This is a genomic window from Cupriavidus plantarum (assembly GCF_905397285.1).
GTDB classification, from domain to species: domain Bacteria; phylum Pseudomonadota; class Gammaproteobacteria; order Burkholderiales; family Burkholderiaceae; genus Cupriavidus; species Cupriavidus plantarum.
This window is the reverse complement of sequence record NZ_CAJPUX010000002.1, coordinates 287038-746861: the sequence shown is the minus strand read 5'-3', so window position 1 is coordinate 746861 and position 459824 is coordinate 287038. Positions and strand designations below refer to the sequence as shown.

409 protein-coding genes, 2 tRNA genes, 4 pseudogenes and 1 riboswitch (2 of these 416 only partly in view) are annotated in these 459824 nt (G+C 66.4%); of the genes and pseudogenes, 192 read left to right on the top strand and 223 right to left on the bottom strand.

Annotation, left to right across the window (positions count from 1 at the left end):
• Nucleotides 1-447, top strand: partial view of an alpha/beta fold hydrolase gene (locus KHP16_RS12095; protein WP_211960257.1) — the end only. It extends 558 nt beyond the left edge of the window; only the last 447 of its 1005 coding nucleotides appear in the window; its start codon lies beyond the left edge, outside the window; it ends in the stop codon at nt 445-447.
• Between the two features lie 63 nt (nt 448-510).
• Nucleotides 511-696, top strand: coding sequence for a hypothetical protein (locus KHP16_RS12090; protein ID WP_179593778.1), 186 nt, complete (start codon nt 511-513; stop codon nt 694-696).
• Nucleotides 697-724: 28 nt separating this feature from the next.
• Here KHP16_RS12090 and KHP16_RS12085 read toward each other — a convergent pair whose 3' ends face one another.
• The 3 genes from KHP16_RS12085 to KHP16_RS28360 form a co-directional block, all read right to left on the bottom strand.
• On the bottom strand, nt 725-2704 hold the full coding sequence (locus KHP16_RS12085; protein WP_211960256.1) for a S9 family peptidase: 1980 nt from the start codon (nt 2702-2704) through the stop codon (nt 725-727).
• Nucleotides 2705-2835: 131 nt separating this feature from the next.
• Nucleotides 2836-3060, bottom strand: coding sequence for a hypothetical protein (locus KHP16_RS12080; protein WP_211960255.1), 225 nt, complete (start codon nt 3058-3060; stop codon nt 2836-2838).
• A gap of 103 nt (nt 3061-3163) precedes the next feature.
• Nucleotides 3164-3727 (bottom strand): hypothetical protein, encoded by a 564-nt coding sequence (locus tag KHP16_RS28360; protein ID WP_244835767.1) that lies wholly within the window; start codon nt 3725-3727, stop codon nt 3164-3166.
• On the opposite strand from KHP16_RS28360, the gene KHP16_RS12070 reads away from it, so the two are divergent.
• The 3 genes from KHP16_RS12070 to KHP16_RS12060 all read left to right on the top strand — a co-directional run bounded on the left by KHP16_RS12070 (nt 3704) and on the right by KHP16_RS12060 (nt 6560).
• The gene (locus tag KHP16_RS12070; RefSeq protein WP_244835766.1) at nt 3704-4951 is read left to right on the top strand and encodes an SDR family oxidoreductase; all 1248 of its coding nucleotides are present in this window, start codon (nt 3704-3706) and stop codon (nt 4949-4951) included. The two genes, KHP16_RS28360 and KHP16_RS12070, sit on opposite strands and share 24 nt — an antisense overlap.
• The gene (locus KHP16_RS12065) at nt 4933-5400 is read left to right on the top strand and encodes a DUF2269 family protein (RefSeq protein WP_211960254.1); all 468 of its coding nucleotides are present in this window, start codon (nt 4933-4935) and stop codon (nt 5398-5400) included. Before KHP16_RS12070 ends, KHP16_RS12065 begins: the two co-directional genes overlap by 19 nt.
• 254 nt (nt 5401-5654) lie before the next feature.
• The gene (locus tag KHP16_RS12060) at nt 5655-6560 is read left to right on the top strand and encodes a manganese catalase family protein (RefSeq protein WP_211960253.1); all 906 of its coding nucleotides are present in this window, start codon (nt 5655-5657) and stop codon (nt 6558-6560) included.
• Nucleotides 6561-6732: 172 nt separating this feature from the next.
• On the opposite strand, the gene KHP16_RS12055 is transcribed toward KHP16_RS12060, so the two are convergent.
• Both KHP16_RS12055 and KHP16_RS12050 read right to left on the bottom strand, forming a co-directional pair.
• Nucleotides 6733-7038 (bottom strand): hypothetical protein, encoded by a 306-nt coding sequence (locus KHP16_RS12055; protein WP_244214567.1) that lies wholly within the window; start codon nt 7036-7038, stop codon nt 6733-6735.
• Between the two features lie 59 nt (nt 7039-7097).
• Nucleotides 7098-8765, bottom strand: coding sequence for a M30 family zinc metallopeptidase (locus tag KHP16_RS12050; RefSeq protein WP_342344361.1), 1668 nt, complete (start codon nt 8763-8765; stop codon nt 7098-7100).
• Nucleotides 8766-8948: 183 nt separating this feature from the next.
• Here KHP16_RS12050 and KHP16_RS12045 point away from each other — a divergent pair, with 183 nt between their 5' ends.
• Entirely contained in the window at nt 8949-9170 is a 222-nt protein-coding gene (locus tag KHP16_RS12045) for a hypothetical protein (protein ID WP_147306189.1), read from the top strand.
• 86 nt (nt 9171-9256) lie between these two features.
• On the opposite strand, the gene KHP16_RS12040 is transcribed toward KHP16_RS12045, so the two are convergent.
• Nucleotides 9257-10465, bottom strand: coding sequence for a sensor histidine kinase (locus KHP16_RS12040; RefSeq protein ID WP_211960252.1), 1209 nt, complete (start codon nt 10463-10465; stop codon nt 9257-9259).
• Nucleotides 10466-10588: 123 nt separating this feature from the next.
• Between KHP16_RS12040 and KHP16_RS12035 the strand changes: the two genes are divergently transcribed.
• Together KHP16_RS12035 and KHP16_RS12030 are read left to right on the top strand one after the other, a co-directional pair.
• On the top strand, nt 10589-11524 hold the full coding sequence (locus KHP16_RS12035) for an MBL fold metallo-hydrolase (RefSeq protein ID WP_211960251.1): 936 nt from the start codon (nt 10589-10591) through the stop codon (nt 11522-11524).
• The gene (locus KHP16_RS12030) at nt 11517-13832 is read left to right on the top strand and encodes an FdhF/YdeP family oxidoreductase (RefSeq protein ID WP_211960250.1); all 2316 of its coding nucleotides are present in this window, start codon (nt 11517-11519) and stop codon (nt 13830-13832) included. Before KHP16_RS12035 ends, KHP16_RS12030 begins: the two co-directional genes overlap by 8 nt.
• 21 nt (nt 13833-13853) lie before the next feature.
• Here the strand turns inward: KHP16_RS12030 and KHP16_RS12025 are convergent, their stop codons facing one another.
• Nucleotides 13854-14396 (bottom strand): cupin domain-containing protein, encoded by a 543-nt coding sequence (locus tag KHP16_RS12025; RefSeq protein ID WP_211960249.1) that lies wholly within the window; start codon nt 14394-14396, stop codon nt 13854-13856.
• Nucleotides 14397-14437: 41 nt separating this feature from the next.
• Entirely contained in the window at nt 14438-16273 is a 1836-nt protein-coding gene (locus KHP16_RS12020; RefSeq protein WP_109583136.1) for a putative bifunctional diguanylate cyclase/phosphodiesterase, read from the bottom strand.
• A 309-nt stretch (nt 16274-16582) separates the two neighbouring features.
• On the opposite strand from KHP16_RS12020, the gene KHP16_RS12015 reads away from it, so the two are divergent.
• From KHP16_RS12015 to KHP16_RS11995, 5 genes are all read left to right on the top strand, one after another.
• Complete coding sequence (locus KHP16_RS12015; protein WP_211960248.1) at nt 16583-17542, top strand: alpha/beta fold hydrolase; 960 nt, start codon at nt 16583-16585, stop codon at nt 17540-17542.
• A gap of 77 nt (nt 17543-17619) precedes the next feature.
• The gene (locus tag KHP16_RS12010; protein WP_109583138.1) at nt 17620-20064 is read left to right on the top strand and encodes a DUF3772 domain-containing protein; all 2445 of its coding nucleotides are present in this window, start codon (nt 17620-17622) and stop codon (nt 20062-20064) included.
• A gap of 123 nt (nt 20065-20187) precedes the next feature.
• Nucleotides 20188-22407, top strand: coding sequence for a VTT domain-containing protein (locus KHP16_RS12005; protein ID WP_211960247.1), 2220 nt, complete (start codon nt 20188-20190; stop codon nt 22405-22407).
• Nucleotide 22408: 1 nt separating this feature from the next.
• Nucleotides 22409-23215 (top strand): endonuclease/exonuclease/phosphatase family protein, encoded by an 807-nt coding sequence (locus KHP16_RS12000; RefSeq protein WP_211960246.1) that lies wholly within the window; start codon nt 22409-22411, stop codon nt 23213-23215.
• A 270-nt stretch (nt 23216-23485) separates the two neighbouring features.
• Nucleotides 23486-23905, top strand: coding sequence for a hypothetical protein (locus KHP16_RS11995; protein WP_109583141.1), 420 nt, complete (start codon nt 23486-23488; stop codon nt 23903-23905).
• A 42-nt stretch (nt 23906-23947) separates the two neighbouring features.
• On the opposite strand, the gene KHP16_RS11990 is transcribed toward KHP16_RS11995, so the two are convergent.
• The 4 genes from KHP16_RS11990 to cls all read right to left on the bottom strand — a co-directional run bounded on the left by KHP16_RS11990 (nt 23948) and on the right by cls (nt 27292).
• Complete coding sequence (locus KHP16_RS11990; protein ID WP_211960245.1) at nt 23948-24136, bottom strand: hypothetical protein; 189 nt, start codon at nt 24134-24136, stop codon at nt 23948-23950.
• An 87-nt stretch (nt 24137-24223) separates the two neighbouring features.
• Nucleotides 24224-24721, bottom strand: a complete 498-nt coding sequence (locus KHP16_RS11985; protein ID WP_115953108.1) for a hypothetical protein — start codon at nt 24719-24721, stop codon at nt 24224-24226.
• A 277-nt stretch (nt 24722-24998) separates the two neighbouring features.
• Complete coding sequence (locus KHP16_RS11980; protein WP_211960244.1) at nt 24999-25760, bottom strand: TetR/AcrR family transcriptional regulator; 762 nt, start codon at nt 25758-25760, stop codon at nt 24999-25001.
• Nucleotides 25761-25858: 98 nt separating this feature from the next.
• The gene (gene cls / locus KHP16_RS11975; protein WP_109583145.1) at nt 25859-27292 is read right to left on the bottom strand and encodes a cardiolipin synthase; all 1434 of its coding nucleotides are present in this window, start codon (nt 27290-27292) and stop codon (nt 25859-25861) included.
• 235 nt (nt 27293-27527) lie between these two features.
• On the opposite strand from cls, the gene KHP16_RS28355 reads away from it, so the two are divergent.
• Complete coding sequence (locus KHP16_RS28355) at nt 27528-28328, top strand: response regulator transcription factor (protein WP_109583146.1); 801 nt, start codon at nt 27528-27530, stop codon at nt 28326-28328.
• A 47-nt stretch (nt 28329-28375) separates the two neighbouring features.
• On the opposite strand, the pseudogene KHP16_RS11970 reads toward KHP16_RS28355, so the two are convergent.
• Nucleotides 28376-29065, bottom strand: a pseudogene (locus KHP16_RS11970) (EAL domain-containing protein); the annotation flags it as partial.
• 424 nt (nt 29066-29489) lie between these two features.
• On the opposite strand from KHP16_RS11970, the gene KHP16_RS11965 reads away from it, so the two are divergent.
• From KHP16_RS11965 to KHP16_RS11945, 5 genes are all read left to right on the top strand, one after another.
• The gene (locus KHP16_RS11965) at nt 29490-30086 is read left to right on the top strand and encodes an HAD domain-containing protein (RefSeq protein WP_211960243.1); all 597 of its coding nucleotides are present in this window, start codon (nt 29490-29492) and stop codon (nt 30084-30086) included.
• Nucleotides 30087-30298: 212 nt separating this feature from the next.
• Complete coding sequence (locus KHP16_RS11960; RefSeq protein ID WP_211960242.1) at nt 30299-31888, top strand: class I adenylate-forming enzyme family protein; 1590 nt, start codon at nt 30299-30301, stop codon at nt 31886-31888.
• The gene (locus tag KHP16_RS11955; RefSeq protein ID WP_211960241.1) at nt 31885-32697 is read left to right on the top strand and encodes an IclR family transcriptional regulator; all 813 of its coding nucleotides are present in this window, start codon (nt 31885-31887) and stop codon (nt 32695-32697) included. The genes KHP16_RS11960 and KHP16_RS11955 overlap by 4 nt, the downstream gene beginning before the upstream one ends.
• Nucleotides 32698-32777: 80 nt before the next feature.
• Nucleotides 32778-33143: a 5-carboxymethyl-2-hydroxymuconate Delta-isomerase gene (locus KHP16_RS11950; protein ID WP_109583150.1), complete on the top strand. Its 366-nt coding sequence runs from the start codon at nt 32778-32780 to the stop codon at nt 33141-33143.
• 71 nt (nt 33144-33214) lie between these two features.
• On the top strand, nt 33215-36172 hold the full coding sequence (locus KHP16_RS11945) for a chemotaxis protein CheB (protein WP_211960240.1): 2958 nt from the start codon (nt 33215-33217) through the stop codon (nt 36170-36172).
• Here the strand turns inward: KHP16_RS11945 and KHP16_RS11940 are convergent.
• From KHP16_RS11940 to KHP16_RS11930, 3 genes are read right to left on the bottom strand one after another with little or no spacing between them, the layout of a single operon-like run.
• Entirely contained in the window at nt 36159-37157 is a 999-nt protein-coding gene (locus KHP16_RS11940; protein WP_115953113.1) for a Bug family tripartite tricarboxylate transporter substrate binding protein, read from the bottom strand. The two genes, KHP16_RS11945 and KHP16_RS11940, sit on opposite strands and share 14 nt — an antisense overlap.
• Nucleotides 37158-37181: 24 nt before the next feature.
• Nucleotides 37182-38156 carry a tripartite tricarboxylate transporter substrate binding protein gene (locus KHP16_RS11935; protein WP_211960239.1) on the bottom strand — a complete coding sequence of 325 codons (975 nt, stop codon included), beginning with the start codon at nt 38154-38156 and terminating at the stop codon, nt 37182-37184.
• A 56-nt stretch (nt 38157-38212) separates the two neighbouring features.
• Nucleotides 38213-38992 carry a GntR family transcriptional regulator gene (locus tag KHP16_RS11930; protein ID WP_211960238.1) on the bottom strand — a complete coding sequence of 260 codons (780 nt, stop codon included), beginning with the start codon at nt 38990-38992 and terminating at the stop codon, nt 38213-38215.
• A 102-nt stretch (nt 38993-39094) separates the two neighbouring features.
• On the opposite strand from KHP16_RS11930, the gene KHP16_RS11925 reads away from it, so the two are divergent.
• Entirely contained in the window at nt 39095-39943 is an 849-nt protein-coding gene (locus tag KHP16_RS11925) for an amidohydrolase family protein (RefSeq protein ID WP_244835765.1), read from the top strand.
• A gap of 45 nt (nt 39944-39988) precedes the next feature.
• On the opposite strand, the gene KHP16_RS11920 is transcribed toward KHP16_RS11925, so the two are convergent.
• Together KHP16_RS11920 and KHP16_RS11915 are read right to left on the bottom strand one after the other, a co-directional pair.
• On the bottom strand, nt 39989-41485 hold the full coding sequence (locus KHP16_RS11920) for a M81 family metallopeptidase (RefSeq protein ID WP_211960237.1): 1497 nt from the start codon (nt 41483-41485) through the stop codon (nt 39989-39991).
• A 25-nt stretch (nt 41486-41510) separates the two neighbouring features.
• Nucleotides 41511-42830: an MFS transporter gene (locus tag KHP16_RS11915; protein ID WP_211960236.1), complete on the bottom strand. Its 1320-nt coding sequence runs from the start codon at nt 42828-42830 to the stop codon at nt 41511-41513.
• Nucleotides 42831-42991: 161 nt separating this feature from the next.
• Between KHP16_RS11915 and KHP16_RS11910 the strand changes: the two genes are divergently transcribed.
• Nucleotides 42992-43954, top strand: a complete 963-nt coding sequence (locus tag KHP16_RS11910) for a LysR family transcriptional regulator (protein ID WP_179593794.1) — start codon at nt 42992-42994, stop codon at nt 43952-43954.
• Nucleotides 43955-43976: 22 nt separating this feature from the next.
• Here KHP16_RS11910 and KHP16_RS11905 read toward each other — a convergent pair whose 3' ends face one another.
• Entirely contained in the window at nt 43977-44849 is an 873-nt protein-coding gene (locus tag KHP16_RS11905; protein WP_211960235.1) for an SDR family oxidoreductase, read from the bottom strand.
• Between the two features lie 115 nt (nt 44850-44964).
• On the opposite strand from KHP16_RS11905, the gene KHP16_RS11900 reads away from it, so the two are divergent.
• Entirely contained in the window at nt 44965-45894 is a 930-nt protein-coding gene (locus tag KHP16_RS11900; protein ID WP_109583717.1) for a LysR family transcriptional regulator, read from the top strand.
• On the opposite strand, the gene KHP16_RS11895 is transcribed toward KHP16_RS11900, so the two are convergent.
• Complete coding sequence (locus KHP16_RS11895) at nt 45884-46798, bottom strand: LysR family transcriptional regulator (RefSeq protein WP_109583158.1); 915 nt, start codon at nt 46796-46798, stop codon at nt 45884-45886. The two genes, KHP16_RS11900 and KHP16_RS11895, sit on opposite strands and share 11 nt — an antisense overlap.
• 196 nt (nt 46799-46994) lie before the next feature.
• Between KHP16_RS11895 and KHP16_RS11890 the strand changes: the two genes are divergently transcribed.
• Nucleotides 46995-48338, top strand: a complete 1344-nt coding sequence (locus KHP16_RS11890; protein ID WP_211960234.1) for a nucleobase:cation symporter-2 family protein — start codon at nt 46995-46997, stop codon at nt 48336-48338.
• On the top strand, nt 48316-48858 hold the full coding sequence (locus KHP16_RS11885; protein WP_211960233.1) for a nucleoside deaminase: 543 nt from the start codon (nt 48316-48318) through the stop codon (nt 48856-48858). The genes KHP16_RS11890 and KHP16_RS11885 overlap by 23 nt, the downstream gene beginning before the upstream one ends.
• Before the next feature lie 5 nt (nt 48859-48863).
• Here KHP16_RS11885 and KHP16_RS11880 read toward each other — a convergent pair whose 3' ends face one another.
• From KHP16_RS11880 to KHP16_RS11865, 4 genes are all read right to left on the bottom strand, one after another.
• Nucleotides 48864-49826: an AraC family transcriptional regulator gene (locus KHP16_RS11880; protein WP_211960232.1), complete on the bottom strand. Its 963-nt coding sequence runs from the start codon at nt 49824-49826 to the stop codon at nt 48864-48866.
• 121 nt (nt 49827-49947) lie between these two features.
• On the bottom strand, nt 49948-50895 hold the full coding sequence (locus KHP16_RS11875; protein ID WP_244835764.1) for a LysR substrate-binding domain-containing protein: 948 nt from the start codon (nt 50893-50895) through the stop codon (nt 49948-49950).
• A 52-nt stretch (nt 50896-50947) separates the two neighbouring features.
• Nucleotides 50948-53038 (bottom strand): 2Fe-2S iron-sulfur cluster-binding protein, encoded by a 2091-nt coding sequence (locus KHP16_RS11870; protein WP_211960231.1) that lies wholly within the window; start codon nt 53036-53038, stop codon nt 50948-50950.
• A gap of 25 nt (nt 53039-53063) precedes the next feature.
• A complete protein-coding gene (locus KHP16_RS11865) occupies nt 53064-53681 on the bottom strand; it encodes a glutathione S-transferase family protein (protein WP_211960230.1) in 618 nt (205 codons plus the stop codon).
• A gap of 179 nt (nt 53682-53860) precedes the next feature.
• Between KHP16_RS11865 and KHP16_RS11860 the strand changes: the two genes are divergently transcribed.
• Nucleotides 53861-54802 carry a LysR family transcriptional regulator gene (locus tag KHP16_RS11860; RefSeq protein ID WP_115953125.1) on the top strand — a complete coding sequence of 314 codons (942 nt, stop codon included), beginning with the start codon at nt 53861-53863 and terminating at the stop codon, nt 54800-54802.
• On the opposite strand, the gene KHP16_RS11855 is transcribed toward KHP16_RS11860, so the two are convergent.
• From KHP16_RS11855 to KHP16_RS11845, 3 genes are read right to left on the bottom strand one after another with little or no spacing between them, the layout of a single operon-like run.
• Complete coding sequence (locus KHP16_RS11855) at nt 54786-55574, bottom strand: enoyl-CoA hydratase (RefSeq protein WP_211960229.1); 789 nt, start codon at nt 55572-55574, stop codon at nt 54786-54788. The genes KHP16_RS11860 and KHP16_RS11855 overlap by 17 nt on opposite strands.
• Before the next feature lie 26 nt (nt 55575-55600).
• Nucleotides 55601-56578, bottom strand: coding sequence for a Bug family tripartite tricarboxylate transporter substrate binding protein (locus tag KHP16_RS11850; RefSeq protein ID WP_109583167.1), 978 nt, complete (start codon nt 56576-56578; stop codon nt 55601-55603).
• Between the two features lie 41 nt (nt 56579-56619).
• Nucleotides 56620-57834, bottom strand: a complete 1215-nt coding sequence (locus KHP16_RS11845; protein WP_211960228.1) for a CaiB/BaiF CoA transferase family protein — start codon at nt 57832-57834, stop codon at nt 56620-56622.
• A gap of 251 nt (nt 57835-58085) precedes the next feature.
• Between KHP16_RS11845 and KHP16_RS11840 the strand changes: the two genes are divergently transcribed.
• Nucleotides 58086-58295 carry a hypothetical protein gene (locus KHP16_RS11840; protein WP_115953128.1) on the top strand — a complete coding sequence of 70 codons (210 nt, stop codon included), beginning with the start codon at nt 58086-58088 and terminating at the stop codon, nt 58293-58295.
• Here KHP16_RS11840 and KHP16_RS11835 read toward each other — a convergent pair.
• From KHP16_RS11835 to KHP16_RS11825, 3 genes are all read right to left on the bottom strand, one after another.
• Nucleotides 58289-58723 carry an acyl-CoA thioesterase gene (locus KHP16_RS11835; protein WP_211960227.1) on the bottom strand — a complete coding sequence of 145 codons (435 nt, stop codon included), beginning with the start codon at nt 58721-58723 and terminating at the stop codon, nt 58289-58291. The genes KHP16_RS11840 and KHP16_RS11835 overlap by 7 nt on opposite strands.
• A 65-nt stretch (nt 58724-58788) precedes the next feature.
• Complete coding sequence (locus tag KHP16_RS11830; RefSeq protein ID WP_211960226.1) at nt 58789-60297, bottom strand: hypothetical protein; 1509 nt, start codon at nt 60295-60297, stop codon at nt 58789-58791.
• Between the two features lie 113 nt (nt 60298-60410).
• On the bottom strand, nt 60411-61991 hold the full coding sequence (locus KHP16_RS11825; protein ID WP_179593804.1) for a methyl-accepting chemotaxis protein: 1581 nt from the start codon (nt 61989-61991) through the stop codon (nt 60411-60413).
• 332 nt (nt 61992-62323) lie between these two features.
• On the opposite strand from KHP16_RS11825, the gene KHP16_RS11820 reads away from it, so the two are divergent.
• Nucleotides 62324-62728 carry a DUF302 domain-containing protein gene (locus KHP16_RS11820; RefSeq protein ID WP_244835763.1) on the top strand — a complete coding sequence of 135 codons (405 nt, stop codon included), beginning with the start codon at nt 62324-62326 and terminating at the stop codon, nt 62726-62728.
• A 75-nt stretch (nt 62729-62803) separates the two neighbouring features.
• Here KHP16_RS11820 and KHP16_RS11815 read toward each other — a convergent pair whose 3' ends face one another.
• Nucleotides 62804-64258, bottom strand: coding sequence for a tannase/feruloyl esterase family alpha/beta hydrolase (locus tag KHP16_RS11815; protein ID WP_211960225.1), 1455 nt, complete (start codon nt 64256-64258; stop codon nt 62804-62806).
• A gap of 666 nt (nt 64259-64924) precedes the next feature.
• Here KHP16_RS11815 and KHP16_RS11810 point away from each other — a divergent pair.
• Nucleotides 64925-65104: pseudogene (locus KHP16_RS11810) on the top strand (helix-turn-helix domain-containing protein); the annotation flags it as partial.
• Nucleotides 65105-65185: 81 nt separating this feature from the next.
• On the top strand, nt 65186-66550 hold the full coding sequence (gene hglS / locus KHP16_RS11805) for a 2-oxoadipate dioxygenase/decarboxylase HglS (RefSeq protein WP_211960224.1): 1365 nt from the start codon (nt 65186-65188) through the stop codon (nt 66548-66550).
• A 13-nt stretch (nt 66551-66563) separates the two neighbouring features.
• Here the strand turns inward: hglS and garD are convergent, their stop codons facing one another.
• Entirely contained in the window at nt 66564-68165 is a 1602-nt protein-coding gene (garD, locus tag KHP16_RS11800) for a galactarate dehydratase (protein ID WP_109583174.1), read from the bottom strand.
• An 18-nt stretch (nt 68166-68183) separates the two neighbouring features.
• Nucleotides 68184-69554 (bottom strand): MFS transporter, encoded by a 1371-nt coding sequence (locus tag KHP16_RS11795; RefSeq protein ID WP_109583175.1) that lies wholly within the window; start codon nt 69552-69554, stop codon nt 68184-68186.
• A gap of 336 nt (nt 69555-69890) precedes the next feature.
• Between KHP16_RS11795 and kdgD the strand changes: the two genes are divergently transcribed.
• The gene (kdgD, locus tag KHP16_RS11790; RefSeq protein WP_109583176.1) at nt 69891-70805 is read left to right on the top strand and encodes a 5-dehydro-4-deoxyglucarate dehydratase; all 915 of its coding nucleotides are present in this window, start codon (nt 69891-69893) and stop codon (nt 70803-70805) included.
• An 82-nt stretch (nt 70806-70887) separates the two neighbouring features.
• Here the strand turns inward: kdgD and KHP16_RS11785 are convergent, their stop codons facing one another.
• Nucleotides 70888-71688, bottom strand: a complete 801-nt coding sequence (locus KHP16_RS11785; RefSeq protein ID WP_121491529.1) for an SDR family NAD(P)-dependent oxidoreductase — start codon at nt 71686-71688, stop codon at nt 70888-70890.
• Nucleotides 71689-71824: 136 nt separating this feature from the next.
• On the opposite strand from KHP16_RS11785, the gene KHP16_RS11780 reads away from it, so the two are divergent.
• The gene (locus KHP16_RS11780) at nt 71825-72778 is read left to right on the top strand and encodes a GlxA family transcriptional regulator (RefSeq protein WP_211960223.1); all 954 of its coding nucleotides are present in this window, start codon (nt 71825-71827) and stop codon (nt 72776-72778) included.
• A gap of 99 nt (nt 72779-72877) precedes the next feature.
• Here KHP16_RS11780 and KHP16_RS11775 read toward each other — a convergent pair whose 3' ends face one another.
• Complete coding sequence (locus KHP16_RS11775) at nt 72878-73339, bottom strand: HU family DNA-binding protein (protein WP_109583179.1); 462 nt, start codon at nt 73337-73339, stop codon at nt 72878-72880.
• 474 nt (nt 73340-73813) lie between these two features.
• Here KHP16_RS11775 and KHP16_RS11770 point away from each other — a divergent pair, with 474 nt between their 5' ends.
• Complete coding sequence (locus KHP16_RS11770) at nt 73814-74578, top strand: SDR family oxidoreductase (protein ID WP_121491530.1); 765 nt, start codon at nt 73814-73816, stop codon at nt 74576-74578.
• Between the two features lie 45 nt (nt 74579-74623).
• Here the strand turns inward: KHP16_RS11770 and KHP16_RS11765 are convergent, their stop codons facing one another.
• The 3 genes from KHP16_RS11765 to KHP16_RS11755 form a co-directional block, all read right to left on the bottom strand.
• Nucleotides 74624-75058, bottom strand: a complete 435-nt coding sequence (locus tag KHP16_RS11765; protein WP_109583722.1) for a CreA family protein — start codon at nt 75056-75058, stop codon at nt 74624-74626.
• A 98-nt stretch (nt 75059-75156) separates the two neighbouring features.
• Complete coding sequence (locus KHP16_RS11760; RefSeq protein ID WP_109583181.1) at nt 75157-75645, bottom strand: acyl-CoA thioesterase; 489 nt, start codon at nt 75643-75645, stop codon at nt 75157-75159.
• A 144-nt stretch (nt 75646-75789) separates the two neighbouring features.
• Nucleotides 75790-76071, bottom strand: coding sequence for an HU family DNA-binding protein (locus KHP16_RS11755; protein WP_109583182.1), 282 nt, complete (start codon nt 76069-76071; stop codon nt 75790-75792).
• 474 nt (nt 76072-76545) lie between these two features.
• On the opposite strand from KHP16_RS11755, the gene KHP16_RS11750 reads away from it, so the two are divergent.
• Together KHP16_RS11750 and KHP16_RS11745 are read left to right on the top strand one after the other, a co-directional pair.
• Nucleotides 76546-77748, top strand: a complete 1203-nt coding sequence (locus tag KHP16_RS11750) for an ammonium transporter (RefSeq protein WP_211960222.1) — start codon at nt 76546-76548, stop codon at nt 77746-77748.
• A 196-nt stretch (nt 77749-77944) separates the two neighbouring features.
• Nucleotides 77945-78808, top strand: coding sequence for a mechanosensitive ion channel family protein (locus KHP16_RS11745; RefSeq protein WP_109583184.1), 864 nt, complete (start codon nt 77945-77947; stop codon nt 78806-78808).
• Between the two features lie 21 nt (nt 78809-78829).
• On the opposite strand, the gene KHP16_RS11740 is transcribed toward KHP16_RS11745, so the two are convergent.
• Entirely contained in the window at nt 78830-80059 is a 1230-nt protein-coding gene (locus KHP16_RS11740) for a Bcr/CflA family multidrug efflux MFS transporter (RefSeq protein ID WP_179593812.1), read from the bottom strand.
• 335 nt (nt 80060-80394) lie between these two features.
• On the opposite strand from KHP16_RS11740, the gene KHP16_RS11735 reads away from it, so the two are divergent.
• Nucleotides 80395-80985 carry a hypothetical protein gene (locus KHP16_RS11735; RefSeq protein ID WP_109583186.1) on the top strand — a complete coding sequence of 197 codons (591 nt, stop codon included), beginning with the start codon at nt 80395-80397 and terminating at the stop codon, nt 80983-80985.
• Between the two features lie 100 nt (nt 80986-81085).
• Here KHP16_RS11735 and mdoH read toward each other — a convergent pair whose 3' ends face one another.
• Nucleotides 81086-83695 carry a glucans biosynthesis glucosyltransferase MdoH gene (gene mdoH / locus KHP16_RS11730; RefSeq protein ID WP_115953135.1) on the bottom strand — a complete coding sequence of 870 codons (2610 nt, stop codon included), beginning with the start codon at nt 83693-83695 and terminating at the stop codon, nt 81086-81088.
• Nucleotides 83668-85227, bottom strand: coding sequence for a glucan biosynthesis protein G (locus tag KHP16_RS11725; RefSeq protein WP_244835815.1), 1560 nt, complete (start codon nt 85225-85227; stop codon nt 83668-83670). Before KHP16_RS11725 ends, mdoH begins: the two co-directional genes overlap by 28 nt.
• A 419-nt stretch (nt 85228-85646) precedes the next feature.
• Between KHP16_RS11725 and KHP16_RS11720 the strand changes: the two genes are divergently transcribed.
• Complete coding sequence (locus KHP16_RS11720; protein WP_109583188.1) at nt 85647-86048, top strand: RT0821/Lpp0805 family surface protein; 402 nt, start codon at nt 85647-85649, stop codon at nt 86046-86048.
• Between the two features lie 68 nt (nt 86049-86116).
• Here the strand turns inward: KHP16_RS11720 and KHP16_RS11715 are convergent, their stop codons facing one another.
• Together KHP16_RS11715 and ribB are read right to left on the bottom strand one after the other, a co-directional pair.
• Entirely contained in the window at nt 86117-86611 is a 495-nt protein-coding gene (locus KHP16_RS11715; RefSeq protein WP_244835762.1) for a surface-adhesin E family protein, read from the bottom strand.
• Nucleotides 86612-86725: 114 nt separating this feature from the next.
• On the bottom strand, nt 86726-87403 hold the full coding sequence (gene ribB, locus KHP16_RS11710) for a 3,4-dihydroxy-2-butanone-4-phosphate synthase (RefSeq protein ID WP_211960221.1): 678 nt from the start codon (nt 87401-87403) through the stop codon (nt 86726-86728).
• A gap of 126 nt (nt 87404-87529) precedes the next feature.
• Nucleotides 87530-87690: riboswitch (FMN riboswitch) on the bottom strand.
• A gap of 181 nt (nt 87691-87871) precedes the next feature.
• On the opposite strand from ribB, the gene KHP16_RS11705 reads away from it, so the two are divergent.
• The 3 genes from KHP16_RS11705 (at nt 87872) to KHP16_RS11695 (ending at nt 90985) form a co-directional block, all read left to right on the top strand.
• A complete protein-coding gene (locus KHP16_RS11705; RefSeq protein WP_121491534.1) occupies nt 87872-89185 on the top strand; it encodes a hemolysin family protein in 1314 nt (437 codons plus the stop codon).
• Nucleotides 89186-89461: 276 nt separating this feature from the next.
• Nucleotides 89462-90718, top strand: coding sequence for an EAL domain-containing protein (locus KHP16_RS11700; RefSeq protein ID WP_211960220.1), 1257 nt, complete (start codon nt 89462-89464; stop codon nt 90716-90718).
• Nucleotides 90719-90853: 135 nt separating this feature from the next.
• The gene (locus tag KHP16_RS11695) at nt 90854-90985 is read left to right on the top strand and encodes an entericidin A/B family lipoprotein (protein ID WP_109583193.1); all 132 of its coding nucleotides are present in this window, start codon (nt 90854-90856) and stop codon (nt 90983-90985) included.
• 106 nt (nt 90986-91091) lie between these two features.
• Here the strand turns inward: KHP16_RS11695 and KHP16_RS11690 are convergent, their stop codons facing one another.
• Genes KHP16_RS11690 through KHP16_RS11680 form a run of 3 tightly spaced genes read right to left on the bottom strand, consistent with a single transcriptional unit; the run spans nt 91092 to nt 94003 of the window.
• A complete protein-coding gene (locus tag KHP16_RS11690; protein WP_373561941.1) occupies nt 91092-91724 on the bottom strand; it encodes a bifunctional 4-hydroxy-2-oxoglutarate aldolase/2-dehydro-3-deoxy-phosphogluconate aldolase in 633 nt (210 codons plus the stop codon).
• A 42-nt stretch (nt 91725-91766) separates the two neighbouring features.
• Nucleotides 91767-92702 carry a sugar kinase gene (locus KHP16_RS11685; protein ID WP_109583195.1) on the bottom strand — a complete coding sequence of 312 codons (936 nt, stop codon included), beginning with the start codon at nt 92700-92702 and terminating at the stop codon, nt 91767-91769.
• A 14-nt stretch (nt 92703-92716) separates the two neighbouring features.
• Entirely contained in the window at nt 92717-94003 is a 1287-nt protein-coding gene (locus tag KHP16_RS11680) for an amino acid deaminase (RefSeq protein WP_211960219.1), read from the bottom strand.
• Between the two features lie 125 nt (nt 94004-94128).
• On the opposite strand from KHP16_RS11680, the gene KHP16_RS11675 reads away from it, so the two are divergent.
• From KHP16_RS11675 to KHP16_RS11660, 4 genes are all read left to right on the top strand, one after another.
• Entirely contained in the window at nt 94129-95016 is an 888-nt protein-coding gene (locus tag KHP16_RS11675) for a MurR/RpiR family transcriptional regulator (RefSeq protein WP_121491536.1), read from the top strand.
• Between the two features lies 1 nt (nt 95017).
• The gene (locus KHP16_RS11670; protein WP_211960218.1) at nt 95018-96490 is read left to right on the top strand and encodes an N-acyl-D-amino-acid deacylase family protein; all 1473 of its coding nucleotides are present in this window, start codon (nt 95018-95020) and stop codon (nt 96488-96490) included.
• Nucleotides 96491-96524: 34 nt separating this feature from the next.
• On the top strand, nt 96525-96908 hold the full coding sequence (locus KHP16_RS11665; RefSeq protein WP_109583199.1) for a RidA family protein: 384 nt from the start codon (nt 96525-96527) through the stop codon (nt 96906-96908).
• An 81-nt stretch (nt 96909-96989) separates the two neighbouring features.
• Nucleotides 96990-98342, top strand: a complete 1353-nt coding sequence (locus KHP16_RS11660; RefSeq protein WP_109583200.1) for a GntP family permease — start codon at nt 96990-96992, stop codon at nt 98340-98342.
• 157 nt (nt 98343-98499) lie between these two features.
• Here KHP16_RS11660 and KHP16_RS11655 read toward each other — a convergent pair whose 3' ends face one another.
• The 4 genes from KHP16_RS11655 to KHP16_RS11640 all read right to left on the bottom strand — a co-directional run bounded on the left by KHP16_RS11655 (nt 98500) and on the right by KHP16_RS11640 (nt 102583).
• Entirely contained in the window at nt 98500-99471 is a 972-nt protein-coding gene (locus KHP16_RS11655) for a helix-turn-helix domain-containing protein (RefSeq protein WP_109583201.1), read from the bottom strand.
• A gap of 197 nt (nt 99472-99668) precedes the next feature.
• Complete coding sequence (locus KHP16_RS11650) at nt 99669-100310, bottom strand: response regulator transcription factor (protein WP_109583202.1); 642 nt, start codon at nt 100308-100310, stop codon at nt 99669-99671.
• Entirely contained in the window at nt 100307-102100 is a 1794-nt protein-coding gene (locus KHP16_RS11645) for a PAS domain-containing sensor histidine kinase (protein ID WP_109583203.1), read from the bottom strand. The genes KHP16_RS11650 and KHP16_RS11645 overlap by 4 nt, the downstream gene beginning before the upstream one ends.
• 108 nt (nt 102101-102208) lie before the next feature.
• Nucleotides 102209-102583, bottom strand: a complete 375-nt coding sequence (locus tag KHP16_RS11640) for a response regulator transcription factor (protein ID WP_109583204.1) — start codon at nt 102581-102583, stop codon at nt 102209-102211.
• Between the two features lie 601 nt (nt 102584-103184).
• Here KHP16_RS11640 and KHP16_RS11635 point away from each other — a divergent pair.
• From KHP16_RS11635 to KHP16_RS11565, 15 genes are all read left to right on the top strand, one after another.
• Nucleotides 103185-103508 (top strand): hypothetical protein, encoded by a 324-nt coding sequence (locus KHP16_RS11635; protein WP_211960217.1) that lies wholly within the window; start codon nt 103185-103187, stop codon nt 103506-103508.
• A 280-nt stretch (nt 103509-103788) separates the two neighbouring features.
• Entirely contained in the window at nt 103789-105054 is a 1266-nt protein-coding gene (locus KHP16_RS11630) for a PQQ-dependent sugar dehydrogenase (RefSeq protein ID WP_115953142.1), read from the top strand.
• On the top strand, nt 105051-105386 hold the full coding sequence (locus KHP16_RS11625) for a c-type cytochrome (protein WP_109583207.1): 336 nt from the start codon (nt 105051-105053) through the stop codon (nt 105384-105386). Before KHP16_RS11630 ends, KHP16_RS11625 begins: the two co-directional genes overlap by 4 nt.
• Nucleotides 105387-105747: 361 nt before the next feature.
• Nucleotides 105748-106638: an RNA polymerase sigma-70 factor gene (locus KHP16_RS11620; protein WP_109583208.1), complete on the top strand. Its 891-nt coding sequence runs from the start codon at nt 105748-105750 to the stop codon at nt 106636-106638.
• Between the two features lie 202 nt (nt 106639-106840).
• On the top strand, nt 106841-107323 hold the full coding sequence (locus KHP16_RS11615) for a carboxymuconolactone decarboxylase family protein (RefSeq protein ID WP_109583209.1): 483 nt from the start codon (nt 106841-106843) through the stop codon (nt 107321-107323).
• A 103-nt stretch (nt 107324-107426) separates the two neighbouring features.
• Nucleotides 107427-107795: a cupin domain-containing protein gene (locus tag KHP16_RS11610; protein WP_109583724.1), complete on the top strand. Its 369-nt coding sequence runs from the start codon at nt 107427-107429 to the stop codon at nt 107793-107795.
• 74 nt (nt 107796-107869) lie between these two features.
• Nucleotides 107870-108889, top strand: coding sequence for a LysR family transcriptional regulator (locus KHP16_RS11605; RefSeq protein ID WP_211960216.1), 1020 nt, complete (start codon nt 107870-107872; stop codon nt 108887-108889).
• 107 nt (nt 108890-108996) lie between these two features.
• Nucleotides 108997-109749, top strand: coding sequence for an SDR family oxidoreductase (locus KHP16_RS11600; protein WP_211960215.1), 753 nt, complete (start codon nt 108997-108999; stop codon nt 109747-109749).
• Between the two features lie 35 nt (nt 109750-109784).
• The gene (locus KHP16_RS11595) at nt 109785-110279 is read left to right on the top strand and encodes an Ohr family peroxiredoxin (RefSeq protein WP_109583212.1); all 495 of its coding nucleotides are present in this window, start codon (nt 109785-109787) and stop codon (nt 110277-110279) included.
• 101 nt (nt 110280-110380) lie between these two features.
• Nucleotides 110381-111358 carry an aldo/keto reductase gene (locus tag KHP16_RS11590; RefSeq protein WP_211960214.1) on the top strand — a complete coding sequence of 326 codons (978 nt, stop codon included), beginning with the start codon at nt 110381-110383 and terminating at the stop codon, nt 111356-111358.
• Nucleotides 111359-111379: 21 nt separating this feature from the next.
• Entirely contained in the window at nt 111380-112804 is a 1425-nt protein-coding gene (locus KHP16_RS11585) for an NTP/NDP exchange transporter (protein ID WP_211960213.1), read from the top strand.
• Nucleotides 112805-112903: 99 nt separating this feature from the next.
• Nucleotides 112904-114010 (top strand): S-(hydroxymethyl)glutathione dehydrogenase/class III alcohol dehydrogenase, encoded by a 1107-nt coding sequence (locus tag KHP16_RS11580; RefSeq protein WP_211960212.1) that lies wholly within the window; start codon nt 112904-112906, stop codon nt 114008-114010.
• Nucleotides 114011-114020: 10 nt separating this feature from the next.
• Nucleotides 114021-114881, top strand: a complete 861-nt coding sequence (gene fghA, locus KHP16_RS11575; protein ID WP_109583216.1) for an S-formylglutathione hydrolase — start codon at nt 114021-114023, stop codon at nt 114879-114881.
• A gap of 11 nt (nt 114882-114892) precedes the next feature.
• On the top strand, nt 114893-115759 hold the full coding sequence (locus tag KHP16_RS11570) for a LysR family transcriptional regulator (protein WP_183084761.1): 867 nt from the start codon (nt 114893-114895) through the stop codon (nt 115757-115759).
• Nucleotides 115760-115818: 59 nt separating this feature from the next.
• The gene (locus KHP16_RS11565) at nt 115819-116727 is read left to right on the top strand and encodes a LysR family transcriptional regulator (RefSeq protein ID WP_115953147.1); all 909 of its coding nucleotides are present in this window, start codon (nt 115819-115821) and stop codon (nt 116725-116727) included.
• A gap of 9 nt (nt 116728-116736) precedes the next feature.
• Here KHP16_RS11565 and KHP16_RS11560 read toward each other — a convergent pair whose 3' ends face one another.
• A complete protein-coding gene (locus tag KHP16_RS11560) occupies nt 116737-117717 on the bottom strand; it encodes a zinc-binding alcohol dehydrogenase family protein (protein ID WP_211960211.1) in 981 nt (326 codons plus the stop codon).
• A 174-nt stretch (nt 117718-117891) separates the two neighbouring features.
• Between KHP16_RS11560 and KHP16_RS11555 the strand changes: the two genes are divergently transcribed.
• The 3 genes from KHP16_RS11555 to KHP16_RS11545 are packed head-to-tail and all read left to right on the top strand — an operon-like array spanning nt 117892 to nt 120198.
• A complete protein-coding gene (locus KHP16_RS11555) occupies nt 117892-118662 on the top strand; it encodes an SDR family oxidoreductase (protein WP_109583219.1) in 771 nt (256 codons plus the stop codon).
• Nucleotides 118663-118681: 19 nt separating this feature from the next.
• A complete protein-coding gene (locus tag KHP16_RS11550) occupies nt 118682-119653 on the top strand; it encodes a cupin domain-containing protein (protein ID WP_211960210.1) in 972 nt (323 codons plus the stop codon).
• A 56-nt stretch (nt 119654-119709) separates the two neighbouring features.
• The gene (locus tag KHP16_RS11545; protein WP_109583221.1) at nt 119710-120198 is read left to right on the top strand and encodes a DUF417 family protein; all 489 of its coding nucleotides are present in this window, start codon (nt 119710-119712) and stop codon (nt 120196-120198) included.
• A 152-nt stretch (nt 120199-120350) separates the two neighbouring features.
• Here KHP16_RS11545 and KHP16_RS11540 read toward each other — a convergent pair whose 3' ends face one another.
• The 4 genes from KHP16_RS11540 to KHP16_RS11525 form a co-directional block, all read right to left on the bottom strand.
• Nucleotides 120351-120875, bottom strand: coding sequence for a carboxymuconolactone decarboxylase family protein (locus tag KHP16_RS11540; protein WP_115953150.1), 525 nt, complete (start codon nt 120873-120875; stop codon nt 120351-120353).
• A gap of 37 nt (nt 120876-120912) precedes the next feature.
• Entirely contained in the window at nt 120913-122238 is a 1326-nt protein-coding gene (locus KHP16_RS11535) for a type II toxin-antitoxin system HipA family toxin (protein WP_211960209.1), read from the bottom strand.
• Nucleotides 122235-122525: a helix-turn-helix domain-containing protein gene (locus KHP16_RS11530; protein ID WP_211960208.1), complete on the bottom strand. Its 291-nt coding sequence runs from the start codon at nt 122523-122525 to the stop codon at nt 122235-122237. Before KHP16_RS11530 ends, KHP16_RS11535 begins: the two co-directional genes overlap by 4 nt.
• A gap of 193 nt (nt 122526-122718) precedes the next feature.
• Nucleotides 122719-123723 carry a zinc-dependent alcohol dehydrogenase family protein gene (locus KHP16_RS11525; RefSeq protein WP_211960207.1) on the bottom strand — a complete coding sequence of 335 codons (1005 nt, stop codon included), beginning with the start codon at nt 123721-123723 and terminating at the stop codon, nt 122719-122721.
• A gap of 173 nt (nt 123724-123896) precedes the next feature.
• Here KHP16_RS11525 and KHP16_RS11520 point away from each other — a divergent pair, with 173 nt between their 5' ends.
• Complete coding sequence (locus KHP16_RS11520) at nt 123897-124145, top strand: hypothetical protein (protein WP_109583224.1); 249 nt, start codon at nt 123897-123899, stop codon at nt 124143-124145.
• 13 nt (nt 124146-124158) lie between these two features.
• Here the strand turns inward: KHP16_RS11520 and msuE are convergent, their stop codons facing one another.
• From msuE to kbl, 8 genes are all read right to left on the bottom strand, one after another.
• The gene (msuE, locus tag KHP16_RS11515; RefSeq protein WP_109583225.1) at nt 124159-124725 is read right to left on the bottom strand and encodes an FMN reductase; all 567 of its coding nucleotides are present in this window, start codon (nt 124723-124725) and stop codon (nt 124159-124161) included.
• 116 nt (nt 124726-124841) lie between these two features.
• Nucleotides 124842-126263: an efflux transporter outer membrane subunit gene (locus KHP16_RS11510; protein ID WP_109583727.1), complete on the bottom strand. Its 1422-nt coding sequence runs from the start codon at nt 126261-126263 to the stop codon at nt 124842-124844.
• Nucleotides 126264-126295: 32 nt separating this feature from the next.
• Nucleotides 126296-127264 carry an efflux RND transporter periplasmic adaptor subunit gene (locus KHP16_RS11505; RefSeq protein ID WP_167468428.1) on the bottom strand — a complete coding sequence of 323 codons (969 nt, stop codon included), beginning with the start codon at nt 127262-127264 and terminating at the stop codon, nt 126296-126298.
• Nucleotides 127261-127485 (bottom strand): DUF1656 domain-containing protein, encoded by a 225-nt coding sequence (locus tag KHP16_RS11500; protein ID WP_109583226.1) that lies wholly within the window; start codon nt 127483-127485, stop codon nt 127261-127263. The genes KHP16_RS11505 and KHP16_RS11500 overlap by 4 nt, the downstream gene beginning before the upstream one ends.
• The gene (locus KHP16_RS11495; RefSeq protein ID WP_121491551.1) at nt 127482-129614 is read right to left on the bottom strand and encodes an FUSC family protein; all 2133 of its coding nucleotides are present in this window, start codon (nt 129612-129614) and stop codon (nt 127482-127484) included. Before KHP16_RS11495 ends, KHP16_RS11500 begins: the two co-directional genes overlap by 4 nt.
• A gap of 5 nt (nt 129615-129619) precedes the next feature.
• Nucleotides 129620-130084, bottom strand: coding sequence for a MarR family winged helix-turn-helix transcriptional regulator (locus KHP16_RS11490; protein ID WP_109583228.1), 465 nt, complete (start codon nt 130082-130084; stop codon nt 129620-129622).
• A 219-nt stretch (nt 130085-130303) separates the two neighbouring features.
• Nucleotides 130304-131248: an L-threonine 3-dehydrogenase gene (locus tag KHP16_RS11485; RefSeq protein ID WP_109583229.1), complete on the bottom strand. Its 945-nt coding sequence runs from the start codon at nt 131246-131248 to the stop codon at nt 130304-130306.
• Nucleotides 131248-132471, bottom strand: a complete 1224-nt coding sequence (kbl, locus tag KHP16_RS11480; protein WP_211960206.1) for a glycine C-acetyltransferase — start codon at nt 132469-132471, stop codon at nt 131248-131250. The genes KHP16_RS11485 and kbl overlap by 1 nt, the downstream gene beginning before the upstream one ends.
• Before the next feature lie 98 nt (nt 132472-132569).
• Between kbl and KHP16_RS11475 the strand changes: the two genes are divergently transcribed.
• On the top strand, nt 132570-133175 hold the full coding sequence (locus KHP16_RS11475) for a helix-turn-helix domain-containing protein (protein WP_375153804.1): 606 nt from the start codon (nt 132570-132572) through the stop codon (nt 133173-133175).
• A gap of 13 nt (nt 133176-133188) precedes the next feature.
• Here the strand turns inward: KHP16_RS11475 and KHP16_RS11470 are convergent, their stop codons facing one another.
• The 3 genes from KHP16_RS11470 to KHP16_RS11460 are packed head-to-tail and all read right to left on the bottom strand — an operon-like array spanning nt 133189 to nt 135578.
• Nucleotides 133189-133824, bottom strand: coding sequence for a flavin reductase family protein (locus tag KHP16_RS11470; RefSeq protein ID WP_115953157.1), 636 nt, complete (start codon nt 133822-133824; stop codon nt 133189-133191).
• 1 nt (nt 133825) lies between these two features.
• Nucleotides 133826-134590, bottom strand: a complete 765-nt coding sequence (locus KHP16_RS11465) for a GntR family transcriptional regulator (protein ID WP_244214572.1) — start codon at nt 134588-134590, stop codon at nt 133826-133828.
• A 31-nt stretch (nt 134591-134621) separates the two neighbouring features.
• Nucleotides 134622-135578 carry a polysaccharide deacetylase family protein gene (locus tag KHP16_RS11460; RefSeq protein ID WP_109583232.1) on the bottom strand — a complete coding sequence of 319 codons (957 nt, stop codon included), beginning with the start codon at nt 135576-135578 and terminating at the stop codon, nt 134622-134624.
• A 328-nt stretch (nt 135579-135906) separates the two neighbouring features.
• Here KHP16_RS11460 and KHP16_RS11455 point away from each other — a divergent pair, with 328 nt between their 5' ends.
• The 7 genes from KHP16_RS11455 to KHP16_RS11425 all read left to right on the top strand — a co-directional run bounded on the left by KHP16_RS11455 (nt 135907) and on the right by KHP16_RS11425 (nt 145478).
• The gene (locus tag KHP16_RS11455) at nt 135907-137064 is read left to right on the top strand and encodes an ABC transporter substrate-binding protein (RefSeq protein WP_211960555.1); all 1158 of its coding nucleotides are present in this window, start codon (nt 135907-135909) and stop codon (nt 137062-137064) included.
• A 30-nt stretch (nt 137065-137094) separates the two neighbouring features.
• Nucleotides 137095-137973 carry a branched-chain amino acid ABC transporter permease gene (locus KHP16_RS11450; RefSeq protein ID WP_115953158.1) on the top strand — a complete coding sequence of 293 codons (879 nt, stop codon included), beginning with the start codon at nt 137095-137097 and terminating at the stop codon, nt 137971-137973.
• Nucleotides 137974-138035: 62 nt separating this feature from the next.
• Nucleotides 138036-140630, top strand: a complete 2595-nt coding sequence (locus tag KHP16_RS11445) for a branched-chain amino acid ABC transporter ATP-binding protein/permease (RefSeq protein ID WP_211960205.1) — start codon at nt 138036-138038, stop codon at nt 140628-140630.
• Nucleotides 140627-142225 (top strand): gamma-glutamyltransferase, encoded by a 1599-nt coding sequence (gene ggt, locus KHP16_RS11440; RefSeq protein WP_244835761.1) that lies wholly within the window; start codon nt 140627-140629, stop codon nt 142223-142225. Before KHP16_RS11445 ends, ggt begins: the two co-directional genes overlap by 4 nt.
• 276 nt (nt 142226-142501) lie before the next feature.
• Nucleotides 142502-142720: a hypothetical protein gene (locus tag KHP16_RS11435; protein WP_109583236.1), complete on the top strand. Its 219-nt coding sequence runs from the start codon at nt 142502-142504 to the stop codon at nt 142718-142720.
• Nucleotides 142721-142744: 24 nt separating this feature from the next.
• Entirely contained in the window at nt 142745-144241 is a 1497-nt protein-coding gene (locus KHP16_RS11430; RefSeq protein WP_415831101.1) for an MFS transporter, read from the top strand.
• A gap of 118 nt (nt 144242-144359) precedes the next feature.
• A complete protein-coding gene (locus KHP16_RS11425) occupies nt 144360-145478 on the top strand; it encodes a PDDEXK nuclease domain-containing protein (RefSeq protein ID WP_211960204.1) in 1119 nt (372 codons plus the stop codon).
• Here the strand turns inward: KHP16_RS11425 and KHP16_RS11420 are convergent.
• Complete coding sequence (locus KHP16_RS11420) at nt 145475-146194, bottom strand: SDR family NAD(P)-dependent oxidoreductase (protein WP_211960203.1); 720 nt, start codon at nt 146192-146194, stop codon at nt 145475-145477. The two genes, KHP16_RS11425 and KHP16_RS11420, sit on opposite strands and share 4 nt — an antisense overlap.
• Before the next feature lie 247 nt (nt 146195-146441).
• Here KHP16_RS11420 and KHP16_RS11415 point away from each other — a divergent pair, with 247 nt between their 5' ends.
• The gene (locus KHP16_RS11415; RefSeq protein ID WP_109583732.1) at nt 146442-147272 is read left to right on the top strand and encodes an EamA family transporter; all 831 of its coding nucleotides are present in this window, start codon (nt 146442-146444) and stop codon (nt 147270-147272) included.
• Between the two features lie 17 nt (nt 147273-147289).
• Here KHP16_RS11415 and KHP16_RS11410 read toward each other — a convergent pair whose 3' ends face one another.
• Nucleotides 147290-147856, bottom strand: coding sequence for a GNAT family N-acetyltransferase (locus KHP16_RS11410; protein WP_211960202.1), 567 nt, complete (start codon nt 147854-147856; stop codon nt 147290-147292).
• 90 nt (nt 147857-147946) lie between these two features.
• Between KHP16_RS11410 and KHP16_RS11405 the strand changes: the two genes are divergently transcribed.
• From KHP16_RS11405 to KHP16_RS11380, 6 genes are all read left to right on the top strand, one after another.
• The gene (locus tag KHP16_RS11405; RefSeq protein ID WP_115953163.1) at nt 147947-148510 is read left to right on the top strand and encodes a winged helix-turn-helix transcriptional regulator; all 564 of its coding nucleotides are present in this window, start codon (nt 147947-147949) and stop codon (nt 148508-148510) included.
• A 304-nt stretch (nt 148511-148814) separates the two neighbouring features.
• Nucleotides 148815-150134: an MFS transporter gene (locus KHP16_RS11400; RefSeq protein WP_211960201.1), complete on the top strand. Its 1320-nt coding sequence runs from the start codon at nt 148815-148817 to the stop codon at nt 150132-150134.
• Nucleotides 150135-150183: 49 nt separating this feature from the next.
• Entirely contained in the window at nt 150184-152754 is a 2571-nt protein-coding gene (nirB, locus tag KHP16_RS11395) for a nitrite reductase large subunit NirB (protein WP_109583241.1), read from the top strand.
• 36 nt (nt 152755-152790) lie between these two features.
• Complete coding sequence (gene nirD / locus KHP16_RS11390; protein WP_109583734.1) at nt 152791-153183, top strand: nitrite reductase small subunit NirD; 393 nt, start codon at nt 152791-152793, stop codon at nt 153181-153183.
• The gene (locus KHP16_RS11385; protein WP_121491557.1) at nt 153180-154433 is read left to right on the top strand and encodes an NAD(P)/FAD-dependent oxidoreductase; all 1254 of its coding nucleotides are present in this window, start codon (nt 153180-153182) and stop codon (nt 154431-154433) included. Before nirD ends, KHP16_RS11385 begins: the two co-directional genes overlap by 4 nt.
• Nucleotides 154434-154461: 28 nt before the next feature.
• Entirely contained in the window at nt 154462-157224 is a 2763-nt protein-coding gene (locus tag KHP16_RS11380) for a nitrate reductase (protein ID WP_211960200.1), read from the top strand.
• Here the strand turns inward: KHP16_RS11380 and KHP16_RS11375 are convergent.
• The 14 genes from KHP16_RS11375 to KHP16_RS11310 are packed head-to-tail and all read right to left on the bottom strand — an operon-like array spanning nt 157165 to nt 171191.
• On the bottom strand, nt 157165-157878 hold the full coding sequence (locus tag KHP16_RS11375) for a lytic transglycosylase domain-containing protein (protein ID WP_115953167.1): 714 nt from the start codon (nt 157876-157878) through the stop codon (nt 157165-157167). The genes KHP16_RS11380 and KHP16_RS11375 overlap by 60 nt on opposite strands.
• Nucleotides 157879-157902: 24 nt before the next feature.
• Nucleotides 157903-159951, bottom strand: a complete 2049-nt coding sequence (locus KHP16_RS28350; protein ID WP_244835759.1) for a glycoside hydrolase family 19 protein — start codon at nt 159949-159951, stop codon at nt 157903-157905.
• 13 nt (nt 159952-159964) lie between these two features.
• Nucleotides 159965-160459: a type II secretion system protein gene (locus KHP16_RS11365; RefSeq protein WP_109583246.1), complete on the bottom strand. Its 495-nt coding sequence runs from the start codon at nt 160457-160459 to the stop codon at nt 159965-159967.
• Nucleotides 160446-160829, bottom strand: a complete 384-nt coding sequence (locus KHP16_RS11360; RefSeq protein ID WP_415831103.1) for a prepilin-type N-terminal cleavage/methylation domain-containing protein — start codon at nt 160827-160829, stop codon at nt 160446-160448. Before KHP16_RS11360 ends, KHP16_RS11365 begins: the two co-directional genes overlap by 14 nt.
• Before the next feature lie 8 nt (nt 160830-160837).
• A complete protein-coding gene (locus tag KHP16_RS11355; protein WP_109583247.1) occupies nt 160838-161302 on the bottom strand; it encodes a type II secretion system protein in 465 nt (154 codons plus the stop codon).
• 12 nt (nt 161303-161314) lie between these two features.
• Complete coding sequence (locus KHP16_RS11350; RefSeq protein ID WP_211960198.1) at nt 161315-163213, bottom strand: type II secretion system protein GspD; 1899 nt, start codon at nt 163211-163213, stop codon at nt 161315-161317.
• Nucleotides 163210-163728 carry a hypothetical protein gene (locus tag KHP16_RS11345; RefSeq protein ID WP_211960197.1) on the bottom strand — a complete coding sequence of 173 codons (519 nt, stop codon included), beginning with the start codon at nt 163726-163728 and terminating at the stop codon, nt 163210-163212. The genes KHP16_RS11350 and KHP16_RS11345 overlap by 4 nt, the downstream gene beginning before the upstream one ends.
• Complete coding sequence (locus tag KHP16_RS11340; protein ID WP_115953171.1) at nt 163725-164243, bottom strand: hypothetical protein; 519 nt, start codon at nt 164241-164243, stop codon at nt 163725-163727. Before KHP16_RS11340 ends, KHP16_RS11345 begins: the two co-directional genes overlap by 4 nt.
• Entirely contained in the window at nt 164240-164827 is a 588-nt protein-coding gene (locus KHP16_RS11335; RefSeq protein WP_109583251.1) for a hypothetical protein, read from the bottom strand. The genes KHP16_RS11340 and KHP16_RS11335 overlap by 4 nt, the downstream gene beginning before the upstream one ends.
• On the bottom strand, nt 164824-165723 hold the full coding sequence (locus KHP16_RS11330; RefSeq protein ID WP_211960196.1) for a hypothetical protein: 900 nt from the start codon (nt 165721-165723) through the stop codon (nt 164824-164826). Before KHP16_RS11330 ends, KHP16_RS11335 begins: the two co-directional genes overlap by 4 nt.
• Before the next feature lie 14 nt (nt 165724-165737).
• Nucleotides 165738-167399: a GspE/PulE family protein gene (locus KHP16_RS11325; protein WP_121491563.1), complete on the bottom strand. Its 1662-nt coding sequence runs from the start codon at nt 167397-167399 to the stop codon at nt 165738-165740.
• Nucleotides 167400-167402: 3 nt separating this feature from the next.
• On the bottom strand, nt 167403-168611 hold the full coding sequence (locus KHP16_RS11320; RefSeq protein ID WP_109583254.1) for a type II secretion system F family protein: 1209 nt from the start codon (nt 168609-168611) through the stop codon (nt 167403-167405).
• An 11-nt stretch (nt 168612-168622) separates the two neighbouring features.
• Complete coding sequence (gspG, locus tag KHP16_RS11315; RefSeq protein ID WP_109583255.1) at nt 168623-169075, bottom strand: type II secretion system major pseudopilin GspG; 453 nt, start codon at nt 169073-169075, stop codon at nt 168623-168625.
• Nucleotides 169076-169109: 34 nt separating this feature from the next.
• Nucleotides 169110-171191 carry a glycosyl hydrolase family 18 protein gene (locus KHP16_RS11310; RefSeq protein ID WP_244835758.1) on the bottom strand — a complete coding sequence of 694 codons (2082 nt, stop codon included), beginning with the start codon at nt 171189-171191 and terminating at the stop codon, nt 169110-169112.
• Between the two features lie 333 nt (nt 171192-171524).
• On the opposite strand from KHP16_RS11310, the gene KHP16_RS11305 reads away from it, so the two are divergent.
• Genes KHP16_RS11305 through KHP16_RS11295 form a run of 3 tightly spaced genes read left to right on the top strand, consistent with a single transcriptional unit; the run spans nt 171525 to nt 174229 of the window.
• The gene (locus KHP16_RS11305; RefSeq protein ID WP_115953175.1) at nt 171525-172184 is read left to right on the top strand and encodes a helix-turn-helix transcriptional regulator; all 660 of its coding nucleotides are present in this window, start codon (nt 171525-171527) and stop codon (nt 172182-172184) included.
• Nucleotides 172174-173241, top strand: a complete 1068-nt coding sequence (locus KHP16_RS11300; protein WP_211960195.1) for an ornithine cyclodeaminase family protein — start codon at nt 172174-172176, stop codon at nt 173239-173241. The genes KHP16_RS11305 and KHP16_RS11300 overlap by 11 nt, the downstream gene beginning before the upstream one ends.
• A gap of 19 nt (nt 173242-173260) precedes the next feature.
• Nucleotides 173261-174229, top strand: coding sequence for a threo-3-hydroxy-L-aspartate ammonia-lyase (locus tag KHP16_RS11295; RefSeq protein ID WP_109583258.1), 969 nt, complete (start codon nt 173261-173263; stop codon nt 174227-174229).
• Nucleotides 174230-174250: 21 nt separating this feature from the next.
• Here KHP16_RS11295 and mdtD (KHP16_RS11290) read toward each other — a convergent pair whose 3' ends face one another.
• On the bottom strand, nt 174251-175720 hold the full coding sequence (gene mdtD / locus KHP16_RS11290) for a multidrug transporter subunit MdtD (protein WP_258308011.1): 1470 nt from the start codon (nt 175718-175720) through the stop codon (nt 174251-174253).
• Nucleotides 175721-176004: 284 nt separating this feature from the next.
• On the opposite strand from mdtD (KHP16_RS11290), the gene KHP16_RS11285 reads away from it, so the two are divergent.
• The 5 genes from KHP16_RS11285 (at nt 176005) to KHP16_RS11265 (ending at nt 181012) form a co-directional block, all read left to right on the top strand.
• A complete protein-coding gene (locus KHP16_RS11285) occupies nt 176005-176361 on the top strand; it encodes a hypothetical protein (protein WP_109583260.1) in 357 nt (118 codons plus the stop codon).
• A gap of 177 nt (nt 176362-176538) precedes the next feature.
• Entirely contained in the window at nt 176539-176721 is a 183-nt protein-coding gene (locus KHP16_RS11280; RefSeq protein ID WP_121491568.1) for a YjfB family protein, read from the top strand.
• A gap of 338 nt (nt 176722-177059) precedes the next feature.
• Nucleotides 177060-178886 carry a putative bifunctional diguanylate cyclase/phosphodiesterase gene (locus KHP16_RS11275; RefSeq protein ID WP_109583262.1) on the top strand — a complete coding sequence of 609 codons (1827 nt, stop codon included), beginning with the start codon at nt 177060-177062 and terminating at the stop codon, nt 178884-178886.
• A complete protein-coding gene (locus KHP16_RS11270; protein WP_109583263.1) occupies nt 178883-180316 on the top strand; it encodes an HDOD domain-containing protein in 1434 nt (477 codons plus the stop codon). The genes KHP16_RS11275 and KHP16_RS11270 overlap by 4 nt, the downstream gene beginning before the upstream one ends.
• Nucleotides 180317-180505: 189 nt before the next feature.
• A complete protein-coding gene (locus KHP16_RS11265) occupies nt 180506-181012 on the top strand; it encodes a hypothetical protein (RefSeq protein WP_109583737.1) in 507 nt (168 codons plus the stop codon).
• Between the two features lie 10 nt (nt 181013-181022).
• Here the strand turns inward: KHP16_RS11265 and KHP16_RS11260 are convergent, their stop codons facing one another.
• Together KHP16_RS11260 and KHP16_RS11255 are read right to left on the bottom strand one after the other, a co-directional pair.
• Nucleotides 181023-181193: a hypothetical protein gene (locus KHP16_RS11260; protein WP_167468429.1), complete on the bottom strand. Its 171-nt coding sequence runs from the start codon at nt 181191-181193 to the stop codon at nt 181023-181025.
• A gap of 115 nt (nt 181194-181308) precedes the next feature.
• Nucleotides 181309-181779 carry an Lrp/AsnC family transcriptional regulator gene (locus KHP16_RS11255; protein WP_109583264.1) on the bottom strand — a complete coding sequence of 157 codons (471 nt, stop codon included), beginning with the start codon at nt 181777-181779 and terminating at the stop codon, nt 181309-181311.
• A 155-nt stretch (nt 181780-181934) separates the two neighbouring features.
• On the opposite strand from KHP16_RS11255, the gene KHP16_RS11250 reads away from it, so the two are divergent.
• The gene (locus tag KHP16_RS11250; protein WP_244835757.1) at nt 181935-182255 is read left to right on the top strand and encodes an AsnC family transcriptional regulator; all 321 of its coding nucleotides are present in this window, start codon (nt 181935-181937) and stop codon (nt 182253-182255) included.
• Between the two features lie 24 nt (nt 182256-182279).
• Here the strand turns inward: KHP16_RS11250 and KHP16_RS11245 are convergent, their stop codons facing one another.
• Nucleotides 182280-183197 carry a LysR family transcriptional regulator gene (locus tag KHP16_RS11245; RefSeq protein WP_109583265.1) on the bottom strand — a complete coding sequence of 306 codons (918 nt, stop codon included), beginning with the start codon at nt 183195-183197 and terminating at the stop codon, nt 182280-182282.
• Nucleotides 183198-183319: 122 nt separating this feature from the next.
• Here KHP16_RS11245 and metE point away from each other — a divergent pair, with 122 nt between their 5' ends.
• Together metE and KHP16_RS11235 are read left to right on the top strand one after the other, a co-directional pair.
• Complete coding sequence (gene metE, locus KHP16_RS11240; protein WP_211960194.1) at nt 183320-185611, top strand: 5-methyltetrahydropteroyltriglutamate--homocysteine S-methyltransferase; 2292 nt, start codon at nt 183320-183322, stop codon at nt 185609-185611.
• A 137-nt stretch (nt 185612-185748) separates the two neighbouring features.
• Entirely contained in the window at nt 185749-187875 is a 2127-nt protein-coding gene (locus KHP16_RS11235) for a TonB-dependent receptor family protein (protein ID WP_211960193.1), read from the top strand.
• An 80-nt stretch (nt 187876-187955) separates the two neighbouring features.
• Here the strand turns inward: KHP16_RS11235 and KHP16_RS11230 are convergent, their stop codons facing one another.
• The 14 genes from KHP16_RS11230 to KHP16_RS11165 all read right to left on the bottom strand — a co-directional run bounded on the left by KHP16_RS11230 (nt 187956) and on the right by KHP16_RS11165 (nt 202477).
• Nucleotides 187956-189374 carry a DUF1254 domain-containing protein gene (locus tag KHP16_RS11230; RefSeq protein ID WP_121491571.1) on the bottom strand — a complete coding sequence of 473 codons (1419 nt, stop codon included), beginning with the start codon at nt 189372-189374 and terminating at the stop codon, nt 187956-187958.
• 243 nt (nt 189375-189617) lie between these two features.
• Nucleotides 189618-189694, bottom strand: a tRNA-Arg gene (locus KHP16_RS11225).
• Nucleotides 189695-189780: 86 nt separating this feature from the next.
• Nucleotides 189781-190572 (bottom strand): hypothetical protein, encoded by a 792-nt coding sequence (locus KHP16_RS11220; RefSeq protein WP_211960192.1) that lies wholly within the window; start codon nt 190570-190572, stop codon nt 189781-189783.
• Between the two features lie 315 nt (nt 190573-190887).
• Nucleotides 190888-190974 (bottom strand) — tRNA-Leu (locus KHP16_RS11215).
• Nucleotides 190975-191067: 93 nt separating this feature from the next.
• Nucleotides 191068-192348, bottom strand: coding sequence for an amidohydrolase family protein (locus tag KHP16_RS11210; protein ID WP_109583270.1), 1281 nt, complete (start codon nt 192346-192348; stop codon nt 191068-191070).
• Nucleotides 192349-192382: 34 nt separating this feature from the next.
• Entirely contained in the window at nt 192383-193345 is a 963-nt protein-coding gene (locus tag KHP16_RS11205) for an ABC transporter permease (RefSeq protein WP_179593836.1), read from the bottom strand.
• Nucleotides 193345-194448 carry an ABC transporter permease gene (locus KHP16_RS11200; RefSeq protein WP_211960191.1) on the bottom strand — a complete coding sequence of 368 codons (1104 nt, stop codon included), beginning with the start codon at nt 194446-194448 and terminating at the stop codon, nt 193345-193347. Before KHP16_RS11200 ends, KHP16_RS11205 begins: the two co-directional genes overlap by 1 nt.
• Nucleotides 194438-196009 (bottom strand): ABC transporter ATP-binding protein, encoded by a 1572-nt coding sequence (locus KHP16_RS11195; RefSeq protein ID WP_211960190.1) that lies wholly within the window; start codon nt 196007-196009, stop codon nt 194438-194440. The genes KHP16_RS11200 and KHP16_RS11195 overlap by 11 nt, the downstream gene beginning before the upstream one ends.
• A 65-nt stretch (nt 196010-196074) precedes the next feature.
• Nucleotides 196075-197040, bottom strand: a complete 966-nt coding sequence (locus KHP16_RS11190; RefSeq protein ID WP_375153806.1) for a BMP family protein — start codon at nt 197038-197040, stop codon at nt 196075-196077.
• A gap of 134 nt (nt 197041-197174) precedes the next feature.
• The gene (locus KHP16_RS11185) at nt 197175-197831 is read right to left on the bottom strand and encodes a TetR/AcrR family transcriptional regulator (RefSeq protein WP_109583274.1); all 657 of its coding nucleotides are present in this window, start codon (nt 197829-197831) and stop codon (nt 197175-197177) included.
• Nucleotides 197832-197869: 38 nt separating this feature from the next.
• The gene (gene upp, locus KHP16_RS11180) at nt 197870-198565 is read right to left on the bottom strand and encodes a uracil phosphoribosyltransferase (RefSeq protein ID WP_109583275.1); all 696 of its coding nucleotides are present in this window, start codon (nt 198563-198565) and stop codon (nt 197870-197872) included.
• Between the two features lie 47 nt (nt 198566-198612).
• Entirely contained in the window at nt 198613-199914 is a 1302-nt protein-coding gene (locus KHP16_RS11175) for a URC4/urg3 family protein (protein WP_211960189.1), read from the bottom strand.
• Complete coding sequence (locus tag KHP16_RS11170) at nt 199911-201149, bottom strand: GTP cyclohydrolase II (protein ID WP_109583277.1); 1239 nt, start codon at nt 201147-201149, stop codon at nt 199911-199913. Before KHP16_RS11170 ends, KHP16_RS11175 begins: the two co-directional genes overlap by 4 nt.
• 185 nt (nt 201150-201334) lie before the next feature.
• Complete coding sequence (locus KHP16_RS11165) at nt 201335-202477, bottom strand: acyltransferase family protein (protein WP_211960188.1); 1143 nt, start codon at nt 202475-202477, stop codon at nt 201335-201337.
• A gap of 230 nt (nt 202478-202707) precedes the next feature.
• On the opposite strand from KHP16_RS11165, the gene KHP16_RS11160 reads away from it, so the two are divergent.
• Entirely contained in the window at nt 202708-203313 is a 606-nt protein-coding gene (locus tag KHP16_RS11160; RefSeq protein ID WP_167468430.1) for a DUF1120 domain-containing protein, read from the top strand.
• A gap of 31 nt (nt 203314-203344) precedes the next feature.
• Here the strand turns inward: KHP16_RS11160 and KHP16_RS11155 are convergent, their stop codons facing one another.
• Nucleotides 203345-204259, bottom strand: a complete 915-nt coding sequence (locus KHP16_RS11155) for a hypothetical protein (RefSeq protein WP_211960187.1) — start codon at nt 204257-204259, stop codon at nt 203345-203347.
• Nucleotides 204260-204566: 307 nt separating this feature from the next.
• On the opposite strand from KHP16_RS11155, the gene KHP16_RS11150 reads away from it, so the two are divergent.
• From KHP16_RS11150 to KHP16_RS11120, 7 genes are read left to right on the top strand one after another with little or no spacing between them, the layout of a single operon-like run.
• Nucleotides 204567-206306: a glycosyltransferase family 39 protein gene (locus KHP16_RS11150; RefSeq protein WP_211960186.1), complete on the top strand. Its 1740-nt coding sequence runs from the start codon at nt 204567-204569 to the stop codon at nt 206304-206306.
• A complete protein-coding gene (locus KHP16_RS11145; RefSeq protein ID WP_109583282.1) occupies nt 206303-206674 on the top strand; it encodes a DMT family transporter in 372 nt (123 codons plus the stop codon). Before KHP16_RS11150 ends, KHP16_RS11145 begins: the two co-directional genes overlap by 4 nt.
• 16 nt (nt 206675-206690) lie before the next feature.
• Nucleotides 206691-207863 (top strand): DegT/DnrJ/EryC1/StrS family aminotransferase, encoded by a 1173-nt coding sequence (locus tag KHP16_RS11140; protein ID WP_109583283.1) that lies wholly within the window; start codon nt 206691-206693, stop codon nt 207861-207863.
• The gene (locus KHP16_RS11135; RefSeq protein ID WP_244214577.1) at nt 207842-208876 is read left to right on the top strand and encodes a glycosyltransferase; all 1035 of its coding nucleotides are present in this window, start codon (nt 207842-207844) and stop codon (nt 208874-208876) included. The genes KHP16_RS11140 and KHP16_RS11135 overlap by 22 nt, the downstream gene beginning before the upstream one ends.
• Nucleotides 208864-209814, top strand: coding sequence for a formyltransferase (locus KHP16_RS11130; protein ID WP_109583284.1), 951 nt, complete (start codon nt 208864-208866; stop codon nt 209812-209814). Before KHP16_RS11135 ends, KHP16_RS11130 begins: the two co-directional genes overlap by 13 nt.
• Complete coding sequence (locus KHP16_RS11125) at nt 209811-210863, top strand: bifunctional UDP-4-keto-pentose/UDP-xylose synthase (RefSeq protein WP_109583285.1); 1053 nt, start codon at nt 209811-209813, stop codon at nt 210861-210863. The genes KHP16_RS11130 and KHP16_RS11125 overlap by 4 nt, the downstream gene beginning before the upstream one ends.
• A 1-nt stretch (nt 210864) precedes the next feature.
• Nucleotides 210865-211758 carry a polysaccharide deacetylase family protein gene (locus KHP16_RS11120; protein WP_211960185.1) on the top strand — a complete coding sequence of 298 codons (894 nt, stop codon included), beginning with the start codon at nt 210865-210867 and terminating at the stop codon, nt 211756-211758.
• Between the two features lie 12 nt (nt 211759-211770).
• Here KHP16_RS11120 and KHP16_RS11115 read toward each other — a convergent pair whose 3' ends face one another.
• Nucleotides 211771-213870 (bottom strand): heavy metal translocating P-type ATPase, encoded by a 2100-nt coding sequence (locus tag KHP16_RS11115; RefSeq protein WP_244835755.1) that lies wholly within the window; start codon nt 213868-213870, stop codon nt 211771-211773.
• A gap of 153 nt (nt 213871-214023) precedes the next feature.
• On the opposite strand from KHP16_RS11115, the gene KHP16_RS28345 reads away from it, so the two are divergent.
• Nucleotides 214024-214233, top strand: coding sequence for a hypothetical protein (locus KHP16_RS28345; protein WP_244835754.1), 210 nt, complete (start codon nt 214024-214026; stop codon nt 214231-214233).
• A gap of 11 nt (nt 214234-214244) precedes the next feature.
• Here the strand turns inward: KHP16_RS28345 and KHP16_RS11110 are convergent, their stop codons facing one another.
• Together KHP16_RS11110 and KHP16_RS11105 are read right to left on the bottom strand one after the other, a co-directional pair.
• Nucleotides 214245-215678: a heavy metal sensor histidine kinase gene (locus tag KHP16_RS11110; protein WP_109583288.1), complete on the bottom strand. Its 1434-nt coding sequence runs from the start codon at nt 215676-215678 to the stop codon at nt 214245-214247.
• A gap of 17 nt (nt 215679-215695) precedes the next feature.
• Entirely contained in the window at nt 215696-216373 is a 678-nt protein-coding gene (locus tag KHP16_RS11105; RefSeq protein ID WP_109583289.1) for a heavy metal response regulator transcription factor, read from the bottom strand.
• 224 nt (nt 216374-216597) lie between these two features.
• On the opposite strand from KHP16_RS11105, the gene KHP16_RS11100 reads away from it, so the two are divergent.
• From KHP16_RS11100 to KHP16_RS11085, 4 genes are all read left to right on the top strand, one after another.
• Nucleotides 216598-217107 carry a hypothetical protein gene (locus KHP16_RS11100; protein WP_244835753.1) on the top strand — a complete coding sequence of 170 codons (510 nt, stop codon included), beginning with the start codon at nt 216598-216600 and terminating at the stop codon, nt 217105-217107.
• A gap of 161 nt (nt 217108-217268) precedes the next feature.
• The gene (locus tag KHP16_RS11095; RefSeq protein WP_211960183.1) at nt 217269-217850 is read left to right on the top strand and encodes a hypothetical protein; all 582 of its coding nucleotides are present in this window, start codon (nt 217269-217271) and stop codon (nt 217848-217850) included.
• On the top strand, nt 217840-219210 hold the full coding sequence (locus KHP16_RS11090; protein ID WP_211960182.1) for a TolC family protein: 1371 nt from the start codon (nt 217840-217842) through the stop codon (nt 219208-219210). The genes KHP16_RS11095 and KHP16_RS11090 overlap by 11 nt, the downstream gene beginning before the upstream one ends.
• A gap of 2 nt (nt 219211-219212) precedes the next feature.
• Nucleotides 219213-220502, top strand: a complete 1290-nt coding sequence (locus tag KHP16_RS11085; protein ID WP_109583741.1) for a multicopper oxidase family protein — start codon at nt 219213-219215, stop codon at nt 220500-220502.
• Here KHP16_RS11085 and KHP16_RS11080 read toward each other — a convergent pair.
• Nucleotides 220499-220822: an H-NS family nucleoid-associated regulatory protein gene (locus tag KHP16_RS11080; protein WP_211960181.1), complete on the bottom strand. Its 324-nt coding sequence runs from the start codon at nt 220820-220822 to the stop codon at nt 220499-220501. The genes KHP16_RS11085 and KHP16_RS11080 overlap by 4 nt on opposite strands.
• 339 nt (nt 220823-221161) lie before the next feature.
• On the opposite strand from KHP16_RS11080, the gene KHP16_RS11075 reads away from it, so the two are divergent.
• Nucleotides 221162-221410 (top strand): copper resistance protein CopQ, encoded by a 249-nt coding sequence (locus tag KHP16_RS11075; RefSeq protein ID WP_179593844.1) that lies wholly within the window; start codon nt 221162-221164, stop codon nt 221408-221410.
• Here the strand turns inward: KHP16_RS11075 and KHP16_RS11070 are convergent.
• The gene (locus KHP16_RS11070; protein ID WP_211960180.1) at nt 221394-223553 is read right to left on the bottom strand and encodes a putative bifunctional diguanylate cyclase/phosphodiesterase; all 2160 of its coding nucleotides are present in this window, start codon (nt 223551-223553) and stop codon (nt 221394-221396) included. The two genes, KHP16_RS11075 and KHP16_RS11070, sit on opposite strands and share 17 nt — an antisense overlap.
• Nucleotides 223554-223837: 284 nt before the next feature.
• Between KHP16_RS11070 and KHP16_RS11065 the strand changes: the two genes are divergently transcribed.
• Nucleotides 223838-224020: a glycine zipper 2TM domain-containing protein gene (locus KHP16_RS11065; protein WP_109583294.1), complete on the top strand. Its 183-nt coding sequence runs from the start codon at nt 223838-223840 to the stop codon at nt 224018-224020.
• A 237-nt stretch (nt 224021-224257) separates the two neighbouring features.
• On the opposite strand, the gene KHP16_RS11060 is transcribed toward KHP16_RS11065, so the two are convergent.
• From KHP16_RS11060 to KHP16_RS11050, 3 genes are read right to left on the bottom strand one after another with little or no spacing between them, the layout of a single operon-like run.
• A complete protein-coding gene (locus KHP16_RS11060) occupies nt 224258-225430 on the bottom strand; it encodes an acyl-CoA dehydrogenase family protein (protein ID WP_109583295.1) in 1173 nt (390 codons plus the stop codon).
• A 4-nt stretch (nt 225431-225434) separates the two neighbouring features.
• A complete protein-coding gene (locus KHP16_RS11055) occupies nt 225435-226427 on the bottom strand; it encodes a Bug family tripartite tricarboxylate transporter substrate binding protein (protein ID WP_109583296.1) in 993 nt (330 codons plus the stop codon).
• A 56-nt stretch (nt 226428-226483) separates the two neighbouring features.
• Nucleotides 226484-226876, bottom strand: coding sequence for a cupin domain-containing protein (locus tag KHP16_RS11050; RefSeq protein ID WP_109583297.1), 393 nt, complete (start codon nt 226874-226876; stop codon nt 226484-226486).
• A gap of 192 nt (nt 226877-227068) precedes the next feature.
• Between KHP16_RS11050 and KHP16_RS11045 the strand changes: the two genes are divergently transcribed.
• Complete coding sequence (locus tag KHP16_RS11045; RefSeq protein WP_211960179.1) at nt 227069-228028, top strand: alpha/beta hydrolase; 960 nt, start codon at nt 227069-227071, stop codon at nt 228026-228028.
• 28 nt (nt 228029-228056) lie between these two features.
• Nucleotides 228057-228818 (top strand): IclR family transcriptional regulator, encoded by a 762-nt coding sequence (locus KHP16_RS11040; protein WP_109583299.1) that lies wholly within the window; start codon nt 228057-228059, stop codon nt 228816-228818.
• Nucleotides 228819-228824: 6 nt separating this feature from the next.
• Here KHP16_RS11040 and fahA read toward each other — a convergent pair whose 3' ends face one another.
• The 3 genes from fahA to KHP16_RS11025 all read right to left on the bottom strand — a co-directional run bounded on the left by fahA (nt 228825) and on the right by KHP16_RS11025 (nt 232139).
• Entirely contained in the window at nt 228825-230081 is a 1257-nt protein-coding gene (gene fahA / locus KHP16_RS11035) for a fumarylacetoacetase (protein WP_211960178.1), read from the bottom strand.
• A gap of 19 nt (nt 230082-230100) precedes the next feature.
• Nucleotides 230101-231402, bottom strand: a complete 1302-nt coding sequence (gene hmgA / locus KHP16_RS11030; protein WP_109583301.1) for a homogentisate 1,2-dioxygenase — start codon at nt 231400-231402, stop codon at nt 230101-230103.
• A 347-nt stretch (nt 231403-231749) separates the two neighbouring features.
• Nucleotides 231750-232139 (bottom strand): helix-turn-helix domain-containing protein, encoded by a 390-nt coding sequence (locus KHP16_RS11025; protein ID WP_109583302.1) that lies wholly within the window; start codon nt 232137-232139, stop codon nt 231750-231752.
• Between the two features lie 281 nt (nt 232140-232420).
• Between KHP16_RS11025 and KHP16_RS11020 the strand changes: the two genes are divergently transcribed.
• Together KHP16_RS11020 and KHP16_RS11015 are read left to right on the top strand one after the other, a co-directional pair.
• Nucleotides 232421-233062 (top strand): TetR/AcrR family transcriptional regulator, encoded by a 642-nt coding sequence (locus KHP16_RS11020; RefSeq protein ID WP_211960177.1) that lies wholly within the window; start codon nt 232421-232423, stop codon nt 233060-233062.
• A gap of 141 nt (nt 233063-233203) precedes the next feature.
• On the top strand, nt 233204-234139 hold the full coding sequence (locus tag KHP16_RS11015) for an alpha/beta fold hydrolase (protein ID WP_109583304.1): 936 nt from the start codon (nt 233204-233206) through the stop codon (nt 234137-234139).
• 17 nt (nt 234140-234156) lie between these two features.
• Here the strand turns inward: KHP16_RS11015 and KHP16_RS11010 are convergent, their stop codons facing one another.
• The 5 genes from KHP16_RS11010 to oxlT (KHP16_RS10990) form a co-directional block, all read right to left on the bottom strand.
• The gene (locus KHP16_RS11010) at nt 234157-235173 is read right to left on the bottom strand and encodes a zinc-binding alcohol dehydrogenase family protein (protein ID WP_121491583.1); all 1017 of its coding nucleotides are present in this window, start codon (nt 235171-235173) and stop codon (nt 234157-234159) included.
• A gap of 175 nt (nt 235174-235348) precedes the next feature.
• Nucleotides 235349-236668 (bottom strand): oxalate/formate MFS antiporter, encoded by a 1320-nt coding sequence (gene oxlT / locus KHP16_RS11005; protein WP_109583306.1) that lies wholly within the window; start codon nt 236666-236668, stop codon nt 235349-235351.
• Nucleotides 236669-237202: 534 nt separating this feature from the next.
• The gene (locus KHP16_RS11000; protein ID WP_109583307.1) at nt 237203-237424 is read right to left on the bottom strand and encodes a hypothetical protein; all 222 of its coding nucleotides are present in this window, start codon (nt 237422-237424) and stop codon (nt 237203-237205) included.
• A 297-nt stretch (nt 237425-237721) separates the two neighbouring features.
• Nucleotides 237722-238633 (bottom strand): LysR family transcriptional regulator, encoded by a 912-nt coding sequence (locus KHP16_RS10995; RefSeq protein ID WP_109583308.1) that lies wholly within the window; start codon nt 238631-238633, stop codon nt 237722-237724.
• 122 nt (nt 238634-238755) lie between these two features.
• The gene (gene oxlT, locus KHP16_RS10990; protein ID WP_109583309.1) at nt 238756-240099 is read right to left on the bottom strand and encodes an oxalate/formate MFS antiporter; all 1344 of its coding nucleotides are present in this window, start codon (nt 240097-240099) and stop codon (nt 238756-238758) included.
• Nucleotides 240100-240318: 219 nt separating this feature from the next.
• On the opposite strand from oxlT (KHP16_RS10990), the gene KHP16_RS10985 reads away from it, so the two are divergent.
• Both KHP16_RS10985 and KHP16_RS10980 read left to right on the top strand, forming a co-directional pair.
• Nucleotides 240319-241257 carry a LysR family transcriptional regulator gene (locus tag KHP16_RS10985; RefSeq protein ID WP_109583310.1) on the top strand — a complete coding sequence of 313 codons (939 nt, stop codon included), beginning with the start codon at nt 240319-240321 and terminating at the stop codon, nt 241255-241257.
• 203 nt (nt 241258-241460) lie between these two features.
• Nucleotides 241461-241694, top strand: a complete 234-nt coding sequence (locus KHP16_RS10980) for an HAD family hydrolase (RefSeq protein ID WP_244214644.1) — start codon at nt 241461-241463, stop codon at nt 241692-241694.
• 97 nt (nt 241695-241791) lie between these two features.
• Here KHP16_RS10980 and KHP16_RS10975 read toward each other — a convergent pair whose 3' ends face one another.
• From KHP16_RS10975 to KHP16_RS10945, 7 genes are all read right to left on the bottom strand, one after another.
• On the bottom strand, nt 241792-242232 hold the full coding sequence (locus KHP16_RS10975; RefSeq protein WP_115953200.1) for a PAS domain-containing protein: 441 nt from the start codon (nt 242230-242232) through the stop codon (nt 241792-241794).
• Nucleotides 242233-242300: 68 nt separating this feature from the next.
• Nucleotides 242301-243551 carry a formyl-CoA transferase gene (gene frc, locus KHP16_RS10970; RefSeq protein WP_109583313.1) on the bottom strand — a complete coding sequence of 417 codons (1251 nt, stop codon included), beginning with the start codon at nt 243549-243551 and terminating at the stop codon, nt 242301-242303.
• Between the two features lie 60 nt (nt 243552-243611).
• On the bottom strand, nt 243612-245345 hold the full coding sequence (oxc, locus tag KHP16_RS10965; protein ID WP_211960176.1) for an oxalyl-CoA decarboxylase: 1734 nt from the start codon (nt 245343-245345) through the stop codon (nt 243612-243614).
• Between the two features lie 137 nt (nt 245346-245482).
• Nucleotides 245483-246265: a fumarylacetoacetate hydrolase family protein gene (locus tag KHP16_RS10960; protein ID WP_211960175.1), complete on the bottom strand. Its 783-nt coding sequence runs from the start codon at nt 246263-246265 to the stop codon at nt 245483-245485.
• A 111-nt stretch (nt 246266-246376) separates the two neighbouring features.
• Complete coding sequence (frc, locus tag KHP16_RS10955) at nt 246377-247612, bottom strand: formyl-CoA transferase (RefSeq protein WP_109583316.1); 1236 nt, start codon at nt 247610-247612, stop codon at nt 246377-246379.
• A 196-nt stretch (nt 247613-247808) separates the two neighbouring features.
• Nucleotides 247809-248543, bottom strand: coding sequence for a GntR family transcriptional regulator (locus KHP16_RS10950; RefSeq protein ID WP_109583317.1), 735 nt, complete (start codon nt 248541-248543; stop codon nt 247809-247811).
• Nucleotides 248544-248736: 193 nt separating this feature from the next.
• The gene (locus KHP16_RS10945) at nt 248737-249768 is read right to left on the bottom strand and encodes a 2-dehydropantoate 2-reductase (protein WP_109583318.1); all 1032 of its coding nucleotides are present in this window, start codon (nt 249766-249768) and stop codon (nt 248737-248739) included.
• Between the two features lie 257 nt (nt 249769-250025).
• Here KHP16_RS10945 and KHP16_RS10940 point away from each other — a divergent pair, with 257 nt between their 5' ends.
• From KHP16_RS10940 to egtD, 5 genes and pseudogenes are all read left to right on the top strand, one after another.
• Nucleotides 250026-250766 (top strand): TerC family protein, encoded by a 741-nt coding sequence (locus KHP16_RS10940; RefSeq protein ID WP_109583319.1) that lies wholly within the window; start codon nt 250026-250028, stop codon nt 250764-250766.
• Nucleotides 250767-250837: 71 nt separating this feature from the next.
• Nucleotides 250838-251521 (top strand): GntR family transcriptional regulator, encoded by a 684-nt coding sequence (locus KHP16_RS10935; RefSeq protein ID WP_109583320.1) that lies wholly within the window; start codon nt 250838-250840, stop codon nt 251519-251521.
• Between the two features lie 256 nt (nt 251522-251777).
• Entirely contained in the window at nt 251778-252155 is a 378-nt protein-coding gene (locus KHP16_RS10930) for a DUF427 domain-containing protein (protein WP_211960174.1), read from the top strand.
• Between the two features lie 28 nt (nt 252156-252183).
• Nucleotides 252184-253380, top strand: a pseudogene (gene egtB / locus KHP16_RS28685) (ergothioneine biosynthesis protein EgtB); the annotation flags it as partial.
• Entirely contained in the window at nt 253363-254340 is a 978-nt protein-coding gene (gene egtD / locus KHP16_RS28680) for an L-histidine N(alpha)-methyltransferase (RefSeq protein ID WP_407935119.1), read from the top strand. The pseudogene egtB and the gene egtD, both read left to right, overlap by 18 nt.
• 16 nt (nt 254341-254356) lie before the next feature.
• Here egtD and KHP16_RS10920 read toward each other — a convergent pair whose 3' ends face one another.
• Together KHP16_RS10920 and KHP16_RS10915 are read right to left on the bottom strand one after the other, a co-directional pair.
• On the bottom strand, nt 254357-254884 hold the full coding sequence (locus KHP16_RS10920) for a DsbA family protein (RefSeq protein ID WP_211960172.1): 528 nt from the start codon (nt 254882-254884) through the stop codon (nt 254357-254359).
• Complete coding sequence (locus KHP16_RS10915; protein ID WP_211960171.1) at nt 254881-255381, bottom strand: redoxin domain-containing protein; 501 nt, start codon at nt 255379-255381, stop codon at nt 254881-254883. Before KHP16_RS10915 ends, KHP16_RS10920 begins: the two co-directional genes overlap by 4 nt.
• A 203-nt stretch (nt 255382-255584) precedes the next feature.
• On the opposite strand from KHP16_RS10915, the gene KHP16_RS10910 reads away from it, so the two are divergent.
• Together KHP16_RS10910 and KHP16_RS10905 are read left to right on the top strand one after the other, a co-directional pair.
• Nucleotides 255585-257714: a hydantoinase/oxoprolinase family protein gene (locus KHP16_RS10910; RefSeq protein WP_211960170.1), complete on the top strand. Its 2130-nt coding sequence runs from the start codon at nt 255585-255587 to the stop codon at nt 257712-257714.
• A gap of 3 nt (nt 257715-257717) precedes the next feature.
• Nucleotides 257718-259349: a hydantoinase B/oxoprolinase family protein gene (locus KHP16_RS10905; RefSeq protein ID WP_121491589.1), complete on the top strand. Its 1632-nt coding sequence runs from the start codon at nt 257718-257720 to the stop codon at nt 259347-259349.
• Nucleotides 259350-259403: 54 nt separating this feature from the next.
• Here the strand turns inward: KHP16_RS10905 and KHP16_RS10900 are convergent, their stop codons facing one another.
• Nucleotides 259404-260357, bottom strand: coding sequence for a LysR family transcriptional regulator (locus tag KHP16_RS10900; RefSeq protein ID WP_211960169.1), 954 nt, complete (start codon nt 260355-260357; stop codon nt 259404-259406).
• A gap of 266 nt (nt 260358-260623) precedes the next feature.
• Here KHP16_RS10900 and KHP16_RS10895 point away from each other — a divergent pair, with 266 nt between their 5' ends.
• On the top strand, nt 260624-261634 hold the full coding sequence (locus KHP16_RS10895; protein WP_211960168.1) for a Bug family tripartite tricarboxylate transporter substrate binding protein: 1011 nt from the start codon (nt 260624-260626) through the stop codon (nt 261632-261634).
• Nucleotides 261635-261799: 165 nt separating this feature from the next.
• Here the strand turns inward: KHP16_RS10895 and KHP16_RS10890 are convergent, their stop codons facing one another.
• The gene (locus KHP16_RS10890; protein WP_109583329.1) at nt 261800-261985 is read right to left on the bottom strand and encodes a hypothetical protein; all 186 of its coding nucleotides are present in this window, start codon (nt 261983-261985) and stop codon (nt 261800-261802) included.
• Between the two features lie 330 nt (nt 261986-262315).
• On the opposite strand from KHP16_RS10890, the gene KHP16_RS10885 reads away from it, so the two are divergent.
• The gene (locus tag KHP16_RS10885; protein ID WP_109583330.1) at nt 262316-263569 is read left to right on the top strand and encodes a right-handed parallel beta-helix repeat-containing protein; all 1254 of its coding nucleotides are present in this window, start codon (nt 262316-262318) and stop codon (nt 263567-263569) included.
• A 56-nt stretch (nt 263570-263625) separates the two neighbouring features.
• On the opposite strand, the gene rfbA is transcribed toward KHP16_RS10885, so the two are convergent.
• The 11 genes and pseudogenes from rfbA to KHP16_RS10830 all read right to left on the bottom strand — a co-directional run bounded on the left by rfbA (nt 263626) and on the right by KHP16_RS10830 (nt 277577).
• The gene (rfbA, locus tag KHP16_RS10880) at nt 263626-264513 is read right to left on the bottom strand and encodes a glucose-1-phosphate thymidylyltransferase RfbA (protein WP_109583331.1); all 888 of its coding nucleotides are present in this window, start codon (nt 264511-264513) and stop codon (nt 263626-263628) included.
• The gene (locus KHP16_RS10875) at nt 264510-265799 is read right to left on the bottom strand and encodes an oligosaccharide flippase family protein (protein ID WP_211960167.1); all 1290 of its coding nucleotides are present in this window, start codon (nt 265797-265799) and stop codon (nt 264510-264512) included. Before KHP16_RS10875 ends, rfbA begins: the two co-directional genes overlap by 4 nt.
• A 16-nt stretch (nt 265800-265815) precedes the next feature.
• Nucleotides 265816-267150: an oligosaccharide repeat unit polymerase gene (locus KHP16_RS10870; RefSeq protein WP_244214579.1), complete on the bottom strand. Its 1335-nt coding sequence runs from the start codon at nt 267148-267150 to the stop codon at nt 265816-265818.
• Nucleotides 267151-267221: 71 nt separating this feature from the next.
• Entirely contained in the window at nt 267222-268454 is a 1233-nt protein-coding gene (locus tag KHP16_RS10865) for a glycosyltransferase family 4 protein (RefSeq protein WP_109583332.1), read from the bottom strand.
• Nucleotides 268436-269545, bottom strand: a complete 1110-nt coding sequence (locus KHP16_RS10860) for a glycosyltransferase family 4 protein (RefSeq protein WP_211960166.1) — start codon at nt 269543-269545, stop codon at nt 268436-268438. The genes KHP16_RS10865 and KHP16_RS10860 overlap by 19 nt, the downstream gene beginning before the upstream one ends.
• A gap of 9 nt (nt 269546-269554) precedes the next feature.
• The gene (locus KHP16_RS10855) at nt 269555-270592 is read right to left on the bottom strand and encodes a glycosyltransferase family 2 protein (protein WP_211960165.1); all 1038 of its coding nucleotides are present in this window, start codon (nt 270590-270592) and stop codon (nt 269555-269557) included.
• A 28-nt stretch (nt 270593-270620) separates the two neighbouring features.
• Nucleotides 270621-271634, bottom strand: coding sequence for a glycosyltransferase (locus KHP16_RS10850; protein WP_109583334.1), 1014 nt, complete (start codon nt 271632-271634; stop codon nt 270621-270623).
• Between the two features lie 84 nt (nt 271635-271718).
• Nucleotides 271719-273935 (bottom strand): GNVR domain-containing protein, encoded by a 2217-nt coding sequence (locus KHP16_RS10845; RefSeq protein WP_109583335.1) that lies wholly within the window; start codon nt 273933-273935, stop codon nt 271719-271721.
• 43 nt (nt 273936-273978) lie between these two features.
• Complete coding sequence (locus KHP16_RS10840) at nt 273979-275091, bottom strand: polysaccharide biosynthesis/export family protein (protein WP_244835752.1); 1113 nt, start codon at nt 275089-275091, stop codon at nt 273979-273981.
• A gap of 85 nt (nt 275092-275176) precedes the next feature.
• Nucleotides 275177-275770, bottom strand: a pseudogene (locus KHP16_RS10835) (sugar transferase); the annotation flags it as partial.
• Nucleotides 275771-276056: 286 nt separating this feature from the next.
• Complete coding sequence (locus tag KHP16_RS10830; RefSeq protein WP_211960163.1) at nt 276057-277577, bottom strand: mannose-1-phosphate guanylyltransferase/mannose-6-phosphate isomerase; 1521 nt, start codon at nt 277575-277577, stop codon at nt 276057-276059.
• A gap of 533 nt (nt 277578-278110) precedes the next feature.
• Here KHP16_RS10830 and KHP16_RS10825 point away from each other — a divergent pair.
• The 5 genes from KHP16_RS10825 to rfbC are packed head-to-tail and all read left to right on the top strand — an operon-like array spanning nt 278111 to nt 282582.
• On the top strand, nt 278111-279187 hold the full coding sequence (locus tag KHP16_RS10825; RefSeq protein WP_211960162.1) for a GlxA family transcriptional regulator: 1077 nt from the start codon (nt 278111-278113) through the stop codon (nt 279185-279187).
• Between the two features lie 2 nt (nt 279188-279189).
• Nucleotides 279190-279993: a 2OG-Fe(II) oxygenase gene (locus tag KHP16_RS10820; protein WP_115953217.1), complete on the top strand. Its 804-nt coding sequence runs from the start codon at nt 279190-279192 to the stop codon at nt 279991-279993.
• 17 nt (nt 279994-280010) lie between these two features.
• On the top strand, nt 280011-281078 hold the full coding sequence (gene rfbB / locus KHP16_RS10815) for a dTDP-glucose 4,6-dehydratase (protein ID WP_109583341.1): 1068 nt from the start codon (nt 280011-280013) through the stop codon (nt 281076-281078).
• On the top strand, nt 281068-282027 hold the full coding sequence (gene rfbD / locus KHP16_RS10810; protein ID WP_211960161.1) for a dTDP-4-dehydrorhamnose reductase: 960 nt from the start codon (nt 281068-281070) through the stop codon (nt 282025-282027). The genes rfbB and rfbD overlap by 11 nt, the downstream gene beginning before the upstream one ends.
• A 3-nt stretch (nt 282028-282030) precedes the next feature.
• Nucleotides 282031-282582, top strand: coding sequence for a dTDP-4-dehydrorhamnose 3,5-epimerase (gene rfbC, locus KHP16_RS10805; RefSeq protein WP_211960160.1), 552 nt, complete (start codon nt 282031-282033; stop codon nt 282580-282582).
• Nucleotides 282583-282615: 33 nt separating this feature from the next.
• On the opposite strand, the gene KHP16_RS10800 is transcribed toward rfbC, so the two are convergent.
• Complete coding sequence (locus KHP16_RS10800) at nt 282616-283500, bottom strand: LysR family transcriptional regulator (protein WP_115953220.1); 885 nt, start codon at nt 283498-283500, stop codon at nt 282616-282618.
• 150 nt (nt 283501-283650) lie between these two features.
• On the opposite strand from KHP16_RS10800, the gene KHP16_RS10795 reads away from it, so the two are divergent.
• The 4 genes from KHP16_RS10795 (at nt 283651) to KHP16_RS10780 (ending at nt 288181) form a co-directional block, all read left to right on the top strand.
• A complete protein-coding gene (locus tag KHP16_RS10795; RefSeq protein ID WP_167468431.1) occupies nt 283651-284634 on the top strand; it encodes a tripartite tricarboxylate transporter substrate-binding protein in 984 nt (327 codons plus the stop codon).
• Between the two features lie 56 nt (nt 284635-284690).
• On the top strand, nt 284691-285923 hold the full coding sequence (locus tag KHP16_RS10790) for a CaiB/BaiF CoA transferase family protein (RefSeq protein ID WP_211960159.1): 1233 nt from the start codon (nt 284691-284693) through the stop codon (nt 285921-285923).
• Nucleotides 285924-285958: 35 nt separating this feature from the next.
• Nucleotides 285959-287044 carry a TauD/TfdA family dioxygenase gene (locus tag KHP16_RS10785; RefSeq protein ID WP_115953222.1) on the top strand — a complete coding sequence of 362 codons (1086 nt, stop codon included), beginning with the start codon at nt 285959-285961 and terminating at the stop codon, nt 287042-287044.
• A gap of 186 nt (nt 287045-287230) precedes the next feature.
• Nucleotides 287231-288181: a Bug family tripartite tricarboxylate transporter substrate binding protein gene (locus tag KHP16_RS10780; RefSeq protein ID WP_179594047.1), complete on the top strand. Its 951-nt coding sequence runs from the start codon at nt 287231-287233 to the stop codon at nt 288179-288181.
• 6 nt (nt 288182-288187) lie between these two features.
• On the opposite strand, the gene KHP16_RS10775 is transcribed toward KHP16_RS10780, so the two are convergent.
• Nucleotides 288188-288961, bottom strand: a complete 774-nt coding sequence (locus KHP16_RS10775; protein WP_211960158.1) for an MOSC domain-containing protein — start codon at nt 288959-288961, stop codon at nt 288188-288190.
• Between the two features lie 377 nt (nt 288962-289338).
• On the opposite strand from KHP16_RS10775, the gene KHP16_RS10770 reads away from it, so the two are divergent.
• The 4 genes from KHP16_RS10770 to KHP16_RS10755 all read left to right on the top strand — a co-directional run bounded on the left by KHP16_RS10770 (nt 289339) and on the right by KHP16_RS10755 (nt 293549).
• On the top strand, nt 289339-289683 hold the full coding sequence (locus KHP16_RS10770; protein WP_121491602.1) for a DUF485 domain-containing protein: 345 nt from the start codon (nt 289339-289341) through the stop codon (nt 289681-289683).
• Between the two features lie 11 nt (nt 289684-289694).
• Nucleotides 289695-291440: a solute symporter family protein gene (locus KHP16_RS10765; protein ID WP_121491603.1), complete on the top strand. Its 1746-nt coding sequence runs from the start codon at nt 289695-289697 to the stop codon at nt 291438-291440.
• Nucleotides 291441-291482: 42 nt separating this feature from the next.
• A complete protein-coding gene (locus KHP16_RS10760) occupies nt 291483-292538 on the top strand; it encodes a carbon-nitrogen hydrolase family protein (protein ID WP_109583351.1) in 1056 nt (351 codons plus the stop codon).
• Between the two features lie 111 nt (nt 292539-292649).
• Complete coding sequence (locus KHP16_RS10755; protein WP_115953226.1) at nt 292650-293549, top strand: LysR family transcriptional regulator; 900 nt, start codon at nt 292650-292652, stop codon at nt 293547-293549.
• A 13-nt stretch (nt 293550-293562) separates the two neighbouring features.
• Here KHP16_RS10755 and KHP16_RS10750 read toward each other — a convergent pair whose 3' ends face one another.
• From KHP16_RS10750 to KHP16_RS10735, 4 genes are all read right to left on the bottom strand, one after another.
• Nucleotides 293563-295689: a TonB-dependent receptor family protein gene (locus KHP16_RS10750; protein WP_179594048.1), complete on the bottom strand. Its 2127-nt coding sequence runs from the start codon at nt 295687-295689 to the stop codon at nt 293563-293565.
• Nucleotides 295690-295985: 296 nt separating this feature from the next.
• Nucleotides 295986-296912, bottom strand: coding sequence for a Bug family tripartite tricarboxylate transporter substrate binding protein (locus KHP16_RS10745; protein WP_244214645.1), 927 nt, complete (start codon nt 296910-296912; stop codon nt 295986-295988).
• Nucleotides 296913-297028: 116 nt separating this feature from the next.
• Nucleotides 297029-297838 carry an SDR family oxidoreductase gene (locus KHP16_RS10740; RefSeq protein WP_109583355.1) on the bottom strand — a complete coding sequence of 270 codons (810 nt, stop codon included), beginning with the start codon at nt 297836-297838 and terminating at the stop codon, nt 297029-297031.
• Nucleotides 297839-297884: 46 nt separating this feature from the next.
• Nucleotides 297885-298730 carry an IclR family transcriptional regulator gene (locus tag KHP16_RS10735; RefSeq protein ID WP_179593863.1) on the bottom strand — a complete coding sequence of 282 codons (846 nt, stop codon included), beginning with the start codon at nt 298728-298730 and terminating at the stop codon, nt 297885-297887.
• A gap of 400 nt (nt 298731-299130) precedes the next feature.
• Between KHP16_RS10735 and KHP16_RS10730 the strand changes: the two genes are divergently transcribed.
• From KHP16_RS10730 to KHP16_RS10695, 8 genes are all read left to right on the top strand, one after another.
• Nucleotides 299131-299994, top strand: coding sequence for a branched-chain amino acid ABC transporter permease (locus tag KHP16_RS10730; protein ID WP_109583357.1), 864 nt, complete (start codon nt 299131-299133; stop codon nt 299992-299994).
• Between the two features lie 10 nt (nt 299995-300004).
• Complete coding sequence (locus tag KHP16_RS10725; RefSeq protein ID WP_115953230.1) at nt 300005-301060, top strand: branched-chain amino acid ABC transporter permease; 1056 nt, start codon at nt 300005-300007, stop codon at nt 301058-301060.
• Entirely contained in the window at nt 301053-301844 is a 792-nt protein-coding gene (locus KHP16_RS10720; RefSeq protein WP_211960156.1) for an ABC transporter ATP-binding protein, read from the top strand. Before KHP16_RS10725 ends, KHP16_RS10720 begins: the two co-directional genes overlap by 8 nt.
• Nucleotides 301831-302538, top strand: a complete 708-nt coding sequence (locus tag KHP16_RS10715; protein WP_211960155.1) for an ABC transporter ATP-binding protein — start codon at nt 301831-301833, stop codon at nt 302536-302538. The genes KHP16_RS10720 and KHP16_RS10715 overlap by 14 nt, the downstream gene beginning before the upstream one ends.
• 34 nt (nt 302539-302572) lie before the next feature.
• Entirely contained in the window at nt 302573-303724 is a 1152-nt protein-coding gene (locus tag KHP16_RS10710) for an ABC transporter substrate-binding protein (protein WP_121491608.1), read from the top strand.
• 186 nt (nt 303725-303910) lie between these two features.
• Complete coding sequence (locus KHP16_RS10705; protein ID WP_115953234.1) at nt 303911-305545, top strand: methyl-accepting chemotaxis protein; 1635 nt, start codon at nt 303911-303913, stop codon at nt 305543-305545.
• Nucleotides 305546-305667: 122 nt separating this feature from the next.
• Nucleotides 305668-308289, top strand: coding sequence for an autotransporter family protein (locus KHP16_RS10700; protein ID WP_211960154.1), 2622 nt, complete (start codon nt 305668-305670; stop codon nt 308287-308289).
• Nucleotides 308290-308402: 113 nt separating this feature from the next.
• Nucleotides 308403-309443, top strand: a complete 1041-nt coding sequence (locus KHP16_RS10695; protein ID WP_211960153.1) for a sensor domain-containing diguanylate cyclase — start codon at nt 308403-308405, stop codon at nt 309441-309443.
• Between the two features lie 21 nt (nt 309444-309464).
• On the opposite strand, the gene KHP16_RS10690 is transcribed toward KHP16_RS10695, so the two are convergent.
• The 4 genes from KHP16_RS10690 to KHP16_RS10675 form a co-directional block, all read right to left on the bottom strand.
• Nucleotides 309465-311006 (bottom strand): tripartite tricarboxylate transporter permease, encoded by a 1542-nt coding sequence (locus tag KHP16_RS10690; RefSeq protein WP_109583365.1) that lies wholly within the window; start codon nt 311004-311006, stop codon nt 309465-309467.
• A 5-nt stretch (nt 311007-311011) separates the two neighbouring features.
• Nucleotides 311012-311533, bottom strand: a complete 522-nt coding sequence (locus KHP16_RS10685) for a tripartite tricarboxylate transporter TctB family protein (protein WP_179593865.1) — start codon at nt 311531-311533, stop codon at nt 311012-311014.
• Between the two features lie 206 nt (nt 311534-311739).
• Nucleotides 311740-312672 (bottom strand): anti-sigma factor family protein, encoded by a 933-nt coding sequence (locus KHP16_RS10680; RefSeq protein WP_211960152.1) that lies wholly within the window; start codon nt 312670-312672, stop codon nt 311740-311742.
• Nucleotides 312669-313250, bottom strand: a complete 582-nt coding sequence (locus KHP16_RS10675) for an RNA polymerase sigma factor (protein ID WP_211960151.1) — start codon at nt 313248-313250, stop codon at nt 312669-312671. The genes KHP16_RS10680 and KHP16_RS10675 overlap by 4 nt, the downstream gene beginning before the upstream one ends.
• Before the next feature lie 291 nt (nt 313251-313541).
• On the opposite strand from KHP16_RS10675, the gene KHP16_RS10670 reads away from it, so the two are divergent.
• Both KHP16_RS10670 and KHP16_RS10665 read left to right on the top strand, forming a co-directional pair.
• Nucleotides 313542-314171: a cytochrome b gene (locus KHP16_RS10670; protein WP_211960150.1), complete on the top strand. Its 630-nt coding sequence runs from the start codon at nt 313542-313544 to the stop codon at nt 314169-314171.
• 14 nt (nt 314172-314185) lie between these two features.
• Nucleotides 314186-315670, top strand: coding sequence for a glycosyltransferase family 2 protein (locus KHP16_RS10665; protein ID WP_211960149.1), 1485 nt, complete (start codon nt 314186-314188; stop codon nt 315668-315670).
• Between the two features lie 22 nt (nt 315671-315692).
• Here the strand turns inward: KHP16_RS10665 and KHP16_RS10660 are convergent, their stop codons facing one another.
• From KHP16_RS10660 to KHP16_RS10650, 3 genes are all read right to left on the bottom strand, one after another.
• Complete coding sequence (locus KHP16_RS10660; RefSeq protein WP_211960148.1) at nt 315693-316796, bottom strand: alkene reductase; 1104 nt, start codon at nt 316794-316796, stop codon at nt 315693-315695.
• Between the two features lie 140 nt (nt 316797-316936).
• Nucleotides 316937-317617, bottom strand: a complete 681-nt coding sequence (locus KHP16_RS10655; RefSeq protein WP_244214646.1) for an ABC transporter substrate-binding protein — start codon at nt 317615-317617, stop codon at nt 316937-316939.
• 164 nt (nt 317618-317781) lie between these two features.
• Entirely contained in the window at nt 317782-318648 is an 867-nt protein-coding gene (locus KHP16_RS10650; protein ID WP_211960147.1) for a metal-dependent hydrolase, read from the bottom strand.
• Between the two features lie 237 nt (nt 318649-318885).
• Between KHP16_RS10650 and KHP16_RS10645 the strand changes: the two genes are divergently transcribed.
• The 4 genes from KHP16_RS10645 (at nt 318886) to KHP16_RS10630 (ending at nt 321949) form a co-directional block, all read left to right on the top strand.
• The gene (locus tag KHP16_RS10645) at nt 318886-319677 is read left to right on the top strand and encodes an alpha/beta fold hydrolase (protein ID WP_211960146.1); all 792 of its coding nucleotides are present in this window, start codon (nt 318886-318888) and stop codon (nt 319675-319677) included.
• A 2-nt stretch (nt 319678-319679) separates the two neighbouring features.
• Nucleotides 319680-320072 (top strand): Cif family virulence factor, encoded by a 393-nt coding sequence (locus tag KHP16_RS10640; RefSeq protein WP_109583375.1) that lies wholly within the window; start codon nt 319680-319682, stop codon nt 320070-320072.
• Nucleotides 320073-320111: 39 nt separating this feature from the next.
• Nucleotides 320112-321071, top strand: coding sequence for a Bug family tripartite tricarboxylate transporter substrate binding protein (locus KHP16_RS10635; RefSeq protein WP_167468433.1), 960 nt, complete (start codon nt 320112-320114; stop codon nt 321069-321071).
• 89 nt (nt 321072-321160) lie between these two features.
• A complete protein-coding gene (locus tag KHP16_RS10630) occupies nt 321161-321949 on the top strand; it encodes an IclR family transcriptional regulator domain-containing protein (RefSeq protein WP_109583377.1) in 789 nt (262 codons plus the stop codon).
• 44 nt (nt 321950-321993) lie between these two features.
• Here KHP16_RS10630 and KHP16_RS10625 read toward each other — a convergent pair whose 3' ends face one another.
• Together KHP16_RS10625 and KHP16_RS10620 are read right to left on the bottom strand one after the other, a co-directional pair.
• Nucleotides 321994-322860 carry an IclR family transcriptional regulator gene (locus KHP16_RS10625; RefSeq protein ID WP_109583746.1) on the bottom strand — a complete coding sequence of 289 codons (867 nt, stop codon included), beginning with the start codon at nt 322858-322860 and terminating at the stop codon, nt 321994-321996.
• A gap of 33 nt (nt 322861-322893) precedes the next feature.
• Nucleotides 322894-324465, bottom strand: coding sequence for a class I adenylate-forming enzyme family protein (locus KHP16_RS10620; protein WP_211960145.1), 1572 nt, complete (start codon nt 324463-324465; stop codon nt 322894-322896).
• Nucleotides 324466-324660: 195 nt separating this feature from the next.
• Between KHP16_RS10620 and KHP16_RS10615 the strand changes: the two genes are divergently transcribed.
• On the top strand, nt 324661-325398 hold the full coding sequence (locus KHP16_RS10615; RefSeq protein WP_109583379.1) for an SDR family oxidoreductase: 738 nt from the start codon (nt 324661-324663) through the stop codon (nt 325396-325398).
• Here the strand turns inward: KHP16_RS10615 and KHP16_RS10610 are convergent, their stop codons facing one another.
• Together KHP16_RS10610 and KHP16_RS10605 are read right to left on the bottom strand one after the other, a co-directional pair.
• The gene (locus KHP16_RS10610; protein WP_115953243.1) at nt 325399-326796 is read right to left on the bottom strand and encodes a heavy metal sensor histidine kinase; all 1398 of its coding nucleotides are present in this window, start codon (nt 326794-326796) and stop codon (nt 325399-325401) included. It abuts the gene before it with no gap.
• Nucleotides 326793-327467, bottom strand: coding sequence for a heavy metal response regulator transcription factor (locus KHP16_RS10605; RefSeq protein ID WP_109583381.1), 675 nt, complete (start codon nt 327465-327467; stop codon nt 326793-326795). Before KHP16_RS10605 ends, KHP16_RS10610 begins: the two co-directional genes overlap by 4 nt.
• Nucleotides 327468-327662: 195 nt before the next feature.
• On the opposite strand from KHP16_RS10605, the gene KHP16_RS10600 reads away from it, so the two are divergent.
• The 4 genes from KHP16_RS10600 to KHP16_RS10585 all read left to right on the top strand — a co-directional run bounded on the left by KHP16_RS10600 (nt 327663) and on the right by KHP16_RS10585 (nt 334451).
• Nucleotides 327663-330848 carry an efflux RND transporter permease subunit gene (locus KHP16_RS10600; protein WP_211960144.1) on the top strand — a complete coding sequence of 1062 codons (3186 nt, stop codon included), beginning with the start codon at nt 327663-327665 and terminating at the stop codon, nt 330846-330848.
• The gene (locus KHP16_RS10595; protein ID WP_211960143.1) at nt 330845-332062 is read left to right on the top strand and encodes an efflux RND transporter periplasmic adaptor subunit; all 1218 of its coding nucleotides are present in this window, start codon (nt 330845-330847) and stop codon (nt 332060-332062) included. Before KHP16_RS10600 ends, KHP16_RS10595 begins: the two co-directional genes overlap by 4 nt.
• Nucleotide 332063: 1 nt before the next feature.
• Nucleotides 332064-333662 carry a TolC family protein gene (locus KHP16_RS10590; RefSeq protein WP_211960142.1) on the top strand — a complete coding sequence of 533 codons (1599 nt, stop codon included), beginning with the start codon at nt 332064-332066 and terminating at the stop codon, nt 333660-333662.
• 90 nt (nt 333663-333752) lie between these two features.
• Complete coding sequence (locus KHP16_RS10585) at nt 333753-334451, top strand: CGNR zinc finger domain-containing protein (RefSeq protein WP_211960141.1); 699 nt, start codon at nt 333753-333755, stop codon at nt 334449-334451.
• Nucleotides 334452-334469: 18 nt separating this feature from the next.
• Here the strand turns inward: KHP16_RS10585 and KHP16_RS10580 are convergent, their stop codons facing one another.
• A complete protein-coding gene (locus KHP16_RS10580) occupies nt 334470-335453 on the bottom strand; it encodes a GlxA family transcriptional regulator (protein WP_115953247.1) in 984 nt (327 codons plus the stop codon).
• A gap of 137 nt (nt 335454-335590) precedes the next feature.
• On the opposite strand from KHP16_RS10580, the gene KHP16_RS10575 reads away from it, so the two are divergent.
• Nucleotides 335591-336232 (top strand): HD domain-containing protein, encoded by a 642-nt coding sequence (locus KHP16_RS10575; protein WP_109583387.1) that lies wholly within the window; start codon nt 335591-335593, stop codon nt 336230-336232.
• Between the two features lies 1 nt (nt 336233).
• Here the strand turns inward: KHP16_RS10575 and KHP16_RS10570 are convergent, their stop codons facing one another.
• The 12 genes from KHP16_RS10570 to KHP16_RS10515 form a co-directional block, all read right to left on the bottom strand.
• On the bottom strand, nt 336234-336656 hold the full coding sequence (locus KHP16_RS10570) for a response regulator (protein ID WP_147306191.1): 423 nt from the start codon (nt 336654-336656) through the stop codon (nt 336234-336236).
• 119 nt (nt 336657-336775) lie between these two features.
• Nucleotides 336776-337783, bottom strand: coding sequence for a D-2-hydroxyacid dehydrogenase (locus tag KHP16_RS10565; RefSeq protein WP_244835751.1), 1008 nt, complete (start codon nt 337781-337783; stop codon nt 336776-336778).
• Nucleotides 337784-337812: 29 nt separating this feature from the next.
• A complete protein-coding gene (locus tag KHP16_RS10560; RefSeq protein ID WP_244214583.1) occupies nt 337813-338814 on the bottom strand; it encodes a Bug family tripartite tricarboxylate transporter substrate binding protein in 1002 nt (333 codons plus the stop codon).
• 35 nt (nt 338815-338849) lie between these two features.
• Nucleotides 338850-339755: an amidohydrolase family protein gene (locus KHP16_RS10555; RefSeq protein WP_115953249.1), complete on the bottom strand. Its 906-nt coding sequence runs from the start codon at nt 339753-339755 to the stop codon at nt 338850-338852.
• Nucleotides 339756-339777: 22 nt separating this feature from the next.
• Nucleotides 339778-340755 carry a Bug family tripartite tricarboxylate transporter substrate binding protein gene (locus tag KHP16_RS10550; RefSeq protein WP_244835750.1) on the bottom strand — a complete coding sequence of 326 codons (978 nt, stop codon included), beginning with the start codon at nt 340753-340755 and terminating at the stop codon, nt 339778-339780.
• 55 nt (nt 340756-340810) lie between these two features.
• Entirely contained in the window at nt 340811-341599 is a 789-nt protein-coding gene (locus KHP16_RS10545) for a class II aldolase/adducin family protein (protein ID WP_109583391.1), read from the bottom strand.
• A 25-nt stretch (nt 341600-341624) separates the two neighbouring features.
• Entirely contained in the window at nt 341625-342809 is a 1185-nt protein-coding gene (gene tcuB / locus KHP16_RS10540; protein ID WP_179593876.1) for a tricarballylate utilization 4Fe-4S protein TcuB, read from the bottom strand.
• A complete protein-coding gene (gene tcuA / locus KHP16_RS10535) occupies nt 342796-344214 on the bottom strand; it encodes an FAD-dependent tricarballylate dehydrogenase TcuA (protein WP_109583393.1) in 1419 nt (472 codons plus the stop codon). The genes tcuB and tcuA overlap by 14 nt, the downstream gene beginning before the upstream one ends.
• 145 nt (nt 344215-344359) lie before the next feature.
• Nucleotides 344360-345301, bottom strand: a complete 942-nt coding sequence (locus KHP16_RS10530; protein WP_121491623.1) for a LysR family transcriptional regulator — start codon at nt 345299-345301, stop codon at nt 344360-344362.
• Between the two features lie 49 nt (nt 345302-345350).
• Nucleotides 345351-346064 carry a 4-carboxy-4-hydroxy-2-oxoadipate aldolase/oxaloacetate decarboxylase gene (locus KHP16_RS10525; protein ID WP_109583395.1) on the bottom strand — a complete coding sequence of 238 codons (714 nt, stop codon included), beginning with the start codon at nt 346062-346064 and terminating at the stop codon, nt 345351-345353.
• Nucleotides 346061-346795 carry a PIG-L deacetylase family protein gene (locus KHP16_RS10520; RefSeq protein WP_280528131.1) on the bottom strand — a complete coding sequence of 245 codons (735 nt, stop codon included), beginning with the start codon at nt 346793-346795 and terminating at the stop codon, nt 346061-346063. The genes KHP16_RS10525 and KHP16_RS10520 overlap by 4 nt, the downstream gene beginning before the upstream one ends.
• 19 nt (nt 346796-346814) lie before the next feature.
• Nucleotides 346815-347774: a Bug family tripartite tricarboxylate transporter substrate binding protein gene (locus tag KHP16_RS10515; RefSeq protein ID WP_244835749.1), complete on the bottom strand. Its 960-nt coding sequence runs from the start codon at nt 347772-347774 to the stop codon at nt 346815-346817.
• 169 nt (nt 347775-347943) lie between these two features.
• On the opposite strand from KHP16_RS10515, the gene KHP16_RS10510 reads away from it, so the two are divergent.
• A complete protein-coding gene (locus KHP16_RS10510; RefSeq protein WP_211960139.1) occupies nt 347944-348828 on the top strand; it encodes a LysR family transcriptional regulator in 885 nt (294 codons plus the stop codon).
• Here the strand turns inward: KHP16_RS10510 and KHP16_RS10505 are convergent.
• Both KHP16_RS10505 and KHP16_RS10500 read right to left on the bottom strand, forming a co-directional pair.
• Nucleotides 348825-350939 carry an acetate--CoA ligase family protein gene (locus KHP16_RS10505; protein WP_211960138.1) on the bottom strand — a complete coding sequence of 705 codons (2115 nt, stop codon included), beginning with the start codon at nt 350937-350939 and terminating at the stop codon, nt 348825-348827. The two genes, KHP16_RS10510 and KHP16_RS10505, sit on opposite strands and share 4 nt — an antisense overlap.
• 22 nt (nt 350940-350961) lie before the next feature.
• A complete protein-coding gene (locus KHP16_RS10500; RefSeq protein WP_211960137.1) occupies nt 350962-352317 on the bottom strand; it encodes an MmgE/PrpD family protein in 1356 nt (451 codons plus the stop codon).
• A gap of 238 nt (nt 352318-352555) precedes the next feature.
• Between KHP16_RS10500 and KHP16_RS10495 the strand changes: the two genes are divergently transcribed.
• The 4 genes from KHP16_RS10495 (at nt 352556) to KHP16_RS10480 (ending at nt 357423) form a co-directional block, all read left to right on the top strand.
• On the top strand, nt 352556-353467 hold the full coding sequence (locus KHP16_RS10495; RefSeq protein ID WP_211960136.1) for a LysR family transcriptional regulator: 912 nt from the start codon (nt 352556-352558) through the stop codon (nt 353465-353467).
• 120 nt (nt 353468-353587) lie between these two features.
• Complete coding sequence (locus tag KHP16_RS10490; protein ID WP_115953253.1) at nt 353588-354562, top strand: Bug family tripartite tricarboxylate transporter substrate binding protein; 975 nt, start codon at nt 353588-353590, stop codon at nt 354560-354562.
• 148 nt (nt 354563-354710) lie between these two features.
• Nucleotides 354711-355919: a GGDEF domain-containing protein gene (locus KHP16_RS10485; protein ID WP_179593881.1), complete on the top strand. Its 1209-nt coding sequence runs from the start codon at nt 354711-354713 to the stop codon at nt 355917-355919.
• Nucleotides 355920-356199: 280 nt separating this feature from the next.
• The gene (locus KHP16_RS10480) at nt 356200-357423 is read left to right on the top strand and encodes a collagen-like triple helix repeat-containing protein (RefSeq protein WP_211960135.1); all 1224 of its coding nucleotides are present in this window, start codon (nt 356200-356202) and stop codon (nt 357421-357423) included.
• Between the two features lie 42 nt (nt 357424-357465).
• Here KHP16_RS10480 and alaC read toward each other — a convergent pair whose 3' ends face one another.
• The 5 genes from alaC to KHP16_RS10455 form a co-directional block, all read right to left on the bottom strand.
• Entirely contained in the window at nt 357466-358686 is a 1221-nt protein-coding gene (alaC, locus tag KHP16_RS10475; protein WP_109583403.1) for an alanine transaminase, read from the bottom strand.
• A 129-nt stretch (nt 358687-358815) separates the two neighbouring features.
• Nucleotides 358816-359205: a hypothetical protein gene (locus tag KHP16_RS10470; protein WP_109583404.1), complete on the bottom strand. Its 390-nt coding sequence runs from the start codon at nt 359203-359205 to the stop codon at nt 358816-358818.
• Between the two features lie 62 nt (nt 359206-359267).
• Complete coding sequence (locus tag KHP16_RS10465) at nt 359268-360080, bottom strand: siderophore-interacting protein (RefSeq protein ID WP_211960134.1); 813 nt, start codon at nt 360078-360080, stop codon at nt 359268-359270.
• Nucleotides 360081-360130: 50 nt separating this feature from the next.
• Nucleotides 360131-360775, bottom strand: a complete 645-nt coding sequence (locus tag KHP16_RS10460; RefSeq protein WP_407935118.1) for a PadR family transcriptional regulator — start codon at nt 360773-360775, stop codon at nt 360131-360133.
• A 95-nt stretch (nt 360776-360870) separates the two neighbouring features.
• Complete coding sequence (locus tag KHP16_RS10455; RefSeq protein ID WP_109583407.1) at nt 360871-362127, bottom strand: glutamate carboxypeptidase; 1257 nt, start codon at nt 362125-362127, stop codon at nt 360871-360873.
• A gap of 311 nt (nt 362128-362438) precedes the next feature.
• Here KHP16_RS10455 and KHP16_RS10450 point away from each other — a divergent pair, with 311 nt between their 5' ends.
• On the top strand, nt 362439-363353 hold the full coding sequence (locus KHP16_RS10450; RefSeq protein ID WP_109583408.1) for a LysR family transcriptional regulator: 915 nt from the start codon (nt 362439-362441) through the stop codon (nt 363351-363353).
• Nucleotides 363354-363372: 19 nt separating this feature from the next.
• On the opposite strand, the gene KHP16_RS28340 is transcribed toward KHP16_RS10450, so the two are convergent.
• The gene (locus KHP16_RS28340) at nt 363373-363573 is read right to left on the bottom strand and encodes a hypothetical protein (RefSeq protein ID WP_244835822.1); all 201 of its coding nucleotides are present in this window, start codon (nt 363571-363573) and stop codon (nt 363373-363375) included.
• Nucleotides 363574-363993: 420 nt separating this feature from the next.
• Here KHP16_RS28340 and KHP16_RS10440 point away from each other — a divergent pair, with 420 nt between their 5' ends.
• On the top strand, nt 363994-364641 hold the full coding sequence (locus tag KHP16_RS10440; RefSeq protein ID WP_244835747.1) for a helix-turn-helix transcriptional regulator: 648 nt from the start codon (nt 363994-363996) through the stop codon (nt 364639-364641).
• A 69-nt stretch (nt 364642-364710) separates the two neighbouring features.
• On the opposite strand, the gene KHP16_RS10435 is transcribed toward KHP16_RS10440, so the two are convergent.
• The 5 genes from KHP16_RS10435 to KHP16_RS10415 all read right to left on the bottom strand — a co-directional run bounded on the left by KHP16_RS10435 (nt 364711) and on the right by KHP16_RS10415 (nt 369494).
• Complete coding sequence (locus KHP16_RS10435; protein WP_211960131.1) at nt 364711-365676, bottom strand: tripartite tricarboxylate transporter substrate binding protein; 966 nt, start codon at nt 365674-365676, stop codon at nt 364711-364713.
• A gap of 31 nt (nt 365677-365707) precedes the next feature.
• Nucleotides 365708-366778, bottom strand: a complete 1071-nt coding sequence (locus KHP16_RS10430; protein ID WP_211960130.1) for a cyclase family protein — start codon at nt 366776-366778, stop codon at nt 365708-365710.
• Between the two features lie 9 nt (nt 366779-366787).
• Entirely contained in the window at nt 366788-367720 is a 933-nt protein-coding gene (locus KHP16_RS10425; protein WP_211960129.1) for a hydroxyacid dehydrogenase, read from the bottom strand.
• Nucleotides 367717-368415, bottom strand: a complete 699-nt coding sequence (locus tag KHP16_RS10420; RefSeq protein WP_179593890.1) for an RraA family protein — start codon at nt 368413-368415, stop codon at nt 367717-367719. The genes KHP16_RS10425 and KHP16_RS10420 overlap by 4 nt, the downstream gene beginning before the upstream one ends.
• Before the next feature lie 104 nt (nt 368416-368519).
• Nucleotides 368520-369494, bottom strand: coding sequence for a Bug family tripartite tricarboxylate transporter substrate binding protein (locus KHP16_RS10415; RefSeq protein WP_415831097.1), 975 nt, complete (start codon nt 369492-369494; stop codon nt 368520-368522).
• A 94-nt stretch (nt 369495-369588) separates the two neighbouring features.
• On the opposite strand from KHP16_RS10415, the gene KHP16_RS10410 reads away from it, so the two are divergent.
• On the top strand, nt 369589-370344 hold the full coding sequence (locus KHP16_RS10410) for an IclR family transcriptional regulator (RefSeq protein ID WP_109583416.1): 756 nt from the start codon (nt 369589-369591) through the stop codon (nt 370342-370344).
• Between the two features lie 127 nt (nt 370345-370471).
• Here the strand turns inward: KHP16_RS10410 and KHP16_RS10405 are convergent, their stop codons facing one another.
• The 8 genes from KHP16_RS10405 to KHP16_RS10370 form a co-directional block, all read right to left on the bottom strand.
• Nucleotides 370472-370942 carry a DUF6941 family protein gene (locus KHP16_RS10405; RefSeq protein WP_211960127.1) on the bottom strand — a complete coding sequence of 157 codons (471 nt, stop codon included), beginning with the start codon at nt 370940-370942 and terminating at the stop codon, nt 370472-370474.
• On the bottom strand, nt 370902-371360 hold the full coding sequence (locus tag KHP16_RS10400) for a helix-turn-helix domain-containing protein (protein WP_211960126.1): 459 nt from the start codon (nt 371358-371360) through the stop codon (nt 370902-370904). Before KHP16_RS10400 ends, KHP16_RS10405 begins: the two co-directional genes overlap by 41 nt.
• 240 nt (nt 371361-371600) lie before the next feature.
• On the bottom strand, nt 371601-371822 hold the full coding sequence (locus KHP16_RS10395; protein WP_115953273.1) for a DUF3820 family protein: 222 nt from the start codon (nt 371820-371822) through the stop codon (nt 371601-371603).
• A gap of 135 nt (nt 371823-371957) precedes the next feature.
• Entirely contained in the window at nt 371958-373172 is a 1215-nt protein-coding gene (locus KHP16_RS10390) for an MFS transporter (RefSeq protein ID WP_244835746.1), read from the bottom strand.
• A 134-nt stretch (nt 373173-373306) separates the two neighbouring features.
• Nucleotides 373307-374854 (bottom strand): methyl-accepting chemotaxis protein, encoded by a 1548-nt coding sequence (locus KHP16_RS10385; protein ID WP_179593895.1) that lies wholly within the window; start codon nt 374852-374854, stop codon nt 373307-373309.
• Nucleotides 374855-374980: 126 nt separating this feature from the next.
• Nucleotides 374981-375490, bottom strand: coding sequence for a hypothetical protein (locus KHP16_RS10380; RefSeq protein WP_109583422.1), 510 nt, complete (start codon nt 375488-375490; stop codon nt 374981-374983).
• Between the two features lie 2 nt (nt 375491-375492).
• On the bottom strand, nt 375493-375843 hold the full coding sequence (locus KHP16_RS10375; RefSeq protein WP_109583423.1) for a DUF6152 family protein: 351 nt from the start codon (nt 375841-375843) through the stop codon (nt 375493-375495).
• 60 nt (nt 375844-375903) lie between these two features.
• Nucleotides 375904-377334, bottom strand: coding sequence for a tetratricopeptide repeat protein (locus KHP16_RS10370; protein WP_244835745.1), 1431 nt, complete (start codon nt 377332-377334; stop codon nt 375904-375906).
• 170 nt (nt 377335-377504) lie between these two features.
• Here KHP16_RS10370 and KHP16_RS10365 point away from each other — a divergent pair, with 170 nt between their 5' ends.
• On the top strand, nt 377505-378713 hold the full coding sequence (locus KHP16_RS10365; RefSeq protein WP_244835744.1) for a DSD1 family PLP-dependent enzyme: 1209 nt from the start codon (nt 377505-377507) through the stop codon (nt 378711-378713).
• 39 nt (nt 378714-378752) lie between these two features.
• Here KHP16_RS10365 and KHP16_RS10360 read toward each other — a convergent pair whose 3' ends face one another.
• A complete protein-coding gene (locus KHP16_RS10360; RefSeq protein WP_109583424.1) occupies nt 378753-379241 on the bottom strand; it encodes a hypothetical protein in 489 nt (162 codons plus the stop codon).
• Between the two features lie 480 nt (nt 379242-379721).
• On the opposite strand from KHP16_RS10360, the gene KHP16_RS10355 reads away from it, so the two are divergent.
• From KHP16_RS10355 to KHP16_RS10335, 5 genes are all read left to right on the top strand, one after another.
• Nucleotides 379722-379904 (top strand): hypothetical protein, encoded by a 183-nt coding sequence (locus KHP16_RS10355; RefSeq protein WP_109583425.1) that lies wholly within the window; start codon nt 379722-379724, stop codon nt 379902-379904.
• A gap of 82 nt (nt 379905-379986) precedes the next feature.
• The gene (locus tag KHP16_RS10350) at nt 379987-382134 is read left to right on the top strand and encodes a phosphocholine-specific phospholipase C (protein ID WP_211960124.1); all 2148 of its coding nucleotides are present in this window, start codon (nt 379987-379989) and stop codon (nt 382132-382134) included.
• Nucleotides 382135-382264: 130 nt separating this feature from the next.
• On the top strand, nt 382265-383188 hold the full coding sequence (locus tag KHP16_RS10345) for a LysR substrate-binding domain-containing protein (protein ID WP_109583427.1): 924 nt from the start codon (nt 382265-382267) through the stop codon (nt 383186-383188).
• A 4-nt stretch (nt 383189-383192) separates the two neighbouring features.
• Nucleotides 383193-384221 (top strand): M14 family zinc carboxypeptidase, encoded by a 1029-nt coding sequence (locus KHP16_RS10340; RefSeq protein WP_211960123.1) that lies wholly within the window; start codon nt 383193-383195, stop codon nt 384219-384221.
• Nucleotides 384218-385039 carry an alpha/beta fold hydrolase gene (locus KHP16_RS10335; protein WP_211960122.1) on the top strand — a complete coding sequence of 274 codons (822 nt, stop codon included), beginning with the start codon at nt 384218-384220 and terminating at the stop codon, nt 385037-385039. The genes KHP16_RS10340 and KHP16_RS10335 overlap by 4 nt, the downstream gene beginning before the upstream one ends.
• Nucleotides 385040-385146: 107 nt before the next feature.
• Here the strand turns inward: KHP16_RS10335 and KHP16_RS10330 are convergent, their stop codons facing one another.
• Both KHP16_RS10330 and KHP16_RS10325 read right to left on the bottom strand, forming a co-directional pair.
• Entirely contained in the window at nt 385147-385764 is a 618-nt protein-coding gene (locus tag KHP16_RS10330) for a TetR/AcrR family transcriptional regulator (RefSeq protein ID WP_109583430.1), read from the bottom strand.
• Nucleotides 385765-386174: 410 nt separating this feature from the next.
• Nucleotides 386175-386660, bottom strand: a complete 486-nt coding sequence (locus tag KHP16_RS10325; protein ID WP_211960121.1) for a copper resistance protein CopQ — start codon at nt 386658-386660, stop codon at nt 386175-386177.
• A 296-nt stretch (nt 386661-386956) separates the two neighbouring features.
• On the opposite strand from KHP16_RS10325, the gene KHP16_RS10320 reads away from it, so the two are divergent.
• Nucleotides 386957-387865 (top strand): alpha/beta hydrolase, encoded by a 909-nt coding sequence (locus KHP16_RS10320; protein WP_211960120.1) that lies wholly within the window; start codon nt 386957-386959, stop codon nt 387863-387865.
• A gap of 4 nt (nt 387866-387869) precedes the next feature.
• Here the strand turns inward: KHP16_RS10320 and KHP16_RS10315 are convergent, their stop codons facing one another.
• Entirely contained in the window at nt 387870-389093 is a 1224-nt protein-coding gene (locus KHP16_RS10315; RefSeq protein ID WP_121491643.1) for a methyl-accepting chemotaxis protein, read from the bottom strand.
• A 209-nt stretch (nt 389094-389302) separates the two neighbouring features.
• Between KHP16_RS10315 and ltaE the strand changes: the two genes are divergently transcribed.
• Nucleotides 389303-390334 carry a low-specificity L-threonine aldolase gene (ltaE, locus tag KHP16_RS10310; protein ID WP_109583434.1) on the top strand — a complete coding sequence of 344 codons (1032 nt, stop codon included), beginning with the start codon at nt 389303-389305 and terminating at the stop codon, nt 390332-390334.
• Between the two features lie 55 nt (nt 390335-390389).
• Here ltaE and KHP16_RS10305 read toward each other — a convergent pair whose 3' ends face one another.
• The 6 genes from KHP16_RS10305 to KHP16_RS10280 form a co-directional block, all read right to left on the bottom strand.
• On the bottom strand, nt 390390-390962 hold the full coding sequence (locus tag KHP16_RS10305) for a vWA domain-containing protein (protein WP_115953283.1): 573 nt from the start codon (nt 390960-390962) through the stop codon (nt 390390-390392).
• Nucleotides 390963-391036: 74 nt separating this feature from the next.
• A complete protein-coding gene (locus KHP16_RS10300; RefSeq protein ID WP_211960119.1) occupies nt 391037-392209 on the bottom strand; it encodes an ATP-binding protein in 1173 nt (390 codons plus the stop codon).
• On the bottom strand, nt 392206-396021 hold the full coding sequence (cobN, locus tag KHP16_RS10295) for a cobaltochelatase subunit CobN (protein ID WP_211960118.1): 3816 nt from the start codon (nt 396019-396021) through the stop codon (nt 392206-392208). The genes KHP16_RS10300 and cobN overlap by 4 nt, the downstream gene beginning before the upstream one ends.
• A gap of 3 nt (nt 396022-396024) precedes the next feature.
• Nucleotides 396025-397104 carry a cobalamin biosynthesis protein CobW gene (gene cobW / locus KHP16_RS10290; protein ID WP_211960117.1) on the bottom strand — a complete coding sequence of 360 codons (1080 nt, stop codon included), beginning with the start codon at nt 397102-397104 and terminating at the stop codon, nt 396025-396027.
• A 62-nt stretch (nt 397105-397166) separates the two neighbouring features.
• Nucleotides 397167-398834: a M30 family zinc metallopeptidase gene (locus KHP16_RS10285; protein WP_211960116.1), complete on the bottom strand. Its 1668-nt coding sequence runs from the start codon at nt 398832-398834 to the stop codon at nt 397167-397169.
• 140 nt (nt 398835-398974) lie between these two features.
• Nucleotides 398975-402865, bottom strand: a complete 3891-nt coding sequence (locus tag KHP16_RS10280; RefSeq protein ID WP_415831105.1) for a cobaltochelatase subunit CobN — start codon at nt 402863-402865, stop codon at nt 398975-398977.
• Nucleotides 402866-403702: 837 nt separating this feature from the next.
• Between KHP16_RS10280 and KHP16_RS10275 the strand changes: the two genes are divergently transcribed.
• The 3 genes from KHP16_RS10275 (at nt 403703) to KHP16_RS10265 (ending at nt 405253) form a co-directional block, all read left to right on the top strand.
• Nucleotides 403703-403987: a hypothetical protein gene (locus KHP16_RS10275; RefSeq protein ID WP_115953289.1), complete on the top strand. Its 285-nt coding sequence runs from the start codon at nt 403703-403705 to the stop codon at nt 403985-403987.
• 199 nt (nt 403988-404186) lie between these two features.
• Nucleotides 404187-404885: an alpha/beta hydrolase gene (locus KHP16_RS10270; protein WP_115953290.1), complete on the top strand. Its 699-nt coding sequence runs from the start codon at nt 404187-404189 to the stop codon at nt 404883-404885.
• Nucleotides 404882-405253 (top strand): hypothetical protein, encoded by a 372-nt coding sequence (locus KHP16_RS10265; protein WP_121491829.1) that lies wholly within the window; start codon nt 404882-404884, stop codon nt 405251-405253. The genes KHP16_RS10270 and KHP16_RS10265 overlap by 4 nt, the downstream gene beginning before the upstream one ends.
• Here the strand turns inward: KHP16_RS10265 and mdtD (KHP16_RS10260) are convergent.
• On the bottom strand, nt 405243-406610 hold the full coding sequence (gene mdtD, locus KHP16_RS10260) for a multidrug transporter subunit MdtD (RefSeq protein ID WP_115953291.1): 1368 nt from the start codon (nt 406608-406610) through the stop codon (nt 405243-405245). The genes KHP16_RS10265 and mdtD (KHP16_RS10260) overlap by 11 nt on opposite strands.
• Nucleotides 406611-406772: 162 nt before the next feature.
• Here mdtD (KHP16_RS10260) and KHP16_RS10255 point away from each other — a divergent pair, with 162 nt between their 5' ends.
• On the top strand, nt 406773-407630 hold the full coding sequence (locus tag KHP16_RS10255; protein WP_109583444.1) for a LysR family transcriptional regulator: 858 nt from the start codon (nt 406773-406775) through the stop codon (nt 407628-407630).
• A gap of 15 nt (nt 407631-407645) precedes the next feature.
• Here KHP16_RS10255 and KHP16_RS10250 read toward each other — a convergent pair whose 3' ends face one another.
• Entirely contained in the window at nt 407646-408779 is a 1134-nt protein-coding gene (locus KHP16_RS10250; RefSeq protein WP_244835743.1) for an AGE family epimerase/isomerase, read from the bottom strand.
• A 186-nt stretch (nt 408780-408965) separates the two neighbouring features.
• Between KHP16_RS10250 and KHP16_RS10245 the strand changes: the two genes are divergently transcribed.
• The 4 genes from KHP16_RS10245 (at nt 408966) to KHP16_RS10230 (ending at nt 411986) form a co-directional block, all read left to right on the top strand.
• Nucleotides 408966-409238, top strand: coding sequence for a hypothetical protein (locus KHP16_RS10245; protein ID WP_244835742.1), 273 nt, complete (start codon nt 408966-408968; stop codon nt 409236-409238).
• A gap of 160 nt (nt 409239-409398) precedes the next feature.
• Complete coding sequence (locus tag KHP16_RS10240; RefSeq protein ID WP_115953292.1) at nt 409399-409677, top strand: hypothetical protein; 279 nt, start codon at nt 409399-409401, stop codon at nt 409675-409677.
• A 121-nt stretch (nt 409678-409798) separates the two neighbouring features.
• Nucleotides 409799-410809 carry a ferritin-like domain-containing protein gene (locus tag KHP16_RS10235; protein WP_373561943.1) on the top strand — a complete coding sequence of 337 codons (1011 nt, stop codon included), beginning with the start codon at nt 409799-409801 and terminating at the stop codon, nt 410807-410809.
• A gap of 34 nt (nt 410810-410843) precedes the next feature.
• Complete coding sequence (locus KHP16_RS10230; protein ID WP_109583446.1) at nt 410844-411986, top strand: glycosyltransferase; 1143 nt, start codon at nt 410844-410846, stop codon at nt 411984-411986.
• Nucleotides 411987-412008: 22 nt separating this feature from the next.
• Here the strand turns inward: KHP16_RS10230 and hpnA are convergent, their stop codons facing one another.
• Entirely contained in the window at nt 412009-412953 is a 945-nt protein-coding gene (hpnA, locus tag KHP16_RS10225) for a hopanoid-associated sugar epimerase (RefSeq protein WP_211960114.1), read from the bottom strand.
• A gap of 220 nt (nt 412954-413173) precedes the next feature.
• On the opposite strand from hpnA, the gene ispH reads away from it, so the two are divergent.
• The gene (gene ispH / locus KHP16_RS10220; protein WP_109583448.1) at nt 413174-414184 is read left to right on the top strand and encodes a 4-hydroxy-3-methylbut-2-enyl diphosphate reductase; all 1011 of its coding nucleotides are present in this window, start codon (nt 413174-413176) and stop codon (nt 414182-414184) included.
• Nucleotides 414185-414204: 20 nt separating this feature from the next.
• Nucleotides 414205-415374 carry an adenosyl-hopene transferase HpnH gene (gene hpnH / locus KHP16_RS10215; protein ID WP_109583449.1) on the top strand — a complete coding sequence of 390 codons (1170 nt, stop codon included), beginning with the start codon at nt 414205-414207 and terminating at the stop codon, nt 415372-415374.
• Nucleotides 415375-415543: 169 nt separating this feature from the next.
• On the opposite strand, the gene KHP16_RS10210 is transcribed toward hpnH, so the two are convergent.
• A complete protein-coding gene (locus KHP16_RS10210; protein WP_211960113.1) occupies nt 415544-416185 on the bottom strand; it encodes an MlaC/ttg2D family ABC transporter substrate-binding protein in 642 nt (213 codons plus the stop codon).
• Between the two features lie 205 nt (nt 416186-416390).
• Between KHP16_RS10210 and hpnN the strand changes: the two genes are divergently transcribed.
• The 7 genes from hpnN to KHP16_RS10175 all read left to right on the top strand — a co-directional run bounded on the left by hpnN (nt 416391) and on the right by KHP16_RS10175 (nt 425090).
• Nucleotides 416391-419111: a hopanoid transporter HpnN gene (gene hpnN, locus KHP16_RS10205; RefSeq protein WP_211960112.1), complete on the top strand. Its 2721-nt coding sequence runs from the start codon at nt 416391-416393 to the stop codon at nt 419109-419111.
• 167 nt (nt 419112-419278) lie between these two features.
• On the top strand, nt 419279-420124 hold the full coding sequence (locus KHP16_RS10200; protein ID WP_109583756.1) for an MlaA family lipoprotein: 846 nt from the start codon (nt 419279-419281) through the stop codon (nt 420122-420124).
• Nucleotides 420125-420342: 218 nt separating this feature from the next.
• Nucleotides 420343-421422: a type IV pilus assembly protein PilM gene (gene pilM, locus KHP16_RS10195; RefSeq protein WP_244214594.1), complete on the top strand. Its 1080-nt coding sequence runs from the start codon at nt 420343-420345 to the stop codon at nt 421420-421422.
• Entirely contained in the window at nt 421419-422141 is a 723-nt protein-coding gene (locus tag KHP16_RS10190; protein ID WP_109583453.1) for a PilN domain-containing protein, read from the top strand. Before pilM ends, KHP16_RS10190 begins: the two co-directional genes overlap by 4 nt.
• Nucleotides 422138-422794 (top strand): type IV pilus inner membrane component PilO, encoded by a 657-nt coding sequence (locus KHP16_RS10185; RefSeq protein WP_109583454.1) that lies wholly within the window; start codon nt 422138-422140, stop codon nt 422792-422794. Before KHP16_RS10190 ends, KHP16_RS10185 begins: the two co-directional genes overlap by 4 nt.
• Nucleotides 422791-423336, top strand: coding sequence for a pilus assembly protein PilP (locus KHP16_RS10180; RefSeq protein ID WP_109583455.1), 546 nt, complete (start codon nt 422791-422793; stop codon nt 423334-423336). Before KHP16_RS10185 ends, KHP16_RS10180 begins: the two co-directional genes overlap by 4 nt.
• The gene (locus tag KHP16_RS10175; RefSeq protein WP_109583456.1) at nt 423333-425090 is read left to right on the top strand and encodes a type IV pilus secretin PilQ; all 1758 of its coding nucleotides are present in this window, start codon (nt 423333-423335) and stop codon (nt 425088-425090) included. The genes KHP16_RS10180 and KHP16_RS10175 overlap by 4 nt, the downstream gene beginning before the upstream one ends.
• Before the next feature lie 121 nt (nt 425091-425211).
• Here the strand turns inward: KHP16_RS10175 and KHP16_RS10170 are convergent, their stop codons facing one another.
• From KHP16_RS10170 to KHP16_RS10135, 8 genes are all read right to left on the bottom strand, one after another.
• On the bottom strand, nt 425212-425685 hold the full coding sequence (locus tag KHP16_RS10170; protein WP_109583457.1) for a pilin: 474 nt from the start codon (nt 425683-425685) through the stop codon (nt 425212-425214).
• Nucleotides 425686-425814: 129 nt separating this feature from the next.
• Nucleotides 425815-426288 (bottom strand): pilin, encoded by a 474-nt coding sequence (locus tag KHP16_RS10165; protein ID WP_109583458.1) that lies wholly within the window; start codon nt 426286-426288, stop codon nt 425815-425817.
• A gap of 125 nt (nt 426289-426413) precedes the next feature.
• Nucleotides 426414-426923: a type IV pilin protein gene (locus KHP16_RS10160; RefSeq protein WP_280528130.1), complete on the bottom strand. Its 510-nt coding sequence runs from the start codon at nt 426921-426923 to the stop codon at nt 426414-426416.
• Nucleotides 426920-430183 (bottom strand): pilus assembly protein, encoded by a 3264-nt coding sequence (locus KHP16_RS10155; RefSeq protein ID WP_244835741.1) that lies wholly within the window; start codon nt 430181-430183, stop codon nt 426920-426922. Before KHP16_RS10155 ends, KHP16_RS10160 begins: the two co-directional genes overlap by 4 nt.
• Nucleotides 430183-430689, bottom strand: a complete 507-nt coding sequence (locus KHP16_RS10150) for a pilus assembly PilX family protein (protein WP_121491654.1) — start codon at nt 430687-430689, stop codon at nt 430183-430185. Before KHP16_RS10150 ends, KHP16_RS10155 begins: the two co-directional genes overlap by 1 nt.
• A gap of 28 nt (nt 430690-430717) precedes the next feature.
• Entirely contained in the window at nt 430718-431479 is a 762-nt protein-coding gene (locus KHP16_RS10145) for a PilW family protein (RefSeq protein ID WP_167468439.1), read from the bottom strand.
• On the bottom strand, nt 431476-431952 hold the full coding sequence (locus tag KHP16_RS10140; RefSeq protein WP_181366168.1) for a hypothetical protein: 477 nt from the start codon (nt 431950-431952) through the stop codon (nt 431476-431478). The genes KHP16_RS10145 and KHP16_RS10140 overlap by 4 nt, the downstream gene beginning before the upstream one ends.
• On the bottom strand, nt 431949-432500 hold the full coding sequence (locus KHP16_RS10135; protein WP_167468441.1) for a GspH/FimT family pseudopilin: 552 nt from the start codon (nt 432498-432500) through the stop codon (nt 431949-431951). Before KHP16_RS10135 ends, KHP16_RS10140 begins: the two co-directional genes overlap by 4 nt.
• Nucleotides 432501-432692: 192 nt before the next feature.
• Between KHP16_RS10135 and KHP16_RS10130 the strand changes: the two genes are divergently transcribed.
• A complete protein-coding gene (locus KHP16_RS10130) occupies nt 432693-433349 on the top strand; it encodes a hypothetical protein (RefSeq protein ID WP_147306197.1) in 657 nt (218 codons plus the stop codon).
• Here KHP16_RS10130 and KHP16_RS10125 read toward each other — a convergent pair.
• Nucleotides 433346-433693: a transposase gene (locus tag KHP16_RS10125; protein ID WP_167468442.1), complete on the bottom strand. Its 348-nt coding sequence runs from the start codon at nt 433691-433693 to the stop codon at nt 433346-433348. The genes KHP16_RS10130 and KHP16_RS10125 overlap by 4 nt on opposite strands.
• A 280-nt stretch (nt 433694-433973) precedes the next feature.
• On the opposite strand from KHP16_RS10125, the gene KHP16_RS10120 reads away from it, so the two are divergent.
• Together KHP16_RS10120 and KHP16_RS10115 are read left to right on the top strand one after the other, a co-directional pair.
• Nucleotides 433974-434717 carry a response regulator transcription factor gene (locus KHP16_RS10120; protein ID WP_167468443.1) on the top strand — a complete coding sequence of 248 codons (744 nt, stop codon included), beginning with the start codon at nt 433974-433976 and terminating at the stop codon, nt 434715-434717.
• Nucleotides 434714-436510 (top strand): sensor histidine kinase, encoded by a 1797-nt coding sequence (locus KHP16_RS10115; RefSeq protein ID WP_211960111.1) that lies wholly within the window; start codon nt 434714-434716, stop codon nt 436508-436510. The genes KHP16_RS10120 and KHP16_RS10115 overlap by 4 nt, the downstream gene beginning before the upstream one ends.
• 212 nt (nt 436511-436722) lie before the next feature.
• On the opposite strand, the gene KHP16_RS10110 is transcribed toward KHP16_RS10115, so the two are convergent.
• The 9 genes from KHP16_RS10110 to KHP16_RS10070 all read right to left on the bottom strand — a co-directional run bounded on the left by KHP16_RS10110 (nt 436723) and on the right by KHP16_RS10070 (nt 452426).
• A complete protein-coding gene (locus KHP16_RS10110; RefSeq protein ID WP_211960110.1) occupies nt 436723-438438 on the bottom strand; it encodes a PAS domain-containing sensor histidine kinase in 1716 nt (571 codons plus the stop codon).
• On the bottom strand, nt 438431-439129 hold the full coding sequence (locus KHP16_RS10105; protein ID WP_109583467.1) for a response regulator transcription factor: 699 nt from the start codon (nt 439127-439129) through the stop codon (nt 438431-438433). Before KHP16_RS10105 ends, KHP16_RS10110 begins: the two co-directional genes overlap by 8 nt.
• A gap of 332 nt (nt 439130-439461) precedes the next feature.
• Nucleotides 439462-440832, bottom strand: coding sequence for an exopolysaccharide Pel transporter PelG (gene pelG / locus KHP16_RS10100; RefSeq protein ID WP_109583468.1), 1371 nt, complete (start codon nt 440830-440832; stop codon nt 439462-439464).
• 1 nt (nt 440833) lies between these two features.
• Nucleotides 440834-442423, bottom strand: a complete 1590-nt coding sequence (gene pelF / locus KHP16_RS10095) for a GT4 family glycosyltransferase PelF (RefSeq protein ID WP_211960109.1) — start codon at nt 442421-442423, stop codon at nt 440834-440836.
• A complete protein-coding gene (locus KHP16_RS10090) occupies nt 442420-443421 on the bottom strand; it encodes a tetratricopeptide repeat protein (protein WP_211960108.1) in 1002 nt (333 codons plus the stop codon). The genes pelF and KHP16_RS10090 overlap by 4 nt, the downstream gene beginning before the upstream one ends.
• Nucleotides 443414-444844: a PelD GGDEF domain-containing protein gene (locus KHP16_RS10085; RefSeq protein WP_109583759.1), complete on the bottom strand. Its 1431-nt coding sequence runs from the start codon at nt 444842-444844 to the stop codon at nt 443414-443416. Before KHP16_RS10085 ends, KHP16_RS10090 begins: the two co-directional genes overlap by 8 nt.
• Before the next feature lie 28 nt (nt 444845-444872).
• Complete coding sequence (locus KHP16_RS10080; protein ID WP_109583471.1) at nt 444873-445418, bottom strand: penicillin-binding protein activator LpoB; 546 nt, start codon at nt 445416-445418, stop codon at nt 444873-444875.
• 38 nt (nt 445419-445456) lie between these two features.
• On the bottom strand, nt 445457-449668 hold the full coding sequence (locus tag KHP16_RS10075) for a tetratricopeptide repeat protein (protein ID WP_211960107.1): 4212 nt from the start codon (nt 449666-449668) through the stop codon (nt 445457-445459).
• Entirely contained in the window at nt 449631-452426 is a 2796-nt protein-coding gene (locus tag KHP16_RS10070) for a bifunctional glycoside hydrolase 114/ polysaccharide deacetylase family protein (protein ID WP_244835740.1), read from the bottom strand. The genes KHP16_RS10075 and KHP16_RS10070 overlap by 38 nt, the downstream gene beginning before the upstream one ends.
• A gap of 1014 nt (nt 452427-453440) precedes the next feature.
• Here KHP16_RS10070 and KHP16_RS10065 point away from each other — a divergent pair.
• The 4 genes from KHP16_RS10065 (at nt 453441) to KHP16_RS10050 (ending at nt 457480) form a co-directional block, all read left to right on the top strand.
• On the top strand, nt 453441-453644 hold the full coding sequence (locus tag KHP16_RS10065; RefSeq protein WP_039009350.1) for a cold-shock protein: 204 nt from the start codon (nt 453441-453443) through the stop codon (nt 453642-453644).
• A gap of 192 nt (nt 453645-453836) precedes the next feature.
• Nucleotides 453837-454688, top strand: a complete 852-nt coding sequence (gene hpnD / locus KHP16_RS10060) for a presqualene diphosphate synthase HpnD (RefSeq protein ID WP_115953308.1) — start codon at nt 453837-453839, stop codon at nt 454686-454688.
• 114 nt (nt 454689-454802) lie between these two features.
• The gene (shc, locus tag KHP16_RS10055; RefSeq protein ID WP_115953309.1) at nt 454803-456815 is read left to right on the top strand and encodes a squalene--hopene cyclase; all 2013 of its coding nucleotides are present in this window, start codon (nt 454803-454805) and stop codon (nt 456813-456815) included.
• Nucleotides 456816-456817: 2 nt separating this feature from the next.
• Complete coding sequence (locus KHP16_RS10050) at nt 456818-457480, top strand: phosphorylase (protein WP_280528129.1); 663 nt, start codon at nt 456818-456820, stop codon at nt 457478-457480.
• 16 nt (nt 457481-457496) lie between these two features.
• Here KHP16_RS10050 and KHP16_RS10045 read toward each other — a convergent pair whose 3' ends face one another.
• Entirely contained in the window at nt 457497-458750 is a 1254-nt protein-coding gene (locus KHP16_RS10045) for an Hsp70 family protein (protein WP_109583476.1), read from the bottom strand.
• 255 nt (nt 458751-459005) lie between these two features.
• Between KHP16_RS10045 and KHP16_RS10040 the strand changes: the two genes are divergently transcribed.
• A protein-coding gene (locus KHP16_RS10040) for a Bug family tripartite tricarboxylate transporter substrate binding protein (protein ID WP_115953311.1) crosses the window boundary here: on the top strand, nt 459006-459824 show its 5' portion. Its footprint extends 180 nt past the window's final position; only the first 819 of its 999 coding nucleotides appear in the window; its start codon is at nt 459006-459008; its stop codon lies off the right edge, out of view.

Genomic DNA, 459824 nt, shown 5'->3' with positions numbered 1-459824 from the left:
GCGGCCGTGCCGGGGGTAGGCGACGTGCTGCAACACACGGCGCTGCCGATTCTCGCGCGCTCCGGGCTCAAGCGCGCGTTGCGCAGGATGTTCGCCCCCGCGCCCGTGCCAGCGGATTTCCTGCGCACAGTGCCCCGCGAACTGCTCGTGCGGCCCAGGCAGCTGCGCGCGGCGGCGGAAGACACGGCGTTCATGATTCCCGCCGTCACCCAGATGCGGCGCGAGTACGCGCGGCTGCGCGTGCCGCTTACCCTCTTTACCGGTAAGGACGACCGCATCGTCGATCCCGCCGCGCATACGGTGCGGCTCTACGACGAGTTGCCGCGCAGCCAGTTGAGGGTGGCATCAGGCGGCCATATGGTCCATTACGCGGCGCCCGGCGAGATCGCGGATGCCGTGGAAGCCCTCTCCGTGGCAAGTGCGCCGAAACGGCTGACGGTCGTCTAGCGGTCAGGCACGCTCGTTGCGGCAGGGGAAAGACGCCCTATCGCAACCGCAACGGAGCCCATCATGAACGACGCCACGAACAGCAAGCCCAGCGACCCCGAAGCAACCCCGGAGGACGCGATGCAGGACAAGGCCGTGCAGAAGCCCGCGGTGCCCGTGCAGCGAGACAGCGCCGCGCGGGAAGCGGATCGGGCACGGCTGCAGCAGGAAAGCAGCCAGAGCCAGCAACGCCACGACCATTGCCGCTGATCGCAGTGACCCGGCATGTCCCGTCACATCACGAACGGGTGGGCAATTCCCGCTCGATCCAATGCGTGAGCCACTGCACGATCCGCTTGCCGACATCCACGCGCACCGACGGCTTGCCCGTCTCGAGGAAGTGATGCGATTCGCCGGGGTATAGCACCAGCTCCGCGGGCGCTTCCGACGTCGTCATGACGCGCACAAAGAAGTCCTCCGACTGCGTCACCGGACAGCGCTGATCGTCCTTCCCGTGCAGCATCAGCGTCGGCGTTACCACGTGACTGGTGTAGCGCCTGGGCGAAGCTCTGCTATAAGGCTCGCGATTCTCGTCGTCCGCGCCCTCTAACGGCCTGCCGACCATCTCGTATTCGTCGGCATAGTAGCCGCTGTCCGAGCTGCCATAGTGCGCCTCGATATCCGCCACCGGCGCCATGACCACCGCCGCGCGGAAGCACCGCGCGTGCGTAACCGCCCACGCCGAGGCATAGCCGCCATAGGATTTCCCGGCGATGGCCCGGCGCCCGTCGCACACACCCTCTTCCTCGAGCGTCGATGCGGCGGCAAGATGCTGCGGCAGATCGAGTTCGCCCCAACGCTCGCGCAGCCGGTTCGAAAACTCTCGCCCGTAACTGCTCGACCCCACTGCGTTGAGGGCGAGGATGGTCCATCCCGCGTCCGCGAGCGACTGCCAATAGGGATGCGAGGCGTACGAAAGCAACACGTAGCTCGCTGGCCCGCCGTGTACGTCGATGAGCAGCGGACCGGGACGATCGTCGCCCGGCGGGCGAATGACCCATCCATCCACGGCCTCCATGCCGCCATCGCCGTCGGGGACCGAGAACTGGCGGTAAGCGACTCTCGGCGCGCGCCGATCCCGCCACCATGCATTGAGTGCCGTCAGCGCGCGCGGCGCGGATTCACGTTCGTAGAGGTAGAGCTGGTTGAGCTTTGATACGGATTCCGCAAAAGCGGCCACCGCGTCATCGTGAAGCCGCTTGAAGCCAGATATATGCCCATCCGCGGCCGCCACCGTGTCGTACGCCCCATCCTCCAGCGCGATATGCGCCACCTCCTGTATGCCTCTGCGCGCCGCCAGCAACAGCACCCCGCGTCCATCGCGGTCCCAGCTGATGCTCTGACCATCGACGACCTCGAGCGCGTCGCCGCCCACGCAGCGAACCTCTTCCGACGCGACGTCGTACAGCCACAGGCGCACCTGCGCGTCGCCTTCGTGCCTGCTGCCCGTGAACACGACATATTGTCCTTCCTGCGCGCACTGTGGCGCGCACTTAGGGGTCTGGGCCATGCCGATGTCTTGCGTGATCTGCCGCGCCTCCTTCGTAGACACGTCGATCGACCAGATGTCGGTGCGATGCGCGAGGCGCCCTTCGCGTGTGCGGCCAATGTAGATCTGCCGCCCATCCGGCGACCACTCCGCCGCGCGGACCTCGAACGGCCCGGACGTGAGCTGACGCGCGTTGCCTGTGGCGGCGTCCATGACGAACAGGTGCGTCACCTCGCCCAGCGTATATCCCATGCCATCGAGCTTGTAAGGCAGCCTCGATACGATCTCGATCTGACCCGTCGTCGCGGGTGCGTTGTCCCCGCTCAGGGACACGGGCGCGTTCGGTAGCACTGCGATGACAGCGAGCGACCCGCCATCCGGGGACCATGTGATATCGACCACACCCTGCTGGAAATTGCCCACCTGTGTTGCTTCACCGCCTTCGGCAGGCAACAGGTAGACCTGGATGCCGCCGGCCCTGTTCGACAGAAACGCGATGGTCTTGCCGTCCGGCGACCATTTCGGCGAATTGTCGCGAGATAGTCCGGCCGTCATGCGCCGTGGCGATCCGCCGTCGGCATCGACGATCCAGATCGCGGATTGGTAACTGTCGTTCGCCTCGTCGGCATTTTCTACCGTGTAGGCGATGCGCCGTTCCGTGGGATGCGCATCGAGTTCGCGGATGCGCTCGTAACGCAGGAGATCTTCAACACGTGGGCCAGAGGGCACGATCCGCTCCAAATGAGAAAGAGCGGCGCGCGCGAGTTCGCACGGCCGCTCTCGATTGACGGCGGTTTGGCGCGACAACGGATCCGCGCAGATACGCGGAGTGGGCCTCGTGGACCCGCCCCGCGCAACCGTTACTCGCGTTCCTCGCGACGTTCCTGCTGGCTGCCTCCCTGCTGGCGCTGGTCGCTGTTCTGCTGATTCTGCTGGCCGCTTTGCTGGCCGCCCTGATTCTGCTGGCCGCTCTGCTGGCCACCTTGATTCTGCTGCCCGCCTTGCTGACCGCTCTGCTGGCCGCCCTGGTTCTGCTGGCCGCCCTGGTTCTGCTGCTGATTGCCCTGATTCTGTTGCTGTGCCATGTCTGTCTCCGGTATGGGTCTCGGACAACGTGTCCAATGTTCTCCGTCGCAACGGGCATGCCAGCCCGTGGCATGGACAGTGCATCCCGCATGCAACGACGCTTCATCCATCGCGTTGCCGCCCGCCCATGAAAAATTTCCATACCTTGACCGCCGATAACGCGAGGCCGAACCCCACGTACACCGCGAGCAGCGCGCGCGGCGCCAGCTTGCGCTCGAAGCCCGGCGTCAGGCGCTCGGGCGTCAGCCGCAGATCGACGACGGCCGCGACCGCCGCGAAGGCGACGCCCGCGCCGATGGCGTGGAGCAGGCTCTCGCGCGGGTTGCGCCATGCGAGGTACCCCTCGTATCCCGCGGCCCACATTACCGACATCGCATGATGGATCACGTAACCCATCACCGTGTGCGCCACCGTCAGGTCATGCCGGCGGAAGGCGCGGTCGGCCCAGAGCCAGTGGCTGACGGCGTTGATCGGCGCCACGGCGCTGGCGCAGTCGCGCACGCCGGCAAGCGCGAGGATGCCCGTCGACACGAGGCTCGCGCTCGCACCGGAGATCGCCGCGCGCCGCAGGATGACGGCGGCCCCGCTCCGCGCGTGCTCGTGCTGGGGGCAAGCGGGTTCCTGGGCCGTCGGGTGGTACGAATGCTCGGAGATCGGGACGTGCATGTGATTGCGGGGGTGAGGCGGCCGGATGTCGCCGATGTCGCGGGCGCAAGCGAATACCGTGCCGTGGACCTCGCATGCTTGCAGGAAGCCCCCGCATGGTCGGGGATCCTGTCGGGGGTGGACGCCGTGGTGAACCTCGTGGGCATCTTTCGCGAAACGCCCGAGGCGACGTTCGACGTGGTCCAGCGCGTGGCGCCGATCGCGCTGTTCGCCGCGTGCCGGCATGCAGGCATCGCGCGCGTGGTGCAGTTGTCGGCCCTCGGCGCCGACGATGCCGCGCGCACGCCGTTCCTGCGCACGAAGCACGCCGCGGATCAGGCGCTGCTGTCGGGCGGACTCGAAGGCATCGTGCTCCAGCCCTCGCTGGTCTATGGCGACGACGGGCAGAGTTCGGGCCTGTTCCGCACGCTTGCCGCGATGCCGGTCGCGGTGCTGCCCGATGGCGGCCGGTCGCCGGTGCAGCCCATCCATGTGGACGACGTGGCGGCCGCCGTGGCATCCGCTCTGCTGCGGCCGATGCGTGGGGCAACCCGCCGATGCGCGCTGGTCGGCCCCGCGCCGATGCCGTTTCGCGATTATCTGGCGACGCTCCGCCGCGCCATGGGCTTCCGGTCGCACACGCGCGTCATTCCCGTGCCCCTGGCGCTGGCGCGCGGCGCCGCGGCCGTCGCCGAGCGTCTGCCGGGCGCGCTGATCAGCCGCGACGCGGTCGACATGCTCGCGCGCGGCAATGCCGCCCCGGCCGTGGAAACCAAGGCCCTGCTCGGCCGTGCGCCGCGCGCGGCGGACACCTTTATCGACGCTGACCGGGGACCCGCCCTCGGCATTGCGGCGCTGATAGGCTGGGTCGCGCCGCTGCTGCGCTGGAGCGTGGCGTTCCTGTGGATCGTCACCGCGGCCGTGTCGCTGGGCCTGTACCCCATCGCGGACAGCCTTGCGCTGCTCGAACGCGCCGGCGTGCCGGCGGCGCTGCGGCCGTTCGCGCTGTATGGTGCCGCCCTGCTGGACCTGCTGCTGGGCGTGCTGACCGTGTTGCCGCGCCGCCCACGCTGGCTATGGCTCGCGCAGATCGCGCTGATACTCGGCTACACCGCCATCATCAGCGTCCGTCTGCCAGAGTTCTGGCTGCATCCATATGGCCCGCTGACCAAGAACATTCCGCTGCTGGCCCTTCTGTTGCTGCTCGATCAACTGGAACGCAATCGATGGACTACGTCACGCTGAAATGGATCCATGTCGTCTCCAGCACGCTGCTGTTCGGCACGGGGATCGGCAGCGCCTTCTATCTGGTCGGCGCCGTGGCCACGCGCAATGTCAGGACCGTGGCCGCTACCGCGCGCATGGTCGTCGTTGCCGACACGCTGTTCACCGCAACGACGGCCATCCTGCAACCCGTCACGGGTTACATGCTGATGCGATCGGCCGGCTTCGACTGGAGCATGGCATGGCTACGGTGGTCGATCTGGCTATACGTACTCGCCATCGCGTGCTGGCTGCCCGTCGTGTGGATCCAGATCCGGCTGCGCGATGTGCTGGCTTCGGTATCCACGGACGCATTCCCACGGTCGTTCTGGCCGCTGTTCTGGAGCTGGTTCGTGCTCGGCTTTCCGGCGCTGTTCGCCTTCCTGGCCATCTTCTACCTGATGATCGCCAAACCTTTGCAACTTCCGTAGGAGGCCTTGCAAAAGCGGAAGCACTACGAGCGCGCGACAGCCGTTCCGGCTCCCATGAAATTCCTAGATGCCCGCTGCATGCATTACACGACTTCTGTTCTCTCGCGATCCATTGGCAATCGCGCATACGATTCGGCCGAATCCCGCATGAGCGCTGGCACTCCGGCATATCGAATTGACGCGGACCACCGCCCCGGCACACTCGTTGCAGATGGGGGGCTGGTACTCACCAACAGGGAAGAAAGGAGATTCGTATGTTCGTTCACAACAAGCGTCTGCAGTACACCGTCCGCGTGGCACAGCCGAATCCCGGTCTCGCCAATCTGCTGCTCGAGCAGTTCGGCGGTCCACAGGGCGAGCTCGCTGCAGCGTGCCGATACTTCACGCAGGCGCTGGCCGAGGAAGATCCGGGCCGCAAGGACATGCTGTTCGATATCGCGACCGAAGAACTGAGCCACCTGGAAGTCATCGGCTCGCTGATCGCGATGCTGAACCGCGGCGCGAAGGGCGATCTCGCGGAAGGCGTACAGCAGGAGGCCGAGCTGTATCGCTCGCTGCAGGGCGCGGGCAACGACAGCCACGTGACGCAGCTGCTGTATGGCGGCGGCCCCGCGCTGATCAACTCCGCAGGCGTTCCGTGGACGGCGGCCTACATCGACACGATCGGCGAGCCGACTGCCGACCTGCGCTCGAACATCGCCGCGGAAGCGCGCGCCAAGATCGTCTACGAACGCCTGATGAACGTCACGGACGACCCCGGTGTCCAGGAAGCCCTGGGCTTTCTGATGACCCGCGAAGTCGCGCACCAGAAGTCGTTCGAGAAGGCGCTGTACTCGATCACGCCCAACTTCCCGCCGGGCAAGGCCCCGGGCATCCCGCGCTTCGCAAGCATCTACTACAACATGTCGGAGGGCGACGACGTGCGCGGACCGTGGAATGCTGACAGCAACTTCGCCTACGTCGCCGAACCGGAACCGGCCGTCGACGGCGGCGACGGCACGGCCTCGGTGGAACTCCCGCCGGAACAGGAAGCCACGGTAGAAGCCTTCGCCCTCCGCGGCGCCTCGGACCCCGATAGCGACCCCACGACGGGCGTCGACCTCGGCAAGGCCGATGACGACACCGACGCCAGCGGCGCATCGGATCCGCTCGTACGGTAAGCGCACCCTCGTCCGTCGGTTCGCGTCTCGACATCGAAGCGCTTGCCGGCGGGCTTTATCATCCCTCCTCCGCTAGCGGCGAATGCACCCCCGATCAGAAATCACCGCTGCCAGAGGTGGTCGGTCGCCTGCGCGCGGTGTTGGGGCCGGCGTTGACCTCGAATCCGTAGCGCTACGGCTGCGCAGGTTTCGCCTTGCCGTTGACGCGCAGGGAGGGTAGCCACACGTTGGGCCCGGGTGCGCGCGCCACGGTGCCTGTTACCGTGGCCTGACGCCCTTCGAGCGCGCGGGCTTCGGGGATGGGGAGGCCGATGAGTTCCCACGTCTCCTGCGATGTCTGCATCATGACGATCGGGAACGGTTCGTTGCCCTTGATCTGGATATTGCCGGTCAGCGTTTTCTCGCCGGCATCCGCTGTGACGGCGCACGCGGTCAGGCTGATGGCCATCAGCGCGGGCACGAGTTTCGTGGTGAGCATGGACATGAGCGAAGGAGAAAGGGAACGGCGTCCGCCGCCCCCTTTTCTGGTTGCCTGGCTTACTGAATGACGACCGACAGCGTCGAACCGGCGGGGACCTTCACCGTTTCGCTGTAGGTGCCGGACACCGCCTTGCGCACGACCGGCAGGCTCGCGTACGGCTGCAGGGTCGTCGGGACCGATTGCGTCAGGGTGCGGGTCGCGAGCCGCGTCTGCGGATCGATCACCGGCAGCGTGAAGCCACCTTCCGCGCGCGCCGGGAAGCCAAAGCCGGACGGGCTGGGGGACTTCATCAGCGAGGCGGACGTCGCGCCGAAACGGCGCAGTTGCTCGCCGAGGCTGGACGTGGGGGCGATCGCGCGGATCGACGCGTCGAGGACCGTGACCGAGTCCGTGCTGCTCACGTTCGTCAGCAGGTGCTTGTAGAACGCCAGGCCAAGCTGACGGTCGAGGAAGCCACCGAGCGAGCCGGACACCGAATAGCTGTCGCAAGCAGCGCCGAACGGGTCCCAGTTCAGCAGGCTGCAGTTATACGACCCGGCCTTGTAGCCGACGTAGTCCCGGAACCGGACGTCACGAATCGCGTTATAGGTCGGATCGATCGACTGGCTCGCGAAGTCTTCCATCATCATCGCGGTGCCCTCTTCCAGCCACGTGGCGAAGGCATAAGACGGCCCCGTCACCACCGCGCGGCGATAGAAGTTCTGCATGTGCATGCCCTCGTGCGCCATCGTCAGCAGCATCGACTGCAGGCCGGCGGCGCCGCCGAGGTACAGCGTCTCCGCATCGAGATACAGCGACACCGACTGGTTGCTGTAGGCGCTGGCCGCGGTCGTCAACGCATTGCGCGCGTAGAAGTAACCCACCATGCCGAACGGATGACCGTCGTTGTCGAAGTTCAGGACGACGATATCGATCGGCTGCGACACGGCGCCGCTGATGAGGTCGGAGTATGCGTGCGGCCCCCAGACCGGACCGCCCGTCTGCTTCAGCAGATCGTAGATCTTGCCCGTCGGCACGAAGCCCGCATACAGCTGGTTCACGATCGACGTACTGACCTTGCTCGGATCGCTCTCGGTCGTTTCCACCCAGAAGTTCACGACGGTGCCGTCGGCGGTCGTATCCGTGCGGATCAGCGTGGTCTGTCGCACGCTGTTGTCCTCGTGGTAGAAATTGCGCGTATCGCCCACGGTGTAGGCGGCGGCGCGCAGCGGCGGCGTCGTGCCGAACGACGAGCCGTTGACACCGGTGCCGCGGGTACCCGCGAGCGCTGCCCAGCCATCACGGTTGAAATCCGAGATGCGGCGCTTGATCGCGCTCTTGCCATCGTCGAACGCGATCGCGCTGGCGGCCACCGTCGGCACATGCGAGGCGGTCAGCGCGATGGTCGGCATCGTCTGCGGCGTGGCGGTCTGGTTCGTGAAGACCAGCGTCACGTCCTGTCCCGTCAGCCCCGAGATGCTGATCGGCATATCCACGGCCGAAGCGGTCGCATTGAGGTTCTGCCACACGCCGACGCCGCTACCGGCATACGTGTTGGCGTCCACGGCGGCGCAGCCCGAGCAGGCGGGCGATACGACGCTAGTTGGCTTGGTCACCGGGTTGACCGGCGCGCCGGTATCGGGCGTGCCCGGCGATTGCGTAGTCCCCGTGGTTGCCGCGGTGCTCTGCGCCGCCGGGCCATCTCCACCGCCTCCGCAGGCAGCCAGCACGGCCGCTGTCAGCACTGCCAAGGCAACAGCCCCCGGAAAAGACAAAGTGCGCTGTTGGCGCATGTATTTCTCCTCATGTTGTATGGCCGCGTTCCGTCAATGCGCGGCATCCTTGTTATCGGCAGAAATACGAAATGCATGAGGACTGGTGCGGATCTTGCAATTTCCTCCTCGATGATGACCGTAGAGGAGCTATCCATGACTGCAAATACGACAACGGACCGGGACGAACGCGACACCAAACTGGATAACGGCGAGGAGACGCAAGAGATCAAGGTCTCGGGCGAGGGGAACGGGCTCGTTGACGACGAGACCTCGGGCGGCGCGGCCATCCTGCAGCCCGACACGCCGCCCGCCGATCGCAAGACGGCCAACGAAATCAACGGGAAAGAGGGGGACGAGGACGCAGCGAGCCAGTAAAGCCGGTTGTAAAACTTTCGGCGAGACATTGCGGCCGCGAAGCAGGAATTGCATCGCGGCATCGCGGCCCGCCCTCGGGCCACTGACTAGGTCGGCGACTTCCCGACCATGATGGTCCACGCCGTGCCGTTTGCCGGGGAGCTCCGCACGTCGAGGCGGCCCTTGATGTGCGCCAGCATGTTGCGGACGGTACGAAGGCCGATGTTTTCCTTGAGCGCCGGTGTCGAGAGCCCCTTGCCGTTGTCCGCGACCGTGACGGTAAAACCTTCCACGGGCAAGCGCGAAAGGGAAAGCGTGATTTCACCGGGGCGGTTGTCGAACGCATGCTCGACGGCGTTCGCCACGAGTTCGTTGACGATGGTCCCGATGGTCGTGCACGCGTCCAGATCGGCAACGATCCCGAACTGGAGCGCGATCTTCAGCGTAATGTCGTTGTGCTCGAGATCGTAGAAGTCGTCGAAGCTCGTCGACATCGCCGTCAGATACCTGCCGAGATCCGCGCGCTCGGCCTGCTCGCTCAGGCCGAGCAGATGGTCGTACAGCGCCGCCATGGCGAGGACCCGCCGCTCGACGTTGCGCAACTGCTTGCGGTTCTCATCGGCGACCTGGAGCCCCACGCGCTGAACCATGGCGATGATCATCTGGAGGTTGTTGCGAATGCGGTGCTGCTGCTCCCGGAGCAATACCGCCTTGGCATCGCGCTCCGCGGCGAGCGTCCGCTGCACGCGCTGCTTCTCGATGCTTTCGGCAAGCAGGCTCGCCACGGACGCCAGGTAGGAAAGCGTGATGGCGCTGACGTCCACCTGCTCGGGATAGTCGACCTCCAGCACCCCATAAGCGCCCTGCTCGTTGAGCAACGGCACATTCACCGAGGTGACGATGCCCTTCTCCTTGAGCAAGGCCGGCAGCGTCTCCGGCGGCCGCCGCCTGACATCGGGATCGACCACCGGCGCCGATTCCCGGATCGCCTCCCCCGGCGGATTTCCGCCGGCGGCCTTGCCCGCCGACCTGCCGACATCCTCGGGCGAGAGCCCGAACTGGCTCGTGACGACCAACGAGTTATCGCTCGCATCGAGCTCCAGCACCTTGGCCATCGGCGCACCGGCGCCCTCAGCGGCAATACGCGCGCCAAGGTCCAGCAACTGCTGCAGCGTGACATCGCTGCGCATGGCTCCGACAAGCCGTGTAAATAGCCTGTGCAAGTCGAGCACATCCTGCACGCGGACGGTTTCATCCGGCCCTGCAACGATGTCCTTCACCGCCGCCGTCAGCGTTGTGGCTCTCGCGCCGGTCATATGGCCTCCTCTCGGCAGCATGCAAGACAACATGAGCCGCAGGCATCAATCGTGCCGTGCCGCGCGCCGATCGCGTGGCATGCATGATGCGTGATGGCGCCAACTCAATCCTCCGGTGCAGCCATGGCACGCATTCATCATCTCAACTGCATCTCGACCTGTCCGCTCGGCGGCTGGCTGATGGATGGCATCTCGCGCTCCGCCTTCGAACGCGGCAGGCTGACCTGCCACTGCCTTCTTGTCGAACTGCACAACTGTCTGGTGCTCGTGGACACGGGGCTCGGCCGCCGCGACGTGGCCGACCCCGCGTCGCGTCTGAGCAAGTTCTTCCTTGGGCTGGTCAAGCCGGAGTTCCGCGACGAGATGACGGCATACCGTCAGGTCGTCGCGCTGGGATTCGACCCACGCGACGTCCGCCATATCGTGCTCACGCACCTCGACTTCGACCATGCCGGGGGGCTCGACGACTTCCCATGGGCGCAGGTGCACATGATGGCCGTGGAGCACGACTACGCGATGCAGCAGCGCACATGGATGGACCGCCAGCGCTTTCGCCCGCAGCAATGGTCCACGCGCGACAGCTGGCACACCTACACCCCGATCGGCGGCGACCACTGGTTCGGCTTCCAACATGTCAAACCGTTGCAGGATTTGTCGTCGGACATTGCCATGATCCCGCTCCCGGGGCACACCTTCGGGCATGCGGGTGTCGCGGTGCGCCGCGACGCGGCCGATTGGCTGCTGATGGCCGGCGACGCCTACTTCTACCACGAGGAGATGCGCATCGACGCGCCGCACTGCACGCCGGGCCTGCGCTTCTATCAATGGATGCTCGAGAAGGACCGCCTCGCCCGGTTCGACTCCCAGCGTCGGCTGCGCCATCTCGCGCATGAGCCGAACGGCGTACGGGTCTGCTGCGCGCACGACCTGATCGAGTTCGAGGCCCTGGCGGGCCGTCCCGCCTCGGTCACGGCGACGCCGCCCGCGCACCCCCCCGCGTCCACCATGCCCGCGGCCGCGCCCCTGACAATGCACACACAAGGCAATCTCCATGGATGACACACGACGCAAGGATGTACCGGGCGTGGGCCGCTACGGTGGCCCCGCCGGCGGCTGGGGCGCATTGCAGGCCGTCGCGCGCGCGATTCGCGGGCAGATGGGCACGGGTCGAAACGCCATCATGCTGATGCGCGTCAATCAGCCGGATGGGTTCGACTGCCCTGGCTGCGCCTGGCCGGACCCGCGCCATGGCTCGTCGTTCGAGTTCTGCGAGAACGGCGCCAAGGCCGTGGCATGGGAAGCGACCTCGCACCGCACCACGCCGGGCTTCTTCGCGGCGCACACCGTCACCGAGCTGTTCCGGATGACCGATCACGACCTCGAGGACGAGGGCCGCCTCACGCATCCCATGGCCTACGACGCGGCGACGGACCGTTACGTGCCGATCGAATGGGAAGACGCGATGTCTCGCATCGGTGAAGCCCTGCGCGCATTGCCGCACCCCGACGCGGCCGAGTTCTATACGTCGGGACGCGCCTCCAACGAAGCGGCATTCCTGTACCAGCTGTTCGCGCGCGAGTTCGGCACCAACAATTTCCCCGACTGCTCGAACATGTGCCACGAGGCAACGAGCGTCGGCATGCCGGAGTCCATCGGCGTCGGGAAGGGAACGGTCACGCTCGAAGACTTCGACCATTGCGACGCGATCTTCTGCTTCGGGCACAACCCCGGGACCAATCACCCGCGCATGCTCGCGACACTGCGCGCGGCGTCGCGCCGCGGCGCGCAGATCATCGTCGTGAATCCGCTGCGCGAACGCGGGCTGGAACGCTTCACCTCGCCGCAAAGTCCGGCCGAGATGTCGCTCGGCCTCTCTACACCGATCGCGACACAGTACGTCCAGCCTCGCATCGGCGGCGATGCCGCGGTCATCAAGGGCATGATGAAGGCGCTGCTCGAAGCCGACCGCGAGGCGCGCGCCGGCCTGCTCCCGCCGGTGATCGACCAGGCATTCATCGACGGGCACACCACGGGCTATGACGGCCTGTTGGCGAACCTCGACGACACCGCGTGGCCCGACATCGAAGCCGCGTCCGGCCTGACCCAGCAGAGCATCGAGGAGATCGCGCGCATCTACGCCGACGCCAAGGCGGCCATCTTCTGCTACGGCATGGGCATCACGCAGCATCGGCAGGGCACGGCGAACGTCCATCAGCTCTGCAACCTGCTGCTGATGCGGGGAAACATCGGCCGCGCGGGCGCTGGCATCTGTCCACTGCGGGGCCACTCGAACGTGCAGGGCGACCGCACGGTCGGCATCACCGAAATCCCCTCCGATGCTTTCCTCGATCGCATGGAAGCAACCTTCGGCACGGCCATGCCACGGCGCAAGGGCCATAACGCGGTGGAGACGATGCAGGCCATGCTCGCGGGCGAGTCGCGCGCGCTGATTGCGCTCGGCGGCAATCTGCCCGTTGCGATGCCCGATCCCGAGCTCTGCCATGCCGCCATGCGCAAGCTGGACCTTTCGGTGCATATCGCGACGAAGCTCAATCGCTCGCATCTGCTGGTCGGCAAGCAGAGCTTTCTGCTGCCATGCCTTGGCAGGACGGAGATCGACATGCAGGAGACGGGGCCGCAATCGGTGACCGTCGAGGACTCGATGTCGATGGTTCATGCCTCGCGCGGCACGCTGCAGCCCGCGTCGGATATGCTGCGGTCCGAACCCTGGATCGTGGCGGCCATGGCGAAGGCGACGCTGCCCGGGTCGAAGGTGGACTGGGACGCGTCGACCGCCGACTACAACCGCATCCGCGACCTGATCGAACGCGTCTTCCCGGACTTCAAGGATTACAACGCGCGCGTCAGCGAACCGCTCGGGTTCCGCCTGCCCAATGCCGCGTCCGCGCGCCGATGGAACACCAACAGCAAGCGCGCCAACTTCATCACGATGGAAGGGCTCGGAGAAATGCCCGCGCGTGACCACTCGGGCGCGCTGATGCTCGCGACGATCCGCAGCCACGATCAATACAACACCACGATCTACGGCTACAACGACCGTTACCGCGGCATCACGGATCGCCGCGACGTCATCTTCGTCAACCCGTCGGACCTCGAGGCGCTCGGCCTCGCCCATGGCGACAAGGTCGACGTGGAAGCCGTATCCGATCGCGTGGGCGTGCCGGGCAACCGCGTCCTGCGCAATGTCACGGCGGTCGCCTACGAGATTTCACGCGGTTCGGTCGCGGCGTACTACCCCGAGGCGAACCACCTCGTCGCGCTCGAGAACTTCGACCCGCGCAGCGGCACACCGTCATACAAGTCGGTACCGGTATTCCTGCGCGCTTGCCGCGCGCCGCACCAGTAAACGCAGCAGACGCGGGGGCGCTCAGGGCCGGCTCGCCAGCCGGGCAATGTCCCCTGCATGGGCCGGGTAGGCCTGCTCCAGCGCCGCGATCCGCGCCGCGTCCGCGAGCTCGAACTCGGAGAACTCGAAGCCGGGCGCCACGGTGCATCCCACCAGCGCGAACCCCTCGCCTTCGTCCTCGCCCTCGTCTTCACCCTCGCGGGCGCGCTCCGCCGCGAACCATCGTCCCGCAGGCACGATCGCCTGAAACGACGTACCCGAATGCAGGAGCGGATTGCCAAGCCGGTGCGTCGTCATGACGCCATCGTCGCCGAGCACATGCACGTGGATCGGTGTGCCCGCATAGAAGTGCCAGGCCTCGTCCGCGCGAATGCGATGCCACGCGGAATACGCATTGCCCGAAAGCATGTAGTAGATGCCCGTGGAAGCAGACCGCTCCACGCCGTCGGGCCGCGTGACACGCAGCGTGTCACGCCACGTCTCGCGATAGAACCCGCCTTCGGGATGCGGCATCAAGCCGAGTTCGCGAACCAGCCGCGCCTGCAGATCGAATGTCGTCGTCATGAACGATTGCCCTGGAATGCCCTGGAATGTCGTTCGCGATACTACCCTGCCGCAACCGTGCCCGCATCGGCACTCATGCCGCCCCGGCCGGGGCCGTCTGGCCCCGACGGCGGATACGGCGCCGACAGCATCGCGCGCACGTCGAACGGCGGCGCTTCCAGCCGCCGCAGGAGCTCGTCGAACGCCACAGGGCGGCTGAACAGATAGCCCTGCCCGATATCGCAGCCGAAGTCCTTCAGCACCGCCACCTGCCACGGGTGCTCGACCCCTTCCGCCACCACGCGCAGGCCCAGCATCTGCGCCATGCCGATCATCGCGAGCACCAGCTGCTTGTCGCTGTGCGACGCCTGCATGTCGTGGATGAACGACCGATCGATCTTGAGCTCGCTCACGGGCAGATGCTTGAGCGACGACAGGTTGCTGTAGCCCGTGCCGAAGTCGTCGACCGAAATCGCCACGCCCGCGGCGCCCAGTTCGCGCACGAATTCCGCCATGCCTTCCTTGTTGAGGAACAGCGAATTCTCGGTCAGTTCGATCTTGAAGCGCCGGCAGTCCAGTCCATGTTCATGGATGGTGCGCAGCACCGACTTCTCCTTGTGCCAGCGCAGCTGCATCGGCGAGAAGTTCACGGCGATGCGAAAGTCGCACGCGAGCTGGAGCGCTTCCAGCCGCGATGCGTACCGGCAGGTCTCGTGCAGCACCCAGTCGCCGATCGCGCCGATCATGCCCGTTTCTTCGGCAATCGGCACGAACTCGGCCGGAGATACCGCCTTCATGCCATCGCGGTTCCAGCGCAGCAACACCTCCGCCCCGACGATCACGCCAGTGGTCAGCGAAACCTGCGGCTGCCACACCAGCGAAAACTCCTCGCGTTCGAGCGCGCGGTGTAGCGCGTTCGAGATATCGAGGCGGTTGAGCATGCGGTCGTGCAGCTTGGGCGAATAGAAGTGGCAGGCGCCGATGCCGTCTTCCTTCGCGCGATACATCGCCGCATCGGCATTCATGACGAGCGCTTCCGCGGTCACGCCATCGGCCGGGTAGCGGCTCACGCCGATACTGGCGGAGACGTAGCTCTGGATGCCATCGAGCGCGATGGGCTCGGCAAGTTCGTCGAAGATGCGGCGCGCGGTGGCATTGACCGTGTCCACGTCGCCGGTGTCGTGCAGGATGAAGGTGAACTCGTCCCCGCCCAGCCGCGCGACCATGTCCGTCTGGCGCACGAGCTTGCTGAAGCGTTCGGCCACGACCTTGAGCAGCCGGTCCCCAAAGGAATGACCGAGCGTGTCGTTGACGTCCTTGAAGCGATTCAGGTCGAGGAACAGCAGCGAAAACTCGGTGCCGCGATGGGAGGACTGGCCGATCGCCTGATTGAGCCGCTCCTGGAACAACTGGCGGTTCGGCAGTCCCGTCAGGCTGTCGTAATAGGCGAGATGCAGATATTGGGCGCGCAGGCTCTCGCGCTCGGCCTCGAGCTGCTCCACGAGGACCTCGCGCTCCTGCCGGTAGATCTCGGCGCGCCGCACGAGTTCTGCGAGCACGCTCTGCACGGAGATCACGCCGAGGTAGGTGCCATCGGGCTCGATCACGGGCAGGTGGGCCTGCACGGCCACGCGCATGCGATGCAGCGCGCGGACGGCATCGTCGTTGGGCCGCAGCGCCTCGCCCTGCCGGCGCGTCAGCAGATCGCCAAAGCGGCGCGACGGAAACAGCGTGGCCTGCCGGTCGGTCACCAGACCGGCGAAGCCGCCGTTCTCGGCGAAAACCGCAAACGCCCGCATGCCCTCGACATCGGCTTCGGCCAGGTCTCGATATCGCTCGTCGACGCGTACGCGACGGGCAGAGGGATCGAGACAATCCCTGACTTGCAACGTTTGCATAAAGACCCAACACGAAATTCGACCATCGCGGCGTGTTTCTAACAGAAATGCGCCGAATCAGCCACCCTGCCGAAGCATGGCACGCATTGGCTACGGCCGCGTCGCCTTGCGCCCGCCTGGCGTGCATTTCCCTTCGGCACGATTCCTGCTCGAATCGAACGACTGTTGGTGTTGTAAGCATGACGACGTCATGTGTGGCCCTTAAGGCTGCCATTACGATAGCGCCTGCCCGCTGCCCTGATCCTTCCCGCGACCCTGCCCGGTCCGACGGTGGTGGAACTCCTTCGATATCGCCCCATCGCCCAGCTTATGCGCGCGCATCTTCGTGTCTTCGTCCTGTGCGCGCTACTGTGGTGCACCGGTATCGCCGCCGGTATCGCGCAAGCGGCGCCGGTTGCCTACCGATCGGTCACCGTGGACGGCATCGGCATCGCCTACCGCGAGGCCGGCTCGCCGGACCGTCCCACGCTGCTGCTGCTCCACGGCCTGCCTTCGTCGTCGCGCATGTACGACGGCCTGCTGCGCGCGCTGGGCGACACCTATCACCTCGTTGCGCCCGACTATCCCGGCTTTGGTAACAGCGCGGCGCCGCCCGCGACGCAGCTTCGGTACTCCTACGATCGGCTCGCCAGCGTCATGCTGGGGTTTGCGGACGCGCTCAAGCTGGACCGCTACGTCCTCTTCATGCAGGGCGACGGCGCGCCGGTGGGCATGCGCATGGCCCTTGCCCGGCCCAACGCGGTGCTTGGCACGATCTTCCAGAACGGCAACGTCTACGCGGAGGGGCTCGCGCCCGCGTGGGAGGCGCGCCAGCGATACTGGACCAACCGCGGCGCGCACGAGCAGGACGTGCGCGCGGCCCTCCTGTCGTTCGCGGCTGTACGCGGCCGGCACGTCGGCAGCGATCCCGACGCGGAGGCCTACAACCCGGACCTGTGGATCGACGAACTCGCCTTTCTGCGCCGGCCGGGCACGATCGACATCCAGACCGATCTCGCGTTCGACTACCGCGACAACCTCTACCGCTACGCGCAGTGGCAGACGTGGCTGCGCCAGCGGCAGCCGCCCACGCTCGTGCTGTGGGGCCGCTACGATACGACGTTCACCGAGGCCGGCGCGCGCGCGTTCCGGCGCGATCTCCCCACCGCGTCCATCCGCATTCTGGATGGTGGGCATTTCCTCATGGATACGCGTTTCGACGACGTGGCCGTGCTCACGCGCAAGTTCATGGCGGAGCAGATCGCGGCGCGCGGCGTCCTGGCCAAGTGATGCAACCGCATTGCGTATAATCCCCCCGTTCGTGGGGAGCAATCTGCTCTCCGCCCAGACATCCACGCGATTCCGCAATGAGCAAATTCTCAAAGTTTGCGCTGAACCTCGTGCTGATTGCTCTGTGTCATCTTGCGCCCGCCCTAGCGACGGCGGCCGAAGGTGGAACGGATGCCAGTGCGCCGCAAGCGCAAGTGCTGTCCCAAGGCGACATCGTCGCTGAACTCAAACGCCTGCAGACCTCGCAGGACCGCATCAAGCAACAGGCCTCGGCGCCCGACGGCAAGACCAAGCTCGGCGGGCTCGACGACGCCTTGCAGGACCTCAATGCGGACGTCGACAAGCTTGGCGCCGCCATCAAGCCGCAGATCGCCGAACTGCAGGCGCAGCTCGACGTGCTCGGCCCGCCGCCCGCCGCCGGCACCACGCCAGAAGCGGCGGCGGTCGCGCGCAAACGTGCCGACCTCAACGCCCGCAAGGCGCAGCTCGACGCCGCCCTGAAGCAGACCGACGAATCGCGCGACAACATCGCGCACCTCAACGACCAGCTCGACAAGCTCAAGCGCAGCCGCCTCAAGGACCAGCTCGCATTGCGGTCGGAGAGCGTGCTCAATCCGCATTTCTGGGCCCCGCTGTTCAATCCTGCCGAAGAGGACCGCCGCCGCTTCGATGCGTTTCTCGACCAGGTCGTGCCGATGGGCCAGCTCGCGTTCCAGCCGGGCGCACGCACGGGCACCGTGCTGCTGCTCCTGTTCGCCGGCCTGTTGTGGACCGTTGGCCGCCGGCTGATCGAACGCGGTGTCGCATGGTATTGCCTGACCTTCCTGCCCGCCACGCGGCTGCGGCGTAGCGCGCTGGCGCTCGCCACGGCGCTGACCACGGTGGTGACGACGGCCATCGCCGTGCATCTCGTCTACATCGCTTTCACGCGCCTGTACGAGCCGCCGCCCGATCTCGAGGGGCTGCTCAGCGAGATGGCCAAGCTCATGATGACCAGCGCGCTGATCGCCGGGCTGGGCCGCGCGCTGCTCTGCACGCGGCATCCGTCGTGGCGCCTGCCCGCGCTGGCCGACGCCGTGGCCAGCGCGATGCGCCCCTTTCCGTCGATCCTTGCCGGTCTGCTGCTGGTGGCCGGTACGCTGGAGCAACTGAACCGCACGGTCGACACCAGCGTGCCGTTCACGCTGCTGGGTCGCGGGCTGGTGTCGCTCGTCGTGGTCGTCGTCATCGGCGCCGCGCTGCTGCGCGCCAACCGCGTGCGCACGGAACTCGCCGCTGCCGGAGAACAACCGGAGGCACGCGCGACGCTCGCGGGCCTGATCCATGCGGCCGTGACGCTGGCCACCGTCATCTCGCTCGGCGCGCTGCTCGTCGGCTATATCACCGTTGCGCGCTTCCTCACTTACGAACTGGTGTGGTTCGATATCGTGCTGTGCAGCTTCTACCTGCTGACGCAGCTCACGCGCGATATCTGCGAGAGCCTGTTCTCGCCGCAGTATGCGAGCGGGCGCGTGATCAAGCAGCTGTTCGGCGTGGGCGATCATCACCTCGAGCAGACCTCCACGGTGCTGTCCGGCATCGGGGTGAGCCTGCTGCTCATCATCGCGGCCATCGCGCTGATGACGGGGGGTTTCGGCACGACGCCTTCCGAACTCGTCGATAGCGTGCTGCGCGTGCTCGGTGGCGAGCGGCTGCGCAGCCTCAACATCATGCCGGACCGCATCCTCAACGCCATCATCGCGTTGACGGTGGGGGTGTGGCTGCTGCGGTCGGTCCGCCGTTGGCTCGATGCCGAAATGCTGCCCAAGCTCGGCATGGATCCGGGCCTGCGCGCGTCCCTGATCACGCTGTTCAGCAATGTTGGCTATGTCCTGCTGGTGTTGCTCGTGCTGTCGCTGCTTGGCGTGCGCTGGGAAAACCTGGCATGGATCGTCAGCGCGCTGTCCGTGGGCATCGGCTTCGGCCTGCAGGAGATCGTCAAGAACTTCGTGTCGGGCCTGATCCTGTTGACCGAGCGGCCGGTCAAGGTCGGCGACATGGTGAGCATCGGCGGCGTCGAGGGCGATATCCGCCGGATCAACGTGCGCGCCACGGAGATCCAGCTCGGCGACCGCTCGACGATGATCGTCCCGAACTCGCAGCTGATCTCGCAGAACGTGCGGAACGTGACGATGAGCAACAGCACGCAGGGGGTGGCGACGCTGCAGCTGACCTTCCCGCTGAATACGGACCCCGAACAGGTTCGGGACCTGCTGCTGGATGCCTATCGCGACAACGAAAGCATCCTCGATGTCCCGGCGCCGTCGGTGACGTTCAACCAGCTGGCGCCGAACGGCATCACCCTGAGCGTCACGGGCTATGTGAGCAGCCCACGGGTGACGGGCAACACGAAGAGCGACCTGCTTTTCGAGATCCTCAAACGCCTGCGCGCGGCCAATATCTCGCTCTCGATGCCGCAGACCCTCCGCGTGGAGAACTTCCCCATGCCGGGCAACGAATCGATCGAACGCGCGGCGAGTTGACCGGTAGAAGTTTTTACAAAGGACGGTAAAGCGCACAACCGGGCCGCCACCCGCGAACCGTTCCCGCCACACAGCCATGCGGGTTTCCACCCGGGTCCGGATATTGCGCTGCGAGCGGTTGCCATGAGAACCGCCCCTGCCCCCATCCTCAAACCTGGCCACAACTGCTGGCGCCAGGAACACAGCGACCGCTTCGCCATGCTCGTCGATGGCGAAGCGTACTTTTCCGCGCTTCGGGAAGCGCTGCTGCACGCCCGTCACACGGTGTTCATTCTCGGCTGGGACATCGACAGCCGCATGGAGCTCGAGCCCGGGGGCAGCAACGACGGCTATCCCGCCGCGCTCAAGGATTTTCTGAACGAGCTTGCGCGGCGCCGCCCGGGCCTGCGGGTGTACGTGCTCAGCTGGGACTTCTCGATGGTGTTCGCGCTCGAACGCGAATGGCTTCCCGCGGCGCAGGCCCACTGGCAGGCCCATAGACGCCTGTCGTTCCAGCTGGACGGCAACCACCCGCCCGGCGCGTCGCACCATCAGAAGGTGGTCGTGATCGACCATCAGGTGGCATTCGCCGGCGGCCTCGACCTCACCATCCGCCGCTGGGACCGCCATCACCACATGGCCGACGACCCGCTGCGCAAGGATCCCGACGGCAAGCCATACGCGCCGTTCCATGACGTCCAGTGCGTCTTCGACGGCGACGCCGCGGCCGCCATGGGCGACCTCGCGGCCGAACGCTGGCGCAATGCCACCGGCCGCCGACCCCGCACGCCCGGTGAGGCCGACCGCCGCCTGGAAGACGCGTGGCCGCTCAGCGTGACGCCCGACATCACTGACGTGCACCTAGGCATCAGCCGCACCGAACCACCGCGCGACGACAGCCCCGGCGTGTCGGAAATCCGCGCACTGCACCTCGACGCCATTGCCTCGGCAAAGGACAACCTCTATCTCGAGAACCAGTACTTCAGCTCGACCCTCATCGCCGACGCGCTCGGCGAGCGCCTCCAGGAGGCGGGCGGCCCAGATATCGCATTGGTCTCGCGCCGGGTGGAAAGCGGCTGGCTGGAGGAACACAGCATGGGCGTGCTGCGCGCAAGGCTCTATCGCAAGCTGCGCGCCGCCGACACGGACGGCAGGTTCGCGCTGTTCTGCCCGCAGGTGCCGGGCCTCGGCGACGACTGCGTCAACGTCCACAGCAAGGTGATGGTCGTCGACGACACCCTGCTGACCATCGGCTCCGCGAACCTCAGCAACCGCTCGTTCGGCCTCGACACCGAATGCAACATCGTGCTCGAAGCCGCGGGCGACGCACGCATCGCCACCGCCATCCGCGCCATGCGAGACCGCCTGCTATGCGAGCACCTCGCCGTGACGCCGCGCGAATTCGACCTCGCCTTCAGCCAGACAGGGCGGCTGCTTGCCACCTGCGCGCTGCTGCATCGCCCGGAAGGCCGCACGCTGGAGCCGTTCGCGCCCGAGGTGCCCGAAGACATCGATGCGGTCTCCCCCTCCGCCGACCTGCTCGACCCGATCGAACCCATCGACAGCGAGCACGTGGTGGAGCAGTTCGTCAGCCACGAAGCCCGCCCGCGCGTAGTGGGCCGCGTCGGCATGCTCGTGCTGCTGCTCGTGGTGCTGGCGGGCCTCGCGTTCGCATGGCGCTATACGCCCCTGCGCGAATGGGCCGACTTCCGCGCCGTGCTCGCGCTGGTACAGCGCGTCGACGACATGCCGCTGGCCCCGCTCGCAATGATGGCCGCATACGTGATCGGCGGCCTCGTGCTGATGCCCGTGACGGTATTGATCGTCGTGACCGTCGTCGTCTTCGGCCCGCTTTATGGCGGCGCGCTCGCGTTATGCGGCACCGTGCTGAGCGCGGCCACCGGCTACGGCATCGGCCGCATGCTCGGCCGCAATGCGGTGCGCAGGTTCGGGGGCAACCGTTTGAATCGGCTGAGCCAGCAGGTCGGCGAGCACGGCATTCTCGCGATGGTCGTCATGCGCCTCGTCCCCGTCGCGCCGTTCACGCTCGTCAACCTCGTCGTCGGCGCCTCTCGCATCCGCCTGCGCGACTGCCTGCTCGGGACGATGATCGGCATGACGCCAGGCATCCTGATCTCGGCCTCGCTGGTCGACCGCATCGCCGCGGCCGCGCGCAATCCGGGTCCGCTCACGTTTGCGCTCGTGCTCGCCGTGCTGCTGCTCCCCGCGTCGGTGCTGCTGTTGCTGCGCCGTCGCAAGCGCCGCCGTGAAGCGCATGCGCGCGCGGCGGGCACCAGCGATCCCTCCAAGCGCCACCGGCCGCCCACGCCACCGTCCACCAGGCAGCGCATGGGCAGCGTATGACATGAACGCGCCCGACCGGCCAGATCGACAAGGCGCGCGGCAAACGACGACGACGCCGCCACCCCATGCGCATACGACGGTCGCCAGCTACAACATTCACGGCGGCGTCGGCACGGACGGACACTTCGTGCCGAATCGCATCGCGGGTGTGCTCGGGGAACTGTCCGCGGACATCGTCGCGCTGCAGGAGGTAGAAACGCGCGCCACGGGCTTCGACATGCTGCAGTTTCTGTCGAAACATGGCGGCCATCACGCGATTCCCGGCCCCACCCTCGTGCGGGCGGACGGCGACTACGGCAATGCCCTGCTCACGCGCTATCCCCCGCTGCGCGTGCGCCATATCGACCTCAGCGTGAAAGGACGCGAGCCGCGCGGCGCGATCGACGCGTTGCTGTCGTGCCGCGGCGAACACGATGGACTCGATGCCCTGGGCCCCGACGAACGCTTCACGCTTCGCGTGATTGCGACCCACCTCGGCCTGCGTCCGAGCGAACGCCGCTGGCAGGTGCAACGGCTGCTGACCGCGCTCGCGGAAATGCCCGCGCAGCCGACGCTACTGCTCGGCGACGTGAACGAATGGTTTCTGTGGGGCCGGCCGTTGCGCTGGCTGCATGCGTACTTCGACCGCACGCCGAACGTGTCGACGTTCCCATCGCGCTGGCCGATGCTCGCGCTCGATCGCATCTGGACATCGCCCCGCGCGCACCTCGTCTCCGTCGAACGCCATGCCACGCCGCTCGCCCGCGTGGCTTCCGATCATCTGCCATTGCGCGCCGTGCTGCACCTGATTGCCGCGCCACGCAGCTAGCGCCGCACGGACGCGTCCTACATCGCCTGCATTGACGCGCCCCGCGCCGCAATACGGGTATTTCGCTAGGCGGTCACGCTTTATCGGCCATGGGGTGCTTGCCTATACTGCCTTACGCAACGTGCGCGTCGCGAGTGGCCTGATGCGCGCGTGTGAAGGACGATCCAAGAAGAAAGATAGGGGACAGGTGGCGGCGTGTGCGGTTTGCGCGCGGCCGGGAGGTAACACATCGAGACTTGCCTGCCCTCGACAAAGAAAAGTGGAGACGGGATGACCAGCGAACAATTCCTTGCCACCCAGGAAACCCGCAAACTGGGCTTGCGCGCCTTGCGCGCGGCATTGCTCCAGGTGCATAAGGAAGTCATCGGCTACGACCGTAGCCAGTACGAACGCGTGCACGGTCCGATACCAGCCGGCCAGTTCGTCCAGCTCGTCACGGAAGAATCGTTCTTCCGCTGGCTCGATCCGCTCTCGCGGCTGATCATCGAGATCGATGAGGAACTCGAGGGCGTCGAGCATCACGACGACACGTGCCGCGCGGTAGCCGGCGCGGCGCAGAAACTGTTCAGCGATCGGGGCGACGCGGGCTTCCGCAAGCGCTATCAGGAAGCGCTGCAGGACGAGACGGCGGTGACCGTGGCGCACGGACGCCTGATGTCCGTGATCGGCCAGCTGCGTCAGTTACCCTGATCGCGAGCCCTTAAACTTGCGCGCGTGCCTTGCGCGCGTGCCTCACGCGCCCGGCTTCCGCTTCTCGTGCTCCGGCCGCGGGTCGACCGCGATCGGATCGCTTGCGGGAAACGTGTCTTCCAGCGCTTCATCGAGTTCCTGCTCGATCTTCTCGTCCTCGGTGTGCGCTTCCTCGTGGCGGCGCTTGCCGTCAGGATCGGCAGGCTTGGCTGGCTTGTTGGCATTGGTCATGACGAACGATCTCCCGCGATCAGGCATCCGTGATGCCGATGGTAATGCCATGGCGCAAACTCTGCCATGGAAGTGCGCGGCGCACGGTCAGCGACGGCCGCCGCCGCCGCGCGATGCGCCATAGCCGCCGCGCCCGCCGCCATAGCCCCCGCGATAGCCGCCACCGTAGCCGCCGTGATAGCCACCACCATAGCCGCCGCGGTAGCCGCCGTAGTACCCGCCGCGATAGCCGCGATAGCCCCCGTAATAGCCGCGTCCATAGCCACCCCATCCAAATCGCACGCTGCCGTAGTACGCGCCGTAGCCGTAGCGTGGCCCATACCAGTAGTAGGACGGGTAGTAAGCCGGATACACGGGGTACGACGCATAGGGATAGCCGCCGTAGTAGGTGTAGCTGGTGCCGTAGCTACCGTAATACCCCGAAGGGTACGCGGTCGTATCCGTCGCCGTGCCCGACGACACGTACCCCGGAGAGCTCCCGTAGTAGCTGTTGTAGCCGTAGTAATCCGGATAGGCGACGCAACCGCCGAGCATCAACGCGCCGCCGGCAGCCGTGACCCGCCACCATCCACGCATGTTTCGCATCGTCGCCTCCCGTTGTGGAATGGTCCCCGATGCGCGTCCGCCATGGACCCATCGAGGGCGCCGGTGCCGCGCACCGACAAACGTTAGACACGCAAGTTTCGCGAATATCCGATTCTCGGATGAGATTTATCTCACTACAGTCTCGCCTGTATCCGCGCCGTTTCATCGCGGGTACCCATGGAGCCGGGGTATTTCTACCCCTCCCCCGGTTTCCCCCTGCCAGCCACGCCGGCACCTCGCCGGCGTGGCTTTTTTTTCGGCCGCGCACGGCCCTGGCTCAGAGCCCCTGCTCCACCATCTCCAGCAGACGCTGCGACAGCGCATCGATCTCTTCCGCCGGCCGGCCATGCAAGGGGCCATCCAGCGCGAGCATGGCCAGGCCATGCACGGCGGCCCAGGCCAGATACTCCGCGCCGGGGCGCCTCCCGCTGGACAGCAGCCCCGCCGTGACGAGCCCGTCGAGCGCGGCGGATAGCAGCTGGAACGGGTTGAGCCCGCTGTTGCCCGCCTTGGCCGGATCGGCTTCCTCCTCTACCTGCCGCGCCTGCTCGCGAACCGAGAACGCGGTGCGGAACAGGCCGGTCTCCCGCTGCGCATAGCGCAGATAGCCGCGACCCACCGCGCGCAGCATTGCCCGCGCGCGCGTGGCCGCATCGGCCGCGTCGGCCGCGTCGCCCGCGTCGACCTCCTCGTCCTCTGGCGACACCGTCGCGCGCTCCGCCTCCATGGCGGCTTCCATCTCCATCGCCAGCTGCGACAGCGCGGCCGCGCGCACGGCTTCGAGCAGGTCCTGCCGGTTGGCGAAATGCCGGTACGCGGCATTAGGTACCACGCCCGCCCGACGGGTGGCCTCGCGCAACACGATGGCCTCCGGGCCGCCGGCCCTGGCGAGATCGATGCCCGCATCGAGCAGCGCGCGGCGGAGGTCGCCATGCCGGTAGGTGGTGCGAGCGGGGGTGCGGGCGGGGGTGGGCGTGGAGTCAGGCTGCGTGGTGGGCGCCGGCGGCGGCTCGGCCACCGTCGGGGTGTTGCGGGTCATGTCGACTCCCATGCGAGTGCCGTTTGTGACGGTTACGTGAATAGTAGACAGTGTACACAAGGGATGCCAGAAGCATCCGGCAACCGGGCACAGCGGACTCAGAGAATGGGCGCAAACAGCTTGGCCACGTGCATGGCCACCCGCATCAGCGCGGGGGAGCCAAGAAATTCCTCGCGGCCCACGGGCCGGGCCTGCGCAAAGTCGGCGTCGAGCATACGCGCGACGTCCGCGGCAAACCCCGCGTCCGCGGTCATCACCATCATCTCGAAGTTGAGCCGGAACGAGCGGTTGTCGAGATTGGCCGTGCCCACGGCCGCGGCCTCGTCGTCGACGAGGATGACCTTCTGATGCAGGAAGCCCGGCTGATAGCGGTAGATCTTCACGCCCGCGCAAATGGCCTGGTACGCGTAGATCGTGGATGCCGCGAACACCACGAGGTGGTCCGGGCGCGCGGGAATCAGGATGCGTACGTCCACGCCGCGCAGCACCGCGAGCCGCAGCATCGCGAACACGGCCTCGTCGGGGACGAAGTACGGGGACGTGATCCACACCCGCTTGCGCGCCGACTGGATCGCCTCCACGAAGAACAGCGAGCACGTTTCCTGATTGTCCGCGGGCCCGCTCGGCACAACCTGGCAAACCATGTTGCCGGCCGCCTGCTCCGGCGGCTGGAGCAGGTGCGGCACCTCGCGCGCGGCCCAGTACCAGTCCTCCGCGAATGCCATTTGCAAGCCGAGCACCGCCGCGCCGCGAATCTCGATATGCGTGTCGCGCCACGGCGCGAGCGGCGGGCGCGTGCCGAGGTATTCGTTGCCGACGTTATGCCCGCCGACGTACGCGCACGCGCCGTCGACGACCACGAGCTTGCGGTGGTTCCGAAAGTTCAGCTGGAAGCGATTGACGAAACCGGGATGCGTGGAGAACGCGCGCGCTTCCACACCGGCCTGCTGCAATTCGCGCACGTACGGACGGCCGAGCGCATGGCAGCCGATGCTGTCGTAGAGAAAATAGACCTTGACGCCAGCCGCGGCGCGCGCGCAGAGGCGCCGGTGGAGTTCGCGCCCCAGCGCGTCGTCATGGACGATGAAGAACTGGACCAGCACGACCTCGCGCGCGGCATCGATCGCCGCGAAGATCGCCGCGAACGTATCGGACCCGTTGATGAGCAGCCTGACGGCGTTGCCCGACACGCAAGGCATGCCCGTCAGGCGCGGCAGCGCGCGGAGGCACAGCGCCTCCGGTTCGCGCACGATGCGCGCGCCGAACGCGTCGCGCTCGCGCACGCTCATGCCGTGACGGATCTCGCGCAACCGGTCGTTGTTGAAACGTCGCGCGTTGACATATCCCGCGAACTGGCTGCGCCCGAAGATCAGGTACGGAATCAGCGTGAAGTACGGCATCATGACGAGCGACCCTGCCCACGCGATCGCGCCCGGCGCGGTCCGCACCGTCATGACCGCATGCAGTGCCGCGACCACGCCCACGACGTGGAAGCCGGCGACGATCGCTGCAACGATGCTGGGACTCAACATAGGGGGCACATAGGCGGAACATGGACCGCTATTCTGGCATAGGAAAAGCGTCGATTCCCACACGCCCGCCGACCGCTTCCATCGAATGTTGCGAATTCGAAGAAGTACGACGTACTGATTTTGATGTAGGAAATTTCAGATTTAACTGATTGCTGGCGCCTCCTGCGGTCGATAGTCTCCCTCGAAATCTTCTTACCCGCGTCCCAGTTCTTGTTGTCTTTCAAGAGATTTCCGCATGACCGCCTCCCCCCATATCGCATGGCTCTCCAGCGGTGCGCCCCACCCGGAAGCCATCGTGGCCCTGCTGTCGATGGCCGGTTTCCGCTGCAGCGTCTTTCAAACGGGCCGCGACCTGATTCACGGCATCAGCCACGACACGTATGAGATGCTGTTGATCGATCGCGAACTGCCGGACATTCCCGCCATCGACGTCATCCGCGCGGTGCGTGCCGCTCGCGCGCGGGACGTTCCCATCATGATGCTGTCCGAAGTCTCGAGCGACGATGCCCTTGTCGAGGCGCTCGATGCGGGCGCGGACGACTACCTCGTGCAGCCTTTGTCGGAACGCGTGCTGCTGGCGCGCATCGCGGCCTTACGCCGCCGCGTGCTGACCGCCAGCGGCCGACTCGGCATGAGCGTGCGCGCGGGCCCGTACGAGCTCAACAGCGCGGGTCGCTATGCCCTGCTGCGCGGCAAGCGCATCGCGATGACGCCGAAGGAGTTCGATCTGGCCACGCTGATGTTCGCGAATGCCGGCTGCATGCTGAGCAACAACCGTATCGAGCGCGTGGTCTGGGGGCGCGAGCTGTCCCCGCTGTCGCGCGCGTTGGCGCAACTGGTCTCGCGCATGCGGCGCACGTTGTCGCTGGGCCCCGAGAACGGCGTGACCGTGAGCGTGGTCTATGCGCAGGGTTATCGGCTCGACGTGCTGGACAACACGCGGGCCGACGAGCTGGCCGTGCCCGCGGTGCCCGCCGCCCCACGCGATCCGTCGCAGGTCATGGCCCGCCACGTACAGCAGCTGATGTCCGTCTGACCCGCGGAAAGCGGCCGCGCGCCGCCCGTGGCATCGGGGCCGCCGAGGTAGTAACCCTGCGCGGCGACGATGCCGAGCTTCCGCACCGCGGCCAGCGCGGCCGCATCCTCGATCCCTTCCGCGATGGCCACGCCGCCGATGGCCCGCATCATCCGCAGCACCGCGCGCAGGATTTCCTTTCGCCGCGGACATGCATCGATCCCGCGCACGAGCGATTTGTCGATCTTGACGAACTGCGGGCTCAACGCCACGAGCAGGTCAAGGTTCGCATGGCCCGTTCCGAAATCGTCGAGCGCGTACCGCAGGCCGCGTTCGGTCAGCGTCTCCATCGCGCGCGCGAACGATTCCATGTCTCCCGTTGCGGTCTGCTCCGTGAGTTCGATGACGATGCGCTCGGGCGCGACAGGTTCTCCGGCCACGGTCAGCAGGTCCATCATGCCCTCCCCCGCACCGCACAATAATGTCCGTAATGTCTGCGCGCTGAAGTTGAGAAACAACTGGCCCGGCAGTGCGAGCGCGCTCCATGCCGACAGCGCGACACGCGCGGCTTCGCACTCGAGCGCGAAGGCGGCGCCGATCTCGCGCGCGTGGCGGAACAGCGCATCGGGTTGGGCCAGCGGCGAACCGGCGGGGCCGCGGATGAGCGCTTCGTAGCCGAGGACGGCATCGCCATGAAGCCGAACGATGGGCTGGAACACCGCGTGGAGCGGTGGGAAACCTGCGGCGTTGCGTTGCATGGCGGTCCGGTATTCGACGAAAAATCTGGCACGCCATTTCATGACCGTGACATGACCCCGGTATGACAAACTCGGAAAAGCCTCCAACAATTCGCCGCGTATATCGATATGCGTATCGCGGCGATTCGCAGCCCGATTGCGCCCTCCGTAAAGACCCTGACACAAACGCGTCAACCGATGGCGGCGCCGGACCGTTTCGGGTGTCATTGGGCGGGCATCCGCACTCCCATCCGCACGTCGAAGGGCGCCCCACATCGCAGATGTGTCGGAGCGAAACAAATGACATTGCGGGGTAACCGGGATTTACGTCTTCCATTACCAAGTTACAGAACTGTTGCACTTGGAAGCGCGCCACGGCGCGCCGGACGCGGGAATGCCGGTTAGGCTTGACTCATCGCAACACGAATGACCACACAGGGAAATCATGTCTGAACGCCTCATCATGCTGGACGTCCCCGGCGTCTTGTACTCGGCCCGCTCGGCGGCTCGCCTGGGCGGCACGCCCAACACCGGTACGTTGCGCGACGTGAGGTTCTTCGATCCGATCGCGCTCGGCTTCCTGCGCCGTCTGTTCGGCATCGCCGGCGCCCGGGTCGTGGTCTCCGACGGCTGGCGTCGTGGTACGCCCGCCGCGATCCTCCAGCAGCTCGATCTGCAGATCGAAGGCATGACCCCTCGCGTCGAAGGCGGCCATGGCGCCGAGATCGATGCCTATTTCACCGAGCGCGCCGAGCCCTCCGCCTGGGTCATCCTTTCGACCGCCGCACCGGAATCGATGTCCGCGGCGCAGCGCGATCGGCTGGTGAGCGTGGATCCGGCGGAAGGCCTGACCGTCGAAAACTTCCGCCAGGCGCTGGACATCCTTGGCGTCGCCTGCCCGTCCACGGTCACGCCCGACTCGCGCGTGGACGCGGACCTGCGCGCCAAGCTGCGTCACCTGCAGCAACTGGCCCGCGTGGCCCCGTCGCGTTTCACGCCGGCCACGACGGACGTGGCGCCCGGTATTGCCGTGACGCACTGATCCTCCCTTTTTGATGGCCCGCCAGCGGCGGGGCCACCACGGGCGACGGAGATTCCGTCGCCCGTTTTTCTTCGCGCCTGAATCCGCGCACGCATTCTGCACAGCAGAATATCGGTTCCACAATGCAGTTGACAGGCTCGGCCATCGATGGGACGATCCCGCCCAACGATGCCGGGCGGACGCACGCCTGGCACAGCAACATGGAGACCTGCATGCGCAGCCACGCATCCCCTTCCGCCGTGCCCGCCCCGGGCGCCGCCCAGCCGTCCGTTCCACCCTTCCGCCCCCCTTTCCGACGCCTGCACGAAGCCTTCCTGCCGTGGGCCGCCAGCGATCCCGACCGCATCGCCATCATGGATGCGCATCGGGCGCTGCGTTACCGCGAACTCGATGCCGCGGTGCAGCAGACCGCGCGCACGCTCGCGGGGCTGGGCGTGCAGGGCGGCGACCGCGTGGTCGTCGTGACCGAGAACAGCGTGGGCTGTGCGGTCATCCTGCTCGCGCTGAGCCAGCTCGATGCCTGGTCGGTGCCCGTCAACGCGCGCCTCTCCCCGCGCGAGGTCGGCAATATCGTCGAGCATGCCGATGCGCGACTGACCCTCTACCTCGACAGCGACTTTGCCGAAGCGCGCGAGCATGGCCTGGCGCGCAACGCGCAGTGGGCCGAATGGCCGCACGTGGGCCGCCTGCTCATCGGCCCGCTCAACGCCGGCGCCGCGCGCGAGCCCGTCGCGGACGATGCCGCGGAACAGGTGGCCGCGCTGATCTATACGACCGGTACGACCGGCGCATCCAAGGCCGTGATGCTCACGCACGCGAACCTCATGTTCATCGGCTATTCCAACCGCATGCAGGCGCGCGTGCAGCCTGGCGACCGTATCTATGGCGTGCTGCCGATCTCGCACGTGTACGGCCTGTCCGTGCTGCTGGTGGGTCCCATGTCGAACGGCGCCACCGTTCATTACGAGCCCCGTTTCCGTCCCGACCAGCTCGCGCGCATGCTGCGCGACGAGTCGCTCACCGTGCTGCACGGCGTGCCCGCGATGTATGCCAAGACGATCGAGCGGAGCCGCGCCAATGGCCAGTCGCTGCGCACGCCGTCGTTGCGCATCGCGCAGTGCGGCGGCGCGCCGCTGACCGCGACGCTCAAGGCCGCGTTCGAGGAGACCTTCGGCATTCCGCTGCAGAACGGTTACGGCATGACGGAGACCTCGCCGACGGTGTGCCAGACGCGCGTCGAATCGCCTCGTAGCGATTGCTCGGTAGGCCCCGCGGTGCCGCATGTCGAACTGCGGCTCGGCAACGTGCAGGCCGACGGCAGTGGCGAACTGCTCGTGCGCGGACCCAACGTGATGAAGGGCTACTACCGCCGCCCCGACCTGACCGCCGCGGCAATCGACGCGGACGGTTGGCTCCATACCGGCGACCTGGCGCGCATCGACGCCGATGGCGCGGTGTCGATCGTCGGCCGCGCCAAGGAAATCATCATCCATTCCGGCTTCAACGTGTATCCCGAGGAAGTCGAGCAATCGCTCAATGCGTATCCGGCCGTGCTGCAATCGGCCGTGGTGGGCCGCGCGGTGGAAGGCAACGAGGAAGTCATCGCCTTCCTCGAAGTGCGCGCGGGCATGACGCTCGACGAGGCGGAGTTGCGGGCGTTCCTCCGTGAGCGGTTGTCGCCGTACAAGATGCCCGCGGAGTACCGCGTCATGCAGCAACTGCCGGCGGCGCCGTCGGGCAAGATCCTGAAGGCTGAACTGCGCAAGCTGCTCGGCGACACCACCGCGAGGACGCCAGCATGAACGCGATCGACAGGAACGTGGCTCGTCCCCGCGACGGCTCGCGCAAGGAAGACCGCCATTTCGTGACCGCGCTCGCGCGTGGGCTGGACGTACTGGCGTGCTTCCGCGCGTTCGACGTCGAGCTCGGCAACGCGGAACTCGCGCAGCGCTGCGGCCTGCCGAAGTCCACGATCTCCCGGCTCACGCATACGCTCACCGAACTTGGCTACCTGCAGGCGCTGACCGATCCCGTGCGGTATCGGCTCGGCAGTTCCGCGCTCGGCATGGCGCCCGTCGCGCGCGAAGGCACCGATGTGCTGGCCGTGGTCCGGCCGTACATGCAGGAACTCGCCGATCTGTCGCAGGGCGTGGCATCGCTGATCGTGCGCGACAGGGGACGCATGCTGATCTACGAGAACTGCCATGCAGAGTCGTATCTGACGCTGCGCGTGAACGTCGGCAGCCGCGTGTCGGGACTGACCACGGCCGCCGGACGCGCGTATCTGATGGCGCTGACGCCAGCCGAACAGCGGCAGGCACTGGCCGCGTTTCGCGCGGACGATCGCGCGAGCGCCGCGCAGGCGGATGACGTGCTCGCGCGCGCGCGGGAAGAGAAACAGCGGCTGGGCTGCACGACGTCGTTCGGCGAATGGCTGCCCGACATCAACTCCATTGCCCTGGCCTTTCGGCCGGGACCGTCGCTGCCGCCGATGACGCTGAGCTGCAGCGGTCCGAACGCGATCGTGCCGCCCGCCCATCTGCTGGATGCGGTGCGGCCGCAGCTGCACGATCGCATTGGCCGCATCGAAGCCGCGCTGGGTACGCGTTAGGGCAATGCGCAATTTGTGATACAGGCGGTGGGCGCGGGTATGATGCGCCGATCCCCACTCTTCGCACCACGGAAGCCGTCATGCCGCACCTCGTCATCGAACTCACCGAGAACACCCGCCTGAACTGCTCGCAGGAAGAACTGCTCGACGAAGCCAACGCGGCGCTGCTGGCCAGCGGGCAGTTCCAGGAGCCGGACATCAAGTCGCGCTGCATCACGCTCGGCGTGTTCCGCCAGGGCACCGACGTCGCCGACCGCGCATTCGTGCACGCGACCCTCTCCGTGCTCGACGGCCGCGATCAGCCGACGCGGCGCCAGCTTGGCCAGATCGTCTGCGACGCGCTAGCCGAAGCGGTGCGCGCGGGCGAGGGCCAGAGCGTGCAGATCAGCGTGAACGTTGTGGAAATGGAGCGCGCGATCTACGCCAAGACGGTGATCGGCGCGTGACCGCCCGCCCCTGACGACCTCGATCCGAAGCGCTATCCTGAAGGGAAGCGCTATCCCACGCGGGGAGGACAATGGACAGCTTCAACGGTTCACACGCTGTCGCGCCAGCAACGCCGATCGTCGCGATCGGCTCGTCGGCTGGAGGCATCACGGTGCTGCAGACGCTTCTCGGTACCCTGCCCGCCCCGTTGCATTTCGCGGTCGTCGTGTTGCAACATTTGCCCATCGGCGAATCCAGCCAGTTTCCCAAGCTGCTTGCCCGGTGGACGTCGGCGCCCGTCGTCGTGGCGTCGGAGGGTGTCGTTCCCGAGACCGGGGTGGTCTATGTCCCGTCACCCGACACCACGCTGACGATCGAGGCCGGAGTGTTTCGCACGCAGCCAGCCAGCGCAACGGGGAGCAGCTATCGCCCCGGCATCGACTCCATCGATACGTTCCTGGAGAGCCTCGCCCGGTGCAATGGGGGCGCGTGCGTGGCGGTTATCTTGTCCGGCACAGGCTCCGATGGCACGGCTGGCGCATTCTGTGTACGGCAGGCGGGCGGCGCCGTCATCGTGCAAGACCCCATGACCGCGCTGCATGATGGCATGCCCAACGCCGTGATCCGCCGCGACCTGCACGATCACATGCTGCCGCCCCAGGCCATCGGCAGGCAGATGGCGGTGTGCAGTGCGGCCGGCTATCGCCGGCCAACCAAGACGCGGGAGCCGACGCAGGACTACGACCGCTCGCTTGCTCGCATCATCTTCGAGGTTCGCCAGCACGCGGGGCTCGACCTCACGAGCTACAAGCCGTCGCCCCTGCTATGGCGGGTGCAGCAGCGCATGGACAGGCGGCACGTGCGGGACCTCGCCGACTACGCGTCGATGATCGCCGACGACCCCACCGAACTCGAATCGCTGATCGCGGCGCTGCCCATCCACGTGACGGAGTTCTTCAGGGATCGCGAGGCGTGGGCCGCCCTGACTGAAGACGTCCTGACCCCGCTGCTGCTGGACCGCGGGTGCCGCGCAGCGCTGCGCACCTGGTCGGCTGGATGTGCGAGTGGAGAGGAAGCGTATTCCCTCGTCATCGCGATGGAAGATGTCAGGCGCAGGCACAAGGTCTGCAAGGACTATCGATGTTTCGCGACCGACGCCTCCGCGGAGATACTGCGGCGCGCAAGTCTCGGAGTATTCAAGCCCGATGCCATGAATGGCCTGTCTGCCGAGCAACAGGACGAGTACTTCATTCGCGCGGATAACCGATATCGCGTCAAGCACCATCTGCGCGAACGCATGGTGTTCGCCTCGCAAAACCTGCTATCCGACGCGCCGCTGGCGGGCATCGATGTGGTGGTCTGCAGAAATCTGCTCATCTACCTTGAGCGCCCCGCCGCGATGCAGGCGTTATCCGCCCTCCACAGCAGCCTGCGAATGGGCGGTTACCTTTTCCTCGGCAAGAGCGAGTATTACGACTTGCGGGAACACGGCTTTCGCAGCGTCGCCCCCCACACCAACATCTTCCAGAAGACGGGCGAGTTCACGCGCGGCAGCGCGCGGGCGCTCTACGCTCACGCCCGCCGCAATCGGCCGACCGAACCCGTGTACCGGCGCCAGTCGTGTGACGATCAGTTCGTCTTTCCGAGTGTGCTGCTCAGCCGGGAAGGCGAGATTCTCCGCATCCATGGCGCGGCAGGCGCGATGCTTCGCATGCCGCCTGGCGAACCGACGCACAGCTTCCTGGCGCTGGTCCCGCGCGAGTGGACCATCAAACTGCGCATCGCCATGCAAGATGCATTCGAGCAAGACAAGCAATGCGTCGTCAGCGGCCTGCGGCATCCCGATCATGACGGCACCTTCCGCATCCGATTGACGCCCTTGCGCGCGTCGGAAGGCAAAGCACCGAATCGCCTGCTGGTTTCGTTTCTCGGCGGCGAGGCCGAAGACGCCGCGGATACCGAGACATCGCCGCTTCACGCGGACGCCGAAGCGCTGGCGATCTCTCAGAGCGATCTGGCCGCGTCCAGAGAGCAACTGCAGTCGCTCAATGAAGAACTGCTGGCATCGAACGCACTGCTCAACACCAGCAACGACGACCTGCACGCCGCGGTTGCGGAGCTGCATCTGAAAGTGCTGGAGCTGGAGATGCAGAGCAACGTGCTGTCCGCGGGTGAGGTCATGGCGCTCTTCGTCGATAGCGGCCTGCGGGTCAGGTGGGCCACGAAGTCGTTGAGCAAGCTATTCCCCCTCATACCGGAAGACAGCGGCCGGGCGATCGCCGACCTCGTGCCGAGGTTCGCGGACCCGCGGTTCTATCCGGACCTCCGCGACGTCCTTGCCGCCATCCAGACCAAGGAGGCGGTAGTGCGCAGCGAGGAAGGCCGCTGGTATGTCAGGCGCATGTTCCCGTATGCATCGAAAGATGGCGGAATCGAAGGTGTCGCGGTGACCTTCGGGGACATTACCGAACGCCGCAACGTCGAAGATGCCCTGAGAGCCAGCGAAAGAATGCTAAGGCGTAGCACCGCGTGGATTCAGGGCGAAAAGGAGGCGTTCAAGGCGGCGATGAACGGTGCGCCGTTGAAACAGTCGCTGAATATCCTTCTGAAGACGATCGCGAGCCAATCGGACGACGGCCGCCGTTGCGCCTTCTACATCGCCAGCGACGACGGGCTGCATCACGTCGTCGGCATGTCAGGCGAGTACGCGCGCTGCGTGGAGGGCTTCGAGATCTCCCCCGAATCGCTGGCTTGCGGACTCGCCGTCGCCAGCGGCAAGGCCGTCATCACACCCGATGTTCGGGAGGATCCGCGCTGGGAAGGCTGGCGATGGCTTGCCGAGAGGTTTGGCTACCGCGCGTGCTGGTCGTTCCCGGTGGAGACGTCCGGGGGAAAGCTGGTGGGTTCCCTTGCCATCTACCATCAGGCGCCCACCGCCCCGGACCTGCTCGATATCGAGCTCGCGACCGCATTGACGCACGCGGCCGCCATCATCATTTCACGCGACGACCAGTTTGGCGCCTCATCCGTGGCGCCTAGTCCGGCTTGATGCCGGCGCGCGCCACGATCGGCTTCCACCGCTGCTGCTCCGCCGCGATAAAGCGCGCGAATTCCTCCGGCGTCGAGCCCGCGACGAGTGCCGCGTCGGCGCTAAGGCGCTCCACCGAGGCAGGGCTCTTTACCGCCTTGATGGTGGCCTCCGCCAGCTTGGCGGCGGCCGGCTGCGGCAACGACGCCGGCGCCAGCAGCCCATACCACTGCGTCATCTCGAATCCGGGGTAGCCCTGCTCCGCTACCGTGGGCACATCCGGCAACTGTGGAATCCGCTGGGCAGTGCCTGTCGCGATGCAACGCACCTTGCCCGTCTTGATGAACTGCAGGATGGCGGGCGCGCCGATGGCCGCGGCGTCCAGACGCCCGGACAACAGGTCGGTAATCTGCGGGCCGCTTCCACGATACGGCACGTGCGTGATGAAGGTGCCCGTGGTCGCCTTGAGGTATTCGAAGGCCAGATGACCGGCACTGCCGTTGCCGGCCGAACCGTAGTTCAGCTTGCCCGGTTTGCTCTTGGCCAACGCCACGAATTCCTTGAGGTTCTTCGCGGGCACATCGGGATGCACGACGTACAGGCTCGGCACCTTGGACAGCAGCGAAATCGGCTTGAAGTCCTTGATCGGGTCGTAAGGCAGCTTCCCGAAGATGTACGGGTTGACCGCGAGGGTGCCGATATGCCCGAGGATGAGCGTATGGTTGTCGTCGGCCCGCGCGACTTCGCCCATGGCGATATTGCCCGCGCCACCCGGCTTGTTCTCGACGAAGACCGACACGCCAAGCAATCTGGTGAGCTCCGCCGCGGTCGATCGCGCGACGATCTCCGAACTGCCGCCGGGCGCGAACGGCACGACCAGCCGGATGGTCTTCGACGGCCAGTCCTGCGCGCGCGCCAGCGTGGGCGCGAGCGCCCCCACGCCGAGCGCGGCCATCAGTCCAAGCAGGTGCCGGCGATCGGCGTCATGGGTGCGATGGGTGGACATGGGTCTCCTCCTGTTCTAATGGGGTTATTCCGGTTTGACGTTGCCGTCCTTGATGACTTTCGCCCAGAGCTTCGTCTGCGCATCGATGAAGCTGACGGCATCGGCCGGGGACCCCGTTGCCACCTCGCCGCCCAGTTCGGCGACGCGATGACGGATCTCCGGGCTCGCCATGACTTTCTGCAGCGCGCCCGACAGGCGGCTCACCACGGCTTCGGGCGTGGCCGCGGGCAGGAACGCCGCATTCCACTCATAGACCTCGTAGCCGGCGACGCCCGCTTCCTGCATGGTTGGCACATCGGGCAGCGCCGAGGTGCGCGTATGGCTGGTGACCGCCAGAGGCCGCAGCTTGCCCGCCTTGATGTGCTGGAGGCTCGAGGCCACGTTGGCGAAGAACAGCGGCACCTGCCCGGCGATGACGTCGGTCATGGCGGGGCCGCCGCCCTTGTACGGTACGTGGAGCAGGTCGACACCGCCGCGCTGCTCGAACAGCACGCCGGACAGATGTTGCGCGGACCCATTGCCCGACGACGCGAAGGCAACCGTGCCCGGCTTCTGCCGCGCCAGCGCCAGCACGTCCTTGACGCTGGCTGCCGGGAACGCGGGGTTGGCGACCAGCACGTTCGGATAGCGCGCGAGGACGCCCACCGCGCGGAACGCCTTGGCGGGGTCGTAAGGCAGCTTCGGATAGAGGCTCGGATTCACGGCGTAGGACGACGCATCGACCATCAGCGTGTAACCGTCTGGGGCCGCCTTGGCGACGTACGACGCACCGATCTGTCCGCCCGCGCCGGGGCGGTTTTCAACGATCACGGTCTGGCCGAGCTCGCGTCCGAGCGCGGGCGCGATGAGCCGCGCCATCAGGTCGGCGCCGCCACCGGGCGGATACGTGACAACGATGGTGACGGGCCGCGCGGGCCATGGCGCCGCGGCATCGGCAGCGTACGAGTGCGAGGTATGCACGGCCAGACTGGCCAGCGCGAGGGTCATCAGGTAACGCATGAGGGTTCTCCGTCGGAAATGGGTGATCGCGTGGGATGTGGAGTCGGCGCGTGAAATCACCGAATCTCGGCCGCGTAACGGAAGGCGTAGGCATCGCCCCGCGTCAGCCGGTATTCCACGCATTGGCCTTGAATATCGAATGCCTGTCGCGTGACCAGCGCGCAGGGATGGGATGCGGGGAGTGCGAGCTGCTCCGCTTCGCCGGCTTCCAGCGGGCGGAAGGTCACCTCGTCCATCGCCCGATGTACGGTGATGCCGCAATGCTGGCTCAGCATCGGATAGAGCAATTCGCCCCACTCGGCCGTGGGAATGTCCTGCAGCGCCGCACAGCCCGGCAGCGGCAGCCAGATCGATTCGAGCAGCCGCGGATGGTCCGCCACCCAGCGCCGGCGCGAAATCGCCAATCCGCGGGCGCCTGTGCCGAGCGCGAATCGCGCGGCCATCGTCTTGTCGAGGCGCACGCTCCGGCAGGACAGGATTTCCGAGCGCGGCACCGTGGGAGTGGCGGTGGCGGTGGCCTCGCCATCGGACTCCGCACGAAAGCGGAAAAAGCGCATCATGCTCGCGCCCGGCAGACCGCCCGACAGCCCGTTACGCACGAACGTCCCCTTCCCCTGCACCCGCTCGAGCAGTCCCTGCTGGACGAGCACCGCGATCGCCTGCCGGATTGTGCCGAGCGCGGTGCCGAAACGGCTCGCCAGCGCGCTCTCGGCCGGAATGGCGCTGCCAGGCGGCCATTCCCCCGCGAGAATGCCGTCCTGCAGTTGCCTGGCAATCTGCCCATACCGGCTCATGCCCGCGGCGGCGGCAGATTGAACGATGGGATTGTCGGGCATTGGGTGGCGTGCTAGATTCAAGTCCTATAGAGGACTAGAGTATCAGGGCCGCGCGCGCGGTGCCATATCGGGGGTAACCCGTACAGAGGAGAATCGAGCCATATGATGACGAGCCAGCCGCTGGTGGATTGCCACTTCCATGTATTCGATGCCGGGGTCGCCGTCGCATCGGCGCGCTATCGCCCGTCCTATGCGGCACCGCTGACGGATTGGCTCGCCATGGCCGGCGTCGTCGGAGGCGCGCACGGCGATCCGTACGGCGTGGTGGTGCAGACGAGCTTCCTCGGCACCGACAACTCGATGATGCTGGCCGCATTGGGGCGCATGCCGGCGCGGCTGCGTGGCGTGGCGGTGGTCGATCCGTCCGTGCCGGACGCCGGGCTGACCGCCCTCGATGCCGCGGGGGTGCGGGGGATCCGTCTGAACCTGTATGGCGACGAGGGGTGGCGCCGTATCGAGACGGCGCCATGGCGCGGGCTCTTTTCACGCATTGCCGCGCTGGGCTGGCACATCGAGCTCCATACCGACAACGGGGATGGCGCGACGATTCTGTCGGCGCTCGATGCGGCGATTGGCGACGCACCGGCCCCGATCGTGCTCGATCACTTCGGCCGCCCCGGCGCGGGCGGCGTCGCCGATGCGGTGTTCGACACCGCGCGCGCCGTGCGCGAGCGGCGACCGCTGTGGGTCAAGATCAGCGCCCCTTACCGCCTGGGCGACGGCCTCACCAGCCCGGGCGCGTGGCAGGCGCTGACGACACGCTGGGCCGAGGTCGCCGGCGCGGATCGTCTGCTGTGGGGAAGCGACTGGCCGTGGACCAACCACGAAGGCCCGGCGCGTGCGGACGAATGCCGCGCCACGATGGCATGGCTCGCTACACGCCCCGACCTCGAGGACCGGCTGCGCTGGCGCAACGCCGCCGCTCTCTACGGTTTCGACATACCGGGCTGAGCGCACCGGCGTATCACCGCAAAGCGGCGGCAGAGGACGGGCGCGTCAGCCGGCGAAGGGTTTGCCCATGGGCTTCAGCCGGATGCCCGGCGTCAGACGCGTCCACGGCAGATCGGCGGGGTCGGCCGTCATCGGGCCGGGAGCCTTCGCCACGAGCACTGCATGGGCGATGCCCTGGAAGTCCGCGCGAAAATGGACCGAGCTCTTGTTCACGAGGATTTTCATCGCCTCGGGCTCGACGCCGCCGACGCGATAGAGATTCCGGTCGAGCATCTGTGCCTTGCCGCTGCTGACCACGACCTGCACGCCATCGATACTCAGCAGCGCCACGGGCCCGACATCGGCGAGCATGCCGTGCATCATCGGTCCACCGAAACGGCAGACGCCGTCCGACAGCTTCAGCACTTCGAAACGCGCCTGCAGTGGCTCGTCGCCGGGGACGCCCGACACGCCGCCGAGCGCCACGTCGATCGTGGCGCCGACGCCCGCGCGATGCGCCGCGGCCGCGGCCGCCGGGTCCCATATCAACCCGATGGCAGCGCCCCGCGCGCCGTTGCGCAACAGCGCACGCAGCATGCCCATCGTATTGGAGTCGCCGCCGGCGCCGGGGTTGTCCTGCGTATCGGCGATGACCACCGGGCGCGTGGCGCCCTCCGCCATGCGCATGGCCTCGCGGACCGCCTCGTCGGGCGAGAGGAACGGCACCTCCCATGCGGACTCCTCGGCCAGCATCTTGTCGTAGAGCGCCTGCACGGCGGCTTCCGCCGCGGCGGCATCCTCCGCGTATCCCCAGATCACGGGTCCGCACTCGGGGAAGTCCGCGGCCGGAAAGCCGGGGGCGAACGACAGCGAGACCACTCCATCGGACTCCAGCCCGGCAAGCGCGGCGTACAACCCGCGCGCCGGTTCCAGCATCGTGCACATGCCGTTGATCGGAATGAGGAACGGCAGCCTGCGCGCGGCGGCCCGCCAGCGACGCGGGCCCGTCAACAGCCCCTGCAATAGCTCTGCCGCGCGCACGCCGGTTTCCGCCATATCGACATGCGGATACGTGCGGTACGCCACCAGCGCGTCGGCGGCATCGAGCATGCGTTGCGTGACGTTGGCGTGGAGGTCGAGCGATGCCACCAGCGGGACATCGGGGCCGATCGCGGCGCGCACGCGCGCGAGCAGCTCGCCTTCGCCATCGTCGGCGTGCTCGGCGACCATCGCGCCATGCAGGTCGAGATACACGGCATCGAAACCGCCGTTGCGGGCCGCTTCGACGATCTCTCCGGCGATGCGCTCGAAAGCGTCCTCGGTGACGTGCGCCGACGGGCTCGCGCCGGCCCAGATCACAGGGCTCAGCGTCCAGCCGTTGCGCTCCGCGGCCTGGATGAAACCGCCGGCCGGGATATTCACATCGCGCAGCGCCAGCACATCGCCGCCGCGAACCATCGCGGGAAAGCCCTCCCCGCGCTCGAAGCTCGCATAGGTGGCCTTGGATGGCGCAAAGGTATTGGTTTCGTGCTGGAAACCGGCAATCAGGATTCGGGGTGCCAAAGGGCTCTCCATGTTCAGGGTCATCTTAGATTGCGGCCGGGCTGCCCTGGGGCGTGGGCATGCGGCTGGCCACGAGCGTCACCGCGCCGGCCACGAGCAGGGCCACCATCACGAGCAGGCCGGCCTGCATGCTGCCTGTGGTCGTGCGCACCCAGCCGATGATGGTCGGGCTCAGGAAGCCGCCGATCAGGCCGATGGTATTGATCAGCGCGATGCCGCCCGCGGCCGCATCGCCTTTGAGGTACTGAGAAGGAATGGCCCAGAACACCGTGTAGGCCGTCCACATCATCGCCGTGGCGATGGTCATGCAGAGCAGCGACACCCCGAGGTTGCCGCTGAAGAGCGTGGCCACCGCCAGCGCGGCAGCGCCGATGAACGCGGGCACCGCGCTATGCAGCCGGCGTTCACCGCGCCGGTCCGAACGCCGGCCGATGACGATCATCGCGATGGCGGCCGCGATGTAAGGGATCATCGAATAGAGACCGATCTGCATGGTGTCCGTGACGCCGTCCGCCTTGAGGATGCTGGGGAGCCAGAAGCTCACGGCGTAGATACCGCAAATCATGGTGAAGTAGGCAAAGGCCAGCAGGTAGACACGCGGGTCGCGCGCGACCTCGCCGAACGAATGGTGGCCGCCCGCAGGCGAGCGCAGCTCGCTGGCGATCATGCGCTTTTCTTCGTCGGTGAGCCACCTGGCATCGGCGGGGCGGTCCGCCAGCACGCGCAATGCCAATACGCCGAGCAGCACGCAAGGCAGGCCTTCGACGAGGAACATCCATTGCCAGCCGGCCAGGCCGTGCGCGCCGGAGAGCGCCGTCATCAGCCAGGTCGACAGCGGTGAACCGAAGATGCCACCGAGCGGACCCGCCAGCATCACGACGGCCATCACGCGCGCCATGCGCTGCTGCCCGTACCAGTACGTGAGATAGAAGATCATGCCGGGCGCGAAGCCGGCTTCGAACACGCCCAGCAGAAAGCGCATGACGTAGAACGTGGTCTCGTCGCGCACGAACATCATGCCGGCCGACGTCAGGCCCCAGAGCACCAGAATACGGCTGATCGTCTTGCGCGCGCCAATCCGGGGCAGAAGCAGGTTACTCGGGATTTCGAACAGCACGTAACCGAAGAAAAAGATGCCGGCGCCAAGGCCGTACACCGCGTCGGAGAGGCCCAGGTCGCTCTGCATCTGCAGCTTGGCGAAGCCGATGTTGACGCGGTCCAGATAGGCAAACGTGTAGCAAAGCAGCAGGAATGGCAGCAGGCGCCAGTTCAGTTTTCGGTACAGGGCCTGTTGCGCGGCGCTATCGCGCCCCGGCGTGTTGCGCGGAGGCAGTGTGGGGGTCATGCAGATTTCTCCCGTGATCGCTCGTGGATGCGATGAACGTTGTGCTGGTGCGCTCTTTTAGTTTTCGAGCATCGTGCGGCAGTTGAAATGGCATGGCAAGAGCAACTGAAGTCGGCTATCGTTGCTCATCCGGCAACACTCAACTTCACGCGGATGTCGATATGCGAGAACTGAACCAGCGCAGGCTGCGCTATTTCCACGAGGTGCTGACGCACGGGTCCATCCGCGGCGCGGCGGACAGCATCAACACGTCGCCTTCCGTCATTGCGCGCCAGATACGCCTGCTGGAAGACGAAGTGGGCGCCGCCCTGTTCGACCGCCACGCGCGCGGCGTGCAGCCCACCGAAGTCGCGCAGCATCTGCTGGAGTACTGGCAAGGCTGCCGTGCGCAACACGAGCTGTTCGAGGACCGCCTGCAGGCATTGCGAGGCTTGCAGCACGGCCAGGTGCGCATCGCGACCAGCGAAGGCTATGTCGATAGCCTGATGGATGAAGTGCTGACCGATTTCTGCGCGCAATACCCGCGGCTCGATGTCACGGTGGACACGCTGCCCGTCAACAACGTGCTGCAGGAGGTCGCGGACAGCCGGGCGCATATCGGCCTGGCGTACAACCCACCCTCGCATGCGGATGTGCGCTGGGTCGCCACGTCATCGCAGCCGGTCGTGCTCCTCGTCCATGCCAACCATCCGCTCGCGTTGCGCGGCACGAAAGTCGATGTGCACGAACTGAACGATTTTCCGCTGGCGATGATGCCGCCGGCCTTCGGGCTCGGACAGATCGTCCAGATGCTGTCGTACGCCGAGAACATCCAGATCCGCCCGACGCTGACGACCAACTCGCTCGCCGTGTTGCGGCACTTCGTCAAGCGCCATCACGGCATCACGCTGATGGGCGCGTTTGCCGCCTATCACGAACTGGGCTCGGGTGAGCTGGTCACCTTGCCCATCGCGCATCCGCTGTTCGAATCGGCCAAGGCGCAGTTGCTGGTCAAAACGGGCAGGCCCCTGGGCGTGGCGGCGAACGCGCTGCTCGAACGCATCCGGCGCGACATGCCGATGTTCGCGGTGCCAGCGCCCCGCCGACGGGCAAAATCGTCGGGGCGCAGGCACCCTCGCGGGTAGCCACGCGCGCGGCAACACGCGACTACGCGGCGGCGCGGGCGAGCGCCGTGGCGAACTGTCGGTACGCGCGCAAGGGACGGCCGAGGATACGCGTCAATCGCTCGACATCTTCCGCTTCCGGAATCATGCCGTCGCTTACGTAGCGTTCCGCCATCAAGCGCATTTCGTACGCCATCCACCGGGGCAGGAAGTTGGCGAGGTTGGCTTCGAAAGCCGTGGGATCGTCCCCGCCGTAAGCGATGGCGCGGCCGGTGATGTCCGACCATATCGCGGCCAGCCCGGCACCGGTCAGCGTGTCGGGGCCCACCAGATTGAAGGCGTCATTGGGCAGATCTTCCGGCCCGTCATGCCGGCGGATCAGTTCGAGCGCCGCCACCTCGGCGATGTCTCCAGTGTCGACCATGGCGACGCCCCTGCCGCCGATGGGCATGGGATACACACGGTGCTGCAGGATGACGTCCCTGACCATGTGTTCGTTGTCCATGAAGTATGCCGGCCGCAGCATGGTCGCGCTGAAGCCGGCGTGTTCGATCAACCGTTCCACCGCCAGTTTCACGGCGAAGTGCGGCACGTTCGCAAAGCGCTCCGCGTGCATGACCGACAGATACACGACCCGGCGGACGCCCGACTCGCGGGCCACATTGAGGGCGGTGAACGCCTGCGTGAATTCGTCGCCGGCCACGGCATTGAGCAGGAACAGCGTCCGCACGCCGACGAACGCTTTGCGCAATGCGGCGATGTCGAGCATATCGCCCTGAACGATATCGACGACTGGCGGGAGGTCCGCCTTGGATGGGTCCCGGACGAGCGCGCGCACATCGGCGCCGCGCTGCACGAGTTGACCTGCGACCTGGCGTCCGACACGCCCCGTTGCGCCGGTGATGAGGATGGTCATGCTGTTCTCCTGAAAAGGTTGGCTGAGAAAATCGCACTTGCCAGGAAACAGTAATCGATCCATATTCGGTCCGGTAGCCATCAAAACTGAACACCTCGTCCCAATAATGGAACACATCGATCTTCTCGCGCTAGCCGATTTCAATCTCGTCGCCCGCCACGAAAGCCTGGGCGCCGCGGCGCGCGCGACCGGACGGCCCAAGGCCACACTGTCCCGGAAGATTGCCGAACTGGAGGACAGCCTCTCGCTGCGGCTCTTCGAACGCGGTCCGCGGGGCCTCACGCTCACGCAGGAAGGACACGCGCTATACGCGCGCACGGGGACGCTGCTCGCGGAAATCGCGGAGAGCGCGTCGGCGATCGCTTCCGGTAGCGAACGGCCTCGCGGCCGCCTGCGCATCACGGCGCCGGCGCTGTTCTCCCAGATCGCGATGGGAAAGCTCATCTCGACATTCGCGCGGAAGTATCCCGAGGTGCGGCTGGAAGTCACGACGGAGGATCGCAGCGTTGACATGCTCGCGGAGGGCTATGACGTCGCGATTCGCGTGAACCCGGACCGCGATGAAGACCTCATTGGCCGCATCTTCGTTCGCGACCGACTGGTGGTCGTCGCGGCGCCGGGCCTGCATCGTCCACGCAAGGCCGACCGGCCCGTTCCGGCCATCGTCCGGCAGGAGAGCGAGCAGCGGTCCGGCTGGGCGCTCACCACCCGCGCCGGACAGGTACGGCTTCCGATAACGCCCGTGGCAGTGCTGTCATCGCTGTTCCTGATACGCGATGCGGTACGGCTCGGCATGGGCGCCGCGTGCCTGCCGTTGTCGATGGTAAGCGCGGACCTTGCGTCGGGCGCGCTCTCTCGCTGGGGCGACATCGACGGAACGGAGGTCACGCTATGGGCGCTTTATCCGTCGCGGAGGCATCTGAGCATCCGCGTGTCCGCGTTCCTCGATCACCTGAAGGAGGCCTTTCCCTCGGGTACGCCCGAGGAGCTGGCGGCGTACATCCGTACTAGCTCGCCAATCGCGCCTATGACGCCTATCGCGTAGTACGCTGCCCGCCCGCGCCGACTTCGAAGACCATGTGCCGTTGCAGCCGATGGTGAAGCCATCTGTGCGCGCGACCGCGGCTCGCTGCCCGGCGCCATACGAGGTCGACGCCGACAAGCCAGTCCGTGTGCGGATACGCCGCCAGCTGCAGCTCGACGAGATCGCCTCGCGCCAGTTCATCGCGAATCAGTTGCCGCGGCAGTGTCGCCCAGCCGAGACCGTTGCTGACCATCTCCATCAGCGCGAGGTAGCTTTCCGCCTGCCAGGTACGCGCCGCGCGAAGGTACTCGGTCGTGGGCAGCTTGTTCGCGTGTGCGGTGAATGCGAGGCGGCGATAGGCATGCAGATCCTCGAACGACACGCGTTCGAGAGCGGCCAGCGGGTGCGCGGGATGCGTAACATGGACCATGATGAGCTTGCCGAGCTGCACGAAATCGAGCTCGGGTGAATAGCCCGGCTGCGCGAACGCAATGCCAACCTCGGCGTCGCCTTTCAGCACCAGTTCACTCACGTCCCCCGACATCGGATTGCGAATGGTCAGGTCAACGTAGGGAAACTCGCGCTCGAAATCCATCAGGACTGGCATGACCGTGTTGTAGGGGATCTCGATCGCCAGCGTCAGCTCGGCCGGATTCGCGCCCGCCAGGCTCGCAGCATGCGCTTCGAGCGACCGGCAGCGCTCGAGGACGGCGGTCGCCTCCCCCAGCAACGTACGGCCCGCCTCCGTAACGGTCGGGATCTTGTTGGTGCGATCGAACAACGTAACGCCGAGGTCGATCTCCAGATTGGAAATGGCGCTGCTGATCGTCGATTGCGTCTTTCCCAGCCGTCGCGCCGCCGCGGAAAACGATCCCGTTTCCACCACGACGACGAACACCTGCACCTGCTCCAGCGAAAACCGCATAGTCCTGTTCCATCGAGAAAATCGATGGCTCTTGATTTGGTTTTATGACGTCTCCGATGGATCATGCACTAGCGAAGTCAGGGCATGCAATCAGGCGGGGTCTGAGCGATGCGGCGCCCTGTCTTCGTGCATGTCACGCACATATCTGGGGCAGCGGGAATTCCTCTGCCCACTTCATCAGCGAGGGAGAGGGCGAATGAGCAAGAGCACCGCGGTGAACCCGGTGGACGAGGTGCTGCCGGCGAGGCAGTTGGCAAGTTATGGCTTGCAGCATGTGCTGATGATGTATGCGGGCGCTGTCGCGGTGCCGCTGATTCTCGGCAGTGCGCTGGGCCTGTCCCCGGTGCAGGTAGTCACCCTGATCAACGCGAATCTGCTGACGTCCGGCATCGCGACGATCCTCCAATGCCTCGGCATATGGAGGTTCGGCGCGCGCCTGCCGCTGATCCAGGGCTGCTCGTTCATCGCATTGGCGCCGATGATCATGATCGGACAGCAGTACGGACTCGCCGTCGTGTTCGGTTCCGTCATCGCCGCGGGCGCGGCGACGATTGCGCTGGCGCCGGTGTTCAGCCGGCTGCTCCGCTTTTTCCCGCCGGTGGTCATCGGCAGCCTGATCACGATCATCGGTGTGTCGCTGATGCCCGCCGCCGCCATCTGGCTCGGCGGCGGCGACCCGGGGGCGCCTGAATTCGGCAGCGTGTCGAACCTCTTGCTGGGTGCCGCCACGATCGTCGTCACGCTCGTGATCAACGCGCGCTTCCGCGGCATCGTGGGGAATCTCTCGGTGCTGCTCGGGCTGGTGGCGGGAACGATCATCGCCACCGCGTTCGGGCTCACCGATTTCTCTCATGTCGGCAGCGCCGCCTGGTTCGAGATCAGCGCGCCGTTCGCTTTCGGCATGCCGGAGTTCCGCATCGCACCCGCGCTCATCATGGTGCTGGCGATGCTGATCATCATGGCGGAAACCACGGGCAACTGCCTGGCCATCGGCAAGATCGTCGGCAAGCCGGCGAACCAGCAAACGCTCGGTAACGCGTTTCGCGCCGACGGTCTCTCCACGATGCTTGGCGGCATCTTCAACAGCTTTCCGTACAACGCCTTCACGCAGAACACTGGCCTTATCGCGCTGTCCGGCGTCAAGAGCCGCTATGTCGTGGCGACCGCCGGCGTCATCATGGTGTTGATGGGGTTGTTCCCCAAGCTCGGCGCACTGATTGCATCCGTCCCGCGCCCCGTCCTCGGTGGCTGCGCCATCGTGATGTTCGGCATGACGACCGTTGCCGGCATTCAGGAGTTGTCGCGGGTGAAGTTCGACGGCACACGCAACGCGATCGTTGTCGCCGTTTCGATCAGCGTCGGCGTGTTGCCCATGTCCTTTCCCGCGTTATTCGCGCACGTCGGCGGCACGTGGAAGCTGGTGCTGGACAGCGGCATCTTCCTCGGCGGCATGACCGCGATCCTCCTCAACGTGCTGCTGAATGGCAAGCCGAACACCCACCTTCTGGAAGAATCCCATGAGTATCCCGCCGCTAAATAAAACGTTCAACGCCGAAACGTCCGAAGCCGAAACGTCCCAGGGCATCCGCGCGCGCGATCTGGATCTGCTGCGGCAGTCGATTGCCGAGTCGTACCGGTCGAGGGAACGCGGCCGCCATCCATTTGCGGCGCTCGTGGCCGACGAAGCCGGAAACATCGTATCGGCGGCAGGCAACAACTCGATGCCGCCCGAAGGGGATCCCACCCAGCATGCCGAACTCGTCGCCGCCGCGGCCGCCGCGCGCGTGCTGCCGCCGGGAGCGCTGGCCCGATGCACGCTCTACACGAGCGCGGAACCATGCTGCATGTGCGCGGGCGCGATCTACTGGACGGGTATTGGTCGCGTGGTCTATGCCCTGTCCGAGCACACCCTCCTCGGCCTCACCGGCGACCATCCCGAAAATCCGACGTTCTCGTTGCCATGCCGAGAGGTCTTCGCGCGCGGCCAGCGGCGAGTGGACGTCGCGGGTCCGATGCTCGAAGAGGAAGCCGCCCGCGCGCACGAGGGCTTCTGGAAGTGACGAGGCTAGCGCGCCGCGTCGGGCATGAAGGATGCCGCACGCGGGTTGTGTGCATCGCGGTCGATGGCGGCGTCCATCACGCGCGCGCGCCACCGTCCCGGCGTGGTGCCCGTGGATTTGCGGAACACGTTGGTGAAATGCGCCTGGGAGTGGAAGCCCGTATCGACCGCGATGGCCGCCAGCGCGAGCTGGCCTTCGGATAGCAGCCGCTTGGCGATGTCGAGCCGGGCTTCAATCAGGTAGGTATGGGGCGTCATGCCCGTCGCCAGCAGGAATTGCGCGGCGAAGTGCATGCGGCTGAGTCCCACGTGGTCCGCCATGGCCTGCAGCGAGATGGCCTCGGTGGCATTGGCGCTGATGAAGTCCAGCGCCTTGCGCAGGCGCCATGCCTGAAGCCCTGACGGCCTGCCCGGCGCGCGCGTCGATTGCAATTGCGCGCGCACGAGATACGCCACCACGGTCCGGCACGCGTGGTCGACGAACAGTGCGGTCGAGGGATCCTGCAGGCTCGCCGCTTCGGCCAGCGCGCCGACGAAGCGTCCGAGCACGGGATCCGCGCGAAAGCACGGATCCTCGAGCGCGAATCCCTCCGGTACGTGCTGTCCGCAGCGATGCAGCGTGTCATGCATCGTGCCCGCGGGGACATACAGAATCACCGACTCCATCGGCCGCTCGACGCGGCACCGTACCCGCTCGCCGGGCGGCGTCACCTGCGAGGCGCCGAAATGCCCGCCGCGCGTGAAGGCGCCCACGCCACCCATGTAGCAATCCACCATCGTGTCGGACAAGAGGATCTCGATGGTGTAGTGACCCTCCAATCGCGGGGACGTCAGCATGCGCGGTTCGCGACGGCGATCGCTCCATCTTCCCCATGCGCAGACGGGCGCCGCGCCCGCGGGGAACAGATACGTGTCTCCCCGCCACTGCACCTCCGCGTCGGCGTCGGCGTCGGTGTCCGGAAGGGTCAAAGCTGGCGCGTCGGTATCCATAGGCTGGGCTTATAGGGTGGTGCTCCCAGCCATTTTCGTAAGGGCTTAGCCGCAACGCAATATCGCTTCGCGGGGTGGTCGATAAGCTGCGCTTATGAGCTCAGGCGGCCATCTTCGCGGCAAGCGCGGACGACTCCTGCGCGAGTTGCACGCGCATCTGGCGGATGACGCCCTTGGCGTGTTCGGAGAGCGGCGCGCCCGCGCGAAAAGCGATGACGCTGTTCAGCACAACGTCGATCGAGAGCGGCCGGATGGTCAGCCCTCTGTCCATATAGTCCGCGGCGACGAGCGGATGCGATACGCCGACACCCACGCCGGCCAGTGCGAGTTCGCAGACCGTGTGCGAGTTGGGCGTCTCCACGAGCGGCTTGAGAAAGACGCCGCTCTCGCCGAACTGGTTCTCCAGCGAGATGCGCGTCGGGTCCGCCGAGTTGAGCGCGATAAAGGGCTGCCGCTCCAGATCCTTGGGTGTCACCGTGCGCCGGCGCGCAAGCGGATGGCCATCGCGCATGACGACGACCGCGCGCAAGTGAGCGAACGGTGAATGCTCCAGCCCGGCCATCGAGAGGCCGGCCGCCATCAGGCCAAACTCGACCTTGCCGGCGGATACCGTCTCGTGGACCTCGTGCGTGTTCATCACCTGCAGCGATACCTGCACGCCGCGCTTGTCGGCCTCGAAGGCGGCGATCGCGCGCGAGATGAAGCCGAGGCCGAATGCGGGATTGATGGCGACCGTCAGGCGCCCGAGCCCGTACGAGCGCAAGCTGCGTATGCGGTGTTCGATGTATTCATAGCCGGCGAAGAACCGGTCCACATCGCTCATGAGCGCGCTGGCGGCGGAGGTGGGCTCGAGCCGCCCGCGCGTCCGCGCGAACAGGCTGACCGCGGCAGCAGTCTCGAGCTTGCGGATCGCCTGGCTGACGGCCGGCTGCGAGACGCCCAGCAACACCGCCGCCTTGCTCATGCTGCCCGACGTCATGACAGCACGAAAGATCTCGATCTCGCGAATGCCCATGTCTCTCAGCTCCCGCCGTGTTTGCGCGGGCATTAGCTTACCTGATTGGCTTACCTGATTGGCCTAGCTGCCTGGATTACGTACCTTAGAGATCCAGCAGCAGGCGTGCGCCCCCGCCGGACGATGGGTCGGCGGGCACGGCGCAGCAGATGAGCGCTTCGTCGTCCTCCGTGCGATAGCCGGGCGCGACCGCATAGGCCACGGCGCCCTCGACGATCTTCGTGCGGCACGTGCCGCAGGTGCCCCCTCGGCAACTGAACTCGGGACTCAGGCCCCGCGACTCGGCGAGATCGAGCAGCGAGCCGCCGCCGGGACTCCAGCGCGCCTCCTTGCCGGATCGGACGAATGCCACGGGCGTGGGCGTTTGCGCGGCGGTCCGCACCGGCCCCGCGACGATCGCGCCGGCGCCGGCGTCCTGTCGCCGGGTCAGGCCAGACGGACCGAAGGCTTCGGCATGAATCCGTGCGTCGGCCACATTGAGATCGCGCAATCCATCGTAGGTGGCCTGCATGAAGCCCGGCGGGCCGCACAGATAGAAATCGTAGTCGTCGAACGGCAGCGTGCGGCGCAGCAGCGCTACGTCGATACGCCCGGCGATATCGTAGTCCTTGCCTTCCTCGGCATCGGCTACCTCCGACAGCACGCGCACGCAGCGCACCTTCCCGCCGGACGCCTCGACAAGGCCACGCAGCTCCTCGGTGAACGCCCGCTCGCCGAGCGATCGCGCGGCGTGGAACATCCACGCCTCGCGGATCCTGCGCTTGCGCAGTCCCTCGTAGACCACGTGCCGCAGCATGGCGAGCAGCGGCGTGACCCCGACGCCCGCTGCGAGGAACACGGCAGGCCGGCGCTCGGCCGCATCGACGACGAACTGTCCGGCAGGCGCGCGTGCCTCGATCACGCTGCCGACGCGCATCGTGTCGTGGAGGTATGTCGAGACGACGCCCTCTCGCTTCACGCTGATCCGGTACCGGCCGTCCGATGGCGCGACCGAAATCGTGTAAGTGCGGATAACGGGCTTGCCACAGGCAGGCGGCGTGACGCGGATGGGCAGATGCTGTCCGGCCATGTGCGGAATCATGCCGGCCGCATCGTCGGGTTCGAGGTGAAAAGAACGGATCGTGGAAGATTCGTCCACGATATCGACGACACGGAACGGCCGCCATGCGTTGGCCAGCGCGGCCGCTTTCAGCCGCTCCGCGGCCTGGTCCCAGCTTCCAGTCATCAGCGAATTCGGCGACCATCCATTCGCCAGAAACGTCCACCGCACCGGCAAGGCGTCGGGCCGATACACGATGTGTTGCGGCGTGAAGTGCCATAGCCGCTCGGCACCCTGGAAGGCGCCGATCTCGGGGTCGTCGAGCGTGACCGACGCCGTGCCGCTCAATTGCAGCATGTCGCCCGTCTCGAAATCGACAAAGGTGACGCTCGCGCGCGGGTTGACGAGAAAGTTGCCGAGCGTGGCGAAGAACAGATTGCCCGCGAAATCCGGCACCGTGAGCACACCGTCTTCGCCTACGCGCACGAAGCCCGCCTTGCCGCCACGGCTCGAAACATCCACCTGCCTCGCGCCGCCCCGCTCGCCATCTACGTACGACGCGACGAAGAGCATGTCCGCCGCGCGGATCAGTGCGCGCTCGCGCTCGCCCAGCGCGGCCAATCGCTCGACAGGCGCCGTCGATGGCGTAGACGGGTCTCGCGCGAATGCCGGCTTTCGCAACTGAATGTACTGGGGGCAGTTGCCGAAGCTCTGGGCCACCGTCACCTCGAACCCCTTGTCGGTCCGGTTGGCCACCGTGCCATTCATGCGGTTGCGCCGGCGCGTGTGGAACTCCACCCCCAGCAATCCGACGCTGGCACCGTCAGCGAGCCCCGCGCTCGCGGGATCGCGCGGATCGGTGATCACGTCGACGTGCAGCGACGTCGGCGCCGGCGATTGCATGAAGCCGGACCGACCGGCGATCACGGTGGCCCAGGGAAGACCGTCGGCATCCACGGCTCCCATCACCAGAAACGGTAGTCCCGCGAAGAACTCACGGTGCTGGTCCGGCATGTAGTCGCGAATCACGCGACGCCCGACGTCGCGCATGCGCTCGGCGACGCCGAGTTGCCGTTGCATCGAAAGCTCACCCGCATGCCAGGGCGAAGCCGCCTCGCTACCGTTTTCCGTTGCCATCGTATGCCTCCGTCGGCTGTTGTCTTCACTGGTTGGCAGTGAGCCCCGCGGGCGTTCTGACGAACGGGAAGAACCCCGGGAGCGCTTCGATCCGCTGCAGCCAGGCATTCACGTTTCGATAGGCAGACAGATCGACATTGCCTTCCGGGGCGCGCGCGATGTATCCATACAGCGCGACATCGGCGATCGTCGGGCGGTCGAGCGCGAGGAACGCGTTGCCTTCCAGTTCCGCGTCGATCAGCTTGAGTATCGCGTGCGCGCGCCCGATCACTTCCTCGGCGTTGTAGCGCGCGCCGAATACGGTGATCAGCCGCGCGGCGGCGGGACCATAGGCGATCTCGCCGGCCGCGATGGATAGCCACCGTTGCACGGCCGCCGCCTGCACGGGCGCCTCGGGCAGCCAGTCCGTCTTGCCGAGCTTCTTGGCAAGATAGACCAGAATCGCATTCGAATCCGCAATGACATCGCTGCCATCGACGAGGACCGGTACCTGACCGAAGCGGTTCAGCTTGAGGTATTCGGGCGACTTGTGCGCGCCGGCGGCGAGGTCGACCTCGATGGGCTCGTACTCGACGCCCAGCAGGGACAGCAGAAGGCGCACGCGGTGCGAATGACCGGACAGATGGTGGTAATAGAGCTTCATGGCAGGCGATCTCCGAGAGGGGGGTGCAGGTGCAAGACTATTGCGCGGCGCCCCGCCGGGTATTGCAACTTCGCACGAACGCCATCGGGATGTGCGGACGACGAAATCTGCTATCTTTTGCACCCACCCACAAGGACGGCCTGCATACGAGGCCGACCGACATACAGGGACGACCTGCCTTGCGCTACGAACTAACGGATCTTCGGCTATTCCAGGCCATCGCCGAAGCGCATAGCCTGGCCGGCGGCGCGAACGCCACGCATATCACCGCCTCGGCCGCGAGCTACCGGTTGAAGAACCTCGAGCATGCGCTCGGCATCCCATTGTTCGTGCGCGGACCGCGGGGCATGGATCTGACGCCCGCGGGAGACATGCTGCTCGCGCACGTGCGCGAGTTGCTGCAGGGCATCGAACGCATGCATGCAGAGGTGGGGCAGTTCGCCAGCGGGCTGAAGGGACATATCCGGCTGCTGGCCAACAGCAGTTCGCTCAATGGCTTCATCATCCCGAGCGTGAGCCGCTTTCTCGCGGCGCATCCGGAGGTGAATATCGACCTGGAGGAGCGCGCGAGCCAGGCCATCGTCGCGGCCGTCACCGCGCATGAAGCCGATATCGGCATCCTCGCCAACGAACTCACGGACGACGCGAGCGCCACTGGCGTACGCGCGGTGCGCTATGCGGTGGACGAGCTCGTGCTCGCCATGCATGCCGGCCACCCGCTGGCGCGCGAGACCAGCGTCCGCTTTGGGGCGGCGCTGGCGTTCGACTTCGTCTGCATGAGCCGCAACAGCAGCAACTTCCTGTTCCTCAAGGACATGGCGCAGCGAGCCGGCCGGCAGCCCAACGTCCGGTTGCATGCGCATGGATTCGAAGCCGTGCTGTCGCTGGCGGAAGCCGGCGTGGGCATCGCGCTCGTGCCACGCAGCGTGGCCGCCGGGGCGATAGCGGACGGACGCGTCGTGGGCGTCGCGCTCGACGAGCCCTGGGCCGTGCGAGAGCTGAATCTCGTGACGCGCGCCGACGGCAAGCTCCCGGGCTTCGCCGCGGCGTTCGTGCAGTTTCTGCTGAGCGATCCGCGCGTGGCGATCACGCGCGAACCGTCGCCTACCGTTTCCGGTTGATAAAGCCCGCCATGTGCTGCTGAGGCTCGCCCGTCTCGAACGCCTTGCCGAACTCGCTTACGCTGTCCTCGATGGCATCGTCGAGCGGCGCCTCTTCCCACGCGCGGAGCAGCCGCTTCTGTTGCCGCACCACCTCCGGCCCGAAGCTGGCCAGCAACTCGGCGATCCGCGCGACTTCCGCGTCCAGCGCCGTCAGCGGCACGACGCGGCTGACGAGTCCGGCCGCAAGCGATTCCGCAGCGTCGGCGATCTCCCCCGTCAGCAGATACCACGCCGTGCGGGCGTTGCCGATGAGGCGGGGCATCAGCGCCGCATGGATGACCGACGGGATGCCAACCTTGACCTCGGGCATGCCAAGCCTGGCATCGTCCGCGGCAATGCGGATGTCGCACGCCAACGCCAGTTCGAGGCCGCCGCCCAGACACCAGCCCGGCATGCGCGCGATGACCGGCACGGGGAAATGGCGCAGCGCATTGCAGAGGTCTCGCAGTCCGCTGATGAACGCCTCCGCGGTGTCACGCTGCAGCGCGGCCATCTCGTTGATATCGGCACCCCCGATGAAGCCCTTGTCGCCGGTGCCGCGCACGATCAGCACGCGCACGTCGCCACGATCTGCCAGCGCCTGTACGGCCTGCGTGAGGTCGGCGATGACGGGCGTGCCGAGGATGTTCAGTGACTTGGCCTGCCGGATGGTGATTGTCGCGATGCCACGCGCTCCCACTTCCACGGCGGCGTGTTCATTCGACAAAGAGGTGGACAGATTCTCGCTCATCGCACGTTCTCCTTAGCACGTTCTCCCTACTGCAGCTTCTCGAAGCGGATATCCTCGACGACCTTCTTCCAGTGCTGATTCTGCGTGCGGATGAGGTCGGCAAAGGCCTTGCGCGTCGTCCATGCCGGAATGGCGCCCTGCTTCTCGATGGCCGCGACGACCTCGGGTTCGGCGAGCACCTGCTTCACCGCCGCGTTGATCTGATCGAGAATCGGCGCCGGCGTGCCGGCCGGCGCGCCGAGGCCGAACCACGACGGGTTGTTCATCGCCGGCAGCCCAGCCTCGGCATACGTCGGTACGTTCGGCAGCATCTTCAGGCGCGTGGGGGCCGCCACGGCGAGCGGACGAAGCTTGCCGCCCTCGATCAAGCCGGACGACGACGGGATGTTGTCGAACACCACCTGGATCTGGCCCGCCATGGCATCGTTCAGCGCCGGGCCCAGCCCCTTGTACGGCACGTGCAGCATGCGCGTACCCGTGACATTCATGAACAGTTCGCCGTTCATGTGGCTCAGGCCGCCATTGCCGGACGAGCCGAACGAATACTTGCCCGGCTGCGCCTTCAGCAGCTTGATGAACGCGGCGAGGTCCTGCGCCGGAAACCCCGGGTTCACGACGAGCACGTTCGGTACGTCGGCGAGGTTGCTGATGGGCTCGAAGTCCTTGACCGGGTCGTACGCGGTCTTCTGATACACGTTGGGGTTCACCGCGTGCGAGCTTTCCACTTCCATGACCAGCGTGTAGCCGTCGGGGGGCTGCTTGGCCGCGAACGCGCTGCCTACGGCACCGCCGGCGCCCGGCCGGTTCTCGATCACGACCGGCTGCTTCAGTACCGCGCCCAGGCGCGTGCCGACCACGCGCGCGATGATGTCCGTGGTGCCGCCCGCCGCGTAAGGCACGATCAGCCTGATGGGCTTGTCAGGCCATGCCGCCGCGTGGGCCACGCCGAATGGGCCCACGCAGGCGAGCGCGGCTGCGAGGCAAATGGAATGCTGGCACTTCATTGTCGTCTCCGTTGTTGGATGCTTTCGTTTATATCTGCTGGTCACACGCTGTGCGTGTGCTCGCCGAGTAGCGGCGGCGGCTGCAGGGGATTCGGGTTGGCCGGCAACATGGGGTTGCGCACCATCGGGATGGCGCCCATGACCGGATGCCGGGCGGTCTGCTGCATCTGGCGGTGGCGCACCTGCGGATGCGCGAACACCTCTTCCATCGTGTTGATGGGTCCCCATGGCACACCCGCGGCGTCGAACGCGCGCGTCCATTCCTCGCGCGTGCGGGCGGGAAAGACGTCAGTCAGCACCGCCCGCAGCGCCACGATGTTTTCGATGCGGCCAGAGTTGGTGAGGTAGCGCGGATCCGCCATCAGGTCGCCACGCCCCGCCACGTCGCAGAAGCGCGCGAACTGGGCATCGTTGCCGATCGCGAGGATCAGGTGGCCATCCGCGCAGCGAAACACCTCGTACGGGGCGCAGTTGGGATGCGCGTTGCCGCTGCGTTGCGGGTTGTTTCCGGAAACGAGATAGTTCGCGCCCTGATTGGCATTGAGCGCGACGGCCACATCGAGCAGCGCGATGTCGAGGTGCTGCCCCTCCCCCGTATGCTGACGCTGATACAGCGCGGCCAGCACGGCCGAAGTCGCGTACATGCCGGTGCTGACGTCCACCACGGCCACGCCCGTACGCAACGGGCCCGCGCCGGGTGTGCCGTCCGGCTGGCCGGTGTAGCTCATGAGCCCGCCCATGCCCTGAAAGACATAGTCGTAGCCGGGCTTGTCGGCCATCGGGCCATCCTGCCCGAAGCCGGTGATGGACAGGTAAATCAGCCGGGGATTGACCGCCTTGAGCGAGACGTAGTCGAGCCCATAGCGCTTGAGGGTGCCCGCCTTGTAGTTTTCCACCAGCACGTCGGCGTCTCGTGCCAGCTCGAGCAGCCGGGCGGCGCCTTCGGGCTTGCCGTAGTCGATGGCGACGGAGCGTTTGCCGCGATTGCAGCTGATGAAGTAGGCGGACATGCGAGCGTCGCTGCCGTCCTCCGCAGCGTGCTCGCCCGCCACGTGCTCGCCCGCCACGTGCTCGCCGACCACGTGCTCGCCGACCATATACGGCGGCCCCCAGCCACGCGTGTCGTCGCCCCGCTCCGGATGCTCGACCTTCACCACGTCCGCGCCCAGATCCGCGAGGTTCTGCGTGCACCATGGCCCCGCCAGAATGCGCGACAGGTCCAGAACCCGAATGCCCGCCAATGCCCGATGCAACATCGCCACTCCGTCGTCGTGAATTACGTGGAGCGGAGTGTATGGACGCGGGCGGTGAAAATCGATTCGAAAGTTTTCAAGGCTGCGTTCGAACCCGCTTGATCGGCCCTTGCCCTTCGTCCGAGGGTCCGTGAAAGAACGAGAAGCGCCCCGTGCAAAAAGTGCAACGGCCGCGCGCGCGCCGCCGCTACGTACGGCCTCGCGGCAGGTATGACTTTTGCCCATCTCAGGCGACTATCACCACGGGAGCCACGATGACCTCGACCCAAGACAATCAGGCCAAGCCTCGCCCAAGCGATCCGCATCAGGAGCAGTGGGACAAGGATCGCCGGGATACCCCGGGGCCGGGCGGCGCGAAGCCGCTGCCGACATCAAAGGAAGTGCAGAAGGACCTCGACAACTCCACCCACGACCGCGGCCGGGGATTGCCGCGGGACAAGTCGGACGTGCCGGCGGATCAGTGAGGGGTGACGCGTAGCGCGGCGAGTACCGCGCGCGCGTTGTCGGGAATCGGGACCGGCCGGCCCGAGTCCCGCTCCACATACACGTGGACGAAGTGGCCGGCCGCGCAGATCGCTTCGTCGCCTTCGCGGAAGACCGCGACTTCGTAGCGCACGCTGGAATTGCCGAGCTTTGCCACGCGAATGCCGATCTCGAGGCGATCGGGGAAAGCGACCGAGCGGAAGTAGGAGCAGCCGGTATCGACCACGAGGCCCACCACGCGCCCACCGTGGATATCGAGCACGCCACGCTCGATCAGATACTGGTTCACCGCGGTATCGAAGTAGCTGTAGTACGTGACGTTGTTGACGTGCCCGTACACGTCGTTATCCATCCAGCGCGTCGGCACCGAGGCCAGATGCGCGTAGTCCGCGCGCGTTGCGTCACGCATGGATGGCTCCTTTGAATGCTGCGTACGGCATCGTGTCGTCTCCCTCCGTTGAATGTTTTCGGGGGTCAATATAACGCAATGGCCGCCCACGCGATCGCCGTCATGATGCCGAACGCCGCCACCGCATAGGGCACCAGGAACCGGTACACCGACCGCTCCAGTCCCTTGCCCTCGGACAGATTCGCGGCGATCGTCATGCGGACGGGCGAGAAGAACCCGAGCGACATGCCGGATACGTGCTGCACCGCCGCCACCGCCGCGATGCTGAGGCTGGCCTGCACCGCTAACGCCTGCAGCGACGGCAGGAACAGCGCGTTGGGCGGGCTGCCGCTGTTCGCGAGAATGCCGAACGCGCCCGACACGAGGGGTACCAGCAACACCGCGTTCTCGTGAAGGCTCGTCATCAGCGCGGATGCAATGGCGCCCGAGATGCCCGCGCCGGTCGTTACCTCCGCCATCATCGCGAAGATCAGCGCCGTCAGGATGGCCTGATGGCCGGTGCGCCACGCGCCGTGCGCTTCATGGCCGAGCAGGTGACCCTGCCGCGCCAGCCACGCCGTAACGATCGCGCCGGCGATCAGCCAGATGCCCGCATGCAGGAACGGGCGGAACGGCGGCAGGTCGGCAAAGGGGGCGAACGATGCCAACGCGCCCAGCGCGTTGCGCAGGTCCGGCTGCAGACGCGCGAGGGCAAGACCCGAGATGAGCACGACGAACGGCAGAACCTTGCGCACCGCCAGCAGGAACGCTTCGGCGCCGGGGCGTTGCGTGACGACGAAGTACACGGCGATCAGCAGACCGTACGACGCGAGCAGCGCGGTCTCCGGGCCGATGGCGGCATTGGCGGCCGCCAGCAGCAGCATGCCGGCGGCGATCCATAGCGCCTCCCCGATGCAGTCTCCCACCGAGCCTTCGATGCCGGCGGCCTTCGCCGCCCGCCAGAACATCGTCAGCCAGACGGGCATCAGCAATGCGACGGGAATGGTCGAGCACAGCCCCAGCGTGGTCGGCGTCATGCGTGCATAGGCGGCGGCCAGTACCGTGCCGCTGCTCATGCCGCCCCAGGGGATCATCGTCTGGCTCAGCAGCGCGAAGACCATCAGGTATCGCGGCGCGACGCCGAAATGCCTCAGCATGCCAACCGTGCCGAGCATGCCGACGCCGAACCCCGTGGCGGACTCGGCGAAGGGGCCAACGAGGAAGCTTGCGAAGAACAGTTGGCGGCGTTTTTGATGGGGTGTGACGGGAGTTGTGGGGGGTCGGGGGCTTGCGGTGGCGGGGGTGGGCGCTTCCGATCCTTCGGACCGTGGCACGACCTTCGCGCCGTAACGCGATGCCACCTGCCAGAAAAGCAGGCCCCCGAAGACGTACGGCGCAATGGTGCCGCCGATCCACGCGCCGCGCGCGAGCGAGACCGCGAGTTCATGCACACCGAACGGTGCGACACCGGACAGCATCGCCACGGGAACCGAGGCGAGCAGGCCGATCATGGCGGCCCCCGCCACGGAAACACGCCCGCTCACGATCGCGGCCACCACCAGCAATGCGGGGACTGCCCAGACCAGATGCGCCATCGGGGTCAACGAGTACGATGAAGTCCGGTATTGGAGAGCATCGCTCCGCTCGCCGTCAACCGTACCTAACCCCTATGGCGAGCGTCCGCGCCATCCTCCGCGATGGGCGGCGGTCAGGCCGCCAGCAGGCGCGGCGCCGCCCCGGCGCCACCGGCCACCTTGAACGCCGCGGTCGTCAGATCCAGTTGATGGGCCTGATCCTCGAGCGAGGCGGCCGCCGCCGCGGCTTCTTCCACGAGCGCCGCGTTTTGCTGCGTCGCCTCGTCCATCATCGTCACCGCGCGATTCACCTGTTCGATGCCGCTGCTCTGCTCGCTCGATGCCGCCGCAATCTCGCCCATGATGTCCGTCACCCGGCGAATCGCGCGTACCACGTCCTCCATCGTGCTTGCCGCCTGCCCCGCCAGCCCGCTGCCCGTCTCCACATGCGCAAGCGAGGTCTCGATCATCGACTTGATCTCGCGCGCCGCATTGGCGCTGCGTTGGGCCAGGCTACGCACCTCGCCCGCCACCACCGCGAACCCGCGCCCCTGCTCGCCCGCGCGCGCTGCTTCCACCGCCGCATTGAGCGCGAGGATGTTGGTCTGGAACGCGATGCCGTCGATCACACCGATGACCTCGGCGACGGTCTTCGCGGCGCTGCTGATATCGGCCATCGTCGTCATTACCTGCCCGACGACCGCACCACCCTGATTGGCCACATCGACCGCATTCACGGCCAGTTGGCTGGCCTGCCTGGCATTGTCCGCGTTCTGTCGCACCGTCGACGTCATCTGCTCCATGCTCGCGGCGGTCTCCTGCAGCGACGCAGCCTGCGCACCGGTCCGCGCCGACAGGTCCGCATTGCCGGCGGCGATCTGCCGCGCCGCGGCCGTGATCGACTCGGAGCCCTGACGCACGCGCCCCACCGTTTCCGCGAGGCGGTCCTGCATGCGCGCGAGTCCTTCCAGCAGCCGGCCCATTTCGTCACGCCGCACTACCGCCACGGCGTGCGTCAGATCGCCACTGGCGATACGATCGAACTGCGCGAGCGCCCCATCGAGCGGCGCGATGATCGCGCGCAGTAGCGACACCGCGCAGACCAGCGCGACGACCATCGAGACGAGAATCGCCGCGACCATGCCATTGCGAAACGCGCGATACGCCTGCCGGGACGCATCGTAATTCCGCTTGGCGCGATCCATCTGGTACTGGGCGAGCTTGCCGCCCGTCTCGTTGGCATCGCGAAACAGTTTCGACACCTTGCCTTTCATGATGTCGTCGGCCCGCGCGCGATCGTTCGCGCGCAGCGCCGTGATGATCGCGCCCAGTCCATCGCGCCACGCCGCGTCGCGCTTGGCGCCCACCTCCTGCGCGAGGCGGCTCTCTTCCTCGTCGCGCGGCAGGGCCAGATACTGCTTCCATGCGTCGTCGGCACGTTTGGCCAGCTCTTCGGTCCGATCGAGCAGCTTGGAGGCATCCGCCGCATCGGGATACAGCATCGCGCGATCGAGCGCGGTGCGCGCGCGCGTCATGCTGAGGTCCGCTTCCGCGAGCGCGAGCGCGGAAGCGAGCTGGTTGGCATAGGTGGATTCATGCGCGCGCGTCGCGGATTGCAGGCCGAGCAGGCCAGCGATGCCCACGCCGAGCGCGAGCAGGAAGAGGATGGACACCGTCGCGATCAGACGGGCCCGGATGGTCAGGATCTTGGGCATGATGGGCGGCAAAAAACGGTTGAACACCGGGGTGACTCCGCTTGGCTAACGGTGCGGTGCACCATTCCTTGAGGGCGGTGACATGCCTTGTTCCACCCGGCCTTCTGTCCGCTCAACCTGTCATGGAAATGACTTGGATCGCCTCACGGATCCATCGCCACGAACTGGCGCATACTTGTCGTTCGCGAGCCCCGATCATGACCGCTACCTCCGCAAGCCCCCGAAGCGCCGCCGCCGTCCGCCGCGCGTCCCGCACCCTCCTGCGGACCGCCGTCATGGTGGCCGCCCTGTGTTCCACGCAAACGATGACCGCCCAAGCTCAGACCCCGGCCATGCAACACCCTTCCCGCACCCAATCCCTGACCAGCCAGCACGACTTCGCCACCACGGTATCGCGCCTGAAGGACACACTCTCCGCGCGCGGGCTGACGCTGTTCGCGGAAATCGACCAGCGCGCCGCAGCGGCGCAGGCCGGCACCACCCTGAGGCCGACCCGGCTGTTCCTGTTCGGCAATCCGAAGGGCGGCACGCCAGCGATGCAGGCCAATCCGCATGCCGCGGTCGAATTGCCGCTGCGCGCGGTGGTCTGGCAGGATGAACAAGGGGCGGTATATATCGACTATCAGGACGCGGCCGGGGTGCTGGCCGGCGACTACGGACTGCCCGCCAACATCGTCGCGCCGCTGGCGACGGTCAGGGCGCTGCTGGAGGGCGTGGCGGGGAACGCGGAGAAGTGAGGGTTCCCCGCCGCTTCCCCACCGCTTCCCCCGCCGTTTCCCCGCCGTTTCCCGTGGGTAGACGGCCTCGCCCGGTCACCCGCAGGTGAAGCTGGCCGCGTCGTCCGTGCTGCCGCTGCCCTTGTAGATCGCCTTGCGCGGATACGGGCACAGCGGCCGCGTTCTCGTCGCCGCGCCACTGGTCACCTTCGACGCGACGATGGTGTCGGGCGCGACGCCCTTCTCGACCCAGTTGTCCAACGCCTTCAGCACGTCATGCGTGGCATCGACGGTGGGCGGTGCGATGCCGCCATTGCCGAACACGGTCGCGCCGCTGCCGCCGGAACAATGGCCCATCGTCGGCACCAGGAACAGGCGGAAGAAGCTGTCCATCTCCTGCCGAGAGCCCTGCCGCGTCTGCACCGCGTTGTAATAGGCAATGGTGTCCTGCGGATTGACCACCGGGTCCGCCCATCCCTGATAGACGATCGCCTTGCCGCCCCGCGCCTTGAACGCGGCGATATCGGTATTGCGCTGGTCCACCAGCTTGCCGACCTTGGCATCGGCATAGGTCACGTCGCGATCGTAGTCGAAGGTCCACCAGTCCCACTGCGGGTTCTCGAACACCCACAGCCGCCAGAAATCGGCGCGCGTCGGCTCTGAAACGCCCCAGTAGCTGGACCACCCGGATTCGCTGCCGACCGTCAGTCCCGGATACAGCTGCTCGCCCGTGCGCGGATTCTTTGGGCCGGCATAGATTTTCTTGACCACGTCGATCTGCGGCTGCGTCAGGCAGGTGGGACTGTCCGCGCCGGTGCAGAGCAGGCTGTCCACGTTGAATTGCGCCGTCGTGCACGCACGCGGATCTTCCATCGCGCCATCGGTCACGCCATCGAGGCTGTCGCATGCCGCCACCGCGGCGCTGGTGATCATCGCCATCTTGGACGCGGGCAGGATCAGCGACGTATTGTTGCCGGGCGTGCGATTGCTCAGGAAGCGGTGCATGAACTCGACGTTGAGGCGGATGCGATTGTTCCCGGGCGCGCCGGCGATGACGCCGTCGAAGTCCTGCGGATATTGCTGGATTTCCGCATAGCCCTGATGACCGCCCGTGGAGCAACCGTAGTAGTACGCGCGCGATGGCGCCTTCGATTGCAGCGACGCAATCAGCGACTTGCCGGGCCCGGTGATCGCATGAATCGATCGCGTGCCCCAGTCGGCGATCTTCTCCGGATGCCCGACGCCCCAGAACATCTCGTTCGGGTCGGTCGACTGATGCCCCGTATCGCCACCGATGACCGCGTAACCCTGCCGCATCGCGTAGGCCATGTCGCCATAGCTGAGCGCGGGACTGTAGCCCCCGTTACCGGTCGTCACGAGCTTGCCGTTCCACGACCCATCGGTGGGTACCCACACTTCGAAATTGATCAACGAGTCCGACGTCGGCGTCGCCTTGCCTTGCACCCGGCAAAACGCCGGCAACCCCGCGAGCGCCGCGCTCGCGCCGGGCGGCGTGAATCCACCGGCGCCGACCGCCGTCGCACTGGTCACCGACGCGCCGTCCAGCTTTACCTGGCTGAGCGACGCGGTATCGCACGTCGCCGCCGTATTCGCAGGCGGCGGCGCGGTGGTCGCGGGTGGCGGTGACGATGACGATGACGAAGCATCGTCACCGCCGCACGCATGCATCCATCCCGTACAAGCCAGCGCAAGCACAGGCCACGCAACGCGAACCCGAAGCGTCCGGTCTCGACTCATTTGCCTCCTCCTTGTATTCAAGGCCAGTCATTACGCTGGCGAGGGCAGTATAGGAGTCCGAAATTTCCGGAATAAATTGATTATTTGGATGTATTGATCGAGATTTCGGGACGATTTCAGGCCGAAGGGCAGATCCCCTTCCCTTCCGCGTCGACCTCGCTATACTGTATATCCATACAGTATTCACAGCCCCTCGACCCCATGCTGCCCCAACCCGCCAACTGCCCCCTATGCGCAACCGCCGCGGAGCGCCTCCGATCCGCGGCGCTGCGGGGATACAAGTACACATGCCCGAAATGCGGCACCTTCGGCATCGAATCCGGGGCGCTCGGCCTGAACGCCATGCCCCTGTCCGCCCCTCAAGACCTCGCCCGGCTCCGCGCCTATGGGCACCTGCCCTGTGTCCAGCGCGACAAGCAGGGCGTGCGTATTGGGCCGGGAAAGGCGTAGTTTGCACCTCCTCGGGACATCGCTCGGCTTCGGAATGAACTGAATGTCAGCCAGAGCGTCTTCGCGTTTTACCTGAACACCAGCACGTCCACGGTCGCGCAATGGGAGCGTGGCGACAAGAGGCCCAGCGGCATCGCCGCGCGACTGTTGCAGATCGTCCAGAAGCACGGACTGGCTGTCATTGCCTGAATTTGCGCCACACGCCTCGCGTCCGTAGTATCGTGATGCCGCGAAAAATATCCGGCTGAATTTCTTCATTCTGTTCACACGATGACCAACACATTTGTCAACGCGGACGACATCCGCGCGCGTTTTTCCGCCGCGATGTCCGAGATGTATCGCGCCGAGGTTCCTCAATATAGTGAGTTGCTCGCGCTGGTTGCCGACGTCAATCGCAGGACTTCGGAGGCCAACCCCGACCGGCGCGATGCCGCGGCGGAAGAGTCGGCGCGTCTGGCCGTCGAGCGGCATGGCGCCATTCGCGTTGGCACGCCGCAGGAACTCGCCACCCTCCGCCGCATCTTCGCCGTCATGGGCATGCAGCCGGTCGGTTACTACGATCTCTCCGTTGCCGGCGTCCCGGTCCACTCCACCGCCTTCCGCCCCACCGAGTTCTCGGCGCTCCAGAAGAATCCGTTCCGGGTGTTCACGTCCCTGCTCCGTCTGGAGCTCATCGACGACGCGTCGCTTCGCGAAGAAGCGCGGCGCATTCTGGCGGACCGCAATATCTTCACCGCGCGCGCCCTCGCGCTGGTCGATCGTTTCGAATCCCAGGGCGGCCTGACCGAGGCCGAGGCGAGCGAGTTCGTCAGCGAAGTGCTCGAGACCTTCCGGTGGCACAGCCACGCGACCGTGAGCGCGGACACGTACAAGAAGCTTCACGATGCGCACCGACTGATCGCGGACGTCGTCTGCTTCAAGAGCACGCACATCAACCATCTGACGCCCCGAACGCTCGACATCGACGCCGCGCAGCAGGATATGCTGCGTCGCGGCCTGCAGGCGAAGGACGTCATCGAAGGCCCGCCGACGCGCAAGCACCCTATTCTCCTCCGCCAGACGAGCTTCAAGGCGCTCGAGGAATCCGTGCACTTCCTCAACGAGACGTCCGCGGGCACGCATACCGCGCGCTTCGGGGAGATCGAACAACGGGGGATGGCGCTGACAAAGAAAGGCCGCGCGCTGTACGACGAATTGCTCGCCAAAACGCGCGCGTCACAAGCGGGCGGCACACAAGCGGGCGGCAATTATGCGGACAGGCTCGCCGCCGCCTTCGAAGCCTTCCCCGACGACCTGCCGACCATCCATGCGCAAGGCCTGGCCTACTTCCAGTACCGCATCGCGGACGAGGCCGCCCTCGCCAGGGAGCGCGCATGGGATCTCGATGGATGGGTCCAGAAGGGCATCGTCGAAGCGACGCCCATTACCTACGAAGACTTCCTGCCGGTAAGCGCCGCGGGCATCTTCCAGTCGAACCTCGGCGGCACGACGCAGAAGACCTACTCTGCCTCTTCCTCGAAGGCGTCCTTCGAAGCGGATCTGCAATGCGAGGTGCTGGACGAACTGTCGCTGTACCAGTCGACGCAGGATGCGTCGGTGTCCCGGCTGAGGGAGCGGTTCACCGCCGCAAACTAGGGAGCCACCCGCCTCAGGTCACTGGCGCCGGATTGAACAGCGCCAGCGAGTTGTAGAGCTTGTGGTGTTCCGCCCAGGTCTTCTTGCGCCCGCTGGCGACGTCGATCATCAGGTGGAACAGTTCCCAACCCACATCCTCGATCGTCGCCTCACCCGTCGCGATGCGGCCGGCGTTCACGTCCATCAGGTCGTGCCAGCGTCGGGCGAGGTCGTTGCGGGTGGCGACCTTGATCACGGGGACTTCGGCCAGGCCGTACGGCGTGCCGCGACCCGTGGTGAAGACGTGGAGGTTCATGCCGGCCGCCAGCTGCAGCGTGCCGCAGATGAAGTCGCTCGCGGGCGTGGCTGCGTAGATCAGGCCCTTCTGCTTGAGCTTTTCGCCGGGTGACAGCACGCCGGTAATCGGCGCGCTGCCCGACTTCACGATCGAGCCCATCGCCTTCTCGACGATATTCGACAGACCGCCCTTCTTGTTGCCCGGCGATGTGTTCGCGCTGCGGTCCACCCGGCCGCGGTCGAGGTATTTGTCGTACCAGTCCATCTCGCGGATCATCGCTTCGGCAACTTCAGGCGTGGCCGCGCGCGCGGTCAGCTGGTCGATGCCATCGCGGACCTCGGTCACTTCCGAGAACATCACCGCCGCGCCGGCGCGGACCAGCAGATCGGTGGCAAAACCCACTGCCGGATTCGCCGTCACGCCGGAGAACGCATCGCTGCCGCCGCACTGCACGCCGACCACGAGGTCCGATACCGGGCACGTCTCGCGACGGCGCTGATTCAGCTTCTCGAGGTGCGTCTCGGCCATCGTCATGATCGAGTCGATCATCGAGCCGAAGCCCACATGCTGATCGTCCTGCAGGCAGACGACCCCCACCTGCACCTCGCCGGCGCCGGTCTGGATGGGAATCGTGCCCGGCGGCATCAGGCGCTCCGGCTGCAGCTTCTCGCAGCCGAGGCTCACCATCATCGCGGTGCCGCCGAAGTTCGGGTTCAGCGCGATATTGCGCAGCGTGCGAATGGGCACCACCGCGTCGGGCGCGTCGATCGCCACGCCGCAGCCATAGGTATGCTCGAGCCCGATCACGTCATCGACGTTCGGATACTTCGGCAGCAATTCGTCCTTGATGCGGCGCACCGCGTGCTCCACCACACCGGACACGCATTGCACGGTCGTCGTGATCGCGAGGATATTGCGTGTGCCCACCGAGCCATCCGGATTGCGGAAGCCTTCGAACGTGTAGCCTTCCAGCGGCGGCAGCGGCTCGGGCAATCGCGTGCCGATGGGCAGATCGGTCAGGCCGGGCGCGACGGGCATGTCCATCACGCGTTCCCAGACCCAGCTGCCGCGCGGCAGGTCCTTCTGCGCGTAACCGATGACCACGTTGTAGCGGATGATCGCATCGCCCTGCTTCAGGTCCTTCAGCGCCACCTTGTGGCCCTGCGGCACGCGCTCGCGCAGCGTGAGGCCATCGGCGAACACCGCGCCTTCGGCCAGGCCGCCGTCATTGGCGACGATCGCGACGTTGTCGTTCTCGTGGATACGGATATAGAGCGGCGGAAGCGCCGGCTTCTGTTCGATGTTCTGTTCAAGCGTCTGTGGGGACGTGACCGACATGATGGTTCTTCCTTCTGCTTAATTGGGGTGCTTCAGTTCCACCCGGCGGATGTCCTTGACGATCACCAGATAGCTGAGCACTGTCACCAGCGCGTTGACCCCCACGAACACGAGGGCGCCGTTGAACGAACCCGTGACGCTGAGAATATAGCCAATCACGATCGGCGTCACGATGCCCGCGATATTGCCGAACGTATTGAAGATGCTGCCCGCGAGGCCGATGACTTCCTTCGGCGCGGTATCCGCGACCACGGCCCAGCCCAGCGCGCCAATGCCCTTGCCGAAGAACGCCAGCGCCATGATGCCGACCACCAGCCATTCGGTATCGACGTAGTTACACGCGATCATGCTCACCGACAGCAGCATGCCCGCCACGATCGGCACCTTGCGCGCCACCGTCAGCGTATAGCCTCGGCGCAGCAGCGTGTCCGAGATGACGCCGCCCAGCACACCGCCAAGGAAACCGCAGATCGCGGGTAGCGAGGCCACGAAACCGGCCTTCAGGATCGACATGCCGCGCGCCTGCACCAGATACACGGGGAACCATGTCAGGAAGAAGTACGTGAGCACGTTGATGCAATACTGGCCGAGGTACACACCCGCCAGCATGCGGTTGGACAGCAACTGGCGCGCATAGAACCAGCCGGCCGGCGCGGCCTTCTTGTCGTCCTTTCCGTCGCTGCCGCTCATATGGATAAGGCCGCCGCCCTGCTCGATATGGTCGAGCTCCGCGCGATTGATCGACGGGTGCGTGGCGGGGCTATGCATGACCTTGAGCCACACGAGTGCCAGCAGCATGCCGAGTCCGCCCATCCACAGATAGACGTGATGCCAGCCAATCTCGTGCGTCAGCCACGCCATCAGCGGCGTGAACACGACCGCGGCAAAGTACTGGGCCGCGTTGAAGATCGCCGAGGCGGTGCCGCGCTCGGCCGTCGGGAACCAGCTCGCCACGACCTTGGCATTGGCGGGAAAAGCCGGCGACTCGGCCAGGCCCACGGCGAAACGCAGCACGAACAGCACGACCATCGCCGACGCGAAGGTCGCGAAAATGCCAAGCCAGCCCTGCAGCAACGTGAAGAACGACCATGCGAAAATGCTGGCCGCGTAGATCTTGCGCGCGCCGAAACGGTCGAGCAGCCAGCCGCCGGGCAACTGCGCGAGTACGTAGGCCCAGCTGAACGCGGAGAAGATAAAGCCCATCTGGACGGCATCGAAGCCAAACTCCTGGCGCATGGCCGGGCCGGTGATGGAAAGCGTGGCGCGGTCGGCGTAATTGACCGTGGTCACCACAAAGATCAGCAGAAGAATCCAGTAACGGACGTTGGTGCGGCGGGCGCCTGAATCGGCGTGCGCGGCGGGAACAGTATTGGCGGGGTGAAAGCTCATCGGGTCTCCTCGGCGACGACGCCCTGTGATCAACATAACAGTCGTCGTACGACGTCGATTATAGAGACGTGGTTCCTGCACCAGTATCTCGCGTTTACCCTATGATGCGGTGCACACGATCGCCAGCCGCGCACCAATCTTGGGATATCCCGCTAAGCGTTGTGCCACTTGGGATTCCTTTCAATTCGCTTGCGCCTGCCGCCATGGCTCGCTCTCGGTGCTTTCCCTGAGAGCCGCGATTCGCGCTTGCGTCCAAGGTAGCTTAGTTGTACGATGACTTATCTCGACGCACCACCACCACCCTTTTTTCGCCATGTGGCGATCAGGAACAGCGACATGACTACACCGCAAGAACTCAAGCAGATTATTTCCGAAGGCCTGCTCTCGTTCCCCGTGACCGACTTCGACGCGCAAGGCAACTTCCGCGCCGACACGTACGCCCAGCGTCTGGAATGGCTCGCGCCGTACGGCGCCTCGGCCCTGTTTGCGGCGGGCGGCACCGGCGAGTTCTTCTCGCTGACGCAGCAGGACTACACGAACGTGATTCGCACCGCGGTGGAAACCTGCCGTGGCAAGGTGCCGATCCTGGCCGGTGCCGGCGGCCCGACCCGCGTGGCCATCGAATACGCGAAGGAAGCGGAGCGCCTGGGCGCGCACGGCATCCTGCTGATGCCCCACTACCTGACGGAAGCGAGCGAAGACGGTATTGCCAACCACATCGAGGAAGTGTGCAAGGCAACCAAGTGCGGCGTCATCGTCTACAACCGCGCGAACTCGCGTATCGGCGCGGACCTGCTGGCCAAGGTCGTGGACAAGTGCCCGAACCTGATCGGCTTCAAGGACGGCGTGGGCGACATCGAAGCGATGGTGCGCGTGCGCCGCAAGCTCGGTGACCGCCTGGCCTACCTCGGCGGCCTGCCCACCGCGGAAGTCTACGCCGCCGCCTACAAGGCGCTGGGCGTGCCCGTCTATTCGTCGGCCGTGTTCAACTTCATCCCGAAGACCGCGATGGAGTTCTACCGCGCGATCGCCGCGGACGATCATGAGACCGTCGGCAAGCTGATCGACTCGTTCTTCCTGCCGTACCTCGACATCCGTAACCGCAAGCATGGTTACGCCGTGTCGATCGTGAAGGCCGGCGCCAAGCTGGTCGGCCACGACGCCGGCCCGGTGCGCGCACCGCTGACGGACCTGACCGGCGCGGAACTGGAGCAACTGGACGCGCTGATCAAGAAGCTCGGACCCCAGTAAGGCGCAACCTACCCCGGGGAACGCAAAAAGCCGTGGCACATTGCCACGGCTTTTTTATTGCCGAGCGCGTGGATGGAATCTGTTATTGCACGCCAAACCGCGCGGCAGGCTTGCTGTGCGACAGGTTGGGCGCCAGCGCCGCGCGCGCGGCCTCGAACCTGTCCCAGTCCGCCACCTCCGGCAGCGACGGCACCGTGTACACCTCGCCCTGATCGAAGCCGGCCAGCGCCGCGTCCACCAGGTCGTCGCCGCTCATGACCCACTCCTGCGGCAGCGCGTCCACCGAGTGGCCCGCCACGTCCCAGAACTCCGTGCGCGTCGCGCCGGGCAGCACGGCCTGCACGCGCACGCCCTTGCCGGCGAGCTCATGCTGCAGGGATTGCGTGAAGGCCAGCACGAAGGCCTTGGAGCCGCCATACACGCCGTTCAGCAGCGTCGGCGCTACCGCCACGATCGAGGCGATGTTGATGATAGTACCGGCGCCACGGGCCACGAAGGCCGGCACCACGGCATAGGTCAGACGCGTCACCGCGGTCACGTTGATGTCGATCATCGCCTGCATGGCGTCCACGTCCGCCTGCAGCAGCGGCGCGGCGGCGCCCACCCCCGCGTTGTTGACGAGCACCGTGATGGCCGGATCGTCGCGCAGCAGCTGTTCCACGCGCTTCATGCCTTCCACCTTGCCCAGGTCTGCGACGACGATCTGCGCCTTGCGCCCCGTATCGCGCTCGATGCGCGCGGCCAGTTGCTCGAGGCGCGCCTGATTGCGCGCCACGAGGATCAGGTCGTGGCCACGGCGCGCGAGGCGGTCCGCGTAAATGGCGCCGATGCCCGACGATGCCCCCGTGATGACTGCCTTGCCTGCGTTCTGTTGGCTGCTCATGATGTTTGCTCCGAATTGATGGTCGCGCCTGGTTGCGCTGGGTCCGTGTATGGAGCAAAGATTAGTGCCATAATGCGATGACTCAAATGTCACAGAAACCACCTTTTCTGCCATCGTTGCTTTTTTGGGGGCCGCCATGCTCAAGATCGCCATCGCGCTGTACCCGGGATTCCAGGTGCTGAACCTTGCGGTTTCCACCGTGCTCGAGTTCGCCAACAAGGAACTGCCGGAACCGCTGTACGCCGTGCACCTTCTGTCCGAGCACGGCGGCCCCGTGATGTGCTCGGGCGGGTTCACGGTGACGACCGAACCGTTCGACCGCCGCCGCTATGACACCGTGCTCGTGGTCGGCGACAACGACGTCCGCCCGTCGCCGCCCGCACTCGTGGCGTTTCTCCGCCGCGCGGCCAGACACGCGCGCCGTATCGGCGCGACGTGCACGGGGGCGTTCAACCTCGCCGAGGCGGGCGTGCTGTCGGGCAGGCGCGCGACCACGCACTGGTACCACGCGGACATGCTGCGCGAGCGGTATCCCGATATCGAGGTGGAGGACGACCGCATTTTCATCACCGACGGAACGGTATGGACGTCGGCGGGCATGACGGCATGCATCGACCTCGCGCTGGCGATCGTCGAGCGCGACTGCGGCCCCGAGGTGGCGCGCGACGTCGCCAAGAAGCTTGTGGTCTACCACCGCCGCACGGGCGGTCAGTCACAGTTTTCGAAGATGCTGGAGTTGCAGCCGCGTTCGGACCGCATCCAGGCCGCGCTCGACTACGCGCGGTCGAACCTGCAGGAGGAGTTGTCCGTGGATCAGCTCGCGGAGGCCGCGCATCTGAGTCCGCGGCAGTTCGCGCGGGCGTTCCGCGAGGAAACCGGCGAAACGCCCGCGAAGGCCGTCGAGCATCTGCGCGTGGAGGCCGCCCGCGTGATGATGGAATCGGGCCGGCATTCGATCGACGTGATTGCGCGGGAGACGGGCTTCGGCGATCGCGAGCGCATGCGGCGCTCGTTCCTGCGCGCCTACGGTCAGCCGCCGCAGGCGATTCGCCGCATGGTGCGCGGCACGGCCCCCGGCGAAGCGGCATGACAACGAGGGCCCAAAAAAACAAGGCCCTCCACAAGGGAGGGCCTTCGGCAAGACTGACGCCTTAACAGCCGGCGTCAGATACCAGGCGCGCTGTCGCGATCAGGCCGCCGCGTCCTTCAGCTTCTTCAGCGGGCGAACCTTGACCTTCACGCTGGCGGGCTTGGCCGGGAACCAGCGCTCTTCGCCGGTGAACGGGTCCTTGCCGAAGCGCTTCTTCTTGGCCGGCACTTGCTGCGCCGTCACCTTCAGCAGGCCCGGCAGCGTGAATTCGCCAGCGCCCTTCTTGTTCAGCGCGCTAACGATCGTGTTTTCCAGATGGGCCAACACCGTCTTCACGGCCTTCGGCTCCAGCTGGGTCTGCGCCACCAGGTGAGCGACCAGGCTCGACTTGTTGAAGGTGTCCTTCAGCGGCTTTGCGACGGGCGCAGCAGCAGGAGCGGCCTTCTTTGCCGGAGCGGCCTTCTTGGCAGCAGTCTTGGGCGCCGCAGCCTTCTTGGCAGCGGTCTTGGTTGCAGCGGGCTTCGCTGCAGTCTTCGCGGTCGGTTTCGCTTTGGTCGCCATATCCAATAAACAAGAGTTGAACAAAACGTCCGGCACCAATCTCAACGTCCCGTTGCAAGGCTTCCGTACTTGGATACGTTCCACCTTGCAACGAATCGACACGCTGTCGATCCCGGGTGCCGGTACGCACTGAATCATAGCGGAAACCGCCGCGAGTCAAGGAGTTTTCGTAAGCGAGATACGTGAAACCAAGTAAAAACCCCGTGTTTTGTCGCTGGTTTGCGTCAGCGCAAGCGCGTTGGTGGGGGACGTCCCCCCACTTTCGCGTGTCCGGCGCACCGTCGCGGCGTGTACAACCGAGGGCGAACATACGCTCGCGCGGCGCGCCATGCATCGCGCGAATTGCCCGTAGAAAGTTTGCTGATAAGCGTGCCGGGGCGCATGGTTTGCAGTGGACTGCGCGCGTGGAGCGTCTCCATAATGGGTGCGGAACGTGAAAAACGTGAACCGCAAAACTTAGACAGAGGAGACGTCATGTCACTGTTCGATCTGACCGGCAAGGTGGCGATCATCACCGGTTCCTCGCGCGGCATCGGCCGCGCGATCGCGGAGCAGATGGCCGTGCAGGGGGCCAAAGTGGTGATTTCTTCGCGCAAGCTCGAGGCCTGCGAGGACGTGGCCGCGGCCATCAATGCGCGGCATGGCGAGGGCACGGCGATTGCGGTGGCGGCGAGCATTTCGTCGAAGACCGATCTGCAGCGGCTCGTCGATGAAACGAACCGCGTGTTCGGGCGGATCGACGTGCTGGTTTGCAATGCGGCGTCAAACCCCTACTACGGTCCGATGAGCGGCGTCAGCGACGAACAGTTCCGCAAGGTGCTCGACAACAACGTCATTGCCAATCACTGGCTGATTCAGATGGTTGCGCCGCAGATGATCGCGCGGCGCGATGGGTCGATCGTGATCGTGTCGTCGATCGGCGGCCTGCGCGGGTCGCCCACGATCGGCGTCTACAACGTGTCGAAGGCCGCGGACTTTCAGCTCGCGCGCAATCTCGCGGTCGAGTTCGGGCCGCACAACGTGCGGGTGAACTGCATCGCGCCGGGGCTGATCAAGACGGATTTCGCGCGCGCGCTGTGGGAAGATCCGGTGCGCTACCGCCAGTCGACGGAGGGCGCCCCGCTGCGCCGCATCGGCGAGCCGATCGAAATCGCCGGCGCGGCATGCTTCCTCGCGTCGGCGGCGAGTTCGTTCATGACGGGGCAGGCCGTCGTCGTGGACGGAGGCGTGACGATCTGACGCGCCCCCTCACTGTCGCCCTTACTGTCGCCCTTACTCCCCCACTTATTTCACCGGGATCGCGGTCTCTGCCGGGACGGGGACCGCGGTTACCGCGTTCTGCGGGCTGCCGCTGACGATGCGGTCCGAGTAGGTGAGGTAGACCAGCGTGTTGCGCTTGCGGTCCACCGCGCGGACGACATGGAGGGTCTTGAACAGGACCGACATGCGTTCGGAGAAGACGTCCTCCTGCGCGCGCAGGGGGCCCTTGAAGGAAATCGGCCCGACCTGGCGGCAGGCGATCGACGCTTCGGGCGGGTCTTCGGCCATGCCGAGCGAGCCCTTGATGCCGCCCGTGCGGGCGCGGGACACGTAGCAAGTCACCCCCTGCACCTGCGGGTCGTCATAGGCCTCGATGACGACCTTGTCCGACCCCGTCACACGGAAGTTCGTGCTGACGCTGCCGATCTCCTCGGCGCCGGCAGGCCACGACATGGCCATCGCATACGCGATGCCCGCGACGATCGCACCCCTCGCCGCACCCTTCGTCACCCCCGCCACCACCCCACTCCATCGTCCGTTCTGCATACAGGCTCCGCTCATCCGACCGAACGCTGCTTGATATCGACGTGGCGCTTTTCCATTTCCTGCCGCAGCGCGCGACGCTGCTGCGCGGCCTCGAAGCGCTGGCGTTCTTCCTCGTCGCGCGGCTGCAGCGACGGGACCTCCGCCGGCTGGCCGTTGTCGTCCACCGCGACCATCGTGAAGTAGCAGCTATTGGTATGGCGCACGAGCTTCGTGCGGATATTCTCGGTAATCACCTTGATCCCGATTTCCATCGAGCTCCGCCCCGTGTAATTCACCGAGGCCAGGAAGGTCACGAGTTCGCCCACATGAATGGGCTGGCGGAACATCACCTGGTCCACCGATAGCGTGACCACGTAGCGGCCCGCATAACGGCTCGCGCACGCATACGCAACCATATCCAGGTATTTGAGGATGGTGCCCCCGTGCACGTTGCCGGAGAAGTTGGCCATGTCCGGCGTCATCAGCACGGTCATGGAAAGCTGGTGGGACAGATCGTTCATCGCGGGTATTCCATAATCAGCCAGAAGCAAGCATGGCTCGCGCGCGCAGTGTAACCCGGCGCAGCGTCGCGATAAACGAATGGGAAGCAGAAAAAAGAAAAGCGGCCCGGAAGGCCGCCTTGCGACTTGTCGAACGCGAACGGCTTACTTCTTCTTGTTCACGGCGTCCTTGAAGCCTTGGCCGGCCGAGAACTTCACGGTCTTGGCGGCCGGAATCTTGATGGTTTCGCCGGTACGCGGGTTGCGGCCGGTACGGGCGGCGCGCTTGCCGGAGCTGAAGCTGCCGAAACCCACGAGCGTCACCGAATCACCCTTTGCAACTGCCTTCTTGATACTGTCCAGCGCTGCGTTCAACGCGCGCTCGGCGGCGGCGTTGCTCAGTTCTGCATCCGCGGCGATGGCCGATACCAGTTCACCTTTATTCATGGCTGATTTCCCTTGTTGGTCGTCGTCACCGGTGTATCCGCCAGGCGGCAAATCACCGATCGGCGCAGTCTAATCTGCCCTTCGCGCCAAACGCAATCCCAAGTGGCACCAATGCAACGGAAATCGCCGCAAATCGTTCCCTGACAACGCTTAGCGGGGGTTTTACCCCTCTATTCGAGCGATCGAGGTCCGTCGCCGGGGCCGTCCCTCCGCCACTCCACCGCAGGCGTGACGGAGGCCCGATCATGGTGCATCGCACCGATTTGCGGCATGTTAACGCACCGAAATGCGGCGCGTCGGGGTCGCTCGAACCGCCCTTGCGGAGCGTTGTCGTGCGCCCTCGGCGTGGCGATTCGGCTTCGCTACGCCATCCCGGTGCACACCGCACCGCGTTCGGGCGCGTTTCGCCCCGTTTTCGCCCATCGTGGAATGCTTCTTGCGTCCTCGCGCTCCCATTTTGCGCATGAGGTCACAATGGAAAACTGGAAGTCTGGCACGGATGCCCTGTTCATCCTGCTCGGGGCGATCATGGTGCTGGCCATGCACGCCGGATTTGCGTTCCTCGAACTGGGAACGGTCCGAAAGAAAAACCAGGTCAATGCACTCGTGAAAATCCTCGTTGATTTTGCTGTTTCGACGATTGCTTACTTTTTTATTGGTTATACGGTCGCGTATGGCGTTCAGTTTATGTCGAGCGCGGAGGTTCTCGCGCAAAAAAACGGCTATGAATTGGTGAAATTCTTCTTTCTCGCGACGTTTGCGGCGGCGATTCCCGCAATTATTTCCGGCGGTATCGCGGAGCGTTCGCGATTCAGCCCGCAGCTCGTGGCCACGTTCATCCTGGTCGGATTCGTCTATCCGTTCTTCGAGGGCATCGTGTGGAACCAGCATTTCGGCGTGCAGGACTGGATCGCGCGCGTCGCGGGTGCCCCGTTCCACGACTTCGCGGGTTCGGTGGTCGTGCATGCGGTGGGCGGCTGGATCGCGCTGCCCGCCATCCTGCTGCTTGGCGCGCGCCGTGGACGCTATCAGAAGGACGGGCGCATCAGCGCGCATCCGCCCTCCAACATTCCTTTCCTCGCGCTCGGCGCGTGGGTGCTGGCGGTGGGCTGGTTCGGCTTCAACGTCATGAGCGCGCAGAGTGTCGACAAGATCAGCGGCCTCGTGGCGATCAACTCGCTGATGGCGATGGCGGGGGGTACGCTGTCGGCGTGGTGGGCGGGCCGAAACGATCCCGGCTTTGCCTACAACGGTCCGCTGGCGGGACTCGTCGCGGTCTGCGCGGGGTCCGACCTCATGCATCCGCTGGGCGCGCTCGTGACGGGGGCGATTGCGGGCGTGCTGTTCGTGCATCTGTTTACGCTCGCGCAGAACAAATGGCATATCGATGATGTGCTTGGCGTCTGGCCGCTGCATGGACTTTGTGGCGCCTGGGGTGGCATTGCAGCGGGGATTTTCGGGTCGCGCGCGCTGGGCGGTCTGGGCGGCGTGTCGGTCGTCGCGCAGCTGATCGGCACCGCGATGGGCATCGCGATCGCGCTCGTGGGCGGCACCGCCGTCTATGGCGCGCTGAAGAAGTTCGTCGGCATCCGGCTGGATCCCGAAGCCGAGTTCAGCGGGGCTGACCTGACGCTGCATCGGATCTCGGCGACGCCGGAGCGGGAAACCAATTGGTGATCCGCGGTGGGGTCCGGATTCAAGCAAGCCACCTTCGGGTGGCTTTTTTCATGCCGTCCTGCGGATTATTTACTTGAACTTCCGCATTTGCGGGGCCAATAATGCCTTGCCCGCTTGTCGCATTTCTGCCAATTTGCGGCGCCGCGCGGGCCCTCCGTTCCAGCTTTCCCAGCCTTCCATCAACTGGAGAATGCCCATGGATTCCGAATCGCTGCTCAGTTTCCGCGACGTCGTCATCGGCTATGCCACTGTCTTCGGTGTCAAGATCCTCGCCGCACTCGCCTTCTGGATCGTCGGCCGCTGGCTGATCCATTTCGTTGTCCGCATGTTGCAGAAGGCGCTGGGGCGTCAGCAGGTGGACCCCACCCTGTTGCGTTATATCGGCTCGATCGTCACGGTCACGCTGAACATCGTGCTGGTCATCGGCATCCTCGGCTACTTCGGCATCCAGACCACCACGTTCGCGGCGTTGATCGCCGCCGCGGGTGTCGCCATCGGCATGGCGTGGTCGGGCCTGATGTCCAACTTCGCGGCGGGGGCGTTTCTGATCGTCCTCCGGCCGTTCAAGGTTGGAGATTTCGTGACCATTGGGGGCGTGACCGGGACGGTGCGGGAGGTGGGTTTGTTCGCCACCACGCTCGACACGCCCGACAACGTGTTGACGGTGGTCGGCAACAACAAGATCTTTACCGACACGATCCAGAACTTCTCGGCCAACGCGTTCCGCCGGGTCGAGCTCAAGGCGCAGCTTGCGGGATCGACCGATGCCGCGGCGGCGGTGCTGCTGCTCAAGGCGCGCGTTGCCGCCATCCCCAACGTGCTCGACGACCCGCCGGTCGACGTGGAGATCCTGGAGTTCACGCTGGTGGGACCGGTCCTGGCGGTACGCCCGTACTGCCATAACGACCACTACTGGCAGGTGTACTTCGACACGAACCGCGTGATTCGGGAGAGCTTCGGCGAGGCGGGATACGCGGCCCCGATGCCGGCGCAACTGGTCGTCATGCAGAGCGCGCCGGCCATGCCGATGGCGGCGCAGTCGGCCAACCAGGCGGCTTGATGGGAGGCTCGGGTGACCGCGTCACCCGGTCTTCAGTCCCGCATGTCCATACCACCGCATCCCCATGGCCGCCACCCCGCAAACCGCCATGACAACAGCCAGCGGTAACGCTGTTCCATCGTGCCAGAAGCTGACCGCTGCCCCGGCCAGCGTGCCAAGGCCGTATTGCAGCGTGCCCATCAGCGCGGATGCGGTCCCCGCGCGATGTCCCTGATGGGACAGGGCCAATGCCGACGCGTTTGGCAGGATGCAGCCCATGCCGGACAGGCACACAAAGAAGCAGACCAGCAGCAGAGGCAGTGTTGCGAACCCCATCGACGCCGCCACCGCGAGCACCACGCCGGCGAGGCACGGCGCGAACAGGGCCACGCGCAGCACGCCGTCCAGCGACCGCGCGCGGACGAGCCTTGCGTTGACCTGAGCCATGAAGATCAGCCCGAACGCATTCGCGCCAAACACGAAGCCATAGTACGAAGGATCGATCCCATGGAGTTCGATCAACACGAACGGCGAACCGGCGATGTACGCGAACATGCCCGCCTGGGAGCAGCCCGCGGCCAGCGTATAGCCAACGAATTCGCGCGCGCGAAGCAGTTCGGCATAGCTGCGCAGCACGGACCCCGGATGCAGCGGCTGCACGCGCCGCGGATCGAGCGACTCCTCCATGCGGCGATGCACGAGCCAGAGGATCAGCAGCGCGGCCCCGCAATGCACCCAGAAAATCGCCCGCCAGCCCATCGCCGCGAGTACCGCCCCGCCGATGATCGGCGCGAGAATCGGCGCCAGGCCCATCACGAGCATCAGCGATGAAAACGCCCTCGCCGACTCGCGCGCTTCGAGCCGGTCGCGAATGACCGCGCGCGACACCACAATGCCCGCGCAGCCGCCAAGCGCCTCGAGGCAGCGCCACCACATCAGCGATTCCACGCTACCCGCGAGCGCGCACCCCGCCGCCGCCACGGCGTACAGGATCAGTCCGACATACAACGGCGGCTTGCGCCCGAAGCGATCGCTGATCGGTCCGTAAAACGCCTGTCCGATGGCCAGCCCGATCAGAAACGCGCCTAGGGTCAGCTGCACGCGGCTGATATCGACATGCAAATCCGCAGCGAGCGCCGGAAAGCTCGGGAGGTACATGTCGATGGACAGCGGCGCCAGCGCGGTGAGCGACGCGCAGATCAACAGCCAGAGAGGAAAGCGGGGAGACGTGGCCGCGGTGCCCGCAGGGCCCGCGTTCGTAGGTGCCGTCATGAAAATTCCGAAAGCGATGCGGTGAAGCAGAAGGTCCTGCAAAGGCTGCCGGCTGGTGCGCCGCGAAGGCTCGCCAGGGCAGACGGCGATTGTTACATAACCGTGCGTGCCGGAGCGTGTGCCGTGACGCTCGTCAAGTCATGGCTTTCCCCGTATCCACGATTCTGTCGCAAACCGTGCAATGGTCCGAATGCCATACGTGGCGCGGCTTTCACGTGGGCGAGGTGGAGGGTACAATGCCTGCCTGTCGGCGCGCGTGACGTGCCGACCGCGCAGCCAGACGCATCGCGGACGACGGATCATCACGGGAACCGTCCCCGGCAACGTTATCCTGCATGACCAGACAAAATTCGCCGTTGATTGCCACGCTGAGCCTGGCCGCTTTCGCGACCTGGCTGCCGCCTTTGCCCGTGCAGGCGGCACCAGTGCGAGGCGGTCCACCGCTCGCGCAACCCGCCCCGCCGCCGACGCCACCGGCCGTCGACGAAGCGGACGCACTGTCGCGCATGCTGAAAGGCGCCGCTACCGGCCAGAACACCGGCGCGGCCGGCGTGCCCGAATTCCTGCGCAATACCAACCGCCCCGACAGCATCCTCGCGCGCGCGTGCAGGCAACTGAACGACGTGCTGCCGATGGACATCGATGCCGAGACGCGCCTGCGTCGCTGCCAGTCGGTGCCGGGCAAGCACGTACTGTTTCAGCTCGAGCTCACGAACTATCGCGGGCCAATGCTCGACCTTGCCAGTTTCGAGGTCAATTACGCGGCACCGCTGCAGCGGAACATCTGCGCAAACCGGGACGTGGAAATTCTCACCAAGCTTGGGGTAAGCATGATGTTCCGCTACATGACGCGGAACGATCGCGGCGAGCGCCGCGTCGGGGACGTGTATATCAACGCGCCGATCTGTGTCTCCGCCCTGCGGTAGCGATGCAGCGCCACCACGAAACAAGGCCCCGTGTGTCAGACGGGGCCTTGTCGTTTCTGGCGCGCGAGTTTGTGGCGCCCGAGTTTGTGGCGCCCGAACGTCAGGCCGGTCGCGGCCGCAGCGGTAGCACGTTGGCCGCGCGGCGCATCAGCACGCGCGTTTCCTTCCACGCGGCATCCGCTAGCGGCGACGCCCACACCAGTTCATGCAGCTTCGACAGCGCGAACGGATCGCCGAGCAGCAGATGTTTCTGCGTCGCGCTCAGCGAGCCCGGCCCATGCGTCAGCGCGTGCTGCACCAGCGAGGCATGCTGCATGCGCGTCGGCTCGGGCTGCACGCGGCGCGCGCTCGACGTCGCGCACATCAGCGCATTGGTCACCGGATCCACCACCGCATCGACGAAACCCGGCACCTCATGCGCGGACTCCACATGCTGCTGCGTCTCGACGACTTCTCGCGGCACCTGGGTTTCTTCCGGGATCATGAACAGTCCGGCGCGACGGGCGGCCCGGCCCAGCGACACGCGGGACAGGAACACGGACAGCGGAATCGACAGCGCGAGCGAACCGACGATCGGCAGCAGCCACCAGATAAAACCCGGGCTCAGCCAATACACGCCACCGCCCCAGACGAGGCCTAGCAGCGTGTGCCCGCCATGGCGGCGGAACGCTTCGCCCCACGTGGTTTCCGCATCTTCCCGCGGCGGCGATTTCCACGAGATGCCCCAGCCGCTGTAGGCCGCGACCACGAACTTCGTATGGAACAGCATGCGCGTGGGCGCCAGCAGCGCGGACAGCGTGACCTCGATCAACATGCTCAGGACCAGCCGAACCGGCCCGCCGTAGTTGCGCGCGTCCTTCATCAGCAGCAGCACGCTGAGAATCTTCGGCAGGAACAGCAGCGTTGCCGTCGCCGAGAACAGCGCGAGCGCCTTCTCCGGATGCCACTCGGGCCAGGTCGGGAAGAACTGGTACGGCTGCGAGAAATACGTCGGCGGCACCAGCGCGTGCTTGGCGAGCATCGCCGTCGAGAGCAGCAGGAACAGGAACCACAGCGGCGCTGACAGGTAAGCCATGATGCCGGTCAGGAACACCGCGCGGTGCACGGCGTGAAAGCCCTGCTTCATCCACAACCGGAAATTCATCAGGTTGCCCTGGCACCAGCGGCGGTCGCGCTTGACCTCGTCGAGCAGGTTCGGCGGCATTTCCTCGAACGAGCCCGGCAGATCGTAGGCAATCCACACGCCCCACCCCGCGCGCCGCATCAGGGCGGCTTCGACGAAGTCATGGGACAGGATTTCGCCAGAGAGCGGTCCCTTGCCCGGCAGCGGCGCCAGCGCGCAATGCTCCATGAAGGGCTTGATGCGGATGATCGCGTTATGGCCCCAGTAATGGGACTCGCCAAGCTGCCAGTAATGGAGACCGGCCGTGAACAGCGGACCGTACACGCGCGTGGAGAACTGCTGCACGCGCGCATAGAGCGTGTCGCGTCCCACCGCGATCGGGGCGGTCTGGATGATGCCCGCGCCCGGATTCGCTTCCATCAAACGCAGCAGCGTGGCCAGGCAATCGCCGCTCATCACGCTGTCCGCGTCGAGCACGATCATGTAGCGGTACTTGCTGCCCCAGCGGCGGCAGAAATCGGCCACGTTGCCGGTCTTGCGCTTCACGCGGTGACGGCGCCAGCGATAGAAGATGCGGCCGAAGCCGCCGACCGCGCGGCAGATTTCCATCCACGCATCGTGTTCGGCGGTGCGCAGGTCGGGATTGCCGCTATCGGACAGCACGAAGAAGTCGAACGGCGCGATCTGCCCGGTGCGCTCGAGCGATTCGTACGTGGCCCGCAAACCCGCGAACACACGCGTCACGTCCTCGTTGCAAATCGGCATGATCACCGCCGTGCGTGCCTGGGGATCGATCGCCGCATCGCTCGCCGCCGAGCGCGAGATCAGATGCTTGTCGCCGCCCTTGGCCAGCACGAGGAAACCCATCATCGCGGTCCAGAAGCCCGCGGACACCCAGGAGAACAGCACCGCGAACAGCACGAGGATCGCCACTTCGAGCGGATCCGCGCCCTTGTACGGCAGCACGTTGGTCATGGCATAGGTTGCCGCCGCGGTTTGCGCGACCACGAGGCCGAGCAGGAACCAGCGGCGATGCGAACCCGCGGGATGCCACTTGCCTTCGGCGTCGGGGCCGTCGTGCAGCGTGTCCCACGTCTCGGGCACGGGCGGACGGCCCGTCATGCGGCGCCACGTGTTGCGGATCCATCCGCTCACGACATGCGGCGGCCACTGGCGCGGCACCATCGACGCGCGCTCAGGGTCGGGCCCCGTGTTCACATGCACGGTGCCGTCGCCGCGGCGCTGCAGCAGCGGCTCGCCGTCGATCTGCGGGTTGCCGTAGGCCATGCCGAAGCGGCGGCCCACGGAGGCATAGGTGGCGCCGCCCGGCGTCGTCGCGTCGGGGGACGCGGGACGCGGGCCTTCCTTCGAAGGCTCGCGCAGGCCAGCCAGGCGGGTTTGCAATTCAATCATGGCCGAGGGCGTCTCGCTGCCGTCGGCGGGCACGCACGTCACCGGGGTCGGTTGCGCGTCGGCGAGCAGTTCGCTGCGCAGTTCAGGCGAGGCGGGCAGGCGATCGACATATCGCTCGCATGCTGCCGCCAGGGCCGGTCGCTGCTTTAGCCGGGGGGTAAGATGTAGCTCCATGTCTCGGAAAGAGTCGTATTGCCGTTGCGAAGATAGCCGCGCAACTCAACCGGCTTGTTCTCGTCCTTGCGGCGCAGGAACATCGTCATGCGCCATCCGCCCGTTGCCTCGTTCCGTACCACCGACGTCTTGAGCAGTTCACCATTGGCATCGGCCGAGATCACGGGCTCCAGCTTCGTCTCCTCCGGCAGCTTCTTGAACGCGGGACCTTCGAAATCGACGGTCAGCGAGAAGCTCGTATCGTCAGGCTTGCGTGTGAGGCCCTGCCCGCGCCGGGTCTGCGTGACCCACGACAGCGGCGGCAGGTTGGCGGTCTCCTTTTGCCACAGCAGGCGGTATTCGTAGTCGAAGGCCTGCTTCGGCTTCGGCGGATTGTCGGGAATCCAGTACGCGACGATGTTGTCGTTGGTCTCGTCCGGCGTCGGGATCTGCACAAGCTCGATGCGGCCCGAGCCCCAGTTGCCGCGCGGCTCGACCCAGCCGCTCGGGCGGCGCTCATACCAGGAGCCGATCTCCTGATAGTTGTCGAAGCTGCGATCGCGTTGCATGAGGCCGAACCCCTGCGGATTGGTCGAGGCGAACGACGTCACGAGCAGGCGCTTCGGATTCACGAGCGGGCGCCAGACCCATTCACCCGTGCCGAGATGAATCGACAGGCCATCCGAGTCGTGCACTTCGGGACGGAAGTCGAGCGTGCCAGACGGCTGATTCTCGCCGAACAGATACATGCTGGTCAGCGGGGCGAGGCCGAGCTTCGTGACGTTCTCTCGCAAGAATAGTCGCGCCTTGACCTCCATGACAGTTTCCGTACCGGGCTTGATGATGAAGCGATACGCGCCCGACAAGCGCCGCGAGTCCATCAGCGCGTAGAGTGTCAGCTGCTTGTCGTTCGGCCCCGGACGCTCGATCCAGAATTCGGTGAAGCGCGGAAACTCCTCGCCGGAATTCAGGCCGGTATCCACGGCCAGGCCGCGTGCCGACAGGCCGTACCACTGGTCGCGGCCGAGCGCGCGGAAATAACTGGCGCCGAGGAACGATGCGAGCTCGTCTTTCTTGCCCTTGCTGCCCTGGTTGACGGGGTACATCAGGCGGAACCCGGCAAATCCGAGCCCCTTGAGCTTGGCCGGATCGACTTTGTGCGGGCCGTAGTTGAACGCCGTGGGATCGAAGCGGAATTCGCGCACGCTGCCGCCAACGACTTCATTGATGCGCACAGGCTGGTCGAACACCATGCCTTCGTGGAAGAACGACAGCTCGAACGGCAGCCGCGCGTTGCGCCACGCAAAGCGTTCGGGCTTGTATTCGATGTCCTTGTAGCGCTCGTAGGACAGCTCCGCGAGTTCGCGTGGCAGATTTTGCTGGGCAGGCTTGTAAGGCGCGCCCGCCAGCTGCCGCGCGCGCGCGGACACGGTCTCGAAGTCGAACGCGTGCGCGGCGGTGGCTCCCAACAGCGTGGACAACATGAGCGCGCCGGCGCCGAGCCATCGCCCCAGTCTTCCATGCAGGCGTCCGGAAGCGGCACGTGCGCGCATCTCGGGCGGTGGGCAGGCGGAACTGAGCGACAGATCTGGCGAAGGCGTGGCGGTCATGAAGGCCGGTGGAATCGTGCGGTTGAGGGTCGGGAAAGCGCGGGCGATGGGACGGAGCAAGAGCCGGACCATCGTCACCATGCGAGGGCAGACCTTAACAATTCGCGTCTAAAAAGTCACGTTTCGTGCACGCAAGGTTTGCAACAAAATGAAACCCCTGTCGGCTGCAAGCCGCTCCAGGCAAGCGTTTGCGGGCGATCGCCCACTTTTGCCCGGCCATCGCCGACGACGTTCCCACCCCAAGAGACGCTGACGCGGCATGGTGGCGGACGCGCACGTCGCGCATACAATGGACGAGGCGCCACTTCGGAGCGATCCGGGCGGCCGCCCTCCCATCATTGTCACTACCTTCAGGAGCCGTCATGCCCACTCGGAAGTCGATTCGGTCCGCACTGCTTGCGGGCCTGGTCCCCACTATGATGCTCGTCGCCAGCGCCCCCGCCCTGGCCTACTTCGATCATTACCTGTCCGGGAGCATCGTTGGCACGCTGAACCAGAAGGAAGCCGCATCGCTGCAGAAGATCGTCAGGAAGGCGCTCGTCGACACCGCCGACGACACGGCGGTGGAATGGCATTACCCGGCGGAGGGCCGCCGCCAGGCGGTCGACGGCACGATCACGCCCGTGCAGAGCAAGACGGACAAAGGCCAGCCGTGCCGCCGTCTGAAGTCGGAACTCAAGCGCGGCAGCGCGACCGAGGCGTGGTCGGGCTGGTTCTGCAAGCAGTCGAACGGCCAGTGGAAGGCGCGTCAGGTATCGGAGTGACAGACTGACGGACTGACGGACCGGCACGCGGGTACCGCTCGCTCAGTACGCTGGCTCAGTGCGCGCGCTCAGCGGCAGAGTTTGTCGATGAGCTCGCCGGCGATGGTGCCGGACTGCGCGCGCTGCGGCTTGCCGAGCTGCGGCGCGTGGATCGTGTAGATGGACTCGCCGCGCGCGAAGCGCTTGCTATATAGCGTCTGCTCGACCACCGCGTACATCGACGTGGCGCAGTTCAGCACCATGCGCTTGAGCGATGAGCGGATGGTCTCGCCGCTCGTGGTGCGGATCACGCCGGCCGGCGAATTGCGCACCACCACCACGCCGACTTCGCTGCCACGACGCCGCACGGCGGTCTGGTCGAAGTACGAGACCATGCCGCTATTGCCGAGCAACGGCAGCCAGCGCTGCGGATCGGGGGATGTCATTTCAGGTGTGCCACCGCCCATCGGAGACCGGGCACCGGGAAGGTCGATGCCGTCATCGGCATGCGCCGCGGCGGTGAAGCAGGTAGCCGCGATGGCGATGGCCATGGCGGCGGGAACGAGACGAACAGATCGAGACATGGGGCTGCCCTCGTGCGGACGGGAGTCAAAGCAGGGCCCGATTGTCGCATACGCATGCGGGGGCATTGACCCCCGCCCAGCGTATTGTTTCAATTTTATTGCGCGGCGTCCGGCTCAACCTTCGGGGTTGGCCTCGCGCCACGTGACGAGGTCGGCGATCGTCAGCACCGGCAGGCCATGTTCGCGGGCGAAGACGAGTGCTTCCGGCTGGCGCGCCATCGTGCCGTCGGGGTTCATCAGTTCGCACAGCACGGCCGCCGGCGACAGGCCCGCGAGACGCGCGAGGTCGACCGAGCCTTCGGTATGACCGCGGCGCACGAGGACGCCGCCGTCGCGCGCGACGAGCGGAAACACGTGACCCGGGCTGACGATGGCGTCGGCCTTGCCGGAGACGGCGGCGTGGATGGTCGTGATGCGGTCGATCGCGCTGACGCCGGTGGTCACGCCCTCCCGCGCTTCGATCGAGACCGTGAAGGCGGTGCCGTACTGGCTGCGGTTGTTCTCGACCATCGGACGCAGGCCGAGCTCGCGCACGCGTTCGCTCGGCAGGCACAGGCAGACGATGCCGCTGCATTCGCGGATCATCATGGCCATGTTGGCGGGCGTCAGCCGCTCGGCGGCAAGAATCAGGTCGGCCTCGTTCTCGCGGTCGTCGTCGTCGAGCAGCACGACGGGACGTCCCTCGCGCATGGCGTCGAGCGCGAGGGCGATACGCTCGGCCAGCGCGGAGGCGGCGGCGGAACGAGCGGAGTCGGCGGGGGATGTTGCGGGGGTTGTTGCGAGGGTCAGCATTGAAACGCTCCAGATAAGCACAGGACGGTGGGCGTTTCAGGGGAGGACAGGCGCCGACGCGCAACACGCGCGCGTGTTCACACGCACGACGAATCATGACAAATCACGACAAATCGCGAGGCGGCGCCGCATCTTCTTTCATCCGGACTATGACCGTCGGCCCTGGCCTCTCACCAGGTCTGCTGACCCCGCATTCGCATGCGGGCGCTCGCGGGCTCGCCGCCGGTCGTACGGACCCGATGCGACATACCGCCGGTGGGGACTTTCACCCCGCCCTGAAGACGTGACTACAGACGTGAACAAAAACGTCAGGTTGCCGCGAAGATGGCTCTCCGACGGCGGAGCGATGTTAACACGTCCGCACGTTTCCCGCCGGGCGTCGCCCCGGTTTGCGCGACCGACGTCACACGCGGGTGGTATGCTAGGCCTTCTTCTTCAATACCCGCGCGCGACAGGGCGTGCACCCTGATGGAAATTGCCATACTGCTGGCGCTGATTCTTCTCAATGGTCTGTTCGCGATGTCCGAGATCGCGCTCGTCACCGCGCGCAAGGCGCGGCTGCAGCGCCTGATCGAGGACGGTGACCGCGGCGCGCTTGCCGCGGTCAAGCTTGGCGAGGATCCCACGCGCTTCCTCTCTACCGTGCAGATCGGTATCACGTCGATCGGCGTGCTCAACGGCGTGGTCGGTGAATCGACCCTCGCCGCGCCGCTGGGCGCGTGGCTGCAACAGTTCGGCATGGCGGCGACCACGGCCGGTTACGTAGCCACCGCGATCGTGGTGGCGGGCCTGACCTATTTCTCGATCGTGCTCGGCGAGCTCGTACCCAAGCGGCTGGGCCAGCTCGCGCCGGAAGCCATCGCGCGCCTCGTCGCGCGCCCCATCTCGTTCCTGTCGGTCGCCTCGAAACCGTTCGTGAAGCTGTTGTCCGGCTCCACGCTGCTGGTCCTGCGCCTGCTGGGCGTGAAGTCGGATCGCGGTCCCGCCGTGACCGAGGAGGAAATCCACGCGCTGCTCGTGGAAGGGTCCGAAGCCGGCGTGATCGAGCACCACGAGCACACGATGGTACGCAATGTGTTCCGGCTGGACGATCGCCAGATCGCCTCGCTGATGGTCCCTCGCGGCGACGTGATCGCCCTCGACGTGGAAGCGACCGAGGAAGAAAACCTGCGCCGCATCGAGGAATCCGACCATTCGCGCTTTCCGGTCGTGCGCGGCGGCATGCATGACATTCTCGGCGTGGTGAGCGCGCGCCAGCTGCTGGCGCGCCGGCTGCGCGGCGAGCGCGCGGAACTGACGGCGGTGCTCCAGGCGGCCGTGTTCGTGCCCGAAAGCGTGACGGGCATGGAGCTGCTCGAGAACTTCCGCGCGTCGGGCGGCCAGATGGCGTTCGTGATCGACGAGTACGGGGAGGTGCTCGGCCTCGTGACGCTGCAGGACCTGGTCGAAGCCATCACGGGCGAATTCAAGACGGAGACGGCCGGAGAGGAGTGGGCCGTGCAGCGCGACGACGGTTCGTGGCTGCTCGACGGGTTGATTCCGGTGCCGGAACTCAAGGACCGCACGGGCATCCGCGTGGTGCCGGAAGAGGACAAGGAGCGTTACCACACGCTGTCGGGCATGCTGTTGCTGCTGCTCGGCCGCCTGCCGCAGACCGCCGACACCGTCGAGTGGGACGGCTGGAAATTCGAGATCATCGACATGGACGGCAAGCGCATCGACAAGGTGCTGGCCTCCCGCATCCCGCCCGAGGACGGCCCCGAGCCAGAAACGACCGGCTGATCGCCCGTCCGCGCAGGAGACGACGGGCTGATGGCCCATCTCAGGGAGGGGAAAACCGCGCCCTCCCCCATTACTGCAAGCGTTGTCCTCGGGTCAATACGCCGAAGGTTAGGACATTCCCGCTCATAGACGAGAAACAACAGCAAGGGGCGGCTGGCGCACGCCGCGCCGCCCGCGTCTTCTGCTTCCCTCCCGGGCTACCGTATGATGCGAGCCTGCACACAATAAAAACATCACGCATTAGCGTCGGCAGAGCAACAGTCATCTTCCCCCGCCGTGCAACTCGCTCATTTCATCGCCGCCCTCGACTCGCACCGCGCCGCCGCCGGTACCGCGCACCCCCTCGCCGTCTTAGTCATCCGCCTCGACCGGTTTCAGAACGTCTGCGAGACGATCGGCCCGGCGCGCGCCGACCGGCTGCGCGCGTGCATCCAGGCGCGCGTCGGCAGCGTCGCCGCCACGCCCGCCGTCATGCACTGGCTTGGCCCCGCCGACATCGGCGCGGCATGCGTGCTGCCCGAAGGCGTCGGCGCCGCGTCGATCGGCGCCAGCATCGCCGCCGCGCTCGGCCGCCCTTTCCAGATCGACGGCTACGAACTCTTCCTGTCCTGCAGCATCGGCACCTCGCTCGACCACCCGGAAATCGCCACCGAACGCAACTTCCAGCTTGCGTTCGACGCCATGCTGCAGGTCTATCGGCGCGGCGGCGATGGCATCGTCAATGCGGCCGCACCGGTATCACCGCGACTGGGCACCCTGCTTGCCGCGCTGCCCGATGCCCTCGCGCGCGGCGAGTTCGGATTGCAGCTGCAGCCGCGGGCGACGTTCGCCACGGCGGAGGTATCGGGTTACACCGTCCGCGTCCGCTGGCAGCATGCGTTGTTCGGCCGCGTTGCGCCGCAGGACTTTCTGCCGGCGGCCGAAACGCTCGGCATGATGCATGAGATCGGCGGCTGGCTGCTGCAGACGCTGCTGCCGCTGATGCGCGCCACCGAAGCCGTGGCCCCCGTCCAGTTCATGCTGCTGGCATCGAGCGAGCAACTGCTCGGCACCCAGACGCTGGACCTCCTGCGCCGCAGTGTCGAGGACTTCGGGGTGCCCGAAGGCCGCCTGTGCGTCGAGGTGCCGGCCGGCATCGTGCCCGACGATCCCGCGAGCGCGCGCAAGGCCGCGATGCTGCGCGAGGCGGGCGTGCGCATTGCGCTTGGCGACTTCACGGATACCCCGCCGGCACGCCGCGCGCTGGAGCGCCTGCGTCCCGACGCGGTCACGCTCGACGCCCGGCATTTGGGGCAAGCCTCGCGCGCGGACGATGCGGAGCCGCTGCGCGCGGCCTGCACCCTCGCCCGCGAGAGCGGCGCGGTGGTCTGCGCCAAGGGCGTGGAAACGCGCCGGCAACTCGAGATGGTCCGCGACTGGGGGTGCCACAGCATGCAGGGCTACCTGCTGGCGCAGCCGTTCCCCGCTCACTGGCTGGCCCAGACGCACGGGGCGATCGTTTCGCGCGCCCGCCAGTTGCTGGCTGCGGGCTAGCGTGTCAGAGGAACACGCACACGCGTGTCAGACGTTGACCAATTTACACGCCGCCGTCCATCGTCCATCTTTATGCACAAGGGCAGCCGGTAAATTCTGCCCGGCCCACACCACCCACTGATGAGGAGTCGGAAGATGAAAAAAGCATGGATCCTGGGCATGCTGGTTGCCACGTTCCTGGCGGGCTGCAACACGATGGCTGGCGTTGGCCAGGACGTGCAGAAAGGCGGCCAGAAGCTGGAGAATTCGGCTGAGCGGGCGAAGTAAGCTGGGCGAAATAAGCGCATCGCAATCAGCCCACTGCAATGCGGCAGTGACAACGGGCGCCCTCGGGCGCCCGTTCCACATTCAAGGCAGCCTTATTGGTGCAGCCTTACTTGCGCAGCCGCGAGGCCTCCTCGGCGAGTCCGCGGATACGCGCCCAGTCCTTGCCCGCGACCGCATCCTTCGGCACCACCCACGAGCCGCCCACGCAGACGACGTTGGGCAGCGCCAGATAGGTCGGCGCCCTGGCCGCGTCGATGCCGCCCGTCGGGCAAAACTTCAATTGTGCGAGGGGGCCGTACAGCGACTTCAGCATCGGCACGCCGCCCGCCGCTTCAGCGGGGAAAAACTTCAGGAACGTAAAGCCGCTTTCGAGCGCGAACATCGCCTCGCTGGCCGTGGCGACGCCCGGCAGCAGCGAGATACCTGCTTCGCGCGCGCCCTCGGCCAGCGTCTGCGTCAGGCCCGGGGAGACGGCGAACTGCGCGCCCGCATCGCGCACGGCATGCAGTTGGTCCGTGTTGAGCACGGTACCCGCGCCGACCACCGCCTGCGGCAGCGCCCTGGCGACCTCTCGGATGGCGTCGAGCGCCACCGGCGTGCGCAGCGTGATCTCGAGCCACGGCAGGCCGCCGGTCACGAGCGCCTCGCTCACGTGCAGGGCCTCTTCCACCGAGTGGTATTCGAGGACGGGGATCACGGGCACGTTGGCGAGGCGGTCCAGCAGGGAGGGAGTGGTCATGGCAGTCATCGAAGCAATAAACGGTGCAATAAACGATAAAGATCAGGCGATCACGGCGACGGATTGTTCCAGCCGCGCGAGCACGGCCTCCGCGCGGGGGATGGGCGCGACCGCTCCGTAGCCTGTCGTGGAAAGCGCGGCCGCCACGTTGGCGTAGCGCGCGGCGTCGAACGGATCGGCGCCGGCGGCCAGGCGCGCGATGAAGCTGCCGCCGAAGCAGTCGCCCGCGCCCGTGGCGTCGAGCGGCTGCACGGGAAACGGCGGGACGAGCGCCCGCGATTCGGGCGTGGCGACGTAGCTGCCCTCTTCGCCCAGCTTCAGCGCGACGAGTCCGATGCCGCAGCCCAGCAGGTAGTCGACAATCGCGTCGCGATCGTCGAGCCCCGTCAGGACCGTGATGTCGTCCCAGCTCGGCAGGCAGATATCGGTCAGCGAAAACGCCTCGCGCATGATGCCCCGGGCGCGCGCGAGCGACCACAGCCGCAGGCGCAGGTTGGTGTCGAGCGAGACGCGCACGCCGGCCTTGCGCGCGTGCTCCATCGCCGCGAGCCCCGCGTCGCACGCGCACGTGCTGATGGCGAGACTGATACCGGAGACGTGCAGGAAGCGCGCCTGCGCGATCGCCGGCAGCGGCAGCTGATCGTGGTGATAGCGGGCGGCCGCCGACCCTTCGCGCAGATAGTCGAAGCGGTGACCGTGGCTGTCGTGCGAGACGAAGTACACGCCGGTGGGCGCGGCGGGGTTCACGCTGACGTGGCGCGTATCGACGCGTTCGCGCGTCCACAGTTCGCGCAGGCGCTCGCCGAAACTGTCCGCGCCGACCGCGGTGATATAGCCCGTCGTGGCGCCCTGACGCGCGGCGGCGATGCAGAAGTTGGAGGTGTCGCCGCCAAATCCCTGCAGATAGCGCGAGGGGTCGTCAGGCTGCTGATTGAACTCCACCAGCGGTTCGCCGTAGGCAAGAATGTCGATGCTCATGTCGCAGTCGCTCCTCAGAAGAAGGTCTGCACGATATCGATGACCCGGTACTGACGATCGAGCACCGGGATATGGCGCCACTTGTCGAAGGTCAGACAGGGATGCGAGATGTCGAAGGCAATCATATCGCCGACCCGCAGGTCGTCGCCAGCCTGAATCTCGAGATAGGCATGCTGGTCCATCATCCCGGCGATTTTCCAGTGCGCCGGCGCGTCCACGGGCGCGGTGGTGCCGCCATGCGGGCGATAGTGGCGCGCGGGAATGGGCAGCCCCGCGTCGAACGCGGCGTCGCGCTTGCCGAGGCCGATGATCGCGCGGCCCGGTTCCGGAATCGACTGCACGTACGCCCATAGCTGCAACGCCGGCAGCAAGCCCTCCCGCATCTTTTGCGCGACGGGGTTGCCCGCGAGGATGCGGTCCTGCGCGGCGCGATAGATGCCGACGTCATGCGTGAGGTAGCAGCCGGGGCGCAGGACGATCTCGATCGGCGCCTCAATGTTCCCCCCCTGCGCTGCCTGCGAGAACTCTTCGGCGACCACGTCGTACCACGCGGAGCCAGCGCCGGAGAGGATCACGGGCTGGCGGCCAAACGCGCCCGCCGCCGCCAGTTCGCGGGTGATGGCGACCGTGCGCCGCAGGAACGCGCGCACGCCCTCTTCCTCCTGCACGACGCCTTCGTACACCTCCACACCCGCCAGCGTCAGCGCGCCGGGCCAGCGCTGGAGCGCGCCCAGCACCGCCGCCTGCTGCGCGGCGTCGCGCACCCCGGTGCGGCCGCCTGTCACGCCGATCTCCATCAGCACGTTCAGCCGCTGTCCGCGCTTGTGGAAGAACGCGCCAAGCTGATCGACGAGCTCGGCCGAGTCCACCAGCGTGAAGAACTCGAACTCGGGGTCCTGAAGGAGGTCCGCGATGATTTCCATATTGCGGCGGCCGACGAGCTGGTTGGCCATCAGTACGCGCCGGACGCCATGCGCGTGCGCCGCGGCGGTCTGGTGCGCGGTGGCGAGCGTGATGCCCCACGCGCCTTCCGCGAGCTGCCGCGCGAAGAGCTTGGGCGCCATCGTCGTCTTGCCGTGCGGCGCGAGCTGCACGCCGTACTCGCCCATGAAGCGGCGCATCCAGTCGAGATTGTGCGCGAGCCGGTCCTCGTAGAGCACCGCCGCTGGCAGGCTCAGATCTTCGTCGAGCAGCCGCCAGCCGACCTCCCCTGCCGCGTCGGGAGCCAGCGGCGCCGCCATACGGCCCATGGCCTTGTTCACCGGGTCGATCATGCCCGGCTGGTACTTTGTCTCATGCATCGCTTTTGGTATGGGGGTGAATACGCGGTTGACGTAATTTTAGCGGGAAATTACCATGCGGCACCGTTTGTTAGAAAGTAACACGCGCATTCACCCCTCGCTCCACCGCTCGCCCCACCGCCGCCATGACCGCACCGTTCGACATCCTCACCCGCATCGCCGAGCGTGGGCCCGCCCTGCGGCTGGCCGAGCAGAAGGTGGCGCAGGTGATCCTCGAGGATGTCGCCGCGGCGGCGGCGGCCAGTATCAACGAGCTGGCGCGCAAGGCGGCCGTCAGCGAAGCCAGCGTGACGCGCCTGGCCAAGGCGCTTGGCTGCCGCGACGTCCGCGACCTGAAGCTGCGGCTGGCGCAGGCCACCGCCGTGGGGTCGCGCTTTCTGCCCAGCGGCGGTGCGCATGAAGCCGCCGCGCCCGCCACGCTGGCCGATCGCGTTCATGCGGATGCGGTGGCGTCGCTCGAGGTCAATCGCAAGCTGATCGACGCCGAGCGCATCGATGCGGCCGCGCGCCTGTTGTGCGACGCGCGCATGGTCTACGCTTTTGGCATGGGCGGCGCGTCCACGATGCTCGCCGACGAAGCCTGCCATCGACTCGCGCGGCTCGGCCATCCGGCCGCGAGCTATCACGACGCGCTGCTCCAGAAGATGATGGCCGCGACGCTCGTGCGCGACGACGTCGTGCTGGCCTTCTCCGCGAGCGGCAATGTGCCGGAGATGCTCGCGAACTGCGAGATCGCGCGGGAATACGGCGCGAAACTCATCGCGGTGACATCGCTCGGCTCGCCGCTGGCCGCGCTCGCGGATGTGCTGCTGCCCGTGCGGACGCACGAGACGGATTTCATTTTCAAGCCGTCGGCGTCGCGCTACGCGATGCTGCTCGTGCTCGACGTGCTGGCGACCCAGCTCGCGCTGTTGCATCAGGACCAGAGCCAGGAACGTCTGCGCCGCCTCAAGTATGTGCTGGACGACCATCGCGGCACGCATGCCGATAGCCGACAGCCGCTGGGAGACTGACATGCCGCACCTTTTCGATACCCTGATTCGCTGCGTGCTGCTGCTGGACGGCTCGGGCGCGGCGGCGCGCATGGCCGACGTCGGCATCCGCGATGGCCGCATCGCGCGCATCGCCTGGCTCGACGACGATGCGCCGATCGACCCGGACAGCGCCGCGCATGTGGTGGAAGGCCATGGCCTCGCGCTGGCCCCGGGCTTTATCGACGTGCACACGCATGACGACACCAATGTGGTCCGCGAACCCGCGATGACGCCGAAGCTCTCGCAGGGCGTGACGACGGTGATCGTCGGCAACTGCGGCATCAGCGCCGCGCCGGTGACGCTCGCCGGCGATCCGCCCGATCCGATGAACCTGCTCGGCCATGCGGACGCGTTCCGCTATCCCGACTTCCGCAGCTACGTCGCGGCCGTCGACGCCGCACAGCCCGCGGTCAACGTGGCCGCGCTCGTGGGCCATACCGCCCTGCGCAGCAACCATATGGACCGCTTCGACCGCGCGGCCACCGCCGGGGAAATCGCGGCGATGCGCGCGCAGCTGCAGGAAGCGCTCGACGCTGGCGCGCTTGGCCTGTCCACCGGCCTCGCCTACGCCAACGCATACTCGGCGCCGACGGAAGAAGTCCTCGCGCTCGCCGAACCGCTCGCCGACGCCGGCGGCCTCTATGCGACGCATCTGCGCAGCGAATTCGCGGAGATCCTCGACGCCATGGACGAGGCCTTTCGCATCGGCCGCCATGCGCGCGTGCCCGTCGTCATCTCGCACCTCAAATGCGCGGGCGTCGCCAACTGGGGCCGCAGCGGCGAAGTCCTCGACGCGCTCGAGCAGGCGCAACGCTGGCAGCTCGTCGGCTGCGACTGCTATCCGTATGCCGCCAGTTCCTCGACGCTCGACCTCAAGCAGGTGACGGGCGACTTCGACATCCTTGTCACCTGGTCCGAACCCGAACCCGCGATGGGCGGCCGCCTGCTGGCGGACATCGCGGCCGAATGGGGCGTGGACCTGCATACGGCCGCGCACCGGCTGCAACCGGCGGGCGCCGTGTACCACGGTATGGAAGAAGCCGACGTCGACCGCATCCTGCGTCATCCGGCCACGGTCATCGGTTCCGACGGCCTGCCCAACGATCCGCTGCCGCATCCGCGCCTCTGGGGCGCGTTTCCGCGCGTGCTGGGACACTATGCGCGCGATCGGGAACTGTTTCCGCTCACCGTCGCCGTCAACAAGATGACCGGCCTCTCGGCCGAACGCTTCGGTCTGAAGGAGCGCGGCTTCGTGCGCGAGGGCTACTGGGCCGATCTCGTGCTGTTCGACCCCGCCACGATCCGCGATGCGGCGACCTTCACCGAGCCGGTGGCGCCCGCCGAGGGCATCGAAGCGGTCTGGGTGAACGGCGAACTGTCATGGCAGCAGCGCGCGCCCACGGGGCTGCGGGCCGGCCGATTCCTCGCGCGCGCGCCGTCGCTGCGCGCATAGCCCTCTCTAGACTTTCTATCCTTCCGGAACTCTCATGGAAATCAAACGATACGGCGTGGAAGGCGGTACCGGTACCGGTGGCCAGCACATGCCCTTTGCCCGCGCCGTAAGCGCAGATGGCTGGCTCTATGTTTCGGGCCAGGTGCCGATGGTCGATGGCGAGGTCGTCGACGGCGGCATCGTGCCGCAGACCCATCAGGCCATTCGCAACATGCTGGCGATTCTTGCCGAGGCTGGCTACGGTCCCGAGCACATCGTGCGTTGCGGCGTGTGGCTCGACGATGCGCGTGACTTCGCTTCGTTCAATCGCATCTTCAAGGATTACTTTGGTGCGAATCCGCCAGCGCGCGCCTGTGTGCAATCGTCGATGGTGGTCGACTGCAAGGTCGAGATCGACTGCGTCGCGTTCAAACGATAAGCCTTTTTCTCTGCTTCCCCCGCTTCATCTTTCTAGTTTTCTACCCCTCGAGCCAACCACATACATCCGTAAGGAGACAACATGGGTGCCGTAACCGGAACCACGCTCTTGCTGTACGCGTTGATCGCCGTCATCGCGCTGGTGATCCTGATCGCCAAATTCAAGCTCAACCCGTTCATCACGCTCGTCGTGGTGTCGGTACTGCTCGGCTTCGCGTCGGGCATGCCGATGGGGGACATCGTCAAATCGTTCGAGGCCGGCGTTGGCGGCACGCTCGGGCATATCGCGCTCGTGATCGGGCTGGGCACCATGCTCGGCAAGATGATGGCCGAGTCCGGCGGCGCGGAGCGCGTGGCGCTCACGCTGATCGACTTCTTCGGCGAGAAGAACGTCCACTGGGCCATGGTGACCATCGCGTTCATCGTCGGCTTGCCCGTATTCTTTGAAGTGGGCTTCGTGCTGCTCGTGCCCATCGCCTTCAACGTGGCCAAGCGCACGGGCACGTCGATGGTGCTCGTCGGCATTCCGATGGTCGCGGGCCTTTCCGTCGTGCACGGCCTGATTCCGCCGCACCCCGCCGCGCTGCTGGCGGTGTCGGCTTATGGCGCCGACATGGGCCGCACGATCATGTATGCGCTGATCGTCGGGATTCCCACAGCCGCCATCGCGGGTCCGATCTTCGCGCGGCTGATGGACCGCTACGTCAAGCTGCCCGCGATCAATCCGCTGGCCGAGCAACTGACCGAGGAAGCGTCCGAACGCCACGCGCTGCCGGGCTTCGGCATCACCGTGTTCACGATCCTGCTGCCGGTGATCCTGATGCTGATCGGCAGCTGGGCCGATCTGTTCACCACCCCGAAGACCTTCGCCAACGACTTCCTGAAGCTGATCGGCAACTCGGTGATGGCGCTGCTCATCGGCACGCTCGTGAGCTTCTTCACGTTCGGCAAGGCACGGGGCTTCAATCGCGAGACCATTCTCAAGTTCACCAATGAATGCGTGGCGCCGACGGCGATCATCACGCTCGTGGTCGGTGCGGGCGGCGGCTTTGGCCGCGTGCTGCGGGACTCGGGAATTTCCAACGCGATCGTTGACGTCGCGACCAGCGCGCATGTGTCGGTGCTGGTGCTTGGGTGGCTCGTGGCCGTGCTGATTCGTATCGCTACCGGGTCGGCTACCGTGGCGATGACCACGGCGGCTGGCATCGTCGCGCCGATCGCGGCCAGCGTGCCGGGGACGCGTCCCGAACTGCTGGTGCTGACCACCGGCGCCGGTTCGCTGATCCTCTCGCACGTGAACGATGCCGGCTTCTGGCTCGTGAAGGAATACTTCAACATGACCGTGACGCAGACCTTCAAGACCTGGTCGGTCGCGGAGACGATCATCTCCGTGGTGGCATTGCTGCTGACGCTGGGACTCGCAACGATCGTTTGATCCCTCTCCCGGCCCCCTCTCCCGGCCCCCTCCCGGCCCCTCTCCCCGGGGGAGAGGGGAACGACATAGGTCGACGCGACCGGGCCGCGCGTTCGAAGGACCTATGTCGTTCAGCCCGCCGTTCGGGCTGCCGTTCGGTCTGCCGTTCGGTACGCCCTTAGCCCGTGACCGCGACCTTGCTCCGCCAGCGGTACGGCGTATCCCCCACGAAGCGGCGGAACACCGTCGTGAAGTGCGCCTGCGAGCGGAAACCGCAACGCAGCGCCACATCCAGCACACTCCCCTTGTCATCGCGCAGCAGATCCTGCGCATGCTCGATGCGCCGGCGCAGCAGGTATTCATGCGGGCGCAGGCCCGTCGCCAGCCGGAACTGCGCGGCGAAGTGCATGCGCGTCAGGCCCGCGCTCTCGGCGATATCCGCCAGGCCGATCGCCTCCGACAGATGCGCGTCGATATACTCCACCACCCGGCGCAGACGCCAGGCCGGCAGTCCCGACACATGACGCGACTGCGTGGCCACGCGGTTGAAGTGGTTGCTGACCAGACGCGACACGATCGCGAGGCTCACGCTGTCGATGAACAACCGGCCCAGGCTCGGGTCCTGCGTATGCGCCATCGCCAATGCCTGGCCCAGGCGCTCCATCGTCGTATCGGTAATCAGCCGCGGATCGGACAGCACGATGTCGCCATTGTGCGCCCGGCCGAACAGGTCCTGATGGCAATCGGCCAGCACGCCCTGCGGCACGAACAGATGCAGGACGTCGCTGGCGGATTCGAACGTCGCATTGACGGGTACGCGTGGCGCCGTGATCTGCACCGCGCCGGCCGCGACGCGGCCCTGCACGATCAGGCGGCCCGCCGACTGGAACGTGCAATTCAGGCTGCGGAGGCTGAGCCCGATGCAGTGATGCGCGTCGTGACCGTCGTGAGTCACCTCGAGCGGGCCGTTGTCGGCGCGGATCCAGCGGGAGACAGGCACATGCCGGGAACGCAAGGCCGTGGCGTCGAGTCCCGCCGAGTGTTCGCGCCAGTTCACCTCTTCCCCGATGGGGGATTCGGCGAACGAGGGTCGCACGGGGCTGGCGGGATCAGAACTGAGTTCAGGGCTGTAGGCGGTGATTCCGGTCATGTCAAACCTGCTGTCTGGGGGTTGGCAAGGCAGTGCAACCATGCACCGCCAACATGCCTTCCAAGGTATATCAGCCGCTTGCCGACAACCAGACAGACATCCGTTTACGCACGCCCTGATTAAGTTTGTAGACCTTATACCTTTGTATAGGGTGACGCCCGGTTTTTGCCGAATCGCCCGCCGTCACCCCATGCGCCTCAGCCGGCCGGCGCCACGCCAAGCGCCTCCGCCTTGAGGACGAGGTCCGCGAGGGACCGCGCGGCCATCTTGCGCATGGCCTGGCCCCGGTGCAGCTTGACCGTGATTTCGCTGAGGCTCATTTCCGAAGCGATCTGCTTGTTCATGAGTCCGCGCGTCACCAGCGCCATGACCTCGCGCTCGCGTGGCGTGAGCGAGTCGTAGCGCCGTCGCAGCTCGGAGAGCGAACGGTCGGAGTTGCGGCGTTCCTCGTCACGCGCGAGCGCATCGGCCACCGCGTCCAGCATGTCCTGATCGCGGAACGGCTTGGCGAGGAAGTCCGTGGCGCCCGCCTTCATCGCCTTGACCGACATGGCGATATCGCCGTGCGCGGTCATGAAGATGATCGGAATGGGCACGCGCTCTTCCATGATCTGCTGCTGCACCGCGAGCCCGCTCTGCCCTTTCAGGCGGACATCGAGGATCAGGCAGCTGGGCGCGTCTTCGAGTTCCTGTTCAAGGAATTCCGCGGCCGTGGCGAACACCTCGACGCGAAATCCCACGGACCGCAGCAGCATGCGCACCGCGTTGCGCATGGATTCGTCGTCATCGACGACGTAGACGATCGCGCTCCCCGCGGCACCGTCCGTCCCGTGACTCATTGGAGTACCTCCTCATGCAACGGAAGTTCCACCCGTAGCGTCGCACCTCTCTCCGGAGGCGATTCGGCCCATATTCTTCCCCCATGGGCTTCGACGATCGAGCGGCAAATTGACAACCCCATTCCCATGCCGTCCTTTTTTGTGGAGTAAAACGCGTTGAACAGCTTGTCCGCATCGGCCGGCGGAAATCCGCAGCCGGCATCCCGTACCGTGATCGCCGCGTAGCGCACGCCCTGCACGCGCTCGGTGACGACCCACAAATCTCGCCGGCGGTCGCGAATGGACGCCATCGCCTGCACTGCGTTCACCAGCAGGTTGATCAGGACCTGATGGAGCTGTACACGGTCTCCCGACACATAGAGTGCCGTCGGCGCGAGCCGGATGTCCGGCTCCACGCGGTTGGCCTGGAATTCCCGCCGCACCAGGCTGGCGGCTTCCGTCACGAGCACGTTGAGGTCCAGCCGCTCGTAGACCGGATCGCGCTTTTTCGCCATCGAACGGATCTGATGGATGATGTCCGTGGCGCGGCGCGCATCGCGGACCATCTGACCGATCGACAACTGGGCCTCGGCGATATCCGGCGGCGCGCGGTCGAGCCAGCGCACGGCCGAGTCACCGCAGGTCACGATCGCGGCCAGCGGCTGGCTGACTTCGTGCGCGATGGACGCGGCCAGCTCGCCGAGTGTTGTGACGCGCGTCACGTGCGCGAGTTCCGCTTGCGAACGCTGTAACGCTTCCTGCGTGACGGCCGCGTCCGTGACGTCCATCAGCGCGCCCACATACTCCGGAAGCAGCGGCGCGGCGTTGGTACGCCGCGCGACGAAGTGCACATACCGAATACTGCCATCGGGCATCAATAAGCGGTGTTCGAGATCGATATAGGGTTTGCCTTCCCGCAACATCTGCCGCGCGGCGCTGACCCGCGCGAGGTCGTCCGGGTGCGTGCGCGCGGCGATCAGCTCCGGCGACGGCGTCACATCGCGATCGTAACCGAGAATCCGATACGCTTCCGTCGACCACACCATTTCCGAGTACGGCGGCTGCAGCGCCATGCTGCCCGTCTTGCTGAGCCGCTGCGCTTCCGAGAGGAACGCCTCGCTGCGCGCAAGCGCCGCCTCCGCGCGCTTGCGGTCGGTAATGTCGTTGCTGGTGGCCACGATCGCCACCGGATTGCCGCGCGCGTCGCGCCACAGCGCCCAGCGGCTCGAAATCGTCAGCAGCTGGCCGTCCTTGCGCACGCGCTGGACTTCGCCGTCCCAGTGGCCGATGCGCAGCAGCTCGTCGTGGATATGCTCGATCGGAATCGGAAACGTCGTGCGCGTAAGCGCGTGGATCGACTGGCCGACGGCCTCCGCGGCGGTCCAGCCATAGACTTCATGCGCGCCCCGGTTCCAGAACGTGATGATGTCGTCCATGTCGTGCACGACGATGGCGTCGTGCGTGAGGTTCAGCATCTGGATCTGCTCGCGCAGCCGCGCGGTATTGCCGACCGCGCGCAGGGCCAGCAGCGTGGCCGTGCTGTTGGCGAGCAGGCTGACGAAGCAGCGGGCCAGCGGCGCCACGCCGGAATTCGGCGGTGTCGAGATCAGATAGCCGAGCACCGTCAGCACCGCGCAGATCGCGCTTGCGGTGATGGTGGCCTTGCGCGAGCCGGTGGACGCCACCAGCAGCACGACGACGACGTAGAGCACCGCGATGGCGATGTCCAGTGGGGTCATGGCGTCGACCATGAAGATGGCCAACGCGCAGACCCCGGCGATGATCGACAGCATTCGGGAGTTGGGATGCATTGGGAGCCGATTGTGCCACGGCGCGCGCGTGACAAATCACCCGACGCCGCGGCCGGGAATTTCGATGCGAGGGGCCGTGCGATGTTCCGTGCTGACGATCGCGGGAAGCTAGCCCGCGTTCAACGCCACCCGTTCGAGGCAGGCCTTCACCGATGCACCGTCCACGGGCTTGGGCAGCACCGACATCGCGCCACTGTCGAGCGCCTGCCGCCTGACCGCATCCGTGCAGTAGGCAGTGATGAAGATCACCGGCACCGAATAATGGCGCGCGGTCAATGTGCGCTGCATTTCCAGCCCGGTCATGCCGGGCATCTGGAAATCCGTGATGACGCAGTCCGCCTCGCCGATCCTTCCCGAGTCCAGGAATGCGCGCGCCGAATCGTACGGACGCACCTCCCAACCCAGTGAACGGACCAGCCTGGACGTAGCCAGGCGAACGGATTCGTCATCATCGACGATGGCAACAATCAGCGTGTTCTGCAAGCGAGTACCCCAGCCTCGTGAGCATGCGGCGATCTGCAACCCAATCGTCGCAGCACCCGTGGGCCGGATCATAGGGGCGGCCCTTCGCCCGGATAACTATATGTTCGTATAGGCGGGCGAAGGGGCACCCCGCGCCCGTGTCCGTGCGATTTGCGGAAAACGTGATCGTCTGTGCAATGGCTACGTACTACTACGCAAGCGTCAGCGGCAGCATTGTCTGCGATGTCGGGCAAAAGCGAAACCCCGATGATGCGACACGTTTACGCGACAAAATGCCGCAGCGCGGAAATTCTTGAGCTTTCAGGTTCGGAATGGCCGCTCCTATCCATCGTTCGCCGTTTTCGAACCTTGTTTCATGGGCGGCCTGCGCTTCCGCATCGTCGTGCCCATACGGCTGGATAGGGGGCCGAGACCTATGCGCGGTGCGGGCGTCCGCATGGATGGCTGCGCCAGCGCGGTGCGCTCCCTAGCATTCAGGCACGGTGGTGGTGCACAGGGGCGGCGCCTCCTCCGGACGCCTTGAATCCATGACCGCCCCTCGACAAGGGCGCTGGCTGGGGAGCAGACCAGTGTGCCCAATTGCCTCTCTTCGGAGTTCGACATGACGCAACGCATCATTCATTTCTCGCTCGCGGCCCTCATCGCCGGCGCTGCCTCGCTAGCCAACGCTTCCCACGCTTCCTCCGCGGAGCCGCGTACCAGCGCGACGTCCGGCGACCGGTATGGCTACACGTTCCACAACGCGCCGCGCGACCCCTTCACCGAAGGCGCCCGTCGCCGCGAGGGGGCCATCAGCCGCCTGACCGACTGGCTGCCGGATGGCGCCAGCCATTCCGCCTCCAACGGCTTCTCCGGTGTGCTGGCCGGGATGGACCGGTCGGGCGTGTCGGCGCCGCCGGATCAGGATGGGAAGCACGCGGGATAACGTCCGTTGTCCTCTCCCCCGGGGAGAGGGCTTCGTCTCCCTTGCTCTCCCCACCCATCCTATACGTAGAGATAGCCTCCCCTTTCAGGCCCGCACTCAGGGCCCCCTTCCCCCCCGACCGGAAATCGAGCTTTCCGCAGCACAAAAGTTTGTCCTAAGCTCTTTCCTGTCATACCCCGTCGTGTCACACCCCGCCAGGCAGGGGATCCGATCCGTTGGATGGTTGTTCCTTTTGCAGTCGCGGGCTCAAAAGCAAACAGATACCTCCGGAGACAATCACATGGGCTACCTCCCCAGGCTCTTGCCATTGGCCGCCGCAGCGTGGCTGGCCGCCGCCACGCCGGCCATCGCGGCCGACGCGAATCTGAGCAAGCTTCAGCAGTTCAAGCCAACCGGCACCGCCACGCCGGAAAGTGTGCCGCAGACCGGGCAGAAAGCCGACGCGCTCAGGGAGAACCTGAAGCAGATCAAGCTGCCGCAAGGGTTCAAGATCGAGCTCTATGCCGTCGTGCCCGACGCCCGCCACATGGCCCTCGAGCCATCCACGGGCGTGGTGTTCGCGGGCACGCGCAAGAATCGCGTATGGCAGGTCACGGACCGCACCAAGCGGCGCGTCGCCGACGACGTGGTGGCGTTCGCCACGGCGATCAACTTCAAGGTGCCCAACGGCGTGTGCTTCTCGCCGGACGGCGTGCTGTACGTGGCCGAGCAGAACCGCGTGCTCGCCTTCCCCGCCGCGCAATTCTTCGGCGAAGGCGGCCCCGACGTGGCTGCCGCGGTCGTCGTGCCGCAAGGCAAGCTGATCCCGACCGAGTTCGAAAGCTTCAACCACGGCGCCCGGACCTGCCGCATCGGGCCGGACAAGAAGTTGTACATCACGCTCGGCCAGCCGTGGAACGTGCCGCCCAAGGATAAGCTGGCCGCGCTCGACAAGGCTGGCCTTGCGGGCATCATCCGCATGGACCAGGACGGGAAGAACCGCGAGGTCTTCGCGCTCGGCATCCGCAATTCCGTCGGCATGGACTTCAACCCCGCCGACAAGGTGCTGTGGTTCACCGACAACCAGGTTGACGGCATGGGCGACGACCAGCCTCCGGGCGAACTCAACCGGGCCCCCAAGGCGGGTCTGAACTTCGGCTTCCCATGGTATGGCGGCGGCAAGGTCCGCACGGTGGAATACAAGGACGCCAAGGTGCCGGCCGGCGTCGTGTTCCCCGAAGTCGAATACGCCGCGCACGCGGCCGACCTCGGCATGACGTTCTACTCGGGCACCATGTTCCCCGCCAAATACAAGGGCGGCGTGTTCGCGGCCGAGCACGGCTCGTGGAACCGCACCAAGCCGATCGGCGCCCGCATCATGTACACGGCGGTCAAGTCCGATGGCACCGCCGGCGAAACGGAGGTATTTGCCGAAGGCTGGCTCACGCCCACCGGCGAGTACATGGGCCGCCCCGTTGACGTGTTGCCGCTGGCGGATGGCTCGCTGCTCGTGTCGGACGACTATGCCGGCGCAATCTATCGCATCTCTTACTCGGGGGCAAAATGACGGGTGTGTTCCGGAACGCGGCGCTGCGGGCCTCGCTGGTCATGACATGCGCGGCGGGCGCCGCCTTCACCGCCGGCGCCCACGCCGGCGATGCGCAGGCGGGCCGCGCCAAGGCGGTGCAGTGCTCCGCGTGCCATGGGCTCGACGGCATGTCCAAGCTGCCCGAGGCTCCGAACCTCGCGGGACAGACCGAGCCGTACCTGATCAAGGCGCTGAAGGACTACCGCTCGGGCAAGCGCAAGGACGAGATGATGAACACGATGGCGAAGCCGCTGACCGATGCGGACATCGCCAATCTCGCGGCGTTCTACAACGGGCTGAAGCCTCAGTAGTCCATCGCGCTCGGCATGCGGTGAAAACCGGACGGTCCCAAGGGTCCGTCCGGCCCCTCAAGACACCGTCACCCCAAGGGCCTGAAAATCGAGGCCCCGCGTATTAAGGGCGGGATCGTGAAATCCGATGTCTCGCGACAGGTCATGCGATGCATGCAGGGGTTCTCCTCTGCGCCGAAACAGTTCACATCGCGCGCCACGGCGCCCGCCGCGCGACGATCGCCACGAAGCGGCGACAGGTCCATTCTTCGCATCCCGCCCCTGTCCGTATATGGGACGTTTCTCAAAACGTCTGAGCTAGAATCAGCCTTTTCCGATCCCAGTCGCCATCGACCTCGACGCGTTCTCTCGGCCCGCCGCCATGGATGACCTCACCGCTACCTTCCATCGCCTTCGGCCTCGCCTGCTCGGTATCGCCTACCGCATGCTCGGCGTGGTGGCCGAGGCCGAGGACGCCGTGCAGGATGCCTGGCTGCGCTGGCATGGCACGAACCGTGACGAGGTGGAAAATGCCGAGGCCTGGCTCGTGGCCGTGACGACGCGCATCGCGATCGACCGCCTGCGCGCGGCCAAGATCCAGCGCGAGCATTACACCGGTATCTGGCTGCCCGAGCCGCTGCTGGACGCATCGCCGCCCACTCCCGAAGAAATCCACGAACGCGCGGACGATCTGTCCGTGGCATTCCTCAGGGTGCTCGAGCGCCTGACGCCCGAAGCGCGCGCGGCGTTCCTGCTCAGGGACGTCTTCGACGTCGACTACGGCGAGATCGCGGCCATCGTCGGCAAGAGCGAGGCCGCGTGCCGGCAGATCGTGAGCCGCGCGCGCACGCAGGTACGCGACGAGCGGCCGCGCTTCGCCGTGCCGCGCGAGGTCCAGCACAAGTTGCTGCAGGCCTTCGCCCATGCCGTGGAGGCCGGCGACTTCACCGCGCTCAGCGGCATGCTTGCCCCCGATGCCGAACTCATGGGCGACGGCGGCGGCAAGGTTCGGAGCATTCCGAAACCCCTTCTCGGCGGGCGGCGTATCGCGCAGCTGTTCTATGCGGGCCATCGGCGATTCGGCGCGGCGGCACGCGTGGAGCTCGTGCGGCTCAATGGCGAGTGGGCGTTGCTGCGGTACGTGGACGGGCTGCTCGAGTCGGCGCAGTCGTACGAGACCGATGGCGAGCGCATCCTGCGCGTCCTCGTGCAGCGCAACCCCGACAAGCTGGCGCGTATCGCCGCGTCGCATGGCGCGGGGCTGGCCCACTGACTGCCCGACTGCGGTAAAGCCGGGCCGGCCCGGCATTGGTGTCCCGCGCTCAACAATGTGAGCCCTTCCACGTGGCTACCGGGGCGCGCGTCCGTTCCCTAAGATGGCTTCTGAGCGGCGGCCCTTGCGCGGCCACTTTTCGCCGCCGCTTTTTGCCGGCCCTCCGCGCCGGACGCTTCCCATCACCCTGCCAGGAGCCATCATGACCCAACGCCTCAACTACATCGAGCAGTCCCCCGAGTTGTTCAAGAAGTTCGCCGAGTTCAGCATGGCGCTGGTCAAAATCAGCAAGATCGAAGGGTCGATCCAGCATCTGATCGAAGTCCGCGCCTCGCAGCTCAATGGCTGCGCATTCTGCCTCGACATGCACGTCAAGCAGGCCAAGATCCATGGCGAGCGCGAGCTGCGCCTGTATCACGTGGCCATCTGGCGCGAGTCCACGCTGTTCTCGCCGCGCGAACGCGCCGCGCTCGCGTGGACCGAAGTGCTGACGCAACTGCCGCCGCACGGCGTGCCCGATGACGTGTACGAGCGCGTGCGCACGCAGTTTTCCGAGCAGGAGCTCGTGGAGCTGACGTACCACGTGATGTCCATCAACGCCTGGAACCGCGTGAATGTCGCATTCCAGAGCGTGCCGGGTTCGCAGGACAAGATGTTCGGGCTGACCAAGGCCAATCTGGAGTGATGCCATGCGCAAGACTGGTTTCGGCATCCGATTCGCCACCCGGCCTGGCGCGACGCTGTCGCGCGTCGGCCTGCTCGCCGGCGTGCTCACCGGCGCGCTGGTCATGGCCCGGCCGGCGGCCGCCGCCGGCGGCGTCACGCAAGACGGCGTGACGGTCACGCCCGTCATGACGCAGGCGCTTCCCGACTATCCGGGCAAGGAAGCGGTGATGATCACCGTCGAGTACGCGCCGGGCGCGGCCGACCCCATCCATCGCCACGACGCGCACGGCTTCATCTACGTGCTGGAAGGCTCGATCGTCATGGGCGTCAAGGGTGGCAAGGAAGTGACGCTCGGACCGGGCCAGGCGTTCCACGAGGGGCCCGCGGACATCCATACCGTGGGCCGCAATGCCAGCACGACGAAGCCGGCAAAGTTCGTGGTCGTGCTGCTGAAGGAGAAGGGCGCGCCGATCCTGACGCCGGTGAAGTAACGTTTCCGGGCCGCCGGCGCATCTTTTTGCACGGCCGTTGTCACAAGCAACGGCCGTCGCTCGTCTAGGCGGGTATGGATACCCTTGCCCGCACGCCAGCCTCCCCTCGTTCGTCCGCGCATCCGGTCGCAAATTCGGTCGCAAATTCGGTCGCGGACCCCCTTGCGACCGGCTTTGCCACCAGTTACGCCGGCGTCGTCGCGTTTCTCGCCGTGGTCAGCGAAGGCAGCTTCGCCCGCGCCGGAGACCGCCTCGGCATCGGCCGCTCGGCGGTCAGCCGCAATGTACAAAAGCTCGAGGCGCAGCTCGGCACGCGGCTGTTCGTGCGGACCACGCGCAGCACCTCGCTCACGCGCGAAGGCGAGATGTTCTTCCGGAACTGCAGCCCGGGCATGGACCGCATCACGCAGGCGATCGAAGACATGCGCGAGCTCCGGGCCGGCCCGCCGCGCGGGCATCTCCGCGTGCGCGCGAGCCCCGGCTTCGGCCGGCGGATCATCGCGCCGATGCTCGGCGCGTTTCATGCGCGCTACCCCGATATCTCGCTCGACTTCCAGCTCGATGACCGGCCCGCGGACTTCACGAGCGACCGTGTCGACGTGGCATTTCGCGACGGGCGCATGGAAGACAGCCAGATCGTGGCGCGGCAATTGATCCCCATGCAGCTCGTTACCTGCGCATCGCCCGCCTACGCGTGCACCCACGGCATGCCGATGCATCTCGACGAGCTGACCGCGCATCGCTGCATCAACTATCGCGGGGCGACCGGGCGCATGCGCGAATGGGAGTTCAAGGTCGAAGGCCGTACGCATACGCTCACGCCCCCGTCGCGGCAGACGTTCAACGACGCGGAACTCGTGCTCCAGTCGGTACTCGCGGGGCAAGGCATCGCACAGCTCGCGGCCTATCAGGTGTGCGACCTGCTGCGCGACGGCCGGCTCATCGCGTGCCTGGGACGCTACGCCCCGGCCGATCGCGGCCATTACGTCTGCTATCTGAGCCGCAAGCAGCTGCCCGCGCGCATTCGCGTGTTCGTCGACGACGTCACCGAGTGGACGCGCGCGCTCGACCTGACCCTGCCGTTTCCATTGTGACCATTGGTGCGTCAACGACAACACGCTGAGGCCGCCGACATGGCTTCCGGCACGCATGGAGCATGTCTACCATGGAAAAATTCATTGATCGTTGGGGGAGATTCGCCATGAACATCGTCGTCATTGGAGGCACCGGCCTCATCGGCAGCAAGGTCGTCGCGCTGCTCCGCGGCCGCGGGCATCGGGCCGTAGCCGCCTCGCCGGCTTCCGGCGTTAACACCATCACGGGCGAAGGCCTCGCGCAGGCGCTCGAGGGGGCCGACGTCGTGGTCGACGTCGCCAACTCGCCGTCGTTCGAAGACAAGGCCGTGCTCGCGTTCTTCGAAACGTCCGGCCGCAATCTGCTCGCGGCGGAAAAGACCGCTGGCGTGAAGCATCACGTGGCGCTGTCCGTCGTGGGCACCGAAAAGCTCGCCGAGAGCGGCTATTTCCGCGCGAAGATCGCGCAGGAAGCCCTGATCCGCGACGCGGGCGTGCCCTACACGATCGTGCAGGCGACACAGTTCTTCGAATTCCTCGGCGGCATCGCGCAATCGGGCACGCAGGGCGATGCCGTGCATCTGTCCACCGCGTCGATCCAGCCCATCGCCTCCGACGACGTCGCCGAGGCCGTCGCCGATGCGGCGCTCGGCGCGCCCCGTCATGGCGTGACCCAGATCGCGGGCCCCGATCGCCTGAGCATGGCGGCGCTGATGGCGCGCTACTTCGCGCTGACCGGCGACACGCGCAAGATCGTGAGCGACCCCGAGGCGCGCTACTTCGGCGCGCGCCTCGCGGACGACACACTCGTGCCCGCCGGTGAGGCGCGCCTGGGCAAGATCGGCCTCGAACAGTGGGTGGCCGCGCAGGCGAAGCGCTAGCCGCGGGCGAGGCGATCACAGCAGGCCATCCGCGCATGAACCAACTCCGCCCGCCGTCTACCGCCCTGCTGGACAAGTACACCGGCAGGGACTTTCTCCCGCTCTATCACGCCATGGTCACGGTGTCGGGTGGCGACACGGGGCACGGCCGGGCCTCAGGCATCGTCTGTTCGCACGAAGGCGATCTGGCCGTGGACCTTCGCATGCCGAAGGAACTCGACGGACCCGGCGGTGCGCCCAATCCCGAGCAGCTGTTCGCGGCGGGTTATGCCGCATGCTTCCACGGTGCGATGTACCTGCTGGCGACGCGCGCGGGCATCCGGATCGTGGATGCCAGGGTCGAGGCGCACGTCGAGTTCGGCCGCGATCCCGTTGACGGGCTCTATATGCTGACCGCGGAACTGCGTGTCCATCTGCCCGGCATGGACGCGGCGATCGCGGAAGAACTGATCCATCAGACGGAACGCGTCTGCCCCTATTCCAAGATGGTGCGGCAGGGTATCCGGCATGTGACGCGGCTGGCGGACTGACCTCGGACGCTTTCCACTCGGCGGTCACGCGGCGGCGGCGTGTTTACAAGCGGCGGACAAAGCGCTAAGGTCACCGGACCCGACGCTTGGAGGACGCCGCCATGCCTTTGGATCGCCGTGATTTGGATCGCCGTGATTTGGATCGCCGTGCTTTGGATCGCCGTGCATTCCTCGGTCTTGCCGCCGCGCTCGCGCTGCCCCTCAGTCCGGGCGCGCGGGGCGCCACGGCCGCCGCCGCCACCGTCGCGGCTCCGCTGCGACGCACCATTCCCGGCACGACCGAAGCGCTGCCGGTCATCGGCATGGGGACCTCGGGCACGTTCGACGTGGGCAAGGGCAGCGAGGAACGCGCACCGCTGGCCGACGTCCTCTCGCTGCTGCTGCGCGATGCCTCCAACACCGTGGTCGACACCGCGCCGAGCTATGGCAACTCGGAAGCCGTCACGGGCGACCTGATCGAAGCCGCCACGCCCCCGCATGCGCGCAAGCGCGTGTTCCTGGCGACCAAGATCTCCACGAGCCATACCAACGCGCCGGCACAGTTTGCCCGGTCGCTCGCCGATCTGCGGACCGATACCGTCGATCTGCTGCAGGTGCACAACCTGGTCGACTGGCGCGAGAACCTGCGGTGGCTGCGACAATTGAAGGAGCAGCGCAAGATCCGCTATATCGGCATCACGCACTATCGTGACGAAGCGCACGATCAGCTCGCGCAGATCCTGCGCAGCGAGCGCGTCGATTTCCTGCAGGTCAACTACTCCGCCGGCGACCGCAATGCCGAGAACGAGCTGCTGCCCCTCGCGCGCGATCGCGGCGTGGCCGTGCTGATCAACCGGCCGTTCCAGGACGGCAATATCTTCGCCGCGGTCAAGGGCCGTCCGCTGCCCGACTGGGCGGGCGAGATCGACTGCAACTCCTGGGGCCAGCTGTTCCTGAAATTCATCGTCAGCCATCCGGCGGTGACCTGCGCAATTCCAGCCACGTCCAAGCCGAAGAACATGGCGGACAACCTCGCGGCCGGTCATGGCCGCATGCCCGATTCGCGCGAGCGCGCGCGCATCGCGGCGCTGCTGGCGTGATGCCGGGATGAGACGCGACGCATGAGCGACGCTCCCGTACCCGGCCTCCCGCCCGACCAGCGTTCCGGCGGGGTCCCCCATCGCCTGCTGCGCGGTTTCGGCCTGCGGTCCGGCGAGACCGGCGCGGTGGTCGCCGCCTTCCTGTTCTTCTTCTGCCTGTTCGCCAGCTACTTCATGCTGCGGCCCGTGCGCGAGACCATGGGCATCGCGGGCGGCGTACGTAATCTGCAATGGCTGTTCACGGCCACGTTCGTGGTCATGCTGGTCGCCATCCCGATCTACGGCGCGGTCTGCGCATGGTTGCCGCGGCGGCGGTTCGTACCCTGGGTCTATGCGTTCTTCATCGCCAACCTGCTTGCGTTTGCGTTTGCCACGCAGCGCGCGCCGGACAACGTGTGGCTCGCGCGCGTGTTCTACGTGTGGCTGTCCGTGTTCAACCTGTTCGTGGTCTCGGTCGCGTGGAGCCTGATGGCCGACGTGTTTCGTCCCGGGCAGGCGCGCCGGCTGTTCGCGCTGATCGCCGCCGGCGCCAGTGCCGGCGGACTGGCCGGCCCGGTGCTGGGCGGCTGGCTCGTCGAACGTATCGGGCTGACGGGGCTGATGTTGCTGTCCGCGGCGCTGCTGGCGGCGACGCTGCCGGGCGTCGGCTATCTCTTCGGCTGGCGCGCCCGCGAAGGCGCGGGGGTGGACGGCAACGCGGCCGATGGGGACGATCCCCTTCCCAACGGCCGATCGGCCGACCCCTCTCACGCGGTGGGGGGCGGTTTGTGGGCGGGCCTCACGCTCGTCGTGCGCTCGCGCTATCTGCTCGGCATCAGCCTGTTCGTGATCCTGCTCGCCACCGCAAGCACGTTCCTGTACTTCGAGCAGGCGCGGCTCGTCGCCGAGGCCTATCCGTCGCGGGCGGAGCAGACGCGGGTGTTCAGCGCGCTCGACGCCACCGTGCAGGCGCTGACCATCCTCGTGCAGCTGTTTTTTTCGGGCCGCGTGGCGCGGCGCTACGGCGTGACCGCCCTGCTCACCTCGGTGCCCGTGCTGGTGACGATCGGCTTTGTCGTGCTGGCGTTCTACCCGACCTTTGCCGTGCTCGCGGGGGCGATGATCGTGCGGCGCGTCGGGGAATATGCGCTGCTGCGGCCGGGCCGCGAGATGCTGTTTACGGTCGTCGATCCCGAGACCAAGTACAAGGCGAAAAACGTTATCGATACTGCCGTGTACCGTGCGGGCGACGCGGTCAGCGCGTGGGTCAAGACCGCCATCGACGCGCTGTCGAGCCATCCCGCGGTGGTGGCGCTGGCGGGCGCGGTGCTGGCGATCGCATGGGCCGCGCTCGGATGGTGGCTCGGGCGGCATCATGAGGGCCAGTTGCCGAAGGAGACGGAGGCCGCCGAGGGACCGCTCGCGAGTTCGCTGCCCTCGCGCTACCCTCGCGGCAGTAGCCGATAATCGCGCAGTCGCTGGCCGACATGCCGCGATCGCCGTATAGTCTTGGCCTGTTCGCGGGCACCGGCCCGCATCCGCATGTGTATTCGCCAAGGAGCCGACATGAAAACCAAAGCCGCCATCGCCTGGAAAGCCGGCGCACCGCTGACCATCGAAGACGTGGAACTCGACGGCCCGCGCGCGGGCGAGGTGCTTGTCGAGGTCAAGGCCACCGGCATCTGCCATACCGACTACTACACGCTGTCCGGCGCCGATCCGGAAGGCATCTTCCCCGCCATTCTCGGCCATGAAGGCGCGGGCATCGTCACGGATGTCGGTCCCGGTGTCACGTCGCTGAAGCCCGGCGACCACGTGATTCCCCTCTATACGCCCGAGTGCCGCCAGTGCAAGTTCTGCCTGTCGCGCAAGACGAACCTGTGCCAGGCCATCCGCTCGACGCAAGGCAAGGGCCTGATGCCCGATGGCACCTCGCGTTTCTCGATCGATGGCAAGCCCATTTTCCACTACATGGGTACGTCGACCTTCGCGAACCACATCGTGGTACCGGAGATCGCGCTGGCGAAGGTGCGTCCGGACGCGCCGTTCGACAAGATCTGCTACATCGGCTGCGGCGTGACCACCGGCGTGGGCGCGGTGCTGTTCACGGCGAAGGTGGAAGCGGGCGCCAACGTGGTGGTGTTCGGCCTCGGCGGCATCGGCCTGAACGTGATTCAGGCGGCAAAGATGGTCGGTGCCGACAAGATCATCGGCGTCGATCTGAACCCCGCGCGGGAAGCGATGGCGCGCAAGTTCGGCATGACCCATTTCGTCAACCCGAGCGAGGTCGATAACGTGGTCGACCACATCGTGCAACTGACGGATGGCGGCGCCGACTACTCGTTCGAGTGCATCGGCAACACCAAGGTCATGCGCCAGGCGCTCGAGTGCTGCCACAAGGGCTGGGGCAAGTCGATCATCATCGGCGTGGCCGAGGCGGGCGCCGAGATTTCGACGCGTCCGTTCCAGCTCGTCACGGGCCGCGAATGGAAGGGTTCGGCGTTCGGTGGCGCGCGTGGCCGCACGGACGTGCCGAAGATCGTCGACTGGTACATGGAAGGCAAGATCAACATCGACGACCTGATCACGCACACGCTGCCGCTCGAGCGCATCAACGAGGGCTTCGACCTCATGAAGCGCGGCGAGTCGATCCGTTCGGTCGTGCTCTACTGAGGCGCCGCATATGGAACTGCTGTCCGAACACGGTTGCCACGGCGGCGTCCAGCGCTTCTATCGCCATCAGTCGTCGGCGATCGGGTTGCCGATGCGCTTCTCGATTTTCCTGCCGCCGCAGGCGCTGGCCGCGGGCTCGGATGCCAGCATCGCGCCCGTGCCCGGGCTGTTCTATCTGGCCGGGCTGACCTGCACGGAGGAGACGTTCGCCATCAAGGCCAACGCGCAGCGTCATGCGGCGGCGCATGGCCTCGCGCTGATCGCGCCGGACACGAGCCCGCGCGGCGCCAACGTGCCCGGTGAAGCGGATGCATGGGACTTCGGCGTGGGCGCGGGCTTCTATGTCGATGCCACCGAGGCGCCGTGGCGCATGCACTGGCGCATGGAGAGCTACGTGGCCGACGAGCTGTTCGACCTCGTGACCGCGTCGCTGCCCGTCGATCGCCATCGTGTCGGCGTGTTCGGCCATTCGATGGGCGGGCATGGCGCGCTCGTGCTCGCGCAGCGGCATCCGCGGCGCTACAAGTCCGTGTCGGCGTTCGCGCCGATCGCGGCGCCGTCGCAATGCCCGTGGGGCGTGAAGGCCTTCACCGGTTATCTCGGCAACGATCGCGCGCGCTGGGCGCAGCACGATGCCAGCGCGCTGATGGCCGCGCAGGCATCGGTGCCGTTCCCGCACGGCATCCTGATCGATCAGGGGCTCGACGACAAGTTCCTCGCCGAGCAGCTGCACCCGGAAGCGTTCGAGGCGGCCTGCCAGGCCGTGGGCCAGCCGCTCACCCTGCGGCGGCACCCTGGCTACGACCACGGCTACTATTTCATCTCGACGTTCATCGAAGACCATATCCGGCATCACGCGGCGCAACTCTGAGGCTTGCCGCCATGGAGTGGAGCGACATCCGGATCTTCCTCGCCATCGCGCGGGCCGGCACGCTGCAGGGTGCCGCGCGCGCGGCGGGGCAGACGCAGCCCACCATGGGACGCCGGTTGCGCGCGCTCGAGGAAGATGTCGGCCACGCATTGTTCCAGCGCACGGCCAACGGGCTGGTCCTCACCGACGAGGGTTCGGCGATGCTTGGCCATGCGGAGCGCATGGAACAGGAAGCGCTGGCCCTCGCACGCACGCTGGCGGGCCATGACGACGCGCTCGAAGGCACCATCCGTGTGTCGTCCTCGGACTGGTTTGGCGTGCATGTGCTCTCCCCCGTCATCGCGGCCTTCGTGCAGGCGCATCCGCGCGTGAGCGTGGAACTGCTGACCGACGCCCGTCTGCTGGACCTGGCACGGCGCGAGGCGGACCTCGTCTTCCGCATCCTGCCGTTCGACGCGCCCGATATCGCGCAGCGAAAACTCATGCGCATGGAGTACGGGCTATATGCCGCGCGCGATGCCGCGCCGCCGCCACCGGGCGATGGCACGGGCATCGGTCTCGTGACGATGGACACGGCCTTCGCGGATCTGCCCGATGTGCAGTGGCTCCATGCGCTGCTGCCCAATGCGCATGTCGTCTTCCGCAGCAACAATCGCGAGGCGCAGGCGCGCCTGTGCGCGGCCGGTGTCGGCGTGGCGGTACTGCCTTGCCTGCTCGCCGCGCGCATCGACGGCCTCCGCCGCATCGACACCCCCACCGCCCCGCCGGCACGCGACGTCTGGGTCGGCTATCACAAGGACCTGCGGCGCGTGCCCCGCCTACGCGCGCTGCTCGATGCCACGCTCGCGGCGCTGGGGACGGAAGGCACAGTAGCCTGACGGCGCAACGCACAGTGGTTACACTGACGCCTTCACATCAGCCTGGGCGGAGCACACCGATGGGGCGGCTTGAAGCAATCCGGATCTTTGCGAAGGTGGCCGAGACGCAGAGTTTCTCGAAGACCGCGGATCTCATGGATCTGCCGAGGGGTTCCGTCAGCCGAACGATTCAGACGCTCGAAGAGCAGCTCGAGGTGAGGCTGCTCAGCCGCAGCACGCGACAGGTCAGCCTGACGGACGCGGGCAAGCTCTACTACGAGCGCTGCCAGCAGATCCTCACGGACCTCGCCGAAGTGGAGGCCGAGCTGACGCACGCGCGGACGGTGTCGCGCGGCACCGTTCGCATCGATACCTCAGGCTCCATCGCGCGGTCGCTGGTGGTGCCCGCGCTCGATGCGTTCTATGCGCAGTACCCGGACATCGACGTGCGGATCGGCATTGCCGACCGCAATATCGATCTGATCCAGGAAGGTGTTGACTTCGTGCTTCGCGCGGGGCCGCTCGAGGCGTCGAGTCTCGTGGCGCGGCGCATTGGCAATGCGCGCATCGTCACCTGCGCGTCGCCCGCCTACCTCGAGCGCCACGGCGTGCCGCGGACCTTCGCCGACCTCGATCGTCATGTGGCCGTGAACTACGCCTCTCCCCGTACTGGCCGCATCCTTCCGTTCGCGTTCGTCGAGGGCGACCGCACGGTGAACATCACGATGAAGGGACGGCTCGCGGTCAACGAGGGCTCCGCCTATATCGAAAGCGGGCTGCGCGGACTGGGCATCATCCAGCCCACGCGTTTCTACGTGGCCGAACTGATTCGCGAGGGCAAGCTCGTCGAAATCCTCCAGGACGCGCAAACCCTGTCCACGCCACTGTCCATCGTCTATACGAACCGCAACCACATCCACTCGGCCGTGCGCGTGTTCATGGACTGGCTGGCGGAAACGTTACGGCGGAACCCGGATATCGACGGGTAAGCCACCGGCTCACGCGTCGTCGTGCAACACCACCATCTTGCCTCTCGCCTCGTTCGCCTCCATCACGCGATGCGCTTCGCGCAATTCGTCGAAGCGAAAAATACGGGACGGCTTCGCCTGAAACTTGCCGGCCGCGATGTCGGTGGCAATGGCCTGCAGCGGAACGTCGGAGACGGGAAACTGCGGCGTGCCGAACACGAAGCTGCCGAAGAAGGTCAGGTACACCCCGCTCGCCATCTGCAACAGCGGATTGAAGTCGGGAATGGGATCGAGGCCGCCGAGCCAGCCGGCCAGGCACACCTTGCCGCCGCGCCGTACTATCCTCAGGGAATCGACCACCACGCTGTTGCCGACCAGATCGAGCACCGCATCGATCTGCCCTTTGTCGGGCAGTTGCGCCGACAGTTGCAGGCTCTCTACCTCGCACCGCGTGACGCCCATCTGTATCAGCCTGTCGAACTGCGAGTCGTTCGTGCTGGTGGCGATCACCTTGGCGCCCGCGTTCACGGCGAGATTCACCGCCGCCAGGCCGAGTGACGACGTCGCACCGCGAATCACCAGTGTCTGGCCGGGCTGGAGATCGAGGTTGCGGAACAACGTGGTCCACGCCGTGGCATACGTGATGGGAATGGCGGCGAGTTCGGCCCACGACAGTTCCGATTCGATGGCCGCGACGTTGTGGACGGAGGCTAGCGTGTATTCCGCGTAGCTCCCGTTGATCGTTCTGCCGAGGCCGCCCATGAAGGCCGCCACCTTCGTCCCCACCGCGAACTCGCCGCCCGGACACGCCTCCACGATCCCCACGCATTCGATGCCGCTCACGGGCGCGGCTTCGGCCCACTCGCCGCGGCGCATATGCATCTCCGCATGGTTGATGCCGAACGCCTTGATGCGGATGAGCACCGTGCCGGGCACGGCAATCGGCTTTGGAATGTCACGGTATTGCAGGACGTCGAGTCCACCGAATCCATCGAGAACGACTGCTTTCATGGCGCCTCCTGAGCGACTGTGTTGGGAGGCTCCATCGTAGGTTTTATTTGTAACTTTTCAATCGTTATTTTGAAGGTTACGACATCTGTGCACGAAGAACACTGTTGCGTTCCTGCGCACAATCGTCACGCCCGATGCGATTACATTGAGCCCCCACACTCAAGGAGACGAATCATGGCGGAATCGATAGCCATCGTGACGGGCGCAAGCTCGGGCATCGGCAAGGCAACGGCACTGCGCCTGGCGCGCGACTTCACGGGCGTGGCGATCGTCGCGCGTGCCGGCGAACCGTTGGCTGCCGTGGCGGAGGGCATCCGGTCGCTCGGCAGTGCCCCGCTTGTCCTGGAACTTGACCTGATGCGGCTGACGGCGGGCGATACCATCGTGCAACGCACGATCGAGCGCTTCGGGCGCATCGACGCCGTGCTGAACATCGCGGGCGCAGTGCCCGGCATTGACGTCTTCCAGATGACCGACGCCGAATGGCACACTGGGATGGAACTGAAGTTCCACGGCGCACGCCGGCTGACCATCGCGGCGTGGCCGGCATTGAAGGCATCGGGCGGCGCGGTGGTCTTCACGTCCGGCACCGCGGCCGTTACCCCGAAGCCTGCCGCGGCGGCGGTAGGCGCCATCAATGCAGGCATCGAAGCGCTCGCCAAGGCCTTTGCGGAACGCGGTCTCGAAGACGGCATACAGGTGAACAGCATTTCCCCCGGCGCCATCATGACGGGGCGCCGGCTCGGCATGCTGGAAAAGGCGGCCGCGGCGAAAGGCTTGAGCATCGAGCAAGCCAGGTCGGCGTTCCTCACGCAGGCGGGCATCGCTCGCTTCGGCGAAGCCCACGACATCGCGGAAGCCATGGCCTTCGCGGTGTCGCCCGCGGCGCGGTGGATGACGGGCACCGTGCTGCGCGTGGACGGGGGCGAGGTCAAGACCGTCTGAGACGGGATGAGGGTTGGGTATGGATTGGCTGAGCAAGCTTCTCGACGTCATGCGCGTGAGAGGCCGCCTGGAGGTTCGATGCCTCTATGGCGCGCCGTGGCGCGTGAACTACGCGCAATCGTCACCCGGTGAGATGCCTTACCACGTGATCGTGGCCGGCTCGGCCATCCTCGAGGATGGTCATGCGCGGCATTCGCTGACTGCCGGGGACATCGTGATCCTGTCCTACGGCTCGGCGCATGCTCTGCACGATGGCAGCGGCAGGGACCCGTTAGCGGTACGCAAACGCGATGTTTCCAACATCGTCGTCAGCGAAAACCGGGGCGGCGCGGAGCGTCTGGACATGCTGTGCGGCCGCTTCGTGGTCGATCCTCAGCACGAACGCCTCGTGCGCAGCTACCTGCCGCCGGTGCTGATCGTGCGCGGCGCCTCGCTGGCGCAGCGGGTCCCGACCGACACGGCGGCCAGGGTCATCGGACTGGTCAGCCTCATGCGAGACGAGTCGACCGCCGATGGGCTTGGCGGCATGGCGATGCTCAACGGGCTCTCGTCAGCGCTGTTCGCCCTCGCGTTGCGCCTCGCCAGCGAGTCGGAAACGCCACCGGTCGGCCTGTTGTCGCTCGCGGGCCATTCGAGATTGGCGCCTGCCCTGATGGCCATGTTCAGCCATCCGGCGCATCCGTGGACCCTTCCCACGCTCGCCGCGCGCTGCAACATGTCGCGCGCCACGCTCGCACGGCATTTTCAGGAAAGGATCGGACGCTCCCCAAGCGACCTGCTCACCGACATCCGCATGACGATGGCCGCGGGCGCCCTCCGTGAATCGTCGGCATCCACGGAAGCTATTGCGGAGCTCGTCGGTTATCAATCGGTGGCAGCGTTCCGCCGCGCGTTCAAGGAACACACGGGCCTCACCCCGGGCGAATGGCGTCGCGGGGAGGCGGCAAAGGCTGAGACGTTCGAGCATGCTATCGAGGCAACGGAGCCTTAACTGACTCCGGCCCCAGAACCATACTGCGGTCACATCAACGCAATATGGAGAACATCATGAACACGGTACTGGAAAAACTGCATCGATCGGACGTGCTGAAGGGCGACCTCGACTATCACCTGCTGCGCGCGGCGATGGTGATCATCTTCGCGTGGTTCGGTTATGACAAATGGTTTGAAGCCGTCATCACGGGGCTGCTCCCGCTGCTGACGCACGGACCGATGACGTTCTGGATGATTCCGCTGCTGGGCATCAAGGGCACCAGCATCCTGCTAGGCACGGCGGAGTGGACGTTCGGCACGCTGATCTTCCTGGGCTTCTGGAACAAGAAGCTCGGCGCGCTGGGAGCGCTCGGCGCGACCTTCACGTTCATCACGACCGTCACGATCATGCCGTTTGCCCCCGACGCATGGGAACAAGGCGCGGGCGGATTCCCCGCCATGACCATCGTCTCCGCCTTCCTGCTGAAGGACCTCGTGCTGCTGGTGGTCTCGGCCTATCTGCTGAAGCAGGACCTATCCCGCGCGGTGACCGCGCGAGGCTAGGTCTGCGGAGGCGCTACACGCTTGAGCAGAGAAGCCACCAGCGGATGGCCCTCGAAATGCGCGAGTAAACGCCACAGTAGCTCAAGTTGTAGTGCGCATTAAAGTAGGATAACTATTCGATATCCTACTCTGCTACTCACCTCGACCGGACCTCACCGCTTGTCGTGCGAATGCACCTGGAGCGCTTCCAGGAAGCGCGAGACCATGTTGTAGGCCGCGACCGTGGCTGTCAGTTCGATCACATGGCGGTGGGAGAAGTGCTCGGCCACGGCGGCGAAGATGGCGGGATCCACCTGGATCTGGCGGGTCATGGCGTCGGTGTAGGCCAGCACGGCGCGTTCGGTGTCGCTGAAGAGCGTGCTATCGCGCCAGGTTGGCAGCGCGTCGAGTTGGGCCTGCGTGACGCCCTCTTTCAGCGCGATGGGAGCGTGCTGGTCGGCTTCGTACGGGGCGCCGTTGAGGCCGGCGACGCGCATGATCACTAGTTCGCGCAGGTTGCCGGGCAAGGTCGATTGCTGGCGGATGGCGGTCAGGTAGGTGAGCCAGCCGTTCGCCACGGGCGGCGAATGCAGCAGCATCTGGTAGAGATGCAGCACGCCGCCGCGCTCCGCGACGATGCGGTCGACGACAGGTTTGATCTCGGGATCGTTCAGGTCGGCGTAAGGGATGTTTGCCATGGTCAGCGAGGGCGTGGAGGCGTTTGCGGGTATCGCGTCACGATGACTTGCGGGACCTGCCGGCGTTGGCCAGGGGCAGCGTGGCAAGGCGTTCGGCGATGGCGTCGCGGATGGGTTGCGGCGCGTCGAGGGTCTTCAGCAGCGTGGGCCAGTGACTATGCGCAAGGGCCACGGCCTCTTTTACCGCGGCCGTCGCGATGCGCCGGGGAACGCCGGCCTGTTCCGCGATGCGTTCGTAGTCGGCGAGCGTCTCCGTGCGCTGCCGCGCGTCGATCGCCACGTTCTGCCCATAGGACTTGAAGTTCGGCAGCGCGGCGACGCACACGATGTCGTAGGCCGGTGAGAGCTCGGGCAGCTTGCCATTGTGGTAGATCACCGAGAAGTTCTTCAGGTGCGCGTCGCTGTTGCCGATCAGCGTGTTGACCGCCTGCCGCAGGAAGAACTGCCGCACGTTCTGCACGCCGCTCGGGCTCAGCCGGTACAGCACCGCCACAAGCCGCACATAGGCATCGGCGTTGGCGTATTTGCGGCTGGGCATGCGGCCGAGCATCTGGCAACCGTCCTCGGCATGCACGCGGCCGCCGGGGCCGCGGTCGAAGCGGTCTACCGCGAGGTAATGCAGTCCCTCTCCCATCGATTCCGAAAGTCCTTCGACGTCGATGCTCGACATTGGCAGCACCTGGATCGGCGCGATGGTGACGCCGGCCGCCGCGGCCAGTTGCATCGAGACGAACTCGTTGAATACCTGCGAGTCGTCGTTCCTGGCTGGCAGCTTGGCGATGATGTCGGACAGCTTGCCGTGCGTGGGCAGCGTGTAGCGTTCGCCCCTTTGCACGGTGGACAGCGCGAGCTTGTTCTGCACGCCGGAGACGGATGCGGCGCCTTCGGTCGGGCCTTCGACCACCGCGATCTCGAGGTTGTCGGCGCCGCCGGTGACGCCGTACGTGCGAACGTATTCGGGCAGCGTGGCGATATCGGCGGGCACGACCACAACCGCCCCGGGCAGGTCGTTGCCTGCCGAGGCAAGCACGCCGAAGTCGTCCTTGTCTTCGGGATTGGCGCGAGTGGCTTCGAGGCGCTGACGCAGTTCGCCCTCGGGGAGCAGGCCCGCGAAGTATGGCGGAAGCTCGGCGCCCGTGTTGTAGATCGCCGGGTGGAACGCGTTGTCGAGGACTTCGGACGTGGCCGCGCGGCCGGCCTCCGTGGGCACCGTGATGGAGAGGCTCAGCGTGGGGCGGTCCGCGTCGCCACGGAACGCCTCGGCGGGGACGAAGCGCGTGTTACCGCCGGCTTCGCACAGATAGCCACATAGCCGGCCGTAAAGCCGGACTTTGAGGAAGCGCGGATGCAGTTCGAAGCTCATTCGCTACGCTCGGGGCCCTGGCCGCCGGAGTTCTGACTCAGGAAGACGTCCAGCGACGAGCGAGCGGCGCGGTCCGGGCCGCCGCCCTTGCCTTCCAGCACCTGGCGGACCTCCAGTAACCGCTCCCGCGGCACCATCACCCATTCGGCGTCCATGGCGGCGGCCAGCGCTTCGAAAGTCGAGGCGCGGCTGTCCTTCTTGCCGTGCAGGATGGCCGACAGGTTCTGTGCGGCCATCCCCACCACCCGGCCGAGTTCGGTGATCGTGAGGTTTCGCTGCTGTCGCATGGCCTGCAACTGTGAAAGTAATGACATCGCATTAGTTTTTGCTCAAAACGCTACGATAGTATGGTCCCTGCGATGCGGACTTTCAAGTCCAGGATAATACTATCGCATACAATCTAACGAAAAATCATGCGATAGCATACAAACTCGCCGTCGATGTTTGTTCGGAGGGTTTGTCGGCTGGCTTGCGGCTGCCCTATACCGCATAGCCGCTGACGACAATTTTGCCTTGCGCCGTACCCGCCTCGACGGCTGCATGGGATGCATTGGCTTCCGCGAAGGCGAACTCCCGGGGATCCATACGCACCGAAAGCTTGCCTGCCTCCACAAGACGCGCCGCTTCCCGCAGGATCTCGCCATGATGCGCGTGTCCTCGGCCGGTCAACAGAGGCAGCAGTGTGAATACGCCTGAATAGGTGGCCGCGCGAAACGACAGCGGCGCCAACGAATGGGTGCCCCAGCCCAGGCAGCTGACAACATGGCCGCCGTAGGTCCGCGCGGCGGCGAACGAGGCGTCGAGCACCTCGCCGCCGACAGTGTCATAGACCACGTCGAACCCTTCCCCCGCCGTGTATTGCTGCACGTAGTCGGCCACCGCGTGAGCCTCGGCGTCGATAAAGGTCGCCCCATACTGCTCGATGACCGCGCGTTGCGACGCCCGGCCGGTGGCATAGACCTCCGCCCCAGCCGCGCGGGCCAACTGCACGGCAATATGCCCCACCCCGCCCGCGCCACCATGCACGAGCACCGTCTGCCCGGCCCGCACGCGCGCCCGGTCCACTAGCCCTTCCCACGCGGTGATGACGATCAGCGGCAATGCGGCCGCCTCCCGCATCGACAGCATGGCGGGCTTGTGCGCAAGCAGCGCGGCATCCACGGCCGCATACTCGGCCAGCGACCCTTGCAAACCGCCCACACCGCCAGTCATGCCAAATACCGCATCGCCGACCGCGTAGCCATTGACCCCGTCTCCCAATGCCTCGACCGTGCCAGCCAGATCGAGCCCCAGCACGGCCGGCAGAGGCTGCCGCGCATGCGCGGCCTTCCCCGCGCGAATCTTGATATCGAGCGGATTCACCCCACTCGCCGCAATCCGCACCAACACCTGTCCCGGCCCGGCAACGGGACGCGGCAACGTAACCTGACGCAAGGGCGCGCCGGCCTCTTCCACGACCAGCGCCTGCATGGTGATCTCTGACATGTTCGACTCCTCGATATGGAGTCACCATTGTTGGCGCCATGCAGCCGACGGTAAATCGACGTTATTGCAGGCGGTCCATGCGGAAATGTTTAGCGTGGAGCAATATGAAAGATCATGGACTATGCTGAAGCGGCTTTTCCCCCATGCCGATTCGGCACGACAGGAGACCGAAAATGCGTCACACCCTGAAAATTCTGGCTGCGCTGGTGCTGCTGGGCGCGAGTGGCGTTGCCCTGGCCCATAACTGTCCCAACGAGATGAAGGCGATCGATGCGAAGTTGGCCACCAAGCCGGCGTTGTCGCAGGAGGATCAGGCCAAGGTGACCAAGCTGCGCGCCGAGGGCGAGGCGCAGCATAAGGCGGGGAATCACGATGCCTCGATGAAGTCCCTCGGCGAGGCGAAGAAGATTCTTGGTATCTGAGAACGCGGCGGCGTTACGCCACGCGCCGCAGCGGCTGACGCGCGGCGTCGGCGAATAGCGGGGCGGCGCGTTCCGCGGCCAGGCGGATGCGTTCCTGCAGCGCGGGGCTGCCTACTTCGTAGCCGTTGAAATCGGCCGTCGACGCATACACGCCGATCGGCAACGACAGCGCTTGCAGGAAGCCGAACAGCGGGCGGAACTGGTGCTCGAGCACCAGCGCATGCCGATCGCTGCCGCCCGTCGCCGCCAGCAGAACCGGCTTGTCGATCAGTGCGTTCATGCCGACCAGATCGAACAGATGCTTGAAATGCCCGGGGAACGAGCCGCGATACACCGGCGCCGCGGCAATCAGCAGGTCGGCGGACTCGATGGCCACCAGCTGCGCCTCGATGTCCGCAGGCAGTTCCTCGCGCGACAGCGCGGCCCCCAGCGGGCGCGCGATCTCGGCCAGATCGACGACCTGCGCCTCGACAACAAGGCTTTGCGACAGTTCGGCCAGCAGGGCCTCGACGAGCACGCGCGTACGCGACGGTTGATAGGCGCTGCCGTTGACGGCAACGACTTTGAGCGGCTTAGCCACAGAGTTCTCCGATTTCGGCATCAAGGTGATCTACCTTAACGCAGCGGGTCGGGAGGATGAACGAAGCAAAACGACTAAGGATAGAAGGCCCGGAAGATTCACCCGGGCCAGCAGCCTCATTCCTTCTCCGCGATCTTGTGTTCCTCGATCTTCGGCGGGTTCTGCCAGCCGCCGCCCAGCGCGAGGAACAGGTTGATCTGGTCCATCGCCACCTGCGCGTCCGACGCGGCCAGTGTGGCGTCGTTGTTGGCCAGCGTCCGGTCGGCGTCGAGCGATTGCAGATAAGGCGAACGGCCCGCCTGCCACAGCTGACGGTTCTGCCCTGCAGCCGCTTCAGACTTGTCGCGCGCCGCGCGCAGGGACTCGTTGCGCTCCAGTTCGCGGGTGTACGACGACAGCGCGGTCTGGGTCTCGCGCAACGCCTTCAGGACCACGCCGTCGAACTTCGCCAGAGAACCGTCCGCGCCGGCTTCCGCGCCATGAATGCGCGAGCGCACGCCATTGGTCGGCAGGTTCCACGTGATGCCCGGCCCCACGCTCCAGTGCGCGGTTTGCGACTGCCCCAGATGTTCAAGGATGCCGGAGAATCCCGCCGACGCGCCGATGCTGATCGATGGATAGAGATCCGCCGTGGCCACGCCGATGCGTGCCGTGGCATACGCGAGTTCGCGTTCGGCCTGACGCACGTCGGGACGGCGCTTGAGCAGCGCGGCGCCATCGCCCACGGGCAGCGGCTGGCGCAGTCTGGGAACGGACGTACAGGCGACCGCCGACGCATCGAGCGCGGTCGGCGGCTTGCCGATCATCACGGCGAGGCGGTACGCGGCCACTTCCTGCATGTCCTTGAACTTCGGCAGCGTGGCCCGTAACGCTTCCGCCTGTGCCTGCGCCCGCAGCACATCGACCGGCTGACCGCGGCCCGCATCGGCGAGACGTTGCGACAGTTTCACCGCGCTCTCCTGCAGCGCGAGCTGATGCTCGGCGACGTGCAGTTCATGCGTGGCCGTGCAGCCCTGCACATAGGCGCGCACGGTCTCGGCCACCACGCCCACGCGGGCCTGATCCAGCGCGGCCTGGCTCGCCTGCGCGTTGGCCAGCGCGGCCTCGTCGGCGCGTGCAAGCTTGCCGAAGAAGTCGATCAGGTAGGACACCTGAAAGCCCGTATCGCCGAAATTGAACACCGGCACCTTGTCTTCATGGAGCAGCGGCTCGGCAGCTACCAGTCCGCGCGCCACATCGGCATGCACGGAGCCCTGCACGAGGTTCTCGGATTCCACCTCGTGATAGAGCGCGATCGAACGCCGCAGATTGGCCGCGGCCACGCGCAGATCGGTATTGGCGACCAGCGCCTGCTTCACGAAGTCGTCGATGCGCGGGTCGTCGTAAAGACGCCACCAGTCATCGGGCACCGGCGCCAGCGACACGGCCGGGCTGTCGACATCGAACGGACCGTTGGCGGTCTTGTCGTTGACGACCGCCTTCTCGGGCACCTTGTAATCGGGACCCACGGTCATGCATGCCGCCAGCATCGACGACATCACCACCGAGGCCAGGACACGAACGACGGGTTTCACTTCGATACTCCAGTTGCGTCTGACGCCGCCCGCACGCCAGCCTTCGGCGCCTCGGACGGATTACCTTCCTGCTTCCCTGCTTGATTCCCCGCTTGTTTCCCCTCGTCGCGCACCGACACCGTGACCGTGCGCCCCGCGATCAGCCGGATATCCTCCGGCATCGGATCGAACACCACGCGCACCGGCACGCGCTGCGCCAGCCGCACCCAGTTGAACGTCGGGTTCACGTTGGGGAGCAGGTTCGCCCCGGTCGTGCGGTCGCGATCCTCGATACCGGCCGCGATGCTCAGCACGCGGCCATGCAGTACGCGCGACTCGCCCATGACGCGCATATCGACCGGGGAGCCGATATGGATGCCGTGAAGCTTCGTTTCCTCGAAGTACCCTTCCACGTGGTACGAGTTCACATCGACCATCGCCAGCACCGGCCGGCCCGTGGTCGCGTAATCCCCGAGCCGCGGCAGCTTGTCGTTGACGTAGCCATCCACGGGGCTGAGCACCCGCGTGCGTTGCAGATTCAGCCTGGCCACGCCGATCGCGGCCTCGGCCTGCGCGAGGCTGGCTTCCTGCTGGGCGACCCGCGCGAAGCCTTCTTCCACGACTTCCTTCGACACCACATCCGACAGCGACTGGCTGCGCCTTGCCTCGCGCCGCGACTGCGCGAGCGTGGCGCGAATCGACGCGGCCGTGGCCTGCGCCTGCTGCAGCGCCAGCGCATAGCGGTCGGTATCGATCTCGAACAGCACGTCACCCTGCTTCACGCGCTGGTTGTCCTTGACGTTGATGCGCGTGATGAGCCCGGACACATCGGGCGAGACCTGCACGATGTCGGCACGGATATGGCCGTCACGCGTCCAGGGCGCCACGGTGTAGTAGTCCCACAGATGCTTGACGACGACCGCGCCGACCGCGACCACGGCCAACGTGAGCACAACCGGCCCGATGGAAGAGATTTTCAGTTTCATGATGAGAACAACGGCGCGAACGAGGGCGCGAAATAAACCACCGCGCCCAGGATGATCACGTAGAGCGCAAGATTGAACAGGGATCTGTGCCACACGAGCCGATAGAAGCCCACGCGCACGAAGACGGCGCGCACCACCGACATGAGCGCGAATGCCACGAGCATCCACAGCAGCAGGACGGGCACGAACACGCCGTAGACATTGATTTCACCGGGGGTCATGGCTTTGCGGGAATGGGGGCCGGCAACACCGCCGGCGGAAACATCGATACATGCATCTCGACGAGCGCGGACAACGCCACGGGCGAGCGCACCAGCGATTGCGCGCGCGACAGGCGCGTGCAGAGCGCGGGGGGCGGTGCTTCGAGCTTGCCCTTGAGCCGCGCTTCGTAATAGCCGGCGACGCTGCGCAACACGCGGCGCACCGCATGCTGCTGACGCGGGCCGAGGTTCGGCAGCTCGCGTTGCAGCGCGAGCGTACTGAGTTCCACGCGCACTTCATTGAACCCGTCGGAGGACACTTCGCTGGCGCTGGCCGCCAGACGCGGGACGAGCTGCGATACGCGGTCCAGCATGCGGGCGCGGAATTCGGTGTGCCGCTGCGTGTGCTGGCGCGGATCGCCGTCATTCGCATGGTCGGCGATGTCGCGCCAGCTCGCGCGCATCAGGCGGCGGACCGCGGCCTGCGTCCCGAAGGGGCGCACCGTCAGCGTCCACAACAGCGCGAAGAGAATGCCGGCGATGCCCGCGATATTGCCGTTGAAGAACGAGGTGAAGTTCGCGCTATAGGCGCCCTGCACGCCGATATCGGTCGCGGTCACCACGCCGAGCGCGAGGCCGATCGGCGCGAAGCGCGGCTGCGCGATCAGCAGGCCGATGCCGAGGAACGGGATCGCGAACGAGATCACGAGCAGTTCGTAGTTCTGGGCGATCGGCAGCACCGCGAACAGCAGCACCATCGCCATGACCACCGCGACGACGTTGGCGTTGAAGAAGGTCTGGATCATCGGTGCGGGTTCGTCGGCGGCGGCGAAGAAGCAGCACGCCACCGCGCCGAGCGCCACGGCGCCGGCGCCGTCCGCCCAGCCGCTCCAGATCCAGATCATGCCCATCACGAAGATGCCAAGCGCGATGGTGCCCGTGGAGAACAGCAGCATGCCGTGGTCGTAGTGACGCGCGCCGCCGACTTCCCAGCGGCGGAATGCCGGCACCCAGCCGGCCATCGGCTCATAGGCGCCCGTGTCGCGACGGCAGATCGCGGTGCATAGCGACACGCAGTCCTGCCACAGCGCCACCATTTGCTGGAGGCGGTCGGTGGCGGCGGTGAGCATCGCGGTGTCCCAGTTGTCGGCGTCGCGCGGGTCCACCGCGTCGGGCGCGGATGCCGGTTGCGGGCCGGTCGTGGTGGGGGTCGTGGTAGGGTTCGTCGAGTCAGCCGGGATCGCGGTTGCCATGGCGGCCCCACTGCCCGCGCGGCGTTCACCAGACAGGTCACCAATGACGGGCGCCGGCGCCGGCGCGCCCGCGTGGATCCAGTCCGAGACCTCGCGCATGCGCGCGGCCAGCGCCTCGGGCACGCCGCGATGCGCCTGCATCGACTCGACGATCGCGGCGAGCGACGACAGCACGGGCAGCAGCATCGTCATGCGGCCACGCAGTTCGCGCGCCGCGCGCACGCGGCCGGCCGTATCGGTGTCATAGGACAGCTGGCTGATGAGCTGATCGAGCGCCAGGATGTCCGCCGCCAGCTTGTGGCGGCTCTGGTGGCGCGTGGCGCGTGCCTGCGGGTTGGCGGACAGCATGTCCGTGGCCCACACCGTCGCATCCGCCATCCACTTGCGCGTCCGGTCGCCCAGGACGGCCGTCACGCTGGTCGGAAACAGCACCGCGCCCACGACGCTCGCGCACACGATGCCGATGCAGATTTCCTCGGAACGCGCGATCGCCACGTCGAAGATGCCGGACGGATTGTCGACGGCAGGCAGCGCGATCAGCGCCAGCGTATAGGCCGCGAGCATGAACACATAGCTGCGCGGCGTGCGATCCATCAGCGCGATGTACAGCAGCGCGCCCGCCCACAGCGCCACCACCGCCATCAGCAACGGCGGCGCATTGACCAGCATCGGCACGAACGCCACCGACGCGGCCGCGCCGATCAGGGTGCCGAGCACACGGTACAACGCCTTCGAGCGTGTGGCGCCTGTCAGCGGATGGGCCACGACGTAGACGGTGGCCATCGCCCAGTACGGACGCGGCAAACCCATATAGAGCGCGATCCAGAGCGCGAGCATCGAGGCGATGAACGCCTTGACGGAGAACAGCCAGTCGCGAGCGGAAGGCCAGTTCGGCATGACCCTCAGGCCTCCGCCTTGCCGGCACCGCCGGACGCCGCCGCGGCGCGCGCGACGGCCTCGAGCACGCGGAGGGACGCGGCCATGTCCTCGGCGCTGATGTCCGCGAACACTTCCGCGCGCAGCGTGCGCAGCGCGTCTTCGATTTCGATGGCGGCCGCCTCGCCCGCTTCGGTCAGCGAGAGGCTGTTGGCGCGCCGGTCGTGTGGGTCCACCTCGCGCTTGGCGAGCCCCGCCGCGCACAGCTGGTCCACGAGCCGCACGAGGGTCGCCCCTTCGACGCCCACATAGTCGGCCAGCGTCACCTGCCGGACGCCGCCGCCGAGACGGCGGATGAACAGGAGCGGCGCGGCCGCTGCGGCCGACACGCTGTGATGGGCCAGCGCGTGGTGGCTGATCTGCCGCCATTGTCGACCGGCCAGCATCAGCTGGCCCGTGAAGGCGAAACGAAGGGCGTCTATCTGTTTCATGTGGAGAATGATAGTCGCGCAATTATTAGAATGCAAACTATTTCATGTTGAATAGTTTGAATACACATATATCGAGGTGCTGCAATCTATACATCCAGAACGGCCCGACGGTGGGCCATGCTGAATTCTGAGCGCGCCCTCGCCTTCCCACGAAACACAGATGCCGAAAAAAAGGGCGGCTACAGTGGCCGCCCTTTCAGGGTAGTGGAACCGCGAGAACTACGCCCGCAAGTTGCGCAGCATGTCCTCGACCATCGCGTCGAGGTCGTATTCCGGACGCCAGCCCCAGTCCGCGCGGGCCGCGCTGTCGTCGATGGAGTCGGGCCAGCCGGATGCGATCGCCTGCCGGTAATCGGGCGCGTAGCGGATCGCGAAGCCCGGGTCGCGCGCCTGAATGGCGGCGGCGATCTCGGCGGGCGTGAAACTCATGCCGGCGAGGTTATAGCTGCCGCGCTCGCGCACGGACGCGCGGGGCGCTTCCATCAGCTCCAGCGTGGCGCGGATGGCGTCGGGCATATACATCATCGGCAGCCGCGCATCGGGCTCGAGGAAGCACGTGTAGGGCTCGCCTTTGACGGCCGAGTGGAAGATATCCACGGCGTAGTCCGTGGTGCCGCCCCCGGGCGGCGTCTTGTGCGAGATCAGGCCCGGGTAGCGGACGCTGCGGACGTCGACACCATGGTTCTCGAAATACCAGCGGCACCACCCTTCCCCGGCCTGCTTGGAGATGCCATACACGGTCGTCGGCTCCATCACGGTCTTCTGCGGCGTGTTCACCGCGGGCGTGGTCGGACCGAAAGCGGCGATGGAGCTCGGCCAGAACACGCGCTCGATGCCGTGCTGGCGCGCCAGTTCCAGCACGTTCAGCAGCCCGTTCATATTGAGGTTCCACGCCCACTGTGGCGCCTTCTCGCCAGTGGCCGACAGCGCGGCCGCCAGCAGGTAGATCTGCGTGATGCCGTGACGCTCGACCACGGTCAGCAATTCGCCGCGGTCGGTCACGTTGAGCATTTCGTGGGTGAGTTCGATATGCCGCCCCGTGGGCACGACGTCCGATGTGATGACGTTCTCGCGGCCATGGCGTTCGGCCAGCGCGAGCGCGAGTTCCGAGCCCAGTTGCCCATTGGCGCCGATGATCAGGATCTTTGGCGGGACGTTCGGCATCAGATCAGCTCCAGTTCGCGGCCGGCCTGCGCAAAGGCGTCGAGCGCGCGCCGCAGCGTGCCTTCGTCATGGCTGGCGCTCATCTGCACGCGGATGCGCGCCTGGCCGCGCGGCACCACGGGGAAGAAGAAGCCAACCACATACACGCCAAGTTCCAGCAGCCGCTGGGCCAACGCCTGCGCGCGTTCGGCGTCGTAGACCATGATCGGGATGATCGGATGGTCGCCGGGCTTGATGTCGAAGCCCAGCTTGCCCAGACCCGCGCGGAAGAACGCCGTGTTGCGCTCGAGCCGGTCGCGCAGCTCGGTGCTCGCTTCGAGGATGTCCAGCACCTTAAGGCTGCCGCCGACGATCGCCGGCGCCACCGTATTGGAGAACAGATACGGGCGCGAACGCTGCCGCAGCAGATCCACGACCTCCCTGCGGCCGCTGGTGAAGCCGCCGGACGCGCCGCCCAATGCCTTGCCGAGCGTGCCCGTGATGATGTCGATCTTGCCGAACACGCCGCGCGCCTCGTGTGTGCCGCGCCCGCGCTGGCCCATGAAGCCGCTCGCGTGACACTCGTCGATGCCGAGCAGCGCGCCGTGCGCGTCGCAGATCGCGCGGATCTCGTCGAGACGGGCGACCGTGCCGTCCATCGAGAACACCCCATCCGTGAACACGAGCTTGTGCCGCGCGCCGTCGGCGTCGGCCTGCGCAAGCTGGGCGCGCAGGTCGTCGAGGTCATTGTGCTTGTAGCGATAGCGGCGCGCCTTCGACAGGCGAATGCCGTCGATGATCGACGCATGGTTCAGCTCATCGCTGATAATCGCGTCTTCCGCCCCGAGCAGCGTCTCGAACAGGCCGCCGTTTGCATCGAACGCCGAGCCGTAGAGGATGGTGTCCTCGGTGCCGAGAAAGCCCGCGAGGCGGGCTTCGAGTTCCTTGTGCAGGTCCTGCGTGCCGCAGATGAAGCGGACCGAACTCATGCCATAGCCGTGTGTGCGCAGCGCTTCGTGCGCCGCTTCCAGCACGCGCGGGTCCGACGATAGCCCGAGGTAGTTATTGGCGCAGAGGTTGATGACCTCGCGTTGATCGGCGGTGCGGATCACCGCGCCCTGCGGCGTGGCGATGACGCGCTCGGACTTGTAGAGCCCCGCGGCGCGAATGGCGTCCAGCTCGGCGCGGACGGATGCGTAAAAGGCCTCGCTCCCGGACGATGCACGCGAAGGGGTAGTCGACATGCGCTGACTCCTGATGGTAGTGTCTGGATCACCCGTTCGATCGATAAATCGAACGAGTTTCATATAACGAACGATTCGTGCACTATACAGAACGAGAAGTGGCCGCGCAACCTCCCCAGCCCATCCCCTCGCCCCTGACCGACGGCCCGCCCGCGGTCGGCACCGCGCTGCAGGCGCTCCGCCAGAGCCAGCAGCTCTCGCTCGACGAGCTGTCGCGCCGGGCCGGTGTCTCCAAGTCTATGCTGTCGCAGATCGAACGGAACCTCGCCAATCCGACCGTGGCGGTGCTCTGGCGGCTGGCCAATGCGCTCGGTGTGAGCCTGACGGATTTTCTGGAGAATGGCGGCGCGGAACGCCCCGCACCGACGATTACCGTGGTGCAGCAGCATGCGATTCCGGCGCTGAAGAGTCCGGACACGCGTTGTGAATTGCGAATTCTCGGCCCGATCGAACTGGCCGGGCGATTCGAATGGTACGAACTGACGATCCAGCCGGGTGGCGTGCTCGCGTCCGAGCCGCACGAGGCCGGCACGCAGGAGCATCTGTCGGTGCTGTCGGGCGCGATGACGGTGCGCGCCGGGGATGACGAAAAAAAGCTACGGCATGGGGAAACCGCGCGCTACGGCGCGGACCTGCCCCATGCGATTTCCAATCCGGGCAAGACGGTGGCGACGGCGATGCTCGTGGTCATGCATCCCGCCTGATTGGCCGGTCTCACTACATCTCGTCGATAGCGGTCGAAACGGCTGGTTTGCCCGCGCTCTGCTCCAGCGAGAACCGGTCGCGCGTGGTCACGTAGAAGCTGGCTCCGAAGCGGCCGACGGGAAAATATTCCTGCAGCCGGACGCGCCACGTCTCGGTATCGATCAGCCCGTCGCGCGCATGCAGCCGCAGCACGCGGCCGATGAAAATCTGGCGGCTCTCGGTCGCCAGCGTTTCCCATAGCCGGCATTCGAACGCGACCGGCGCCTCGGCGATGCGCGGCGGCGCTACCGATGTGCTCGGCGCCGCCGTCAGGCCGACGTGCGCCAGTTCACTGACATCCGGGGGCAGCCGCTCGCCGCAGCGATGCATCTTCTCCGCCATTGCCTCGTCGCTGAGGTGAACCACGAACTCGCCCGTGCGGTCGATGTTGGCGGCCGTATCCTTCTGCGCGCCATCGCCGAGCCGGTTGACGCTGATCATCACGATCGGCGGCTCTTCACCCAGCATGTTGAACATCGAGAACGGCGCCGCGTTGGCGGTGCCATCGGGACCGAGCGTCGTGACCAGCGCGATGGGCCGCGGCACGATCAGGCTCGCCATGAGCTTGTAGCGCTGATACTCGGTAATGGCTGCGAAATCGACTTCCATCTCAGTCTCCGAGTCCAAGCATCTGGGCCAGCGACTTCTCGCCCTGCATGCGCGACGTTTCGATGCGCTGCTCCAGGTCGTTGAGATGCGCTTCCATGAGCGCCACAGCGCCGGCCGCGTCGCGCGCCTCGATGCAGGCGACGATGGCCGCGTGTTCGTCGTGCTCGCACGGGGCGTGGCCCGGCGGTTCGTACAGGCCCACGATCAGCGAGCAGCGCGATACCAGTTCGGTCAGATAACGCTGGAGCACGGGGTTGCGCGCCAGTGCCGCGATGCGCAGGTGGAATCCGCTGGCGAGCCTTGCCCATGATGGCTGGTCGAAGCGGTGCATCGCATCATGTTCCTCATCGAGCTGGCGGCGCAGATCGCGCAGGTCGGCGGCCGTCACGCGCTGCACGGCCAGTTCCACGAGCACGCGTTCCATCGCGCGGCGCGCTTCGAAGATCTGGCTTGTTTCCTCGGGTGTCGGCTCGGCGATCACCGCGCCACGATTGGGCCGCAATGCAACGATGCCGTCGTGAGCGAGCTTTTCCAGCACGCGGCGCACCACCGCGCGCCCCACGCCGAACAGCTGGCATAGCTCGGGTTCGGGCAGCTTGGTGCCGGGCGTCAGCCGGTGATTCAGGACGCCATCGAAGACGGCGCGATAGATGCGGGCATCGACGCTGCCTTCGCCCGTCGCGTCGTCGCCGATGTCGTCATCGGAGAGCTTCGCGGCGCGCGGGGCCGGCTTGGGCGCGGGGGTCGTCGAGACTTTGGCGGGCATGGGAGACATCGAAAGAACCTTGGCCATGAGATTAGCGTAAAGCGACGAGGGGCTGCTCGGCACGCGCGAGCGGATATTGCTGGTCCATGACATCGCAGATGGCGCCTGGCGTGGTCATCCACACCTCGCCCTGCGCGCGGCGGGCGGCGATGTGCGCCAGCGCGCGGCGCAGGTGCCGCAGCCGGTAAGGCTGTCCCACGAGATACGGATGCAGGGCGATGCCCATGACAAGCGGCTGCGGATGCTTCGGATGGTTCGCCTGCATCAGCATCTCGTCGAACTGGTCGATGATCATGTCGGCGAAGGCCGCGGCGTCCATCTGCCGCGCGATGATCATCGGAATATCGTTGAGCTCCTGCGGATACGGAATGGACCATAGCGGGCCGCCGCGCGTGTCCATGCGGATGGGGCGGTCGTCGTGGGCCCAGTTGAGCGTGTAGCGGTAGCCCGTTTCGGCGAGCAGATCGGGCGTATGCATCGTTTCCGAAATCCACGGCGACAGCCAGCCGTCCGGGGCCACGCCGGCATGCGCGCGAATGCGCGCGCGGCAGTGCTCGAGCAGCGCGCGCTCGCCGGCTTCATCAAACTCGCTCTGGCGGTGCGCGTTGGTGTGACCATGGCCGATCAGCTCGTCCCCACGCGCCACGCAGGCGTCGATGACCTCGGGGCAGTGATCGTACAGCGCCGTGTTCAGCAGCACGCCAGCGGGCATCTCCAGGTCATCGAACAACTCCAGGCAGCGCCATACCCCGACGCGGTTGCCGTATTCACGCCAGCTGTAGTTGAGGACGTCCGGCTGCGGCGACACGGGTCCCAGGTTCGCGCCCAGGCCCTCGCCGAAGGCAAAGTGCTCGATGTTGAAGCCCAGGTACACGGCGAGATTCGCGCCGTTGGGCCAGCGGAAACGGTCCACGTCGGTGATGGGACGGTACGGAAACCGGCCGTGCGTGCGGAGCGGACCGAACGACGGGGTGGAGGGATGCGTCATGGACGGAAGTCTTGGTTATTCGAAGGAATCTCGCGAAAGGATGTCGCATTCGGGCGCATCGCTGCCCCGTTCTGGCTCATCGCGCACCAGCAACGTGCGGACGAAAGGGCCAGCGCCTCGTATGCGACGGATCGTCCGGATCGTTCGCAAAAAACAAGCCAGATCGTCTACACGTTGGCAGTGCTCGCGTTCGCAGCCAGCGCGCCATTTTGCATACGCGTGTGGCATGGCTCTTGCAATCGGCAAGCTCGCTACGGAATACCCGCCCTCAACCGACACCCCCTTGGAGAGCCCCATGTCCCACCCCCATCGTCCCGCCCGCCGCGCCATGCTTTCGGTGGCGGCCGCCGCCTGCGTGCTGTGCGCCCTGCCCGCCCACGCCGCCGATACGATCAAGATCGGCCTGATCACCGCGCTGTCGGGCCAGTCCGCGCGCGCCGGTGAGGCGCTCACCCGCGGCATGACGATCGCCATCGACGAGATCAATGCCAAAGGCGGCCTGCTGGGCGGCCGCAAGCTCGAACTCGTGCGCCGCGACGACGAAGGCAACCCGGCCAAGGGTGTGCTCGCCGCGCGCGAACTGATCTACAAGGAGAAGGTGGCGGTGCTGTTCGGCGGCCTGGACACGCCGGTCTCCATGGCCATCGTGCCGATCGCGAACCAGGAGAAGGTGCCGTTCATGGGCCCGTGGGCGGCGGGCACGCCGATCACGCACAACGGCGCGAATCCGAACTACGTGTTCCGCGTATCGGCCGTGGACGAGGTCGTGGACAAGGCCATGCTCCAGTACGCGCAAAAGGCATTCGGCGCCAGCAAGGTGGGCCTGATCCTCGTGAACAACCCGTGGGGCGAGTCGAACGAGAAGGGCATCGTCGCCGCGCTGACGGCCAAGGGCATGAAGCCGGCCGGCATCGAGAAGTTCGAAGCCAACGACGTGGACCTCGTGCCGCAACTCGGCCGCCTCAAGGCCGCGGGTGCGGACGTGCTGCTGATGGTCGGCAACGTCGGTCCGTCCGCGCAGGTGGTCAAGTCGCTCGACCGTATGGGCTGGAAGGTGCCGGTAGTGTCGCACTGGGGCCCGGCCGGCGGCCGCTTTACCGAGCTCGCGGGGCCCAACGCAAGGAACGTTCACTTCGTGCAGACATACAGCTTCTTCGGCCAGCAGACACCGGTCAGCACGCGCGTGGTCAACGCGCTCAAGGCAAAGTACAGCGACGTCAAGGGTCCGGACGACATCACGCCCGCTGTCGGCGTGGCTAACGCGTACGACGCGATGCAGCTCGTCGGCCTGGCCATTGCGCAGGCTGGCAGCACCAAGGGCGACGCGATCCGCGAGGGCTTCTACAAGATCGACCGCTACGAAGGCCTGATCAAGACCTACGTCAAGCCGTTCAATGCGCAGACGCATGACGCGCTGAACGAGAACGACTACGTGTGGGCGCAGTTCATCGACAACCGCATCGTTCCGGTCGGCAGCACGAAGTAATCGGTCTCTGCAGCTTTCATAGGATTCACCATGCTTTGGATTTCCGCGTTGATCAGCGGGCTGGGCCTGGGCAGCATGTACGGGCTCATGGCACTCGGCTTTCACATTACCTACGCGGTCTCCGCGACGGTCAACTTCGCGCAGGGCAGCTCGATGATGCTCGGCGCGGTGCTGACCTACACGTTCGCGCAGACGCTGGGCTGGCCGATGCCGCTCGCGATCCTGCTCGCGCTGGCGTTGTGCGCGCTCTATGGTCTCGCCGTCGAATTCCTCGCGGTGCGGCCATTCGCGAGCCGCGGTTCCAATGCATGGCTGATGGCCACCGTCGCGCTCGGCATCGTGCTCGACAACGTGGTCATGCTGTGGTTCGGCACCGAGCCGCGCAGCCTGCCGTCGCCGCTGGCGATGTCGTCCGTCCAGCTTGGCGACACGGGCGTCGGCGTCTATCCGCTGCAGCTTGTGATTCCCGTCGTCGGCCTGGCGCTGGCGGCGGTGCTCCATTACGTGCTGCGCCGCTCGCGCTGGGGCGTGGCGATGCTGGCCGTGGTGCAGAACCGTGACGCCGCGCGCCTGATGGGCATTCCCATCCGCCGCACGATCGCTGGCGCCTTCGCGCTTTCCACGCTCCTCGCCGGCGTGGCCGGTGTGCTGATCGCCCCGCTGTTCAACGTGCAGGCCGACATGGGCACCGTGTTCGGTCTCAAGGCCTTTGCCGTGGCGATTCTCGGCGGGTTGTCCAGCGCCTGGGGCGTGATGATCGCCGGACTGATCTTCGGCGTGGCGGAAGCGCTGGTGACCGCCTCGCTCGGGTCCAGCTACACGCAGATCATTACGTTCGCCCTTGTTATCGGCCTGCTGGCGCTGCGTCCTGATGGTCTGTTTGGCCGCGCGGAGGTTCGGAAGGTATGAACGCTCGCGCCCACGTACCCCCCGATGCATCCGTTTCTTCTTCCTCATCCGCTGTCGCATCGATGACGTCTCCCTCTTCCGCCGTCGCCCAAGCGCCGGCCATCGCCGCGCCAAAGCCCCCGCTGCTCGGCCTCGGCTCCGCATGGCAGATCGGCGCCGTCGGCGCATCGCTGCTTGCGGCCGCCGCGCTCGCGCTGACCCTCAACGGCTACTTCGTCTTCGTCATTGCGGGCGTGGCCATGCTCGCGCTATGCGGCGTGGGCCTGAACCTGCTGCTGGGCCTCACGGGACAGGTTTCCTTCGGCCACGTCGGTTTCTATGCGATCGGTGCCTACACCGTCGCGATTCTCACGGGGCAGTTCGGCTGGTCGTTCTGGGCCGCGTGGCCCGCGGCCACGCTGCTTGCCGCCGTGGTGGGCGCCCTTCTCGCGCTGCCCGCGCTGCGCGTGAAGGGCCCCGGTCTGGCGATGGTCACCATCGCGTTCGGCTTTATCGTCGAGCATGGCGCCGTCGAATGGCGCGCGATCACCGGCGGGCAGAATGGCCTGATGGGCATCGCGCAACCGATGTTGCCCGGTGTCGAGGGCGGCGAACGCGCGATTGCATTGATTGCCATCGTGGCACTGGCCATCGCCGTCGCGGGCTATGCGCGCATCTCGCGCGGCAGCTGGGGCGCGGCCATGCGCGCGGTGCGCGACAGCGAAACCGCCGCTGCTTCGATTGGTATCGATCCGCTCGTCGTGAAGACCGTCGGCTTTGCCTGTTCGGCCGCGCTGGCCGGCCTCGCGGGCGGGCTGTTCGCGCCGCTGCAGGGCATGATCACGCCGGGCATGTTCTCGTTCCTGCAATCGATCCTGTTCGTGCTTGTCGTGATGATCGGCGGCGCGGGCACGGTGGCCGGGCCGCTCGTCGGCGCGGTAGTCGTGGGCCTGCTGCCGGAAATGCTGTCGAGCCTCGAGAATCTCCGCCTGCTGTGCTTCGGCCTGCTGCTGCTCGTCGTCCTGTGGGTTGCCCCGAGCGGCATCGTGGGCGTCGTCGTTGACGTATTCCGTCGTGTGCGTGGATCTGACGTTGTCACGGGCGAGGCCGGCGCGCGGCACGCCGGCGGCGCGGTGTCGCTCCCCGAACGCGCGCCCGAGGCCCGCCGTGGGCTGTCCGCACTGGGCCTGTCGATGGTGTTCGGCGGTGTGCGCGCCGTGGACAGCCTCTCGTTCGACCTGCCGGCCGCGCGCGTCACGAGCCTGATCGGTCCGAACGGCGCGGGCAAATCGACGGTACTGAACATGTTGTCCGGCTACTACCGTCCGCGCGAAGGCGGCCGCCGCCTCGGTGCGGCACCGCTGGAATCGCGGGGTGCGTGCCATAGCGCGCGCCAGGGTATCGCGCGCACCTACCAGACCACTCAGCTGTTCGCCGGCATGAGCGCGCTCGACAACGTGGCCATCGCACTGGCCGGCGGCCGCCTCGGCACGCTGTTCGGCATCGCGCGCTTTACCGCGCCGGCCGTGCGCGAGCATGCGCGCGCGCTGCTGCGTGCGTGCGGCTATGCGGGCGATCCCGATACAAGCGCCGCCGACCTCGCGCACGTCGATCGCCGCCTCGTGGAGATTGCCCGCGCGCTGGCCACGCAGCCTTCGGTGCTGCTGCTGGATGAACCCGCGGCGGGCCTGTCGCGCGAGGACAAGGCCACGCTCGGCGCACTGCTGCGCCGCATTGCGGACAGCGGCGTGGCCGTTGGCCTCGTCGAACACGATATGTCGCTCGTGATGGATGTGTCCGATGGCATCGTCGTGATCGATGCGGGCCAGCGGCTTGCGATGGGCTCGCCCGTCGAGATCCGCAACGATCCCGCGGTCCGGCGGGCCTACCTTGGCGAAGCGACGTCGGCCCCGGTACGTTCGCGCGGGCGCGCCGCTACGGAAGTGTTGCCGCCCGAAGTGCTTGGCGTCAGCGCGCTGCGCGCGGGATATGGCGCCGCGCCCGTGCTGCACGACGTCGATCTGCAGGTACGCGAGGGCGAAATGGTGGCGCTGCTCGGCGCCAACGGCGCGGGCAAGTCCACGCTGATGCGCGCGCTCGCGGGGCTGCATCGCCCCGTCAGCGGCGGCATCACGTTCGACGGCACCGACCTGTCGCGCTTCGACGCCGCCCGCATTGCGGAAATGGGCGTCGTGCTCGTGCCCGAAGGCCGCCAGGTGTTCCCCGAACTGTCCGTGCTCGACAACCTGCGCCTCGGCGCGTTCCCGTCGGGACGGATTTCGCGCGACGAGATGACGCAGCGCGTGGAGTCGATGTTCGCGCGCTGGCCGCGCCTGCGCGAGCGCCAGCACCAGCGCGCGGGGCTGCTGTCGGGCGGCGAACAGCAGATGCTTGCCGTCGCGCGCGGCCTGATGTCGCGCCCGACGGTGATGCTGCTCGACGAGCCGTCGCTGGGCCTTGCACCGAAGGTCATCGACGAACTGTTCGCATCGCTCGATACGCTGCGCGAGGCCTCGATGACGATCCTGCTCGTCGACCAGATGGCCGCGCTCGCGCTGTCGCTGGCGGATCGCGCCTACGTGCTGGAAGAAGGCCGCGTGGTCGCGAGCGGCCCCGCCGAAGCGCTGGCGAAAGATCCCGCGCTCGTGCAGGCCTATCTTGGAGGACACGCGGCATGACCGGCACCCTCGCGCACTCCACGCGTGGCATGGTCACGAGTCCGCATGCGCTCGCGAGCGAAGCCGGCGCGGCGATTCTTCGCGCCGGTGGCAATGCCATCGAAGCGGCGATCGCGATGGGAGCAACGCTGGCCGTCACCTATCCGCATTTCACGGGCCTTGGCGGCGATGCGTTCTGGATCGTCAGCGACCGTGACGGCAATGTGCAGGGGCTGTCCGGTATCGGTCAGGCTGCGGCGGCGCCGCCCGCATACGGTGATGCGATTCCCGTGCGCGGGCCGGGGTCCGCGCTGACCACCGCCGCCACCGTCGATACGTGGGACCGCGCGTTCGCGCTAAGCCGCGATCGCTGGGGCGGCAAGCTCGGGTGGTCGCGCCTGTTCGAGGCGGCGATCGCGCATGCGGAGGCCGGATTTCCGGTCACGCCTTCGCAGCGCTTCTGGCAGGAATTCCGCGCGGACGAGCTGCGCGCGCATCCCGAGCAGTGGGCGGGCTTCGCGCGGACGTTCATGCCACAGGGTCGCATGCCCGAGGTCGGCGAAACGTTGCGGCAGCCCGCGCTCGCGCGCAGCCTCGCGCGCATTGCGACGCATGGCGCGAGGGAGTTCTATGAAGGCGAACTCGCGGAACGCATCGTTGCAGGCCTGCAATCGGCGGGGTCGCCGCTGACGATGGGCGATCTGGCCGCGACGCGCGCGCGCGAGGAAGCGCCATTGCGCGTGCCCTATCGCGGTGGCGAACTGCTGAGTCTCTCGCCTCCCACGCAGGGCATTACCACGCTGCAGATCATGGGTATCCTCGACCGCTTCGATGTCGCGAGCGTGGCCGAGGGGAGCGCGGATTACTACCATCTGCTCGTGGAGGCCGTGAAGCAGGCCTTTATCGAGCGCAACCGATATGTCGCGGACCCCGAGTTCGTGGAGGTGCCCGTCGCGGCAATGCTCTCCCGCGAACGGCTCGACGCGCTCGCCGCGCGGATCGATCCCCTGCACGCATTGCCGTGGCCGCATGTGTACCAGCATGGCGATACGGTGTATCTGGCGGCCGCCGATAGCGAAGGCCGGTGCGTGAGCGTCCTGCAGACCGTGTATTTCGACTGGGGCAGCGGTGTCGTGGCGGGCGATACCGGTATCCTCTGGCACAACAGGGGTGCGGCATTCAGTCTCACGCCCGGTCATCACAATGTGCTCGCACCGGGCAAGCGGCCGTTCCATACCCTCAATCCGGGCATGTATCTCAAGCAGGGGCGGCCTCGCCTGCTTTATGGCACGCAGGGCGCGGATGGGCAACCACAGACCTTGTCCGCGGTGCTCACGCGGCTCATCGACCATGGCATGGATCCGTTGCAGGCGCTGTCGCAGCCACGGTTTTTACTGGGGCGCACCTTTTCGGATGCGCGCGATACGCTCAAGCTTGAAGCCGATGCGGGTGACGACGTGATGACAGTCTTGACATCTCGTGGGCATGAACTCAGCACGATTCCCGCGCAGAGTCCGCTTGCCGGACATCCTGGCGTCATCGCGATCGGGCACGATGACTATCGGCTGGCCGGGGCGCACGATCCGCGTAGCGATGGACTGGCGATCGGGCTCTGAGCGTCACCGACGCATTTCGCATAAGTTTATGTAAAGGCCCTGCGCTTTGTAGCGGTTTTGTAGTTCTTCGGAACCCGACCGGGATGCCCTCGTCAAAGCAATGACTGCTGAAGGCGGCCATCGTGCGCCGCAGCATGCAGCCATACGGCGGATTCGACAGATTGCGTCAGATTTCGTCAGATTTCGACAGACGCTTTGATGCGTGCAATCCATGCCATGCGTGAAGCGTCGCCGCGTCCCCCAGCAAACCGCTCCCCTCTCGCCAAGGAGAACACTGTGCTGAGCCCACATGAACTTGCCACGCTGATGTTGATCGGCAGTGGCCCGCATACTCGTAACGATACGACACCGGATCATCCCGAGATCGATCCGGTGGACCTCGACGCGCTGATCGCGCGCCAACTCGTCAGCATCGACACCTCCGAAGATCGATCGCTGCCCCAGATCACCGACCACGGCCGCTCCATGCTCAAGGCCGTGGGTCGCGACTGTTAATCTGCTGGCCTTACTTCGCGGGAGCTGCCTATCTCCGGCTGGCCATCCGACATCCCGGTCCGGCTCGACCGCCTGCCATGGTCTCCATGGCACTGGCGGGTCGCGATCGCCCTTGGCATCGCGTGGGTACTGGATGGGCTGGAGGTCACGCTGGTCGGCTCCGTCGGTGCCGTACTCGAACGGTCCGACACGCTCGCGCTCACGGCCGCGGACGTCGGCTGGAGCGGTTCGCTCTATATTCTCGGCGCCGTCACGGGCGCGCTCGTCTTCGGTCGCATGGCCGACCGCCTCGGTCGCAAGCGGCTGTTCCTCGCGACGTTATTCGTCTACATGGGCGCGACGCTGGCCACGGCGTTCTCGCCCGATTTCGCCTTTTTTGCGGTGTGCCGGTTTCTGACGGGGCTGGGCATTGGCGGGGAGTACGCGGCCATCAATTCCGCGATCGATGAACTGATTCCCGCGCGGGTGCGCGGGCGCGTGAATCTCGCGATCAATGGCAGCTTCTGGCTCGGGGCCGCGCTGGGCGCAGGGCTGAGTCTCGTGGTGCTGGACCCTCGCGTGCTTGGGCCCGTGTGGGGCTGGCGCGTGTGCTTCGCGCTCGGGGCGGTGCTGGCGGTGGCCATCGTGCTGATCCGGCGTCATGTGCCCGAGAGCCCGCGATGGCTGGCCCGGCATGGGCGTCATGCGGAGGCGGAGCGGATCATTGCGGGCATCGAGGCGGAGGTTGGCCGATGGCAGGAGCGGCGGATGGCGAAACGAGGCGGAATCGCGCCGGTGTCGTCCGCGTGGGCCGGCGCTGTGACGGGTGATGCGATCGATACGACCGCCGCGGCCGCGACGCCCGCGCCCGACGTCGGGCAGCCCGCGCTGTCCCTGCGCGAGCTGATCGGGGTCCTGCTGAAACGCTACCGCACCCGCAGCATGGTGACATTCGTGCTGATGGTGTCGCAGGCGTTCTTCTACAACGCCATCTTCTTCACGTACGCGCTCGTGCTGACCCGCTTCGAAGGCGTCGCCGAAGAACGCGTGGCGCTGTACCTGTTCCCCTTCGCACTGGGCAACGCGGCGGGCCCGCTGATCCTCGGCCCGCTATTCGACCGCGTGGGCCGCCGCAAGATGATCGCGCTGACCTACTGCCTGTCAGGCATCGGACTGGCTGCCACGGGCTACGCGTTCATGCACGACATGCTCGACGCCCGCTCGCTGGCCCTCTGCTGGTCCGGCGTCTTCTTCCTCGCCTCCGCCGCCGCGAGCTCGGCGTACCTGACCGCCAGCGAAGTCTTCCCGCTCGAGATGCGCGCGCTCGCCATTTCCATTTTCTACGCGGTGGGCACAGGCACAGGCGGCTTCATCGCGCCCGTCCTCTTCGGCACCCTGATCGAAACCGGCAGCCGCGACGCCGTCGCCGCGGGCTACGGCATCGGCGCCCTGCTGGTCATCGCCGCGGGCCTGCTGGCCCTGCGCTACGGCGTGGACGCGGAACGCCGCTCGCTGGAGGACATCGCGCCGCCGCTGCAATAGAAAATCCTTAGTCGCCCATTGGCAGTTTGAGATTCGTCTCATATTCACCGACGCGTCCGTAGCAAAGAATCGGTTTTTCCCCTTCCAACCCGGAAGCCGCCGCCGAGGAAAACCCGACATGCCACGACGACATACAGTGCCGCCCGCGCAACGGCTTGCCGCCGCCCATTCCTTTGAAGCGGATGCCGCAGCACTGCTGGGCGATGTACGCCGGCTCATCGAGGCATCTCGCCAGCGAGCCGTTACAGTCGTGAATGCGGAGCTATCGACGTTGTACTGGCATATTGGGCACCGCGTGCATACGGAGGTTCTGGCGGGACAACGTGCCCGCTATGGTGAGGAAATTATCCAGACGCTGGCCAGTCAACTCGTTCTGGACTACGGGCGCAGCTTCGCCGAGAAGAACCTGCGCCGGATGGTGCAGTTCGCGATGAGCTACCCGGACGAAGCGATTGTCGTGACGCTGTCTCGACAATTGAGCTGGTCCCACTTCGTGGCGCTGCTGCCGCTGAAAGACCCGCTTCAGCGGGACTTCTACGCGCAGATGGCCAGCAGCGAGCGTTGGAGCGTGCGCACACTGCGCGAGCGAATCGACTCGATGCTGTATGAGCGCACCGCGCTATCCCAGGCGCCGGGTGAAACCATCGCACGGGAACTGGCGGCGATGCGCGACGCGCAGCGCGTGTCGCCCGCGCTCATCATGCGCGACCCGTACATCCTTGATTTCTTGTCCCTGCAGGACACATGGCAGGAGCGGGATCTCGAGGCGGCGATCATTCGTGAAATGGAGTCATTCCTGTTGGAGTTGGGCGCCGGTTTTTCCTTTGTAGCCCGACAGAAACGCATTCAGATCGATGACGAGGACTTCCATCTCGACCTGCTGTTCTACAACCGTAAGCTGCGGCGACTGGTCGCGGTAGAGCTGAAGGTCGGCGAGTTCAAGCCGGCGTACAAAGGGCAGATGGAGCTTTACCTGCGCTGGCTCGACAAGCACGAGCGCGAGGAGGCGGAGGCTTCGCCGCTGGGCATCATCCTGTGCGCGGGAAAGAAGGCCGAGCAGATCGAACTGCTGGAGTTGGACCGGTCAGGCATTCACGTTGCCGAATACCTCACCACGTTGCCGCCCCGCGAGGTGCTTGCGGAACGGTTGCAGCAGGCGACGCGGCGGGCGGCGTCGCGGTTTGCGCGGTGCAGCGTCGAGCGCGGTGCATTGGCTGGGTCTGAATCCGAATGCTAGCTCAGTCCATCGAGCACGATATGCTGGCCGTGCATGGCCTGTGCCGCGTCGGAGGCGAGGAAGGCGATGGTGCGGGCGGCGGTGCCGGTTGACACCCAGTTGGCGGGGTCGGACTTGGGCATGGCGCTGCGGTTGGCCGGGGTGTCGAGGATGCTGGGCGCGATGCTGTTCACGTTGATGCCGGCGGCGCGGACTTCGTGCGACAGGCATTCCACCAGCCGTTGCAGCGCGCTTTTGGACGCGATGTAGGCGGCCATGGTGGCGGCGCCGGTGCTTGCCGCGCGGGCGGTGACGGCGATGACCTTGCCGCTGCGCTGGAACATCATCGCGGGGATGAAGTGGCCCGTCACGGCGACGAAGGACCAGGCGTTCAGATCCATCATGCGGGTCCACGATTCGCGGCTCAGGGCGTGCGTGGGTTCCCCCATTTCGAAGCCGCCGGCGACGTGGACAAGGACGTCCACCGAGCCGAAGGCGTCGAGAATCGCCGCGGCGACCGGGGCCATGGCGGCGTCGGAGGTCACATCGGCCGCATGCAGCAGATGGCCGCCGTGGTCGGGTTCCGGGTGGGCGAATACGCTCTGCAGGTGCTGGAGGCTATGGTCGATCAGCGCGAGCCGCGCGCCCTCGCCGGCAAAGCGGCTGGCGACCGCGCGGCCGAGGGCGCCGGCCGCGCCGGTGATGACGACATGGCGGGCGGGCTTGCTGGCTTCCATCGGGGTCTCCTGTCCGGGGCGGTCTATCCACCATAGAACCCCCACCGCCCGGCTGCCACCTCATCCCGCCACCGGCGCCAGCGGCACCACAACTGTGCAGCACCAAACGCCCCAAAGTGTGTATGGCCCGCCGGGAGCGACTCGGCGATGATGCGGCTCCGCACAGCACAGCACAGGATCCGAATTGTCCACGACCCGCATCAGCCAGAGCGCCACGCTAATTGCCGTCCTGGCGCTGATCGGGTCGATGGCATCGCTCTGCGTCGGCACGTCGTTCGCCAAAAGCCTGTTCTCGGCCGTCGGCGCGCAAGGCACCACCGCGCTGCGCGTCGGATTCTCGGCGCTGATCCTGCTCGCGGTGTGGCGCCCATGGCGGCTCCCGCTGTCGGCCCGTCACGCACGTGTCATCGCGCTGTACGGCGCCTCTCTGGGGGCGACCAACCTGTTGTTCTATATGGCGCTCCGCAGCATCCCCCTCGGCCTCTGCATCGCGATCGAGTTCATGGGTCCGCTGACCGTCGCCGTCCTGTCGTCCCGCCGCGCCATCGACTTCCTGTGGATCGCGTTCGCGGTCGTCGGCCTGCTGATGCTGCTGCCGCTCGGCGACGCCGCCACCCATCTGGATCCGGTGGGCCTCGGCTACGCAATGGCGGCCGGCGTCGGCTGGGCGCTCTATATCGTGTTCGGCCAGATGGCCGGCAGCGCACACGGCGGTCAGGCCACCTCGCTCGGCCTGACGATGGCGGCCATCGTAGTCTTCCCGTTCGGCCTCGCCCATGCAGGCATGGACCTGTTCACGCCATCACTGCTGCTGTCCGGCCTGGCCGTCGGCCTCCTGTCGAGCGCGATTCCTTATTCGCTGGAAATGGTGTCGCTGAAGCGGTTGCCGCGTAAAACCTTCGGCATCCTGCTGAGCATGGAGCCCGCCATGGGCGCGCTGGCCGGCCTCGTGTTCCTGCACGAGCAACTGACCATGGTCCAGTGGCTGGCCATCGGCAGCATCATCGCCGCGTCGATCGGCTGCACGGTCACCGCGCGCGGCAAGCGCAACGTCGCGGACGAAGGCGTCCCCGCCTGAGCCGCGGAAGCGGGAAATCAGCCCTGGAACCAGTCGTGCGCGAGCCACGCTTCGCGCCTTACGGAAGCCAGCCGCAGACTGACTTCTTGCACGTACGCGTCGCCGGGCGCCCGGCGCGTGCTGAAACCGAGCTCCCGCACAATCGCGAGCATTCGGCGATTCTCGCTGAGCACGTCCCCGCGCATCCCACGCAGCCCCGCTGCCCGCGCCAGTTGCTGGAGATGCTGGATCAGCCGGCGCCCAAGGCCGCGCCCCTGCCAGGCATCGGCCACCACCACCGCGAACTCGGCCTCGTCGGCGTCGTTGACCACATAGACGGCATTCGCAACCACCTCGTCGCCATCGGTCACCACCAGCGCGATATCGCGGCCGTCATGGCGCCCGAGCACACGGCTCACGACGGCATCCCCCACCTGCCCACCAGACAAAAAGCGGAAATAACGCGATTCTCGCGACAGCCCATCGATAAACCGGCGCAGCGCGGACACATCGCCCGGCTCCGCGCCGCGCACGGTCACGTCGCGATCGCCGCACACGGTCCAGCGCAGGGACATCTCGTTCGTTGGGGTGTCTTGCCGTGCCATGATGCAACCTGACTATTTAATTAGTAGTCAGCAGTATAGGCATTCCCCTGACTTTTGCAAATGAAGTCAGCGTGCTATGGTGAGAGCATCATGTCTTCCTCGAACTCGCCCCCCCCGGCGCACCCGGCGCACCCGGCCCGCTCGCCCCACCCCGCTGGCGCCAGCGCCAGCCCGGAACCGTCGCCGCTGCCGCCGCCGATCGACCTGAGCCAGTGCTCGATCGCGGCCGCCCTGTCGCTCGTCGGCGAAAAGTGGACGATTCTCATCCTTCGCGATGTGTTCTCCGGCGTCCGGCGCTTCGACGACTTCCTCTCGCGGCTCCAATGCTCCCCCGCCGTGCTATCCGCCCGGCTCAAGACGCTGACCGAGGCCGGACTGCTGCGCAAGGTCAGCTACAAGGAACCGGGAGAACGGGAACGATTCGGCTATCACCCGACGCGCGCGGCCGTCGAGTTGCTGCCGGTGCTTGTCGGCCTGATGCAATGGGGCGACGCGCATCTGACGGCCTGCGGACAAGGCCCCGCCGAAGTCCGCGCGCGCTCGACGGGCCGCAAGGTCCGCGTGGCGCTGGTGGACGAGCATGGCGACCCCGTCGCGCCCAACGACATGGTGTTGCAGGCGGTAGCCACCGCCTCCACCGCCTCCACCGACTGAGCCCGTCCGCATTGCCCCAAAACGCTGCACTGCACCACGACCGTGCCACCGCCCCAGTGTGGCGCGACGGTGACGGTGCATGCATGGCGGCCCGCGCGCACATTCCACCCGATAAAGTAATTAAAAAAGCACTTTCAAGCTTGGCACACCGCTTGCGATAAGGAAAGCGGGCCGATCAACGGCGATCCGCCCACCCCACATCGCACGCTGGCTATCCCATGTAGCCGGCGGTAGGACAACGGCGTCCCCAGACACTGGTCATCCGACCAGGCGCTCGGGACGCCTTTTGTTTTTGGAGCCACGAATGATCGGCAAAGCCACCCGCATCGATCTGCTGAGCATGAAAACGCCGCAGATGCGCGCCTTCCACCTGACCTGGATGGCGTTCTTCGTCTCGTTTTTCGCGTGGTTTGCCTGCGCGCCGCTGATGCCGGTGCTCAAGGGCGAGTTCGGCCTGACACCGAACCAGATTGCCAACATCAATATCGCCGCGGTCGCCGTCACGATTCTCGTGCGGCTGGTCATCGGCCCGATGTGCGACCGCTTCGGCCCGCGCAAGACTTACACCGGCCTGCTCGCTATCGGCGCCCTGCCCGTTCTCGGCGTGGCGATGGCCCAGAACTACGAAACGTTCCTGTTCTTTCGCCTGTTGATCGGCGCGGTCGGCGCGAGCTTCGTCATCACGCAGTACCACACGTCCGTGATGTTCGCCCCCAACGTCGTCGGTACCGCCAACGCGGCCGCTGCCGGCTGGGGCAATGCGGGCGGCGGCGTCGCGCAGGGCCTGATGCCCCTGTTGCTCGGCGCGGTGCTGTTCCTCGGCGTGGACCACACGCTCGGCTGGCGCATCGCGCTGATCGTGCCCGGCGTGCTGATGCTGATCATGGCCGTCGTGTACTGGCGCTATACGCAGGACTCGCCCGAGGGCAACTTCTCCGACTTGCGCGCCCGCGGCATCGCCGTCAGCGGTGGCAAGGGCGGTGGCGGCTGGGCCAGCTTCCGCGCGGCCAGCGCCAACTACCGCGTGTGGATGCTGTTCATCACGTACGGCGCGTGCTTCGGCGTCGAGCTGTTTATCCACAACGTGGCCGCCACGTACTACGTCGATCGCTTCGGCCTGTCGCTCAAGTCGGCCGGCCTCGCGGCGGCCAGCTTCGGCCTGCTCGCACTGTTTGCCCGCGCACTCGGCGGCTGGCTGTCGGACAAGGCGGCGCAACGCCGCGGCCTCGACGCACGCTCGATGCTGCTGTTCGTCTTCATCCTCGGCGAAGGCCTGGGCCTGCTGTGGTTCGCGCAAGCATCCAGCGTGACGCTAGCCATCGTCGCGATGCTGATGTTCGGCCTGTTCACGCATATGGCCTGCGGCGCGACGTATGCGCTGGTGCCGTTCATCGATCGCAAGGCGCTCGGCGGCGTCGCGGGGATCATCGGCGCGGGCGGCAACGTCGGCGCGGTGGCGGCCGGCTTCCTGATGAAGGGCCTCGGCGATCTGCATCAGACACTCACGTGGCTCGGCATCACGGCCACCATCGCCGCGCTGTGCGCGATCGCCGTGCGCTTCAGCGCCGAGCACAAGGCGCGCGAACAGGCGCTCTACGACAGCGCGCTCGGCACGCAGCCCTGAGCCGCGCCATCCCGTTTCCATCGCATACAAGATCCCCAGGACAGCCATCATGAAAATCGTCATCGTCGGGCACGGTATGGTCGGCCACAAGTTCCTCGAAGTGCTGGCCGAGGCGGGCGCGAGCGACCTCGAGGTGACCGTGCTCTGCGAAGAGCCGCGTCCCGCTTATGATCGCGTGCACCTGTCCGAATTCTTCGCGGGCAAGTCGGCCGAGGACCTTTCGCTGGTCCCCGCAGGCTTCTTCGAGCAGCACGGCAACATGCTGCTCCGTCTGAACGCGAAGGCGACCGCGATCGATACCGCCGCGAAGACGGTCACCGCCTCCACCGGCGAAACGCTGCCTTACGACAAGCTGATTCTCGCCACGGGTTCGTATCCTTTCGTGCCGCCCGTGCCGGGCAAGGACCGCAAGGACTGCTTCGTGTATCGCACCATCGAGGACCTGGAGGCCATGCAGGAGTGCGGCACGCGCGCGAAGCGTGGCGTGGTGATCGGCGGCGGCCTGCTCGGCCTCGAATGCGCGAAGGCGCTCCGCGACATGAACCTCGAGACCCACGTGGTCGAGTTCGCGCCGCGCCTGATGGCGGTACAGGTCGACGACGGCGGCGGCCGCATGCTTCGCCAGAAGATCGAAGCGCTTGGCGTGACGGTGCATACGGGCAAGAACACCGTCGAGATCGTCGATGGCGAGGCGGGCACGCATCGGATGAACTTTGCCGATGGCACGCACCTCGACGTCGACATGATCGTGTTCTCGGCCGGTATCCGTCCGCGCGACGAACTGGCGCGCGCCAGCGGCCTGGCGGTAGGCGAGCGCGGCGGCATCGTGGTGGACAACAGCTGCGTCACATCGGATCCGAACATCTACGCCATCGGCGAATGCGCGCTGTGGCAGGGCAAGATCTTCGGCCTGGTGGCTCCCGGTTACGACATGGCGCGCGTCGCCGCCAAGCATCTTCGCGGCAATACGGGTGAAGGCGCGGAGTTCGCAGGCGCCGATATGAGCACCAAGCTCAAGCTGATGGGCGTGGACGTGGCCAGCATCGGCGATCCGCACGGCAACGTGCCGGGCAGCCGCTCGTACCAGTTCACCGACGAGCGCAAGCAGATCTACAAGAAGCTGGTCGTGTCCGATTGCGGCAAGTACCTGCTTGGCGGCGTGCTCATCGGCGATGCAACGGAGTACGGCACGCTGCTGCAGATGATGCTGAACCGCATCGAGCTGCCGGAATCGCCCGAGTTCCTGATCCTGCCGTCCTCCGACGGACAAGCCAGGCCCGCGCTCGGCGCGGACGCGCTGCCCGATACCGCCCAGATCTGCTCGTGCAACAACGTGAGCAAGGGCCAGATCTGCGCGGCGGTGAGCGATGGCGCCACGAGCATCGGCGCGCTGAAGTCGTGCACGAAGGCGGGTACCGCTTGCGGCGGCTGCGTGCCGCTCGTCACGCAGATCATGAAGGCGGAGATGAAGAAGCAGGGCATGGCGGTGAACAACCACCTGTGCGAGCACTTCCCCTACTCCCGCCAGGAACTGCATCACCTCGTGCGCGTCGGCAAGTTCAAGAGCTTCGACGACCTGCTGGTCGCGCACGGCAAGGGCATGGGCTGCGATATCTGCAAGCCGACCGTCGCCAACATTCTTGCGTCCTGCTGGAACGACTTCGTGCTGCAGACGGAACACGCGAGCCTGCAGGATTCCAACGACTATTTCCTCGCCAATATCCAGAAGGACGGCACGTATTCCGTGGTGCCGCGCATGCCCGGCGGTGAGGTCACGCCCGATGGATTGATCGCCGTCGGCCAGGTCGCGAAGAAGTACGGTCTCTACACCAAGATCACCGGCGGCGCACGCGTGGATATGTTCGGCGCGCGGCTGGAACAACTGCCGCTGATCTGGGAGGAGCTGATTGCCGCCGGCTTCGAATCGGGGCATGCCTATGGCAAGTCGCTGCGCACGGTGAAGTCGTGCGTCGGCTCGACGTGGTGCCGCTACGGCGTGGACGATTCGGTTGGGCTCGCGATCCAGCTCGAGAATCGCTACAAGGGCCTGCGCGCGCCGCACAAGATCAAGTTCGGCGTGTCGGGCTGCACGCGCGAATGCGCCGAAGCACAAGGCAAGGACGTGGGCGTCATCGCCACGGAAAAGGGCTGGAACCTCTACGTCTGCGGCAACGGTGGCATGAAGCCGCGCCATGCCGAACTGCTCGCCGGCGACCTCGATCGCGAAACGCTGCTGCGCTACATCGACCGCTTCCTCATGTTCTACATCCGCACGGCTGACCGCCTGCAACGCACGAGCGTCTGGCGCGACAACCTGGAAGGCGGCCTCGATTACCTGAAGTCGGTCGTCATCGACGACAAGCTCGGCATCGGCGCGGACCTCGAGGCCGACATGCAGCATATCGTGGACACCTACGAAGACGAATGGAAGCGCGCGGTCACCGATCCCGCCACGCGCCAGCGCTTCCGCCATTTCGTGAACAGCGACAAGTCGGACAACAACGTGCTGTTCATGGAAGAGCGTGGACAGGTGCGCCCCGCCACCCCGGAGGAACGGAAATTGCAGCACGCAAGCCTGCGCCACATCCCCGTGGTGGCCGTGCCCGCAAACGCAGCATAAGCGCTGAAAAGGCGCCGAAAACGAATGGAGAACGTGATGAGCCATACGCATCGGAACGAAACCTGGACTGCCATCTGCACCTTGCGCGATATCGTGCCCAATACTGGTGTGTGCGCATTGGTCGACGACCAGCAGGTTGCAGTTTTCCGCATTGGCCGCGGCGAAGAGGTCTATGCCATCGCCAACTTCGACCCCAACTCGCAGGCCGCCGTGCTGTCGCGCGGTATCGTCGGCAATCTGGGCGACCGCCTCGTGGTGGCGTCGCCGATCTACAAGCAGCACTTCGACCTGCGTACCGGCGAGTGCCTGGAAGCGCCTGAGCATTCGGTGCAGGCGTTCTCCGCGCGCGTCTACGATGGCAAGGTCTGGGTGGCGCCCATCGACACCGGCGCGATGACGGAGAGCGAAACAGAGGAGCTTGCCGCATGACGTCCACGCCAGCTTCCCGCAAGCCCCGCCTCGTCGTGATCGGCAACGGCATGGCCGGCATGCGCACGGTCGAGGAACTGCTGAAGCTGGCGCCCGACCTGTATGACATCACCGTGTTCGGCGCCGAGCCGCACGGCAACTACAACCGCATCCTGCTGTCACCGGTGCTCGCGGGCGAGAAGACCGTCGATGACATCATGCTCAACACGCGGGAGTGGTACACGCAGAACGGCATCGAGCTGTTCGCGGGCGACCCCGTCGTGGCGATCGACCGCCCGCGCCGCGTCGTGCGCGCGCAATCGGGCCGCGAAGTCAAATATGACCGCCTGCTGATCGCCACGGGCTCCACGCCGTTCATCCTGCCGGTGCCGGGCCACACGCTCGACGGCGTGATCGCGTTCCGCGACATTCAGGACGTCGAGAAAATGCTGGCCGCCGCGCGAGATCATCGTCACGCGGTGGTCATCGGGGGCGGCCTGCTCGGGCTGGAAGCCGCCAACGGCCTGCTGCGTCAGGGCATGCAGGTCACCGTCGTGCACAACACCGACAGCCTGATGGAGCGCCAGCTCGACAAGCCCGCCTCCGCGCTCCTCAAGGTGGCCCTCGAACGCAAGGGCCTGCGCTTCCTGCTGGCGGCGCAGACCGAAGCCATCCTCGGTGACGTCGGCGAATCGCCGCGCGTCATCGGCGTGCGCTTCAAGGATGGCAGCGAGATCCCGGCGGACCTCGTCGTCATGACCGCCGGCGTACGGCCGAACATCGCGCTCGCGGCCAGCGCCGGTCTGCATTGCGAGCGCGCGATCGTCGTTGACGACACGCTGCAGACGTTCGACCCGCGCGTCTACGCGGTGGGCGAGTGCGTGCAGCACCGCCGCGCGACGTTCGGCCTCGTCGCCCCTATCTGGGATCAGGCGCGCGTCTGCGCCGCCCATCTCGCGGGCGCGGGCCATCGCCGCTACGTGCAGCAGGCGACCGCGACCAAGCTCAAGGTGACCGGCGTGGACCTGTATTCTGCCGGCGATTTCATCGGCGGCGAAGGCAGCGAGGACCTCGTGCTGCGAGACCCCCGCCGCGGCATCTACAAGCGCCTGGTGCTGCAGAACGGCAAGCTCGTCGGCGCGGTGCTGTACGGCGACGTCAAGGACGGCCCGTGGTACTTCGACCTGATTCAGACTGGCCAGCCCGTACATGCGCTGCGCCAGCGCCTGCTGTTCGGCAAGGCGCAGTGCGAAGCGCTGGCCGCTGCCTGACTCGCATTCCGTAACGAGAGACACTAGCGTGAACTTGTCCGATATTGCCGTCATTTCGGCCACCACGACCGCCACGCCGACGACCACGACCTCGACCTCGACCTCGACCACATGCCCGTACTGCGGCGTCGGCTGCGGCGTCAAGGCGACCGTGCGCGCCGACGGTCAGGTGGAGATCCAGGGCGACGCGGATCACGCGTCGAACTACGGCCGCCTCTGCGTCAAGGGATCCGCGCTCGGCGACACGGTGTCGCTCGACGGCCGCCTGTTGCATCCGCAGATGCGCGAGGCCGACGGCACGCTGCGCCGCGTGTCGTGGGACACCGCGCTGGATGCCGTGGCACAGGGCTTCTCGAAGGTCGTTGCCGAACACGGTCCCGATGCGGTCGCGCTGTATGTGTCGGGCCAGATCCTGACCGAGGACTACTACGTCGCCAACAAGCTCATGAAGGGCTTTATCGGGTCGGCGAACATCGACACCAACTCGCGCCTGTGCATGTCGTCGGCCGTGGCGGGACACAAGCGCGCGTTCGGCGAGGACCTCGTGCCGTGCAGCTACGAGGACCTGGAGCAGGCGGACCTCGTGGTGCTGGTGGGCTCCAACACCGCGTGGTGCCATCCGATCCTGTTCCAGCGGCTGTCGAAGGCGCGCGAGGCGCGGCCCGACATGAAGATCGTGGTCATCGATCCGCGCCGCACCGCCACGTGCGAAATGGCGGACATGCATCTGCCGCTGCGCGCCGGCAGCGATGTGACGCTGTTCAACGGCTTGCTTGCATACCTCGCACGCCATGGCCATGTGGACGAGGCATTCGTCGCCGCGCATACGGCGGGGCTCGACGAGGCCCTGCGCGCGGCCGATGCGGAGACCATGGACGTGGCCGCCGTGGCCAGGGCGTGCCGGCTCGATCCGCAAGACCTCGAAGCGTTCTACGCGCTGTTCGCGGGCACGCGCAAGGTGGTCACCGCGTTTTCGATGGGCGTGAACCAGTCGTCGTCGGGCACCGACAAGGTCAACAGCATCATCAACTGCCATCTGCTGACGGGGCGCATCGGCGCGCCGGCGATGGGACCCTTCTCGCTGACGGGCCAGCCTAATGCCATGGGCGGCCGCGAAGTGGGCGGTCTGGCCAACATGTTGGCCGCGCATATGGAACTGGCCGATCCGCTGCATCGGGACATCGTGCAGACGTTCTGGCAGTCGCCCGCCATGGCAGACAAGCCCGGGCTCAAGGCCGTGGACTTGTTCCGGGCGATCGAATCCGGGCGCGTCAAGGCAGTGTGGGTAATGGCCACCAATCCGCTCGTCAGCCTGCCCGATGCCGACCAGGCCCGCCGCGCGCTCGCGAAGTGCGAACTCGTGGTCGCCTCCGATATCGTCGTGCGGACCGACACCAACGACGCCGCGCGCATCCTGTTGCCCGCGCTGGGCTGGGGCGAAAAGGACGGCACGGTGACCAACACCGAGCGCCGCATCTCGCGTCAGCGCGCTTTCCTCCCCGTGCCGGGCGAAGCGCGCGCGGACTGGGACATCGTCAGCGATGTGGCGCGCCGCATGGGCTTTGCCGGCTTCGACTACACGTCGGCGCACGAAATCTTCGACGAGCATGCGCGGCTGTCCGCTTATCGGAACGACACGGGCGCCGAGGGCGATGCGTGGCGCGCGTTCGATATCGGCGGGCTCGCGGGGCTGAACAGGCAGGACTACGACGCGCTCGAACCCGTGCAATGGCCGCTGTCCCAACACGGTCACGGCGGCACGCGGCGTCTGTTCACCGACGGCCGTTATGCGCATCCCGATGGCCGCGCGCGCTTCGTGCCGACGCCGCCGCGCGCGCCGATGCATGCGACGGACGACGCGTATCCACTGGTGCTCAACACCGGCCGCGTGCGCGACCAATGGCATACGATGACGCGCACGGGCCGTTCCGCGCGGCTCGGCGAACACGTACCCGAGCCGATCGTCGACATGCATCCGCAGGACGCGCTGCTCTGTGGCGTGAGCGAGGGCCGTCTGGCGCGCGTGACGAGTCAGTGGGGCGCGATGGTCGCACGTGTCCGGCACGGCGGCGGTATCGCGCGTGGCACGGTGTTCGTGCCGATCCACTGGAACGATCAGTTCAGCTCCGACGCGCGCGTCGGCGCGGTGGTCAATCCCGCCGTAGATCCCGTGTCCGGAGAGCCCGAATTCAAGCACACGCCCGTGCGCGTGGAAGAGTTCCGCGTGTCGTGGCATGGCTTTGCCCTGGCACGCGACGGTGTGGATCTCGATCGGCTGACGTGGTGGACGCGCGTGCAGGGCCGCGAGTTTCATCGCTACGAGTTCGCGGGGCGCGAGACCGTGGCGGATCGTTCCGCATGGGCGCGGGAACTGCTCGGCGTGACGGACCCCAATGCCGACTGGATCGAGTACGAAGATCGCACGGCCGGCGTCTACCACGCGGGCTATGTGGTCGACGACCGGCTCGCCGCCTGCGTGTACGTGTCCACGCGGCCCGACCTGCCATCGCGCACATGGCTGTCGCAACTGTTCTCGCACGCGCGGCTCGAGGACACGGACCGCATTGGCCTGCTGCTGGGTCAGCCGATGGAAAAGGTCGCGGACGCGGGCCCGACGGTGTGCTCCTGCTTCGGCGTGGGGCGCAATACGATCTGCGATGCGGTGCGCAAGCACGACCTCAAGACACCTGCCGAGATCACGCAGTGCGTGAAGGCCGGCGGCAATTGCGGGTCATGTGTGCCTGAACTCAAGAAGCTGCTGGCGGAGATTCGCGTCGCCGAGGCGGCCTGACGCTGAGGCCGCCAGCCGGTAACGCGCGATCATCTGACGCACCGCGCTGACATAGCGCTGTGTTTCCGCGTACGGTGGAATGCCGCCGTACCGCTCCACGGCCGCCTCGCCTGCGTTGAAGCCCGCTAGCGCGAGGTCGACGCTGCCGCTGAAGCGGGCCAGCAGCCACGCGTAATACCTCACGCCGCCCCGGATGTTGTCCGTCGAATCGAAGGCGTCTCGAACGCCAAAGCGCAGCGCGGTGCCCGGCATCAGTTGCATGAGTCCCTGCGCCCCCGCGCGCGACACCGCGCGCGGATTGAAGGCCGACTCCACATGGATGATGGCGCGCACGGTAGCCGCGTCGATGCCGTACTCGCGCGCGACCGCATCGATCTCTCTTGCGTAGGATGCGGTGTCCAGCGGGCGCAGTCCATAGGGCTGCGCGGGCTCGCGTCTGACCGTGACGGCCACATCGATGCCCGGCACGCGGCGGCACACCATGCCTTGTACACGCTGGCTGGCGTACAGCGTGGCGCCGCCCGGGTCCGTGCAGACGAGCATGGCCCATGCGGACGCCGGCATCAGGAGCGCCGCCAGCGCAAGGCCGACCGTCGCCGCGATGGCGGTCGCGAGCAACCGGCCAAGCAGCCTGCGGAGCGTGAAGATGGACATCTCGCGCCTCGGCCTTTCGACGTGCTACTTCGTGTTGTCCACGACGACCTGACCGTTGTACTCGACCTTGCCACGGAAGAAGTAGTCGGTGCACCGCTTGTAGTCGCCTGGGATCACGAGCGAGAACGGCATCTGGTAGTCCACCAGCTTGCAGCCGATGGCCGGCTTGCCGTCGCGCCACGACCAGTCCTTGTCCAGATACGCCTTGACCGCGGCGGCCGATCCCTCGATGAAGCCGCGCATGTTGGCGCAGCCGAGCGGTTCGTCGGGGAGAATCGGCACGCCGAGTTCCTCCGCCATGGCGCGATAGGCGGCGATGCGATTGGCCACCTGCGGCTTTTCCGCGCCGCCACCGCCGCACTCGATGCCGCCGTTGATGATGTACACCGTCGCGCCGAAGCCAGGCTTCATGTTGTTGGCGAGGTCCACCGCATTGGGGGTCCATGTGCCGTCGATCACCCATGTCATGGGGGGCTTCGGCGTTTGTGGCGTGACGGCGAACCACACTGCCGACGCGAAGTTCAGCCACGTGTCGGCGACCTTGCCCGGATTGTCCAGCAGCAGGTTGACGTCGCCGTACAAGGCTTGCGAGAACGGACCGAAGTTGTAGTTCCACGACAGCTGCTTGGCGCCGCGGCCGAAGTAGTCCAGGAACTGGCCGCTGGCGTTCTTTGCGCAGGGGTAGAAGATCCAGTTGGTGGCGTGGGAACCCGGGGCGCATTGCTGGTAGGCGCCGACCGACGAGCCTTCTTCATAGCCGGATTCCCTGAGGAACCACAAGCCTTGCCGCCATGCGTCGATGGGCGCGTCTTGCGGCATCTTCGCGAGGACGGGGTTATTGTGCTCGGGGTAGCCCGATCGTGCTTGTGCCGGAGTGAGCGATGGCCAGTTCGCGCCGGTTTCCTGCACGAAGTGTGCGAACGACGTGGCGAGCAGCTTCTTGCAGATGGCGACGGCATCGCGGCCGTCCTTGTAGTCGCCGCAATAGGCCGGGAATTTGGCGATGCCCCGGAGGAGGTTCACGTAGGCGTATTGGCTGTGGCGGATGGGGAAGATGGCGTCGAACCTGGCCTCGGGCAGAACTTGCTCCACGCGCCTGACGTTCGACGGGTTGTCCTGGCGGCCCGGTTGGACGAACTCGACTTCCGCATCTGGCAGCACGCGTAGCGCGTCGCGGATAAGCGCGATCTGCCCAGCCGTTTGATCTACCAGCGACGCCTCGTATTGGGCGAGCTCCGATGCGGAGGGATAGCCGGCGGGCTCGGCGATGTACGTGATCTTCGGCTTGTACGCCGCGGCGGCCGGTGCCGGTGCCGGTGCCGGTGCCGGTGCCGGTGCCGGTGCCGGTGCCGGTGCCGGTGCTGGTGCTGGTGCTGGTGCTGGTGCTGGTGCTGGTGCTGGTGCTGGTGCTGGCGCTGGCACTGGCGCTGGCGCTGGAGCAGGCGCCGGAGCCGGAGCTGGTGCAGGCGCCGGAGCCGGAGCTGGTGCAGGCGCCGGTGCGGGCGTCGGCGCAGGCGATGGCGCGGGCGCCGGGCTCGGCGCCGGTGTTCCCGCGCACGGCCCGAGATCTTCCCAGACGCCCCACGCCCCGGACTGCGCGGGATTGTCGCCCTGTGTCCACCACTTGTTGCGATAGTTGCGGCCGTTGTAGGAGACGCGCGTGCCCGCCTCCGCGTACGCCTGCCCGCCCGACCACGCAGCAAAACAGGCACCCGCGGGCGCGGGGGCGGGCGCTGGGCTCGGGCTCGGCCCTGGGGCTGGAGCTGGAGCTGGAGCTGGAGCTGGCGATGGCGATGGCGATGGCGATGGCGATGGTGCCGGCACCGGCGCCGGGCTCGGCGTGCCTGCCGGCCCGATGTCTCGCCACAGCGTGGGAGACACCGCCGGATTCCACCCGGCGCCGACAAATGCGGTATGCGCCTGCAGCGCCTGATACACGCGTCCGTTGTACGCGACCTGCGCGCCCGCCGCATACGTCGCGCCCTCGCGCCATGCCTCTTGTCCGAAGGCCGCCCCCGTGACGATCGCCATCGCCGCGCTCAACAGCGGCAGCGTCCTGTGATGGAATGCCATAGTCCAGTCTCCTTCAGCGCCGCATCATGCTGTTGCTTGGGTAATGCACGAACTTCCATTCGCTGTAGCTCTTCTGCAGAGAGAAGCTCGCGTACTCGTCGGGAAAACCGTCCTGCTTGAGCGGTATGCCCGGCGCGTTGCTGTACACGCCATAGAGCTCCCCCGAGGGCCCGCGTATGACCTGCCAGTCGGCTTCGCCCATCGGATCGCGGTATTGCGCCCGCAGGAACCGCCGCGCAAACGACGCGCGCGGGTCGGACAGCAGATCGGAGAAGTCGCGCGGATACGCGCCGCTTGCATCGGCCGCGACGTACGCGCGGATCGCCGCGTGGATGGCGTGCCCGTTGCGCAGCAGTTCCTCTTCGCGCGAGCGCTGCGCGAGCGTGGACCACATCTCCCCCACGCGCGCGAGCCAGATGCCCATCAGCGCCACGCACATCAGCGCCCAGATGATCCCGAACCCGCGCTCCCGGCGCGCCGGACGAAAGCGCCTGTCACCACGTCCCATAATCGGTCCCATCTTTTCCCTTCCCACTCGCGCCACTCCGCACGTCATACACCCCGGGTTTTCCATCCGGCGCCGGCACCGTCTTCCACGTGCTGCGGCTCTGGGTCACCGTGTCGAGCGGAATCTCCCGCAGGTAGCGCTTCTGCACGAGTTCCTCGAGCGACCCCGGATACCGCCCCTCATCCGCCCGAAACCTGTCGATCGAGTCGCGCATCGCCGTCAGGTTCTCGCGCAGCACGGTCTCCCGCGCCTTGTCCGCCTGCCCGAAATAACGCGGCACGACCAGCGTGAGCAGCGTCGCCAGAATCGCAAGCACCACGAGCAGCTCGATCAGCGTGAACCCTCTGCGGACAAGATCGATCGGACGCATCACGGCGGTCACCATTGCCGGTAAGGCACACCGTTGAGCCCGACATCCGCCGACTGCGAATACACGTCATAGACATCCACCCCCTCGCGCGGCGCATCCGCCGGGCTCGCATAGCTGCGGCGCCCCCAGGTCTTCGCGTCCGCCGTGCTCGGGCAATCGCACATGGGATCGCGCGGAATCCGGCGCAGAAAGTAGATGCGCGCCTTCGTGGGACTCGTCTTGTCGGGCACCCCCTCGACGAGCGTCTCTAGCGTCGCGGGATAGCCGCTGTCACCGATCGTGCGATCGATCTTGCCGGCCTCGGCAGCGGCCTTGTACGCGTCGATCGCATCGCGCATCTTCCAGAGCATGCGTTTAAGTTCTTCCTCCTTCGCACGCTGCGCCGCCACCTGCGTCAGTGGCAACGCCACCGACGCGAGCATCGCGACGATCGCAAGTGTCACCAGCATTTCGATCAACGTGAAGCCGCGCATGACACCGCCCTCCTACTGCCCCGGCGGGCGCGACCCGGGCGGCGCCGCGGGCGGTGGCGCCGGGGTTGGCACAGACGTTGGCACAGACGGCGGCACAGAGGGGGCCCCGCCCACCCTCGGCGGCATCCGCACATCCCCCGAGATGATGTCGCGCTCGGTCGTGATGCGCCCTTCCGTGCCCGAGTCGAACGTCACGATATGCCCGGCTGGCATCTCCTGATGCCGCACCACCCGCGGCGTCAGCAGCAGGATGAGCTCGGTCTGCTTTTCCTCCTGCGTGCGCGTGCCGAAGATCCGGTCGAGAATCGGAATGCGGCTCAACCCCGGCAGCCCCTGCCCCGTATCGCGCTCGTTGCGCTGGAGCAGCCCCGCCAGCACCTGCGTCTGATTGTTGCGCACGCTCATCACGGTCTCCGCGGATCGCGTGCCGATCTGATAGACGATGAGCCCGCTATCGGTCTGGATTCTGTCCGTGACGTTCGACACCTCGAGCCGCATCTTGACCTGCACCTCGGTGCTGCCGACGATGACCGGCGCGACCTCGAGCGTCAGCCCCACGTCCTGGTAATTGACGCTCTCCGAACTGAAGTTGCTCGACAGCGTGGTCGTCACCACCGGCAGCCGATCGCCGATCAGCACCTTGGCCTTCTCGCGGTTCCTCACACGAATGCGCGGGTTCGCCAGCGTCTTGGTCTTGCCCTGGCTTTGCAGAATGTCCAGCGCGAGCGACGGCGCGCCGAGCCGCACGAGGATGTCGCTGCCGTTCAGATGCCGAAGCTGATCGAGCGTGAGCACGCCGGGCACGCGCGATGTCGGGTCGTTGTCGTCAGGCAGCGGCTGCGCGGTGAACTCGACGCGTCCGGGATACTGGATACCCAGTTGCAGCAGATCGGACGCGTTCACTTCCAGGATCTGCGCCTCGATCACGACCTCGGCGGGCACGACGTCGAGTGCGGCAACCAGCCGCTCGGCCACCTTGATCGCCTCCGCGGTGTCGCGCATGATGATTGCGTTGGTCCGCTCGTCGAGAATCAGGTCCTTCGACTTGACCATTTGCTTCAGCGTGGCCAGCACCTGCGGTGCCTGGGCGTTATGAAGGTAGAACGTCCGCACGACGAGGTCCCGGTACTCGGCTTCCTTGTCCTGCCGCTTCGGATACACGAGCAGCGAATTGCCGCTGACGATCTTGCTGGCCAGCTGGTTGGCCTGCAGCACCAGCGTCAGCACCTGCCGCACGGGCGTGTTGGTCGCGTAGATCGTGGTGGGCGCGGTGGCGACGACCTCGCGGTCGAACGTGAAGTTGAGTCCCGTGATGTTCGACACGAGCTCGAAGATGCTGATCAGCGGCTGGTCGCGGAACTGCACCGTGATGGGCTGGCTCAGGTCGCGCGACAGTTGCGGGCCCAGGTCCTGCCCTTTCGGGGCGGTCAGTTCGTTGCGCAGGCGACCGGCGCGAACGTTGGCGGGCTGCTTCGCCAGGACGTCGTTGACGATCGCCAGCGCCTCGTCGGGGCGATCGCCGCGTACCGCTTCCGCATGCGCCACCGCCATGTCGAGCGGCGCCTGGCGGTCGATCCACTCGATCATCGAGGTCGGCGTGTCGTCGCCGGGCGCGGCCGCCTGCGCCCGTTGCGCAAACATGCGTGCCTGCGCCGCGTCGCCGGCCTCGTAGGCCACCACTGCCCGCGACAGGTAGTCATTCGCGACCTGCCGCCGCTGGGCGAGATAGCGACTCCGGATATCGAGGTCGTCCGGATACTCCGCGCTCGTCCGTGCCAGCACCTGCAAGGCCTCGTCTGGCGGCAGGCCCGCAAGCCTCTGGTCGAGTTCGCGGTTTCGCATGTCGGTGGCACAGGAACACAGCAGCATCGACACGATCACGCGGGCCGCCACCCTACCGAGCCGTTTCATTTTCCGCCTCCCAGTGATATCGACTGGCGCCGCTTCATCGGCAGGTAAGTCAGCGCGATCTCGTCCCGCGTGACCTGTTCGATGCGGTAGGCACCGAGCAGCGTGCTACCCACGCGCAGAAAGCCCTTCTTCTGGCATGCCGCGCAGACCGGGAACTCCTGTGCGCCGACCGTCAGCACCGCGTAGACGTCCCCGTGCGGGTCGATCCATAGCGACCGCACGCGAAACGGCAGCGGAGGCGGGTCCTTCGGCGGCGGCGGGGGCGGAGGTGGCGGGGGCGGCGGGGGCGGTGGCGGGAGCCAGGACTGACTCGGGAACAGGTCCACGATGGGCGGCTCTGCCGCCGCGCCCGATGCCCCTTGTTGTGCCCCTTGTTGTGCCCCTTGCTGCGCGGGTGCTCCGGGTTGCCCGCCCCGTTGGGCAGCAGCCGGGACACTCGACAGCCCGAGCAACAAGGCCACCGGCCACGCCATGCGCGCGGCGTCAACGCGCTCGCGAATCCGCGCGCGGCTCATGGCGACACCTCGACGAGAAACGAACACTTGAGCCGCACGTCGAGCTGCGTCTTGTCGATGCCCGTCCGCGAGAGCGATACACGCTCGATGCGAACGCCACGCAGTAGCCGCAAGTCGGACACGAACATCCGGACAGGCAGGTAAGCGCCCGTGAACGTGGCCTCCACGAGGTAGCGTCGCAGCGATGCCTCGTCCTCGGTGGCCATCTGGTAAGTGACCTGCGGAATCGACAGGCCATGCTTGCTGGCGATGGCGTGGAAGCTGTGGAGGAACACCGAGAATCGCTGGTCGGCGTTCATGCCGCCGCCGACTACGTCGGGGGCGGGTGTCGGGGCGTGCTTGAGTTCCGCTTCCCGCCGCGAAAGGTCTTCCTCCCGTCGCGCGAGGTCCGCCCGCATCGGCAGAATCTCCATGACGACGACGCCTGTCGCCGCCACCATCAGCAGCAGCGCCAGCCAGCCGAACGTGCCGAAGCGCCATCGCGCGCGGCGAAGTTCCCATAGCCATCGCGTCACGGCGCCCCCTTGGCGGGGGGCGCTGAGGCACTGGCGCCACCCTCCGCCGCGGGGGCCGCCGGCAGGCCGCGATACGGGCGCCAGATGACCTGCAGCGCCGTCTCGACGGACTTCACCGGCGGCCCCGGCTTCTCGACTTGCCGCTTGATGACCACGCGCTCCGTGTTGGGTTGAGAGGCCAGCCAGTCCGCGAACGACAGCGCCTCCTGCGCGCTGCGCGTCTCGAACACGAGGTTGATCTCGCGCGTGGCGGTGGCTAGTTCCGCCGACAGCAACGCGAGGTTCGGCCGCCAGCCATGTTCGATCAGATGCCGCGCGGGCTCTGTCGCGTACCGTTGCATCGCCATGAGCTCGCGGGCGCGCGGGTCCTCCAGGTTGCGGTGCGCCTTGCTGATGGTCTCGCGTTGCCGCTCCTGCGCGGCCATCGCATCGTCGCGCGCGTCGAGCGCCTGGCCCCGCTCCTGCAGCGCCCCCAGAAGCTGCAATGCGCCCACCAGCACGCCCACGCCCAACGCGACGGCGATCAGCCCCGGCGCGGACGGGGGCCGGTTCCCCCTGGCAAAATCGAGCGCGGCGAGGTTCATCGCGGGATCTCCCAAGGCGTCGGCAGCCAATGCATCGTCCCGGCCGTGTCATCGGCGTCCCCGGGCTCCGCGCGTGCTTCCCGCACCGTGCCGATGACGTACGTCCGTTCGGGCGCCTCCACCCCGCACAACATCGTCGCATCGCGCATGGCATCGTCGATGTGCGCCAGGACCGGCCCCGCGACCGGCAGCGTCACGAATGCCGTCCACTGCCCCGCCGCGCGAAACCCGCAATGCGCAATCGCGCCCTCTGCGGCAATGTCCTCGAGCTCCACCACCGCGATGCGGCCATCCTCGATGCGCGCCGCGTAGTCCCGGCATGCGCATACATAACCCGGCTCGATGCCCGCGATCCGCAGCTTGCGCGTCGCGCATAGCCGCTCGATCCCGGCGCACAACGCTTCCGGCATCGCCGCGGCCAGCCGCGACTGGCCCCAGGCCGCGTCGGGTACGACGAAGCGCCATCCGCCCGGATTTCCGAAGCCCCCGCGCGCGAACTGCGTGCGCGCCTGCGCGACCCAGTCCTCGGGCGTCGGTATCGGCCGCCATGACAGCGGGAAATAGCAGACAAACGGCGCGCCGACGATCACCCGCAGCGTATGCAGGCCGCGCTTCGCGGGTGTCGGCGCGAGCGCCTCGACCACGGCGAGCGCGGCACCGACGTCGCCACTGCTCGCGAGCGGCAATGCCTTTTCGCCAACGCCAGACGTGTCCAGCGCGCAACCCCGCTCGCCATCGAGCCATAGTTCCACGCGGCTATGCCATGCCGAGGCACGCGACCCGGCAAGCGCCAGCCTGCGCGCCATCAACGACCTGGCGACCATCTCGCGCCACCGGCGCCCCGACACGGCGGCGCGATCCATGAGCGACCGCGACTGGTTGAGCCATTGCGGCATGGTTCCTCCTCGCGCTACGGCAGCGCGGCCTCCACCACCGTCACGCGGTTGACCTCCGCGAGGGTGGTACGCCCGTCAGCCACCGCCCGCATCGCCACCTGCCGGATAGGGATAAAGCCGTTGTCGCGCGCCACCTGCTTGAGTTCGCCCACGGGCCGTCGCTCGACGAAGCATTGCTTGACGGCATCGTTGAATCGCAGCACCTCGGCAATCGGTTGCCGGCCGAGATACCCCGTCTTGCGGCACGCATCGCACCCCGCCCCGCGCCGGAAATGCCAGCCGGCTACCTCCGCGCGCGTCAGGCATGACGCGGCGAGCAGCGCGTCGTCGGGCGGCGCGTCGTCGATCGCGCAGTGCGGGCAAATCCGGCGCATCAGCCGCTGCGCCACGGCACCCAGCATCGCTTCCACGAAACTGTGTATATCGACATCCATATGCAGAAAGCGGTCGAGCACCGCGAACACGTTGTTCGCATGCACCGATGTCAGCACGAGGTGGCCCGTCAGCGCGGCCTGCACGGCAATCCCCGCGGTCTCGCCATCGCGAATCTCGCCGACGAGGATCTTGTCGGGGTCGTGCCGGAGGATCGATCGCAGCCCGCGCGCGAAGGTCAGCCCCTTCTTGTCGTTGATGGGAATCTGCAGCACACCGGCCAGTTCGTACTCGACGGGATCCTCGATCGTGATGATCTTTTCCTCGCCGGTATTGATCTCGGACAGCGTGGCATAGAGCGTCGTGGACTTGCCCGAGCCGGTCGGCCCCGTCACGAGGATGAGCCCGTAAGGCTCATGCGCGATGGCGCGGATCGCCGCGACGATATCGTCCTCGTGACCGATCGCATCGAGCCGCATCGGCGCGTCCTCCTTCCCTCCACGCTGCTTGTCGAGCACGCGCAGCACAGCATCCTCGCCATGCACGGAAGGCATGATGGAAACGCGAAAGTCGATCTCGCGATGATTGATCCGCGCCTTGAAGCGGCCATCCTGCGGCACGCGACGCTCGCCGATGTCGAGCTCCGACATGACCTTGAGCCGCGACAGCACCTGCTCGGCCACCTCCGCGCCATTGGCGCGCCCCGTGGTTTGCAGCACGCCGTCGATGCGGTACTTGATGACGAGCCCGCCTGCGACGCTCTCGATATGGATGTCCGACGCGCGGAACTTGAGCGCGTCGTACAGCGAGGAGTTGACGAGCCGCACCACCGGGTGCACGTCCGCCGCGAGCGACGCAAGGGTGATCTCCACACCCGCCTCGCCAACGCGAATCTCGTCGAGCCCGCCGCTGACCGGGTCGAGCGTGCGATGCGCGGCCTCGTGCATCGCCAGGAATGACGACAGATCGCCCGGCACGCAGAATGCGAAGTGGAATCGTACACGGAGGCGTTGCAATGCCCACGCGCGATGCTCAGGCAGAAATGGATTGGCGAGGATCAGCAGCAGTTGCCCCTCTCCCCCGCCATTCGCGCCGTGCGATGCCTCGTCCCGCGCCAGCAGGCAATCGTGCGCCATGGCCTCGGCAAACGGCAGCAGGTCGAAGCAAGGCGTCAGCGCATCGAGCGTCTCCGCGTCGATGCCGCGCAGCCCGCAGGCATCATGTACGCGGCGCAGGTATTCGCCGGGGTCCTTGCCGGATGCCTCCCAGAGCTGCGCCTGCATCGAACGGGGATCGGCCGCCATCTCTCACCCCACACTGCCTGCCAGCTGAAAGATCGGCATGTACAGCAGAAAGATGACCGTACCGACGATGCCGCCGACCACGAGCATCAGCACGGGCTCGAACACACGCATGAGCGTGTCGATTGCCCGGTCGAGTTCCTCGTCGCAGAACTCGGCGGAACGCGTCACCATCTTCGGGAGTTCGCCGCTCTGCTCGCCCACGCGGATCAGCCGCTCCGCCACCGGCGTGGTGAGCCCCGCCGCGGGCAACGCGGCGGAAAGCGACCTGCCCGCGCGGATGTCCTCCAGCGCGCGGGCCAGCGACGGCCGCATGGTCGCGGGGAGCAACTGCGCGGACATCTCCATCGCCGCCACGACGGGCATGCCACCGGACAGCAGCAGCCCCATCGTGCGATAGAAGCGCGTGAGCACGAACAGGTGCTGGTATGTCGCCACTTTCGGCAACCGCGTCAGCATGTCCCGGAGCCATGCGCGCGCGGCGCCCGTGCGCAAGCCCATCACCAGCCCGGCGAGCGTGACGACGATGCCCAGCAACAGCACCATGCCGTGCGCGTGGACCAGCCTGCCCCACCACAGCATCACGCGCGCGCTGGCGGGAATGTCCTTCATCGATTCGTAGACGCTGCTGAACTTCGGCACCACATAGAACGCGAGGAACAGGATGATCAGCGTGCCCGCGGCGATGACGATCACGGGATAGACCATCGACGACACCACCTTCTTGCGCACGACGGCGAGCCGTGCATCGTAATGGTGGTAGCGCTTGAGCGCTTCGGACAACGCGCCCGTGCGTTCCGCGGAAGCCACGGTGGCGACATACAGGACGGGAAACTGCTCGGGCTGCTGCTCCAGCGCCTTGGACAACGGCAACCCCTCGTACAGCGCGGAGACGATGCGCGTCAGCACGGTGCGGTTGATCCCCTGGGCGCTCTTGTCGCGCAGCGTCTCCACGGTCTCGACCAGGCTCAGCCCCGCATCGAGCAACGCGATGAGCTCCTGCGTGAACAGCGCGCTGTCGAAGACCGGCTTGCGGAACGCAAGACTTGCGGCAAGACCCGCGCCGCGCCCCTGGCCCGACGCGTCGTCCGGCAGGATCTCCAACAGTTCCATTCCCATGGCCTCCACCGTGCTTCGCACCTGCGCCTCGTCGTCCGCCTCGATATCGAGCGTTTGCTCGCCACCGTCCGACCTGCCCCGAACCCGATATCGCATGCCGGTCCCTGCTACTTGCTGACGACGTCCTGATCCTCACCGGTGCCGCCCGGCTTGCCGTCGCTGCCGAGCGTCAGCAGGTCGTAGTCCTTCCCGCCATCGCCGGGGCTGCGGTAGACATAGGGCCGTCCCCACGGATCGGCCGGCATGTCGCTGCTCATGTAGGGACCGTCCCATCCCGTGACATTGCCCTGATTGGTCATCAGCGCCTGCAGTCCCGCCTCGGTGCTGGGAAACCGCCCGGTATCGAGCCGGTACCGGTCGAGCGCGTTGGCGATCGACTTCATCTGCGATGCGGCCGTCTTGGTCTTGGCCTTGCCGACCTCGCCGAACAGCCGCGGCCCGACGTACCCGGCCAGCAGCGCAATGATGAGCAGCACCACCAGCAACTCGAGCAGCGTGAAGCCGCGCCGTCGGACGGTCTCGCGGCACTGCCGGTCTCTCTCGCGAAGGCGTCCTGGCATATGTCCTCTCTTCGGCTTGTCCACGGGCCTGTGATTACTGGCCATTGACCTCGCCCATCACCTTCATGATTTCCGCATCGGCGGTATCGCCGTCGAGCTCCCACGAGAACACGCCGCGCAGGTTGTTCTGCTTCACGTAGTTGACCTTCGTGCGTACCGTGGCGGGCGTGTCGTACGACCAGAACGTGGTGCCGTCGAACTTCCAGGACTGCTTCGCCACCGGATGCTCGTAAACCTTCCCGGGCTTGTTGACGAGGATCTTGTAGTCCTCGATGCCCGCCTCGTACGCGCCAGCGGCGGGCTTGGCTGCGGGCTGATAGAGTCCGTCGCCCTTCGGTCCCGGCGTGACGCCCGTCCATCCGCGTCCGTACATCGGCACGCCGACGACGATCTTCGACGCGGGGACGCCCGCGGCGAGCAGTCCCTTGACCGAGGCATCGACGTTGTAAGTCTTGCCCATCTCGGTCTTCGCGTTCGGGCTCTCCGGATCGACGTACAGGTTCGACTGGAAGTCCGTGGGACCCGTCGCCTCCCAGCCGCCGTGATAGTCGTAGGACATGATGTTGATCCAGTCGAGCGACTTGCTGTATTCGCCGGGCTCCGTATTGGCGATCTTGTCGCCTCCGGAACCGATCGCGACGGTCAGCAGCAGCCGCTTGCCGATCTGGGAGCCAGCAGCATCGAGTTGCCGGCGGAACTCCGCAAGCAACGCGGTGAAGTTCTTTTTGTCGTTCGGATCGACGATGTTGTACGGCTGGCCGCCGCCGCCCGGGAATTCCCAGTCGATGTCGATGCCGTCGAACACTCCCGCGCCCACACCCTCTCCACCGGCATTGCCGCCCGAGTCGAACGGCAGGTTGCCCTTGATGTAGAGATTGATGCATGAAGAGACCAGCTGCTTGCGCAAGGCGTCGGTCGATGCGGCGCGGCCGAACCACTTGGACCACGTCCATCCCCCGATCGAAATCATGACCTTGAGGCTCGGATACTTCTTCTTGAGCTGCAGCAGCTGGTTGAAATTGCCTTTGAGCGGGCCCGCCTTGCCGTTCCGCGGGTCATCCCACGCAAAGCCCCACGCGTCGGCCGTGCCATCGACGGACTCCGCACTCGTGAAGCCCTTCTGGTAATCCGCCCAGCCATCGCCACCGGTGCCCGCTTCAGGATTGTTCGGGTCCGTGGCCCCTGGCTCCGCCTTGGTGATGATGTCGCACTCGTAGCCACCGTTCTTGGCATAGACGTTGCCGAACGCGTAGTTGATGAACGTGAGGTGCCGCGCGGCGCCCGACGTGTCGATGTTCTTGACCTTGTAGTTGCGCCCATAGATGCCCCACTGCGCGAAATATCCACCCACCTCGCGCGCCCCCGATGGCGCCGGAGCCGGCACGGGACTGGGTGCGGGCGCCGGTGCGGGTGCCGGCGTTGGTGCCGGTGCTGGCGCGGGTGCCGGTGCCGGTGCCGGCGCTGGTGCCGGTGCCGGTGCTGGTGCCGGTGCCGGTGCCGGTGCCGGTGCCGGTGCCGGTGCGGGTGCTGGTGCTGGTGCCGGTGCCGGTGCCGGTGCCGGTGCGGGTGCGGGTGCGGGTGCGGGTGCGGGTGCCGGGCTCGGCGCGGGCGTGCCCGAGCATGCGCCGAGATCTTCCCAGACGCCCCACGCGCCAGACTGAGCGGGATTTTCCCCCTGCGTCCACCACTTGTTGCGATAGTTGCGCCCGTTATAGGTGACGCGCGTGCCCGCCTCCGCGTAGGCCTGGCTCCCCGACCAGGCGGCAAAGCACCCCGAGGCGGGCGCCGGGGCCGGCGCGGGACTCGGACTGGGTGTTGGTGCCGGAGAGGGTGCCGGAGAGGGCGATGGAGACGGTGCCGGTGCGGGCGAAGGCGCTGGCGCCGGCGCCGGACTGGGGGTCCCTGCCGGCCCCAGATCGCGCCACAACGTCGGCGAAGCCGCCGGATTCCATCCCGCGCCCACAAACGCCGTATGCGCCTGCATCGCTTCATAGAGACGCCCGTTGTAGGTGACCCGTGTGCCGGTCGCATACGTGGCGCCCTCCTGCCAGGCCTGCTGCGCAAAGGCGGCGCCGGCCAGCATCGCGAATACCGCGGGCAACAATGAGCGTTTCATGACGCGCCCCCTATTTTTTGATTATGACGCCTACGAATTCCGCTTTTTTTCAAAATTTATTATTTAAAACAAAAGCAACCTGAAATCATTCCTCTGCAAGCACAGAGGCGGCGTTTCTAGTCACAAAAGACCAAATCATCCAGACATATGCGCCGTGAAATCAGCATAGCCTTCCGCATGCGTTGCGCAAGCATTCACGAATGAATTAAGGATTAATTTTATTTCAATAGAATCGATTCAATGACGATGCACAATTAGCGCAGTCACCCGAAGCAAAGAGTCGGCCGGCGTGCAATCCTTGACATTTCGTCCATAGTTGCACAAACTGTAAAGATGAAAGCCCGCCCCACCCGAGCCCGATCCGGCACTCGCACCCGCACCCCTGAGCAGCACACCATGCTGGAACAGCTGAGGCAGATCGCCGACGGCCTCGGCCAGACGCTCGCGCCGTTCTGCGAGGTCGTGGTGCACGACCTGCTGGAGCCCGACCAGGCCATCCTCGCGATCCATAACAGCCTGTCCGGCCGCCAGGTCGGCGACCCGGCAACGGAACTGGGCATGGCGCGGATCGCGGATCCGGACTTCACGCAGGTGCTCGCGAACTATGCGAACCAGTTCGCGGATGGGCGGCAGGCGAAGAGCACGTCGATCGGCATCAAGGACTCAAGCGGGCGTTATATCGCCGCGCTTTGCCTGAACCTCGACCTGACCCTGTTCCGCGGATTGCAGAGCGCGATGAACCAGTTCATGCGGATGGACGCCGAGGCTCCGCGCGAATCGCTGGACCCGGCGGGCGCGGATGCCATTCGCGCGCGCATCGACGCCTTCGCCGCGCGCCACGCCACCACACCGCGTGCCCTGCGCACCGACGAGCGCCGTACGCTGCTGGCCGAACTGAAGGCCGCCGGACTGCTCGACGTGCGGCGCGCCATGGAAACCATTGCCGCGCACCTCGGCGTGTCGCGTGCCTCCGTCTATAGCTATGCCCGCTGAACGAACCACCCCGCCAACGAGCCCGCTCCGACCTGCCGACGCCAGGCTCCTGCTGCTCGACAAGCACGCCGTGGAATCGCTGCTGCATCCCGACGACGTGCTGCGCGCCACCCGCGAAGCCTTCACGCTGCACAGCGAGCGCGAAGGCCGCGTGTTTCCCGTCATTCGAGAATCACTGCCGGCCGGCGGCGTGTTCGGCATCAAGGCGGGCGATGTCCCCGCGCAGGGCCTGCTCGGTTTCAAGGCCGCGGGCTTCTGGCCGGCGAATCGAAAGCAAGGCGGCGAACCGCATCAGGCGACGATCCTCCTGATCGATCCCCTGACGGGGCGCCCGGTCTGCATGATCGATGGCAACGCGATCACCACCGCGCGGACGGGCGCGGCCGGCGGCATCGGCCTGCAACAGCTCGCACGGCCAGACAGCGCCGCGTTGTGCGTGTTCGGAACCGGCGTGCAGGCGCGCGTGCAGGCGGCATTCGCGCTCCGATTGATGCCGTCGTTGCGCAACGTACGCTATGTCAGCCACAGCGGCGCGCCCGATGCCGCGTTCGAGGCGGCGATCGGCGCCGCTATCGCTTCCACAAGCGCTTCCACAAGCGCGTCCGCAAGCGCAACGGGCACCGCGCGATGCACGGTAACGCATGCCGCCGACCCGAATCGCGCCGTCAGCGAGAGCGACATCGTCATCACCGCCACACCGGGCCGCGGTCCGCTGTTCGATGCGGACGCCCTGCAGCCCGGCACGCACATCAACGCGGTCGGCACCGACACGCGCGGCAAGCGCGAATTGCCCCACGGTGTGCTCGAGCGCGCGATCGTTGTCGCCGACGACCGCGAGCAATCGGTCACGATCGGCGAGCGCCAGTGGGCGCCCGGCGTGGCATGCATCGAGATCGGCGATCTGCTGACGGGCAAGGCCTCCATCGCGCGGCAGCGCGGCGATATCACCGTGTTCGACATGACGGGTCTGGCGTTGCAGGACCTGACCGTCGGGCGCATGATCCACGAACGAGCCATGGCGGAGGGCGCGGGTACCGCCCTCGCATGGCCCTGGTAATTCACTACAGCCACGAACCATGACCGACCTCACCCTGCCCACTTACGCCGATGTCGAAGCCGCCGCGAAGCGGATCGAGGGCTACGCGCACAAGACCCCCGTCATGACGTCCCGCACGGTCAACGACCTGCTCGGCGCCGAAGTGTTCTTCAAGTGCGAGAACCTGCAGCGCATGGGCGCGTTCAAATTCCGCGGCGGCTTCAACGCCCTGTCGCGGTTCACTCCCGAGCAACGCCGCGCGGGCGTGGTCGCGTTCTCGTCGGGCAATCACGCGCAGGCCATCGCGCTGTCCGCGCGCCTGCTGGGCATGCCCGCGACGATCATCATGCCGCATGACGCCCCCGCGGCGAAGGTCGCGGCGACCAAGGGCTATGGCGGCAACGTCGTGGTGTACGACCGCTACAAGGAAGACCGCGAAGCCATCGGCCGGAAGCTCGCCGAGGAACACGGCATGACGCTGATCCCGCCGTACGACCATCCGGACGTGCTGACGGGCCAGGGCACCGCGGCGAAGGAATTGTTCGAGGAAGCCGGCGCGCTCGACGCCATCTTCACGCCGCTGGGCGGCGGCGGCCTGCTCTCGGGCACGGCGCTGGCCACCCGCGCGCTCGCCCCGCAATGCAGGATCTACGGCGTGGAACCGGAAGCCGGCAACGACGGCCAACGCTCGTTCCGCTCCGGCGAAATCGTGAACATCGCCACGCCGAAGACCATCGCCGACGGCGCGCAAACGCAGCACCTTGGGGACTACACGTTCGGCATCATCCGCCGCGACGTCACCGACATCCTCACCGCCACGGACGCGCAACTGGTCGACGCCATGCGCCTGTTCGCCGCCCGCATGAAGATCCTCGTCGAACCGACAGGCGCCCTTGGCCTGGCCGGCGCGTTCACGATCAAACCCGAACTGCAGGGCAAACGCATCGGCGTGATCATCAGCGGCGGCAACGTCGACCTGGAACGCTTCTGCGAGTTGTTGGCCGCATAACGGCTCAGCCGGGAGGCCGGGTCACATCTCCCCGGCCTGCTTGACCTCGTCGCGGGTGCCGCTGGTCGGCTCGGGGGCGAGTTGCAGGAAAATCCAGGCGGATGCCGCCGTGATGACGCCGAGGCAGAGGAACGTCGTGTGGAATGCGGGCAGGACGGCCATGCCGGAATGGCGGCCGATGCCTTGCTGGAAGGTGGACAGCAGCGCCCCGGCCGACGTCACGGCGAGGCTCATCGAGAGCATCTGCACCATGGACAGCATGCTGTTGCCGCTGCTGGCGGTGTTGCCGCCCAGGTCCTTGAGCGTGACCGTGTTCATTGCCGTGAACTGGATCGAGTTCACCGCGCCGAAAATGGCCAGCTGCACGATGGTCAGCGCGAGGGGCCGGCCAGGCGAAATCAGCGCGAACGATGCGATGACAATGCCCACCAGCACCGTATTGGTCGTCAGCACGCGCCGATACCCATGTTTCTCGATGAGCGCGGTGGCCAGCCGCTTGGCGCCCATGCCCGCCGCCGTCACCGGCAACATCATCAGCCCCGCGTCGAATGGCGAGAAGCCGAGGCTCACCTGCAGCGTGAGCGGGATCAGGAAGGGCATCGCGCCGTTGCCGATCCGCGCGAACAGGTTGCCGAGCAAACCGACGCTGAAAGCGTGGATGCGGAACAACCGCAGCGGAAACAGCGGCTGACGCCGCCGTCGCGCATGCAATACGTACACCGTGAGCGCGCCCAGGCTTGCGATCAGCAGCATCAGCACGACCGCTGGCTGAAAACCGAGCTCGGCCAGCCCGTCGAGCGCGAACGACAGCGTCACCATCGCCACGGCAAGCAGAAAGTACCCGCCAAGATCGAAGGAGCCGATACCGGGCAGCCGCGCATTCGGCATGTACCGGATAGTCGCGATCGCGCCGATCACCCCCACCGGCACATTGATCAGGAAGATCCAGTGCCACGAAAACGTCTGGGTCAGCCAGCCGCCGAGCGTCGGCCCGATCAGCGGACCGATCATCCCGGGAATCGCCACGAAGCTCAGCGCCTGAAGATACTGGTCGCGCGGGAACGTTCGCAGTACCGATAACCGCCCGACCGGCAGCAGCATCGCCCCACCCACCCCCTGCACGACGCGCGCGATGACGAGCACGGTCAGCGACTGCGCCCATGCGCAAAGCAGCGATCCCAGCACGAACAGCGCGATGGCGACCTGAAAGATGGTGCGCGTCCCGAAACGGTCGGCCAGCCAGCCCGAAGCAGGAATGATCACGGCCATCGTCAGGGAGTACGCAATGATGACCGACTGCATGCGCAGCGGACTCTCGCCGAGGCTCGCCGCCATGGCTGGCAACGCGGTATTGACGATCGTCGAGTCGAGCGTCTGCATGAAAAAGCCGACCGCGACGACCCACAACATGATGCGCAGGTTGCGGTCGTCCGGCAAAGACGTGGGCATTCGGGAAACTCCGGGAGGGGGTGCGGCAGCGCGGCGAGCCAGCGCGGCGAAAACCCAGACCTTATGCCCGGCACGGCTTCCGTGGCAAGTCAGCCGATCGCTGACACCATGGCCAGCAGGGTCACAGACCGCAGCGGCATGCTGCGCTGCAGCACGACCACGGCCATGATGGATCGGTACCGGTTTGGCGGTAACGGTAATACCTTGGTTTGGGGGTGTCTGGAAACTTCTCGCGCGTAGGGGTACGCTGATGGGCAGCCCCGTTAAGGGCCCCGTGCGCGCGCATCGGTGCGGGATGTTTCCCCCACGCTAAGACAGGAGTCACCATGAAGACCATCGCTGCCGTCGCCGCCCTCGCCCTGCTGTCCACCGGCATGGCATACGCGGCGGGCCCGGCCAACCCGGCCGACCGCTACGACTACAACATGCGGACCACGAACAAGGACGGCTACGTGCCCGATCCCAACCGCATCAGCAACAAGGACGGCTACACGCCCGACGCCAATCGCGTGACCAACAAGGACGGCTATATCCCGGATACGGCCAAGAACGACAAGTTCGATCCGTACACGCAGGGCGCCCGCCAGAACACCGCCAGCGCGCTGGTCGATGACAAGGCCGCCAAGCCCGCCAAGAAAAAGTCGTCGGCCCACAAGAAGGCACCGGCGGACGCCACGAAGTAATCGGCGACACCCAGCCGTAACACGCCCCTCTCCCCCCTCCCCTCTGGAGGGGGGGATTCTTCCCCATAATTCCCTCGCTCTACCCTTCAGGAATGCTTCCACCGCGCCGTTAATGGTCGATGCAGGGAGTTTTCTCCCGCGCTTCCCTCAACGAATCGAACGAATCGGACGACATTCATGGATACATCCGTTGTCAGCGCGGCCAGCAATGCGGGCAATAATCCCGTACCGCTGTTGATGCTGCGCAAGTCGCTGGACATGCAGGCCGCGGGCGTGGCCGCGCTGCTTCAGGGCATGCCGCAGGTGTCCCCTTCCAGCAACCCGCCGCATCTCGGCCAGAACATCGACATCAAGGTTTGACGAACGGGTACCGGACACGCGCGGAAGCGTTCGGTGCCGTATACCACCACGTGCGGACGTAGGGGGGCGAGAATATAAACCGAACTGCGAAGGTTATCGTGGAAAAACGCCACGTTGTGCGAAAACGCCAACTGCCGGCCCTTCGGCAGCCCGCGGCCATCGCCAAGCGTAAGCCCTCGTATTAGAATCGGTCGCTCACTTGTCATTCGTTGCCGCCAGCCTGGTGGATTTCTGGAGATTGCGTTGTTGCACGCTGGCTCTCGTCCGGTGTTTTTACTCGGGTCCCGACTCATGTCGTCCACGCACGCGAACCAGAAAAACCCACGCTGAGGAACTCGATGACCTCGATTACGTTTGATGTGGCTCTGGCTCACGACCCCGTCGACCGGGATTTCGTGGCGCTCGATGTCCTGTCCGCGGGGTCCGGCGAGAGCCCGGACGATGGCGCGGCCGAACGCGAAGGCTGGGCACTGCTGGAGGCCACGGGCGACCTGGCCCTGCTGACCGAGACCGCCGGCCGCATCCGCCGCGCCACCGAGTCGTCGGCGTTGCTGCTCGACTATCCCCGCGAATACCTGCTCCGCGTGTCCGTGCTCGACATCGTTGCGGCCGAGGAACGCCAGCGCCTGGCCTGGCTGCTCCAGCGCTGCGCGCAGGACGGCACCGTGCGACGCGACCGCTTCCGCTTCGTCTGCGGCATCCGCAGCAGCCGCTGGATCGATCTGCGCATCACGCGGCGCCTCGGCGACGACCGCACCGAACTGCTCCTGACGGGTCACGACGTGACAGATTGGGTGGAGAACGAGCGCCAGCTGGTCGAACTCTCCTATCAGGACCCTCTCACGGGCGCCGGCAACCGTGCCTTCATGCGCAAGCGCATCGCCGAATTCGCCGCGCGCGGCACGCCCGGCCAGTTGTTCGCGCTGGCGCTCATGGATCTCGACGGTTTCAAGAAGGTCAACGATTCGCTCGGGCACGAGTTCGGCGACGCGCTGCTGAAGGAAATCGGCAAGCGGCTCCAGGACGCCCTGCGCTCGCGCAATATGGTCGCGCGGCTCGGCGGCGATGAATTCGTGCTGCTGCTGGAAGGGCTCGACTCCGAATCGGAAGCGATACGCATTCTCGAACGTGTGATCCACGTGAGCCGCCAGCCGTTCCATCTGGGCGGCTGCCAGGTACGCATCACGACGAGCATCGGGCTGGCCTTCTGGGGTTCGGCTTCGCACCCGACCGACGCGCCGCTGACGGAATCGCAATGGCTGCGCCGCGCCGACCTCGCGATGTACGAGGCCAAGGCGCTCGGCAAGAACCGCTACTGCCTGTACTCGCCAGAGTTCGAGCACCGGCTCGACGAGCAGTTCCGCATCGAACAAAGCATGTTCGAAGCCGTGCAGAACGGCGAATTCCTGCTGCATTACCAGCCAATCGTGTGGCCGGAGACCGGCGAGGTCTGCGCCACCGAGGCGCTGATGCGGTGGGAGCATCCGCAGGGCGCCATCGCCCCGGACGTCTTCATTCCGATGGCCGAGAACAACGGGCTGATCAAGCATCTCGGCGCCTGGGCGCTGCGTTGCGCGTGCGCGCAGCTCGCCAGTTGGGACGCTCAGGGCTTTCACGTGCAGCACATGTCGGTCAACGTGTCGCCGGTGCAGTTCCGCCATCCGGGCTTCCTGGACAGCGTGCGGAACGCGATCCATGACGCGCGCATCGCCCCGGACCGCGTGGTGCTGGAGATCACCGAAAGCGCGCTGATGACCGATCCCGCCGCGACCGAGTCGCTACTCACGGAACTGCGCGCGCTCGGCATCCGCTTTGCCGTCGACGACTTCGGCACCGGATACTCGAGCCTGTCCTACCTGCGCCGCTTCCCGCTGTCCGCGCTCAAGATCGACCGCAGCTTCGTCAGCGACATGATGGACTCCCCGCATGCACGCACGATCGTGTCCGCGGTCATGTCGCTGTCGCGCGAACTCGGCCTCGTGGCCATCGCGGAAGGCGTGGAGTCCGACGCGCAGGCCCAGTTGCTGTCGGCGCAGGGCTGCACCCTCGTGCAGGGATGGCGCTATGCGCAGGCACTGCCGCCCGGCGAGTTCGAGCGTTCCCTGCGCGCCGGTACGCTGCGGCTGGGTAAGACCGACGTGTTCCCATCGCAGGGGCAGGCATGAGAAAAGCCGCCTTCTTCGAGACGCTCTGGAACAGGATGGCGCAGCAGGGGGACTTCCCCACGCTGCAGTATTCCGTCGATAACATCTTCAAGACGCTGCAGAGCGAGCTCAACGTCGGCGAAATGGCCGCGAGCGTGCTGTCGGACTTCAGCCTGTCGCAAAAGGTCATTCGCCTCGCCAACTCGGCGATGTACCGCTCGTTCGGCGGCGAGGTCACAACGGTCTCCCGCGCGATTCTCGTACTGGGCGTGGAGGCGATCAGCCATCTGACGCTCGGCGTGCAGTTGCTCGACTACTTCCACGGCGTGGCCCCGAGCCGTCCGCAGGCCGCGCGCGCGATGACGCAGGCGCTCGTCGCGGGCGAGATCACCCGCGCGCTCAGCAATGCGCGCGGCATCAACGAAGGCGAGGAAGCGGTTGTCTGCACGTTGATGCACCACATGAGCCGCCTGTTGCTCGTGTTCTATTTCCCCGACGAGTGGGAGCGCATCCAGGCGCTGACCGAATCGGGCGACATGGTCGAGACGGACGCGTGCGTCGAGGTCGTCGGCGTTTCGCTGGCCGAGATCGCGGAAGCCGCCGCCATCAAATGGCGCCTGCCTGGCCTCATTGCCAATACGATGAGCCACCGACCGGTGACCTCGGAAACCGTCATCGAGACCCATGCCGACTGGCTCGGCGCGATGGCGCAGGTCTCCTCTCAGGCCGCCGCGGCAATGACGCGCGATGCCGCGCCCGAGGACATCGAAGCCATGTTGAGCGAGCACGCCCGCGTGCTGGGCCTCGATGCCGCCGACATCCGCTTTGCCATCCGTCAGGCCGGCACGTTGAGCGCCTCCATCGCCGAAGCCGAAGCACCCGCCGCGGAGGCCCCCGCCCCCGAGGGCAAGCCCGGCGATGCGCTCGAACGCCTGCGGATCGGCCTTGAGGAGGTGCGTCGCGAGGGCGCGGCACTGTCGATCGGCCAGATGGCGCCGCTCGCGCTGGAGTCCGTCATGCGCGCGCTCAATTTCGAGCACTGCTTCCTGATGGTGCTGAACCCCGGCGCCAAGCGCTTCGATGCGCGGCTCGGCTTCGGCAACGGCGTGCGCGAGAAACTGGAAGCGCTGTCGTTCGAAGAAGGCTTCGTCCCCGACATCTTCCATTTCGCGACGATCTCCCCGCGGCCCCTCCAGTTCGAGGACACGTTCGACCCCGAGGTGGCGCAGCGCGTGCCGCGCTGGTATCGCGACGCGATGCCCGAGGCCCGCTCCGTGATGCTCGCGCCCGTCAAGCTGCGCAACCGCTGCGTCGCGCTGCTTTGCGGCGACTGGGGCGCGACGTGCTGCGCGGGCGGACTGGCCGATGCCGAGCTCGAGCTCGTCGATGCGTTTGCCGGGGAAATCGCGGCCAGCTTCCTGCGATCGGCCGCTTCGCAAGCCGCAAGGTAGATACAGGGAATCGATACGGGGAATCGATACAGGGAATATTCCGGCGCGCTCGCGTGTTCATAGAACATGCAGACGCGCGATCTGTCTCAGATGTGAGGAGCGTGGATGCACTATGCTCATCATTGCCCCGTACGGAGACCCGAGATGTCCGCCATCCCCCATCGACCTTACCAACCGCGCCGCATCCGCATGGCGGCGCTGGCCGCGGCCGCGGCCACCGCGGCAGCCATGGTGCTCGCCGGCTGCGCGCAGCTGCAACCCGTGCAGACCGCCGACAAGCTCATCGGCAGCCCCGAGAGCGCCGTGCGCCAGACCTTCGGCGAGCCGACCGATACCTTTCAACTCGCTGACGGCACCACGCGCTGGATCTACTCGAAACAGCCGTACGGCTACGACATCTACGCCGCGGATTTCGACGCGAACGGCCGCCTGAAGAACTTTCGGGAAATGCTGACCGAAGCGGAGATCTACAAGGCGCAGCCGGGCGTCTGGACGAAGAAGGACGTGCTCGAGCGCTGGGGCAGGCCCCGCGAGCCGATCAACTACTACCCGCTGATGAAGCGCGAGGCGTGGTCGTATCGCATGTACGTGTCGCCGTACCAGCCCGCGCACTTCAGCGTCTACTTCACGGACGCCGGCGTGGTCGATCGGACCATGATCATTCTCGACGCACGCGGCGACCGTAACCGCCGTTGATCCCGGCGGGCTATGAGGGGTCTTTGGTACGTGTCCGCGACACCGCGGACATGATGCCGATACCGAGCACGATCACGCATGCAATGCCGATATAGACCTGCGACACGCCCATCGTGACGAGTCCCCATGCAATGCCGCCGACAAGCAGCAGCACACCGATCAGGTAGAGCGAAAACGACATATGACACCTCCGGATGTTTGCAGCCTGATTCAATGTAGGCAGCACGCCATCCGACAGACATCGGAGAGCGACGGAGAGCGTTGTAGGCCGGTTCCTACCCGACTGCCCATCGGGCTTATGGCTGCACCGAGAGCTCGCGCTTGAGCGTGCGCAGGACAAAGGTAGAATGGCTGTGGCGCAGGCCGGGCAGCTTGTAGAGTTTGTGCCGCAAAAACTCCTCGTACCCTTCGGTGCCCGCCACCGCCACCTTGATCAGATAGTCGTACTCCCCCGTCAGCAGGTGAGCCTCCAGGACTTCCGGCAACTCGGCGAGCGCTTCGCCGAAGCGGTGCAGCATGTCGTCGTCGTGACGGTCCAGCGTGACTTCGATCAGCACCGTGTCCGGCAAACCCAATGCCTTCTGGTTCAATAGCGCGGCATAGCCATCGATGACACCGGCTTCCTCCAGCGCGCGAACGCGGTTCCAGCAGGGCGTGGCGGACAGGCCGACGCGCTCGGCCAGCTTCGTATTCGAGATGCGGCCGTCGCGCCGCAGTTCGCGGAGGATGCGGCGATCGACGTCGTCGAGTTTCGGAGGGAAATTCATGGCGTGGCCCAAAATTTGGAACGAATTTCTCGTGAGTCTACACGTTCCAGTGGAATCTTCTCTATTTCGACGTATATCGCAGAAAAATGAGAAGCCTATTTTGAGGGGCCGCTGGTACAGTGTCCCTCATCGCACCCACCCTACCGACCGCCGCCATGTCCGCCACTATGTCCGCCACTATGTCTGCCGCTTTGTCGCTCCCGACGCTGCAACTCGACCTCCGCCTCCATGGCACCGACACGTTCGGCACGCTCGAATGGGTGCTCGCGAGCGCCCGCCGTACCGGTCTGTCGTTGCAGCAGATGCATATGCAGGGGCGCACCGCGCGTCTCGTGACGGAGGCGCCGGAGGCTGGCCTGCTGCAATTGTTCCTGCGGCGCGTCGAGCAGGGCGTGGATCTGGCGGTGCTCGAGGCCGAGTTCACCGAACAGGAAGACATCGAGGCGGCCGACACCGCGGAGGCCCTGGCCGCCTGATATCGGGCCGCACCTCAGGCGCCCTCAGGCGGCCAGCAACTCGATGCCGTCGAGTTCGGCCGCGCAGGTGTCGCGGACGATCGCCACGAAGTCGTCCACATAGGGCCGCTCCGCCATCGCGGACGGCACCGTCGCGAATAGCTCGCTCCACAGCCCCTTCGCCCCGATACGCTTGGCCAGCACGTAGTCATGGTCGACGTAGTTCTTGACGCCCCAGTTCGGTAGCGCGGCCACGCCGCGCCGGCTCGCCACGAGTTGCAGCACGGCCACGGTCAGTTCGGCCGTGCGCCGCTGCAGCCGGATGCCCGCGGGCTCCAGCACCTCCCGAATCAGATCGATGCGCGTCTCGGGCACCGGATAGGTGATCAGCGTCTCCCCAGCGAGGTCCTGCGCCTCGATCCGCCGCTTGTTGCGCAGCCGGTGCTCGTTGGCGATGACCGCCAGAATCTCGAAGCGGAACAGCGGTGCGACGACGAGCCCGCGCCGCGTTGGCGGCCGGGAGCCGATCACCATATCGGCACGGCCTTCCGCGATCAGCGAAAGTGGATCCGCATGGAAGCCCGCGACGAGGTCGACCTCCACCTCCGGCCAGCGTCGTCGAAACTCGTCCATCACGGGCATGAGCCAGTCGAAACACGTATGGCATTCGAGCACCACACGCAGTTCGCCGCTGGTGTCGCCCTTGAGGCGAACGAGGTCGCGCTCGGCCGCGCTGATCGCCGCCAGCGTCTCGCGCGCAAGCGCCAGCAGCCGCTCGCCCGCCGGCGTAAAGCGCAACCCCTGGCGCGTGCGGTCGAACAGCGCCATGCCGTAGTGCGATTCGATCGCCTTGATCTGATGCGATAGCGCCGACTGGCTCACGTGCACACGCTCGGCGGCCACCGCGAGCTTGCCCGATTCCGCGATCGCCACCAGCGAACGGAAATGCCTGACTTCAATCATGTGCCGCCCGCTCTCTCATGGGAATATGAAATAGATTCATACTATGTTTAAAACTTGTCGCTTGATTCATTCTAGCCGCGAAAGGACACTGGGCGCCACCTTAAATTTCCGCTTCTCGCGTCATGCCCCTTACCCACACGCTCGGCTTTCCGCGCATCGGCGCGCGCCGTGAACTGAAGTTCGCGCTCGAATCGTTCTGGCACGGCGACATGGATGCCCCCGCTGAAGCGACGCTGCGCGCGACCGGCGCCGCGCTGCGTCAGCGCCATTGGCGATTGCAGTCCGATCGCGGACTCGGCCACGTCGCCGTCGGCGACTTCGCACTCTACGATCACGTGCTGAACACCACTGTGCTGCTCGGCGCCCTGCCCCGCCGGTTCGGCTTCGACGCGGCACAGCTCACGCTCGCGCAGTCCTTCGAACTCGCGCGCGGCAACGCGGCGCAGCCGGCGATGGAAATGACCAAGTGGTTCGACACGAACTACCACTACCTCGTGCCGGAACTCGACGCGGAGAGCACGTTCAACGGCGGTCCGACGTGGCTCCTCGACGAGGTCGACGAGGCCCGCGGCCACGGACACGCGGTGCGTCCCACGCTGATCGGCCCGGTCACCTACCTGTGGCTCGCCAAGAGCCACAGCCCGGGCTTCGATCGCCTGTCGCTGCTGCCGCGCGTCGTCGCCGCCTACGCGCGCATCCTGACGCAGCTTGCCGAACGCGGCATAGACTGGGTGCAGATCGATGAGCCCGCGCTGTGCACCGCGCTCGATACCCGCTGGCTCGATGCCTACGATATCGCGTATGAGGGGCTCGGGCGGCTCGGGGTCAAGCTGCTGCTGACGACGTACTTCGGTAACGCCGCGCCAGACCTGGCGCAGGCCGCGCGCATCGCGTCGCTGCCCGTGCATGGCATCCACCTCGACCTGGTCCGCGCGCCCGAGCAACTGGAGGCATGGATGCGCGTGTTGCCCGCGCATACGGTACTGTCCGCGGGCGTCGTCGATGGGCGCAATATCTGGCGCGCGGACCTGCGCGCCGTGCTCGCGCGGCTGCAGCCGCTGCACGCCGCGCTGGGCGACCGTCTCTGGCTCGCGCCGTCCTGCTCGCTCCTGCATGTGCCTGTCTCGCTCGAGGCCGAGCGGCGGCTCGATCCCGAACTGCGATCGTGGCTGGCATTCGCCACCGAGAAGCTCGACGAACTGCGCGTGCTCTCCATCGCGCTGACGAAGGGCGAGGCCGCGGTGGTCGCCGAACTGGCGGCCTCCGATGCCGCCCGCGCATCGCGAGCGGCCTCGCGTCGTGTGGTCAATGCGTCGGTGCGCAAGCGGCTCGCCGCCATCACGCCGGACATGACTGCGCGCACCAGCCCGTTCGAGACGCGCAACGCGGTACAACGCGCCGCGTTGAAACTGCCGCCGTTGCCGACGACCACCATCGGCTCCTTTCCGCAGACGCCCGCCATCCGGCAGGCACGGGCGGCGCACAAGCGCGGCGAGCTCGGCGCGCTTGCCTACCTCGAACGCATGCGCGCGGAGATCACGCTCGCGGTGCGCAAGCAGGAAGCGCTCGGGCTCGATGTGCTCGTCCATGGCGAGGCCGAGCGCAACGATATGGTCGAGTTTTTCGGTGAGCAACTGTGCGGCTACGCATTCACCGAAAACGGCTGGGTGCAGAGCTATGGCTCGCGCTGCGTGAAGCCGCCTGTGCTTTACGGCGACGTCTATCGCCCCGAGCCGATGACCGTCGATACCACGCGCTTTGCACAATCGCTGACGGACCGTCCGATGAAGGGCATGCTCACGGGCCCCGTCACGATGCTGCAGTGGTCGTTCGTGCGCGACGATCAGCCCCGCGCGACGACGGCGCGCCAGCTTGCGCTGGCCATTCGGGACGAAGTCGCCGATCTCGAGGCCGCGGGCATCCGCGTGATCCAGATCGACGAGCCCGCGTTGCGCGAAGGCCTGCCGCTGCGCGCCTCGGACTGGCCCGCGTATCTGGACTGGGCCGTCGAGGCGTTCCGGCTATCGGCATCGGGCGTGGCGGATCGGACGCAGATCCATACCCACATGTGCTATGCCGAGTTCAACGACATCCTTCCCGCCATCGCGTCCATGGATGCCGACGTCATCACGATCGAAACCTCGCGTTCGGCGATGGAACTGCTCGAAGGCTTTGGCGCGTTCGCGTATCCCAACGAGATCGGGCCCGGCGTGTATGACATCCATTCGCCGCGCGTGCCAGAGGTGTCCGCCATCACGCGGCTGCTGGAACGCGCATGCGAGGTGATTCCGCCGGAGCGGCTGTGGGTCAATCCAGACTGCGGCCTCAAGACGCGCGGCTGGGCGGAGACCGAGGCCGCGCTGACGAACATGGTCGCGGCCACGCGCCACCTGCGCGCGCGCCTCGCGGCGTAGGCCGTCACACTTCCGGCCAATGCGGCGCCGTGTCGCATGGCGCCGCTTCTTGCGGCCTTCTATCCTTGCGGACGAGCCCATAAGAATCAGGACGACGGCACGCCGCCCGCGCACGTCGTCCGGCCGCAAGGAAGTCAATGAAACGAGAGAGAGCCTGGCGCCGCCTGTCGGTGCTGCCAGCCGCCGCGCTGACGGGAATCGCCGCCGCGCAAACCACCCCGCCATCACCCGTATCGTCCGCATCGCCTGCCGACGTCCATGTCCTGCCGGCCGTGACGGCCACGGCCAACGGCGTCGGCTCGCTGACCGCGCCGGGTATCGCGCGCCAGCGCGAGTCCCTGTTCCAGTCGGCAGGATCGGTCGGCTTTGTCGATGCCGCGTCGTACAGCGACACCTACGCGAGCAACCTGCGCGACGTCCTGAAGGATGCGCCCGGCGTGTACGTCGAGGAACGCTATGGCCAGGAACTACGGCTGTCGATCCGCGGCTCGGGCATCGCCCGCGGCTTTCATGCACGCGGGCTCGACCTGCTGCAGGACGGCGTGCCGACCAATTTCGCGGACGGCAGCGGCGACTACTACCAGATCGATCCGCTCGGCCTTGCCGCGGCGGAGATCTACAAGGGCGGCAATGGCCTCGCCTATGGCAGCACGACGCTTGGCGGCGCGATCAACTTCACCACGCCGACCGCATTGACTGCCGATGCGCCGAACATGGTGCGTGTGGACGGCGGCAGCTTCGGCACTGCCCGCGCCAGCGCACAGGTTTCGCGCCAGATCGGCGCGTTCGACTTTCTGGCCAACCTGACCGTCAATCACTCGGAGGGCTATCGCAGCCACGAGCGCGGGCAATACGAGCAGCTCAACGCGAACTTCGGTTATCGCTTCAGTCCCGCCGTGGAGACGCGCTTCTATTTCGGCGCGTATATCGTCGATCAGTTGCTGCCCGGATCGCTGACGCTCGATCAGGCGCTGCACAATCCGCGTATGGCATCGGCCAGTGCGCTGGCTGGCGATCAGGCGCGCAATACGCGCACCGAACGGCTTGCCAATGTCACGACCGTCAAGCTCGACAACGGGCAGTTCGATGTCTCCACGTGGGTGGTGCACAAGAGCCTGTATCACCCGATCTTCCAGGTCATCGACCAGGACTCGTGGACGTACGGCTTTGCGCCGCGCTACACCGGAGACTTCCACGTCGGCGGCTTGCGCAACCGGATCATCGCCGGGGCGCGGTTCTTTGGCGGCACCAACGATGCGCGGCAGTACGTCAACGTGAGCGGCGACCGCGGCGCGCAGACGCTCAACTCGCGGCAGGATGCCTACAACTACGAGGCCTACCTCGAGGACCGTCTGTATGTGGTGCCCACCGTCGCGTTGATGGCCGGCGCCAAGGCGTACCGGAGCCGGCGCGATTACACGGACTTCGGCGGCCTGCCGGCGAGCCCGACGGCGAAGTCGGCCGCCACGACGTATAGCGGCGTGAATCCGAAGTTCGGCGTGCTGTGGGAACCCGTGAAGAATGTGCAGGCGTTCGTCGATATCACGCGCAGTGCGGATGTGCCCGACTTCTCGGACCTGAACCAGACCATCGGCACCACGAACCGTTTCGTGCCGCTTGCGCAGCAGCGCGGCTGGACGGTGGAGGCGGGATCGCGGGGGCAGACGGACCGGTTCGGCTGGGACGTGACGCTGTATCGCTCGCTCGTGCGCGATCAGCTGCTGCAGTACACGGTGAGTCCGGACGTGCCGGCGTCGACGTTCAATGCCAACAAGACGGTGCTGCAGGGCGTGGAACTCGGTGCGAGCGCGGACGTGTGGCACGACATCGTCGGCAAGGGCGACAAGTTCACGGTCTCGCAACTGTGGAACTTCAGCGACTTCCGGTTCGATAACGATCCGGTCTATGGCAACAACCGCATCGCCGGCGTGCCGCGGCACGTTCTGCGCACGACGCTGGCGTACAGCCGGCATCAGCGGCTCCGGATCGCGGGAACGATCGACTGGGTACCAAGCGGGTCGTACATCGACTACGCGAACACGCAGCAGGTGCCCGCTTACGTGCTGTTCGGCGTCCAGGCCAGCTACGAACTCGAGGGCCGCGCGCGCGGGGTGACGCTGTTCGTGGATGCGCGCAATCTGTCGAACCGTCGCTATATCAGCGACGTGAGCACGGTGGCCGATCTGCGCACGGCGACGAACACCGCGCTGTTCTATCCCGGCAACGGCCGGGCGGTGTACGCGGGCGTGAAGTACAAGTTCTGAGGACGTGCAGGACGGGGCCCGGGCCGGGGGAGAGGGCCCCCGTTGACCCAAAGGGGGGCGAAGCCCCCCCTCTTCCGCGCTCAATTCACTCGCTGCACTGCCGGCGGCATCCAGTCCCCATCCACCAACGCCTGATCCGGCCAATACGCGCGGAGCATCAGGTTGAACGCGTCCGGCGGCGCCGGCAGCCAGTTGGCCTGCTGCCCGGCGTCCGACGGCCGGTCGTACTGGATGTAGATGTCCAGCGACCCATCGCGGTTATAGCGCAGGCGGTCCCGGCTGCCGATCGAATAGCGGTTGATCGGATTGCTCACGAACACCTGCTGGCTGTTGTAGAGCGACAAGGACCAGAACGCCTTCACCGGCGGCAGCTGGCTCTTGTCGAAGTGGAGCACATACCGGCTGCCGCCATCGAACGGCCGCCCCGTCGCATCCGCCCGCGCCGTCGGGTAGACCGCGTCTTCGGGAAGATTCACATCGGGCCCCATCATCGCCAGCGTGGCGCGCGCGAGGTAGTTGGTGCCGTAGCCGCCAGGCTCGTGCCACACGCGCCAGCCGGTATCCCCTGCCTCGGCCTTCTTGACCTGCGCCGCGATCCCCGTCAGCGCCGCCGTCGCCCCCTCCTGCACCGCCCGCGCGGTGGAGGGTTCCAGCACCGTGGTCTTGAACGGCTCGCCCGGCACGATGCCCATGCGCGTCATTTTCTCGACCATCGGCGCATCCGCGGCAGCCGGCGGATTCGCGGGCAGCAGCGCCGCCAGGCGGCTGAAAAACACCTGCGCATCCATCGCCGCCACCTGCTCCGCAGGCGACGACTCGGTATCGATCATCGTGGCGCGCGGCGCCGCGGGAGCGGGCGCGACACGGCCACCCTTCTGCCACACAGACAACGGCACCAGACGATACTGGTCCTGCAAACGATGCACGGCACCCAGATCCTGCCGGCCGTTGACCTGCGTCCGCCCGACGATCCATACCATCGATGTCGGCGAACGAATCTCCTTCACACCCTTGGGCAATGTGCCCTTCCACTCCGGCCCGACGATCGCGAACGCGCCACGGCGCGTGCCCGTCGTGCGCTTGCCCGGCGACGCAATGACATTGGTCCATGCGTCGAGCATCGGCATCAGATAGAAGCGGCCGGCGGTGTCCGGTAACGACAGCACGATGGGCTCGCGCGACAGATCGAGCCACGCCGTCGAGTACAGCGTGTCGGCATTGGGCGTGACGACATCGGTGAACGCGCCATCGAAGAACGTGCGGCGATGGCTGAACGTATTGATCGGTGTCTTGACCGTCATGATCTCGCGCGTGACATCCATCAGCACGAGCGGATAGCCAAACGTGAAGACCTCCGACGACAGCGACTTCATGGCCTGATCGGAGGGCGGCTGCACGACGGCGGCGTCGACGGGCGCCGGTGCCGGCGTGGTCGAGCATGCGGAGAGGAGGACGACGAGCGCGACCGCGCTCGCCAGCTGGCGTATCGAAGGATTCATGACCCCGTTTCCCTTAACTCGGGCGGCCTTCCGGAAACCTGCGGCGCAGCGGCCGTGTCGCCTCGGAGGCGCATCTGTATTCCCGACGAATGATGTCTTCCGGTCCAGTCAGTGTCAATGACCCGAACGACCGATTTATGGGGAAACGAACATACCTGTGGCGGCTGAATCCCACGGGAAAAAATCGGAGGCGGAAATAACAAAAGCCCGGAGCAGGCTCCGGGCTTTCGCTTTCTACATAGGTGGCGCGGCTGGCAGGATTCGAACCCACGACCCCTTGGTTCGTAGCCAAGTACTCTATCCAACTGAGCTACAGCCGCACGCGAGGGCGCAATTGTATCGCAGTTTCGAATTTGCGCAAGCCCTTGCGCGCAACAATTTCACTCGCCATCGCTTCATCATCGCCTCACCATCGATATCGCGCGCCGATGGTCGCGCTCGGGCGGCTTCCCGCCTTCGCCTTGAACCACACCTTGAGGCCCGTGACCGTGTTGCCATGCGCGCCGACATTGAACGAGAACAGCCCGCGCAGCAGATCGGTATCGATGCGCGTGCCATTGATATTGATGACCTTCGCGCGATTGTCCTGCCACCAGTCCGCCTCGACGAACGGATAGACGCCCGACACCCGCGTGGGCCGCGACCCATAGAGCCGCACCGCGAGCCCCGTCGCGCTGACTTCCGACTGCGGGTCCATGAACGAGGGCATCACGCCCTGCGATGACCGGTGCGCCACCTCGAGCCGCGGCTGGATCGTGACGCCGCTCGTGCGTGGCAGCTCGGCATCGAGCGCGAGCGCCAGGGCACGGATGCGGCTGTCCGCGAAGCCCGTCGCGGTGGTGACATCGTCGAGGTGGATCGACGCGCGGCGGGACGAAGTCGGGGTCGCGTAGTCGACCTCGATCGCGTGATGCGATAACGGCGGCGGGCCGAACGAGGCCAGCGTCATGACCTCGGCTATGGGTACGGGGTCGGGTGCGGGTGCCGGTGCGGATACGGGTGCGGGCTCGGCCGGCACGTCGGCCGCGGCGGTGTACAGCGATTCCGCGTACTCGGCATGCGACAGCGCGCTCAGCATCAGCGCGAGCAGGCAGCAACCATGCAGGAAATATCGGAGGCGGATATCCGCGGCAACACAGCGCGCCCCGCCGGGACAGTGCCCGGCGCCCCTCTCTCTCGCATGCGGCAGCATGGTCATGGCAACCACCTCGCCGGGCGTTACCGTGCCCGATCGCTTTGAGCATAGGCCAGCGATCGAACCGCAATATGCCGCGAATGTGGGGTGCCGCGCAGGGGAGCGAGGACTTCCCTTTCTGGGCGTAGGAATGAAAAAGCCCTGCTCGAAGAGCAGGGCTTTCAAATTGGTGCCCAGAAGAGGACTCGGTCACCCGTGCGCGACCCCGGGCAGCGCTTGCAAGCGCTGCCTTTTCGAGTCCTCGCGGGAAGTCCTCAGGACTTCCCTTTCTGGGCGTAGGAATGAAAAAGCCCTGCTCGAAGAGCAGGGCTTTCAAATTGGTGCCCAGAAGAGGACTCGAACCTCCACAGTGTTGCCACCGCTAGGACCTGAACCTAGTGCGTCTACCAATTCCGCCATCTGGGCTTCGTCGCGCTGACTTGTTGCGTTGTCTGCGAAGCGAAGAACGCAATTATGCTGACCTGACAGCGCCCTGTCAACACCCCTCGCGAAAAATCTTCAGCCGCGCCGCAAGCGGAAGTCGACATCGGCAGGACGCCCCGGCAAATCGAGGGTCGCCGTCGCCGCCGGCGTCCGTGCCACGATCTTGCCGGCGCGCATCACGAGCAAGCGCGTCGCGCGCAAGCGCAGCGCTTCCACCGGATCCCCCGCCTGCAGCAGCACCAGATCCGCGCGGCAGCCCGGTGCGATGCCATAGCCCTCGAGACCGAGAATGCGCGCGGGGGTTTCCGTTACCGCGGTGAAGCACGCGCGCATCGCGTCCTGCCCCGTCATCTGTCCCACATGCAGCCCCATGTGCGCGACCTCGAGCATGTCGCCCGTGCCAAGGCTATACCAGGGATCCATCACGCAGTCGTGGCCGAACGCTACCGGCACGCCAGCCGCGAGCAATTCGGGCACGCGCGTCATGCCGCGCCGCTTGGGATAGGTATCGTGGCGCCCCTGCAGCGTGATGTTGATGAGCGGATTCGCGATCGCCGCGACGCCGGCCTCGCGCATCAGCGGCAGCAGCTTGGACACGTAGTAGTTGTCCATCGAATGCATCGACGTCAGGTGCGAACCCGTGACGCGTCCCTGCAAACCGAGCCGCACCGTCTCGCTGGCAAGCGTCTCGATATGGCGCGACAAGGGATCGTCGCTTTCATCGCAATGCATGTCCACACGCAGCCCACGCGCGGCCGCCTCCTCGCACAGCAGCGCGACGGACGCCGCCCCGTCCGCCATCGTGCGCTCGAAATGCGGAATGCCGCCCACCACATCCACGCCCATGTCGAGCGCGCGGCGGAGATTGTCGAGCGCGCCCGGTGCACGCAGCACCCCGTCCTGCGGAAACGCCACCAGTTGCAGGTCGAGGTACGGTTTCACGCGCTCGCGCACGTGCAGCAGCGCCTCGACGGCCAGCAACCGCGGGTCGCAGACATCGACGTGCGAGCGGATGGCCAGCAGGCCCTTGGCCACCGCCCAGTCGCAATAGGCCAGCGCGCGCTCCACGAGCGCCTCCTGCGTGAGCATCGGCTTGAGCTCGCCCCAGAGCGCGATGCCCTCGAGCAGCGTGCCGGACTGGTTCACGCGCGGCAGACCGAACGAGAGCGTCGAGTCCATATGGAAATGCGCATCGACGAACGGCGGCGTGACCAGCTGGCCGGCTGCATCGATCTCGTCGGCGGCCTGCGCGGCAAGGCGCGGTTCCACGGCGGCGATCTTGCCGTCCTGGATGGCGATATCGACGTCCTTGCGGCCGTCGGGCAGCGTGCAATGACGCAGGATCAGATCGAACATGATGTGTGGGGGAATCGAATAATGTTTGATGGACTCAGCGTTCGCCCTTGCGATACGGCTTCATCAGCGCCTGCGGATACGCCGCGCGCCGCGCGACCAGCACCAGCGCGAGGATCGACAGCAGGTATGGCAGCATCAGGTAGAACTGATAGGGCAACGCGGGCAGCCCGGGCAGGCTCGCGCCGCCCTGCTGCAGGCGCAGCTGCAGCGCGTCGAACGCGGCAAACAGCAGCGCACCCAGCAGCGCGCGGCCCGGCCGCCACGACGCGAACACCACGAGTGCCACGCAGATCCAGCCGCGGCCGTTGACCATGTTGAAGAAGAACGCGTTGAAGGCCGACGTCGTCAGAAACGCGCCGCCCACCGCCATCAGCGCCGAACCGGCCATGATCGCGCCGATGCGCATGGCGCCGACACGAATGCCCTGCCCTTCGGCCGCGGCGGGATTCTCGCCTACCATGCGGACGGCGAGCCCGAGCGGCGTGCGATAGAGCAGCCATGCGAGCACCGGCGCGAGCAGCAATGCCACCAGCGTGAGCGAGGTCTCCGCGCCGAGGATAGGGCCGAGCACGGGGCCGATGACCGGAATGTCCGCGAGCCACGTCATCGGCGCGAACGGCGTGATCGTCGGCGGCGTCGAGACCGACGCGAAGCCCAGGCGATACGCGTAGTAGGACAGGCTCGTGGCCAGCATCGTTACGCCAAGCCCCGCCACGTGCTGCGACAAGGCAAGCGACACGGTGAGCACGCCATGCAGAAGGCCGAACAGCAGCCCCACGCCCGCGGCCACCGCCACGCCGCCCCAGAGCGGCGCGCCGTGGTACACCGCCAGCCAGCCCGAGAACGCGCCGGCCACCATGATGCCCTCGATGCCGAGGTTCAGGACGCCCGCGCGCTCGCACAGCAGCACGCCGAGCGTGCCAAAGATCAGCGGTGTGCCCACGCGCAGCACGGCCACCCAGAACGGGGCGCCGGAGAGGATATCGAGCAGTTCCATCAGTCGGCCCTCCCGATACGATCGAAGCGAATCCGGTAACGCGCGAGCATCGTCGCCACCAGCATGGAGATGAGGGCCACCGCGACGATCACGTCGGCGATGGTGTTCGGCACGTTCACCGCGCGGCTCATGCCGTCCGCACCCACGAGGATGCCGGCCACGAAGATCGCGGCGGCCACCACGCCAAGCGGATGCAGGCCGGCCAGCATGGCGATGACCACGCCCGCGTAGCCATAGCCCGGCGAGATATCGAGCGTCAGATAGCCCGTGCGGCCGGCCACCTCGACCACGCCCGCGAGGCCCGCGAGCGCGCCGGACAGCAGCGCCGCCAGCACGGTCACGCGCGCGACGGGCATGCCGGCGAAGGCGGCCGCGCGCGCGTTGGCGCCCACGGCGCGCATCTGCAGGCCAAACACCGTGAAGCGGTTGATCGCCCAAACCACCACGGCCAGCAGGACCGCGCCGATCAGGCCGCTATGAACGCGCGACCGCTCCATCAGGCGCGACAGCTCGAGCTCCGGCACCAGCGCCACCGATTGCGGCCAGCCCATCGCGAGCGGATCCTTCATCGGGCCGTCGAGCATCATGGACACCAGCAGCAGCACGATGAAGTTGAGCAACAGCGTGGTCACCACCTCGTCCACGCCGAGCCGCAGCTTGAGCATGGCGGGGACCAGCAGCAGCAGCGCCCCGGCGATCATCCCCGCCACCACCATCGCGGCGAACAGCACCCAGACCTGCGCGGTCTCCGGCAGCGAAGCCACCCAGGCGGGCATGCCGCCGTCGACCTGCCCGCCGATCGCCACGGCCGCCAGCGCGCCCAGATAGAGCTGCCCTTCGGCACCGATGTTGAACAGGCGCGTGCGAAACGCCACCGCGACGGCGAGACCCGTCAGCATGAGCGGCGTGGCGCGCGTCAGTGTCTCCGACCACGCGAAGCGCGAGCCGAAGCCGCCTTCGAGCAGCAGCAGATAGGCGCGTCCCACGGGCGCTCCGGCCCACGCGACCAGCAGCGCGCAAACGGCCAGCGTCACGACAATGGCGCCAAACGGCGCGCCAAACAGCGCGAGCCGCGATACGGAAGTCCGAGCCTCAAGCCGCATGAATGGCCTCCATGCGGTCGGTGGCCCGTTGGCCTTGCCCCTCGCCCGCCATGGCGAGGCCGAGCGACGCCAGCGTCCAGCTTTCCGTCGGGCACGCATCGGTCAGGTGGCCGCTGTGGATAACCGCCACGCGATCCGCCAGCGCGCGGAGTTCGTCGAGGTCTTCGGAGATCAGCAGGACCGCCGCGCCCTGCGCCGCCGCTTCCAGCAACTGGCGCCGCACGTAGGCGACCGCCCCGATGTCGAGGCCCCACGTGGGCTGGCTTGCCACCACCAGGCGCGGCGCCTGTTCGCCGCGCACCGACAGTGCGCGGCCGAGAATCAGTTTTTGCATGTTGCCGCCGGAGAGGTTGCGCGCGGCCACTTCCGCGCCGCCACCGCGTACGTCGAAGCGGCTGATGAGATCGCGCGTGAATGCGCGCGCGGCGCCGCGGCGAATCACGCCGCCGCGCACGAAAGACGGGTTGCCAAGCTGCTCGGCAATCGCGTTCTCCCACAGCGAGAGATCGCCGACCGTGCCTTGCGCGTGGCGATCTTCCGGGATCCGTGCCACGCCGGCCGCGATCCATTTCCGCGGCACGGCGGCCAGCGGCTGGCCGCCGATCGTCACGCTGCCGCGGGAGGGTGTCGCGATGCCGCTCATCAGTTCGGCCAGCGCCACCTGCCCGTTGCCGGACACGCCGGCGATGCCGACGATTTCCCCCGCATGCAGGGTCAGCGATACATCGGTGAGCGGGCCATGGCCATCGCCGGCCGCCACGCTGACGCGGTCGAGCATCGCCACGGGTTCGCCGATCGCGCGGCTGGTGTCGCGCACGGGCATCTCCACGCGGCGGCCCACCATGCGCTCGGCGAGCTCGGCCTTGCTGGTATCGGCGGTGGCGCCCGTGGACACCAGCTTGCCACCGCGCAGCACCGCCACGCGATGCGACACCCGCATGACCTCGTCGAGCTTGTGGCTGATAAACACGACAGACAGGCCGTCCGCGATCAGCTGCGCGAGCGTGCCGAACAGGCTGTCCACCTCCTGCGGCGTCAGCACGGCGGTCGGCTCGTCAAGAATCAGGACGCGGGCGCCGCGATACAGCGCCTTGATGATCTCCACGCGCTGACGTTCGCCCACGGACAGCGCGCCCACGCGAGCGCCCGGGTCCACGGCGAGTCCGAAGCGCGTGGCGATCTCCTGAACGCGTGCGCGCGCGGCGCCGCGCTGCTGCCGCCAGCGCCACAACGGCTCCGTGCCGATCACGATATTGTCCAGCACCGACAGATTGTCGGCGAGCGTGAAGTGCTGATGAACCATGCCGACCCCCGCCGCCAGCGCGGCGCGCGGCTGACCCGGAGGCAACGGCTGCCCATCGATCTCGACGGTCCCGGCATCGGCCACGTAATGGCCGAACAGGATATTGACGAGCGTACTCTTGCCGGCGCCATTCTCGCCCAGCAAGGCGAGCACCTCGCCACGATGCAGCGCGAGCGAGATATCGTCGTTGGCGACCAGACTGCCGAAGCGTTTGGTGATACCGGTCAGACGCAAGACCGGCGGTGGGGAATTCGACATCGTTTATTCAGGAAATGGAGGGTCCCTCTCACGGGGAGAGGGACAACAACAGGCAACCCGCGATTTTACGGCGTCGACTTGGGTTCCGTCTCCACAACCTTCACCGCGAACTTGCCGTCGAGGATCGCCTTCTCCTTGGCCTTGACCTTGGCCACCAGGTCAGCCGGCACCTTGCCCTCGAACGTGCCCAGCGGCGCGAGCTCCGCGCCCTTGTACTTCATCAGCGAGTACTGGCCATAGTCCTCGTTCTTGAACTGGCCCGCCTTGACCTTTGCCAGCGCGGCGGCCACGGTCGGCTCCATGTTCCAGAGCGCGGAGGCCACCACGGTGTTCGGGTATTGCGGCTGCGTGTTGATCACGTTGCCGATGGCCAGCTTGTTGCGCTCCTTGGCCGCATCCGACACGCCAAACCGCTCGGCATAGAGAATGTCCGCGCCCTTGTCGATCATCGCAAAGGCCGCTTCCTTGGCCTTGGGCGGATCGAACCACGAGCCGATAAAGCTCACCGTGAACTTGACCTTGGGGTTGACCTCTCGCGCGCCTTCCATGAAGGCATGCATCAGGCGATTGACCTCGGGAATCGCGTAGCCGCCCACCATGCCGATATGGTTGGTCTTGGTCATGCCGCCCGCGATCATGCCCGTCAGGTACGACGGCTCCTGAATGTAGTTGTCGAACACCGAGAAGTTCGGCGCCTGCGGCTTGCCCGACGAGCCCATCAGGAACGCGGTCTTCGGATAGTCCTTGGCGACCTTGCGCGCCGCCGATTCCACGGCGAACGATTCGCCGAGGATCAGCGCCGAGCCCTGCTCCGCATACTGCCGCAGCACGCGCTCGTAGTCGGCGTTGGACACGCTTTCGGAAAACACATAATCGATCTCGCCACGCGCCTTCGCTTCGTTGAGCGCCTTGTGGATACGCGAGACCCACTGCTGCTCCACGGGTACCGTGTACACCGCCGCCACCTTGACCTTGGCCTGCGCATGCGCGGCAGGCGCGGTGCCCATCGCCACGGCCGCCGTGCCGGCCATGGCCAGCGCGATCACCAGACGGCGCTGTCGGCGCACGAATTCCACCCGTTCAGTCTTCATGACTTCTTTCCCCTTTTTCTCTCGTTGGACTGCGTTGATAACTTGTGATGGCGCGATTCGGTTGACCCGCCATATCACTCGATGCCGCACCCACGCAGCAACAACGCGACCAGATGTTCGGTCGCATCGTCGAACGTGCGCGCATCGAGCTCGGCCAACCCGAGCACCGCGCAGACCTGCGCCTCGAAATCGGCATAGGTCTGGGTCGCGGCCCAGATTGTAAAGAACAGATGGTGCGGGTCCACCGCCGCCATCTGCCCGCTCGCAATCCATTGCTGAATGACGACCGCCTTGCGCGCGACAAGCTCGCGCAACGCCTCGCGCAGCACGCCGCCGATCTCCGGCGCGCCGTGGAGCAACTCGTTGGCGAACACGCGCGAGGCATCCGGATGGCTCTCCGAAAGCCGCATCTTGGCGCGGATGTACTGCTCCAGCGCCATGCGCGGCCCATGATCCGCGGTGATGATATCGGTCTCGGCGAGCCACAGCTGCAGCGTGTGCGCGAGCACCGCGCGATACAACGCCTGCTTGGTGCGAAAGTAATAGTGGAGGTTCGACTTCGGCACCCCCGCGCGCAGCGCGATCTCCGCCATGGTCGCTCCCGCGAACCCCGCGCGGGCGAACACGTGTTCCGCCGCGCGCATGATCAGGGCTTCGTTCTCCTGCCGGATGCGACCGCCGGTCTCGCGCGCCGCGTCGGGTGCCGCGGGCATGCTCACGGTATTGCTCATCGGGTAATGCTCATTGGGAAATGCTCATCTGGTCCCGCTCATTTCGTCCCATAAAGCCTGTCGCCGGCATCGCCGAGCCCCGGCACGATATAGCCGTGCTCGTTGAGCGTCTCGTCGATGGCCGCCGTGACGATCAGCACGTCCGGATGCGCGGCCTGCAGCGCGCGCAGCCCCTGCCGCGAGGCGATCAGGCAGACGTACTTGAGGGCCGTGACGCCGGCCTCCTTGAGCCGGTTGAGCGCCGCGATGGCCGAATTGCCCGTGGCGAGCATCGGATCGACCACGATCACGAGCCGCTCTCCGATGTCTTCGGGCATCTTGAAGTAGTACTCGATGGGCTCGAGCGTCTCCGGGTCGCGGTAGAGACCGATGTGCCCGACGCGCGCGGCCGGCAACAGTTCCAGCATGCCGTCCAGGAAACCATTGCCCGCGCGCAGGATGGAGACGAGGCACAGCTTCTTGCCCGACAGCATCGGCGACTGCATCGGCGCAATCGGCGTGCGGATGGACACCGATTCCATGGCGAGGTCGCGCGTGGCCTCGTACGTCAGCAGCTGGCTGATCTCCCGCACGAGGCGCCGGAAGTTGTCCGTCGTGGTCTCTTCGCTGCGGACCAGCGTGACCTTGTGCTGCACCAGCGGATGATTGACGACCAGCACCGATGGCGACAACGCGCTCGCGGTCGTTTCGGCAAAGGCTTCCACTGCCGTGGGCACGGCTGACAGGTCGTTCATGGTGCGCTCCTCAGGGTCGAATCGCTGGACAATCACAGGGCCATCGTTCAGAACACGGTGCCGTCGCTCTGGATCGCGAACGGCGGCGGCCCGCCCTCGCGCCGTTGCGCGGCAATGCGCCGGCCCGCCGCCCACGTGCCGCCTTCCAGCACGCGCGCGAGCGGAAAGTCCGCCTCGCTAAGGCCCAGCGCCTCCCGCACGCCATCGGCCACGAGGTCGAGTCCGGTCACCGTCAGCGCGCGCCACTCCACGATCACGGGTTCATCGACGGTATGCATGCCCGCGGCAAACGCGGGGTCGCGCGGCTTCATGAGTTCGAAGTCGAAGAGCAGGCCGCCGTTGCGATACTCCGGCAGGCCTGTCAGCGCATCGAGGCCCGTCACCGTGAGGCCGCCGTCCTCGAGCGGTTCGATCAGCGAGTACGTGAGCCACTGCGTCAGCTTGTGAAGCGGCACGAGGCCGCCGGGCGCGGCCTGATGCTGCCAGCAGTCGCCGAGCGAAATGCCCTCCACGACGATGCGGCCCGGCCAGACCGGACCGAGCGCGACCAGCAGCGTGCGCAGCACGAAGCTTGCCTCCACACGGCCCTCGCGCGCGTGGCCGGCGATGTAGTCGAACAGATTGCCGAGCCGCGCGGGCGTGCCGAAGACCGCCGGCGTCGCCTGCACGACCTCGCCGAGCCGGCGCAGCAAACCCGCCCGTCCTTCGAGGCCGACGATCGGATTGTGCTGGGCCACCTGGAAGGCGTTGGCGATGGTCGATGCATCGATGCGCATCAGCCGTTCGCCATCGGCACGCAGCGGATCGCCGTGCTCGGCCGAGAAACCGCCGCGCGCGAACAGGTCGAAGCTCGCCACGCCGAGCCCTTCGGAGCGCGTCAGGTTGATGTCGCTCGCGGGATCGCGATAGCGCCAGTCGGGTCCCGCGCCCGCGTCGAGCAGTACGCTAGGAATGACGAGGTCGATGCCGATGCGCGCGCGTTCCGCGCAATGATCGGCGCCCGACAGCCCCGCGCGTTCGCACAGGATCTGCCAGCGATCGACCTTCTCGCCGGGCGCGCCCGCCTCGAAATGCCGCCAGCGGCTGTGATAGGGCACCTTCAGGTCGGGATAGCGCCGGCGGATCGTCGTGGCGACGTAGTCCGCGATCGCGTGGACGCGGTCGGGATGCCACGTGAACAACGACGACTCGCCGGCCGCCACGTATTCGGTCACCGTGGCGCAATGCGTGCGCACGGCTTCGGCGGTCAGCAACGGACTGGCCGGATGATCGGGCGGCACGGGGCTGTGCCATCCGCTGCCGGTACCTGTGTCATGTCCGTTTTCTGGACGCTCGGGAAATTCGTTCATTCGTTCAACCCCCTGCCCTTCGCAAGAGCGAGTTCGTTGGCATCGGGCGGCGCGTAATGCGTGAAATAGCCAGCAGCCACCTTCGCGTCGATCTCCACGCGCGCGTCCGCGGGAATCAGCGCCTCGGGAATCGCCACCTGCTCCACCACTTCGATGCCCTGCGCCGTCAGCGCGCCATGTTTCATGTTGCTCATCGAGGCCCAGCGGTCGATCCGCCGGATGCCGAGCCAATGGAACACGTCGGGCATCAATTCCTGGAAGCGCATGTCCTGCACGCCCGCCACACATTCGGTCCGCGCGAAGTAGGTCTCCGCGCGATCGCCGCCCACCTGGCGCTTGCGGGCGTTGTAGACCAGGAACTTGGTCACCTCGCCCAGCGCGCGCCCTTCCTTCCGGTTATAGACCACCAGGCCGACTCCGCCCTGCTGCGCCATCTCGATACAGACTTCGATGCCATGCGCGAGGTAAGGTCTGCACGTACAGATATCGGAGCCGAAGACATCCGAGCCATTGCATTCGTCGTGCACGCGGCAGGCCACGCGCGTGTCGTCCTGTCCGAGCTTCGCGATATCGCCGAAGAAATACAGCGTCATGCCGCCGATCGGTGGCAGGAACACTTTCAGGTCCGGCCGCGTCACGAGTTCGGGGAACATGCCGCCCGTCTGCTCGAACAGGCTGCGGCGCAGCACGCTCTCCTTGATGTGGAAGCGCTCGGCGATGCCGGGGAGGTACCACACCGGATCGATCGCGGCCTTCGTCACGCGCACGTCGCCGTTCGGGAAAAGGATCTCGCCATCGGGCGAGAGCCGTCCGGCGGCGATCGCGGCGGTGAGTTCGGGCATGTTGATATGCGCGCGCGTCACGGCGATCGTCGGACGGATATCGACACCGGCCGCGATGCGGTCCTCGAACGCGGTGGAGACCAGATGCCCCCATGGGTCGAGCGACACGATCTTGCCGGGGTCGCCCCATTGCGGATGCGGGCCGATGGCTTCGGCCGGCGCGGTGTCGGTGAGGTCGGGGCGATGCGCGCGCTGCAGGTTGCCGGCGGCCACGGCCAGTGCGCGGTAGATCGCGTAGGCGCCCGCGTGGGTGCCGATCACATTGCGCTGCGCCGGGTCGGTGACGCTCGCGATCACGGGGCCGCGCTCGACGGCGGTCGGCGCCCCCCAGTGGATCGCCTCGGCCGGCTTGTCGCGCCGTGCATGCGAGGTCAGGACGATGTGATCGGACATGGCACCCTCACTGGAATCCTGACCAAATGGTCAGGTTTACGATTCCATACTAGGCAACCTTCATGCCATCCACCAATGGGGTTTAACGAGTGTGCGCGGCGGGCAACGGTATTCGTCCGCACCGTCGGCGTGCCCGCCGCACCAGAACAACGCGCGGCATGACCCGCGATGGGACGCCGCCGCGTCTAGATTTCCGTCCTGGGAGACGCCGAGGACGCCGGGGACGCTTCGCCGCGCGACAACGGCGCCTTCCCGAGCGCCTTCCACAGTCCCTTCCAGTGCGCCGCGAACTGGCCCGCGAGATCCCGGCTCTCCACGTGACGGTAGAACAGCGCCCCCGCAACATTGCTCGCCCCCCACGCCAACACCATGCCCAGCGCGTTGAGCACGGGCTGCCCCGGCGCTACATGATGGACGAACGCATTCACCATCAGGCAGACGGGGAAATGGACGAGGAACACGGAGTACGAGATCTTGCCGAAGTACGCCGTCATGCGACCGCGCGGCCAGTTTTCGAGCCAGCCGCCGCGCCGCGCGATCGCCAGCACGAGCGCCGTGGCCAGCGCCACGGCGATGCGCAGCCGGAAATCCACGGCCAGCGCCGCCACACCGACGGCCGCGAGCGCGACCAGCGCGCGCGAGGAACGCGACTTGTCCGAGGCCCAGAACGCGAGCGAACCGGCACCGTAGGCGCCGAAGAAATAGATCGCCCAGACGTCCCACGCGGCGTCGCGGTTGAACCAGAACAGCGAGGCCACGGCGAGCGCGGCGACCAGCGGCATGCCCCACGGACGCTCGTCGAAGACTGCCGAGCCCGCGCGCGCCACCCACAGGGCGGCCATCAGCAGCGCGAACAACTGCAGGTCGATGGCCACGTACCAGACGCCCGCGGACAGCGCATCGACGTCCAGCACGCTATGGAGCAACAGCAGGTGAGCGAGGAACTGCTTGACATGCGGCGCGGCGGGAATCGAGTCGTGCACCATCCAGCCGCGGGCGACCGCGGCACCGGCAATGCTGACCACGATTGCCGCCGCATACGGCACCACGAGCTTGCGATAGCGGCGCCAGACGGTGGCGACCGGATTCGGCACGACGAGGTGCCCGCCCGGCGCCAGGCTCCGCGCGGCGAGGAATCCGCTGATGACGAGGAAGACCTGCACGGCGATCCGCGCATAGTCCGCCAGCCAGTCGATCACGCCGGGGGCGAGAGAATGGGCCGCATCGGACATGGGGCCATAGAACGACAGATGGTGCAGCACGATCAGCTGGGAACTGACCGCCTTGAGGGCGTCGATGCACGCCATCCGCGACGGACGGGAGCTCATTGTTATAGGGTGACGGCGGAGTTACGCGAAGGGCAGCATTCTACCTTGTGGTGCGTGGCCTGTCCGAAGCGGTGCATACCGCGCATTATCGGAGAACGGCGATTACCATTCGTCACACGGATTATCACAATAGTGCACTCCAACAATCGGAGTCATCCATGAGACATTCCCATCCAAAGGCCCGTCCGCTCGTTCTTTCCTTCCTCCTCACGGCGGCTGGCGCGTTGAGCATGTCCCCCGTCACCGCGGCCAACGACAACAGCGAAGTCTCCGTGAAAGGCGTCATCCGGCCATCCGCCTGCCGTATCGCCATTTCGGAAGACGGCAAGGTGAACTACGGCACCATTTCCGCGACCGCCGTCTCGCGGAGCTCGGCCGGGTTCGCGCCCGGCCAGCGCGAGGTCTTGCTGACTGTCCATTGCGAGCTCGGGACACGCGTGGGCGTCGCCATCCGCGATAACCGCGCCGGCAGCCGGGCGGACATCGCCGGCATCAACCCCTACGGCTTCGGGCTTGGCATGTTCGACGAATTCAAGCTCGGCGCCTACACCGTGACGCCCGCCGCCACCGCCACGACCGAGACAGGCGAGGCCCAGCTGCTGATCTCCGAGGACAACGGCGTCAATTGGGCGCCCAGCACGCTGCGGATGATACGCGCGGACGGGGTCGCGATGTTCAGCTGGGCCGAGCCGGGCACCACCACACCCGCGGCACGGCGCCAGTTCCAGACGTCGCTGCGCGTGGACGCCTATCTGCCGAAGGCGGACGCGCTCCCCTCGCTGGATCAATCGATCGAGCTGGATGGGTCGTCGACGCTGTCGCTGATCTACCTCTGACCGAGCGTCAGCCGACGCCTCTGCCGGCGCTTCACCGATCTGGCGGGTCGATTTCCATCGCCGTCACGTCCACGCGCTGGAGCCGGTTGTTCTGCCGGATCTCTGTGCGGAGGACAAACGCTTCGGACGGACAGTACCAGTCGGTGACGTTCAGCAGGCTCGGTTCGACCTGCATGAACTCGTCGCCGACCTGGAGCGGACCGAGCGAGGTCCGCTTTTCGTACGTGATGGGCAGGCATTCCTTACGCCCCATCACGGTATCGATCATCTGCTTGCGCCCGACGTGACGAGACCCCACCAGCACCGTGGCGTAGAGCGCCTGGATCGACCCGACGACCTCGTCCTTCGCGATGGGGTAGATCTTCAGGGAGACGCTAGACCGGAACGTCTCGCCCTCGAGCATCATGCCTTCCCGGATATCGAGCCCCGCGTAATTGAATACGCCGCTCCCCCGGAACGCCGCCTCCCCGTAGACGCGCGCGTACTTCGCCCGCGCGTTGATCACCGCGTTGCGGCTATCGATGCTCGTCTTGCTCGTGGCGCTGCGGCGGTCGATGTTGATCTCGTGCATCTGGTTGGTGTCCACCGGCGGCCCCTTGAGCGCCGCCAGCGCCGACTTTGACCGGACTTCGAGCTGCGCGCTGCAGCCCGTCTCCCAGCGCATGACCTCGCGCAGGATCATCGTGATGGACATCGGCATGTCCCCGTCGCCCTCCATCTGCACGCGCGAGCCCGACCGGAACCACGGCGCCTCGCACAGCGCGGCGCCCGCCGGCATCGGCGAGGCGGTCAGAGGCTGCGTCGCCGACTGGACGATGGCGGCGGCGTCCCCCGCGGTCGTCTGCGCAACCGCGGGCCCGGCCAGCAGGCCGAAGGTCATGGCCAACGTCGGGGCCAACGTCAGCACGGGGGCGGCGACGCGATGTTTTTGTGCTTTATTATTCACTTTAATCGACGATCCGGCGAATCTTAAGGCTTGCTTAATCTGCACCCGTCAGTATTGCGCGAAATCGCCGCCAAAGGTTCATCGGCACCGGGCGATTCGCAGTGCGGGGATGCGCTCGTGCTAACATTGCGCGCCCGTACGCCATGGCGTCCCCGAGGGTACTGCGGGGGGACCGCGTAGGGAACCGCCATCGCGATGGCGGTGTCAATGCAGCACCTCTGTTGTCCACCGAATGCAGGCATGCCACGTTGTGCGTGGTCTGCCCATACCGGCCGCGCCGCCGGATCCGGCCCAATCCAGGAGATCTATGCGCAGTTCCTCGCCCTCGCGCCTCGCCGGGCTGCCCGTCGGCATGATCGCCGTGGTGGCTATCGCGATCCTGCTGGTGTGGTTCGGCACGCTCGACGCCCGCCACCTGCTGCGCCCCGACGAAGGCCGCTACGCCGAGATCTCGCGTGAGATGTTCCTGAGCGGTGACTGGGTCACCATCCGTTATAACGACCTCAAGTACTTCGAGAAGCCGCCCTTCCATATGTGGGTGACGGCGCTCTCCTATACGTTGTTTGGGGTGGGCGACTGGCAGGCGCGGCTCTGCGTGGCGCTGGCTGGCATCGCGGGCATCGCCGCGTCGATGTTCGCCGCCGCGCGCTGGTACGGCCCGCGCGTCGCCCTGCTGACTGGACTCGCGCTCGTGGCCGCGCCGATGTGGAGCGTCGCCGGTCATTTCAATTCCCTCGACATGACGCTGTCCGGCGCGCTCGCCTGCGTGCTCGCCTTCATGCTCGTCGCGCAACACCCGTCCGCCGCCTCGGCCGCGCGCCGCAACTGGATGCTGGCGTGCTGGGCCGCGATGGGCGTCGCCGTGCTGACCAAAGGCCTCGTGGGCCTCGCGCTGCCGGGCCTCGTGCTGGTGGTCTATACGCTGATCACGCGCGATATTGGCCTCTGGCGCCGTCTGCACCTGCTCCCCGGCATCATCGTGATGCTGATCGTCACGGTGCCGTGGTTCTGGCTGATCGACGCGCGCAACCCCGAGTTCGCGCATTTCTTCTTCATCCACGAACACTGGGACCGTTACACGTCCACCGTGCACGAGCGCAAGGGCAGCATCTGGTACTTCGTGCCCCTGGTGGTGGCGGGCTTCCTGCCATGGCTCGGCCTCTTGCCGCGCATGTGGACCGCCATCCGCGAGCGCGCCGGCGCGAAGCTGGACACGGAGCGCGCCCCCGGCTGCAAGCCGTTCCAGCCGGCGCTGCTGGCTGCCGTATGGGCTCTGGCGATCTTCGCGTTCTTCAGCCTGTCCAGCTCCAAGCTGCCCGGCTATATCGTGCCGATCTTCCCGGCGCTCGCCATCCTGGCCGGCGTGGCGCTCGACCATATCAACGAGCGTTCGTGGAACCGGCAGGTCAACGCGATGCTCGTGCTCGCCGTCGCGGGCCTGCTCGCCACGCCCTATATCGCCACGCTCGACAAGGCGTCCACGCCCAACGAGGTCTATCGCCTGTTCGCGTTGTGGGTCGGCGCCGCGTTTCTCGTGCTGCTTGCCGGGGCATTCGCCGCCCGCCGGCTGCTGCGCTCGCGCGGCCTCTTGCCAAGCATCACGGCCTATGCGCTCGCGCTTTACCTGTGCTGCACCGTCGCGCTGCTCGGCCACGAGGTGATGGGCCGCCGCGCGTCCGGCATCGACCTGCTCCCCGCCGTGCGCGCCGCGCTCAAGCCCGACATGCCGTTCTACGGCGTCGGCATGCTCGATCACACCCTGCCGTTCTACCTCGGCCACACGCTGACGATGGTGGAACACCCCGACGAGCTCGAGTTCGGCGTCACGCAGGCCCCGGACCGCTGGCTGCCGACCATGGCCGCGTTCATCGCCAAATGGAACGACGGCCAGCCCGCCATGGGTATCATGTCGCCCGACACCTATGAAGGGCTGCGCGCACAGCAGGTGCCGATGCATGTGGTTGCACGGGACGTGCGCCGCGTGGTCGTCAGCAACTTCCCGGTGCCGGCGGCATCCGCCCTTCCCGAGACGAAACCTGCCTCATGACGCTTTCGACCTTCGCTTTCATCTTTGCCGGCGTGTTGCTCAATGCATGCGCCCAGTTGCTGCTCAAGGCCGGCACCAATGCGGTGGGCGCCATCACGCTCGACCGCGCGACGCTGCTGGACACCGCGTTCCGCGTGATCACCCAGTGGCCCGTGCTTGGCGGCCTGACGCTCTACGTCGTCAGCGTGGGCGTGTGGATCATCGGGCTGTCGCGCGTGGATGTTTCCATCGCCTATCCGATGTTGTCCCTCGGCTACGTGGTCAATGCGCTGGCCGCGTGGTGGCTGTTTGGTGAGATGATCGGCCCGTTGCGCGTCGCCGGCATCCTGCTGATCCTGGCGGGCGTATTCCTGATCGCCCGTTCCTAGACCCAAGACTGCGACGATGACTGCTTCTCACGACTTTCTGCCGTTCGTCCGGCCCGACATCGATGCCGCGGCCATTGCCGAGGTCGGCAAGGTGCTGGCGTCCGGCTGGATCACTTCGGGCCCGAAGATGCAGGCGTTCGAGGCCGCGCTTTCCGCACTGTTCGACGGACGGCCGGTCCGCACGTTCGCGAACGGCTCCGCCACGATGGAAATCGCGCTGCGCATCGCGGACATCGGTCCCGGCGACGAAGTCATCACCACGCCGATCACCTGGGTCGCGACGGCCAACGTCGTGCTCGGCGTCGGGGCGCGTCCCGTCTTTGTCGATATCGACCCGCGCACGCGCAATCTGGACCTCGATGCGGTGGAAGCCGCCATCACGCCCCGCACGCGCGCCATCATGCCCGTCTATCTGTCGGGCCTGCCGGTCGATATGGATCGCCTGTATGCGATGGCGAAGAAACACGGCCTGCGCGTGATCGAGGACGCCGCGCAGGCGATCGACTCCCGCTGGCGCGGCCGCCGCATCGGCGCTTTCGGCGATCTGGTCAGCTTCAGCTTCCAGGCCAACAAGAACATCACGACCATAGAGGGCGGCTGCCTGGTCATGAACTCGCCCGAGGAAGCGCTGCGCGCCGAGCGGCTGCGCCTGCAGGGCGTCATCCGCACGGGCATGGACGGCATGGACGTCGAGGAGCCCGGCGGCAAGTTCAACCTTACGGACGTCAACGCAGTGATTGGCCTGCAGCAGCTCGGGAAACTCGACGCGATCACCGCGCGGCGCGCGATGCTCGCGGAAGCGTACTTCGAAGGTTTCCGTGCGACGGCCGGCTTCGACGCGCTCGGGGTCGAGCTCCCGCTGCCGCTCGACCGCGAGGCCGCCACCACGAACTGGCACATGTTCCAGGTCGTGCTGCCCACCGAACGCATGGCGGGCGGCTCCGCCGCCGCGCGCCGGCAGTTCATGGAAGCGATGCGCGAGCGCGGCATCGGCATTGGCGTGCATTACCCGCCCGTGCATCTGTTCACCCATTACCGCTCACTGGGCTGGCGCGAAGGCATGCTGCCGCATGCCGAACGTATCGGCCAGGGCATCGTCACGCTGCCGCTGTTCCCCGCGATGCAGCCTGCCGACGTTGCGCGGGTATGCGAAATCTTCACCGACACATGCAAACGCCTCTCTCACTAAGCCCGGTCGAAGTCTCGGTCGTCATTCCGGTCTACAACGAGGAAGACGGCCTGCAGGCCCTGTTCGATCGCCTCTATCCGGCGCTCGACGGACTGGGGACGTCGTACGAGATCATCTTCATCAACGACGGCAGCGCCGATCGTTCGCCGGCGATGCTGGCGGCGCAGTATCACAAGCGTCCCGATGTGACGCGCGTGATCCTGTTCAACGGCAACTTCGGCCAGCACATGGCGATTCTCGCGGGCTTCGAGCACACGCGCGGCCGCATCGTGATCACGCTCGACGCGGACCTGCAGAATCCGCCGGAAGAGATTCCGCGCCTCGTGGAGAAGATGCGCGAGGGCCACGATTACGTCGGCACGATTCGCCGCCAGCGTAACGACACCGCATTCCGCCGCTACGCGTCGCGCGCGATGAACCGCCTGCGCGAGAAGATCACCAAGATCCGCATGACGGACCAGGGCTGCATGCTGCGCGCCTACGATCGTAACGTGGTCGATACGATCAATGCCTGCCGCGAGGTCAACACGTTCATCCCGGCGCTGGCTTATACGTTCTCCTCGAACCCGATCGAGATCGAGGTCGGCCACGAACAACGCCACGCGGGCGAGTCCAAATATTCGCTGTACCAGCTCATCCGCCTGAACTTCGACCTCGTCACGGGCTTCTCGATCGTGCCGCTGCAATGGTTCTCCGCCATCGGCACGCTGCTGTCGATCTCGTCGGCGGGCCTGTTCTTCGTGCTGCTGATCCGCCGATTCCTCCTCGGCTCGGAAGTGCAGGGCGTGTTCACGCTGTTCGCCGTCACGTTCTTCCTGATGGGCATCATGCTGTTCGGCATCGGCCTGCTCGGCGAGTATGTCGGCCGTATCTATCAGGAAGTCCGCGATCGTCCGCGTTATCGCATCCAGGCGGTGCTCGAGCGCACGGGCAGCAGCCCCGGTGGCGCTGGCGCCGGCGATTTCGATGGCGACGCCAGCACCGGCGTGGAGGCGGCTTCGTGCGAGCGGTAGTCTTTGCGTATCACAACGTCGGCGACCGCTGCCTGCGCGTGCTGCACGCGCGCGGCGTTGACGTGGCGCTGGTCGTCACGCATCGCGACCGTCCCGACGAGAATATCTGGTTCCGCCGCGTGGCGGACACCGCCGCGGAACTCGGCGTGCCTTTCGTCTATGGCGAGGACCCGACAGATCCCGCGCTCCAGCAGGCCGTGCGCGAGGCCTCGCCCGACGTCATCTTTTCGTTCTACTACCGCTCGATGATTCCCGCCGCGCTGCTGGCGGTGGCGCCCGGCGGCGCGTTCAACATGCATGGTTCGCTGCTGCCGAAGTATCGCGGCCGCGTGCCCGTGAACTGGGCCGTGCTCCACGGCGAGACCGAGACCGGCGCCACGCTTCATGCGATGGAAGCCAAGCCCGACGCGGGCTTCATTGTCGACCAGACCGCCGTGCCGATCCTTCCCGACGACACCGCCGGCGAGGTCTTCGAGAAGGTCACCGTTGCGGCCGAGCAGACGCTGTGGCGCGCGCTGCCGGCGATGATCGCGGGCCGCACGCCCCAGCGGCCCAATGCGCTGGCTGACGGCAGCTACTTCTCGGGACGCAAGCCCGAGGACGGCCGCATCGACTGGCGCAAGCCGGCGGCGGAGGTCTACAACCTGATCCGCGCGGTGGCGCCGCCCTATCCCGGCGCGTTCACCGATATCGGCGACCGCCGCTTCGTGGTCGCGCGCGCGCGCCGCATCGCGGACACGAACGTGGGCGCGAACGCCGGAACGCTGTCCGCCGGCCTGCACGTGCGCGGTGACCGCATCGTCGCCGTGTGCGGCGATGGCGGACTGCTCGATATCCAGTCGCTGCTGCAAGGCCGCAGCGCGGACGACGGCGTGGCCGTCACCCCATCCGAACTCGCTTCTCTTATTACCGTTCTGCCCAACGAGGAAAACCGATGAAAAAGGTCCTGATTCTTGGCGTCAATGGCTTCATCGGCCACCACCTGACGCGCCGCATCCTGGAAACGACGAACTGGGAGGTCTACGGCATGGACATGTCGTCGGATCGTCTGGGCGAGCTGATCGAACATCCGCGCATGCACTTCTCGGAGGGTGACATCACCATCAACAAGGAGTGGGTCGAGTACAACATCCGCAAGTGCGACGTGATCCTGCCGCTGGTCGCCATCGCCACGCCCGCGACTTACGTGCGCAACCCGCTGCGCGTGTTCGAGCTCGATTTCGAAGCCAACCTGCCGATCGTGCGCAGCGCCGTGAAGTACGGCAAGCACCTGGTCTTCCCGTCGACCTCCGAGGTGTACGGCATGTGCGCCGACGAAGAGTTCGATCCGGAAGCCTCGCCGCTGATCTACGGTCCGATCAACAAGCCGCGCTGGATCTACGCCTGCTCCAAGCAGCTGATGGACCGCGTGATCCACGCCTACGGCATGGAACAAGGCCTCAACTACACGCTGTTCCGCCCGTTCAACTGGATCGGCGCCGGCCTCGATTCGATCTTCGAGTCGAAGGAAGGATCGTCCCGCGTGGTGACGCAGTTCCTCGGCCATATCGTGCGCGGCGAGCCGATCAAGCTCGTCGATGGCGGCGAACAGAAGCGCGCCTTTGCCGATATCTCGGACGGCATCACCGCGCTGATGCACATCATCGAGAACAAGAACGGCGTGGCCAGCGGCAAGATCTTCAACATCGGCAATCCCGCCAATATCCACTCGGTGCGTGAGCTGGCCGAGATGATGCTGCGCATGGCCGCCGACTACCCCGAGTACGCCGAGGAAGCGCGAAAGACGCAGATCGTCGAAACGTCGTCGGGCGACTTCTACGGCAAGGGCTATCAGGACGTGCAGCACCGCGTGCCGAAGATCGACAACACGATCGAGGAACTGGGCTGGAAGCCCCAGGTGTCGATGGAAGACGCGCTGCGCCGCATCTTCGAAGCGTACCGCGGCAAGGTCGTGGAAGCCCGCACGCTCGTGGACTCCGCGAACTGACATGGCCCGCATCGCGCTCAAGGTCGACGTCGATACGCTGCGCGGCACGCGCGAAGGCGTGCCGAAGCTGCTGTCGATGCTGTCCTCCGCGCGGGCGCAAGCCACGTTCCTCTACAGCCTCGGCCCCGATCACACGGGCTGGGCGCTGCGGCGCGTGTTCCGGCCCGGCTTCCTGAAGAAGGTCTCGCGCACATCGGTGGTATCGCTCTATGGCGTGCGCACGCTGATGTACGGCGTGCTGCTGCCCGGTCCGGACATCGGCCGCAAGGGCGCCGCCGAGATGCGCGCGGCGCGCGCGGCGGGGCATGAGTGCGGCATCCATACGTGGGATCACGTCTACTGGCAGGACAATGTCCGCGGCCGCGATGCGGCGTGGACGCGCCGACAGATGCAGAACGCGTTCGACCGCTACGTCGATATCTTTGGCGAGGCGCCGCCCACGCATGGCGCGGCGGGTTGGCAGATGAACGACGAGGCGTTCCGGCAGATCGACGACTGGGGGATGGCCTATGCCTCCGATGGCCGTGGCGTGACGCCGTATATCCCGACCGTCGATGGTGTCGCCTGCCGTCACGTGCAAATGCCGACAACGCTGCCGACGCTCGACGAGCTGATCGGCGTCGACGGCTGTACGGAAGACAACGTGCATGAAGCGATCCTGCGGCTGACCGACCGCGATCCGCGCGACCACATCTTCACGCTGCACACGGAGCTCGAGGGCGGCAAGCTCGCGCCGGTCTTCGAGAAGCTGCTCGCCGGCTGGCGCGCGCAGGGCCACGAGCTGGTCTCGATGGCGACGTGGTACCGGCACCTCGACCGCTCCACCCTGCCGCAATTGCCGGTGACGTGGGGCGAGATCGAGGGCCGCAGCGGCGAGTTGATTATCCAGCCGTGATGTGGCTCCCGTTCAACGGCGTGTCAGTCGCAGGCCGTTGAACACCACCAGCAAGCTCGCGCCCATGTCGGCGAACACCGCCATCCACATGGTGCCCATGCCCATGACGGTCAGCGCGAGAAACACAACCTTGATCCCAAGCGCCAGCGCGATGTTCTGACGCAGGATGGCCGACGTCCGGCGCGACAGCCGCACGAACGCCGGGATCTTGCGAAGGTCGTCGTCCATCAGCGCGATGTCCGCGGTTTCGATCGCGGTGTCGGTGCCGGCCGCGCCCATGGCGAACCCGATATCGGCACGCGCCAGCGCGGGCGCGTCGTTGATACCGTCGCCGACCATGGCCACCTTGCGTCCGGTCGTATGCGTCTTGTCCGTCAGCGCGGCAATCGCGTCCGCCTTGTCGCCGGGCATCTGGTTGCCGCGCACCTCGTCGATGCCGACCTGCTTGCCGATGGCGGCCACCGTGTGTGGGTTGTCGCCCGACAGCATCAGCGTGCGGATGCCGAGCGCGTGGAGTTCCTCGATGGCCTGCCGGCTGGTGTCGCGCACGGTGTCGGCCACACCGAACACGATCAGCGCTTCGGGCCTCGGCTCCATCGCGGCGAGCAGCACCACCGTCTTGCCCTGCCGCTCGAGCGCCTCGAGCCGCGCCTCGAGCGCCGGCGAACACGCGCCGAGTTCGTGGATCAGGCGGTGATTGCCGAGGCAATACTGGACGCCATCGATCCGCCCGCGCACGCCAAGACCCGCAAGGGCCTCGAAGTCCGCCACCTCACGCGGCGCCATCCCATCGCTCGCCGCCGCTTTCGCCACGGCGCGCGACACCGGATGATCGGACCGCGCCGCAAGGCTGGCCGCCACGGCATGGGCATCGGCGCCGGACTGCGCGACGAGCACCGCCATATCGGTCTGCGCGGGCTTGCCGTGCGTCAGCGTGCCGGTCTTGTCCAGCGCGAGCCACGCGAGGTCACGGCCCTGCTCCAGATAGACGCCGCCCTTGACGAGGATCCCCCGCCGGGCCGCCGCGGCGAGGCCGCTCACGATGGTCACGGGCGTGGAGATCACGAGCGCGCAAGGACATGCGATCACCAGCAGCACCAGCGCCTTGTAGACCCACTCATGCCACGCTGCGCCAGTGACCAGCGGCGGCACGATCGCCACAAGCACGGCAATCGCAAACACGGCCGGCGTATAGATCCGCGCGAAACGATCGACGAATCGCTGCGTCGGCGCGCGGCTTCCCTGCGCGGCCTCCACGGCATGGATGATGCGCGCGAGCGTCGAATCGCTGGCAGGCGCCGTCACCTCGTACTCGACCTCGCCCGACTGGTTGATCGCGCCCGCGAACAGCGGATCGCCGATGGTCTTGTCCACCGGCACACTCTCTCCCGTGATCGGCGCCTGATCGAACGCCGATTGCCCGCGCACGACGCGCCCATCCAGCGCCACGCGCTCGCCCGGGCGCAATCGCACGCGCGCGCCGACGGGCACATCGCGCGCGGCCACGGGCTGCCAGTTGCCATCGGCTTGCAGCACCACTGCCTGCTCGGGCGTCATGGCCATGAGGCCGCGAATCGCATTGCGCGCGCTATCGAGCGACGCGGCCTCGATGCGCTCCGCGATCGCAAACAGCACCATCACCATCGCGGCTTCGGGCCATTGGCCAATCGCGGCCGCGCCCGTCACCGCGATGCTCATCAGCGCGTTGATGTTGAGGTTGCCGTTGCGCAGTGCGATCCAGCCCTTGCGGTACACCCCCAGCCCAGAGATCGCAATGGTGGCGAGTGCAAGCGCGGCCGGCAGCCATGGCGTGGCAATGCCGAACCATTCGGCAACTTCCGCACCCAATGCGGTCGCGGCGGCCAGCGCGAGGGGCCACCATGGGGCGGCGGCTTCCTGAGGCGTCACCTCCGGCGTGGCGCCGGGTTGCGCGTCGGCAATGGGCTCGGCCTTCATGCCGAGGCTGCCGATGGCCTGCACCACGACGTCTGGCGACGGCAGGGTGTGGTGGACGGTCAGCACGCGCTGCATCAGATTGAAGTCGAGCGCCGCCACGCCCGCCATGCCGCCGAGCTTGTTTCGGATCAGCGTCTCTTCGGTCGGGCAGTCCATCGCCGCGATCCGATACCGCGCCGCCCGTGTCCCGGCTGGGGCGGCCACCGGCGCAGTGACTGACGCAGTGACTGGCGCAGTGACGGGCGCAACCGGCGCGCCGCAACCGCCGCCACAGCAGGCGTGAGCGGGCGCTTGTGCGTCGTCATGCACATGACCGCCATGATCATGGTTATGGTCATGATCATGGCCGTGAGCGTGTGCATGGCCGTCGTGGCCGTCGCCGTGGTCGTGCTCATGCCCCCCATGGGCAAGGTCATGCTTCGCGTGGGCAAGGTCGTGATGCGGGTCCTGTACCGGGTGCCGGGCCATAACGAGATTCCGGGTGGTAAGCCAATATGGAATCCATTGAAGACCCTGTAGTCGCTACAGAGTCAAGGCGCCCCTTTGGGAAAGGGCCCCGCGTCCGGAAACAGCAGCTCGAACTCGGTCAGCCCCTCCTGGCTTCGTACCGTCACACTTCCCCCATGCAGCCGCATGATCGAATCCACGATCGCGAGCCCGAGCCCGGTAGACGTGGCCGAGTTGCGCCGCGAGGGGTCGGCCCGGAAAAACCGCCCGAACAACTGCGGCAAGGCCTCCGCCTCGATCGCCGGCCCCGCGTTGGCGATGCGAATCCCCGTATGCCCGGGCCGTGCCCGCATGACGGCCAGCCGCACCGTGCTGCCCGACGGCGCATGCCGCAGCGCATTGTCGAGCAGATTGGTCACCGCGCGCCGCAGCAGCGTCTGGTCCGCACTGACCATCGCGGTCCCGGTGATGGTCAACGTCAGGTCCCGCTCCGCCGCCACCGCGTCGAAATACTCGGCCACCTTGTCGATCTCCGCGCGCGCATCGAGCTGCCGCTGATCGAGCGCCACCTGGGCATGGTCGGCCCGCGCGAGAAAGAGCATGTTCTCGATCATGCGCGACAAGCGCTCGAACTCCTCGAGGTTCGACTCCAGCAGCGCCTCGTATTCAGCTGGACTGCGCCGCTGCGCCAGCGTGACCTGCGTCTGCCCGACCAGATTGCTGATCGGCGTACGGAAGTCGTGCGCCAGATCGGCGGAGAACGTGGAGAGCCGCGTAAAGCTGTCCTGCAACCGCGCCAGCATGTCGTTGAGCGCGCCCGCGAGTTCGCGCAACTCCTCGGGCGCATTGCCCACGTCGAGCCGCGTCGCCAGCCGGCTCGTGGTCACCGCCGCGGCATCGTCGGCCATGCGGCGCAGCGGCAGCAGCCCGCGGCGCGCCAGCAGAAAGCCGAGCGCGGCGGCGACGATGGCGCCGCACAGCGTGGCGCCGAGCAACTGGCCGCGATATTCGCGCATCAGGGCGAAGCGCGAACCGGCATCGCTCAGCACGAGGATTTCGACGGTGCGCCCGGTCGTGCCGACCTCTCCCAATGCGGCAAGCCCTCGCGACGGCGTGCCATTGCGCGGGCGCCACGATTCCAGCATCGAGCGATCGGGCGTCACGTTGGCCGCATGCACACGTAAAGGCGGCAGCGTCTCGTTGCGAGGATTGAGCGTGATCAGCGGCTCCCCGTCGCGCGTGCGCACGATCAGGATCAGGCCCTCGTGCCCCATCGCGATATCGGCAAAGCGATGCGTATCGGCCCGGATCTCGGTTTCGTTCTCGACTTCGCGCAGCACGTGCCGCACGCGCAGGACCTCGCTCACGAGCTCGCTGTCCGCATGCCCTTCGAGCTGGCTCTGCAGCGCGCTGGATAGATAGGCCGCCACGCCGACCAGAATCAGCACGGTCGTCAGCCCATAGGCGAGCGCAAGCCGCGCGGTCAGCGACGACATGCGGCGGCGCAGCCAGCTCATACCCGCACCTCCATCACTCACGCTTCATCGACGTCGTCGAGCACATAGCCCATGCCACGGCGCGTATGGATGAGCTTGCGGGGGAATGGGTCGTCGACCTTGGCGCGCAGGCGCCGGATCGATACATCGACCACGTTGGTGTTGCTGTCGAAGTTCATGTCCCACACCTGCGAGGCAATCAGCGAGCGCGACAGCACCTCGCCCCGGCGGCGCGCCAGCAATTGCAGCAGCGCGAACTCCTTGGAGGTCAGGTCGATACGCTGGCCCGCGCGCGTCACGCGCCGGCGGATCGCATCGATCTGGAGGTCGGCGACCTCCATGAACTCGCTCTCCCGCAACGGGCCGCGGCGCAGGATGGTGCGGATGCGCATGACCAGTTCCGCGAACGCGAACGGCTTGACCATATAGTCGTCGGCGCCGAGCTCGAGGCCCTTGAGGCGGTCCGACAGTTCGTCTCGCGCGGTCAGGCATAGCACGGGCGTGTCCTTGTCGCGCCGCAGTTCGCGCAGCACCTGCCAGCCATCGACGACGGGCAGCATCACGTCGAGCACGATCAGGTCGTAGTGATGCTCGCGGGCATGGGCCAGCCCATCCGCGCCGTCGCGCGCGAGGTCGGCCACGAAGCCGGATTCGGTCAGTCCCTTCAGCAGGTAGTCGCCCGCCTTGGGTTCGTCTTCCACGATCAGGATGCGCATTGACAATCACTCATGGACACGCCGCGGTGGTTTTCGGCGGCGCGTCCGGATTTCCGTTGTTCAGAACCGCACGATAGCCGAGGATTCACCGGGAGGGTCGCACATTGCAGAAATGTCACGTTGACGCGCCGGTTTCTATCCGTGCAAACCCGGTACAATGCGCGCTGTCCTTTTCACGCATCTTGTTACCGCTCGCTATACGGTCTTCTCGTCCGCAGTCTGCAATGAAACGTCTGTTCGCCAGCTTCCTGTTGTGTCTCGCCATGTTCGCGCTCCCCATCCAGGGTGCCGCGGCGGCCGTCATGATGGTGTGCAGCGCGGCGGAAGCGGCGGGCCTGTCGATGACGGAGCGCCATGCGGCCGTCAAGGCGGAGGCCGAGGCGGAGATCGGTGTGGACGGCGCGCAGGCGTCCGTGCACGGCCACTGCCATATGCAGAGCGTGAGCGAGGCCGACGATCAGCCCGTCTGGCACGATGCCGGCGACAAGGGCCGCGATGCGGGGACGATGCTGCCGATCGGCAAGCATGCCTCGCATATGGGTTCGCATGCCGGGCACCATGCTGGTGGCATGTGCAGCGCCTGTGCCGCCTGCGCGGCGGGTGCGATGCTGCTGCCTGAAATTCCTGCCGTGGCGCTGATTCACCAGCGTCATGCCGCACCGCTTGCGGCGCCTGCCGCGTTCGCGAGCTACCTCCCCCTGCCGGCCGAGCGCCCGCCCACTCCCCTCTGCTGACACCCCACGTGCGTCCATCGCACGCCCGCGCGCGCTGAATCGCGCGCGGCGCGTTGCGGATTGCCGCATGCATTGCGTTCGCTCCGGCGAAGCGTCTACCGCTGGCTCCGCCGGGATTCCCTGACGCGCTGATCGCGTCGCCTCCGTACTCGAGGTTCGTCATGCCATTGTTGCGCATTCTGGCGATTGCCTGCCTGATGCTGCCTGCCGCCTATGCCGCGGCCCAGGCATCGGCGCCATCGTCCCACCCTCAGCCCGCGCCAGACCCGCTCGACCCCCGCGCGGCCGTGCCGCCATTGCCCGCCGTTGGCGCGCTCGACGGCTACACGCCCTTCGCGCCGGCGCCCATCGCCAGCTGGCGCCAGTCCAACATCAACGTGGCCGCCCAGGCCGGGCATGCCGGCCACAACATGGCCGCGCCCGACCCACATGCTGGCCACAACATGGCCGCGCCCGACCCACATGCTGGCCACAACATGGCCGCGCCCGACCCACATGCCGGCCACACCATGGCTGCGCCCGACCCGCATGCCGGCCACACCATGGCCGCGCCCGACCCACATGCTGGCCACAACATGGCCGCGCCCGATCCGCACGCCGGCCACAACATAGCCCCGCCCGATCCGCACGCCGGCCACAACATGGCCGCGCCCGACCCACATGCCGGCCACAACATGGCCGCGCCCGACCCACATGCGGGTCACGCGCTGCCTACGATGCAGGAGCCGACGCATGCGCACTAACACTCTGGCGGCACTGCTATCCGCCTCGCTGCTGGCCGGCTGCGCGCAGTTCTCGGCGGACGGTGGCTTCACGCCCGTGGCCGATACCGCGCGGGAGCGGCTCGGCAAGGACGCGGCATGGCTCCGTACCGACGGCGACCGCAGCGCCGCGCGCGCGAGGACGCGCGAGTTGCTTGCCGCGCCGCTCGACGCCGACGCCGCGATTCAGGTCGCGCTGCTCAACAGTCCCGCGCTGCAGGCGCAGTTCGCCAACCTAGGCATCGCCGAAGCCGACTACGTGCAGGCCACCCGCCTGCCAAACCCCGGCTTTTCCTTCAGCCGCAAGAGCGGCGGCGACGTGCTCAAGATCGATCGCGCCGTGACCATCGGCGTGATGAACCTGCTCGCCCTGCCTTTCGCCGCCCGCATCGAGGACAACCGCTTCGCGCAGGCGCGCCTGCAAGCCGCCGACGCCGTCCTGGGACACGCCGAAGCGACGCGGCGCGCATGGGTGGAGGCCGTTGCCGCCGAACAAGCCATGCGCTATGCCGAGCAGGTGCGCCGCACCGCCGAGACCGGCGCCCTGTTCGCCAGAGACATGGCCCGCGCGGGCAACATGAGCGCGCTCGACCACGCCCGCGAGCAGGCGTTCTACGCAGAAGCCGCCGCCCAACTCGCCCGCGCCCGCGAACGCACGATCACCACGCGCGAACGGCTCACGCGCCAGCTCGGCCTGTGGGGCGACGACGCGCAGCAGTACCGCCTGCCCGAACGGCTGCCCGACCTCCCCGGCACGCGACCCGAAATGCAGGACCTTGAAAGCTACGCCATCGCCCAGCGGCTCGACCTGCAAGCCGGCCGCGCGCAACTGGAAAGCCTGGCCCGCTCGCTAGGCCTCACGCGCGCCACCCGATTCGTCAGCGTGATCGACGTGGGATACCTGCACAACAGCGACAACGGCCGCAGGGAAACGGGCTACGGCATCGATATCGAAGTGCCGCTGTTCGACTGGGGCACCGCGCGCGTGGCACGCGCGGAAGCCGTCTACACGCAGGCCGCCGCCCAACTCGCGGACAGCGCCATCGCGGCACGCTCGTCGGTGCGCGAGCGCTACGCGTCCGTCCAGGCGCGCTATGACATCGCGCGCCATTACCGCGACGAGGTCGTGCCGCTGCGCAAGCGCATCGGCAACGAACACCTGCTGCGCTACAACGGCATGCTGCTGAGCGTCTTCGAACTCCTCGCCGATGCGCGCGACCAGATCGCCGCCGTCAACGGCTACCTCGACGCCCAGCGCGATTTCTGGCTCGCTGACGCGGAACTGCGCAGCGCGCTCGGTGGCCGCTTGCCCGATGGCCCCACTCCCACGGAACAACGATGACCATGGTTTCCCGACGTCGATTTCTCGGCGGCTCCGCCGCCGCCATGCTGGGCGCCGCGATGGTCTCGCGCGCCGGCGCCGCCGCGCTGCCCGAGGCGCCGCTGCAACAGAGCCCGATCATGCAGCCGCCACTGGCACCCGCCAATGGCAGGCCCTATCAACCGGTCGCCACGCTCAACGGCTGGACCCTCCCCTGGCGCATGCGCAACGGATGGAAGGAATTTCATCTGGTCGCCGAACCGGTCGAGCGCGAGATGGCGCCCGGCATGACCGCGCACCTGTGGGGCTACAACGGCCAGAGCCCAGGCCCCACGATCGAATGCGTGGAAGGCGACCGCGTGCGCATCTTCGTCACGAACAAGCTGCCTGAACACACGACCGTGCACTGGCACGGCGTGATCCTGCCCGCGGGCATGGACGGCGTGGGCGGCCTTTCTCAGCCGCACATCCCGCCGGGCAAGACCTTCGTCTACGAATTCGAGATGAAGCATGCGGGTACGTACATGTACCACCCGCACTCGGACGAAATGGTGCAGATGGCCATGGGGATGATGGGCTTCATCGTCGTGCATCCGCGAGACACGCGGCGCATGCGCGTGGACCGCGACTTCGTGTTTCTCATCGCATCCTACGCAATCGACCCCGGCACCTACACGCCGCGCGTCGCGGAGATGACCGATTTCAACATGTGGACGTGGAACAGCCGCGTGTTTCCTGGCATCGACACGCTACCGGTGCGACTCGGCGACCGCGTGCGCATCCGCGTGGGCAACCTCACGATGACGAATCATCCGATCCATCTGCACGGGCACCGCTTCGAGGTCACGGGCACCGACGGCGGATGGGTGCCGCCCTCCGCGCGCTGGCCCGAGGTGACCACCGACGTCGCTGTGGGTCAGATGCGGGCGATCGAATTCATCGCCGACAATCCGGGCGACTGGGCCTTCCATTGCCACAAGGCGCACCACACGATGAACGCGATGGGTCATAGCATGCCCACCATGATCGGCGTGCCGCAGAAAGACCTGGCCAGCCGCATGAGCGCGCTGGTCCCCGACTATATGGCGATGGGCGAGTCAGGCATGGCGGACATGGGATCGATGAAGATGCCGCTGCCCGAGAACACGCTGCCGATGATGTCGGGCCAGGGACCGTTTGGCGCGATCGAAATGGGCGGCATGTTCACGACGCTGAAGGTGCGCGAGGGACTGGCCGCCGACGACTATCGCGACCCGGGCTGGTACCGGCACCCGAAGGGCTCCGTCGCGTTCGAGTACACCGAACGCGGTTAGTCGACGCGATAGAAGTCGATCGACTGGCCGGCGTTGACGGCGCGCTGGAGCCAGTCCGGATACTCGCCGGTGCCGTCCCACGTCTGCCCCATCGCATTGCGATAGAGCGGCGTGGGCCGCGCGGCGGGCTTGTCGCCACCGGCCGCATCCGGTTTCGCTTCGCCGGCGCCTTCCCCTTCCTCATGCGCGTCGACATCCGCAGCTTCGATATCGGCGAAGCATCCGGCCTCGACAAGATCGTCGAACGTCAGACCATGATGTTCCATCTGCTCGTGGATCCAGGTCACGGCGGCTTGCTTGGCGGAATCTGACTCGGACATGACTCTATGCGGGGCCCGCCTGAGGCAGCGGGCAAATGAACACGGGGAAACCGGATCGAACCGGCGATGCGAGGACAAACGCGAAACATTCTACCGCGTGTTCGGGCCGGAGTCCCCTCGATAGGAGGGTCAAGTTTGCGAAGCGCGTGACGCGCGTCATGGACACGGCCGCAATCGCATGCATCTTTGGCAATCCTGGCAGATTTTGCGGCATGACAGCATTGTCATGGCGCAGTCATGCTCGCGTGGCCGGACGGTTCGTAGACTGTTGTTGTGGTCGGCACATCGCCGGCCAGACAAGCAGTCCTCACCAGGAGGACCTACCAACAGGAGTCAACGATGCGAAATCTCAGGCATATCTTGCTATCCACCACCCTTCTCGCCACGCTGGCCGGTATGGCCGGCATCGCGAGCGCGGCGGGCGGAGCGGGCACGCGCACCGCCGATCCCTACCTCGACGGTGCACGCACAGGTGCGCGCGACATCTACACCGACGGCGCGCGCGCCGTGAACGACCAGCGCAACCCGTTCACCGACGGCGCACGGAGCGTGCACGATCAGCGCGATCCGTTCACGCGGGGTGCGTAATCCCTTCGAAGGGCACGGGCGTGTCCGAGGCGTCAACTACGCAAACGGCGGCTGCGGCGGTTGCGGCGGCTGCGGCCCGACGGGGCGCGGCCGGAGCAGACGGAAACTGTTCGGGGGGCATGGGCTTGCCAAACAGATAGCCCTGTAGCGCGTCGCAGCCCAGCCCCGCGAGGAACTCGCGCTGCTCGTCCGTCTCTACCCCTTCCGCCACCACCTGCAGGTTCAACGTGCGTCCCAGTGCGACGATCGCCGACACGATGGCCGCGTCTTCCGAATCTTCCTCGAGCTCCCGTACGAAGCCGCGATCGATTTTCAGTTCGCTCGCGGGAATCCGCTTGAGGTGCAACAGGCTCGAATATCCGGTGCCGAAATCGTCGATGGCGATGCGGACGCCCATGTCGTCGAGCCGCGTCAGGATCGCGAGACTGGTTTCCACGTCGCGCATTGCCGTGCTCTCCGTGATCTCGAGCGTCAGCGACGACGGCGGCACGCGATGATTCGCCAGCGCCTCCGCTACCGCCTCGACCATCCCCGCATGGCAGAACTGCAAGGCGGATAGATTCACCGCCATCGATAGCGACGTCTGTCCGGCCGAATGCCACACCGCCAGCTGGCGGCACGCTTCGTCGAGCACCCAGTTGCCGATCGGCACGATCGCACCCGTTTTCTCGGCGAGCGCGATGAACTGGTCCGGCATCAGCAGTCCCTGGACCGGATGGTCCCATCGCAGCAAGGCCTCGGCGCCAATCAGCGCGCCGTTGCCCGCCGCGTACTTGGGCTGGTAATGCAGGCGCAGCTGCCCCTGCTTGAGCGCGCCGCGCAGATCCTGCAGCAGCGTCTGCTGCGCGCGGGCCTGATGATTCATCGACCGCTCGAAGTAGAAGTACGCGTTGCGGCCGCTGGCTTTGGCGTGATACATCGCCGCGTCGGCATTCGTCAGCAGCGCGTCCTGATCGGCGCCATCGGCCGGGTGAACCGCGATACCGATGCTGGCCGAGACATGCAGCGTGAGCCCGGCCACGTAGACAGGCTCGCGCAGCGCGGCCAGCAGGGACTCGGCGATGACGCCCGCGTCCGCCGGCTCGTCCACGCGGGCCAGCAGCACGAACTCGTCGCCGCCCACACGGGAGATGGTGTCCTCAGACTGCATGATCGCGCGCAGCCGCCCCGCGATTTCCACGAGCAGCGCGTCGCCGACGTGATGGCCGTAGCTGTCGTTGATCCCCTTGAATCCGTCGAGGTCCACGAAGAGGACCGCGAAGCTTCCCTGCTGGCGCACGTTGGCTTGAATGGCCTGATTGAAGCGGTCATCGAGCAATGCGCGGTTGGGCAGGCGCGTCAGCTTGTCGTGCAACGCGAGGAATTCGAGTTCCTGGTTGGCCGCGCCGAGCGCTTCGGCCATGATGGCGGTGCGCATCTCCAGGCGCATGTCCAGCACCGACGTAATCAGCGCAACCGCGAGCACGCAGATCGTGATGACGAGGATCGGCAACGCGAGCGACTCGCCGGGCAGGCCCCTTCCCACGGCCCCGCACACGCTGCCCAGCGGGAATTCCGCCGCGGCCATGCCCGTGTAATGCATCGATGCGATCGCGCCGCCCATGATCACCGCCGCGCCGAGCCGGAGCTGATGCACGCGCGGCATGTTCCGGCGCAATTGAAACGCGATCCAGAGCGCCGCGCCCGATGCAGCCACGGCGATCATCACCGAGAGCGCGAACAGCGCGGGGTTGTAAATAATGCCGGGCTCGATGCGCATCGCCGCCATGCCCGTGTAATGCATGCTTGCGACCGCCCCGCCCAGCACGAGCGCACCGCCCGACAGTCGTTGCCACGGCAGATTTTCGCGACAGACGAGCCAGAGCGCGAAGGCCGATGCCCCGATCGCGATCGCCAGCGACAGCATCGTGATGCCGATGTCGTAGGCCAGCGGAATCGGTAACCGGAATGCCAGCATGCCGACGAAGTGCATCGACCAGATGCCGAAGCCCATCGCCGTGGCGCCGCCCGCCAGCCACACATGTGCCTGCACACCGCGCGCGGTTGCGATGCGGCCGGTGAGATCGAGCGCGGTATAAGACGCGAGCACGGCGACCAGCAGGGAGAACAGGACCAGAAGCGCGTCGTAGCTAGGGGACATCATCGGGACATCATCGAAAGGGCGAAATCGGTAAGGCGAGCGGTAAGGCGAGCGGTAAGGCGAGCGGTAAGGCGAGCGGCAGGGCGAGGGACGGCAAGTCAAATAACGGCGCCGGACCCGAAAAATTCAAGCGTCCGGAAACATAACAATACGATGCTTGACATGCAATCCGCCCGCAAGACGCGGCGTCCGACGATTCCTACACGTCAATCGGCGTGCGTCGGAGAGGCCACGCAACGGCGGACGCCTATGCTTCAGTCATGGCAGCGAACGCAGGAGAAACCAACATGTGGAAGCGAATTGCTGGTGCGCTCACAGTGGGCGCTTGTGTGTGGGCGATGTCCGGTTGCACGCTCGGCGGTGCCGCGGCGGGTGGCTATGCAGGACATGAACTGACCAACGGCAGCACCGCGGGCACGATTGGCGGCGCAGTGGTTGGCGGTGTTATCGGCCACGAGCTGGGCAAGTAAAGAACAACGTAGGACGTAACCTTTTCCGCTATCTGGAAGGACGGGCAGGGTCCCCCAGATTTGCGCGGTGCGGCTCTTGATGGGAAGAGTCCACCGCCACCGCCGCGTCATGTGCTTCGTGTTTCATCGCTGAAAGGCGTCACGCTCGACATGTCGTTTCGTGACGCGGCGCGTGGGAAACCTCAAAAAAAAGCCCCGGGATCTCCCCGGGGCTTTGTCTTTTGCGGCGATACGAGGTCAGTAGGACTTCGGCAGTCCCAGCACGCGCTCGGCGATATGACACAGGATCAGCTGGGCGCTGACGGGCGCGATTCGCGGGATGTACGACTCGCGCAGATAACGCTCCACGTGATACTCCCGCGCATAGCCCATGCCTCCTAGCGTGAGCACCGCGGTCTGGCAGGCCTGATGCGCGGCCTCGGCGGCGAGGTACTTCGCCGCATTCGCCTCCGCCCCACACGGCTTGCCCTTGTCATAAAGCCACGCCGCCTTCCACACCATCATGTCCGCGGCCTCGAGCGCCATCCATGCCTGCGCGAGCGGATGCTGGATGCCCTGGTTCTGTCCGATCGGCCGTCCGAACACGGTCCGTTCGCGCGCGTATCGCGTGGCGGCATCGAGCGCCGCCCGGCCAAGCCCCACCGCTTCCGCCGCGATCAGGATGCGTTCCGGGTTCAGCCCATGCAGGATGTACTCGAAGCCCCTGCCCTCTTCGCCGATGCGATCGGCTGCCGGCACCATCAGCCCGTCGATGAACAGCATGTTCGAGTCGACCGCGCCCCGGCCCATCTTGTCGATCTCCCGCACTTCCACGCGCTCGCGGTCGAGCTTCGTATAGAACAGGCTCAGGCCCTGCGTGGGTCTGGCGACCTTGTCGAGCGGCGTGGTGCGCGCGAGCAGCAGCATGCGCGTGGCCACCTGCGCGGTGGAGATCCAGATCTTGCGGCCATCCACGCGATAGGCACTGCCATCGGGCGTGGCGACGGCCTGCGTCTTCAGGCGCGTGGTGTCGAGGCCCGCGTCCGGTTCGGTCACGGCGAAGCACGCTTTCTCCTCGCCCGCGATCAGCGGCGGCAGCGCGGCCTGCTGTTGCGCCTCGCTGCCGAAAACGACGACCGGGTTCAGGCCGAACACGTTCATATGAATGGCCGACGCGCCCGAAAACCCGGCCCCCGATGCCGACACCGTCTGCATGATCAGCGCAGCCTCGGTAATACCGAGTCCCGCGCCGCCGTACTGCTCCGGCATCGCGATGCCCAGCCAGCCCGCGCCGGCCATGGCCTTGTGGAACGCATGCGGAAACTCGTGGCGCGTGTCGAGGTCGGCCCAATACTCGGGTCCGAAGTCAGCGCAGAGCTGCGTGACGGCCTCGACGATGGCGTTTTGTTCGGCGGTCCGTTCGAAGTTCATCCCATCACTCCGGCTGGATGCCCGCGTCCTTGACGAGCCGGGTCCATTTGACGAGCTCGCTGTTGACGAAGCTCGCGAACTGCTGCGGCGTCTGGCCGAAGGCCTCGAAACCGAGCGCTTCGAAGCGCGGCGCGACTTCCTTGCTGCCCGCGATCTTCGTCAGTTCGCGATTGAGACGCTCGACGATCGGCTGCGGCGTCCTGGCGGGCGCGAACACGCCGTTCCACGACGTGATGTCGAAACCCTTGAGGCCCGGCGTGTCGCCGATCGGCGGCAGGTCGGGCAGAAGGCGGCTGCGCTGCGCGGTGGTGACGGCGAGCGCGCGCATCTTGCCCGCCTTGACGTTGGCGATTCCGGCGGCCACGTCGACGAACATCATCGGCACCTGTCCCGCGATCACGTCCGTCATCGCCGGCGGGGTGCTCTTGTACGGCACGTGCAGCAGGTCGATGCCGGCCATGCGGCCGAGCGTCGCGCCCGACACGATGCCCGTGCTGTTGCCGCTTGCGTACGACATGCCAGGATGGGATTTCGCATAGGCGATCAGTTCCGCGACGCTATTGACGGGCAGCTTCGGATTGATGACCAGCATGAACGGCAGGTTGCCCATGCGGGCGACCGGCGTGAAGTCCTTGATCGGGTCGTACGGCAGCTTCTTCATCAGCGAGGGGTTCGCCGAGTGTGTCGTATTGGTCGTCATGAACAGCGTGTAGCCGTCCGGAGCGGCCTGTGCGACAAGTTCCGCGGCAATCGCGCCGTTGGCGCCGGGACGGTTGTCCACCACGACGTTCTGGCCCAGCGCGTCGCCCAGTTCCTTCGCCGTGATACGCGCCACGGCGTCGGTGCCGCTGCCGGCGGCGAACGGCACCACGAGGCGGAGCGGACGGCTTGGCCACGCGTCGGCGGCGGACGCGGGCGTTGCGGCGAGCAGGGCCGGCAGACCGGCCATCGTCATGACGGTGGCGGCCAGCAGGCGGCGCACGCGGAAGTTCGGCATGTTTGTCTCCAGATGTTTTGTCGGGCGTCCTGTCTCGGCGCCTCGGTGTTGATTCGTTATGCGGCGGGTCGGATGACGCGATCCGGCGATTCCTCGTACGGCGGGCCGTAGATGACCAGCAGCTTCACGGGTTCCTCGCTGACCACGGTGAACACATGCATCGCGTCCGCCGGGAAGAAGCAGCATTCGCCCGGGCCCAGTTCGCGGGACTCGCCATTGACCTCGGCGCGTGCGCGGCCTTCAAGGATGTAGCAGACCTGCTCGATGCCGGGATGCGCGTGCGGCAGCGCGCCCTTGCCGCGCTCGATCGTGCCGTGAATGACCTCGATCTGGGTCGCGCCGACGTTCTCGCGGCCGATGATGCGGCGGTTCAGCGTGCCGACGTGATTGGCGGGGTGGTAACCCTCTACGTCCTCGACGCGGACGAAGTAGCTGGGCGCGATGGTCATGGCGGGGTGTCTCCGGCTGTTTTTCATATCTATGAATACAATTTTATAGATATGAAAACTGGCGTCAACGGGGTCAACCCTGAGTCCGGCTGGAGGCAGCCCGCTTCCGGTGCTCATTTTGGGCTCACTCTGGCTGTCCACACTGATTGCATCGGCGGCGCGCGATCCTCAACCGCTGCAAGGACTTACACCATGGCCAGAACCCCTACCACCCTCGCGGACGCCCGCGTCAGCTGGCAAGCCCGGCTCCTCACCCGCCTGCTGCCGCGCATGGTGTCCGCCGGTGTGCGCGACGGCGCCACGCCGTTGAGCGACATCCCCGCGCTACGCGCCCGCACGGAACGCCTCGCCCGCCCCGGGGCGATCGTCTCCCACGTCTGGGGGCCGCGTGTGCGGCGTCATCCGGATGCCGGGGTGGCTGGGGAATGGACGGAGCCGGTACGAGCGTCGGGTGTCTCGCCGCCGGGCGTGGTGCTCTACCTCCATGGAGGCGCGTTCGCATTCGGATCGCCGGCGACGCATCGCGCGGTCACGACATCGCTGGCGCGGTTGAGCGGCCTGCCCGTGCTATCGCTCGACTACCGGCTGGCGCCCGAGCATCCGTTCCCCTGCGCGCTCGACGATGCGGTGCACGCCTACCGCACGCTGCTCGCGCGCGGGATCCCGCCGTGGTCGATCGTGCTGGCTGGGGACTCGGCCGGAGGTAACCTGGCGCTGGCCACGCTCGTCGCATTGCGCGACGCAAAGACAGACCTGCCGGCCTGCGGGATCCTGTTCTCGCCGTGGGCCGACCTGCGCCACGCCACGCAGCGCGACAGCGGCGCGCTGCCCCTGTCGCAGGCCGCCATGGCGATGGCCACCCGCCTGTACATCGGCGACACACCCGAGCCGCTGGCCTCGCCAGCGCTGGCCGATTTGCATGGCCTGCCCCCGCTCCAGATTCACGTCAGCGACACGGAAGCGATATACCGCGACGCCCGCGCGCTCGCCTCTCGACTGCGCCGCGCCGGCAGCGCGGCGGAACTCTCTATCTGGCACGCGATGCCACACGCGTGGCCCTGCTTCGCGCCCTTCCTGCCCGAAGCCCGCGCCGCTCTGCGGCAAGCCGCGACATTCATCCGCCGCAGCACGGGGCTGGCCTCGACGCGTTGAGACTGCCGGCTGCCCCTATAATTCGCCGATGTCCAAACCCCCCGCCCCCTCCGCCAACGTCAAGACCGCGCTGCGCGTCATCGAGATCATCGAGACCTTTGCGCGGGAGCGCAGGGCGTTGTCGTTGTCCGAGCTCGCGCGGCTGTTGGCCGTGCCGGCCTCCAGTTGCCTCGCGCTGATTCGCACGCTGACCTCGCTCGGCTATCTCTACGAAACGAGCCGGCGGCAAGGGTATTACCCTACCGGCCGGCTCCTGGCCATGGCGCAGCAGATCGCCAGACACGATCCGGTGCTCGATCGCGTGCACGACACCATGGCCGAGTTGCGCGAAGCCACCGGCGAGACGATCGTCATCGGCAAGCTCCACGAAGGCCGCGCGGTGCTCTACCTCGATGTCCTCGAATCCCCGCATGCCATTCGTTATATCGCCACGGCCGGCGAAGCGCGCGAGCTGCACGCGAACTCGATCGGCAAGGCGCTGCTCGCCGCCATGGACGACGACGAGCGCGCTGCCCTGCTGAAGCAGTTGCCCCTCGAACGCTTCACCGCGCGCACCCTTACCACGAGGAAAGACATCGAAGCCGAACTCGTCGCCTCGAAAGCGCGCGGCGCGTTCGTCAACCTCAGCGAATCGATGCCGGACGTGGGCGCCCTCGCCTGGCCCGTGCGACTGTCGGGCGAATGCTATGCGATCTCGATCGCCGGCCCCGTGTATCGCATCGAACCGAACATCGAACGCTTCTCTGCCATCTTGCGGACGGCATGCGCCACGCTGGAACGCGTGAACTGAGCCGCCCTAGCGGGCCGGCAGGATACGCCCGACGACCTCGCCAAAGCCCACGCGATACCCATCGCCCTGGCACCAGCCCGTCATCGCGACCTCATCTCCATCCTCGAGGAACCCGCGGCGCGTGCCATCCGCCAGCGTCAGCGGCTCGGCACCGTTGCGCGTGGTCTCGAGCAGGCTGCCGAATGCATCCGGCGTGGTGCCGCTGATCGTGCCGGAACCCATGAGGTCGCCGACACGCACGTTGCATCCCGACACCGTATGGTGGGCAAGCTGCTGCGCCATCGTCCAGTACATCGCGCGGAAATTCGTGCGGCACACGGTGGTCGCGTCGGCCGCGCCGGCCGGACGTAAAGACACCTCCAGCACGATGTCATAGGCGTTGCGCTCATGCTGCCGCAGATAGGACAACGGCTCGGGCGACTGCACCGGATTGTCGCGACGGAACGGCGCGAGCGCTTCCATCGTGACGACCCACGGCGAGATCGAGGTGCCGAACGACTTGCTGTTGAACGGCCCCAGCGGCACGTATTCCCACTGCTGGATATCGCGCGCGCTCCAGTCGTTGAGCAGCACCATGCCGAACATATGCGCGGGCGCATCAGCCACGGAAACCGGTTCGCCAAGCGCGGACGGCGTGCCGACGATGAAGCCCATCTCGAGCTCGTAATCGAGCTTGCGGCACGGGCCAAACAGCGGCCGCGCCTCGTTCGGCAGCTTGATCTGCCCATTGGGCCGATGCAGCGGCGTGCCACTGACCACAACGGAACTGGCACGCCCGTTATAGCCGATCGGAATCTCGAGCCAGTTCGGCAGCAGCGCGTTCTCGGGGTCGCGGAACATGCTGCCCACATTGGTCGCGTGCTCGCGCGACGAGTAGAAATCGGTGTAGCCGGGAATGTCGATCGGCAGATGCAGCGTGACATCGCGCATGGGCACGAGCGCGCGCTCGCGCAGCGAGGCATTGCCCGCCAGCGTGGTATCGCCTTCCGACAGCAGCGCCATCAACCTCGCACGCGTCTCGCGCCACACAGGCTGACCGAGCGCCATGAAACGATTGAGCGTGCCGCCGGCAAACGTGCCGCGCGTCGCGGCGGGCAACAACCCGGCCTCATCGAGCACCGCAAGGTCGAGCACCATCGCGCCGATGGCCACGCCAGCACGTGGCGCACGATCCGCGGTCGAAAAAACGCCGTATGGCAGGTTCTGCAACGAAAAATGCGTGCGGCCATCGTTGGCCGAGGCAATCCAGCTGAGCATGGTCATGAGGTCGTGTCTCGGAAAATCAGCGCTGTGTCGGGTCGAAATGCTTCCGCAGACCCTGCCAGCACGTGTAGTAGTCCTGCTGCAGCAACGCCGACTGCGCGGCATACGGCGTCGGACGAATCACCGTGGGTGTCTCGAACATGAAGGCCATGGTGTCGGTGACATGATGCGGCGCGCTCGTGTCCGCGCGACTCGCGCGCTCGAAGGTTTCCGCATCGGGCCCATGCCCGCTCATGCAGTTGTGCAGGCTCGCGCCGCCGGGCATGAAGCCCTCGGCCTTGGCATCGTAGACGCCGTCGATGAGCCCCATGAACTCGCTCGCCACGTTGCGATGGAACCAGGGCGGACGGAACGTGTGCTCGGCGGCAAGCCAGCGCGGGCCGAAGATCACGAAGTCGATCGTATCGACACCCGGCGTATCGGACGGCGCCTGCAGGACGAGAAAAATCGACGGATCGGGATGATCGAAGCTGATGGACCCGATCGTGTTGAAACGCCGCAGATCGTACTTGTAGGGGGCGTAGTTGCCATGCCAGGCCACGACGTCCAGCGGCGAGTGATCGATCTCCGCGCGCCACAGGTTGCCCTGAAACCGCGCCACCAGTTCGAACTTGCCTTCGCGGTCCTCGTAGGCGGCCACCGGGGATAGAAAATCGCGCGGATTGGCGAGGCCGTTGGACCCCAGCACGCCGAGGTCGGGCAGCCGGAACAACTGTCCGAAGTTCTCGCAGATATAACCGCGCGCCTCGCCATCGGGCAGCTCCACGCGGAACCGCACGCCGCGCGGGATTACCACGATCTCCTGCGGCGACACCTCGAGCCGGCCCATCTCCGTCGCCACGAGCAGACGGCCTTTCTGCGGCACGATCAACATCTCGCCGTCGGCGTTGTAGAAGAAGCGGTCCGTCATCGACCGGTTGGCCAGATAGAGATGGATACCGCAGCCCGTAAAGTCGGCCGGTCCGCCGTTGCCGGCCATCGTGACGATGCCGTCCACAAAGTCCGTCGGCGCCGAGGGCATCGCCGGGGGGCTCCAGCGCAGCTGGTTCGGCGTGGGCGGGACTTCGTCGAAGCGGCTCACCCAGCGCGAAGACTCCATGCGCGCGAACGGCCGATGCATCGCACCGGGGCGAATCCGGTACAGCCAGCTGCGGCGGTTGTGCGCGCGCGGCGCCGTAAACGCGGTACCCGAAATCTGCTCCGCGTACAGGCCGTATGGCACGCGCTGCGGCGAGTTTTGACCCTCCGGCAACGCACCGGGCAAAGCCTCGGTCGCGAACTCGTTGGCGAATCCGGATTGGTAGCGGAAGGGATCAGGCATGGCGGCGTCTCCTGAATTACGTATTAATTAATGATTTCCGCTAATCGTAATTTCGACGGAGAGGCGTGTCAAATCCCGATGCGGATCCGCAAGCGGCAGACGGTGGCCGCCAACCAAGCATTGGGGAACGGGACGTGGGAGAGCGTGGCAAGACGGTACCGCGCGGACGGTATCCACGCGGCACGATGCAGCGCGATGCAGCACGAAGTGTGCAGCCGTGCGGGCACGCAGGCACGCTGGCACGCGCCGAGGGCGGTCGCGGCGCCACCGGTGCGCGATGCACCGGCAAGCTGCGGCAATGTTCGCCGGGCCGCCCTGGGGCGGCCCGACATGGACAGCGGCGGCCTTTACAGCGGTTTGTGGCCCTCGCCGGTGCTGGAACCGGCGCCAAACCCGCCAGACGACGGCGCCGAACCCGAGGGCGTGCCGCCCGACGATGCGGGCTGGCCAGCCATCGAGGCCGCCGTGACGCCGCCGTTGCGGCTGGCAATGAATGCATTCACGTCGGCCGCCAGATGCTGAGGGGCTAACACCACCTCGAGCCCCAGCGCCTCGCAGGCGGCGAGGAACGTGGACATACGCGGATCGGCCTGACCCGATTCCGCCCGCAGATAGGCTTCCCGGGAAATCCCGGCCTTACGGGCGACGTCCTCCTGCTTGAGCTTGCGCGCACGGCGCAACGCCCGCAGTTGCCGGAACGGTTCGCTAGCGCCTCTTGGCACGGCTGTACTGTTCATGTCGGTCTCCAGTCACCAGTCAAAAAAAAGTGCGCGGACGTGCATTCGAGTATAGAGCACGTAAAGCGTTCCGTAGGTCCTTTGCGAAACACTTTTGCAGATTTCCTATGATGGCGCGTTCGGGCCTTCCGGGCTCTAGTCCGAAAGGCTTACACAGCACAACATCGCCTGCGCACTCACACTAACGGCGTTGCCAGCTTTGCGTTGACGTCACATAAGTATTGTCGAAGTGTGCAGTAAGGCAAGTTGACAAACCGACCGGTCGTGCTAATCTCCAGCGCATGCAGAAAGGTCAACTCACGCGCGCCGCGATCATCGAACAGGCCCTCGCGTCCGCGAGCCAGGTCGGATTCGAACAGTTGTCGCTCGCAACGCTGGCGGCCGACACCAGAATGTCGAAGAGCGGCCTGTATGCGCATTTCAAGTCAAAGGAAGCCCTGCAGGAGGCGGTGCTCGAGCGTGCCGCCGAACGCTTCGGCGAGATCGTGGTGCAGCCCGCCATGCGTGCGCCGCGCGGCGTGCCGCGGGTGCAGACGCTCTTCGACGGATATCTCGAATGGGTCGGCGGCACCGTGACGGGCGGGCGCTGCCTGTTCATGGCGCTGGCGCAGGAGTACCGCGACCGTCCCGGCGTCATCCGCGATCAGCTCGTGCAGGCCCTCAAGGATTGGCACAGCACCATCGCCCGCGTGATTCGAGACGCAATCGACGAAGGCGCCGTCCGCGCCGACGTGGAACCTCGCCAGTTCGCGTTCGACATGGTCGGCATCGGCATGTCGTTCCAGACGTCGTTCAAGCTGCTCGGCCGCGACGACGCGGAAGCCATGGCGCGCCATGCGTTCGCGCGCCTGCTGGCCGACGTGCGGACCGACGTGCGGACGGACGTTCAGACGAACATACAGGCGCATACGCGGGCGTCCTAAGGCATGTTTTATCGCGTTTTATTGCTTTAAAAATAGCACGACTGGTCGGTCGCAAAATGCAAAAAATTGCGACGGGTGTGGGCACCGGGCGCTAGCGCGCCGGGAAGACCGTCCAAACCGTCCATCGAGGAGGTCTTTACCGTGTCGCAAGTGCTGTCGCCATCATCCCGTTCCGCCGAAAATTCCCCGCCGGCCGCCACGCCCCCGAGGTCCTCCGCCCCGCCGCGCGTCGCGGGCTGGTATCGGCTCCGATGGCAGGCCACATCGCTGCTGCACCCCGCCCGCGCCGCGCGGGAGCTCGAACGCCTGTGGTTCTCGCCGCCGCGCGCGCCCGTGGCGGCGCCGGGTCAGCGACTGCTGGATGCCGCACGCGCGGACTGGGCGCTCGTGACGGGCCAGGGGGCAAGCCGGCGCGTGCGCGTGTATCGATGGGGACAGGAAGGCCCGGTCGTGCTGCTTGCGCACGGCTGGGGCGGCAATGCCGCGCAATGGCACACGCTGGTGCCGCGGTTGCTCGACGCGGGCCTGCGCGTGGCGGCGTTCGATGCGCTCTCCCACGGGGCGTCCGACGCTGGGGCGCATGGGGTTGAGCGCAGCTCGATCGTCGAATTGTCGAGGTCGCTGCTGGCGGCGGCGTGGCATGTGGGGCCCGTGCACGCGGTGGTATCGCATTCGGCCGGCGGCCCGGCGACGGCGCTGGCCATTCGCGAAGGCCTGCCGGTACGGCGTGCCGCGCTCGTCTGCCCGCCCGCGGACATGGGCCGTGCGTGCGCGGCACTGGCGTGGCAGCTGGGCTTCAGTCCCGCAGTGTTCGCGCGCATGGCGCGTGACAGCGCAAAGTGGCTGGGCATGCCGTGGTCCGCGCTGAATGTGCCCGATATCGGCCGCAAGCGCGACGTGCCGCCGACCCTCATCGTCCACGACCGCGATGACCGGGAAGTGCCCTGGGAAGATGGGGCCGCCATCGCGGGAGCATGGCCCGGCGCGCGGCTCGCCACCACCGAAGGCCTGGGCCACCGCCGCATCCTTCAGGACGCGGCGGTCGCCAAAACGATCGCGGCCTTCGTTGCAGGTTAGCGCAATGACGAGTTAGCTCAGAACCCCTGCAGCACCAGCTTCCCGATCGTCTGCCCACCCTCCAGCATCGCGTGCGCGCGCCGCAGGTTTTCGGCGTTGATCGCGCCCAGGTTCTCGCCGAGCGTGGTTTGCAGGCGGCCAGCGTCGATCAGGCGGGCGACTTCGTTCAGCAGCTTGTGCTGGGCGACCATATCCGGCGTGCCGTACATCGCGCGCGTGAACATGAACTCCCAGACGAACGTGGCGCTCTTGCTCTTCAGGTCGCCCACCGCGAGCGGGCCCGAGTTTTCGACGATCGAGCAGATCTTGCCCTGCGGCGCGATCGCTTCGGCCATCGCCTTGAAGTGGCGGTCCGTGTCGTTGAAGCACAGGATGTAGTCGACGTTCTCGAAGCCCAGCGTGCGCAGCTGCGCGGGAATGTCGCCGCGATGGTCGATCGTATGGTCGGCGCCGAGCTTGCGCACCCATGCCTCCGACTCCGGACGCGAAGCCGTCGCGATGACGGTCAGCTTCGCCAGTACCTTGGCCAGCTGGATGCCGATGGAACCGACGCCGCCGGCGCCGCCAATGATGAGCACGGACTTGCCCTCATGCTCGCCCTTCTCCGAAACGCCCAGGCGGTCGAACAGCGCTTCCCACGCGGTGATGGCGGTCAGCGGCAGCGCGGCCGCATGCGCGAAGTCCAGCGATGCGGGCTTGTGCCCCGCGATGCGTTCGTCAACGAGGTGATATTCGCTGTTGGTACCGGGACGCGTGATGCTGCCCGCATAGAACACCGGGTCGCCCACCTTGAAGAGCGTGACGTCCGCACCCACGGCCACGACGGTACCCGCCGCGTCCCATCCCAGCACACGCGGGGACGGTTCGACCTTGTCCTTCGGCGCGCGGACCTTGGTGTCCACCGGATTCACGGCCACCGCCTCGATCTTGACGAGCAGGTCGTGGCCCGCCGCTTCCGGCCTGGGCAGTTCGACGTCGAATAGCGATTGCGGGTCGGCGATGGGCAGATAACGGGTCAGGCCGATGGCTTTCATGGAAGGCTCCTGTGAGAAATCTCGATGCCTGCATCGTAGCCAATTCCCATCCGCTTGATTAGCCGGAAACTGCAGCAATCACTTTCATCGATTTCGTGAAAATGCGAACATAAAAAAGCCCGCCACGAGGGCGGGCATGCGTCAGCGCATCGTTGTTACGAGGCCCCCTCCCCCATCAGGTCACGTCGTCCGGCACCGGGCGATAGCCCATCGGCGACGTGGTATTGGCATGTACGTATTTCTTCGCGTGCGCCTCGCGCATCGGCTTGAGCACGAAGATGGCCAGCAGCGCGGAGAGGGCCGCCATGCCGGACGCCAGCATGAACACCGCGTGCCAGTCGCCCGTCGCGGCGGTGATCACGCTCGAGAACGGGACCAGCAGCGCGGCAGTGCCCTTGGCGGTGTACAGCAGGCCGGCGTTGGTCGCGGCAAACTTCGGACCGAACGTATCGCCGCATGTGGCCGGGAACAGGCTGTAGATCTCGCCCCAGGCGAAGAACACCACGCCCGTCAGCACCACGAACGCCACGGGGTTATGCCCGTATTTCGACAGCAGCACGATGCCGACCGCCTCCACCGCGAACGCGAGGAACATCGTGTTTTCGCGGCCGATGTTGTCGGAGATCCAGCCGAAGAACGGACGCGTCAGGCCGTTCAGTACGCGGTCGATGGTCAGCGCGAACGTGAGTGCCGGCAGTGTCAGGCCGAGAATCGAGACCGGCGAATCGTGCAGGCCGAAATCCTTGGCGATAGGGCCGAGCTGCGCCGTGGCCATCAGGCCGCCGGCCGCCATCATCACGAACATCGCGTACATGACCCAGAAGATCGGTGACGAGAGGACCTGACGCGGCGTGGCGTTGTAGGTCGTGGCGCTCTTCAGCGTGGCCTTGACCTCGCTGAGGATCTTCGCCGACGGCGGATACAGGGCCATGCCCAGCAGGAACACGATCAGGCCCTGGCCGAGACCGAACCACAGGAACGTGGCCTCGTAGCCGCTGCTCTTGATCATGTTGGCGATGGGCACCACGGTGAGCGCGGAACCCGCGCCGAAACCCGCGGCGGTAATGCCCGCCGCGAGGCCGCGACGGTTCGGGAACCACTTGAGCGCGTTACCCACGCACGTCCCGTACACCGCGCCGGCGCCCACACCGCCGATGGCGGCCGCGACGTACAGCATCGGCAGCGACGAGGCCACCGAGTTCAGCGCCCACGCGATGGCGCATAGCAGCCCCCCACCCACCACGACCGGGCGCGGACCGTACTTGTCGACGAGATACCCCTCGATCGGAACGAGCCACGTTTCCGTGACCACGAAGATGGTGAAGGCCACCTGGATCGCTGTGCGGCCCCAGTGGTACTTGTCATCGATCGGATTGACGAACAGCGTCCAGCCGTATTGCATGTTGGCGATCATCGCCATACAGATCACGCCGAATGCGAGTTGCACCCAGGGGGAAGCAAACCGAGACGTCGGCGCCTGTTGCTGCAGTTCCATGGTGTCTCCTTCTGACGGGCCGGCCCGCCGTTGTGGATTTTTGGCGCCCTTTTCGGGCGCTCGTTAGTCTCGAACAGCTAAGCCGTTCTAGTGCTATACGGTATGTGATATATCAACCAAGTCAAGGCGGGAAATCGGTGCGGTGCCGCACCTGTCGGCGGCCTGTCGGGGGATGGGCGCCCTACGATGCCGGCAATGGTTCGCGGCATGCATGAAACCCTCGCGCCGGCGCGCGGGCATCCGTTTGCAATCAAACGGTTAGCGACTGGGGGAAGATCAATGCGCAGAGAACGCGCGCGTATGGGCGCGCCGTGCGGCGCAGCAGCGTGCGTACCCTGATAGGGAAAGTCCTAGGCACCGGACAATCGCAATCGCTCGTGAATGTGTCGACATCCAGAATCGATCGGAATGGGCGATGGAGGAGAAGCGGGGAAGAAAGTCGGCCGTGAGCTCAGACGTCGTGGAGACGACGGAAGCCTTGAATCATGTTGGAGAAGCCGGCCGTAACAAGCTCCAACGTCAGGGCGAGGGGGATCAGATACGCGCGAATTCCGGAACCAGCGCCGGGGTCGCAGCGGGACGCGAGCGGCCAACGCCGTCGGTCGAATCCTGCGCGGCGCCCAGTCCGGCAAAGCGGCCATGATCCTGCGCGGTCGTCAGCGTCTCCATGGACACGCCGTTGGCGATGAGCCAGGTTGCGAAGACGCCCAGATGGATAAGACCCAGCGCGATGACGGTAAGCAGAGCGGTGTTCATGAAAAATCCTGAGTGAGGTAGGTCAAGGAGTTTTCATTATATGCTGCATCGCAACGTCTGTAAATATTCTGTATGTGATATATCAACAGAAGTTTTCTTCTATATGCGCCAAACGCAACAACGCACCCCTAGGGGTGCGTTGTTGGGCGCTTTCGCGCATCGCCGCATGCTGCTCAGCTGTTGCTAAGTGGCATACGCGGCGCTAAAACCCTTGCTGCATTGCGGTCAATTCATCAGGTCCGCGAACAAGCCCATTGAAAGAACTCATCGATCGTTCAGCCTGGTCTCGTCCTGCTCTCATCCCGCTTTTTTCAGCAGATCCTGATCGTACTCCTGCGCCCGCAGGTTGTCCCAGACGGCCGCCGCATTGGGCTTGAGCGACCGGCTCTTGCGCCGGACCAGCATGACGGTGGAGGTCACCTGAGGCCGTAGCGGCCGCAGCACTGCCGTCGGCGAAACGCCCGCCGCCTGCGCGCGCGACGGCACCACGCCGATGCCGAGCCCCATCGCCACCATGCCGAAGATCGCGGCGAAGTGGCCCAGTACCTGCAGGGTGCCGGGACGCACGTGATAGGTGGCAAGCGCGCGCTCGACGGCGGGCTGCATGCCCGAATGCTGATCGAGCGTCAGCACCGTTGCATCGGCGAGGTCCCCCCACCCTAACGTATCGCGCGCTGCCAGTGGGTGCTCCGCAGGCAGCACGGCACACAGCGGATCCACGCACAGCGGCTCGCAATAGAGATCGTCGCAGGGCGTGGGATTGCTCGCGATGCCGAAGTCCACCTCGCCGTTGCGCACGCTTTGCAGCACGCCGTCATGCGATCGATCGCGCAGCGTGATGCCGATGCCCGGCCATGCGCCGCGGCATCCCGCGACCCACGTGGGAACGCACATCGACGACAGCACGGGATCCGTGGCGATCTGCACGGTGCCCTGGCTCGGCTTGGCCGTGCCGTGGCTTTCGCGCAGGGTCTGCTCGACCTCCTCTATCAAATGGCAGATGCGTTGGGACAGATGCGCGCCGGCGTCGGTGAGTTCCACCTGGCGCGTGGTGCGATCGAACAGACGCTGATCGATTTCCTCCTCCAGTTCGCGCACGCTGCGACTGATGGCCGATTGCGTGAGGCCCAGCTCGGCCGCGGCGCGCGTGAAACTCTTCTGGCGCGCCACGGCCGCGAAGGCCTTCAATTGTGGAAGCGAAACATTCATGGTGCCGCTCCTTCTTGTGATGCTGCTATAGGGTGCCGCGTGGATGGTGTCGTGTTTGTGTTGTCGCGCTCGTGTTGCCGCGTTTCGAATCGGTAATCGTCATGCCCATCTGGGCCGGTGCCCTACTCTCCCTTGCCCGCGGAGAACCCCGCCATGTACGTCGCGCGGTCATTCACCGTCTGTGCGTTCACATGACCGGTGATGAAGCGCCTGCGCATCGGTTGCAGCAGGAACTTCGCGGACAGGCCCGCCGCAACGGTCATCACCGCCGCGACCGTGAACACGAGGCTCCAGCCGCCGTGATGCGACAGCACGGACGCCAGCGGCACGAGCAGCGCGGCGGTGCCTTTCGCGGTGTAGAGCGTGCCGGCGTTGGCCGCGGCGAACTTGCTGCCGAACGTGTCGGCGCACAGCGCCGGGAAGATCGAGAAGATCTCGCCCCAGAACAGGAAGGTCAGCGCCGCGAACAGCATGAACAGGTACGGGTTGTGGCCGAACTCCATCAGGCCGATCAGCGAAAGGCCCTCGCCGATGAAGATGAAGAACATCGTGTTCTCGCGGCCGATGCGGTCCGAGATGAACCCGCACAGCGGACGCGTCAGGCCGTTGCAGAGGTTGTCGATCGACAGCGTCATCGTCAGCAGCGGCAGCGTGACGCCGAGCATCGTGATCGGCATCGACGAGAAGCCAAAGTCCTTCGCGATGGGGCCGAGCTGCGCGGTGGCCATGATGCCGCCGGCGGCCACGGCGACGAACGACGCATAGATCAGCCAGAACACGGGTGTGCGCACCATCTGGCCGGGCGTGAATTCCACCGGATTCGTCAGGATCGCCTTGTTCGTCTGCGTGATGCGCGGCGGCTTCGGCTTGACCAGCAGCAGCGCCATGATGAAGATCAGGACGCCCTGGATGATGCCGAACGTGAAGAACGCATGTTCGTAGCCCGACGCCTGGATCGTGTTGGCGATGGGAATCACCGTGATGGCGGAGCCGGCGCCGAATCCCGCGGCAGTCAGGCCCGCGGCGAGGCCGCGCTTGTCCGGGAACCACTTGAGGGCGTTGCCGACGCACGTGCCATAGACGCCGCCGGCGCCGATGCCCGCGATCACCGCCGACGCGTAGAGCATCGGCAGCGACGTGGCGTACGAGTTCATGACCCATGACAGGCCGGCGCAGATCGCGCCGCATGCCACCACGGGACGGGGACCGAACTTGTCGACGAGCCAGCCTTCGATCGGCACCAGCCACGTCTCGGTCACGATGAAGATGGAAAAGGCGACCTGGATGGCGGATTCGCCCCAGTGGTGCTTGGCATTCATGGGATTGACGAACAGCGTCCAGCCGTACTGGAGGTTCGCCACGAGGCCCATACAGAGCACACCGATGAATAACTGGAACCAACGGTTGTGCAGCAAACCGCCATTGGAATTGCCCATGACGGGGCCTGCCGCATCGATGTGCGCCATGTCGTGTCTCCTTGCATTAGTGTCTTGCGCTCTGATGGCGCAGCCGGGCAACCCATCGTGGGGGATGGTGCCCTCGTTCTTCACTACTGAATGAGCGCGCCTGACATTGCGGCACGTTGCATCGGTGGAATTGATGCTACTTCAAACTTAGATCACCACAGCATAAAGTTTTTTATTATGATCATTGACGATCCTTTATAGATTGCAGGAATCGGTGCAATGAAAAATGCCACGCTGCGTCAACTCAAGGTCTTTGAAACGGTGGCCCGCCACCTGAGCTTTTCGCGCGCGGCGGAAGAACTGCACCTCACGCAACCTGCTGTTTCTACACAGGTTCGTCAACTCGAACACCACGTAGGGCTGCCGCTTTTCGAGCAGCTTGGCAAGCGCATCTACCTCACGCCGGCGGGCACGGAGATGCTGCATTACAGCCGCAGTATCATTCAGCAATTCCGCGAGGCGGAAGATGCGATGGCGCAGCTTAAGGGTATATCCGGAGGCCGTCTCAATGTCGCCGTGATCAGTGCGGGCGACTATTTTTTTCCGCGATTGCTTGCGGAATTCATGGGCCGTCACGACGGCGTAACTTTAAATCTTGCGGTGCACAATCGCGAAGAATTATTGCATCAGCTTGGCGGCAACCTCACCGACCTGGCCGTGATGGTGCGGCCGCCAGAAAGCGGCGACACGATTGCCGAGTCGTTTGCACCGCACCCCTACGTCATTGTTGCGGCGCCCAATCATCCGCTGGTGGGCAAGCGGCACATTCCATTGGCGGGACTCGCCGAAGAAGCCTTCGTTTCGCGCGAGCGCGGATCGGATACGTGGAATTCGATGCAGGAGGGTTTTGCGGGGCGCCTGTCGAACCTGCGTATTGCCATGGAGATCAAGAGCACCGAGACGATCAAACAAGCGGTGATCGCCAACATGGGCATCGCCTTTCTGTCGGCCCACACGGTCGGCCTCGAGCTGCAGGCCGGCAAGCTTGCCGTGCTCGATATCGAGGGCTTCCCCGTCATGCTCAACTGGTACGTCGTGCATCGCCGGAACAAGCGGCTCCCGCCTGTCGCGCTGGCGTTCAAGCATTTCCTGATGGAGGAAGGCGCGCGTCTGATCCAGCAGATCACGGGCGTCGAAGGGCTGATCCGGCAACCATAAGCGATTCATTATGGTTTTGGTTTGCAACTTTAATTATCGTAAATAGGTCGTCGTCACTAAGCTTCATCTCAACGAAGCTCGCTCGTCACACATCACGAGCCCACCTCACGAGCCACCTGAAGGAGACGACCATGGACCAACTCGCTACGCCCTCCCCCGCCGTCACGCACGACGCCTCCACGGCCCAACGCATCGACCGCGACATGCAACTGGCCGCGTTCAACGCCGCCTTCATGGAACTGGGCCTGCGCTTCCGCTGGGACATGGAAATGTTCGACTGGCTGTGCGGCATCGAATGCGAACGCACGCGCGTGTGCCGCTACATCGAGGAATACCACGCCCACCTGCTCACGGCGTACGAACCCGCCTTCCTGAGCCAGCTGATCTTCGACAAGAAGAACGACTACCTCCGCGCAATGCAGACGGGCGTGAACTGATTTCTCCTCGTCGCAGTGACAACGACAATGGCCGCTTTCCCGACTCCTCGGGAAAGCGGCCATAAACATGTGGCGAAGGTCGCGCGGCTGACGTCCGTCAACCAGCCGTAGCCCCCACCCTCCCCTCCAGCTCCGTGATCCGTTTCTTCAACGCCCGCTCTTCCTGGAAGCGGGCCGTCTCGTCACGGATCACCGCGACGATGCCGGTGATCTTGCCGTCGTCGCCGTGCAGCAGGGCCACCGTGAAGGCGATCGATAGCGCGTCGCCCTTCTTGTTGATGGCGGGGACTCTCAGGAGGTCGTGGCCGTAGCGGGTCTGGCCGGTGGCCATGGTCTTGTCATAGCCTTCCCAGTGACGCCCGCGGAGGCGTTCCGGGATGATCAGGTCCAGCGACTGGCCCAGCGCTTCTTCCTGCGTGTAGCCGAAGATGTATTCGGCGGCGGGATTCCACAGCGTGATGGCGCCGTCGGGCCCGGAGATGATGATGGCGTCGCCGATGGCCGACACCAGCTGTTCGTAGTCGATCGCAGCCTGCATGGTCTTTCCTGAGGAATGAGGGGTGGCCACACGGGCCACCCCAGCGCTGCCTTACTGCCCTGTCCGGCTTAGATGACCTGCGCCTCGCGCAGGCGTGCGATTTCTTCCGCGCCGTAGCCGAGGCCAGCCAGCACCTCGTCGCTGTGTTCGCCCAGCAGCGGGGAGCCCGTGATGGTCGGTTTCATCGCCGAGAACTTGATCGGGCTGCCCACCGTCAGGTACTTGCCGCGCGCCTTGTGGTCGACCTCGACGATCGAACCGCTCTTGCGCAGCGATTCGTCTTCCGCGATCTCCTTCATCGACAGGACCGGCGCGCAGGGGATATCGAACTTGCGGAGGATGTCCACGGCCTCGTACTTGGTCTTGTCGGCCAGCCATGCCTCGATCGTGTTGAAGATATCGAAGATATGCGGCTGACGCGCCTTGGCCGTGGCGTAGTTCGGATCGTTGATCCACTCTTCCTTGCCCAGCGCCTTGCAGATCGGCTCCCACGCATGGCCCTGGATCGTGAAGTAGATATAGGCGTTCGGATCCGTTTCCCAGCCTTTGCACTTCAGCACCCAGCCCGGCTGGCCGCCACCGCCGGCGTTGCCGCCGCGGGGCACCACGTCGCTGAACGTGCCGTGCGGATACTGCGGATACTCTTCCAGATAGCCAACCTTCTCCAGGCGCTGCTGATCGCGCAGCTTCACGCGGCACAGGTTCAGCACGGCGTCCTGCATCGACACCGCGACCTTCTGGCCTTCGCCCGTCTGCTGACGACCGATGATCGCGGTCAGGATGCCGATGGCCAGGTGCATGCCCGTATTCGAGTCGCCGAGCGCGGCGGCGGACACCGTGGGCGGACCGTCCCAGAAGCCCGTGGTCGAGGCCGCGCCGCCGGCGCACTGCGCCACGTTCTCGTAGACCTTCAGGTCTTCGTAGTGGTGGCCATCGCTGAAGCCCTTGACCGATGCCACGATCATCTTCGGGTTCAGTTCCTTGATGCGTTCCCAGGAGAAGCCCATGCGGTCCAGCGCGCCCGGCCCGAAGTTCTCGACCAGCACGTCCGATTCGCGAATCAGCTGCTCGAGGATCTTCTTGCCTTCCGGCTTCTTGGTGTCGAGCGTCAGCGAACGCTTGTTGCTGTTCAGCATGGTGAAGTACAGCGCGTCCGCGTCGGGCACGTCACGCAGCTGCGAGCGCGTCACGTCGCCCGCGCCGGGACGTTCCACCTTGATGACGTCCGCGCCGAACCAGGCGAGGAGCTGCGTGCAGGCGGGGCCTGCCTGGACGTGCGTGAAGTCGATGATCTTGATGCCGTTGAGTGGGAGGTTCACGTTCGCTCTCCTAAGTAGAGGCTAAGTAGAAACTGATCAAAAGGTGCAGCGGGAATGGGTTTACTTGCTCGCCGAGCTCTGCGGATTCAGGTTGGTCAGACGGCCGCTCTCGGTACCCGCGGCCGGGTCGATGACGGCGTTGACCAACGTGGGACGGCCCGACCGCAGGGCTTCTTTCACTGCGGCGTCGAGCTCCGCAGGGGTGGTGACGTTGTGACCGACGCCACCGAACGCTTCCATCATCTTGTCGTAGCGCGCCCCCTTGACGAACATCGTGACCGCCGGATCCTTGCCACCGGTCGGATTCACGTCGACGCCCTTGTAGACGCCGTTGTTGTTGAAAATGACGATGCAGATCGGCAGGTCGTATCGGCAGATCGTCTCCACCTCCATGCCCGAGAAACCGAACGCACTGTCACCGCACAGCGCCAGCACCGGCTTGTTGGTCTCGACCGCCGCGGCGACCGCATACCCCATGCCGACGCCCATCACGCCCCACGTACCGACGTCCAGGCGCTTGCGCGGCTCGTACATGTCGATGACGGCGCGCGCATAGTCCAGCGTGTTGGCACCCTCGTTGACGAACGAGATGCCGGGGTTCTCCTTGACCACATCCTTCAGCACGCGCAGCGCGCTGTGGAAGTTCATCGGCGACGTTTCCTTCGAAAGCGTCTCGGCCATCTTGGCGAGGTTCTTGTCCTTGCGCTCGTCCACCGCGTTCAGCCACTCGGCGCCCGGCTTCGGGAAACCATTGCCGACCTTCTCGAGCAGTGCCTTCACGCACGAGCCGATGTCGCCCACGACCGGGGCTTCGATGGCCACGTTGCTGTCCATCTCGGTCGGCGAGATATCGATCTGGATGAACTGCTTCGGCTTGCCCCAGGTCTTGCCTTTGCCGTGCGACAGCAGCCAGTTCAGGCGCGCGCCGACCAGCATCACCACGTCGGCCTCCGCCAATACATAGGACCGCGCGGCGGACGCCGACTGCGGATGCGTATCGGGCAGCAGGCCCTTGGCCATCGACATCGGCAGGTAGGGGATGCCGGTTTTCTCGACCAGCGCGCGGATGTCCGCATCGGCGCGCGCATACGCCGCGCCCTTGCCAAGCAGGATCAGCGGACGCTTGGCGCTCTTGAGCAGCGCGACGGCGCGGTCGATCGAATCGGGCGCGGGCAACTGGCGCGGCGCCGGGTCCACGACCTTGATCAGCGAGTTGCGACCCTTCTCCGCTTCCATCGACTGGGCCAGCAGCTTGGCAGGCAGGTCGAGGTACACGCCGCCCGGACGGCCCGACACGGCAGCCCGGATGGCCCGCGCCACGCCCACGCCGATGTCCTCGGCATGCAGCACGCGGAAGGCGGCCTTGGCATGCGGACGCGCGATGGCCAACTGATCCATCTCTTCGTAGTCGCCTTGCTGCAGATCGACGATCTCGCGCTCGCTCGAGCCGCTGATCAGGATCATCGGAAAGCAGTTGGTCGTCGCATTCGCCAGAGCCGTCAGCCCGTTCAGGAATCCCGGCGCCGAAACGGTCAGGCAAACACCGGGCTTTTGCGTCAGGAAGCCGGCGATCGCCGCGGCGTTGCCCGCGTTCTGCTCATGACGGAAGCTGATGACGCGCATGCCGTTGGCCTGCGCCAGGCGGGCCAGATCCGTGACCGGAATACCGGGCAGGCCGTAGATGTTCTCGATGCCGTTCAGCTTCAGCGCGTCGATGACCAGATGAAAGCCATCGGTTTGCGCGGTTTGCGCTTCGACGGCGTGACGCTGCAGCTCGTTGTCGACTTCTGCCATGGTGACTTCCTTCTTACAGATTGACGGTGATGGGAGAACTTCTGCTTTCAGGTCGTGCAAATACGGTATGTGATATATCCAAGCTCGGCAAGGACTCAATGTGAACTTTCGTCGATGCGCCGCAGCAATCACCGGCTTCAGCCGCTCACGTGGTTGACCAGCGAGCCGATGCCGGCAATCGAGACCTCCACCACGGAACCGGCCTTCATCGACCCCACGCCGATCGACGTGCCGACCGCGATCACGTCGCCCGGCTTCAGCGTCATATCGCGCGACAGCAGGCTGACCAGCGCCTCGGGCGAAAACACGATGTCGGACAGCGGATAGTTCTGGCGTTCGTTGCCGTCGAGGCGCGTCACGACGCTGGCGCCGCGCCAGTCGAAGCCGCTGACGATGGCCGGACCGATGCAGCCGAACGTGTCCGAACCCTTCGCCCGCGTCCATTGCGGAAAGTTAGGGTCCGCGTTGAGCAGTTCGCTCGCCGTGACGTCGTTGACGACCGTGTAGCCGAAGATGTGCGAGGCCGCCTCGCTCTGCCGCACGTCGCGGCATTCGCGACCGATGACGATGCCGAGTTCGCCTTCGTAGACGATCTTCCCGGTGTAGCCGCTCGGCCTGCGGATCGCATCGCCGGGGCCGGCCAGCGAACTGGCGGGCTTCAGCAGGAACAGCGGATGCTCGGGGACTGACTTTTCCAGCCGGGCCGCCAGCGCGTGGAAGTTGTTCCACAGCGCGACGATCTTGCCGGGCTCGCATGGCGCGAGCAGTTCCAGCGCGGCATGGCTGTAGGTATTGCCCGTAGGCCGAGGATCGGTATAACCGGCCCCATCGAACTCGATGACACGGTCGGCATCGCGCTCGTCGAGCCGGCCGTAAGCGGCGTCGCCATCGGGGCGACGGAAGCGAATCCAGGTTTGCACGGCTGAACTCCTCCGGCAGGCGCGCGCGTGACGCGCCTGCTTCATGTATTGGATGGGAATCCCGTTAGCTCGGGAAGGCGTGAGAGGGCATGGCGCGGCGCGCGCCCGGGGTCAGATGGCCCCCGCCACACGCAGCGCCGCGATCTGCGCCGGCGTGCGTCCCAGCGCCTCCAGGATCTCGTCCGTGTGCTCGCCCAGCAGCGGCGAACGCTCGACCTTCACCGGCGAGTCGGACAGCGTAATCGGCGAGCCCAGCTGCACGTACTTGCCGCGCGCGGGGTGCTCGAGTTCGACGAGGTAGCCGCGCTCGTACATCGACTGGTCCTCGATCAGGTCCTTCATCGAAAGGATCGGACCGCACGGCACGTCCACGCTGTTGAGGGCCTTCATGACGTCGAACTTCGTCAGCCCCAGTGTCCATTGCTCGATGATGCCGAAGCAGGTGGGCAGCTTCTTCAGACGCACTTCCGGCGTGGCGAATTCCGGATCGGTGATCAGTTCCTCGCGGCCGCACAGGCGCATCAGCGGCTCCCAGCCCTGCGGCTGGATGATGACGTACACGTAGTCGTTGGGGCCGCCCGGCGCGCAGCGCAGTGCGGCACCCGGCTGGCCGCCGCCGGACGCATTGCCGGCGCGCGGCACGTGGTCATCGAATTGCTCGTTGGGGTATTCGCGCAGCGGACCGTTGTCCAGGCGCTGCTGGTCGCGCAGCTTCACGCGGCACAGGTTCAGCACGGCGTCCTGCATCGCGACTTCCACGCGCTGGCCGCGGCCCGAATGCTCGCGCTGCAGCAGCGCCGCCAGGATGCCCACCACGCAGTGCACGCCCGTGCCCGAGTCGCCGATCTGCGCACCGGTCACCGTCGGCACGCCGGTGGCCTCCCCCGTCGTGGATGCCGCGCCGCCCATGCACTGGGCCACGTTCTCGTACGCCTTGCAGTCCTGGTACGGACCGGGGCCGAAGCCCTTGATCGACGCATAGATCATGCGCGGATTCAGGTCCTGGATATGGTCCCAGTCGAAGCCGGCGCGGGCGAGCACGCCTGGGCCGAAGTTTTCGATCAGCACATCGCTCTGCTGGATCAGGTCCTCCAGCAAGGCCTTCCCTTCCGGGGTCTTCATGTTCAGGGTCAGGCTGCGCTTGTTGCTGTTCAGCATCGTGAAATAGAGGCTGTCGGCATTCGGTACGTCACGGAGCTGGCTGCGCGTGATATCGCCACGGCCGGGCATTTCCACCTTGATCACATCGGCGCCCATCCAGGCCATCAGCTGCGTCGCGGACGGGCCAGCCTGCACGTGCGTCATGTCCAGGATGCGAATGCCATCCAGGGCTTTGCGTTGCTCCATGATGCGTCTCCTGATTTGTGGTTTGATCTTTTGACATACAGTATGTGGTATATCACGAAGATGCAAGAGGGGGAAAACCCAAATCAGGGAAGTTTCGATAGTGCGGTGCAGCAATGACGGCTGAGACAAAAAAAGCCCCGGCGCCGGGACGCGGCGTCGGGGCTCGTTCTCTGGTGGACTGCGCGCCGAAGAGACGTCAGTCCAGGAAGTCGCAGTTCTTCTCGACGTACTCGGCCAGATCCAGCGAGTGCTGACGGACGAGACGCTCCGCCAGTTCGGTATCGCGCTTCTCCAATGCCTCGATGATCCGCAAATGGTCGACGATCGAACGCGCCGCGCGGTCGCTTTGCGAGATCGTCATCTTTCGGATCGCGCGGACATGGACGAAGATGTTCTTGATCTGGTCCATGATGACCTGCGACTTCGACAGCTGCACGATCGCCTGATGGAAGACGATATTCGCGTCGGAGTATTCCTCGATATGCTCGGCTGGCGTCGAGTCGCGGAAGCTGTCGAACATATGGCGCAGCTTGCCGATCTCCTCGTCCGTCGCGTTCTGCGTGGCGAGCCGCGCGGCCATGCTTTCCAGCGCGGCCCAGACCTGGATCATCTCGACGATTTCGCGCTTGGTCTTGCGCATGATGTAGATGCCGCGGCGCGGCACCGTGCGCAGAAATCCCTCCTGCTCCAGCAGCGTCATGGCTTCGCGGATCGGGGTACGGCTCACGCCCAGTGCTTCGCTGAGCACGCGTTCGTCGAGCCTGACTTCTTCCCGCGACTGGTAGATATCCGCATCGGCGATGGCCTGGCGCAGCATGGCGTAGGCCTGGTCGCGCAGGCTGGCCCCCGCGTTGATCGGCTGGAGCGCCAGCGTGAGGCCGCCGGGCGGCTGGGTTACATCCTGGATTTCGGTTTGGCTTTGGGCAGACATGAATGCACTCGTAGATGGCCGGCACCCCGTCCCCGGCCGGCTTCATAAGCAACGATAGATGGCAGTTTGGCATGCCGTCATGCGATCTGCTCATGAATTCTGCCTCCGGGGACGCTCAGGTACGTTCAGGTAGCGTTCTGGTATCTCTACCGGCCCTTTCGTATATGGTATATCACATCGCTGCCACTGCAAGTTATGCCGCGCGCGCCACCTTTTCCGCGTTGGGCGCGTGAGGCGCCGTCGCGGGTGCCAGCGGGACCTGCGCCATGCGGTCGCGTTGCTTGATGAGGCCCAGCACCGCGTCGATCATCGGCGTGGGCTGCCCCAGCATGCGGCCCATTTCCTGTACGACCGTCAGCAGCGGATCGATCTCCATCGCGCGGCCCGCCTCGAGGTCCTGCAGCATCGACGTCTTGTGCGCGCCCACGGCCCCTGCCCCGTCGATGCGCCGCTCCACGTCCACGCGGAAGTGCACGCCGAACCGCTCCGCGATGTCCTTGGCCTCGAGCATCATCTGCTTCGACAACGCGCGGGTGGCGGGATCCGACGTAATGATGTCGAGCGTGCCATGGGTCAGCGCGCTGATCGGGTTGAAGCAGAGGTTGCCCCAGAGCTTGAGCCAGATCTCGTCGCGGATGTTGTCGCGCACGGGGGCATCGAGGTCCGCCGCGACCATCAGCTCGGCCAGCTGCGTCACGCGCGTGGAGCGGCTGCCGTCGGGTTCGCCGATCGGGAATTTCTTGCCATATACATGGCGGATGACGCCGGGCGCCTCGATCTCCGCGGCCGGATACAGGACGCAGCCAATCGCGCGCTCGGGGCCAAGGCCGTGCCACTGCTTCGCGCCGGGGTCCACGCTCTCCAGCGTCGAGCCCGCGAACTGGCCGCCGTGCTTATAGAAATACCAATAGGGAATGCCGTTGACGCCCGTGACGATGGCGGTTTCCGGGCCGATCAGGGGCTGCATCAGGTCCACCACGCCCGGCACCTGGTGCGCCTTGAGCGTAATGAACACGTAGTCCTGCGGGCCAAGCTCGCGCGGATCGCTGGTGCAGCGGACCTTTGCCACGCGCTCCTGCCCGTCGATGTGCAGGCGCACGCCATTGGCCTGCATGGCGGCCAGATGCGGGCCGCGTGCGATGAAACTGACATCGGCGCCCGCCAGCGCCAGCTGGGCGCCCAGATACCCGCCGATGGCACCGGCGCCATAGATACAGATCTTCATGCGTCGTCTCCTCAGTGCTGTGTTTATGCGAAATCTCTTTTGATATATCACATACTATATTCCACAGCGCTGCGCGACAACCTCAATCTGTGCGCATTTTTACGATGGCCGTGCGGCGCCAAACATGTGTACTGTCAGACATCCACGGGTTCTCACCGGCCCGCCGCTGCACTACCATCAAGATGTCTTTCCCTGTAGTCACGCAGCCCCGTCGCACCTGCCCTCGTCCTCACGCCTTACCCCGCCAAGGAGTTCGCATGGATTCGCTGATGGACCTCGCCCGTGACCCGTCGGCATGGGCGGCGCTGGCCACACTGATCGCGATGGAGGTGGTCCTCGGGATCGACAACCTCATCTTCATTTCCATCCTCACCAACAAGCTGCCGGAGAACACCCGCGAGAAAGCCCGGCGGATCGGCATCGGCCTCGCGCTGATCCTGCGGCTGGGACTGCTGGCGACGATCGCGATCATCGTGTCGTTGACGGAGCCGGTTTTCACGATCTTCGGCAAGGGCATCTCCTGGCGGGACCTGATCCTGATTGCCGGCGGCGCGTTCCTCGTCTGGAAGGCGACGCGCGAGATCCACCAGCACGTGGCGCACGACGAGCCAGAACACGGCGAGGAAGGCATGACGGCCCGCGCCGTGCCCGGTTTCGCGGCGGCGATCGGCCAGATCCTGATCCTCGACATCGTGTTCTCGATCGACAGCATCATTACCGCCGTGGGCATGACGGACCATGTGCCCATCATGTTCGTCGCGGTGATCGTGGCCGTGACCGTCATGCTGTTCGCGGCGGGGCCGCTGGCGAACTTCATCAACCGCAATCCGACCATCGTGATGCTGGCGCTGGCGTTCCTGATCATGATCGGCATGACGCTCATCGCCGACGGCCTTGGTCATCACGTGCCCAAGGGCTATATCTATACGGCCATGGCGTTCTCGGTCGCGGTGGAGGCGCTGAACATGCTCGCGCGGCGGCGGAAGCCGAAGCATTAGGTCCAGGCGCGGTTGTAGCGCCGGGCGAACGGGTATCATCTCCGGTTGCTGTCACGCACAACCCCACGTCCATGCTTCCTACCGATCTTTCCGGTCCCGACGGCAGCCAGGCTTCGCTGCCGCGGTCCGAACGGGCCTATCAACAACTGCGGGCCGCGATCCAGTCCGGCCATCTGTCGCCGGGCACGCGCCTGCGCGAGGTCGAACTGGCCGAATCGCTGGGCCTCTCGCGCACGCCCGTGCGCGAGGCCCTGTCGCGGCTCGAGTCCGAGGGGCTCGTGGTCAACGAGCCCAATCGCGGCATGATGGTGACGCAGCTCGATGCCAGCATGGTCAGCGAGCTGTACGTGATGCGCGAAGTGCTGGAGGCCACCGCGGCCGCGCTGGCCGCGCGCCATGCCACCGACGTCGAGATCTCGCTGCTGCGCGATATCGTCGAGCGCGACCTCGTGCTGGCTGAAGATCCGGAACGGCTCGTCGCGAACAACCGCCTGTTCCACGAAACGCTCCATCGCTGCGCGCACAACCGTTACCTGCTCAAGACCCTCCGCACGCTGCACGAGTCGATGGCGCTGCTGGGGCGCTCGACGCTCGCCGTGCCGGGCCGCGCGCGGGGTTCGTATGAAGAACACATGTCGCTCGTGGAAGCGCTGGAAGCGCGGAATCCCGCGCAAGCCGAGCAAATCGCGCGGCGGCATATCCAGCAGGCCTACAAGGTGCGGCTGTCGCTGTGGGTCGAGGAACAGTCGCGCTGAAAATCGGGCATTTGGGCACATTGTTCTAGTTAGAAGAAAAGTGTGTTCCGCCCTCACGCTTTTCTGACGCGTCAGACCTTGCTATCGTGCGTATCGGGGTCGGGGCTCTTCTCTCCTTCCGGCCCCACGTCACCTCCGTGGCGGTTTTTTCATTGGCGTCATCGCGCGTGGTCCGACTGTTCGTCCGCACGCCCGGTTGATGCAAGGCGCGGCGCTTGCCGCGCCTACTTTTCTTTCCCGAGACGAGGAGACCGCCATGCAGGGCAAGACCGTCAAGATTCCGGGGCCGGATCATCCCATCGATATCAAGCCGCTAGCGAGCCGCGTGGTCGTGACCGCGGGTGGACGCGTGGTCGCCGACAGCCGGCGCGCGCTCGTGCTGCAGGAGTCCACCTATCCCGCCGTGCACTACATTCCGCGCGAGGATGCGGACATGTCGCAGCTGACCCGCACCGCGCACAGCACGCATTGCCCGTACAAGGGCGATGCGTCGTACTACAGCATTCCCGGCGCCGGCGATCGCGGCGCCAATGCGGTATGGACGTATGAAACCCCGCATGACGCGGTGGTGTCCATTGCCGGCCATCTCGCGTTCTACCCCGATCGCGTCGACAGCATCGAAGTCAGCGCCTGACCGCGCGCTCACAACAAAGACACGACACATGGCATTGCAGACCCAAGGCGTGCCCGCCGGGCACCGTTCGTCGTTGTATCAGCGTTATCTTGCCGTCCGCGAACGCACGCTCGCGCTGGCGGAGCCTCTCAATGCGGAGGACATGGCGATCCAGTCGATGCCCGATGCCAGCCCCGCCAAATGGCACCTGGGACATACGACCTGGTTCTTCGAGACGTTCCTGCTGACGCCGCATCTGCATGGCTACAAGCCGTATGACGCCAGCTACGGCTACCTCTTCAATTCGTATTACGAAGCCATCGGCGAACGCCAGCCGCGTCCGTTCCGCGGACTGCTGAGCCGGCCGACCGTCGACGAGGTGATGGCCTATCGCGCGCATGTCGACGCGCAGATGCTCGCCCTGCTGGATACCCATTCACACGATGCGTTGCGCTCGCTGATGGACCTGGGCCTTGCGCACGAGGAACAGCATCAGGAACTGCTGCTGATGGACATCCTCCATCTGTTCGCGCAGTCGCCGCTCAAACCCGCCTACGACACGCGCTGGCCGCGGCCACACGCCGCGGGCCGCGCTCGCTATGCGCGCATGGAGGGCGGTCTTGTCGAGATTGGGGACGATGGCGACGGTTTCTGCTTCGACAACGAGCGGCCGCGCCACAAGACCTATGTGGCGCCCTTCGAGATCGCCGATCGGCTCGTGACCAATGGCGAATGGCTGCGCTTCATCAACGACGGCGGCTATACGCGCCCCGAGCTGTGGCTCGCCGACGGCTGGGCGCGCGTGAAGACCGGCGAGTTGAGCGCCCCGCTCTACTGGCAGCATTCGGAGCATGGCTGGCAGGAGATGACGCTTGGCGGGCTGCGCTCGATCGACTGGGATGCGCCCGTCGTGCACGTGAGCTACTTCGAGGCCAACGCCTATGCGCGCTGGGCCGGTGCGCGGCTGCCGTCCGAGGCCGAATGGGAGATCAGCACGCGCGCGGGCGTGCTGACGCAGGTCGACGATGTGGCGTGGCAATGGACGCAGACCGCATACGGTCCGTATCCGGGCTTTCACGCGTCGATGGATGCGATCGGCGAGTACAACGGCAAGTTCATGGTCAGCCAGCTCGTGCTGCGCGGCGGCGCGAGCGTGACGCCGCCAGGCCATGCGCGCGCGACGTACCGAAATTTCTTCTACCCGCATATGCGGTGGATGTTCGCGGGCGTGCGTCTCGCGCGCGATCCGGGCACGCAACCGTCGGGACGTCACCACGCCGATGAGGAGCACGACGACTTCACGCGCGATGCACGCGTGGGCCTGTCCGGCCATCCCAAGGCGATGTCTCCGAAGTACTTCTACGATGCGGCTGGCTCGGCGCTATTCGAGGACATTTGCCGCACGCCCGAGTATTACCCGACGCGCACGGAGTCCGCGCTGCTCGCGCGCATCGCCGGCGATATCGTGGCCGCCTTTGCCGAGGGTAGCGCGCTGATCGAATTCGGCAGCGGCGCGAGCGAGAAAACGAACCTGCTGCTCGCCGCCAGCGATCGCATCGGCGCGTACGTGCCCGTCGACATCAGCGGGGACGCGTTGGCCGGCGCGGTGGCGCGGCTCGCGGAACGCTATCCGGCGCTGCGCGTCGATGCGCTCGAAGCCGACTTCACGCAGCCGTTTGCATTGCCGGACGCCACGCAGGGCCGGCCGCGCGTCGGCTTCTTCCCCGGTTCGACCATCGGCAATTTCACGCATGAGGAAGCGGTGCAGTTCCTCCGTAATGCCCGCGAGATGCTCGGCGCCGATGCCCGCATGATCGTCGGCGCCGACATGGTCAAGGACCTGCCGACGCTGCTGCGTGCCTATGACGATGCGGAAGGCGTGACGGCGCGGTTCAACAAGAACCTGCTTGTGCGCATCAACCGCGAGCTCGATGGGAACTTCGATCCGGATACGTTCGATCATCTGGCGATCTGGAACGAGACGCACAACCGCATCGAGATGCATCTGGTCAGCCGCGTCGACCAGATCGTGCATGCGGCGGGGCAATCGTTCACGTTCCGGCGTGGCGAGCGGCTCCATACCGAGAACTCCCACAAGTTCACGATCGAATCGTTCTCCAGGCTTGCCGCCGATGCGGGGTGGAAGGTCACGCGCCACTGGATCAGCGATGCGCCGGCATTTGGCGTGTTCGAGCTCGGGACGTAATGGACGTCAGTTTCCGTCAGCGTAGCATCCGCTCCAGCGCCTGCAACAGCGGGGCGACATCGGGCTCGCCGTCGTAGCGCGTTCCATTGAGGAACAGCGACGGCGTGCCATTCACGCCGCTGCGCACGCCGCCACGGAAGTCCACCTCGATCTTCGCGACGAAGTCCTTGTCGCCATCGAACGCCCGCTGGATCAGCGCTTCGGCCACGCCGAGTTCCCGTCCGTAGCGCACGAGGTCGTCATCGGCGAGGGCGCCCTGGCTTTCAAATAGCCGGTCGTGCATGGACCAGAACTTGTCCGCCTGCGCGGCCGCCTCGCTGACCATCGCGGCAGCGCCCGCGTGCGGATGCATATCCACGAGCGGGAAATGCCGATAGACCACCGCGAGCTTGTCCCCAAGTTCGCGCTGCAATTGCTGAATGATCGGATACATGCGGCCGCAGTACGGACACTCGAAGTCGCCGTACTCGACGAGCACGAGGGGCGCATCGGCCTTGCCTTGCAGATGGTCGGACGCGCTGACCGGGATGGTGAGATGACTCATTGCGGCTCCTTCGGGGATGCGGCTTTCGGGAGACGATCGAGCGCGTCGAGCACGCCGTCCACGCCGGGGTTGATCGCTATCGGGGAGACGTAGCTCCAGCGCACGACGCCTGCTTCGTCGATGACAAACAGCGCGCGCTCCGAGGTGCCATCGGCGTCCCGATATACGCCATATGACTTCGCCACGGCGCCCTTCGGTTCGAAGTCGGCCAGTAGCGGGAAATGTAGCTTGCGGTTGTCGGCGAAGGCCGTGTGAGACCAGACGCTATCGACGGAGATGCCGAGCAGCACCGCCCCGTAGCGTTCGATCTCGTGCCGCGTCGCGTTGAACAGCGCCATTTCGTCGCCGCAGACGGGGCTCCAGTCGGCGGGATAGAAGGCCAGCACGACCGGCCGGCCGCGCAGTTCGCGCAGCGAGATGGTCTGGTCCGGTGTCGCGTTGAGGTTGAAATCCGGCGCGACGGCGCCTGCCTTCAGGTGATCGGCAACTGCTGCCATGGGATTCCCCCGGTTGCTATCGTGCGGCCATTATTTGCCTATTCGACGCCACATCGATTCACGCGGCCCGCCGCGTTTGCAAAACCGAACGGTTTTCGCTTATCGGTCCAAATGAACAATCCATCGAAACATGTCATTGGAATTTGTAAATCCCGAACCCTATGATCTGCTCACACCAAGCGGAACACGGATAGGGGCTTCCTTTGACTACCTGGGCAATCGGCATCGATATCGGCGGCACGTTCACGGACGTGGTCGCGCTGGACTACGGCGGCGGGGCACTGCATAGCCTCAAGGTCCTGACGACTCACGGGGATCCCGCTCAGGGCGTGGCCGACGGCGTGCGGCAGTTGATGCAGGCGTGCGACATCCATCCGCGCGGCGTCGCCCGCGTGGTTCATGCGACCACGCTGTTCACCAACGCGCTGATCGAGCGGCGCGGCAGCACGACCGGGCTGCTGACCACGCGAGGCTTCCGCGATGTGCTCGAAATCGGCCACGAGCGCAAATACGACCTCTACGACATCCACATCGAACCGGCGCCCGCGCTGGTACCGCGCAATCTGCGCGCCGAAATCGGCGGACGCGTCGACGGCCAGGGCCGCGTGCTCGAGGCACCGGACGCGGACGATGTGCGCAAGGCCGTTGCCAGCCTCGTGGAACAGGGCGTCGAGTCGATCGCCGTATGCCTGCTCCATGCCTATGCGTTCGCCGGGCACGAGCAGCAGGTGCGCGCCTGGATCCAGCGGGACTTTCCGCAACTGCACGTCACGCTGTCATCCGACGTGGCGCCCGTCATCCGCGAATTCGAGCGCAACTCGACTACCGTGGCCAACGCCTATATCAAGCCGCTGGCGAAGCGATATCTCGATGCGCTGGAAGCTCGACTCATTGCCCTTGGCCTGCCGAAGGGTGTGCTGCTGATGCTGTCGAACGGCGGCCTCTCCCATATCGAGGAAGCCAAGCGCAATCCGATCGAACTGCTGGAGTCCGGCCCTGCCGCCGGCGCCATTTCCGCCGCGCACTACAGCCGCCGCGACAACCGGCACAACCTGATGGCGTTCGATATGGGCGGCACCACGGCCAAGCTCTGCCTCGTGGAGCAAGGCAAGCCGTATATCGCGTTCGGCTTCGAGGCCGCGCGCCGCAAGCGCTTTGCGGAAGGAAGCGGCCTGCCCATTCGCATCACCACGATCGATCTGATCGAGATCGGCGCGGGCGGCGGCAGCATCGCCCATTGCGACGCGCTCGGCCTGATGAAGGTCGGCCCCCATAGCGCGGGCTCTGAGCCCGGATCCGCTTGCTATGGGCTTGGCGGACGGGACCCGACCGTCACCGATGCGAACCTCGTGCTCGGCTATCTGAATCCCGACTACTTCGCCGGCGGCACCATGACCGTCCATCGCGACAAGGCGCATGACGCGCTGGCGAGCCTTGGCGGCGGGATGGGCATCGGCGCGCTCGACGTGGCCTGGGGCATGCATGACATCGTGGCGGAGAACATGGCCAGCGCGGCGCGGGTCCATGCGGCGGAGCGCGGCCGCGACCCACGCGACTTCGTACTCCTATGCACGGGCGGCGGGGGCCCCCTGCACGCGTACTACGTCGCGCAGAAGATCGGCGTGAGCACGATCCTCTGCCCGCCGGCGGCCGGGGTCGCTTCGGCATATGGCCTGCTCGTCGCGCCCGCGCGGGCAGACCGTTCGCGCACGGCGACGTTCCGGCCCTCGTCGGGACAACTCTCCGATCTCGAAGCCGCCTTCGGTCATCTGGAAGCGCAGGTGCGCGAATCGCTGGCTTCGGTCGATGCGACGTTCGGTCCCATCAAGCTGTCGCGCCATGCCGATGGCCGCTTCGTCGGGCAAGGCTTCACGCTATCGGTCGAACTGCCCGACGGGCCTTACGTGGCAGGCGCCGCAAGCGAGCAGGCCATCAACGAGCAAACCATAAACGAGCAAACCATGCGCGACGCGCTGACGGCCGCGTTCGAATCCGCCTATCGGGAGAAGTTCGGGCGTACGCCGCCGGACGTCCCCATCGAGCTCGTCAACCTGCGCGTCACGGGGGAAGCGCCCCCGCGTATGGCGTTCGAACCGAAGCCGCTGGAGGCCGGCGCGCGTCCCGCGCCGTCGGGCGAGCGCGAGGTGTACTTCCGCGAAGCGCAGGGCTACGTGAAGACGCCTGTATTCCATCGCTCGGCGCTGCGCGTGGGCTTCTCCGCCACCGGCCCCCTGCTCGTCGAGGACACGGGCTCCACGCTCGTGGTTGGCCCCAGGGGCCATGTCGAACAACTCGCCAGCGGCAACCTGGTCATCACCATCAAGGAGCAGTGAGCCATGGCCATTGCGGAACAAACGACGCCCGTGGATCCGACTCGGGTAGATCCCATTTTTCTCGAAGTGTTCTGGACGCGCGTGCGCTCCGTCGTCAACGAAGCCGCCAAGCTCATCGTGCGCACGTCGTTCTCGACGCTGTCCACCGAGGCGAACGACTTCGCCGTCGTGGTGACCGATTCCGCGGGCCGCGCGCTCGCGGAGAACAGCGGCAGCATCCCGTCGTTCATCGGCACGTTGCCGCGCACCGTGCAGGCCGCGCTGGCGAAGATCGGCGCCGCCAACATGCAGCCGGGGGACATCTACATCACCAACAACCCATGGATCGGTACCGGTCACCTGAACGACGTCTGCCTCGTCAAGCCGCTGTTCCATGACGGTTCGCTGATCGGCTTTGCGGCCACGGCAGGCCACGTGCCCGACATCGGCGGCAAGATCCGCTCCGTCGATGCACGCGAGCTGTTCGAGGAAGGCTTCCACATTCCGCTGATGACACTGCTGCGCGCAAATCGCGCGGACGAGACGCTGCTGTCGCTCATCCGCACCAACGTGCGCACGCCCGAGCAGACGGTCGGCGACATCTGGGCGCAGGTCGGCGCCGTCGAGCTGATTGCCACGCGGCTGACCTCGATTCTCGACGAGTACGCGCTGCCCGGCATCGACGACCTCGCGAATGCGCTGTTCGTGCGCAGTGAAGACGCGATGCGGCGCGCCATCGCGAAGCTGCCGGAAGGTGACTATCCCTACGAAATGGAGACCGATGGCTTCGGCGAACGCTTCCGCTTTGCCGTGACCGTGCGCGTACGCAACGGCGGGATCGAATGCGATTTCGCGGGGACGTCGCCGCAACAGCCGCGCGGCATCAACTGCGTACTGTCCTATACGAACGCCATGTCGGTGTATGCGATCAAGTGCCTGTTGCTGCCTGACCTGCCCAACAACGATGGCCTGTTCCGCCCCATCAAGGTGACCGCACCCGAAGGCACCATCCTCAATCCGCGTTCGCCGGCGCCTGTGGGCGGCCGCGCATGCACGGGGCACTACGTGCCCACGACGATCTTCGGCGCGATGCACCGCGTGCTGCCCGATGCGGTGATGGCGGGGGTGGGGTCGCCGCTGTGGATCGCCAACCTCAGCGGCACCACCGCGGAAGGCAAGCCGTTCGCGACGGTGCTGTTCTATAACGGCGGCCTCGGCGGCACGGCCAGGAAGGATGGCGCTTCGGTGATGTCGTGGCCAAGCAATATCTCGCCGACGCCGATCGAAGTCGCGGAGCGCGATGCGCCGCTGCACTTCCGCTACAAGCGGCTGCGGGAAGGCTCGGGGGGCGCGGGCCAGTATCGAGGCGGTCTGGGCGAGGAAATCTGCTTCGTGAGCGAACACCCGACGCCGCTGTCCATCGTCTTCCTCACCGAACGCCTGCACGTGCCCGCGCCCGGACTTGGCGGCGCGGAGGCCGGCGCCCGCGGCGAGGTGCTGATCAACGGCGAAGCGATCAACACGCGCGTTCCGCATGTGCTGAACCCGGGTGACGAGGTCATCCTGCGTACGCCCGGTGGCGGGGGCTTCGGCCCGGCGAGCGAGCGCGACCCCGCGTTGCGTCGGCGTGATCGTCTGCACGGATACGCGACATAAGCGCGACATAAGCGCGACACGGCCATGCCCCACCTGTCTTGTTGTGAGGCGTTCCTATACGGTCTGCGGGGCGTCGATGGCCGCGGCCACCACGCCCTCGGGCAGCCTCTGCGCGTGGATGGTCTGCAGCAACACACGCAGCAGCCGCTGCGCGGTGGGCGACAGCGATCGCAGCCGTCGCGTGATCAGGCACACCTCGCGGGTCAGCACCGGCCCTTCGAGCTCACGGAATGCGAGCGTCTCGAATCCCGCGACCTTGCCCGCGAGCGCGGGCACGATCGAAAAGCCGCCGCCTTCGGTCAGCACCGCGAGCAGCGACGTCGAACTCGAGATCGCGAACTGGCAGTTTTCGAAGCCCGGCCACGCGGGGCCTTGCGTGCGGAGAATGGTGCCGATGCCCGTGTCCTGCGTGAACGCGACGAAGCCCTCCGCGGGCAGGTCGGACCATTTGAGCGGACCCGATTCCCGCGCGAGGGGGTGGTCGCGGCGGCATACGATACCGAACGTGTCGCTGAGCAGCGGCACATAGTCGAGTTCGTCGAAGCCCTTGTAGCGGCTGGCGATCGCGAAATCCAGTTCGCCATCGACCACCAGCTGCTCCACCTGCTGCGCACCGGCATCGCGCAGCGTGAACGACACGGCCGGATACTGCGCGCGGAAGGCGACGATGGACTGCACGAGGAACTGATAGATGGCCGACGCGGCGGCCGCTATGCGCACGTGGCCCTTCTGGCTCTGGGCGATGGCCTCGAGGTCCGAGATCGCGGCATCGAATTCGCGCAGGATCTTGTCGGCTTCCGCCTTGAAGCGCACCGCTTCCGGCGTCATCGCCACGCGACGCGTGTTGCGGTCGAACAGCTTGAGGCCGACGGCCTCCTCGAACTGCTGGATGGTCGCGGTGAGCGCGGACTGTGTCACGAACAACCGCGTGGCGGCCGTGGTGAAAGAGCCCGACTCGGCCACCTCGGCGAAGCATCGTAAATGGCGGAGCGTGATGGTGCGGTTCATGGTGCGGGTCATGGCGCCCAAGATCTATCTGAAAACACGAACAGTCTACAGAAACTAATGATTTGTGCCGAATAGCCGCGCTACATAAAATTTTTCGCACACGGCCCAAGCAAACCGCTGCCGAGGCATGCGAAATGCTCGTCCGTACATAACAGCAACACGATAAAAGGCGGCCCCCGACGGCCACCTGCCCGCTCCAGCGCACGCTCCTCTGTCCAACCCCCACGTTGACCTCAACCGGTCATCCCTCCCATGGAGAGCAAGCAATGCATGGAATTTCCCTGCCGGCCCTCGTCGCGGCGACCCGCGTGACGATCGCAGCCGTCATCGCCGCGTCCGTCATCGCGCCGGCGCAGGCCGCGGACGAGGCCAGCGACTTTCCGGCCAGGCCGATCCGCATCGTCGTGCCGTACGCGGCGGGCGGCTCCGTCGATCTGCTCGCGCGTGCGCTCGGCGAGCGCGTCGGCGCGAAGCTCGGCCAGCCTGTCGTGGTGGAGAGCCGGCCCGGTGCGGGCAGCAACATCGGCGCCGCCTTCGTGGCCAAGGCGCCAGCGGATGGCTACACCCTGCTGCTGGGCACCTCGGCCGCGCTGGCCGTCAATATGAGCCTGTACAAGAACCTGTCGTATTCGCCGCTGAAGGATTTCCGCCCGGTGATGCTGGCCACGCGCCTGCCGAGCCTGGTGGTGGTCAATGCCAGCAGCCCGGTGAAGTCGATGAAGGAGCTGACGCCCTACCTGTCGAGCCAGGGCGCGCAGGCGTCGTATGCGTCGGCCGGCAACGGCACGCCCGCGCATCTGGGCGGCGAGCTGTACAAGAAGCTGGCGAACCTGCCCAGGCTGGTGCACGTGCCCTACAAGGGTGGCGCGCCCGCACTGGCGGACCTGCTGGGCAACCAGACGACGATGATGATCGCCATCGCGCCGGAGGCCTTGCCGATGGTGAAGGACGGCAAGCTCCGCGCCCTGGCGGTCACGACGAGTCAACGCCTCGCGCAGTTCCCGGATCTGCCGACGGTCGCCGAGTCCGGCGTCCCTAACTACGAACTCGTCGCGTGGTACGGCCTCGTCGCCCCGGCCGGCACCCCGCTCCCGATCGTCACCAAGCTGAACACGGCCTTCAACGAGGCGCTAGAAGACCCGAAAGTGCGCGCACGCCTGACCGACATGGGTTTCGACCTCGTCGGCGGCCCGCCGTCGGTGCTCGAGAATCAGATGCGCAGCGAGGCGGCAAAATGGGCGAAGGTCATCAAGGATTCGCAGATCGAGATGGATTGAGCCGCGCAAGCGCGCAAAAAAGACGCCAAAAAAGCAAAACCGGCCCGCCGCTCACACAGGTGTGTGGCGGCGGGCCGGTTCAATGGGAGCGGTGCCTTGCGGCGCCGCTTTACTGCTTTGTCGCTAGACAGCGACGTCCTTCCAACTGCGTGGTGACTTGCGCGATCAGCCGTTTGCGTAGACGACCTTGGCCTTGCGGGCTTCGGCTTGCAGGCGGGTGAAGATGCCTTGTACAGCGGCGATGACGCGCTTGACGTCGTTGGCGAAGCCGAGGCTTTGCGAGCCCAGTTCGCGTTCGATCAGTTCGCGTTCGAGTTGGTCGGTGATCTTGATATCGGAGTTCGTGTTCATGGCGTTCTTCCTTCCTAGGGATAACCCTTATGGGGTTTTCCCGAATTGTAGCAAAAGGATTGGCGCAATGCAGCAATAGGTAATAGTACGTAGTGCAATGCAGCAACAAAACCGCCAAAAAAAGACGAAAACGAGACTTTGTGGCGCCACTTCGCGTCTTTTTGTACACCGTAACGCACTTAGACATCACCCCGCACAGGGCTTTGCACCGCAGCACGCATATCGACATTCAGCCCCTCCCCCATTCGGGTCCGCCAACATCTCGCCCATTCCGGACAACGCGCCGGCTCATGGAGGCGACGGCGCGCGTCAGCACGTATGCTGGCTCCTATGAAACCCGTCCTGCGTAGAACCCTGTGGCTCGGTCTGGCTCTCGCGGCGCTCGCGGCGGCGGCTGTGGCGATCTTTCCCGAGCGGTGGCATGCCCCCACGCCTATTTCCGATGCGGTCGGCGCACCGGCCGATGTGCCGTTCGGCCCCAATGGCCAGGATCAGACCGATGCGCTGCAATCGGCCATCGATGGCCTGCAGGCCGGGCAGCGGCTGCTGCTTGCCCCCGGCAGCTACACGGTTAGCCGTGTGCTGACGGTCAGCCGCGAGCAGGTCGTCGTGTCCGGTTACGGTGCCACCTTCGTGGCCACCAATCCCGACCAGCAGGCCATCGTGATGAACGGCCGGAACTCGACGCTCGTCGGCCTGACGCTTCGCGGCGTCGGCACGCAGCGGCTGGAGTCGGCGACATCGGCCAAGGTCGTCGTCGATGGCGAGGGCATCCAGGTCCTCGATGTGACCATTCAGGGCGGCGCCAGCGCCGGCATCTTCGTGTCGCGCGGGCACAGCATCGCGCTGATCGGCGACAAGGTCAGCGGAACGCTGGCGGATGGCATCCACATCACTGGCGGATCGCGCGACGTGCTCGTGCAGGATTCGTCGGTCACGGCGACTGGCGACGACATGGTGGGCATCGTCAGCTATCAGCGCGATGGGGAGCAGACCCGGAACATCTACGTGACCGGCAACTATCTGGCCGGGAATGCATGGGGACGCGGGGTAGCGGTGGTCGGTAGCGCGGACGTGACCGTGGTCGGCAACTGGGTGGAGGGCGTGCAGAAGGCTGCGGCGATCATGGTGGCGCAGGAGGACGGCTATCGGACGATGGACGCGACGAACGTGCTGATCGCGAGCAATTCCATCGCCGACGACCAGAATGCGACGCAGCCGGGCAACAACCGGATGGCGACCGGCCACGCGGCGATCGACGTCAACACCGACAGCGGGAGCGTGTCGCGCCTGCAGGTGATGGGCAACCAGATCATCCGCACGCGCTTTGATGGCTTTCGCGCGCAGGGGAACATCTGCGGGGTCGGGATCACCGGCAACCGCTTCGGCGCGATCGGCGGGACGCCCATCGCGCTGCTGTATCGGAACTGCACCGCGGAGCAGTTTGCCTGCGGCTCAAACACGCTCGATGGCGGAGGCTTGTCCGTGCCGTCCGGCTGCTCGGGCGGCGGTTCGATTCAGGTTGCCGGTGCGGATGCGAGCCGGTTGCCGCAGGTGCGGTCGTCGTACCGGCGGCCGCAGTGAGGACCGCAGTGAAGACGACCGGGTGGCGGCTGCCGCCCCTCCCCTCCTCCCTCACCCTATCTGACCCGCGGCGTCTCCGCGACGAGCTGGCGCAGGTATTTGCCATAGTGGCTCTTGCCTAGCGGCGTGGCCAGCCGCTCGACCTGTTCCGCATCGATCCACCGTCGCCGGAACGCGATCTCCTCGAGGCACGCGACCATCAGTCCCTGCCGCTTCTGCAGCGTCGCGACCATCTGCGCGGCATCGATCAGCGAGTCGTGCGTGCCCGTGTCGAACCACGCGTAGCCGCGGCCCATGATGTCGACGGACAGCTTGCCCGCATCGAGGTAGCGCGAGTTCACCTCGGTGATCTCGAGTTCCCCGCGCGCGGACGGGCGAATGTCCGCTGCAATGTCGCAGACCTTGTTGTCGTAGAAATAGAGGCCCGTCACCGCATAGCTCGATCGCGGGTTGGCGGGTTTCTCCTCGATCGCGAGCGCGCGGAAGTCCTCGTCGAACTCGACCACCCCATATCGCTCGGGATCGTGGACGTGATACGCGAACACCGTGGCCCCTTCTTCACGCCGTCCGGAGCGCGTGAGCATGCGCGCGAGGTCGTGCCCGTAATAGATGTTGTCACCCAGAATCAGCGCCGACGGATCGTTTCCCACGAAGCGGCGGCCAATGATGAACGCCTGCGCCAGGCCGTCCGGCGAAGGCTGCTCCGCGTATTGCAGGTTCATGCCCCACTGGCTGCCATCGCCGAGCAGTGCGGCAAAGCGCGGCGTGTCCTGCGGCGTGGAGATGACCAGCACGTCGCGAATGCCCGCCACCATCAGCGTGGAGAGCGGGTAGTAGATCATCGGCTTGTCGTACACGGGCAGCAGCTGCTTGGAGATGCATTGCGTGACGGGGTAAAGCCGCGTGCCGGAACCGCCGGCCAGAATGATGCCCTTGCGTGTCATACCTGCATCTCCTTCACAGTTGGGGATTCCCGGGTGCGCGGGGCGGGCGAGCTGCCGCCGGTCGTCGCGCGCCGATAGCAGAGGTAGAAGGCCACGGCGCCGGCAAGCTCGGTGAGGATCACCGAGATGACCGTGCCCTCCGCGCCCATGTACAGGACGAAGGGCACCACGTAGATCAGATGCAGCAGCGTGACCGCCGCATAGATGTTCCGCACCGTGCGATGGTGTCCAAGCGCCATCAGGCCAAGGTTGCCGAAGATGAACGCCACGCTCGTCAGCGGCAGCAGCACCGCTTCCAGCCGGAGCAGCAGGATGGCGTCATGGAACGGCTCGCCGAGCCACATGCGGATGCCCATGCCCGCGAAGATCTCGACGAACACGAACATCGAGCACGAGCACGCGAAGACGACGATCATCGCGCGGCGCATCAATGCCCGCGCCGCCGCCGGATTGGAAACGTTGTACTGGCTGATGCGCGGATAGAACGCGGTGCCGAGCACCGTGAAGATCGTCTGGCCCGCGATGCGGATCTTGTCCGCCATCGAGAACTGGCCCACCGCGACCGGCCCGTGAAAATGATTGAGCAGGAGGGCGTTGAAGTTGACGTAGAAGCTGACGAGCACGAGCGACAGGAACATCGGGAAACCATCCCGCAGCGAACCCATCACGGCCGCCCATGACACGCGGACCAGTCCCGCCAGACGCCCTCGTATTACGCCCCATAGCGCCGCGACCGCCAGGATCGCGGTGCCCATGCTGATGCCTAGCGCGGCCCACGCCGCATCGCCGGGTGAGCGGACCCACAGCATCACGCAGGCAAGACTCGCGGCCTTGGAGATGAAGTTGGGCAGCACCAGCGTCTTCATCTTCTCCAGACCCTGATAGAGCCAGATCGGCGTGACCGCATTGGCGAAGACGCCAACGAACGCCGCGGCGAGGATGGTCCAGTGCTCGCGCAGATCGGGCAGGCCGAGCAAGGCGGCACCCATCAGCAGCGCCGCGCCGAGCAGCAGCAGGAGCTTGGCAAGCATCGTCGCGGAGAACACTTCGGCGATGGCGGCGGGATCGTCGCGCCGGAGCGAGACCACGCGCGTGGCGGAAAGGTTATGACCGTAGTCGGTCAGGAGGATCAGGTACTGCGCCAGCGCCTGGCAGTAGGCCAGCACGCCGAACTCGCGCACGCCGAGCTTGTGGCCGAGGAACGGCAGCAGGACGAGCGGGAACAGGTAATTGCTGCCTTGAATCAACAACAGGTACGACGCGGTGGAGCGTATGGATGGCGGCATCGGCGTGGCCCCTCGATCAGCGCGGACCAGCGAGCGGGGGATTGCGACGGCCATAGTTCAGCCGGCTATCGACGGGATGAGCATCGTTTTGCCGACCATACAGCGAGAGGTTGGGGGCATGCGGTGGCGCGACGCGCCGGCCGAGGCAGCGGAACACCAGCCACAACAGCGCAAGGGGAACGAAGTTGCGGCCGCTGAACAGGTTGGGCACGCGCAGGATCTCCATCAGGGAGACGAGCAGCACGGCGTGCGCGCAGCACCAGAACCCGTTGCCCGTGCGCCAGCCAGCGAAACTGCGGCCGAGCAGCCAGCCCATGAGCCCCGCCTCCAGCAACGCGAACCATCCCCATTCGTAGAAGTGCACGAAGAGGCCAGACGGGTTATTGAACTCGGGGTCGCCGAACGTGTTGAGGAACGTGCCATAACCATCGCCACGGCCCACGAACGGGCGGAAGCTCTCGCCGATGACCGGAAACTTGACGAGCCAGTCGAACGTGAACGTGGGATCGCCGGTGCCCCACCCCATGATTGTCAGCAGACCGGCCCCGTTGTTGATCGCCGTCGAGTAATACAGTCCCAGCCGCTCGATCGCGAAGTCGAAGATGTTGTCGTAGATGTTAACGTAGTACGTCTCCCACGACCGGTTGTACTCGTTGGCGATGAAGAAGCCGATCAGCGGAGGAATCGCCGCGAACGGTCCCAGCGTCAGCAACAAGCGCCGCAATTCGCCTCCGCCCTGCAGGCGGAAGCGCGCCACCATCAGCGCCCAGGGCAGCACCACCTCCACCAGTGCGAGCCGTTCCGCGAAGATGAAGCTGCGCAGCAGCGTCAGCACGAACAGCACCAGCAGGTAGGCCTTGTAGCGCGTGATGCCGCGCACGGCCGCGGGAAAGATCACGAAGTAGAGCGGCACGTAGGCCACCGAGGCCTGCGTCAGCGTGCTGATGCCCGCGACGCGACCCTTGAGTTCGAGCACGTCGTAGGTGCTTGCGGTGCCGTTCAGGAACGACATCAGCACGGCAGGCCGGGCGATCACGCCGCCCATCATCACGAGGTAACCGAGGCATGCGAGCCAGAACAGCGCGTCCAGCACGAGGGGCGACACCGTGACCGCCGGTTCGGGCGGACGGGGCGCAAGAACGCGTTCCCCGCCAGCGGCCGCCGCCATGACGAACAGGAACAGCGCGCCGGCTATCGCGTACTGGCTGTTGAAGTAGATGCGGTCGATAGACTTCTGGTCGCCGAGCAACTCGATGCAGACGAGCGCGTACAGCGGAATGATGAACCACAGCAGCAGCTTCGCCGGATCCTCCCACCAGTAGTTGTGGCCCGGCGTGTGAAAATCGCGCACGGGGGCTGCTGTCGTTGCTGCTGTCGTTGCTGCTCTCGTTGCTGCTCTCGTTGCTACTTTCATCGCTGCCTTCATTCGGGGGTCACCGGCATCGGGTCGGCGAAGGGCACGTGCCGCGCAACGCCCGGCCCGGCAGCCGAGGTGCGTGCCATCGCGGCGCGCACCATGGCCAGAAACTCCGCGCGGAACCGCTCGGGCGAGAACTGCAGCGCATTGCGGCGGCACGCCGCGGGCAGCACGGGACCGCTACCCTCGAAGCGGCACACCGCGCGCACGATGTCCTCGACGGTCTGCCGAGGAAAGAACACACCTGTGCGCAGGTCGCGGTCACGGCTGTCGATCACGGTCTCGCGCGCCCCGCCCTGCCCCAGCGCGATGACCGGCGTGCCGCACGCCTGGGCCTCCACGGCGACGATGCCAAAGTCCTCCTCCGCCGCGAACACGAAAGCCTTGGCGCGCTGCATATGCTCGACGAGCACCGCATCGGACTGGTAGCCGAGCACGCGGACATTCGGCGTGGCCATGTCCCGGATGCGCTCGTAATCGGGGCCGTCGCCAATGACCACCAGTTGCTTGTCCCGCATGGCGGCAAACGCCTCGACGATCAGGCTGACCTTCTTGTACGGCACGAGGCGCGATGCGGTGAGGTAAAACTCCTCGCGCTGCTCGCTCAACGTGAACCGTTCCACATCCACCGGCGGATAGACGACCTCCGCATCGCGTCCGTAGACCTTGTGGATGCGCCGCGCCACGTACGCGGAATTGGCCACGAACAGGTCCACGCCGTGCGCGGTACGCTGGTCCCACAGCCGCATGTAGTGCAGGATCGCCCGCGCGATCCAGCTCTTTGGGCCTCGCGTCAGGCGCGACTCGGTGAGGTACTGGTGCTGCAGGTCCCATGCGTAGCGCATCGGCGAATGCACGTAGCTGACGTGCAACTGCCCCGGGCCCGTGATCACACCCTTGGCCACGGCATGGCTCGAGGAGATGACCAGATCGTAGCCGGACAGGTCGAGCTGTTCGACGGCCAGCGGCATCAGCGGCAGGTACGAGCGGAACGACTTGCGGGCGCGCGGCAGGCGCTGGATGAAGGTGGTGGTGGCGTGCTTGCCTTGCAGGACCGCGCGCTGCGCGTCGGGGAAGAAGTCCACCACGCTGAACAGGTCCGCTTCCGGCCAGATCCTGAGGATCTGCTCGAGCACCCGCTCGGACCCGGCGTACGTCGACAGCCATTCGTGGATGACGGCGACCCGGCCGAACTCGCTGCTGACGGGGGGATTCGGATTCATCGTTGTGGAAGCCATGGGGAGATCTCGCCAAGTAGCCGGGCGGCCGTGTCGCGCCAGGAATATCGCCGCGCGCGCACGAGGCCCTTCTCTCGCAGCTTCTCGCGCAACGCGCTGTCTTGCATGACGCGAGTGAGCAGCGCGCCGAACTCGCGCGGACTCGTCGGCTGGAAATACAGCACCGCGGGACCGCAGGCCTCGCGTACGGAAGGCAGGTTCGCCGCGAGCACGGGACAGCCGAGCGTCATGGCCTCCACGGGCGGCAGTCCGTAGCCTTCGTACAGCGACGGAAACACGAAGCAGCCGGCGCCGCGGAACAGCGCCTTGAGGTCGGCGTCGTCGACGTAGCCGAGCCGCTTCACGCGCGCGTCCGCGAGGGCGTTGGCCTCTTCGCGCACCGACTGGAACACGCGCCCGCCACCGCCGACGATGACGACGTCGTAGTCCACCGCGCCGAGCATGCCGACCGCATCGGACACCAGCCTGAAGTTCTTGTGATAACTGGCGCTGCTGACCGCGAGCACGTATGGCCGATCGGACAGCCCGAACTTGCGCCGCACATCTTCCGCCTCCGGCAGCCGCAGCATATGGTCGCCACTCAACGGCAATACGCCGATCTTGCGGCCCGGAATGCGGTACGCGGACGCGATCTCGCGCCGCGAGAACTCGGACACCGTGAGCACGCGCCGCGCCACGCGCCCCACCCATGGCGCCATCACGCCGTACCACGAGCGGAACGCGCGCGAATAGGCCTGCGGAACACGCACGGGGGCGGCATCGTGCATGACCGTCACCTGGTTCGGATAGAACAGCGGCGCCGCATTGCACAGGTTGAGCAGCAACGCACCGCCGGCCGCCAGCGGCAGGCTGACCTGCTCCCATAGCTGGCCGCCGCCGCGCCCAACATGTCGTACGCGCAGGTTCGGAAACTGCCGCGCGTCGACGCTGACGTCGGGGGGCACCAGCAGCTCGAACGCCAGACCCGCCGTGGCGGGATCCTGCTCGGCCACCAGCTGGTCGATGCAACGGACGACCTCGTGGGCAAAGCGGTCGACGCCTGTGGCTTGCCGGCCCAGGAAGCGGCCATTGATCGCGACGGTCGCGGGCATCGCATGCTCCTAGTGGCCGGCTCTCGCGAGCGGATTGGCGATGTATCGCACCACGCGGTCGCTGAACGATGCGGCAGGAAACAGGCACAGCACCGTCAGGCCCCAGACCGCGATCTTCTTGGGCAGGGTCCAGAATGGATTGGCCACGATCGTATGAAAGTAGCGGCCGGAGTCGTACTGGAACCAGCGCCAGCGCTGCGTGAACGAAGCACCGTAGACCTGCTGCGCGAAGCGCGCTTTTTCGGCGGAGAAGTCGAGCGGCGCCGGCGGCAGCGCGATGTCGAGCCGCTCCTGCGCGATCTGCCGCAGGACCGACCAGCGCCGCGCCGACTGCCGGGCGACCGCCAGCGAATCTTCCGCGTTGGTGAACGAGAGTTCGCTGCCGGGCCCGTCCGTACTAGCCGATCGATGCACGCGATAGCAGCCGAGCGCCTGGTCGATCGCGCACACCTTGCCCAGCAGCGCCACGCCATAGATCGCGTAGAAATCGGCGCCATGGATGTTGTCCGCCGTCACGGGCACGGGAAAGATGCGCCGCAGCGCGTCCACGCGGTACGCGTTGCCCGACCCCGGCGGCGAGGGATACAGCCACCCGTTGCGCAGCATGCGGCCGCAGCCATCGGCGCGGATCGACTGCGGCACCTGCACGCCGGTAGGCATGCCGTCGCGCGTCATGACGTCGAGGCGATACTGGACCTTGACCCAGTCGCCCGATCCGGAGAACGCGGCGACCACCGTGGCGGCCGCCGCGGGATGCAGCATGTCGTCCGCATCGAGGAACAGCACGTACGGCGTATCGACGCGCTCGAGCGCATGGTTGTATGCCGCCACCTGCCCGCCGTTGGGCTGGAAGATCGCCTCGACGCGCGCGCCATAGCTTTCGATGATCTCGCGCGAGCCATCGGTGGATCCGTCGTCGATGACCATCACGCGAACGTCGGACGTGGATTGCGCGAGCGCCGAGTCGATGGCGGCCGCGAGGAACTGCGCGTAGTTGTAGTTGCAGATGACGATGGTCAGCGCGGGCGATGGGGTCCGGTCCGGCATTGGGGTCTCCTGTGATGGCTGGGCGTGGCTATAGGGAGTAGTCGGCGTGAAATCCGAGCCGGCTGGCCTCACCATCGGCGATGGCGGCCTCCAGCAGGCGCAGGCGCGCTTCAGCGTTGCGGCGCTTGCCATAGAGGCGCAACAGCCGCAGGAACACATACCGGTTCAGGCGGTACATCCATCCGGACCGGGACCAGTAGTTGCGATCGAACCAGGCCTGGTTGCGGCTGCTGTAGTACGCGCGGAAGTCCGAGCCGCTGAGCAGCATGCATTCGAAGTGGTTCTTCCAGTTGCGCTTGACGTTCCAGGACCCTTCCAGGTCCTCGAGCATCGCCCCCGTGACCAGCGCGATGCAGCCCCCGCGCGCGGTCAGCCGGTAGGTGTATTCGGTGTCGTCGGCGTAGAGCACGAGGCTGGTATCGGGCAGGCCGAGATCCGCGTACATGTCGCGATGGCCCAGAAGGCCGCCATACGGTGCAAACGGCAGATGCACGACGTCCGGCAGCGCATCGGGACGTGGGCGGCCCCACGGCGTGCGGCGCCAGATCTTGTAGGGAACGCGGGCCACATGGAAGCCGAAGTAGCTCGAACGCGGCGGCGTGGCGAGGGACGCGGGCACGCCGGCCGCGATATCGCCCTGATGATCCGGACGGAACCCCAGCACGGCCGCGCGCTGACGGCCGCGCTGCCGCGCGAGCACGTCCAGTTGATGGGCGAGCACGTCGAGCGCGCCCTCGCAAGGCGCGTTGTCGTCATCCATCAGCCAGATGAAGTCGGAGGTGCTGCGCTCGAGCGCCGCGGCGATGCCGATCGCATAGCCGTTGGCGGACCCAGAATTCGATGGCAGGCGGATGACCGTGATGCGCTTGCCCCATGTGGCCTCCAGCACCGCGAGGTCGGAGCTCGAGTTATTGCTGACCACGATCGCATGCATGATGCCTTCGCGCTCGAAGCTGCGCCGCAGCAGCTCCGCGCAGTAGTGCAGACGGTCGCCATAGGTCACCGTGACCAGCGTGATGCGCTTGTGGTGCAGGTGCGGCATGTCGGATCTCCCGGGAACTGCTGTCGATGCGCTCGGATGCGCTCGGATGCGTGCGGATGCGTTCGGAGGCGTCTTGATGCGTCTTCAGGCATTGGCCGTCACGGTATGCGGCTCCGTCGCCGAACCATAGGCATAGCTGTAGCGATGGAGCGCGCCGGTGAAGTCGTTGAAGATCACGCCGCGCACCGCCACGTTGGCCTGCGCGAGGCGTCGCGTGCTTTCGTCGATCTGCTCCACCGTGGTCACGCGATGGCGCGCCACCATGAACACCGTGCCTGCTAGCCGGCCGAGCACCAGCGCATCGGCCACGGGCAGCAGCGGCGGGCCGTCCAGCACCACCATGTCGTAGTGCGCCGCCACCTGCTGGATCAGCACGCGCAGCTCGGGCTGCAGCAAGAGTTCGCTCGGGCCGGAAGAGCAGGCACCGGTCGAGAGGAAGTCGAGCCCGTAGGACACGTTGCGGCGAATCGCATCCTCCGGCTTGCACGTGCCCGCGAGCACTTCGGCCAGGCCGGGACCGCGCTCGAGACGGAAGCGTTTATGGAGACGGCCGTTGCGCAGGTCGGCATCGATCAGCAGCACGCGCTGCTTGGACGCGCCGGCCAGCGTCGCGAGGTTGGCGGCGACGAACGATTTGCCGACGCCCGCGGTGGGCCCGGTGATGAGCACCACGCGATTGGGCGCGTCATGCAACGCGAAATGCAGCGTGGTGCGGACCGCGCGCAGGCTCTCGATCGCGGCATCGGGCAGCATCGGGCCCTCGTTGGAGCGGTTGAGCCACGACGTGCGCAGCGGGCCGGTCAGGCGGCTGCGCGGCACCGTCGCATAGACGGGAATGCCCGTGGCGATCTCGATTTCCTCGCGATCCTGCACCGTGCCCGCGATGCGGCGGCGCGCCATCGCGAGCACGATGCCCGCCATCAGCCCCGCAAGCAGCGAGCCGCCAATGGCGACGCCACGCCGCGGGGAAATCGGCGTTTCCGGCGGCGTGGCCGGATCGATCAGCCGCACGTTCGCCACCTTGCCCGCGCGGACCAGGGTCAGCTGCTGGCGTGCGTTGAGGCGGTTGGTGTAGAGCTCCGTATCCACATGCAGGTTGCGCTGAAGCTGAAGCACCTTCTGCTCGATCAACGGCAACTGCTTCGTGCGGCCCTGCACGACGGACCATGCCGCCTGCGCCTCGCGTATCTGCCCATCGATGGCCAGCAGCGCCGGATGCTTCTCCGTGTACTGCGTCATCAGCTCCTCGCGCTTCTGGCGGAGGTCCACGAGGCGCGTCTCGGCCTGCACGCTCTGCTGCAGCAGCGCGCGCGCTTCCTGGCTAGTGTCGACCGTGCCCTGTTGCGCGCGAAACGCGTTGTAGCGGCTTTCGGATTCCTCGAGCTGCTTCTTCAACTGCGGCAGTTGCTCGTCGAGGAAGCGGATCGACTTGTCGGCCTCTTCCGAACGGCGGCGCACGTTCTGATCCACGTATTCCTTGCCGATCTCGTTGAGGATGCGCGTGGACTCGATCGGATCGACGCTGTCCAGCGACACGCCGATGATGCTCGACTGCTTGCCGCGCTCGCCAATGGCCAGCGTGCGCTGCAGCCATTCGGTGGTCGCGGTCTCCGAATAGCGCTTGAGCGTGAAGCTTGCGCCAGGCCGGCCCGTCGCCGTGCGGACCAGCAGCGTCAGCGGCCCGCGCGCGGTGTCGGCGCGCATCAGGATGCCGACGCGGCCCGTCAGCGAGATAGCCGGCGCGCCGAAAGTGGTTGCCTGCGTGAGCGTGAAGTTGCCGTGTTCCCCGAGCGTCAGCGTGAACGGCTTGCCTTGCAGAGCGGGCGGCACATCGAAGGTCGTGACCGCGATGCGCTCCTTGCCGTAGACATGGCCGCCAAGCGGCTGCGAATAGCCGTCCGCGCGTTCGGCGAGCCACCAGCCGATGACGGGCACGTAGCGCGGCGTCGCATCGATATAGAGCTTGAGTGTGTCCACCGCGCGCGAGACCACCATGCGCGAGCTCAGCACCTGGATCTCGGACGTGGTGTCCGGCTTGATCTCCGGCGTCAGGCGCGGATCCCCCGATGCCGACCGGTTCTCGATCGAGCTAGGCTCTACCTGGATGAGCATGTCGGAGCGGTAGACGGGCCGCGTGAATACCGCATAGGCCACGCCCGCGAGCACGCAGGCCAGCGTGATGCCGGCGATCAGCCAGCGGCTGGCCAGAAGCGTCGTCAGCGGATTCATCGCCCGCGCCGATGACCGGATCAGCGGCGCATAGACCGGCGGTGCCGGATGTGCCAGGTCGGTAGTATTCATTGCCATAACCCTCCCGGGGTTGCCGTCGCTCGGTTCGTGTGCATCACGGCGCTATCGCGCGGCTTGCGGTGGCGGTCTGTGCGGTGGGCAGGAGCAGGTTCACGACCCGGCTCCAGCGCACCAGCGAGGAGGTGTCCACGAACACCACGTCGTTCGCCTGCAGCGCGAACCCGTCGGCCAGCGCCATGGACGACGGCTTGCTCGCGTCGAGGTGGAACACCTGCGGCTCGTGCCCTCCGTTGCCGCGCACCACATAGACCTGCTGCGCGTCGCCCGAGTACTGGCTGATGCCGCCGGCATCGCCGAGCGCCTGGTTGAGACTGAGCTTGCCGTTGTTCAGCGTAAGCGCCGCGTTGCGCGCCACCTCGCCAATCACGTACACCTTGCTGTCGGTACCGGCGTAGACACGGACGAGGTCGCCATCGCGCAGCAGGATGTCCGCAGGGTTGGTCCCCTTCGCGATCAGGTCCGGAAAGCTCACGCGTGCCGTGCGCTCGCCACGGGTTACCGCGACCCACGAACGGTCCGCCCCCGCGCTGAAGCCGCCCGCGCGGTTGATCGCCTCGGGTAGTGTCATCGGCACGTCGTTGATAATCTGCACGCCGGATTGCTGCACGGCGCCGTCCAGATAGACGCGCTTGCTGCGGTACGCCTGGATGCGCAGCGTGACCTGCGGATTGCGCACGTACTCGGCGAGCCGGCGCGTAAGCAGTTCCCGCGCCTCGGCCTCGGTCAGCCCCGCCACCTGCACCATGCCGACGAACGCGTACTGGACATTGCCGCGCGCATCGACGGTATATCCCGTGACGACCGAGTTCGAACCCGAGGTATCGACGCCGCTCGTCACCTGCAGCGAGGGCAGGTTCAGTTCGGGATGTCCCCACACGACGATGCTGAGCACGTCGCCGGGGCCGAGCACGTAGGGCTTCGGCTTGTCGAACAGCGCGCGCACCTCCGGAGGAATGCCGCCCGGCTGGCCCGCGCGTTGCGCCGCGAGAAGTCCCTGATCGATCTCGATCAGCCGATCCTGCGACACGGACTGCACGCCCTGTACCGACGGCAGGCTGCCCACTGGCGGCGCGGGCTGGTACGGTTCCGCGCCGGCCGATGCCGGCTGGACGCTGGTGGTTGTCGTTGCCGTGGTCTTGTACGTCATGCCGGGCGCCATCGCGCACCCGCTCATGACGTACACCACGAGCGCCCAAAGCCACAGCGCGGAAAGGCGCCTGCTCCAGGGTAAGTCAGTATGCGCCGCGACCATAGATCACCACTCCGATTGTCTTGAACAGGATCACGATGTCCCCGGCGAACGTCCAGTTGCGGACATAGGTCACGTCGAGCATCACGCGTTTGTCGTAGTCGGCATCATTGCGGCCGCTGACCTGCCAAAGTCCCGTGATGCCCGGCAGCACGCGCAGGTAGTACGACACCGAATCGCCGTATCGTTCGAGCTCCTTCTCCACCACGGGGCGCGGGCCGACGAGACTCATGTCCCCGCGCACGACATTCCAGAGCTGCGGCAGTTCATCGATGCTCGTCTTGCGGATGAAGCGGCCCAGCCGCGTCACCCGCACGTCGTTGCGAAGCTTGAAGTCTCTGTCCCATTCCGCGCGCGCGGCGGGATCGCTCGCCAGTAGCGCCTGCAACACGGCATCGGCGTTTCGCACCATCGACCGGAACTTGAGGCAGCGGAACTTGCGGCCGTCCATGCCGACACGCGTGTGCCCATAGACGCAGGCTCCCCCGTCGCGCATGACGAGCATCGCGACGGTCAGCATCAGCGGCGACAACAGAACCAGCAATGTGAGCGCCGCGCCGACGTCGAACGCTCGCTTGGCGGCATGGCCATAAGCGCGCGCATAGCGCGGTCCGGCCGGCGCCGACATGCCGCCCTGTTTGCCCTGAGATTGCGGTGCGCGCGTGTCGGTCAGATCGGGCGACATGCTCGCGGAAATATTCGCCGTCAGATGTGAAGGCAGGATGCCAGCCCTCGACAGCAACGATTTGAGGAAGCGCAGGCGCATCTCGGTTCTCCCTGGACCGATGGGTGGACAGCGGACGGCGCGTCAGACTGACGCTGGGCCGTCCTGGGGCAGCTTCAGTTCGAGGCTGGGGTCGAGTTCAGGCGCAGCGGCCGTAGGTATCCGCGATGCGTACGATGTCGTCCTCCCCGAGGTAGGCACCCGATTGCACTTCGATCAGTTCGAGCGGCAGCTTGCCGGGGTTCTCCAGCCGGTGCATGACGCCGATGGGGATGTACGTGGACTCGTTCTCGCTGAGCAGAAAGCGCTCGTCGCCGCGCGTCACCTGCGCGGTGCCGCGCACCACGGTCCAATGTTCGGCGCGATGGTGATGCAGCTGGAGCGAGAGCGATGCGCCCGGATTCACCACGATGCGCTTGACCTGAAAGCGTTCGCCCTGGTCGATGGAGTCGTAGCAGCCCCAGGGCCGCTGCACCTTGCGATGGTTCTCCGCCTCGGTGCCGCGCTCGCGCGCGATCCGTTCGACCAGACCCTTGACGCCCTGCACGTGCGAGCGGTCCACCACGAGCACGGCATCGGGCGTCTCGACGACGATCAGGTTGGTCGTGCCCACGCATGCGACCAGCCGGCCGTCGGCATGGACGTAGCACGAGGTCGCGCCTTCATACATCACGCGGCCGCGCGCGGCGTTGCCGTCCGCGTCCTTGTCGATGGCGTCCCAGACCGCATCCCACGAGCCGAGGTCCGACCACCCTGCCGACATCGGCACCACCACGCCCGGCACGCCGGCCGCGCGGGCGAGGTGTTCCATCACCGCGTAGTCGATGGAGTCCGACGGCACGCTGGCGAAGGTCTCGGCATCGGGGTGATAGAACGTGCCGTGCGCCTGCCCCTTCGCGAAAGCCTCCGCGCATGCCGCATGCATGTCGCCCTGCAGGCGTTCCAGCGTGGCGAGCCATGTGCTCGCGCGCACCACGAAGATGCCGCTGTTCCACCAGTATTCGCCGGAGGCGAGGTAGGCCTGCGCGATCTCGGCCGCAGGCTTTTCGACGAAGCTGTCGATCGCATGCGCCACGCCATCGAGCGGCGTGCCGATACGGATGTAGCCATAGCCCGTGTCCGCGCGCGTTGGCGGCACGCCGAGCGTCACCATCGCGCCGCGTTCCGCGAACTGCGCGGCGCGCGTGACGGCCTGGCCGAACGCCTCCGCGTCGGCTATCACATGGTCGGCCGGCATGACCACCATGATGCTGTCCTCGCCCTCCGCCGTGGCCAGCATCGCCGCCAGCGTCAGCGCGGGCGCGGTATTACGGCCCGCCGGCTCCACCACGATGCGCGCCTTGACGCCGGACGCCTCGAGCTGCTGCGCCGTCATGAAACGATGCGCCTCGCCGCAGACGACGATGGCCGGCGTCTCGCCACGGCCCATGCCGCGCAGCGCCTCCGTGCGGCGCACGGTCGCCTGCAGCAGCGAGTCGCGGCCGATGACGTCGATCAGTTGCTTGGGATAGTGCTTGCGCGACAGCGGCCAGAGCCGCGTGCCGGATCCACCGGCCAGTACGACGGGACAAAGCTTCAGTCCGCTGGGGACATTGCCCGCCCCCGCGGCGGCATGAAAGGGGGCTTCGGTGAGGGCTTCGCCTGGAACGGTGATGGGCATCCTGAGCTCCTGTGGGGCAATCCGACCGGTATGGCAAGACTTTGCTGCACTGAAGCATAGATGCGGAGATTTGCGTCGTTATAACCATGGCCGAAAACATAGAGGATTTGACCGATATCGCCGCAAAGCATCCAAAAAATGTATTTATCGTGACAATGACGGATTATCGTGCACCAATATCGTTACGTAACCCGTTAAATGCGGTGCGCGAATGTGTCCTAGCGCACGAAACGCCCGCCGCGCCGCACAAATGCGGTGAAGTCGTTGTTCTATATGACTTTTTAAATTCACCGCCAGACATACACTGTATGTGCGGTAGGTAACAATTACGCTGGTTGATTCATTTTTGATAATCTTTCGAAGGCATATTGCGACGTATCCCGCATTTTCATCGACACTACACCCAAGCGAGCGTGCTTGTCCGACAACGTTGCGTGAATATCGGACATTTGACGTTGTGCGCCGCCGCAAATTGAATATGATGCAGATAAACGAGTTTCGAACCCGAAGTTCTTTCGCGAGGAAAATGCGCCATGGAGAACCTTGTCGAGACACCGCCGCCGGTCCGGGCACTGGGCCCGTTGCCTGTGGCGGGACAGTTGGCTGTCCAGCGTATCGGCCTGCTGTTGTTCGATGGTTGCTCGCTGCTGGCCGCCGGCGTCATCGCGGAGGCATTTCGCATCGCCAACGAACTGGAGATCGAGCAACACCGGCGGCCGTTCTATCAGTTGTCACTGCTTTCCCACCATGGCGGCAACATCGCGTGCTCTTCGTCGGTGAGGATCTGGACACAGGGACTCGAGGCCGCCGGCCAGCGCGGGTTCGGCGCCATCTTCATCGCCTGCAGCGAGCAGGAGCCGGCGGGGGAGCGCGCCGCGCGCGTGATGAGCACCACGCTGGAGATCGGCGCGGCGGCGCTCGAATGGCGACATAGCGGACGCGACGTGCTGCCGCCGCGCGTATCGCGCGCCACGGCCGCCATTGCCGGCGACCTTGGCATTCACATCGCACCGGCCACGGTCTTCTGGTGCCGTGGTGGTTCCCTCGCTGCGCCCGAAGTCATGCCATCGGCGATGGACCTCGCGCTCGCGCAGATCGAAGGGGATCTCGGGCCTTCCATGGCGCAGGAAGTCGGCAGACGGCTTTCCCCGCGACGCGACGCGACGGGCGCCGACGGCGAGAGCCCTGACCCCGGCGACAGCGCCGGCGATCGCGACGACGAGCTGCTGCCCGACATGTCGGCGGCAACGGCCAACAAGATCCACGCTTCGGCGCGCTGGATCACCGAGCATTACATGGAGGCCATCTCCGTCGCGGATGCGGCGAGGTTCGCCGCGATGAGCGAGCGCAACTACCTGCGCCGGTTCAAATGCACGATCGGCGTGACGCCCTCCGAATACCTCCTGCGCGCGCGGCTCGACATGAGCTGCAAGCTGCTGACCAGGACGACGCTGCCCGTCGACAAGGTCGCGCGCCGCTGTGGCATGGGCAATGGCGATCGGCTCTGCAAGATCTTCCGCAAGCGCTTCGCGCTGTCCCCGACCGAATACAGGATGCGTCATCACAACACAGGCGGCGGATCGACGTCGCCACTTCTGGAGGAGCGCTGAGTATGTACAAGGAAATGCTTGACCTGGCCAGGCTGGACTGGATGGCCCGCGAACTCGCGGAACCCTATCGCGCCAATCCCCCCTTTCCACATATATGCGTCGACGACTTTCTGGACAAGGACATCTATCGCGAAGCCAGTGACGCGTTTCCGGGCCGAAAGGAAACGCAGTGGTTCAAGTTTCAATCCGCCGCGGAGAACCTCAAGCTCCAGATTCAGGACTTCTATGCGATTCCGCCCGCGCTGCGCGGCCTGATCCTCGAGATGAACAGTCCGGGTTTCGTGCGCTTTCTCGAAACGCTGACGGGCATCGAAGGCCTCGTGCCCGATCCCCATCTGCATGGCGGCGGGCTGCATCAAACCCTGCCGGGCGGACACCTTGGGCTGCATATCGATTACAACTATCACCCGGAATGGAAGCTCGACCGGCGCGTGAACGTGCTGCTGTACTTCAACGACACGTGGGAAGACAGCTGGGCGGGGCACCTGCAGTTGTGGGACGAGGGCGTGCAGCACTGCGTGCAGAAGATCGCGCCGATCGGCAACCGGCTGGTGGTGTTCAGCACGAACGAGTGCTCGTGGCATGGGCATCCGGTGCCGCTGGCGTGTCCCGCGGGCATGACGCGCAAATCGATCGCGCTCTACTACTACTCCAATGGCCGGCCCAAGGACGAGGCGGCGGAGGTACACACCACGCGCTTCAAGACCGCGCCCGGCGAACGGTATCCGCTGACCACGCGCGATATCCTCCACGGCATCACGCCGCCCTACGCCAAGGCGCTCGCGCGCCGGCTCGTGGGTCGCTGACAGCAAAGGGCCCAGCCATGTCCTGCATTCTCGTCACCGGCGGCGCGGGGTTCATCGGCGCCAACTTCGTGCTCGACTGGCTGGCCCGGCCGGACGCCGACGCCGTGATCAACGTCGACAAGCTGACCTATGCCGGCAACCGGCATAGCCTCGCCCTGCTCGATGGCGATCCGCGCCACCGCTTCGTACAGGCGGACATCGGCGACCGCGCCGCGATGGACGATCTGCTCGCGCGCTATCGGCCGCGCGCGGTCGTTCACTTTGCCGCGGAGAGCCATGTCGATCGCTCGATCCATGGCCCCGCCGCATTCGTCGACACCAACATCGTGGGTACGTTCACGCTGCTGGAAGCCGTGCGCGCCTGCTGGCAGGCGCTGCCCGACGCGGCGCGCGCGGACTTCCGCTTCCTGCACGTCTCGACCGACGAGGTCTTCGGCTCGCTGAGCGCCACCGATGCGCCGTTCGGGGAAACGACCGCCTATGCGCCGAACAGTCCGTACTCTGCATCGAAGGCGGCTTCCGATCATCTCGTTCGCGCGTGGCATCACACGTATGGCCTGCCGGTGGTGACGACGAACTGCTCGAACAACTACGGCCCGTACCAGTTTCCGGAGAAGCTCATCCCGCTGATGATCGCCCGCGCGCTGGCCGGCGAGTCCCTGCCCGTCTATGGCGATGGGCAGAACGTCCGCGACTGGCTCTACGTCGGCGACCACTGCGCGGCCATTCGCACGGTGCTGGCGGCGGGACGCATCGGCGAAACATACAACGTCGGCGGCTGGAACGAGAAGACCAACATCGACGTCGTGCATGCGCTGTGCGACAGCCTCGACGCCCTGCTGCCGCGCGATGACGGCACGTCGTATCGCGCGCAGATCCGGTATGTGAAGGACCGCCCCGGGCACGACCGCCGCTATGCGATCGACGCGCGCAAGATCGAACGCGAACTCGGCTGGCGTCCGGCGGAAACATTCGAGAGCGGCCTGCGCAAGACCATCGCGTGGTACCTCGACAACCAGCCGTGGGTCCGCGACGTGATGTCCGGCGCGTATCGCCATTGGATGGGACTGCAATATGCCGCGTGAACGCCGGACGGCAACCGTCACTGCAACGGCAACGCCCGCGCCCACGCTGCTCGTGACCGGCGCCAATGGGCAGGTCGGCTTCGAACTCGCGCGCAGCCTCGCGCCGCTTGGCCGCGTCATCGCGCTCGACCGCGGCCACTGCGATCTCGCCGATATCGGGCAGTTGCGTGGCGTGATACGGCATTTCGCACCCGACGTCATCGTCAACGCGGCTGCCTATACCGCGGTCGACAAGGCCGAGATCGATAGCGACCTCGCCTTCGCGATCAACGGCACGGCGCCAGGCGTCCTCGCCGAGGAGGCCAGTGCGCTGGGGGCCCTGCTCGTGCATTACTCCACGGATTACGTGTTCGACGGCACGAAGGACGACGCCTATACGGAAACCGACACGCCCGCGCCGATATCGGCGTACGGCCGGAGCAAGCTCGCGGGCGAGACGGCTGTGCTGCATGGCGAAGCGAGCGCCCTGGTGCTGCGCACGAGCTGGGTGTTCGGCAGCCATGGCAACAACTTCGCGCGCACCATGCTCAGGCTCGGTTGCGATCGGGACCGGCTGCGGGTGGTGGCGGACCAGTTCGGCGCGCCCACGCCGGCCGCGCTCGTGGCGGACGTCACCGCGCATATCGTGGCGCGCCACTGGATTTTCGGCAGCCCGAGCGCCTTCCCGGGCGGCATCTATCACCTGACCGCTTCGGGTGCTACGAGCTGGCATGCCTATGCGCTTGAAGTGCTGCGGCTCGCGGCCGCGCTCGGCGTCACGCTGAAGGTAGACCCCGCGCGTGTCGAGCCCATCGGCACGGACGGCTATCCCCTGCCAGCGCGCCGGCCCGCGAACTCGCGGCTGGCCACGGCAAAGCTCTCTCGGACCTTCGGCATCCACCTGCCCGCCTGGCAGGACGGCCTGCACGCGGTGATGCCGGAACTGGTTTCGCAATTGCCCAGGAGTTGAACCATGACCATGAACGTGACCCGTACGGAAATCCCCGACGTGCTGATCGTCGATCCCAAGGTGTTCGGCGACGATCGTGGCTTCTTCTACGAGAGCTTCAACGGCGCCGAGTTCGAGGCCGCCACCGGTCTGAAGCGGCATTTCGTGCAGGACAACCACTCCCGGTCCGCGCGCAACGTCCTGCGCGGCCTGCACTATCAGGTCAGGCATCCGCAGGGCAAGCTCGTGCGGGTGGTCACCGGCGAAGTCTTCGACGTGGCGGTGGACCTGCGCCAGAGCTCGCCGACGTTCGGCAAATGGGTCGGCGTAACGCTGTCCGCCGAGAACAAGCGCCAGCTATGGATTCCGGAAGGCTTCGCCCATGGCTTTGTCGTGCTCTCCGATTACGCGGAGTTCCTGTACAAGACGACCGACCTCTGGTACCCAGAGCACGAGCGCTCGCTGCTCTGGAACGACGGCCACCTGCGCATCGAATGGCCGATCACGGGCGCGCCGATCCTCGCCGCGAAGGATGCGGCCGGGCGAACCCTAGAGGACGCGGACGTGTTTGCCTAGCGGCGGCGGTGCGGAGCGCCGACGGCAGGGCCTTCACGAAGCGGTCCCTCTGAACTGCCGCACCGCTTCGTCCCGCAGCGCTTCGACCAGCCGCGTGCGGGATGTGGTGCGGGACCAGATCAGGCCCATGCGCCGCGGCTCGCTGGGTCGCGGCAGCGGCAGGTGAACCAGCCGCAAACCCTCCGGCCACGGGCGGATCCATTCGGGGACCAGCGAGACACCGAGGCCGCGGTCCACCATCACGGCGATGGCCGAGAGCGAATTGAGTTCGAAGCGCTCGTTCGGCGCGATGCCGTTGTCGCGCAGATAGCGATCCGCGAGCTGGCCGCCCCATTCGTGGCGATCGAATCGGATGAACGGCGCCACGCGCAGCAGCTCGTGCGGGTCGGACCCCGCCAACTGCGCGGGCACCAGCAGGCCCAGCGGTTCCTCGCGCAACAGTTGCCACCGAAGCAATTTCGGCAGCGGCGCGGGCGAAGCCATGACGATGGCCGCGTCCAGCGTGCCGTTCAGCACCGCGGGGTGCATATCCACGGAGTATCCCGGCTGCACGAACACGCTGATGCCCGGATATCGTTTGACGAGCGCGCTGAGCAGGTCCGGCACCATCCCCGTCAATGCCGTCGGCCCCGCGCCGAGGCGTAATTCCCCCGCGAGTTGTTCTTCATCGAGCGCGGCGGCGAACATGCCACTCACATGAGCGAGAACATCGCGCGCCCGCGCGGCGACGCGCTCCCCGCTTTCGGTGGCGATCACGTGCCGGCCCGATCGGATCACCAGTTGCGTACCCATCTCGCGTTCCAGCGCGCGGATCTGCTGGGCGACGGCGGCGGGCGTCACGGCGAGACGGCGCGCGGCCTCGGCGATCGAGCCGTGTTCCAGCACGGACAGATAGTTCTGCAGGAAGAGCGTGTTCATCCGTGCCTCTGAGATGGGGTTGCGTCGATGAAGATAGTTTATCTATCTTTTGAAGAAAGACGATGGGTCTTTTTCTTTATCCATGGGCTTCCCATACTGGCCTCATTGCGCCGCATACCAAAACAAGAAAGCATCAAGACAGGAGACAGCATGAAAGGCCCCCATGCCCCCATTCTCGCCATGCTTTGCAGTGGACTGCTCGGCATGGCCAGCCTCGCCGCGACGGCGCAGGAGCCCGCGTTGCCGAAAACGATTCGCATCGTCGTGCCCTTCTCCCCGGGCGGGAGCAATGACCTGTTCGCCCGCGCGCTGGCGCAGGGGCTCGCGGGACGGACCGGCTCGTCCGTCGTCGTGGAGAACCGGCCCGGTGCCGGCGGTGCCATCGGCGCGCAGGCGGTGGCCACCGGCGAGCCCGACGGATCCACGCTGCTGCTGAACTCGCTCAGCTTCAGCACGAATGCCGCGATTCAGCCGAAGCTGCCCTATGACCCCATCAAGTCGTTCGAGCCCGTGGCCATGCTGAATCGTGGGCCGATGCTGCTCGTGACGGCCGCGAATACGCCGTACAAGAGCGTGAAGGACGTGGTCGAAGCGTTCCAGGGCAAGAACAAGAGCATCAACTTCGGCTCGGCGGGGCCGGGTTCGAGCGGGCATCTGGGCGGCGAACTGCTCAATGCGCTGGGTCAGGGCCGTGCCGTGCACGTGCCGTACAAGGGCGTCTCCAACGCGGTCGTCGACATGGTCGGGGGCAATGTGCAGGTCATGATCACGACCGCCGCATCGGTGGCGGGACCGCTCAAGAGCGGGCAGGTCCGCGCGATCGCCGTCACGTCGGCGGAACGCTCGCGTTTCGCGCCCGGCCTGCCGACCGTCGCCGAAACGCTGCCCGGCTTCGTCGTGGAAGCCTGGTGGGGCGTGTTCGCGCCGGCCAAGACCCCGCAGCCGGTTGTCGAACGCCTGAATCAGGAGATTCGCGCCGTCGCGGAAACGCCCGCGATGCGAGAGCTCTTCTCGCGCGAGTCGACCGAGCCCAGCAACATGACCGCCGCGCAGTTCGCGAGTTATGTGCAGACCGAAGTGGGCAAGTGGCGCACGCTGGTTTCCACCCGACACGTGGCCGTCGCCGCCGAGTGAGTCACAAGCCGAGTCACAAGCCGAGTCACAAGCCAAGTCGCAAACCGAGCCGCCCCATGCAAAAGAAAGTATTCAACCCCAACGCGCGCGGCCCGCTGCATGGCCTGCGGATCATCGACATGAGCCGGCTCGTCGCGGGCAACATGCTGACGCTGCAGCTTGCCGACTTCGGGGCCGATGTCATCAAGATCGAGCCGCCCGACGGCGATTCGCTCCGCAATTTCAAGACCGATGGCCTCGATATCTGGTGGAAGACGTACGCAAGGAACAAGCGCAGTCTCGCGCTCGACCTGCGCCATCCGGCCAGCATCGCCCTGCTCAAGACGCTTGCCGAAACCGCAGATGCGCTGATCGAAAGCTTCCGGCCCGGGACACTGGAAGCGATGGGACTTGGCCCCGACGTACTGCACGCGATCAATCCGAACCTCGTGATCACGCGCATCTCGGGCTGGGGCCAGACCGGTCCCTATCGCCACAAGCCGGGCTTCGGCACGCTCGTCGAGGGGTACAGCGGCTTTGCGGCAATCAACGGATTCGAGGATCGAGAACCCGTGCTCCCGCCGATGTTCCTCGGCGACATGACCACCGGGCTCTATGGCGCCAGCGCGACGATGATGGCGCTGTGGCATATCGAGGCGCACGGCGGACGCGGGCAGGTCATCGACCTGTCGCTGTTCGAACCGATGCTGTCCATCATGGGACCGCAGGCCGCCAACTACAAGTTCACGGGCAAGCTCAAGCGCCGCACGGGCAGCCGCTCGAGCACGACCGCGCCGCGTAATGTGTATCGCACGCGCGACGACAAGTGGCTCGCGCTTTCGACGGCATCGAGCAGCGTGGCACGCCGGCTGATGGAGACAATCGGGCACGGCGACATGCTCGCGGATCCGCGCTATGCCACCAACAGCGCGCGCCTGGCGCATATCGAGGACGTCGACCGTGTCGTCGGGGACTTCATCCGTGCGCGCAGTCTCGACGAGAACCTGTCCATCTTCGAAGCCGCGGGCGTGACCGTCGGCCCCGTCTACGACGCGAAGCAGGTGCTCGACGACGCGTACGTCGCCCAGCGCGAGAGCCTTGTGGAACTGCCTGATGCCGAGCTGGGCGCGCTGCCGATGCACAACATCGTGCCGCGCTGGAGCAATACACCGGGGGATTTCCGCCGTGCCGCGCCGGACCTCGGGCAACACAACGACGAGATCGTGCGCGAGGCGCTCGGGGAGGCCGGGCTCGCCAGATTGCAGGCGTGCGGCGCGCTCGCATCCACCTCCATTCCCTCTGCGGCGTGACACCGCCGCACCGTCATCACACACAAGGAGAAGACATGAACCGCGTTGGTCATCCGATCACGGGCCCCGGCGCCTGGAAAGGCCCGGACATCGACTGGACGAAGGAAGGACTGCACGTGCTGAATGCGGCGGAACTGGACGAGGTCGACCGTGCGCTCCGGCATCTGAAGTCGCTCGGCGAAGTGGACTTTCCCGACATCACGCGCGACACCTTTCCGCTCGACACCGTCGGTACCCTGATGGCATCGCTGCCCCGGCGCCTGCGCGAAGGCGCGGGCTTCCTGATGCTGCGCGGGCTGCCGCGCGAGCGCTACAGCGACGACGACATGGCGCGCATCTATTTCGGCCTCGGCGCGTATATCGGCACGACGATGACGCAGTCGTACCTCGGCGACCGGCTCGGCCATGTCGTGAACGTGAGCGACTACGAGCCAAAGTCGCGCGGCTACCGCAAGGGCGGCGGGCAGCTAATGCACACCGATTCGTGCGACATCATCGGCCTCATGTGCCTGCGCACGGCCATCTCCGGCGGGGAAAGCCGCATCACGAGCGCGCTGACGGTGCACAACTACCTGCTCGAGCATCATCCGAAGTCGCTGGAAATCCTGCGCCGCGGACTGTTCCTCAAACGCACCGACGAAGACGGCCGCCGCGCGACGCGCACGTTCAGCGAAGACCGCGTGCCCTTCTTCGCCGACGACGGCAACGGCGAGGTGACCTGCTACCTGCCCACCGGCTATGCGCGCCTTGCCGAAAAGAGCGGGCAGCGCCCGTTCACGCAGGAAGAGTCGGACGCGCTGTACCACGCCCGCAAGGCGGCGGCGATGCCCGAGCACTATCTCGACATGGGTTTCCGCGATGGCGACATCCAGTTCCTGAACAACCGCATGATGGTGCATGGCCGCACCGACTACGAGGACCACAAGGAACTGTCGAAGCGCCGCCATCTGCTGCGCATGTGGCTGCGCGTGGACGCGTGGCCGGCCATGCCGAAGAAGCAGGTGTTCCACACGGACGAGGACATGCGCCTGTGGAGCGTGACGCGCCGGCCGTTCATGGAACTGCCGTCCAATCACGACCGCGACCTGCTGGAGGGGGTGGCGGGCGCGATGGTGGAGTGACGGTCCAGTCAGGCACTGCACCGCCATGGGGCGCGCGGCGACGGTATAATCCGCGCTGCTTTCCCGCTTTCAGCGTTGCCCCGATCCCCCATGCCCCGAAATACCGCCCCGCAGTCCGGCTCCATCCCCAGCGATCTTTCCGTCGAGGTCGATGTCGACAGGTCGAAGCGCGCCGTGCTGAAAAGCATGCTGGCGGCGGCCCTCCTGGCCTCCGGACTGCCGGCGTTCGCCCAGTCCGAGTGGCCCGCCAAGCCGATCCGTCTCGTGATTCCGTTCCCGCCGGGCGGCGGCACCGACATCCTGGCGCGCCTTGTCGCCAATCAGGTCGCCCAGGCCACCAAGTGGACCTTCGTGCCGGATAACAAGCCGGGCGCGGGCGGCACGCTGGGGATTGCCGAGATCGTGCGGGCGGCGCCCACGGGCTATGAGCTTGTGATGGGCCAGAAGGACAACCTCGTGGTGGCGCCGTGGCTCTACAAGTCGGTATCGTACGTGCCCGCGCGCGACCTCATCGCGATCAGCCACGTGGCCTACACGCCGATCTGCATCGTCACCGCGGCCAATTCGCGATTCAAGACGCTCGCCGATGTGGTCGCCGCCGCGAAGGCGCATCCGGAGTCGGTCCGTTATGGCTCGCCGGGTAACGGCACGACGATTCACCTCGCGGCGGAGATCTTCAGCCATGCGGCCGGCATCAAGCTGCTGCACGTGCCGTACAAGGGTTCGAATGCCGCGATGATGGACGCCATGGCCGGCAACGTCGACCTCATGGTCGCATCCGTGCCCTCGGCGCTGGCTCAGGTCAAGGCGGGCAAGCTTCGCGTGCTGGCCGTGACCTCGGCCACGCGCAGCACCTCGCTGCCAAATGTGCCGACCGTCGCCGAGAGCGGCTACAAGGATGTGGACGTCAGTACGTGGTACGGCATCTTCGCGCCCGCGAAGACGCCGGCCAACGTGGTGGATCGCATTGCCGCGGAGGTCAACAAGGTGCTGGCCTCCCCCGACATGATTCACGCGATCCACGAGCAAGGCGCGGAGGCGAAGCTCATGACGCCGAAGGAGTTCGCCGCGCTCGTGGACGCCGACTACAGGAAGTGGAAACCTATCGTCGAGCAGTCGGGCGCCAAGGTCGACTGAACGGCTTCACGCGTCCTTCAAGACCAGCGTATCCCCCGGGCGGATCGTCCCGCCCCGCACCACCTCGGCATAAATGCCGAGGTCGCCGTGCTTCACGTACTGCAGCAGCGACACGGGAATGTTCAGGTCGCGGATCCCCGTCTGCGGATCCACGCTCGTCGCCGCGCAGCGCTTCGTGCGACGCACGACCTTCAGCACCACCTCGCCGATCGTCAGCTCGCGGTCGACCCATTCCATTTCCGTCCACGCCGGCTGGCCCGAGAAGTACACGTTGGCGCGGAAGCGCAGCGGGTCCAGCGAGTGGTTCAGATGGCGGCCGAAATCCGCGACCGTATCGAGGTTGATGAGCGAGATGCTGCGCATCAGCGCTTCAGACCGCACGCTGACGTCCGTGAACTGGAAGTTCGGCGCGTTGACCACGCGCGGCGTGCCCGGCAGCGGCACCGCCAGATAGGCGCCGAGGTAGCCGGCGAGTGCTTCACGATCCTTGTCACTGCTCAGATCGAACTGCGACACCTTGCCATCTTCCGCGAGTTCGAGCTGCGCCGACGACGCGTCGAAACGCGTCTTCAGCCGCGCCAGCTTTTCGTACTTGGCCAGCATCAGGAACTGCGTCTTGGGCGCGGGCACCGGATGCGCGGGATCGAAATCGAGCGAGCCGTCCGTTACGGCATAGGCACGGTCGAGCGGGAAACCCTGTGCGGCATGCAGATCCACACTTGCGAGCGCCTCGGGCGACAGGCCCTTGACCGGGTAGCGGTATAGCGACTGGATGTTCATGGCAGTGGCAACGTGTTGACGAGGGGAAAAATCATGCGAAGTCGCCTATGTTGCCGTGCCGCAACCGGTTCGCCAAGCGCCGCGCTACGCGAACTTGCGCGCGCACGGCAAATTGGGACATTCGCCCTCCGGCGCGGCGGACATTAGCCTCAGCGGGCGAATGCGCGCTGGAACGGTGCATCAGGTGCGTAAAGCGCAGTGGACGACTGCCGCAAGGATCCCATGATGGTGCTCTGCAAAAACGCCATGCACCATTGTGTGACGCTCTGCATTTTTGCAGAGGTATCTGCGAACTCTCTCCTTTCCGTTGCCGCGTTATCGGCCAAAAATGCGAACCGACAACGCAGCCAGTTCGATCGTCATTGGGAGAGAGAAGCATGATCAAGCCATCACCGCAGGCCTACGAGGCGCTGTACCGGAACCCGGAGTTTCAACGGCTGGTGCGTACCCGCCGGCGCATCGTGCTGACCCTGTTCGCGATCAGCATGACGATGTTCTTCGCCGTGCCCGTGCTCGCGGGCATTGGCTCGAGCATGTTCGAGATTCCCGTCACGGCCTCGACGAACTTCGGGCTCTGGTATCTATGCGGCCAGTACTTCGTCGGCGGTGTCATCGCCTGGGCCTACGCCGCCAGACTGCGACGCCTCGATGCGATGGCCGATGCCCTCATCTCGCAGGCGCCGTCCCCGGAGCCTGAGGCCGCCCACGCGGTGGCGGCGTGAGGAGCCCGACCATGCAAAAACGCTCCACTGCCCTGCGCGCCGCGCTCTGTGCCACCCTCGGCGCCACCCTCGGCGCCGCGCCCTGGCTGCCGGCCACGGCGCATGCCGCGGAAGCCACGCTCGTTACCGAAGGCAACCGCGCGATGACCGTCATCGTGTTCGCGGTACTGTTCTCGCTCACGCTCGCCATCACGTGGTTCGCGGCCCGCCGCAATGCTACCGCGAGCGATTTCTATACCGCGGGCGGCGGCATCAGCGCCCGCATGAACGGCATGGCGATTGCCGGCGACTATCTGTCCGCCGCGGCGTTCCTCGGCGTCTCCGGCCTCATCGCGTTGTATGGTCTCGACGGCATCAGCTACGTCGCGGGCTTCTTCATCTCGTTCGTGCCGGTCCTGCTGTTGATCGCCGAACCGTGCCGCAACCTCGGCCGCTATACGCTCGGCGACGTGCTCGCCTACCGCAACAGCTTCCGCGCCACCAAGCTCGTGGTTGCGGTATCCAGCGTGCTGGTCGCGCTGTTCTACATGGTGCCGCAGATCGTCGGCGGCGCGGTGATCGTCCGCGCGCTGATCGGCATTCCGTACGAGGTCTCCGTGTGCGCCGTGGGCGGCCTGATGCTCACCTACGTTCTCTTCGGCGGCATGCGCGCCACCACGTCGGTGCAGGTGCTGAAGGCGTTCCTGCTGATCTCGTTCTGCATCGTGCTAGTCGTGCTGACGTGGATTCCGTACGGCTTCGATATCGAGGCGTTCTTCCGCAGCGTGATCCATAACGATGCCATCCAGCGCCACGTGCTGGACACGCTGCTGAAGGGGCAATCGACACTGTCCGTCGAAGATGCTGGCCGCCGATTCCTCGAGCCCGCGCTGTATCTGAAGAGCCCCGTCGAGCAGATCTCGCTAGGGATGGCGCTCGTCCTCGGCACCGCCGCGATGCCGCACATCCTGATGCGCTTCTTCACGGTCAAGAGCGCCAGGGATGCCCGCACGTCCGCGCTGTACGCGATGTTCGCGATCGGCCTGTGCCATCTGCTGATCGTCGTCATCGGCTTCTCCGCGGCGCTCAATGTCGGGCCGAAGGCCATCCTCTCGCTCGACAAGGGCGGCAACCTCGCCGCGCCGATGCTCGCGCAGTTCCTCGGCGGCGGGCCGGACAGCCTGCTCGGCAACTTCATGCTGGCGGTGGTGGCCGCTGTGGCATTCGCGACGATCGTCGCGGTGGTGGCGGGCCTGACGCTGGCCGCGGCCTCGTCGCTCGCTCACGACGTGTACGTCGGCGCCATTCGCAACGGGCATGCAACAGATCGCGAGCAGGTGGTCGCCGCGCGTGTGGCCACGCTGTTGACCGCCGTCGTTTGCGTCGCCGCGGGTATCGCCGCCAAGGGGCAGAACGTCGCGCACCTCGTCGGCCTCGGCTACGCCGTGGCGGCGTCGGCCAATCTGCCCGCGCTCGTGTGCACGCTCTACTGGCGCCGATGCAATACGGCCGGCGTGGTGGCCGGCGTGGTCGGCGGAACGCTGGTCTCGATCGGCATGGTGCTCGTCTCCCCCAACATGACCTACCCGAGCATCATCGGACTCGACCATCCGCTGATCTCGCTGCGCAACCCCGGCATCGTCTCGATTCCGATCGGCTTTCTGCTCGTGATCGTGTTCTCGCTGCTGACGCGCAGCCGCTTGTCGGAGTCGCGCTGGGCCGAAATGGCCGTTCGCCGCGAGACCGGCATGGGCATTGCCGATGCGGTGTCGCATTGAACGCACGCACGGACTCCTTACTCCCTCCGCACACACACAGACATGACCCTTCCTATCGTCAACGTCGCGGCCGCGCATGCCGCACCGGTCTACATGAACGCGGCGGCCACCGTCGCAAAGGCCGTCTCCTTCATCGATGAAGCGGCGCGCCATGGCGCGGAGCTCGTGGTGTTTCCCGAGTCGTTCATTCCGGGCTTTCCCGTGTGGGCGGCGCTGTGGGCGCCGATCTACAACCACGAGTGGTTCCATCGCATGGTCAACAACAGCATCCGCATCGACGGGCCGGAGATGGCGCAGATCCGCGCCGCGGCGCGCCGCAATGGCGTGTTCGTATCGATCGGGTTCAGCGAGAGCAGCGATGTGAGCGTCGGCTGCATCTGGAACTCGAACGCGATGATCGGCGACGATGGCGCGTTGCTGAACCACCATCGCAAGCTGGTGCCCACCTTCTACGAGAAGATGGTGTGGGCCCCGGGCGACGGCCACGGCCTGCGCGTCAGCGATACACGCATCGGCAAGATCGGCGCGCTGATCTGCGGCGAGAACACCAATCCGCTCGCGCGCTATGCGCTGGCGGCGCAGGGCGAGCAGATCCATATCTCGGCCTGGCCCGCGATCTGGCCGACCCGCCTGCCGGGCTCCGGGCAGAACTTCGACAACCTCGCGGCCAACCGCATCCGCGCGGGCGGGCATTCATTCGAGGCCAAGGCGTTCGGCATTCTCAATGCTGGCTATATGGATAGCGCGATGATCGAGGCGCTGTGCGAGAGCGGCGATGCGCAGGCGCGCGAGGTCATCGAACGGACGCCGCGAGCAGCGACGCAGTTCCTCGATCCGACCGGCGCGGTCATTGGCGACATGCTCCAGCATGACGAGGGGCTCGCCTATGCGACGTTCGATCTCAATGCGTGCATCGAGCCGAAGCAGTTCCACGACATCGTTGGCTACTACAACCGCTTCGATGTCTTCGACGTGCGGATCGACCGGCGTCGGCTGACGCCCGCGACCTTCACGTCGGACAGTGTGGGCGCCGCGCGGCCGGCGGCGCGGGAGGCTGTCGGCGAGGCGGCGTATGAATATGAGGAGGCCGTCAGGTGATGGACGGGTAATGGTTTGGGGCATGGCAAGGCCGCACGTGGACGGGGCATAATTTGAGCGCCTGCCTCGCCGACGCTTCCTTTTGCCCCTCTTTTGCCCCGTCATTTCGCCATGCCAGCGCCTACCCGACTGAACTGGGATGACCTCCGCATCTTTCTGGAGGTCAACCGCAGCAAGACCCTGACCGCCGCCGCGCGGCAGCTTCGCATCGACGACTCCACGGTCAGCCGCCGTATCGCGGCGCTCGAGGCATCGCTCAACGAGACGCTCTTCATTCGCGACAGTGCCGGCCTGCATCCCACGCCGCGCGGGCTCGAGCTGCTGACCTGCGTGCAGGACATGGAGCGCGGCGCGCTGGCCATCACCGAGCCCGCGGTGGCGAACGATCGGACACCTTGCGGACATGTGCGGGTGGCGACGATGGAGGGGATCGCCTCGCTGTATCTTGCGGCGGAGTTTGTGGCCCTGCGGAAGCGGTTTCCCTTGCTAGAGGTCGAGCTCGTGACGTCCTCCAACCAGGTGCAGGTGAACCGGCGCGAGGCGGATATCTTCATCAGCTTCTTTCCGTCCGCTGGGCGGGGGCTGGCGGTGTCGGCGATCGGCGCGTTCCAGCTGCACCTCTATGCCTCCCCGGACTATCTGTCCCGCGCCGGGACGCCGCGCGCCGTCGATGACCTTGCGGCGCACGACTTTGTCTCTTACGTCGATGACCTGATACAGCTCGATACCGTGCGGTGGCTGCGCGAAGGCGTGCCCAATCCGCGCGTGGTGTTCCACTCGTCGAGCATGCTCGCGCAGATGTTCGCGGCGGCGGGCGGCGCGGGGATCGTCATGCTGCCCACGTTCGCGCGGGCGGAGCGGTTCGGGCTGACGCGGGTGCTGGGACGACGGGTGGAGGTGGAGCGGATGCTCTACCTTGCCGTGCACAAGGAGTTGCAGCACACACCGCGCGTGAAGGCGGTGTGTGCGTATTTGCAGGAGATCGTCGCGAGGGATTACCCCTCGCAATAACGTCGCGCGGGACTCAGAATCCGATCCGTGCCTGCACGTACACCGTGCGGGGGGCGCCGACCAGGCGGCCGGCGTTGCCGTCCGCCGTTCGCGTGTAGTAGCGCTTGTCGAACAGGTTGTTGATGCCCACCGCGATGTCGGTACGCTTCAACTGGGGTACCTTGAACATGCCCTGGATGTTCCACACGCGATACCCCGGAATCTTGCCGTTGCTGCCGTCCGCCGACTCCTGCACGGTGTTGGCCAGATCCGCGAACTGCGAACTCTGGTGCGTCGTGGCGATGTTGAACGTCCATTGCCGCCAGTTGTACCGCGCGCCCACCGTGTCCGTGGTGCGCGAGTAGAACGGGACGTCGAGGCCCGCGGTGGTACCCGATTTCTGGATGGCGCGCGTGTACGTGTAATTGGCGTACACGTTCAGGCCCGACAGCAGCCCCTTCTGGTCGAACGTGTAGTCGATCGCCGTTTCCACGCCATCGTGATCGGTCGCGCCGATGTTCTGGAACGTGGCAGGCACGAGCCCCGGCACCTGCAGGATCTGGTTGTCGAACTTGATCTTGAACGCGCTCAGTTCGGCCTTGATCTTGTTGTCCGTCCAGCGCGTGCCCACTTCGAACGTACGCGCGACTTCCGGCGACAGCGGATTGGAAGGCGTCTGCGAGTTCAGCTGGATGTTCTGCACCGGCCCGAACGACGTGCTGTAGTCCGCGAACACGGTCCACGCATTGTTGACCAGGTACGAAACGTTGATCGCCGGCAGCGGCTTGTTGTTGATGCTCTCGAACGGCGTCGATGCGCCCACCTGCTGGCGGCTCGTGTCGATATGCTCGAAGCGCAGGCCCGGCGTTACGCGCCAGTTGCCGATCGCGATGCGGTCGTCGATGTACACGGCGTGCGCATCGGTCGCATTGTCAAACGTGGTAGTGGGGCCGACCGCGCCCGTGGTCGCGTTCACGTTGAACGAGTTGTCGTCCCCGCGCTCGCGCACATAGCGGTACCCCACGGTGATGTCATGCAGCGTGGGACCGAGCGCCAGACGATGCGTATAGCGCGGCTCGATGCCGAACGTCGTGTAGTTGCGGGGCTGGTGCACGAGGTTCGCGCCGCTGGTCAGCGTGCTCTGACGATAGCTGTCGCTATAGAACGTGCGAATCTCGAATTCCTGATTGTCGGAAATCGAGTTCACATAGCCAAGATCGAAACCGTAGCGGTTGCCGCTCCAGTAGTCGTTCGGACGCGTGTTCTGGAACGGATCGGCGTTGAACTGCGCGACCGTCAGACCGCCCGGCGTACGGGACTTGACGTCGTAGTACGAGACCTTGCCGTAGAACTGCTGCGACGGCGTCAGGTCGTACGAGAACTTGATGGCCACATCGTTGACGTCGTCGTCGCTGCCCTTGCGCCATTCACGGCCGGTCTGGCCCGAGTACAGGAAGGCGAGTCCCAGCCCGCTGTCGAGCGTGGTACCGATGAATGCGTTGTACTGCGTGTTGGTGCCACCGGTCGTGAAGATGTTCTCGCGAATCGCCGCATCGCCGGTAATGCCCGGGCCCGCCGGAATCGGCTTGGTCGTGAAGTTGATGATGCCGCCGACGTTTTGCGGACCGTAGCGGACCGACCCGCCGCTGCGCACGACGTCGATCGAATCGATGTTGCCGAGGCTCACCGGCGCGAACGACAGTTGCGGCTGGCCATAAGGCGCCACCGCCAGCGGAATGCCATCCAGCAGCACCGTCGACCTTGGCGTGTAGCGGCCCGTCAGGCCACGCACGCCAACGTTCAGCGAAATCGCGCTGCCCGCGGTGCCAGAGTTGTCGCTCGACTGCACGCCGGGCACGCGGCGCAGCACGTCGCCGATGTTCGACGCCCCGCTCTGGTCGATCTGCGTCTGGTTGACGACGGTCCGCGCGCCAGCGAAACCCTTCACGCTGTTCTGGAGACCCGAGCCAAGCCAGTTGCCGGTCACCTGGATGGTGTCGAGCGTCACCTCCTTCTGCGGCGAAGCCTGTGTCTCGGCCTGCGCCTGCTGGGCAACGGCGGACGTCGAACACAGCAGCATGACGGCACCGGCCGTCGCGCAGAGGGCCAGGCGTTGCCCGGCAAGGGAGGCGGCAGGCAGGCCGCGACGGCTCGGATACATCATCTTCTCCAGCGAGTGCGTGTTTATTAAGATCACAAAAGCCGGAGGATTCTAAATGATAATCGTTATCAAGCCTTGTAATGGACTGAAAGAATTCCGCTACAGACGACGTGACGTTGCGGGCGCGCGACAGTGTGGGTGGCATGAGGTGGCCGATCGCCCGGCGCGCCGGGCGATCGGCAAACAATCGACGGACAAATGCCGAAAGTATCAAATGACGCCACAAAAAACACTTCCGTGCCGCCTCAGGGCGGGGCGGGGCGGTGTGGCACCCTGGGGGGAGGCCTGTCGTATGCTTATTCCGCCTTCGCGCCCGACTCCTTCACCACCTTCGCCCACTTGGCGATCTCGCTCTTCTGGTAGGCGGCGAGCCTGTCGGGCGAGCCGAGTACCGGATCGAGCCCGAGCGTGGCGAGCTTCTGCTTCACGTCCGGCAATTCGAAGATGCGGTTCAGCTCGGCATTGAGCTTGTCGACGACCTCCTTCGGCGTGCCCGACGGCGCGAAGACCGCGAACCACGATTCCGCTTCATAGCCCGGGAGCCCCTGCTCCGCGATGGTCGGAATGTCCGGTGCCGACGGCGAGCGCTTCGCGCTGGTCACGCCGAGCGCGCGGAGCTTGCCTTCCTTGACCACCGGCAGGGCCGACGGCAGGTTGTCGAACATCATCGTGATATGCCCGCCCAGCAGATCGGGGATGGCCATCGCGCGGCCCTTGTATGGCACGTGCGTGATCTTCGTGCCGGCCATCGTGTTGAAGAGTTCGCCGGACACGTGCAGCGAGGTGCCGACGCCCGGCGTGCCAAACGTCAGTTGACCCGGCCTGCTTTTGGCCAGCGCGATAAGTTCCTGCACGTTCTTCGCGGGCACCGATGGGTGCACGACGAGCACGTTGGGGGTCGACGCCAGCAGGATCACGGGCACGAAGTCCTTGACCATGTCGTACGGCATCCTGGAGTACAGCGCGCCGTTGATCGAGTGCGTGCCGACCGTGCCGAGCGCGAGCGTATAGCCATCTGGGGCCGCATGCGCAACGGCCTCCGCGCCGATGTTGCCACCGGCGCCAGGCTTGTTGTCAACCACGACCGACTGCCCCCACGACGGCGAGATCTTCTCCGAAAACGTGCGCGCGAGAATGTCTGGCGCACCGCCGCTTGGAAAGCCGACTACGACGCGAATCGGCTTGTTGGGATAACCCTGCGCGTGCGCGGCGGGCGCATGCATGGCGCCTAGCGTGGCCAGCGTGCAAATGCCGGCAAGCACGAACGTCCGTCTGGCGGGGGTCGATACGGAACGCATGATGGCTGTCTCCTGAGTTGTTATGGGTGCGGGCACCGGCGTCAGATGCCGAGGCCGAACTGCTGTGAAACCTGTTCTTGCAGCCGGCGCATGCCACGCAGCCAGCGGTCGTAGTCCTTTCCCTTGCGGCGGTAATACTCGAGCACCTCCTCGTGCGGCAGGATGAGGAACTGCTCGTTGGCGATCCCCTCTAGCGTCTTCTCCGCGACGAACTCGGGCGTGACGGAACCCTCCTGCAGAAAGCCCTTGCGCGCGCCGTCCTCGCCCAGCAGCATGCGCGTCTGCACACCCTGCGGGCAGACGCAGCTGACGCGGATGCCGCGGTCGCCGTAGGTGATCGACAGCCACTCGGCGAAGCCGATCGCCGCATGCTTGGTCGTGGCATACGACGCGGAGCCAATCTGCGACAGCAGGCCCGCCGCGGATACCGTATTGACGAAGTAGCCGCTGCCGCGCGCGAGCATCTGCGGGAGAACCGCCTTGGCCGCGTTGACGTGGCCCATCACGTTGACGCCCCACATGCGGAGCCACTCGACGTCGGTGGTCTCGATGCCCTTGCGCATCATGATCCCTGCGTTCGAGCAGAACACATCGATCTGGCCGAACCGCCCCGTGAACTCGTCGGCGAACGCCTGCACCGCTGCCTCGCTGGACACGTCGACGCGCCGGGGCAGCGTCTGGCACGCCGGGTACTTTGCCTGCACGGCCGCCGCGACCGATGCCGCGGTAGACGGGTCGATATCCGCGATGCCGATCGCGCGCGCGCCGCCGCGCGCGAACGCGTCGCACAGCGCGCGCCCGATGCCGTTGGCGCCACCGGTCACGACGACGCATTTGCCACGAACCTCCATTGCATTACCTCCTCTTTGCTTTGAGCGAAACGTACCTTCGCCGCCATCAGGCGGCGTGGTGCCACAGCCGTTGCTGCAGCGTGTGAGCGAGATCGCGGATACGGGGCCCGAGATTGGTCTCGAGGATTTCCGGCGAGAGGCGCGTGGACGCGCCGCCGATATTGATCGACAGCACCTCGCGGCCATCCTCGAGCCGCACAGGCGCGGCCACGCCGCTGACCGAGCGGTCCCACTCCGCGTGCGCGACGCAGAAGCCGCGCCGCGCGTACTCGCGCAACGTGCGGTCGAGCTTCGTCCGCAGCCCGGGCCAGCGCGGACCGTAATGTCGTTCGAGCTCGGAGATGACCGCCGCGCGCCGCGAGGGATCGAGCCCCGCCAGCCATGCGCGGCCGATGGCGGAACTCGCCATCGGCAAGCGGGAGCCCGGCGTGAGCCGCATGACGAGACCACCGCGCGGCTGGCACGCTTCGAGGTAAAGCATGTCGTGCCGGTCGGGGGCGGCGAGCGCCACCGTGCAGCCCGTAGCAAAGGCGAGGGATTGCATCAGCGGTTGCGCGATGTCGCGAATGCCCGCCCCCGCGAGATAGCGATGCGCTGGCAGCAGCGCGCCCTGCCCCACGCGATATTTTTCGTGGCTCTCCACGTAGACGAGGTAGCCGAGGCTTGCCAGCGTATAGGTCAGGCGTGAGACCGTGGGACGTGGAATGCCGGTGCGGCGCGACAGTTCGGCATTGCCGAGGTAGTCGTCGCCGGGACCGAACGCGCGCAGCAGTTCGAGCCCGCGCGCCAGGGCGCCGACGAAATTCCGATCGTCATCGTCGAGGGGCAACACGGTCGCGCCGGACACGAGGGCCGCGTCTACGGGCTGCGGAATCGAGGTGGATCGCTTCATGCAAGGCTGCCGTCGAAGGGGAAGTCACGACTGGAAATCACGGGGGAATCCCGGGGACATGCGCGCGAATGATATGTGCCGCATCGATGGTCGGTATTGACCCCGTACATATCCCGCGCGCGACATCACGCGAAGCACTGTCCGCCACACGGCCGACGCCGCAAATCAGGGATTCCACTGAGGAAAATCCCCGCGGCACAGCGAGGTTTCCGCGTCCTATTTCGATCTGCGGAATATGCGGCCATATCGCTTGACGCTGGGCGAACGACCATGCAAAAGTCCGCTGAACAAAAAACGAACGACCGTGCACAACACGGCGTCACGGGACCGCACAGACGGTCAAACACAAGCACGCGCATCGCGCCGCCGGGCGAACGATGCAGCAGCGAAGGAGACGACCGTGGCTTTGTTTTTTCAGCAGTTCCTCAATGGCCTGACGCTGGGCGGCGTGTATAGCCTCGTCGCACTGGGCCTCACGCTGGTCTACGGCATTCTGCACGTGCCGAACTTCGCGCACGGCGCGTTCTACATGGCCGGCGCGTATGTGTCCTACTTCCTGATGACGTCGTACGGCGTCAACTACTGGTTCGCGATGCTTGCCGCCGCGGGCACGGTGGCGTGCCTGTCGATGCTCGCGGACCGGCTGGTGTTTCATCCGCTGCGTAACGCGCCGGAAGTGCACGACATGATCGCGGCCATCGGCATCCTGCTGTTCCTCGAAGCGGGCGCGCAGGCGCTCTGGGGCGCGGACTTCCATCGCATGCCTACGCCCTACGGGCAGATGGTCGAGCTCTTCGGCCTGACCGCGCCGATGCAGCGGCTGCTGATCATCGCCGCCGCCTTCGGACTCATGGTGCTGCTGCACCTGTTCCTCACGCGCACGGTGACAGGTTCCACGATCGTCGCGATGGCGCAGAACCGCGACGGCGCGGCGCTGGTCGGCATCGACGCCACGCGCGTCACGCTGTTGGTCTTCGCAATTTCCGGCGCGCTGGCGGCGGTCGCGGCCACGCTATACGCGCCGATCAACCTCGTTTATCCGAGCATGGGCAACCTCGTGATCACGAAGGCGTTCGTGATCATCATCCTCGGCGGCATGGGCAGCATCCCCGGCGCCATCGTCGGCGGCCTGATCATCGGCATGGCCGAAAGCTTCGGTGGCTTCTACGTGTCCACCGACTACAAGGACATCATCGCGTTCCTGCTGCTCGTGCTGATTCTCTCGGTACGGCCGCAAGGCCTGTTCGCCGGCCGCATGGCCTGAGGAGTTCCCCATGACATCACTGCAAGGCAAGGCCGGCTGGGCCCTGCTGCTGGCCATCGCCATCGCGTTTCCGCTGTGCGTGCCCAACAGCTACTTCATCACCGTGACGACGCTCGCGTTCATCTATGCGATTGCCACGCTGGGCCTGAACCTGCTGACCGGCTACACAGGCCAGCTCAATCTCGCGCATGGCGGCTTCATGGCGATCGGCGCGTACACACTGGGCATCCTGACCGTCGATCACGGCGTGCCGTTCTGGCTCGCATTCGCGCTGTCAGGCTGCCTCTGCATGGCGGTGGGCTTCGTCGTGGGTGCCGTCTCGCTACGGCTCAAGGGGCACTACTTCGCGATCTTCACGATGTGCATCGGCTACATCATCTATCTGCTGATCGAGAAGTGGGAGTCCCTCACGCACGGTACGGTCGGGCTCATCGGCATCCCGGTGCCAGCGCCGATCGGGCCCCTGTCCTTCGACAGCGTGACCGCGCAGTATTACCTCGTGCTCGCGTTCCTGGTCGTGGGCACCTTCATCATGCATCGCATCGTCACGTCCCTGCTCGGCCGGAGCCTGATGGCGGTGCGCAACAGCGACGTGCTGGCGGAAGCGCTGGGCATTGGCCTCATGCGCACGAAGATGCTGTCGTTCGTGCTGTCGGTGGGCTATGCCGGCTTCGCGGGCGCCCTCTACGCGGGACAGGTCCGCTTCCTGGGACCCGATATCGCGCGCACGGATCTCACGTTCGACATGGTCATGGCGATGCTCGTCGGCGGGACAGGCACCCTGCTCGGACCGCTGCTCGGTTCGGTACTCGTGCCGTGGGTCACGCAGACGCTGCAGTTTCTGCAGGACTACCGCATGCTGGTGTTCGGGCCGGTGCTGGTGCTGCTGATCATCTTCTTCCCCGAAGGCATCGTCGGCGCGTTCCTGGCCCGCCGCGCCCGGCGCTCGGCCGCGTTGCGGCGCGCCTCCGCCCGGGACGCCCGCGACGTCCGCGATGAGGGAGACCGGCACGCAGCCGCCGCGCGCCGCCCCATGACCACCCGCCCGGGAGCCGACCATGCTTGAAATCCGCAACCTGACCAAAACGTTCGGCGGCCTGACTGCGGTCAGCGATGTCTCGGTGACGTTCGAGGCCGGACAGATCAACGCGATCATCGGCCCCAATGGCGCGGGCAAGACCACGTTCTTCAACCTGATCGCGGGGACGCATGCGCCTACGTCCGGAGAGATCCGCTTCAAGGGCACCGACGTGGCGGGCCTGCGCGCGGACCGCATCGCGCGCCTGGGCGTGGCGCGCACGTTCCAGGCCACGTCACTGTTCGACCGCGCCACCGTGCTCGACAACCTGATCGTCGGCCACCGGCTGCGCACGCGGTCGGGCCTCGCCGACGTGCTGCTCCACACGCGCCGCTGGCGCGAGGAAGAAGCACGCTGCCGGGAGAAGGCGGAAGCCGCGCTCGACTTCGTCGGACTCTCGCACCTCGCCCACGAACTCGCCGGCGATATCACGCAGGAGGCGCGCAAGCGCGTGGCGTTCGCGCTGGCGTGGACCACCGATCCGGAACTGCTGCTGCTCGACGAGCCGGCGGGCGGCGTGAACCCGGAGGAGACCGTTGGCCTGTCCGAACTTATCCGCAAGATGGTGAAGCACGGCAAAACGGTCTGCCTCATCGAACACAAGATGGACATGATCATGCGCATCGCCGACAAGATCATGGTGCTGAACTACGGCCAGAAGATCGCCGAGGGCACGCCCGCGCAGATCCAGCGGGACCCGCAAGTCATCGAAGCCTATCTGGGCGCGGCGCCTGTTATCGACCCCATGGGAGCCGACCATGTTGCAGCTTGAACGGGTATCGCTCTCGTACGGCAGCTTTCGCGCGCTCGAAGACGTCTCGCTCCACGCGGGCGCGGGCGAGCTCGTGGTGCTGCTCGGCGCCAACGGCGCGGGGAAGAGCTCGATCTTCCTCGCGATGAGCGGCATTCATCGGACGAACGGTGGCAGCATGCGTTTCGACGGCCGCGAACTGAGCGGCATGAAGCCGTCGCAGATCGTGCAGGCGGGTCTCGTGCACTGCCCGGAGGGACGCAAGCTGTTCCCGGCCATGACCGTCGAGAAGAACCTCACGCTTGGCGCCTACGTGCATCGGCGGGACCGCGCGGGCATCCGCCGCACGCTCGACGAAGTGTACGAACTGTTCCCCATCCTGCATCAGAAGCGCGAGGATGCCGCCGGGTCGCTTTCCGGCGGCCAGCAGCAGATGGTCGCGCTGGGCCGCGCGTTGATGAGCCGCCCGCGCGCGCTGCTGCTCGACGAGCCGTCCCTCGGGCTCGCGCCGCTCGTGGTGAAGCAGATGTTCGAGGTCATCCAGCGCATCAACCGCGCGGGCACCACGGTGCTGCTCGCGGAACAGAATGCGTACGCGGCGCTGGGCATCGCGCATCGCGCGTACGTGATCGAAAGCGGCCGTATCGTCATGGAGGGCGATCGCGACACGCTGCTGAAGGACGAAGGCATCCGCAAGGCCTACATCGGCGGTTAACGACATCGGCGGTTAATACGACAAGGAGAGAGACATGAAGCGCAAGACCGTTGCCGCCGCGCTGGCGGCGCTGCTGGCCACCGTGCCGGCGTTCGCGCAGGAAGTCGTCAAGCTTGGCTATACGGGGCCGCTTTCAGGTGGCGCCGCGCTGTACGGCAAGAACGTGTTGTCCGGCGTGCAGATGGCCGTGGACGAGATCAATGCGACCAACCCCGAGATCGCCGGCAAGAAGGTGAAGTTCGAGGTGGTCGCGCTTGACGACAAGTACGCGCCGGCGGAGGCCGCAATCAACGCGCGACGCCTGGTGCAGCAGCACAAGGTGCCCGCCGTGTTCGTGCCGCACTCGGGCGGCATCTTCGCGCTGCAGGCGTTCAACGAGCAGGAGAAGTTCCTGGTCATGGCGTACTCGAGCGTGCCGCGCATCACCGATGCCGGCAACAAGCTGACCATCCGCATCCCGCCGGCTTACACGGGCTACATCGACCCCTTCGTCAAGGCGCAGATGAAGCGCTACGGCAAGAACGTGGCCCTGGTCCCGGCCGATCACGACTATGCGAAGGCATGGGTGCAGGCGTTCGTCCCGGCGTGGGAGGGCGCGGGCGGCAAGATCGTCGGCAACAATCCGATGTCCTACACCAAGGCCACCGACTTCTACACGGGCGTCTCGCGCGCCATCGCCGACAAGCCCGACGTGATGTTCGTCGGCGGGCCATCGGAGCCCACCGCGCTCGTCGTCAAGCAGGCGCGCGAACTCGGCTTCAAGGGTGGCTTCATCATCATGGATCAGGCAAAGATGGACGAGATGGCGAAGGTCACGAATGGCCTTGCCATGCTGGAAGGGTCCATCGGCGTGATGCCGCTGGTCAACGACGCGCGCCCCGTCACGCAGGCGTACAACGCGCGTTATCGCAAGTCGCACGGCAACAAGGATGCCACCACCGAGATGTCGCTAAACTACACGGCCGTCTATGCGCTCGTCGGCGCCATGAAGCTTGCCAACAGTACCAGCGACGCCACCGCCATCCGCGCGAAGATGGCCGATGCGTTCAAGGCGCTGCCGAAGGACGCGAACCCCAACGAGGTGGAAGGTCTCGATGCCAGGGGCGGCACCGTGGCCGATACCGTGGTGGGATGGGTGCAGAACGGCAAGATCCAGCCCGTGCGGCTGTCGGAATTGTCGAAATAACGACGGAGGGAGACCGGTTGGCAAAACCGGCGAAGTTGGGCAGGCAGCAAAGAGAGAGAGAGAGGGGAATGGGGGCGCCGCGAGAGTGGCGCCCTTTTTCCTTCCGGTTTCGAAGAAAAAAGGACTCAGGGTTATCCCGTATCTGCCGTTAAACATATCCATGTTTATGACTAGCGGGAAACCGTCATGCTGAAAAACCTCTCGATCCGCACCGGACTGTCCATGGTGACAGCCCTCTTCCTCGCGCTCGTGCTCATCGTCGGCGCGTGCGCGTTCATCGCGCTGCACCGCTCGGGCAACGCGCTCAACGCGATGTACGAGCAGGACATGGTCGCCATGACCGCGCTCGGCCGCAGCTCCGAGATGCTGCTGCGTTGCCGCTCCGCCAAGAACCGCTACCAGACGCTCACGGGCGACGGCCAGGATGCCGCCGCGGCCAAGCAACTGGCGGCCGCGCGCGAGTACTGCGCGGCATCGCAGCAGGAGTGGGAGGCTTTCGCCGCCGTGCCCGCCACCGGCGAAGGCAAGGCGCTGCTGGAAGACGCCAACGCCAAGCACAAGGCGATGATGGAAAAGGGGATCATGCCCGAGTTCGGCGCCCTGGAAGCGAAGGACTTCGACGGCTACACGCGCATCCAGCTCGAGTTCAGCAGCCCGCTGTACAAGCAGCTCGACGAACTGTCGAAGCCGCTGCAGCAGTACACGGCGTCGCGTGCGCAGGCGCGCCACGCGAGCGCCGCGCATGACACGCGCATCGTCAATATCGTGCTGGCCATCTGCGCGCTGGCCGCGCTCGTGATCAGCCTGGCACTGCGCGCGGCGATGACGCGCCTCGTCGTCAAGCCGATTGCCGCGATGGCCGAGGACCTGACACGCATGGCGGGCGGCGACCTGCGCGCTTCCGCGCACCGCGAAGAGACCTACGGCAACAACGAGATCGGGACGCTGCAGCGCGCGCTGGCCAGCATGCAGCACGAGCTGTCCGACACCGTGCGCCATATCCGACAGTCCGCCGACACGATCACTGGCGCGGCCGGCGAGATCGCAAGCGGCAACATGGACCTGTCGTCGCGCACCGAGCAACAGGCGGCATCGCTCGAAGAGACCGCCGCGAGCATGGAGGAGATCAGCGGTACGGTGAAGCTGAACGCCGACAACGCCTCGCATGCCGCCGCGCTCGCGAACGATGCGTCGGACAAGGCGACGCAGGGCAGCGAAGTGGTGGGCCGCGTGATCTCGACCATGGACGAAATTTCGCAAAGCTCGGCCAAGATCGCTGACATCATCGCGATCATCGAGGGCATTGCGTTCCAGACCAACATCCTCGCGCTGAACGCCGCCGTGGAAGCGGCCCGCGCGGGCGAGCAAGGCCGCGGCTTCGCGGTCGTCGCCGGCGAGGTGCGCAGCCTGGCGCAACGCTCATCCACCGCCGCCAAGGAAATCAAGGAGCTGATCGACCGCTCGGTCGACCGCGTGCACGCGGGCTCGGGCTACGTGCAACAGGCCGGGGTGGCGATGACCGAGGTCACGCAGGCCGTGCACAACGTCACGCAGATCATGCGCGAGATCTCCACCGCCTCCGCCGAACAGAGCCGCGGCATCGGCCAGGTCGCGACCGCGGTGACGCAGATGGACGGCGTGACGCAGCAGAACGCCGCACTGGTGGAAGAGGCCGCAGCCGCGGCGCGCTCGCTCGACGAGCAGGCCCGCATGCTCAAGGAAGTGCTGGCGACGTTCACGGTCGACGAGGGCAACCGCACGGCTTCCCATCGGATGGCACCGCGACTCGCCGCACCGCGCCTGCACGCCCTCGCCCACTGACATTGCACTGACCGACGCCGCCGCTATTCCCGCCAACACAATCGGCGGCGTCAAAGGCGACCGCGTTTTTGTCTTCCGCGCCATATCATGGGTGCATCCCCCATGACATTCCGGGAGACTGCATGCCACGTCTATGTCGCCGTATGCTGCTGGCATTGTCGATGCCGGTTTCGCTGGCCCACGCTGCCTCGATCGCGGTAACGGATGGGACGACGCAAACCGTCGACGGCGGCACGTTCGAAGGCACATCGAGCGACCCCGCGCTGCTGGCGGCGAATCCCGGCAGCACGCTGGTCGCCCATTCTGTCACCGCGATCGGCCACAGCACCAGCACGGCCGTGGCGAACAGTGGCGGCATCATCCGGCTGACCGACTCCACGCTGCAAGGAACTCGCGGCGCGGTGCTGGAAGCCCTACGGGGAGGCCAGATCGACGCCGCCAATGTCAGCCTGCATGCGTTGTCGACGTCGACCAACGGCGTGTATGCCGAGGAGGGCAGCCATGTCTCCATCAGTGGAAGCATCATCACCGAGCGCGGGTTTGGCATGCTCGCCGCGAATCTCTCCACCATTCACAGCGCCGCCGATGTCACCACGCGAGGCGACGACGCGTACGCCGTCTACACGCCGGGCGCCGGTTCGCGCATTACGCTGCTCGGCGGCCAGATCCAGACCTCCGGCATACGCGCGTACGGCATCTTTGCCACCGGCTCGCGGAACCTGATCGAGGGTACCGCGAACGTCCATACGAGCGGCTTTGCCGCCGCGGGGGCCATCGCCGCGTACGGGGGCGCCGTGAGACTGTCCGGCGCGCGAATCGAGACCAGTGGCACCGAGGCGAGCGGGATCGCCGCCACGGGCAGCGCGGCATCATTGTCGCTGGCGGACTCGGCTGTGCTGACATCGGGCGCCAAAGCGGACGCGGCCTTGCTGCTCGACACCGGAACCCTGTCGATCACGCGCAGCGCATTGCGGGCAACCGGCGACAATGCCGCCGCGCTGCGCATATCTGGGGCCGGCATCGCCACGTTGCACGACGTCACGCTTGCCAGCACACAAGGCAGCAGCATTTCAACCGATGGCGGCGTATCGTCGGTGTCGTTGTACGACAGCGTCGCCACCGAGAACAATGGGAACTGGCTCACCGTCTCTGGCGCCTCGCCCACGGTGGCGAATGTCCTCCTCTCCGGCTCCACCGTGCGGGGCGCCGTGTCCACCGACGCGCGGAACACGTCCAACGTGACGCTCCAAAGCTCGACATGGCTGCTGACCGGCAACTCCGTCGTGACCACGCTGACCAACGAAGGCGGAACGATCCAGTTTTCGCCGGGGGCGGGCAGCTTCCACGTGCTGCAAACCACGAACTACGCCGGCAGCAACGGCGTGCTCGCCATGAACACTTATCTGGGCGGCGATGGGTCGCCTTCGGACCGGCTCCTGATAGACGGCGGCCACGCCAGCGGCACGTCCCGACTGCGCATCGCCAACGCCGGTGGTCCCGGCAGCGGCACCACGGGCGACGGTATTCTCGTGGTGGGAGCGGCCAACGGGGGCACCACCGCTCCCGGCGCCTTCGCGCTGGGCGCACCCGCAATCAGTGGCCCGTATGAATACACGCTTTATCGCGGCAGCGTGGATGGAAGTCAGCCCGATAACTGGTACCTGCGCTCGTTCCTGTCCTGCAGCGGCGCCAATGCGCCCGTGCCGCCCTGCCCCGCGCCTCCGGGCCCGTCGCCCACGCCTCCGCTTCCCCACTATCGCCCGGAAGTCTCGCTCTACGCCGCCATCCCTTCCGCCGCGCTGCAGTTCGGCCGGACGCTGATCGACTCCTTCCATGAGCGCGCCGGCGAGCAGGCCATGCTTCGCGGACGCACGGACCTCGCGTCGCGCATGGGCCCGAACGGTGCGTGGGGTCGCCTGATCGGCATGACCGGGTCGCGCGATGGCGCGGCCAATGGTATCTACGGCAACGGCCCTGGCTACGACTACCGCTTCACGGGCGGACAGATCGGCATGGACCTGTGGCGGCGCGCCCTGCACACGGGGCACCGCGACACGGCCGGCGCGTATGCGGCCATCGGCCGCGCGAGCGTCGACGTCAATCATTTCGACGGCGGCAATGCCGGCAACGACACGCTGGACGGCTATACGTTCGGCGGGTACTGGACGCATTACGGCCCGGGCGACTGGTACGTCGATGGCGTATTGCAGTACACGTGGTATGACGTGCAGGCGAACGGCCACCGCGGCCTGCCCGAGATGTCGACCAACGGTTTCGCCATCGCCACGGCCGCGGAGGCCGGTTATCCGCTGCGACTCGCGACGGACTGGGTCATCGAACCGCAGGCGCAGTTGATCTACCAATGGGTCGACCTGCACGATGCCACCGATGCCGGCGCACGCATCGGCTTCAGCGACGCCCAATCGCTTGCCGGACGCCTCGGCGTCCGCCTGGCCCGCACGTGGATGCACGGGAGCACCGGCGTTCCGCGAGAACTCACAGCCTGGGCGCGTGTCAGCGCGTGGCATGAATTCCTCGGCGACCCGAAGACGAGCTTCTCCTCCTCGGCGGGCAGCATCCCGTTCCGGGCGGATACTGCCGGATCGTGGGGCGAGATCAAGCTCGGCGTTACCGGCGAAGTCGCCCGCAACGCGTTCGTGTTCATGAGCGTGGGGTATCAGCGCGGCTTCGATGGGTCGCGGGAAGCATGGGATGGGAAGATTGGCGTGCGCGTGAACTGGTAAATCGGGATTCGTACGGAGGGACCTCGCCACGGCACCCACGCGGCACGGCCATGAATCCATGCTATAAATTGCGCCGCATCCCGCCAGTTCCCGTCTGCCAGCCCGCCAACGCCATGAGCCAAGACCCGACCAAGAGCCCGCTGCAAGCCGCCTTCCTGAAGCATCCTTCCACGCTCGCCCCCGCCGAACGCGCTCCCGGCGAAGACGACAACACCGTTTACCGCGCGCTGCTCGAGTCCACCAAGGCCATTCCCTGGCGAATCGACTGGGCCACGATGACGTTCTCGTACATCGGTCCGCAGATCGGACAACTGCTGGGCTGGTCTCCGGAGAGCTGGAAAACCGTCAACGACTGGGCAGCGCGCATCCACGAGGACGACCGTGCGGCTGTGGTGGATTTTTGCGTGGCGCAATCGCAGGCTGGCGCCGACCACGAGGCCGACTACCGCGCGCTCAAGAGCGACGGCAGCTATATCTGGATGCGCGACGTCGTGCACGTCGTGCGTAACGAGCACGGCGTGGAAGCGCTCGTCGGCTTCATGTTCGATATCAGCGAACGCAAGCGCATGGAAGAGCAGCTCGCGCAGGCCCAGCGCGAACTCGAACGCCTGTCATTCACGGACGGCCTGACCGGCATCGGCAACCGCCGCATGTTCGACACCGCGATGGCGCGCGCATGGGACGCCGCGCGCGACGCCGGCGGCCCCGTCTCGGTGATCCTTGCCGATATCGACTTCTTCAAGTCCTATAACGACTACTATGGCCACTTGCAGGGCGACGAATGCCTGCGGCAGGTTGCCGCCGTGCTCGCCAGGGCCGTTGGGAAAGATTATTTTCTCGGACGCTTCGGCGGCGAGGAATTCGTCCTCGTGCTCGGCAACACCGATGCGGACGCCGCCGTGCGCGTGGCCGAGCGCTGCCGCGACCTGCTCGCGGCAGCAGCGATTCCGCATGTGCGCTCGCCTTACAACCAATGCGTGACGGCAAGCTTCGGCGTCGGCACGATCGTCCCGACCGATCGCAACGACATGCCGGGCTTCATCCACCTCGTGGATGCGCAGCTGTATCACGCGAAGGACAACGGCCGGAACCGCATCGCCGTCATCGACCGCGCGGGCATGCAGGGCGAAGCGTTCAAGTCGTACTCGATCTGAACGCCCGCGACACCTGCCGCCTTACTCGTTCACCGCGAGCTCCGGCGTCGCCACGTCCAGCGAGGACTTGCGTCCCGCGTGCGCGCGCCAGGCGGACCAGGTCACGCCTATCAGCAGCAGCGCCGAGGCGATGACGAACGTGCAGCTGATCGGGCGCTGCAGGAACACCATCATGTCCCCGCGCGACAGCAGCAGCGAACGGCGGAAGTTCTCTTCGACCATCGGCCCGAGCACGAAGCCGAGCAGGATCGGCGCGACGGAGAACTCGAGGTAGATCAGCAGCGCGCCGATCAGACCGAACGCAAGCACTTCCCAGATCTGGAACAGGCTGCTCTGCGTGCTGAACACGCCCACGGCAATGAAGAACATCGCCGAAGGGAACAGATAGCGGTATGGCACCTGCAGCAGCTTCACCCACACGCCGATCATCGGCACGTTGAGGATCATCAGCAGCACGTTGCCGATCCAGAAGCTCGCGATCAGACCCCAGAAGATGTCCGGGTGGTCGCTGATGAGCTGCGGTCCGGGGGTGATGCCCTGGATCATCAGCGCGCCGAGGATCAGCGCCATCACCGCATCGCCCGGAATCCCCAGGCTCATCGTCGGGATGAAGTCCACCTGCGTCTTCGAGTGCGACGAGGCTTCCGGCGAGGCCACGCCCGCGATCATGCCGGTGCCGAACTTCTCCGGCGTCTTGGAGATCTTGCGCTCCAGCGCGTAGGCCACGAAGGTTGTGATGGTCGGCCCCGTGCCCGGCATCGCGCCGAAGAGCGTGCCCACGCCGGTGCCGCGCACCATCGGCCAGAACGCCTGCTTCAATTCCGCCAGCGAAGGCCGCATGTCACGGATGCGCAGCTTGGTCTTGGTCGTAACCGCGCTCATGCGGTTGACGTTGAGGATGAAGTCCGCCACGCCAAACAGGCCCATCGCGATCGCCACGAGCTCCAGGCCGTCGCTGAGTTCGGGGATATCGAGCGCGAAGCGGAATGTGCCCGTGTTCACGTCGGTGCCGACCACGCCGCAAAGCAGGCCGAATAGCGTCATCGCCACGCCCTTGAGGGGCGAACCGCGGGACATCGTCGAGCCCGCGAGCAAGCCCAGCAGCATGATCGAGAAGATCTCCGCCGGACCGAACTTGAACGCGATGGTCGTGAGCAGCGGCGACGCGAAGATCATCACGAGAATGCCGACCGATGCCGCGAAGAACGAGCAGATCATAGTGATGCCGAGCGCCGTGCCGCCCTTGCCCGCGCGTGTCATGGGATAACCGTCGAGGCAGGTCACCGCGTGCGGCGGATGCGAAGGCAGGTTCAGCAGGATCGCACCGATCGCGCCACCGTACTGCGAGCCGTAGAAGATGCCGGCGAGCATCAGGATGGCGGGCACCGGATGCATGACGTATGTCAGCGGCAACAGGATCGAGATCGCGGACAACGCGCCCATGCCGGGCAGCACCCCGATCAGGTTGCCGACGAGCACGCCGAAGAAGGACCACATCAGGTTCGAGCCCTGGAAGGCCACGCCGAACCCGAACCACAAATCATGCAATGCACTGGAAACCATGGCGGTCAGCCTCCCCAGGTGAACAACGGCAGCTGCAATTGGAGGGCCCACCAGAACACCACCGCCGCGACCACGCACATCGCGATCGCGAGTACGAAGGCCTGCCTGATGGAGTTGCTACGGTCACCGAGCGCAGAGATGAAAACGATGGCGAATGTCGCGGGAATCATGCCGCCGTACTTGCCCAGCAGCAGGAACGCGAGCGTGCCGAGCACGATGCAGACCGTGCCGCGCAGATCGGGCGCGCCGTGCGCGTGACCGTGGCCGCCGGCCTGCGGGGCATCCGCGGGCGTCCTGTCGTTGCGCGCGGACATGGCGATCAGCACGCCGACGAAGGCGAGCAGCGCGCCCACGGATACCGGAAAGAAACCCGGTCCCATCTGGCGCAATGTGCCCGTGTGGTACTGCAGGCCGGCGTACACCGCGGCCAGGCCGACGATCACCATGAGGGCGCCGCCGTAGTAGTCCTTCTTGAAACGAGGGGAAGTTGTATGGGGGGACGAAGCGGAAGTGGGAGGACTGCTCATCGGGTCTCCTGCGTGAAAATCCCCGGCACCTTGCAATGGCGTTATGCGGGGGTCACAGGAATCTACAAGTCCGTTCTTCCAATCGCCTTTCTGGCAACTTGCGGCCAGCTTTCAACGTGTATCACGTTGTGATCTATTGGGTTCAGGAGCGGGGGTGCTAGGTGAAATCCCTAGGCTCACCCCCAGCTCTCACCCCCTACTCCGATTCATATCGACAGCCTGGGATAGTCCTTCGCCGCGATCTGCTTGCCGATGGACTCGAGGTCGAGGCCTTCGGTATTGCCTAGTAACACGTAGCCGAGCTTTGCTTGTCTCCATGTCACGACATGCATTGCATCGACACGGTTCGCGGTCACGGCCTGATCGTCCTTCGGCTCGGCCAGCACGCACAGCGAGATCGGCGGGCCTTCCTTCGGCAGATAGACCAGTTGCACGAGCGCCTTGCCGCGGAACTTCAGGCGCGCGACGGACTTGAGTTCGAGGCCCGCCTTGCTGAGATCGGGCACGTCGATGTCGAGCTTGTCCTTGTCGCGCGCATCGTCGATGAAGCGCGTCAAGTGCCGAGCGTCGACGTCGGGCATGTAGGCCACGCTGTCGCGCGTGTAAAGCTGCTGGTATTCCATCGCGGCCTTGATCCACGGCGCGAACGTCGTGCTCGCCATGGTGATCGGGGCGGTGCCGGGTACCGTGGGCGCGCTTGCGCTGCCGGCCACCGTCGCCGGTGCCGATCCCGCCCCCCCCGCGCCACTGCCGGGCAAGCCGCCGCGAATCACGAGGCCCGCGCCGAATGCGCCGGCCATGCATGCCGCCGCGAGCCACACCGGCACGCCGCGGCGCTTCTGCCGCTCGGCATCGAGACTGCGGACATTGCTACCTTCGGCGCCTGCGGCTTCCTGCTGCGCCCGACGCGCCCCATGGGCAAGAACGAGCCCCTCCACGCCGCGCGTCAGCGACTCCGGCACCGGCGGCAAATCCTGCGTGGCAAACGCGCCGGCATAGTCGAGCTTAGACGCCTCGAACAGCGCGAGCAGCGCGGCGGCTTCCGGGTCACGGGCCACGAGCGCCTCCACCTCGGCGCGCTGCGCGGGTGGCAGTTCTCCGTCGGCGTAGGCCATCAGCAACGTTTCGTCGATAGTCATGCGATCGACCCCCTGCCGTTGTCCGCGCTGCTTGCAGCGGAGGCGGAGGCGGACCCCTGCCTGCCCGCATTCCCGCCCGCATTGCCACCAAAGCGCGCGCCAATCGCCTGCCGCGCGCGCGACAGGCGGCTCATGACCGTGCCGATCGGCACGCCGATCGCCTCCGCCGTTTCCTGATAACTGAGGCCTTCCACCGCGACGAGCAGCATCACTGCGCGCTGGGCTTCGGGCAGGCGCTTGAACGCGTCGATGATCTGCCCGTGCATCAACTGTTCCTCCGGGGTCCGGCCGGCCGGATCGGCCACGTTCTCGACGAACTGGTCATCCCATTCCATGCTCGCGCGGCTCCGTACCGTGCGCGCGCGCAGCTCGTTGATCCATACGCTATGGACGATCGAAAACATCCAGCTCAGCGCGGCCGTTCCAGGCTGCAACTGATCCGCGCGTTCGAGCGCGCGGACGCAGGCGCGCTGCACCAGGTCTTCCGCGTCATGCTTGTCCCCGGTCAGCCGCAGCGCAAAGGCCCATAGCCTCGGCAGCATCCCTGGCAGCATGTCCGGTAATTGTGCACCGGTCATCGACGTCGTTCCCCCGCTTCATTCGCGCGCAGCATAGCACGCCGCCGCGCAGGTCAAAGCACCGCGCGCCGCGAGGTCACCGTGGCGCGCCGATGCGCTACGGCCATATCCAAAACAGCCGTCGAGCGCGAATTATTCCATCGCTTCGCAAGAAAAATGGCGACGTTCTTTCGCGTTCGCACGGCGCGCCTTATCCCGCCGAATTCTCTCCGCATTTCTGTCATCGCGGTGGAATAAGCATCGTGCACCGGGCGTTATGCGGACATGTGTTCCCTTTTTTCAATCCGCGCCATGACCCGCTCTTCCCACTCCGTCCAGACCGCCCCCTCCTCTCTGCCGTTGCCGCACGACGCGGCCACCCAGTACACCCTTGCCGCCATCCTGCTGCACTGGGCCGTCGCGCTGCTGATGATCGCCAACGTGGTGCTCGGCCTGACGATGTCGCGGCTGCCGGAAGACGCGGTTTCCGGCGACGTCCTGCGGCTGCTCATCGATACGCACAAGTCGATCGGCATCACCGTGCTGGCGCTGTCGATCGTGCGCCTGGTCTGGCGCGTCACCCATCGGCCGCCGCCGCTGCCCAACGCCATGCGCGGATGGGAGCGCGTGCTCGCGCACGGCGTGCATATGGGGCTCTACGCGCTGATCTTCCTGCTGCCCCTGTCCGGCTGGATGCACGACTCCGCGTGGGTCGCGGCGGCCTCGCATCCGATGCCCCTGTTCGGCCTCGTACCGTGGCCGCGCATCGGTCCGATCATGCAGCTCGCGCCGGACCTCAGGGAATCGCTGCACACGTGGCTCGGCACGTTCCACGCCGCGTGCGGCTATGCGCTGTACGCGCTGCTGGGGTTGCACGTACTCGGCGCGCTCAAGCACCAATGGATCGACAGGCACCCCGTCCTGTCCCGGATGTTGCCGTGAAGGAGTATCACCCGATGCTGCACGTCGAACTCAACGATTACTCCCGCAAATACGCCCTCGATCTGGCGCTCGCGCACTCTTCCTCGCGCATCGCGCCGCCGCGCACGCCCTGGACCAGTTTCGCGATCCATGGCGTCGTGTTCGCGGTGTGGGGCCTGCTGTTCGCGCGGGCGTTCTATCTGGACGGCATGGCCGCGTGGTCGGTCGGCATGGCGTACGTCGGCTACGACACCCTGTTGCTCGCGTTCGTCGCGTGGCAGGCGCGCGCGTTGCGCTGGCCCGCGCGGCAGGATCTCCAGCACAGTGTGCTCAAGCCGCGTTCGCTTGCGGTGATCGTCGCCGCGCGCAACGAGGCCGATGCATTGCCCATTACGCTGCATGCGCTGTTCGGCCAGACACGCGTGCCCGACGAGATCGTCATCGCCGACGATGGCTCGACCGACGGCACCGCGGCGCTGCTGACGTCGCGCTACGGACTGGTACCACCCGGGGAAGGCGAGATCAGCGCGCCGTCCTCGCGCTACCCGGCGCTGCGCTGGCTGCGGCTGCCGCACGGCGGCAAGGCCTCCGCGCTGAATGCGGCGCTGGTCGAGTTGCGCAGCGAGACCTTCATGACCGTGGATGCCGATACGCTGCTGGATGCCGATGCCTGCGAGGCGATGACGCGCGCTTTCGCGCGTTCTTCACGGCTCGTTGCCGCCACCGGCCTGCTCACCCCGGTCTGCGCGCGCACGGCGGGAGGCCGCTTCTTCCAGTGGTTTCAGACGTACGAGTACATCCGCAACTTCGTGTCGCGCTTTGCGTGGGCGCAGGCCGATGGACTGCTGCTGGTGTCCGGTGCGTTCGCGTGCTACCGGCGCGATGCGGTGATGGAAGTCGGGGGCTTCGATCCCAAGTGCCTGGTCGAGGACTACGAGCTGATTCACCGTCTGCGCCGCCATGCGGCGATGCGCGGGTGTGAGTGGGACGTGCGGGTGGTTGGCGAAGCGCGGGCCACGACGGATGCGCCGGGCACGCTGGGCGCCTTTCTGCGACAGCGGCGCCGCTGGTTTGCGGGTTTCCTGCAAACCCAGTACTGGTATCGCGAAATGACGGGCAATCGGCGTTACGGCAAGCTCGGGCTGATGATGTTGCCCGTCAAGGCGTTCGACACGATGCAGCCCATCTATGGCGTGACCGCGTTTGCGTTACTGATCGCGTTTCTCATCGGCGGGCGGTTCTCGATCGCGCTGCCGGCGCTGGGTGTCATCGCCGGCAAGATCGCGGTCGACCTCGCGTTCCATGCGTGGTCGATTCATCTGTACCGGCGCTGGAGCGGCGATACGCGTCGCACGGGTCTCGTTTGCGCGCTTGTCGCCTCGATGCTGGAACCCTTCACGTTCCAGCTGATGCGACATGGCGGTGCCACGATCGGCTGGTTCCATTTCTTCGGTCTTCTGCTGGGCCGGCGCCAGACGTGGGGCGTGCAGCAGCGGACGGGGATCGTGAATCGCCGCTAGGTGGCCATGTCAGGTGGCCATATCAGGCGGCCAGCGCAGGGTAGTCCGTCAGACCATGGGCGTCGCCGCCGAACAGCGTGTCGCGGTCGTGCTCGGCCAGCGGTGCGCCCTTGCGAAGTCGCGTCGGCAGATCGGGGTTGGCGACGAAGGGTCTTCCGAATCCGATCAGGTCGGCCCAGCCTTCGCTGAGCGCGGCCTGCGCGCGTTCGGCGGTGTAGCGGCCCGCGTAGATCATCACGCCGGGATACACGTCGCGCAGCTGCTGCTTGAACGCCAGCGGCATGTCCGGCGCGTCATCCCAGTCGGCTTCCGCGATATGGATATAGCCCACGCCGATATTGCCAAGCAGGCGCGCGGCTTCGGTGTATGTGGTCACGGGGTCCGCGTCGACGCAGCCGTTGAGGGTGGTCAGCGGCGCGAGCCGAATGCCGACGCGGCTCGCGTCGCCTGTGCCTTCGATGAGGGCGCGGGCCACTTCGTCGAGGAAGCGCAGGCGGTTTGACAGCGAGCCGCCGTATGCGTCAGTGCGGCGGTTGGCTTCCGAATCGATGAACTGGTTGACGAGGTAGCCGTTGGCGGCGTGGAGTTCGACGCCATCGAATCCGGCGGCCATCGCATTGCGCGCGGCCTGCCGGTATTGTTCCACCACCTCGGCGATTTCCGCGATGCTCAGCGCGCGCGGCATGGCGGCCTGCACGAAGCCGGGACGGCCGTCGGCCTCGGCGACGTACACCTTGACGCCCTCGGCCTGGATGGGCGACGAGGAAACCGGCGACTGGCCGCCAAGCAGGCTCTCGTGGCTCAGTCTGCCGACGTGCCACAACTGCGCGAAGATGCGACCGCCGGCCTTGTGCACGGCATCGGTCACGAGCCGCCACCCTTCGATCTGCGCGGGTGCCTGGATGCCTGGAGTCCATGCATAGCCCTTCCCCAGCGGCGAGATCCACGTGCCCTCGCTGACGATGAGCCCAGCCTGCGCGCGCTGGGCGTAATACTCGGCCATGAGCGCGTTGGGCACATCCCCCGGCTGACTCGCCCGAGACCGCGTCATCGGCGGCATGACGATACGATTGGGGAGCGTGAGGGCGCCCAGTGTCATGGGCTGGAACAGCGAGTTTGCGGGCATGTCGGGTTCTCGGGAAGCCATCGAATGGGCGCCATTGTCGGCGCCCGAGCCCTACCTAAAAACCCGCCGCGATGCGAATGTTTTTTGCGGCGGCGGCAAGAATGCGGCGCCTTCTCCCACGGAAAGAGGCCCGAGCACGCTCAGCGCTGCGGCGCGACGCCCGCGCCTTCGATGCCGTGCCGCCGCAATGCCTCCGCGACGAACCCCGACGCCTTCATCTCCTCGATGTAGCCGCTGAGCCAGGCCTGCGCGGCGGCGTGTGCCTTCGGGACGCCCATGGCCTGCTCGATCACCATAAAGCGGCCGGGCAGCATCCGTACGCCCCCCACGCGCCTGGCGTCGGCTTCGAGTTGCTGTCGGACGCCTGCCGCCACATCGAGCCGCTGCGCCAGGAACATGTCCGTTACCGCTGGCGACGTGGGCGCGCGCACGAGCGTGGCGGCCTTGATCTCGCGCGTCAGGTACAAGTCGTACGCGCTGCCCTTGCCCACCACCACGCGCGTGCCCGCGCGATCGACGTCCTCATTGCGCCGGAGCGGCGAATCGTTGCGCACGAGGTACGCGCCTTCGATGATCACGTACGGCGCGGTGTAGGCGATGTCCTTCCCGCGCACGGGATCGATGGCGACGAACGCCACGTCCACCTGTCCTGTGCGCACGGCGTCCACGACGTTGCCCGCCGAGGCGAACGGCACCAGCTCGAGCGGTACGCCGAGCCGGCGGGCGGCCTCGCGGGCGAGGTCTACCGACACGCCCTTCACCTCGCCGTCCGTGCCGCGCGACGCGAGGATCGGATTACCGAGGTTAATGGCGGCGCGCATCCTGCCCGTGCCGGTCAACTCCGCCGCGGCCGCACGGGCGCCGCCACCCGTGGCCGACACGCCGCCGGACGCCGCACCTGGCGACACGCCCGTGCAGCCACCGAGCGCGAGCAGGAGTCCCATGCCGGCAGCGGCACCGCATAACGAGCGTCGTTGAAGATTCATCAGAAGTCCACCTTCTGCCCCGGCTCCGGCACGATCACGCTGGTCCCCGTCACGCCAAGCGCCGCACTGAATTCGGCCGGCGTGCCGCGCAGCAGCGGAAACGTCTGGTAGTGGATCGGAATCGCATACCTGGGCTTGATCAGATCGCGCACGGCGCTCGCAGCTTCCTGCGGCCCCATCGTGAAATGCCCGCCAATCGGAATGAGCACGAGATCCGGCTTGTACCGCTCGCCGATCATCCGCATGTCGCCGAACAGGCCGGTATCGCCCATGTGCCAGATCTTGAACCCGTTCTCGAGTTCGATGATGTAGCCCACGGGCTCACCGCCATAGTGCGTCTCGTCCTTGTTGGTCGCCGGGTTCTTCCACACGAGTTCCGACGAATGCTCGGCATGCACCGCGGTGATCTTCACCCCGTTGGGGCCGAACGGCATGATCGTGCCGCTCTTGCCAAAGCGCTGCGCCAGCGCGGGCGGCACCATCTCGAGCGACACCAGCGCCTGCCCCATGCCGCCACCATTCCAGATCGGCGCGTTATTGCGCTTTGCGAGCGCGGGCGCATCGGCCAGATGGTCGTTGTGCGCATGCGTGACGAGGATCAGGTCCACCTTGCCCAGCGCGGCCAGATCCTTGTAAGCAGCGGGCGTCTTCGGATTCGTCACGAGCCACGGGTCGATGACGATCACCTTGCCGCCCGGCGTGGTGATGCGCGTCGCGGCCTGGCCGAGCCATAACACCTCGGCCTTGCCCGCGGCGATCTGCCCCGGCGCCTGCGGCTGCGGCACCGCGCTCGTCGTGGTGGTGGCGGCGCAGCCGGACAGCATGGCTACGGCGGCGGCAATGCAAAGCAGGCTGCGTCGGATCATCGGTCGTCCTCGTTGTGGCGTTGCGCGGTGGGTTCGATTCAAGGAAATCTGGGAAGCCAGCTTCGCGAGTATTTGCATCGGCATGTGGCCTGTCAACCGCGTGTAACGATTCGAAATATCCGTCGCCGCCGCGCTTGACAGACGCGTTTGTCCCGACCAATACTTCGCAGCATGGATTCGCTATACGCACATACGTGCGCATAGCGCACAGCAAACGCAACCGGGACGGGCACCGACATGACACTGACGCCGCCACTGACGCTGCACCACGCCGGCAAAGCCGGCGCCCCTGTCCTCGTCCTCGGCAACTCGCTCGGCACCGATCGCCGGCTATGGCAACCGACGATCGAGGCGCTGGGCGAGGATTTCCACATCGTCTGCTTCGACCCGCCGGGCCACGGCGGACAGGCCGACCTCCCGATCGCCACCCTCGGCGACCTGGCCACGCAACTGATCGATGCAATCGACGCCGCCGGCATCGGCCCATTCCGCTACTGCGGCGTGTCGATGGGCGCCGCCATCGGCATCGAACTGGCGCTCGCGGCCCCGCACCGCCTGCGGGCACTCGTGCTCGCGAACACCGCCGCCCGCTTCGCCCCCACCGCGGACGCCCGCCAGTTCTGGCAAGGACGCATCGACACCGTCACGCGCGCGGGCGCCGGGGCGATCGCCGACGCCACCATCGCGCGCTGGCTCACCCCGGCGCACGTGGCGCGCCAGCCCGATCTGCAACGATGGCTCGCCGGCATGTTCTCGGCGACCGCGCCCGCCGGCTATGCGGCATGCGCGGGCGCGGTCATGGCATTCGACCGGACCGCCGCCGTCGCGGCCATCGACGTGCCGACGCTCGTCATCGCCGGCACCGAGGACCTCGCCACGCCGCCCGCGCTCGGGCAGCAACTGCATCGCGCCATCGACGGCAGCCGCTACCTCGAACTGCCCGTGGCCCACCTCGCACCACTGGGCGCGCCCGAAGCCTTCCACACGGCCGTGCGCGCCTTTCTTCTTTCCCCCAACACCCAACCCTGAACATGGCAGACGAGAGAACCGAAATCGAGGCGGCATGCCGCGACGTGCTGGACCGCTTCATGGCCGCGCTCAACGCCCATGACGCCGACGCAATGGATGCATGCATGCACTTTCCGCACGTGCGTTTCGCGGGCGGCAACATCAAGGTGTACGAATCCGCGGGCAGCAATCCCATGGATCTTTTCCAGAGGCTGCGAGACGAGGACGACTGGCGCTACAGCACGTGGCGCGAACGCGAACTCGTGCAATTCGGCGGCAACAAGGCGCACGTCGCGCTCAGCTATACGCGCTTTCGTGGCGACGGCTCGGTGATCGGCGTGTATGAGTCGCTGTATGTGCTGACGCGCGTCGAGGGCAACTGGGGCATCCAGATGCGATCGAGTTTCGGTCCCTGAGATCCGGCACCGATAGCGTTACCCATGAGGAGACAAATCTTGAGAACACTGATCACCACCACCCTGCTTGCGATGTTGACCGCGGCGATGCCCACGCGCGCCGCCGACTTTCCGAATGGCCCCGTCCGCCTCGTCGTGCCCTTCCCGGCCGGTGCCGCCTCCGACGTCATCGCCCGCGCGCTCGCGCGATCGGCCGCGACGAAGCTCGGCCAGCCGATGATCGTCGACAACAAGGCCGGCGCCGACGGCATGATCTCCGCGCAGGAGGTCGCGCGCGCCAAACCCGACGGCCAGACGCTGCTGTTCGGCACCAACAGCGCGCTGTCGGCATCGCCCGCCCTGCGCATCAAGCTGCCGTACGACCCGGTGAAGAGCTTCGCGCCGATTACCGAGCTCGGCCGTTATACGTTCTTCCTTTATGTGAACGCGGCCAGCCCCGCCAGGACGCTGCCGGAGTTCATCGCCTATGCAAAGGCGAATCCCGGCAAGCTCAACTACGCCACCGGCAACACCACGGCGCTCGTATCGTCGCTGCAGTTCAATGCGATCTCGAACATCACCCTGGTCTCGGTCGCCTACAAGGGCGAACCGGCCGCGATCGTCGATCTCCTCGACAATCGCGTGCAGATGATGTTCGGGAACCCGACCCTGGGCCTTACGCACCTCGCCTCCGGCAAGCTGCGCGTGCTCGCCACGACCTCGGAGGCGCGCAGCCCGCTGCTGCCCGACGTGCCGACGATGAAGGAGGCGGGCGTCACGGGTTTCAACATCACGTCGTGGGCGGGCCTGTTCGCGCCGGCCGGCACGCCGGAGCCCGCGCTGACGAAGATCCGCGAGGCCTTCACGGCGGCGCTGAAGGATCCGGAGGTGCTCGCGGTGCTGGAGAAACAGGGCTTCACGGCGACGCCGTCCACGCCGGCAACCCTTGCCAGACTCGTGGACGATCAACTCGTGCGCTATCGCACGACGATCCGCGCGGCGGGCATCCAGCCGGAATGAGCCGGGGATGGGCCCGGGATGGCGCGTGAGCCGTGCGCTAGAATAGCCGCGGCTTTTTACGCCCACCCCGCTTACGCCACGCTCCCTCCATGGTTCAGGAATCCGACAACCCGATTGGCCCCAACAACTTCGTGGATTCGTTCGCGCGCGGCCTCGCCGTGATCGAAGCCTTCGGTGACGATCGCGCGGAGCTGACGCTATCGGAAGTCGCCGAGGCCGCCAACGTGAGTCGCGCCGCCGCGCGTCGCCTGCTGCTGACGCTGTGCCATCTCGGATATGCCACGCAGCAGGGGCGCATCTTCCGGCTCACGCCGAAGGTCATGCGCCTGGGCTACTCGTATCTGTCGGGACTCACCGTGGCGGAAATCGTTGAGCCTTATGTGGTGGCCGTGGCCGAGAAGACCGGCGAGTCGTGTTCGGTGTGCGTGCTCGACGACCTCGACGTCGTCTACGTGGCCCGCGCCTCGACACGGCGCGTCATGTCGCTGAACCTGTCGGTCGGCACGCGGCTGCCCGCGTGGGCCACCGCGCATGGACGCCTGCTGCTCGCGGCGCTCGACGATGCGGCGCTCGACGACCGCCTGCGCCGCAGCGACGTGCGGCCCTACACGCCGCAAAGCACGACCGACCGGGAACAGCTCAAGGCGCTGATCGTACGGACGCGCGAGCAGGGGTACTGCTTCGTGAACCAGGAACTGGAGTCGAGCCTCGTCGCGCTGGCGATGCCGCTGCGCAACCGCGCGGGCGACGTCATCGCGGCGATCAACCTCGCCGGCCATGCACAGCGCCTGTCGGAGGCGGAGATGATGGAGTCGTTCTTCCCGATCCTCGAAGCCGCCGCGCGCGACATCAACGACGCGCTGCGCGCGCGTCAATAGCCTCCGCGGGCGGCTTCAGGTGGATGTCACGGCGACGTCATCCGCTACGCCGGATCCTCGCCATATCGCTGGCCAAGCCGGCGTTCGATCTCGCGCACGGTCTCCAGCAGACGCGGACGAATCTCGTCGCGCAGGCGCGCTTCCGGAAAATATTGCGCGGCGCCCGCCGCGCTAAGCGCCATCAGCGGCAGCCCGCGGCCCGGATTCAGGGACGCCGCCACCGCATGGACCTCGCGCACCCAGTCGCCGACCGAGTAGGCGCAATGGTGCTGCTGGAACTCGGCAATGGCGCCATCGATCCCCCGCTGGACCTGCGGCCAGTTGCCTTCGTCGAGCGCCCGCAGCCGCTCCATCAGGCCGGTCCGCTCGCTCGGGGCCACCGCCGCCAGCAGCGCGCGGCCGGCAGCCGATGTGCCCAGCGGAATGCGCGACCCGACATCCAGGCTCAGCGTGACGATCGACGTGCTGCGGCAACATTCCAGGTAGAGCATGGACAGCTGATCGCGCGCGGACAACGCGATGACCGCGCCGGTCTCGGCCGCGAGCGCCTGCATTAGCGGCCGCGCCACCTGCCGCACGTCGAGGTTCGCGAGCATCGCGCTGCCAAGCGCGCCGGTCGCCGTGCCGAGCCGATACTTGCCGGACTCGGGCACCACATGCAGATAGCCGAGCTTCGTCAGCGTATAGGTCAGCCGCGTCACCGTGGACTTCGGCAGGCGCGTGCGCTCGGCCAGTTCGCTATTGGCGAGGAAACTGTCGCCGCTACGGAACGCGCTCAGGACTTCCAGTCCCCGCGCGAGGGCCGTCACGAAGTGCCGGTCCTGCGCCGGGTCGGCAAGATCGTCGCTGACGAGATTGTCTCCCAACTCGGCGTCATCCTGCGCGTCTGACCGGTCATTGCGTGATTTCATGCTGGCGAAGTCCATGGCGGCGTGGCTCGAGAATCAGGAAGAGAGGGGCGCCGGCCGCGCCGCGTCGGCCAGCGCCCTGAGTTCGTGCTTGCGTATTTTACCCGTGGGGGCGGCCGGCAATTGCGCGAGGAAGCGGATCTCCGACGGCAGCTTGTACGGCGACAGCCTTTCGCGCAGGAAAGCGGCCAGCGTCTCGGCGTCGAGCGACACGTTGGGGGCGAGCTCCACGAATGCGACGACCTCCTCGTTGTCCTGCACGTCGCGGCCCACTACCGCGGACTGCACGACCGCCGGATGGCAGTTGATCGCCTGTTCCACCTCCACCGGATAGACATTGAAGCCCGAACGGATGATCAGTTCCTTGGTCCGCCCGACGACGAACAGGGCGTCATCGTCGCCCTGCCGCGCGAGATCGCCCGTGTTGAACCAGCCGTCCTGGTCGATGACCGCGCATGTCAGCGCGGGCGCGCGATAGTAGCCACGCATCAGCCCTGCCCCGCGTACCCAAAGCTCACCGACCTGCCCCCGCGGCACGGGCTCTCCACCGAAATCGACGATGCGTACTTCCACGCCGGGTATGGGCTGCCCGACCGCGCAATCGGTCCGCGGCGTGTCGAACAGCGTCTGCGCGACGGTCGGCGCCATCTCCGTGAGCCCGTAGCCGTTGTGCAGTGGCTGGCCGAGCAAAGCCTCCGCATTCGCCTTGAGTTCGGGGGTCAGTGGCGCTCCCGCCGTCCCGGCAAAGCGCAGCCGCGTGCCGGCGAGCGACACCTCGTGGCGGCGGCACCAATCCACGAGCTTCGCGTAGATGGCTGGCACGCCGAGCAGGATCGTCACGCCCGCGTCCTGCAGCGCCTGCACGAGCCGGTCGGGCTGGTAGCGCTCCTCGAACACGATCGAGGCGCCGCTCGACAGCGCGCCGAGTAACTGCGACGACAGGCCGACGATATGCGCCATGGGAAGGACGCCGTAGAACCGGTCGTCCGGCCCCAGCCTGCGCAGGCGCCGCGAAAGCTCGGCCACGTGCAGCAGATTCGCGTGGGTGAGCATCACGCCCTTGGGGTCCCCCGAGGTGCCGGAGGTGTAGATCAGTGCCGCAACCTGTTCGCGCGGATCGTCATGAACTGGCTCCGCCACCGCATCCGCATGGAGTGGGCCGACGCCGATGGTGCCGGCTCCCGCCGGCGCGAGCGCTGGCCACGGCAGATCTTCGGCGCCGGCCCGTTCCGCGTGGGCCCGGGCCTCGGCCGAGACCTCGGTCAGATACAGCACGCGCCGCGCGCCTGAATGGGAGATGAAATTGTCGATCTCGCGCGGCGAGAGCCGGGCGTTGACGACCGCCGCCCACGCGTCGATCGCACTGGCCGCGAGCACGAGCACGCCAACCGCCACGCAGTTCTCCGCGACCAGCAGCACGCGATCGCCGCCCCTGACACCCAGCGTCCGAAGCTGCGCCGCGGACTGCTCCACCGCGCTCGCCAGCCCGCCGTAGCTGAGCCTGCCGCGCCGGTCTTCCAGCGCGGGCGCGAGCGGATCGCGTTCGACCCATGGGCGGATGACCTCGTGGATGCGCCGCACGCGCGTGTCGGGGGCTGACTGGGCCATGCTGTCTCCTTGTGTATCGTTGGATGGCGTCCCTTTGGCGGGCGCTCTCAGGACTGCTTTGCGGGACAATATACCGCACAGCGGTTTATAAGGACAAGTTAAGGGCGTAACTGAGTTGACTCCCCGCATATGCGAAGCCATACTGAACCGATATGCAGTCCACGATTCCACCGAAACCAGAACAAGGAGACTTCCATGGCAGAGAAGAAAGCGGTGCTCGTGATCGGCGCGGGGGACGCGACGGGCGGCGCCATCGCCCGGCGCTTCGCGCGCGAGGGCTATATCGCCTGCGTCACGCGCCGCAACGCGGAAAAGCTCGCCCCGCTGGTCGCGCAAATCGAGGCGGAAGGCGGCGTCGCGCACGCGTTCGGGTCCGACGCGCGCAAGGAGGACGACGTCGCCGAGCTGTTCCGCAAGATCGAAACCGAGATCGCGCCGATCGAGGTCGCGGTGTTCAACATCGGCGCCAACGTGCGCTTCGATATCGTCGAGACGACCGCTCGCGTCTATTACAAGGTGTGGGAGATGGCCTGCTTCGCGGGCTTCCTGATGGGCCGCGAGGCCGCGCGCGTGATGCTATCGCGCACGCCGGCGCCGCGCGGCTCGATCTTCTTTACCGGCGCGACGGCCAGCCTGCGCGGACGCGCGGGATACGCGGCGTTCGCGGGCGCCAAGCACGGACTGCGCGCGCTGGCGCAATCGATGGCGCGCGAACTGGGGCCCAGGGGCATCCACGTGGCGCAGCTGATCGTCGATGGGGCCATCGACACCGAATTCATCCGCGAAACGTTTCCCGAACGCTACAAGCTCAAGGAACAGGAAGGCATCGTCAATCCCGAGCATATTGCCGATACCTACTGGATGCTGCACAACCAGCCGCGCGACGCGTGGACGCACGAGCTCGATATCCGTCCGTGGATGGAGTCCTTCTGATCAAAGGCCCTGGCGCGGAAAGATCAGCCGGAAGCGCGTCATGCCGTTAGGCTGCGAGTCCACCTCGACGCTGCCGCGGTGCAGGTCCATGATGGTCTTGACGATGGCCAGCCCGATGCCCGACGACTCGCCCGAGTTCGTGCGGGCCGGATCGCCGCGGAAGAAGCGGTCGAAGATCTTCGGCAGATCCTCGGGCGGAATGCCTGGCCCGGGATTGCTGACCTCGATGCGCGTCGTCGTGGCGTCCTGCGTCGCCGTCAGGAAGATCCGCTCCCCTTCGGGCGTATGCCGGACCGCGTTCGAGATCAGGTTGCTCAGCGCGCGGCGCAGCAGCATCGCGTCCGCCTTGACCATCCCCTTTGCATCCACGCCAAACGTGATCTGCTTGGCGTCGGCCAGCAGTTCGAAGTAGTCGGCCTGACGGCTCAGCTCGGACGCCAGGTCGAGCTCCACCTCGTTCAGGGCCACCCGCGCATTGTCGGCGCGCGCCAGGAACAGCATGTTCTCGATCATCCGCGAGAGCCGCTCGTACTCTTCCACGTTGGACGCCAGCAGCGCCTGATATTCCTCCGCCGTGCGGTCGCTCGACAGCGCCACCTGCGTCTGGCCAAGGAGGTTGCCGATGGGCGTGCGGAAGTCGTGCGCCAGGTCCGACGAGAAGCGCGACAGCCGGTCGTAGGCCTCCTGCAACCGCACGATCATTTGCTGGAGCGCCAGCGCAAGTTCCTCCAGTTCGCGCGGCAGCCGGGCCGGGTCGATCGGCAACGCCACGCTGGAGAACGTCACGTATTCGGCGCCGGCCGCCATGCGCCGCAACGGCGCCATGCCCGCCCGCAAGGCGGCGAACCCGAGCAGCCCGACGGTCATCGCGCCGAGGCCCGCCGCGATCAGCAACTTCCAGCGATACGCGCGCAGCAGATTGACGCGCGACCGCGCCACCTGGTAGACCGTGACGCGCACCGTCGGACCGTTGTCCGCCACCGCGGCATCGAGGGCGAGCCCCCGCACGGGGTAGTCGTGCATGCTGCGCCAGAGATAGATGGCATCGCGCGTCACGGGGCTGTTCAGCGGCACGACCGCCATCTCCGGGAAGCGGCTGCCATCGGGATTGGCCTCGACCATGAGCACGCCTTCGGCGTCGCGGATGTCCAGGCCGAACTCATCGTTGCCCGACATCACGCGGCTGACTTCCCGCCAGCGATCGACGGACATCTCATGATGGATCGCGAGTTCGGCGCGCACGCGCACGGCCTTGCGCATCAGTTCGGCATCGTCGCGCTCGATGATCTGCGTGGCCAGGGCGCGGTAAAGATAGGCGCCGACGCATGCGAACGCGATCCCGCCCACGAGCGAGAACGCCAGCGCCAGGCGCAGCGTCAGCGAATGACCGCGCCTCACGATCGGCGATTCTCGAGCACGTAGCCGATGCCGCGCACGCTGTGGATCAGCTTGGGCGCGAACTGGTCGTCCATCTTCGCGCGCAGGCGGCGGATGGCGACGTCAACCACATTGGTATCGCTGTCGAAGTTCATGTCCCACACGTGGGACGCGATCTGGGTGCGGCTGAGGACCTCGCCGTGGCGGCGGGCCAGGAAATGGAGCAGGGCGAACTCGCGCGGCGTCAGATCGATGCGCTGGCCGGCGCGCAGCACGCGATGGCGAATGAGGTCGATCTCGAGATCCTCGATCTCGATGCGCTCGGACTCCCGCACGGGACCGCGGCGCAGCAGCGTGCGGACGCGGGCCAGCAGCTCCACGAACGCGAACGGCTTGGCCAGATAATCGTCCCCGCCGAGTTCCAGGCCCCGGACCCGGTCGTCCACGTCATCCCGGGCGGTCAGGAACAGGACGGGAGTGTCCTTCTGCTCGCGGAGCTGCTTGAGCACCTCCCACCCGTTCATGCCGGGCAGCATCACGTCCAGGATGACCAGGTCGTAGTCGGTTTCGAGCGCCTGGTGCAGCCCGTCCCGGCCGGTCACGGCCAGATCGACCACGAAGGCCGACTCGGTCAGTCCCTTGCGCAGGTATTCGGCCGTCTTCGGCTCGTCCTCCACCACCAGGATTCTCATCGCTGCTCCATCTTTCCGCACTGGGCACTGTTGTTCAGGTTGACTGGATGATAGGGGCGGCACCCCCCGAAGTGCATGACAGAACTGTAATGGTTTTGTCCCCGATCGGCGAGCCGACCCCTCTCTAGACTCCCATCCGGATCTCGCCCGAGGTCCACCCCCACGAACAGCAGAAATACGTTTCGGAGTCTCCACATGTGGATCGTCCGGCTCGCCCTGGCGCGGCCCTATACCTTCGTCGTGCTTGCGATCTGCCTGCTCATCGGCGGCCCGCTGGCCCTGCTGCGCACGCCGACCGATATCCTCCCAGCGATCAACATCCCCGTGGTCAGCATCGTCTGGAACTACAACGGGCTGTCCGCCGAGGACATGTCGCGGCGCATCGTTACTGTCTACGAACGCTCGCTGACGACCGACGTTGACAACATCGAGCACATCGAGTCGCAGACCGTGGCCGGCGTGGCCGTGGTCAAGGTGTTCTTCCACCCGGGCGCCGACGTGACCCGCGCGATCGCGCAGGCATCGGCCGGCGCTCAGTCCATCCTGCGGCTGCTGCCGCCGGGCACCACCCCGCCGCTCGTGCTCAGCTACAGCGCGTCCACCGTGCCCATCCTCCGGCTCGCGCTCGGCAGCAAGACGCTGCCCGAACAGACGCTGTACGACCTCGGCAACAACTTCATCCGCACGCAGCTTTCCACCGTGCAGGGCGCGGCCATCCCGCTGCCTTACGGCGGCAAGGTCAGGCAGGTGATGGTCGATATCGACAGCCAGGCGCTGCAGTCGCGCGGCCTGTCTCCGCTCGATGTCGTCAACGCCATCAATGCGCAGAGCCTGATCCTGCCGGGCGGCACCGCGAAGATCGGCGCGCTCGAATACCGCGTCGATCTCAACGGCAGCACCGCGACCGTCGATGCGCTCAACGACCTGCCCGTGCGCGCGGGCGCCGATGGCGCGATGATCTACGTGCGCGACGTCGCCCATGTCCGCGACGGCTACGCGCCGCAGACCAACGTCGTGCGCCGCGATGGCAAGCGCGCGGCCCTGCTGGAAGTCGAGAAGAGCGGCGACGCGTCCACGCTGACGATCATCGCGCAGATCAAGGCGCTGCTGCCCCATATCACGGCCGGCCTGCCCAAGGCCCTGGAGGTACAGCCGATCTCCGACCAGTCGGTGTTCGTCAGGGCGGCGATCCACGGCGTGCTGCACGAAGCGCTGGTGGCAGCCTGCCTCACGGCGACGATGATCCTGCTGTTCCTTGGCAGCTGGCGCTCGACGCTCATCATCGCCATCACCATTCCGCTGTCGGTGCTCGCGGCGCTGATCGCGCTGTCCGCGCTGGGCCAGACGCTGAACATCATGACGCTGGGCGGGCTGGCCCTGGCAGTGGGTGTCCTTGTCGACGACGCGACCGTCGCGATCGAGAACATCACGCACCATCGCGAGGCCGGCAAGCCGCTCGAACAGGCCATCCTGGACGGCTCGGCCCAGATCGCGCTGCCGACGCTGGTCTCCACGCTGTGCATCTGCATCGTGTTCCTGCCGATGTTCCTGCTCTCCGGCGTCGCCCGGTATCTGTTCGTGCCGCTGGCGGAGTCGGTCGTCTTCGCGATGATGGCGTCGTACTTCCTCTCCCGCACGCTGCTGCCCACGCTTGCGCATTACATCCTGCGCGGCGAGGTCAAGGACGGCGAGACGCGCGCGCCCTCGGCATGGCACCAGCGCTTCGAGCACGGTTTCGAGGCCATTCGCGCGCGGTACTCGGCCGTGCTCGCGCGCGCGCTGGCCGCGCCAAAGCGGGCAGTCCTCGGCTTCGCGCTCGCCTGCGCCGCATCGCTGACACTGATTCCATTCCTCGGACAGGACTTCTTCCCTGCCGTGGACAGCGGAGAGATCCGCATCCATATGCGCGCCCGCACGGGCACGCGCATCGAGGAGACCGCGCGCATCGCGGACCTCGTGGAGACGAAGATCCGCGGCGTGGTCGGCGCGGACCGCGTCGCCGGCATCGTGGACAACATCGGCCTGCCCGTGAGCGGCATCAATCTGACCTACGATTCGACGCTGCCCATCGGCACCGGCGACGCGGAAATCCTCGTTACCCTGAAGCCAGGCAGCGGCGCTACCGCGCCCGATGTCGAGCGGCTTGCCGCGGCGCTGCCGAAAGCGTTCCCGGGCGTGAGCTTCTCCTTCCTGCCGGCCGACATCGTGAGCCAGATCCTCAACTTCGGTCTGCCCTCGCCCATCGACGTCCAGATCGTCGGCAACAACCTGGCCGGCAACCGTGTGGTCGCGCAGCGGCTGGCGACGATGATGACGCAGGTCCCCGGCCTTGCGGACGTGCACATCCAGCAGCCGGCCGACCAGCCCGCGCTCACCGTCGACGTCGATCGCACGCGCGCGCTGCAGGCAGGCCTGACGCAGCGCGAGGTCGCGCAGAACCTGCTGATCGCGCTCTCCGGCAGCAGCCAGACGACGCCGAACTTCTGGCTCAATCCCGCGAACGGCGTGAGCTACCCGCTCGTCGTCTCGGTGCCGCAATATGCGATGGGCTCCCTGCAGACGCTGGCCAACATCCCCGTCAACCTTGGCCCGAATACCGGGCGCAACGGCGGCGCCGCGGAGATCGGACTGTTCGGCCATATCTCCCGCACGAACGAAGAAGGCGTCGTCTCGCACTACAACGTGCAGCCCGTGCTCGACATCTTCGGCGCCGTGCGCGGCCGCGACCTCGGCAGCGTGGCACGAGAGATCGACCGCATGGTCGCGCAGATCCGCAAGGACCTGCCGCCGGGGTCGAGCATCGTCGTACGCGGCCAGGTCAGCACGATGCAGCAGTCGTTCTTCGGCCTGATCACCGGCCTCGCTGGCGCCATCGTCCTCGTGTACCTGCTGATGGTCGTCAACTTCCAGTCGTGGCGCGATCCCGTCGCGATCGTTGGCGGCCTGCCCGTCGCGATGTCGGGCATGGCGTGGATGCTGTTCGTGACGGGCACGACGATCAGCGTGCCGGCGCTGACGGGCGCGATCATGTGTATCGGCATCGCGACCGCGAACAGTATTCTCGTGGTGAGCCGCGCGCGCGAGTTGCTGGCGGAGGGCGCCGCGCCCTTGCAGGCCGCGCTCGAAGCCGGCGCGGCGCGCTTCCGCCCCGTGGTCATGACCGCGCTCGCCATGCTGTTCGGCATGATCCCGATGGCGCTCGGCTCAGGCGGCGCCGGCGCGCAGAACGCACCGCTCGGCCGCGCCGTCATCGGCGGCCTGGCCTGCGGCACCATCGCCACGCTGGTTCTCGTTCCCGTGCTGTTCGCGCTGCTGCATGGCGTGCGCGGCAAGGGCACTTCCTCCCTTCTTCCCGCAGCTTCCCAGAAAGGCCTCGCATGAACGCGCCCGTTACCCCTTCCACGCAGCATCGCCGCAAGACCATCGTGCTCGCGACCGTCGTCGCGGCATCGGTCGTGGCCGCGGCGCTGGCCACCGGCATCGTCCCTCGTCTGCACGCCACGGCCGCCCTGGACGCGCGTACCGCCAGCAATGCGGCGCCCGTCGTCGCCGTGGTCCAGCCGCGCCACGCGCCCGCCACCACGGACCTCACGCTGCCCGCCGACGTGCAGGCCTACGAAGACGCCGCCGTGCGCGCGCGCGTCAGCGGCTACCTGCGCCGCTGGTACGTGGACATCGGGACGCCGGTGAAAGCCGGCCAGCTGCTGGCCGACATCGACGCCCCGGAGATCGCGGACCAGTTGCGGCAAGCGCGCGCCGACGTCGCGACCGCCGCGGCCAACTTTGCCATCGCGCAGCAAACCGCCACGCGCTGGCGCGACATGCTGGCCGCGCATTCGGTCGCGCAGCAGGACGCGGACCAGAAAACCGCCGAGATGGAAGCGACGCGCGCGTTGCTCGCGGCCGCCAATGCCAACGTTTCGCGGCTGACGCAACTGCTCGACTACACGCACGTGCGCGCCCCGTTCGATGGCACGATCACCGCCCGCAACATCGATATCGGCGCGCTGGTCGACGCCGGCAGCAGCAACAACACGACGTCGAGCACGAGCCAGAACCTGACGCAGGGGCAGGGACATGGTGCCGAACTGTTCCATCTCTCGCAAGGCACCCGGGTGCGCGCCTATGTGCAAGTGCCGCAGGGCGACAGCGCGCTGCTCGACGGCAAGACCGAGGCGTGGCTCACGCTGCCGCAATGGCCGGGCCGCAAGTTCCCCGCCACGGTCGCGCGCAATGCGGGGGCCATCGACCCCGTCACGCGCACGCTGCGGGTGGAGCTCGATGCCGACGGCCAGAACGGCAGCATCTTGCCCGGCGCGTATGCGGAAGCGCATCTGTCGCTGCAGGCGCCGCAGCCGGGGTTCGACCTTCCCGCGAGTACGCTTGTGTTCCTCCCGCGCGGCACCTTCGTCGCGGTGGTCGATGCGGCGTCGAAGCTCCGGCTCGTGCCGGTGGCGCTTGGCCGCGACTTCGGTTCGCATATCGAGATCCGCAGCGGCCTGCAAGGCGACGAACGCGTCGTGCTCAATCCGGGCGATGCGGTGGTCGAAGGGACAACGGTGCGCGTGGCGGCCGATGGCACGCGGGGAGCCTGACATGCGCACGCCATCGTTTCCGCATGCACGGCGCAACGCATCGCTGGCTGCCGGTGTGATAACACTCGTTGCGACGGCGGTGCTCGTCGCGGGTTGCTCGACCGCGCCGGTCTATCAGCGCCCCGCCATGACGCTGCCGGCCGCCTATCGAGACTCTTACGCCGGAGCAAGGGGCGACTACCAGGCCGCCGGGGCCACGCCCGCCAATCCGGGCGGCCCGGCCAACATCGCGCCCGAATGGTGGCGCGCGTATGGAGACCGCGACCTCGACGCGCTCGAGTCGCGCGTGGACGTCTCGAGCCAGACCGTCATCAAGGCCGTTGCCCTGCTGCAGGACGCGCGCACACAAGTCAGCGCGGCGCGCTCTCAGTTCTACCCGACGATAGCAGGGGGCGCCAGCGTGACGAGCAATCACCTGTCGGCGAACGTACGCGGCCACTCGCTCGCCGGTCACACCGTGCCCGACCACGCGCTCGGCATCACCGCGTCGTGGGAACCGGACCTGTTCGGCCGCATCCGCAACGAGGTCGATGCCGCGCAGGCGCGCGTGGACGCAAGCGCCGACGATGTGGCGGCGGTCCGGCTCGGCGTGCAGGCGGACATCGCCATCGACTACCTCGCCATCCGGTCGCTAGACCGGGAGGCCGGGCTGCTGACGCGCACGATCGATACCTACCAGGCGGTGCTCGACCTCGTGGCCAACCGATATCGCAATGGCATCGCCATCGAAGGGGATGTCGCGCAGTCCCGCGCGCAGCTGGCCTCCACGCGCGCGCAGCTCGCGGACGTACAGTTGTCGCGCACGCAGATCGAGCATGCCCTCGCCACGCTGCTCGGGGAGTCCGCAAGCACCTTCTCCCTGCCCGCGCGTCCCGATGCAAAAATTTCTGGCGACATGCCGACGTTCGCGTCAACGCTTGCTTTCACGGGTAAGAATTGCAAGGGCGACGATCTCTACGCGGACGTCGCGCATATGCCGGCCGCCCCGCGCGCGGTGCCTTCCCAACTGCTCGAGCGCCGCCCCGACATCGCGGCCGCCGAGCGCCGCGTCGCTGCGGCCAACGCGGACATCGGCGTGGCGCGCGCCGCGTTCTTCCCGGACCTGATGCTGAACCTCGGGCTTGGTTTCGAGAGTTCGGGCCTTGCTGGATGGCTCAGCGCGCCGAGCCGCTTCTGGGCCGTGGGGCCCGCGCTGGCGGGCACGCTGTTCGACGGCGGACGGCGCCAGGCCGGTGAAGACAGCGCGCGCGCGCGCTTCGACGCCAGTGCGGCGGATTACCGGCAGACCGTGCTGCGCGCGATGCAGGAAGTGGAAGACGGCTATGCGTCCGTACAGGCGCTGCGCGACGCCACGGAGAACGATCGCATCGCAGCAGAGGCTTCCGCGGTGGCGCTGCAGGCGGGGCTCGATCGCTACAAGCAGGGCGCGGTCTCGTATCTCGATGTCAGCGTGTTGCAGGCCAATGCGCTTGCCGATGCGCGCGCACTTGAAGGTGTACGCCGGCGCGCGTGGACCGCGAACGTGTTGCTCATGAAGTCGCTCGGCGGTGGCTGGCAGGCATCGGACGCATCGTCGTCCGCCATGGCACATGCTCAATAACCGCACGGTTTTTATCGAAAGGACCTGTCGGCGCAAGCGTTTTGCATTACATTCAAACGCTGTTCACGCGAACCTGCAGGAGCTCCATCGATGTCGTCCGCCTCCACTTCCTCAACGGCTTCGTCCAACACCGCAACGTCCGGCAACAACCCTTCCGATGTGCCCCGGCTCCTCGCCGACCACCCTGCCCTGGATCTGCTGAACACGCTCGAGCGCGCACTGCTCGACGCGCCGCTCGATCGCTGGCAGAGCGACGAGGACGTGTGGCAATGGCTCGAGCGCGTCTCGCTGCTGCCGAACGGCGAATTGCCCGCGCGGCGTCCGCAGGGCATGCTCGACGCGGCCGTCGCATTGCGCGAGTCGCTACGCTCGGCCGTGAGCCAGCGCAAGCGCGGCGATACGGTCGACGTGACGCTGCTCAACGAGTACCTCGGGGCCGACGCGTGCCGCACCCTGCTGACGGCGGCTGAAGGCGGCAAGATTCGTCTCGCGCGCGTCTACCCGACGGATACGCCGATGCAGTGCCTCGTACCGCTCGCGCTGTCCGCCGCGGACCTGCTCGCCAACGGCGACTTCACGCTGATCCGGCAGTGCGAGAGCGAGACGTGCACGATGTGGTTCTACGACCGTACGCGCGCGCATCGCCGCCGCTGGTGCAGCATGGCGCTTTGCGGCAACCGCCACAAGGTCGCAGCCTATCGCCGCCGCGAAGCCAACGCAAGCGCGGCCGCCAGCGCCGCGGGCGCCGCGGGCGCCGCCAACGCGAACAACGCGAGCGACGCGGCCTGATTGTTAGTCTGAGCGTTTTTACACGTCGCCGACGGCATGGCGCTTGCGATAGTCGGCCGGCGTCACGCCGACCACGCGCAAGAACGCGCGGCGCAACGTATCCACGCTGGAGAAGCCACACTCGGCGGCGACCTGCTTGGGTGCGAGATGGCCCTGCTCCAGCAATTGCCGCGCGGCCGATACCCGTGCGGCCTCCACCCAGCTTGCCGGCGTGATGCCGATCTCCTCCCGAAACAGCCGCGTCAGATGACGCGCGCTCACGCCAATGCGCGCGGCGAGCGCGGGCACGTCATGCTTTGCCGCCGGATGCGCGGCGACCCAGCGTTGTAATTCCTGCAACGCCGAGCGATTCTCCGCGGCGGGTGCCGCGCGCCGGCTGAACTGCGCCTGACCGCCCGGCCGCTTGAAGTACATGACGAGCTGGCTCGCGACACGCATCGCGATCTCGCGTCCGAGGTCCTCTTCCACCAGTGACAGCGCGAGGTCGAGGCCCGCCGTCACACCGGCCGCGGTGCGCAGCTTGCCGTCGCGCACATGGATCGCATCGACGTCGATGGTCAGGTCCGGGTGACGTTGACCCAGTTCCGCCGCCACGGCCCAATGCGTGGTGATGCGCTTGCCGGACAACAGTCCCGCCTCCGCAAGGATAAACGCGCCGCTGCACACCGAACCGAAGCGCCGAACGTGCGGCACCACATTGCGGAGCCAGCCGCCGAGCATTGCATCCGGCGGCGCGCTCGCGATGTGCGGGGCGCCAGCCACGAGGAGCGTATGCACGCGCGGCAGGCCACGACCGTGCGGATCGTTCTCGATCACGAGATCGGGCAACAGGCGCACGCGCGACGACGACTCGATGGCGCCGCGCCGCACGCCGATCACCTGCAGCCGATAAGCCTCGGTACCCGATTGCGCGTTGGCCTCGGCGAACACGTCGAGCGGCCCCGATACGTCCAGCAGTTGCACGCCCTGCGTGGCGACGATGGCGATGGTGCGTGATGGCATGTCTGCTCCCGAGCGTCCGCCATTCGAGCGGATGTCTTAATTCGTCGTACTACGACGATTGCAGCCATCATACGCCCACTCCTACACTCGTTTCAAGCCCACACGGCAACCAACACCCCATCGACAAGGAGTCCGCCATGCAATTCTCGGTCAACGGCATCGCCATCCCCGACAGCAAGCTCGCCCGCGAGATCACCGAAGTGGTCCGCGATACGGAGTCCCCGCTGCTGTTCCACCATTCGAGCCGCGTCTACTACTGGGCCGCCCTCAACGGCCAGCGGATGGGCCTCGATTTCGATGCGGAGCTGCTCTACGCGGGCGCGATGTTCCATGACATGGGGCTCACGCCGCAGCATGGCAGCGCAGACAAGCGCTTCGAAGTCGATGGCGCCAATGCGGCCGCCGCCTTCCTTCGCAGCCGCGGCATCGACCAGCGCGACATCGACACGGTATGGACCGCGATCGCGCTGCACACGACGCCGGGCATCCCGGAGTTCATGCATCCGGTGGTGGCGCTGGTGACGACGGGCGTGGAGATGGACGTGCTCGGCATTCGCTACGACCAGTTCAGCGACGCGGACCGCGAGGCCGTCGTGCACCAGCATCCGCGCACCGAACACTTCAAGGAGGACATCCTGCAGGCGTTCTACGATGGCATCCGGCACAAGCCCGACACGACGTTCGGCAACGTCAAGGCCGACGTCATCGCGGACAAGGAGCCGCACTTCCATCGCGGCAACTTCTGCAGCGTGATCCGCAACTCGGCGTGGAAGGGTTGAGTCAGGGCAGGTACTTCACGAGCAGCGCCGCGAGGTCCTCGTAGGCGATGGGCTTGATCGCCATCGCATCGATGCCGGCCTGGCGGCAATGCACGCGCTGCGTGGGGGTCATCGAGGCGGACAGCGCGACGATCGGCGTGCGGCGCGCCGTGCCGCAGTCCATATCGATCTCGGAGGCGCCCTCCGCCGCGCGAATCGCGCGCGCGAGCGTGATACCGTCCATGCCCGGCAGGTTGAGATCGGTGATCAGCAGCGCCACGGGCGCCTGCTGCCACGCGTCCCATGCGTCGGCACCGGAGCCATGGACGGCGATGTCGAACGAGCCGAGCGACGCGAGGTCGTGCTGCAGCAGCATCGCGCAGACGGGATGGTCTTCCGCCACGAGAATGCGTGGCGCGGCAGGGTAGTTTGAAGGGGTGGGCACGGCGGCATGAATGGCGAGCTATCGACCCCCCCATCATGCACGTCCATGCGCTCCGGTGGAATACGCAGCTTTCCGCAAATGCTGTAGGCCTTTTCTGCAAGGCCCGCCCGGGATACGGATCAGGTCACCACGTTGCGCATCGGCTCGCCGCGGTGCCAAGCGCGCAGATTGTCGAGGAAGATCTCCACCACGCGGGCCGCGTTGCCATCGGAGAAACCCGCGCTGTGAGGCGTGGCGATGACGTTGGGCAGCGCCCACAGCGGCGACGTCTCGGGCAGTGGCTCATGCGCGAACACATCGAGATACGCGCCGGCGAGCCGGCCCGATTGCAGGGCGTCGATCAACGCGGGTTCATCGACGACCTCGCCGCGCGACACGTTCACGAGACGTGCCCCTTCCGCAAGGCCGTGCAGCGCCGCCGCATCGACGAGGCCGCGTGTGTCACGCGTGAGCGGACACGCGAGTATCAGCCAGTCCGTCCGCGGCAGCACGTCGCGGAAGCCCGCGAACGTCACCGTCTCGCAATCGGGACCGGCAGGCGTCGCGCGCTGCCGCACGACGATCACCTTCATGCCGAACAGCTGGAGCACCGCGCCGATCTGCTGGCCGATGGGGCCCCATCCCACGATCGTGGCGGTCTGCCCCTGCAGATCGCGCGGCATGCCGGAGCGCATGAGCGGCGCCCAGCGGCGTTCGCGCTGCGCATCGTACAGCAGCGGCAGATGGCGGGCGAGCGCCAGCAGGCCCGCCAGGGCGGTTTGCGCGACGACGCCGGCATTCGCGCCGGAGGACGTCGTCACCATCACGCCGCGTTCGCGCAGCTGCACGAATGCCGGGCGGTCGGCGCCCGCGGAATGCACATGCGTCCAGCGCAGCGAGGGCGCCTCCAGCATCGCGGCATAGAAGCGGCCCGTGGCGGGCTTGATCTCGTGCTTGGTGGATAGGCCCGTGACGTCGCGCGAGACGAAAGCGATATCGGCATCGACGGCGGCGGCATCCTCGACCGACGGCGCCAGTACCGGCACCCATGGGCGCCCCGCCAACGCGGCATCGATCGATGCCGCGTACTGCGCGCGCGCGGCTTCGGACATCAGAATCCGCAACGGCGCGGCACCAGCGTCAGACATGCTCTCTCCCGTTCCTCACACGACTCGCGTCAATCGACGGACGCGCCCGATGCGCGCACCACGTCCTTCCACTTCAGATATTCCTTCTGCGTGAACTTGCCAAACTGCTCCGGAGAGCCCCCTACGGGGTCCGCGCCCTCGCGGATCATTTGCGCCTGCAGCGAGGGCAGCGCCTCGTTGACGGCCTGATTGACCTTGGTAATCACCGCCTGCGGCGTGCCCCTGGGTGCGAAGATACCAAACCACGAGCCCGCTTCGAACCCCGGGAAGCCCTTCTCCGCCACCGTCGGCAGATCGGGGAGCGAACGCGAGCGCTTGGCGCTGCTGACAGCGATCGCGCGGAGCTTGCCGGCCTGGATGTGCGAGATCACCGACGGGATCGTCGCGAACATGAACTGCACCCGGCCCGTCAGCAGGTCGTTAAGCGCGTCCGCGCCCTTGTAGGGAATGTGCGTCGCCGGCGCGCCGATGCGCTCGGTCAGCATGAAGCCCGACAGATGCGACGACGTGCCGACGCCCGTCGAACTGTAGTTCAGCTTGCCGGGGTTGGCCTTTGCGTACGCCACGAACTCATCGAAGTTCTTCACGGGCAGCGACGGATGCACGACCAGCACGTTGGGCACGTCCGCGATCTGCACCACGGGCACGAGGTCCTTGAGCGGGTCGTAGTTCAGGCGCTTGTACAGCGTCTGGTTGATCGCGATCGGGCCCACCGAGTCCACCAGCAGCGTGTAGCCGTCGGCGGGCGACCGCACGACGAACTCGGTACCGATATTGCCGCCCGCGCCCGGACGGTTGTCGATGACGAACGACTGCTTCAGCTTCTGCGACAGGTGCTGGCTCACGCTGCGGGCAAGCATGTCGGTGGTGCCGCCGGCCGTGAATGCCACGACGACGCGCACGGGCTTTGTCGGGTACTCGTCGGCGGCGTGGGCGACTGTCGTGGCAGCGGCAAGGGCGAAGGCCGAAGCGGACGCGAGCGCGAACGCCTGCATGAGGCGCCGGGTCGGCGGGATCGTGAAGCCGAGCATGGGAAGTCTCCTCTGTCTTATGTTTTTGGCGGCGCTCAGAAGTCGTACAGGCGCGCGGGATTCGTGACGAGCACGCGCTCGCGCGTCGCCGCATCGGGCAGCCAGCGCGTCAGCAGGTTTAGCAGCACGCCGTCGTCCGGCATATCCGCGGGATCGAAGTAGTTGATATGCGGCCAGTCGGAGCCCCACACGACCTGATCGGGGTTCGCGGCGATCAGCGCCCTGGCGAACGGGTCCACCTCCGCATACGGCGTTGCCGCCGTGCCGCCGCCCGCATTGTTGCGATCGGCGCCCGAGATCTTGGTCCATGCCGCGCCTTCGGCGAGCAGCGCGCACAGGGTCTGAAAGCCTGGGTCGTCGACGCCGCGCGCGGTGGCCATGCGCCCCATATGGTCGACGACCAGCGGGATGCCGAGCTTCTTCAGGCGCGGCCCCATCTCGACAAGGTCCGGCGCGTGGATCCAGATCTGCGCATGCCAGCCCCGCTCGCGCAGGCGCGGGGCAATGGCTTCCAGTACCTCGATGCCGGAGCCATTGCGATACACGGCATGGCCATGGAGCTGATACAGATTGAAGCGCGCGCCACGCACGCCGGCCGCGTGCCAGTCGTCGAGCTCGGCGTCGGTGGTGTCGGCCGCCGGCACGGCCACGCCCCGCAGCCGCGCCGGATACTGGCGCAGCGCGTCGAGCACGACCTGGTTGCCGACGCCCGTGCCGCTGGCACTCGCGGTCACGAGCACGCCACGTTCGAGGCCGAGCTGATCCAGATGCGCGATGAACGCTTCGGCCGGATACGCGGCGGGCGTGTAGCTGCGATCGCTGGCAAGCGGAAATCGGTGGTAAGGACCGAACACATGCGCATGGCTATCGCAGGCGCCCGCGGGGGCCTGGAATGCGGGCGCGGTGATGTGTTCGAGGGCGGGCAGGCAGGGGCGGGTCATGGCAACGTGTCTCTACAAGGTCTTACTCAGCGGCTTTCAGTCGGCCCGAAGCCGCCAGCGTCTGCGCCCGCGCATCCTCCTGCGCCAGGCGGTCGGCGACTTCCTTCGACGTGGAAGACTTCGCGAGACTGCCCACCGTCAGCAACCGCTTCTTCACCTGCTCTTCGGCCAGCGCCTTCCGCAACGCGGCGTTGATCGTCTCCACCACCGCGGCGGGCGTCCCGGCCGGCGCCAGCAGCGTCGTCGCGGTCGTCGCATCGAAGTTGGCCAGGCCGGACTCGCGCAACGTCGGCACGTTCGGCAACGCAGGATCGCGGTCGCGCGACATCACGGCGATCGCGCGCAGCGCGCCCGACTGGATATGCGGCGCCGAACTCGTGAGCTGGTCCACCACCATGTCGATTTGGCCGCCGAGCAGATCCACCAGCGCGGGCGCGGAGCCCTTGTAGGGCACCTGATTCAGCTTGATGCCCGCCGCATCCTCGAGCTGCAGCGTCGCCATATGATTGGTGGTCCCCGGCCCCGCATGGCCCGATGCGAGCTTGCCCGGGTTCGCCTTGGCGAAATCGAGCAGCGCGCGCACGTCCTTGAAGCGGTTGTCATTGCCTTTGACCACCACCACGAGCGCCGTGGTGGAAACGAGCCCCACCGGCGCAAAGCTCGCAAGCTTGTAGTTCGTCCTGGTCATGCGCGGCAGCACCACGATCGCATTGGGCGTGGTCACGAGCAGCATCGACCCGTCCGCGTCGGCACGCGCCACGGCGCTCGCGCCAATCACACCGCCCGCGCCGGGCCGGTTGTCGACGATGACGTTGCGGCCGAGCTGCTGCTCGAGCGCTGGCGCGACGGCACGCGCCACCACATCCAGATTGCCGCCGGGCGCGAACGGCACGATCAGCGTCACGGGCTTGTTCGGCAGCGCCTGCGCGCGGGCCGTGGTCATCATCATGGGGGCTGCGCCGATCGCCAGCATCCGCGCCAGCATGCGTCTTCTGTTCATCGCTGTCTCTCTCTTATGTAGTTTTACCCGTTCCTGCAGTGCGGACCGCCGCGCTTCAATCCCTGTAGCTGGGGTCCAGCCGGTCGAGCTTGCGCAGCAGCGCCGGCCACTCCATCACGCCATACGGGCGGCGCGTGCCAGGCTGATAGTTGTTCCACGTCGCCTCGAGCACATCCTTCGGCACCGTCTGCAACGGCGTATTGCACGCCATCGCGCCGATCTGCGCACGGCAGGCCAGCTCGAGCCGGTGCATCCAGTTGAACGCCTCGCCCACGGTGTTGCCCACCGTCAGCGCGCCATGGTTCCGCAGGATCAGCGCCTCACCCGTGCCGAGGTCCGCAATCAGCGACTCCTGCTCGGCCGTATCCAGCACCACGCCCTGATAGTCGTGATAACCGATCTTCAGGAAACGCATCGCCGTCTGCGTCAGCGGCTGCAGTCCACATTCCAGCGACGAGATCGCCATGGATGCCCAGCTATGGGTGTGGATCACGCAAGCGACTTCAGGACGCGCATGGTGCACGGCGCTGTGGATGACGTAGCCCGCCTTGTTGATGCCGTAGTTCAACTCGCCGAAGTCCGGCTTCGACAGAATGTTGCCCGCATGATCCACCTTGATCAGGCTCGATGCCGTGATCTCCTCGTACATCATGCCGTAGGCATTGATCAGGAACGCGCCCTCTTCGTCGGGCACGCGCACCGAGATATGGTTGGCCATCATGTCGGCCATGCCATACAGCTCGACGAGCCGGTAGCACGCGGCCAGGTCCACGCGCGCCTTCCATTCCGCCTCGCTGCAGCGGTCGCGCATCGACGGGATGTGCAGAACGCCGGGTTTCGTCATGGTGGTTCTCCTTTGGTATAGGTATTCAGTCGGAGCCGAGGGCGAGATCGCTCGGACGACGCTTCTCGATGTTCCACTTCAGCAAGGCGGCGCTACGGAAGATGCCGTGCGCGAACTTGCCATAAGGCAGCGTGAAGAACAGCGCCATCACGATACCAAGATGGATCGCCAGCAGCGCGGCCATCGCGGAGGTATCGCGGAAGGCCAGCAGCGCGAGGCCGCTGGCGCTGGTGAGCAGCAGCAGGGCAATAAAACCGCGGTCCATCGGACGCTGCTCCAGATCCATCGTGCGCGGATCGCGACGCAGATTCAGCCACAGCAAGCCAGCCGGCCCGATCAGCAATCCGATGCCGCCCGCCGTGCCCAGCAGCACCGGCACGCTGAAGAACGGGTACGGCGCGTGCAGATCCAGCAGATAGTGATATAGCGTGGCCACGGCAGTCGCCGCGAAGCACAGCATGAAACCGTAGAACGTGAAATGGTGGAACCGCCGGCGCGCGAGCGTGAACGCGTCGTCGGCGTTATTGCAGCCCTCGCCATGCCCGCCATCGAGGTACTTCAGCCGCAGCGCGTCATGCGCCGCGCCGCCGATCGCGGCGCCGCGCGCATCGCTCGGCCGGGTGCCGGGCGACACCTGCCGCCAGAATCGCGTTACCCCCACGCCGAGCGCGAGCACGGCAAAACCGAAGACCACCCCGAACATCGCGGCCAGCAGGTTGTGCGGGAAGATCGCGTAGAAGTTGCCGGCCAGCGGTTCGTGCAACAGCGTGCCACGCATGCCCAGCACCATCAGCAGGAACAATGCAAGGCCCGCGGCAAGCGCAAGCGCCGTCGTCAGCCCAGCGCGGCGATAAAGTCCGCCCAGCGCGGCCGGGAAGGCATAGTCCCCATAGGTCTGCACGCGCACCTTGGCCATCGCCTGGGGAATGTTCACCGCGAACTCGTGAGGCGGTGCGTACTGGCAGGCGTGGAAGCACGCGCCGCAGTTGTGGCACAGGTTCGCCAGATAGTGGATATCGGCCTTGCCGAACTCCAGCCGGCGGGTCATCGACGGGAACACCGCGCAGAACCCTTCGCAGTAGCGGCACGCGTTGCAGATCTGCAGCGTGCGGGCGACCTCTCTCTCGTCGGCGGTCAGGGTGCCGGCGAGCGGCAACGCGCCCTCGCCGAGCGAAGCCGCTTCGCGCGTCAGTGCTTCAAGAACTTGCATGCTCAATTTCCTGTGATTCCTTGCGGGCGGCGGCCGCGCGGGCCGCTTCGGTGCCGGCGATGCGGCCGAACGCCGTGCCGATCGACATGCCGACGCCCGCCGTATAGCCCTTGCCCAGCACGTTGCCGGCCATCATCTCGCCGGCGACGAACAGGTTCTCGCTCGGCTGGCCATTGAAGTGCACGGCCGCCTTGTCGTTGACCTTGAGGCCAAGGTACGTGAACGTGATGCCCGGACGCAGCGCGTAGCCGTAGAACGGCGCCGTATCGAGCGGGCGCGCCCAGTGAGTCTTGGCCGGGGTCACGCCTTCGGTGTGGCAGTCGTCGAGCACCGTGTGATCGAACTTGCCAACGCGGCAGGCGGCGTTGTAATCGTTGATCGTGCGCATGAAGGTAGCCTCGTCGAGGCCGAGCTTGCGCGCGAGTTCGGGCAGCGTGTTCGCGGTGACGCCGGGGAACACCGGCGGCATGAAGCGGCCGACGGCCTTGGCGTCGATGATCGAGTAGCCGATCTGATTCGGCTGCTGGGCCACGAGGCGGCCCCAGATCGCGTAACGCTTGGGCCAGAAGTCCTCGCCCTCGTCATAGAAGCGCTCCGCATTCGCGTTGAGCACCACGCCCAGCGACACGCAATCGATCCGCGTGCAGATGCCGCCGTCGTACAGCGGCGCGCGCGCATCGATGGCCACGCAATGCGATTGCGACGGATCGCCGATCGCATCCGCGCCCGCTTCGATCATGTACTTGAGCAGCACGCCCATGTTGAAGCGCGTGCCGCGGATCAGGAAGTTGTCGGCCGGCCATTCGCCGCGCTCGTTCTGGCCCCAAGCTTCGCGCAGCCATTCGCGGTTCGACTCGAAGCCGCCGGCTGCGAGCACGCATGCGCGTGCCTCGATGCGCTCGTTGCCGATGCGCGCGGCGACAAAACGGTCGCCATCGAGCTCGATGCCGTCCACGGGTGCGTTGTAGCGGATCCGCACGCCCAGGTTCTCGGCGCTGCGGTAGTAGGCGTTGACGAGCGCCTTGCCGCCGCCCATGAAGAATGCGTTGGTGCGCGCGACGTGCAGCGCGCCGGACAGCGGCGGCTGGAAGTGCACGCCATGCTTGCGCATCCAGTCGCGGCAATTCGACGACGCGCGAATCACGAGCCGGGCGAGGTGTTCGTTAGTGATGCCGCCGGTGACCTTGAGCAGGTCCTGCCAGAACTCCTCTTCGGGGTAGGCGTCGACGAGCACATCCTGCGGGGCATCGTGCATGCAGCGCAGGTTGCGCGTGTGCTGCGAGTTGCCGCCGCGCCATTCGCGCGGCGCGGACTCGAGCAGCATCACGCTGGCGCCGGCCTCGCGCGCCATGAGGGCCGCGCACAGTGCGGCGTTGCCGCCGCCGATGACAAGAACGTCGATCATGGCCGGACGTCCTTTCTGGCTTGAGGGGGGGTGGGGAACACGGTCGGAATCTTATGGAAGCGTGCCGCAACTGTATCGGTCACACCTGCCCGTGCTAATCCCCTGCGCGGCATGGGGGCATCACGAATCGTGATACCCACGCCCCCTATTGTTCCATCAGGCGCGCGCCGTGCCAGCCGCCCGAGCGGACAAGGCCGCGGGCGGTATCGGCCAGCACGACGCGCAGGGCGAGCGCGGCCGGCGAGAGTTCGTCGTCCGAAAGACTGCAGAGCAGGTTCTGGCGCCCAACCTTGGCGTCGTCGATCTGCGCGAGGTGGAATCGTTTCTCGGCGTCGGGGTAGCGCCCGACCGCGGCCCACGGCTGCAGCGTGGCGCCGAAGCCCATGTCCACCGCGTCCATCAGCATGGCGAGCGAGTCCACTTCCTGCACCACGTTCGGCACGACCTTCGCGCGGGCGAAGGCGGCGTCCAGCGTGCTGCGCAGGCCGTGAAGGCCTGTGGGCATGATCAACGGAATGTCGACAAGGTCGACGATCGACAGATGCGTGGGCGGGTCGGCGCGGCCCTGCGGCAGCGCGGCGCGCGAGCGGATAAGGAACAGCGTTTCCTCGAGCAGCGGCATCACGGTCCAGCGCCGTGCGGCGTTCGTGTCGAACAGCACGGCCAGATCGAGCTGCCGCGCGTTGAGCATCGCGGTGAGGTGGCCGGAGAGACTTTCCACCATATGCAGGCGGACATCGGGATACCGCTCCCGCATCGCGCGCATCAACGGCACGCCGATGACCGAGGCCGTGGTCGGCGCAAGGCCCACGCTGACGGTCCCGGATAATCGCGCCTGATGCGCGGCGCGCTTGGCCTGTTCGGCATGCCGGAGCGTGAGCTGCGCCTCATGAAAGAATGCGAGCCCCGCCTCGGTCGGCGTGACGCCATGCGGCGCCCGCCGCAGCAGTCGCGTGGACAACTCGCTCTCGAGCCGGCTGATCTGCTGGCTGATGGCCGACTGCACCATATCGAGCTCGAGCGCTGCCCGGCTCATGCTGCCTAGTTCGACCACCCGTACGAAATATTGAAGCTGGCGCAGTTCCATCTGTCTCCCCTGTGCGCCACCTTATACCAGATCGGGGAGCCCGCTCTCCTCAGGCCTCCTCCGCGCCGTTATACCAATCGACCACCTGATCCGAATACACCAAGCCCTTTGCCGCCAGTCCCGGCCGCATGTCGTACATATCGACGCCGAGCACGCCAGACGCCAGCTTCTCCCGCTTGCCAGCCTCCAGCGCTTCTCGCTCCGCGGCCTTTCGCGCGATCTGTGCCGCGGCAGGACGCGCCACGACGACGACACCATCGTCGTCGGCAACGATCACGTCGCCGGGCCGGACGCTGGCGCCCGCGCAGACCACCGGCACGTTCACCGCGCCAACGGTTTCCTTTACCGCGCCCTGCGCCGATACCGCCCGCGACCACACCGGGAAGCCCATCTCGTTCAGCACAGAGACATCCCGCACGCCGCCTTCGATGATCAGTCCGCGCGCCCCGCGCGCCTTCAGCGACGTCGCCAGCAGATCGCCGAACAGCCCATCCGTGCAATCGCTCGTCAACGCGACGACGAGCACATCGCCCGGCCGAATCATCTCCACGGCCACGTGGATCATCCAGTTATCGCCGGGATGCATCAGCGCCGTGACGGCGCTGCCCGCAATCGACACCCCGGACTGAATCGGCCGCATATACGGCTTCATGAGCCCCGTGCGCCGCTGCGCCTCGTGCACCGTGGCGACACCGAGCCGACCCAGCGTATCGATGGACGCAGCCTCCGCGCGCAGGATATTGCGGTAGGCAATCGTCCTCATGCCAGCACCTCGCTCACTATCGGGAACACCCGCGCATACCCCTCGCCATACTGGATCTTGCGATCGGAATTGCGCGTCGCCTGCGCCCCGCGCTGCAACGCCACCCGCGTGTAGTACTCCCACAGATGTTCCTGCGCGGCCATCGTCGTGAAGGCGCGTTGCTTCTTCTCCCAGACCGAAGAGATATCGAGCAACACGTCGGGCTTCCAGTTGCATTGCTCGGGCTGATGCGGCTCGAACAGGAACACCGGCGGCGCGCCGATGACCGGCACCTCGGGCTTGTAACCATGCGCCTGTGCAATGACCCGCGCTTCCTGCGCGACGTGGGTCGCCAGCGGATGATCGAAGTTGTAAATGTCCTCGCGCGAATGGCTCAGCACGAATTCCGGCCGGATCTCGCGATAGATATCGGCCAGGCGCAGCAGCGCCTCGTCTGGCACCCGCATCGGATAGTCGCCAAGGTCGAAGCACTCCAGCGTGCCACCGAGGATCTCGGCCGCGCGCTCGGCCTCCTCGCGACGGGCCGCCTTGACGCGGTCCATCGTCATACCGGCCTGGCGCCACATCTTGGCGGACTCGCCGCGCTCGCCAAACGACAGGCAAACGATGCGGACGTGATAACCCCGTTCGGCATAGAGCGCCACGGCACCGCCCGCACGCCAGACGAAGTCTGCCGCGTGCGCGCTCACGACGAGGATAGAAGGTGTGGCTTTGGGTTGAGTTTCGGTCATGCTTGACATCGGAAAGGGATCAATCGGCGGTGATGTTGGCCTTGTGAATCACGCCGGCCCACGTCGTGGTCTCGCTGCGAATGAACTGGCCGAACGCCTCGGGCGTCCCGGACACGATCGTTACCCCCAGCTGCTCGAGCTGCCTGCGTACGTCGGCATCCGCGAGCGCCGCATTGGCCGCGGCATTCAATTGCCTGACGATCGGCGCGGGCGTCTTCGCCGGCGCGATGAGTCCCCACCATACGGAGGCGTTGAAGTTCGGCAGCCCTTCCTCGCGCGACGTCGGCACGTTCGGCAACTGCGCCGAGCGCTTGCCGCTGGCCACGGCCAGCGGACGCAGCGTGCCCGCCTTGATATGCGTGATGACCTCGAGCGGATTGATGGGCATGAAGTTGACGCGCTCGCCGAGCAGATCCGTGATCGCGGGTGCCCCGCCCTTGTACGGCACGTGCAGCACATCGATACCCGCGGCCTCCTTGAGCTGCTCGCCGGCCAGATGCCCGGAGCTGCCATTACCCGCCGACGCATAGGCAAGCTTGCCCGGCTGCGCCTTGGCCTGAGCAATGAGGTCTTTCAGCGACTGAATCTTCGACCTGGCCGGCACGACGACAACCAGCGATGCCTCGCCGATGCGCGCCACCGGCGCAAAGTCGGTGGCCGGATTGAACGACAGCTTGCTGAACAACGCGGCATTGGTCGCCAGGCTGTTCGACGCCATGAGGATCGTGTAGCCATCGGCCGGCGCCTTCGCGGCCATGTCGAGCCCGATGTTCGTGCTCGCGCCAGGACGGTTGTCGACGATGATCGGCTGCTTGAGCGTCTCGCTCATCTTGTGGCCCACCGCGCGAGCCACGATATCCACCGCGCCGCCCGCCGCGTACGGCACGATCAGGCGAATCGGGTGATTGGGATAGGCGTCCTGCGCGTGCGCCGCGATGCCGGCGAACGACAGTGCCGTGGCCAGGAGCCCGGCCAGCATAGTGCGGCGGCCGCGTGCATGGGAGAAAGAACTGCTGCGATTCATGATCTGTGCCCCGTTGTTGTGCTTATGCACGCATTCTCGGCACCGATCGTGATAGTGTCTAATATGTTTTCAACCCGCCGGTTATTTCGATTCGCTATCAACCGGCCGCAAATCCGCCCCCCATATGGATTTCCGCCAACTGCGCTACTTCGTCGCGGTCGCCGAGGCGCTCAGTTTCAGTGCAGCCGCCCGCAAGCTGCATATCAGCCAGCCGCCCCTCTCCATCCAGATCAAGGCCCTGGAGGAGGAACTCGGCAGCCCGCTGCTCGAACGCACGCGACACAAGGTGGCACTGACGCCGGCCGGCAGCCTCTTCCTCGAAAAAGCCCGCGCCGCGCTCGCGAATCTCGATCAGGCGCGGGACGTGGTCAAGCAGGTGGCCAGCGGCGAAGCGGGCGAGATCCGCGTGGCCTTCACCGCGTCCGTGCCGATGCACGATCCGTTTCCGCGCGCCTTCCATCGGTTTCGGGAAGCGCACCGCAACGCCACGCTGGAACTCGTGCATATGTCGACGGGCCAGCAGTTGCAGCAGATCGAACAAGGCGAGATCGACGTCGGGTTCCTGCGGCCCTCGCCGCAGTTCCACCCGCCCGCCTCGATCGCCGTGAGGGAGGTCCTGGCCGATCGCCTCGTTGCCGTGGTCCCGCGATGGCACCGCCGCGCGCAAGAGGGCGGCCCCGCGCTGAACATCGGCGATTTATCGGGCGAGTCGTTCCTGCTGTTCCCGCGCGGCCTGGGCTGCGGTCTCTTCGACCACGTCACCACGCTGTGCAACCGCGCCGGCTTCGCGCCGCGCACGGTGCAGGAAGCGCGCGAAGCCACCACGATCATCGGCCTCGTCGCTAGCGGCGCGGGCGTTGCCGTGTTGCCGGAAATCTATGCCCGCACGGGCATTCCCGGCGTGGCCTACCTCCCGTTGATCGGCCCCGACGCCAACAGCCGCGTCCTGATGGCGCACCGTACCGGCACGCTATCGCCGATCATGGCGCGGTTCGTCGGGTTCTTCTAGCGGGCCAGCCGCACCACGCAGTCCACACCGACGACGCCGTCCTCGCGTACGAACAGCGGATTGACTTCCGCCTCTTCGATCGTCGCGCCGGAGACGGCCGACAGGCCCGAGAACGCGACGATGGTCCTTGCCAGCGCATCCACGTCGCCGCGCGGCAGTCCGCGAAAGCCGCGGATCAGCTGGGTGGTACGGACCTCGTGGATCATCTCGTTGGCTTCCGCGAGCGTGACCGGCGCGGGCCGCAGGCTGACGTCGCGATGGAGTTCGGCGGTCACGCCACCGGCGCTCAGCATCACGATCGGGCCCACGAGCGGATCGTTGCGGTAGCCGAGCATCAGCTCGAGCAGCCGGCTTTCCATGCGTTGTACCAGAATGCCGTCGATACGCGCGTCGGGCGCGGCGCCACCGACATTCACGTACAACTGATCCGCCGCGTTCGCCAGTTCGGCGTTGTCGCGCACGCCGACCTTCACGCCGCCGACTTCGGTCTTGTGCAGGATGTCGCGCGAGCAGATCTTTGCGACCACCGGATAGGGCACGGCATGCGCGAGCGAGCCATCGGTGACGAGCGCCATCGGCGCGATGGGCACGCCCGCCGCCGCGAACACCTTCGCGGCTTCGAACTCCGAGAGGTCGCCCCGCGTCGGGAGTCCCGCTGGCCATGCGATCGTCGCCGGTGCCGCCACCGCGTCGTCTCGCGACCGTGCCGAGCGAAACAGGCAGGCCAGCGCATCGGCACAACTCTCCGGCGTGCGGAAAGCCGGCACGCCCGCTGCCTGCATCAGGTCCAGCGACTTCGTGGCCTCCGGCGCGAGAAACGCCAACAAGGGCTTGCCCGTGCGCGAAGACACCGCCGAGGCTTCGACGATCGGGCGCACGGCCAGTTGCGGATGGAACTGCGCGGACGAACCCGCCACGCACAGCACCGCATCGCACCAGTCGCTCTCCAGCATCTGTTCGACCAGATCCTGGTATTGGACGCTCGTCGCGGCCAGCGTCAGGTCGATGATCGGCGTCTGGCGAATCTTCACGCCGCGCGCGGCCATATGCGCGATGAAGGCATCGGGAGGCGCCACGGCTTCCACATCGGCAAGGCCAAGCCGATCGACGACCGTCGCGGCCCCACCGCCCGTCGTCGTCACCACCGCCACGCGTGGCGCACGGTCGAGGACCGGCACGGTCTTCGCATACCGACGCGCCAGCGGTGCGAGCTCGAACAGCGCCTCAAGAAACTCCACGCGCATCGCGCCATGTTTGCGCAGGAACGCATCGACGGCGGCATCGTTCCCAGCGAGCGCCCCGGTATGCGACTGTGCCAGGGCCTCGCCCTGCGCGGAGCGGCCCAGCTTGTACGCGAGCACGGGCTTGCCGGCCGCCCTTGCGCGGCGCAACGCGGGGCCAAGCACGGCGGCGTCGCGGATCGTTTCAAGAAACAAGAGGATGACTTCGGTCGCTTCGTCGTCGACGAGCATGTCCACCAGCTCGCCGACTCCGATATCGCATTCATTGCCGACCGACACGAGCTTGGCGAACCCGAGCCCGCGGGCGGCGCCGCGCGACAGCAGCGCACCGAGCATCGAGCCGCTCTGCGAGATCACGCTGATGCCGCCGGCGCGCAGTTCGTCCATCTCCAGAACCGCATTGACCGACAGGATCGCGCCGCTATGCACGTCCACCACGCCGATGCTGTTCGGCCCCAGCAGCCGCACGCCGAGCTCGCGTGCCCGCGCAGCCAGCGCTTCCTGCGCGGCCACGCCCTCGCCGCCGAGTTCGGCGAAGCCATCGGAGAAGACGGTCACCACGCGGGCACCCCGCGCCGCGCATTGCTCGAGCACTTCCGGCACCTGCCGGCCTGGCACCATCACGAACGCCTGATCGATGGGGCCCGGCACATCGGCAACGCGCGGATAGGCCTGCAGGCCCATCACCTCCGCGCGGCCGGCGTTGATCGGATAGATGGTGCCCGCGTAGCCATGTTTGCGCATGAAGCGCATCGGGCGCGCGGTGTTCTTGCTTTCGTCGGCGGAAGCGCCGACCAGTGCGACGCGCGTGGGCGTGAAGAGGGCCTTGGCCAGCGTGGCGCCGGTGGCCCGGGAAGGGGTCGAAGTCATGAGAAAACCGGTGGTGAAGAGATCAGCCTGCCTTCAGCTGGGAAAGACCGAGCGCGCGCACGGGGCGATCGTCGAGCTGCCATAGCGCATCCAGCAGGCGCGCCGCCGGTCCCGCGCCCAACACCGGCGCGCTCAACTCCATGAACTTGTCGGCCAGCGTCGCATCGTCGAGCGGCGACTCGGGGTCGCCCTTGCGATACGGCGCGAAGTACTCGTGCCGCGCGCCATCCACCATCTCGATTTCCACACGCGCGGCGCGCTGACGCGGAAACGCCGCGGTGAGTTCCGGATCCGCGGTCAGCGAGACCTTCGTCATGAGCTGGCGAATCCGCGCATCGGCCATGCGCTCGGGCAGGAACGCATCGAGCCGCACGGCGCCACGCAGAATGCCGTGGGAGACGACGTACGGCAGGCTGAAGCGCGCCTCGAAGGCCGTGGTCGGGTTGAAGTTGCCCGTCACGTCCAGCGCTACCTGATAAGTCGCCACGCGCACCGCGGCAATGCGCGCCGGATCGAGCGCGTGATCGCGCACGATTTGCTGGGCCGCGTCGATCGCGGCAAACGTGTGCCCGCAGCAGCCGTGGTTCTTCTGCGTCATGCGCGTGACGTTGTAATCGGTGCCGAGGCCCTGCGTCACGTTGCGCCAGTCCGGCTTGCCGCACATCGCGGCACCGAAGCCCGCATCGCCCTCGAGTATGTTGTACACACCGTTGACGCCGTGCGCGGCGGCTTGCGCGGCCTGCACACCGACCTGCGCCGCATGGCCCGCGTGCAGCGCCTTGGTCATGGCATCGGAGCGGAATGCCTGCTGCAGGCCCGACGCGAACGTCGCGGCGGTGGCCATGGCATCGGCCGCGACGCGCGCATTGCCGGGCGCGACGAGCAGCGCGCCCGCAGCCGCCGCGCCGAAACAGCCGACCGTGCCGGTGGTGTGGAAGAAGCGATAGTGCGCGGGCTGGATCGCCGCGCCGATGCGCGTCGAGACCTCGTAGCCCGCGATGACCGCGCGCAGGAAATCGGTTCCGCTGGCATCCACCTGCTCGGCCAGCGCCAGCGCCGCGGCAATCGTGGGGCAGCCGGGGTGATAGATCCCATCGCGGAAAATGTCGTCGAACTCGGCCGCATGCGACGTGCTGCCGTTGATCCACGCGGCCAACGCGGGAAACGCATGGGTGCCGTGGCCGACGATGGTCGAACGGCCGACGCCGAGTTCCTCCCGATGTGCGGCCACCAGTTGCTGGCCCGGCGCGATCCGCACGCCCGCGAGCAGCGCGGCGAACCAGTCGACGACCGCGCGGCGCGCATGGTGCAGTGCAACGTCGGGCAGGCGCGAAGTGGCCTCCCGGCCGACATAGGCGGCGAAATCTTCGATGATCATAGGGTGTCTCCTCGCTGTTTTGCACGACGGCGCCGAGGTGCCGCGGCGTCGCTGGTATGCCGGAATGGTTCCCATGGTAGGGATGCCGCTCCGGCCAGCTTTGACTTTTGGAGAAACCTCCCGAAATATCGCGGGGCTCCCGCAGGGGGGCGCGCGGGGGTTCCATCCCACCGGCCGCGCGATGCATACTGCGCACGATCCCGGATCTTTTGCCGGTTTTTACCCGAGCTTTTCGCCCATGGACATTCCTTCGCTCCTCATCCTGATTGCCGCCGTCGAGGAGAAAAGCCTGTCACGCGCGGCCGAACGCGAGAACCTGGTGACTTCGGCCGCCAGCAAACGCATCGCCGAACTCGAGCGCCGCGCGGGCACCGCCCTGCTCCGCCGCCATGGCCGCGGCGTCGAACCCACGCCCGCCGGCGCGATGCTGTATCAGCGCGCCAAGGCCATCGTGCGCAGCGTGCAGCTGGCGCAGGATGCGCTCGCCACGTTCTCCATCGACGGCACCGCGAAGATTCGCCTCGCGTCGAACCGCTCGACGGTGCTGCAATTCCTGCCGACGGACATCGGCGGCTTTCTCAAGCGCGTGCCTGAAGCGCGCATCGACCTGATGGAGGCCTTCAGCTTCGATATTCCGCGCATGGTGTCGAACGGGGACGCCGATATCGGCATCTATCACGCGCGCAGCCCGAGCCCCGGCGTGTTCTCGCTACCCTATCGCAAGGACCGCGTGGGCCTCGTCGTGCCGCGCGGCCATCCCCTCGAGGCCAAGGGTTCGCTGCGGCTCGAGGAGGCGCTCGACTACGACTTTCTCGGCTACTTCCCGCGCCACACGTTCGATGCGTTCCTGACACTGGTGTCGGGCACGATATCGCGTCCGCTGACGATCAAGACGCAGGTGTCGAACTTCGAAGCGCGCTGCCGCATGGTGCGGGAGGGCCTCGGCATCGCGGTGGTTCCCGAGGGCATCGCCAAGAACTACCTGTCGATGATGGGCCTGTCCCTGCTCACGCTCAATGACGAATGGGCCGTGCGGGAATTCCACGTCTGCGTGCGCGATCGCGACAGCCTGCCGGCCGCCACGGCGCAGTTGCTCGAGTACCTTGCCCATTGCGCGACCATGGAGCAGCACGTCCAGCGGCCGCGTTGAGCCGTTGACCCGTTGAGCGTTGCGGCGGGGCATGAACGCAGCGTTTCTCTTTTTTCATAGCTGAGCGGGCGCGTTTCCCTAAGATGTTCGATAGAACACTACGAACATCGGAGACGACTCATGCTTCAATTCTTCCGGCCCGCCGCGGCCGGCATGCTGCTTTGCTGCGCCGCAGCGACCGCATTCGCGCAAACGTCGAATTTCCCCACCAAACCCATCCGCATGGTCGTCGCGTTCACCGCTGGCGGCACCACCGACATCCTTGCGCGCGAAGTCGCGGCCGAGATGTCGCAGACGCTCGGCCAGAGCGTCGTGGTCGAGAACCGTCCCGGCGCGGGCGGCAATATCGGTACCGAGATGGTGAGCCGCACGGAGCCGGACGGTTACACGCTGCTGGCGACGTCGGTGGGCCCGATCGCCATCAATCCCTCGCTGTACAGCAAGCTCAAGGTCAATCCGCTGACCGAGCTCACGCCCGTCGCGCCGATGGCCGACGTGCCCAACGTGCTCGTGGTCCCGCCCACGCTGCCCGTGAAATCGGTGAAGGACCTCGTCGCCTACGCAAAGGCGCATCCGAATTCGACCAACTTCAGTTCCACCGGCGTCGGCACGGCCGCGCATCTGTCGGGCGTGTTGTTCAACGAGCGCGCCGGCGTGCAGACCACGCATGTCCCTTACAAGGGCGCCGATGCGCTCAACGATCTGCTGGCCGGCCGCGTGCAGTTCATGTTCGCGACGCTGCCGTCGGTGATCTCGCACATCCGCAGCGGCACCCTGCGCGCGCTCGCGGTGGCGTCGCCCCAGCGCACGGGAACGCTGCCGGACGTGCCGACGATGGCCGAGGCCGGCGTGCCCGGCGTGGAGACTGGCGCGTGGTTCGGCCTGTTCGCGGCAAAGGGCGTGCCGAAGGACGTGCTGGCGAAGCTCAACGGCGCGGTCGTGGCCGCGCTTGGCAAGACGGAGGTCAAGAACAAGCTCGCGCAACAGGGCGCCGACGCGATGCGGCTCTCGCCCGATGCCTTCAGCAAGTTCGTCCTCAGCGAGAACAAGCGCTGGAAGCCCGTGGTCGAGCGGTCGGGCGCGCGGATCGACTAAGTCCGCGGCGGCACCGCTCGTCCCTGCCGCCACCCAACGCCCCGCTTCGCGCGGGGATTGCATCGCCCGGCTCCCCCCTCTCATGCACGGTCGCGCCCCACCCACCGGGCCGCGTATCATTGAGCTTTTGATGGAGGATGCCCCGCCGATGTCGGCCCCGATCGCCCTGCTGGTCATCACCGCGGCGCTCAGCGCGATGATGCTGGCCATCGTCTGGTCGCTGCGCCGCTGCGGCCTGCCGGGCGTGCGCGAATGGTGTCATGCGAACTTCGTCGCGACCCTGGCGCTCGCGCTGTTCGCGTTGCGCGGCAATGTACCCGACGTCCTCTCGATCGTCGTCGCCAACGCCGCGCTGGCCTGGGCCCTCTGCATGTTCTATGCGGGCACCGTCCTGTTCTGCGGCGGCCGCCCGCCATGGCGCCTGCTCATCGCGGGCACTGCCGGCGTGGCGATGGGCGTCATCGCGCTGCGCTATCTGGTCGATGCCTTTGCCGCGCGCGTCTCGCTTGTCTCCGTCTTCCATGCGGTGCTCTGCGCGGGCGTCGGCATCACGCTCATCCGCCACCGTCCGCCGGGACGCACCGCGAGCCATTTCCTCACCACCGCCACGTTCGCGCTCTGTTTTGCCATCGCGCATACCGCCCGGGGCACGATGGCCGCGATGGCGATGCTCGGCGACAGCATCACGGCGCCGGGCCTCAACATCGCCTTTCTGACGCTCGGCGCGCTTGTCATGCCCGCGCTTACGATGGGCGCCGTGCTGATGATCCACGACACGCTCGTGCGGCGGCTCGAGGCCATCGCCAATACCGACACCCTCACGGGCGTGGCGTCGCGCAAGGCCTACGAGGAGGAAGCCGCCCGCGCGCTGGCGCTCGCGATGCGCGGCGGGCCGACGCCCGCGCTCGTGATCATCGACATCGATCGCTTCAAATCCGTCAACGATACGTGGGGTCATGCGGCCGGCGATGCGGTACTGCGCGAGTTCGCGCGCGTGACGGGCGAGGAAATTCGCGCCACCGACCGGCTCGCGCGGCTCGGCGGGGAAGAGTTCGTGATCCTGCTGCCCGCCACCGGCGAGGCCGAGGCCCGGCACGTCGCGGAGCGCGTGCGCGCCCGCGCGGCGGCCAATCCCGTCGAGACGCTGTTCGGCACCGTGCACTACACGGTCAGCGGCGGCGTGGCGACATGGCGGGCCGGCGAGTCCCTCGCGCAATTGTCCGCGCGGGCCGATGCGGCGCTCTATCGGGCCAAGGTTGGGGGCCGCAATCGCATGGTCGGTCAGAGCGAACTGATCGACGGCGCGGCCGCTTCCGCCCCGGATCGGACGTCGGCGCGCGATGCGTCCACGGTCTGACGCGACGACAGTTTCAAGCTCGCCTGATGGCGAACCTTATGGCGACCATTATGGCGAACGTTACGGCCCACGTTACGAGGTAACGATGCCGTAACGGGCCGCCGCGTCATCGCGCGCATTCGAACGGTCGTCTCAATCGCACCCTCCCTCCCGCAAACCCAACCCCCGCGCGGCATGCCGGTCGATGTCCCTTGCCATACCACGGCCCGGTTCGCACTGGGCATGGCCGTTGCGGTGGTGAGTCGCTGCACTCGCAGAACATCACAAAGGAGAGGTCATCGTGCGCAACTACAAGTACTTGCTCGGCCTGGCAGTGGCGGGCCTGATGCTGATGGGCGGCTGCTCCCATCACCACACCGGTCCCATGGGACCCGAAGGCGTCGCGGGGGCCGCCGGCGCCACGGGCGCCACGGGTTCCACGGGTTCCACGGGTTCCACGGGGGCGACAGGTGCGACCGGGTCCGCGGGGGCGACTGGGTCTGCCGGAGCGACGGGCGCCACCGGGGCGACCGGGTCAACCGGCGCGACAGGTTCGACGGGCGCGACAGGTTCGACGGGCGCAACAGGTTCGACGGGCGCCACAGGTCCGCAAGGTCCGCAGGGCCAGACCGGCGCAACCGGTCCGCAAGGCCCGCAGGGCGAGACGGGCTCGACGGGTCCGCAGGGGCCTACCGGCGCGGCGGGGCCGACCGTGCTGAAACAGGTCGGCACTGCCGTCAGCAGCGTCGGCGATACCGTCAGCGGCCTGGGCACCGGCCCGCTCGCCGGAGTGACCGCACCGGCCGGCTCGGTCGTCAGCCAGACGGGCGATCTGGTCGGTAACCTCACCCCGCAGCTCGCGGCGGATCCCGTCAATCAGGTGCTGACCACGGCGAACACGGCGATCGTGCCGCTGACCGCCGCCGTGGGCAACGCCACGCAGACGCTCGGCGGCTCCACGGGGCTTGGCGCGCCGGTGAATAACCTGCTCGTGACGCTGGGCGGCGCCGTGAACAATGCCGGCGGCACGCTCAAGCAGACGCAGGCGCCGGTGGTAGGCGAAGTCGGCGGCATCGTGCAGACCACGGGCACCGCGGTGGCCGCGCTGGGCGGCGCGCTGCTTCCGGCGGGCGGCACGCCGGGCACGAACCCGCTCGCGCCGGTCACGAATCTCGTGGGCGGATTGACGGGTGGATTGACGGGCGCGGTGGGCGGCGGCACCGGCGGCGGCACGGGCGGCGGCACCGGCGGCGGCACGGGAGGAACGGGTCCGCTGGCACCGGTCACGACTCTCGTGAGCGGCGTGACTAACGCAGTCGGCGGCGCCACCGGCGCAGTGGGTGGCGGCACGGGCGGCACGGGCGCGCTCGCACCCGTGACGAACCTCGTCAAAGGTCTGACCGGCGCGGCCGGTGGCGGCACGGGTAGCACGAGTCGGCTCGCGCCCGTGACCAACCTCGTGGGAGGCCTCACCAATGGCCTGAGCATCGGCGTCGGCGGGACCGTCGGCGGCGGCCAGCGCTAAAGTCGCGCGCCCCTCTCCACGCGGAGAGGGGCATGTCGACACCTAGGGCGTGACCGGCTTGATCAACCCATCGGCGCGGAACATCGCCTTGATTCCCCGCACCGCCTGCCGGATCCGCGACTCGTTCTCGATCAGCGCGAACCGGACGTGCTCATCGCCATAGTCGCCAAAGCCAATCCCCGGCGACACGGACACCTTGGCCTTGGCCAGCAGTTGCTTGGCAAACTCGAGCGACCCCAGCGCGCGATACGGCTCGGGAATCCGTGCCCAGATATACATCGACGCCTTGGGAATCTCGACGGGCCACCCCGCCTCGATCAACCCGCGCGCCAGCACATCGCGACGCGACTGGTATTGCGCGGCAATCTCCTTCACGCACTGCTGATCGCCCTCGAGCGCGGAGATCGCCGCCACCTGCAAGGGCGTGAACGTCCCGTAGTCGTGGTAGCTCTTGATGCGCGTCAGCGCGGCCACCAGATCAGGATTGCCGACCATGAAGCCAATGCGCCAACCCGCCATGTTGTAGCTCTTGGACAGCGTGAAAAACTCCACCGCAATGTCCTTCGCGCCAGGCACCTGCATGATCGACGGCGCCTTCCATCCGTCAAACACGATGTCCGCATACGCCAGGTCATGCACGACGAAGATGTCATGCTTGCGCGCGAGCGCGATCACGCGCTCGAAGAAGTCGAGTTCCACGCAGGCCGCCGTCGGATTCGATGGAAACCCGAGCACGATCATCTTGGGCTTCGGATAGCTGCCGCGAATCGCCCGCTCGAGCTCGGCGAAGAAATCGACGTCGGTCGTCAGCGGTACCGAACGAATATCCGCGCCAGCAATCACCGCCCCATAGATATGAATCGGATAACTGGGATCGGGGACCAGCACCGTATCGCCACGATCGAGCGTGGCGAGCATCAGATGCGCGAGCCCCTCTTTCGAACCGATCGTCGCGATGGCTTCGGTATCGGGGTCGATGTCGACGCCATACCGATCGCGATACCAGTGCGAAATCGCGCGCCGCAGCCGCGGAATGCCCTTCGACGCCGAGTAGCCGTGCGTGTCGGGTCGCTGGGCCGCATCGACGAGCTTGGCCACGATATGCGGCGGCGTCGCGCCATCGGGGTTGCCCATGCTCATGTCGATGATGTCCTCGCCTCGGCGGCGGGCGGCCATCTTGAGCTCGGCGGTAATGTTGAAGACGTAGGGGGGAAGACGATCGATGCGCGCGAAGCGGCGCTTGCCGGAGGAATCGGCAGCCATGGAGGTGTCCTTTAACGTAAGCGCCCGGAACCGTCCGAGCGACGTCGGTAGCCGTTGTCTCAGCCACCGGGAACCGATATTACGCAGCGTCGCGCATTTGCACAACTCCCTTGTTGCGCGCCACCCGCACTACCACGCGACGCCCGAGGGACGGTAAGGCCGATTCGGCGGCAGCAATCTCACGATGCAGTCGAGCGCCTCGGCATTGATCTTGTCGCCGCCCATCGCGCCCGCGATCGACGCGCGATACGCGGGCACGTCGATGCGCTGGTAATACAGCCGCGACGTCTGATCGAGCCAGTACACATACTCGCTATCGCTTTCGTCGCTACCGGTGCGCAGCCATTCGCCGACCGCATGCGTGCCGAGCCGCGTGTCCGCGCACGTGTTCTGAATGCGATCCACGTATTGATTGAACCCTTTCGCTTCGAAGTTGCGCACCGAGTCCGGCGCGCAGGCGGCCAGGGGCAGGCCAAGGGCGAAGGTGACGGCGGACAGGCGGACGCGAGGCAGCGGCATGGCATCTCCGGAGAGTGGGCGTGATGTCAGTGTAGGCGCCCGCCATCGACTGTGCGCTGCCTTCAGTCGTCGAGCGTTTCGTGCACCGCCGCATTGCCGCGCTTCCAATACGCCGAAGCACGAATCCTCGCCTTGTCGATCCCGCGTTCCTCCACGAGGTACTTCCGCACATCGCGCATGGCGGCGCCCTCGCCCGCCGCCCACACATAGCCATCGCCCTCGGGCAAACTGATCCAGCGCAGCGTCGGCAACAGCATGCTGCCTTCCGGCCGCTCCTCGCGATGGACCCAATGCACCTCGATGTCCGGCCCCGTGACGAGCGGAATCTGCGATCCCGCGTCCGACACTTCGAGCACGACAATCGCGCGCGCATCGGCACCGAGTTCCTCGAGACGCCGTCCAATCGCGGGCAGCGCGGTGTCGTCGCCCACCAGCAGGTGCCAGTCGAACTCGCGCGGAATCACGAACGACCCGCGCGGCCCGCCCACGCCGAGATACTGGCCGGGCTGCGCCTGCGCGGCCCATGTCGATGCGGGGCCATCGCCGTGGAGCACGAACTCGATATCGAGCTCCCGCGCGACGGGGTCATAACGACGTGGCGTATAGTCGCGCGCCTGCGGACGCGTCGCGCCCTGGGGGAACGTAATGCCCTCCGGCCCGACCTGCGGCAACACGGGCTTGTCCTGCCCCGGCGCCGGGAAAAACACCTTGATATGGTCGTCGAACGACGCGGAGACGAAGTCCTCGAGGTCGGAACCGCCGAGCGTTACGCGCAGCAGTTGCGAGGACATCTTCTGGACGCGCAGCACCTGCAACAGGCGCATGCGAAGGGCATGGCGAACACGTTGAACGGTCAAATCGCGATTGGCATTCATGTATGGGTATCCGGTGGTGGCGGTAAGGTGGCGCGGCTGAACCGGGCCCATCAGCCCTTGTTCGCAATGTCGCGCGCGGCCCGCTCGAGGATGGCAACGATCCGCCGCTGCTCATCGGGCGAAGCGTCGGTGGCCAGCGCCAGCGCCCGCTTCAACTTCATCCGCGCTTCCACGAACTCCGGCAACCAGCCGCCCTGCTCGGGATCCTGCTGCGGCATCCCGTTCATCGCCCGGCGCATCCAGTCCATCTTCTTGGCGACATGCCGCAGCTTGCCCACCATCAACGCCACGCGCTCGCGATGCGTTTCGAGGTACGCGCGCCCCGTTTCGGTAATCCGATACAGCTTCTTGTTGCCCTCGGCATCGACGCTGGCGTAACCAAGGTCCTCGAGGAACGTCAGCGCGGGATACACCACGCCCGGGCTGGGCTTGTAGAACCCGCCGGTTCGCGTCTCGAGCGCCTTGATCAGTTCGTACCCATGCGACGGCTTCTCCTCGAGCAGCGACAGGAGCAACAACTGCAGATCTTCCGCACTGAACTTCCGCCCCCGCCGCCAGCCGTCATCGGATCCAAACCCGTCCGCCCCGTCTCCCCCGTCCCAGCCCGGCCGGTCGCCGCCGCTCCAGAACCCGCCATGGCGGTGCATCATGTGCGCGCGGAGTTGGTGAAGGCGAGCCTGTAAATGGTGATGCATACGTTGCTCCATATATCTTAAAACATATCTTACGATATACGGAGGCGTAAGAAAGGTCAAGGCAACCTCGCATCACCCGTGGGGCGGGACGCGCTTCACTGGCCGCGGCTAAGGTCCATCAGCATGCGGGTGCTCAGGTACAGGCGACGCGGAATCGCATCGATCAGCACGTATTCCGCCGACGACGTGTGATACCCGAAACCGGGCAGGCCCATGCTCTCCACGACAGGCTTGCCCGACAGCGCGGCGTAGGCCGCGTCCGTGCCACCCCCTGTGCGGGTATCGGAGACCGTCAGCGTATAGCCCAGCTCCTGATAGATCGCCGCAGCCTTGTTGGCGAGGAACTTGCCGCCATCGTTGGCGTTAAATGCCGGGCGACCGGGTGTGACGCTCACCTCGACCGTGGCTGCCGGCAGCCGCTTGCGCTGGGCCCGCTCGGACAGCATCGACTGGATCGCCTCGAGGTCTTCGTTGCGCCCATAGCGGACGTCCGCGTTCAGCGTGGCGGAATCCGGGATCGCATTCGATGCGCTACCGGCTTTGGCCAGCGTCCAGTTGAAACGCATCTCCTTGCTCTTGTTGTCGATGTCCTGCGTACGCAGGATCAGATCGGCCGCTTCCGTCAGCGCGTTGACGCCGAGTTCCGGCGCGACGCCGGCGTGAGCGGCCTTGCCCGTGATCTTCGCTTCCACGTAAGCAATGCCCGATGTCGCGAGCCCGATGCCTTCCGTTTCGCCGCTGGGCTCGTGCGAGATGACATAGTCCGCCCCCGCCGACAGCTGCTGGATGAGATCGCGCGATCCGAACGAGCCCTTCTCTTCGTCGGTGTTGAACATGACGACGATCTCGCCATACTCGTTGAAGCCGCGCGCCTTGAGAATGGCGAGCGAATTGAGAATGACCGCGATGCCGCCCTTGTCGTCCGCGATGCCAGGGCCGTATGCGCGATTGCCGTCCACGCGGAACGGCGCCTTCGCGAGATAGCCGCGCGGGTACACCGTATCCATATGCGCGATCATCAGGATCTTTACCGAGCCAGTGCCCTTGAACCGACCGACGATGTTCTCGCCGACCACACCGGCGGCGGCCTGCTGGCGAGAGACCGTCGCACCGAGGCCCGCCAGCTGCTGCGCGAGGTAGTCCGCCATCTGCGGCATGCCGACCGTGTCGCCCGTGCCCGTTTCGATGTTGACCAGTTGCTCCAGCATCTGCATGACAGCAGGTTGCTGCGCCTTCGACGCACTGTCGAGCGCGCTGTCGTAGGTGGGGCTCGCCGCATTGCTATCGGAACAACCGGACGAGACTGCCGTGGCCGCCGCCAAAGCAAGCGCGCACAGGACCAAACGTTTCATGACTTCTCCTCTTGATGAATCGGGGGTGTCTGCAAGTTGTTGTGAAGCAAGCGGGGGAAGCAAGCCGGGGCAGCAAGCGCGCATGGCCCGCATGGCGTTGCTGTCGGCGACAAGGGCGCGGTAGTATCTCGCTCGCGTTTCATGCGTGTAACGCCGTTGATACAAAGACGTCATGCTATGAAATTAACTAGCGCGCGAGTACGCACAAATCCGGATGTGGATAACGGTGCGTTATAGCGTCCCGCGTGCGTGAACGACGCCCCAGATCGACGCCCCCAGATCGACACCCCCCAAACTAGAGCCGTGTAGACATGAAGTTGCACCATTTGCGAGCCCTGACCGCCATTGCCGAACAAGGCAGCATCAATGCGGCCGCGCGCGTGCTGTGCGTGAGTCAGCCGGCGGTCACGCGCACCATGCGCGAGCTGGAGTCCGAAGTCGGCGTGCCATTGATCACGCGCAACTCGTGGGGGGTGTCGATGACCGACGAGGGCCGCCGGTTGCTGACGCGCGCGCGCTTGATCGTGCATGAGTTCGAGCGCGCGGAGGCCGATATGGCGGAGTTGCGCGGCGTGGTGGGCGGCCAGTTGCGCATCGGCGTGTCGCCGCTGGCCGGGGCAACGCTGATCGCGGAGGCCTTCGTGCCGTTTCGCTCGGCGATGCCCGAGGTGGCCGTCGAGTTCCGCGAATGGAATCTGCCGAAGCTGCTCGACAACCTGCGCAACAGCCGGCTGGACTTCGCGCTGGCAGCCATACCGGGCGAACCGCCGGTGGACGCCTTCGTGACCTGCGAGCCCCTGCTATCGTTCCCGACAGCCTTCGCGACACGCCGCGGCGGCCGTCATGCCGGCGCCACCCGCTTCGCCGACCTGCAGGACGCCGAATGGCTGCACGCCGATGCGACCGAACAGTTTCCGCGCTATCTCGAAGCAGTCTTCGCACGCCATGACCTGCCGCCACCCCGCCGCATCACGCGTTGCACCTCGAACCTGCTGACGAGCAAGCTGCTGCTCAACGTCGACACCGTGATGGCGCTGACGCGGCACGTGCTGATCCTCGACCCCGACTCGCAGCTGGTGCAACTGAACCTGCCCGAAGACCCACCCACGCTGCAGATGGCCTTGCTGCAACGCGAAGGCACGATCCTGACCGCACCGTCCGATTACTTCATCCACTGCGTCCGCGAGGCCGCGTCGCGGCATCGGGACGCCTCGGTGCCGGCGTGACGACTCTGCTGTGGTTCGATCAAGCCCGGGGCGGCTCCGCTGGGAATGCTGTGCGCCCCTCGCCTGAGCTATCGTCCGGCAGCCCCCACGACAGGAACTGCTCTGCCTGTGCGACGAACAGCGCCGGGTACTGATAGAACGAGCCGTGATTGGCATCCGGATACAGGATCAGCTGCGCGTTGGGCATGAAGGTTACTGCGCGATTGCCGCTTGCAGCCATGATCCCTCTCCTGATCGGGTGTGAGGTAATCAAAGCTAAGTGCTTGTGGGCCGCACTTCTTCCCGATTTCTGCACGGACATGTCCGGAATCTGCGGCCGCGCAACCATATGGCGAGTCCAGAATGGAAACAATAGGACACCTGCCGTACGCCGATATCGAACACTAGACTTCGATGCGTCTCTGTCGAACCGCCTCTTTGGCGAACGCGCACCATGCAGCCGATGTCCTGCTGTTCAGAATCGCGTTGTCTCCACTACCATTCGATCGGCGCGTCCTGCACGGCGGACCGCACCCTGAATTCCGTGCAATGGATCTCGTGCGTCATCCCGGCGGACCGGACCACCGCTCATGCGAGCGCTGCGGGACATAGCGGCCGATCCGCTCGCAGGATCAGCGTCAGTGCACCGTTCATCGCCATCGTGCCTGCGTGGGCTCACATTGAAACGGCCCATGACGACGATCCGCGCGGGCTGGTCCTCGCGTTCGATTCCGTCCAGCTCAGCGAGACCGCGCGACATAGTTTCGGTAGCGAACCCTGCGATATCCCACGCTGGATCACCGCGTGGGATCCTTTCCTGCGTCAGGCGGCGGAGACCCTGTCCGCGGTATATGCCGGTATCGGGCCCGCCCCCGACTGCCTGGCCGCCTTCGCGGACGTCCTCGCACTCCACCTCGCGGGACGGTACGGACGCGCGCGCACACGGGAAGCGGGCGCGCGTCTCTCACAGACGAAACTGGCCGTCGTCGACGACTTCATTCACCTGCACATCGCGGAGTACACAACGGTGGAGCGTCTTGCCGCACTCCTCCATATGAGCACGTCGCATTTCGCGCATGCATTCAAGAATGCGACCGGGCTCACCCCGCACTTCTACGTGACGACCAAGCGGCTCCGATATGCGGAGTGCATGCTGATCGGAGGAAGCATGCCGTTGATCGATGTCGGGGCACGCGCGGGCTTTCAGACGCAGCAGCACTTCACCGCGGTGTTCCATCAGTTCGCGGGCTGCACGCCGCGCGCCTTCCGCCTTGCACATGCCCGCCTGGACGCACGGAACCCGCCCTAAATATGCGAGCCACAAGAAGCGGGCCGGCCGTGAGCGCTACCGCTTTTGCCCCAACTTTCGAGACCCGCATCAATCCGGGCGAATATTCCCCTGCTTGATGACCTTCGCCCACTTGGCCTGCTCGGCCTCGAGAAACGCGCGGAATTCCTCCGGCTTGTTGGCTGAAGCCTCTGCACCGATCGCCGCGAGACGTTCCTTGACGGCAGGCTGGCTCATGACCTCGACGATCGCCTTGTTGATCGTTCCGACGATTTCCGCGGACGTACCGGCCGGCGCGAACAAGCCGTTCCACTCGTACACCTGGTACCCCGGCAGCCCGGATTCGGCGATGGTGGGGATATCCGGCAGCGCGGCGGACCGCTTCGTGCCCGTTGTCGCCAGCACCTTGAGCTTCTTGCCGGAAACCAGCGGATAGGAGGCAGCCATGTTGCTGAACATCATATCCACCTGGCCGCCCATCAGATCGCTCAACGCCGGCGCACCCCCCTTGTACGGGACGTGAAGCATGTTGAGTCCCGACTGCTGACGGAACAGTTCTGCCGCCAGGTGCTGTGCGGTACCGGAGCCCGCGGACGCATAGGTCAGCTTGCCGGGCGTAGCCTTCGCGCGTGCCACGATATCCTTGGGCGAGTTGAACGGAGAATTCGGAGGCACCACCAGAAGGTTCGGCACGAGCACCACGAGCGAGATCGGCGCAAAGTCCTTCGCGGTATCGTATGGCAGCTTCGGTTGCAGGCTGGGGTTGACCGAGTGAGCGGTAGCATCGAGTAGCAGGGTATAGCCGTCGGGCGCGGCCTTGGCGACAGCACCCGCACCAATGACACCGCTGGCGCCGGGGCGGTTGTCGACCACAATGGTCTGACCCAGTTTGGTACCCAGCGGGGCCGCAACGATGCGGGCGACCGTGTCGGCCGCGCCGCCCGCGGGATAGGGAACGACGAGGCGGATGGGACGGTCCGGATAGGCGGCGCTGGCGTGCGCGGCAGCGCAAAGCAGTGCGAGGCCCGCCATGCCGCGGGTGATGGACTTGAACATTGTCTTGTCTCCAGAAGGTTGTAGTTTTGTCCTAGACCGTCGCGATCGGCGTCGCCGGCGATCCCACCGCGCCCGGAAGGCGCAGCGGCGGCGCGGTCAGCAGGAAGCGGCTACGGTTGTTCGCGCGCAGCCAGAGAGCCAATGGTGTCAACTGCCACAGCTCGCCAAGATGAATGCCGTTCTTGAAGAGGCAGTGTTCATGCAGCGGCAGGCGTGGTCCCCGGATGGGAGAGGGAGTCAGCGGTTTCGGCACCACCAGTTCCACGGCGGGGTTGTCCGCGAGCAGGCATGCCAGGCGCGAGTCGGTAATCCAGTTCAGCAGCTTTGCGTCGTGGCCGTCCAGTCCGGTGCCGGATTCGTGCAGGATCTTGAGGTCGGGCGACTTGTTCATCGATAGCAGCGTGTCGGCGAACCCGGTATGGAGACAGACCATGTCTCCGGCCTCCACGGTCACCTTGTCCGCGTCAAGCATGCGCATGAGCTGGTCATACCCAACAGCCTGTCGCTTGCGGCCCACGTGGCGTTCAATATCTATCATGACGCCGCGGCCCTGCGCACCGTGCTCGGCCAGCACGGCGATGCTCAGCGCGCGCGCTTCCGGGTTCTCGTACTTTGCCCACGGCTCGCGCGCGTCGGTCTCGACGCCGGCCTTGATATCGTCGCCAGCCCGAAAGCCGTTATAGAAGACGGCTTCGTCGCTGCCGTCGCCATCCGCATCGAAATGGCTGCCCACATGGGCAAGACTGTCCCATTGCGTGGAGTACTGCAGGCTCATGAGGACCACATCGTCATTGACCACGTCGGTCAGATCGGGGTCCTCGGAACGATACGACCAGCAGAAACCCTGCTGCCCGGCGCTTTTTCCATCCCGAAGGACGGCGAAGCGCCGCGGCGGCTGCCGTCGTACGTTCATGGTTTGTCCGCCCGGGTAATCGAGGGGGAGCGAGAGGCAGAACGTGATACCTTCGCGCACCTCCGCGACGCCTTGCAGTACCTTGGCGCGATCCACGAGGTTCATGCGCCCGCGTTGATCGTCCGCGCCAAACTCTCCCCAGTTGCTCCCGTCCGGCTTGCGCTGCCAGCGCCGCGTCGTGTCATGCATGGCGCCTCCTTACCGCAGCTTGGCCAGTTCGGCCAGCACGTTCTTCGCGGCGGCGACACCCATGTTGACGAAGGCATCGCTGGTCACGCCGCCAATGTGCGGACTGATGACGAACTTGCTGTTCCTGAAGAAGGGATGATCGGCGGGCGGCGGCTCCTGCTGCAGCGAATCCAGGCCTGCCGCGGCCACCTTGCCGCTTTCCACTGCTGCCAGAAGCGCATCTTCGTCGATGAGGCCGCCGCGCGCGGTATTGACGACGATCACGCCGTCCTTGCACTGCGCCAGCGCTTCCGCATCGAGCAGCCCGCGATTCTCGGCGGTCAGTGGACAGTGGAACGATATGACATCCGAGTCTTGCCAGATCGCGTCGAGGCTCGCGGGCTCGATGCTCGCCGGCAGATCGGTCGCATAGGGGTCATATCCGATGACCTTCATATCCATCGCGCTGGCCATGCGCGCAAAGCGCCGGCCGATCGCCCCCAGGCCAACGAGACCCAGCGTGCGCCCCTGAAGTTCGAGACTCTGGTGCGTCGACTTGTCCCAATGGCCCGTACGTGTGCGCTGGTCCAGGGTCACCACCGATTTGGCGCAGGCGAGCATCAGCGCCAGCGCTTGCTCGGCCACGGCGGCCGCATTGGCCCCTGCCGCGGCCACGACCTTGACGCCACGCGCCTTCGCGGCTTCCTGGTCGATATTATCGATGCCACTTCCGTGCTTCGACAGGACGCGGATCGACGGCGCCGCATCGAGCACCATGGCGCCGACCTTGCTCGTGCGGACGATGACGGCTACGGGTGCGTGACGTCGGCACAGCGCCGCCGTCTCCTCTTCGGTTGCCGCTTTCCCTGCATAGACCAATTCGAAGTCGGATAGCAGCGCCACCGACTGTGGCGCGATGTTTGCCGCCGTCACGACGATAACGGGCTTCGCCGCGGTGCTCACAGCGCTTCTCCCGCCTTCAGGACGCCGGCTGCGCGCAAGGCATCGTCGAGCCAAGACGGCCGGAGCGCTTCGCCCGACTTGATGCCTTCGATGCGTTTGCGCTCTGCCGCCACTTTCTTTCCAGCCTCTTCGATCAGAGCGGGCGCCTTCTCGCGCTCGATCACGACGACGCCGTCCGCATCGCCGATGACGAGGTCTCCGGGGCATACCGTTACGCCGCCGCATTGGATGGGATGATTCACGCGGCCCGGCACGAATTTGGTCGGCCCGTTGGGATTCAGGCCAACCGAGTACATCGGGAAGCCGGTCTCGATAATCTCTTCGGCGTCGCGCGCGGCGGCGTCGAGGACGACTGCCGCCACACCGAGCGCAATGCATTGATTGACCATGATGGCGCCCATCAGCGCGCTGTTCTGATCGCCTTTGCCATCGACGATGATGACGTCGCCGGGTTTCGCCAGTGCCATCGCGGCGTGAATCATGAGGTTATCGCCAGGACGGACTTCCACGGTAATCGCCGGGCCACAAAACTTGCTCTTCTGGCTGAGCGGCGCGATCCTGCCGTGGAGGCCGCCGCGCCGGCCGGCCACATCGGCGAAGATGGAAGACGCGTATTGCGACGCCTGCCTGACGACTTCGGGCGAAACGCGTTCGATATCGCGGACGACATCGGGGAGTTGTTGGCTTGCCGACATGGTGGCTCCTGTGTTTGGGTGGAACTGCAAAGAATGCGGAAGAGAGATTCGGTGCACGGAGGTGCGCGGAGGCGCGCGGAGGCGCGGGGTTGTGCGCCGTGGTGTCAATCGATGGTCGCGCCAGACTCTTTGACCACGACACGCCAGCGAGCGAGATCGTTTTGCAACAGCGTGGCGAATGCAGCGGGGCTACCGCCCAGCACCCGTCCGCCTTCCGCTTCGATCTTCGAACGCACGGCCGGGGCCTGCAGGGCGCGATTCAGTTCAGCGTTGAGCTTGGCAACGATGGGCGCGGGCGTGCCTGCCGGGGCGAGCAGGCCGAACCACGTGTCCGCCTCGAATTGCTTGACGCCGGCTTCCGCCACGGTGGGCGTATTGGGCATCTGCGCGGAACGATTCGCGGATGTCACCGCGATGCCGCGCAACTTGCCGGTCTTGATTTGACCCATCACCGTCGGGACGGAGCCGATATAGATTTCCACCTGGCCACCCAGGACATCGGTGAGCGCCTGCGAGGCGCCCTTGTAGGGAATGTGCTGCAGCTTGATGCCGGCCTGCTTCTGCAGAAGCTCCATCGCAAGATGGGCGACCGTCCCATTCCCGGGCGTCCCGAACGTTACCGCGCCGGGTTTCGCCTTCGCCGCGGCAATCACGTCGGACAGGTTCTTGTAGGGCGAATTGTTGTTCGCCACGATTGCGAGCGGCGCGGAAGCGATCAATCCAATGGGCGTCAGATCCTTGGTCGGGTCATACGGCAGCTTCTTGTACAACGAAGGGTTGATCGCAAGATTGCTGGTCTGTCCGAACACCAATGTGTAGCCGTCAGGCGACGCCTTGGCGCCCGCTTCGGCGCCGAGATTGCCTCCCGCGCCGGGCTTGTTATCGACGATGATGGTCCACTTGAGGTCCCTGCTCAGTTGCTGTCCGATCTCGCGCGAGAAGGTATCCGGGGCACCGCCCGGCGGGAAGGGAACGATCAGGCGAATGGGCTTGGTCGGGTAGCTGTCCGAGGCTTGAGCGGGAAGGCAGGGCAGCGAGGCGAAAGCGCAGGCGGCCACAACGCGAAGAACGAGATTCACGGATGTCTCCAGTCGAAATGCTTGTATTTGTGGCTCGACTATAGATTTTGGTTCCGTGCTATACAATCGCGTTGTCCATAACGGAACATGTGCCATGAAACGGAACGTGCAAGCCGCATCGGAGATGGAAAGTGCGGACAAAGACAACATCATTGCCGTCACGCGCGCGCTACAGATTCTCGAAGCCTTCTCCGCGGACGACACCTCGCTCACCCTGTCGGAGTTGAGCCGCCGGGTGGGGATGGGTAAGTCCACGGTGCTACGGACGGCACGGACGCTGGCGCGGAGCGAGTACCTGGTCCAGCGCGAAGATGGCCAATGGCGGCTCGGCGCGGCGGCGGGCTGGCTCGGCGCGCGCTATCAGGCCGCGTTTCGCGTCAACGAGACGGTGGAACCCGTGCTCAGACGGGTCAGCGACGAAACGCGCGAAAGCGCGGCTTTCTATGTCCGGGAGGGAGACACGCGGGCTTGTCTCGTGCGCGTAGAGGGTCCCGGCGCGGTGCGGCACCACGTTCGGGTAGGAGAAAGGCTGTCCCTCACCGGCGCGCCCGGAAGAGTCCTGCGCGCCTTCGCAGGCGACGCTGGCGAGCCCTACGAGACGATTCGCAAAGACGGCTTCTACATCTCGATGGGCGAACGCGAACCCGAGGTATCGAGCCTCGCCGTGCCGGTCTTCGGAATCAACTGGACATTGGCCGGCGCGCTTTGCATCTCCGGTCCCATCAGCCGGCTAACGCGCGAAAAGCTCGCGACGTACGTGGACCTGATGCTGGCCGCCGGCAAAGAGGTGTCCTACGCCATCTCTGGCTCTCGCGACCAGGCTGTTCGACCCACGACTTGGCATCCCTGACCGCGTTGGGGTTCGCCAGCCAGCCTTCCCGTTGCCGCACCACGTGATATCCGGCGATAGCCATAACGCGCTTCCCCGCAGCAATGTCCGTTATTCACTCGATCAGCACCGTGTTGATTCGCCGGCGCTACATCGTCACGGTACCAAACGCGGGGAGCAGGTCGCCTTGCGAGAGTCTTAGCGCACGCCCTTTGATTTCACCGCGCTCCGTCAAGAGCCTTGCGCGAATGATCGTCGGCTGGGCGACCCGAAATGGCGTGACGAAGAACTGTGTCCTAAAACTCAGCCTTCTTTCGTCCAAGCCGTCGAAGTTCGCAGTCGAGGCGATAGCCGATTGTTGCGCGAGCACTTCGCTCGGAACGATTTGATCGACGAAAACCTCGCCGGAGTCCGCTTGAACCAGGATACGCAGGGATTGAAGCAGATCGTCGACGGAGGTTTCGATTTCCACGAGAACGCAGAGTTTGGGGAGCGACACAGGAAACGAGGGCGCATTGACGTCAGCGTTGAAGACGCCAATGATCGATGTTTGTCCCGTAATCTCGAGCCGCACGTCTTCACAGTAGAAGACATTGAACGAGCGGTCGTTGTCGGGCATTGCGGGACTCGGCTTGGCTACGTTGAATGGCAGCCGCTACAGTCGTGACATCCACGCCCAACGCCCATGCCATGCGATCCATGGTTTCGTAGTTCATCTTGGTAGGCTCTTTTTCGAGACGTGCCACGTGGGGCTGTTTGACTCCCATCTTATCCGCCAGTGCGCGCTGAGATAGACCCGCTCTCAGCCTTAAAACCGCCAGCGTGGGGTGCTCTGCATGCTCGGGATATAGCCTCTCAGCGACGAACTTATTGCCCTCCGAGAGATAGGCCCCACCGAATCGCTGCTCAAACCGCCGGATCATGGCTTCAACCGAGATGGCATCTTGCGCCGCCACGGTTGACACCGCACCCTCCGCAAAAATCAGATGCCCGTCAATTTGATAGCTTTGCCGGCAGAAGCTCAGCGACGTCGACATACCGCTATGTTGAAATTCCGCGCAAAGCGTCATAGGCGTCAAACACGCGGCGAACGAGAGGGTTCGTAGGATCGTCATAGTCAAACTCTGCCTTGGCATCGTACACACGCATCGATGCAAGCGGCCGCATGACTACCGTCCCATGTCATGCATTAAAAGTTATCAAGTCCATGTGGACTGTGCGGGAGACGGCACAAAAGGTCTATAGCATCGACCTTAAAGTTGGCGACGTACTGCGCCCTACCGCCCCTTGCGCAACGGCGCCAGCAAATGCCGAAACCCGTTGTGATCGAGTTCGTGCATGAGAGCGAGCAACCGACCGATCTCCCCGGGCGGAAAACCTTCGCGTGCGAACCAGTTCAGATAGTTGCCGGGAAGATCGGCGATCAAGGTCCCCTTGTGTTTGCCGAAGGGCATCTCGCGGGTGACAAGGAGGAGGAGGGAGTCGCTGTCGGGAAGCATACGGAATTGAGATCTCGCTACGGCTCAATCGTCGAGCATATCGTATGCCGGCGCCCTCGGGCCATTGCTACGATGCGTGCTCAGTACCGCCTCAGTACCGCCTCAGTACCGCCTCAGTACCGCCTCAGTACCGCCTCAGTTCGGCAACTTGACGCGCCGGAATGCGGCCAGGATGGTCAGGTCGTAAGCGATCTTCAATACCCCGCACGCCAGCAGCGGCGCCCCTGCCCAGCCCATTGCCATAAGCCCGCCCGCCAGCACCGGGCTCATCGCCGCGGCAAGGCTTCGCGGTACGGCGGTCAGACTGGCCGCCGCCGTTCGCTCCGCAGGGGTGACCACCGCCATGACGAATGCGGTCCGCGTTGGCACGTCCATCTGAGACAGCGCGCTGCGCGCCAGCAGCAACAGCAGCGTCCACGTCAACGACGGCGAGAATGCCGCGGCGATCAGGAACGTACTGGACGGGATATGCGTGAACACCATGGTGTTCAATAGCCCGATCTTCCGGGCCAGCGGAACGGCGGCGAACTGGGACGCCGTGGTGAGCAGGCCGGCCCAGAAGAAGAACTGGCCCGCTGCGCCCGGCGACATGCCGAAACGCTGCATCAGCCAGAGCGACAGCAAGGCGTTGAGGACGAGTCCCCCCGCGAATGCGCCCACGCTGAACAACATCGCGAGGCGGATGACGATCCGGCGGGAAGGACCCAGCGGTGCGGGCGCGGACGTCGGCGCCGCATGCGGCTCAGGCAGCCTCGCATAGAGCGCCCAGAGTGTCATGCCAGTGAAGGCGTAAACAATAAACATCAGGCGCATGGCATCCAGAAACGGCACGCCCGCCGATCGGCCGAGCCAATCCGGTATCGCCGCCGCCAGCGCACCCAGTGCAGCGGACAACGAGCCTGCAACACCGTACCGGGCGAACAGCGCCGTGCGTGCATCCGGCGTCGTGGCTTCGGCAAGTCGCGCCTGCTCCAGCGGAAGGAAGATGCTCACATCCCCCGAGCCTGGGTTCAGCGTGCCAACAAAGGCGACGAGCAACAGCGGCCAGAAATCCGACAGCCCCGCGAAGGCCAACCCCGTGGCGCACATCAGAAGCGCCGCGAACTTCAGCAATCGACGTTGCGGAACACGATGCCCGATGAATCCGACCAGAATGGTGGCCGCCGCGGAGCCGATCAGCGTCCCGCTGCTGATCAGCCCTACGGAGAGTGCGTCGAAGCCGAGCGCCAGCAGGTACGCCGGCAAGAGCACCGCTACGTATCCATCGCAAAACCCACGCAGCGCCCGCCCCGCAAGCAGCGGCATCGCACTGGTTTCGGTGCCGGACGGCAGGACGATGTGGGCAAGCATCGCTGTCCTTCGTGTATGCATGCCGCCAGCGTAGCGGCCCGTAGGGGCGATTTCAACGTTGTAGCGTCCTCTACAGCATCGGGATTGCCTATCGCGTCCACGAGGCGCGATAGATCCCGCCGACGAACATTCCCCTAGGCCGCCAGCTTGAACGTCATCACCGCCGACGACAGCTGATTGGCCTGTGCCTCCAGCGAGTCCGCCGCGGCAGCCGCCTGCTCCACCAGCGCCGCGTTTTGCTGATTGACCTGCTCCATCTGCGACACCGCCGAACTCACCTGCGCAATGCCCGACGACTGTTCGCCCGAAGCGGCCGAGATTTCATTCACGAGGTCGGCCAGTCGGCGGACTTCGGACACGATTTCGCCAATGGTGCTGCCGGCCTGTTCCACCTGGATGCTGCCTGCGTCCACCTTGCCGACCGACGAGTCGATCAGCGCCTTGATTTCCTTGGCCGCGCCCGCGCTGCGCTGGGCCAGTGCGCGAACCTCACCGGCGACGACCGCGAAACCGCGCCCCTGCTCGCCTGCACGCGCGGCTTCCACCGCGGCGTTCAGGGCAAGGATGTTCGTCTGGAACGCGATGCCGTCAATGACGCCGATGATGTCGACGATCTTTTGCGAACTCGTGTTGATCTCGCTCATCGTCTGCACGACGCCGCGCACGACTTCTCCGCCGCGCGTGGCCAGCTGGGCCGCGCTGCTGGCCAGGTCGCTTGCGCGCGAGGCGCTGTCCGCGTTGTTGCTCACCGTCGAGGTCAGCTGCTCCATGCTTGCGGCCGTCTCTTCCAGCGCCGACGATTGCTGTTCGGTGCGCGACGACAGATCCGTGTTCCCTGCCGCGATCTCGCGCGCGCCGATCGTCACCGCATCGGAGCTCGCGCGGACCTTCAGCACCGTTTCCGTCAGACCGTGCTGCATACGCGCCAGCGCATCCAGCACCTGGCCAATCTCGTTACTGCCCGCCTTCGGCACGGTAATCGTCAGATCCCCTTCCGCCACGCGCATCAGCAGATCGGAAGCCTTCGTCAGCGGCGCCACCACAAGGCTGCGCAACGCGAGGTGCACCGCCACGATCAGCGCGGCCGACAACGTGAGCCCGATGACCACCAGCACGATCACGCGCTCGTAACGCTGACGCCCATTGGCGAGCTCTTCCTCGTTGAGCCGCAACGCAAACTGCTGGAATCGCTCGACGCCGGCCGAGTACTTTGCGCCGGACGACGTGATGTCCTTGTCGTTGATCGCCGCATACCCCGCCGCATCGTTCCCGCGCAGCGCCGCCAGCGCGCGCTGGACCGCCTCCACATGCACGCGCCCCGCCGCCACGATCTCCTCGCGCGTGCTGGCATCCTGGCTGGCCAGCGCCGGTGCCTTCTCAAAGGCCTCGAGTTCTTCCTTCGACTTGCCGATCGAACGCTCCGCGCTGGCGATGGCATCCGGATTGACCGCGCCGGTCTCCTTGCTGGCGCTGTAGGCCCGGTTGAGCGCCGACCGCGCGCGCGTCATGTCCTTGTACGCGTCGTTGAGCATCAGCGCGCGCGAGGCGACGAGGTGAACACGCTCGGCGGAGGCGCTCGACGCGCGGAGCTCGAGGACGCCGAGGGCGGCGCCGAGAATGAGCATGAGGCCGAAAATCGCCAGCGTTGCCAGCAGGCCATGACGGATGCTTACGTTTTGCATGTAGTTATCGGATTCGATCGATCAGTCGGTACCGGCTTAACGACGAATCGCCCCGAACCTTGAGGCGTCATGCACGCACGTTTGCGTTACATCAAATTTCCCTGAATTCACACTTGACGGCGCAAGCTACATATAGGCAATCAGCCGCCCCGCGCAGATGACAAGCACCCACGTCACGAGCGAGATCCACGCGCATAGCCGCGCGCCCGCAGGCGGCACGCCGCCGGCCTCCCACTGACTGCCTGGCCGCAGCAGCGCCCGATACGGCCCCATATGGAACCAGGCCGCATTGGCCAGCCCGAGCAGCACGAGCAGCGTCTTGACCAGGAATGCGCGATTGCCGACGAGGTCGTCGGCATGCGCGAGGAACAGCAGCGCGCCGCTCCCGGCGATCAGCAGAAAGCCGAACACCGACAGCGGCAGGGCATGCCGCAGCAGCACGGTGACGGGCAACTGCCTGCCGAAGCCCGCCAGGCGCATATCGACGACAACGATCGAGCCGAACAGCAGCGCCATCCCCGCCAGGTGAAAGATCTCGACGATCGGATAGGCCCATGCCGACGCGCGCAGAGACGCCGATATCGGCAGCGCGGCCAGTTGAGACGCCCACTCGGTGACGGCGGCCGGGGTGGCCACCGTCAGCGCAGCTCGACCGTCTTGCCGTCGAGCGTGATTCGCTCGACCCGCATCTCGTCGGTCTTCTCCTTGCTGGCATAACCCACCATGGTGACCTCGCGACCGACCGCCACCTTGTCGGCGGTCGCCCCGCGCGCCTCCATGCGCGACACGGGTGCCAGGATGGCCAGCCAGCGCTTGCCGCTGGCCTCGACGGTAATCGTCGCGTGCGGATTGCTGTAATGGCTTTCGACGACCTTGCCCGTGACGGTCAGCGGCTTGGTGTCGTCGTAGGTGGACCAGCCGTGATGCGCGAAAGCTGGCAAGCTGACGGCGAATGCCAGCGACAGAAACAAACGACGGGGATGGTGCATGCGAACACTCCTTGTCGAACGACTTCAGGTATCAACTCAGGCATCAATTCAGGCATCAATTCAGGCATCAAACCGCGGCGACTCCCGCGAGGGATGCGCGATGCTGTCCGGCATCGCCGCGGACAAACCGCCCGGCTCGCGCAACGACCGCGCGCGCCGCATCATCGTGCCAAGCGCGGGATTCATCGCCTTGAGCGCCGCACGCTCGGCCAGCAATGCATCGGCGAGGTTCGCGCGTCCGCCGCGCAGCGCCGCCTCGATCAGCGTCAGCGTGAAAACGTCCCGCTGCGCATGACTGCCGCCGAAGCGGTGGCAGATCTGTCGCACGGGCAGCAGCCCCGCGATCGCGGCGTCATGGTCGCCACGCTCGAACGCGATCAGCGCCGCCGCCACGGGCAGGCCGACCTCGGCCGTCATCCTGCTATTCGTGCTGCCGGCGCGATGGGTACTGCCAGCCCCCTCGGCGCCGGCGCTCGCGCCCTGCATGGCATTGACCAGCGCGGCCACATCGTCGATCCGCCCCGCCCCAAGGCACGCCATGATCGCATGCACGTCATTGAACGCATAGTAACCAGCGGCGCCGCGCGACAGCCAGTCGTCCGCCACATCGATCCACCGGTTCCCCACATCGACCCCGCGCAGATGCAGCCGCCACAGCAGCGCCGCCGCATCGACGAGATCGAGCGCGATGGCCGGCGCGGGCCGCGCGACATGGTCATCGTAGAGCGCGAGCACCGCGTCATGCTGCTCGCGCTCCAGCAACAGCAGCGCAAGGTGCCACCAGTTGTGGACGGCGAGCATGTTGTCCTCGGCCCAGTCTTCGCGCCGCGCGGTCAGCCAATCGACACCGGCATCGAGGCGCCCCTGCATCTCCATGACGTGCGCCACCGCGTGAATCGCCCACGGATCGCGCGGATTGAGCGCGACCGCCTCGCGCCCGCGCGCCTCGGCATCCTCGTAGCGCTGCATCTCCTCGAGCCCGAACGCATGCATGCCCAGCAGGTAGCTGTAGCCGGGCACGCTTGCATTCCAGTGCGGCAGCACCTGGGCGATGCGATCGCGCAGCATGCTCGACTGGCCAAGCAGAAAGTCGCCAATATGGGCCACCTGAATGGCGAGAATGTCGTGCGGGTAATCGACGGCAATATCGCCATACGCCTGCACCGCCTGCGTGAACCGCCCATCGAGCCACGCCCGCGCCGCCGCGAAATGCCGGCGTTCCCGCTCGTTGGCGCGCGCGCCGAGCGCCTCGCCCGCTTCCACGCTCTGCCGCAGCATCGGCTCGGCCGTCCCGTCGCCGGACGTCACCATCAGGCCCGCGCGCAGCGCATGGCCCATCGCGAAGTCGGGGTCATCGACGAGCGCGCCGTCGATCACGGACAGCGGATCGCCGTAATACCCATGGAGCAGGTTGAGCGCCGCCTCGTACCGCTCGAGCGAATGCGCGCTCGCCGGCGATACCTGCAGGCCCCTGAAGTCCGTCTGTGCCATCGCGTCCCCTCATTGTCGTCTGCGCGGACATCCCCTCATCGTAGTCAACGCGCGCGCCGACGCAAGGCGGGACGGCCTTCCGCAAGGCAAGGAAAACGACCGCCTCAGGCGCCGCACTCCACACTTGCGCGCGCCCATGCTACGCTCGCCGCTCCTTCCATGCCACTGCCATGTCCATGCGCTCCGCCTCTCGCGACCCCCTCGACGCCGTGTCCCTGACCCTTCCCGCCGCAGCCTGCCCGGGCCAGTCCGTCGACGACATCGACACCCCTTCGCTGGTGCTGGACCTCGACGCTTTCGAGGCCAATCTCGATCGAATGCAGGCCGCCGCCGATGCCGCGGGCATCCAGCTGCGTCCGCACGCCAAGGCGCACAAATGTCCTGACATCTCGCTCGCACAGATTGCGCGCGGCGCCGTGGGCGTGTGCTGCCAGAAGGTCAGCGAGGCGCTGCCGTTCGTCGCGGCGGGCGTCATGGACATCCATATCAGCAACGAGGTCGCGCTCAACGCCGCAAACCCGGCCAAGGCGGACCTTCTCGCCCAACTCGCGCGCCATGCACGGCTAAGCGTGTGCGTGGACGACGTGGCGCAGATCGACGCGCTCGCGGCGGCATGCGAGCGCGCGGACAGCCGGCTCGACGTATTCGTGGAAATCGATGTAGGCCAGGGCCGCTGTGGCGTGGCCGACGGTCCGGCGGCGCTGGGCCTTGCACAGCGTATCGCCGGCTTCGAGCGCCTGCATATGCGCGGGCTGCAGGCTTACCACGGCGGCATACAGCATTTGCGCGACTGGAACGAGCGCCGCGACGCGGCGGCGAAGGCAGCCGCCCGTACCGCGGCGGTGGTCGCGGCACTGCGCGCGGCCGGCGTGGAATGCGAAGTCGTGACCGGCGGCGGCAGCGGCAGCGTCGAGTTCGACCTGCAAAGCGGCGTCTATACGGAGATCCAGCCCGGTTCCTACGTGTTCATGGACGCGGACTATGCTAGCAACGCCTATACCGGCACGATGCGTTTCTCGCACGGCCTCTTCATCGCGAGCACGGTGATGAGCGTCGCCGCTGGCGACCGCGTGATCGTCGATGCCGGACTGAAATCGATGGCCGTGGATTCGGGCCTGCCGTGGGTGTGGGATGCGAAAGTCGGCGCGCCGTCGCGGGCGCTGGACTACGTGGCGGCCAACGACGAGCATGGCATCGTCAAGCCTTCGGGCCCGGCGGCAGTTCCCGCTTCGAGCCCGCTACCGACGCTCGGCAGCCGCGTGATGCTGGTACCGGGCCATTGCGACCCCACGCTGAACCTCTACGACGAAGTCGTCTGCGTACGCGCGGGCGTGGTCGAGGCCGTATGGCCGATCTCCGCGCGGGGGTTCAGTCGGTAAAACTTTAGTCGGTAAAACTTGCGCTGAAAAAACAAACCGCTAGGCGAGCTGCGCCGCCAGCTCGTACAGATCCGCGGCGATCCAGCCGCGCCCATTCCATGCCTCGAACACGAGCTCGCTCACCGGCACCTCGGTGAGCGTCCCGATCCAGTCCGTTGGCGCCGCGCCACAGCGCAGCCCGCTCGCGACCATCGTCATCGCATCGGGCACGTCGATGTCCGCCACACGGGTAACGGTCGGCCACGGTAACAGCCGCCGGTCGTCGGCACGTAATCCGAATCGATAGAGACCGAAACGCGCATGCAGCGCCGCGCGCGTCAGGCCGCGCGCGTCCGCGCGCAGCTTGTCGTCCTTGCTCGCCGACGGGTCCCATTGCTGGTTCCGAGAGAACCACAGAATCTTCTGGCACGGCTCGGCCGACGACTCGCACGCGCCTCCCGCGCCGGGCACGAGTTGCCCCGTACGCGCGATGGCCGCCAGCGGCGTCCCTATCGTGTAGTGCCAAACGTAAGGTGAATCAGCATCCATTTCCAAGCAGCTCCCTGCAAACGTCCCTTCTATCGCCAGATTGGTGACCAAAGGCGTGTTTACAAGCAGGGTCGAAACGTTGCGCACATTTCAGCACTTGCGGCCGCAATGCCACATTCCAGACCCCTTTGTCGCCCGCCAAGCCAGTACCGGCGCGGGTTTTCAGATCGTAGGGCAAGACCATAGCCGATCCGCGCTCGTGCCGCGCAAGCCCTGGTAGAGGGCGAAGTCTAAAAACCATAGCACAGGCATTGCTGCGTCGCAGCAGTTCATTGAGATCTCACGCGGGTTTTCGCACAAAAACGTCTCGCGCTTGTGGTAGCGCCGCATTCATCACATGCGCTTTGCATCACAAAATGCAAGTCCCAAAAGCGCCAATACCGACATCGGCTTTCTTGGGCCGAATGTCATTGCGCCGAAAACGCCCCTTCTTACGATCCTGCGCAGTACGTCCCGTCCTCCGCAAGAGAGAACCCCACCATGACACCAGTCCTTCGCATCCTGACCCGCGCGCGCCCTGTCGCGTCGCTGGCCGCCCTGCTGCTTTGCGCGACGCTCGCCGCGTGTGGCGGCGACTCCGACAGTAATGCCGGCACGCCGCCCACGGGCGGCGACACCACGCCGCCAACCACCGTGACGCCCCAGATGAAGTGCGCGCCCTGAGCGGCCGGACCTCCTCCTGGCCTCTCGCCCCTCGCCGCATCGCTATCCACCGCCTACCGGCAAGCAACCTCATCGACTCGCCATGAACTCGAACAGCCGACGCAATTTTCTGAAGATGGCAGGCACCGGCGTCGCCGCCACCGCCGCCCTCTCCGCGTTCCCGCCGGCCATCCGCCGCGCCCTCGCCATTCCCGCCAACAACGCCACGAAGTCCATCCGCGACGTGGAATACGTGGTCATCCTCATGCAGGAGAACCGTTCGTTCGACAACTACTTCGGCACCATGAAAGGCGTGCGCGGGTTCGGCGATCGCTTCCCGATTCCGCTCGCCGGCGGCCTCAACGTTTTCCAGCAGACCTATATCAACGCGAGCACCGGCGTCACGCGCACGCTGACGCCGTACCACCTCGACAGCACCAAGGGCAACGCCCAGCGCGTCAACGGCACGCCGCACAGTTTTCCCGATGCGCAGAACGCGTGGGACCTCGGCCGCATGAACCGCTGGCCGACCTTCAAGCAGCCGCAATCGATGGGCTACTACACCGAGGCGGAAGCCGGCTTCCAGTATGCGCTCGCCAACGCGTTCACGATCTGCGACGCCTACCACTGCAGCTTCCACGGCGGCACCAACACCAACCGACTGTTCCACTGGACCGGCACGAACGACCCGACCGGCGCGCACGGCGGCCCCGTGATCGACAACAGCGGGGACTCGCTCGAGGCCACGAGCATCAACTACACCTGGAAAACCTATCCGGAACGCCTGCAGGAAGCGGGCGTAACGTGGAAGGTCTACCAGAACATGCCGGACAACTTCACTGACAACCCGCTCGCCGGCTTCCAGCAATATCGCGCCGCCAACGCCGCGCGCGGCAACCAGATCAACGGCGCGCCGTACCCCGCGTACACCACCGCCGACGAAGCGGTGAGCCCGCTCTACAAGGGCATCGGCAACACGATGCCCGACGGCGGCTTCCTGCAGGCGCTGCGCGACGACATCGCCGCTGGCACGCTGCCAAAGGTTTCGTGGATCGTGGCACCCGCCACGTACTCGGAGCACCCCGGTCCGTCGAGCCCCGTACAGGGCGCGTGGTACACGCAGCAGGTGCTGGACGCGCTCACCGCCAATCCGGACATCTGGGCGCGCACCGTGCTGTTCATCAACTTCGACGAGAACGACGGCTTTTACGATCACGTGCCGCCGCCCGCCGTGCCCGCGCTCGACGCGACCGGTCAGCCGATCGGCGCGACAACGATGAGCACCGACGGCGAATACCACACGACGAAGCAGCCGTACGGTCCCGGTCCGCGCGTGCCGATGTACGTGGTGTCCCCGTGGAGCCGCGGGGGCTGGGTGAACTCGCAGGTGTTCGACCATACGTCGGTACTGCGCTTCCTCGAAGCCCGCTTTGGCGTCGCGGAGACGAACATCAGCGCGTACCGCCGCGCCGTGATGGGCGATTTGACGAGCGCGTTCGACTTCGTGAACCCCAACGTCAACGCGCTGCCCTCGCTGCCGACGCTGCAGAAGGCCGATGCCGACGGCATCCGCACCGCGCAGGAGGCACTGCCGCAGGTCGCGCAGCCGACCGTCGCCGCGCAGGTGCTGCCGAAGCAGGCATCCGGCACGCGCCCCTCGCGCAAGCTGCCGTACACGCTGCACGTGAGCGGCCAGGAAGATCCGGTCAATCGCGCGATGTGGCTGAAGTTCAAGAACGACGGCACGCAGGCCGCTGTCTTCCACGTCTACGACAAGCTGCACCTCGACGCCGTGCCGCGCCGCTATGCGGTGGATCCCGGCAAGGAGATCGATGCGAAGTGGGACGTGTTCACCCTGCTGAACGGCCGCTACGATCTGTGGGTCGTCGGCCCGAACGGTTTCCATCGCTCGTTCTCCGGCGATGCGGCCACGCCGTCGGCATCCGGTGCCGCGGCGCCCGAGATCCGCGTGTGCTACGACGAAGCCAATGCGAACCTCTACCTCACGCTGATCAACCGCGGCGCCAACGCGTGCACCTTCACGGTGACGCCGAACGCCTACGCCGGCTTCAGCCCCGAGACCGTCACGGTGCCCGCTGGCAAGTCGATCGACCGCAACTGGGCGCTTGCCGCGCAGGGTAACTGGTACGACTTCACCGTGACGACGCCGCAGGGCGGCTTCACGCGGCGCTTCGCGGGCCGGCTCGAGAACGGCAAGGACGGGGTGTCCGACCCGGCGATGGGCGGCTGATCGCCAGACTTCACGTCGTCTGCCACCCGCCCCGCGCTTCTTTCATGAAGCGCGGGGCTTCATGTCGTCTCCAGATTGTCATAATCGCGCGCTACTCTCGCTGGTCGTCCCGCCATCGATCAGACCATTCATGCTTGGTGACCTGCTGGTGACCTTCTTCGAAGTCGCGCGCCAGGGCAGCATCACCACCGCTGCCAGGCAGCTCCGCATCAGCCAGCCTACCGTCACGGGCCGCATCCGGCAGCTCGAGGAAATCTACGGCGTCGAGCTGTTCCATCGCCGCGCGAGCCGTGTCGATCTCAGCGACGTGGGCATCGCGCTGATGCCGCTCGCCGAGCAGATGATGCAGCAGGAGGGCGATGCCGATTTCCTGCTGCGCAACGCCGGCAGCCTGCGCTTCGGCAAGCTGCGCATCGGCGCGACCGGTCCCTTCTATATCCTACGCAGCATCGCGGCATTCCGTCAGCGGTATCCGGATATCGGCGTCACGCTGGAGACGGGCAATTCCAAGACGGTGCTCGATGCGCTGTTCGACTACCGCATCGATGCCGCGGTGTCCTCGCATGCGGTGGAGGACGACCGCCTCACGCGCGTGACGCTCGCCGCGGATCCGACCGTCGTTGTCGCGCACCCCGATCACGCGCTGGCACGCGCGTCGCGAATCGATATCGCCGAACTTGCGCGGCACCATCTGCTCGTGCGCGAACGCGGGTCCATGACGCGCGAGGCCACCGAGTCCGCGCTCGCGGCCGCCAATCTCGAATTGCCCGCGCATACGGTGATCGGGAGCCGCGAAGCCATCTGCGAGGCGATTCGCCACAACCTCGGCGTGAGCGTGATGCCCGTGGGCGAGGTGCCGCGCGATCCGACGCTGCGCGCGATTCCCTTCGCGGGGCCCGCGCCCGTCATCCACGAATATCTGTATTGCCTGCAGGCGCGGCGCGCGACGCGGCTGGTCACGGCGCTGCTCGATTGCGTGGTGCTGCCCACGCCGGCGGCCGGGGCGCCTATATTGGACCCATCGCACGATCTCACGCCCGAGCACCAATCATGACCGCATGGCCGCGATAAGCCCCGACGGCTTTCCCGAGTATGACCAACTGATGACACTGCTGGAACTCGGCGCGTCGTGGTTCGAAACGCGCGAGGCGTGCAGCGTGTCCGTTGGCGATCGCCAGTTCGGCGTGCATGTGGCCACGCTCGGGTCGTCATCGCCGGACGCACCGGCCATCGGCATCTTCGCGGGCATTCACGGGCTCGAACGCATCGGGACGCAGCTCGTGCTCGACTATATGCGCGCGGTGCTCTGCCGCCTGCAATGGGATGCCTTGCTGCATCGCGAGCTGGAATCCGTGCGGCTCGTGTTCATGCCGATCGTCAATCCCGGAGGGATGTTCGCGGGGCGGCGGGCCAATCCGAATGGCGTGGACCTCATGCGCAATGCTCCGCAGAACGCGGATGCCCGCGTGCCATTTCTGGCCGGCGGTCAGCGCATCGGCCCGTGGCTGCCATGGTTTCGCGGACCTGCCGGCGCGCCGATGGAGACCGAGAGCGCGGCGTTGCTCGACGTCGTGGAGCGCGAGTTGCTCTCGCGTCCGCTGAGTTTCGCGGTGGATTGCCATTCCGGCTACGGCTGGCGCGACAGCATCTGGTTTCCGTATGCGCGCACGCATGCACCTATGCCCCATCTGCCGGAGATGTATCTGCTCAAGACGATGTTCGAGCAGGCGCACCCGCATCACGGCTATGCGTTCGAGCCGCAGAGCCATCAGTATCTGCTGCACGGTGACCTGTGGGACTACGCGTACGATCGCACGCCCGCGCGGCACCTGTTCCTGCCGATGACGCTCGAACTCGGGTCCTGGTTATGGATCAAGAAGAATCCGCGGCAGCTGTTCTCGCGCGCCGGCATCTTCAATCCGATCAAGGCGCATCGCACGGCGCGCGTATTGCGGCGGCATGTCAGCCTGTTCGACTTCCTCGGGCGCATTGCATTCTCGCCGGAACGCTGGCTGCCGCAGGGTGAACGCCGCGCGCTGCTGCACGAACAGGCGCGCAAGCACTGGCAGGGGCCGCCCGCGCCATGACGACCTGGATCTTCCTGCGCGGGTTGACCCGCGAGGCGCGCCACTGGGGGACGCTGCCGGCGCTTTGGGCGCAACATGGCCTCGGTCGTCCGCTCCTGCTCGATCTGCCGGGCAATGGCACGCAGCGCGATGTCCGGGTGCCCGCGACGGTGAGCGGCATGCGGGAACACGTGAGGGCCAGCGCGGAGCGCGCATGGCGAGCGCGGCCGGCGTCGGTTGCTGGCGCCGCGCCCGAGTCAGCGCAACAGGCGATCGGCTTGCCGGGCCCACCCTACCGCATCCTCGCCATGTCCCTCGGCGCCATGGTCGCCACGGACTGGGCACAGGCCTATCCCGATGAGATCGCGGGGCTCGTGCTGATCAACACGAGCATGCGTCCGTTCAGCACGGTCACCGAACGCCTGCGCCCCGACACATGGGCCGCGTTACTTGGCATGGCCAGACACTGGCACGACCGTGTGCGTTGCGAACGGACGATCCACCGGCTGACCTGCGAAAGACTCGACACCCGCGACACGGACCTGGCCGACTGGGTCGCCATCGCCGAATCCGCTCCCGTCACGCGCTGCGCGGCGTGGCAGCAATTGATCGCCGCCGCCCGCTTTCAGACCCAACCCGCCCGTCCCGCCTGCCCCACCCTGCTCCTGTCCTCCTCGGCGGACCGCCTCGTCAACCCGATCTGCACCCATCACCTCGCCGCCGCCTGGCAGGTGGCCCACACCGCCCACCCCTGGGCTGGCCACGACCTGCCCCACGACGACCCGCAATGGCTGTGCGACACGGTCGCGCGAGGCGGTTGGAATTCCGATATCGGCTAGCCAATGGCAAGCCGTACCGGTTTGCCGATGCGGCTGAGGGGCGCGAGGGCAAGCGGCAATAAAAAAACCCCGCGGGGCGGGGTTTTTTGAGGGGGCTGCGGCTGGGCTCAGGCGACTGCCGCGGCGGCGGCTTCTGCCGCTAGCTGGTTCGGGCACTTCACGTTCTGCAATGCGCCGAGCAGGGTGTGGGCGGCGGCTTCCACGCGGTCCTGGTTGCCGAAGAGGCGGGCCGCGATCAGGCCGCTTTGCAGGGCGCCGTAGACCACCTGCGCCAGCATCGCCGGGGGTACCGGGTATGGCATGTCGCGTTGTTCCTGACCCTTTTCGAGCAGCTTGGTCAGCCACGCCTCGTTGACCGCGTAGAACTCCTTGAGCACCTTGTGCACGCACTCGGGCAGGCTCAGGACTTCCGTGGACAGCATGCCCGCCAGACAGATCTGGTCCGAGCCGCAGGTGGCGCGGATCGGTTCCAGATACTGACGGGCCTGCTCCAGCAGGGGCAGTTCCGGGCTGATGTTCCGCATGCGCTCGGTGATGCGCGCACTATAGGTCTTGACCGCTTCCAGGACGAGGTCGTCCTTCGACGGGAAGTAATAGTGAATGCTCGAGGTCTTGACCCCGACCAGTTCGGCCAGATCGCGGTAGCTGAAGCCGTTGAAACCGCGGCGGCGGATCAGTACCAGCGTGTGCTCGAGCAGTTGCTCGCGAACAGGTTGCGTTTTCATATACCCGAGGAGGCGGACACCGCGTCCGAAGTTGCGTCAGTTCGGAAGTTTATCTACACGAAGATAGATACTCAACCGGGAATTTCCCGTATCGGCCCCATGGGCCACAACCGCCTTAAATAGGCAGCGTTTGCGCCACCAGCATGACCGCCGAGCCGCTGATCAGGCTGAGGGCTACCCACCCGCCGAGGATCAAGGCACTGTTCCGGATACTCATGATGAAACTCCTTTCTTTTTCTGATTTTTACAAGTAGAGCAGGAGCCCTCATGAGGCTCCTGCCGGATTTACCGGAATCGTCTGGACACATCGCTGCACGGGGAGAGAGGGTCCGCGCAGCGGATGTGTCCTGACGGTTTCGGCGCAATCAGGCAGGAGACCGGATACGTCAACCTGCCTTCAAAGCTTGCCGTCAGGCATTGGCACCATCGGTGTACACGTCAAACTGACGCGACGGTTCAGCGGAGACGCCGGTCCGGTCCAGGCCGGCCACGGTGCGGGCACCGTCGCTGTAGACATCGGTACCGCGGGCGCCGTCGTAGTACGGGCTACGCGGGCGGTTGATGTCGCGGGCGCCGTCGGTGTACGGGTCAACCTTGCGGCTCGGTTCGGCGGAGACACCCACGCGGTCCAGGCCGGCGACAATGCGGGCACCGTCGGTGAACGGGTCGGCCTTGCCGACGCGGGCGCCGTCGAGGTACGGGTCGGCGGTGCGGGCACCGTCGGTGAAGCCATCGCGGTTGCTGATGCGTGCGCCGTCGGTGAAGGTGCTGCGCGGTTCGCTGACGGTGCGGGCACCGTCGAGGTACGGGTCACGCGCGCCTTGGGCGGCTTGGGCGGTACCACCGATAAAGGCGGCGGCAAAGGCGGCGGCGGTGAGGATGGTCTTGGCGTTCATGATCTAGCTCCGTTTCGGTGAGGCGTTACGTTTCGCCTCGATGTCTGTTTGCGGTCTCTTTTTTTCGTTTCTACCTACATCTACTGGTAGGTAGAGGATCAGCGTTAAAAAAAAGACCGACTCCCGGTACTGACTGACTGCTGTGCTGCTGGTCTGTGACTCACTGTGTCGCGACCATGGAACGAATGATATCTACTACTAGATAGATAAGCAAGGCGTTTTTTGTGGCGCCGCACTAAATTGTTTCTATCGATGCGATAGCATCGCCTATGGCCCCGCCCCACACTGGTTACTCAATGCCTTCGAACCCGCCTTTGAACGACCTCGGCAAGCCCGCCCGCGCCGCATCGCGCCTGCCGCCAGCCCGCGCGGCGGCTCTGCTGGCGCTTCTGGCCGCCGCCGCCGTGGGCCGGCAACTCCTGTTCCGTTCGGTAGAACGGGCCGCGTTCAATACGTGCGCCGACAATGCCATCACGCCAGAGCAGATGGGGGCGCCCTCCGTGTCTCTCAAGTTCGCGAGTGGCGATCGCACGCTGCACGGCTGTTTCGTGCAGGCCACCGCGCCCAACGCCCCGGCGCTGTGCGTGTTCCATGGCAATTCGGAATGCCTGTCGGACTGGGCGCCCGTGCAGGCTTTGCTCCATGCGGCGGGCATTTCGTCGTTCGTCTTCGATTACAGCGGGTATGGATCGAGCACCGGACGGCCGACCGTGCGAAATCTGCGCGAGGATGCGAAGACCGCCTATGCGCACTTTCGCGCCGCCACGCCACGGGCGGTGCGGCACTACGTGCTGGGATACTCGCTGGGCTCCGGGATCCTGCTCGATGTGCTGCATCGGCTGCAGCCGGCGCCTGTGGGCGCGATCATCGGAGCGGGTTTTTCATCGGCGCGCGCCGCGGCGGTGGCCACGGGGCGCGTGCCCGGCTGGATGGCGTGGATGCTGCCAGACCCCTGGGACAATGCCGCACGGGTGTGCCGGCTGAAAATGCCGCTGATGCTGCTGCATAGCCGCATCGATGCGACGATCCCGTACAGCCATGGACAGAAACTCGCACGGGTGGCGCGCTGCGCGAACCGGCTGGTCACGTTCGAGGACCTGCCGCACAACGCCGCGACCAATCCGGATTGGCTCGCGGCATTCTGGGCGCCCGTGATCCCCTATCTGCGGTCGGACGAGCTGGGCGAGCCCACCGCAGCGCGCTGAGCCGTCAGGCGTGGGCCAGCGCGGGGCGGTGGGACGGTCGCGCGGCGGAGCGGGCGGCGGCCGGCTCGTCGTCGTCCAGCTTGAACTCCCCAACCACGCTTTGCAGCTGCTGCGCCTGACTGGCCAGCGCCGCCGAAGCCGCCGCGGCCTGTTCCACGAGCGCGGCGTTCTGTTGCGTGACGGTGTCCATCTGGGCCACGGCCTCGTTCACCTGTGCGATGCCCGCGCTCTGATGATCGGACGCGGTCGCGATCTCGCCGAGGATCTGCGTCACGCGGCGCACTGCGTGCACGATCTCCTGCATGGTCGCGCCGGCCTGGCCGACGAGCGCCGAGCCGCTTTCCACCTGGCGCGCGGAGTCGCTGATCAGCACGTTGATCTCCTTGGCCGCGGCGGCGCTGCGCTGGGCCAGCGTGCGGACCTCGCCCGCGACCACCGCGAACCCGCGCCCCTGCTCGCCCGCACGAGCCGCTTCCACGGCGGCGTTCAGCGCGAGGATGTTGGTCTGGAACGCGATGCCCTCGATCACGGCAATGATGTCCGTGACCTTGCGCGAGCTCGTGTTGATCGCTTCCATCGTCTCGACCACGCTGCCGACCAGCGCGCCGCCGCGTTCGGCGATGCCCGAGGCTTCGCCGGCGAGGCCGTTGGCCGTACGGGCACGGTCGGTGTTCAGCTTCACCATCGACGTGAGTTCGCTCATGCTGGACGCGGTTTCCTCCAGCGTGGCGGCTTGCTCCTCGGTCCGCTGCGACAGGTCCGTATTGCCGGCGGCGATCTCGTGCGATGCCACCGAGATGGCGTCCGTTGCCGCCTTGATGCGCGTGACGAGGTCCGTCAGCATGTCCTCCATCTCGCCCATGCCGCCTAGCAGCCGGCCGAAATCGCCGCCGCGTTCGGTCTCGAATTCCTTGCTCAGGTCGCCGGCCGCGACGGTTTCGGCGATGTACACCGCTTCCGCAAGCGGCGACTCGATGCTGCGCACAATGCCGATGCTGGCCACAACGCTCACCAGCAGCGCGAAGGCCCCCAGCCCGTAGACGATCGCGCGTGTACTGTCGTCGTCCGCGGGGGCGGCGGTGGCGGACGCCGCGGGCTTCGCCGCCAGCCGCTCCTCCAGTTGCGACACGCGGCCGAGCGCCGTGGCCATCATGACCGCCACCACGATCAGTACCGCGCCAAAGGCGATGCCCATGCGTGCGCGAATGCTCAAGTTCGTCAATGCCATTTGGTGCTCCCGCTCCTCTGTCGCCCTCGCGTGGGGATCCCGCGGGGCTATCGTCGTTTGATCGCTGTCCTAACGGCAGCGAGGCGGGCAATCTTTAGGGCTTTCGTGCATGCGGTGCGGTGTGGGGTCTACGCGGTCCGGCGCGCGGCGCGTGGGCGTGCCATCATTGCTGTTTTCTACGCCGACGAGCCGACGAGGATTCCCCCGCCATGAGCACCCCGATTCGATACGATTTCCGCAGCGACACCGTGACCCGCCCCACGCCGACGATGCGCGCGGCCATTGCCGAGGCGGTGGTCGGGGACGACGTTTTTGGGGACGATCCGACCGTGACGCAGCTTGAAGCGCGCGCGGCCGGGATGCTGGGCAAGGAAGCGGGCCTGTTCGTGCCGACCGGCACGCAGTCCAACCTGATCGCGCTCATGGCGCATTGCGAGCGTGGCGACGAGTACATCGTCGGGCAGATGGCCCATTGCTATCGGTGGGAAGCGGGCGGCGCGGCGGTGCTTGGCAGCATCCAGCCGCAGCCGATTGCCAACCAGCCGGATGGCACGCTGGCACTGGCCGACATTGAGGCTGCGATCAAGCCTGACGATCCGCACTTCGCGCGGTCGCGGTTGCTGGCGCTGGAGAACACCATCGGCGGGCGGATCCTGCCGCAGGCTTACGTGATCGAGGCCACTGGGCTCGCACGCGAGCGCGGGCTGGCTTGTCATCTGGACGGGGCGCGACTGTTCAATGCCGCCGTTGCCTCCGGCGTCCCCGCCGAGGTACTGGCGCGGCCGTTCGATACGGTGTCGGTTTGTCTGTCGAAGGGACTTGGGGCGCCGGTCGGATCGGTATTGGTGGGACCCGCCGCGCTGATTCGCAAGGGACGGCGGCTGCGGAAGATGCTTGGCGGCGGGATGCGGCAGGCGGGGATTCTGGCCGCGGCGGGATTGCATGCGCTCGAACACCATGTGGACCGCCTGGCGGACGATCATGAGAACGCGCGGTTGCTGGCGGAGGGATTTGCCAGGGTGCCGGCGTTGAAGGTAGTGATGCCCGACACGAACATCGTGTTCGTGACCGTGCCCGCGGAGCATGCGGCTGCGTTGGCGGCGCATGTTGCGGAGGCTGGGCTGGGGGTGACTTCAGCGTATGGCGCGACGCAGCAACGGTGGGTGACGCATCTGGATGTGGGGAGGGGCGCGGTGGAGTCGGCGATTGAAGTCGTGACGGGGTTTTTCGCTTCGCGTTGAGCGGGATGGAAGGCCCTCTCCCCCGAGGGGAGAGGGGGCAACCGTCGGAGCTCCCCTACGGCGCGGGCATGTACTCCGCGCTCCAGTCGGCCGCCAGCTTCCGGCAGCGCCCGAGCGGCACAGCGTGGCGCTCCATGTCCACGATCACGACGTGATCGGCCCACGCCGGCCGTGGCGGGGCGTCGTTCGTGCGGCCATCCGTCAACACCCATAGCACCCGTTGTTGCGCCGGATGGCGCTGGGCATGGCGCTCGAACAGCTGGTCCGCGCGCGCCATGCCGAGCGTCAAGGGCGTTCCGCCTCCGCCGCGGATCGGGCGCAGCCAGGCTTCGTTCCATGGCCTTGCGCGCGACGGTTGGAGGCGGGTTTCGGCACGGTTGCCGCTGAAGCAGAGCAACGACACATCGCTGCGCGATTGGTAGGCGCGTTCCAGCAGCCGCAGCAGCACGCCTTTGGCCAATGCGAGTTGCCTCGCCTGCAGCATCGAGCCCGAGCAATCCAGCGCGAAGCAGTGCAGCACGCCGCCACGGGCGGCCGTATCGCGGTAGCGGAGGTGAGCCGGTTCCAGCGCCTCCCGACCTTTGCGGGCCAGCGTGCGGGGCCAGTGAATACGAGGACCCGGTTGCACGCCGCGTGCCGTGCCGCCTCTTGCGCCATGCCACCGTGCGCCGCCCCGCCTCACGGGCCCTTCGCGCCGGTGGCCTAGGCTTTTTTTGGCGGTAGCTTCCCGAATGGGCGCAGCGGTTTGACTTGTGCGACGGGGATGGCATCGGCGGCCGGGGCCGGCGCTGACAACGCGCCCCAGTCATCTTCCTCCCCGCCCTCGCTCCCCTCTGCGGTGGGGTTCTTGGCGCCAGCCGATGCCGCGCCCGGCATGCGCGCCGGGCCGGCCGGCCGGCTACCGGGCGCCGCGTGCGAGCCCGGTGGGATTGCCGGTGGGGTGCCCGGTGGCGTGCTCGGCGAGGTCCCCGTCCTCGCGTCGGGCGTCGTACCGGGAGACGCGTCAGCCGGGGGCGCCTGCCGCCGGTGGTACAGCACGAGTTCGGCGACCGCGTCCACGTGGGCGGTGGTCAGCGCCGGTGCCATGTCCCACGCGGCGAGCGCGCGGGCGGTGCGAAGCATGACGAGGTCGGCGCGGACGCCGTCTACCGCGGCGTCGATGCACAGCGTGCTGACGCGCGCGTGCACGGCGTCGTCGAACGACAGCGATGCCAGCCCCAGCCGGTGGCGTGCCTGTACGACACGCTCGGCAAGCGCCCGCTGCCCAGCCTCCACACTCGCGCGGAACGCCCGCGGGTCCGCATCGAACGCGAGCCGCGCGCGCACGATGGCCTGACGCGCGACGGGATCGTCGTAGTTGCCAAGCGCCAGTGCCAGCCCGAAACGATCGAGCAGCTGCGGACGCAGGTCGCCCTCCTCCGGATTCATCGTGCCCACAAGCACGAATCGCGCCTCGTGCTGATGCGATACGCCATCGCGCTCGACCACATTCACGCCGCTGGCCGCGACATCGAGCAGTTGGTCGACCAGCGGGTCGGGCAGGAGGTTCACCTCATCGACGTACAACACGCCTTCATGCGCGCGTGCGAGCAAGCCCGGCGCAAAACGCACCTGCCCCTCCTGCAACGCATGCCCGAGATCGAGCGTGCCGGTCAGTTGCTCCTCGCTCGCCCCCAAAGGCAGCGTCACGAAGTGCCCATGCGGCAGAAGCTCGGCCAGCGCGCGCGCAGCGGTGGATTTGGCGGTGCCGCGCGGGCCCGTCACGAGCACCCCGCCAATGCCGGGGTCCACGGCCGCGAGCAGCAGCGCGAGTTGCAGACGCTCCTGCCCCACCAGCGCGGAGAATGGAAAAATCGGTCTTCCCGAGGCTGTCATGTCTGTCCTTCGAGCCGTTGCTCGTTGTCGAGCAGATGCGCTTCGATGCGGGCGCGCTGGTCGCCGGGTTCCTGCCACAGGCCCCGTTCCATCGCCTCGAGCAGGCGCTCGCAGATACCCTGCAATGCGCGCGGATTATGCATGGCGATCCAGTCCCTCGTGGCGTCGTCGTTCACGTAGGCGTCGGCCACCAGCGCGTACTGGTGATCGGCGACCACGCGGGCAGTGGCGTCATAGCCAAAGAGGTAATCCACCGTGGCCGCCATTTCGAACGCGCCTTTGTAGCCGTGGCGCTTGACGCCATCGATCCACTTCGGATTGACCACGCGCGTGCGGATGACGCGTGCGATTTCCTCGCCAAGCGTGCGCACGCGCGGCGCGGACGGATTCGCGTGATCGCCATGATAGATCGCGGGCTGCGCACCGCCGAGGTGCCGCACGGCGGCGACCATGCCGCCCTGGAACTGGTAATAGTCGTTCGCGTCGAGGATGTCGTGCTCGCGGTTGTCCTGATTCTGGATCACCGTGTCGATCTCCGCGAGACGCGCGGCAAAGGCGTCGCGGGCCTCGATGCCGTCCGCGCGCCGACCATAGGCGTAGCCCCCCGCGTGCAGATAGGCGTGCGAGAGGTCGGCATCGTCTTGCCAGCGGCGGCTGTCGATCAGCGTTTGCAGCCCGGTGCCGTAGTCGCCGGGGCGGGCGCCGAAGACGCGCCATGTGGCCTGTTCGTTTGCGATCGCTTCGTCCATGCCTGCTGCCTGCCATCTCGCGCGCTCGGCTTTGACGCGCGCGCGGATGGGGTTCTCTTCGTCGGTTTCATCGCGCTCGTCAATCTGAGACACGGCGCGGACGGCGGCGTCGAACAGCTGGACGAGGCCCGGGAAGGCATCGCGAAAGAAGCCGGATACACGCAGTGTCACGTCGATGCGGGGGCGGTTGAACGTCGAGACCGGCAGGATCTCGAAGTCGACGACGCGGTGGCTGCCGGGCGCCCATTTGGGGCGCACGCCCAGCAGCGCCATGGCTTGCGCGATATCGTCGCCACCGGTGCGCATGGTGGCGGTACCCCAGACGGAGAGGCCGACGGCGTTCGGATACTCCCCATGCTCCTGCAGGTGCCGCTCGACGAGTTGATCGGCGGCGCGGACGCCTAGCGTCCATGCGGTTTGCGTGGGAACGGCGCGGGTATCCACCGAGTAAAAATTGCGGCCCGTGGGGAGGACGTCGGGCCGGCCACGCGAGGGGGCGCCGCTGGGGCCCGGGGGCACGAACCGCCCGCTCAGGCCACGGGCAAGTTGGCGGAGCTCCTGTTCTCCGCAGGCGTCGAGCCTGGGGAGAAGGACCGTGTGGATGTGGTCGAGGGCGAGACGCGTGCGCGGCAGGTCCGGGCGCTCCTCCCTTTCGGCGTCTTCGCCCAGCATCTCCTCCAGCAACATGTCGTCCAGCAACTTCAGCGCGAGCAACTCCAGCCGCTCGCGCGTGTCGCCGTGGTGGCGCCATGGACCGGCGTCCAGGCAACTCAACAGCGCGGGCCGTGGCCCTTGCCATGGTTCGGACCAGTCGGCGCCGAGCGGGTCGAAGCCGAGCCCGAGGTCATCCGCCAATGCATGGAGCAGCCCCACGCCGCCGGCCGCCGGGAAGCGAGCCAGCGCGGCCAGTGTGTCACGGCGTTGGATACCGCTGGGGGACGTGCCGAAGGTGTGCAGCCCATCGCGGATTTGGGATTCCTTGAGCTCGCACAGCCACGCGTCGGTACGATTCAGCAGCGCATCCTCGTCGTCGCCGCCCGCCGGCGCATCGAATCCCAGTTCCCGATGCAACTGCTGCCGCATGATGGTATCGAGGATCAAGCGCCGCAACAGCTTCGCGCGTCGCGGATCGACCGTCAGGGCTTCGTAGTATTCGTCCACCTGCCGCTCGAGGTCTTGTAGCGGGCCGTAGTTCTCCGCCCGCGTCAGCGGCGGCATCAGATGGTCGATGATCACCGCCTGCGCGCGGCGTTTGGCCTGCGCGCCCTCGCCCGGGTCGTTGACGATGAAGGGATACAAATGCGGCAACGGCCCGAGAATCGCGTCGGGCCAGCAGGACGCCGACAATGCCACGCTCTTGCCCGGCAGCCACTCGAGGTTGCCATGCTTGCCCACATGCACCACCGCATCGATCGCGAACACGTCGCGCAACCAGAGATAGAACGCGAGATAGCCATGCGGCGGCACGAGCTCCGCGTCGTGATAGCTGGCGTAGTCGTCCACCTCGTACGCGCGCGCGGGCTGAATGCCGATGAACAGATGCCCGCTCCGCACGCCGGCAATCATGAAGCGGCCCGCGCGCACCATCGGATCCTGCTCGGGCTCGCCCCATCGCGCGATCACCGCATCGCGGTTCTCCCGCGGCAACGATGCAAACCACGCCCGGTAGCGCGACATCGCCAGACTCTGGAAAGCCGGCCGCACCGCATGCTGGTCGAGGTCGTTGGTGACGCCGCGTGTCAGCGCCTGCATCAGCGCCTCGCCATCGGCAGGCAACGCCTCTACGGTGTATCCCTCGGACGCGAGCAGCGACAGGATGCGCACGACGGACGCCGGCGTATCGAGCCCCACGCCATTGCCGATGCGCCCCTCGCTGGCGGGATAGTTCGCCATGATCAGCGCCACGCGCTTTTCGGCATTGGGCAGCGCCCGCAACCGGCACCACCGGCGCGCGAGCTCGGCGACAAATGCCACGCGTTCCACATCGGGCTGATAACGCACGATATCGGCTTCGGTATGCGGGCAGCGATAGGCGAGCCCCTTGAAGCTGATCGCCCGCGTGATGATGCGGCCATCGACCTCGGGCAATGCCACGTGCATGGCGATATCGCGCGTGCCGAGCCCCTGGCTATCGGCAAGCCAGTCCTCGCGATTGCCGCCGGACAGGATCACCTGCAACACTGGCGCATCGTTCGCGATCACCACGCCATCGCCCTCGCCCGCATCGGGCGAGCCCGCGGAGAACGCGGTGGTATTGAGCACGAGCGACACCGCATGCGTATCGCACAGCTGCTGCAGCACGTCCCGGCAGATCGGTTCCTTGAGCGAGGTCAGCGCAACGGGCAAGGGCCGTAGCCCCGCATCCATCAACGCCGCGCACAAGGCATCGAATACCTCGGTATTGCCGGCCTGCAGATGCGAGCGATAGAACAGCACCGCTACGACAGGCGCGTCAGCGAGTCCGCGCGCCCGCCATTCCCGCGCCCAGTCATCGAGCGTGGCCACGCCGTGATCGCGGTGATAGAGCGCCGCCTGCGGCAAGACCCGAGGTGGCAACGCAGGCTCGCCAAAGCCGAACGCGTGATGGCCAAGGCAGCGGAAGAACTGCTCCGCATTCCCCGCCCCGCCCTCCCGCAGGTACTGCCAGAGCCGATGCGTCAACGCGGCGGGCGCATTGCCGTGACGGGCAAGGTTCTCGTCCTCGGCGAGATCGCCTGACGCCATGACGAGCAACTGGCGGCGTGCGCGCGCCAGTTCCGGCAAACGCTCCAGGCCATAAGCCCAGTCGCTCGCACCGCCCAGATGATCGACGACCACCACGCGCGCATGCTGAAGGACTTCGTCCACATAGAGATCGAGGGACGCGGGCTGGCGCAGATACATCTGGTTAGCCAGGCGCACGGAAGGAAATCCTTCGCCAAGGCGCGGCACCACGCTCGCCAGCAGCGAGAGCGTAGTGTCGGCCGCGCTGAGTACGACGATGTCCCCGGGTGTCTGCTCGATCCGGAGGACGATCGCGTTGTCCTCGACAAACCCGCCTGGCCGGGTGGACAGCAGGTGCATGGATCAGGCGTGCGCGGGGTTGGCCAACGCTTTGTCGAGTTCAGCTTGCAGCGTGCCGTGGTCGAGGTCCTGCCCAATCAGCACCACGCGCGTCCGGCGGCTTTCCTCGGCCCGCCACGCGCGGTCGAAGTAGCTGTCGAAGCGCTGGCCCACGCCATGCACGACGAGCCGCATGGGCTTGCCCGGCAGCGCGACGAACCCCTTGATGCGGTAGATGGTATGCGACTGCACGAGCTGCCCCAGCGCCGCCACCAGCAGATCGCGATCGACGTCGCCGGCTTCCACCACCACCGAGTCGAACTCGTCGTGATGATGGTCGGGGTCGTCGCCATCGCCATGATGATCGACGCGCAGGTGAATCGTGTCCTCCGACGCGCGGTTCAGGCCCAGCAGCAGGTTCACGTCGATGCGGCCACCCTGCGCCGGCACGATCTTGACCTCGGCCGGGATCTCGGGTCGCACGAGCGCTTCCACCTGCGCGCGCTGCGCGTCGTCCATCAGATCGATCTTGTTCAGGATGACGAGGTCCGCGCTGCCGAGCTGGTCCTCGAACAGTTCATGCAGCGGCGACTCATGGTCGAGGTTGGGATCGGCGCGGCGCTGCGCATCGACGGCGACGGGGTTGGCCGCGAACTGGCCCGCCGCGGCGGCCGGGCCATCGACCACGGTCACCACGGCGTCCACCGTGAACGCATTGCGGATGCTCGGCCAATGGAAGGCCTGCACGAGAGGTTTCGGCAGCGCCAGGCCCGACGTCTCGATCAGCACGTGATCGATCTGATCGCGGCGTTCGAGCAGTTGCTCCATCACCGGGTAGAACTCTTCCTGCACCGTGCAGCAAAGGCAGCCGTTGGCCAGCTCATAGAGCTGGCCAGTCGGTTCGCCCGCGTCGTCGCAGCCGATGCCGCAGCCCTTCAGGATTTCGCCGTCGATGCCGAGTTCGCCGAACTCGTTGACGATCACCGCGATGCGGCGCCCGTTGGCGTTATCGAGGAGATGGCGCAGGAGCGTCGTCTTGCCGCTGCCAAGGAAACCGGTGACGATCGTTGCCGGAATCTTGGCGGTGTTTTTGTTGGTTTGCATGCCGGTCGGAGGGTAGTGCCGCGAAGGATTTCGCAAAGGCGACCAGCATAGCAGAGCCCAACTCAGTCATGCACGACGATGGACAGTTGCGTCCCGGCCGGCACGCGCACGGTCTCGCGGTACGTGCCGCGCACGGCCTGCCGCACGATCGGCAGGCTTGCATAGGCCTGCAGCATCTGCGGCACCGCTGCGGTCAACGTGCGCCTGGCGGCGTAAGACGCCGGATCGATCTGCGGCAGCACGAAGCCGCCCTCCGCACGCACGGGATAGCCGTACCCCGCCGGGCTCGCGCTGGCGGGCATCAGCGAGCCGGCCGTCGCGCTCCATGCGGCGAACTGCTGCAGGAAGCCGGACCCCGGCTGCACCGAGCGGATGGCCGCATCGAGCACGCCCACCGAGTTCGTCGTGCTGAAGTTGCTCAGCAGGTTGCGGTAGAACGCGAGGCCGAGCTGGCGGTTCAGGAAGCTGCCGAACGCGCCGGACACCGAATAGCTGTCGCAGACGTTGGCGTCGAACGGCCGCCAGACCGTGAGGTTGCAGTTGTACGAGCCCGCGCCATAGGCCACATAGTCGCGGAAGCGCACATCGCGAATGGCGTTGTACGTCGGATCGATGGTGAAGCTGGCGAAGTCTTCCATCATCATCGCCGTCGCCTCCTCGAGCCACGTGTCGTACATGTAGACGCTCGATTGCTGCACGCCGCGGCGGTAAAAGTTCTGCATGTGCATGCCTTCGTGGGCCATGGTCATGCGCATCTGCTGCATGCCGGCCGCGCCCGCGAGGTAGAGCGTCTCCGAATCTAGGTAGAGCGAGATGGACTCGTTGCTGTACGGCTGGCTCGCGCGCTTGAAGTTGTTGCGCGCATAGAAGTAGCCTACGAGTTCGTATGGCTGGTTGTTGCGATCGAAGTTCAGGATCACGATGTCGATCGGCTGGCCGCTGCCATCGATCAGCGTCGAAAACGGCTGCGTGCCCCACATCGCGCCGCCGACGGACTTGAGCATGTCGTAGATGCCGCCGGAGCCGGCATACGCGGCCGCCAGGCTGTCGAGGATCGTCGCGTCGATTCTGCCGCTGCCTTCCTCGCCGTTCTCCACCCAGAAGTTGACCGTGATGCCGTCGGACGTCGACACCTGCTTGCGCAGCGTCGCCGTGCGCGCACTGTTGTCCGCGTGATACCACGTGCGCGCGCTGGTCAGCGTGCTGAAGCTCGGCGCTTGCGGCGCGATGGACGACGATTGCGGACGCTTGTCGCCGACAAGGTTCGCCCAGCCGCTGCGGTTGAAATCCGAGATCATTCGCTTCGTGGCGTCCGCCTCCTGCGTGCCGCCGTCGAGTTGCAGGCTTTGCAACGCCGCCGGGAAGCGCGATGCCGTCAGCGAGATCGCGGGCATGGCCTGCGCGACGGCGCTGTCGTTCGTGAAGACGAGCGACACATCCTGGCCATTGAGGCCCGCGATGCTGACCGGCACATCGATGGCCGACTGCGAATCGTTGCTGGCTTCCCACACGCCGGTGCCGCTGCCGGCATACGTGTTGGCGTCCACCGCGGCACAGCCGCCGCAGGCGGATGCGATCGTCACCGCCGGTGGCGGCGGCGTGACCGTCGTGGCGGGCGTGCCGGTCGGTGCCGGACCGCTGTCGCCACCGCCGCCGCCGCATGCAGCCAGCGCCGCGCTTAGTGTCAAGGCGGCCATCGCGCCCCAATTGATGTCATTGCGCGCACGCATGTTTCTTTCCCCGTTCTGCCGTTTTGGTTTTATCGGGCACCGGGCTCTGAAGGCCGGTCCCTCGGGCAATATCGGCAGGGCGGGCGCCGTCTGTAGACCCGTCTGTAGACGCCCCGGGGGGGGGGTAACCTTTCAGGTACCTAGCGGACGGTGCGGCGCCATGCGGCCGCCGCACCCATGAGGAATGCGAGCAGCGTGAATGCGAGAGCGCCGAGGCGCCATGGGGCAGCGACGGGCGATGGCGATGCGGCGGCCGGGGTGACCGGTTCCAGTCGGATGCCTTGAATGGGCGCGGCTGGGGTGGACACGGCGGGGGTGGGCGTTGAAGACGCGTCGCGGGGCAGGCTTGGTGTGGGACGGAGGGCAGGGCTGGCATGCGGCGTGGCAGGCGCACGGACCACATGCATCGGCGCGGTCTGCGTAGCGGTCTGCGTAGCGGTCTGCGTAGTGGCATCCGGCCGTGGACCCGCCACCATCGCCGCCGCAAACTGCCGACCCACATCGTGCATCGTGGCGGGGTCGACACGCGCCTGCCGCAACGTGCGCCCGATATGCGCCATCAGCACGGGGTTGCCGCACGTATTCGCGGTACACGACAGCCCATCGTGCCGGACCGATGCCGCATAGCGGCGCAGCAGCTCGGCGCGCTCGCGCTCGCTGAAGCGGTAGCTGCCCTGCCGGTCCACTTCGATGAGCCGGGCGAGCATGGCCTGCATCGCGTGCGGATTGGACGCGCGGAAGAAGCGGTCCATGCCGAGGCGCAGGCTGTCGGCCACGTACACGTCGTAGGTGCGCTGCCAGAACGTGCCCGACATCTGTTCGGGCACGGTGGCCTGAAACCCATAGAGGTGTTCGACCTCGCGCTGGATCTCGCGCGCGCCCGCATAGCCCGAGCGTTGCATCGCGACGATCCATTTGGGATTCCACTGGCGGGCGTTGAGTTCGGTAGCGAGCCACGTGCGGGCATCGACGGTGCGCGCATCGCCGGCGGTGCGGAGGTTGTGGAGCCACAACGGCGGCGCCTGCCCCGTTACCGCGCGCGTGGCGGCGACGAGACCGCCCGCATATTGGTACGTGTCGTCGTTGTCGAGCGCGCCGTATAGCGTGCTGGTGCGCGAGAACAGTACGGCTTGATTGCCGCGCAGGTGGCTGGCCAATGCCGCCGGACCCGTGTCGCCCCATCCTTCGGCGGAGTACGCGTGGTTCATCGCGTGCAGGTACAGCTCCGCCAGCGCGTTGCGGTTGCCGTGCGTGCCGGGTTGCGCGTCCCCGGCCGGTGGCTGGACATCCCGGCTTTGCTCGACCATTTGCTGGACGCCGATGGCGTAGCTGCCGGGGGCGGCGGCGAAGACGCGCGCGCGGGCGAGGCGGCTCGCCTTGTCCGCGTCGGCGCCCTGTGCGATGAGGGCGTCTTTGACCGCGCGGTCGTGGCGGCTGATGGCGTTGTCGCCGGCGGCGGCGGCCAGTCGCGCGGCCTTGTCGAGCAGCGCCACCTTGTCGCCGAAACCGTCGCGGTAGATGCCGGAGATGGTCAGCACCACGTTCACCCGGGGGCGGCCGAGTTCGCTGTCGGGTATCAGCTTGACGTCTTCGACGATGCCGCGGGCGTTCCAGACCGGGGTGACGCCCATCAGGTACATCGCTTCGGCTTCCATCGCGCCCTGGTGCCGCTCGGTCTCGCCGTACCACAGGACCATCGAGACGGACTCGGGGAGCGTGCCGTTCTCCTTGCGATAGCGCGCGAGCGTCTGCTCGGCCATGGTCTTGCCGAGCGCCCATGCGGCACGGGTGGGGATTTGGGCGCCATCGAAAGCGTGGAGGTTGCGGCCCGTAGGGAGCGAGTCCGGCGTGCGGACAGGGTCGCCCAGCGGACCGCTTGGAAGGTAGTCGCCGTTCAGCACGGTGAGCAGACCGTCGAGCTCGCGTGACGGCGAAATGCGCAGGTCGGCCAGCCATGTCCGCGCCGTGGCGATGGCTGCACCGGCAGCCTCGGTGTCGTTGTTCGACGCCGGCAGGCCGTCCAGCGAGGGCTCGCGTCCGGCGACGAGCGCGGCGGCCCACTCGCGGAGGCGAGGGGCGCCGATGGCGCGGGCCTGAGCGGGGCTGAATCGCGCGGCGAGCATCGTGGCGAGCGCGTCCTCCTGCTCGCGGAGCGGCGGCATCTCGCCGAGCGCGTGGATGCCCAGCGGCACGGGCTCCGCCTCCACGCGGTGCAGGAAGGTGTGGATCGTGGGCTCAATGGTGTCCCATGGCGCATTGGGATCGAGCCCGAGTTGCTTGTCGAGGCCGAGCTCACGCACCTGGGCGATGGCCTGTGCGCGGTACTCGCGAGCCAGTTCCGGCGACGCGTCGCGCGTGGCGGCCTCCTGCTCGATGGCCGTGTCGAGTTGCGCCAGCGCCGGCGGCTGGCCCGCGTTGGCGAGCAGCGGCGACAGATGGCTGACGAGCACGGCGGCGCTGCGTCGCTTGGCCTGGATCGCTTCTCCGCCGCCGTCCTGGATGTAGACGTAGGGGTTGGGCAGTCCGCCGAGCAACACCTCCGCGCTGTCGTCGCCGGAGAGGCCGACCTGCTTGCCCGGGAGCCATTCCAGCGTGCCATGACGGCCGACGTGCACGACCGCGTCGGCGCCGAAGGCGTGGCGGTACCAGAGGTATGCGGCGATGTAGGAATGCGGCGGCGGCGTGAGCAGATCGTGCGACGTGTCCTGCGCGCGCGCGAACGTTGACCGCAACGGCTGCGGGCCGACGAACAGGTTGCCGAAGCGGAGGCCGGGGATGACGAAGGCGGGTTCCGGGTCGGACGAGCCCGCGCGCGTGAGCATCAACGGGTTGCGTTCGGGCGGACCCCACGCACGCGTGACCGCGTCGCGGAACGCGGGAGGGAGCTCGTCGAACCACTTGCGGTATTGCGACACGGGCAGCAGCGTCACGTGCCCCGCGCGCGCCATGGCGTCGAGTTCGCCGGGCGACCAGGTTTCGACGTTGCGGCCGTTGGCCTCGAGCAGGCGCGTCAGCGTGGCGGTGTCCGGCAGATGCGTGCCGGTGCGGTAACCCGCGGTGCGCAGGCGTTCGAGTATGGCGGTGAGCGATGGCAGCGTCGCCAGGTAACTCGCGCCGATGTTTCCGCGCCCCGGGGGATTGTTGTAGTACAGGATCGCAACGCGGCGGTCGGCCGCGGGCTTGGCGCGCAACGCCAGCCATCGCTGCACGCGGCCGACGATGGCGTCCACACGCTCGGGCACCGCGACACTTGCCCTTGCGCCATCGACGTCCTCCTGGGTGGCGAACAGTATCGGCTCCGTGGCGCCCGCGCGCTCGGGCGCGGTGACGAGCAGCGGCACGCGGTCGCCGGGGATGCCGCGGACGTCGCCCGCCCACGCGGCGCGACTGTCGCGCGTGGCGATGAGGTTCATCACGCGGATCCGGTGCGCGGCGAGCCAGTCCTTGTCCTGCGCGCGCGGGATCGTCAGGTTCAGCGCCAGCAGCAGCGAGATCGGGGAAGCCTTCGCCCCGCCCTTCGCCGCGCCGTTCGTCCCGCCCTTCGCCGCGCCGTTCGTCGTCAGGTACGCGTCGAGGCTCGACAATGGCCAGCCGAACACGGGGACGACCCAGACGCCCTGCCGCTCGAGCGCGGCGATCAGGGTGTCGATGTGCGCCAGATCGCGCTGGCGATAGTTCGTCGCATAGAACGCCAGCGCCACCAGCGGTGCGTCCGCCGGCATGCCGCCTTCGGGTCCGCCCTGGTCTCTATACCACGCAAGATACGCATCGAGGCTCTCGAAGGGCCGCGTGGCGCGCGGGTGGTAAATGCCCGCGGCCGGCGCAGGCCGTACGGCAGGGACGTCGATGGCCGCGCCGCGCTGCGCCGATGCGTAGGCAAAGAATCCGGCGACGTTGTCCGCGCCCCCGGCTTCCCAATACTGCCGCGCCGCATCGTTACGCGCGGCATCCACCCTGACGCCCCACGCGGCCTCGGCGTCCGGCGTCGGCGTGGCGAGCAGCAGTGCGCCACGGGCGTGGGCCGCGCGCATCGCGAGCCCGATGGCGCGCTGCGTGGCGGACGGGACGTACCACGTCTGAATCACGTCCGCGCGGGCGATTTGGGCAGGGTCCGGTGCCGTGGCGGAGAACTCGATTTCCGCGATCGCCTCGGCATGTGCGTACTTCGCCCGGAAGGCCGCTTCCGCGGCAGGCAGCAGATGCGTGTTGGGCGTGATGACCAGAATGCGCACAGGCGCGGCGAACGACGTGTTCGTCACCACGAGCAGCAGACACAGTACCAGAGCAAGAAGCGGGGAGAAGGCCGCCAGCGGGATGGCACGGGCCTGGCGAAGGGCGGACACGGGTACGGAGCGTGGGGGCAGGGACGCGCGGGGCATTGAGCGCAGCATTCTACCTGCGCGGTCGGACGGCCTCGGGCCGAACGCGTCCGCAGACACATCACGCGGCAGGGAACATTACCGGCGAAAGCCGTTCAAACGTGCGTTGCGACACCCACCGCAAACGGGCGCATTGTTGGTCTTGCTGTTGTCCTGCTGTTGTATTTCCACCCGCCGCACTGCGTCATTTCTCCGGCATGACCGGGTGTCATTCATGCGCACGAAGCAACAAGCCCTCTCGCCCGCGAGTAAAAATGACAATCGCGTGCAGAAGTGATCGATCGTTCGTGCATGAAGTGCCTGCTACGAAACCACCGCAAAAGCTCCGCAAAAAATTTACACCGAGGTGTGGCGAGAGGCAATCCTCCGCGTGGGCGAGCCCACATGGCGCATGGTGACCCATCGTGTACCTGCCCTGCTTTCGTCTATATTGATGCTCATGGCAAGGCATTTGCATTAACAGCGTCGTCACCCCTGGAGGTATCTGCCATGCGTTCGCTTGCTAACTTGTTCAGTCCACCGACGCCCGAAAAAATCGCTGAGAAGGAACTGCAAGACATGAGGCTGACGCTTTTTCAGGCAGAACGCCGCCTGCTGGAAGCGCAGATGCAAGTCGATTACTACCGGAACATGATCTCCTTCCTCGAGGAAGTGGGCACGAGCGGTGTCGAAGGCGTGGCCGACCGGCGCCGCGCGGCCACCGAGCCTACGGAGCAGCCTACCCGCGTATCGCCGGGGCTGACCCCCGTGCCGATCGTCCCCTCCGCGGCCTGATCCCCGGGACCCGGGGGACCACACGCGGGACTACTCGGGACCCAAGACCGTATCCGGCGGGCCGCCCGCCACCGGCAGCCCGCCCGCTCCGCGGAGCGTGTGCGATACTCGCGGCCGTGCGCATGCGTACTGGCCCGGCCGATCCCCGGCAACAGGGCCGCCACGCGTGCCCCTGCCCCCTGGAACCGGCCTGATCCTCATGACCGCTGCGCTGCTCCCCGCCATTGAACTCGAATCCGCGCCCGGCCCGGCGCAACCCGCGTCGCAACCGCCCGCCTACGCCGTCATCTGGATGCATGGCCTCGGTGCCGACGGCAGCGACTTCGTGCCCGTGGTGCCCGAACTCGGGCTCGCCGGCGCGCCCAATATCCGCTTCATCTTCCCGCATGCGCCAGCGATGCCCGTGACCGCCAACGGCGGCTACGTCATGCCCGCCTGGTACGACATCCTGTCATTCGACGAAGTCGGCCGACGCGGCGACGAGGCGGGCATCCGCAAATCGCGCGACGCCATCCGCGCCCTGATCGCGCGGGAGAACGAGCGCGGCGTGCCGAGCGAGCGCATCGTGCTCGCCGGGTTCTCGCAAGGCGGCGCCATCGCCTACACGGCGGGACTCACGCATCCGGAGCGCCTCGGCGGCATCATCGCGCTATCGACATACATCCCCTCGCCGGACCTCGTGGCAGCCGAAGCCTCGGCCGCGAACGCCGATACGCCGATCTTCGCGGCCCATGGCACCGCGGACGATGTCGTGCCGCTGGCGCTGGGCGAGCAGGCGCGCGACTTCCTCCGCGCGCGCGGCCACGCGCCGCAATGGCAGACCTATCGCATGGCGCATTCGGTGTGCCTCGACGAAATCGCCGATATCGGCCAATGGCTGCGGGCGCGCTTCGCATGATTCCGCAGACACCGCCCCCGCGCATCGACTTCAACACGCGCAAGGCCCTGATGTTCGCGCTGACCGCGGAACGGCTCTCGGCCTATTACGAACACGGCAAGTGGATGACGGACGCGCAGGGCGCGACGCTGGCCGGCATGTGGCTGTCGCGGTCGAAGCTGCAGCTCGCCTTATCGGAGCGGCGCCTGCTGTCCGAACTCAGCGACCAGTTCGCGCGCCAGCTGGCGGAACAACTGTCGCGCGAAGCCGGCCTGTATGCGTCGCACGAGATGATGGAAGCGCTGGACCCCAACTACCAGTCCGCATTCGCCCACGACATGCTGGACGAATGCGAACGATTGCTAAGAGAGAACGGCGTTACCGAGTGACCGGCGCGGAGCTGCGGCGCGGCCGTGTGAGTTCGGCAATATCGAGCCGGCGGAACACCAGCGCCGACAGCATCGTAATGATGCCCACACTGACGAAGGCGAGGCGATAAGCCGGCGCGGCCACGCCGAGCTTGACCGAGAACAGGCTGACGAGCCCGCCGCCGATTGTCACGCCCAGGCCGATGGCCAGCATCTGGACCATCGAGAACAGGCTGTTGCCGCTGCCCGCGTCTTCGCGCGAGAGGTTCTTGAGCGTCACGCTGTTCATCGCGGCGAACTGCATCGAGTTGGATGCGCCGAAGATCGCCAGCTGCAGGATCGACACGGCGAGCGGCCAGCCAGGCGCCATCGCCGCGAACGATGCGATCGACCCGCCGACGATCAGCGTGTTGACCACAAGGAAATTGCCGTAGCCGAAGCGGTTCACCAGCGGCACGATCCAGCGCTTGGCCACCGCGCCCGAGATCGCCACCGGCAGCAGCATCAGGCCGGAATGGAACGGCGTGTAGCCCAGTTGCAGCTGCATCAGCAGCGGCAGCAGGAACGGCACCGCGCCGGAACCGATGCGCGCCACGAGGTTGCCGATCAGCCCGGTGCTGAAGTTCGGTTCGCGGAACAGCGCGAGCCGGAACAGCGGCGTGCGATGGCGCCGCGCATGCGGGATGTACAGCAGCGCCGACACGACGCTCAACGCGGCGAGCGCGAGGCCGAGTGCGGGACCGCCGGTTCCGTGCGAGGCGTCGAGCGCCAGCGAGAACGACACCATGCACAACGACAGCAGGCCGCAGCCCAGCCAGTCGAACGGCGGTGCCACGCCCGACTCGCCGGGCGGCAGATAGCGCCGCACCGCGAGCAGGCCGATCAGTCCCACCGGCACGTTGATCAGGAAGATCCAGTGCCACGACGCGCTCTCCACAAGCCAGCCGCCGAGCACCGGACCGAAGATCGGCCCAACCTGCCCCGCCACCGAGACGAACGCCAGCGCCGCGATGTATTGCTCGCTCGGCACGTTGCGCAACACGGCCAGCCGGCCGATCGGCAAGAGCATCGACCCGCCGATACCCTGCAGCACGCGCGCGATGGTCAATTCCGTGAGCGTGTGGGCCGTGGCGCAGAACACCGAGCCCAGCACGAAAATCAGGATGGCGGTGAAGTACACCCGGCGCGTGCCGAAGCGATCGGCCAGCCAGCCCGAGGCCGGCGTTAGCATCGCCATCGTCAGCGTGTACGCGACGATCACCGGCTGCAATGCAAGCGGTTTCTCGTTGAGGCTGTGGGCGATCGAAGGGAGTGCGGTGTTGAGAATCGTCGTGTCGAGGGCTTGCATGAAGAAGCCCGCAAAGACGATCCAGAGCATGGCCTTCTGGGAAGACCCGGTTGTTCCGGCGGCGGTGGGGGGTGAAGCGGCAGTCATTGCGTGTTTTTGTAGCGAATGCTGAAATGTTATCGATCGCATCGCCCATCGGGAACCCCTCTGGCGTTATTGACTGCAATCGGAAATGCCGATGACAATGCCGCCATGCTCAATCCTGTCTGGATCCAGACCTTCTCCACGGTCGCCACGGCCCGCAGCTTCACGGATGCCGGCCGCCAGCTGGGCCTGTCCCAGTCCTCGGTCAGCGACCATATCCGTCGGCTCGAACAGAGCGTCGGCCGGCGGCTCTTCGTACGGGACACCCACTCGCTGTCGCTGACGCCTGACGGCGAGGCGCTGCTGGTCCACGCGCGCCTGATTCTCGAATCGATCGCCCGGGCGGAGGGCCAGTTCAGCGCGCCGCGTCTCCAGGGCCGCGTGCGTCTCGGCACATCGGAAGATCTGGCTCAGGGACCGCTGCCAAACGTCCTGGCCGCGTTCCGCGATGCGCATCCCGACGTCGAATTCGAGATCACGATCGGCATGACGGGCCGCCTGTACGAGCTCATGGATGCGGGCGCGCTGGACCTGATGGTCGGCAAGCGGCGCGAAGGCGATCGGCGAGGCGTGCCGCTGTTCCGCGGCCAGCTCGAATGGCTGTCGCGGCCGGGCACGGTGATCGACGTCCGGCAGCCCCTGCCCCTGATCCTCGTCCACGAGCCGAGCGTCACGCGCTCCGTGGTGCTCGATGCGCTGGCCAAGAGCGGCTGGCGCTGGCATATCGTCTGCTCGAGCAGCAGCCATTCGGGCTGCATCGCCGCCGCGCGCGGCGGGCTGGGTATTACCGTGCGGGCCCAAAACCTGTCGGGGCGCGGCCTCGTCCCGCCCGTGAACTACGCGGAGTTGCCTGCGCTACCCGATGTGGAGTTCATTTCGCTGTCGGCGCGGCGCGTCAGCAAACCGGCCGAGACCCTCCTGCGCCTATTGCAGAAAAGCGATCTGCGCTCTCCCCGCGACGACTGAACGTCCGCGCGCCGCTCAACGTAGGGCGTGCAATGCCTCGTAGGCGGTCAGCAGATGGTATGGCGTGGTGGAAGGCATTTCCGCGCGCAGGACCGACCCATCGGCGGCCAGCACCTCATTCCACCCGAGCGGATGCAGGAAACGGATGCGAAAACTCGCGATCCACGCTTCCAGTTGCGCCAACGCGCCGGCTTCGCCGCCGATCGTCCCGCGCAGGCCAAGTGCGCGGGCGAACTCCGTCTGCGCCCAGATGCGCTGCGTGGTATCGATCTGACGGCCTTTATCGTCGATCGCCGCGCATACGCCGAGCGTATCGGCATCAACCACGCCATGCTGCCGCGCGAAGGTGAAAGCCTTGTCGAGGGTTTCACGCAACGGCGAATCGGCGAACACCTTTGGCGCCATCGCGACCAGCGAATACCACTCGAACTGGTGGCCGGGCTCGATCCGGTTGCCGGCGGTGCCCTGCGGCAGTTCGGCGATGCAGCCGCTGAGCGGATCGACGAACGTCACGTGCACCGCCCGCGCCAGGGCCTGCAGCCGGGTTTCGAACCATCTGTCGCCTGTGGCGTCAAGCGCGGCCAGATAGGCCTCGGTCAGGTGCATGACGGGGTTCTGCAGCACGCCCGCACCGCTATCGGCAAAGTCCGCCGTGAGCGCCGCGTGATACAGGCCGGCGCCGTTGGCGAAGCGCTGCTCCACCACGTCCACGGTGCCGCGCAGCACCGATAACGCCTCGGAATCCGACGACGCGCGGTAGTAGTGCGCCGCCGCGAAGATCACGAATGCATGGGTATAGAGGTCGCGCGCGGTATCGAGCGGCTGGCCATCGGGACCCACGCTGTAGATCCATGCGCCGCGATCCTGCCCGCCGAAATACCGGCGCAGCGACGAGAACAGCGTGCGCGCGTGCGTCAGATGTCCTGCCCTGGAGAAGACGAACAACTGCCGCGCGCAGGCCATCGCCCGAAAGCGCTGGTCCGGCCGCGGCGCGCCCGTGACGCCGTCCAGCGCCTCGTGCGCAAGCTGCCGGCCGGCGTCCCAGCCCGCGCCGGTCCACGCCGGCAGCACGGTGGCGTCGTAGTGGGCAACGAGGGTATCGATCGCGCGGGCGAGGGAAGACGGTACGGGCATCGGAACAACGGTCATAAGGGGCTCAATGGCGCGGATGCGCGGGGAGCCGAGCGGCAAAGATACTGGAAATGCGCCGCGCGCGATAGCCGCCGGGGCGCACCCCGCACATGCCCGCATTGCCGCTGGCATTGCTGCAAAGCGGTGCTATGGTAAAAGTCCGACGGCCCCGCCGGGGCTCGCGGCACGCCACGGGAGCGCACCATGGCCATGCAACCCCATATCACGCCCACTGCTCCGACGACGCTCAGCGACAAGCGCCGGACGCTCGTCATGCACGTGATGGAAGATCCGCCGGGACGCTACTCGTGGCGCATCGTCGTCGAGGAACATTGCGGTGGCGCGGACTGTGACAGCACCATCGAGTCGTCGATGCATTATGCGTCCATGGCCGAGGCCGAGGCGGCGTGCTGGGCCTGCGGCAACGGCATGCTGGACATCCCCCGCACCGCCGGAGGGCATGCGCGCCACCACTGAGCCGCCCGGGCGGCGCGTCAACTCCGCACGGTTTCAAACGCATCCGGGGTTTCGCCGCCTTTTTGCGCCTTCGCACGGCATGCCCTAGGCTGTTAACGCCTCAGCCCGGCTTCTCGCTTTCCCCCGAGCGAGCGGGGGCGCATTGGTAATGGGAGAAGCGATGGACAAGCCTACCGTAAGCCCCCAGCGCTTTGTCGAACTGCTCAACGAGCGTCTCGCCATGCATCCGCTGTATCGCGAAGGCATGCATGTCTACGCCATTCCGGCTCACGCCGAAGTCCCGCGGGGACTGGTATGCGTGGGTCCGCGTGGCACCGAAGGCATTTGCGCGACGATCGAGAACATCGTGCGCGGCGAATGCGAAGTGGTGCCCGATATCTCGCAAGACTGGCCGCCACGGGCGCCTCGCCCGCGTTCTTACTCGGCCCCGGCGCCCTGAGGGGCGCCGTCTTTCCTCCTCGCCATCCCGGTTCCGGGCAATTGCTACACAGTGCGCACCTCGGCTGCGTAGCGCGCGCGCCATCGTTACAATGACACCCGCACGCAACGCGGGAGAGTCGATGAGAAGGATTGCAGAGGACGGGATCGCACAGGACGGAGTCGCCAGTTTCCCGGACACCCAGGTCAGCCCCCACGGGCAAGCCACTGCCGAGGCACGGGCCGCCGCCGTGGCCGCCACCATCGCGCGCCAGGCCGTGGATGAGGCGGACCATGCGATGCGCAACTGGACCGACCCCGCCCCGGGCCCGATCCGCATCGGCTCCCCCGAACACCTGCGCATGTTCAGCAACATGCTGCTCCAGACCCACAACCCCTACAAACCCGCCGTCATCGACTGGCCGAAACTCGCGCCGGACGCGCTCCGCCGCGTGACCTCCCTGCCGATCTGGGATATCGCCGTGCAGACGGAGGGCCGCGCATCCGTGCGCGTGCATGCGTTCGCCAATACCGTACGGGACCCGCTGCTGCGCAGCGCGCTGGAGATGGACGGCGACGAGGAAGCGCGCCACAAGGTCGTGCTGTCCAAGCTCGTCGAGGCTTACGGCATCGCGCTCGAACCCGAGCCCGAGTATCCGGTGCCGGCCGACCCCGAATGGGGATGGCTGGCCACAGGCTACAGCGAGTGCATCGACAGCTTTGCCGCGTTTGGCCTGTTCGCGGCCGCCAGGCAGTCGGGATTCTTTCCGGAGGAACTGGTCGAGACGTTCGAGCCCGTGATCCAGGAGGAGGGCCGCCATATCCTGTTCTTCGTGAACTGGGCCGCGTGGTACCGGCGCAGCCTGCCGTGGTGGCGCCGGCCGTTCTACACGCTCAAAGTCTGGCGCGTGTGGGTGCACCTGATCCGCGAACGCATCGGCATCGCCAAGGGCATCGACACCGGCGACAGCGTGCAGGACGCCAACTTCCCGATGAACGCATCGGGCGCGCTGACCGAATCCCTGACGCCCGGCGCACTCATCGACCTGTGCCTCGTCGAGAACGAGCGGCGCATGGCAGGGTATGATGCGCGCCTGCTGCGGCCCGACTTCGTGCCCCGCATCGCGCGGCTCGTGCGCCGGTTCGTGAAGTAGTCCCCCTGTCCTGCCCCCTGTAGACAAGAACGAGATGATGTTTGCCCTGTCCCTGCTGACACTGGCGATCTGGTGCGTGCTGGTGTTCGCGCGCGCGGGATTCTGGCGCGTGTCCAAGCCCGCGCCGTCGCCGCGCCCCGCCGCCTGGCCAGCCGTGGTCACCGTGATTCCCGCCCGCGACGAGGCTGACGTCATCGGCCGCGCCGTCGGCGGCGTGCTGGGCCAGCGGTATGCCGGAAAGCTCCACCTCGTCGTCGTGGACGACCACAGTCACGACGGAACCGCCGACATCGCGCGCGCCGCCGCCGTGACGCTGGGCCGCGCGGACGCGCTGACCGTGATCGGCGCGCGAGACCTGCCCGCGGGGTGGAGCGGCAAGGTATGGGCGCAGTCCGAGGGACTCGCCGCCGCCGATGCGGCCATGCCCGACGCCGAGTTCGTCTTCCTGACCGATGCCGATATCTGGCATGGCCCGAACGTGGTGAGCGACCTCGTTGCGCGCGCGATCGACGAAAAGCGCGACCTGACCTCCCTGATGGCGCGCCTGCGCTGCGAATCGTGGTGGGAACGCATGATCGTGCCCGCTTTTGTCTTCTATTTCGCCAAACTCTATCCGTTCCGCAAGGTTGCCGACGTGAACAGCGACGTCGCCGCCGCGGCGGGCGGCTGCATGCTGGCGCGCCGCTCCGCCCTCGCGCGCATCGGCGGTTTCGAAGCCATTCGAGGCGAGTTGATCGACGATTGCAGCCTGGCCGCCCAAATCAAGAAAGGCGGATCGATCCGGCTGGACCTTGCAGACGACAGCCTTTCGCTGCGGCCGTACGACGACTGGTCGAGCCTGTGGAACATGATCGCGCGGAGCGCCTATACCCAGCTGCACTACTCGCCGTGGATGCTGGCCGGGGCCACGGTCGGCATGCTGCTGACCTATATCGCGCCGCCCGTGCTCGCATTGGCCGGTGGGCCGGCGCTGTGGCCGGCGTGGCTGGCGTGGATCCTGATGGCGGCAAGCTACCGGCCGATGCTGCGCGAGTACCGCCAGCCGGCGTGGCTGGCACCGCTGCTGCCCGTGACGGCGCTGTTCTATCTCGGCGCAACGCTGGATTCGGCACGCCGGTACTGGCTCAAGCGGGGGGGACAGTGGAAGGGGCGCGCGCAGGCGCCCGTGAGGTCATGACTTGCCCTCCCGCGCCATGCACTCAACGCTTGTCGAGGTAGCCGGCCTGCCTGAACCACGCCAGCGCGTCGCGCAGCCCTTCCTGATAGGGGCGCGGCGCGTAGCCGAGCTCCCGCCTGGCCTTGTCGGACGTGAAGAACATCCGGTAGCGCGACATCTTGAGCGCGTCCACGGTGACGAACGGCTCCTTGCCGGTGAACCGCGCAATGGTCTCCGCCACGCGGGCGATCGGGTACAGCGGCCAGCGCGGCAGCTCGATGGTCGGCGCGCGGCGGTTGGACATGCCGGCGATATCGCGCAGCATCTGGCGCAGCAGCACGTCCTCGCCGCCGAGGATGTAGCGCTCGCCGATGCGGCCGCGTTCGAGGGCCTGGAAATGCCCCGTGGCAACGTCATCGACGTGGACGAGGTTGAGGCCCGTATCGACGAATGCCGGAATCTTGCCCGTGGCCGCCTCCACGATGACGCGGCCGGTCGGCGTCGGCTTGACGTCGCGCGGACCGATCGGCGTGGACGGATTGACGATCACGGCGGGCAGGCCTTCGGCTATCATGCGCTCCACTTCGCGTTCGGCGACGACCTTGCTGCGCTTGTACGCGCCGATCGCCTCGTCCGCGGCCAGCGGCGCGGTCTCGTCCACCGGCGCCGTGGCGCCGGCGACGCGCAGCGTGGCCACGCTGCTCGTGTAGACGATGCGTTCGACGCCCGCGGCGCGCGCGGCTTCCATGACGTTGACCGTGCCGATGCGGTTGTTGCGCACGATCTCTTCGGGATCCGGCGCCCAAAGGCGGTAATCGGCGGCGACGTGTAACAAGTAGCGCACGCCGTCCATCGCGCGCGTCATGGAGGCGGCATCGCGGAGGTCGCCCTCGACCAGCTCGACCGGCAGGCCTTCGAGGTTGGTGCGCGGGCTGGATGTCCGCACGAGAACCCGCACGCGAAACCCGCGGTCGAGTGCCTGACGCATCACAGAAGAACCCAAAAAACCGGAAGCGCCGGTCACCAGAATCGAATCGCTAATTTCAGTTCCCCTGTCATCAAAATGCCCTGCAAGCACGTTGGCCAATACCAACGTATCGAACAAGAAAATCGGCAGCGGTATATAGTAACCACCGTGCGTCGGAAAAGTGATGCAGAAATACCAATAAGATGATGAAAAATCGTACAAGAGTCGGGGGGCCGTCTCTATGCAGGTGATCCTTGCCCAGCCCAGGGGCTTCTGTGCCGGAGTCGTGCGCGCGATCGAAATCGTCGACCGTGCGCTGATCAAGCACGGCGCGCCTGTTTACGTTCGCCACGAGATCGTCCACAACAAGCATGTGGTCGAGACCCTGAAGAAGAAGGGTGCGCGGTTCGTGGAGGAGCTGGATGAGGTGCCGGGCGGTGCCGTGACGATTTTCAGTGCCCATGGCGTGGCGCGAACGGTCGTGGCGGAAGCGCGCGAGCGCCAGCTGCACGCGATCGACGCGACCTGCCCGCTCGTGATCAAGGTCCACACCCAGGGCCGCCAGTATGCCGCGGCCGGCCGCAAGGTGATCCTGATCGGCCATGCGGGCCACCCCGAGGTGGAAGGCACGATGGGCCAGATTCCGGGCAATGTGATCCTGGTGCAGAACGAGGCGGAGGTCGAGACGCTCGATATCCCCGCCGATGCGCCCGTGGCCTATGTCACGCAGACCACGCTGTCCGTGGATGACACGCGCAATATCATCGCCGCGCTGCATCGCCGCTTTACCGACCTGGTGGGGCCCGATACGCGCGATATCTGCTATGCCACGCAGAACCGCCAGAGCGCGGTGCGAGAACTGTCCACGCATGTGGACGTGATTCTGGTGATTGGCGCCACCAACAGTTCCAACTCCAACCGTCTGCGTGAAATCGGTGCCGAAAGCGGCGTTCCGAGCTATTTGATCGCCGACGGCAGCGAACTCGATCCGGCGTGGGTGCGTGACGCCCGCGTGATCGGCATCACCGCTGGGGCGTCCGCGCCCGAAGAGATGGTGGAAGACGTCATTGCGGCGCTGCGCCGCCTCGGGCCGGTCGAGGTATCGACCATGGCGGGCCGTGAGGAGCATGCCGAATTCCGTCTGCCGGCCGAACTGGCCGATCCGAAGCTGGCCTCACGACAGGCCAGAGACACCGATAACGACAGCAATGCGCAGCTCGCCGACACCCGGCAAGCCGAAACGCAAGCCTGAATACCACTGAAGGAAGCACCTTGGCCATTCCGTTCCTGCAGGTCGCCCGCGTGGGCGCCTACATCGCACGCAAGCATCTTTCCGGTCAGAAGCGTTACCCGCTCGCCCTGATGCTCGAGCCCCTGTTCCGCTGCAACCTGGCCTGTTCCGGCTGCGGCAAGATCGACTATCCGGATCCCATCCTGAACCAGCGCCTGTCCGTCGCGGAATGCCTGGAAGCGGTGGATGAGTGCGGCGCGCCCGTGGTGTCGATAGCCGGCGGCGAGCCGCTGCTCCACCGCGACATGCCCGAGATCGTGCAGGGCATCATCGCGCGCAAGCGCTTCGTGTACCTTTGCACGAACGCACTGCTGATGGAAAAGAAGATGGACGACTACAAGCCGAGTCCGTACTTCGTCTGGTCCGTCCACCTTGACGGCGATCGTGAAATGCACGATCACTCGGTGAACCAGGAAGGCGTGTACGACCGCTGCGTCTCCGCGATCGCCGAAGCGAAGAAGCGCGGCTTCCGCGTGAACATCAACTGCACGCTCTTCAATGACGCCAAGCCGGATCGCGTGGCGAAGTTCTTCGACACCGTGAAGGAAATGGGCGTCGACGGCATCACCGTGTCGCCGGGCTACGCCTACGAGCGCGCACCGGACCAGCAGCACTTCCTGAACCGCGGCAAGACCCGCCAGCTGTTCCGCGACATTCTGTCGCGCGGCAACGCCGGCAAGAACTGGGCTTTCAGCCAGTCGACGATGTTCCTCGACTTCCTGGCAGGCAACCAGACCTACCACTGCACGCCCTGGGGCAACCCGGCGCGCACGGTGTTCGGCTGGCAGCGTCCGTGCTACCTGGTCGGCGAAGGCTACGTGAAGACCTTCAAGGAACTGATGGAAGAGACCGACTGGGACGCGTACGGCACCGGCAACTACGAAAAGTGCGCGGACTGCATGGTCCACAGCGGCTACGAAGCCACGGCCGTGGCCGACACCTTCGCCCATCCGTTGAAGGCACTGGGCGTGTCCCTGCGCGGCGTGAAGACCTCGGGCCCGATGGCGCCGGACATCTCGCTGGACAAGCAACGTCCGGCCGACTACGTGTTCTCCCGCCACGTCGAAATCAAGCTGGCGGAAATCGGCGGCCTGCAGAAGAAGCCCAAGGCCGGCAACGCCAGCAAGGAATCCGCCGCCACGGTCCACTGATCGGTACGGCCTCTGAACGGCACGGCATTCCCTGAAGTCAGAACGGCTGCGAGCGATCGCAGCCGTTTTTGTTTTCCGGGGCGCCACCGATACAAACCCCGATACAAACCGGGCGCGGATCCCACCATAGTCGGGGCTGCCCCGACGAACGAGAAGCGCCGGGCGGCGCTCAGGCGGCGCCGCGTGCGTTATGGTTGGTGAGGTACTTGATGAGGCCGTCCACGCCGTCGCGCGCGACGATGTCGGCGAACTGCTTGCGGTAGACCTCGATCAGCCACGCGCCCATCATATTGATGTCGTAGATTTTCCAGCCATCGGGGGTCTTCGTCAGCCGGTAGTCGATGAGCATCTCGTCGCCGTTGTTGAGCACGCGCGTGCCCACGACCGAGTCGTTGGCGTTGCTGCCGGCCTGCGGCGGCTGGTAACGGAACTTGGGATTCTGGTCGCGGAGTTGCGACAGCGAGACCGCGTAACTGCGCACCAGCAGTTGCGTGAATTGTTCCTGCAGCGTCTTCTGCTGCTCGGGCGTGGCGGTCTTCCATGCCCCGCCGACCGCGAGACGCGTCGTACGGCCGAAGTCGGTATACGGGAGGAACTGCTTCTGGACGACGGCGGTGATCTTGGCGAGATCGCCGCTGCGCGTTTCGGGGTTGGACTGAATCTGGGAGATCACGCCCTCGACGGCCGCGCGCACGAGGCGGTCCGGCGCGGCCTTGGTATCGACCTGCGCGTGAGCGACGGAAACCAGCGCCACGAGGGCGACGGGCGCAATGGGGGCGAGTGCGACGGGATGGAAACCGGAGAGCTTCATGGGCGACTAATACTGATCAAGGCAATGACAGACCGGCGAGCCGGATGACGAACCAGTATATAGCGGATCGGGACCGGGTCGACAGCGTGCCTCATACCGCACCCCAAGGTGACGTCAGCGGCAACCGCTATACTCCGGGCTGCCGCACGCGCATCGTCACGCCACGTCACACCACGTCACATGGCCGAATCCTAACCGACCCCCAATGCTGAGACCGCTGCTCATCCGTACCGTCAAGTTCGCTACCCGTCACGCCTGGGGCGTGCTCGCGGTATCGCTGCTGCTCACCGCCCTCAGCGGCATCTATGTGGCGCGCAATTTTGCGATCAACACCGATATCAGTCGACTGCTTGAATCGGACGCACCATGGGCGACGAACGACAAGGCCATCAGTGCGGCATTCCCGCAACGGGACAATCTGATCCTCGCGGTCGTCCAGGCACCGGCGAAGGAGTTGGCCGATGCCGCCGCGAACGAGCTTGCGGTCAAGCTGCGCGAGCAGCCAAAGCGATTCAACGCCGTGGGCCAGCCCGGCGGCGGCCCATTCTTCGAACACAACGGCCTGCTGTTCGCGGACACCAGCACGGTGCAGGACATGGGCGGCAAACTGACACAGGCGCGGCCCCTGTTGAACAACCTCGCGCACGATCCCACGCTGCGGGGCCTGTCCGACCTGCTGACGACGACGCTCGCGCTGCCGCTGCAACTGGGCCAGGTGAAGCTGTCGGACATGGACAAGCTGCTCGGCGCGAGCGCGAAGACCGTCGATGGCGTGCTCGAGAAGAAGCCCGCAGCACTGTCGTGGGCCGGCCTCGTCGATGATGAACTCAAGCCGGATACGCAGGGCCGCGCGTTCAGTTTCATCACGGTCTCCCCGGTGCTGGACTTCAGCGACCTCAAGGCAGGGTCGGCCGCGAGCGACGCAATCCGCGCCGCGGCCGCCGAGCTCAAGCTGGCCGAGCGCTATAACGCGCAGGTGCGCCTGACGGGCTCGCAGCCGCTGGCCGATGATGAATTCGCGTCGGTCAGCGAAGGCGCCGAGCTCAACGGCATCCTGACCCTGATCGTGGTTATCGGCATTCTCTGGATGGCGTTGCGCTCGGGCCGGCTGATCGTGGCCGTGCTGACGAGCCTGATCTGCGGCCTGCTGATGACCGCCGCGCTGGGCCTCGCCATGGTCGGCGCGCTGAACATGATCTCGGTCGCGTTCGCTGTGCTGTTCGTGGGCCTGGGCGTGGACTTCGGCATCCAGTACGGCGTGCGCTATCGCGCGGAGCGCTGCGAGCACAACGACCTGTCGCTCGCGCTGGAGCTTGCGGCGCGCGACGTGGCCACCCCGCTCTCGCTCGCGGCGGCGGCCACCGCGGCCGCGTTCTTCTGCTTCCTGCCGACCGACTACCGTGGCGTGGCGGAGCTCGGCAAGATCGCCGGCGTCGGCATGATCGTCGCATTCGCAACCACCTTCACGATGCTGCCGGCGCTGATCCGCGTGCTGCGCCCGACGGGCGAGCGCGAGGCCCCGGGCTTCGCCTGGCTGGCGCCGGCCGATGCCTTCTTCGAACGCCATCGCAAGTCGGTACTCCTGGCGACCGGTGCGATCATCGTGGCCGGCATTCCGCTGCTGATGCACCTGCGCTTTGACTTCGATCCGCTGCATCTGAAAGACCCCGCATCGGAGTCCATGTCCACGCTGCTCGCGCTCAAGGATTCGCCGCAGGCGGGCACGGACAACGTGAGCGTGCTCACGCCCACGCTGCCCGCCGCGCAGGCCCTCGCGGGCAAGCTCGCCGCGCTGCCCGAAGTGTCGCGCGTGGTCACGCTGAACACGTTCATCCCGGCTGACCAGGCGCCCAAGCTGGCCGCCATCGCCGACATGTCGAAGAACCTGATGCCGGTGCTCACGCAGCAGCCGTCGGCGCCCGCCGACGACGCGCGCCGCGTGGCCTCGCTGCGCAACGCCTCGCGCCAGCTCGCGCTTGCCGCAGAGGACCATCCCGGTCCGGGCGCGGAATCGGCCGCGCACCTGAGCCGCTCGCTCGGCAAGCTCGCCGCCGCTGACGCCGCCACGCGGGACCGCGCGGAGGCGGCCATCGCACTGCCGCTGCGGCTCGCGCTGGCCAAGCTGCAGCGCGCGCTGTCGCCGTCGCCGGTCACGCGCGAATCGCTGCCGCCCGAACTCGTGCGCGACTGGCTGGCGCCGGACGGCCAGGCGCTGATCAGCGTGAGCCCGAAGATGCCGGCCGCCGCGCGCAGCGACGAGGACGTCCGCGAAGCGACACTCGACCGGTTTACCGGAGCGGTGTTACGCGTCGCGCCGAACGCGACGGGCGGGCCCATCGCCATTCAGGGTTCGGCCGATACGATCATGACCGCGTTCGCCCATGCCGGCATCTGGGCCGTGATCTCGATCGCGGTGCTGCTCTGGATCACGCTACGCCGGATCGGCGACGTGCTGCGCACGCTGATTCCGCTGCTGGTCTCGGCGATCGTGACGCTGGAGCTCTGCGCGGCTTTCGGTATCGCACTGAATTTTGCAAATATCATCGCGCTGCCGTTACTGCTCGGCATCGGTGTCGCGTTCAAGATCTACTACGTAATCGCGTGGCGCCACGGCAAGACCAAGCTGTTGCAATCGAGCCTCACGCACGCGGTGCTATACAGCGCGGCCACCACGGCCACCGCGTTCGGCAGCCTCTGGTTCTCGCACCATCCCGGCACAGCGAGCATGGGAGAACTGCTGGCGCTGGCGCTGGTCTGCACGCTCGCGGGCGCGGTCTTCTTTCAGCCGATATTGATGGGCCGTCCCCGCCGGCGCCTGGCGACGGATCCGCAGGGTCCGTCCATGCCCCCTGTCATGGTGGCGACGCAACTGGCAAAATCAGCCGATACTTCGCAAAGGCCCGACCCAGGCAAGCCCCGGCGGTAATCATCTACAGTCATCCGCTACAGTCATCCGCTACAGTCGTGCCTACGCTATCTGGCGCGGCAGCACCGTGTGTTGCCGCACCCGCATCACGCCGTTGCCGCGCGCGCACGCTTGATTCCCGCGCAATGGCACCCCATAACAAGAAATCGCCGATCCTCGTGTACTCCATGTCCGCCCGTCTCGCCTCCGTATCCACCGCTCCCCGTCCGCTGGCTGCCGCCGCGCTGACGGCCGCCGCACTCCTCGCTTCCGGCTGCGCCACCGGACCGCAAGCCAACCAGGACGACCCGCTCGAACCGATGAACCGCGCCGTGTTCAAGGTCAACGACACCGTGGACCAGTACGTCGCGGTGCCGATTGCGAAGGGCTACCAGAAGGTGACACCGGAACCCGCGCGGACGGCGGTGACCAATTTCTTCTCGAACCTGGCCGACGTCGGCAACTTCGCGAACAACGTGCTGCAGGGCAAGGGCGTGGAAGCCGCGGAAACGCTGATGCGCGTGGCCATCAACTCGGTGCTGGGCATCGGCGGCCTGATCGACATCGCCACGCCGGCCGGCCTGAGCAAGCATTCGCAGGACTTCGGCCTGACGCTCGGCGTCTGGGGCGTCCCGTCAGGTCCGTACCTCGTCCTGCCGCTGTTCGGACCGAGCTCGTTCCGCGACGGCGTGGGCCTCGGCGCGAGCTTCTACCTCGACCCCGCGCACTACCTCGATCCGGCGTGGCGGAACTCGCTGTTCGGTGTGAACGTGGTGAGCACGCGTGCCAACCTGCTGGGCGCCACCGACCTGCTCTCGCAGGCCGCGCTCGACAAGTATGCCTTCGTGCGCGATGCATACAGGCAGCGCCGCCAGTACCTCATCGAAAGCGGCAGCGGCAAGCTGCCGGCTTACGACGACGAGGATGACGATGCCGCCGCCCCGGGAACGTCGGCACCGGCGTCAGGGCCGGCGCCAGCGCCGGTGAAATCCACCACCACGCCCGTGGACTCGTCGGAAACGCCGAAGCAATAACGACAAAAAGGTCCCGACAGCAAGACGGGAAAACGCTGTCGGGACCGCAAAAGACATCGCATTCTCGGCGCAACGCCGCCACGTTCTCTCTTCCTTTTGACAACTTGAGATTCCGCTCGCCGGCGGAAATCTAAAGTTGTCGCAAGCCTCCCCGACACGCGCGGCCCTTCGCATAGGCTCGAACCCGATTCGATGCCCTACTCATGCGAGGTTAATCCGTGTCGTCATTCCTGCCGGTCCCCTTGCGCCGCCATACGATGGTCGGCGTTGACATCGGCGCGTCCAGCGTCAAGGTTGTCGAGATATCGGTCGCACGTGGCGGCCGGGCGCTCACGCTGCACCGCTGCGCCAGCGAACTGCTTGAAAAGGGCGCCGTGGTCAACGGCAGCCTCGTGCAGGTGGATGCCGTGGCCAGAGCGCTCACCAGCGCCCTGCGCAAGGGCCGCATCCACTCGCATGCGGCAACGCTCGCGCTGCCGCTGTCGCTGACCGAATGCTCCACGCTGTCGTTACCCGACAACCTCAGCCACGACGAACTCGGCGTGGAGGTTGAACACGAAGCGCAGCGACTCTATCCCCCTTCCGAACAGATCAATTACGACCACGGCATCATCGCCCATCACCGCGAAGCAAAGAGCGTCACGGTGCAGGTGGTCGCCGCCCGGCGCGATGCCGTGGAAGAACGCGTCTTCGCGGCGGAATTGGCTGGGCTCAAGCCCGTCGCCATCGAGGTGGAAGAAACGTCGATCCACCGCCTGATGGCATCGCGCGCGCGCGCCGCGTCCAACGGACACGCCCACGCGGGTATCGAGGTCCTCGTTCACCTCGGCGCCACCCGCTCCGCGGCGCTGTTCTATCAGGGTGCGATGCCCGTGCATCGAGAGCAGATCAACAGCACGGGCGACCAGCTGACTGAAAGCTGCGCGCGCGCCTTCCGGCAGGACATGCGCAAAGCGGAGATCCACAAGCGCAAGAACACGCTGCCGCGCGAATGGCGCGCGCAGATTCTGAAGCCGTCGCTCGAACTCCTGGCGATGGAAATCCAGAGCGCAATCAGCAGCTTCGCGGCACGGTCAACGCTTGGCGCGGTCGAGCGCATCCTGCTGTGTGGCGGCCATGCATCGCTGCCCGGCCTCGATGAAGCGGTGCAGGCGCAGTCGCGCATCGCCACGGAAATCTTCGATCCGTTCGCGCACATGACCATCGGCCGGCACGTCAACCCGCGCTACTTCGAACGCGACCTGCCCGCGCAGGTCATCGGCGCGGGTCTTGGCCTGCGTGGAGGCGCGCAGCCATGATGGCCAACCCGGCTTCTATCGCCGCTCCCGTAGCGGCCTCCACCTCCGCATCCAGCGCGTCGACCGGCGCGGTGCTCGTGCAGCCCATCGTCGACACGATCAACCTGCTGCCGTATCGCGACCAGCAGCGGCAGGCACAACGCCGCGGGACCGCGATGGTGCTCGCGTTCGCCTGTGGCTGCGCGGTGCTGGCGCTGTTGGTCGCGCGCGCCGCGGTGACGCATGCGGCGGACAACGTCGTGGCGCTCAATGCCGTGCTCGCCGGCGAACTGCGCGAGATCGACCAGCGCGTGGGAGAGATCCGCACGCTCGAGCAGGAAGTGCAAGCCCTTGTCGCGCGCCAGAGCGCGATCGCGGTGCTGCAGCGCGAGCGGATGCAGGCACCGCGGCTGCTCGCGGAGCTAACGGCCTTCGTACCGCCAACGGTCTACGTCTCGACGCTCGAGCAGCGCGGCAGCGTAGTGACGCTCACGGGTGTGTCCGCCACGAACCAGGAGGTGTCAGCCCTGCTCGCGAACATGGGCCGGACGTCGGGCATCCGCGACCCCCAGCTCAGGGAATCGCGCACGAGTTCGGCGGACAGCGCCGGTGCGCGGTCGCCACGACGCAATGCCTTCGACTTCACGGTCAGCTTCACGTACGACGGCCCGCCGCAGCCCGCCGAAGGCGGGCGCGCCGCCGCCCTCGCCGCCGATGCGCGCCCGGACACGCAATCATGAAAATCCCTACGTACTTTGGTGATCTTGCCGCGCAGTTCCGCGACCTCGATGTCCGCGACCTCGCCAGTTGGGAGCCAGCCCCGCGCGCGGCGCTGGCGCTGTGCGCGGGCGCCGTGACCTTTGCGGCGGGCTGGTTCCTCACCGTTGGCGACAACATGGATGCGCTGCGGCATCTGGAGGCGGAGCATGCGGCGCTGCGCGAGAGATATCGCGTCCGCGCCGGCCAGGCGGTGCACCTGCCCACGCTGCGCACGCGCAAGGAGGAAGTGGCGACGCGCGTGACGGCAGCGGAACGGCAGTTGCCGAGCCGCACGGACATGGACGCCCTGCTCGCCGACATCAATCACGCGGGTCTGCTGCGCGGCCTGCAGTTCGAACTGTTCAAGCCCGAGGCGACGCGCATTGCGAGCGACTTCGCGGAGATCCCCATCCGCATACGAGTGACCGGACGTTTCTCCGACCTGGCGCGTTTCTCCGGGGATATCGCGACGATGTCACGGATCGTTTCGATGCGCGACCTCTCCATCCAGCACAACAAATCGGGCGGACTCGCCATGGAAGCCAACGTCATCGCTTACCGGCTGCTGGAAGCCGGCGAGAGCGAGTCGCAGGCCGACACCGCGCCCTCCGCCAAACACGGGGAGTCGCGATGAAACGACACCACCGCCACAACAGCCGGCGGACCCTCGCCATGCTGCTCGGCGCAGCGGTAGCCATCGGCGGGCTCACGGGCTGCCAGAGTTCCGACGAGGAGAAGCTGCGCAGATGGATCGAAACGACGAAGCGCGCAACGGCCGCCGAACCGGCGCAGTTGGCCGCCTCGACCGGAACGTCCGCGCCGCCGCCGGCGCCGGCGACCGAGAGCGATCCGTTCGCCATCGCACGGCTCGCGGCACCCGCCCAGGCGGCCGCCACTCACCCCGAAGCCTCGCGTCGGCGCGAGGCATTGGAAGCGTTCGCGCTCGACTCGATGCAGATGGTGGGCGTGCTCCATCGCGGCGGCAAGACCGTCGCGGTGCTGCGCGTCGGCGACCAGATCCATCACGTCGGCGTGGGGCAATACATGGGCATGCGCCATGGCCGTGTGACGCGCATTACCGATCAGGAGATCACGTTGCGCGAGTTGGTTCTCGAAGGCGAATCCGATTGGAAGGAACATATGACTAGTCTGAAGCTGGAGGCATCCTCAACATGAAATCCCGTCGCTGGCGGCGCGTCATTGGCACAAGCGCCGCCCTCACTCCCGCGCTGGCCGTGCAGGTCGCGCTGGCCCAAAGCAACTTCGTCAGACAGGTGGACGCCGCCGACAAGAGCGGCCAAACGACGTTCGTCATCGAGATGCAGTCCCCTATTCAAGGTAAGCCGCTCGACTTCATTACCGAAAAGCCCGCGCGCATCGCCTTCGACTTCGACGATACCGGCTTTGCCGCGGGCCGCGCGCGCTACAAGTACGACAGCCGGCTGCTCAACGGCGCGGACGTCATCGAGACCGGTGGACGCACGCGCGTCGTGCTGGACCTCAAGCGCTCGGTGCCGTATCGCACGGCCGTTCAGCATAACAAGCTCGTGGTCACGCTGGATCCACCCGCCGCGCTCGCGGAGGCGCCAGGCATGACGGCTATCGCTTCCGGAAAGGACGCGGCGCCTTCCTCGTACGGCGGCCAGCGCATGACGCTTAACTTCCAGAACGTCTCGGTGCGATCGCTGCTGCAGGTCTTCGGCGAATTCACTGGGCTCAACATCGTCACGAGCGACGCCGTGCAGGGCAACCTCACCCTGCGGCTCAACGACGTGCCATGGGACCAGGCCCTGCAGATCGTGCTCGATGCCAAGGGACTCGATTCCCGCCGCAACGGCAATGTCATCTGGATCGCGCCGAAGGCGGAGCTTGCCGAAAAGGAGAAGCTCGAGTTCGAATCGCGCCATCAGGTCAGCGAACTCGAGCCATTGCGCAGCGAAGTCTATCGCCTGAATTACCAGCGCGCCGACGATGTGCGCAGGATGCTCGTCGGCGACAGCGGCGCGCAGGGTGCGTTGCGCATGCTGTCGAAGCGCGGTGCGCTGACCGCGGACACGCGCACGAACCAGCTGTTCGTTTCCGACGTGGCGAGCAAGCTCGAGGAAGTGCGCGCGTTCATCGCCAAGATCGATATTCCGGTACGGCAGGTCCTGATCGAGGCGCGCATCGTCGAGGCGAACGACACCTTCAGTCGCAACCTCGGCGTCAAGCTAGGCTTCGCCGCGCGGTCGAAGGGCGCGAACTATGGCAGCGAATATGGCAACGTGCTACCCGGCTTCGCAAATGCCGGTGATGGCAGCGCCGGTTCCGTACCGCCGGCGGTGAGCCTGCCCGCTGCGGGCCTGGTCGGCGCCAACCCCGCCGCGCTCGCATTCAGCCTCTTCAATGCAAACGCAAGCCGCTTCCTGGCGCTGGAACTCACCGCGCTGGAAGCCGATGGCAAGGGCAAGATCATCTCGAGCCCGCGCGTGGTCACGGCCGACAACATCAAGGCGCTGATCGAGCAGGGAACGGAGTTGCCCTATCAGGCGGCCACGTCGAGCGGCGCCACGTCGGTGAGTTTCAAGAAAGCCAACCTCAAGCTGGAGGTAACGCCGCAGATCACGCCCGAGGGCAAGGTCATCCTCGACGTCGACGTCAACAAGGACAGCCGCGGTATCTCGACGCCAAGCGGCTTTGCCATCGACACCAAGCATGTGCGCACGCAGGTGCTCGTGGACAATGGCGGCACCGTCATGATTGGCGGCATCTTCATGGAGGACGAAGGCAACCAGAATACCAAGGTACCGCTTCTGGGCGACATTCCCGTACTCGGTCACCTGTTCAAGAGCAACGAGCGCGTCAGGGATCGCAAGGAGCTACTGGTGTTCCTGACACCGCGGATCCATGCGGACCTGGAGCTCGAACCGAAACTCGCCAGCGCGCGATAGACAGAGGCCGTCGCCATGACGAGGGCGGCCAGCGATGACTAAAGCCGGTAGAGGATTGTCCGCTACCGGCTTTGGTTTTTGTCGAGCGTCCGCCCGAGTGGCCTCCCGATTGTCCACAACTTCACGGCGTCTTCGCGATGCAGTCGCCTGGCACATACGAGGCGCGCCATGCGGCGCGGTTGGCCGGCGGCGTAACGGTGCAGCGCCACATGCCTTCCGCGCTGCGATCGAACTGGATGGCCGAGCCGTGGATCGCCGCGCTCGCATTGCCGCCGATATTCACCTTCAGGTAACCCGTGCGCGTCGCGGCAGCGTAGGTCCACAGGCCATCCGTGCTGATGGGACCGGTGAGATTCGACCGCACATAGCCGAGGTCGATGGCCGTGGGCGACGTCATGCCCCGGCCCAGATGCTCTTCGATCGACGTCTTGTACGCGGCTAGTTCGGACACCGCGCGCGCCATCTGTGTGCGCGCCGTGTACTCCTGATACTGCGGAACGGCGATGGCTGTCAGCAGGCCGATCACGGCGACCACGACCATGAGTTCGATCAGCGTGAAGCCCGCCTGGGCCGTGGATGAGCGGCTTGAAAGCATGGATAGCAAAAAGGGAAAGGGGAAGAGGGAAGCGGTGACACGGCGCGGGCCGTGTCACCCCGCCGCGATCGATACGGGCGCGAGCGGGCAATGGAGTACGCGATGGCGCGATTCAGGTGAGCTGGGGCATCAGGTGCAGTTCGCCGGCTTGTAGGAATTCTTCCAGCCCGCGGCGGTCTGCGAGACCGGCGTGATGACACAGGTCCACGTGCCGTCCGCGGAACGGTTCAGCTTGATGCTCGTGCCGTTCACCGCGGTGTTCGCCTTCTGGCCCATCTTGACCTCGAGGGTGCCAGTCTTCGCGGAAGCATTGTAGGTCCACAAGGTACTGGCCTTCGGGTCGTGGACGGCCGTCAGGTTGGACTGCACGTAGCCAATATCGGAGTTGACGATCGTGGTGATGCCGCGCAGCAGGTGGTCTTCCACACCGGTCTTGTACGCCGAGAGTTCCCCGACCGCGCGCGTCATCTGCGTGCGGGAGGTGTAGTCCTGATACTGCGGCACGGCGAAGGCCGCAAGCACGCCGATGATGGCGACCACGACCATCAGTTCGATCATGGTGAAGCCGGTCTGAGCCGAGCGAGCGATACGCTTGAAATGCATGATGACCCCAAAAAAATGAGTATGAGAACGGCCGTCCGGCAACATGCCGTCGGCAGCTTCATGACATCACGGGGGGGCGATGCCCATCGCGAAATTGGCAAACATTGACGATCGGCGAACCGCGTTCACCAGCATTGCGCGGCCGGCAGGCTGCCGCCGCGCATGGACTGCCGCCCGGTGTCATCCAGCACGAACGTGCCGCATCGGTCGTCGCCCTGCGCGCCCAACGGGGAGGCTGTCGCTTCAAAGGCTTCGAAGACCGCCCCGCCCTGCTTCAGCGTCACGGATACGCGGTACCACGCGGTGCGCGCCGAGCCCGTGCCTGTGGCCGGGTCGCCAATCTGTCCGTCGAACACGTCGAGCGGAAAGCGGGCGGAAGGGCCGGAGAGGCCGAGCTTCTCCGGCTTGTCGGTGTATGTGCCGTGCAGCGCCATATGCCGCGCCTGCCGCGCGGCAAGATCGAGCAGCGCCGTTCGCGCCTGGAGGCGCCTGGCCGCACGCACGTAGTCCGCGTAACCCGGAATCGCGATCGCGGCGACGATGCCCAGGATGACGATCACCGTGAGCAGCTCCATCAGCGTGAAGCCCCGCTGCTGCGATCGCGGGTCCCATGCAGGCGAGCGGGCGGTGCTCACCGGAGCCTCGCCCAGTTGACGCGCCTGCTCTTCTGTTCGCCCAGGTCGGGATTGATCTGACTCAGCTTGCCGACGCCCTTCTCGGTCTGCTGCACCATGAACGTCTTTCCGTTGAGCGTGAACGTGGTGGGCGTGCCGGTCGCATCGAGGCCCACACCGCTGACGGGCACCGTGGTGTTGCCCAGTTCGGGCACGTCGAAGAAGGACCGTGCGCTCGCGCCGCCGGTATCGAGCCGCACGGCCATCGAGTATCCCGAGTTCTCCGCCTTCGCGCAGCTCAGGACATTCGCGGCGGCCGGCGCGGGCGGAATTGTCGTGTTGAAGAGCAGCATGCCGCCGATCATCGTGGAGTCGTGCAGCACCTGCTCGTCGTCGCCGGGTAACTGCAGCCGCCAACCAGTCCGCGGCGCGCGGCACTTCGCGTCGCCCTGCCAGCAAACCTGCTCCGTACTCACCGCGCGCGCCGCCGGTCCATCGGCCGCCGCGGATAACCGCTCGACGGTCTGCACCTGCAGGTCCGCGGCTGTCACCGTGCGCGTGCCGGGCAGGGACGCATAGTGGAACATTGCCCTCGCGTTCCACGCGTCGAGGTCGGCATCCCATACGCCATGCATGCCGTGCCTGCCGCGTGCGTATTCGTAACTGGCGTATGTGGTCTGTTCGTAGCGCCGCCCCGTGCCGAAGCTCATCATGACGCGCGGCTTCTCGTTCCGCGCGGGCATCGTGCTCACGAGCACGGCCGTGGTGATCGGCAGGCCGCCCGTCGCATAATGGGGCGCGGCGCGGACCCGCCATTTCGCGGGATCGGTGTCCGTCAGGTCGAAGCGCCACACGTTGCCGAACAGGTCGCCCGCGTACACGTAGTCGGTAATGTGGTCTTCATCGAGGTCCGCCGCCGTGACCTCGACGATGCCGTTCCGCCGCTGCTGCTTCAGCGGGTCCTGCGCAGGACCATGCCCCGTATCGAGGTAATGGAAGGTGGCGCCGCTCGCGCCCCGCGCGGGATCGACGATCATCACGAACAAGCCCGCGGAACCGTGCGCGCTGTTGTAGCCGTTACCGAACAACACGGCCCATTTGCCGTTGTGCAGCCGCCGGATCAGCGGCTTGCCGTGGACCATGCCGAGATGCGCGCCACAGTTGGCGACGTTGCACATGCCCGTACCATTCAGCCGTGCGGAGGACCATTCGCCAAGGGCCAGGGTGCCCGCTCCAGCTTCGCGAAACGCGGCCGGATCGGTAATGTCGAGCGCGTAGATCATGCCGCCGGCCGCCGTCGTATCGTCGGCGATGGGGCCGTCGGCGCGCGCGCCGCCGCCGAGGCCGCCGACGAGCCATGTATGCCACGCACCGCCGTAGTACAGGTCGCCCGAACCCGCCGTCGCGTCGACGAAGAGGTTATGCGCGTAGCTCGGCGACGTGAGGTCGTACCGCGCATCGCGCGCGCGCACCACATCGACGACCGGCGACGGCATATACGCGAGGATCTCCACGCCATCGTTCTGGATCGGTTGGCCCCCGCCCGCGCGGAAACCGTGCATCATTCCATCGTTCGCGCCGACGTAGACCACGTGCTGCCGCAGGGCGTTGCGCGCGCTGAAGGCCGCATAGCTCCCATCCGGTTCGGCGGCGCGTTGCGCCGGATGCAGTCGATCCTGCCACGGACGGTCGTAAGGCAGATCGGGCGCACCGACCCACGTGGGACTCGAATGGCTGATGTCGCCGAGCAAACCCTGCCGCCTGCGCAGCGTTCCGCCCTGTGCGACGCCGACCTCGTCCTGGCGCGCGCCGCGCAGGTAGTCGAGCACGCGCTCGCCCGTGGCGGGACTCGATGCCGTCGGACCGAGACTTGCGCGCTGCGCGGCCGACAGCGACTGCCAGCGCCATGGCACGCCGCGCGTGCCATCCCATGTCAGAATCATGCGCTGCTCGGGTGCGATCGCGGCCACGCTGCCCGTAACGCCGTCGCAGGTGCCGCCGGTCAGCCGGCATGCCGCATCCCAGCGCGGCCGCGACTCCAGCTCTACCCGCCCGTCCTGACGTGTGGCCACCCCGACGGCGGTCAGCTTACCCGTCCAGTACCGCTCGTTGAACGCGCTGAAGTAGAACTGCGGGCCACCGTCCGTCCGCCGCGCGGGATCCTGCCCGACGGCGGCGCTGGTGTCGGCGCGGCTTGCCGGCTTCGCCTTGAAACACGTGATCTCGTGGACGTTGCTGCCCGCCCCGGTACTCGCGGCGAATCCGAAGCGCAGCGTCGCGGGCGGTACGCCATTCTCCTTGACGATGTCGACGTCTTCGAAGACCGGCGTCGCCACGCCGCCGTTGTAGCTGTAGTGCAGGCTCAGGCGTCCATGCTGCGTGAGGCGCATGGCATAGGTAATCGGCAGGGCCTTGCCCCGCGTGGGCTGGTTGACGCCATGCTGATTGGCCATCGGTCCCGGCAAGCGGCTCGAACGCAGGAATGCATAGTTGCGCAGCGGCTGGCCCGCCTGCGTGAGACCTCGTCTACACGCCTGCCTGACCATCCAATTGCGGAAACCGGCCGCGCTGGCCAAATAGGACTGTCCGAAGTCCCGCTTGAGTCCGTCCCAGTTCGTATCGCCCGCGCCCCGCACGACGATATGGTTGGGGCTGTGGCCGGGGCCGCTGTTCGTCCCGTCCGCGGCATTCGAGAAATTGCCGTACTCGTCGATGCCGATACCGAGGTAGCCGCCCTCGACGCCATCGGGCGGCGTCTGGACGTTCGAGCAGCTATAGCCGAGGGCGCCCCCCGCAGATCCAATGGAGGGTGTCCGGGCGCCATCGGCCAGAAAGAAGCTGAGGCCGTCGGCGCCGCGGCCCTCATATCCATCGCCGCCATAGGTGACTGTCGAGAACGACAGCTCGATCCCCTCGTGATTCGGGAACGTGAATTTAGATACCACCGCGCCGCGTTGAAAGTCGGCGTTGTTGCCCGTTCCCCAGCCTTGAGGCTGGTAGTCGCCATTGGTCAGGCGCAATGCGCCCGAGCCCGCCGCGTCGGGCAGCCGCCCGGTCTTGCCGCCGACCAGCACCTTGCCGCGGTAATACGGAAGCGTGTGACACGCGGGGATGCTTCCGGAGCCGTTGCCCGCCGTCAGGCAGGCGCCATCCAGCGCGATCCAGTCGTAACGCGATGCCCCGCCGGTCAGGTCGTCGTCGATGAACTGGATGCTCTCCTCCGCTCGGATCGCGCCGGTCCATACCAGAAGCGCGAGGCATGTCATGATCGAATTGCGCATCAATGGGCTCCGAGGTTGCGTGCGGCCGTGGAGAGCGAGAGCGTGCTGCGGAGCACCGCCACGGCGGTGGTTCCCGTCGCCCCCGCGGGGCCGTAACCGGCAGCGGTGATCTGGAAAACGCGATCCAGGCCGCCGCGCGCCATGCCGACTTCGACGATGTGGATGGCGCTGCGGGATGGACCGTTCGCGTCGGGCTGATTGCCGGGCAACGGCAGATTCTCGATGCGCTCGGGCCACGGCGGCCGTGTCGGATCCGTCAAAGGGCGCGTGCAGACACGCAAGCTGGACACGCGGGCGTCGATCGCGCCCGCGCAGGGCACCGAGGCGACACCGCGCTCCTGCACCAGCCAGCCCTCGGCATACCGCAGCGCATCTTCGGCGGCGCGCAATGCGCGCTGTTTGTCGGTGACGTTTCCGGCGATGCGTTCGCGCACGGGCACACCGCGCATCATCGCCACACCCAGCGCGCCGAGCGCGATGGTCAGGAACAGCGCGAACAGCAGCACGAAGCCGCCTTCGCGAGGCCGCGAGAACCTAGTCACGATACGCCACCCTTATCACCTGTGTGAGCGCTTCGGGCGACGTGCCCTGCGGCAGCCCCTTTGCAAGCGCAAGATCGAAACGCACCGTCGCAACGGCGTCCCACGATGCCGCGGCGGTCACCGCGGCAGCATCGAGATAGCGATCGACGCCGCCGTCCGCATCCTGATCGACGCCATACGTCACGGCGAAACGCGAGATGGATTCCGCCAGCGCATAAGTCTGGCGGTGCGTCCCGTCCGCCGACTCGACCACGCATTCGAGCACTCCGGCAGCGCTCACACGCACGGTCTGGAGGTACGTAGCAGGGGTGTCGGCCGCGGGCGGGCGGTCGCCGCCGCAGTCGCGCACGGTTTCGCCGCGCTGAATGCGGAAGCGCGTACGCAGGATGTTGCCTGCCGCGCCTGTGCCGTTCTCACCCGCAATCACCTGGCGGGGCTGCCAGCCGGCGCCGCCTTCGAATCCGCCGCGCGGTACGCCGTTGTACTCGCGATACGGATAGAAGCCAGCGGTCTGCACGACCTGCGACAGCCGATCCATGAGACGCGTCTCCGCCGATGCCAGTCGCGTCAGCCGGGACTGCTCGCGAAACGATGTCTTCATGCTAACGAAGATGCCGAACAACACGCCCATGACGACAAGCCCGACCGTCATGCCGACGAGCAGCGATATGAGCGAATGGCCACGCGCGCGGCGCTGGGTTGGCATCGCCGTGTGCCGGCATGCGCCCGTCATGGCGCAGGATGCGCGTCTCATGGCACGAACCGCAGCGACAGCCGGGACGGCGCCGCCGTCGCTGGCGTACCGCGTTCGCGCCACGACAGGTCGATCGTGCACACGTGCACGCCAGCGTCGGGCGCGCACGACGCGGTGGCGGCCGCTCCGGTAAGGCGCGTAGACAGACCCCTGCTCCATCGCGCCATGTCGAAGCGTGCAAGCTGTGCGGGCGCGCAGCGGGAAGCCTCGCAGTCCGGTGCGCCCGCCGCCGAGCCGATATCGAGGGACACGGTACGCGATTCCGCCACCCAGTAGCCTCGATTCGCCGAGATGGAAGCAGCCAGCCCTTGCATCTGATGAATCGCAAAAGCGCGCGCGCGCGCCTCCTGCGTGCGCAGCATCGACACGCCCGTCATGCGCAGAAAGGCGAGCCCGACCAGCGACGTCAGCAACAGCGCGATCAACGCATCGATCAGCGAGAACCCGTTCGCACCGCGCATGCTCCCCGTCATGCGCAGGCCCCCCTGCCGCTGCCGATCGACACGGATTCCGCCGCGACGTTGCTGAAACGAAGGCATCGCGTGATGTCCGTGATCGCGGCCGGCACGTCGAAGACGAGACGCGCGTCCGCGGGCAGGCTCGTGAACAGGCCATCCGCATCCGCCGTCAGCCTCTGCAATCGCGAGGTGGCGTGCGCCGAGCGCGCGCCGATGGTCACACCGGTACCCCATCCCCCGCGCCGCCGCAGCACCTTGTCGTCGGCATCGCGCGTGCCATCGCCGTTCACGTCGACAAACGTCATCCAGTCGTCCCGCCACACGCCGGCGGCATCGCAGGCATCCCCCTCCCCCGCCGCTGGGCATACCGTCACCGGCAGTCCGCGCCGCGTGGCCTCGCTGATGGCGAATGCCATGTCCGAGGCGGCGTCCTCCACGACCGCGTCGACGCGATTGCCCTGCACGAGCGCGCCGAGCCGCGGCATGGCCACGACCGCGAGCATGGCGATCACGATCAGTCCCACCAGAAGTTCCGTCAGCGTCAAGCCGTTTTCGTCGCGCATCGCCATCCTGTGCCGCATATTCACCGCGACAGCTTAGGACGCGAACCCCGTCGTTGCGCACTCTTGAGAAAACTTGATGGAGACCGAGGTCGACATCGAAATCGACATCGTAAAGAAGTGTCGGCGCATGCAGTCGCGGCATTCCATGGCGCCACAATCGCCGTGCGCCCTTATCTTTCCAGTACGAATGCCATGTCAATCCGATCCATCGAGCACGACGACGGGCCGCGCGCCTGGTCCGGCAAATACCCCGGCTCCCCGAGCCGCTTCCAGCTTCGGCATCCGAGCGTGCCGCGCGACGCGATTCCCGTCTGCGACGACGACATCGACTGCATCGTTGGCTATCAACGCGTGTTCGGGCGAGTCGCCTACGCATTCGATCTGCTCGGACAGACCGCGAAGATCTGGCGGCTAAACGACGATGAAACCCTATTCGATTCGAAAGAGTCGCGGCTCGTGATGGGCGAGTTGTGGCAACCCGGTGTGCGCGCGCGCACGCGCGCGGGTCAATGGGGCTATGGGGCCCTGCTTGGGAAGGACGCACGCGCGGCGCTTCGGCGGCGCTTCACCGAGCTCGGCAGCGCGCCGCTGTTGCTTGCCCCACGCGCGCTAGACCAGATGGAGCAGCCCGAGAGCTTCGTGCCGTTGCATATCCTTCGGCTAGGCATGCTGATTGGCCGCAAGAAGGCGGGCGGGAGCGAGTTCGAATTCGGCGCCGTGATGCTCGTCGGTGACGGTCAGGCAGGTGGACAGACATTCCAGATGCTGACGGTGTGGACGAATCACGCGATGAGCGTGATTCGCGACTTCGAGACGAAGCCCGTCCCCTCGTGGATGGTGGACGACTAGCCGTCATCCCGCGCGGACGGCTTGCGGCCGCGACGCGTGCGCGAGAAATCGACCTGCGCGTCCTGCGGCAGGCTGTCGCCCAGGACTTCCTGGACCATGCTCCAGACGCCGATGCTCTGCCAGTAGCGCAAGCGCCGCCAGCAGCTCACACCGGATCCCACGCCGAGATCGCGCGGCAGCGCATTCCAGCGAATCCCCGTGCGCAACACGTAGAGGATGCCCGTGATCGCCGCCCGATCGGAGACCGGTTCGCGTCCGCCGCGCGCGGCCTGCGGCTTGCTGAAGGGCATCACGATCGGCGCGATGCGTGCCCACAGTGCTTCGTCCACGATTCCTTCGTTCATCTTCGTATTCCCCTTGAAATGGCAGAAAAAGGAGGCCATGTCGCCATGGCCTCAAATCCCCTCGCTCGACAGGACGATCCTCCGAAGCCATCGGTTCTGGTTTCAACGTTCGGCGGACGTCCTGCTTCACTATGCCGGCGCCACGGGGCTTCTTCGACATTCTTGACGGACATTGATGTTTCAGCGGCGCGACTGTGACCATCTAATACAGTCCCATCGTGGAGATGCGCATGTCGTTCTGGTTAAATTACCTCATCCTCGACATTTACCCGGAGACTCAATGCGGAGCCGGCTACATATCGCTCTGCTGGAAGATGACGCCATGCAGGCGAGCATGATCACTCGATGGTTGAATGGCGCCAATCACGATGTCGCGACGTTCAGCACGGGGCGTGCATTCATTCGTACGCTACAGACCGAGAAATTCGACGTGATGATCCTGGACTGGATGCTGCCCGACATGTCCGGCATCGACGTGCTCGCATGGGCGAGGATGCGGCACCATCGCGCCACGCCCGCGATCGTGCTGACGCAGAAGAACGAGGGACGCGACGTCGCGACCGCGCTGCGTTCCGGCGCGGACGATTTCGTGCGCAAACCCGTGGACCGCGACGAGTTGCTGGCTCGCATCGAATCCGCGACGCGCCGCAAGGGGCTAGACCTGCAGTCCAGCATCTGCATCGGCGCGTTCATGCTCGACCGCGTGTCGGGCGCCGCGCGCCGCGGCATGCAGGACGTCCACCTCACCGCCACCGAGTTCGCGCTGGCGTGGGAACTTTTCGAGAACGCTGGACAAATCGTCTCGCGCGATCGGCTGCACGTGGCCGTCTGGGGCCGCAACCATACCGTGCAATCGCGAACGCTTGACGCCCACATCAGCAACCTGCGCGTGCGCTTCGGACTGCGCGCGGAAAACGGACTGCGCGTCGTCTCTCTCTACAATCACGGCTACCGCCTCGAAGTCGCGCAGGGACTGGCGGGCGAACCGACACCAGGCCTGCAGTGCGACGAGATCACGCCGTGATCCGCCTGCCTTCGCAGGGCAGCTACTGGCTGCTCGGCATCATGGTGCTCGGACTCGCCAGCCTGCCGATCATATGGTCGATCAAGAACGAGATCACCCACTACCAGCGGCTGCGGCAATCGCGGGAGGCGATGGCATTGTTCGTGTCGTTACTGCGGACCTACGAGGCCGCTTCGGTCGAGCGGCAAGCCAGCACGGCGTTACTGGGCCGCATCTCCTCGGAGCAGGCGGTGCATCGGCGTACGCAACTGACGCTCGCGCGCAGCGTCACCGATGAACGCATTCGCAATCTGGAAGAGATGCTGCGACGCGCCACCTGCACGCGTTGCTCGAATCTCGTCAATTCTCTTGCGCTCGTGCGCGCTCGGCTGGTGCCGGCGCGCGCGACGATGGACGCCCTGCATGCCGATGCCGCGCGCCAGCGCGCCCATGGTGCGATCCTCGGAGCCATCCACGACATGATCGCCGCGAACGAGCCATTCCAGCTGATGCTCAACCAATGCACGCTTGGGGTCGCCGAATTCAGCGCGGACGCGGCCCAGCCGTTGCAGCTTGCCCGGGACATCGCGGACATGCGCGAATACGCGGTGCGCTTTGGCTCCCTATTGATCGAACCGCTAGTAATGGGACGGTACCTGACTCGCGACGATCGCGAGCGCGTGGCGATCATGGAAGGCCGCGTGATGCAGTTGCGCGACATCATCGCGCTGCGGCTCGCCAGCAAGCCCTATCGCAGCCAGCTGCGGCACAGCGCGGATAGCGTGACCGAGGCCTACTTCGACAACGCCTACATGTATGCCCGTCAGTTGATCGATGCCGGCGAGCGCTCGGTGCACCGGACCGTACAGCCAGCGGACTTTGTCGCCGTCTATCGAAAGGGGACCGACGCCATCGCCCGTTTCCGCGATGCCGCGCTCGCACCCGCCACGGCGCAGCTCGACCTGCACATCGAGCGACTCAGCCACACGCTGCTCGCCATCACGCTGGTGAGCGGCCTGATCCTCGCCGCCCTCGCGGGGGTGCTCGTCCTGTTCCGCGGTCACTACGTGTCGCCGCTGGAAGGACTCGCACGCGGACTGCTGTCGCTGGGCCGGCCACGCGCCGCCACGCGCGCGGGCCATCGGGAAGCCATGATGGCGAGCCTGTCGCACGACATGCGTTCCCCGCAGGCGTCGATCCTCGCGCTGCTCGACATGGCGCGCACCACCCAGACATATCGGATGACGCCCGATCTGTTCGCGAAAATCGAGTCGCACGCGCGCCGCACGCTCAAGATGGTCGATGACTTCGTGCAGCTCAGCGAGCTGCACGTGCTGAAGTACCGGCCCGCCGATGTGGATGCATACGGCATCCTGCTCGATGCGATCGATGCCCTCACTGTGGCGGCGCACCGGCGCGGCATCACCCTGCAATTGTGCGAACCGGATGGGCACGCCTATGTCGTGCGCGCGGAGCCCGACAGCCTTTTCCGCGCGATCGTGAACGTGATCGACAATGCGATCAAGTACGGACCGGAGCACGACACGGTGCACTGCTGTGTCAGGCGAACACGGCGGCATGTGGAGATCGCGATCAGGGATCGCGGACCGGGTATCCGGCCGCAGGACATGCCGCATATCTTCAAGCGGTTTCGCCGCTTCGCGACGACGGCGATCGGTGACGCACCGGCAAGCGGGAATGGACTGGGGCTAGCGTTCGCCCGCGCGGCGGTGAGGAAAGCGCGGGGGCAGATCCGGTGCCGGTCGACGGTGGGCGTCGGTACGGAATTCACCATCGTGTTGCCAGCGAGGTAGCGTTGCAGTGGGAAACGCGACCAAAGAACGTGCCCGCGCCAGAACTGCTTGACGGGCTGGCACGGGCACAAAAAACTACGGATGCGGTGTCCGCAGCGGTTGAGATGGTAGGGAAGTTCGGGCAATCCGATTGCCAACAATTGTGTCAGATCGGGAACCTGTGCGTGCGGTCTCGCACATGTCAACGACATCGCGCTCTCGCGCGTTGACGATCAGTTGACCGTATCCGTATGTCCGTCTGTCTGTCCATCGATCGCGCACGCATCGTTAGGCGTCGCCACGCCACGCACGGGCAGCAGAATGGCGAACGTCGCGCCGCGGCCGACGTCGCTGTTCACGGTGATGCGGCCACCATGCCGCTCCGCCACGGTCTTCACGAAAACGAGACCGAGGCCGCTGCCAGATGGCCCCTCGCCGCCCGCATCGTTCACGCGGCTGAACGGCCGGAACAACCGTCCCTGATCGGCACGCGCAATGCCAGGTCCTTCGTCGGCGACCTCGATCGCAACGTGTCCGCGCCCGCGGCGCAGGCGTACGGTCACCGGGTGCCCCGAAGGACCGAACTTGATCGCATTGCTGACGAGGTTGGCAATCGCGCGCACAAGCAGCGCGGGTACCACGCGCAGGGGCGGACAATCCGGCTCGAGGTCGAGACGCAGTTCGACGCCTCTCGTCTTGGCCAGCGCCCACAATTCGTCCGTGGCATCGAGGATCAATCCCTGCAGATCGGCGGGCGTGAACGACAGCGTCTGCGATTCGGCCTGCGCGAGGCGGATGAAGTCGTCGGCGAGTGCGAGTGTGCGATGCGCCAGCTCGCCGATACGCGCGAGCAGCACGGGCTCCGGCAGCGCGCGGTCCGGCCGCGACTGCAGATCGATCAATGCGAGGATCGATGCCTGCGGGGAGCGCATGTCATGGGAGAGAAAGTGCATGGTCTGCTCGCGCTGCCGCTCCGCGCGACGCACCGCGGTGATGTCGATGAAGCTGACGATCGCGCCGGCGGGACGTCCGCTCTCGCCGTGCAGCGGAGCGCCATGCAGCAGATAGCGGCGGTCGCTCTCGGTGGCCAGCTCCACGCCTTGCGAGTCCGCGGATGAGACCACGGGCGCATGGTCTTCGAGCGTCGCGCATAGCGCGTCCCAGTACGCAAGGCCGGGCCCCGGCACCGGGAACAACGACTCGATGACGTCGGGAAGCGCGGGCGGATCGAGGCCATCGCCCGAGTCGCGCGGGTCTCGCGCGTTGACGCCCGATAGAACGGCGGGTACCAGCGCGACCGCGCGGCGGTTGGCGACGAGGATCACGCCATCGGCATCGCAGATCACGGTCGCCTCGGGCAGGCTCTCCAACCCATCCGCGAGAAAGCGCCGCATGTCGCGAAGCTGCGCGGTCATGCCATAGACCGCCTGCATGCTGCCGTCGAGCGTGCGGTCGTGCGACTGGCGTACGGGATGCAGACCGGGTTCGCGAGAGAGCCGTTCGACTTCTGCGCTCAGGAAGCGCAGCGCCGCTTCCTGCCGGCGCCAGCTCCAGAGCGGATAGAACAACAGGCAGCCGAGCAATCCGGTGGCCGGCGCGAACCACACATCGGCAATCGCGACGGCCGCCACGCTCGCGCCGACCAGCGCGCCCATTAGCACCATGGTGGAGATGAGCGCGCCGCGCGGCGTCAGCCGTAAGGCCGCGAACGCTGCGAGCCAGACGGGAACGAGCGTGCCGCACCAGAACCACAGCGCGCCAACGGTCTCGATACCGCCATCCTCTTCGGCGGCATGCAAGCGGGGCACGATGGCGACATCCATGATCGCGAGGTCGACGCGGGCGCTCCAGTTGAAACGCACCGACGCCGCCATCGCCAGCGTGACGACGGCAACCAGCAGCCCCCATTCGAGCAGTGTGCGCTGCCGGAATCTCGCGGGGTCATGCATCGGCGGCCCCCGCCTCCTCGAACCGGTAGCCGTGCGAGTAAACAGAAGTCAGGCGCACGCCGTTGTCGGGACGCAGCGCCAGCTTGATGCGGAGACGCGAGATGTGCGTATCGAGCGTGCGCGACCCGGCATCCATGGTGCGCCCCCAGACCGCCTGCTCGACGACGTCGCGCGACAGCAGCCGGCCGATATTGCGGAACAGGAAGAGCGCCAGATCGAACTCGCGCGGCGACAGCTCGATGGCATCGCCGGACAACGTGACGGTCCGTGCGCGCGCGTCGAGCACATACACGCCCTGCCGAACCAACTGCTCCTGCTGCGCCTCCGGATAGGCGCGGCGCAGCAGCGCGCGCACGCGGGCAACCAGTTCGCCAGGACGGATCGGCTTGCCCATGTAGTCGTCGGCGCCGACGGCGAGACCCGCCACGATATCGGCCTCGTCCACGCGGCTCGTGACGAACAACACCGGAGGCAGGCGGCCCGATTGCTGGCGCACCCAGCTCACCACCTCGTAGCCGCTCATGTCGGGCAGTTGCCAGTCGATGACCAGCAGGTCGAATACCTGGTCGCGCAACGCCCGCAGGAACGCCGAGCCCGTCGCAAAGCTCGTGCAATTGAAGCCGGCTTCATCGAGAAGCGTCCGAATCTGCTCGGCCTGACTCTCGTCGTCTTCGACTGACGCGATTCTCATTACATCCCTTTGCGTGACCACTGCCTTTCTCTGGCGGGCACGGCCAAGTTGTGGAGCATGGTAGACATGGGGCCAAAACCCCCGATGCCGCGTCATGTTACCTAATCGCGGCACCGCAAGTCGAGCCTGCGTCGCGACCAAGCGGGCGTTGGGACGCGATCTGTTGCGCAACTGCGCCGTGCGGGCCGCTGACAGAGGCATTCGAAAGGCATTCGAAAGGTGTGGCGTGGGGATTGGACCCCGCAGCAAATGCCGTGCCGAAAACAAACGCCCGCGGCAAGCGCGGGCGTCGGGCATGGCAGGCGGCCGGACGCGTTGCCGGCACACCAGTGTTACTGCAGCATGTAGGTTTCGTACTCGAGCCGATCGAGCTTGCGGTCGAGCAGATACAGCGCGAGGGCCACGACGAGCAGCAGCGACACCGCGAAGCCGTAACCGTACCAGGCCGGGCCGAGTTCCAGCGTGAGTCGCGTCAGCACGAAGTTCAGCACGACGAACGTGCCGGTCAGCAGCAACACTTCGCGGCGGCGGTCCAGGTAGAAGTAAATATTCAGCACGCCCAGCAGCACCACCTGCAGGCTCGCGCCGATCACGTCCACATACAGCAGGGGCAGATAGAGCTCGGAGATGCCAAGCACCGCGAGGACCCAGCGCCCGATCACCACCAGCACCAGCGCCGCGATGGCCTGCACCTTCACGATCTCGTACAAGCCGAGGCGGATGGTCTGGACCATCGTGTTGCGCATGTCCTCGATATGCTCGAGCGAGCTGCCACCACGCACCGCGTTGTAGAACGCATCGTAGTACTCGACGAAATCGGTCTCGATGCGCACAAGGAACACGGCCATGCCCGGGATGATGGCGAGGTAGGCCAGGAACACGGGGATGTCGTAGATGATGGACGCGTGCAGCGGCCCGATCACCTGTTGGCCCGTGGACGGCGCATACCAGAACATGAACTTGTCGAGCCAGATGCCGAGGTTGTACAGCAGGCCGATGATGACGAGGCTCGGGTAAAGGTTCTTGCGATGGAACACCTCGAACGACATGAACCGCTGGCTCGTGTAGTTGCGGTAGATCAGCGTGATCATGCCGACGAGCAGGCACAACTGGCCGATGACGAAGCCGCCCAGCAGTCCTTCGAGCCCGCGCCCGCGCAGCGCGAGCGCGGCGAGCACCGTGATCGCGTAGCCGACGAGGAACGTCCACACGATGGCCTTGTACTGCTTCATGCCGGAAAGGAAGATCACCGCGATCCAGATGTTGCTCATGATCACGAAGCCCGCAACCATCAGCAGGCGGTACAGCACCGATTGCTCGGGGAACAGGAACACCGCGCAGGCGACGCCGATCGCGCCCGACAGCCCCGTCACCAGCAGCGCCACCGCGTGGAAGTTCGGCAGGATGAGGTGGTCCTTCCGCTCGAACAGGCGGTCCGACGTAAAGCGCGTGAAGGACAGCTGCATGGGGCCCGTGAGGATCAGGCTCACCGCTATCAGGTAGGTCACGGACACCTGGAACTGCGTGATGAGGAGCCCCGGCACCACGAAACCGATGGACAGCAGACCGATCAGCAGGATACCGACGATCGACAGCACCCACGGGCCGGAACTGATGACGCCCGCGTAGGCATAGGCGCTCAGCATGCCCGTCAGGCTGTCCCGACGCAGCATCTTGCGCAACTCGAAACCGATGCCGGCCATGTCAGTGTCCTCCGTGCACCGGGCAGCGTGCTGGGTTGCCGCTACCGCCCGTGCTGTCTTTGCCGTGGTCAGGCTTGTCCATCAGCGCGCTATAGAGTTCGCGATAGCTGCCTACCATCCGGTCCTGCGTGTAATAACGTTCGACGCGTGCAATCCCTGCGCGCTGCGCCTCCTGCCAGCGCGCCGGGTTGGACAGCAGCGCAAGGGCGGCCTCCGCCAGCGCGGCCGGATCGGCGATGCGCACCACGCCGCCCGCAGCGCCCAGATCCGCATCCTCGCCGGGCAAACCGAAGATCAGTTCGCGGCACGAGCCCACGTCGGTGGTCACGCAGGGCACGCCCGCGGCAAAGCCTTCGAGCACGACGAGCGGCAGCGCTTCGGAAATCGAGCTCAGCACCATGACGCCGACCTTGGGCAGGAGTTCGTCGATGCGCTGGAAGCCGAGAAACTTCACCTTGTCGCCGAGGCCCAGCGATTCGGCCAGGCTGCGGCACTCGCGCGCGTATTCCGGGTCTTCATCCTCCGGACCCGCGATCCAGCCTTCCGCATCGGGGTACTCGCGCACCACGGTCAGCATCGCGCGGATGAAGGTCTTGATATCCTTGATCGGCACGACCCGGCCGATCAGGCACAGCACCGGTGGCACGCCAGGCGCGCGCTTGTCGCGCAACGCGGCCAGCCGCGGGAGGTTGATGCCGTTGGGAATGTTGCGCGTCCGTTCGGCACGGGCGCCGTCCTGTACCTGGCGGCGGCGGTTGCCTTCGTAAAGCGCGACGATCTCGTCGCCGGCGTCGTAGCACACGCGTCCCAGGGTCTCGAAGAAACGCACCCAGAGCTCACGGAAGTAGCTGATCTGGGAGATGTCGCGCTCGAACACGTTACGGTTGTCGCGGATCCACTGGCTCTGGAACAGGTCGATCTTGCGTTCCTTCGTGTAGATGCCGTGTTCCGACACCAGCAGCGGCCGCGCATTGCGATATCGCAGCATCGCGCCGAGGAAGCCCGCGTAGCCGGTGGACACCGTGTGGTAGACCTTGGCCGGGATCAGGTTGTCCGCGATGCGCACGAGCTGCCATAGCGGCTTGTGCATGATGCGGATGGTCCAGAAATAATCGGTGAACGACGGGTCCGTGCAGAAGCGGCGATATTGCTCGGTGATCGTCTGCCACGCGCGCTTGCTGTAGAGGAACGCGTCCTCGGACAGCGCCCCGCCCTCGCGTAGCGCAGGCATCAGCTCGCGGATCAGCTCGCCCGCGCGCGCCTCGTTGCCGGGCTCGCGCAGCATCTCGTGCAGTTCGTCCGAACGCGCGAAGGCCTTCGCGTCGCCGGGACTGCCATGCACGAGCGGCGGCGGCGGAAAGTCGTACAGGAAATGCGTTTCCAGATGGACCACGTTGTCCGGCAACGTATATGCCATGTCGCCATAGTCCTCGCGGCGGCTGCCGATGAAGACGATGCCGAAGCGGATGTCCGGAAACGCCCGGATCATCTGATTGACCCAGCTGGAAACGCCGCCGCTCACGTAGGGGAACGTCCCCTCGAGCAGCAGCATCACGTCGGCGGAATCGCCCTTGACCAGAATCTCGCTCATGATTGCCAGTACCGCAGCAGGGGCCGCACCAGCGGGAGCGGCGAAGGACTGTCGAATGCCGTCATCAGCTTGCGGACGGCGGCGTAATCGCGTTCGAGATAGGCGGCTTCCGCCAGCAGCGGCAGCACACGATCGCGCGGGAAGCCGAGCGACTCGGCGCGCTGCAGATACTCTCGGGACTCGGCCGGCGCGTTGCGCGTGAGCGCCAGACGGCCGCGCATGAACCACAGCGAGGCATTGTCGGGCTGGGTCTCCAGCGCCGCGCTGGCATAGCGCTCGACCTGGCTCGCGGTGTAGCGGTACACGTCGCCCTGCACGAGGTTCTGATAGATCAGTTCCCAGTACAGGTCGGCCAGGCGCTTGTTGATTTCGCCGCGCGCCTGCGCGCTTTCGGCCTGTTCCAGGCGCGGCAGCTCGGCGAGGATCTGCTGCGTGAGTTGCTTTTCGGCGCCGTCCAGCATGCCGTAGGCGAGCAGGCGGATATCGTCGGTGCTATCGGCCAGCAATTCACGGAGCACGGGGCTCGACGTCCGCGCGGGCATGGACTGCATGGCCACCAGCGCGGTCATGCGCTCTGGCAGCGGCGCGCGCGTGTTGCCAAGCTGCGCGCGCAGCCGCGCGCCGCCGCCGTGCGTGACGCGCTGGATCAGATGCGTGACGAACTCGGGCAGCGTCACCGACGCGATGCCGGTGGCGTCGTACTTGCCGGGGAACAGCTTGGCGAACAGCAGGCTGCCCAGGCAGACCAGCACGCCACCGAGCGGCACGAAGAAGCAGAACAGCGTGAGGTACGTGTAAGTCCAGCCGAACGGCACGCGAAAGCGCCGCGGCAGCAGCAGGTACAGCGCGAAGCCCAGCAGCAGCGCCGCGATGGCTTGCAGGCCGAAGAACGACAGCAGCAGGCCGAGATCGGCCTCCGTGCCGCCCAGCACGCTCCGGAACAGCAGCGCGAGCGCGGCGATCTGGGCGGCGGTGCCGCCGATGGCGAACTTAAACATTGACCTGGCCTGTTTCGATGGCGGCCGTCAGCGCGCCATCGTCAAGCTGGCAACGCTGGAGCAGCCGGACGAGCGCATCCTCGGCGCCGGTCGCCGGAACGGAGAGACTGTGCACGGCGATGTGCGAGCCCGCGAAATCCACGCCGAACTGCGCGCGCAGCATATCCTCGATCCGGACAAGGTAGGCCGACACCGCGGCGCTGTCAGACAGAGGCATCAGCGTCAGCATCGCGCGATGGCTCGGGCTGCGCACGGGCCATGCGACGTCGAGCGCGCGGCGGCTGCGCACGACCTGCTCGAACAGCGCATCGCGCGCTTCGTCGAGGTCGAATACCAGCGCGACCACCGAACTCTCGATGCCCGTCTCGCGACGCAGGCGCGAAAGGCGGGCATAGTCGAGCGCGAACGGATACGGGCATGCCGGCAGCAGCGTCTGGATGCTGTGCGTCGCCGGTGCATGCTCCACGCCGTCGGCGTAGTACCCCATGAGCACCATCAGCAGCTGCAGATTCTCGTACGTGAGCGACAGGAACGGCATGCGCTCCACCACGAGCACGCCGATCAGATGGTCCGACCCCGCGAGCACCGGTGCGACCGCGACGTACCGCGTCTGCGCATCCTGCTGCAGGCCCGTGGACCGCAGGTGCGCGAGCGCGCGGGTGTCGATGCAGTGCTGTACGAGCGGATCGTTGACGTCCAGATCGAACGCCGGGCCGATGCTCGCCGAGGCGCGAGGTGCGACCGTCTCGCCATCGACCGCGTACAGCGCGGCCGCTTCGACCTGGCACGCCTGCGCCACCACCTGCAGCATCGGCTGCGCACCCATCAGCGCGCCGCGCGCGCCCTGCGCCTTCGCGATGTCTTCCAGCGCCACCGCGCGCAGCTGCGACAGTGTGTCGCGCAGCGTGGTCGGGCGTGCCAGCAGATCGTTCTCGAGGCGCGCATGCGAGATGCGCAGCAGGTAATGGTTCTTGGTCAGCGCGGCCAGCCGTTCGTCCAGGTAGCGGTTGACCGCGCGCGCGCGCGCCAGGCGCGTGCCCCAGATGTCGCCAAACTGCCCCGCCACCAGGACCATCAGCAGGCCGCCGAGGAAGAACAGCCGCGGAAATGCCTGGGTGCCCGCCTGCAGGCTGTCGAAGAAGAACCAGCCGCCGAGCAACATCAGCACCGCGCCCACGCCGATGAGCGTGCCATAGCGCAGTGCGAGAATCAGCGGCAGCAGCCAGGCCCACGGGAACCCCATGCCGAGCAGCAGCGGGTTCTGCGGCAGCATCGCGTAGGTAATCGCCATCGCCACCACCATGATGACGATGAGTTCCACCACCGCGGCGCGGCCGCTCACCGCGGGCGCCAGCACGCGGGCGTAGCGCCCGCCGAGCCCGATGCCCTGCCCCTGCCGGGTCTTTGCCGTGGAATTGGCCACGTTTGTCCCCTTCGCAATCAATTCGGAATCAACCCTGCGTCAGCGGCGCCAACAGGCGGCGCAGCAGCTTCTGCGCGGTGCCGGACAGCGATTCGCGGCTCCAGCCGCTGTCGCTGCCAGTGGCCGACCAGACCACGTCGCCGCTGGACACGTCAATCAGCTGCAGCGAGATGCCGACAGCCGGCTCGCCGTCCACGCCAACCTTGTAACGCCATTCCTGCACGGCGCCGGTCAGGGCGTAGCGCGCGCGCTCGCCGCGCGCCCACTCGAGCGCCTTGCCCACCGATTCACGCTCGGCCGGCTCGAACAGCGTTTCCGGGTTCAGGCTGGCCGGGTAGCGCTTGACGCTGCCGATGCCGTTGGTCTTGAGCAGCGATTCGGTGATCGCTTCCGCGCGCAGGCCGGCCTGCGGCGTTTCCGTGTAGTTCACGATCGGCAGCATCGCCACCGTGTCGCCGCGCGCGATCGCGGGCGCGCGGCCCACGTCCGTCACCGCGCAACCGCCGAGCCACAGCGCCGCGCCGAGCGCGGTGCACCACGCCGCGAGGCGTCCCATGCGAGTCGTCTTGTTCATGTCAATCTCCCTGTATCTGCTGAAAGCGTTCATCGTGATCAATACAGCCAACGGTAGCGCACGCCAACTTCGGTCAGCGGCGTGCCGAGGTTGCGCGCCGCGGTTTCATGCGACCAATACACCGACAGGTGATCGTTGCCGAAGACCCTGCCGGCGATGCCGAGGCGCGCGCGGAAGTTCTGGCCCGAGCGCGTATCGCGCAGCAGGCCCACTTCCGCGAACGGACGGAATTTCTTGGTGTAGTCGTCGAGCAGCTCGGTACCGAAGCTGAACACGACACCCGCCTGCGTGAAGCCGCGCGGCACGAAAATCGAGGACGTGGTCTCGTCGTCATCGGCCGGCACCAGGCTTTGCATGCGCGGAGAGAGCGTATTGCCGTTGGCGCTGTAGTTTGCATGCGTGCCGACCACGCGCACCGTGTAGTCCGGATACGCGGTGCGGATGCGGTAGCCCGCTTCGAGGTCGTACACCATCCCGTGGCCGAGCACCGTGCGGTCCTGGCCATAGAAGTGATCGTATTGCACGCGGCCGCCGACGAATTCGCGTAGGCTCAGGCGGTATTGCGCCCCAAGGCTGAACGTATCCTTCGCGCCGCCGACGCGCAGGTATGCCGATTCGTCGGCCTGCTGGTTGTAGCCGGCCAGCGTGGTGAACGTCAGGCGCCCATCGGTGTTCCAGTCGCCGAGGAAGCGCGCGGTCGTCATGTTGTCGACGCCGTCACGGTGGCCCACGCCAATCAGGTAACGCTTCTGCGAGTCGCGGTAGCTCAGCGCCAGCTCGGCACGGCGGTCAATCGACGGCACGTTGACGAGTTGCGTCGGGTCCGTCGAGCGCTGGTCGCGGAACGTGCCGCGCAGGTTCAGCGCGTAGCCGCCCCACAGGCGCGCGCCGGCACCGAGGCTGTACTCGAAGTACTCGAGCGGCTTCTGATGCTGGAACGTGACGCGCGGCTCGATGGCCTGCGCGTCGAACAGCAGCGCATCCTCCAGGGTCTCCTGCAGCACGTCGTCCGTGCGCGCGAGTTCCTGCGCATCGAAGGCCTGCGTCTGCGCCGCGCCGATGCGGTCCAGCGCGCGGTTGGCCTCGATCCGGCTCGTCACCGGCACGCGGCCGACCTGACGTTCGAGGATCCGGTCGATGGCGTTGAGGTCGTTGTTATCCAGTGCGATCGAGATCTCGGCATAGGCCGGGCGCTGGAAGCGCTGCACGTACTGGCGCGCCAGCCACGAGCGCGCTAGCTCGTTCGACTCCGACGACATCGCCCATGCCAGCGCCACCTCGCGGCTCTCGGCCGAGATCGCGTTCTGGCGGCGGCGTTCGCGCTCGGTCAGCGCGGCCGGCAGCCTGACCTCGAGTTTGGGCAGGCCCGGAATGTCGCCCAGCTGCGACGGGGATTTGGGATCGGTCACCGACGCATTGCGCGCGGCCACGATAGCGCGGTCGCGGCGGAGCATCTCGATGACGAGCGTGCGCGAAACGTCGGCGGAGGCGAACGTCTGGCCGAGCGACACCATCTGGCGCTGCAGTTCCGCGCGCGACGGCAGGCCCTGTTCGTTCTCGTCTTCCTCGCCGTCGCCGTTCTCGTCGTCACTGGCTTCCGCACCCTTCAGGCCGCCCTTTGCCCAGTTGTGATGCAGGTCGATCCACGCCTGACGGCGAATGCGCCATGCCATGTCGTTCTGGCCGATCGCCTCGTAGGCATCGGCCGTGAGGCCCAGCCACAGCGGGTCCGCCGACTTGCCCACGGCCATCTTGCGCAGGTAGTGCAGCGCGGTGCGGCCATCCTGGAAACGCATCGAGCCGGCCGCATACGCGCCCCACAGGCTCGGATCGTCCTCGGCCTCTCTGCGCAGGCGCGTCATCACGGCGCGCACTTCGTCATCGGTGCCCATATCGACCAGTGCCCACAACAGACCTGCGAACGTCTCGCTATCCGCATCGGGCAGGCTGACCGCGTGGCGCAAGTCGGCGAGCGACTTGTCGCGCTGGCCGGTCGCGCGGTAGTACTCGGCGCGGCGCATCACGAAGCGCGCGGACTGATTCGCTTCCCGGCGTTCTTCCGGCGTCAGGCTCGACAGCAGACGCTCGAGGCGGATCCACGCATGCGCGCGCGTGTAGTAATACACGGCCAGTTCGAGCTGCGAGATCTTGCGATGCTTGTTCCAGCCCGCCTCGGCGATCCGGCCCGCATCGATCGGCGTCTTGTCGTAGTACGCGATCAGGTTCGAGAAGTCGGCCTCCTCGGTGTCCCGCACCTCGGACAGGCAGTCATTGCGCGCGGCGCCGGGCGGCATCTTCATGCACTCGGCGTCCTGCGGTTCGCCCACCGAGATCAGCATCTGGCGGTAGGCATCGCGCAGGAGTTCGTCGCGCTGCGTCAGCTTGGCGAGCTCGGTGAACGTGCGCCAGTACAACGTGTCCTTCGGGCCGGCCTTGGCGCGCGCGGGCAGCATCGCGTCCATGGCCTGCGAGATGCGGCCCTTGACGTATAGCATGTTCGCGCGCTTGACGGCGTATTGCGGCCGCGCGCCAAAGCGGCGCTCCAGCTGCCCGTAGATGGCGAACGCGCGGTCGTCCTGGCCGGCGCGCTCGGCAAGCTCGGCATTGCGCTCCATGACTTCTCGCGCATGCGGACCGTTGCTGAGGCTGTCGAGGAATGCCATCGCGGCCTCGGGCTCGCCCAGGCGCTCGTACGCGGCGACCACTTCATCGACGGTCTTGAGATCGCCGCGCGTCGCGCGGTGACGCAGCGCCGCCAGATAGGCGCGATCGTCGGAAAGGCCAGGCGCGAGGCGCATCACGTTGTTCCACGCGCGCTCGTCGTTGGTTGCCTGTGCGTACTCCAGCCAGCTCTGCAATGCGATCGTCGGCTGGCGGTTCCATTCCGCGACCTGTGCCAGCCGCTCGCGCCATACCATCTGGCCGGGCTGCTTCTGCACGGCGGTCTGCGCCACGCGCATGGCCTGATCGAGATTGCCCGCGGCGAGGAACACGCGGTAGGCGAGCTCGTAGTCGTCGGCATTGAACGGCTTGCCCTCGGCGGTGGCCTGCGCCACATCGGCCTTGGCCTGCGCCTGAGCCTGAGCCTGCTCCTGAACCGGGGATCTGGCAGCGGCGGCCGGCGCAGGACGTTCATCCGCGACGCGGCGGATACCGAAGCCGTCGCCCATCGCCTCGCGGCGGGCGACGCCGCGCGGACCATCGAGGTAGACGAAGTTCCGGGCGAGCCACGGCTCGGTGTCCGACACGCGGCGAACGGCCGCTGCCATCGGAAGCACGTGCGCGCCCACAATATGCGTGTCGGGCACCGGCGCGGCAACCGGGCCGAGGACGGTCCCGTCGGCGAGATGCTGCCCCGTGCCGATCGACGACAGCTTGAGCAGCCGCTCGACGTAGCGGGCCGCCACATCGGGACGGTTCGCCGCCAGCGCCAGCCTGGTCAGATAACGCAACACTTCCGGATCGCTCAGCAGCTTGCCGCCCCGGCGATCGGCCTCGATCAGCGCCTCTTCCAGCAGATTGCCCGATTGCAGCGTCTGCAGTGCCTGCAGGAACAGCTTGCGCTGTTCCTCCGGGTTGCTGGCCCGCGCCTGCGCGTCGAACAGCGCGCGCGCGGATTCCCGATAGTCGCCGCTGCCGAGCGCGATGCCCGCCAGTTGCTTGTTGTAGAAGTCCGCGTGCGCGGGATCCCGTGTCGCCAGCGCGCGGTAGAGCTTGCCGGCAGGCTCGGTGAAGCCCGCCTGGCTCGCCTGCGTGGCCATCGCCTGCAGTTCCGCCAGGGACCAGCGCGGCAGCATGCGGTCGCCCGTCGCGGTGTCCAGCAGCGACTTCATGTGCGCCATGTAGCCCGCGCGTTCCGGCGTATCCGGCTGGGCCGCGTACGCGCGCTGCAGCGTGATGTCGATGCGCGTGCGCAGGATCGGGCCCGAGGCATCGATGCCTTGCACCGATTGCATGCGGTCGAGCAGTTTCTCGGCGTCGTCGAGCCGGCCGCTGCGCGCGTACTGTTCCGCCAGCACGCCCATGAAGCTCACGTCGTTGGGCGCGACGCGCGACCATGCCTCTAGGTAGGCGACGGTCAGGCCGTCGACGGTACGCCCCTGCCCGAGCAGACGCTCGCGCAGGGTTTCGCGCGGAAACATGAGGCCGAGGCCGATCCCCACCATCGCGGTGAAGGTCAGCACGAGCGCGGGCGGCAGGAGCCGCTCGCGCTCAACCGGCGCAACGGACTTCGACGGGTTGCTTGACATTGATTGGATCGGTAACCGCGGGAAGATCGAAGCGCAGCGTGTTGCGGTCGCGCACGCCCGTCACGGGCTTGCCATCGATCGTCACGCTGCATTGGCCGGCGTTGGCGAGCCGGAAGAAAGGCTTGAAGTAGCCGCCGAACGTGAATCGCGTGACGCCGCCCTCGCGCTTCCAGTCGCGCACGAGGCCATTCGCTTCGGCGATTTCCGGCACGACGGCCGAGGGCGCTGCGGCCGTCGTGAAACGCGCATCGCCGCCGGACAGCTGGACATACACGCCGCCGCCCGGTGCCGGCGAGCTGCCGGTCACGCCGCGCGCGCTGGCCACGTCGGGCTTGCCTTCGCCGGTCCAGCGCAGGTTGCGCAGGTTGCCGTCGCCGCGGATGACCCAGGCGCCATTGGGCGGCGCGCCGTCCGTGCCGTCGCCGAGCTCGCGCGCGACCGCCATGTTTTGCCAGTCGAGAACCTTGCGCACGTAGTCGGTGGAATGAATCGGCATCAGCGGCTGCGTCAGCACGTAGTCATATACCTTGCGCAAGGCGCGCAGCGATGCGGCCTTGGTGCCGGAGTAGCTGTGATAGTAGATGTTGACCGGCTTGAACCGGTACGGCTTGTCCGTCAGTTCGTACGTTTCGATCACGCGCTCGAAGCCGTAGAACGGACCGTGCCACAGGTTCGTGTAGATGTTCTCGTTCTGGTTCGTCGCGAACACCTGGAAGGTGTTCTCGGCCTTGTGGATACCGAGGGGCGCGACGGCGGTCCACGACGGGTTGCTGCGCGTGATCATGGTGTCGCCGCCGTTCATGTTCAGCACGCCCGCCTTGTCGGTCAGCTTGAGCGCTTCCGGCGGCGCCTGGCAGTCACCCGGCCACAGCAGCATCTTCACGGGCTTGCCCGGCGGCGCCAGCACGCGGTTGATGTAGTCGATCGAACCGCCGATCTCGCGCTCGAGGCTCAGGCGATAGCCCGGAATGGCGAGGTGATAGTCGTCGTCGCCTTCCGCGAAGCGCGCATTGCTCTGTTGCGGCTGCACCGTCCGCGTCCATTCGAACGGGTGCGAGTACGTATGGCTCGCCACTTCGACGTAGGGCTGCGCGAAGATCTTGCGCGCGATGGGCTCGAGCTCGGGCGCGAGCTTCGGATACATGCCGCTCTTGCCGACTTCGCCCTCGATGACGGACATCGTCATCGGCAGCTTGTAGCGGTCGAAGATCTCGCGGAACAGGACTTCGCCGGAATAGCCGCCACCGGGAATCTCGGCCTTCGAGGCAAAGCCGTCGCCATCGATGTGGATGGTCAGCAGGCGGCGGCCCGATTCCGTCGTCGTGTCCGGCACGGGCATGCGCGGCAGGCGCAGCGCTTCCGTGAGGAACTTGAGCGGCTCGACGACCCAGCGGTCCTGATTCGTGGCCGTGTTCTCGCGCACCGCGTACGGGCCCATCACGTAACCGCCCCACGGCATGATCGCCGCGGCATCGTAGGTCAGGGTGCCGGACTTGAGGCGCAGCAGCGAACGCGCGCCAGCGGTGTCAGGCACCTGCACGGAGATGGCCTCGGTACGGTCCGGCGCCACGGGCGTCTCGAAGCCCATCATCGCGTCCTGCGACACGATCTGCACGGGGCCCGACACGCGGCCCTTGACGGGCTTGAGGCTCAGCATGCGCGCGAGCGCTCCCCCCACCTGCGCGCCGAAGTCATTGAGGAACACAACGGGCACGCCCTGCGCGATGCGCTTCTCCACCCACGAGAAGAAGCGGCCCGGGTCTTTGGTCACGTTGCCGTTGAGCCAGACCACCACGCCCGCGTAGCGGTCGGGGCCGATCTCGGGCAGCGGATCGCGCGTCTCGGCGAACTCGACGCGATAGCCAAGGTAGTTCAGCGGCATCGAGACGAAGCGCACGCCGGCCGTATCGTCGATCACGACGTCGGACTGGCTTTCCTGCACGACGAGCACGCGGCGCGGCATCACTTCCACGCGGCCGATGCCGACCGTCTGCAGGCCGGGGTCCGTCACGTAAGGCGTGATGCCGAGCGCGGAAATGCGGCGCGCCGTGTCGCGCGCGCACTTGCGGTCGAACGGCGGGCAATAGTCGATGGACACCACGGGCAGGCGGTATTGCTCGCGGACGATGCGTACCTGGTTCAGCAGCCACTCGCGGTCCTTGTCGCTGACCTCGGTGAAGCGCGTACCGGCCTGATCCCAGCCGCGGAACAGCGATTCGAACACGACGGCGTAGGCGAGGTCATGCACCTGCGGCAGGATCTCGAAGCCGCGGTTGAACACGAGCTTCGCTTCCGGGTAGCGCGCCTTGACCGCGCGCAGCACCTTGACCATGCCCGCTTCCTGACGCGTACGCTCGGCGTCCGTCTTCGCGATCAGATGATAGGAGTCGAGCGTGTCGAGGAAAAAGCCGCGATAACCGCGATCCCACAACGGCTTGATGACCTTCTCGACATAGAACTCGGCCCAGCCGTCGGCGGCCTGATCGACGACGCGCGCCTGCCAGGCGTCGTTATTGCCCTTGAGCCAGCTGGCGGGAATGTCCTTGAAGTAGCCGCGGCTCGGCAACACCTCGCCTACGCTGACATAAGCGAACCACGCCGTGTGCGGCGTGTTGGCGGTACGCGGATCGAACCCGCTATCCGGCTCGACCACCGCGGCATCGAATGCCTGCAGCGCATCCACGGGCGGCTTGGCGCCATAGTGGAAGGCAATGTCGAGGGTGCCCTGCGCGGCCGCGCCGGTCCCGAATGCGGACAACGCGATGGCAAGGGAAAAGCAGGAAGAAAGGCGCGACCACAGACGCGCCCAGGCCGTTCTGATTGTTGGCTTCACTGGCGATTCCGCTTCTTCTTTCTGTTACGGCATCTCGCTGTGAACACCCGCCCCGTTGCGGACGCTCACCGAGCGCTGACCCTGCCCGATGCCGGCTTTGGCGACACGGTACCGGAAAACGGCCGTGGCACAAGCAGGCAGGATGCTAGGCCATTCGTTTCAAACAGATTGTCAAAAATTGTGCCGAGGCCCTGGATAGAGCCACTGAAAAATCAGGTGGAAATGATTCCGACAGGGTCGCGGCGGACGCGTGAAATCCGCCGGTTTTGCGTGGTAAGCATGGTGTTTCCCCGGTTCCTCTAAAGCGCCGGCCATGCAGGTGCATGGGGCGCGCGTGGTGCGTGGCGTGCTACAGCGGCGATTCCGCCTGTCGTTGGATCACATTGTCGCGGCATCGCAGCAACAGTGCCCATAGTCCAAATGGAGTAAGAAAGATGGAGTCAAGGAGGATGACGCACCGGATCCCGCCGCGTCCCCGAGACGCTATCCTCTTATCGACCAACTATTCTTATGTCGGAATTTCATATATCCGAAAAAATGTAACGCCATCCCGACTCAACATTCGGTAATTATTGTCGTAACTTTTTGGTACATCCCGCAAGCCTTACACCATACCGTTGTATGACGTCCTGCTGCTTTTGCACAACGATAACGATACCTACCACCGATTTAATCGGGCCGATGTCAGACAAAAGCCGATTCGAAGTCAAAAATCCTTATATCTGTCCTTTGCAGACGTAAACGACTTTCTTCGTGGACAAGGGGTTTGGCTGATTGACACGTTGAAAAAAACCGGCAGAATGAATCCCGCAAGCGAGCCGAGACGGCGAATATTCCGGACCTCCGGTTGCGCCTTTTCCGGTCGCCTTGCGCCGTACGACACAGCCCCTCCCATGGTCGGGCAATCACGCTCACTGAAATTCAAGGTTGGATAGAAATATGGAAACCGGTACCGTCAAGTGGTTCAACGACGCCAAGGGCTTTGGCTTCATCACCCCGGACGCGGGTGGCAATGACCTCTTCGCCCACTTCTCCGCGATCGAGGGCAATGGCTTCAAGTCGCTGAAGGAAGGCCAGAAGGTTCGCTACGTGAAGGCCATGGGCCAGAAGGGCGAGCAGGCAACGAAGATCCAGGCAGTGTGATACCGGTCTGTCTATCTCGGCCCCGGCTGTAAGAAAGGCCCCGCGAATGCGGGGCCTTTTTGTTTGGCACGGCCTTTTCGAAATGCCCCGTTCGTCACAAAACGCGACGCTGCGGTGAAGTTGCTATAATCGCCCGACCCAAAAATCCAGCGCCGTCCTTGCGGCAATCCCATTAGCGTGCCGAGGAAATCCGTGGCCGGTACAGACATCGCCTCGCCTGGCGGCCCCATTGCCGGGCCCGCCGCATCATCCGGTAGCTCCTTTCATACGGCGCTGCGCATCCTGCCGCCCTCGCAGCGGCAGGCCATGTTCGAGATCTATGCGTTCTGCCGCGCGGTGGACGACATCGCCGACGACGGCGACGCTCCGGAAGCGGAACGCCTCGCGGCGCTCGCGCAATGGCGCGCGGATCTCGCGGCATGCTACGCGGGCAACCCACCCGCACGGCTGCGCGCGCTCGACGTGCAGATCCGCGCGTTCCGGCTCAAGCAGCAGGACTTTCTCGACGTGATCGACGGCATGACCATGGACGTGGTCGCCGACATCCAGGCGCCGCCCGCCAAGACGCTCGATCTTTATTGCGATCGCGTCGCCAGTGCCGTCGGCCGCCTGGCCGTCCGCGTGTTCGGCCTCGAGGAAGCCGCGGGCATCGAGCTGTCGTACCATCTCGGCCGCGCACTGCAGCTGACCAATATCCTGCGCGACCTCGACGAGGACGCGGCCATCAACCGGCTCTATCTTCCGGCGGAAGGCCTGGCCTCCGCGGGCATTCCGCGCGGCACGCCGGAAGACGTCATCAACCATCCGAACATCGACCGCGTGTGCGTCGCGCTCGCGCACGAGGCCCAGACGCACTACGACGCGTCGGCCGCGATCATGGCACGCTGCCCTTCGCGCCTCGTCCGCTCGCCCCGCATCATGTTCGACGTTTACCACGGCATCCTGACGCGCCTGCTCGCGCGCGGATGGCGCCCGCCGCGCGCACGTGTGCGCGTGCCCAAGGCGCGACTGGTGTGGATCCTGTTGCGCCACACCCTGTTCTGATCCGCAATCGCCAGATAAAGATGAAAGCGGCCGCCACGAGCGGCCGGCGCGACCATCGCGATCATCGTCATATCGCCTCATCGCCCATCCATCGTGAGTACTGCCCCCGAATTGATGAACCAGGCTGCACTGTCTCCCCGCCCTGCCACCGCGTCGCCCGTGCGCTCCGGCGTGTCCATTCCCTCTGCGCTGCCGGATCCGCTCGACGCCGGCATTGCCGCCGCCGTCGATGCGCTGCTGGACCAGCAGCAGGCCGATGGCCATTGGGTCTACCAGCTGGAAGCCGATGCGACGATCCCGGCCGAGTACGTGCTGATGGTGCATTACCTCGGCGAGACGCCGAACCTGGAGCTCGAGCGCCGCATCGGCCGTTATCTGTGCCGCATCCAGAATGCCGACGGCAGCTGGCCGCTGTTCCATGAAGGCGCGGGCGACGTGAGCGCCTCCGTGAAGGCGTACTTCGCGCTGAAGATGATCGGAACCGATCCTCAGGCCGAGCACATGGTGCGTGCCCGCAAGGCCATCCACGCGATGGGCGGTGCCGAGGCCAGCAACGTCTTCACGCGCACGATGCTCGCGCTGTTCGGCGTCATGCCGTGGCGCGCGGTGCCGATGATGCCGGTGGAGATCATGCTGCTGCCGGAGTGGTTCCCGTTCCATCTGTCCAAGGTTTCCTACTGGGCGCGCACGGTTATCGTGCCGCTGCTCGTGCTCAACAGCCTGCGTCCGCGCGCGCGCAATCCGCGCAAGATCGGCATCGACGAACTGTTCCTCAAGCCCGCGCGCACGTTGGGTCTGCCCGCCAGGGCGCCGCATCAGAGCCGCTTCTGGCACAGCGTGTTCACCGCGCTGGACGTGGTGGTGCGCGCGGCCGAGCCGCTGTTTCCGCGCAGCGCGCGCCAGCGCGCGATCGAACGCGCGCGGGCGTTCACGGTGGAGCGTCTCAACGGCGAAGATGGGCTCGGGGCGATCTTCCCAGCCATGGCGAACTCCGTGATGATGTTCGACGTGCTCGGTGTACCGGCCGACGATCCGAACCGCGCGATCGCGCGGAAGTCCATCGACAAGCTGCTGGTCATCGACGAAGACGCGGACGAGGCGTACTGCCAGCCGTGCCTGTCCCCGGTGTGGGATACCTCGCTGGCGAGCCACGCGTTGCTCGAAGCACGCGAGCCGCGCGCCGTAGCGGCCGCCACGCGCGGCCTCGACTGGCTCATCCCGCTGCAGGAGCTGGAATTTATCGGCGACTGGGCCGTGCGCCGGCCCAACGTGCGCCCGGGCGGCTGGGCATTTCAATACCGCAACGCGCACTACCCCGACGTCGACGATACCGCTGTCGTCGCGCTGGCGATGCATCGCGCCGACAAGGAAGACGGCACCGCGCGCTACGAAGAAGCCGTGTCGCGCGCGCGCGAATGGGTCGTCGGCATGCAGAGCAGCAACGGTGGATGGGGCGCCTTCGAGCCCGAGAACACCCACCTGTACCTGAACAACATTCCATTTGCGGACCACGGCGCCCTGCTGGATCCGCCTACCGCCGACGTGTCGGCACGCTGCCTGGCCATGCTGTGCCAGATCGGCGAGATGCCCGCGACGAGCGAGCCATCGGCGCGCGCGCTGCGCTATCTGCTCGACGAGCAGGAAGCCAACGGCAGCTGGTACGGCCGCTGGGGCACGAACTATATCTACGGCACGTGGAGCGCGCTGTGCGCGATGAACGCGGCGGGCATGGGCGCGGATGCGCCCGAAGTCCAGCGCGCGGCCAGCTGGCTCATCGGCATCCAGAACGATGACGGCGGTTGGGGCGAGGACGGCGAGAGCTACAAGCTCGAATACACGGGCCATGAAGCCGCGCAGAGCGTGGCATCGCAGACGGCCTGGGCATTGCTGGGCCTGATGGCGGCCGGCAAGGGTCATCATCCGGCCGTGGCGCGTGGCGTCGACTATCTGCTGCGCACACAGGCGTCGCACGGCCTGTGGGACGAGGCGCGCTTTACCGCGGTGGGCTTCCCGCGCGTGTTCTATCTGCGCTACCACGGCTACGCGCGCTTCTTCCCGCTATGGGCGATTGCGCGTTATCGCAATCTTCAGCGCGAGGGCAATCGCGCGCTCAACTGGGGCATGTGACGGTGGGCGACGCCACCGTGCTCGCGGTCAGCGGGATGACGTTCGAATCCCGCATTGCGGCGGGTCCGGGCGTCACCACGCTACATGGCTACCGAGACCGCGCGCTGGCGGAGGTGCTGACCGCCGCCTTGCATTCGCATCGCGGTGTCATCAGCATCGGCGTCGCGGGCGGGCTGGCGCCGGGGCTCTCGCCCGGCGCGGTGATCGTGGCGTCCGCTGTGCAGGATGGCGACGTCGTGTTGCCGTGCGATGCGGCATGGCATGACGCGCTGCGGGCTTCGCTGCCCGATGCGTTGTCCGGCCCGATTGCCGGCATGGATGCCGCGGTGACCACGGTGGCGGCGAAGGCCGCGCTGCATCGCGCGCACGGTGCGCTGGCCGTGGATATGGAATCGCATATCGCCGCGCGCGCGGCACGCGATCGTGGCCTGCCGTTCGCGGCGCTGCGAATCGTGATCGATCCCGCCGAACGTCCGGTGCCGCCGCTCGCCGTGGCGGGCATGGCGGCGGATGGCAGCACCGATATCGGGGCAGTCGTCAGGGGGTTGCTCAAGGCGCCATGGGAGCTCGGCGGGCTGATCCGCCTCGGCCGCGACGCCGCGGCCGCAAAGGCCGCGCTCGCTCGCGCCCGGAGAATGGCAGGCGCCGCGCTCGGCGCGCCTTAGTCCACCTTAGCCGAACCTAGCTGCCGAACTTCCGCATGGCATCGCGGGCAAGACCCGAGCCGATGCCCCCGAACAGATCCCCTTCCACGCGCCGCGCATGCGGCAGCAGATGCGACAGTCGCTCGCGCAGCATCGGCACGCTGCTCGATCCCCCCGTGAACAGGATCGTATCGACCTTGTCGCCCGCCACGCCGGCATCGGCCAGCATGTTGCGCACGGCGGTCTCCGTCTTCGTCACGAGCTTGTGGATCGACTGGTCGAAGTCGTCGCGCGTGATCGTCAGCACGAGGTCCGGCGCGATACGCCCCAGATCCACACCCGTCTCGTCAGCTTCCGACAGCGCGATCTTGGCCGCTTCCACCTGGATGGCCAGCCAGTGGCCCGCGCGATCCTTGATGAGGCGGATCAGCCGGTCGAGCTTCTCCGTATCGGCCGCGTCGCGATAGTTGTCCATCACCACCGACCAGGCCTTGCGCGTGTAGACCAGATTGATCGTGTGCCAGCTCGCGAGGTCGAAGTACTGGCTCGATGGCATCTCCTTGCCGCTGCGCAGCGTGCTGCCGAGCCCGAGCAGCGGCATGGCACTGGCCAGGCTCAGTGCCCGGTCGAAGTCGGTGCCGCCGATATGGACACCGCCATTGGCGAGAATGTCCTCGTGCCGGTCGAGGCGTTTTGCGCGTTCGGGCGACAGCCGCACGAGAGAGAAGTCCGACGTACCGCCGCCGATGTCGGCCACGAGCACGAGCTCCTCATGCGAGATGCCCGCTTCGTAATCGAACGCCGCCGCGATCGGCTCGTACTGAAACGCGATGTCCTTGAAGCCCGCCTTGCGCGCGATCTCCGCGAGCGTGTCCTCGGCCAGCTTGTCGGCAACCGGGTCCTCGTCGATGAAGTATACGGGCCGGCCCAGCACGGCCTGCGTGAACTCCGTGCCGGCGGCCGCCTCGCCGCGGCGTTTCAGTTCACCAATGAAGTGCGCGAGCAGATCGCGGAACGGCATCGCGCGGCCCATGACCTCGGTGCTGTCGTCCATCATCGACGTGCCGAGCAGGCTTTTGAGCGAACGCATGAGCCGGCCTTCATAGCCGGCCAGATAGTCCGAGAGCGCGGCGCGGCCGTAGACCACGAGCGGATCCTCGGCATGGAAGAAGATCACCGACGGCAGCGTGGACTTGCCGTCTTCGAGCGGCAGCAATACCGGATGACCGGGGCGCAACCAGCCCATCGTGGAGTTGGAGGTGCCGAAGTCGAGGCCGCAGGCGTGAGACATGTGGGAAGCGGAATGGGAGATAACGGGGCGTCATTGTAGTGGACGCGGAAGACGGCACGCGGGAATAGCGGTCCATCCTCCCATGCGGGAGAGCAATATGCGTGCAAGCATCGGGGGTCGGAGCGCCCGGGCGGATGTGGTCATGCCGTCCCTTGACAGCGAAGGGTGGCGCCCATATCCTCCCTTTGTTCTTTCTTTAAGACCGTTGTTCTGTCTTATAGAACGCAAAAACAACGCTTCCCCGGAGACCGATCCATGCATTCCACCCCGCGCCGCGCCGCCCTGCGCCGGCTGACCGCCCTCGCCACGACGCTCGCCGTCCCGAGCCTGCTGAATCCGATCGCCTCGGCCATCGCCGCCGGCTATCCGACGCAGCCCATCCGCCTCGTCGTGCCGTTTCCTCCCGCGGGCGGCACCGACGTGCTGTCGCGGCTGGTGTTCGACAAGGTGGGCCCCGCCGCGCACTGGACCGTCGTGGTGGAGAATCGCGCGGGCGCCGGAGGCAATATCGGCCTCGACGCCGTGGCCAAGGCAAAGAACGATGGCTACACCATCGGCATGGGTCAGACCGCCAACCTTGCCATCAACCCCACGCTTTACCCCAAGCTGCCGTTCGACCCAATCAAGGACTTCACGCCCGTGGTGCTCGTGTCCGCGCAGCCCGTCGTGCTGATCGTCAGGCAGGACGCCCCCTACAAGACGCTGGCCGAGTTCGTGACCGCGGCCAAGGCGAAGCAGACGTCGATGGCCTCCGCGGGCACCGGCACGGTGGGCCATCTGACCGGCGAGATGTTCCAGCGCCGCGCGGGCTTCAAGGCGCTACACGTACCGTACAAGGGCGCGTCGCCCGCGCTGACCGACCTCATGGGCGGCCAGACCGATTTCTACTTCGCCACGCCGCCCATCGCGCTGCCGATGCTCAAGGCCGGCCGCCTGCGCGCGCTGGCGGTGACCTCGCCGAAGCGCCTAGCGCTGCTTCCGAACGTCCCGACCGTGGCCGAGCAGGGTTACGCCGGTTTCGCCGCGGAGGACTGGAAAGCGCTGGTTGCCCCGGCCGGCACGCCGGCCGACGTG

Coding starts and splice junctions, on each gene's coding strand:
- KHP16_RS12090 (WP_179593778.1), top strand. CDS start 511: ATGAACGACGCCACGAACAGCAAGCCCAGCGACCCCGAAGCAACCCCG.
- KHP16_RS12080 (WP_211960255.1), bottom strand. CDS start 3,060: ATGGCACAGCAACAGAATCAGGGCAATCAGCAGCAGAACCAGGGCGGC.
- KHP16_RS12070 (WP_244835766.1), top strand. CDS start 3,704: ATGCTCGGAGATCGGGACGTGCATGTGATTGCGGGGGTGAGGCGGCCG.
- KHP16_RS28360 (WP_244835767.1), bottom strand. CDS start 3,727: ATGCACGTCCCGATCTCCGAGCATTCGTACCACCCGACGGCCCAGGAA.
- KHP16_RS12065 (WP_211960254.1), top strand. CDS start 4,933: ATGGACTACGTCACGCTGAAATGGATCCATGTCGTCTCCAGCACGCTG.
- KHP16_RS12060 (WP_211960253.1), top strand. CDS start 5,655: ATGTTCGTTCACAACAAGCGTCTGCAGTACACCGTCCGCGTGGCACAG.
- KHP16_RS12055 (WP_244214567.1), bottom strand. CDS start 7,038: ATGCTCACCACGAAACTCGTGCCCGCGCTGATGGCCATCAGCCTGACC.
- KHP16_RS12045 (WP_147306189.1), top strand. CDS start 8,949: ATGACTGCAAATACGACAACGGACCGGGACGAACGCGACACCAAACTG.
- KHP16_RS12040 (WP_211960252.1), bottom strand. CDS start 10,465: ATGACCGGCGCGAGAGCCACAACGCTGACGGCGGCGGTGAAGGACATC.
- KHP16_RS12035 (WP_211960251.1), top strand. CDS start 10,589: ATGGCACGCATTCATCATCTCAACTGCATCTCGACCTGTCCGCTCGGC.
- KHP16_RS12030 (WP_211960250.1), top strand. CDS start 11,517: ATGGATGACACACGACGCAAGGATGTACCGGGCGTGGGCCGCTACGGT.
- KHP16_RS12025 (WP_211960249.1), bottom strand. CDS start 14,396: ATGACGACGACATTCGATCTGCAGGCGCGGCTGGTTCGCGAACTCGGC.
- KHP16_RS12020 (WP_109583136.1), bottom strand. CDS start 16,273: ATGCAAACGTTGCAAGTCAGGGATTGTCTCGATCCCTCTGCCCGTCGC.
- KHP16_RS12015 (WP_211960248.1), top strand. CDS start 16,583: ATGCGCGCGCATCTTCGTGTCTTCGTCCTGTGCGCGCTACTGTGGTGC.
- KHP16_RS12010 (WP_109583138.1), top strand. CDS start 17,620: ATGAGCAAATTCTCAAAGTTTGCGCTGAACCTCGTGCTGATTGCTCTG.
- KHP16_RS12005 (WP_211960247.1), top strand. CDS start 20,188: ATGAGAACCGCCCCTGCCCCCATCCTCAAACCTGGCCACAACTGCTGG.
- KHP16_RS12000 (WP_211960246.1), top strand. CDS start 22,409: ATGAACGCGCCCGACCGGCCAGATCGACAAGGCGCGCGGCAAACGACG.
- KHP16_RS11995 (WP_109583141.1), top strand. CDS start 23,486: ATGACCAGCGAACAATTCCTTGCCACCCAGGAAACCCGCAAACTGGGC.
- KHP16_RS11990 (WP_211960245.1), bottom strand. CDS start 24,136: ATGACCAATGCCAACAAGCCAGCCAAGCCTGCCGATCCTGACGGCAAG.
- KHP16_RS11985 (WP_115953108.1), bottom strand. CDS start 24,721: ATGCGAAACATGCGTGGATGGTGGCGGGTCACGGCTGCCGGCGGCGCG.
- KHP16_RS11980 (WP_211960244.1), bottom strand. CDS start 25,760: ATGACCCGCAACACCCCGACGGTGGCCGAGCCGCCGCCGGCGCCCACC.
- cls (WP_109583145.1), bottom strand. CDS start 27,292: ATGTTGAGTCCCAGCATCGTTGCAGCGATCGTCGCCGGCTTCCACGTC.
- KHP16_RS28355 (WP_109583146.1), top strand. CDS start 27,528: ATGACCGCCTCCCCCCATATCGCATGGCTCTCCAGCGGTGCGCCCCAC.
- KHP16_RS11965 (WP_211960243.1), top strand. CDS start 29,490: ATGTCTGAACGCCTCATCATGCTGGACGTCCCCGGCGTCTTGTACTCG.
- KHP16_RS11960 (WP_211960242.1), top strand. CDS start 30,299: ATGCGCAGCCACGCATCCCCTTCCGCCGTGCCCGCCCCGGGCGCCGCC.
- KHP16_RS11955 (WP_211960241.1), top strand. CDS start 31,885: ATGAACGCGATCGACAGGAACGTGGCTCGTCCCCGCGACGGCTCGCGC.
- KHP16_RS11950 (WP_109583150.1), top strand. CDS start 32,778: ATGCCGCACCTCGTCATCGAACTCACCGAGAACACCCGCCTGAACTGC.
- KHP16_RS11945 (WP_211960240.1), top strand. CDS start 33,215: ATGGACAGCTTCAACGGTTCACACGCTGTCGCGCCAGCAACGCCGATC.
- KHP16_RS11940 (WP_115953113.1), bottom strand. CDS start 37,157: ATGTCCACCCATCGCACCCATGACGCCGATCGCCGGCACCTGCTTGGA.
- KHP16_RS11935 (WP_211960239.1), bottom strand. CDS start 38,156: ATGCGTTACCTGATGACCCTCGCGCTGGCCAGTCTGGCCGTGCATACC.
- KHP16_RS11930 (WP_211960238.1), bottom strand. CDS start 38,992: ATGCCCGACAATCCCATCGTTCAATCTGCCGCCGCCGCGGGCATGAGC.
- KHP16_RS11925 (WP_244835765.1), top strand. CDS start 39,095: ATGATGACGAGCCAGCCGCTGGTGGATTGCCACTTCCATGTATTCGAT.
- KHP16_RS11915 (WP_211960236.1), bottom strand. CDS start 42,830: ATGACCCCCACACTGCCTCCGCGCAACACGCCGGGGCGCGATAGCGCC.
- KHP16_RS11910 (WP_179593794.1), top strand. CDS start 42,992: ATGCGAGAACTGAACCAGCGCAGGCTGCGCTATTTCCACGAGGTGCTG.
- KHP16_RS11905 (WP_211960235.1), bottom strand. CDS start 44,849: ATGACCATCCTCATCACCGGCGCAACGGGGCGTGTCGGACGCCAGGTC.
- KHP16_RS11895 (WP_109583158.1), bottom strand. CDS start 46,798: ATGCGGTTTTCGCTGGAGCAGGTGCAGGTGTTCGTCGTCGTGGTGGAA.
- KHP16_RS11890 (WP_211960234.1), top strand. CDS start 46,995: ATGAGCAAGAGCACCGCGGTGAACCCGGTGGACGAGGTGCTGCCGGCG.
- KHP16_RS11885 (WP_211960233.1), top strand. CDS start 48,316: ATGAGTATCCCGCCGCTAAATAAAACGTTCAACGCCGAAACGTCCGAA.
- KHP16_RS11875 (WP_244835764.1), bottom strand. CDS start 50,895: ATGCCCGCGCAAACACGGCGGGAGCTGAGAGACATGGGCATTCGCGAG.
- KHP16_RS11870 (WP_211960231.1), bottom strand. CDS start 53,038: ATGGCAACGGAAAACGGTAGCGAGGCGGCTTCGCCCTGGCATGCGGGT.
- KHP16_RS11865 (WP_211960230.1), bottom strand. CDS start 53,681: ATGAAGCTCTATTACCACCATCTGTCCGGTCATTCGCACCGCGTGCGC.
- KHP16_RS11855 (WP_211960229.1), bottom strand. CDS start 55,574: ATGAGCGAGAATCTGTCCACCTCTTTGTCGAATGAACACGCCGCCGTG.
- KHP16_RS11850 (WP_109583167.1), bottom strand. CDS start 56,578: ATGAAGTGCCAGCATTCCATTTGCCTCGCAGCCGCGCTCGCCTGCGTG.
- KHP16_RS11845 (WP_211960228.1), bottom strand. CDS start 57,834: ATGTTGCATCGGGCATTGGCGGGCATTCGGGTTCTGGACCTGTCGCGC.
- KHP16_RS11840 (WP_115953128.1), top strand. CDS start 58,086: ATGACCTCGACCCAAGACAATCAGGCCAAGCCTCGCCCAAGCGATCCG.
- KHP16_RS11835 (WP_211960227.1), bottom strand. CDS start 58,723: ATGCGTGACGCAACGCGCGCGGACTACGCGCATCTGGCCTCGGTGCCG.
- KHP16_RS11830 (WP_211960226.1), bottom strand. CDS start 60,297: ATGGCGCATCTGGTCTGGGCAGTCCCCGCATTGCTGGTGGTGGCCGCG.
- KHP16_RS11825 (WP_179593804.1), bottom strand. CDS start 61,991: ATGCCCAAGATCCTGACCATCCGGGCCCGTCTGATCGCGACGGTGTCC.
- KHP16_RS11820 (WP_244835763.1), top strand. CDS start 62,324: ATGCAACACCCTTCCCGCACCCAATCCCTGACCAGCCAGCACGACTTC.
- hglS (WP_211960224.1), top strand. CDS start 65,186: ATGACCAACACATTTGTCAACGCGGACGACATCCGCGCGCGTTTTTCC.
- garD (WP_109583174.1), bottom strand. CDS start 68,165: ATGTCGGTCACGTCCCCACAGACGCTTGAACAGAACATCGAACAGAAG.
- KHP16_RS11795 (WP_109583175.1), bottom strand. CDS start 69,554: ATGAGCTTTCACCCCGCCAATACTGTTCCCGCCGCGCACGCCGATTCA.
- kdgD (WP_109583176.1), top strand. CDS start 69,891: ATGACTACACCGCAAGAACTCAAGCAGATTATTTCCGAAGGCCTGCTC.
- KHP16_RS11785 (WP_121491529.1), bottom strand. CDS start 71,688: ATGAGCAGCCAACAGAACGCAGGCAAGGCAGTCATCACGGGGGCATCG.
- KHP16_RS11780 (WP_211960223.1), top strand. CDS start 71,825: ATGCTCAAGATCGCCATCGCGCTGTACCCGGGATTCCAGGTGCTGAAC.
- KHP16_RS11775 (WP_109583179.1), bottom strand. CDS start 73,339: ATGGCGACCAAAGCGAAACCGACCGCGAAGACTGCAGCGAAGCCCGCT.
- KHP16_RS11770 (WP_121491530.1), top strand. CDS start 73,814: ATGTCACTGTTCGATCTGACCGGCAAGGTGGCGATCATCACCGGTTCC.
- KHP16_RS11765 (WP_109583722.1), bottom strand. CDS start 75,058: ATGGCCATGTCGTGGCCTGCCGGCGCCGAGGAGATCGGCAGCGTCAGC.
- KHP16_RS11760 (WP_109583181.1), bottom strand. CDS start 75,645: ATGAACGATCTGTCCCACCAGCTTTCCATGACCGTGCTGATGACGCCG.
- KHP16_RS11755 (WP_109583182.1), bottom strand. CDS start 76,071: ATGAATAAAGGTGAACTGGTATCGGCCATCGCCGCGGATGCAGAACTG.
- KHP16_RS11750 (WP_211960222.1), top strand. CDS start 76,546: ATGGAAAACTGGAAGTCTGGCACGGATGCCCTGTTCATCCTGCTCGGG.
- KHP16_RS11745 (WP_109583184.1), top strand. CDS start 77,945: ATGGATTCCGAATCGCTGCTCAGTTTCCGCGACGTCGTCATCGGCTAT.
- KHP16_RS11740 (WP_179593812.1), bottom strand. CDS start 80,059: ATGACGGCACCTACGAACGCGGGCCCTGCGGGCACCGCGGCCACGTCT.
- KHP16_RS11735 (WP_109583186.1), top strand. CDS start 80,395: ATGACCAGACAAAATTCGCCGTTGATTGCCACGCTGAGCCTGGCCGCT.
- mdoH (WP_115953135.1), bottom strand. CDS start 83,695: ATGGAGCTACATCTTACCCCCCGGCTAAAGCAGCGACCGGCCCTGGCG.
- KHP16_RS11725 (WP_244835815.1), bottom strand. CDS start 85,227: ATGCGCGCACGTGCCGCTTCCGGACGCCTGCATGGAAGACTGGGGCGA.
- KHP16_RS11720 (WP_109583188.1), top strand. CDS start 85,647: ATGCCCACTCGGAAGTCGATTCGGTCCGCACTGCTTGCGGGCCTGGTC.
- KHP16_RS11715 (WP_244835762.1), bottom strand. CDS start 86,611: ATGTCTCGATCTGTTCGTCTCGTTCCCGCCGCCATGGCCATCGCCATC.
- ribB (WP_211960221.1), bottom strand. CDS start 87,403: ATGCTGACCCTCGCAACAACCCCCGCAACATCCCCCGCCGACTCCGCT.
- KHP16_RS11705 (WP_121491534.1), top strand. CDS start 87,872: ATGGAAATTGCCATACTGCTGGCGCTGATTCTTCTCAATGGTCTGTTC.
- KHP16_RS11695 (WP_109583193.1), top strand. CDS start 90,854: ATGAAAAAAGCATGGATCCTGGGCATGCTGGTTGCCACGTTCCTGGCG.
- KHP16_RS11690 (WP_373561941.1), bottom strand. CDS start 91,724: ATGACCACTCCCTCCCTGCTGGACCGCCTCGCCAACGTGCCCGTGATC.
- KHP16_RS11685 (WP_109583195.1), bottom strand. CDS start 92,702: ATGAGCATCGACATTCTTGCCTACGGCGAACCGCTGGTGGAGTTCAAT.
- KHP16_RS11680 (WP_211960219.1), bottom strand. CDS start 94,003: ATGCATGAGACAAAGTACCAGCCGGGCATGATCGACCCGGTGAACAAG.
- KHP16_RS11675 (WP_121491536.1), top strand. CDS start 94,129: ATGACCGCACCGTTCGACATCCTCACCCGCATCGCCGAGCGTGGGCCC.
- KHP16_RS11670 (WP_211960218.1), top strand. CDS start 95,018: ATGCCGCACCTTTTCGATACCCTGATTCGCTGCGTGCTGCTGCTGGAC.
- KHP16_RS11665 (WP_109583199.1), top strand. CDS start 96,525: ATGGAAATCAAACGATACGGCGTGGAAGGCGGTACCGGTACCGGTGGC.
- KHP16_RS11660 (WP_109583200.1), top strand. CDS start 96,990: ATGGGTGCCGTAACCGGAACCACGCTCTTGCTGTACGCGTTGATCGCC.
- KHP16_RS11655 (WP_109583201.1), bottom strand. CDS start 99,471: ATGACCGGAATCACCGCCTACAGCCCTGAACTCAGTTCTGATCCCGCC.
- KHP16_RS11650 (WP_109583202.1), bottom strand. CDS start 100,310: ATGAGTCACGGGACGGACGGTGCCGCGGGGAGCGCGATCGTCTACGTC.
- KHP16_RS11645 (WP_109583203.1), bottom strand. CDS start 102,100: ATGCATCCCAACTCCCGAATGCTGTCGATCATCGCCGGGGTCTGCGCG.
- KHP16_RS11635 (WP_211960217.1), top strand. CDS start 103,185: ATGACGCAACGCATCATTCATTTCTCGCTCGCGGCCCTCATCGCCGGC.
- KHP16_RS11630 (WP_115953142.1), top strand. CDS start 103,789: ATGGGCTACCTCCCCAGGCTCTTGCCATTGGCCGCCGCAGCGTGGCTG.
- KHP16_RS11625 (WP_109583207.1), top strand. CDS start 105,051: ATGACGGGTGTGTTCCGGAACGCGGCGCTGCGGGCCTCGCTGGTCATG.
- KHP16_RS11620 (WP_109583208.1), top strand. CDS start 105,748: ATGGATGACCTCACCGCTACCTTCCATCGCCTTCGGCCTCGCCTGCTC.
- KHP16_RS11615 (WP_109583209.1), top strand. CDS start 106,841: ATGACCCAACGCCTCAACTACATCGAGCAGTCCCCCGAGTTGTTCAAG.
- KHP16_RS11610 (WP_109583724.1), top strand. CDS start 107,427: ATGGCCCGGCCGGCGGCCGCCGCCGGCGGCGTCACGCAAGACGGCGTG.
- KHP16_RS11605 (WP_211960216.1), top strand. CDS start 107,870: ATGGATACCCTTGCCCGCACGCCAGCCTCCCCTCGTTCGTCCGCGCAT.
- KHP16_RS11600 (WP_211960215.1), top strand. CDS start 108,997: ATGAACATCGTCGTCATTGGAGGCACCGGCCTCATCGGCAGCAAGGTC.
- KHP16_RS11595 (WP_109583212.1), top strand. CDS start 109,785: ATGAACCAACTCCGCCCGCCGTCTACCGCCCTGCTGGACAAGTACACC.
- KHP16_RS11590 (WP_211960214.1), top strand. CDS start 110,381: ATGCCTTTGGATCGCCGTGATTTGGATCGCCGTGATTTGGATCGCCGT.
- KHP16_RS11585 (WP_211960213.1), top strand. CDS start 111,380: ATGAGCGACGCTCCCGTACCCGGCCTCCCGCCCGACCAGCGTTCCGGC.
- KHP16_RS11580 (WP_211960212.1), top strand. CDS start 112,904: ATGAAAACCAAAGCCGCCATCGCCTGGAAAGCCGGCGCACCGCTGACC.
- fghA (WP_109583216.1), top strand. CDS start 114,021: ATGGAACTGCTGTCCGAACACGGTTGCCACGGCGGCGTCCAGCGCTTC.
- KHP16_RS11570 (WP_183084761.1), top strand. CDS start 114,893: ATGGAGTGGAGCGACATCCGGATCTTCCTCGCCATCGCGCGGGCCGGC.
- KHP16_RS11565 (WP_115953147.1), top strand. CDS start 115,819: ATGGGGCGGCTTGAAGCAATCCGGATCTTTGCGAAGGTGGCCGAGACG.
- KHP16_RS11560 (WP_211960211.1), bottom strand. CDS start 117,717: ATGAAAGCAGTCGTTCTCGATGGATTCGGTGGACTCGACGTCCTGCAA.
- KHP16_RS11555 (WP_109583219.1), top strand. CDS start 117,892: ATGGCGGAATCGATAGCCATCGTGACGGGCGCAAGCTCGGGCATCGGC.
- KHP16_RS11550 (WP_211960210.1), top strand. CDS start 118,682: ATGGATTGGCTGAGCAAGCTTCTCGACGTCATGCGCGTGAGAGGCCGC.
- KHP16_RS11545 (WP_109583221.1), top strand. CDS start 119,710: ATGAACACGGTACTGGAAAAACTGCATCGATCGGACGTGCTGAAGGGC.
- KHP16_RS11540 (WP_115953150.1), bottom strand. CDS start 120,875: ATGGCAAACATCCCTTACGCCGACCTGAACGATCCCGAGATCAAACCT.
- KHP16_RS11535 (WP_211960209.1), bottom strand. CDS start 122,238: ATGAGCTTCGAACTGCATCCGCGCTTCCTCAAAGTCCGGCTTTACGGC.
- KHP16_RS11530 (WP_211960208.1), bottom strand. CDS start 122,525: ATGCGACAGCAGCGAAACCTCACGATCACCGAACTCGGCCGGGTGGTG.
- KHP16_RS11525 (WP_211960207.1), bottom strand. CDS start 123,723: ATGTCAGAGATCACCATGCAGGCGCTGGTCGTGGAAGAGGCCGGCGCG.
- KHP16_RS11520 (WP_109583224.1), top strand. CDS start 123,897: ATGCGTCACACCCTGAAAATTCTGGCTGCGCTGGTGCTGCTGGGCGCG.
- KHP16_RS11510 (WP_109583727.1), bottom strand. CDS start 126,263: ATGTCGTCGATGCTGGCGGCATGCATGACCGTGGGTCCCGATTACAAG.
- KHP16_RS11505 (WP_167468428.1), bottom strand. CDS start 127,264: ATGAAACTGAAAATCTCTTCCATCGGGCCGGTTGTGCTCACGTTGGCC.
- KHP16_RS11500 (WP_109583226.1), bottom strand. CDS start 127,485: ATGACCCCCGGTGAAATCAATGTCTACGGCGTGTTCGTGCCCGTCCTG.
- KHP16_RS11495 (WP_121491551.1), bottom strand. CDS start 129,614: ATGCCGAACTGGCCTTCCGCTCGCGACTGGCTGTTCTCCGTCAAGGCG.
- KHP16_RS11490 (WP_109583228.1), bottom strand. CDS start 130,084: ATGAAACAGATAGACGCCCTTCGTTTCGCCTTCACGGGCCAGCTGATG.
- KHP16_RS11485 (WP_109583229.1), bottom strand. CDS start 131,248: ATGCCGAACGTCCCGCCAAAGATCCTGATCATCGGCGCCAATGGGCAA.
- kbl (WP_211960206.1), bottom strand. CDS start 132,471: ATGTCGACTACCCCTTCGCGTGCATCGTCCGGGAGCGAGGCCTTTTAC.
- KHP16_RS11470 (WP_115953157.1), bottom strand. CDS start 133,824: ATGGAAGTCGATTTCGCAGCCATTACCGAGTATCAGCGCTACAAGCTC.
- KHP16_RS11465 (WP_244214572.1), bottom strand. CDS start 134,590: ATGCCCGCCAAAGTCTCGACGACCCCCGCGCCCAAGCCGGCCCCGCGC.
- KHP16_RS11460 (WP_109583232.1), bottom strand. CDS start 135,578: ATGACGCATCCCTCCACCCCGTCGTTCGGTCCGCTCCGCACGCACGGC.
- KHP16_RS11455 (WP_211960555.1), top strand. CDS start 135,907: ATGCTTTCGGTGGCGGCCGCCGCCTGCGTGCTGTGCGCCCTGCCCGCC.
- KHP16_RS11450 (WP_115953158.1), top strand. CDS start 137,095: ATGCTTTGGATTTCCGCGTTGATCAGCGGGCTGGGCCTGGGCAGCATG.
- KHP16_RS11445 (WP_211960205.1), top strand. CDS start 138,036: ATGACGTCTCCCTCTTCCGCCGTCGCCCAAGCGCCGGCCATCGCCGCG.
- ggt (WP_244835761.1), top strand. CDS start 140,627: ATGACCGGCACCCTCGCGCACTCCACGCGTGGCATGGTCACGAGTCCG.
- KHP16_RS11425 (WP_211960204.1), top strand. CDS start 144,360: ATGCCACGACGACATACAGTGCCGCCCGCGCAACGGCTTGCCGCCGCC.
- KHP16_RS11420 (WP_211960203.1), bottom strand. CDS start 146,194: ATGGAAGCCAGCAAGCCCGCCCGCCATGTCGTCATCACCGGCGCGGCC.
- KHP16_RS11415 (WP_109583732.1), top strand. CDS start 146,442: ATGGCATCGCTCTGCGTCGGCACGTCGTTCGCCAAAAGCCTGTTCTCG.
- KHP16_RS11410 (WP_211960202.1), bottom strand. CDS start 147,856: ATGGCACGGCAAGACACCCCAACGAACGAGATGTCCCTGCGCTGGACC.
- KHP16_RS11405 (WP_115953163.1), top strand. CDS start 147,947: ATGTCTTCCTCGAACTCGCCCCCCCCGGCGCACCCGGCGCACCCGGCC.
- KHP16_RS11400 (WP_211960201.1), top strand. CDS start 148,815: ATGATCGGCAAAGCCACCCGCATCGATCTGCTGAGCATGAAAACGCCG.
- nirB (WP_109583241.1), top strand. CDS start 150,184: ATGAAAATCGTCATCGTCGGGCACGGTATGGTCGGCCACAAGTTCCTC.
- nirD (WP_109583734.1), top strand. CDS start 152,791: ATGAGCCATACGCATCGGAACGAAACCTGGACTGCCATCTGCACCTTG.
- KHP16_RS11385 (WP_121491557.1), top strand. CDS start 153,180: ATGACGTCCACGCCAGCTTCCCGCAAGCCCCGCCTCGTCGTGATCGGC.
- KHP16_RS11375 (WP_115953167.1), bottom strand. CDS start 157,878: ATGTCCATCTTCACGCTCCGCAGGCTGCTTGGCCGGTTGCTCGCGACC.
- KHP16_RS28350 (WP_244835759.1), bottom strand. CDS start 159,951: ATGGCATTCCATCACAGGACGCTGCCGCTGTTGAGCGCGGCGATGGCG.
- KHP16_RS11365 (WP_109583246.1), bottom strand. CDS start 160,459: ATGGGACGTGGTGACAGGCGCTTTCGTCCGGCGCGCCGGGAGCGCGGG.
- KHP16_RS11360 (WP_415831103.1), bottom strand. CDS start 160,829: ATGCGTCCGATCGATCTTGTCCGCAGAGGGTTCACGCTGATCGAGCTG.
- KHP16_RS11355 (WP_109583247.1), bottom strand. CDS start 161,302: ATGCGCGGCTTCACGTTGATCGAAATGCTGGTGACACTTGCGATCGTC.
- KHP16_RS11350 (WP_211960198.1), bottom strand. CDS start 163,213: ATGAAACGGCTCGGTAGGGTGGCGGCCCGCGTGATCGTGTCGATGCTG.
- KHP16_RS11345 (WP_211960197.1), bottom strand. CDS start 163,728: ATGAGCCGCGCGCGGATTCGCGAGCGCGTTGACGCCGCGCGCATGGCG.
- KHP16_RS11335 (WP_109583251.1), bottom strand. CDS start 164,827: ATGAACCTCGCCGCGCTCGATTTTGCCAGGGGGAACCGGCCCCCGTCC.
- KHP16_RS11330 (WP_211960196.1), bottom strand. CDS start 165,723: ATGCCGCAATGGCTCAACCAGTCGCGGTCGCTCATGGATCGCGCCGCC.
- KHP16_RS11325 (WP_121491563.1), bottom strand. CDS start 167,399: ATGGCGGCCGATCCCCGTTCGATGCAGGCGCAGCTCTGGGAGGCATCC.
- KHP16_RS11320 (WP_109583254.1), bottom strand. CDS start 168,611: ATGCGATATCGGGTTCGGGGCAGGTCGGACGGTGGCGAGCAAACGCTC.
- gspG (WP_109583255.1), bottom strand. CDS start 169,075: ATGCCAGGACGCCTTCGCGAGAGAGACCGGCAGTGCCGCGAGACCGTC.
- KHP16_RS11310 (WP_244835758.1), bottom strand. CDS start 171,191: ATGAAACGCTCATTGTTGCCCGCGGTATTCGCGATGCTGGCCGGCGCC.
- KHP16_RS11305 (WP_115953175.1), top strand. CDS start 171,525: ATGAAAGCCCGCCCCACCCGAGCCCGATCCGGCACTCGCACCCGCACC.
- KHP16_RS11300 (WP_211960195.1), top strand. CDS start 172,174: ATGCCCGCTGAACGAACCACCCCGCCAACGAGCCCGCTCCGACCTGCC.
- KHP16_RS11295 (WP_109583258.1), top strand. CDS start 173,261: ATGACCGACCTCACCCTGCCCACTTACGCCGATGTCGAAGCCGCCGCG.
- KHP16_RS11285 (WP_109583260.1), top strand. CDS start 176,005: ATGAAGACCATCGCTGCCGTCGCCGCCCTCGCCCTGCTGTCCACCGGC.
- KHP16_RS11280 (WP_121491568.1), top strand. CDS start 176,539: ATGGATACATCCGTTGTCAGCGCGGCCAGCAATGCGGGCAATAATCCC.
- KHP16_RS11275 (WP_109583262.1), top strand. CDS start 177,060: ATGACCTCGATTACGTTTGATGTGGCTCTGGCTCACGACCCCGTCGAC.
- KHP16_RS11270 (WP_109583263.1), top strand. CDS start 178,883: ATGAGAAAAGCCGCCTTCTTCGAGACGCTCTGGAACAGGATGGCGCAG.
- KHP16_RS11265 (WP_109583737.1), top strand. CDS start 180,506: ATGGCGGCGCTGGCCGCGGCCGCGGCCACCGCGGCAGCCATGGTGCTC.
- KHP16_RS11260 (WP_167468429.1), bottom strand. CDS start 181,193: ATGTCGTTTTCGCTCTACCTGATCGGTGTGCTGCTGCTTGTCGGCGGC.
- KHP16_RS11255 (WP_109583264.1), bottom strand. CDS start 181,779: ATGAATTTCCCTCCGAAACTCGACGACGTCGATCGCCGCATCCTCCGC.
- KHP16_RS11250 (WP_244835757.1), top strand. CDS start 181,935: ATGTCCGCCACTATGTCCGCCACTATGTCTGCCGCTTTGTCGCTCCCG.
- KHP16_RS11245 (WP_109583265.1), bottom strand. CDS start 183,197: ATGATTGAAGTCAGGCATTTCCGTTCGCTGGTGGCGATCGCGGAATCG.
- metE (WP_211960194.1), top strand. CDS start 183,320: ATGCCCCTTACCCACACGCTCGGCTTTCCGCGCATCGGCGCGCGCCGT.
- KHP16_RS11235 (WP_211960193.1), top strand. CDS start 185,749: ATGAAACGAGAGAGAGCCTGGCGCCGCCTGTCGGTGCTGCCAGCCGCC.
- KHP16_RS11230 (WP_121491571.1), bottom strand. CDS start 189,374: ATGAATCCTTCGATACGCCAGCTGGCGAGCGCGGTCGCGCTCGTCGTC.
- KHP16_RS11220 (WP_211960192.1), bottom strand. CDS start 190,572: ATGACCATGCTGCCGCATGCGAGAGAGAGGGGCGCCGGGCACTGTCCC.
- KHP16_RS11210 (WP_109583270.1), bottom strand. CDS start 192,348: ATGTTCGATCTGATCCTGCGTCATTGCACGCTGCCCGACGGCCGCAAG.
- KHP16_RS11205 (WP_179593836.1), bottom strand. CDS start 193,345: ATGGAACTGCTCGATATCCTCTCCGGCGCCCCGTTCTGGGTGGCCGTG.
- KHP16_RS11200 (WP_211960191.1), bottom strand. CDS start 194,448: ATGCGGCTTGAGGCTCGGACTTCCGTATCGCGGCTCGCGCTGTTTGGC.
- KHP16_RS11195 (WP_211960190.1), bottom strand. CDS start 196,009: ATGTCGAATTCCCCACCGCCGGTCTTGCGTCTGACCGGTATCACCAAA.
- KHP16_RS11190 (WP_375153806.1), bottom strand. CDS start 197,040: ATGGCCGGCACGGCGGCCGTGGCGATGGGCACCGCGCCTGCCGCGCAT.
- KHP16_RS11185 (WP_109583274.1), bottom strand. CDS start 197,831: ATGAGCAATACCGTGAGCATGCCCGCGGCACCCGACGCGGCGCGCGAG.
- upp (WP_109583275.1), bottom strand. CDS start 198,565: ATGAACGACCTGTCAGCCGTGCCCACGGCAGTGGAAGCCTTTGCCGAA.
- KHP16_RS11175 (WP_211960189.1), bottom strand. CDS start 199,914: ATGAACGAATTTCCCGAGCGTCCAGAAAACGGACATGACACAGGTACC.
- KHP16_RS11170 (WP_109583277.1), bottom strand. CDS start 201,149: ATGTCCGATCACATCGTCCTGACCTCGCATGCACGGCGCGACAAGCCG.
- KHP16_RS11165 (WP_211960188.1), bottom strand. CDS start 202,477: ATGAGCTCCCGTCCGTCGCGGATGGCGTGCATCGACGCCCTCAAGGCG.
- KHP16_RS11160 (WP_167468430.1), top strand. CDS start 202,708: ATGTCCCCCGTCACCGCGGCCAACGACAACAGCGAAGTCTCCGTGAAA.
- KHP16_RS11150 (WP_211960186.1), top strand. CDS start 204,567: ATGCGCAGTTCCTCGCCCTCGCGCCTCGCCGGGCTGCCCGTCGGCATG.
- KHP16_RS11145 (WP_109583282.1), top strand. CDS start 206,303: ATGACGCTTTCGACCTTCGCTTTCATCTTTGCCGGCGTGTTGCTCAAT.
- KHP16_RS11140 (WP_109583283.1), top strand. CDS start 206,691: ATGACTGCTTCTCACGACTTTCTGCCGTTCGTCCGGCCCGACATCGAT.
- KHP16_RS11135 (WP_244214577.1), top strand. CDS start 207,842: ATGCAAACGCCTCTCTCACTAAGCCCGGTCGAAGTCTCGGTCGTCATT.
- KHP16_RS11125 (WP_109583285.1), top strand. CDS start 209,811: ATGAAAAAGGTCCTGATTCTTGGCGTCAATGGCTTCATCGGCCACCAC.
- KHP16_RS11120 (WP_211960185.1), top strand. CDS start 210,865: ATGGCCCGCATCGCGCTCAAGGTCGACGTCGATACGCTGCGCGGCACG.
- KHP16_RS11115 (WP_244835755.1), bottom strand. CDS start 213,870: ATGGACTGCCCGACCGAAGAGACGCTGATCCGAAACAAGCTCGGCGGC.
- KHP16_RS28345 (WP_244835754.1), top strand. CDS start 214,024: ATGACCGCCATGATCATGGTTATGGTCATGATCATGGCCGTGAGCGTG.
- KHP16_RS11110 (WP_109583288.1), bottom strand. CDS start 215,678: ATGAGCTGGCTGCGCCGCCGCATGTCGTCGCTGACCGCGCGGCTTGCG.
- KHP16_RS11105 (WP_109583289.1), bottom strand. CDS start 216,373: ATGCGCATCCTGATCGTGGAAGACGAACCCAAGGCGGGCGACTACCTG.
- KHP16_RS11100 (WP_244835753.1), top strand. CDS start 216,598: ATGAAACGTCTGTTCGCCAGCTTCCTGTTGTGTCTCGCCATGTTCGCG.
- KHP16_RS11095 (WP_211960183.1), top strand. CDS start 217,269: ATGCCATTGTTGCGCATTCTGGCGATTGCCTGCCTGATGCTGCCTGCC.
- KHP16_RS11090 (WP_211960182.1), top strand. CDS start 217,840: ATGCGCACTAACACTCTGGCGGCACTGCTATCCGCCTCGCTGCTGGCC.
- KHP16_RS11085 (WP_109583741.1), top strand. CDS start 219,213: ATGGTTTCCCGACGTCGATTTCTCGGCGGCTCCGCCGCCGCCATGCTG.
- KHP16_RS11080 (WP_211960181.1), bottom strand. CDS start 220,822: ATGTCCGAGTCAGATTCCGCCAAGCAAGCCGCCGTGACCTGGATCCAC.
- KHP16_RS11075 (WP_179593844.1), top strand. CDS start 221,162: ATGCGAAATCTCAGGCATATCTTGCTATCCACCACCCTTCTCGCCACG.
- KHP16_RS11070 (WP_211960180.1), bottom strand. CDS start 223,553: ATGATGTCCCCTAGCTACGACGCGCTTCTGGTCCTGTTCTCCCTGCTG.
- KHP16_RS11065 (WP_109583294.1), top strand. CDS start 223,838: ATGTGGAAGCGAATTGCTGGTGCGCTCACAGTGGGCGCTTGTGTGTGG.
- KHP16_RS11060 (WP_109583295.1), bottom strand. CDS start 225,430: ATGAACTTCGAACGGACCGCCGAACAAAACGCCATCGTCGAGGCCGTC.
- KHP16_RS11055 (WP_109583296.1), bottom strand. CDS start 226,427: ATGCCGAACTTCCGCGTGCGCCGCCTGCTGGCCGCCACCGTCATGACG.
- KHP16_RS11050 (WP_109583297.1), bottom strand. CDS start 226,876: ATGACCATCGCGCCCAGCTACTTCGTCCGCGTCGAGGACGTAGAGGGT.
- KHP16_RS11045 (WP_211960179.1), top strand. CDS start 227,069: ATGGCCAGAACCCCTACCACCCTCGCGGACGCCCGCGTCAGCTGGCAA.
- KHP16_RS11040 (WP_109583299.1), top strand. CDS start 228,057: ATGTCCAAACCCCCCGCCCCCTCCGCCAACGTCAAGACCGCGCTGCGC.
- fahA (WP_211960178.1), bottom strand. CDS start 230,081: ATGACCATGCTCAGCTGGATTGCCTCGGCCAACGATGGCCGCACGCAT.
- hmgA (WP_109583301.1), bottom strand. CDS start 231,402: ATGCCTGATCCCTTCCGCTACCAATCCGGATTCGCCAACGAGTTCGCG.
- KHP16_RS11025 (WP_109583302.1), bottom strand. CDS start 232,139: ATGAACAGTACAGCCGTGCCAAGAGGCGCTAGCGAACCGTTCCGGCAA.
- KHP16_RS11020 (WP_211960177.1), top strand. CDS start 232,421: ATGCAGAAAGGTCAACTCACGCGCGCCGCGATCATCGAACAGGCCCTC.
- KHP16_RS11010 (WP_121491583.1), bottom strand. CDS start 235,173: ATGAAAGCCATCGGCCTGACCCGTTATCTGCCCATCGCCGACCCGCAA.
- oxlT (WP_109583306.1), bottom strand. CDS start 236,668: ATGGAACTGCAGCAACAGGCGCCGACGTCTCGGTTTGCTTCCCCCTGG.
- KHP16_RS11000 (WP_109583307.1), bottom strand. CDS start 237,424: ATGAACACCGCTCTGCTTACCGTCATCGCGCTGGGTCTTATCCATCTG.
- KHP16_RS10995 (WP_109583308.1), bottom strand. CDS start 238,633: ATGAATGTTTCGCTTCCACAATTGAAGGCCTTCGCGGCCGTGGCGCGC.
- oxlT (WP_109583309.1), bottom strand. CDS start 240,099: ATGGCGCACATCGATGCGGCAGGCCCCGTCATGGGCAATTCCAATGGC.
- KHP16_RS10985 (WP_109583310.1), top strand. CDS start 240,319: ATGAAAAATGCCACGCTGCGTCAACTCAAGGTCTTTGAAACGGTGGCC.
- KHP16_RS10980 (WP_244214644.1), top strand. CDS start 241,461: ATGCAACTGGCCGCGTTCAACGCCGCCTTCATGGAACTGGGCCTGCGC.
- KHP16_RS10975 (WP_115953200.1), bottom strand. CDS start 242,232: ATGCAGGCTGCGATCGACTACGAACAGCTGGTGTCGGCCATCGGCGAC.
- oxc (WP_211960176.1), bottom strand. CDS start 245,345: ATGGCAGAAGTCGACAACGAGCTGCAGCGTCACGCCGTCGAAGCGCAA.
- frc (WP_109583316.1), bottom strand. CDS start 247,612: ATGGAGCAACGCAAAGCCCTGGATGGCATTCGCATCCTGGACATGACG.
- KHP16_RS10950 (WP_109583317.1), bottom strand. CDS start 248,543: ATGTCTGCCCAAAGCCAAACCGAAATCCAGGATGTAACCCAGCCGCCC.
- KHP16_RS10945 (WP_109583318.1), bottom strand. CDS start 249,768: ATGAAGATCTGTATCTATGGCGCCGGTGCCATCGGCGGGTATCTGGGC.
- KHP16_RS10940 (WP_109583319.1), top strand. CDS start 250,026: ATGGATTCGCTGATGGACCTCGCCCGTGACCCGTCGGCATGGGCGGCG.
- KHP16_RS10935 (WP_109583320.1), top strand. CDS start 250,838: ATGCTTCCTACCGATCTTTCCGGTCCCGACGGCAGCCAGGCTTCGCTG.
- KHP16_RS10930 (WP_211960174.1), top strand. CDS start 251,778: ATGCAGGGCAAGACCGTCAAGATTCCGGGGCCGGATCATCCCATCGAT.
- KHP16_RS10920 (WP_211960172.1), bottom strand. CDS start 254,884: ATGAGTCATCTCACCATCCCGGTCAGCGCGTCCGACCATCTGCAAGGC.
- KHP16_RS10915 (WP_211960171.1), bottom strand. CDS start 255,381: ATGGCAGCAGTTGCCGATCACCTGAAGGCAGGCGCCGTCGCGCCGGAT.
- KHP16_RS10905 (WP_121491589.1), top strand. CDS start 257,718: ATGGCCATTGCGGAACAAACGACGCCCGTGGATCCGACTCGGGTAGAT.
- KHP16_RS10900 (WP_211960169.1), bottom strand. CDS start 260,357: ATGAACCGCACCATCACGCTCCGCCATTTACGATGCTTCGCCGAGGTG.
- KHP16_RS10895 (WP_211960168.1), top strand. CDS start 260,624: ATGCATGGAATTTCCCTGCCGGCCCTCGTCGCGGCGACCCGCGTGACG.
- KHP16_RS10890 (WP_109583329.1), bottom strand. CDS start 261,985: ATGAACACGAACTCCGATATCAAGATCACCGACCAACTCGAACGCGAA.
- KHP16_RS10885 (WP_109583330.1), top strand. CDS start 262,316: ATGAAACCCGTCCTGCGTAGAACCCTGTGGCTCGGTCTGGCTCTCGCG.
- rfbA (WP_109583331.1), bottom strand. CDS start 264,513: ATGACACGCAAGGGCATCATTCTGGCCGGCGGTTCCGGCACGCGGCTT.
- KHP16_RS10875 (WP_211960167.1), bottom strand. CDS start 265,799: ATGCCGCCATCCATACGCTCCACCGCGTCGTACCTGTTGTTGATTCAA.
- KHP16_RS10865 (WP_109583332.1), bottom strand. CDS start 268,454: ATGGCTTCCACAACGATGAATCCGAATCCCCCCGTCAGCAGCGAGTTC.
- KHP16_RS10860 (WP_211960166.1), bottom strand. CDS start 269,545: ATGCCCGCGACCGTCGCGATCAATGGCCGCTTCCTGGGCCGGCAAGCC.
- KHP16_RS10855 (WP_211960165.1), bottom strand. CDS start 270,592: ATGCCGGACCGGACCCCATCGCCCGCGCTGACCATCGTCATCTGCAAC.
- KHP16_RS10850 (WP_109583334.1), bottom strand. CDS start 271,634: ATGCCGCACCTGCACCACAAGCGCATCACGCTGGTCACGGTGACCTAT.
- KHP16_RS10845 (WP_109583335.1), bottom strand. CDS start 273,935: ATGAATACTACCGACCTGGCACATCCGGCACCGCCGGTCTATGCGCCG.
- KHP16_RS10840 (WP_244835752.1), bottom strand. CDS start 275,091: ATGACGTACAAGACCACGGCAACGACAACCACCAGCGTCCAGCCGGCA.
- KHP16_RS10830 (WP_211960163.1), bottom strand. CDS start 277,577: ATGCCCATCACCGTTCCAGGCGAAGCCCTCACCGAAGCCCCCTTTCAT.
- KHP16_RS10825 (WP_211960162.1), top strand. CDS start 278,111: ATGGAGAACCTTGTCGAGACACCGCCGCCGGTCCGGGCACTGGGCCCG.
- KHP16_RS10820 (WP_115953217.1), top strand. CDS start 279,190: ATGTACAAGGAAATGCTTGACCTGGCCAGGCTGGACTGGATGGCCCGC.
- rfbB (WP_109583341.1), top strand. CDS start 280,011: ATGTCCTGCATTCTCGTCACCGGCGGCGCGGGGTTCATCGGCGCCAAC.
- rfbD (WP_211960161.1), top strand. CDS start 281,068: ATGCCGCGTGAACGCCGGACGGCAACCGTCACTGCAACGGCAACGCCC.
- rfbC (WP_211960160.1), top strand. CDS start 282,031: ATGACCATGAACGTGACCCGTACGGAAATCCCCGACGTGCTGATCGTC.
- KHP16_RS10800 (WP_115953220.1), bottom strand. CDS start 283,500: ATGAACACGCTCTTCCTGCAGAACTATCTGTCCGTGCTGGAACACGGC.
- KHP16_RS10795 (WP_167468431.1), top strand. CDS start 283,651: ATGAAAGGCCCCCATGCCCCCATTCTCGCCATGCTTTGCAGTGGACTG.
- KHP16_RS10790 (WP_211960159.1), top strand. CDS start 284,691: ATGCAAAAGAAAGTATTCAACCCCAACGCGCGCGGCCCGCTGCATGGC.
- KHP16_RS10785 (WP_115953222.1), top strand. CDS start 285,959: ATGAACCGCGTTGGTCATCCGATCACGGGCCCCGGCGCCTGGAAAGGC.
- KHP16_RS10780 (WP_179594047.1), top strand. CDS start 287,231: ATGCTGGCGGCGGCCCTCCTGGCCTCCGGACTGCCGGCGTTCGCCCAG.
- KHP16_RS10775 (WP_211960158.1), bottom strand. CDS start 288,961: ATGAACATCCAGTCGCTATACCGCTACCCGGTCAAGGGCCTGTCGCCC.
- KHP16_RS10770 (WP_121491602.1), top strand. CDS start 289,339: ATGATCAAGCCATCACCGCAGGCCTACGAGGCGCTGTACCGGAACCCG.
- KHP16_RS10765 (WP_121491603.1), top strand. CDS start 289,695: ATGCAAAAACGCTCCACTGCCCTGCGCGCCGCGCTCTGTGCCACCCTC.
- KHP16_RS10760 (WP_109583351.1), top strand. CDS start 291,483: ATGACCCTTCCTATCGTCAACGTCGCGGCCGCGCATGCCGCACCGGTC.
- KHP16_RS10755 (WP_115953226.1), top strand. CDS start 292,650: ATGCCAGCGCCTACCCGACTGAACTGGGATGACCTCCGCATCTTTCTG.
- KHP16_RS10750 (WP_179594048.1), bottom strand. CDS start 295,689: ATGTATCCGAGCCGTCGCGGCCTGCCTGCCGCCTCCCTTGCCGGGCAA.
- KHP16_RS10745 (WP_244214645.1), bottom strand. CDS start 296,912: ATGCATGCGCCCGCCGCGCACGCGCAGGGTTATCCCAACAAGCCGATT.
- KHP16_RS10740 (WP_109583355.1), bottom strand. CDS start 297,838: ATGGAGGTTCGTGGCAAATGCGTCGTCGTGACCGGTGGCGCCAACGGC.
- KHP16_RS10735 (WP_179593863.1), bottom strand. CDS start 298,730: ATGAAGCGATCCACCTCGATTCCGCAGCCCGTAGACGCGGCCCTCGTG.
- KHP16_RS10725 (WP_115953230.1), top strand. CDS start 300,005: ATGACATCACTGCAAGGCAAGGCCGGCTGGGCCCTGCTGCTGGCCATC.
- KHP16_RS10720 (WP_211960156.1), top strand. CDS start 301,053: ATGCTTGAAATCCGCAACCTGACCAAAACGTTCGGCGGCCTGACTGCG.
- KHP16_RS10715 (WP_211960155.1), top strand. CDS start 301,831: ATGTTGCAGCTTGAACGGGTATCGCTCTCGTACGGCAGCTTTCGCGCG.
- KHP16_RS10710 (WP_121491608.1), top strand. CDS start 302,573: ATGAAGCGCAAGACCGTTGCCGCCGCGCTGGCGGCGCTGCTGGCCACC.
- KHP16_RS10705 (WP_115953234.1), top strand. CDS start 303,911: ATGCTGAAAAACCTCTCGATCCGCACCGGACTGTCCATGGTGACAGCC.
- KHP16_RS10700 (WP_211960154.1), top strand. CDS start 305,668: ATGCCACGTCTATGTCGCCGTATGCTGCTGGCATTGTCGATGCCGGTT.
- KHP16_RS10695 (WP_211960153.1), top strand. CDS start 308,403: ATGAGCCAAGACCCGACCAAGAGCCCGCTGCAAGCCGCCTTCCTGAAG.
- KHP16_RS10690 (WP_109583365.1), bottom strand. CDS start 311,006: ATGGTTTCCAGTGCATTGCATGATTTGTGGTTCGGGTTCGGCGTGGCC.
- KHP16_RS10685 (WP_179593865.1), bottom strand. CDS start 311,533: ATGAGCAGTCCTCCCACTTCCGCTTCGTCCCCCCATACAACTTCCCCT.
- KHP16_RS10680 (WP_211960152.1), bottom strand. CDS start 312,672: ATGACTATCGACGAAACGTTGCTGATGGCCTACGCCGACGGAGAACTG.
- KHP16_RS10675 (WP_211960151.1), bottom strand. CDS start 313,250: ATGACCGGTGCACAATTACCGGACATGCTGCCAGGGATGCTGCCGAGG.
- KHP16_RS10670 (WP_211960150.1), top strand. CDS start 313,542: ATGACCCGCTCTTCCCACTCCGTCCAGACCGCCCCCTCCTCTCTGCCG.
- KHP16_RS10665 (WP_211960149.1), top strand. CDS start 314,186: ATGCTGCACGTCGAACTCAACGATTACTCCCGCAAATACGCCCTCGAT.
- KHP16_RS10660 (WP_211960148.1), bottom strand. CDS start 316,796: ATGCCCGCAAACTCGCTGTTCCAGCCCATGACACTGGGCGCCCTCACG.
- KHP16_RS10655 (WP_244214646.1), bottom strand. CDS start 317,617: ATGCGCGCCGCCATTAACCTCGGTAATCCGATCCTCGCGTCGCGCGGC.
- KHP16_RS10650 (WP_211960147.1), bottom strand. CDS start 318,648: ATGATCCGACGCAGCCTGCTTTGCATTGCCGCCGCCGTAGCCATGCTG.
- KHP16_RS10645 (WP_211960146.1), top strand. CDS start 318,886: ATGACACTGACGCCGCCACTGACGCTGCACCACGCCGGCAAAGCCGGC.
- KHP16_RS10640 (WP_109583375.1), top strand. CDS start 319,680: ATGGCAGACGAGAGAACCGAAATCGAGGCGGCATGCCGCGACGTGCTG.
- KHP16_RS10630 (WP_109583377.1), top strand. CDS start 321,161: ATGGTTCAGGAATCCGACAACCCGATTGGCCCCAACAACTTCGTGGAT.
- KHP16_RS10625 (WP_109583746.1), bottom strand. CDS start 322,860: ATGAAATCACGCAATGACCGGTCAGACGCGCAGGATGACGCCGAGTTG.
- KHP16_RS10620 (WP_211960145.1), bottom strand. CDS start 324,465: ATGGCCCAGTCAGCCCCCGACACGCGCGTGCGGCGCATCCACGAGGTC.
- KHP16_RS10615 (WP_109583379.1), top strand. CDS start 324,661: ATGGCAGAGAAGAAAGCGGTGCTCGTGATCGGCGCGGGGGACGCGACG.
- KHP16_RS10605 (WP_109583381.1), bottom strand. CDS start 327,467: ATGAGAATCCTGGTGGTGGAGGACGAGCCGAAGACGGCCGAATACCTG.
- KHP16_RS10600 (WP_211960144.1), top strand. CDS start 327,663: ATGTGGATCGTCCGGCTCGCCCTGGCGCGGCCCTATACCTTCGTCGTG.
- KHP16_RS10595 (WP_211960143.1), top strand. CDS start 330,845: ATGAACGCGCCCGTTACCCCTTCCACGCAGCATCGCCGCAAGACCATC.
- KHP16_RS10590 (WP_211960142.1), top strand. CDS start 332,064: ATGCGCACGCCATCGTTTCCGCATGCACGGCGCAACGCATCGCTGGCT.
- KHP16_RS10585 (WP_211960141.1), top strand. CDS start 333,753: ATGTCGTCCGCCTCCACTTCCTCAACGGCTTCGTCCAACACCGCAACG.
- KHP16_RS10580 (WP_115953247.1), bottom strand. CDS start 335,453: ATGCCATCACGCACCATCGCCATCGTCGCCACGCAGGGCGTGCAACTG.
- KHP16_RS10575 (WP_109583387.1), top strand. CDS start 335,591: ATGCAATTCTCGGTCAACGGCATCGCCATCCCCGACAGCAAGCTCGCC.
- KHP16_RS10565 (WP_244835751.1), bottom strand. CDS start 337,783: ATGTCTGACGCTGGTGCCGCGCCGTTGCGGATTCTGATGTCCGAAGCC.
- KHP16_RS10560 (WP_244214583.1), bottom strand. CDS start 338,814: ATGCTCGGCTTCACGATCCCGCCGACCCGGCGCCTCATGCAGGCGTTC.
- KHP16_RS10555 (WP_115953249.1), bottom strand. CDS start 339,755: ATGACCCGCCCCTGCCTGCCCGCCCTCGAACACATCACCGCGCCCGCA.
- KHP16_RS10550 (WP_244835750.1), bottom strand. CDS start 340,755: ATGAACAGAAGACGCATGCTGGCGCGGATGCTGGCGATCGGCGCAGCC.
- KHP16_RS10545 (WP_109583391.1), bottom strand. CDS start 341,599: ATGACGAAACCCGGCGTTCTGCACATCCCGTCGATGCGCGACCGCTGC.
- tcuB (WP_179593876.1), bottom strand. CDS start 342,809: ATGCAAGTTCTTGAAGCACTGACGCGCGAAGCGGCTTCGCTCGGCGAG.
- tcuA (WP_109583393.1), bottom strand. CDS start 344,214: ATGATCGACGTTCTTGTCATCGGCGGCGGCAACGCCGCACTGTGCGCG.
- KHP16_RS10530 (WP_121491623.1), bottom strand. CDS start 345,301: ATGGAACTGCGCCAGCTTCAATATTTCGTACGGGTGGTCGAACTAGGC.
- KHP16_RS10525 (WP_109583395.1), bottom strand. CDS start 346,064: ATGAGGACGATTGCCTACCGCAATATCCTGCGCGCGGAGGCTGCGTCC.
- KHP16_RS10520 (WP_280528131.1), bottom strand. CDS start 346,795: ATGACCGAAACTCAACCCAAAGCCACACCTTCTATCCTCGTCGTGAGC.
- KHP16_RS10515 (WP_244835749.1), bottom strand. CDS start 347,774: ATGCTGGCCGGGCTCCTGGCCACGGCACTGTCGTTCGCCGGCATCGCG.
- KHP16_RS10510 (WP_211960139.1), top strand. CDS start 347,944: ATGGATTTCCGCCAACTGCGCTACTTCGTCGCGGTCGCCGAGGCGCTC.
- KHP16_RS10505 (WP_211960138.1), bottom strand. CDS start 350,939: ATGACTTCGACCCCTTCCCGGGCCACCGGCGCCACGCTGGCCAAGGCC.
- KHP16_RS10500 (WP_211960137.1), bottom strand. CDS start 352,317: ATGATCATCGAAGATTTCGCCGCCTATGTCGGCCGGGAGGCCACTTCG.
- KHP16_RS10495 (WP_211960136.1), top strand. CDS start 352,556: ATGGACATTCCTTCGCTCCTCATCCTGATTGCCGCCGTCGAGGAGAAA.
- KHP16_RS10490 (WP_115953253.1), top strand. CDS start 353,588: ATGCTTCAATTCTTCCGGCCCGCCGCGGCCGGCATGCTGCTTTGCTGC.
- KHP16_RS10485 (WP_179593881.1), top strand. CDS start 354,711: ATGTCGGCCCCGATCGCCCTGCTGGTCATCACCGCGGCGCTCAGCGCG.
- alaC (WP_109583403.1), bottom strand. CDS start 358,686: ATGGCTGCCGATTCCTCCGGCAAGCGCCGCTTCGCGCGCATCGATCGT.
- KHP16_RS10470 (WP_109583404.1), bottom strand. CDS start 359,205: ATGCCGCTGCCTCGCGTCCGCCTGTCCGCCGTCACCTTCGCCCTTGGC.
- KHP16_RS10465 (WP_211960134.1), bottom strand. CDS start 360,080: ATGAATGCCAATCGCGATTTGACCGTTCAACGTGTTCGCCATGCCCTT.
- KHP16_RS10460 (WP_407935118.1), bottom strand. CDS start 360,775: ATGCATCACCATTTACAGGCTCGCCTTCACCAACTCCGCGCGCACATG.
- KHP16_RS10455 (WP_109583407.1), bottom strand. CDS start 362,127: ATGAAACGTTTGGTCCTGTGCGCGCTTGCTTTGGCGGCGGCCACGGCA.
- KHP16_RS10450 (WP_109583408.1), top strand. CDS start 362,439: ATGAAGTTGCACCATTTGCGAGCCCTGACCGCCATTGCCGAACAAGGC.
- KHP16_RS28340 (WP_244835822.1), bottom strand. CDS start 363,573: ATGGCTGCAAGCGGCAATCGCGCAGTAACCTTCATGCCCAACGCGCAG.
- KHP16_RS10435 (WP_211960131.1), bottom strand. CDS start 365,676: ATGTTCAAGTCCATCACCCGCGGCATGGCGGGCCTCGCACTGCTTTGC.
- KHP16_RS10430 (WP_211960130.1), bottom strand. CDS start 366,778: ATGCATGACACGACGCGGCGCTGGCAGCGCAAGCCGGACGGGAGCAAC.
- KHP16_RS10420 (WP_179593890.1), bottom strand. CDS start 368,415: ATGTCGGCAAGCCAACAACTCCCCGATGTCGTCCGCGATATCGAACGC.
- KHP16_RS10410 (WP_109583416.1), top strand. CDS start 369,589: ATGAAACGGAACGTGCAAGCCGCATCGGAGATGGAAAGTGCGGACAAA.
- KHP16_RS10405 (WP_211960127.1), bottom strand. CDS start 370,942: ATGCCCGACAACGACCGCTCGTTCAATGTCTTCTACTGTGAAGACGTG.
- KHP16_RS10400 (WP_211960126.1), bottom strand. CDS start 371,360: ATGTCGACGTCGCTGAGCTTCTGCCGGCAAAGCTATCAAATTGACGGG.
- KHP16_RS10395 (WP_115953273.1), bottom strand. CDS start 371,822: ATGCTTCCCGACAGCGACTCCCTCCTCCTCCTTGTCACCCGCGAGATG.
- KHP16_RS10390 (WP_244835746.1), bottom strand. CDS start 373,172: ATGCTTGCCCACATCGTCCTGCCGTCCGGCACCGAAACCAGTGCGATG.
- KHP16_RS10385 (WP_179593895.1), bottom strand. CDS start 374,854: ATGCAAAACGTAAGCATCCGTCATGGCCTGCTGGCAACGCTGGCGATT.
- KHP16_RS10375 (WP_109583423.1), bottom strand. CDS start 375,843: ATGCACCATCCCCGTCGTTTGTTTCTGTCGCTGGCATTCGCCGTCAGC.
- KHP16_RS10370 (WP_244835745.1), bottom strand. CDS start 377,334: ATGGCACAGACGGACTTCAGGGGCCTGCAGGTATCGCCGGCGAGCGCG.
- KHP16_RS10365 (WP_244835744.1), top strand. CDS start 377,505: ATGTCCATGCGCTCCGCCTCTCGCGACCCCCTCGACGCCGTGTCCCTG.
- KHP16_RS10360 (WP_109583424.1), bottom strand. CDS start 379,241: ATGGATGCTGATTCACCTTACGTTTGGCACTACACGATAGGGACGCCG.
- KHP16_RS10355 (WP_109583425.1), top strand. CDS start 379,722: ATGACACCAGTCCTTCGCATCCTGACCCGCGCGCGCCCTGTCGCGTCG.
- KHP16_RS10350 (WP_211960124.1), top strand. CDS start 379,987: ATGAACTCGAACAGCCGACGCAATTTTCTGAAGATGGCAGGCACCGGC.
- KHP16_RS10345 (WP_109583427.1), top strand. CDS start 382,265: ATGCTTGGTGACCTGCTGGTGACCTTCTTCGAAGTCGCGCGCCAGGGC.
- KHP16_RS10340 (WP_211960123.1), top strand. CDS start 383,193: ATGGCCGCGATAAGCCCCGACGGCTTTCCCGAGTATGACCAACTGATG.
- KHP16_RS10335 (WP_211960122.1), top strand. CDS start 384,218: ATGACGACCTGGATCTTCCTGCGCGGGTTGACCCGCGAGGCGCGCCAC.
- KHP16_RS10330 (WP_109583430.1), bottom strand. CDS start 385,764: ATGAAAACGCAACCTGTTCGCGAGCAACTGCTCGAGCACACGCTGGTA.
- KHP16_RS10325 (WP_211960121.1), bottom strand. CDS start 386,660: ATGAACGCCAAGACCATCCTCACCGCCGCCGCCTTTGCCGCCGCCTTT.
- KHP16_RS10320 (WP_211960120.1), top strand. CDS start 386,957: ATGCCTTCGAACCCGCCTTTGAACGACCTCGGCAAGCCCGCCCGCGCC.
- KHP16_RS10315 (WP_121491643.1), bottom strand. CDS start 389,093: ATGGCATTGACGAACTTGAGCATTCGCGCACGCATGGGCATCGCCTTT.
- ltaE (WP_109583434.1), top strand. CDS start 389,303: ATGAGCACCCCGATTCGATACGATTTCCGCAGCGACACCGTGACCCGC.
- KHP16_RS10300 (WP_211960119.1), bottom strand. CDS start 392,209: ATGACAGCCTCGGGAAGACCGATTTTTCCATTCTCCGCGCTGGTGGGG.
- cobN (WP_211960118.1), bottom strand. CDS start 396,021: ATGCACCTGCTGTCCACCCGGCCAGGCGGGTTTGTCGAGGACAACGCG.
- cobW (WP_211960117.1), bottom strand. CDS start 397,104: ATGCAAACCAACAAAAACACCGCCAAGATTCCGGCAACGATCGTCACC.
- KHP16_RS10285 (WP_211960116.1), bottom strand. CDS start 398,834: ATGCGTGCGCGCAATGACATCAATTGGGGCGCGATGGCCGCCTTGACA.
- KHP16_RS10280 (WP_415831105.1), bottom strand. CDS start 402,865: ATGCGCGCGGCCCACGCCCGTGGCGCACTGCTGCTCGCCACGCCGACG.
- KHP16_RS10275 (WP_115953289.1), top strand. CDS start 403,703: ATGCGTTCGCTTGCTAACTTGTTCAGTCCACCGACGCCCGAAAAAATC.
- KHP16_RS10270 (WP_115953290.1), top strand. CDS start 404,187: ATGACCGCTGCGCTGCTCCCCGCCATTGAACTCGAATCCGCGCCCGGC.
- KHP16_RS10265 (WP_121491829.1), top strand. CDS start 404,882: ATGATTCCGCAGACACCGCCCCCGCGCATCGACTTCAACACGCGCAAG.
- mdtD (WP_115953291.1), bottom strand. CDS start 406,610: ATGCTCTGGATCGTCTTTGCGGGCTTCTTCATGCAAGCCCTCGACACG.
- KHP16_RS10255 (WP_109583444.1), top strand. CDS start 406,773: ATGCTCAATCCTGTCTGGATCCAGACCTTCTCCACGGTCGCCACGGCC.
- KHP16_RS10250 (WP_244835743.1), bottom strand. CDS start 408,779: ATGACCGTTGTTCCGATGCCCGTACCGTCTTCCCTCGCCCGCGCGATC.
- KHP16_RS10245 (WP_244835742.1), top strand. CDS start 408,966: ATGGCCATGCAACCCCATATCACGCCCACTGCTCCGACGACGCTCAGC.
- KHP16_RS10240 (WP_115953292.1), top strand. CDS start 409,399: ATGGACAAGCCTACCGTAAGCCCCCAGCGCTTTGTCGAACTGCTCAAC.
- KHP16_RS10235 (WP_373561943.1), top strand. CDS start 409,799: ATGAGAAGGATTGCAGAGGACGGGATCGCACAGGACGGAGTCGCCAGT.
- KHP16_RS10230 (WP_109583446.1), top strand. CDS start 410,844: ATGATGTTTGCCCTGTCCCTGCTGACACTGGCGATCTGGTGCGTGCTG.
- hpnA (WP_211960114.1), bottom strand. CDS start 412,953: ATGCGTCAGGCACTCGACCGCGGGTTTCGCGTGCGGGTTCTCGTGCGG.
- ispH (WP_109583448.1), top strand. CDS start 413,174: ATGCAGGTGATCCTTGCCCAGCCCAGGGGCTTCTGTGCCGGAGTCGTG.
- KHP16_RS10210 (WP_211960113.1), bottom strand. CDS start 416,185: ATGAAGCTCTCCGGTTTCCATCCCGTCGCACTCGCCCCCATTGCGCCC.
- hpnN (WP_211960112.1), top strand. CDS start 416,391: ATGCTGAGACCGCTGCTCATCCGTACCGTCAAGTTCGCTACCCGTCAC.
- KHP16_RS10200 (WP_109583756.1), top strand. CDS start 419,279: ATGTCCGCCCGTCTCGCCTCCGTATCCACCGCTCCCCGTCCGCTGGCT.
- KHP16_RS10190 (WP_109583453.1), top strand. CDS start 421,419: ATGATGGCCAACCCGGCTTCTATCGCCGCTCCCGTAGCGGCCTCCACC.
- KHP16_RS10185 (WP_109583454.1), top strand. CDS start 422,138: ATGAAAATCCCTACGTACTTTGGTGATCTTGCCGCGCAGTTCCGCGAC.
- KHP16_RS10180 (WP_109583455.1), top strand. CDS start 422,791: ATGAAACGACACCACCGCCACAACAGCCGGCGGACCCTCGCCATGCTG.
- KHP16_RS10175 (WP_109583456.1), top strand. CDS start 423,333: ATGAAATCCCGTCGCTGGCGGCGCGTCATTGGCACAAGCGCCGCCCTC.
- KHP16_RS10170 (WP_109583457.1), bottom strand. CDS start 425,685: ATGCTTTCAAGCCGCTCATCCACGGCCCAGGCGGGCTTCACGCTGATC.
- KHP16_RS10165 (WP_109583458.1), bottom strand. CDS start 426,288: ATGCATTTCAAGCGTATCGCTCGCTCGGCTCAGACCGGCTTCACCATG.
- KHP16_RS10155 (WP_244835741.1), bottom strand. CDS start 430,183: ATGCGCAATTCGATCATGACATGCCTCGCGCTTCTGGTATGGACCGGC.
- KHP16_RS10145 (WP_167468439.1), bottom strand. CDS start 431,479: ATGAGACGCGCATCCTGCGCCATGACGGGCGCATGCCGGCACACGGCG.
- KHP16_RS10140 (WP_181366168.1), bottom strand. CDS start 431,952: ATGACGGGGAGCATGCGCGGTGCGAACGGGTTCTCGCTGATCGATGCG.
- KHP16_RS10135 (WP_167468441.1), bottom strand. CDS start 432,500: ATGCGCGACGAAAACGGCTTGACGCTGACGGAACTTCTGGTGGGACTG.
- KHP16_RS10130 (WP_147306197.1), top strand. CDS start 432,693: ATGTCAATCCGATCCATCGAGCACGACGACGGGCCGCGCGCCTGGTCC.
- KHP16_RS10125 (WP_167468442.1), bottom strand. CDS start 433,693: ATGAACGAAGGAATCGTGGACGAAGCACTGTGGGCACGCATCGCGCCG.
- KHP16_RS10120 (WP_167468443.1), top strand. CDS start 433,974: ATGCGGAGCCGGCTACATATCGCTCTGCTGGAAGATGACGCCATGCAG.
- KHP16_RS10110 (WP_211960110.1), bottom strand. CDS start 438,438: ATGCATGACCCCGCGAGATTCCGGCAGCGCACACTGCTCGAATGGGGG.
- KHP16_RS10105 (WP_109583467.1), bottom strand. CDS start 439,129: ATGAGAATCGCGTCAGTCGAAGACGACGAGAGTCAGGCCGAGCAGATT.
- pelG (WP_109583468.1), bottom strand. CDS start 440,832: ATGGCCGGCATCGGTTTCGAGTTGCGCAAGATGCTGCGTCGGGACAGC.
- pelF (WP_211960109.1), bottom strand. CDS start 442,423: ATGAGCGAGATTCTGGTCAAGGGCGATTCCGCCGACGTGATGCTGCTG.
- KHP16_RS10090 (WP_211960108.1), bottom strand. CDS start 443,421: ATGTTTAAGTTCGCCATCGGCGGCACCGCCGCCCAGATCGCCGCGCTC.
- KHP16_RS10080 (WP_109583471.1), bottom strand. CDS start 445,418: ATGAACAAGACGACTCGCATGGGACGCCTCGCGGCGTGGTGCACCGCG.
- KHP16_RS10075 (WP_211960107.1), bottom strand. CDS start 449,668: ATGTCAAGCAACCCGTCGAAGTCCGTTGCGCCGGTTGAGCGCGAGCGG.
- KHP16_RS10065 (WP_039009350.1), top strand. CDS start 453,441: ATGGAAACCGGTACCGTCAAGTGGTTCAACGACGCCAAGGGCTTTGGC.
- shc (WP_115953309.1), top strand. CDS start 454,803: ATGAACCAGGCTGCACTGTCTCCCCGCCCTGCCACCGCGTCGCCCGTG.
- KHP16_RS10045 (WP_109583476.1), bottom strand. CDS start 458,750: ATGTCTCACGCCTGCGGCCTCGACTTCGGCACCTCCAACTCCACGATG.